General features: G+C 69.9%; 398 protein-coding genes and 5 pseudogenes (2 of these 403 only partly in view). 214 read left to right on the top strand and 189 right to left on the bottom strand.

Annotated elements, in window-relative coordinates; translation table 11 throughout:
- From BKK79_RS24570 to BKK79_RS24510, 13 genes are all read right to left on the bottom strand, one after another.
- Positions 1-1028, bottom strand: partial view of a glycosyltransferase family 2 protein gene (locus BKK79_RS24570; protein WP_083384354.1) — the 5' portion only. The gene continues 7 nt to the left of window position 1, outside the view; 1028 of the gene's 1035 nt are visible here — the first part of the coding sequence; its start codon is at positions 1026-1028; the stop codon falls past the left edge of the window.
- A gap of 68 nt (positions 1029-1096) precedes the next feature.
- Positions 1097-2164 carry a glycosyltransferase family 2 protein gene (locus BKK79_RS24565; protein WP_071017858.1) on the bottom strand — a complete coding sequence of 356 codons (1068 nt, stop codon included), beginning with the start codon at positions 2162-2164 and terminating at the stop codon, positions 1097-1099.
- 57 nt (positions 2165-2221) lie between these two features.
- Entirely contained in the window at positions 2222-3268 is a 1047-nt protein-coding gene (locus BKK79_RS24560; RefSeq protein ID WP_162287362.1) for a glycosyltransferase family 4 protein, read from the bottom strand.
- A gap of 114 nt (positions 3269-3382) precedes the next feature.
- Positions 3383-6502 carry a SpoIIE family protein phosphatase gene (locus BKK79_RS24555; RefSeq protein WP_071039113.1) on the bottom strand — a complete coding sequence of 1040 codons (3120 nt, stop codon included), beginning with the start codon at positions 6500-6502 and terminating at the stop codon, positions 3383-3385.
- Complete coding sequence (locus BKK79_RS24550; RefSeq protein ID WP_071022058.1) at positions 6499-7287, bottom strand: ABC transporter substrate-binding protein; 789 nt, start codon at positions 7285-7287, stop codon at positions 6499-6501. The genes BKK79_RS24555 and BKK79_RS24550 overlap by 4 nt, the downstream gene beginning before the upstream one ends.
- A gap of 280 nt (positions 7288-7567) precedes the next feature.
- The gene (locus BKK79_RS24545; protein WP_071039112.1) at positions 7568-7936 is read right to left on the bottom strand and encodes a hypothetical protein; all 369 of its coding nucleotides are present in this window, start codon (positions 7934-7936) and stop codon (positions 7568-7570) included.
- A gap of 316 nt (positions 7937-8252) precedes the next feature.
- Complete coding sequence (locus BKK79_RS24540; protein WP_071039111.1) at positions 8253-8450, bottom strand: hypothetical protein; 198 nt, start codon at positions 8448-8450, stop codon at positions 8253-8255.
- Between the two features lie 21 nt (positions 8451-8471).
- The gene (locus BKK79_RS24535) at positions 8472-8810 is read right to left on the bottom strand and encodes an STAS domain-containing protein (RefSeq protein WP_071017871.1); all 339 of its coding nucleotides are present in this window, start codon (positions 8808-8810) and stop codon (positions 8472-8474) included.
- 122 nt (positions 8811-8932) lie between these two features.
- Positions 8933-9334: an Hpt domain-containing protein gene (locus BKK79_RS24530; protein WP_071017873.1), complete on the bottom strand. Its 402-nt coding sequence runs from the start codon at positions 9332-9334 to the stop codon at positions 8933-8935.
- Entirely contained in the window at positions 9315-9713 is a 399-nt protein-coding gene (locus BKK79_RS24525; protein ID WP_071017874.1) for a response regulator, read from the bottom strand. The genes BKK79_RS24530 and BKK79_RS24525 overlap by 20 nt, the downstream gene beginning before the upstream one ends.
- Positions 9714-9717: 4 nt before the next feature.
- Entirely contained in the window at positions 9718-11556 is a 1839-nt protein-coding gene (locus tag BKK79_RS24520) for a hybrid sensor histidine kinase/response regulator (protein WP_071039110.1), read from the bottom strand.
- 730 nt (positions 11557-12286) lie between these two features.
- Entirely contained in the window at positions 12287-12946 is a 660-nt protein-coding gene (locus BKK79_RS24515; protein ID WP_071039109.1) for a response regulator transcription factor, read from the bottom strand.
- A gap of 106 nt (positions 12947-13052) precedes the next feature.
- A complete protein-coding gene (locus tag BKK79_RS24510; protein ID WP_071017880.1) occupies positions 13053-14057 on the bottom strand; it encodes an AraC family transcriptional regulator in 1005 nt (334 codons plus the stop codon).
- 220 nt (positions 14058-14277) lie between these two features.
- Between BKK79_RS24510 and BKK79_RS24505 the strand changes: the two genes are divergently transcribed.
- Both BKK79_RS24505 and BKK79_RS24500 read left to right on the top strand, forming a co-directional pair.
- Entirely contained in the window at positions 14278-15258 is a 981-nt protein-coding gene (locus BKK79_RS24505) for a quinone oxidoreductase family protein (protein ID WP_071017882.1), read from the top strand.
- Positions 15259-15268: 10 nt separating this feature from the next.
- Positions 15269-16117, top strand: a complete 849-nt coding sequence (locus BKK79_RS24500) for a TauD/TfdA dioxygenase family protein (RefSeq protein ID WP_071017884.1) — start codon at positions 15269-15271, stop codon at positions 16115-16117.
- A gap of 268 nt (positions 16118-16385) precedes the next feature.
- On the opposite strand, the gene BKK79_RS24495 is transcribed toward BKK79_RS24500, so the two are convergent.
- Positions 16386-16817 carry a hypothetical protein gene (locus BKK79_RS24495; RefSeq protein WP_071039108.1) on the bottom strand — a complete coding sequence of 144 codons (432 nt, stop codon included), beginning with the start codon at positions 16815-16817 and terminating at the stop codon, positions 16386-16388.
- On the opposite strand from BKK79_RS24495, the gene BKK79_RS40530 reads away from it, so the two are divergent.
- Complete coding sequence (locus tag BKK79_RS40530; protein WP_157128510.1) at positions 16816-17046, top strand: hypothetical protein; 231 nt, start codon at positions 16816-16818, stop codon at positions 17044-17046. The two genes, BKK79_RS24495 and BKK79_RS40530, sit on opposite strands and share 2 nt — an antisense overlap.
- Positions 17047-17151: 105 nt before the next feature.
- On the opposite strand, the gene BKK79_RS24485 is transcribed toward BKK79_RS40530, so the two are convergent.
- The 7 genes from BKK79_RS24485 to BKK79_RS24455 form a co-directional block, all read right to left on the bottom strand.
- Positions 17152-18063: a LysR family transcriptional regulator gene (locus tag BKK79_RS24485; protein ID WP_071017927.1), complete on the bottom strand. Its 912-nt coding sequence runs from the start codon at positions 18061-18063 to the stop codon at positions 17152-17154.
- Positions 18064-18083: 20 nt separating this feature from the next.
- Positions 18084-18380 carry a YciI family protein gene (locus BKK79_RS24480; protein WP_071017929.1) on the bottom strand — a complete coding sequence of 99 codons (297 nt, stop codon included), beginning with the start codon at positions 18378-18380 and terminating at the stop codon, positions 18084-18086.
- Between the two features lie 10 nt (positions 18381-18390).
- Positions 18391-19410, bottom strand: a complete 1020-nt coding sequence (locus tag BKK79_RS24475; protein ID WP_071039106.1) for an alcohol dehydrogenase catalytic domain-containing protein — start codon at positions 19408-19410, stop codon at positions 18391-18393.
- Between the two features lie 180 nt (positions 19411-19590).
- On the bottom strand, positions 19591-20568 hold the full coding sequence (locus BKK79_RS24470) for a Bug family tripartite tricarboxylate transporter substrate binding protein (RefSeq protein WP_071039105.1): 978 nt from the start codon (positions 20566-20568) through the stop codon (positions 19591-19593).
- A gap of 169 nt (positions 20569-20737) precedes the next feature.
- Entirely contained in the window at positions 20738-21427 is a 690-nt protein-coding gene (locus BKK79_RS24465) for a DsbA family protein (protein ID WP_071039104.1), read from the bottom strand.
- Positions 21428-21522: 95 nt separating this feature from the next.
- Positions 21523-21774, bottom strand: a complete 252-nt coding sequence (locus tag BKK79_RS24460) for a DUF1289 domain-containing protein (RefSeq protein WP_071017935.1) — start codon at positions 21772-21774, stop codon at positions 21523-21525.
- A 137-nt stretch (positions 21775-21911) separates the two neighbouring features.
- On the bottom strand, positions 21912-22970 hold the full coding sequence (locus BKK79_RS24455) for a 3-keto-5-aminohexanoate cleavage protein (protein WP_071039103.1): 1059 nt from the start codon (positions 22968-22970) through the stop codon (positions 21912-21914).
- A gap of 173 nt (positions 22971-23143) precedes the next feature.
- Between BKK79_RS24455 and BKK79_RS24450 the strand changes: the two genes are divergently transcribed.
- The 4 genes from BKK79_RS24450 to BKK79_RS24440 all read left to right on the top strand — a co-directional run bounded on the left by BKK79_RS24450 (position 23144) and on the right by BKK79_RS24440 (position 27262).
- Entirely contained in the window at positions 23144-24193 is a 1050-nt protein-coding gene (locus BKK79_RS24450) for an AraC family transcriptional regulator (RefSeq protein ID WP_071017939.1), read from the top strand.
- Positions 24194-24499: 306 nt separating this feature from the next.
- Complete coding sequence (locus BKK79_RS24445) at positions 24500-25171, top strand: hypothetical protein (protein WP_232346498.1); 672 nt, start codon at positions 24500-24502, stop codon at positions 25169-25171.
- A gap of 27 nt (positions 25172-25198) precedes the next feature.
- Positions 25199-25324, top strand: a complete 126-nt coding sequence (locus BKK79_RS41990) for a hypothetical protein (protein WP_257787599.1) — start codon at positions 25199-25201, stop codon at positions 25322-25324.
- 351 nt (positions 25325-25675) lie between these two features.
- Positions 25676-27262: an isocitrate lyase gene (locus tag BKK79_RS24440; RefSeq protein ID WP_071017941.1), complete on the top strand. Its 1587-nt coding sequence runs from the start codon at positions 25676-25678 to the stop codon at positions 27260-27262.
- Positions 27263-27515: 253 nt separating this feature from the next.
- Here the strand turns inward: BKK79_RS24440 and BKK79_RS24435 are convergent, their stop codons facing one another.
- The 3 genes from BKK79_RS24435 to BKK79_RS24425 all read right to left on the bottom strand — a co-directional run bounded on the left by BKK79_RS24435 (position 27516) and on the right by BKK79_RS24425 (position 30841).
- Positions 27516-28679, bottom strand: a complete 1164-nt coding sequence (locus tag BKK79_RS24435; RefSeq protein ID WP_071017943.1) for a porin — start codon at positions 28677-28679, stop codon at positions 27516-27518.
- Between the two features lie 115 nt (positions 28680-28794).
- A complete protein-coding gene (locus BKK79_RS24430; protein WP_071017945.1) occupies positions 28795-29364 on the bottom strand; it encodes an RBBP9/YdeN family alpha/beta hydrolase in 570 nt (189 codons plus the stop codon).
- A gap of 97 nt (positions 29365-29461) precedes the next feature.
- The gene (locus BKK79_RS24425; protein WP_157128509.1) at positions 29462-30841 is read right to left on the bottom strand and encodes an MFS transporter; all 1380 of its coding nucleotides are present in this window, start codon (positions 30839-30841) and stop codon (positions 29462-29464) included.
- 321 nt (positions 30842-31162) lie between these two features.
- On the opposite strand from BKK79_RS24425, the gene BKK79_RS24420 reads away from it, so the two are divergent.
- Positions 31163-31552 (top strand): hypothetical protein, encoded by a 390-nt coding sequence (locus BKK79_RS24420; RefSeq protein WP_071022073.1) that lies wholly within the window; start codon positions 31163-31165, stop codon positions 31550-31552.
- A gap of 174 nt (positions 31553-31726) precedes the next feature.
- On the opposite strand, the gene ptsJ is transcribed toward BKK79_RS24420, so the two are convergent.
- Entirely contained in the window at positions 31727-33055 is a 1329-nt protein-coding gene (gene ptsJ / locus BKK79_RS24415; protein ID WP_071039102.1) for a MocR-like B6 salvage transcription factor PtsJ, read from the bottom strand.
- 99 nt (positions 33056-33154) lie between these two features.
- Between ptsJ and BKK79_RS24410 the strand changes: the two genes are divergently transcribed.
- The 3 genes from BKK79_RS24410 (at position 33155) to BKK79_RS24400 (ending at position 35379) form a co-directional block, all read left to right on the top strand.
- Positions 33155-34066, top strand: a complete 912-nt coding sequence (locus BKK79_RS24410) for a YggS family pyridoxal phosphate-dependent enzyme (protein ID WP_197524042.1) — start codon at positions 33155-33157, stop codon at positions 34064-34066.
- A complete protein-coding gene (locus BKK79_RS24405) occupies positions 34063-34806 on the top strand; it encodes a glutamine amidotransferase (protein ID WP_071039101.1) in 744 nt (247 codons plus the stop codon). The genes BKK79_RS24410 and BKK79_RS24405 overlap by 4 nt, the downstream gene beginning before the upstream one ends.
- Positions 34807-35004: 198 nt before the next feature.
- Complete coding sequence (locus BKK79_RS24400) at positions 35005-35379, top strand: TraR/DksA family transcriptional regulator (RefSeq protein ID WP_071017951.1); 375 nt, start codon at positions 35005-35007, stop codon at positions 35377-35379.
- A 199-nt stretch (positions 35380-35578) separates the two neighbouring features.
- Here BKK79_RS24400 and BKK79_RS24395 read toward each other — a convergent pair whose 3' ends face one another.
- Entirely contained in the window at positions 35579-43468 is a 7890-nt protein-coding gene (locus tag BKK79_RS24395) for an autotransporter-associated beta strand repeat-containing protein (protein ID WP_071039100.1), read from the bottom strand.
- Between the two features lie 958 nt (positions 43469-44426).
- A complete protein-coding gene (locus tag BKK79_RS24390) occupies positions 44427-45998 on the bottom strand; it encodes a glucan biosynthesis protein G (RefSeq protein WP_071040343.1) in 1572 nt (523 codons plus the stop codon).
- Positions 45999-46298: 300 nt separating this feature from the next.
- On the opposite strand from BKK79_RS24390, the gene bglX reads away from it, so the two are divergent.
- Complete coding sequence (bglX, locus tag BKK79_RS24385; protein WP_084085621.1) at positions 46299-48620, top strand: beta-glucosidase BglX; 2322 nt, start codon at positions 46299-46301, stop codon at positions 48618-48620.
- A gap of 93 nt (positions 48621-48713) precedes the next feature.
- Here bglX and BKK79_RS42345 read toward each other — a convergent pair whose 3' ends face one another.
- The 4 genes and pseudogenes from BKK79_RS42345 to BKK79_RS24370 form a co-directional block, all read right to left on the bottom strand.
- Entirely contained in the window at positions 48714-48821 is a 108-nt protein-coding gene (locus tag BKK79_RS42345) for an H-NS family nucleoid-associated regulatory protein (protein ID WP_442873318.1), read from the bottom strand.
- A gap of 21 nt (positions 48822-48842) precedes the next feature.
- Positions 48843-48968: pseudogene (locus BKK79_RS42340) on the bottom strand (DNA-binding protein); the annotation flags it as partial.
- A 329-nt stretch (positions 48969-49297) separates the two neighbouring features.
- Entirely contained in the window at positions 49298-50902 is a 1605-nt protein-coding gene (locus tag BKK79_RS24375; RefSeq protein WP_442873316.1) for an amidase, read from the bottom strand.
- A 146-nt stretch (positions 50903-51048) separates the two neighbouring features.
- Entirely contained in the window at positions 51049-52284 is a 1236-nt protein-coding gene (locus BKK79_RS24370; RefSeq protein ID WP_442873288.1) for an aminotransferase class I/II-fold pyridoxal phosphate-dependent enzyme, read from the bottom strand.
- A 212-nt stretch (positions 52285-52496) separates the two neighbouring features.
- On the opposite strand from BKK79_RS24370, the gene BKK79_RS24365 reads away from it, so the two are divergent.
- Positions 52497-53351, top strand: a complete 855-nt coding sequence (locus tag BKK79_RS24365; RefSeq protein ID WP_071017958.1) for a LysR substrate-binding domain-containing protein — start codon at positions 52497-52499, stop codon at positions 53349-53351.
- Positions 53352-53438: 87 nt separating this feature from the next.
- On the opposite strand, the gene BKK79_RS24360 is transcribed toward BKK79_RS24365, so the two are convergent.
- From BKK79_RS24360 to BKK79_RS24350, 3 genes are all read right to left on the bottom strand, one after another.
- Complete coding sequence (locus BKK79_RS24360; protein ID WP_071040340.1) at positions 53439-54443, bottom strand: aliphatic sulfonate ABC transporter substrate-binding protein; 1005 nt, start codon at positions 54441-54443, stop codon at positions 53439-53441.
- A gap of 4 nt (positions 54444-54447) precedes the next feature.
- Positions 54448-55788, bottom strand: coding sequence for an LLM class flavin-dependent oxidoreductase (locus BKK79_RS24355; RefSeq protein ID WP_071017962.1), 1341 nt, complete (start codon positions 55786-55788; stop codon positions 54448-54450).
- A 178-nt stretch (positions 55789-55966) separates the two neighbouring features.
- Positions 55967-57520, bottom strand: a complete 1554-nt coding sequence (locus BKK79_RS24350; protein ID WP_071017964.1) for a methyl-accepting chemotaxis protein — start codon at positions 57518-57520, stop codon at positions 55967-55969.
- Positions 57521-57919: 399 nt separating this feature from the next.
- On the opposite strand from BKK79_RS24350, the gene BKK79_RS24345 reads away from it, so the two are divergent.
- From BKK79_RS24345 to BKK79_RS24325, 5 genes are all read left to right on the top strand, one after another.
- Positions 57920-58576: a PepSY-associated TM helix domain-containing protein gene (locus BKK79_RS24345; protein ID WP_071022082.1), complete on the top strand. Its 657-nt coding sequence runs from the start codon at positions 57920-57922 to the stop codon at positions 58574-58576.
- 38 nt (positions 58577-58614) lie between these two features.
- The gene (locus tag BKK79_RS24340; protein ID WP_071017966.1) at positions 58615-59139 is read left to right on the top strand and encodes a DUF2271 domain-containing protein; all 525 of its coding nucleotides are present in this window, start codon (positions 58615-58617) and stop codon (positions 59137-59139) included.
- 82 nt (positions 59140-59221) lie between these two features.
- The gene (locus tag BKK79_RS24335) at positions 59222-60082 is read left to right on the top strand and encodes a DUF4198 domain-containing protein (RefSeq protein WP_071039098.1); all 861 of its coding nucleotides are present in this window, start codon (positions 59222-59224) and stop codon (positions 60080-60082) included.
- Between the two features lie 74 nt (positions 60083-60156).
- On the top strand, positions 60157-61227 hold the full coding sequence (locus BKK79_RS24330) for an FAD:protein FMN transferase (protein WP_071039097.1): 1071 nt from the start codon (positions 60157-60159) through the stop codon (positions 61225-61227).
- Positions 61224-62852 carry a sulfite reductase subunit alpha gene (locus BKK79_RS24325; RefSeq protein ID WP_071017971.1) on the top strand — a complete coding sequence of 543 codons (1629 nt, stop codon included), beginning with the start codon at positions 61224-61226 and terminating at the stop codon, positions 62850-62852. Before BKK79_RS24330 ends, BKK79_RS24325 begins: the two co-directional genes overlap by 4 nt.
- 184 nt (positions 62853-63036) lie before the next feature.
- On the opposite strand, the gene BKK79_RS24320 is transcribed toward BKK79_RS24325, so the two are convergent.
- The 7 genes and pseudogenes from BKK79_RS24320 to BKK79_RS24290 form a co-directional block, all read right to left on the bottom strand.
- Entirely contained in the window at positions 63037-65133 is a 2097-nt protein-coding gene (locus BKK79_RS24320; protein ID WP_071039096.1) for an acetate--CoA ligase family protein, read from the bottom strand.
- A gap of 74 nt (positions 65134-65207) precedes the next feature.
- A pseudogene (locus BKK79_RS24315) lies at positions 65208-65501 on the bottom strand (Bug family tripartite tricarboxylate transporter substrate binding protein); the annotation flags it as partial.
- A gap of 93 nt (positions 65502-65594) precedes the next feature.
- The gene (locus tag BKK79_RS24310) at positions 65595-65972 is read right to left on the bottom strand and encodes a Zn-ribbon domain-containing OB-fold protein (RefSeq protein WP_071039094.1); all 378 of its coding nucleotides are present in this window, start codon (positions 65970-65972) and stop codon (positions 65595-65597) included.
- 136 nt (positions 65973-66108) lie between these two features.
- A complete protein-coding gene (locus BKK79_RS24305) occupies positions 66109-67284 on the bottom strand; it encodes a thiolase family protein (RefSeq protein WP_442873287.1) in 1176 nt (391 codons plus the stop codon).
- A gap of 14 nt (positions 67285-67298) precedes the next feature.
- The gene (locus BKK79_RS24300; protein WP_071039092.1) at positions 67299-68564 is read right to left on the bottom strand and encodes an ABC transporter substrate-binding protein; all 1266 of its coding nucleotides are present in this window, start codon (positions 68562-68564) and stop codon (positions 67299-67301) included.
- 288 nt (positions 68565-68852) lie between these two features.
- Positions 68853-69908 carry a cyclase family protein gene (locus BKK79_RS24295; RefSeq protein WP_071039091.1) on the bottom strand — a complete coding sequence of 352 codons (1056 nt, stop codon included), beginning with the start codon at positions 69906-69908 and terminating at the stop codon, positions 68853-68855.
- Positions 69909-69962: 54 nt separating this feature from the next.
- Positions 69963-70826, bottom strand: a complete 864-nt coding sequence (locus BKK79_RS24290; protein WP_084085116.1) for an IclR family transcriptional regulator — start codon at positions 70824-70826, stop codon at positions 69963-69965.
- A 286-nt stretch (positions 70827-71112) separates the two neighbouring features.
- Here BKK79_RS24290 and BKK79_RS24285 point away from each other — a divergent pair, with 286 nt between their 5' ends.
- The gene (locus BKK79_RS24285; protein WP_232346440.1) at positions 71113-73608 is read left to right on the top strand and encodes a penicillin acylase family protein; all 2496 of its coding nucleotides are present in this window, start codon (positions 71113-71115) and stop codon (positions 73606-73608) included.
- 24 nt (positions 73609-73632) lie between these two features.
- Here BKK79_RS24285 and BKK79_RS24280 read toward each other — a convergent pair whose 3' ends face one another.
- Complete coding sequence (locus tag BKK79_RS24280) at positions 73633-73971, bottom strand: hypothetical protein (RefSeq protein ID WP_071017983.1); 339 nt, start codon at positions 73969-73971, stop codon at positions 73633-73635.
- A 544-nt stretch (positions 73972-74515) separates the two neighbouring features.
- Between BKK79_RS24280 and BKK79_RS24275 the strand changes: the two genes are divergently transcribed.
- From BKK79_RS24275 to BKK79_RS24265, 3 genes are read left to right on the top strand one after another with little or no spacing between them, the layout of a single operon-like run.
- Positions 74516-75394, top strand: coding sequence for an ABC transporter substrate-binding protein (locus tag BKK79_RS24275; RefSeq protein WP_071039090.1), 879 nt, complete (start codon positions 74516-74518; stop codon positions 75392-75394).
- A 58-nt stretch (positions 75395-75452) separates the two neighbouring features.
- Positions 75453-76199 carry an amino acid ABC transporter permease gene (locus BKK79_RS24270; protein ID WP_198173394.1) on the top strand — a complete coding sequence of 249 codons (747 nt, stop codon included), beginning with the start codon at positions 75453-75455 and terminating at the stop codon, positions 76197-76199.
- Entirely contained in the window at positions 76192-76977 is a 786-nt protein-coding gene (locus BKK79_RS24265) for an amino acid ABC transporter permease (RefSeq protein WP_083384367.1), read from the top strand. The genes BKK79_RS24270 and BKK79_RS24265 overlap by 8 nt, the downstream gene beginning before the upstream one ends.
- Here the strand turns inward: BKK79_RS24265 and BKK79_RS24260 are convergent.
- From BKK79_RS24260 to BKK79_RS24245, 4 genes are all read right to left on the bottom strand, one after another.
- Positions 76934-77236: a YciI family protein gene (locus BKK79_RS24260; RefSeq protein WP_071017985.1), complete on the bottom strand. Its 303-nt coding sequence runs from the start codon at positions 77234-77236 to the stop codon at positions 76934-76936. The two genes, BKK79_RS24265 and BKK79_RS24260, sit on opposite strands and share 44 nt — an antisense overlap.
- Positions 77237-77296: 60 nt before the next feature.
- On the bottom strand, positions 77297-78412 hold the full coding sequence (locus tag BKK79_RS24255) for an NADH:flavin oxidoreductase/NADH oxidase (RefSeq protein WP_071039089.1): 1116 nt from the start codon (positions 78410-78412) through the stop codon (positions 77297-77299).
- Positions 78413-78538: 126 nt separating this feature from the next.
- Positions 78539-78730 (bottom strand): hypothetical protein, encoded by a 192-nt coding sequence (locus BKK79_RS24250; protein WP_071039088.1) that lies wholly within the window; start codon positions 78728-78730, stop codon positions 78539-78541.
- Positions 78731-78738: 8 nt separating this feature from the next.
- Complete coding sequence (locus tag BKK79_RS24245) at positions 78739-79464, bottom strand: Coq4 family protein (RefSeq protein WP_071039087.1); 726 nt, start codon at positions 79462-79464, stop codon at positions 78739-78741.
- A 119-nt stretch (positions 79465-79583) separates the two neighbouring features.
- On the opposite strand from BKK79_RS24245, the gene BKK79_RS24240 reads away from it, so the two are divergent.
- The 9 genes from BKK79_RS24240 to BKK79_RS24205 all read left to right on the top strand — a co-directional run bounded on the left by BKK79_RS24240 (position 79584) and on the right by BKK79_RS24205 (position 94831).
- Positions 79584-80288 carry a Crp/Fnr family transcriptional regulator gene (locus tag BKK79_RS24240; RefSeq protein ID WP_071022097.1) on the top strand — a complete coding sequence of 235 codons (705 nt, stop codon included), beginning with the start codon at positions 79584-79586 and terminating at the stop codon, positions 80286-80288.
- A gap of 111 nt (positions 80289-80399) precedes the next feature.
- The gene (locus tag BKK79_RS24235) at positions 80400-80786 is read left to right on the top strand and encodes a hypothetical protein (protein ID WP_071017992.1); all 387 of its coding nucleotides are present in this window, start codon (positions 80400-80402) and stop codon (positions 80784-80786) included.
- A gap of 998 nt (positions 80787-81784) precedes the next feature.
- Entirely contained in the window at positions 81785-82435 is a 651-nt protein-coding gene (locus BKK79_RS40525; protein ID WP_157128508.1) for a hypothetical protein, read from the top strand.
- A gap of 327 nt (positions 82436-82762) precedes the next feature.
- Complete coding sequence (locus tag BKK79_RS24230; RefSeq protein ID WP_071039086.1) at positions 82763-83794, top strand: hypothetical protein; 1032 nt, start codon at positions 82763-82765, stop codon at positions 83792-83794.
- Positions 83795-84147: 353 nt separating this feature from the next.
- Positions 84148-85080: a hypothetical protein gene (locus tag BKK79_RS24225; protein WP_084085114.1), complete on the top strand. Its 933-nt coding sequence runs from the start codon at positions 84148-84150 to the stop codon at positions 85078-85080.
- Positions 85081-85129: 49 nt separating this feature from the next.
- Positions 85130-89689 (top strand): calcium-binding protein, encoded by a 4560-nt coding sequence (locus BKK79_RS24220; protein ID WP_232346439.1) that lies wholly within the window; start codon positions 85130-85132, stop codon positions 89687-89689.
- 138 nt (positions 89690-89827) lie between these two features.
- Positions 89828-92026 (top strand): type I secretion system permease/ATPase, encoded by a 2199-nt coding sequence (locus tag BKK79_RS24215; protein WP_071039085.1) that lies wholly within the window; start codon positions 89828-89830, stop codon positions 92024-92026.
- The gene (locus BKK79_RS24210; protein WP_071039084.1) at positions 92023-93366 is read left to right on the top strand and encodes an HlyD family type I secretion periplasmic adaptor subunit; all 1344 of its coding nucleotides are present in this window, start codon (positions 92023-92025) and stop codon (positions 93364-93366) included. Before BKK79_RS24215 ends, BKK79_RS24210 begins: the two co-directional genes overlap by 4 nt.
- Positions 93367-93388: 22 nt before the next feature.
- Positions 93389-94831, top strand: a complete 1443-nt coding sequence (locus BKK79_RS24205) for a TolC family protein (protein WP_232346437.1) — start codon at positions 93389-93391, stop codon at positions 94829-94831.
- A gap of 32 nt (positions 94832-94863) precedes the next feature.
- On the opposite strand, the pseudogene BKK79_RS41640 reads toward BKK79_RS24205, so the two are convergent.
- Both BKK79_RS41640 and BKK79_RS24200 read right to left on the bottom strand, forming a co-directional pair.
- Positions 94864-95001: pseudogene (locus BKK79_RS41640) on the bottom strand (MFS transporter); the annotation flags it as partial.
- 47 nt (positions 95002-95048) lie between these two features.
- Complete coding sequence (locus tag BKK79_RS24200; protein ID WP_071039082.1) at positions 95049-95723, bottom strand: TetR/AcrR family transcriptional regulator; 675 nt, start codon at positions 95721-95723, stop codon at positions 95049-95051.
- Positions 95724-95943: 220 nt separating this feature from the next.
- On the opposite strand from BKK79_RS24200, the gene BKK79_RS24195 reads away from it, so the two are divergent.
- The 3 genes from BKK79_RS24195 to BKK79_RS24185 all read left to right on the top strand — a co-directional run bounded on the left by BKK79_RS24195 (position 95944) and on the right by BKK79_RS24185 (position 99497).
- Positions 95944-96726: a FadR/GntR family transcriptional regulator gene (locus BKK79_RS24195; protein ID WP_071039081.1), complete on the top strand. Its 783-nt coding sequence runs from the start codon at positions 95944-95946 to the stop codon at positions 96724-96726.
- A 192-nt stretch (positions 96727-96918) separates the two neighbouring features.
- Positions 96919-98328 (top strand): amidase family protein, encoded by a 1410-nt coding sequence (locus BKK79_RS24190; protein ID WP_071018000.1) that lies wholly within the window; start codon positions 96919-96921, stop codon positions 98326-98328.
- 158 nt (positions 98329-98486) lie between these two features.
- On the top strand, positions 98487-99497 hold the full coding sequence (locus BKK79_RS24185; protein WP_071018002.1) for a Bug family tripartite tricarboxylate transporter substrate binding protein: 1011 nt from the start codon (positions 98487-98489) through the stop codon (positions 99495-99497).
- 107 nt (positions 99498-99604) lie between these two features.
- On the opposite strand, the gene BKK79_RS24180 is transcribed toward BKK79_RS24185, so the two are convergent.
- Positions 99605-100471, bottom strand: coding sequence for a LysR substrate-binding domain-containing protein (locus BKK79_RS24180; protein WP_071018004.1), 867 nt, complete (start codon positions 100469-100471; stop codon positions 99605-99607).
- 127 nt (positions 100472-100598) lie between these two features.
- Between BKK79_RS24180 and BKK79_RS24175 the strand changes: the two genes are divergently transcribed.
- The 4 genes from BKK79_RS24175 (at position 100599) to metC (ending at position 105928) form a co-directional block, all read left to right on the top strand.
- The gene (locus BKK79_RS24175) at positions 100599-101186 is read left to right on the top strand and encodes a cysteine dioxygenase family protein (protein ID WP_071039080.1); all 588 of its coding nucleotides are present in this window, start codon (positions 100599-100601) and stop codon (positions 101184-101186) included.
- 239 nt (positions 101187-101425) lie between these two features.
- Positions 101426-103054, top strand: coding sequence for a rhodanese-like domain-containing protein (locus BKK79_RS24170; RefSeq protein WP_071039079.1), 1629 nt, complete (start codon positions 101426-101428; stop codon positions 103052-103054).
- A gap of 271 nt (positions 103055-103325) precedes the next feature.
- Positions 103326-104543 (top strand): Bug family tripartite tricarboxylate transporter substrate binding protein, encoded by a 1218-nt coding sequence (locus tag BKK79_RS24165; protein ID WP_335582941.1) that lies wholly within the window; start codon positions 103326-103328, stop codon positions 104541-104543.
- Positions 104544-104665: 122 nt separating this feature from the next.
- Positions 104666-105928, top strand: coding sequence for a cystathionine beta-lyase (metC, locus tag BKK79_RS24160; RefSeq protein ID WP_083384368.1), 1263 nt, complete (start codon positions 104666-104668; stop codon positions 105926-105928).
- Positions 105929-106069: 141 nt separating this feature from the next.
- Here the strand turns inward: metC and BKK79_RS24155 are convergent, their stop codons facing one another.
- The 3 genes from BKK79_RS24155 to BKK79_RS24145 form a co-directional block, all read right to left on the bottom strand.
- On the bottom strand, positions 106070-107863 hold the full coding sequence (locus BKK79_RS24155) for a methyl-accepting chemotaxis protein (RefSeq protein ID WP_071039078.1): 1794 nt from the start codon (positions 107861-107863) through the stop codon (positions 106070-106072).
- 593 nt (positions 107864-108456) lie between these two features.
- Positions 108457-109251, bottom strand: coding sequence for a 3-hydroxybutyrate dehydrogenase (locus BKK79_RS24150; protein ID WP_071018011.1), 795 nt, complete (start codon positions 109249-109251; stop codon positions 108457-108459).
- A 23-nt stretch (positions 109252-109274) separates the two neighbouring features.
- Positions 109275-110675: a GntP family permease gene (locus BKK79_RS24145; protein WP_071018012.1), complete on the bottom strand. Its 1401-nt coding sequence runs from the start codon at positions 110673-110675 to the stop codon at positions 109275-109277.
- A 531-nt stretch (positions 110676-111206) separates the two neighbouring features.
- On the opposite strand from BKK79_RS24145, the gene BKK79_RS24140 reads away from it, so the two are divergent.
- Entirely contained in the window at positions 111207-112643 is a 1437-nt protein-coding gene (locus tag BKK79_RS24140; RefSeq protein ID WP_071022101.1) for a sigma-54 interaction domain-containing protein, read from the top strand.
- Positions 112644-112687: 44 nt separating this feature from the next.
- Here BKK79_RS24140 and BKK79_RS24135 read toward each other — a convergent pair whose 3' ends face one another.
- On the bottom strand, positions 112688-113308 hold the full coding sequence (locus BKK79_RS24135; protein WP_071018014.1) for a TetR/AcrR family transcriptional regulator: 621 nt from the start codon (positions 113306-113308) through the stop codon (positions 112688-112690).
- 247 nt (positions 113309-113555) lie between these two features.
- On the opposite strand from BKK79_RS24135, the gene BKK79_RS24130 reads away from it, so the two are divergent.
- The 7 genes from BKK79_RS24130 to BKK79_RS24100 all read left to right on the top strand — a co-directional run bounded on the left by BKK79_RS24130 (position 113556) and on the right by BKK79_RS24100 (position 123592).
- Positions 113556-114974 (top strand): MFS transporter, encoded by a 1419-nt coding sequence (locus BKK79_RS24130; protein ID WP_084085112.1) that lies wholly within the window; start codon positions 113556-113558, stop codon positions 114972-114974.
- A gap of 109 nt (positions 114975-115083) precedes the next feature.
- Positions 115084-117255 (top strand): beta-glucosidase family protein, encoded by a 2172-nt coding sequence (locus tag BKK79_RS24125; RefSeq protein ID WP_198173393.1) that lies wholly within the window; start codon positions 115084-115086, stop codon positions 117253-117255.
- 84 nt (positions 117256-117339) lie between these two features.
- Complete coding sequence (locus BKK79_RS24120) at positions 117340-118596, top strand: porin (protein WP_084085110.1); 1257 nt, start codon at positions 117340-117342, stop codon at positions 118594-118596.
- Between the two features lie 124 nt (positions 118597-118720).
- Positions 118721-119938 carry a formylglycine-generating enzyme family protein gene (locus BKK79_RS24115; protein WP_442873285.1) on the top strand — a complete coding sequence of 406 codons (1218 nt, stop codon included), beginning with the start codon at positions 118721-118723 and terminating at the stop codon, positions 119936-119938.
- Positions 119939-120021: 83 nt separating this feature from the next.
- Positions 120022-121839 carry a sulfatase family protein gene (locus tag BKK79_RS24110; RefSeq protein ID WP_084085108.1) on the top strand — a complete coding sequence of 606 codons (1818 nt, stop codon included), beginning with the start codon at positions 120022-120024 and terminating at the stop codon, positions 121837-121839.
- Positions 121840-121949: 110 nt separating this feature from the next.
- The gene (locus tag BKK79_RS24105) at positions 121950-122717 is read left to right on the top strand and encodes an SDR family NAD(P)-dependent oxidoreductase (protein WP_071018020.1); all 768 of its coding nucleotides are present in this window, start codon (positions 121950-121952) and stop codon (positions 122715-122717) included.
- On the top strand, positions 122714-123592 hold the full coding sequence (locus tag BKK79_RS24100) for an SMP-30/gluconolactonase/LRE family protein (RefSeq protein ID WP_071039076.1): 879 nt from the start codon (positions 122714-122716) through the stop codon (positions 123590-123592). Before BKK79_RS24105 ends, BKK79_RS24100 begins: the two co-directional genes overlap by 4 nt.
- A 9-nt stretch (positions 123593-123601) precedes the next feature.
- Here the strand turns inward: BKK79_RS24100 and BKK79_RS24095 are convergent, their stop codons facing one another.
- The gene (locus BKK79_RS24095) at positions 123602-124033 is read right to left on the bottom strand and encodes a GNAT family N-acetyltransferase (RefSeq protein ID WP_071039075.1); all 432 of its coding nucleotides are present in this window, start codon (positions 124031-124033) and stop codon (positions 123602-123604) included.
- Positions 124034-124302: 269 nt separating this feature from the next.
- On the opposite strand from BKK79_RS24095, the gene BKK79_RS24090 reads away from it, so the two are divergent.
- The 4 genes from BKK79_RS24090 to BKK79_RS24075 all read left to right on the top strand — a co-directional run bounded on the left by BKK79_RS24090 (position 124303) and on the right by BKK79_RS24075 (position 126855).
- Complete coding sequence (locus tag BKK79_RS24090; RefSeq protein WP_071039074.1) at positions 124303-124893, top strand: helix-turn-helix domain-containing protein; 591 nt, start codon at positions 124303-124305, stop codon at positions 124891-124893.
- A 109-nt stretch (positions 124894-125002) separates the two neighbouring features.
- On the top strand, positions 125003-125530 hold the full coding sequence (locus BKK79_RS24085) for a GNAT family N-acetyltransferase (protein ID WP_071039073.1): 528 nt from the start codon (positions 125003-125005) through the stop codon (positions 125528-125530).
- Positions 125531-125611: 81 nt separating this feature from the next.
- A complete protein-coding gene (locus tag BKK79_RS24080; RefSeq protein ID WP_071040331.1) occupies positions 125612-125884 on the top strand; it encodes a cupin domain-containing protein in 273 nt (90 codons plus the stop codon).
- A 41-nt stretch (positions 125885-125925) separates the two neighbouring features.
- Positions 125926-126855, top strand: a complete 930-nt coding sequence (locus BKK79_RS24075; RefSeq protein WP_071039072.1) for a LysR family transcriptional regulator — start codon at positions 125926-125928, stop codon at positions 126853-126855.
- 31 nt (positions 126856-126886) lie between these two features.
- Here the strand turns inward: BKK79_RS24075 and BKK79_RS24070 are convergent, their stop codons facing one another.
- A complete protein-coding gene (locus tag BKK79_RS24070) occupies positions 126887-127708 on the bottom strand; it encodes a dienelactone hydrolase family protein (protein WP_071039071.1) in 822 nt (273 codons plus the stop codon).
- 116 nt (positions 127709-127824) lie between these two features.
- On the opposite strand from BKK79_RS24070, the gene BKK79_RS24065 reads away from it, so the two are divergent.
- Positions 127825-128805, top strand: coding sequence for a GlxA family transcriptional regulator (locus tag BKK79_RS24065; protein ID WP_071018031.1), 981 nt, complete (start codon positions 127825-127827; stop codon positions 128803-128805).
- Positions 128806-128850: 45 nt separating this feature from the next.
- Here the strand turns inward: BKK79_RS24065 and BKK79_RS24060 are convergent, their stop codons facing one another.
- Complete coding sequence (locus BKK79_RS24060; protein WP_071018033.1) at positions 128851-129405, bottom strand: lipocalin family protein; 555 nt, start codon at positions 129403-129405, stop codon at positions 128851-128853.
- A 174-nt stretch (positions 129406-129579) separates the two neighbouring features.
- Here BKK79_RS24060 and BKK79_RS24055 point away from each other — a divergent pair, with 174 nt between their 5' ends.
- The gene (locus BKK79_RS24055) at positions 129580-130071 is read left to right on the top strand and encodes a flavodoxin family protein (protein WP_071039070.1); all 492 of its coding nucleotides are present in this window, start codon (positions 129580-129582) and stop codon (positions 130069-130071) included.
- Positions 130072-130134: 63 nt separating this feature from the next.
- Here the strand turns inward: BKK79_RS24055 and alr are convergent, their stop codons facing one another.
- Entirely contained in the window at positions 130135-131280 is a 1146-nt protein-coding gene (gene alr / locus BKK79_RS24050; RefSeq protein ID WP_071018036.1) for an alanine racemase, read from the bottom strand.
- Positions 131281-131657: 377 nt separating this feature from the next.
- Here alr and BKK79_RS24045 point away from each other — a divergent pair, with 377 nt between their 5' ends.
- The 4 genes from BKK79_RS24045 to BKK79_RS24030 all read left to right on the top strand — a co-directional run bounded on the left by BKK79_RS24045 (position 131658) and on the right by BKK79_RS24030 (position 136704).
- The gene (locus BKK79_RS24045) at positions 131658-132515 is read left to right on the top strand and encodes a formyltransferase family protein (protein WP_071039069.1); all 858 of its coding nucleotides are present in this window, start codon (positions 131658-131660) and stop codon (positions 132513-132515) included.
- Between the two features lie 427 nt (positions 132516-132942).
- Positions 132943-133821: a hypothetical protein gene (locus tag BKK79_RS24040; RefSeq protein ID WP_071039068.1), complete on the top strand. Its 879-nt coding sequence runs from the start codon at positions 132943-132945 to the stop codon at positions 133819-133821.
- Between the two features lie 271 nt (positions 133822-134092).
- On the top strand, positions 134093-134827 hold the full coding sequence (locus tag BKK79_RS24035; protein ID WP_071022114.1) for a hypothetical protein: 735 nt from the start codon (positions 134093-134095) through the stop codon (positions 134825-134827).
- A gap of 176 nt (positions 134828-135003) precedes the next feature.
- A complete protein-coding gene (locus tag BKK79_RS24030; RefSeq protein ID WP_071039067.1) occupies positions 135004-136704 on the top strand; it encodes a SulP family inorganic anion transporter in 1701 nt (566 codons plus the stop codon).
- A 61-nt stretch (positions 136705-136765) separates the two neighbouring features.
- Here BKK79_RS24030 and BKK79_RS24025 read toward each other — a convergent pair whose 3' ends face one another.
- The 4 genes from BKK79_RS24025 to BKK79_RS24015 all read right to left on the bottom strand — a co-directional run bounded on the left by BKK79_RS24025 (position 136766) and on the right by BKK79_RS24015 (position 142648).
- Positions 136766-139024: an alkaline phosphatase family protein gene (locus BKK79_RS24025; protein WP_232346436.1), complete on the bottom strand. Its 2259-nt coding sequence runs from the start codon at positions 139022-139024 to the stop codon at positions 136766-136768.
- 104 nt (positions 139025-139128) lie between these two features.
- The gene (locus tag BKK79_RS24020; protein WP_071018042.1) at positions 139129-141390 is read right to left on the bottom strand and encodes a phosphocholine-specific phospholipase C; all 2262 of its coding nucleotides are present in this window, start codon (positions 141388-141390) and stop codon (positions 139129-139131) included.
- 49 nt (positions 141391-141439) lie between these two features.
- Complete coding sequence (locus tag BKK79_RS41185; RefSeq protein ID WP_167366700.1) at positions 141440-141595, bottom strand: hypothetical protein; 156 nt, start codon at positions 141593-141595, stop codon at positions 141440-141442.
- Between the two features lie 294 nt (positions 141596-141889).
- Positions 141890-142648 (bottom strand): DeoR/GlpR family DNA-binding transcription regulator, encoded by a 759-nt coding sequence (locus BKK79_RS24015; protein ID WP_071039066.1) that lies wholly within the window; start codon positions 142646-142648, stop codon positions 141890-141892.
- A 686-nt stretch (positions 142649-143334) separates the two neighbouring features.
- Between BKK79_RS24015 and BKK79_RS24005 the strand changes: the two genes are divergently transcribed.
- Together BKK79_RS24005 and BKK79_RS24000 are read left to right on the top strand one after the other, a co-directional pair.
- Positions 143335-144564 (top strand): cytochrome C, encoded by a 1230-nt coding sequence (locus tag BKK79_RS24005; RefSeq protein WP_156811540.1) that lies wholly within the window; start codon positions 143335-143337, stop codon positions 144562-144564.
- A gap of 42 nt (positions 144565-144606) precedes the next feature.
- Positions 144607-145227 (top strand): c-type cytochrome, encoded by a 621-nt coding sequence (locus tag BKK79_RS24000; RefSeq protein ID WP_071039063.1) that lies wholly within the window; start codon positions 144607-144609, stop codon positions 145225-145227.
- A gap of 116 nt (positions 145228-145343) precedes the next feature.
- Here the strand turns inward: BKK79_RS24000 and BKK79_RS42150 are convergent, their stop codons facing one another.
- The 4 genes from BKK79_RS42150 to BKK79_RS23985 form a co-directional block, all read right to left on the bottom strand.
- On the bottom strand, positions 145344-145937 hold the full coding sequence (locus BKK79_RS42150; protein WP_335582940.1) for a LamG-like jellyroll fold domain-containing protein: 594 nt from the start codon (positions 145935-145937) through the stop codon (positions 145344-145346).
- Positions 145898-146632 (bottom strand): hypothetical protein, encoded by a 735-nt coding sequence (locus BKK79_RS42145; RefSeq protein WP_335582939.1) that lies wholly within the window; start codon positions 146630-146632, stop codon positions 145898-145900. The genes BKK79_RS42150 and BKK79_RS42145 overlap by 40 nt, the downstream gene beginning before the upstream one ends.
- 169 nt (positions 146633-146801) lie before the next feature.
- Positions 146802-148706 (bottom strand): bifunctional metallophosphatase/5'-nucleotidase, encoded by a 1905-nt coding sequence (locus tag BKK79_RS23990; RefSeq protein WP_071039061.1) that lies wholly within the window; start codon positions 148704-148706, stop codon positions 146802-146804.
- Positions 148707-148827: 121 nt separating this feature from the next.
- Positions 148828-149571: an SDR family oxidoreductase gene (locus BKK79_RS23985; protein WP_071018053.1), complete on the bottom strand. Its 744-nt coding sequence runs from the start codon at positions 149569-149571 to the stop codon at positions 148828-148830.
- A 182-nt stretch (positions 149572-149753) separates the two neighbouring features.
- On the opposite strand from BKK79_RS23985, the gene BKK79_RS23980 reads away from it, so the two are divergent.
- The 7 genes from BKK79_RS23980 to benD all read left to right on the top strand — a co-directional run bounded on the left by BKK79_RS23980 (position 149754) and on the right by benD (position 157176).
- Positions 149754-150677 carry a LysR family transcriptional regulator gene (locus BKK79_RS23980; protein ID WP_071018055.1) on the top strand — a complete coding sequence of 308 codons (924 nt, stop codon included), beginning with the start codon at positions 149754-149756 and terminating at the stop codon, positions 150675-150677.
- 418 nt (positions 150678-151095) lie between these two features.
- Positions 151096-152232 carry a muconate/chloromuconate family cycloisomerase gene (locus BKK79_RS23975; protein WP_071018057.1) on the top strand — a complete coding sequence of 379 codons (1137 nt, stop codon included), beginning with the start codon at positions 151096-151098 and terminating at the stop codon, positions 152230-152232.
- Positions 152233-152387: 155 nt separating this feature from the next.
- A complete protein-coding gene (gene catA / locus BKK79_RS23970) occupies positions 152388-153323 on the top strand; it encodes a catechol 1,2-dioxygenase (protein ID WP_071039058.1) in 936 nt (311 codons plus the stop codon).
- 151 nt (positions 153324-153474) lie between these two features.
- Positions 153475-154833, top strand: coding sequence for a Rieske 2Fe-2S domain-containing protein (locus BKK79_RS23965; protein ID WP_071039056.1), 1359 nt, complete (start codon positions 153475-153477; stop codon positions 154831-154833).
- Entirely contained in the window at positions 154830-155318 is a 489-nt protein-coding gene (gene benB, locus BKK79_RS23960) for a benzoate 1,2-dioxygenase small subunit (RefSeq protein WP_071018062.1), read from the top strand. The genes BKK79_RS23965 and benB overlap by 4 nt, the downstream gene beginning before the upstream one ends.
- A gap of 41 nt (positions 155319-155359) precedes the next feature.
- Entirely contained in the window at positions 155360-156394 is a 1035-nt protein-coding gene (gene benC / locus BKK79_RS23955) for a benzoate 1,2-dioxygenase electron transfer component BenC (protein ID WP_071039054.1), read from the top strand.
- Between the two features lie 2 nt (positions 156395-156396).
- Positions 156397-157176, top strand: coding sequence for a benzoate diol dehydrogenase BenD (gene benD / locus BKK79_RS23950; protein WP_071018065.1), 780 nt, complete (start codon positions 156397-156399; stop codon positions 157174-157176).
- Between the two features lie 105 nt (positions 157177-157281).
- Here benD and BKK79_RS23945 read toward each other — a convergent pair whose 3' ends face one another.
- Together BKK79_RS23945 and BKK79_RS23940 are read right to left on the bottom strand one after the other, a co-directional pair.
- Entirely contained in the window at positions 157282-158220 is a 939-nt protein-coding gene (locus BKK79_RS23945) for a LysR family transcriptional regulator (RefSeq protein ID WP_071039052.1), read from the bottom strand.
- Between the two features lie 280 nt (positions 158221-158500).
- Positions 158501-159277, bottom strand: coding sequence for an NAD(P)H-dependent oxidoreductase (locus tag BKK79_RS23940; protein WP_071039050.1), 777 nt, complete (start codon positions 159275-159277; stop codon positions 158501-158503).
- Positions 159278-159375: 98 nt separating this feature from the next.
- On the opposite strand from BKK79_RS23940, the gene BKK79_RS23935 reads away from it, so the two are divergent.
- Positions 159376-160269, top strand: a complete 894-nt coding sequence (locus BKK79_RS23935; protein ID WP_071039048.1) for a LysR family transcriptional regulator — start codon at positions 159376-159378, stop codon at positions 160267-160269.
- A gap of 12 nt (positions 160270-160281) precedes the next feature.
- On the opposite strand, the gene BKK79_RS23930 is transcribed toward BKK79_RS23935, so the two are convergent.
- From BKK79_RS23930 to BKK79_RS23900, 7 genes are all read right to left on the bottom strand, one after another.
- Entirely contained in the window at positions 160282-161316 is a 1035-nt protein-coding gene (locus BKK79_RS23930) for a LacI family DNA-binding transcriptional regulator (protein WP_071018075.1), read from the bottom strand.
- Between the two features lie 136 nt (positions 161317-161452).
- Complete coding sequence (locus BKK79_RS23925; RefSeq protein WP_071039045.1) at positions 161453-162472, bottom strand: tripartite tricarboxylate transporter substrate binding protein; 1020 nt, start codon at positions 162470-162472, stop codon at positions 161453-161455.
- A 94-nt stretch (positions 162473-162566) separates the two neighbouring features.
- Complete coding sequence (locus tag BKK79_RS23920) at positions 162567-162902, bottom strand: cupin domain-containing protein (protein ID WP_071039043.1); 336 nt, start codon at positions 162900-162902, stop codon at positions 162567-162569.
- Positions 162899-163876, bottom strand: coding sequence for a quinone oxidoreductase family protein (locus BKK79_RS23915; protein WP_071039041.1), 978 nt, complete (start codon positions 163874-163876; stop codon positions 162899-162901). The genes BKK79_RS23920 and BKK79_RS23915 overlap by 4 nt, the downstream gene beginning before the upstream one ends.
- Positions 163877-163937: 61 nt before the next feature.
- Complete coding sequence (locus BKK79_RS23910) at positions 163938-164822, bottom strand: 3-keto-5-aminohexanoate cleavage protein (RefSeq protein ID WP_071018078.1); 885 nt, start codon at positions 164820-164822, stop codon at positions 163938-163940.
- Between the two features lie 39 nt (positions 164823-164861).
- Positions 164862-165611 (bottom strand): SDR family NAD(P)-dependent oxidoreductase, encoded by a 750-nt coding sequence (locus BKK79_RS23905; protein ID WP_071039039.1) that lies wholly within the window; start codon positions 165609-165611, stop codon positions 164862-164864.
- Positions 165612-165668: 57 nt separating this feature from the next.
- Positions 165669-166607, bottom strand: a complete 939-nt coding sequence (locus BKK79_RS23900; protein WP_071018081.1) for a dioxygenase family protein — start codon at positions 166605-166607, stop codon at positions 165669-165671.
- A gap of 302 nt (positions 166608-166909) precedes the next feature.
- Between BKK79_RS23900 and BKK79_RS23895 the strand changes: the two genes are divergently transcribed.
- From BKK79_RS23895 to BKK79_RS23855, 9 genes are all read left to right on the top strand, one after another.
- Positions 166910-167839 carry a LysR substrate-binding domain-containing protein gene (locus tag BKK79_RS23895; protein WP_071018083.1) on the top strand — a complete coding sequence of 310 codons (930 nt, stop codon included), beginning with the start codon at positions 166910-166912 and terminating at the stop codon, positions 167837-167839.
- Between the two features lie 183 nt (positions 167840-168022).
- Positions 168023-169504, top strand: a complete 1482-nt coding sequence (locus BKK79_RS23890) for a 2-hydroxymuconic semialdehyde dehydrogenase (RefSeq protein ID WP_232346435.1) — start codon at positions 168023-168025, stop codon at positions 169502-169504.
- A 6-nt stretch (positions 169505-169510) separates the two neighbouring features.
- Positions 169511-169909, top strand: a complete 399-nt coding sequence (locus BKK79_RS23885) for a RidA family protein (RefSeq protein WP_071018085.1) — start codon at positions 169511-169513, stop codon at positions 169907-169909.
- Positions 169906-170733, top strand: coding sequence for a 2-keto-4-pentenoate hydratase (locus tag BKK79_RS23880; RefSeq protein WP_442873283.1), 828 nt, complete (start codon positions 169906-169908; stop codon positions 170731-170733). Before BKK79_RS23885 ends, BKK79_RS23880 begins: the two co-directional genes overlap by 4 nt.
- A 46-nt stretch (positions 170734-170779) precedes the next feature.
- Positions 170780-171568 carry a 2-keto-4-pentenoate hydratase gene (locus BKK79_RS23875; protein WP_071039037.1) on the top strand — a complete coding sequence of 263 codons (789 nt, stop codon included), beginning with the start codon at positions 170780-170782 and terminating at the stop codon, positions 171566-171568.
- Positions 171569-171615: 47 nt separating this feature from the next.
- The gene (locus BKK79_RS23870; RefSeq protein ID WP_071039035.1) at positions 171616-172047 is read left to right on the top strand and encodes a RidA family protein; all 432 of its coding nucleotides are present in this window, start codon (positions 171616-171618) and stop codon (positions 172045-172047) included.
- Position 172048: 1 nt separating this feature from the next.
- Complete coding sequence (gene nbaC / locus BKK79_RS23865) at positions 172049-172627, top strand: 3-hydroxyanthranilate 3,4-dioxygenase (protein WP_071039033.1); 579 nt, start codon at positions 172049-172051, stop codon at positions 172625-172627.
- Positions 172624-173637: an amidohydrolase family protein gene (locus BKK79_RS23860; RefSeq protein ID WP_071039031.1), complete on the top strand. Its 1014-nt coding sequence runs from the start codon at positions 172624-172626 to the stop codon at positions 173635-173637. The genes nbaC and BKK79_RS23860 overlap by 4 nt, the downstream gene beginning before the upstream one ends.
- A 103-nt stretch (positions 173638-173740) precedes the next feature.
- Positions 173741-175066 carry an MFS transporter gene (locus tag BKK79_RS23855; RefSeq protein ID WP_071039030.1) on the top strand — a complete coding sequence of 442 codons (1326 nt, stop codon included), beginning with the start codon at positions 173741-173743 and terminating at the stop codon, positions 175064-175066.
- A 461-nt stretch (positions 175067-175527) separates the two neighbouring features.
- Here the strand turns inward: BKK79_RS23855 and BKK79_RS23850 are convergent, their stop codons facing one another.
- Positions 175528-176493, bottom strand: a complete 966-nt coding sequence (locus BKK79_RS23850) for a threo-3-hydroxy-L-aspartate ammonia-lyase (protein ID WP_442873282.1) — start codon at positions 176491-176493, stop codon at positions 175528-175530.
- Between the two features lie 632 nt (positions 176494-177125).
- Here BKK79_RS23850 and BKK79_RS23845 point away from each other — a divergent pair.
- Positions 177126-178067 (top strand): hypothetical protein, encoded by a 942-nt coding sequence (locus BKK79_RS23845; RefSeq protein WP_071039027.1) that lies wholly within the window; start codon positions 177126-177128, stop codon positions 178065-178067.
- A gap of 54 nt (positions 178068-178121) precedes the next feature.
- Here BKK79_RS23845 and BKK79_RS23840 read toward each other — a convergent pair whose 3' ends face one another.
- Both BKK79_RS23840 and BKK79_RS23835 read right to left on the bottom strand, forming a co-directional pair.
- A complete protein-coding gene (locus BKK79_RS23840; RefSeq protein ID WP_084085106.1) occupies positions 178122-179024 on the bottom strand; it encodes an HpcH/HpaI aldolase/citrate lyase family protein in 903 nt (300 codons plus the stop codon).
- Between the two features lie 11 nt (positions 179025-179035).
- The gene (locus BKK79_RS23835; RefSeq protein WP_071039025.1) at positions 179036-180208 is read right to left on the bottom strand and encodes a CaiB/BaiF CoA transferase family protein; all 1173 of its coding nucleotides are present in this window, start codon (positions 180206-180208) and stop codon (positions 179036-179038) included.
- 252 nt (positions 180209-180460) lie between these two features.
- On the opposite strand from BKK79_RS23835, the gene BKK79_RS23830 reads away from it, so the two are divergent.
- A complete protein-coding gene (locus tag BKK79_RS23830; RefSeq protein WP_071018102.1) occupies positions 180461-181510 on the top strand; it encodes a LysR substrate-binding domain-containing protein in 1050 nt (349 codons plus the stop codon).
- A gap of 112 nt (positions 181511-181622) precedes the next feature.
- Positions 181623-182597, top strand: a complete 975-nt coding sequence (locus BKK79_RS23825; RefSeq protein ID WP_071039023.1) for a tripartite tricarboxylate transporter substrate binding protein — start codon at positions 181623-181625, stop codon at positions 182595-182597.
- Positions 182598-182635: 38 nt separating this feature from the next.
- Here BKK79_RS23825 and BKK79_RS23820 read toward each other — a convergent pair whose 3' ends face one another.
- Entirely contained in the window at positions 182636-183928 is a 1293-nt protein-coding gene (locus BKK79_RS23820; RefSeq protein WP_071018105.1) for an MFS transporter, read from the bottom strand.
- Positions 183929-184032: 104 nt separating this feature from the next.
- Between BKK79_RS23820 and BKK79_RS23815 the strand changes: the two genes are divergently transcribed.
- Positions 184033-184965, top strand: coding sequence for a LysR substrate-binding domain-containing protein (locus BKK79_RS23815; protein ID WP_071039021.1), 933 nt, complete (start codon positions 184033-184035; stop codon positions 184963-184965).
- Positions 184966-185038: 73 nt separating this feature from the next.
- Here BKK79_RS23815 and yiaA read toward each other — a convergent pair whose 3' ends face one another.
- Positions 185039-185518, bottom strand: coding sequence for an inner membrane protein YiaA (gene yiaA / locus BKK79_RS23810; RefSeq protein ID WP_071039019.1), 480 nt, complete (start codon positions 185516-185518; stop codon positions 185039-185041).
- Positions 185519-185806: 288 nt separating this feature from the next.
- On the opposite strand from yiaA, the gene BKK79_RS23805 reads away from it, so the two are divergent.
- The 4 genes from BKK79_RS23805 (at position 185807) to BKK79_RS23790 (ending at position 187466) form a co-directional block, all read left to right on the top strand.
- Positions 185807-186526 (top strand): aspartate/glutamate racemase family protein, encoded by a 720-nt coding sequence (locus tag BKK79_RS23805; protein ID WP_071018110.1) that lies wholly within the window; start codon positions 185807-185809, stop codon positions 186524-186526.
- Between the two features lie 75 nt (positions 186527-186601).
- The gene (locus tag BKK79_RS23800; RefSeq protein ID WP_071018112.1) at positions 186602-186865 is read left to right on the top strand and encodes a type II toxin-antitoxin system Phd/YefM family antitoxin; all 264 of its coding nucleotides are present in this window, start codon (positions 186602-186604) and stop codon (positions 186863-186865) included.
- The gene (locus BKK79_RS23795; protein WP_071018114.1) at positions 186862-187131 is read left to right on the top strand and encodes a Txe/YoeB family addiction module toxin; all 270 of its coding nucleotides are present in this window, start codon (positions 186862-186864) and stop codon (positions 187129-187131) included. The genes BKK79_RS23800 and BKK79_RS23795 overlap by 4 nt, the downstream gene beginning before the upstream one ends.
- Positions 187132-187199: 68 nt before the next feature.
- Positions 187200-187466, top strand: a complete 267-nt coding sequence (locus BKK79_RS23790; protein ID WP_071018116.1) for a hypothetical protein — start codon at positions 187200-187202, stop codon at positions 187464-187466.
- A gap of 43 nt (positions 187467-187509) precedes the next feature.
- On the opposite strand, the pseudogene BKK79_RS23785 reads toward BKK79_RS23790, so the two are convergent.
- The 4 genes and pseudogenes from BKK79_RS23785 to BKK79_RS23770 all read right to left on the bottom strand — a co-directional run.
- Positions 187510-187814: pseudogene (locus tag BKK79_RS23785) on the bottom strand (Bug family tripartite tricarboxylate transporter substrate binding protein); the annotation flags it as partial.
- An 85-nt stretch (positions 187815-187899) separates the two neighbouring features.
- Positions 187900-188814: an ATP adenylyltransferase family protein gene (locus tag BKK79_RS23780; protein WP_071039016.1), complete on the bottom strand. Its 915-nt coding sequence runs from the start codon at positions 188812-188814 to the stop codon at positions 187900-187902.
- A 173-nt stretch (positions 188815-188987) separates the two neighbouring features.
- On the bottom strand, positions 188988-190682 hold the full coding sequence (locus BKK79_RS23775; protein WP_071039015.1) for an amidohydrolase: 1695 nt from the start codon (positions 190680-190682) through the stop codon (positions 188988-188990).
- Between the two features lie 205 nt (positions 190683-190887).
- Positions 190888-192417 carry an amino acid permease gene (locus BKK79_RS23770; protein ID WP_071018123.1) on the bottom strand — a complete coding sequence of 510 codons (1530 nt, stop codon included), beginning with the start codon at positions 192415-192417 and terminating at the stop codon, positions 190888-190890.
- A 229-nt stretch (positions 192418-192646) separates the two neighbouring features.
- On the opposite strand from BKK79_RS23770, the gene BKK79_RS23765 reads away from it, so the two are divergent.
- From BKK79_RS23765 to BKK79_RS23755, 3 genes are all read left to right on the top strand, one after another.
- The gene (locus BKK79_RS23765; protein ID WP_083384378.1) at positions 192647-193525 is read left to right on the top strand and encodes a mechanosensitive ion channel family protein; all 879 of its coding nucleotides are present in this window, start codon (positions 192647-192649) and stop codon (positions 193523-193525) included.
- A gap of 31 nt (positions 193526-193556) precedes the next feature.
- The gene (locus tag BKK79_RS23760; protein ID WP_071039013.1) at positions 193557-195158 is read left to right on the top strand and encodes a phospholipase D family protein; all 1602 of its coding nucleotides are present in this window, start codon (positions 193557-193559) and stop codon (positions 195156-195158) included.
- Between the two features lie 114 nt (positions 195159-195272).
- Entirely contained in the window at positions 195273-196358 is a 1086-nt protein-coding gene (locus tag BKK79_RS23755; RefSeq protein WP_071039011.1) for a Zn-dependent alcohol dehydrogenase, read from the top strand.
- A 300-nt stretch (positions 196359-196658) separates the two neighbouring features.
- Here the strand turns inward: BKK79_RS23755 and BKK79_RS23750 are convergent, their stop codons facing one another.
- From BKK79_RS23750 to BKK79_RS23740, 3 genes are read right to left on the bottom strand one after another with little or no spacing between them, the layout of a single operon-like run.
- On the bottom strand, positions 196659-197285 hold the full coding sequence (locus BKK79_RS23750) for a hypothetical protein (RefSeq protein WP_197524047.1): 627 nt from the start codon (positions 197283-197285) through the stop codon (positions 196659-196661).
- Positions 197286-197345: 60 nt separating this feature from the next.
- A complete protein-coding gene (locus BKK79_RS23745) occupies positions 197346-198761 on the bottom strand; it encodes a carotenoid oxygenase family protein (RefSeq protein WP_071018129.1) in 1416 nt (471 codons plus the stop codon).
- 59 nt (positions 198762-198820) lie between these two features.
- A complete protein-coding gene (locus BKK79_RS23740; RefSeq protein WP_071039003.1) occupies positions 198821-199444 on the bottom strand; it encodes a TetR/AcrR family transcriptional regulator in 624 nt (207 codons plus the stop codon).
- Positions 199445-199695: 251 nt separating this feature from the next.
- On the opposite strand from BKK79_RS23740, the gene BKK79_RS23735 reads away from it, so the two are divergent.
- A complete protein-coding gene (locus BKK79_RS23735) occupies positions 199696-200679 on the top strand; it encodes a LysR family transcriptional regulator (protein ID WP_071018132.1) in 984 nt (327 codons plus the stop codon).
- 34 nt (positions 200680-200713) lie between these two features.
- Here BKK79_RS23735 and BKK79_RS23730 read toward each other — a convergent pair whose 3' ends face one another.
- The 3 genes from BKK79_RS23730 to BKK79_RS23720 form a co-directional block, all read right to left on the bottom strand.
- Positions 200714-201220 (bottom strand): DUF6630 family protein, encoded by a 507-nt coding sequence (locus tag BKK79_RS23730; protein ID WP_071039002.1) that lies wholly within the window; start codon positions 201218-201220, stop codon positions 200714-200716.
- Between the two features lie 95 nt (positions 201221-201315).
- Positions 201316-202005: an ArsR/SmtB family transcription factor gene (locus BKK79_RS23725; RefSeq protein WP_071039000.1), complete on the bottom strand. Its 690-nt coding sequence runs from the start codon at positions 202003-202005 to the stop codon at positions 201316-201318.
- A gap of 108 nt (positions 202006-202113) precedes the next feature.
- Positions 202114-202974 (bottom strand): flagellar brake domain-containing protein, encoded by an 861-nt coding sequence (locus BKK79_RS23720; protein ID WP_071038998.1) that lies wholly within the window; start codon positions 202972-202974, stop codon positions 202114-202116.
- 569 nt (positions 202975-203543) lie between these two features.
- Between BKK79_RS23720 and BKK79_RS23715 the strand changes: the two genes are divergently transcribed.
- Both BKK79_RS23715 and BKK79_RS23710 read left to right on the top strand, forming a co-directional pair.
- Positions 203544-205346 carry a GGDEF domain-containing protein gene (locus tag BKK79_RS23715; RefSeq protein WP_084085104.1) on the top strand — a complete coding sequence of 601 codons (1803 nt, stop codon included), beginning with the start codon at positions 203544-203546 and terminating at the stop codon, positions 205344-205346.
- 174 nt (positions 205347-205520) lie between these two features.
- Positions 205521-206651 carry a helix-turn-helix domain-containing protein gene (locus BKK79_RS23710; RefSeq protein WP_071038996.1) on the top strand — a complete coding sequence of 377 codons (1131 nt, stop codon included), beginning with the start codon at positions 205521-205523 and terminating at the stop codon, positions 206649-206651.
- A 65-nt stretch (positions 206652-206716) separates the two neighbouring features.
- Here the strand turns inward: BKK79_RS23710 and BKK79_RS23705 are convergent, their stop codons facing one another.
- From BKK79_RS23705 to BKK79_RS23695, 3 genes are all read right to left on the bottom strand, one after another.
- Positions 206717-207088 (bottom strand): hypothetical protein, encoded by a 372-nt coding sequence (locus BKK79_RS23705; protein WP_071018141.1) that lies wholly within the window; start codon positions 207086-207088, stop codon positions 206717-206719.
- Between the two features lie 132 nt (positions 207089-207220).
- Positions 207221-207751 (bottom strand): hypothetical protein, encoded by a 531-nt coding sequence (locus tag BKK79_RS23700; protein WP_071018142.1) that lies wholly within the window; start codon positions 207749-207751, stop codon positions 207221-207223.
- An 18-nt stretch (positions 207752-207769) separates the two neighbouring features.
- The gene (locus tag BKK79_RS23695) at positions 207770-209722 is read right to left on the bottom strand and encodes a S8 family serine peptidase (protein ID WP_071038994.1); all 1953 of its coding nucleotides are present in this window, start codon (positions 209720-209722) and stop codon (positions 207770-207772) included.
- Positions 209723-210022: 300 nt separating this feature from the next.
- Between BKK79_RS23695 and BKK79_RS23690 the strand changes: the two genes are divergently transcribed.
- Positions 210023-210385 carry an antibiotic biosynthesis monooxygenase family protein gene (locus tag BKK79_RS23690; protein ID WP_071018145.1) on the top strand — a complete coding sequence of 121 codons (363 nt, stop codon included), beginning with the start codon at positions 210023-210025 and terminating at the stop codon, positions 210383-210385.
- On the opposite strand, the gene BKK79_RS23685 is transcribed toward BKK79_RS23690, so the two are convergent.
- From BKK79_RS23685 to BKK79_RS23675, 3 genes are all read right to left on the bottom strand, one after another.
- Entirely contained in the window at positions 210366-210599 is a 234-nt protein-coding gene (locus BKK79_RS23685) for a hypothetical protein (protein ID WP_071038993.1), read from the bottom strand. The genes BKK79_RS23690 and BKK79_RS23685 overlap by 20 nt on opposite strands.
- A 71-nt stretch (positions 210600-210670) precedes the next feature.
- Positions 210671-210856 carry a hypothetical protein gene (locus tag BKK79_RS23680; protein ID WP_071038990.1) on the bottom strand — a complete coding sequence of 62 codons (186 nt, stop codon included), beginning with the start codon at positions 210854-210856 and terminating at the stop codon, positions 210671-210673.
- A gap of 151 nt (positions 210857-211007) precedes the next feature.
- Complete coding sequence (locus BKK79_RS23675; RefSeq protein WP_231908204.1) at positions 211008-211916, bottom strand: S24 family peptidase; 909 nt, start codon at positions 211914-211916, stop codon at positions 211008-211010.
- Between the two features lie 405 nt (positions 211917-212321).
- On the opposite strand from BKK79_RS23675, the gene BKK79_RS23670 reads away from it, so the two are divergent.
- A complete protein-coding gene (locus BKK79_RS23670) occupies positions 212322-212525 on the top strand; it encodes a hypothetical protein (RefSeq protein WP_071038988.1) in 204 nt (67 codons plus the stop codon).
- A gap of 105 nt (positions 212526-212630) precedes the next feature.
- Here the strand turns inward: BKK79_RS23670 and BKK79_RS23665 are convergent, their stop codons facing one another.
- Both BKK79_RS23665 and BKK79_RS23660 read right to left on the bottom strand, forming a co-directional pair.
- Positions 212631-212927, bottom strand: a complete 297-nt coding sequence (locus BKK79_RS23665) for a 2Fe-2S iron-sulfur cluster-binding protein (protein ID WP_071018181.1) — start codon at positions 212925-212927, stop codon at positions 212631-212633.
- A 10-nt stretch (positions 212928-212937) separates the two neighbouring features.
- Complete coding sequence (locus BKK79_RS23660) at positions 212938-213552, bottom strand: IMPACT family protein (RefSeq protein ID WP_071018183.1); 615 nt, start codon at positions 213550-213552, stop codon at positions 212938-212940.
- A 416-nt stretch (positions 213553-213968) separates the two neighbouring features.
- Here BKK79_RS23660 and BKK79_RS23655 point away from each other — a divergent pair, with 416 nt between their 5' ends.
- A complete protein-coding gene (locus tag BKK79_RS23655; protein ID WP_071018185.1) occupies positions 213969-215393 on the top strand; it encodes an aminotransferase-like domain-containing protein in 1425 nt (474 codons plus the stop codon).
- Between the two features lie 107 nt (positions 215394-215500).
- Here BKK79_RS23655 and BKK79_RS23650 read toward each other — a convergent pair whose 3' ends face one another.
- The 5 genes from BKK79_RS23650 to fdhD all read right to left on the bottom strand — a co-directional run bounded on the left by BKK79_RS23650 (position 215501) and on the right by fdhD (position 219975).
- Positions 215501-215758 carry a MoaD/ThiS family protein gene (locus BKK79_RS23650; RefSeq protein ID WP_071038986.1) on the bottom strand — a complete coding sequence of 86 codons (258 nt, stop codon included), beginning with the start codon at positions 215756-215758 and terminating at the stop codon, positions 215501-215503.
- 121 nt (positions 215759-215879) lie between these two features.
- Positions 215880-216461 carry a molybdenum cofactor biosynthesis protein MoaE gene (locus BKK79_RS23645; RefSeq protein ID WP_071038984.1) on the bottom strand — a complete coding sequence of 194 codons (582 nt, stop codon included), beginning with the start codon at positions 216459-216461 and terminating at the stop codon, positions 215880-215882.
- Between the two features lie 43 nt (positions 216462-216504).
- Positions 216505-217629, bottom strand: coding sequence for a GTP 3',8-cyclase MoaA (gene moaA, locus BKK79_RS23640; RefSeq protein ID WP_071040326.1), 1125 nt, complete (start codon positions 217627-217629; stop codon positions 216505-216507).
- Between the two features lie 249 nt (positions 217630-217878).
- A complete protein-coding gene (locus BKK79_RS23635; RefSeq protein ID WP_071038982.1) occupies positions 217879-219093 on the bottom strand; it encodes a molybdopterin molybdotransferase MoeA in 1215 nt (404 codons plus the stop codon).
- 6 nt (positions 219094-219099) lie between these two features.
- A complete protein-coding gene (gene fdhD, locus BKK79_RS23630; RefSeq protein ID WP_071038980.1) occupies positions 219100-219975 on the bottom strand; it encodes a formate dehydrogenase accessory sulfurtransferase FdhD in 876 nt (291 codons plus the stop codon).
- Positions 219976-220320: 345 nt separating this feature from the next.
- Between fdhD and BKK79_RS23625 the strand changes: the two genes are divergently transcribed.
- The 7 genes from BKK79_RS23625 (at position 220321) to BKK79_RS23600 (ending at position 229886) form a co-directional block, all read left to right on the top strand.
- Entirely contained in the window at positions 220321-221721 is a 1401-nt protein-coding gene (locus BKK79_RS23625; protein ID WP_071018194.1) for a cytochrome ubiquinol oxidase subunit I, read from the top strand.
- Positions 221722-221725: 4 nt separating this feature from the next.
- Positions 221726-222733: a cytochrome d ubiquinol oxidase subunit II gene (gene cydB / locus BKK79_RS23620; protein ID WP_071018196.1), complete on the top strand. Its 1008-nt coding sequence runs from the start codon at positions 221726-221728 to the stop codon at positions 222731-222733.
- Positions 222734-222864: 131 nt separating this feature from the next.
- Positions 222865-223782, top strand: coding sequence for a bestrophin family protein (locus tag BKK79_RS23615; RefSeq protein WP_071038978.1), 918 nt, complete (start codon positions 222865-222867; stop codon positions 223780-223782).
- Between the two features lie 51 nt (positions 223783-223833).
- Entirely contained in the window at positions 223834-223989 is a 156-nt protein-coding gene (locus BKK79_RS39265) for a DUF2474 domain-containing protein (RefSeq protein ID WP_083384385.1), read from the top strand.
- 157 nt (positions 223990-224146) lie between these two features.
- Positions 224147-224344 carry a hypothetical protein gene (locus BKK79_RS23610; protein WP_071038976.1) on the top strand — a complete coding sequence of 66 codons (198 nt, stop codon included), beginning with the start codon at positions 224147-224149 and terminating at the stop codon, positions 224342-224344.
- Positions 224345-224569: 225 nt separating this feature from the next.
- Positions 224570-227413 (top strand): ATP-dependent Clp protease ATP-binding subunit, encoded by a 2844-nt coding sequence (locus tag BKK79_RS23605; protein ID WP_071038974.1) that lies wholly within the window; start codon positions 224570-224572, stop codon positions 227411-227413.
- Between the two features lie 196 nt (positions 227414-227609).
- Positions 227610-229886 (top strand): FdhF/YdeP family oxidoreductase, encoded by a 2277-nt coding sequence (locus tag BKK79_RS23600; protein ID WP_071018203.1) that lies wholly within the window; start codon positions 227610-227612, stop codon positions 229884-229886.
- A gap of 52 nt (positions 229887-229938) precedes the next feature.
- Here the strand turns inward: BKK79_RS23600 and BKK79_RS23595 are convergent, their stop codons facing one another.
- The 4 genes from BKK79_RS23595 to BKK79_RS23580 all read right to left on the bottom strand — a co-directional run bounded on the left by BKK79_RS23595 (position 229939) and on the right by BKK79_RS23580 (position 235651).
- Positions 229939-230709, bottom strand: a complete 771-nt coding sequence (locus BKK79_RS23595) for a hypothetical protein (RefSeq protein WP_071038972.1) — start codon at positions 230707-230709, stop codon at positions 229939-229941.
- A 36-nt stretch (positions 230710-230745) separates the two neighbouring features.
- Positions 230746-231732: a cytochrome d ubiquinol oxidase subunit II gene (gene cydB / locus BKK79_RS23590; RefSeq protein ID WP_071038970.1), complete on the bottom strand. Its 987-nt coding sequence runs from the start codon at positions 231730-231732 to the stop codon at positions 230746-230748.
- Positions 231733-231812: 80 nt separating this feature from the next.
- Positions 231813-233207, bottom strand: coding sequence for a cytochrome ubiquinol oxidase subunit I (locus BKK79_RS23585; protein WP_071038968.1), 1395 nt, complete (start codon positions 233205-233207; stop codon positions 231813-231815).
- 113 nt (positions 233208-233320) lie between these two features.
- A complete protein-coding gene (locus BKK79_RS23580) occupies positions 233321-235651 on the bottom strand; it encodes an FdhF/YdeP family oxidoreductase (RefSeq protein ID WP_071038966.1) in 2331 nt (776 codons plus the stop codon).
- Positions 235652-235884: 233 nt separating this feature from the next.
- Between BKK79_RS23580 and BKK79_RS23575 the strand changes: the two genes are divergently transcribed.
- Both BKK79_RS23575 and BKK79_RS23570 read left to right on the top strand, forming a co-directional pair.
- Positions 235885-236250 (top strand): ArsR family transcriptional regulator, encoded by a 366-nt coding sequence (locus tag BKK79_RS23575; RefSeq protein ID WP_335582938.1) that lies wholly within the window; start codon positions 235885-235887, stop codon positions 236248-236250.
- 220 nt (positions 236251-236470) lie between these two features.
- Positions 236471-238447, top strand: a complete 1977-nt coding sequence (locus BKK79_RS23570; RefSeq protein WP_071038964.1) for a PhoX family protein — start codon at positions 236471-236473, stop codon at positions 238445-238447.
- 66 nt (positions 238448-238513) lie between these two features.
- Here BKK79_RS23570 and BKK79_RS23565 read toward each other — a convergent pair whose 3' ends face one another.
- Positions 238514-238987 (bottom strand): hypothetical protein, encoded by a 474-nt coding sequence (locus BKK79_RS23565; RefSeq protein WP_442873281.1) that lies wholly within the window; start codon positions 238985-238987, stop codon positions 238514-238516.
- Positions 238988-239334: 347 nt separating this feature from the next.
- Here BKK79_RS23565 and BKK79_RS23560 point away from each other — a divergent pair, with 347 nt between their 5' ends.
- Both BKK79_RS23560 and BKK79_RS23555 read left to right on the top strand, forming a co-directional pair.
- Positions 239335-240030 carry a helix-turn-helix transcriptional regulator gene (locus tag BKK79_RS23560; RefSeq protein ID WP_071038962.1) on the top strand — a complete coding sequence of 232 codons (696 nt, stop codon included), beginning with the start codon at positions 239335-239337 and terminating at the stop codon, positions 240028-240030.
- Positions 240027-240578, top strand: a complete 552-nt coding sequence (locus BKK79_RS23555) for a DUF6036 family nucleotidyltransferase (protein ID WP_071038961.1) — start codon at positions 240027-240029, stop codon at positions 240576-240578. Before BKK79_RS23560 ends, BKK79_RS23555 begins: the two co-directional genes overlap by 4 nt.
- A gap of 185 nt (positions 240579-240763) precedes the next feature.
- Here BKK79_RS23555 and BKK79_RS23550 read toward each other — a convergent pair whose 3' ends face one another.
- Positions 240764-241357: a TetR/AcrR family transcriptional regulator gene (locus BKK79_RS23550; protein WP_071018214.1), complete on the bottom strand. Its 594-nt coding sequence runs from the start codon at positions 241355-241357 to the stop codon at positions 240764-240766.
- Between the two features lie 188 nt (positions 241358-241545).
- Here BKK79_RS23550 and BKK79_RS23545 point away from each other — a divergent pair, with 188 nt between their 5' ends.
- The 12 genes from BKK79_RS23545 (at position 241546) to BKK79_RS23490 (ending at position 253169) form a co-directional block, all read left to right on the top strand.
- Entirely contained in the window at positions 241546-242367 is an 822-nt protein-coding gene (locus BKK79_RS23545) for an alpha/beta fold hydrolase (protein ID WP_071018216.1), read from the top strand.
- An 11-nt stretch (positions 242368-242378) separates the two neighbouring features.
- The gene (locus BKK79_RS23540; protein ID WP_071038960.1) at positions 242379-242675 is read left to right on the top strand and encodes an extradiol ring-cleavage dioxygenase; all 297 of its coding nucleotides are present in this window, start codon (positions 242379-242381) and stop codon (positions 242673-242675) included.
- 72 nt (positions 242676-242747) lie between these two features.
- Entirely contained in the window at positions 242748-243587 is an 840-nt protein-coding gene (locus tag BKK79_RS23535) for a protocatechuate 3,4-dioxygenase (protein WP_071038958.1), read from the top strand.
- Positions 243588-243629: 42 nt separating this feature from the next.
- Positions 243630-243974 carry a non-heme iron oxygenase ferredoxin subunit gene (locus tag BKK79_RS23530; RefSeq protein WP_071022142.1) on the top strand — a complete coding sequence of 115 codons (345 nt, stop codon included), beginning with the start codon at positions 243630-243632 and terminating at the stop codon, positions 243972-243974.
- A gap of 10 nt (positions 243975-243984) precedes the next feature.
- The gene (locus BKK79_RS23525; RefSeq protein WP_084085100.1) at positions 243985-245436 is read left to right on the top strand and encodes an aromatic ring-hydroxylating dioxygenase subunit alpha; all 1452 of its coding nucleotides are present in this window, start codon (positions 243985-243987) and stop codon (positions 245434-245436) included.
- Positions 245433-245993, top strand: coding sequence for a 3-phenylpropionate/cinnamic acid dioxygenase subunit beta (locus BKK79_RS23520; protein ID WP_083384387.1), 561 nt, complete (start codon positions 245433-245435; stop codon positions 245991-245993). The genes BKK79_RS23525 and BKK79_RS23520 overlap by 4 nt, the downstream gene beginning before the upstream one ends.
- Before the next feature lie 7 nt (positions 245994-246000).
- Entirely contained in the window at positions 246001-246816 is an 816-nt protein-coding gene (gene hcaB / locus BKK79_RS23515) for a 3-(cis-5,6-dihydroxycyclohexa-1,3-dien-1-yl)propanoate dehydrogenase (protein ID WP_071018221.1), read from the top strand.
- 64 nt (positions 246817-246880) lie between these two features.
- Positions 246881-247915 (top strand): NAD(P)H-dependent flavin oxidoreductase, encoded by a 1035-nt coding sequence (locus tag BKK79_RS23510; protein ID WP_083384388.1) that lies wholly within the window; start codon positions 246881-246883, stop codon positions 247913-247915.
- 179 nt (positions 247916-248094) lie between these two features.
- A complete protein-coding gene (locus BKK79_RS23505; RefSeq protein WP_071018223.1) occupies positions 248095-248874 on the top strand; it encodes a 2-keto-4-pentenoate hydratase in 780 nt (259 codons plus the stop codon).
- A 75-nt stretch (positions 248875-248949) separates the two neighbouring features.
- The gene (locus BKK79_RS23500) at positions 248950-250137 is read left to right on the top strand and encodes an ABC transporter substrate-binding protein (RefSeq protein WP_071038956.1); all 1188 of its coding nucleotides are present in this window, start codon (positions 248950-248952) and stop codon (positions 250135-250137) included.
- Positions 250134-252065 carry a feruloyl-CoA synthase gene (locus BKK79_RS23495; RefSeq protein ID WP_335582889.1) on the top strand — a complete coding sequence of 644 codons (1932 nt, stop codon included), beginning with the start codon at positions 250134-250136 and terminating at the stop codon, positions 252063-252065. Before BKK79_RS23500 ends, BKK79_RS23495 begins: the two co-directional genes overlap by 4 nt.
- 75 nt (positions 252066-252140) lie before the next feature.
- Positions 252141-253169 (top strand): FAD-binding oxidoreductase, encoded by a 1029-nt coding sequence (locus BKK79_RS23490; protein WP_071018226.1) that lies wholly within the window; start codon positions 252141-252143, stop codon positions 253167-253169.
- On the opposite strand, the gene BKK79_RS40520 is transcribed toward BKK79_RS23490, so the two are convergent.
- From BKK79_RS40520 to BKK79_RS23480, 3 genes are all read right to left on the bottom strand, one after another.
- The gene (locus BKK79_RS40520; protein WP_157128507.1) at positions 253166-253315 is read right to left on the bottom strand and encodes a hypothetical protein; all 150 of its coding nucleotides are present in this window, start codon (positions 253313-253315) and stop codon (positions 253166-253168) included. The genes BKK79_RS23490 and BKK79_RS40520 overlap by 4 nt on opposite strands.
- On the bottom strand, positions 253302-254168 hold the full coding sequence (locus tag BKK79_RS40515) for an SH3 domain-containing protein (protein ID WP_198173392.1): 867 nt from the start codon (positions 254166-254168) through the stop codon (positions 253302-253304). Before BKK79_RS40515 ends, BKK79_RS40520 begins: the two co-directional genes overlap by 14 nt.
- A gap of 219 nt (positions 254169-254387) precedes the next feature.
- Positions 254388-255041 carry a nucleotidyltransferase family protein gene (locus tag BKK79_RS23480; RefSeq protein WP_232346433.1) on the bottom strand — a complete coding sequence of 218 codons (654 nt, stop codon included), beginning with the start codon at positions 255039-255041 and terminating at the stop codon, positions 254388-254390.
- A gap of 161 nt (positions 255042-255202) precedes the next feature.
- On the opposite strand from BKK79_RS23480, the gene BKK79_RS23475 reads away from it, so the two are divergent.
- The gene (locus tag BKK79_RS23475) at positions 255203-255613 is read left to right on the top strand and encodes an FKBP-type peptidyl-prolyl cis-trans isomerase (RefSeq protein WP_071038951.1); all 411 of its coding nucleotides are present in this window, start codon (positions 255203-255205) and stop codon (positions 255611-255613) included.
- Positions 255614-255644: 31 nt separating this feature from the next.
- On the opposite strand, the gene BKK79_RS23470 is transcribed toward BKK79_RS23475, so the two are convergent.
- Positions 255645-256514, bottom strand: coding sequence for an AraC family transcriptional regulator (locus BKK79_RS23470; protein WP_084085098.1), 870 nt, complete (start codon positions 256512-256514; stop codon positions 255645-255647).
- Positions 256515-256660: 146 nt separating this feature from the next.
- On the opposite strand from BKK79_RS23470, the gene BKK79_RS23465 reads away from it, so the two are divergent.
- Positions 256661-258148 carry an SLC13 family permease gene (locus BKK79_RS23465; RefSeq protein WP_071038949.1) on the top strand — a complete coding sequence of 496 codons (1488 nt, stop codon included), beginning with the start codon at positions 256661-256663 and terminating at the stop codon, positions 258146-258148.
- A gap of 51 nt (positions 258149-258199) precedes the next feature.
- Here the strand turns inward: BKK79_RS23465 and BKK79_RS23460 are convergent, their stop codons facing one another.
- On the bottom strand, positions 258200-258643 hold the full coding sequence (locus BKK79_RS23460; protein WP_071018233.1) for a MarR family winged helix-turn-helix transcriptional regulator: 444 nt from the start codon (positions 258641-258643) through the stop codon (positions 258200-258202).
- Positions 258644-258784: 141 nt separating this feature from the next.
- Here BKK79_RS23460 and BKK79_RS23455 point away from each other — a divergent pair, with 141 nt between their 5' ends.
- The 3 genes from BKK79_RS23455 (at position 258785) to BKK79_RS39255 (ending at position 261623) form a co-directional block, all read left to right on the top strand.
- Positions 258785-260329, top strand: coding sequence for a DHA2 family efflux MFS transporter permease subunit (locus BKK79_RS23455; protein WP_071038947.1), 1545 nt, complete (start codon positions 258785-258787; stop codon positions 260327-260329).
- Between the two features lie 166 nt (positions 260330-260495).
- Positions 260496-260765, top strand: a complete 270-nt coding sequence (locus BKK79_RS23450; protein WP_071040322.1) for a hypothetical protein — start codon at positions 260496-260498, stop codon at positions 260763-260765.
- A 135-nt stretch (positions 260766-260900) separates the two neighbouring features.
- Positions 260901-261623: a DUF6683 family protein gene (locus BKK79_RS39255; RefSeq protein ID WP_083384391.1), complete on the top strand. Its 723-nt coding sequence runs from the start codon at positions 260901-260903 to the stop codon at positions 261621-261623.
- Between the two features lie 85 nt (positions 261624-261708).
- Here the strand turns inward: BKK79_RS39255 and BKK79_RS23440 are convergent, their stop codons facing one another.
- The 3 genes and pseudogenes from BKK79_RS23440 to BKK79_RS23430 all read right to left on the bottom strand — a co-directional run.
- Positions 261709-262788, bottom strand: a complete 1080-nt coding sequence (locus BKK79_RS23440; RefSeq protein ID WP_071038945.1) for an SRPBCC domain-containing protein — start codon at positions 262786-262788, stop codon at positions 261709-261711.
- Positions 262785-263171 (bottom strand): ArsR/SmtB family transcription factor, encoded by a 387-nt coding sequence (locus BKK79_RS23435; protein ID WP_071038943.1) that lies wholly within the window; start codon positions 263169-263171, stop codon positions 262785-262787. The genes BKK79_RS23440 and BKK79_RS23435 overlap by 4 nt, the downstream gene beginning before the upstream one ends.
- Positions 263172-263235: 64 nt before the next feature.
- A pseudogene (locus tag BKK79_RS23430) lies at positions 263236-264021 on the bottom strand (cytochrome c biogenesis CcdA family protein); the annotation flags it as partial.
- Positions 264022-264272: 251 nt separating this feature from the next.
- On the opposite strand from BKK79_RS23430, the gene BKK79_RS23425 reads away from it, so the two are divergent.
- The 7 genes from BKK79_RS23425 (at position 264273) to BKK79_RS23390 (ending at position 270271) form a co-directional block, all read left to right on the top strand.
- Positions 264273-265016, top strand: a complete 744-nt coding sequence (locus tag BKK79_RS23425; protein ID WP_071018241.1) for a response regulator — start codon at positions 264273-264275, stop codon at positions 265014-265016.
- Positions 265013-266317 (top strand): ATP-binding protein, encoded by a 1305-nt coding sequence (locus BKK79_RS23420; protein ID WP_071038942.1) that lies wholly within the window; start codon positions 265013-265015, stop codon positions 266315-266317. The genes BKK79_RS23425 and BKK79_RS23420 overlap by 4 nt, the downstream gene beginning before the upstream one ends.
- Positions 266318-266692: 375 nt before the next feature.
- Entirely contained in the window at positions 266693-267043 is a 351-nt protein-coding gene (locus BKK79_RS23415) for a hydroxyquinol 1,2-dioxygenase (protein ID WP_071038941.1), read from the top strand.
- A gap of 69 nt (positions 267044-267112) precedes the next feature.
- Positions 267113-267532, top strand: a complete 420-nt coding sequence (locus BKK79_RS23410) for an organic hydroperoxide resistance protein (protein ID WP_071038940.1) — start codon at positions 267113-267115, stop codon at positions 267530-267532.
- An 82-nt stretch (positions 267533-267614) separates the two neighbouring features.
- A complete protein-coding gene (locus BKK79_RS23405; protein ID WP_071038939.1) occupies positions 267615-268169 on the top strand; it encodes a thioredoxin family protein in 555 nt (184 codons plus the stop codon).
- A gap of 241 nt (positions 268170-268410) precedes the next feature.
- Positions 268411-269463 (top strand): alpha/beta fold hydrolase, encoded by a 1053-nt coding sequence (locus BKK79_RS23400; RefSeq protein ID WP_071038938.1) that lies wholly within the window; start codon positions 268411-268413, stop codon positions 269461-269463.
- A gap of 352 nt (positions 269464-269815) precedes the next feature.
- Positions 269816-270271, top strand: coding sequence for a GFA family protein (locus BKK79_RS23390; RefSeq protein WP_071038937.1), 456 nt, complete (start codon positions 269816-269818; stop codon positions 270269-270271).
- A 100-nt stretch (positions 270272-270371) separates the two neighbouring features.
- Here BKK79_RS23390 and BKK79_RS23385 read toward each other — a convergent pair whose 3' ends face one another.
- The gene (locus tag BKK79_RS23385; protein ID WP_084085096.1) at positions 270372-271238 is read right to left on the bottom strand and encodes an IclR family transcriptional regulator; all 867 of its coding nucleotides are present in this window, start codon (positions 271236-271238) and stop codon (positions 270372-270374) included.
- On the bottom strand, positions 271235-272023 hold the full coding sequence (locus BKK79_RS23380) for an IclR family transcriptional regulator (protein ID WP_071018254.1): 789 nt from the start codon (positions 272021-272023) through the stop codon (positions 271235-271237). The genes BKK79_RS23385 and BKK79_RS23380 overlap by 4 nt, the downstream gene beginning before the upstream one ends.
- 335 nt (positions 272024-272358) lie before the next feature.
- On the opposite strand from BKK79_RS23380, the gene BKK79_RS23375 reads away from it, so the two are divergent.
- From BKK79_RS23375 to BKK79_RS23360, 4 genes are all read left to right on the top strand, one after another.
- Entirely contained in the window at positions 272359-273318 is a 960-nt protein-coding gene (locus BKK79_RS23375; RefSeq protein WP_071018256.1) for an MBL fold metallo-hydrolase, read from the top strand.
- 53 nt (positions 273319-273371) lie between these two features.
- Entirely contained in the window at positions 273372-275138 is a 1767-nt protein-coding gene (locus BKK79_RS23370; protein ID WP_071038936.1) for an FAD-dependent oxidoreductase, read from the top strand.
- Positions 275139-275317: 179 nt separating this feature from the next.
- A complete protein-coding gene (locus BKK79_RS23365; RefSeq protein WP_071018259.1) occupies positions 275318-275524 on the top strand; it encodes a DUF2783 domain-containing protein in 207 nt (68 codons plus the stop codon).
- A 231-nt stretch (positions 275525-275755) separates the two neighbouring features.
- Positions 275756-277081 carry an MFS transporter gene (locus BKK79_RS23360; protein WP_071038935.1) on the top strand — a complete coding sequence of 442 codons (1326 nt, stop codon included), beginning with the start codon at positions 275756-275758 and terminating at the stop codon, positions 277079-277081.
- 31 nt (positions 277082-277112) lie between these two features.
- Here the strand turns inward: BKK79_RS23360 and BKK79_RS23355 are convergent, their stop codons facing one another.
- Both BKK79_RS23355 and BKK79_RS23350 read right to left on the bottom strand, forming a co-directional pair.
- Positions 277113-278456 carry an ATP-binding protein gene (locus tag BKK79_RS23355; RefSeq protein ID WP_071038934.1) on the bottom strand — a complete coding sequence of 448 codons (1344 nt, stop codon included), beginning with the start codon at positions 278454-278456 and terminating at the stop codon, positions 277113-277115.
- Positions 278457-279185 carry a response regulator gene (locus BKK79_RS23350; RefSeq protein WP_071018265.1) on the bottom strand — a complete coding sequence of 243 codons (729 nt, stop codon included), beginning with the start codon at positions 279183-279185 and terminating at the stop codon, positions 278457-278459.
- A gap of 225 nt (positions 279186-279410) precedes the next feature.
- Between BKK79_RS23350 and BKK79_RS23345 the strand changes: the two genes are divergently transcribed.
- The gene (locus tag BKK79_RS23345) at positions 279411-280172 is read left to right on the top strand and encodes a MipA/OmpV family protein (protein ID WP_071018267.1); all 762 of its coding nucleotides are present in this window, start codon (positions 279411-279413) and stop codon (positions 280170-280172) included.
- A 9-nt stretch (positions 280173-280181) separates the two neighbouring features.
- Positions 280182-281438 (top strand): SDR family oxidoreductase, encoded by a 1257-nt coding sequence (locus tag BKK79_RS23340; RefSeq protein ID WP_071038933.1) that lies wholly within the window; start codon positions 280182-280184, stop codon positions 281436-281438.
- A gap of 57 nt (positions 281439-281495) precedes the next feature.
- Here BKK79_RS23340 and BKK79_RS23335 read toward each other — a convergent pair whose 3' ends face one another.
- A complete protein-coding gene (locus tag BKK79_RS23335; protein ID WP_071038932.1) occupies positions 281496-282356 on the bottom strand; it encodes an IclR family transcriptional regulator in 861 nt (286 codons plus the stop codon).
- A 190-nt stretch (positions 282357-282546) separates the two neighbouring features.
- Between BKK79_RS23335 and BKK79_RS23330 the strand changes: the two genes are divergently transcribed.
- The 3 genes from BKK79_RS23330 (at position 282547) to BKK79_RS23320 (ending at position 286490) form a co-directional block, all read left to right on the top strand.
- The gene (locus tag BKK79_RS23330) at positions 282547-283539 is read left to right on the top strand and encodes a Bug family tripartite tricarboxylate transporter substrate binding protein (protein WP_084085094.1); all 993 of its coding nucleotides are present in this window, start codon (positions 282547-282549) and stop codon (positions 283537-283539) included.
- A 107-nt stretch (positions 283540-283646) separates the two neighbouring features.
- On the top strand, positions 283647-286001 hold the full coding sequence (locus BKK79_RS23325; protein ID WP_071038931.1) for a cytochrome P450/oxidoreductase: 2355 nt from the start codon (positions 283647-283649) through the stop codon (positions 285999-286001).
- A gap of 276 nt (positions 286002-286277) precedes the next feature.
- Complete coding sequence (locus BKK79_RS23320) at positions 286278-286490, top strand: YdcH family protein (protein ID WP_071018275.1); 213 nt, start codon at positions 286278-286280, stop codon at positions 286488-286490.
- Between the two features lie 100 nt (positions 286491-286590).
- On the opposite strand, the gene BKK79_RS42140 is transcribed toward BKK79_RS23320, so the two are convergent.
- Positions 286591-287229: a HigA family addiction module antitoxin gene (locus BKK79_RS42140; protein ID WP_335582937.1), complete on the bottom strand. Its 639-nt coding sequence runs from the start codon at positions 287227-287229 to the stop codon at positions 286591-286593.
- 401 nt (positions 287230-287630) lie between these two features.
- Between BKK79_RS42140 and BKK79_RS23305 the strand changes: the two genes are divergently transcribed.
- Both BKK79_RS23305 and BKK79_RS23300 read left to right on the top strand, forming a co-directional pair.
- Positions 287631-288836: an MFS transporter gene (locus BKK79_RS23305; RefSeq protein WP_071038930.1), complete on the top strand. Its 1206-nt coding sequence runs from the start codon at positions 287631-287633 to the stop codon at positions 288834-288836.
- 156 nt (positions 288837-288992) lie between these two features.
- A complete protein-coding gene (locus BKK79_RS23300; RefSeq protein ID WP_071038929.1) occupies positions 288993-289715 on the top strand; it encodes a DUF2076 domain-containing protein in 723 nt (240 codons plus the stop codon).
- 50 nt (positions 289716-289765) lie between these two features.
- Here the strand turns inward: BKK79_RS23300 and BKK79_RS23295 are convergent, their stop codons facing one another.
- Positions 289766-290695, bottom strand: coding sequence for a LysR family transcriptional regulator (locus BKK79_RS23295; RefSeq protein WP_071018286.1), 930 nt, complete (start codon positions 290693-290695; stop codon positions 289766-289768).
- A 180-nt stretch (positions 290696-290875) separates the two neighbouring features.
- Here BKK79_RS23295 and BKK79_RS23290 point away from each other — a divergent pair, with 180 nt between their 5' ends.
- The 9 genes from BKK79_RS23290 (at position 290876) to BKK79_RS23250 (ending at position 300291) form a co-directional block, all read left to right on the top strand.
- Positions 290876-291310 carry a VOC family protein gene (locus BKK79_RS23290; protein ID WP_071018287.1) on the top strand — a complete coding sequence of 145 codons (435 nt, stop codon included), beginning with the start codon at positions 290876-290878 and terminating at the stop codon, positions 291308-291310.
- Positions 291311-291459: 149 nt separating this feature from the next.
- On the top strand, positions 291460-292863 hold the full coding sequence (locus BKK79_RS23285; protein ID WP_071038928.1) for an acetyl-CoA carboxylase biotin carboxylase subunit: 1404 nt from the start codon (positions 291460-291462) through the stop codon (positions 292861-292863).
- The gene (pxpB, locus tag BKK79_RS23280; RefSeq protein WP_071038927.1) at positions 292860-293639 is read left to right on the top strand and encodes a 5-oxoprolinase subunit PxpB; all 780 of its coding nucleotides are present in this window, start codon (positions 292860-292862) and stop codon (positions 293637-293639) included. Before BKK79_RS23285 ends, pxpB begins: the two co-directional genes overlap by 4 nt.
- The gene (locus BKK79_RS23275) at positions 293636-294616 is read left to right on the top strand and encodes a biotin-dependent carboxyltransferase family protein (RefSeq protein ID WP_232346432.1); all 981 of its coding nucleotides are present in this window, start codon (positions 293636-293638) and stop codon (positions 294614-294616) included. Before pxpB ends, BKK79_RS23275 begins: the two co-directional genes overlap by 4 nt.
- A 47-nt stretch (positions 294617-294663) precedes the next feature.
- The gene (locus BKK79_RS23270; RefSeq protein WP_084085092.1) at positions 294664-294915 is read left to right on the top strand and encodes an acetyl-CoA carboxylase biotin carboxyl carrier protein subunit; all 252 of its coding nucleotides are present in this window, start codon (positions 294664-294666) and stop codon (positions 294913-294915) included.
- Between the two features lie 662 nt (positions 294916-295577).
- Positions 295578-296918, top strand: coding sequence for an MFS transporter (locus BKK79_RS23265; RefSeq protein ID WP_084085090.1), 1341 nt, complete (start codon positions 295578-295580; stop codon positions 296916-296918).
- A gap of 16 nt (positions 296919-296934) precedes the next feature.
- Entirely contained in the window at positions 296935-297744 is an 810-nt protein-coding gene (locus BKK79_RS23260) for a putative hydro-lyase (RefSeq protein WP_071038926.1), read from the top strand.
- Positions 297745-298074: 330 nt separating this feature from the next.
- Positions 298075-299268: an aminotransferase-like domain-containing protein gene (locus BKK79_RS23255; RefSeq protein ID WP_071038925.1), complete on the top strand. Its 1194-nt coding sequence runs from the start codon at positions 298075-298077 to the stop codon at positions 299266-299268.
- Between the two features lie 84 nt (positions 299269-299352).
- Entirely contained in the window at positions 299353-300291 is a 939-nt protein-coding gene (locus BKK79_RS23250) for an AraC family transcriptional regulator (protein WP_071038924.1), read from the top strand.
- 208 nt (positions 300292-300499) lie between these two features.
- On the opposite strand, the gene BKK79_RS23245 is transcribed toward BKK79_RS23250, so the two are convergent.
- On the bottom strand, positions 300500-300841 hold the full coding sequence (locus tag BKK79_RS23245; protein ID WP_071018294.1) for an amino acid ABC transporter permease: 342 nt from the start codon (positions 300839-300841) through the stop codon (positions 300500-300502).
- Between the two features lie 715 nt (positions 300842-301556).
- Here BKK79_RS23245 and BKK79_RS23240 point away from each other — a divergent pair.
- The 6 genes from BKK79_RS23240 to BKK79_RS23215 all read left to right on the top strand — a co-directional run bounded on the left by BKK79_RS23240 (position 301557) and on the right by BKK79_RS23215 (position 307456).
- Entirely contained in the window at positions 301557-303038 is a 1482-nt protein-coding gene (locus BKK79_RS23240) for a COG3014 family protein (RefSeq protein ID WP_071018296.1), read from the top strand.
- Between the two features lie 106 nt (positions 303039-303144).
- Positions 303145-303561, top strand: a complete 417-nt coding sequence (locus BKK79_RS23235; protein ID WP_071018297.1) for a YcfL family protein — start codon at positions 303145-303147, stop codon at positions 303559-303561.
- 54 nt (positions 303562-303615) lie between these two features.
- Entirely contained in the window at positions 303616-304227 is a 612-nt protein-coding gene (gene lpoB, locus BKK79_RS23230; protein ID WP_071018299.1) for a penicillin-binding protein activator LpoB, read from the top strand.
- A gap of 16 nt (positions 304228-304243) precedes the next feature.
- Entirely contained in the window at positions 304244-305068 is an 825-nt protein-coding gene (locus tag BKK79_RS23225) for a hypothetical protein (RefSeq protein WP_071018300.1), read from the top strand.
- Between the two features lie 269 nt (positions 305069-305337).
- A complete protein-coding gene (locus tag BKK79_RS23220; protein WP_071018302.1) occupies positions 305338-306936 on the top strand; it encodes an MFS transporter in 1599 nt (532 codons plus the stop codon).
- Between the two features lie 58 nt (positions 306937-306994).
- A complete protein-coding gene (locus BKK79_RS23215) occupies positions 306995-307456 on the top strand; it encodes a MarR family winged helix-turn-helix transcriptional regulator (protein WP_071018304.1) in 462 nt (153 codons plus the stop codon).
- Between the two features lie 184 nt (positions 307457-307640).
- On the opposite strand, the gene BKK79_RS23210 is transcribed toward BKK79_RS23215, so the two are convergent.
- The 3 genes from BKK79_RS23210 to BKK79_RS23200 form a co-directional block, all read right to left on the bottom strand.
- Entirely contained in the window at positions 307641-308984 is a 1344-nt protein-coding gene (locus BKK79_RS23210) for a cobyrinate a,c-diamide synthase (RefSeq protein ID WP_071038922.1), read from the bottom strand.
- A 47-nt stretch (positions 308985-309031) separates the two neighbouring features.
- Positions 309032-309733, bottom strand: coding sequence for a response regulator transcription factor (locus BKK79_RS23205; protein ID WP_071018308.1), 702 nt, complete (start codon positions 309731-309733; stop codon positions 309032-309034).
- Between the two features lie 168 nt (positions 309734-309901).
- Positions 309902-310858, bottom strand: a complete 957-nt coding sequence (locus tag BKK79_RS23200; RefSeq protein ID WP_071018310.1) for a LysR family transcriptional regulator — start codon at positions 310856-310858, stop codon at positions 309902-309904.
- Between the two features lie 659 nt (positions 310859-311517).
- Between BKK79_RS23200 and BKK79_RS41180 the strand changes: the two genes are divergently transcribed.
- Both BKK79_RS41180 and BKK79_RS23190 read left to right on the top strand, forming a co-directional pair.
- Positions 311518-311805, top strand: coding sequence for a transposase (locus BKK79_RS41180; RefSeq protein WP_071018312.1), 288 nt, complete (start codon positions 311518-311520; stop codon positions 311803-311805).
- Between the two features lie 64 nt (positions 311806-311869).
- Positions 311870-312256 carry a hypothetical protein gene (locus BKK79_RS23190; RefSeq protein WP_071038921.1) on the top strand — a complete coding sequence of 129 codons (387 nt, stop codon included), beginning with the start codon at positions 311870-311872 and terminating at the stop codon, positions 312254-312256.
- 21 nt (positions 312257-312277) lie between these two features.
- Here BKK79_RS23190 and BKK79_RS23185 read toward each other — a convergent pair whose 3' ends face one another.
- Entirely contained in the window at positions 312278-312925 is a 648-nt protein-coding gene (locus BKK79_RS23185) for a helix-turn-helix domain-containing protein (RefSeq protein WP_335582890.1), read from the bottom strand.
- A gap of 395 nt (positions 312926-313320) precedes the next feature.
- Here BKK79_RS23185 and BKK79_RS23180 point away from each other — a divergent pair, with 395 nt between their 5' ends.
- On the top strand, positions 313321-314412 hold the full coding sequence (locus tag BKK79_RS23180; protein WP_071018316.1) for an extracellular catalytic domain type 1 short-chain-length polyhydroxyalkanoate depolymerase: 1092 nt from the start codon (positions 313321-313323) through the stop codon (positions 314410-314412).
- Between the two features lie 25 nt (positions 314413-314437).
- On the opposite strand, the gene BKK79_RS23175 is transcribed toward BKK79_RS23180, so the two are convergent.
- Complete coding sequence (locus BKK79_RS23175) at positions 314438-315748, bottom strand: MFS transporter (RefSeq protein WP_071018318.1); 1311 nt, start codon at positions 315746-315748, stop codon at positions 314438-314440.
- 303 nt (positions 315749-316051) lie between these two features.
- Here BKK79_RS23175 and BKK79_RS23170 point away from each other — a divergent pair, with 303 nt between their 5' ends.
- The gene (locus tag BKK79_RS23170) at positions 316052-320032 is read left to right on the top strand and encodes a DUF748 domain-containing protein (protein ID WP_071038920.1); all 3981 of its coding nucleotides are present in this window, start codon (positions 316052-316054) and stop codon (positions 320030-320032) included.
- A gap of 101 nt (positions 320033-320133) precedes the next feature.
- Positions 320134-320364: a rubredoxin gene (locus BKK79_RS23165; RefSeq protein ID WP_071018322.1), complete on the top strand. Its 231-nt coding sequence runs from the start codon at positions 320134-320136 to the stop codon at positions 320362-320364.
- Between the two features lie 118 nt (positions 320365-320482).
- Here BKK79_RS23165 and BKK79_RS41175 read toward each other — a convergent pair whose 3' ends face one another.
- Positions 320483-320644 (bottom strand): hypothetical protein, encoded by a 162-nt coding sequence (locus tag BKK79_RS41175; RefSeq protein ID WP_167366699.1) that lies wholly within the window; start codon positions 320642-320644, stop codon positions 320483-320485.
- 55 nt (positions 320645-320699) lie between these two features.
- On the bottom strand, positions 320700-320882 hold the full coding sequence (locus BKK79_RS23160) for a hypothetical protein (protein ID WP_071018324.1): 183 nt from the start codon (positions 320880-320882) through the stop codon (positions 320700-320702).
- 399 nt (positions 320883-321281) lie between these two features.
- On the opposite strand from BKK79_RS23160, the gene BKK79_RS23155 reads away from it, so the two are divergent.
- From BKK79_RS23155 to BKK79_RS23105, 11 genes are all read left to right on the top strand, one after another.
- A complete protein-coding gene (locus BKK79_RS23155) occupies positions 321282-321788 on the top strand; it encodes a hypothetical protein (protein ID WP_071018326.1) in 507 nt (168 codons plus the stop codon).
- 223 nt (positions 321789-322011) lie between these two features.
- Entirely contained in the window at positions 322012-323187 is a 1176-nt protein-coding gene (locus tag BKK79_RS23150) for a cytochrome c oxidase subunit II (RefSeq protein ID WP_071038919.1), read from the top strand.
- Between the two features lie 25 nt (positions 323188-323212).
- A complete protein-coding gene (ctaD, locus tag BKK79_RS23145; protein ID WP_071040316.1) occupies positions 323213-324964 on the top strand; it encodes a cytochrome c oxidase subunit I in 1752 nt (583 codons plus the stop codon).
- Positions 324961-325593, top strand: a complete 633-nt coding sequence (locus BKK79_RS23140) for a cytochrome c oxidase subunit 3 (RefSeq protein ID WP_071018331.1) — start codon at positions 324961-324963, stop codon at positions 325591-325593. Before ctaD ends, BKK79_RS23140 begins: the two co-directional genes overlap by 4 nt.
- Before the next feature lie 54 nt (positions 325594-325647).
- Entirely contained in the window at positions 325648-326340 is a 693-nt protein-coding gene (locus tag BKK79_RS23135; protein WP_071038918.1) for a heme-copper oxidase subunit III family protein, read from the top strand.
- Positions 326341-326348: 8 nt separating this feature from the next.
- Positions 326349-326708, top strand: coding sequence for a cytochrome C oxidase subunit IV family protein (locus BKK79_RS23130; protein ID WP_071018335.1), 360 nt, complete (start codon positions 326349-326351; stop codon positions 326706-326708).
- 105 nt (positions 326709-326813) lie between these two features.
- Complete coding sequence (locus BKK79_RS23125) at positions 326814-328028, top strand: DUF2252 family protein (protein WP_071018337.1); 1215 nt, start codon at positions 326814-326816, stop codon at positions 328026-328028.
- Positions 328029-328177: 149 nt separating this feature from the next.
- On the top strand, positions 328178-328954 hold the full coding sequence (locus BKK79_RS23120; protein WP_071038917.1) for a TetR/AcrR family transcriptional regulator: 777 nt from the start codon (positions 328178-328180) through the stop codon (positions 328952-328954).
- The gene (locus BKK79_RS23115) at positions 328954-329727 is read left to right on the top strand and encodes an SDR family oxidoreductase (RefSeq protein WP_071018340.1); all 774 of its coding nucleotides are present in this window, start codon (positions 328954-328956) and stop codon (positions 329725-329727) included. The genes BKK79_RS23120 and BKK79_RS23115 overlap by 1 nt, the downstream gene beginning before the upstream one ends.
- Before the next feature lie 151 nt (positions 329728-329878).
- Entirely contained in the window at positions 329879-330676 is a 798-nt protein-coding gene (locus BKK79_RS23110) for an alpha/beta fold hydrolase (RefSeq protein WP_071038916.1), read from the top strand.
- A complete protein-coding gene (locus BKK79_RS23105; RefSeq protein ID WP_071038915.1) occupies positions 330669-332231 on the top strand; it encodes a flavin-containing monooxygenase in 1563 nt (520 codons plus the stop codon). The genes BKK79_RS23110 and BKK79_RS23105 overlap by 8 nt, the downstream gene beginning before the upstream one ends.
- 96 nt (positions 332232-332327) lie before the next feature.
- On the opposite strand, the gene BKK79_RS23100 is transcribed toward BKK79_RS23105, so the two are convergent.
- Complete coding sequence (locus BKK79_RS23100; protein ID WP_071038914.1) at positions 332328-333755, bottom strand: NAD-dependent succinate-semialdehyde dehydrogenase; 1428 nt, start codon at positions 333753-333755, stop codon at positions 332328-332330.
- A 180-nt stretch (positions 333756-333935) separates the two neighbouring features.
- Positions 333936-334733 (bottom strand): IclR family transcriptional regulator, encoded by a 798-nt coding sequence (locus BKK79_RS23095; protein ID WP_071018346.1) that lies wholly within the window; start codon positions 334731-334733, stop codon positions 333936-333938.
- A 161-nt stretch (positions 334734-334894) separates the two neighbouring features.
- On the opposite strand from BKK79_RS23095, the gene BKK79_RS23090 reads away from it, so the two are divergent.
- From BKK79_RS23090 to BKK79_RS23065, 6 genes are all read left to right on the top strand, one after another.
- Positions 334895-336091: a CaiB/BaiF CoA transferase family protein gene (locus BKK79_RS23090; RefSeq protein ID WP_071038913.1), complete on the top strand. Its 1197-nt coding sequence runs from the start codon at positions 334895-334897 to the stop codon at positions 336089-336091.
- Positions 336091-336741, top strand: coding sequence for a cysteine dioxygenase (locus tag BKK79_RS23085; RefSeq protein ID WP_071038912.1), 651 nt, complete (start codon positions 336091-336093; stop codon positions 336739-336741). The genes BKK79_RS23090 and BKK79_RS23085 overlap by 1 nt, the downstream gene beginning before the upstream one ends.
- The gene (locus BKK79_RS23080) at positions 336738-337505 is read left to right on the top strand and encodes an enoyl-CoA hydratase/isomerase family protein (protein WP_071040315.1); all 768 of its coding nucleotides are present in this window, start codon (positions 336738-336740) and stop codon (positions 337503-337505) included. Before BKK79_RS23085 ends, BKK79_RS23080 begins: the two co-directional genes overlap by 4 nt.
- Positions 337506-337624: 119 nt before the next feature.
- On the top strand, positions 337625-339736 hold the full coding sequence (locus tag BKK79_RS23075; protein WP_071038911.1) for an acetate--CoA ligase family protein: 2112 nt from the start codon (positions 337625-337627) through the stop codon (positions 339734-339736).
- A gap of 78 nt (positions 339737-339814) precedes the next feature.
- A complete protein-coding gene (locus tag BKK79_RS23070) occupies positions 339815-340552 on the top strand; it encodes an enoyl-CoA hydratase/isomerase family protein (RefSeq protein ID WP_071038909.1) in 738 nt (245 codons plus the stop codon).
- 82 nt (positions 340553-340634) lie between these two features.
- Positions 340635-341597: a tripartite tricarboxylate transporter substrate binding protein gene (locus tag BKK79_RS23065; protein WP_071038907.1), complete on the top strand. Its 963-nt coding sequence runs from the start codon at positions 340635-340637 to the stop codon at positions 341595-341597.
- A 51-nt stretch (positions 341598-341648) separates the two neighbouring features.
- Here the strand turns inward: BKK79_RS23065 and BKK79_RS23060 are convergent, their stop codons facing one another.
- Positions 341649-342179, bottom strand: a complete 531-nt coding sequence (locus BKK79_RS23060; RefSeq protein WP_071040314.1) for a MarR family winged helix-turn-helix transcriptional regulator — start codon at positions 342177-342179, stop codon at positions 341649-341651.
- Between the two features lie 289 nt (positions 342180-342468).
- Between BKK79_RS23060 and BKK79_RS23055 the strand changes: the two genes are divergently transcribed.
- The 4 genes from BKK79_RS23055 to BKK79_RS23040 all read left to right on the top strand — a co-directional run bounded on the left by BKK79_RS23055 (position 342469) and on the right by BKK79_RS23040 (position 346996).
- Entirely contained in the window at positions 342469-343887 is a 1419-nt protein-coding gene (locus tag BKK79_RS23055) for an MATE family efflux transporter (protein WP_071038906.1), read from the top strand.
- Positions 343888-344413: 526 nt separating this feature from the next.
- Entirely contained in the window at positions 344414-344875 is a 462-nt protein-coding gene (locus BKK79_RS23050; protein ID WP_071018366.1) for a tripartite tricarboxylate transporter TctB family protein, read from the top strand.
- Positions 344876-344887: 12 nt separating this feature from the next.
- A complete protein-coding gene (locus tag BKK79_RS23045) occupies positions 344888-346390 on the top strand; it encodes a tripartite tricarboxylate transporter permease (RefSeq protein WP_071018368.1) in 1503 nt (500 codons plus the stop codon).
- Positions 346391-346669: 279 nt separating this feature from the next.
- On the top strand, positions 346670-346996 hold the full coding sequence (locus BKK79_RS23040; RefSeq protein ID WP_071018370.1) for a helix-turn-helix transcriptional regulator: 327 nt from the start codon (positions 346670-346672) through the stop codon (positions 346994-346996).
- A gap of 120 nt (positions 346997-347116) precedes the next feature.
- Here the strand turns inward: BKK79_RS23040 and BKK79_RS23035 are convergent, their stop codons facing one another.
- From BKK79_RS23035 to BKK79_RS23000, 8 genes are all read right to left on the bottom strand, one after another.
- Positions 347117-347653 carry a dihydrofolate reductase family protein gene (locus tag BKK79_RS23035; protein WP_071038905.1) on the bottom strand — a complete coding sequence of 179 codons (537 nt, stop codon included), beginning with the start codon at positions 347651-347653 and terminating at the stop codon, positions 347117-347119.
- A gap of 259 nt (positions 347654-347912) precedes the next feature.
- Complete coding sequence (locus BKK79_RS23030; RefSeq protein WP_197524048.1) at positions 347913-348923, bottom strand: response regulator; 1011 nt, start codon at positions 348921-348923, stop codon at positions 347913-347915.
- A gap of 65 nt (positions 348924-348988) precedes the next feature.
- Positions 348989-350020, bottom strand: a complete 1032-nt coding sequence (locus BKK79_RS23025; protein ID WP_071022191.1) for a chemotaxis response regulator protein-glutamate methylesterase — start codon at positions 350018-350020, stop codon at positions 348989-348991.
- Complete coding sequence (locus BKK79_RS23020) at positions 350020-352407, bottom strand: hybrid sensor histidine kinase/response regulator (protein WP_071038903.1); 2388 nt, start codon at positions 352405-352407, stop codon at positions 350020-350022. Before BKK79_RS23020 ends, BKK79_RS23025 begins: the two co-directional genes overlap by 1 nt.
- Entirely contained in the window at positions 352404-353099 is a 696-nt protein-coding gene (locus tag BKK79_RS23015) for a chemotaxis protein CheW (RefSeq protein ID WP_071040312.1), read from the bottom strand. Before BKK79_RS23015 ends, BKK79_RS23020 begins: the two co-directional genes overlap by 4 nt.
- The gene (locus BKK79_RS23010) at positions 353092-354396 is read right to left on the bottom strand and encodes a CheR family methyltransferase (RefSeq protein WP_335582936.1); all 1305 of its coding nucleotides are present in this window, start codon (positions 354394-354396) and stop codon (positions 353092-353094) included. Before BKK79_RS23010 ends, BKK79_RS23015 begins: the two co-directional genes overlap by 8 nt.
- On the bottom strand, positions 354393-354860 hold the full coding sequence (locus tag BKK79_RS23005) for a chemotaxis protein CheW (protein WP_071018378.1): 468 nt from the start codon (positions 354858-354860) through the stop codon (positions 354393-354395). Before BKK79_RS23005 ends, BKK79_RS23010 begins: the two co-directional genes overlap by 4 nt.
- Positions 354861-354877: 17 nt before the next feature.
- A complete protein-coding gene (locus BKK79_RS23000) occupies positions 354878-356497 on the bottom strand; it encodes a methyl-accepting chemotaxis protein (RefSeq protein WP_071018379.1) in 1620 nt (539 codons plus the stop codon).
- A gap of 288 nt (positions 356498-356785) precedes the next feature.
- On the opposite strand from BKK79_RS23000, the gene BKK79_RS22995 reads away from it, so the two are divergent.
- Both BKK79_RS22995 and BKK79_RS40505 read left to right on the top strand, forming a co-directional pair.
- Positions 356786-358111, top strand: a complete 1326-nt coding sequence (locus BKK79_RS22995) for a putative bifunctional diguanylate cyclase/phosphodiesterase (protein ID WP_071038902.1) — start codon at positions 356786-356788, stop codon at positions 358109-358111.
- 261 nt (positions 358112-358372) lie between these two features.
- Positions 358373-361045: a DUF6600 domain-containing protein gene (locus BKK79_RS40505; RefSeq protein ID WP_157128506.1), complete on the top strand. Its 2673-nt coding sequence runs from the start codon at positions 358373-358375 to the stop codon at positions 361043-361045.
- Positions 361046-361126: 81 nt separating this feature from the next.
- On the opposite strand, the gene BKK79_RS22985 is transcribed toward BKK79_RS40505, so the two are convergent.
- The 5 genes from BKK79_RS22985 to BKK79_RS22965 all read right to left on the bottom strand — a co-directional run bounded on the left by BKK79_RS22985 (position 361127) and on the right by BKK79_RS22965 (position 365863).
- On the bottom strand, positions 361127-362299 hold the full coding sequence (locus BKK79_RS22985) for an ABC transporter substrate-binding protein (protein ID WP_071038898.1): 1173 nt from the start codon (positions 362297-362299) through the stop codon (positions 361127-361129).
- Positions 362300-362509: 210 nt separating this feature from the next.
- Positions 362510-363217: an ABC transporter ATP-binding protein gene (locus BKK79_RS22980; RefSeq protein ID WP_071018386.1), complete on the bottom strand. Its 708-nt coding sequence runs from the start codon at positions 363215-363217 to the stop codon at positions 362510-362512.
- Positions 363204-363968, bottom strand: coding sequence for an ABC transporter ATP-binding protein (locus BKK79_RS22975; RefSeq protein WP_071018388.1), 765 nt, complete (start codon positions 363966-363968; stop codon positions 363204-363206). Before BKK79_RS22975 ends, BKK79_RS22980 begins: the two co-directional genes overlap by 14 nt.
- Complete coding sequence (locus BKK79_RS22970) at positions 363961-364986, bottom strand: branched-chain amino acid ABC transporter permease (RefSeq protein ID WP_071018390.1); 1026 nt, start codon at positions 364984-364986, stop codon at positions 363961-363963. Before BKK79_RS22970 ends, BKK79_RS22975 begins: the two co-directional genes overlap by 8 nt.
- Before the next feature lie 13 nt (positions 364987-364999).
- Positions 365000-365863, bottom strand: a complete 864-nt coding sequence (locus tag BKK79_RS22965) for a branched-chain amino acid ABC transporter permease (RefSeq protein WP_071038896.1) — start codon at positions 365861-365863, stop codon at positions 365000-365002.
- A 382-nt stretch (positions 365864-366245) separates the two neighbouring features.
- On the opposite strand from BKK79_RS22965, the gene BKK79_RS22960 reads away from it, so the two are divergent.
- The 3 genes from BKK79_RS22960 to BKK79_RS22950 all read left to right on the top strand — a co-directional run bounded on the left by BKK79_RS22960 (position 366246) and on the right by BKK79_RS22950 (position 369128).
- Positions 366246-367139, top strand: a complete 894-nt coding sequence (locus BKK79_RS22960; RefSeq protein WP_071018393.1) for an IclR family transcriptional regulator — start codon at positions 366246-366248, stop codon at positions 367137-367139.
- Between the two features lie 85 nt (positions 367140-367224).
- Positions 367225-368037: an SDR family oxidoreductase gene (locus BKK79_RS22955; protein WP_071038895.1), complete on the top strand. Its 813-nt coding sequence runs from the start codon at positions 367225-367227 to the stop codon at positions 368035-368037.
- A 119-nt stretch (positions 368038-368156) separates the two neighbouring features.
- Positions 368157-369128 carry a tripartite tricarboxylate transporter substrate binding protein gene (locus BKK79_RS22950; protein WP_071018396.1) on the top strand — a complete coding sequence of 324 codons (972 nt, stop codon included), beginning with the start codon at positions 368157-368159 and terminating at the stop codon, positions 369126-369128.
- Between the two features lie 224 nt (positions 369129-369352).
- On the opposite strand, the gene BKK79_RS22945 is transcribed toward BKK79_RS22950, so the two are convergent.
- On the bottom strand, positions 369353-370744 hold the full coding sequence (locus BKK79_RS22945; protein WP_071038893.1) for an MFS transporter: 1392 nt from the start codon (positions 370742-370744) through the stop codon (positions 369353-369355).
- Between the two features lie 118 nt (positions 370745-370862).
- The gene (locus tag BKK79_RS22940) at positions 370863-372032 is read right to left on the bottom strand and encodes an MFS transporter (protein WP_232346495.1); all 1170 of its coding nucleotides are present in this window, start codon (positions 372030-372032) and stop codon (positions 370863-370865) included.
- A gap of 659 nt (positions 372033-372691) precedes the next feature.
- Between BKK79_RS22940 and BKK79_RS22935 the strand changes: the two genes are divergently transcribed.
- Both BKK79_RS22935 and BKK79_RS22930 read left to right on the top strand, forming a co-directional pair.
- A complete protein-coding gene (locus tag BKK79_RS22935; RefSeq protein WP_071038892.1) occupies positions 372692-374347 on the top strand; it encodes an ATP-binding protein in 1656 nt (551 codons plus the stop codon).
- A gap of 15 nt (positions 374348-374362) precedes the next feature.
- Positions 374363-376579, top strand: a complete 2217-nt coding sequence (locus BKK79_RS22930) for a putative bifunctional diguanylate cyclase/phosphodiesterase (protein WP_071038890.1) — start codon at positions 374363-374365, stop codon at positions 376577-376579.
- A gap of 32 nt (positions 376580-376611) precedes the next feature.
- Here the strand turns inward: BKK79_RS22930 and BKK79_RS22925 are convergent, their stop codons facing one another.
- From BKK79_RS22925 to fliL, 11 genes are all read right to left on the bottom strand, one after another.
- On the bottom strand, positions 376612-377988 hold the full coding sequence (locus BKK79_RS22925; RefSeq protein ID WP_071038889.1) for a cytochrome-c peroxidase: 1377 nt from the start codon (positions 377986-377988) through the stop codon (positions 376612-376614).
- Positions 377958-379493: a metallophosphoesterase family protein gene (locus tag BKK79_RS22920; RefSeq protein WP_084085082.1), complete on the bottom strand. Its 1536-nt coding sequence runs from the start codon at positions 379491-379493 to the stop codon at positions 377958-377960. The genes BKK79_RS22925 and BKK79_RS22920 overlap by 31 nt, the downstream gene beginning before the upstream one ends.
- 119 nt (positions 379494-379612) lie before the next feature.
- Positions 379613-381322 carry a hypothetical protein gene (locus BKK79_RS22915; protein ID WP_071018405.1) on the bottom strand — a complete coding sequence of 570 codons (1710 nt, stop codon included), beginning with the start codon at positions 381320-381322 and terminating at the stop codon, positions 379613-379615.
- Positions 381323-381456: 134 nt separating this feature from the next.
- The gene (locus BKK79_RS22910; protein ID WP_335582935.1) at positions 381457-383109 is read right to left on the bottom strand and encodes a M30 family zinc metallopeptidase; all 1653 of its coding nucleotides are present in this window, start codon (positions 383107-383109) and stop codon (positions 381457-381459) included.
- Between the two features lie 373 nt (positions 383110-383482).
- Positions 383483-384268: a flagellar biosynthetic protein FliR gene (fliR, locus tag BKK79_RS22905; RefSeq protein WP_071018407.1), complete on the bottom strand. Its 786-nt coding sequence runs from the start codon at positions 384266-384268 to the stop codon at positions 383483-383485.
- Between the two features lie 10 nt (positions 384269-384278).
- Positions 384279-384548 carry a flagellar biosynthesis protein FliQ gene (gene fliQ, locus BKK79_RS22900; protein WP_071018409.1) on the bottom strand — a complete coding sequence of 90 codons (270 nt, stop codon included), beginning with the start codon at positions 384546-384548 and terminating at the stop codon, positions 384279-384281.
- Positions 384549-384617: 69 nt separating this feature from the next.
- Positions 384618-385412 carry a flagellar type III secretion system pore protein FliP gene (gene fliP / locus BKK79_RS22895; protein ID WP_071018411.1) on the bottom strand — a complete coding sequence of 265 codons (795 nt, stop codon included), beginning with the start codon at positions 385410-385412 and terminating at the stop codon, positions 384618-384620.
- Complete coding sequence (fliO, locus tag BKK79_RS22890) at positions 385409-385876, bottom strand: flagellar biosynthetic protein FliO (protein WP_071038888.1); 468 nt, start codon at positions 385874-385876, stop codon at positions 385409-385411. Before fliO ends, fliP begins: the two co-directional genes overlap by 4 nt.
- Positions 385873-386304, bottom strand: coding sequence for a flagellar motor switch protein FliN (gene fliN / locus BKK79_RS22885; RefSeq protein WP_071018413.1), 432 nt, complete (start codon positions 386302-386304; stop codon positions 385873-385875). Before fliN ends, fliO begins: the two co-directional genes overlap by 4 nt.
- Positions 386297-387307 (bottom strand): flagellar motor switch protein FliM, encoded by a 1011-nt coding sequence (gene fliM / locus BKK79_RS22880; RefSeq protein ID WP_071038886.1) that lies wholly within the window; start codon positions 387305-387307, stop codon positions 386297-386299. Before fliM ends, fliN begins: the two co-directional genes overlap by 8 nt.
- A 146-nt stretch (positions 387308-387453) precedes the next feature.
- The gene (gene fliL / locus BKK79_RS22875; RefSeq protein WP_071018417.1) at positions 387454-387936 is read right to left on the bottom strand and encodes a flagellar basal body-associated protein FliL; all 483 of its coding nucleotides are present in this window, start codon (positions 387934-387936) and stop codon (positions 387454-387456) included.
- Positions 387937-388377: 441 nt separating this feature from the next.
- Here fliL and acnB point away from each other — a divergent pair, with 441 nt between their 5' ends.
- From acnB to BKK79_RS22850, 6 genes are all read left to right on the top strand, one after another.
- Entirely contained in the window at positions 388378-390969 is a 2592-nt protein-coding gene (gene acnB / locus BKK79_RS22870) for a bifunctional aconitate hydratase 2/2-methylisocitrate dehydratase (protein ID WP_071038884.1), read from the top strand.
- Positions 390970-391301: 332 nt separating this feature from the next.
- On the top strand, positions 391302-391796 hold the full coding sequence (gene xrtH, locus BKK79_RS22865; RefSeq protein ID WP_071038882.1) for an exosortase H: 495 nt from the start codon (positions 391302-391304) through the stop codon (positions 391794-391796).
- Positions 391786-392364 (top strand): exosortase H-associated membrane protein, encoded by a 579-nt coding sequence (locus BKK79_RS22860; RefSeq protein ID WP_071038880.1) that lies wholly within the window; start codon positions 391786-391788, stop codon positions 392362-392364. The genes xrtH and BKK79_RS22860 overlap by 11 nt, the downstream gene beginning before the upstream one ends.
- Complete coding sequence (locus BKK79_RS41985) at positions 392358-392483, top strand: hypothetical protein (RefSeq protein WP_257787598.1); 126 nt, start codon at positions 392358-392360, stop codon at positions 392481-392483. The genes BKK79_RS22860 and BKK79_RS41985 overlap by 7 nt, the downstream gene beginning before the upstream one ends.
- A 50-nt stretch (positions 392484-392533) precedes the next feature.
- Positions 392534-393685: an IPT/TIG domain-containing protein gene (locus tag BKK79_RS22855; protein ID WP_071038879.1), complete on the top strand. Its 1152-nt coding sequence runs from the start codon at positions 392534-392536 to the stop codon at positions 393683-393685.
- Between the two features lie 229 nt (positions 393686-393914).
- The gene (locus BKK79_RS22850; RefSeq protein WP_071038877.1) at positions 393915-395390 is read left to right on the top strand and encodes an amino acid permease; all 1476 of its coding nucleotides are present in this window, start codon (positions 393915-393917) and stop codon (positions 395388-395390) included.
- Between the two features lie 61 nt (positions 395391-395451).
- Here BKK79_RS22850 and BKK79_RS22845 read toward each other — a convergent pair whose 3' ends face one another.
- From BKK79_RS22845 to fliF, 10 genes are all read right to left on the bottom strand, one after another.
- The gene (locus BKK79_RS22845; protein ID WP_071038875.1) at positions 395452-395757 is read right to left on the bottom strand and encodes a hypothetical protein; all 306 of its coding nucleotides are present in this window, start codon (positions 395755-395757) and stop codon (positions 395452-395454) included.
- Between the two features lie 374 nt (positions 395758-396131).
- Entirely contained in the window at positions 396132-397253 is a 1122-nt protein-coding gene (locus BKK79_RS22840; RefSeq protein ID WP_083384404.1) for a porin, read from the bottom strand.
- A 463-nt stretch (positions 397254-397716) separates the two neighbouring features.
- Positions 397717-398640 (bottom strand): LysR family transcriptional regulator, encoded by a 924-nt coding sequence (locus BKK79_RS22835; RefSeq protein ID WP_071018420.1) that lies wholly within the window; start codon positions 398638-398640, stop codon positions 397717-397719.
- A 91-nt stretch (positions 398641-398731) separates the two neighbouring features.
- Positions 398732-399385: a DNA oxidative demethylase AlkB gene (gene alkB / locus BKK79_RS22830; protein WP_071038874.1), complete on the bottom strand. Its 654-nt coding sequence runs from the start codon at positions 399383-399385 to the stop codon at positions 398732-398734.
- Between the two features lie 172 nt (positions 399386-399557).
- Positions 399558-401105: a flagellar hook-length control protein FliK gene (locus tag BKK79_RS22825; RefSeq protein WP_071038873.1), complete on the bottom strand. Its 1548-nt coding sequence runs from the start codon at positions 401103-401105 to the stop codon at positions 399558-399560.
- 52 nt (positions 401106-401157) lie between these two features.
- Positions 401158-401610, bottom strand: coding sequence for a flagellar export protein FliJ (gene fliJ / locus BKK79_RS22820; RefSeq protein WP_071018425.1), 453 nt, complete (start codon positions 401608-401610; stop codon positions 401158-401160).
- An 8-nt stretch (positions 401611-401618) separates the two neighbouring features.
- Positions 401619-403046 carry a flagellar protein export ATPase FliI gene (fliI, locus tag BKK79_RS22815; RefSeq protein ID WP_071038871.1) on the bottom strand — a complete coding sequence of 476 codons (1428 nt, stop codon included), beginning with the start codon at positions 403044-403046 and terminating at the stop codon, positions 401619-401621.
- Positions 403039-403866 (bottom strand): flagellar assembly protein FliH, encoded by an 828-nt coding sequence (gene fliH, locus BKK79_RS22810; protein ID WP_084085078.1) that lies wholly within the window; start codon positions 403864-403866, stop codon positions 403039-403041. The genes fliI and fliH overlap by 8 nt, the downstream gene beginning before the upstream one ends.
- Positions 403853-404848, bottom strand: coding sequence for a flagellar motor switch protein FliG (gene fliG, locus BKK79_RS22805; protein WP_071018428.1), 996 nt, complete (start codon positions 404846-404848; stop codon positions 403853-403855). Before fliG ends, fliH begins: the two co-directional genes overlap by 14 nt.
- Positions 404835-406532, bottom strand: a complete 1698-nt coding sequence (gene fliF, locus BKK79_RS22800; protein ID WP_071038869.1) for a flagellar basal-body MS-ring/collar protein FliF — start codon at positions 406530-406532, stop codon at positions 404835-404837. The genes fliG and fliF overlap by 14 nt, the downstream gene beginning before the upstream one ends.
- 367 nt (positions 406533-406899) lie before the next feature.
- Here fliF and fliE point away from each other — a divergent pair, with 367 nt between their 5' ends.
- The 14 genes from fliE to BKK79_RS22730 all read left to right on the top strand — a co-directional run bounded on the left by fliE (position 406900) and on the right by BKK79_RS22730 (position 421090).
- Positions 406900-407223: a flagellar hook-basal body complex protein FliE gene (gene fliE, locus BKK79_RS22795; protein WP_071018431.1), complete on the top strand. Its 324-nt coding sequence runs from the start codon at positions 406900-406902 to the stop codon at positions 407221-407223.
- 160 nt (positions 407224-407383) lie between these two features.
- Complete coding sequence (locus tag BKK79_RS22790; protein WP_083384406.1) at positions 407384-409639, top strand: O-linked N-acetylglucosamine transferase, SPINDLY family protein; 2256 nt, start codon at positions 407384-407386, stop codon at positions 409637-409639.
- Positions 409636-410406 carry a glucose-1-phosphate cytidylyltransferase gene (gene rfbF / locus BKK79_RS22785; protein ID WP_071018433.1) on the top strand — a complete coding sequence of 257 codons (771 nt, stop codon included), beginning with the start codon at positions 409636-409638 and terminating at the stop codon, positions 410404-410406. The genes BKK79_RS22790 and rfbF overlap by 4 nt, the downstream gene beginning before the upstream one ends.
- Positions 410397-411479, top strand: coding sequence for a CDP-glucose 4,6-dehydratase (gene rfbG, locus BKK79_RS22780; protein WP_198173419.1), 1083 nt, complete (start codon positions 410397-410399; stop codon positions 411477-411479). The genes rfbF and rfbG overlap by 10 nt, the downstream gene beginning before the upstream one ends.
- Positions 411464-412027, top strand: a complete 564-nt coding sequence (locus BKK79_RS22775) for a dTDP-4-dehydrorhamnose 3,5-epimerase family protein (RefSeq protein WP_083384407.1) — start codon at positions 411464-411466, stop codon at positions 412025-412027. Before rfbG ends, BKK79_RS22775 begins: the two co-directional genes overlap by 16 nt.
- Positions 412024-413256, top strand: a complete 1233-nt coding sequence (locus BKK79_RS22770; protein ID WP_071038867.1) for a class I SAM-dependent methyltransferase — start codon at positions 412024-412026, stop codon at positions 413254-413256. Before BKK79_RS22775 ends, BKK79_RS22770 begins: the two co-directional genes overlap by 4 nt.
- Complete coding sequence (locus BKK79_RS22765; protein WP_071040307.1) at positions 413249-414058, top strand: WbqC family protein; 810 nt, start codon at positions 413249-413251, stop codon at positions 414056-414058. The genes BKK79_RS22770 and BKK79_RS22765 overlap by 8 nt, the downstream gene beginning before the upstream one ends.
- A gap of 2 nt (positions 414059-414060) precedes the next feature.
- The gene (locus tag BKK79_RS22760; protein ID WP_071018439.1) at positions 414061-415041 is read left to right on the top strand and encodes an ATP-grasp domain-containing protein; all 981 of its coding nucleotides are present in this window, start codon (positions 414061-414063) and stop codon (positions 415039-415041) included.
- Positions 415022-415711 (top strand): metallophosphoesterase family protein, encoded by a 690-nt coding sequence (locus BKK79_RS22755; protein WP_071018441.1) that lies wholly within the window; start codon positions 415022-415024, stop codon positions 415709-415711. The genes BKK79_RS22760 and BKK79_RS22755 overlap by 20 nt, the downstream gene beginning before the upstream one ends.
- A 126-nt stretch (positions 415712-415837) precedes the next feature.
- Positions 415838-416653: a cephalosporin hydroxylase family protein gene (locus BKK79_RS22750; protein ID WP_071038865.1), complete on the top strand. Its 816-nt coding sequence runs from the start codon at positions 415838-415840 to the stop codon at positions 416651-416653.
- Positions 416654-416667: 14 nt separating this feature from the next.
- Positions 416668-417540 carry a phytanoyl-CoA dioxygenase family protein gene (locus tag BKK79_RS22745; protein WP_198173391.1) on the top strand — a complete coding sequence of 291 codons (873 nt, stop codon included), beginning with the start codon at positions 416668-416670 and terminating at the stop codon, positions 417538-417540.
- Complete coding sequence (locus tag BKK79_RS22740) at positions 417537-418691, top strand: class I SAM-dependent methyltransferase (RefSeq protein WP_071038863.1); 1155 nt, start codon at positions 417537-417539, stop codon at positions 418689-418691. The genes BKK79_RS22745 and BKK79_RS22740 overlap by 4 nt, the downstream gene beginning before the upstream one ends.
- Positions 418692-418802: 111 nt before the next feature.
- Entirely contained in the window at positions 418803-419909 is a 1107-nt protein-coding gene (locus tag BKK79_RS22735) for a class I SAM-dependent methyltransferase (protein ID WP_197524049.1), read from the top strand.
- Positions 419910-419962: 53 nt separating this feature from the next.
- Positions 419963-421090, top strand: coding sequence for a DegT/DnrJ/EryC1/StrS family aminotransferase (locus BKK79_RS22730; protein WP_071040305.1), 1128 nt, complete (start codon positions 419963-419965; stop codon positions 421088-421090).
- A gap of 151 nt (positions 421091-421241) precedes the next feature.
- On the opposite strand, the gene BKK79_RS22725 is transcribed toward BKK79_RS22730, so the two are convergent.
- From BKK79_RS22725 to BKK79_RS22695, 7 genes are all read right to left on the bottom strand, one after another.
- Positions 421242-421538, bottom strand: coding sequence for an EscU/YscU/HrcU family type III secretion system export apparatus switch protein (locus BKK79_RS22725; protein WP_071018450.1), 297 nt, complete (start codon positions 421536-421538; stop codon positions 421242-421244).
- Positions 421535-422854 (bottom strand): flagellar hook-length control protein FliK, encoded by a 1320-nt coding sequence (gene fliK / locus BKK79_RS22720; RefSeq protein ID WP_071038862.1) that lies wholly within the window; start codon positions 422852-422854, stop codon positions 421535-421537. Before fliK ends, BKK79_RS22725 begins: the two co-directional genes overlap by 4 nt.
- A 136-nt stretch (positions 422855-422990) precedes the next feature.
- Positions 422991-423320, bottom strand: coding sequence for a flagellar protein FliT (locus BKK79_RS22715; RefSeq protein WP_071018455.1), 330 nt, complete (start codon positions 423318-423320; stop codon positions 422991-422993).
- Position 423321: 1 nt separating this feature from the next.
- Positions 423322-423732, bottom strand: coding sequence for a flagellar export chaperone FliS (gene fliS / locus BKK79_RS22710; RefSeq protein WP_071018456.1), 411 nt, complete (start codon positions 423730-423732; stop codon positions 423322-423324).
- Positions 423733-423756: 24 nt separating this feature from the next.
- Positions 423757-425274, bottom strand: coding sequence for a flagellar filament capping protein FliD (gene fliD / locus BKK79_RS22705; protein WP_071018458.1), 1518 nt, complete (start codon positions 425272-425274; stop codon positions 423757-423759).
- Between the two features lie 124 nt (positions 425275-425398).
- Positions 425399-427135: a flagellin N-terminal helical domain-containing protein gene (locus tag BKK79_RS22700; protein WP_071018460.1), complete on the bottom strand. Its 1737-nt coding sequence runs from the start codon at positions 427133-427135 to the stop codon at positions 425399-425401.
- Positions 427136-427317: 182 nt separating this feature from the next.
- Positions 427318-427647, bottom strand: coding sequence for an RNA chaperone Hfq (locus tag BKK79_RS22695; protein ID WP_071018462.1), 330 nt, complete (start codon positions 427645-427647; stop codon positions 427318-427320).
- Positions 427648-428567: 920 nt separating this feature from the next.
- On the opposite strand from BKK79_RS22695, the gene BKK79_RS42075 reads away from it, so the two are divergent.
- From BKK79_RS42075 to serC, 4 genes are all read left to right on the top strand, one after another.
- Positions 428568-430577 (top strand): methyl-accepting chemotaxis protein, encoded by a 2010-nt coding sequence (locus BKK79_RS42075; RefSeq protein WP_071038861.1) that lies wholly within the window; start codon positions 428568-428570, stop codon positions 430575-430577.
- Between the two features lie 309 nt (positions 430578-430886).
- Positions 430887-432368: an MDR family MFS transporter gene (locus tag BKK79_RS22685; protein WP_232346493.1), complete on the top strand. Its 1482-nt coding sequence runs from the start codon at positions 430887-430889 to the stop codon at positions 432366-432368.
- A gap of 692 nt (positions 432369-433060) precedes the next feature.
- The gene (locus tag BKK79_RS22680; protein WP_071038857.1) at positions 433061-434326 is read left to right on the top strand and encodes an ATP-grasp domain-containing protein; all 1266 of its coding nucleotides are present in this window, start codon (positions 433061-433063) and stop codon (positions 434324-434326) included.
- The gene (serC, locus tag BKK79_RS22675) at positions 434326-435420 is read left to right on the top strand and encodes a 3-phosphoserine/phosphohydroxythreonine transaminase (RefSeq protein ID WP_071038856.1); all 1095 of its coding nucleotides are present in this window, start codon (positions 434326-434328) and stop codon (positions 435418-435420) included. The genes BKK79_RS22680 and serC overlap by 1 nt, the downstream gene beginning before the upstream one ends.
- Before the next feature lie 55 nt (positions 435421-435475).
- Here the strand turns inward: serC and BKK79_RS22670 are convergent, their stop codons facing one another.
- The 4 genes from BKK79_RS22670 to BKK79_RS22655 are packed head-to-tail and all read right to left on the bottom strand — an operon-like array spanning position 435476 to position 439464.
- On the bottom strand, positions 435476-436411 hold the full coding sequence (locus BKK79_RS22670; protein ID WP_071018471.1) for an oxygenase MpaB family protein: 936 nt from the start codon (positions 436409-436411) through the stop codon (positions 435476-435478).
- A 53-nt stretch (positions 436412-436464) separates the two neighbouring features.
- Positions 436465-437487, bottom strand: coding sequence for a cytochrome d ubiquinol oxidase subunit II (locus BKK79_RS22665; protein ID WP_071018473.1), 1023 nt, complete (start codon positions 437485-437487; stop codon positions 436465-436467).
- On the bottom strand, positions 437484-438851 hold the full coding sequence (locus tag BKK79_RS22660; protein WP_071038855.1) for a cytochrome ubiquinol oxidase subunit I: 1368 nt from the start codon (positions 438849-438851) through the stop codon (positions 437484-437486). Before BKK79_RS22660 ends, BKK79_RS22665 begins: the two co-directional genes overlap by 4 nt.
- Positions 438852-438864: 13 nt before the next feature.
- Entirely contained in the window at positions 438865-439464 is a 600-nt protein-coding gene (locus tag BKK79_RS22655) for a GbsR/MarR family transcriptional regulator (RefSeq protein WP_071018477.1), read from the bottom strand.
- 87 nt (positions 439465-439551) lie between these two features.
- Between BKK79_RS22655 and BKK79_RS39245 the strand changes: the two genes are divergently transcribed.
- Positions 439552-439770 carry a Tn3 family transposase gene (locus tag BKK79_RS39245; RefSeq protein WP_442873315.1) on the top strand — a complete coding sequence of 73 codons (219 nt, stop codon included), beginning with the start codon at positions 439552-439554 and terminating at the stop codon, positions 439768-439770.
- 91 nt (positions 439771-439861) lie between these two features.
- Here the strand turns inward: BKK79_RS39245 and BKK79_RS22650 are convergent, their stop codons facing one another.
- The 6 genes from BKK79_RS22650 to BKK79_RS22625 form a co-directional block, all read right to left on the bottom strand.
- Positions 439862-440974 carry a porin gene (locus BKK79_RS22650; RefSeq protein ID WP_071038854.1) on the bottom strand — a complete coding sequence of 371 codons (1113 nt, stop codon included), beginning with the start codon at positions 440972-440974 and terminating at the stop codon, positions 439862-439864.
- Between the two features lie 44 nt (positions 440975-441018).
- Positions 441019-441996 (bottom strand): Bug family tripartite tricarboxylate transporter substrate binding protein, encoded by a 978-nt coding sequence (locus tag BKK79_RS22645; RefSeq protein WP_071018481.1) that lies wholly within the window; start codon positions 441994-441996, stop codon positions 441019-441021.
- A gap of 38 nt (positions 441997-442034) precedes the next feature.
- Positions 442035-443021, bottom strand: coding sequence for a cyclase family protein (locus tag BKK79_RS22640; protein ID WP_071038853.1), 987 nt, complete (start codon positions 443019-443021; stop codon positions 442035-442037).
- On the bottom strand, positions 443018-444250 hold the full coding sequence (locus tag BKK79_RS22635) for a CaiB/BaiF CoA transferase family protein (RefSeq protein WP_071038852.1): 1233 nt from the start codon (positions 444248-444250) through the stop codon (positions 443018-443020). Before BKK79_RS22635 ends, BKK79_RS22640 begins: the two co-directional genes overlap by 4 nt.
- A gap of 62 nt (positions 444251-444312) precedes the next feature.
- Entirely contained in the window at positions 444313-445170 is an 858-nt protein-coding gene (locus BKK79_RS22630) for an HpcH/HpaI aldolase/citrate lyase family protein (RefSeq protein ID WP_231908208.1), read from the bottom strand.
- A gap of 4 nt (positions 445171-445174) precedes the next feature.
- Complete coding sequence (locus tag BKK79_RS22625) at positions 445175-446167, bottom strand: tripartite tricarboxylate transporter substrate binding protein (protein WP_198173390.1); 993 nt, start codon at positions 446165-446167, stop codon at positions 445175-445177.
- Between the two features lie 116 nt (positions 446168-446283).
- On the opposite strand from BKK79_RS22625, the gene BKK79_RS22620 reads away from it, so the two are divergent.
- A complete protein-coding gene (locus tag BKK79_RS22620) occupies positions 446284-447159 on the top strand; it encodes a LysR family transcriptional regulator (protein ID WP_071038851.1) in 876 nt (291 codons plus the stop codon).
- Between the two features lie 374 nt (positions 447160-447533).
- Entirely contained in the window at positions 447534-449045 is a 1512-nt protein-coding gene (locus BKK79_RS22615) for an MmgE/PrpD family protein (protein WP_157128504.1), read from the top strand.
- A 49-nt stretch (positions 449046-449094) separates the two neighbouring features.
- Here the strand turns inward: BKK79_RS22615 and BKK79_RS22610 are convergent, their stop codons facing one another.
- Positions 449095-449532, bottom strand: coding sequence for a hypothetical protein (locus BKK79_RS22610; RefSeq protein ID WP_071038850.1), 438 nt, complete (start codon positions 449530-449532; stop codon positions 449095-449097).
- Between the two features lie 585 nt (positions 449533-450117).
- On the bottom strand, positions 450118-451311 hold the full coding sequence (locus BKK79_RS22605) for a serine hydrolase domain-containing protein (RefSeq protein WP_071038849.1): 1194 nt from the start codon (positions 451309-451311) through the stop codon (positions 450118-450120).
- Positions 451312-451634: 323 nt separating this feature from the next.
- On the opposite strand from BKK79_RS22605, the gene BKK79_RS22600 reads away from it, so the two are divergent.
- Positions 451635-452102, top strand: partial view of a LysR family transcriptional regulator gene (locus BKK79_RS22600; protein WP_071038848.1) — the 5' portion only. Its footprint extends 459 nt past the window's final position; 468 of the gene's 927 nt are visible here — the first part of the coding sequence; it begins with the start codon at positions 451635-451637; the stop codon falls past the right edge of the window.

Raw genomic sequence — 452102 nt, 5'->3', positions numbered from 1 at the left:
GGCGTGGGCGGCGAGACGCGCCCGCCCATGGTGTCGTGCCAGGCGCGGCGCAGCTGCGCCACGTGCTGGCGCGACTGCCGGTACTTGTCGCCGCGCGCGCCGCCGGCCTTGGCGAAGCGCCAGTGGCGCAGCGCGCGCAGGCCGTGCCAGGCGGATGCGAGCCGGTTGCTGGCCCAGGCCGTCAGCCAGCCGTGGTGCTTGCGGTGATACAGCAGTGCGCTGCGCATGTGCCACGGCGTGAGCTGGGCGCCGGCGCCGGGGAGGTCACCGCCGGCATGGCGCACGCGCAGTTCCGGCCAGTACTGCACCGTGTAACCGTGGCCGCGCGCGCGCCGGCACAGGTCCACCTCTTCGTAGTAGCGGAAGAAGCGCAGGTCGAAGCCGCCGAGCGCCGCGAACAGTGTCGTGCGCACGAAGGCGAAGGCGCCCGGCACCCAGTCGACTTCGGCGGGCACGGCGGGATCGCAGCAGGTGCGGTCCGCGCGGCCGCACAGGCGCGAGCGCGGGAAGCGCGCCGCCAGGCCGCTCAGCGCCAGCGCTTCGTTGAGCAGCGAGGGGAAGCGCCGGGCCGAGGGCCGGTCGCTGCCGTCGTCACCCAGCAGGCGCCCGCCGGCGATGCCGACGCCCGGTTCCGACCACATGCGCTGCAGGCCTTGCGCGATGCAGGCCGGCGTGGCCGATACGCGGGGATCGAGCAGCAGCAGGATGTGCGCATCGGCGCGGCTGGCGGCGAGGTTGACCGCGCCGGCGAAGCCGAGGTCGCGCGGGCTGCGCACCAGCGTGACCCAGGGGTGCTGCGCGGCGACCAGCTCGGCGCTGCCGTCGCGCGAGGCGTTGTCGACCACGATGAGCTGCCAGTCGGCCGGCCGCACGCCGGGGCGCAGGCCGTCCAGCAGGCGCAGGATGCCGTGCGCCGAGTTGCGGGTGACGACCAGGATCGCCAGGCCGTGTGCCGGCGCGCGGGGCTTGTGGCGGCGCGTGTCGCGGGACGGGCCGTTGGACTGGTAGTACGAGGTTTCAGTCGGCATGGCGGGTCTCCCGGCGGGCGCAGCGGGCGCGCGCCGGCCCTCGGCCAGCCGCAGCAAGGTGCCCGGTCTCATCGCGGCTCTCCCTGCCCGGCGCGGCGCCGCGCGGCGAAGGTGATGCCGGGGTGCGCGTGCAGGGAAGCGTCGTACGCCCGCAGCGTGTAGTCGGTCAGCGCGGGAGCACCGCCGTGCCGCGCCGGCCAGCCGCTGCGCAGCCGGTGCCACGGGATCGGCAGCTTCCGCAGGGGCGAGTGCACGAGGTGAAGCGCGGCGGAGCGTTCGTTGCCGTCCACCAGGCACCTGTGCATGGCCGCGCGCAGCATGGCCAGCAGCGCCGCGCCGGCCACGGCCGCGCTGGCCGCCGGCCCCGCCGCCAGGGCGGCGGCCAGTACCAGGGGCAGCGCCGCGATGGCGGCGCCATGCAGCAGGTTGCGGTGGATGTCGCGCAGCTGCTGCGCGTTGTCGCGCTGGCGGCAGTGCGCCGGGACCTTGGCCTGCGCCCGGCCTGCGCGCGTGGTGCCGCACCGGGCCTGGCTGACGGGGGGGACGGTGCGGGGGACGGCAACCTCGTGCGGGGTCGCGGGTGCGTCCAGCAGGAGGATGCGCCAGCCCGTGGCGCGCAGCTGGCGGCACAGCTCCGGTCCCGCGCCGGTGTCCAGGCTGTCGTCGAAGCCGCCGGCCTCGATCAGCGCGTCGAGGCGGAACAGGGCGTTGGCGCCGCGATCGGCGGCCCGGCCGGAGGCCGCCTCGTGCCCGTCGCCCCATACGGCGGCGTAGCGTCCGCGCCGCAGCGCGGCCAGCGCCAGCCGGGGGAAGGCGGGGGCGAGCAGGGTATCGCCGTCGAGGAACAGCACCGCGGTGGCGCGCGCGCTCCGCCAGCCCGCATTGCGGCCGGCCGCGCTGCCGGGGCGGATGCCCTGGGCCGGGCTGCCACCGACCGGACCGGCCTCGACGTAGATCAGCTCGTAGGCCAGGCCGCGCCAGTCGGCGCCGTGCACGCTGTCGAGGCAGCGCCGCAGGCGGGCCCCGTCGTCGTGTCCGATCACCACCACCGAGATGTCGGGGGCGGTCGTGCAGCCGGGGTGGCCGGCCGTTCCGTACAGGCTGTCGCGGGTGTGGTGCAGGGGAGGATTCGGCATGGTCGGCTCCGCTTGGTCGGTCCAGTCTGTGTCGGTGTGCGTCGGTACGGCGCGGGTTCAGCCGCGCGGCTGCAGCAGGTCGCGGTAGCGCTGCGCCAGCCGGGCCGGGTGGAAACGGTCCGACAGTTCGGCGCGGGCATTGGCCACCACCGCGTTGAGCAGCGCGGCCGGGGCCGACTGCAGTGCCTGCAGCGCGTCGGCAAGCGCGTCGGGATCGTTGGCCGCATAGTGGAAGCCGGTCTCGCCGTGCCGCACCAGGCCGCCGGCACCGCCGGCATTGGGCACCAGCACCGGCACGCCGGCGGCAAAGGCTTCCAGCACCACCAGGCCGAACGGCTCCTCGGCGCAGGTGTGGACCAGCAGGTCCGAGCTGCGCAGCTGGCCGGCCGCGTCGGCACGGAAGCCGTGCAGCGTGACATTGGGCAGCCCGGCCGCGGCCGCGCGCAGTTCCGCTTCCTGTTCACCGCTGCCGTACAGGTCGAATTGCATGGCGCCCAGGGCCGGATGGCTGCGCACCGCCTGCAGCAGCAGGCCCGCGCGCTTGATGCGGTCGAGCCGGCTCAGCATCAGTACGCGCCGCACGCCGGCCTCGCGGAACACCGGGCGCCAGGCCACCGCCGACGGCTCGATGAAGTTCTCCACCACGCTGATGCGCGCGGCGTCCACCCCGTGCGCGACCAGCCGTTCGCGCACGAAGTCGGAGACCGCGACGAAAGCCACCGGGAACGGCTGCAGCAGGCGCTTGTAGCCGTAGCTGAGGCGTTCGTCGCTGCCCCCGCGCACGATGTGCAGGTGGCGCACGCGCGCGCGCCCCAGGGCCTGCGCCAGCACCACCAGGAAGGCCTGCGACAGGTCGAGCGAGGCCACCGCGAGCTCGGGCTCGCGGCGCGCGGCGCGCCACAGCAGGCGCGCCAGGCCGGCGCTCGACCGGAAGCTCTCGCTGCGCAGCCCGCACTGGCTGGCGTGCGCATGCACCGGTCCCGGCGGCGCCACGATCACGCCGTCGAAGCTGTCGGCGAGGTGCTGCAGCGTGCGGATGGCCATCCGCTCGGTGCCGGATAGCTCACCGCTGGGGAGGATGTAGAGGAGAGGCGTGGCCATCATGGACATCCAGCATGTTGTTCTGGATGCCATTGCACCGCGGAGCGGCGCCGGGATGGTTACACGATTGCAAAACCGCGGCGGCCCGCCAGGATCGGGCGCGCGGCCGCGCCGGCCTCAGCCGCCCGCGCTGGCGGCCAGCGCCGCGTGCAGGCGCTTGACCAGGGTGGCATGGTTGACGCCGTCGGCGTGGCCGTAGCGCACGGCGTCGCAGCTTTCGCGGATGATGAAGAGGCCGAAGCCGCCTTCGGAGCCGCCGCTGAAGTCCGGTGCCAGCGTGCGCGGCGGCGAGAACGGCGTGCCGGTGTAGAACAGTTCGAGCTGGCAGGCGTCGGGCGCGGCGCGGAAGATGAACTCCAGCGGGCCGCCGTCTTCGGCGTGGCCGCCGTGCCGGACCGCGTTGCTGGCCAGTTCCACCGCGGCCAGGGCCAGGGCGCTGGCCTGCACCTCGTCGAGCCCGCCGTCGCGCCCATGGGCCTCGACGAAGGTGTGCAGGGCCTTGAGCTGCGTCATCGCGCGCGGCATCTCGAAGCGCCATTCGCGCGCGCCGGCGGCCTCGGCCGGGGTCTGCAGCACCAGCATGGTCATGTCGTCGGCGATCCTGCCATCCGCCGTGTAGGCCTGCATCACGTGCTGCATGCCGCGCGCGATGGTGCCGGGGCGCTGGTGCGTGCCCAGCAGCCGGTGCAGCGTGTCGGTCATGCGCGGCAGGCCGAAACGCTCGCCATCGGTGCCCACCGCGTCGGTCACGCCGTCGGAATACAGCACCACGGTCTGCCCGGCACCGAGCGCCACCTCGGACTGCTCGATGTCGGCGCTCTCGAGCACGCCCAGCGGCGGATGCTGGTTGGCCAGGAAGCGGTGGCTGCCGTCGGCGCCGAGCAGCAGCGTCTCCTCGTGGCCGCAGCCGACCCAGGTCAGGGTGTTGCGGTTGCGGTCGATGCGCAGGTAGCACACGGTGACGAAGCTCTCAAGCTCTTCCAGCTGCCGGTGCATGGCCCGCTGCACGTGGGCGATGATCTCGGCCGGCTGCGGCGGCGCGCGCCGGTTGCCGCGCGCGGCGCCGGCCGCGATCGCCGGCACGGCCTGGGGGGCACGGTCGGCCGGCCCGCCGCGGGTGACCAGCTCGGCCAGCGAGCGCGCGAACTGCATCTTCAGGCCGGCGCCCAGCAGCGCGGCCGGCACGCCCTTGCCCATGGCGTCGCCGACCAGGATGTCGAAGCAGCCCTCGCTGAACTGGAACAGGTCGAAGAAATCCCCGTTGATGCCCTGCGAGGCGGTATTGAAGCCAGACAGGAAGCAGTCGAGCACGGCCGGCGGCAGGTCGCGCGTGAGCAGGGCGCGCTGGATGCCCGCCCCCAGTTCCAGCTCGGCGCGGCGCGCCGCCTCGATGGCGCGCTCGCCGGCGATCTGGCGGCTGATGTCGGTCTGGATCAGGAAGATCTGGCGCAGCCGTCCGTGCGCGTCGAGGTCCGGCACGATGGTGGAGGCGGCCCAGTACAGGGTGCCGTCCTTTTTCTGGTGCACCAGCTGCCCCGCCCAGGCCTGCGCGGCCCGGACCAGGGCGAGCGGGTCGTGCTCGATCGGTTCGCGCTGGCCCTTCGGCGCGAGCAGGCGCAGGTCCTGGCCGACCAGCTCCTCGCGCCGGTAGCCGCTGACTTCGGCCAGCTTGCGGTTGGCGTAGGCGATGACGCCCTCGGGTGTGTAGATGCTGACGATGGCGTGCTGGTCCAGCGCGCGCTTGAGCACGCGCAGGCTCGCCGACGATTCGCGGTAGCGCTCCAGCAGCTGCTCGCGCTCCTCGGCTGCCTGCTTGGCCTCGGAGATATCGCGCAGGGTGCAGGAGAGGATGCTCTCGCCGTCGGACTCCACCGGCACCACCGAGACTTCGAGCGGAAAGCGCTCGCCGTTGGCGCGCATGGCCGGCAGCTCCCAGCGCTGTCCCGCGTGCTGGGCGTGGATGCCGCCGCGCAGCGTGCGTGCCACGCCGTCGAGCGCGCCGCGCGATTCCGGCGGGAACACCAGGGCGTCCAGCGAGCGCCCGAGCGCATCCTGCGCGCGGTGGCCGAAGATGCGTTCGGCCTCGTGGTTGAACTCCAGGATGTGGCCGCGCGCGTCCAGCGTGACCATGCCGTCCATGGCCGAGGCCAGGATGGCGCTCTTGCGCGCCTCGCTGGCGGCGATCTCGCGGTGCAGCGCGAACAGGGCGGCGCGCACCTGTTCGTTGCTGCGCAGGCTGCGCCAGGCCGCCCCCGCCACCAGGCCGAGCAGGGCCAGCCCGGCGGCCAGCGCAATGGCCACCCAGTGCATCAGGCCCTGCCAGCCGGCCAGCGCTGCGTCGAGCCCCAGCTCGACCATCACCACCAGCGGCCAGCGGCGCGAGGCGCGGTAGGCGAGCAGGGCCGGCTCGCCGTCCAGGCCGATGCCGGACAGGCTGCCGTGGTCGCGCTGCGACAGCAGCTCGCGGAAGACCGGATTGGCCGAGAAGTTGGCGCCGGGGGCCGCCTGGATGCCCTCGGTGGCCGCCAGCAGCGTGCCGTCGTAGTGCAGCAGCGCGGCGGTGCGGCCGGCGTCGGACAGCATCAGTCCGAAGGTATTGGCCAGGTAGTCGGTGTTCAGCGCGATCACCATGTAGGCGTCGCCGCCGCTGCGCAGGGCCACGTGCCGCACCAGCGGCACGAAGCTCAGCGGCAGCATGCGCAGGGCCGGGTCGGGATGGCGGGCCAGTTCGGAATCGGCCAGGTCGCGCCCCGCCACCGGCTTGCCGATCCGCAGCGCGTCGGCGTTGTCGGTGTCCGCGAGGCGCGGCAGGCGCTCCGGATCGATGCGCTTGCCGCGCGCCTGCGGGTTGGAGCTGGCCAGGATCAGTCCGTCGGCGGCGACCAGCGAGAAGCTGCGCACCGAGGGCGTGCCGGCGATGGCCTGGGTGAGCAGCAGGTCGATGCGTTCGCGGCTGGCCGGGCTGTCGTAGGCGGCCAGGTCTTCGCGGAAGGCGTCGCCGAGGATGGCGGCCGTGCCGACCGCGCGGCTCGACTGGTCGTCGAGCGCGCGCGCCAGCATCTCGACGTTGTCGAGCTCGTTGTCGATGGCGTTCCTGCGCTCCCACCAGGCGAAGCCGGCGGCGGCGGCGACCATCAGGCTGGCGATGGCGGCCGCGGCCCACAGCACCATGGTGCTGGTGAGCCAGGCAGGCGGATGGCCGGTGCCGTGGCCGGGCGGCGCCTCGGGTGGTTTCACTGGCGGATCAGCACCTCGGTCAGCCCGTGGCGGCGCGCAGCCTGTTCCAGCCGGCCGTCGTGCTTGATGCGCTCGACGAAGGCGTTGATGGTCCGGTACCACTCCTCGTCGTCTTGGCGCATGGCGTAGGCGTAGGGTATGCGGTGGAAGGGTTGGGACGGCGAGACCAGCCGCGCCCAGTCCGCATTATCGAGCAGGCGGCGGCTGTAAGGGTAGTCCGTCATGAAGACATCGACACGGCCGGCCTGCAACTCCTGTTCGCGCGTCTGCGGCGGTGCCAGCACCACCAGGTTGGCCTGCTTGAGGCTGGCGCGCATCACCGGTTCCATGAAGGTGCCGGCCTGCACCGCCACGTTGACGCCGGGCTTGTCGATATCGGCCCAGCTGCGCACGATGCGGCTGGCGCGCATGGTGATGCCGTAGATGTCGCTCTGCAGGTAGGGCTGGCTGAAGCGCAGCACGGCCTGGCGCTGCGGCAGCACGCCGACGGCGAACATGGCCACGTCGCAGCGGTCGCCGCGCACGTCGTCGATCAGCGTGGCGAAGGACGAGTCGACATAGGCCACCTTGACGCCGAGGTCGGCGCCGAGCGCCGCCGACAGGTCGATGTCGATGCCGCGCAGCTGCTGGGTGCGCGGGTCGCGGTAGGTGATGCCGTAGTAATCCGGCCAGATGCAGACGCGCACCTGGTGCCGGCTCTTGACTCGTTCGGCGACCACGCCGGCGTGGGCGTGCGGCACCGTCGCCGCCAGGCAGCAGGCGGCCAGGGCCAGCAGCCAGGCCATCCGCCACGGGCCGCGCTGCGCCAGCGTGGCCTGCGCGCGCGCAGCGGCGCCCCCGCGACGGGTGTCGGGTTCAGGTGTCATGTTCTGTTTTTCCCCTTGCAATGCAAATGACTCGGGCCGGGCGCCGACCGTCAGCGCGGTCGGGCCTGCGGCAATCTGGCGGCTGGCGTGGCCGGAATCGGCGCTGCCGCTCTTGGCTGGATGGCGCTTGGGCAAGCGGATCACGTCGGCCTCTTCGCGCGTGAGGCTGGCGCCGTGGCCGGCGGTGCGGGGTACGCGTTCATGCGCGCCGACCGCGCAGCCGGCCGGCGCGGCAGCCCGGCCACGGGGCGGCCGGCAGTGCGGCCAGTGCGGCCAGTGCGGCCAGTGCGGCGGGGGCAGTCAGCGCTGCCAGCGTTGCCAGCGCGGCCATGGACAGCGTGCCGCTGTCGATGCGGGACGCCGGCATGCCGGCGGCGCTGCTCAGGATGAGGAATGGGGTCCACGGTCCATATTTCATCCATCGGGCGTGGGACAGTGCCAGCGGCGGCCCGGCACGGCGGGCGGGCAGGCGGGGTGGCTGGCGGCCCGCCGGGAAGTCCGTTTCTCCGCGCCGCAGCATGGCCAGGACGGCCGTCGGTGTCGGCTTGGCATGGTGGGCGATGGACATGGCGGCTCCCCGGGGAATCGGTACCTGAATCGGTACCTGGATTGAAGCGCACCGTGGCCGACACAATGTGGCCGCTTTGTGAACTTTGTCGGCCATCCTCGTGCGCGGCCGGCGCCCGGCTCAACCCCGGTGTCCCGGCACCAGGGCGACTTCCCGGTGTCCGCCGTCGTCCGGTGTGCGCCGTGCTGGGGGAAGGCAGGGGGCGCCGCAGGTGACCTCCTGCGGATGCTGCCGTGCCGGCGGCCAGGCGGTGCGGCAAGCGGCCTTCGTCATGCGCCATGCCGGCCGGGGCCCGGGGCTCCGGCCGGGCAGGCTCTCAGCCGTGGCGGCTGGCGGTCGGGCGCGCGGCGTTGCCGCGCGGCAGGCGGTACGAAGCCAGGTGCTGGCAGCGCGCGGCCGCGGCCCGTGCGTGCCGGCGCGAGGGCTGCCGGCGCGGCTGGCTGGCGGCGGTCGCTGCGGCAGGCATGCGGCCGGCCTGGGGGGCGGCGGCGTAGAGGCAGGTCGGGGCGGGCATGGTGACCTCCGTTGGCGTGGCTCAGGCGAAGGCGCGCACGGCGTCTTCGGCGGTAGCGTGGATGCTGAACACGCGGTGCATGCGCATCAGCTCGAACAGGGCCTGCACCGGGCGCAGCATGCCGCACAGCTTGAAATCGCCCTGGCTCTTGTGGGTGCGGCGCAGGCAGGCGATCAGCGCGCCCAGGCCCGAGCTGTCGACGAAGCTCAGCGCCGACATGTCGAAGACGACGCGCTGGTAGTCTTCCAGCAAGGGGTTGATGGCTTCCTTGAATGCCTTGACGTTGCTGGCGTCGAGGTGGGCCTCGTCGAGCCGGATCAGCAGGACGCCGGAGGTTTCCCGGATGGCCGTCAATTGCATGGCAAGCTCCTTGTTCTCCGGCCGGGCGGAAAAAGGCGCCGGCCGCAGGGTGATTAAATGCGGGAAGGGCGTCCACAATGTCACCGCTTTGTGAATTCGCGCGCGCTTGCCGCGCACCGGCATCAGCCGGCAAGGCCGTCGGCATCGGCGCCGGAGGTGCCGCCGGGGCCCGCGGGCGTGGCGAGGGTGGAGAGCGTGGCGCGCAAGCCGGCGAGGGTGGCCAGCAGGGCGGGGGAAGGGGCGGCGGCGGCCATGACCGCGTCTTCCAGCGCGCGCGCCTGCGCGCCCAGCGGCGCGAGGCCATGCAGGCCGGCGGCGCCGGCCAGGCGGTGCAGCACGGCGGCGGCGGCCAGGCGGGCCTGTGCCGCCGTTTCCGGCGCCGCTTCGGCCGCGGCCGAGGCGGCCCAGGCCTCGACGGCCCGGGCCAGCTCGTCGGCGCGGCCGGGCAGGCCGGCCAGGAAACGCTCGCGCAGGCGCTGCAGTTGCCGCTGCGCGGCCGCCGCGCTATCCGGCGCCGATGCCACGCCCGTGTTCCCAGTAGATGCGCAGGTTGTCCGCCAGCGTCATGGGATCGAAGGGTTTGACGATGACGCCGGTGGCGCCATGCTCCAGCAGCGCCTCGATCTCGTGCGGCAGGGCGCGCGCCGACATCAGCACCACCGGCGTGCCGCGCAGCGCCGGCATGGCGCGGATGGCCTGCATCGCCTCGGGCCCCGTCATGCCCGGCATCATCACGTCGAGCAGGATCAGGTCGGGCCGGAAGCCCGGTGCCTGCTCGACCGCCGCACGCCCGTCGGCGCACATGCAGACCTCGTAGCCGCCGACGGTGGCCAGGCTGAGTTCGAGAATGGTGCGGATGTCGGGGTCGTCCTCGGCGCACAGCACCCGCCGCAATGCGTCCATGGCGTCAGTCTCCGGCCAGGTTGGCGGCCAGCCGCACGGCGCGCAGGAAGGCATCGTTGCCGGTGCCGCGCTTGCTCAGCAGGGTGAAGCCATGGGCGCCGGCCTGCTCCGCGCCGATCGCGTCGGTGTACAGCAGCACCGGTGCCGGTCCGGCCAGCCGCCGCAGGCGCACGCAGACCGTGTCCAGGGGGCCGTCCGCGCCGGCCGGGTCGGCGATCAGCAGGGCAGGCGCCGGGGCCGCTTCGTCCACCGCCTGCCCGAGGTCGTCGAGGCAATGCAACTCGCACAGCGGCGACAGCAGCGCCGCGATGCGGTCGCGCGCGCGGGGATCGCCATCGATCACCATCACCTGCGGCTGCGACAGCGTGCGTTCGGCGCCGCCCCGCCAGACCGGCAGGTCGACCACGAACTCGGCCCCGTGCCCGGCGGTGGACACCGCGCTGACCTTGCCACCCATGCGTTCGATCAGCAGCCGGCTGATGTGCAGGCCCAGGCCGGTGCCGGCACCGCTGCGGCGGTCGGTCTGCTCGGCCTGCGAGAACTTCTCGAACAGCCTGGCGCGGAAGGCCGGGTCGATGCCCGGGCCGTGGTCGCGCACGGCGATGCGCAGGCGGCCCTGGGCGCAGTGGCAGCGGATTTCCACCGGCTGCTCCGGCGGCGAGTGCTTGACCGCGTTCGACAGCAGGTTGGCCATCACCTGCAGGAAACGGTCGGCGTCGATCTCGGCCCGCAGTCCCGGCGGCGGCGGCGCCACCACCTGCAGCGTGCGCCCGAGCCGGCGCGCATAGTCGGCATTGGCCTGCACCGCTTCCGCCAGCAGCGGTTCCAGCGCCTGCACGCGCAGGTTCAGCATCATGCGGTCGGCTTCCAGCTTGGTCAGGTCGAGCACGTCGTCGATCAGCCGGCCGAGCCGCTCGCCGTTGCGCTGCGCGACCTCGGTCAGGCGCCGCGCCTGCTCCGGCAGCTCGCCGGCGGCGCCGCCGGCGAGCAGGCCGAGCGCGCCCAGCACCGAGGTCAGCGGGGTGCGCAGCTCGTGGCTGATGGTGCTGAGGAATTCGTCCTTCAGGCGTTCGAGGCGGCGCCGCTCGCTGAGGTCGCGCAGCACCAGCGACACGCGTGCCGCGCTGCCGCTGGGCCAGCCGGTCATGCCGATCTCGGCGGCGCTCTCGCGGCCGTCGGCGCGGCGCAGGTTGCGCTCGATGCGGACCTGGCGCGCGTCGCCCGGCTCCAGCGGCGGCAGCCCGGAGGGAATCAGCGAGTGCAGCGGGATGCCGTCGGGTGGCAGGGCGGACAAGCCCAGCAACGCCAGGCCGGCGCGGTTCGCGTCGCAGATGCGCTGCGCGCCGTCGAGCGCCAGCACGGCGTCGCCGACATGGTCGAACAGCGCGCGGTTGTGCATGGCCTGCGCCGCCAGCCGCGTCTGCAGCTCGAGCGCGCGGCCGATATTGCGCAGCTTGGCCTGCAGCAGTTCCGGGCTGACCGGCTTGAGCAGGTAGTCGTCGGCGCCTTGCTCGATGGCCTTGACGAAATGGTCGGCGCCACTCATCGACGACATCACCACCACCGGCAGCCAGCTGTATGGCTCGCGCGCGCGCAGGCGGCGCGTGGCCTCGAAGCCGTCCATGTCGGGCATCAGCAGGTCCAGCAGCACCAGGTCGACATGGCGGGCCGCGACCACGGCGAGGGCTTCCTCGCCGCTGCCTGCCTCGACCGCCCGGTGCCCGGCTTCGCGCACCCGCTGGGCGGTCTCGGCGCGGCTGGCCGGCATGTCGTCGACGACCAGCACCTGCAGGCACTGTGGCGTATCGGGGGGAATGGCGGAGATGGCGGCGGAGTCTGGCATCGATCCCTTCGGCTCGGGTCCAGCGGAGGCGGCGTGCCGGAAGCGGCATGGGCCGCCCGATTATGCCACGCCGGTCCGGCCCCGTCGGCGCGCCCGCCCCCCCCATGGGAGGGGCATGCGGTGGCGTGCCGGAGACGGCGGGGCATGTGCTTTCACAATGTCGCCACCATTTGCGCCGCTTCGGCGCCTTTAATGGCAGCAAGGGGGAACCGATGGGGAGCGAAGGGGGAGTGATGGAGGAACAGGCCGGCGCGGTGCGAAACACGACGCGCTGGACGATGCCGACGAGTGCACCAACACCGAACGCCAAGCACACGGTCTTGGCTCCCTCGCCCCGCATGGGGAGAGGGCGGGGGAGAGGGGTGGTTTAGCAAGGCGCCACGCATGACGAAGCCGTCGGTGTGGTCCAGCACGCGAGCATCGGGACGAAGCCGATGGTGTAATCCCATGCTGCGGCCGGCCGGCGCCTGCCCTCTCCCCCGGCCCCTCTCCCGCAAGCGGGAGAGGGGAGCAAACCGGCGGTAGCGAGAAGGCTCAAGTCCTGCCGGCAACCGGTGGAAACGGGGAGTAAGAAACGGGCGGGAAACGGGGGAAACGGGGGAAACGGGGGAAACGGGGGAAACGGGGGAAACGGGGGAAACGGGGGAAACGGGGGAAACGGGGGAAACGGGGGGGGAGCGGAAAAGGCGGGAGGGCCGGCAGGGAGGCGTGGCCCTCCCGCCAGGACCGCTCAGGCCAGCGCCAGCGGCGCGGCGAAGATATAGCCGACGCGGTGCGCCGTGCGCAGCGGCAGTTCGCTGCGCGTCAGGCTGCGCCAGCGCTGGCGCAACCGGCTGACCAGGGTTTCCAGGCGCCGTTCGTCGTAGTGCAGCCACTCCTGGCCGAAGTTCTCCACGATTTCGCGGCGGCTGGCCGGCTGGCCCGGGTGGCGTGCCAGCAGTTCGAGCAGGCTGCCCTCGTTGACCGAGACCATCATGCGCGAGCCTTCCGGCGCGATCAGTTCGCTGGCCTGGCGGTCGAGCTGCCAGCTCGCGGCCACGCGCCGGCTCAGGGCGCGCAGTACCGCGTCGAATTCCAGCAGCTTGATGGGCTTGACCAGGTAGTGGTCGGCGCCGTCCTCGAAGCCGCGCACCTTGTCCTGCGTCTCGCCGCGCGCGGTCAGCATGACGATGCCGCAGCCCGGGCGCTGCCGGCGCAGGCGCGCGACGGCTTCGAAGCCGGTGCCGTCCGGCAGCATCACGTCGATCACGGCGATGTCGGCCTGTTCGATCAGGGGCGCGGACTCGGCCAGGCTGCCGGCCTGGAGCACCGTCCAGCCCCGCTTCTGCAGGAAGGCGGCGATTTCCTCGCGCAGTTCCGCCTCGTCCTCGAGCAAAAGAATGCTTCGCATGTCCGGGTCCAGGGATGGCGTATGCCACATCGGATGGCAATGGGAACCCTTTACGGACAGCCGGAGCGAAACTTGAGCGGCCAGGCGCCTTGCGCTGCACAGGGGATCAGCCGGCGCGCCCGCCGGCCTGCTTGCGCCAGGCCACCGGCGCCATGCCGAAGCGGGCCGAGAACCAGCGCGAGAAGGCGGCCGGCGAGCCGTAGCCGAGCAGCCCGGACACGCGTGTGAGCGAGTACTGCGGGTTTTCCACGTAGCGCCGGGCCAGTTCGCGGCGCACTTCGTCGAGGATGCCGGTGAAGGTCTCGCCCGCCTCGTCGAGCTGGCGCTGCATGGTACGCAGGCTCAGGCCGAGCCCCTGCGCCACCGCGGCGCTGGTGGCCCGCCCCATCGGCAGCAGCAGGTAGATGGCAGCGCGCACCTCGTGGCCGATGGCGCCGCCGCCGGGGGCCGGCAGGGCATCGACGAAGCGCTGCGCATAGCGCGCCATGACCGGGTCGGCGCCGGGATTGGGCGCGTCCAGGTCGGCCGCCAGGCAGACGATGCCGTTGAATTCGCTGTTGAAGACCAGCGGGCAGGCGAACAGCCGGCGATGTGCGCGCAGGTCGGCTGGCGCCGCATGCGTGAAGTTCACGCTGACCGGCTGCCAGCGCGCGCCCAGCAGCGCGCTGCCCAGGCGCGCCAGCACGCCGATGGCGAGTTCGGTGGCCTGGCGTGAGCCCGGTGCGGACACCAGTTCGTGGCGGATCACGACCGTCTTGCCGACGTCCTCCAGCAGCAGCGCGATCGAATCGTTGACCAGGTGGCGGTAGCGGATCAGCGTGGCCAGCGCCGCGCGCAGCGTGGGCTGCTGGCCGATCAACAGGCTCATTGCGCCGAAATCGGACAACTGGCGGGTTTCAGCCATGCGCAGGCCGAAGGTCAGGCAGCCGCTGGCCTGGGCCGAGGCTTCCAGCAGCGCCACCACGGCGGCGGCCGGCACGCGCCGGTCCGGGTCCTGCAGCATGGCGCGGCTCAGGCCGACCCGGCGCAGCAGCGGCTGCGGATTGAGGCCGAGGCTGTGCGCGACCTCGAAGAAATGGCTCAGTGCCGCGGCACGTATCAGCGTCTCCACGTCCCGACTGTCTCCGTATTGTTGTCCCGGGTTGCCCCGGGTTGCCCCCGGGCTGGCCTGGCGTGCCGGCCGCCCCGGCACGCGCAGCGATCATAGATGTGCCTGGCATGAAATGCAAAGTTCCCGGTGCGCAATGCAAAGCGCGCCGCGGCGCCGGCACCTACAGTGCACAGCATGCATGGCGCGCGTCGCGCGCCGCGATCACGACAGGAGACAACCGATGGCCAAGGTCATCCGCATGTATGAAACCGGCGGTCCCGAAGTGCTGCGCTGCGAACAGGTCGAAGTCGGCGATCCCGGCCCCGGCGAGGTCCGCATCCGCCACGTGGCGGTCGGGCTGAACTACGCCGACACCTATTTCCGCACGGGCATCTATCCGGTGCCGCTGCCGAGCGGCATTGGCGTGGAGGCTGCCGGCATCGTCGAGGCCGTGGGGCCGGGCGTGAACAACGTGGCGGTCGGCGACCGCGTCACCTACACCGGCTTCGTCAACACGCTGGGTGCCTACAGCACCGAGCGCCTGGTGCCGGCGGCGCCGCTGATCCGCCTGCCCGAGACCATCAGCTGCGAGATCGCGGCCGCCATGACCATGCGCGGCCTGACCTCGGCCTACCTGATGCGCCGCATCCACGCCTTCCGCGCCGGCGACACCGTCCTGCTGCACGCCGCCGCCGGCGGCGTCGGCCTGATCGTCTCGCAGTGGGCCAAGCTGCTCGGCCTGACCGTGATCGGCACGGTCTCGTCCGAGGCCAAGGCCGAGGTGGCGCGCGCCCATGGCTGCGACCATGTGATCAACTACAGCCACGAGGATGTCGCCCGCCGCGTGCGCGAGCTGACGGACGGCGTGGGCGTATCGGTGGTGTTCGACAGCGTCGGCAAGAACACCTTCATGGCCTCGCTGGATTCGCTCAAGCGGCGCGGCACCATGGTCTGCGTCGGCACCGCCTCGGGCCCGATCCCGCCCTTCGATCCCGTGCTGCTGGCCATGAAGGGCTCGCTGTTCCTGACCCGCCCGGCGCTGGCCGACTACATCGCCGATCCGGCCGAGAAGGCCGAGCTGGCCGGCGAGCTGTTCGACCACGTCGGCGCCGGCCGCATCCGCATCGAGATCCACCAGCACTACGCGCTGGAAGATGCCGTGCAGGCGCACCGCGACCTGGAAGCGCGCAAGACCACCGGTTCGTCGATCTTCGTCATCTGAGGAGGCCGCCATGCAAGTCAGCCAACTCACCTGTGCGCTCGGCGCCGAACTGCGCGGCGTGCAGCTTGCCGACGCCGTGCGCGACGACGGCCTGTTCGCCGAGATCCGCGCCCTGCTGCTGCGCCATCGCGTGCTGTTCCTGCGCAAGCAGGAACTGAGCCGCGCCGAGCACGTGGCCTTCGCGCGCCGTTTCGGCGAACTGGAAGACCATCCGGTCGCCGGCAGCGATCCCGAGCACCCCGGCCTGGTACGCATCTACAAGACGCCGGACCAGCCCAACGACCGCTACGAGAACGCCTGGCACTCCGACACCACCTGGCGCGAGGCGCCGCAGTTCGGCGCGGTGCTGCGCTGCGTGGAGTGCCCGCCGGTGGGCGGCGACACCATGTGGGCCAATATGGTGCTGGCCTACGAAAACCTGCCGGCCCACGTCAAGGAACAGATCGCCGACCTGCGCGCGCGCCACAGCATCGAAGCCAGCTTCGGCGCGGCGATGCCGATCGAGAAGCGGCTCGCGCTGAAGGCGCAGTATCCGGACGCGGAGCATCCGGTGGTGCGCACCCACCCCGAGACCGGCGAGAAGATCCTCTACGTGAACGGCTTCACCACCCACTTCACCAACTACCACACGCCGGCACGCGTGCGCTTCGGGCAGGACGGCAACCCCGGCGCGGCGGACCTGCTGCGCTACCTGATCAGCCAGGCCTATATCCCCGAGTTCCAGGTGCGCTGGCGCTGGGAACCGGACAGCGTGGCGATCTGGGACAACAGCGCGACCCAGCACTACGCGGTGATGGACTACCCGCCCTGCCACCGCAAGATGGAGCGGGCGGGCATTATCGGCAGCAGGCCGTTCTGAGCGGCGGCGAGCGCATCGTCTTCGTGGGCGGGATCCCGAAGGCGGGCGCAGGCCGGATCGATAACAAGACGCTGCGCACGCATGCAGCCCAGGCAGGAAGGGAAAGCTCAGTGCCAGCCGCAGCGCGGCTGGCGTTTTTTCTTTGCGGCGGCGAAAGCGCAGGCCGGCATCCAGATCAGGACCCCTGCCACCGCATCCCGATGATCGATTCCCACCCGATGGACGATGCGCCGGGCCGCGTCAGCCCAGGCAGCGACGCCACGACGGATCACAGATCCGCCCAGGCCGCGACGACACCCACCGCGTAGAGCGAACCGAGCACCGCGCAGATGCCCGACGACACCAGCCAGAAGCGCGTGGAGTTCTCGGGGAACGCGGGCCTGAGAAGCGGGAAGCAGACGGCGCGTGCCAGGTAGACCGCGCCGATGCAGGCGAGCGCTGGTTTCGTCCATGGCAGGCGAGGACCGATGCCGGCGCCCGAGAAGGCGTACATGGCCCAGAGCAGCAGCACGCCGGCGATGAACAAGGTCAGCAATGCCGGCCGGATCTGGCCGGCCTCGGCCGCGCGCGCCATGCGCTCGCCCGCACCCATGAACCGATAGGCGCGGGCACCGACGGCGATGCAGGCCAGGTGGGCCGCGGCCGCGGCGGCGCTCAGCACGCCGCCGAGCACGAGGGATTGGGCGCCGGTATCAAGCATGGTCGAAGCAGCCGTTGCGCACCACGCAGGCATCGGCGGCCAGCCGATCCGCTTGTGTATCCGCTTGGGTATCCGCTTGAGCGCGGGTGCGGGAAACGGCCTCGCGCAGGCGGACCAGCGCGTCGCGCCGCAGATCCCTTGCCCGGATGCCGTCCGTCTGCGATTCCCATCTGTCGTCAATCCGCATGTCGTTCCTGTCATCGATGCGTTCGATTTTGTGGCAGTGTGATCGGGGCAGTCCTGGTTGTCAAAACGCCGCAAGGGGGGAATGGTGTGCCCTGCCCCCGCTGCGGAGGGCTGCTATTCCCTTTCGGCGTCTATCCGCGACAAGCCCTCACACCAGCAGCCCGGCCGTGCGCTGCACCACGAAATCCATGAACGCATGCACCTTGCGCGACTGCCGCCGGTTGATGGCGTAGACGAAGTGGATGCCGGCGCTCTGCAGCGTGCTGGCCGAGGGGTAGCGGGGCAGCACCTGGACCAGCTGTCCGGCCTCCAGCGCGTCGCGCACCAGCCAGTAGGGCAGCAGGGCGATGCCGCTGCCGGCCAGCGTGCCTTCCAGCAGGACCTCGACGTCATTGGCCACCAGGTCGCCCTGCGGCACGACTTCGATGCCGGCTTCGCCATCGGGTCCGGCGAAGCTCCAGACCACGCGCTCGCCGGCGCGGCGGTAGCGCAGGCAGTTGTGCGCGAGCAGGTCGGCCGGCGCGGCGGGTGCGGCGCGTTGCCGCAGGTAGTCGGGATGGCAGACGGCCAGCCGCCGGTAGCGGCCCAGCGGGCGGCTGACCAGGCTGGATTCGGCCAGCGTGCCGATGCGGATGGCGAGGTCGGTGTCGGTCTCGACCAGGTCGACGTAGTCGTCGGTCAGCGACAGTTCCAGCGTGACGCCGGGGTTGGCGGCCAGGAAGGCCGGAATCAGCGGCGTCAGCAGGCGCTTGCCGAACACCCGCGGCGAGCTGACCTTGAGGCGGCCGCGCGGCTGGCCGGCGTAGGACGCGATTCCCTCGTGGACGGCGTCCAACTCGGCCAGCAAGGTGTCGAGCTGTTCCTTGTAGGTGCGGCCGGGCTCGGTCAGGGCGAGCCGGCGCGTGGTGCGGGTCAGCAGCTTGACCCCCAGCCTGGCTTCGAGCGCGTCGACCTGGCGCGACACGCTGGAGGCGGCGATGCCGAGCAGGTCGGCGGCCTCGGTGAAGCTCAGCGTCGAGGCCACTTTCTGGAAGACGCGCATCGCGCTCAGCAGATCCATGCCGGGGGTTCCATCGGTTGTCAGCCGGCCGGGACGAACAGCGGTTCGGCGCCGTCGGCGAATTTGCTGGGAGTGAACTCGATGATGTCGTAGCGTGCCAGCCCCTCGCGGTAGAAGGGGTCTTCGGCCAGCACGGCGTCGAGCTGCCGGCGATCGAGCCGGCGCACGAGGATAACACCGCCGATGCGCGGTACCTGCGGTCCCGACGCCAGGAAATGGCCGGCGCGGTAGTGGCGGTCGAGGAAGTCGCGATGCTCCGCCAGGCTGGCTTCGATGGCGGCCAGCGGTTGCACGTAGTGCAGCAGGACGATGAACATGATGGTTGCCTCAGACGGTCAGGATGATCTTGCCGAGCGTGACGCCCGACTCCAGCAGGCGGTGCGCCTGCGCGGCCTGGGCGAGCGGCAGCACCTGCTGGATGCAGGGGCGGACCCGTTCGCGCGCCACCAGGTCGAGCACGTGGTCGAGGTCGCGGCGCCCGCTGCCGCGGCAGCCCAGCACCTCCAGGCGCCGGGTGAACACCGCCTTCAGGTCCAGCGGCGCCATGGTGCCGGTGGTCACGCCGCCCAGCACCAGCCGGCCGTCCATGGCGAGCGCGGCAACCGATTGTTCGAAGGTGGCGGCGCCGACATGCTCGAAGACCAGGTCCACGCCGCGCCCGCCGGTGAGCTCGCGCACCTCTTCCGCCATGCCGGGGCCGGCCAGCACCACGGCGGCGGCGCCTGCCCGGCGCAGTGCCTCGTCGGTGCCGGCGCTGCGGCCGATGGCGATCACGCGCGCGCCCATGGCGCTGGCCAGTTCGACCGCGGCGTAGCCCAGCCCGCCGTTGGCGCCGAGGATCATCACCGACTCGCCTGCCGCCAGGCGCCCGCGCCGCAGCATGGCCGCCGCCGTGGCGTAGGTGAGGGCGAAGCTCGCGCCGCGCACGTAGTCGAGCGCCTCGGGCAGCGCGACGGCGTTGCGGGACGGCACGCGCACGAACTGCGCATAGCCGCCGTCGATGGTGGAACCGACCGTGCCGAAGTGGCTGCAGCGGTTGTCTTCGCCGCGCAGGCAGTGTTCGCAGTGGCCGCAGGAGAGGATGGGGGCGGCGAAGACGCGCTCGCCGATGCGGCGGCGGTCGACATTGGCCCCGGCCTCGACGATCTCGCCGGCGAAGTCGGTGCCGGGGATGCGCGGCAGCGGCACCTGGAACACGCTGCCATCGCGCAGCAGCACGTCGAGCCGGTTGACGCCGGCGGCGTGCACGCGAACGACGACGTCGTCCGGCCCCGGGGCCGGGGTGGCGACGTCGACCAAGGCGAGCGTATCCGCCGCGCCGTATTGCTGGATCTGTACCGCTTGCATGGAAACTCCGTTCCGGGTTGAGAACGGAGCCACTCTACGGGCCGCCCGCGCGGCGAAACAGCGGGCTGGCCGCAGAAGAGAAATCGGCCGCGCGCAAGAATCGGTTCCTGCAGGGATCCGGCGCATGCGCCGCGCCGGCTGGTGGCACGGCGGCACGGCGGCACGGCGTGCGGCGGCGACTCAGGGCTGGATGCCGAAGGCCTTGACGATGCCTGCGTTGCGCTCGAATTCCGTGCGTACGGCCTGGCCGAGCTGGGGCAGGGACTGGGCCTCGATGGGTTCGTAGCCGAGATCCTTCATGCGTTCGTGCACGCGCGGCGTGGCCGCGGCGCGGTAGCTGGCCGCGGCGATCCTGGCGGCCAGCGCCTCGGGCAGCCGTGCCGAGCCGATCACGCCGACCCAGTTGCTGAAGTCCAGTTCCGGGTAGCCCAGTTCGGCGAAGGTGGGCACCTGGGGCAGCAGCGGCGAGCGCGTTTTCGACGCCACCGCATAGGCCTGCAGCTTGCCGCCCTTGAGCAGCGGCAGCGAGGTCACCATGCCGTCGAACATCAGCGGGATCTGCCCGCCCATGACCTGGGCCAGCGCCGGGCCGGAGCCGGCGAAGGGCACGTGCTGCAGGTCCAGGCCGGCCTTCTGGTTCAGGATGGCGCCGGCGTAGTGCGAGGCGGTGCCGGCGCTGTACGAGGCGAAGGACAGCTTGCCAGGATTGGCCCTGGCGTAGGCGACCAGGCTCGCCAGGTCCCTGGCGGGCAGCGAAGGCGTGCCGACCAGCAGCAGGCGGGAGCGGGCCACCGCGGCGATCGGGCGCACGTCCTTGAGCGGGTCGAACGGTGTCTTCAGCACGTGCGGTACCTCGGTCAGCACATTGCTGGCGGTGACCATGATGGTCTGGCCGTCGGCGGGCGCGGCCAGCAGGGTGCTGATGGCGATGCTGCCGCCGGCGCCGGGCTTGTTGTCGACCACCACCGGCTGTCCCAGGTCCGCCGACAACTGATCGGCGAGCAGGCGCGCGATCACGTCCATGGTGCCGCCGGCCGGGGCCGGCACCAGCATGCGGACGGGCTTGCCGGTCCAGGCCAGTGCGGCCGGCACGGCCAGCGCCAGGGCCAGGGCAGCGCCGGCTCGGCGCAGCGTGGAAGGTCGGATGATGCGTGGCATGGTGTCTCCTCTTGGTGGGGGGGCGGACGCTTTGGCGTGCCTGCGTCCGTCGTTGTGTTTGTTGTTGTGTTTGTCGTTGCGTTTGCCCCGCCATGCCCGGCCGCTCCGGCCGCTCCGGCCGTTCGGGCCGTTCGGGCCGGCATCCGCGGCACCGCTTCGCCGCCGCGGTTCAACCGCAGGCGGCGAGGTCCCGCGGCACGAAAGCCAGCGCCTGCTGCATGGCGTCGAACAGGACGGCGGCCGGACGCGCGCCGCTGACGCCATGCCTGCCGCCGAAGACGAACAGGGGCACGCCCTGGCCGGCCCAGCGCGGCGGCGCCTGCGGTACGGCCAGCGGCGGCAGCCATGGCGCGTCGTCGTGCACGGGGCCGGGCGCGCGGATGCCGCAGGCGTCGGCCGCCGCGCGCAGCACCTCGGGGTCGCCGATGTGCTGCGCCGCGATGAAGTAGCGCGTGAACAGCTCCTCGGTCAGCGCGCCGGCGGCGGCAGCACCATGCGCCTGCGCGGCGTACTGGATCAGCCGGTGTCCGGCCAGGGTGTTGGGCAGCACCTCGATGCGCTCCAGCGCCAGCGGCAGTTCGAGGCCGGCTGCGCGCGCGGCTTCCTGCACCTGGGCCCGGCGCGCCGCCACGGCGCGGGCGTCGCCCAGGCGGGCCAGGTAGAAAGCGCGGTAGTCGAGGCCGGCGGCCGGCACGGCGGGCAGCAGCGGATAGGCACACCAGCGGACGCGCACGGGTACCTCGGGCCGCTCGTGTGCCCAGCGGGCCAGGGCCGCGTCGAGATGGCGCTTGCCGATCAGGCACCAGGGGCAGATCAGGTCGAAGTACACATCGACCGTCAAGCAAGGCTGCAGGGTCATGGCGAGGCGGACGGAAAGATTGCCGCGGCCCGGCGGGCGGCGGCGGGGTCAGGGGAAGCGGGGGTGCCGTGCCGGCGCACCGGCCCGTCAGCGCTTCAGCCGCGCGGCGGCTGCGGCGGCTGCAGTGTCCGCGGCATGGCGGCCAGCCCGCGCAGCGACGGCCGTCGCTGCGCGACCTCGGCCAGCACGGCGCCGCGCTCCTGCGCCGTCAAGCGGTCCCAGCGGCCGATCTCCAGCGCGGTGCGGCCGCAGCCCTGGCAGTACTTGCCGGCCTGGTCCATGCGGCAGATGTTGATGCAGGGATTGCCGATGGCGGCATCGGCCGGGGCGGGATCGGTGTGGGACATCGGTGTCCTCCTGCGCGCGCGGCGCGGCGAAGAGGCCCGGTTGGCCCGGCCGCGCGGGAAAGTCGCGCAGCCGGGGCCGGGCAAGCGTTTCAGGCGGTCGCTCAGGCAGCGGCTCAGGTAGCGGTTCAGGCCGCGGTTCAGGCCGCGTTGCGCAGCGGCAGGTTGCGCTCGCCGGCGCGGCGGTTGGGCGCCATGCCGTTGGCCGCCAGCGTTTCTTCCGCGCTGTCGTACCAGGTGCCGATGCGGTAGATGCGGCGCGCTTCCTGGCCCGAGGCGATGTCACGGCCCAGCTCGCGGGCCACGCGCACGCACTGCTCGATCTGCTGCACCGAGGTCATGCGCTTGCCGTGCTGGTCGATGATGGTGTCCTCGATGCCGCAGCGCGGATGCAGGCCCATGGCCATGGCCATCATGTTGAAGGGCAGCACGTTCTTCAGCAGCGATTCGGCGGTCAGCGTGCAGCCGTCCGGCGCGCGATGCACGAAGTTGATGAAGTTGAAGGGGTTGGGGCCGTCGAAGCCGCCGCCGATGCCGATCCAGGTCAGGTTCAGCGGCCCCTTGTAGGCGCCCTTGCGCACCAGGCGCTCCAGCGTTTCCAGCGCGTGCATGCCGGTCAGCTGGAAGTGCGGCTGGATGCCCGAGGCCTGCAGGCGGCGCAGGTGCTCCTCGACCCAGGCGGGGCCGGCCGGCACGGTCATCTCGCTGTAGGCGGCCTGGTAGGCGGGGTTTTCCAGCGACGTGCCTTTCAGGTACTCCGGATACAGGAGTTCCATGATGTTCATCTGGGTGGTGTTGATGGCCACCGTGACCTGGTCGGGCTTCGGGGCCAGCTCGGCCAGCATGTGGCGGGTGTCGTCCGACAGCCACTTGGCGGCCTCGCCTTCGTCCTCGGGGGCGAAGGAGATCGAGCCGCCCACCTGGATGATCATGTCGGGCACCGCCGCGCGCACGCCGGCGATCAGCTCGTTGAACTTGGACAGGCGCTTGGAGCCCTTGCCGTCGAGCTCGCGCACGTGCAGGTGCAGCACGGTGGCGCCGGCGTTGTAGCAGTCCACCGCCTTCTGGATCTGCTCCTCCATCGTCACCGGGATGTCCTCGGGGAAGTCCTGCGGCATCCATTCGGGGCCGTAGGGGGCCACGGTGATGACCACCTTGTCCTGGTTCTCGGGGTGCAGGGAATCGTCGAGGAATTGCATGTCGTCTCTCCAGTTCAGTGTTCTGGCCTCGCCGGCGCATGATGCATATCGCGAGCCGGGCGGGAGCCTGCGGGCGGATCGCTTCCGGTGTCGGAAGTATCGTGCAACGGCGCCCGGGCATTTGACGATCCGGGACGATCAATTTACATTCAGGGACAGTCAGGGAAAACACGATGTCCTACTACCTTCGCAGCGCCAGTCTCACCAACTACGTCGAAGTCGCGCGTGCCCTGGGGCTCGATCCCTACCAGCAGCTGCGCGCGGCGCGGATCGGCCGCAGCGTGCTGCTGGATCCCGACATCCGCATTCCGGCGGCCCAGGTGGGGCGGCTGATGGAGGCCTCGGCCAAGGCTGCCGGCGTCGACGACTTCGGCCTGCGCATGGCCGAGCTGCGCCAGTTGTCCAACCTCGGCCCGCTGGCCTTCGTGGTGCAGGAGCAGCCCAACCTGCTGCGCGCGCTGGAGTCGATGGTGCGCCACATGGACCTGCAGAACGAGTCGCTGTCGATGCGCGTGGAGCGCGAAGGCGAACTGGTGATCATCCGCCTGCAGCTGCTGAGCGACGAGGCCAGCCCGCTGCGCCAGGCCACCGACCTGGCGGTCGGCGTGGTGTTCCGCATCCTGAGCGTGTTCCTCGGCCCGTCCTGGCGCCCGCGCAGCATCAGCTTTTCGCACGCGGCCCCGGCCAGCACCGCCACCTGGCAGCGCGTGTTCGGCATGCCGGCGCTGTTCAACCAGGATTTCGACGGCATCGTCTGCCGCGCCGCCGACCTGGAGGCGCCGCTGCCGTCCTACGATCCGGTCATGGCGCAGCAGGTCAAACGCTATCTCGGCACGCTGCTGGCGCAGTCCAGCACCACGCTGCGGGACAAGGTGAGGAAGCTGGTCTACCTGCTGCTGCCTTCCGGCATGTGTTCGGTCGAGCGCGTGGCGCAGCACCTGGGCGTGGACCGGCGCACGGTGCACCGCCACCTGGAGCAGGAGGGCACCACCTACCTGGAGATCGTGGCGGAGGCGCGCGCCAGCCTGGTGCAGCGCTATATCGAGAATCCGGAACGCCGGCTGTCCGAAGTGGCCACCTTGCTCGGCTTCTCGTCCCTGAGCGCGTTCTCGCGCTGGTTCGCCGACCGCTTCGGCTGCAGCGTGACGCGCTGGCGCGCCGGCGGTGGCGGGAAGGCGCCGCCGGCCAGCCCGCGTTCCGGCAGCTCAATACACTCCGACTAGTTGTGAAGCGTCATACGTAAGGCACCCGCGACCGACAGCGCCGCCAGGCAGTCGGCGTCGTTGCACAGGCTCGCCATCGCCGTGCCATGCGATGCACTCCAAACCGTTGACTATAGGCAACGGTCAAGCGTAAATAGCACTCCACGACTGGGATGGGAGTCCATCATGCGGATCGGCGAACTCTGCAAGCGGGCGGGCGTATCGCGCGGCACCGTCGGCTACGACGAGCGGTTGGTGCTGCAGGACAAGGCCACGCCACCGCACGCCCGGTCCTCCCCGCTTTCCTATTTCTGGAGCGGTGACACCATGCGCAGCCGGCGCGTGAGCGAGGTCGTGCTGAGCGGAATGCTCGAGGTGCCGGAACCGCCGGCGCGGCTGCGTGCCGACTGGGCACGGGAGATCTCGTCGCACATGACCCTGGACGCGGGCGATGTCGAGGTGATGCCCCTGGCCCGCGCACGCATGCGCTGGCCGCAGTACTCGCAGTGCGTGCGGGCGGTGTCCGACTGGACCGGCCGGCTTGGCCTGCCCGGCGTGCTGGCCGGCAGCGACGTCGCGCTGATGGTGTGCCGCGGCGCGAGGTACCACCATGACGGCGAGCAGTACGGCGGCGCGGTCTTCTGCAATCTCTTCCTGAGCGAGGACAAGGGGCAGGACCTGCATTTCCCGTCGCTGGACCTGCGCATTCCGCTCAGGCGAGGATTGGCCGTGGTGTTCGATACCTGCCAGCCGCATGGGGTGATCCGACGTGGCAGCGATGGCTTCGCCGCCGCCGACTTCCCGGACGGCCGGGACGACTCACAGCTGTTCCTGACCTGGGAGCTGCCGGTCGAGGATGTCCATGTCGCAAGGTCTCTCGAGGTCGTCTTCGATGCCGACCCTGCGACCGCGGCGACGCTCGACGCGGAGCAGGTGCGGCGGCAAGGTGAGAGGGTGACCGTCAGTCCCGACTCGGGGCGGTGGTGCCGGGCCGGCTAGCGGAACCCGGCCAGGCGCACGTCCCAGGTGCTGGTGCTGGTGCTGGTGCTGGTGCTGGTGCTGGTGCTGGTGCTGGTGCTGGTGCTGGTGCTGGCGCTGGCGCTCGTCGCGTCGGGCGCCGGCGCCTGGGCCGTGCGCCGCGCCGGCTCATGACGTTGTGCGTCGACAGACCGCTGTCATTCCCTCCCGCTATCGTTGCCCGAGCCATCCGCGCGGGCCCATTCTCCGAGAACTGAAAGCGCTTTTCATATTGTGGAATCCGGGCCGGATTTTTCCCGTCTTGGCTTTTCGGCTCTTGAAAACGTGTTCCACATCGCAGGATCTTGTTGCTATCTCATTGAAAAATAAGGATAAAGCAAGTCTTATGTCTTATATAAGAGTTCGCCGCAACGCACCAAGAACGCCATACAATGACTTCACGCTGCTTGCTTCGACATCCTGCTTCGGCACCCGTAGCGGCACCCGCGATTTCTCTCAAACGCGCTTCACTCTTAGGAAATTCAAATGTCCCAGTATCAAGACGACATCAAGGCAGTTGCTGGTCTGAAGGAGAACCACGGCAGCGCGTGGAATGCCATCAACCCCGAGTATGCCGCCCGCATGCGTGCCCAGAACAAGTTCAAGACGGGTCTGGACATCGCCAAGTACACCGCCAAGATCATGCGTGCCGACATGGCCGCCTACGACGCCGACCCGTCCAAGTACACCCAGTCGCTGGGTTGCTGGCACGGTTTCATCGGCCAGCAGAAGATGATCTCGATCAAGAAGCACTTCAACAGCACCGAACGCCGCTACCTGTACCTGTCCGGCTGGATGGTCGCCGCGCTGCGCTCGGAGTTCGGCCCGCTGCCGGACCAGTCGATGCACGAGAAGACTTCCGTCAGCGCGCTGATCCGCGAGCTGTACACCTTCCTGCGCCAGGCCGACGCCCGTGAACTGGGTGGCCTGTTCCGCGAGCTGGATGCTGCCAAGGATGCCGCCGCCAAGGCCGCCATCCAGCAGAAGATCGACAACCACGTCACCCACGTCGTGCCCATCATCGCCGACATCGACGCCGGTTTCGGCAACGCGGAAGCCACCTACCTGCTGGCCAAGCAGTTCATCGAAGCGGGTGCCTGCTGCATCCAGATCGAGAACCAGGTGTCCGACGAGAAGCAATGCGGCCACCAGGATGGCAAGGTCACCGTGCCGCACGAGGACTTCCTGGCCAAGATCCGCGCGATCCGCTACGCCTTCCTGGAACTGGGCGTGGACGACGGCATCATCGTGGCCCGTACCGACTCGCTGGGCGCCGGCCTGACCAAGCAGATCGCCGTGACCAACACGCCGGGCGACCTGGGCGACCAGTACAACGCCTTCCTCGACTGCGAAGAACTGTCGGCCGACCAGCTGGGCAACGGTGACGTGGTCATCAAGCGCGACGGCAAGCTGCTGCGTCCGAAGCGCCTGCCGAGCAACCTGTTCCAGTTCCGCGCCGGCACGGGCGAAGCGCGCTGCGTGCTCGACTGCATCACGTCGCTGCAGAACGGCGCCGACCTGCTGTGGATCGAAACCGAAAAGCCCCATATCGCGCAGATCGGCGGCATGGTCAGCGAGATCCGCAAGGTCATCCCGAACGCCAAGCTGGTGTACAACAACAGCCCGTCGTTCAACTGGACCCTGAATTTCCGCCAGCAGGCCTATGACGCGATGAAGGCTGCGGGCAAGGATGTGTCGGCATACGACCGCGCCCAGCTGATGAGCGTGGAATACGACCAGACCGAACTGGCGAAGCTCGCCGACGAGAAGATCCGCACCTTCCAGGCCGATGCATCGCGCGAAGCCGGTATCTTCCACCACCTGATCACGCTGCCGACCTACCACACCGCCGCGCTGTCGACCGACAACCTGGCCAAGGAATACTTCGGCGACCAGGGCATGCTGGGCTACGTGGCTGGCGTGCAGCGCAAGGAAATCCGCCAGGGCATCGCCTGCGTCAAGCACCAGAACATGTCCGGCTCGGATATCGGCGACGACCACAAGGAGTACTTCAGCGGCGAAGCAGCCCTGAAGGCAGCGGGCAAGGACAACACGATGAACCAGTTCTCGTAATCGTCATACCCGAAGCAAAACGCCAACCCATCGCGGGTTGGCGTTTTTTTTTGTCCGGCGGGATCGTTCGCCGGGGCGCTCATCGAACGTCTTCTTGTGGCCAGAGAGAACACCCCTCAACCTTCACGCCTCACGCCCGATCCTGCCGCCGCCGCACGAAAAAGGCCGCCACCGGACGAAGTCCGAGCGGCGGCGCCAAGGTCGAGCAGGGAACGGCGGGGCGGGCGCCGCGCGCAGCGGCGCCTGCCCGGGATCAGAACTTGTGGCGCACGCCCACGGCCACGCCCACCATGGAGTTCTGGCCGCTGGCCAGGGCGTAGCTGTTGCCCAGCGAGAGGCTGGTGGCATAGGCGGTGGCCACCGAGTCCAGGGTCAGGCCGGCATTGCGGGCGTAGGCGGCGGACAGGTAGACGTCGGTGCGCTTGGACAGGTTGTAGTCGGCCACCAGCGCGACCTGCCACGGATTGGCGACCTGGGTGCTGCCGTAGAGGTTGTGCACCTTGTCGTAGTCGTACTCCAGGGTCAGGCCCAGTGCCGGGGTGACCTGGTAGTTGGCGCCGACCCAGTAGAAGTCGTCGCGGGCGATGCCGGCGCCGGCGGCGTTCTTGTTCTGTCCCCAGCGGTAGCCGCCCATGACCTTGGCGGGGCCGAAGGTGTAGCTGGCGGCGACGGCGGCCTTGCGGAAGGTGCCGCTGCCGGTGCCGATGGTGGGATTCCACTGGTCGTAGCCGAGCGCGATGCCGAGGGGGCCGGCCATATAGGTGGCGGCGGCGCCGTAGGCGGAGTCGCGGCGGAAGGCGCCGGGGACCTCGCCGTTGCCGCCGACGGCGATGGCGGAGGCGCCGGTCTGCGGCAGGGCCAGGCCGGTGCCGAAGGAGAAGTGGGCGAGGGCGGTGACGGGGCCGAACTGGCCGGTGTACTTGACGGTGTTGTCCTCGCGGAAGTTGGCGCCGGACTGCAGCACGACGGGTTCGTACTGGGTCGCGTAGGCGGCCGGTGCGAAGTTGGCCAGGGCCTCGAACATCGAGGTGTACTGGCGGCCGAGGCTGATCTGGCCGAGCGTGGCCGACTGCACGCCGACGTAGGCCTGGCGGCCGAACAGGCGGCCGCCCTGCTGCGAGGTGCCGGTGTCGAGGTTGAAGCCGCTTTCCAGCACGAACACGCCCTTGAGGCCGTTGCCGAGGTCTTCGGTGCCGCGCAGGCCCCAGCGCGAGCCGGACAGGCCGCCGGAGTCCATGCGGTAGACGCTGTTGGAGGTGCCGGGGTTGAAGCCGTTGGCGGCGGAGGGAATCGCGCCGACATGGTTGGCGAACTCGACGTTGATGTCGGCCACGCCGTAGAGCGTGACGCTGGACTGGGCGCTGGCCAGGGCCGGGCAGGCGATCAGGGCGGCCAGGGCGGCCTTCTTCAATGGCATGGTGTCTCCTCGTTCCTTCTTCGATGTGGTGGGGGAATATTGTTGGGGTCGGGGCGGGCGCGGCCATCGCGCGGCCTGCCGCGCGGCCGTGTCGGCGCGTGCAGTCGGGCGCGCCTCAGCCGTCGGCCAGCAGCTCGGCCAACAGCTCCGTCGCCTGCGGCCACGGGCCGTAGCCGGCGGCGGGATTCAGGTGGCCCACCTCGCCCAGGTCGACCAGGCGGCTGCCCCAGGCATAGGCCATGCCGCGCACGCGTTCGTAGGCGGCCAGGGGGTCGTTGCGGCTGGCCGCCACCAGGCTGCGGAAGGGCAGGGGCGCGCGTGGTGCCGGCAGCCAGCCGTTCGCTTCGAGCGCGGCCTTGTCGGGATAGCCGGCCGGCAGCGGCTGGTCGAAGTCCGGCGGCGTGGCCAGCAGCGCGGCGTGGATCGGGCGCCGGTGCTGCGCGGCCCAGTGCACGGTGATCATCACCCCTGCGCTGTGGGCCACCAGCACCACCGGGCCGTCGATGTCGGCCAGCGCGGCGTCGAGCGCGGCCACGCGGGCGTCGCGGCTGAGCTTGTCGTGCTCCAGCGGCGGCACCGAGCGGGCGTTCGGCAGTTGTGCCTGCAGCAGGGTCTGCCAGTGCTCGGGCACGTGGTCGCGCAGGCCGGGTACCAGGAGGAAGGTGAGGGCGGGATCGAACGTCATGGAATGCCTGGGATGCTTCGGGTGTCCGGAATGTCCGGGTGGTGGTGCGGATCGGTGTGGCTCGGTGTGGCTCGGTGTGGCTCGGTGGAGCGATGGCTCAGCCCGCGCGTGCCGCGCGCCGGCGCTGCAGCTGCGCCAGGTCGGCCGCGTAGTGGCGGCGGCCGAGGGCGAAGGCCACGGTGGCGCCGAGTCCCGCCAGCGGAATCCATTGCAGCGTGGCGAGCAGGCCGATGTGATCGGACAGCATGCCGGTGAGGAAGGGGCCGGGCGCGAGGCCGAGCAGGTTGTTGGCCAGCGTCAGCGTGGCGAAGGCGGTGCCGTGGATGCGCGGGTCGGTGAGGTTGGCCACCATGGCGCTGGCCGGACCCGCGGTGCCGCCCACCAGCAGCATGCCGGCGCCCAGCAGCGCGAGCTGCGCGCCGCCCGCCGGCAGGCGGAAGGCCACGGCCAGCAGCACGCAGCACAGCGCGCTATAGGCGATCGACACCAGCCACTTGCGCGCCGGCGCGTGGCGGGCCAGCCAGTCGGTCAGCGCGCCGCAGGCGATCATGCCGGTCCCGCCAGCCAGCACGAAGCCGGCCGCGGTGACGCCCGCGCGATCGGTCGCCATGCCGTAGTAGCGCGACAGGAAGCTGGGAATCCAGGCCAGCAGGGCGCTCATCACCAGCAGCTGCAGCGCGCTGCCGACGTAGGCGCAGAGAATGGACGGCGCCGAGAAGAGGGCGGCCAGCAGCGGGCGCAGCGCGGTCCGGCCGGGGGCGGCGGCCGCGGCCGCGGCCTCTTCCTCGCCCAGGGCCCGCCGCTGCGCCAGCACGCGCGACTCCGTGATGCACAGGCGGAACAGCGCAACGACCGCCAGGCCGAACAGCGCCATGCCGGCGAAGGCCCAGCGCCAGCCGAAGTGCGACGACAGCAGGCCGCCCAGCGCCATCCCCAGCACCGAGCCGAAGGCGCCGCCGGCGATGAAGGCGGCGCTCAGGCTGGCGCGCAGGTGGCGCGGGAAGACCGACAGCACCAGGGCGATGCCCACGCTGCCGTAGGCCGCCTCGCCGACGCCGACGCACAGCCGCGCCAGGAACATCTCGCCGAAGTTGGTGGCGAGCGCGCAGCCCAGCGTGGCCAGGCTCCACATCGCCGCCATCCAGGCCAGGCTGCGCACGCGGCCCCAGCGGTCGCACAGGATGGAGAGCGGAAAGGTGAGCACGCCCACCATCAGCGCGACCACGCCGCCGAGCGCGCCCAGCTGCGTGTCGCTCAGCGCCCATTCGGCCTTGAGCAGCGGGAAGACCACGTTGAGCACCTGGCGCGACATGTAGTCCGACAGCAGCAGGGCGAAGCTGAGCGCGAAGACCAGCCACGGATACCAGCGCCTGGCCGCGCCGCCGGCCGTGGCCTCGGCCGCCCTGGAAGCCGCGTTGGCTGCGGCGCGCTCGGCGCCGGCGGCCATGGCGGCACGATTCGGATGTTGTCCCAGCATGTCAGCTCCTCTCGGCAGGCCGGCGCCATGTATGTGGCGCGAGGCCCGGCGCTTCGGCTGCGCATCCGCCGGTGGTGGCGTGCGCGTTCGGTGGCTGGGAGTATCGGGGATAGGTCAAAGATGGTTTGACATTGCGGGACAAGTTCTTTGCATACGGTGACAGTGCGGGAAAACGCCGAGACGCTGGCCGCACAGCGCGGGCGGCGCCGCGCGGCCTGGCGCACCTTGCTTCACTTCGCGCGAAGCCGTGGAGTAAACTCGGGGGCCCGCGGGCTCCGTGCCCGCCCAGTCCCAGTCCCAGATTCAGGAGTTTCCATGCCCATGCCCATGCGACGTGCACTGACGGTGGCGGCCTGCCTGCTGCCGCTGACCGTGGCCAGCCCCGCGTTTGCCTATTTCGACAACTTCATCCACAACACCGTGGTCGGATCGATGAACAAGGCCGAGGCTGCCTCGTTCGCCAAGGCTGTGCTGAAGGTGCTGACCGACGGCGAGGACGGCGCGCCGTCGGCCTGGAGCGCCCCCGCGCGCCGTGGCCGCGAGGCCGTCGAGGCCAGCATCACGCCGCTGCGTTCGAAGACCGACCAGGGCCAGTCGTGCCGCCGCCTCAAGGCGGAACTGACGCGCGGCAGCAGCCACGACGAGTGGACCGGCTGGTTCTGCAAGCAGGCGGACGGCCGCTGGAAGTCGCGCAAGGTCGGTGACGACTGAGGGCGCGCGGCCCGCTCTTCCGGGGCCGCGCCGCGTGGTGGCCGCTCCGGGCGTGGCGCCGGCCACGCCCTTCCTCTTCCTTTGGTCCGGCTCTTTCCCACTCCTTCCTGCTCCTTCCTTCATTCCCGCGCCGCGCCGGCCCTCATGCCGGCGCCGCTGCGCCGCCTCGTATCGTCAGGCCTCGGCCAGGCAGCGCGCGATATCGAGCGCCAGGCGCCCGGCATCCTCTTCCTCCAGCGTCGACACCGTGATGCGCAGCCCGTGCGCGGGCGCCGCCACGCCGAACGGCTCGCCGCTGCGCACCAGCCAGCCGCGGCGCGCCAGCGCGAGGACGAGCGGCTGGCTGTCGGCGGCCAGCGGCAGCCACAGGTTCAGGCCGTCGGCCGGCGTGGCCGCTGCGTCCGGTGCATCCGGTGCATCCGGCATGAGGCCCTGCGCGGCGAGCGCCCGCGCCAGCCAGGCACGCCGCCGCGCATAGTCGTCGCGGGCCTGCGCAACCCGGCCGGCGACCGCCGGCGACGACAGGCAGCGCGCGACGATGTCCTGCAGCAGGTGGCTGACCCACTGCGTGCCCGGCGCCAGCCGCAGGCGCAGCCGCTGCGAGGTGTGCGGGTCGCAGGCGATGCAGGCCAGCCGCAGGTCGGGCCCCAGCACCTTGGACACCGAGCGCACCAGGGCCCAGCGCTGCGCCGCCGGCGGGATCACGTCATGGTAGGGCGCGGCCGACAGCAGCGCGAAGTGATCGTCGACCACCAGCAGCACGTGCGGATGGCGCGCCAGTACGTCGCGCAAGGCGCGGGCGCGCGCCGCGCTCAGGCTGCAGCCGGTCGGGTTGTGCGCGCGCGGGGTCAGGATCACGGCCTGGGCGCCCGCCTCCAGCGCCGCTTCCAGCGCATCGGCGCGCAGCCCTTGCGCATCGACCGGCACCCCCACCGCCTGCAGGCCGGCCACGCGCAGCGTGTTGATGCTGCCCAGGAAGCAGGGGTGTTCCACCACCACCTTGTCGCCCGCCACCAGGTGCGCGGCCAGCAGGCGTTCGATCGCGTCGACCGCGCCGTAGCTGAGGTCGACGGCGAAGCCGGGCGGACAGTCCTGGGCGAACCAGGCCTGCGCATGCTGCGCCAGCGGCGCGTCGACCAGCGTCTCGCCATACAAGCGCGGGCGCCAGGGCCGGGCCGCCAGCGCCGCCGCCGCGTCGGGCAGCCAGGCGGGGTTGGGATTGCCGCCGGCCAGGTCGGCCAGCGCGCTGCCGGGCGCCGTGCCTTCCTGCTCGCCGGCCTCGGTCAAGTGGCGGATCACGGTGCCGAGCCGGCCCTGGGTCAGCGCGACCCCGGCCGTGACCAGGCGTTTGTAGGCGGCGGCCACCGTGTTGCGGTTGACGTCGAGCCGTGCCGCCAGCTCGCGCACCGGCGGCAGCGCCTCGCCCGGCCGCAGGCGGCCGGACAGCACCTGCTGGCGCACGTTGTCGAAGATCTCGGCCGCAGTCTTCCCGGAAATATCCATTTTGTCCTATGACAATATATAATTTGGCACAGGACATTCTACACGGCCGTCTCCGGCATCCCGCCGCGAGGCTGCCGCCACGTGCTGGAGGACCACGACTTGCCTGCTCCGCCCGATCCATCCCCGTTCCCCACGCCGACCCGGCACGAACACCACGGCCTCTATCCGCACGCCCGCACGGTCGACGACTTCCGCCGTAACCTGGCCGAGGTGCGGGCCCGCATCGCGGCCGCCGCGCGGCGCGCCGGCCGCGATCCCGCCGAAGTGCGCCTGCTGCCGGTCAGCAAGACGGTGGACGAGGCGCGTATCCGCCTGTCCTATGCGGCCGGCTGCCGCATGCTGGGCGAGAACAAGGTGCAGGAAGCCAGCCGCAAGCAGGCGGCACTGGCCGACCTGCCCGGGCTGCGCTGGTCGGTGATCGGCCACCTGCAGAGCAACAAGGCCAAGGTGGTGGCGCGCTTCGCCGACGAGTTCCAGGCGCTCGACAGCCTGCACCTGGCCGAGGTGCTGGACCGGCGCCTGCAGGCCGAGGGGCGCGCGCTCGACGTGTTCGTGCAGGTCAATACCTCGGGCGAGGACAGCAAGTACGGGCTGCCGCCCGGGCAGGTCGGGGCCTTCCTGCGCGCCTTGCCGGCCTTCGGCGCGCTGCGCGTGCGCGGCCTGATGACGCTGGCGCTGCTGTCGGGCGAGGCGGAGCGCGTGCGCGCCTGTTTCGCCAGCCTGCGCACCCTGCGCGACCGGCTGCGCCAGCAGGCGCCCGACGGTATCGCGCTGGACGAGCTGTCGATGGGCATGTCCGGCGACTTCGAGATTGCCATCGAGGAGGGCGCCACCGTGGTGCGCGTGGGCCAGGCCATCTACGGCGCGCGCGCCACGCCGGACCACTACTATTGGCCGGGCACGGGCACGGGCCCCGGCCCGGACGCCATCCGCGACCCGGCTTCCGACCCGGACGCCGCGCATCCCGTCGGCGCCGCCGGCATCCATCCGAACCCGAGGCTCCTGCCATGAAGATCGTCCTCGCCATCCGCCACATCCATTTCGAAGACCTCGGCACCCTGGAGCCGCTGCTGCGCGCGCGCGGCTATCACGTGCGCTACGTCGACCCTGCCGGCGACGACCTCGCCGCGCTCGACGTGCTGTCGCCGGCGCTGATGGTGGTGCTGGGCGGCCCGGTCGGCGCCTTCGACGAGCCGCGCTATCCCTGGCTGGCCGCGGAGTTGCGGGCCGTGCGCGTGCGCCTCGAGGCCGGACGCCCGCTGCTGGGCATCTGCCTCGGCGCCCAGCTGATGGCGCGCGCGCTCGGCGCGGCGGTGCGTCCGATGGGCGTGAAGGAGATCGGCTTCGCGCCGCTCGCCTTGAGCGAGGCAGGGCAGGCTTCGGCGCTGGCCGGCCTGCAGGGGGCCGCGGTGCTGCACTGGCATGGTGACCAGTTCGCCATTCCCGATGGCGCCCAGTGCCTCGCCGGCACGGCGGCCTGCCCCAACCAGGCATTCGCCGTCGGGCCCCGGGTGCTCGGCCTGCAGTGCCACCTGGAGGCCGATGCCGGCACCATCGAAGGCTGGCTGCTCGGCCATGCCTGCGAACTGGAGCTGGCCGGCATCGACCCACGCATGCTGCGCGCCCAGGCCATCGCGCACGGGCAGGCGCTGGCCGCGGCGGCGCAACGTGTGTTTGGTGCCTGGCTGGACGGTTTCGAGGCCGAGGATGCGGCGGCGCCGGCTCCCGTCCGGCCGGCTCCGGGGCCTTGATCAGGCCGTCCGGCCGCGCCGCCCGCCCGAGGGCCGGGCGGGTGTGCCGGAAGCGACGCGCCGGCATGTGCTGCCTGCGGTTCGTGGCGGTGCCCGAGTGATGGCTGCCGCTCGTTCGCCAAGACAAAGCCCAAGCCGGCGGCGCGCCAGGGGCGCACAATGAGGGGCATCGGAGGCCGATCCGCCGAGGGGACCGTGATGACCGCATTGACCGACGCCGAACTCGCCCGCGTGGCGAGCCTGCTGGACCAGGCGGAACTGCGCGCGCGCGCGCAGCTGACCGCATCGGCCGCCGCGCCGCCGTCGCCGGAGCCCAGCGACCAGGCCGATCAGGCCGACCGCGACACCGACCTGCGCATGGGAGAAGCGGTGGAGACGCATGCCCGCAGGGAGCTGGCCGATATCAGCGCGGCGCGGCAACGCCTTGCCAACGGCTCCTACGGCTTCTGCATCGAGTGCGGCGAGGAGATCCCGCCGCCGCGCCTGCTGGCCTATCCGACGGCCAGGCGCTGCATGGATTGCCAGCGCGCGCGGGAAGCGGCGCCGGCGCTGGCGGGCGGCCGCCAGCGCTGAGGGTGCTGGCGGCGCTGACGGGCGCTCACGGCGCTCACGGCGCTGACAGCGTTCGTGGTGTTCATGGCGTTCGTGGTGTTCACGGCGCGGAACGCCAGGCCCGTGCCGCAGCGGGGGGGGCCGCGGCCCGAGGCCCTCGGGGAGGCTGCCCACCCGCCCGCCGGGCGGCGGACGGGCAGGCATGCCGGACCGGTCGGGATCAGAAGGCGACGCGCAGGCCGCCGTTGACGCCGACGTCGTTCTTGCCGCGGCGCACTTCCCCGTTCAGGCCCAGGTAGGCGTAGGCCTGCTTGCCCAGGCGCAGCGTGCCGGTGAAGCTGGCCTGGCCGAACAGGCGGCCCACCTGCGGTGACACGATGCCCATGCTGTAGCCGGCCAGGTTGGCCTGCACGGTGGTCTGCGCCAGGTTGCCGTTGTCGCGGCCGATGCCGGCGCTGAACTGGTAGGTCAGCGTGTCGGACAGCGGGCTGCGCTGCGCCGAGCGTGCCGTCAGGCCCAGCGTGACGCGGTTGCCGGTGGCGTCGTAGCGGCCCAGGCTGAGCGCGGCCGGCGTGGCCGAACCCTCGTCGGTGGCACCGCGCGTGCTCTTCTGCCACAGGAAGCGGGCGAACGGCTCCAGCGTGGTCGCGCCCAGCGCCAGCGGCGTGCGCAGGCCGATCCCGACCTGGGTGCTGTTGCCGCTGGCGTCGGTCTTCAGCGCGGTGCTGGAGAGGCCGGTCGGATCGGCGCGCTGGGTATTCCAGTCATTGCTGCCGAAGCCGGCCATGCCGTCCACCACCACCGGGCCGAGCGTGCCCTGGCCGTAGGCGAAGCCCATGTACTCCGCGACCGAGCCCGAGCCGCCGGTGGCGCCGACGTTGGTGTTGGTGTAAGCGAAGCCGAGGCCGAAGCGGGTCGACTCGCCGCCCAGCATGTCCGCGCCCAGCACGAACTGCGAGCGGTTGGTGGTGAATTGCGAGGCGCTGCCGTCGCCGTCCCAGCGGCCATGGTCGGCGCCGATGTCCACCCACAGGCCGCGCCGGCGCGCCGGCTCGCTGGTGGTGGCGGTGGCGGTGGTGGCGGTGGTGGTGGCCGGCGCCGCGCCCAGCACGCTGGTGTCGCCGAGCTGGCGGATCACCGTGTTGTTGACGCGCAGGCCGGCCTGCGGCGCGGCCGCGGCCATGGCGGCGTGCACCTCGCCGGCCAGGGCGCGCGCGAAGCCGGGCAGCGTCGCCGCGTTCTGGCTGGCGGCCACGTACAGCAGCTTGTCCTGCGCCGTGGTGGCGGTGCCGGCCTGGTCGCTGCCCAGGATGCGGTCCAGCACGCCGCCCGCGGTGACGGCGTTGCGGTTGCCGCCGGCCAGCCACTGCGCGTAGGAGGTCGGCAGGACCTTGAGGTCGATGCTGTTGCTGCCGAAGGTGTTGTAGAACACCGCGAAGCGCGTGCCGTCGCTCATGCCGCCGGGCTGCGCCAGCGTGGCGAAGCGCCCGGAGATGCCGCCGTCGGCGGTGACGATGCGGAAGGTGTCGCCCAGCACCGGCTTGTAGGCCGCGCTGCCGTAGCCTGCCTCGCTGGGCGAGAACAGGTTGCTCAGGCGCGGCGCCAGCGTGGTGTTGGCGGCGATAGAGAACTGGCCGCCGTTGGTCACGCGCAGGAAGGAGTAGTAGCCCGGGGTGCCGATCGGCGTGCCGGGGCCGGCCTGCAGCTTGCCCGAGATGTCTTCCTGGTAGGTACTGCCGGACAGCATGTTGACGCTGCCGGCCACGGTCAGGTAGCCGGGCGAGTTGCCGGGCGACAGCGTGCCCTGCACGTTGACCGTGCCCTGGATGGTGCCCGCGCCGCCGAGCCGCGCGCCGGAAGTCACGTCGACATCGCCGTTGATGGTGCCGTTGGCCAGCAGCGTGCCCTGCTGCACGCAGGTACCGTTCGACAGCGTCGCGCTGCCGGTCACGTCCAGCGTGCCCTGGCCGCTCTTGACGAAGCAGCCGCTGCCCGAGGAGGCGGTGCCGATGGTGCCGGACAGGGTGGTGGTGGTCCCGGCTGCGGTGTTGACGTTGGTGCCGCCGCCCAGCGCGATGGTCTGGCCGGTCAGGATGTTGACGGTGGTGTTGATGGTGCCGCCATTGACGATCACGTTGCCCCAGCCCAGGCCCCACGGATTGGTGACCTCGACCAGGCCCGCATTGATGGTCAGGCCGCCGGTCCAGCCGGTGCCGGGCGTGTGCGCCGGAGCGCCGGCGTTGTCGCCGCCCAGGATCAGCGTACCGGTGCCGGCCTTGGTCAGCATGCCGCTGCCGGACAGGCTGCCGTTCAGCGTCAGCGTGGTGGCGCCATCGGTATTGAAGGTGCCGCCGCTGCGGCCCAGCACCACGTTCCGGCCGCTGGAGAAGGTGGCCGTGTTCTGCAATGTGCCGCCGTTCAGCGCCAGCGTGCCGGTGCCGAGGTTGGCGTCGGCCGACACCTTGAGCGTGGCGCCGCCGTTGACCAGCGTGCCGCCGCTGTAGGTATTGGCCCCCGACAGGGTCTGCGTGCCGCCGGTGACGGCCAGCATGCCGCTGCCGCCGATGGTGCCGGCGAAGGTGCCGCTCGCGTTGACCAGGGCCAGCGTCTTGCTGCCCAGGTCGACGCTGCCATTGCCGGACAGGCTCTGGATCGCCGCGCCGGCATTGGTGGCGGCGATGCTGAAGGCGCCGTTGTCGATCACGTTGCCGGACGCGGCGATGCTGCCGTTGCCCGACAGCGCCAGGGTGGCGCCGCTGCCGATCGTGGTGGCACCCGTGTAGGTATTGGCGCCGCTCAGGGTTTCGGTGCCGCCATTGACGGTGACCCCGCCCGCGCCGGCGATGGCGCCGGAGAAGGTGTCGTTGGCGTTGCTGAGCGTCAGGGTCCTGCCGCCCAGCGCGACACTGCCGCTGCCGGCCAGCGACTGGATCGACGCGCCGCCGGTGGTGGCGGAGATATCGAAGATGCCGTTGTCGGTGACCTTGGCCGAGGCCGCGATGCTGCCGCTGCCGCTCAGGGCCAGCGCGCCTTCGCTGCCGATGGTGGTGGCGCCGGTGTAGGTGTTGGCACCGCCCAGGGCCTGGGTGCCGCCGTTGACGGTGAGGCCGCCCGCGCCGGCGATGACGCCGTCGAAGGTGTCGCTGGCGTTGCTGAGCGTCAGGGTCTGGCTGCCCAGCGCCACATTGCCGTTGCCGGCCAGCGTCTGCAGCGTGGCCCCCTGGCTGGTGCCGGAGATGTCGAAGGTGCCCAGGGCGATCAGGCCTTGGGAGGCGGCGATGCTGCCGGTGCCGCTCAGGGCCAGGGTCGCGCCGGTATCGACGCCGGTGAGGCCGGTGTAGGTGTTGGTGCCGCCCAGGGTCTGCGTGCCGCCATAGACGACCACGTTGCCGGTGCCGGCGATGACGCCGGAGAAGGTGTCGCTGGCATGGGTCAGCGACAGGGTCTTGCCGCCCAGGGCGACATTGCCGCTGCCGGCCAGCGACTGGATCGACGCACCATTGGTGGTGGCGGAGATGTCGAAGCTGCCGTTGTCGGTGACCTTGGACGAGGCCGCGATGCTGCCGGCGCCGCTCAGGGCGAGGGTGGCTTCGCTGCCGATGGTGGTGGCGCCGGTGTAAGTGTTGGCGCCGCTCAGGGTTTCGGTGCCGCCGTTGACGGTGACCCCACCCGAGCCGGCGATGACGCCGCCGAAGGTGTCATTGGCGTTGCTCAGCGTCAGGGCCTTGCCGCCCAGGGCGACATTGCCGCTGCCGGCCAGCGACTGGATCGACGCGCCGTTCGTGGTGGTGGAGATGTCGAAGGTGCCGTTGTCGGTGACCTTGGACGAGGCCGCGATGCTGCCGGCGCCGGTCAGGGCGAGGGTGGCCCCGCTGCCGATGGTGGTGGCACCGGTGTAGGTGCTGGCACCGCCCAGGGCCTGGGTGCCGCCGTTGACGGTGAGGCCGCCCGCGCCGGCGATGACGCCGTCGAAGGCGTCGCTGGCGTTGCTGAGCGTCAGGGTCTGGCTGCCCAGCGCCACATTGCCGTTGCCGGCCAGCGCCTGCAGCGTGGCCCCCTGGCTGGTGCCGGAGATGTCGAAGGTGCCCAGGGCGATCAGGCCTTGGGAGGCGGCGATGCTGCCGGTGCCGCTCAGGGCCAGGGTCGCGCCGGTATCGACGCCGGTGAGGCCGGTGTAGGTGTTGGTGCCGCCCAGGGTCTGCGTGCCGCCATAGACGACCACGTTGCCGGTGCCGGCGATGACGCCGGAGAAGGTGTCGCTGGCATGGGTCAGCGACAGGGTCTTGCCGCCCAGGGCGACGTTGCCGTTGCCGGCCAGCGACTGGATCGACGCGCCGTTCGTGGTGGTGGAGATGTCGAAGGTGCCGTTGTCGGTGACCTTGGACGACGCCGCGATACTGCCATTGCCCGACAGGGCGAGAGTGCCTTCGCTGCCGACGGTGGTGGCACCCGTAAACGTGTTGGCGCCGCTCAGGGTTTCGGTGCCGCCGTTGACGGTGACCCCACCCGAGCCGGCGATGACGCCGCCGAAGGTGTCATTGGCGTTGGTCAGCGTCAGGGTCTTGCCGCCCAGGGCGACATTGCCGCTGCCGGCCAGCGACTGGATCGAGGCGCCGTTCGTGGTGGTGGAGATGTCGAAGGTGCCGTTGTCGGTGACCTTGGACGACGCCGCGATACTGCCATTGCCCGACAGGGCGAGAGTGCCTTCGCTGCCGACGGTGGTGGCACCGGTGTAAGTGTTGGCGCCGCTCAGGGTTTCGGTGCCGCCGTTGACGGTGACGCCGCCCGAGCCGGCGATCACGCCGCCGAAGGTGTCGTTGGCATGGGTCAGCGTCAGGGTCTTGCCGCCCAGGGCGACATTGCCGCTGCCGGCCAGCGACTGGATCGAGGCGCCGTTCGTGGTGGCGGAGATGTCGAAGCTGCCGTTGTCGGTGACCTTGCTGGAGCTGGCGATACTGCCATTGCCGCTCAGGGCGAGGGTGCCTTCGCTGCCGATGGTGGTGGCACCCGTGTAGGTGTTGGAACCGCTCAGCGTTTCGGTGCCGCCGTTGACGGTGAGGCCGCCGCTGCCGGCGATGACGCCGGAGAAGGTGTCAGCGGCGTTGCTCAGCGTCAGGGTCTTGCCGCCCAGCGTGACCAGGCCATTGCCGGCCAGCGACTGGATCGCAGCGCCGCTGGTGGTGGCGGAAATATCGAAGGTACCGTTGTCGGTGACCTTGGATGACGCCACGATGCTGCCATTGCCCGACAGGGCGAGAGTGCCTTCGCTGCCGACGGTGGTGGCACCGGTGTAGGTGTTGGCGCCCGACAGGGTTTCGGTGCCGCCGTTGACGGTGACGCCACCCGAGCCGGCGATGACGCCGCCGAAGGTGTCGTTGGCGTTGGTCAGCGTCAGGGTCTTGCCGCCGAGGGAAGCCAGGCCATTGCCGGCGAGCGACTGGATCGACGCACCATTGGTGGTGGCGGAGATGTCGAAGCTGCCGTTGTCGGTGACCTTGGACGAGGCCGCGATGCTGCCGGCGCCGCTCAGGGCGAGGGTGGCTTCGCTGCCGATGGTGGTGGCACCCGTGTAGGTGTTGGAACCGCTCAGCGTTTCGGTGCCGCCGTTGACGGTGACGCCGCCCGAGCCGGCGATGACGCCGCCGAAGGTGTCATTGGCGTTGGTCAGCGTCAGGGTCTTGCCGCCCAGGGCGACATTGCCGCTGCCGGCCAGCGACTGGATCGACGCACCATTGGTGGTGGCCGAGATGTCGAAGGTGCCGTTGTCGGTGACCTTGGACGACGCCGCGATACTGCCATTGCCCGACAGGGCGAGAGTGCCTTCGCTGCCGACGCTGGTGGCACCGGTGTAGGTGTTGGCGCCGCTCAGGGTTTCGGTGCCGCCGTTGACGGTGACGCCGCCCGAGCCGGCGATCACGCCGCCGAAGGTGTCGTTGGCGTTGGTCAGCGTCAGGGTCTTGCCGCCGAGGGAAGCCAGGCCATTGCCGGCGAGCGACTGGATCGAGGCGCCGTTCGTGGTGGCCGAGATATCGAAGGTACCGTTGTCGGTGACCTTGCTGGAGCTGGCGATACTGCCGTTGCCCGACAGGGCGAGGGTGCCTTCGCTGCCGACGGTGGTGGCACCCGTGTAGGTGTTGGTACCCGACAGCGTTTCGGTTCCGCCGTTGACGGTGAGGCCGCCGCTGCCGGCGATGACGCCGGAGAAGGTGTCAGCGGCGTTGCTCAGCGTCAGGGTCTTGCCGCCCAGCGTGACCAGGCCATTGCCGGCCAGCGACTGGATCGCAGCGCCGCTGGTGGTGGCGGAAATATCGAAGGTACCGTTGTCGGTGACCTTGGATGACGCCACGATGCTGCCATTGCCCGACAGGGCGAGAGTGCCTTCGCTGCCGACGCTGGTGGCACCGGTGTAGGTGTTGGCGCCCGACAGGGTTTCGGTGCCGCCGTTGACGGTGACGCCACCCGCGCCGGCGATCATGCCGCCGAAGGTGTCGGCGGCGTTGGTCAGCGTCAGGGTCTTGCCGCCCAGCGTGACCAGGCCACTGCCGGCCAGCGACTGGATCGAGGCGCCGCTGCTGGTGCCCGAGATGTCGAAGGTCCCGTTGTCCGTCACCTTGGCCGAGGCCGCGATACTGCCGTTGCCCGACAGGGCGAGGGTGCCTTCGCTGCCGATGGTGGTGGCACCGGTGTAGGTATTGGTGCCCGACAGCGTTTCGGTGCCGCCGTTGACGGTGACGCCGCCCGCGCCGGCGATCACGCCGCCGAAGGTGTCGTTGGCGTTGGTCAGCGTCAGGGTCTTGCCGCCCAGCGAGACCAGGCCGTTACCCGCCAGAGACTGGATCGACGCGCCGCTGCTGGTGCCCGAGATGTCGAAGGTGCCGTTGTCGGTGACCTTGGACGAGGCCGCGATGCTGCCGGCACCGGCCAGGGCGAGCGTGGCGCCACTGTCGATGGCGGTGGCACCCGTATAGGTGTTGACCCCGGTCAGCGTCACCGAGCCGCCGGTGCCGCTGTTGGTGACGGTCAGCGTGCCGCCTCCGGTGGCCGCGTTGGCGATCACGCCGCTGAAGGTGGAGCCGTTGCCGTTCTGGTCGATGGTGCCGCCGTTGGCGTTGAGCGTGAAGTTCTGCCCGTAGGCGCCCTGGGCCGTATCCATCTTCAGCGTGCCGCCGTCGAAGGCCGGGTTCAGCGAGCCGCCCGCCAGGCCCGAGGCCGCATGGGGCGAACCGGCGCCGGTGATGTCGGTGGCCACGGGACCGGGGGTCGCCCCGATCATGTTCACCAGCCAGCTCGGGCCGTCGGCGCCGAGGGCGCTGCCGTTCGCCGCGGAGTGGAAGCTGAAGGCGGTCAGGCCGCTGTACATCAGGTAGCCTTGCCCGTACTGGTATCCGGCAACGATGGGCTGCAGCCCGAAGCCATCCGTCTGGCCCTGCACATAGCTGGTCAGCGTGATGCCGCCGGAGGCGGTGACCGTGTCGTGGGCCAGGTAGCCGCCGATGCGGCCGGTCGCCCCGATCGGTGTCGAGGTGAACAGACTGAGGCCGGCCTGCGTCAGGCTGCCGGAGCTGGAAGCGTAGCCGTCGCCATGGTTCAGCGTGACGCCGCCGAACGTGATCGAGGTATCCCAGCCCGCCGATTGCAGCAGCAGGCTGCCGCCGCTGTTGACCCAGCCCAGGATGGTCGACGAGTTGGCGCTCAGGAAGGCGCTCAGGTCGATATCGGTGTTCGCGCTGCCTTCCAGCATGACGAAGCGGGTGCTGCTGTTGAAGATCGACCCGACATTCGTCGTCGCGCTGGCGTAATTGGTATAGAGCGTCCAGTTGTTGATGCCGTAGGCGGCATTCATCGCGGTCTGGTCGTCGGTGGTGCCCCACGGATTCTCCGTCACCAGCACCGGTGTCGCGCCCGCCAGCGCGACGAAGCCGCACGAGAGCAGGACCGCGCCGGCAAGCCGCTTCAGGGCGAACAGCCGACCCTGCACGCGCGCCGGAGCCAGCGCCGGCCGTGCCGCCGTCGTGCCCCCGCCATCCTTGCCGTGCGCGCTGGCCAGTTCGGAGGCGGCGACATAGGCGCTATGCCGCTTGCTCCAGATGAGGCGGTATGTCTTGTTCATGATTCCACTCGCTTTGTCTTGGTGTCTTGAATCTGTCGAGGCGTGAGCGAATCGCGGGACGAGCGCAGCCGCCCGTGCCTGGCACGGGTAGCAAAAGGCGGGGCCTGTCAGGCCACCGGCGCGCGTCGGCCCCGGCCTCTCGCGTCACGCGAAGAGGTCGGCGGATGCCGAGGGCTTATGCCGGCAGTGCTGAGGGTGGGTGCTGGAGAGGGATGGCGAAACGGGCGGTCCGTCGCGCCGTGGCGATGAGCCGGTGCGCCGTGGCGCGGCCAGGTCCGGTTGGCACCGCGGGATGCCGTGGCAGGTGAATATCGATCAAGCTAACCCCCTTGAAACCAGAATCGGTCGATCGCAGCGGCCGCGCCGCGTCGCCGGATGGGGGCGCGGGCGGGATGCCGCCGGAACGACCGGCTTACCCGTTATCTTGTTCTTCGCTCGCAGGTACGGTCGCCTTGTCCGGGCCGGCGCGGAGCCGCCGGAACCGATGCGATCGCCATGCGTTGGCTTGTACTGTGTTGTTGCGCTTCGCCTGCCGCACGGATGACGTTCCTGTCGCCGGGCCCGTCTTAGCGCTGGCCTTCGACATCGATCGCTTTCCCCGCATGGGCTTCCCGGCCCGCAGGCGGCGACAGCCATGTCGCCGGAACAAAACCCCGTGAAGCATGCACGGGAGTATTCGAATTACCGCGAAGTGCTATTTATAGTCTTTGTATTATTTTTATCACATTGGAATGCCCGGAAGCCGCGATTTACCCCCTACGGACGAAGGGAGGGCTGGGCTGGAAGTGAAGGAAAAGACAGGGGAGAGCTGGCGCCGCTGGCCGGACGGACCGCGCGGCCTGCACAGGGCCCGCGCAGCGCGGCGGGCCGTTGGCGGTGGTGGCGCGGAGCCCGTGGAGGAGGCGCGGCGCCGGGATCCGGCGCCAGGTGCTGCCCGAGGCGCTTGTTGAGGTTCCTCCTACCGGGCAGGCACCGAGTTCGGCGGCAACTGATAACTCCACGTCTCGCTCAGCGTGCGGCCGCCCGAGACCAGGGCCTCGCGGATCTCCACGGCCTTCTGCGGATCCTTGACCTTGAGGCGCAGCTGGCTGCGCCAGCCCTGGATGGGCGGGTTGGGCTGCAGCGTCTGCTCCAGGATCTCGGCGTTGTCGCCGGCGCTGAGCTGGAGCTGGACCGGCGTGCCGGCCGGCAGCGTCGCCAGCACCGGACCCTCGAAGTCGACGGTCAGGCCGATGCTGCCGTCCAGGTGGCGGATCAGGTTGGGCTGCATGACCTCGCCGGCGCTGCGCAGCGTCTGCTTGACCCAGGCCAGTTTCTGGTCCAGCAGCGCGCGCTCGTCCAGGGTCCAGTGGATGGTGTAGTCGGCGCGCAGCGGCTGGCCCTTGGGCGGCAGCGTGTCCGGCGTCCAGAAGGCGACGATGTTGTCGTTGGTTTCGTCCGGCGTGGGAATCTCCACCAGCTCGACCTTGCCCTTGCCCCAGTCGCCCTCGGGCACGATCCAGGCGCTCGGGCGCAGGTCGTAGCGGTCCTTCAGGTCTTCGAAGGCGGAGAACGCCCGGCCGCGCTGCAACAGGCCGAAGCCGCGCGGATTGGTCACCTGGAAGGTGCTGATGGCAAGCTGGCGCGGGTTGTTGAGCGGGCGCCACAGCCATTCGCCGCCGCCGGTGTGGATGGCCAGGCCGTTGGAGTCGTGCAGGGCCGGGCGGTAGTTGTAGGGGTCGCGCTGCTGGTTGGGGCCGAACAGGAACATGCTGGTCAGCGGCGCCACGCCGAGCTTGGCCACGGGGCCACGCATCAGGATGCGCGCCTGTACCTTGAGGGTGGTGTCGGAGGTGGTGAGGCCGGGGGTCAGCTCGAAGCGGTAGGCGCCGGTGGCGCGCGGCGAGTCGAGCAGCGCGTAGAACACCAGCTGCTTGTCGCGCGCGGCGGGGCGCACGAGCCAGAACTCGCGGAAGGCCGGGAATTCCTCGGCCACCGGCAGGCCGGTGTCGATCGCCAGGCCGCGCCCGGACAGGCCGTAGACCTGGCCCTTGCCGACCACGCGGAAGTAGCTGGCGCCGAGCACGCTCATGATCTCGTCGTCCTTGCCGGCCTGGTTGATCGGGTACAGCACGCGGAAGCCGGCGTAGCCGAGCCGGGCGGTGGCCGATTTGTCGAGCTTGAGGTCGCCGAAATCGAAGCGGGCGGGGTCGTAGCGGATCTCCTGCACCGCGCCGCCGACGATCTCGTTGATGCGCACCGGGCTGCTGAACTGCATGCCCTGGTGGTAGAAGGCCAGCCGGAATGGCGTGCCCTGGTCCTTCCACTCCATCTGGTCGCGACGCGGCTGGATCTTGATGTAGTCGGCGAACTGCATCTGGCGGAAGGCCGGCGGCAGGTTGTTGGCCGGCGCCTGGTAGGGCTGGTCGGCCAGGGTACGGGCGCGGGCCAGTACGTCGTCCAGCGAGAAGGCGTGGGCATGTGCGGCGCACAGCACGGACAGGGCCAGCGTCAGCGTCTGCAGGGGCGCGCGCATCGTCGGGCGCATCATGGGGCGCAGCGTTGCGGCGAAGGCGGCAAGAAGCACGGATCTCTCCAGGAAGGCAGGTGAAAACGCATGCCGGCGGCTGCGGCGGGTGGGTGGCCCGGACGGCCGCGCGGCAAGCCCCTAGTTTAATAGGGGTAAACTGCGCACAAGGAAAGTGCAGAAAGTAACGCTTGCCGCCGTGTGTCCCGCCGGGCCGCGCGCAAGCCGGCATACGGGGCATACGGGGCATACGGGGCGTGCGCGAGGGCGGGCGTGTCCGGCGCCGTCACCGTCACCGTCACCGTCACCGGGGAAACCGACCTGATGAGACTGTTGTCCACGCTGGCCTTGTCCGCCAGCCTGCTTGGAGCGCCGGCGCTGGCCGGCGCGGAGCCGGCCGCGGCCGGCGGCAACCAGGGCGGCTCCGCCGCCGCCAAGGATGCCTTCATCGCCTCCTTGATGCAGCGCATGACGCTGGACGAGAAGATCGGCCAGCTGCGCCTGATCAGCATCGGCGCCGACATGCCCCAGCCCCGCCTGATCGAGGAGATCGCGGCGGGGCGCGTAGGCGGCACCTTCAATTCGGTCACGCGCGCCGACAACCGGCCGCTGCAGGACGCGGCGGTGCAGCGCAGCCGCCTGAAGATCCCCATCTTCTTCGCCTACGACGTGGTGCACGGGCACCGCACCGCCTTCCCCATCAGCCTCGGCCTGGCGGCAAGCTGGGACATGGACGTGGTCGAGCGCAGCGCGCGCGTGTCTGCCATCGAGGCCAGCGCCGACGGACTCGACATGACCTTCGCGCCGATGGTCGACATTTCCCGCGATCCGCGCTGGGGCCGCACCTCGGAGGGCTTCGGCGAAGATCCCTACCTGGTCTCGCAGTGCGCGCGCGCCAGCGTGCGCGGCTTCCAGGGCAGTTCGCCGGCGCGGGCCGACAGCGTGACGGCAGTGGTCAAGCATTTCGCGCTGTACGGCGCGGTCGAGGGCGGGCGCGACTACAACACCGTCGACATGAGCCCGCTGCGCATGTTCCAGGACTATCTGCCGCCCTATCGTGCCGGCATCGATGCCGGCGCGGGCGGCGTGATGATCGCGCTGAACTCGATCAACGGCGTGCCGGCCACCTCGAACCGCTGGCTGCTGCGCGACCTGCTGCGCGGGCAATGGGGTTTCCACGGTGTCACCGTGAGCGACCACGGTGCCATCGAGGAGCTGATGCGCCACGGCGTGGCCAGGGACGGCCGCGAGGCGGCGCGGCTGGCGATCGATGCCGGCGTCGACATGAGCATGCACGATTCGCTCTACCTGAAGGAGCTGCCGGCGCTGGTGCGATCCGGCGAAGTGCCGGTCGCCCGCATCGACGAGGCGGTGCGCGAGGTGCTGGGCGTCAAGTACGACATGGGTCTGTTCCAGGACCCCTACCGCCGCATCGGCAGCGCGCGCGACGATCCGCCCGACGTCGACGCCGAGGGCCGCCTGCACCGCGCCGAAGCGCGCGACGCCGCGCGCCGCTCGCTGGTGCTGCTGGAGAACCGCCAGCGCACCCTGCCGCTGGCCAGGGGCGGCACGGTGGCGCTGGTCGGGCCGCTGGCCGACGCGCCCATCGATATCCTGGGCAGCTGGTCGGCGGCGGCCAAGGCGCGCCAGTCGGTGACCCTGCTGCAGGGCATGCGCGAGGCGCTGGCGGGGCGCGGCAGCGTGGTCTACGCGCGCGGTGCCAATGTGACCGACGACGAGCGGGTGGTGAACTACCTGAATTTCCTCAACTGGGACAAGCCGGAGGTGGTGCAGGACAAGCGCCCGCCGCAGCAGATGATCGACGAGGCGGTCGAGGCGGCGCGCGGCGCCGACGTGGTGGTGGCCGCGGTGGGCGAATCGCGCGGCATGTCGCACGAAGCCTCGAGCCGGACCAGCCTGTCGCTGCCCGGCAGCCAGCTGGCCCTGCTCCAGGCGCTCAAGGCGACCGGCAAGCCGCTGGTGGTGGTGCTGATGAACGGCCGCCCGCTGGACCTCAACTGGGCGAAGGGCAACGCCGACGCGCTGCTGGAGACCTGGTATGCCGGCACCGAAGGCGGGCACGCCATCGCCGACGTGCTGTTCGGCGACTACAACCCGGCGGGCAAGCTGCCGGTCTCCTTCCCGCGCTCGGTCGGCCAGATCCCCACCTACTACAACCACCTGCGCCTGGGCCGTCCGTTCACGCCGGGCAAGCCGCCCAACTACACCTCGCAGTACTTCGAGGAGGAATCCGGCCCGCTCTATCCCTTCGGCTACGGCCTGAGCTACACCGATTTCGCCCTGTCCGGGATCACCTTGTCGGCCACCACCATGCCGCGCCAGGGCAGCATCGAAGCCAGCGTGACCGTCAAGAACACCGGCACGCGCGACGGCGAGACCGTGGTGCAGCTCTACCTGCGCGATGAGGCGGCCTCGGTGGTGCGGCCGGTCAAGGAACTGAAGGACTTCCGCAAGATCGCCCTCAAGGCGGGCGAGAGCCGCCAGGTGCGCTTCATGCTGGATGAGGACAGGCTGAAATTCTTCAACGACCGGCTCGACTATGTGGCCGAGCCGGGCGAGTTCACCGTGCAGGTCGGGCTGGATTCGCAGGCCGTGCGCGCGCGGACCTTCACGCTGCTGCGCTGATCCGCCGGGTCACGGGAGCAGGGGGCTCCGCCTGCTCCCGGTGATGCGCGGTGGACCAGGGCTGGCCGTGGCGGCGCCTGCCGCGCCGCCGGCTCAGGCCTGCGTGATCAGGAAGCGTTCGCGCTGCTTGCCGATCCATGCCGGCGCGCGGCCGCGGCCGGACCAGGTCTGGCCCGTCTTCGGATTGCGGTACTTCGCCACCGATGCGGACTTGCTGCCGCGCGGACGGCCGCGGCGCGGCGTCAGGTCATCGGTGCTCAGCCCGTACTGCGCCATCAGCCCGTGGATCTGCGCGATCACGGCCCCGATCTCCGCCTTGCGCGCCTGCGCGATGGCGGCGTCGAGCGCCTCCCGCTGCACCAGCAGTTCCTTGTAGCTTGCCATGGTGACCTTCCCTTTATCTCTGTTCTTCGCTTGGTGATTCGTTGTGCATCGCGCCCCCGGTCTGCCCGGCCGATGCCATCCCGTCGATGGCGGTGGCGTGATGTCCGCTTAACGCGGGATCCGCAAAAGAGTTGACCGGTGCGCAGGCGCGGCCGTGCCTGGGGCACGGCACGCCGGCTTCGGGCGGAGCGGCAGCCTAAGCGGGAAATGTGACGCCTGCGTTGCAGGAGTGCGGAAAAGGTGCGGCATCGGGGCGCGGCATCGGCAGGCATCGGCGCGGCACCGGCACCGTCCTAGCGCGGCGTCGCGGGCCGCGGCACGCTGGCGGCGTAGGCGGGCGGGCGCCGCGCCAGGCTGGCCTGTTCGTAGGCATAGGCCATGGCGATCAGGTCGGCCTCGCGCCACGCGGTGGCGGCGAAGGAGAGGCCGCAGGGCAGGCCGCAGACCAGGCCGGCGGGCACCGTGATGTGGGGATAACCGGCCACCGCCGCCGCGCTGCCGAAGCCGGCGCCGCCGAAGTCGCCGCGCACGAAGTCGGTCAGCCAGGCCGGGCTGGCGCTGGGCGCGACCAGCGCGTCGAGCTCGTGCTCGCGCAGCACGCGGTCGATGCCGTCCTCGCGCGCGAGCCGCCGCGCCTGCGCCAGCGCTTCGAGATAGGGGGCGCTGTCGAGGCCGCCGCAAGCCTGCGCGCGCCGCAGCGTGTCCTGGCCGAAGTAAGGCATCACGCGTTCGCGGTGGCGGTCGTTGAAGGCGATGATGTCGGCCAGCGAGCGGTGCGGCGACCCCGGCGCGAACTCGGCGAGGTAGGCGGCCAGGCCGGCCTTCAGCTCATGCCGCAAGACCGCCGACTCATGCGCGCCCAGCCCGGCCTCGCCCGGCAGCTCGGGCAGCTCGACCAGGGTCGCGCCCTGCTCGCGCAGCACCTTCAGCGCATCCTCGATGCGCGCGCTCACGAGGTCGTTGCGCGCGCCGAAATGGCTGCGCAGCACGCCCAGGCGCCGGCCGCGCAGGCCGTCGGTGCGCAGGCAGAGGGTGTAATCCTGCGCCTGCCCGTCGGCCGCCAGCGTGGCCGGGTCACGCGCATCGCGGCCCGCCAGCACGCTCAGCAGCGCGGCCGCGTCGGCCACGGTGCGCGCCATCGGGCCCGGGGTGTCCTGCGAATGCGAGACCGGCACCACGCCGTCGCGGCTGACCAGGCCGACGGTGGGCTTGATGCCGACGATGCCGTTGACCGCGCTCGGCGAGATGATGGAGCCGTCGGTCTCGGTGCCGACCGCCACCACGGCCAGGCTGGCGGCGACCGCCACTGCGGAGCCCGAGCTCGAGCCGCTGGCGCTGCGGTCGAGCGCATAGGGGTTGCGCGTCAGCCCGCCGCGCGAACTCCAGCCGGACACGGTGCGCGGCGAACGGCAGTTGGCCCATTCGGACAGGTTGGTCTTGCCCAGGATCACGGCGCCGGCCGCGCGCAGCCGCTCGACCAGGAAGGCGTCGCGCGGCGCCCGCGCGCCGACCAGGGCGAGCGAGCCCGCCGTCGTTTCCATCTTGTCCGCGCTGGCGATATTGTCCTTGAGCAGTACCGGGATGCCATGCAGGGGCCCGCGCACCCGGCCGGCCTGCCGTTCCGCGTCGAGCCCGCGCGCGATGTCGATGGCGTCGGGATTGATTTCGATCACCGCGTTGAGGCAGGGGCCGTGGCGGTCGATGGCATCGATGCGGTCGAGGCAGGCGGCGACCAGGCTGCGGCTGTCGGTGCGTCCGCCCAGCATCGCCTCTTGCAGGCCGGCGATGCCGGCTTCGACGATGGCGGCGTTGGTGCTCGGGGAATGGGCTGCCATGGCGGCGTCTCCGGTGGCTGCTGCGGTGCCCGCCGCCTGGGCTGGCTGGGGCGGCCGGCCCAGGCGCCGGCCGGCGCGGCGGGGATGTGGCCGCCGCGGCGGTGCCGCAGTGTAGCCTGAAGCGCCTCGCGCCTTCAGGGCGGGCTTTCCCGTAGGGCGCTGGTGCCGCGCTGCCGTCGCCTCGCCGTCTCCGTCGCCGTCGAGCGCGGCTACGCGGTTGCCGGCACGGCCGCCTCGCGGGTCTCGAGCGCATGCCGCAGCGACAGCGCGATGCCGCGCGCGGCCACGCGCACGTCCGCCAGCGAGGGGAAGGTCGGCGCGATGCGCAGGTGGCTGTCGTGCGGGTCGCGGCCGTAGGGGAAGGCGGCGCCCGCCGGGGTCAGCACCAGGCCGGCCTCTGCCGCCAGCGCCACCGTGCGCGCCGCCAGTCCCGGCGGCGTGTAGAGGCTGATGAAGTAACCGCCCTGCGGCACGGTCCAGCGCACGCCTGGCACGTCTGCCAGCAGTTCGCCGAAGGCGGCCAGCACGGCGTCGAACTTGGGCCGCAGCAGCGCGCGGTGCGCCGCCATCAGCCGCTCGACGCCGGCGCGGTCGCGCAGCCAGTGCACATGGCGCAGCTGGTTGAGCTTGTCCGGACCGATGGTACGCACCGCGCTGCATTGCTGCCACCAGGCGACGTTGCGCGGCGAGCCGGCCAGGAAGGCGACGCCGCTGCCGGCCATCGTAACCTTGGACAGCGAGGCGAACACCAGGGCGCGGTCGGGGTGGCCGGCCGCGGCGCAGGCCGCGAGCACGGCGGGCGTGGCGTGCGGGGTGTCGGTCAGGTGGTGCAGGCGGTAGGCGTCGTCCCACAGCAGGCGGAAGTCGGGCGCGGCCGTCGGCATCGCCGCCAGCCGGCGCACCACCTCGGTCGAATAGATGGCGCCGCTCGGGTTGCTGTACAGCGGCATGCACCACATGCCCTTGATGCTGGGGATGTCGCGCACCATTTCCTCGACCGCCTCCATATGCGGGCCGTCGGCGCGCATCGGCACGGGGATCATGCGGATGCCGAGCGCCTCGCAGATGGCGAAGTGGCGGTCGTAGCCCGGCACCGGGCACAGCACGGCGGCCTCGCCGCGCACCCAGGGCGTGCCGCCGGCCATGCCGTGCAGCATGGCGAAGGCGAGCGCATCGTGCATCAGTTCCAGGCTGGAGTTGCCGGCGGCGACCACCTGCGCCGGCGGCACCTCCAGCAGCGCGGCGCCCAGCTCGCGCGCCTCGGGCAGGCCCAGGGGGTGGCCGTAGTTGCGGCAGTCGATGCCGTCGCGCGACAGGTGACCGGCCGCCGCGGCATCGTCGAACAGGGCGCGGGACAGCTCGAGCTGCTCCGGCGCGGGCTTGCCGCGCGACATGTCCAGGCGCATGCCGAGCTGCTTGAACTGGTGGTAGGTGTGCGGCGTCACGCGCGTCTCCTTTGAGCGGAAAGTGGGGGAACGGCGCCAGTATGCGGAGGCGCATGCCTTCAGGCAAACGCGTTATATTGATGCTTTTGATCAGGTTTTCTGATGGCAAGGTGCTTTCCCACGCGCGCCACCGTGCCTTCCCGTCCCGCCCCGTCGCTTTCCGGGCGGGGCCGGCCGGGCAGCGTGCGCATGACCTGGAGCGGTGTGTCCCGATGAAATCCCTTGACCTCGATGTGCTGGCGATGGTGGTGGCGGTAGCCGATGCCGGCAGCTTCGTGCGCGGCGCCGCGCTGGTGCACCGCTCGCAGTCCGCGCTCAGCATGCAGATCCGCGCGCTCGAAGACACGCTCGGCAAGACGCTGTTCGTACGCGGCCCGCGCCACGTTTCGCCGACCCCGGACGGGCTGGTGCTGATCGCCTACGCGCGCCGCATGCTGGCGCTGCGCGACGAGGCCTGGGCGGCCATGGTCCATCCCGAGGTCAAGGGCCGCGTGGCCATCGGCGTGCCGGACGACTATGCCTCCTCGCTGCTGCCGGCGGTGCTGCGCAAGTTCTCGGCCAGCTATCCCAAGGTGGAGATCCACGTGATCGGCCTGCCCAGCCACGCGCTGGCGCCGCTGCTGAAAGACAACAAGCTGGACCTGGCCTGCGTCACGCGCATGAAGGGCCTGGGCGGCGAGTTCATCCGGCTCGAACCCATGGTCTGGGCCGGGCCGGCGGCGGGCGGACGGGAGGTGTGGCTGGAGCGCCCGCTGCCGATCGCCGTGTTCGGCGCCGGCAGCACGGCGCGCGCCAACGCCATCCGCGCGCTGGAGCGCGCCGGCATCGGCTTCCGCACCTCTTATGAGAGTCCCAGCCTGATGGGCTTGCTCAGCATGGTCGAGGCCGGCCTGGCGGTGGCCCCGTCGGCGCGCTGCGCGGTGCCGCCCTCGCTGCAGCAGCTCGGCCGCGCGCATGGCCTGCCGGCGTTGCCCGAGCTGGAGATCGTGCTGGCGCGCAGCGCGCGCTCCAACCGCCCGCCCTGCGATTTCCTCGCCGAGCAGATCCTGACGGAACTGCGGCTGTAGCGCCGCGCGTGAAGGGATGGCGCGTGGGGATGGCGTGTGGGGATGGCGTGTGGGGATGGCGTGCGCGGAACATCCCGGCCGGCGGCCTCAGCGGATGTCGACCACCGCATCGCGGATGGAGACGCGGCGCGGGATCAGCTTGTGGCGCAGGGCCAGTTCGGCGCTGTCCTGCTGGGCATCGAGCACGGCGGCGTCGAGCGGATAGCGCGCGCCCCAGTCGACGCGCGGCACGGCCTTCTGCCACACCGCCAGCGGCACCTTGGTATTGTCCGCCAGCAGCGCTGCCGTGGCGGCGGGGTGGGCGGCGCTGTCGCGCGCCTGGGCCTCGACCTGTTCGAACAGCAGCCGCAGCGCGGCGGGATAGCTGGCGGCGAAGCGGCGCGTGGCGATGTAGAAGCCATACTGCGGCACCGAGAGCTTGCCGATCTCGAGCAGCGCGCGCGCGCCCGCGCCGAGCTCGGCGTCCGCATAGCGCGGGTCGGGTACCGCCCAGGCATCGACGTCGCCACGTTCGAAGGCTGCGCGCGCTTCGCCGTAGGCGAGATAGGCGAGCTGCACGGCGCCGGCGTCCAGGCCGGCGTCCTGCAGGGCCTTGAGCACGAACAGATGGCCCTGCGAGCCCTTGGCCACGGCGATGCGCTTGCCCAGCAGCCCGCGCACGTCGCGCACCGTGGAGTCCTTGGGCACGACGATGGCGTAGCTGCGCTGCAGCTTCGGCGCATAGGCCACGTAGACCAGGGACGGCGCGCCGCCCGCCTGCGCGAAGATGGGGGGCGTCGAGCCCACCGTGCCGACGTCGACGTCGCCGCTGTTGATGCCCTCGACCATCGGCAGCCCGTAGACGAACTCGATCCACTTGACGGTGACGTGATGCGGCGCGAGCGCTTTCTCGAGGCGGCCGGAGGCCCGCAGCGCGACCAGGCCGTCGCCCTTCTGCACCCCGATGCGGATTTCGCCGGGCCAGGCGTCGGCGGCGTGCGCGGCCTGCAGCGGGGCGACGAGCAGGGCGGCGAGCAGGCCGCAGGCGCCGAGCGCGCCCGCCAGCCCCTTGGCAAAGGCCGCGCAGGCGGCGGCACGGCGGCAACGGTTCATGGCGTCAGGCCGCATCGCGGGCGGCGAAGAAGCGGTTGGCCGGCCGCGCCAGGCCGTAGTGGCCGCGCAGCGTGGTGGCGGTGTACTCGGTGCGGAACAGGCCGCGCCGCTGCAGCAGCGGCACCACGTGCTCGACGAAGGCATCGAGCTGGGCGGGCAGCACCGGCGGCATCAGGTTGAAACCATCGGCGGCGCCCGTGGCGAACCAGTCGGCGATGACGTCGGCCACCTGCTCCGGCGTGCCGGCGAAGGTGAAGTGCCCGCGCGCGCCGGCCAGCTCGTGCAGCAGCTGCCGTAGCGTCGGGCGCTCGCGCCTGACCAGGCCGGTGATGACCGCGGCGCGGCTCTGCGCCGCCTGCACGGTGGCGGGATCGGGAAAGTCGTCGACCGACAGCGGCTGGTCCAGGTCGAGGTGCGAGAAGTCATGGCCGCCGAAGCGGTTGGACAGGCGCTCCAGGCCCACGCTGACATCGGTCAGCGCGTTCAGTTCTTCGAGCAGTGCGCGTGCCTGCGCCTCGGTCGCGCCGATGGCGGCGCTCAGGCCGGGCAGGATGACGATCTGCGCCGGTGCGCGTCCGAGCGCCGCCGCGGCGCCCTTCAGTTCGGCGTAGAAGGCCGCGGCGCTGGCCTTGTCGAGGTGGGCGGTGAAGACCGCCTCGGCGTGCCGGGCGGCGAACTGCCGGCCCGAGGGCGAGGAGCCTGCCTGCACCAGCACCGGCCAGCCCTGCGGCGGACGCGGCAGGTTGAGCGGGCCCGCCACGCTGTGGAAGCGGCCCTGGTGCGCGACCGGGCGGATGCGTGCCGGGTCGAGGAAGCGGCCGCCCGCGGCGTCGTCCACGATGGCGTCATCGGCCCAGCTGTCCCACAGCCCGGTCACCACGTCGAGGAATTCGTGCGCGCGCGCATAACGCTCGGCGTGCTCGATCTGGTGCGCGTGGCCGAAATTGGGGCCGGCGCCGCGCACCCAGGAGGTGACGATGTTCCAGCCGGCGCGGCCGCGCGTGATGTGGTCGAGCGAGGCGAACTGCCGGGCCAGGTTGAACGGTTCGGTGTAGGTGGTCGAGGCGGTGGCGATCAGGCCGATGTGCCGGGTCGTTTGCGCCAGCGCGGCGAGCGTGGTGATCGGCTCGAGCGCGCCGGTGGCGACGTGTGCGGCACCGTCGCCCAGCGCCAGCGCATCGGCCAGGAAGACCGAGTCGAAGCGGCCTTGCTCGGCGCGCTGCGCCAGGGCGCTGAAATAGTCGAGATCGGTCAGGGCCTGGCGCGTGGCGCCGGCATGCCGCCAGCCGGCCTCATGGTGGCCGCGGCCGTGGATGAACAGGTTGAGGTGGAGTTGACGGGACATCGCGCGCCGGCCTTGCCGTATCGGAGTGCCCGCTGCGGGGCGTTATGGGACCTGGGACCTGATGGGGCACCAGGGCTCCGATTGTAGGAACGGCGGCGCGCGGCGCGAACGAAGGATGGTGCATATCGATATCGGACGGCCATGCCGGCTGCGGCACGGCCGTCCGGAACGCCGCCGCTCAGGCCGCCAGGCGGAAGGTGCCCACGGCCTGGTGCAGGGCGGCGGCCTGCTCCTCCAGCGAGGCCGCGGCGGCGGCCGCTTCCTCGACCAGCGCGGCGTTCTGCTGCGCCATCTGGTCCATCTGCGTGACGGCCTGGTTGACCTGCTCGATGCCGCCGCTCTGCTCCTCGGTGGCGGCGCGCATCTCACCCATCAGGTCGGTCACCCGCTTGACCGCCTCGACGATCTCTTCCATCGCGCGCCCGGCGTTCTCCACCAGGGCGGAGCCATCCTCCACGCGCTGTGCCGAGTCGCCGATCAGGGCCTTGATCTCCTTGGCCGCGGTGGCGCTGCGCTGGGCCAGGCTGCGCACCTCGCCCGCCACCACCGCGAAGCCGCGTCCCTGCTCGCCCGCGCGCGCCGCTTCCACCGCCGCGTTGAGCGCCAGGATATTGGTCTGGAAGGCGATGCCTTCGATCACGCCGATGATGTCCACCACCTTGCCGGAGGCCGTCTTGATCTCGCCCATGGTGCTGACCACCTGGGTCACGATGCCGCCGCCGCGCACCGCGATCTCGCTGGCGCCTTCGGCCAGGCGGCTGGCCTGGCGCGCGTTCTCGGCGCTCTGGCGCACGGTGCCGGTGAGCTGCTCCATGCTGGCCGCGGTTTCCTGCAGCGAGGCGGCCTGCTCTTCGCTGCGGCGCGACAGGTCCGCATTGCCGGCGGCGATCTGCTTGGCCGCGCCGGCGATGGCATCGGCCGAGCCGCGGATGCTGCCGATGGCGCCGGTCAGGCGCTGCTGCATCTGCTGCATGGAGAACAGCACGCTGCGCTGGTCGCCCGGGCGGGTGTCCACCGCCGTGGACAGGTCGCCCTCGGCGATGCGCGTGGCGATCAGCGAGGTCTGCGTCGGCTCGCCGCCGAGCTGCCCCTGCAGGTTCCTGGCGATGCGCAGCACCACCACCGTCATCACCAGGCCGATGCCCAGCAGCAGGCCCAGCGACTTCATCAGGCTAAGGCGGAACGCGGCATTGATGTCGTCGAGGTAGACGCCCGAGATGAAGTTCCAGTCCCAGGGCCGGAAGTTCTCCACGTAGCTCAGCTTGGGCTGGGGTTCCTGCGCGCCGGGCTTGGGCCACTGGTATTCGAGGTAGCCCTTGCCCGGGCCCTTGCCGATGGCGGCGATGTCGCGGAACAGGAAGGTGCCGGTCGGGTCCTTGGTCTGTTCCATGTTCTGGCCGTTCATCTCCGGCTTGAACGGATGCATCACCACCACGGCGTCGGAACGCATCAGCGTGAAGTAGCCGTCGCCGCCGAAGCGCATCGCGCGCACCTGCTCGATGGCGCGCTGCCGGGCTTCGTCCATCGTCATCTTGCCGGCGCGGGCCTCGGCTTCCAGCGTGGCGACGGTCGTGATCGCGGTGTTGGTCACGTGGACCAGGTCGAGGCGGCGCTCCTCCAGCCGCAGCGCGCGCATCTGCCAGGCATCCCACAGGGTCAGGCCGAGCAGGCAGATCCAGCTCAGCACAAGCGGCAGCAGCAGTTTCTTCCTCAGGCTGAGGTTATCCAACATCACAAGTCTCCCGTATCAGTGGCTCTTAAGGCATAGTCGCGGCGCATTGCCGGAATTTCTCAAGATATCGACCTGGTTTCGGCACAACTTGACGCTGCGCGACTAGGGGGATTCCTCGATGGCGCGGCGCGGGCGATGGTGCACCGGCGGCCCGCGTGCCCTGCGTATCGACTGTGTCGGTGCTGTAAGCCGCTGTAACAGGGTGACGTGCGCGTGTCATTGCCTTTTTAAATGAGAACCATTATCCTTTTCAGCTCTTGCCCGGCGGGCGGCGATGCAGGCGCGAACGCTTGCACCGGCGTCGGGCGCGAGTTCTGACGAGGGCGCCGTTTGCCGGGAACCGCCGCGGCACGGCCGCCGCGCGGTGGCCGCAGCCGCGCCACGACCCGACCGATGTCCATGACCGACTCCCAGCCTGCCGCGGCCTCGCAGCGCCGCGCCTTCTGGCTCAAGCACCTGCACCAGTGGCACTGGATCAGTTCGGCGATCTGCCTGATCGGCATGCTGCTGTTCGCCGTCACCGGATTCACGCTCAACCATGCCGGCCAGATCGAGGCGCGCCCCAAGGTGGAGACGCGCGAGGCCACCGCGCCCGCGCCGCTGCTGGCCGCGCTCAAGGCCGCCACGCCGGCGGCCGGCCAGGGCGGCGGCGATCCCAAGGGGCCGGTGCCGGCGGCGCTGGCGGCCTGGCTGTCGGACGCGCTGGGCATCGATGCCGGCGGCCGCGAAGCCGAATGGCAGGGCGACGAGGTCTACGTGGCGCTGCCGCGTCCGGGTGGCGACGCCTGGGTCAGCGTGGCGCTCGAGGACGGCCGCACGCAGTACGAGAAGACCACGCGCGGCTGGATTTCCTACCTGAACGACCTGCACAAGGGCCGCAACGCAGGACGGGCATGGAGTCTGTTCCTCGACGTGTTCGCCTTCGCCTGCCTGGTGTTCTGCCTCACCGGCCTGTTCCTGCTCAAGCTGCATGCCGGCGGGCGGGTCGCCACTTGGCCGCTGGTCGGGCTGGGGCTGGTGGTGCCGCTGCTGCTGGCCATGTTGTTCATCCACTGACGTTTTCTCCGACTCCCTTCCCTGACGAGGTCTTGCCCATGCGCCGATTGTTCACCGTCACCCTCAGCGGCCTGGCCGCCGTGCCGCTCGCCGGTCCCGCCCTGGCCGCGGAGATGAACGTCAAGGTGGAGATCCCGCGCCTGAACGTGGCGGAGTACCACAAGCCCTATGTGGCGCTATGGCTGGAGCGCGCCGACCAGAGCCCGGCCGCCACGCTGGCGGTCTGGTACGACGTCAAGCACAAGGACGGCGAAGGCACCAAGTGGCTCAAGGACATGCGCCAGTGGTGGCGCAAGGCCGGCCGCGACATGAAGATGCCGGCCGACGGCGTCTCGGGTGCCACGCGCGCACCGGGTGAGCACGCGCTCACCTTCAGCGAAGGCAAGGCACCGCTGGGCAGCCTGCCCGCCGGCGACTACCAGCTGGTGGTCGAGGCGGCGCGCGAGGTCGGCGGGCGCGAACTGCTGCGCGTGCCGTTCAGCTGGCCGCCCAAGGCGGTGCAGGCGGCCAAGGCCAAGGGCGAGCACGAGCTCGGCACGGTCTCGCTCGAACTGAAGCCGTAATGCGGCCCCGCCGCCCCGACACCTGCCACCGGCGGCCAGGCCGCCGCCATCACGCCATCGCGCCATCACGAGGAGCACGACCATGAAGACTTCCGCACGCCTCCACCCGTCCCATCCGTCCGCCCGGCCCGCGCGGCGCCTGGCCACCCGCGTGGCCGTGCTGGCCCTGGCCGCGCTGGCGCCGCTGGCCGCCCACGCGCACCGCCAGTGGCTGCTGCCCTCGGCCACCGTGCTGTCGGGCAGCGACGCCTGGGTGACCGTGGATGCCGCCGTCTCGAACGACCTGTTCTACTTCGAGCATTTCCCGCTGCGCCTGGACGGCCTGGCCGTGACCGCCCCCGACGGCGCCGCCGCCAAGGCCGAGAACGCTTCCACCGGCCGCTACCGCAGCACCTTCGACGTGCGCCTGGACAAGCCCGGCACCTACCGCGTGGCGGTGGTCAACAGCGGCCTGTTCGCCAGCTACAAGGTGGATGGCCAGGCCAAGCGCTGGCGCGGTACCGCCGAGGCCTTCGCCAAGGAAGTGCCGGCCAACGCGCAGGACCTGCAGGTGACCCAGGCCGAAGGCCGCGTCGAGACCTTCGTCACCGCCGGCAAGCCGGGTGGCGACGCGCTCAAGCCCACCGGGCACGGCCTCGAACTGGTGCCGATCACGCACCCGAACGATCTCGTCGCCGGCGATGCCGCCAGCTTCCGCCTGCTGCTCGACGGCAAGCCCGCGGCCAACGTCAAGGTCGACGTGGTGCCGGGCGGCATCCGCTACCGCGACCAGCTCAACGAACTCCACGCCACCACCGACGGCGAAGGCAAGTTCAGCGTCAAGTGGCCGTCCGCCGGCATGTACTGGCTGGAAGCCGACGTGCGCGACGACAAGGCCACCATCGCGCCGGCCAGGCAGCGCCGCGCGAGCTACGCCGCCACCGTGGAAGTCCTGCCGCAGTAAGCCGCGCCGGGACGGCGGCGGCCGTCCCGCACCGTCCCCCCCGTCCCGCACCATCCCGTCCCGCACCCGCTCCGATGAACCGCGTCCTCATTCCCCTCTCGCCCGCGGCCGGCCAGGCGCCGCCACCGCACGCGCCCGGCGCGCGCCTGTGCCGCTGGCAGGGCGAAGCGATGGGGACCACCTGGTCGGTCCTGGCGGCGCTGCCCGCGCGGGCGGGCACCGGCGTCGCGGACGGTGCGCAAGGCATGGACGCGGTGGAAGGCTTGGCAGGGGTCGAAAGCACCGACGCCGTGCAGGCCGCCATCGACGGCGTGCTCGCCGGCGTGGTCGCGCAGATGAGCAACTGGCGCGGGGATTCCGACATCGGCCGCTACAACCGCGCCGCGCCCGGCACCTGGCTGACCCTTCCCGCCGACGCGGCCGCGGTGGTCGCCTGTGCGCTGCAGGTGGCGCGCGACAGCGGCGGCGCCTATGACCCGAGCGCGGGCCCGCTGGTCGACCTGTGGGGCTTCGGGCCGGCGCCACGGCGCAGCACGCCGCCCGCGCCGGCCGAGGTCGAGCTGGCACGCGCGCGCTGCGGCTGGCAACGCGTCGGCTTCGACGCGGCCGAGCGCCGCCTGCAGCAGCCCGGCGGCCTTTCGCTCGACCTGTGCGCCATCGCCAAAGGCTTCGCCGTGGACGCGGTCTCGCGCCGGCTGGCGGCGCTCGGCCTGCCGCACCACCTGGTGGAGATCGGCGGCGAACTGCGCGGCGCGGGCACCAAGCCCGATGGCACGCCGTGGTGGGTGGAGCTGGAAACGCCCGCTGCGGATACGGGCGGCGCCCGCACGCTGGTCGCGCTCTACGGCCTGGCGGTGGCCACCTCGGGCGACTACCGCCGCTACTTCGATTGCGGCGGCCGCCGCTATGCCCACACGCTCGACCCCCGCACCGGCTATCCGGCCAGCCACGCGCTGGCCTCGGTCACGGTGCTGCATGCCGAATGCATGCTGGCCGACGCCCTGTCGACCGCGCTGACCGTGCTGGGCCCGGAAGCCGGCCTGGCGTTCGCGCGCGGCCGGCAGCTCGCGGCGCGCTTCCTGCTGCGCACGCCGCACGGCTTCGAGGAGCGCCTCAGCCCGGCCTTCGAGGCCATGCTGTCATGAGATTCCCTGTGCTTGCGCCGGCGGCATGGTCCGCCGCGGCCATGTCCGCCGGCGTCGCGCTGGCCGGCCTGGCGCAGTCGCGCGGCGTGGCCGCCGCCGGCGTGGTGCTGGCCTATGCCGGCTTCTGCGGCGTGATCGCCGCGCGCCACCTGGCGCGCCGGCAGGCCAGGGCCGCCGCGCGCGGCGGTGCGGACGGCGAAGGCACCGTGCCGACCCTGGTGGCCTATGCCAGCCAGACCGGCTTTGCCGAACAGATCGCCGAGCAGACCGCGCAGGCGCTGCGCGGTGCCGGCCAGCCGGTGCGCCTGCTGTCCTTCGCCGATCTCGATGGCGCGGGCCTGGCGGCCTGCCGGCAGGCACTGTTCGTGGTCAGCACCACCGGCGAGGGCGACGCCCCCGACAGCGCCTCCGGCTTCATGCGCCGCTTCCTCTCCGGTGCCGGCGCGGCGGGACTGGCCCCGCTGCGCTACGGCATCCTCGCGCTGGGCGACAGCAGCTATGCGCGTTTCTGCGGCTTCGGCCGCACGCTCGAGGCCTGGCTGCACAAGCAGCAGGCGCAGCCGCTGTTCGACATGGTCGAGGTCGACAACGGCGACGCCGGCGCGTTGCGCCACTGGCAGAACCACCTGTCCGCGCTGGGCGGCGGCGCCGAGATCGCCGACTGGGAACGCCCGCGCTACGCGCGCTGGCGCCTGGCCGAGCGGCGCCTGCTCAATCCCGGCAGTCCCGGCGAGCCGGTCTTCCACCTCGCGCTGGTGCCGGAAGCGCCGGAAGTGCCCGGCACGCCCGGGGCCCTGGCCTGGCAGGCCGGCGACATCGCCGAGATCGGCCCCTGCCGCGCACCCGGCGAAGTGGACGCGCTGCTGGCGCGCCTCGGCCTGGAGGCGGCGACGCCGGTGCGCTGCGACGGCGAGGACACGGTGCTGGCGGCGGCGCTGGCGACGCGCCTGCCGCTGCCCGAAGCCGCCTTCGACACCATGCGCGGCCTGCCGCCGCAGCAACTGGTCGACACGCTGCCGGCGCTGCCCCATCGCGAGTACTCCATCGCCTCGCTGCCGGCCGACGGCCGCCTCGAACTGCTGGTGCGCCAGACCCGCCATGCGGACGGCCGCCTCGGCCTCGCCTCCGGCTGGCTCACCGAGCACGCGCCGGCCGACGCGCGCATCGCGCTGCGCGTGCGCAGCAACCGCGCCTTCCATCCGGTCGCGCACGAAGTGCCGCTGCTGCTGGTCGGCAACGGCACCGGACTGGCCGGCCTGCGCGCCCACTTGAAAGCCCGCGCCGCCGCCGGCAGCCGGCGCAACTGGCTGCTGTTCGGCGAACGCACCGCCGCCCATGACAGCCTCTACGCCGACGAACTCGCCGCCTGGCAGGCCGACGGCACGCTCGAACGGCTGGACCGCGTGTTCTCGCGCGATGGCGGACCGCTGCGCTACGTGCAGGACGCGCTGCGCGCCAACGCCGCCGACGTGCGCGCCTGGATCGAGGCTGGGGCCGCCATCTACGTCTGCGGCAGCCTGCAGGGCATGGCCGCCGGCGTCCATGCGGCGCTGGCCGAAGCGCTGGGCGACTACACGCTGACGCGCCTGGGCGAAACGGGGCGGTACCGGCGCGACGTGTACTGACGGCCGGGCTTGGTTCGTTACGGTCCGGTGTGGTCTGGAGCGATGCGGCGCGCATCGCGCCGGTTCACGCCCCTCTCCCGCCTGCGGGAGAGGGGCCGGGGGAGAGGGCAGGCGCCCGCCAGCACGATCGCCTTCGCCAACCCCCCGACCCCGCACGCCGCTACGCCGCTACGCCGCTACGCCGCTACGCCGCCATTTCAATCAACGCATCGACGATCACCACGCCCTCCGCGCTCACCATCACCGGATTGACGTCGATCGCGCGGATGGCGCCGCCGCCGCGCGCCATCATTTCGCCGACACCCGCCGCGACGCGGCACAGCGCTGCCACATCGGCGGCGGCCTCGCCACGCACGCCGGCCAGCAGCGGCGCGATGCGCAGGCCGGCGAGGGCGCGTGCCACGTCGGCTTCGCGGCAAGGGGCGAGCAGGACGGCGGTATCGTGCAGCGCTTCGACATACTTGCCGCCGGCGCCGACCACCAGCACGGGGCCGAAGACCGGATCCCAGTGCGCGCCCACCATGCACTCGTGGGCCCCGGCCGCCATGCGTGCCACCAGCACGCCTTCGGCGCGCGCGCCCAGGCGCGCCAGCGCGGCGCTTTGCGCGCGCCAGGCTTGCGCGACCGCTTGCGCGTCGTCGAGGCGCAGCGCGACCAGGCCGTGTTCGCTCTTGTGCGGCACGTCGGGGGAGCAGGCCTTGACCGCCACCGGGCCGCCCAGCTCGCGCCACGCGGCCACGGCCTCGTCCTCGCTGCGGCAGAGGCGGTGCGCCACCACCGGCAGTCCGCCGGCGGCCAGGCGGGCCAGGCTGGCCGCCTCGCTCAGGGTGTGGCCGCCTGCGCTGCCGGTGGCGGGTGTGGCGGCCGTGGCGATCGCCGCCGGCAGCGGCGGCGCGGCCTCCAGCTCGCGCAGCCGCCGCTGGTGGTGGACGAGCTGCGCCAGCGCCGCCAGCGCTTCGCGCCCGCTGGCGTAGACGGGCACCTGCTGCCCGCGGAAGGCCTCGGCCACCGGCGCCTGCCAGGCGGCGACGGCGATCGGCTTGCCCGCCTCGGTGGCAAAGGCGGCGGCGTCGCGGGCGAAGCGCGGCACGTCGTAGCCCATGCCGGCGACCGGGATGTCGAGCAGCAGCAGGTCGGTGGCCGGATCGGCCGCCGCCAGCGGCAGCACCTCGCCGAACAGGCCGCTGTTGGTCAGCAGGGCGGCGGTCACGTCGACCGGGTTGGCGGTGGCGGCGAAGCCCGGCAGGCGCTCGGCCAGCGCGGCCTGGGTGGCCGCGCCCAGCGGCGCCATCGCCAGGCCCAGCGGCTGCGCCGCGTCGGCGGCCATCACGCAACTCGCGCCGGAGTTGCTCACCACCACCAGGCCCGTGCCCCGCGCCTGCCAGCCGCGCAGGTAGAGCGGGGCGCAGCGCGCCAGCGCATGCGCATCGTCGACGCGCCAGATGCCGTGGCGTTCCAGGAAGGCCGAGACCGCGCGGTCTTCGTTGGCGATGGCGCCGGTGTGCGAGGCCGCGGCGCGCTGGCCGGCGTCGGAGCGGCCCGACTTGACCGCCACCAGCGGCACGCCGCGCTGGCGCGCCACGGCCGCCGCCTCGGCCAGCACGGCGGGATCGACCAGGCTTTCGAGGTAGAGCAGGATCAGCCGCACGTCCGGGTCGTGCGCCACCGCCAGTGCCATCTCGCTGACGGTGACGTCGGCCTCGTTGCCGGTGGCGTGCATGTGGCGCACGCCGATGCCCTGCGCGCGCAGCAGGCCGTAGACCATGGCGGCCATGCCGCCGCTCTGGCTGATCACCGCCACCGGCCCGTCCTGCGGCGGCACCTCGATGAACATGGTGGAGAAGCTGGCGATGGCGCCGCTGCCGAAGTTGGCCAGGCCCTGGCTGTTTGGGCCCACCAGGCGCAGGCCGCTGGCGCGCGCGGCCTCGACCATCTCGCGCTGCTGGCGGCGCCCTTCCGCGCCGGCCTCGCCGAAGCCGGAGGCGATCACGATGGCGGCCTGCACACCCAGGCGCGCGCAGTCGCGCACCGCCTGCACCGCGGCCCCGCCGCCGACCACGATGATGGCCAGTTCGGGCGCCTCGGGCAGCGCGTCGAGCGAAGGGTAGGCCGGCAGGCCCTGGATGGTGTCGCGCTGCGGATTGACCGGGTACAGCGTGCCGGCATAGCCGTGCTCGCGCATGTAGTGGATGGGACGGCCGCCGATCTTGTGGATGTGGTCGGAGGCGCCGACCACGGCGATCGAGCGCGGGGTCAGCAGGGCTTGCAGCTTGGCTTGCATGGTGTGGCCTTGGAGTTCGCGGGTTGGCCGGACGGGCGGGCCCGCAGCGGGTTCGGGGAAGGGGACGGAAAAGGCGGGGCGGCGCGCGCCACCTCGATCGCGCCGAGGTTGCCGCCGGCGCCCGGGCGGTTCTCCACCACCAGCGGCTGCCCCAGCTGCTCCGGCAGCTTCATGCCGACCACCCGCGCCACGATGTCGGTCGGGCCGCCGGGCGGATAGGGCACCACCAGGCGCTCGGGGCGGTTGGGCCAGGACTGGGGCGGGGATGCGGTCTGGGGCTGGGCCTGTGCCGCGGGGGCGGCCAGCCAGGCCAGCCAGGCCAGCGATGGGGCGAGCGCGGCCCGCCGACGCCGGAGCTTCGGTGTCATCGGATCTCTCCATGGGGTGGTGCGTGCCGGCGCTGCCGGCGCGGATGCGGCCTGGCCGCCGCGCATCCCGGGCATGCCCGGGCCCGGTGCGCCCTATTCGCGCTGGAAGCGCAGCAGGGTCTGTTCGCCGTGGCGCAGGAAGCCGGCGCGCACGCGCTCGCCGATCTCTACGCCCGGCTCGGCGTGGCCCATCACGCGTGGACCTTCGTCCAGCGTGGCCAGCACCAGCGTGTAGGGGGCGAGTGCGCGGAAGGCTTCGGTGGGGGCGCGCGCGACCTCGGTCACGGCGTAGACGGTGGCGCCGCCGCCGGCGCGGCGCCAGCCCAGCCGCGTGCTGCCGCAGGCGCGGCAGGCGTGGCGTTGCAGCGGCTGCCAGGCGCCGCAGTCGTCGCAGGCCTGGTAGCGCAGTTCGCCGGCGGCGAGGCCGGCCGTGTAGGGGTGGCCGGCGGCCGGTTCGATGGCTTGGGTCATGCCGATACCTCGGTGACGGGCGCTGCCGCCCGGCAAGGGAAGCCTCGCCCGGCCTGCCGGGGCCGTCGGGTCTGTCCGGTCTGCGTGATCTGCGCCATCCGTGAGGACTGCGCGGGCGGTACGGTGCGGGACGGTCTCATGCGGCCTCCAGCACCAGGCTGACGTGGGCCGACAGCACGCCGCCGTCGGCATGGAAGAGGGCGCGCTCGCGCCGCGCCAGCTGGCGCGCGCCGGCGCGGCCGGCGAGCTGGCGCCCGGCCTCGGCCAGGTGCATCAGGCCGCCGGCCACGCCGGAATGGCCGAAGGCGAGCAGCCCGCCGTGGGTGTTGAGCGGCAGCGCGCCGTCGCGGCCGAAGTCGCCGGCCCGCAGCCGCGCCGCGGCGCCGCCGCGCGGGGCCAGGCCGATCTCCTCCAGCAGCAGCGCCAGCGTAATGGTGAAGGAGTCGTAGATGGCCAGGCAGTCGAGCTGCGCCACGCTGCAGCCGGCCTCGGCCAGCGCGCGCCCGGCGGCCTCGGCCGCGCCGGTGTCGAGCACACTGCCGATGGCGCACAGGTGCTGGTGGCGATGTGCCTGGCCGGCGCCGGCCAGGCGTACCGGGCGGCCCGCGCCGGGCTCGGCGGATACCACCACGGCCACCGCGCCGTCGGAGATCGGGCAGCAGTCCGACAGGCGCAGCGGCGTGGCGATGGCGCGTGCCGCGCGTGCCTCGGCCAGCGTCAGCGGCTCGCGCAGGTGGGCGTCGGGATGGCCGGCGGCGTGCTCGCGCATCAGCACCGCGAAGCCTGACAGGTCGTCGACCGCCATGCCGGTCTCGGCCAGGTAGCGCGAGGCCAGCAGCGCGTAGTAGGCCGGCACCGAGGCGCCGTTGGGCACCTCCATCTCCGGCTCGCCGACCTGGGCCAGGGTCTGGATCGACTGGTCGCGGCTCTGGCCGGTGAGGCGGTTCTCGCCGGCCACCACCAGCACGTTGCGGCAGCGGCCGGCGCGCACCAGCTCGCGCGCCAGCATGGCCATGGCGCCGCCGGTGGCACCGCCGGCGGCCATGCCGTGGGCGTAGGCCGGCGTCAGCGCGGCGTACTCGCAGAAGCGGTCGGCCAGCATCAGGTGCGGCAGCGTGGTGGCGTAGCCGCACAGCACGCCGTCGATGTCGCGCCGGGCCAGGCCGGCATCGGCCAGGGCCGCGTCGGCGGCCGCGGCCATCAGCGTCAGCGGGCTGCTGCCTTCGAGGCGGCCGAAGCGGGTGTTGCCGCAGCCGCGCAGGAAGGCGGTGTTGACGGTGCGCATTCCAGTCATGGCGCTGATGGCAGTCATGGTGCGCGCGTCCCTCAGCCGCCCTGCTTCAGCAGCGGGCACTTCGACTTGGCCGGCGGCATGAAGGCCTGGTCGCCGGGGATGGTGGCCAGCACCTTGTAGTAGTCCCACGGATACCTGGACTCGGACGGTGCCTTGACCTCGAACAGGTACATGTCGTGGATCATGCGGCCGTCTTCGCGGATGCGGCCGTTCTGCGCGAAGAAGTCGTGGATGGGCGCGGCCTTCATCTGCTTCATCACCGGCGCGGTGTCATCGCTGCCGGCGGCCTGCACCGCCTGCAGGTAATGCATCACCGAAGAGTAGACGCCGGCCTGGCTCATGTTCGGCATCTGCTTCACTTTCTCGAAGTAGCGGCGCGACCATTTGCGCGTGGCATCGTTCATGTCCCAGTAGAAGCCCTCGGTCAGCAGCAGGCCCTGCGCGGTCTTCAGGCCGATGGCGTGGATGTCGTTGATGTAGAGCAGCAGGCCGGCCATGCGCTGCTTGCCGTCGCGGGTCAGGCCGAACTCGTTGGCGGCCTTGATGGCGTTGACGGCGTCGCCGCCGGCATTGGCCAGGCCCACCACCTGCGCCTTGCTGGCCTGGGCCTGCAGCAGGTAGGAGGCGAAGTCGCTGGCGCCGATGGGGTGGCGCGCCGCGCCCAGCACCTTGCCGCCGGCGTCGTTGATCACCGCGGTGGCGGACTCCTGCAGCGTGTGGCCGAAGGCATAGTCGGCGGTCAGGAAGAACCAGGTCTTGCCGCCGCGCTGCACCACCGCGCGCGCGGTGGAGTTGGCCAGCGCGTAGGTGTCGTACGCATAGTGCACCGAGACCGGCGTGCACAGGTCGTTGGTGATGCGCTCGGTGCCGGGGCCGGAGAACACCACGATGCGGTTCTTCTGCTTGGCCACTTCCAGCACCGCCAGCGCGGGCGCCGAAGCGGCCACGTCGAGGATGGCATCGACGCGCCCGGTATCGAACCATTCGCGCGCCTTGCTGGCGGCGATGTCGGCCTTGTTCTGGTGGTCGGCCACCACCAGCTCGATCTTCTTGCCCAGCACCTTGCCGCCGAAGTCGTCGATGGCCATCTGCGCGGCGGTGGCGCTGCCGCGGCCGGTGACGTCGGCGTACAGGCCGCTCATGTCGAGGATCAGGCCGATCTTGACGATGTCGTCGGAGATGCGGGGGGCGGCGGGGGCCTGCGCGGCTGCGTGCAGCGGCAGCGCGGCGCTGAGGGCCAGGGCCAGCGCGGTCAGCGTGGCGCGCAGGCGGCTGGGTTGGGCGGGACGGGTTGGCATGAGATCTCCTCCTTGCTCAGGCTGGGTGTGGCGTTTTCGCTTCTTGGGTTCGTGTGTCGTGTGTCGTCGCGGCTGCGGGCGCTGGCCCTCACCCCCGGCCCCTCTCCCGCAAGCGGGAGAGGGGAGACAGCAGTCGGTGATGCGAAGGCTTGCGCCAGTGCAAGCGGTCTGCTCCCCTCTCCCACTGCGTGGGAGAGGGGCTGGGGGTGAGGGTAGGCACTCGCGGTGGCGATATCCCTCAACATGCCGCTGGCTTCCACTAGCAGCGGCCTGCCGATATTGCCGGGCTCATACCGTCGCCACCGGCGTCGTCGGCGATCCCACCGCGCCGGGCAGCCGCAGCGGCGGCGCCGTCAGCAGGAAGCGCGAGCGGCCGTGCGCGCGCAGCCATTGCGCCAGGTCGTGCAGGTACCACAGCTCGCCCAGCGGCAGGCCCAGCTTGAACAGGCAGTGGTGGTGCAGCGGCAGCAGCGGATGGTGGCCGCCGTCGTCCGGCGCGGGGCGCGCGGGGTAGCGTTCCACCGCGTAGTTGTCGGCGATCAGCGTGGCGACGCCGGAATCGGTGAGCCATTGCAGCAGCTTGTCATCGCGGCCGTCGAGGGCGCTGCAGCTATGGTGCAGCACCGTCTCGTCGGGTTCGCGCTGCATCGACAGCACCACCTCGGCGAAGCCGGTGCGCAGCAGCAGCATGTCGCCGCGCTCGACCTCGACGCGGTCGGCTTCCATCACGCGCATCAGGTCGTCGTAGCCGACGGTGCGGAACTCGCGCCCGTAGTGGTGCGCCAGGTCCACCAGCACGCCGCGGCCCTGCATGCCCTTGACGGCGAAGTTCTCGATGCCGAGCGCGCGCGCTTCGCTGTGTTCGTGGCCGCAGCCGTGCGCGGCGAAGTGGTCGTCCTCGGCGTAGTCGACCGGGCCGACGATATGTTCGTTGGCGCGGTAGCCGTTGTAGTAGACGCGCTCCGCGCGGCCGTCACCGTCGGCGTCGAACAGCGCGCCCACATGGGCCAGCGAGTCCCACTGCGTGGAGTACTGCAGCGACAGCAGCACCTGGTCGTCGCTGATCACATCGGTGGCGGCGGGGTCGACCTTGGCCAGCGGGAAGTTGACGTAGGGCGCGCCGTCGCGGAAGGTGGGGCGCAGCACGGGCGGGTGGCGGCGCGGATTGAGCTTGTTGCCGCCCGGATAGTCCAGCGGCAGCGACAGGCAGAAGCTCAGCCCGGCCTGCACTTCCTGCGCCCCCTTGCGTACCTGCTCCGGGCCGATCAGGTTGACGCGGCCGAGCTGGTCGTCGGCTCCGAAGTCGCCCCAGTTGGATCCGGGCGGACGTTGTTTCCAGCGCATGCGTGTAGTCTCCATGGTCGATATGGGTGGAAGGGCTGCGTATCGCGCCGTGCCTCAGGTGCCGGACATGCGGGGCATGCCGGGCACGGCAGGGGTGGCGGGCAGGGCCTCGCCGGGGGCCGCGGCGCGCGCCGCCGGCACGGCACGCCGGCGCGGCCGCGGCACGCCGCCGGCCCAGGCGGCGCACACGGCGTCGGCCTCGCGCCGCAGCGCGCGTGCCAGCGCCGTCTCGCGTTCGCTGATGCGCTCGTTGAGCGCGGCGATGCTGAGGGCGGCGAGCGGATAGCCGTCGGGATCGGGCAGCGCCACGGCGATGCCGCCCATGCGCTCCACCACCACGTCGAGCAGCACGGCGTAGCCGCGCTCGCGCGTGGCCTCCACCTCGCGCCGCAGCAGCGCCGTGCTGATGCGCGGGTAGCGCTTGAGCGCGGGCGCCAGGCACTGCAGCGCCGCCTCGACCTCGGCGTCGGGCAGGGCGGCGAGCAGGGCCAGGCTGCCGGCGCCGACGCCGAGCGGGCGGCGGCTGCCGATGTCCAGGTAGTTGGCGCGGATGGGGAAGCTGCCCAGGCGCAGCTCGATGCAGATCGATTCCCAGCCGCTCGGCACCGACAGCAGCGCGGTGTCCTCGAACTGCTGGGCCAGCCGGATCAGCGCCGGGCGGGCCAGGGCGCGCGGGTCGATGCGGTGCAGGGCGGCGGCGCGCAGCGCCAGCCACTCCGTGCCGGGGCTGAAGGCCTTGGTGTCGGGGTCGCGCTGGACCAGGCCCTCGGCCGCCAGCGTCTCCAGCAGGCGCAGCGCGGAGGCCTTGTCGACGCCGGCGGCGGCGGCCAGGTCGGTCAGGCGCGTGTTGCGGGCGTCGGACAGGGCGCGCAACAGCCGGCAGGCCTTCTGCAGGGAGGAACAGGGGGGAGAGGGCAAGCGGGGCTCCGGCGCTCGGTTTCGGTTGGGTTTTGCTGGATGAAACGGCTGGATTCGGCTCGGCGCCGGCTTCTCACCGCGATGGTGTGGAAAATCCACTGTGCAACGACGTTGTTATAGGCGCCTTCGCTGGTGCCGTCATTCTGCGATGCATCAAAGTTTCGCCGGATGAAACCGGCAGGCCGGCCGCGGCGCGCCGGCAGGCGGCGCCGGAACCGGCCGGCTTCCGCTATGCTTGCAGGCTGCCGCGCCCCTGCCGATCCTCCCTTTTTCCGTCCGCTCCGCCATGAACCGTCATCCCCGGCGCCGCCCGCGCGCCTACCGCCTGCTGCGCGCCGCCATGCTGGCGCTCGCCACCGGCTTCGCGCTGGGCGCCGCGCCGGCGCGGGCGGTGCCGTCCGCCGCCACGCATGCCGGCACGGCAGCCACCGGCGGCGAGCGCTTCGCGGTGCCGGGGCTGGAGAAGCCGGCCAGCGTGCTGGTCGACCGCTGGGGCGTGCCGCACATCTACGCCAACACCCTGTACGACGCCTTCACCGTGCAGGGCTTCGTCGCCGCGCGCGACCGCCTGTGGCAGATCGATCTGTGGCGCAAGCGCGGCCTGGGCCAGATGGCCAAGGATTTCGGCCCCGCCTACGTGGAAGGCGACCGCATGGCGCGCGCGGTGCTGTTCCGCGGCGACCTCTACCGCGAATGGCTGGCCTACGGCTCCGACGCCAAGCGCGTGGCCGAGGCCTTCGTCGCCGGCATCAATGCCTATGTGGCGCTGGCCGAGGCCCGCCCCGAGCTGCTGCCGCCGGAGTTCCGCGTGCTCGGCTACAAGCCCGCGCGCTGGCGCGCCGAGGACATCGTGCGCATCCGCCACCACGGCCTCACCACCAACTTCACCGGCGAGCTGGACCGCGCCCAGCTCTACTGCCATGCGCGCGCCGGGGCCGCGCGCGCCGACTGGCTGCGCCGCGAGCTCGACCCGCAGGTCGAGCCCAGGGTGCCGGAGGGGCTCGATCCCTGCTCGGTGCCGGTGGCGGAGCTGCGCCGCGCCTACGACCTGGCCACCGCGCCGCCGCGCTTCCCCAAGGAATGGTGGAGCAACGCCGCCGCCGCGCTGCCGCCCGCGGCGCTCTACGCCACCGTCGACATGGCGAGCGACATGGGCCGCAGCCTGGGCTCGAACAACTGGGTCATCGCCGGCAGCCGCACCGCCACCGGACGCCCGATCCTGGCCAATGACCCGCACCGCGCCCATGGCGCGCCCAGCCTGCGCTACATCAGCCACCTGAATGCGCCGGGCCTGTCGGTGATCGGCGCCGGCGAGCCCTTCCTGCCCGGCATCTCGATCGGCCACAACGAGCACATCGCCTTCGGCCTGACGCGTTTCTACATCGACCAGGAAGACGTCTACGGCTACGAGACCAATCCGGCCAACCCGCACGAGTACCGCTACAAGGGCCGCTGGGAGCCGATGGAGAGCGTCACCGAGGAGATCGCGGTGCGCGGCGAGGCGGTGCCGCGCAAGGTCGCCATCGACTTCACGCGCCACGGCCCCGTGCTCTTCGCCGATGCCAAGGGCGGGCGCGCCTGGGCGCTGCGCGCGGCCTGGCTCGACCTCGGCATGGCGCCTTACTTCGGCTCGATGGACTATATGCGGGCGCAGAACTGGGACCAGTTCCGCGCCGCCATGAACCGCTGGGGGGCGCCCGGCGAGAACCAGGTCTATGCCGACCGCGCCGGCAATATCGGCTGGCTGCCCGCCGGCCTGACCCCGGTGCGGCCGAACTGGGACGGGCTGATGCCGGTGCCCGGCGACGGCCGCTATGAGTGGGCCGGCTACCGCGACATGGACCAGTTGCCATGGGCCTTCAATCCGGCCGCGGGCTACGTCGTCACCGCCAACGAGAACACCATCCCGCCCAACCATCCGGCGGCCCGCCTGGGCGTGGGCTACGAGTGGAGCGACACGGCGCGCGCGCGCCGCCTGAAGAGCCTGGTGGCGGCCAGCCCGCACGCCACGCTGGAGGACTCGATCGCCTGGCAGAACGATACCGTGTCACTGCCGGCACAGCGCCTGGTGGCACTGCTCAAGGACCTGCAGAGCACCGATCCGCAGCTGCGCCGGGGCCTGGACCTGCTGCGCGGCTGGGATGGCAACGAGCGCGCCGACAGCGCGCCGGCGGCGCTGTTCGAGGTCTGGTTCGGCAAGTACCTGCGTCCGGCCGTGGTGCGCGCGGCGCTGCCGGCCGAGGTGGCGCGGCTGGTTGGCAGCGGCGACGCCGCGCGCGTGCTGGCGGTGCTGGAACGGCCGGAGCCGTGGATGCCGCTGGAGCGTCGCAACGACGCCATGCTGGGCGCGCTGAAGCAGGCCATGGGCGAGATGGAGCGCAAGCTCGGCGCCGACCCGGCCGGCTGGCAGTGGGGCAAGCTGCATGCCGCCGTCTTCCGCCATCCGCTCGACACGGTGCTGGACGCCGCGGCGCGGCAGAAGTTCGATGTCAACGCCGGCCCCATCGGCGGCTCGTCGTTCACGCCGATGAACGCCAGCTACCGCGCCGGCGACTACCAGCTCAGCGCCGGCGCGTCCTTCCGCATGGTGCTGGACGTGGGCAACTGGGATGCCGCGCGGGCGGTCAATGCGCCCGGCCAGTCGGGCAATCCGGCCAGCCCGCACTATCGCGACCTGGCGTCGCTGTGGGTGCGTGGCGAGACCTTCCCGCTGGTCTACTCGCGCAGGGCGGTGGAGAAGGAAAGCCGCGAGCGGCTCGAACTGGTGCCGCCCGCGCCGTAGCGCGGGCGGGCGCCGCCAGGCCGCTCAGGCCGCCCTGGCCTCGGCCGCTTCCTCGTCGGCATGGCCGGGCCCGCGCCGGCGTTCCTTGCGGCAGGCCTTGCAGGTCAGCTCGATGCCGTGGGCGCGGCGCGCGTCGCGCGGGAAGAACTCGCCATCGGCCGGCCAGTACTCGCCGCAATGGTTGCAGCGCTGCAGCCAGCCGATCTCCGACAGCATGCGCGCATCCGGCAGGACCTCCGGCCGCGCTTCGGCACGGGCCTCGGACTGCGCGTCGGGCGGGATCTCCGGCAGGAGGCGCGGGGCGGGGCGCGCGGCGGAGCGTGGCGCCTCGCGGCTGGCGCGCGGGCGGGACGCGGCGGCCATCAGTGCGACAGCAGCGCCGAGCAGCCCATGACCAGCCAGCCGATCGCCATGCAACTGCCGAGCCAGGCCGCCAGCACGAGGGCGATGGTCGACCACTTCATCAGCGCGCGCGCCGGCCATGGTTGCCATCGGTACCGTGGGGGGCCGGCTGCTGCGCGCGGGCGGCGGCCGGAAGGGTTGCGCGGGTGCGGCCGGCTGGCCGTAGCGGAGGGAGGGCTGGGCGGACTTGTCGCATGCGGCGGCTCCTACATATTGGCAGCCGGTGGCCGCCGAAGCCTGCAACTTAGCAGGCCATTGCCGCCGGGGTTTGTGTGTCTTGTAAGCAAATATTTGAGAGCGTAAAGAATTGTCTGCAAATGTGTGCCGCGCCGGCGCCACCCGGACGTGCGGCGGGCCGCCGGCGCCGCCTGCCTGCCGGCCGCCGAGCCACGGCCGGCGCGCCCTGGCAGGCGGCCGGTGGGGCATATGCATCTGCGAAACGCTTCGTTCCGGGCGCGCACGGGTGGCGCTATCGTCGCTCCATCGCATCTTACGAGAGTGTTACATGTCGACCCGGACGCCCTTTGCTGCCCTCGGTTTCTCCCGCGTCACGCCACGGCTGCCGCGCCGCCTCGCCGTTTTCTCCGCCCTGGCGGCCCTGGCCGCCGGCACCGCGCTGGTGCCGGGACAGGCCCTGGCCGATCGCCTCGACGACATCCGCAAGGCCGGTGTGCTGCGCGTCGGCGTGTTCGACGCCAACCCGCCCTTCGGCTTCGTCGATGCCAAGGCGGCCCCGGTCGGCCTCGACGTCGACTATGCCGAGGAGATCGCGCGCCGGCTCGGCGTCAAGATCGAGTACCGCGCCACCAACCCCGCCAACCGCCTGCCGCTGCTGGCCTCGCACAAGGTGGACATCGTCGCCGCCAACTTCACCATCACCGACGAGCGCCGCCAGCAGATCGACTTCTCCACGCCCTATTTCGCCAGCGGCCTGCAGTTCATCGCCCGCAAAGGCACGCTCAAGCAGCCCGACGACCTCAAGTCCTGGCGCCTGGGGGTGGACAAGGGCACCACGCAGGAGACCACGCTGCGCCAGCGCTACCCGGACGCCCGCGTGATCGCCTACGACGACTCCCCGCTGGCCCTGGCGGCCCTGCGCAGCGGCGCCATCCAGGCCTTCGCCCAGGACGGCGCCAAGCTCGGCGCGCTGCTGGCCACGCTGCCCGGCAAGGAGCAGTTCGAGATCTCGCCGTTCACGCTGACCCGCGAGTACATGGGCGTCGGCATTCCCAAGGGCGAGACCCGGCTGGTGGCCGCCATCGACGGCATCCTGCTGGACCTGGAGAAGAACGGTACCGCCGCGCGCATCTACGACAAGTGGTTCGGCCCCAAGAGCGCGGCGCCGCTGCCGCGCGACTTCACCATCGGCAGTGCGCTGAAGTGAGGCGGGCCGGTCGCCACGGCGGCGCGTCCGGTGCGCCGGGTGTGCCGGGTGGTGCGCCATGAGCCAGGCCGCGATCCTGCTGCAGGCCCTGCCGGCACGCTATGCCGGCTGGATCCTGGCCGGCTTCGGCATGACCGTGGCGTTGTCGGCGGCGGTCTTCCTGCTGGGCTGTGCGCTGGCGGCGGGCTGGCTGGCGCTGCGCCGCGCCGGCTGGCGGCCGCTGCGCGCGGGTGCCGGGGCGGCGGTCGGCCTGCTGCGCCGCACGCCGCTGCTGGTGCAGCTCTTCTTCTGGTATTTCGGCGCGGCCCAGCTGCTGGGCGAAGCCGCCATCGCCGCGCTGACGGCGTGGCCCGGCGTGACGGTGGCGGGCCTGCACCTGCCGGCGCCCTCGCTGGAGTGCCTGGCCAGCCTGGCCGGCATCGGCCTGTATGCCAGCGCCTTCTATGCCCAGGAGCTGGAGGCGGGGCTGGCGGCGGTGCCGCGCGGACAGGCGCAGGCGGCGCTGGCGCTGGGCTTCACGCCATCGTCGGCGTTCTGGCGCGTGGTGCTGCCGCAGGCCTTGCGTATCGCCGCGCGTCCGATGCTCGGCCAGTTCTGCCAGACCATCAAGAACACCTCGCTGGCGATGGCCATCGGCTTCGCCGAACTCTCCTATGCCGCGCGCCAGGTCGAGACCGACAGCCTGCTGACCTTCCAGGCCTTCGGCCTGGCCACGCTGCTCTACGTGGCGCTGATCCTGCTGCTGCAGGCGGGCGTGCCGCCGCTGCTGCGGCGGGTTGGCTGGAGCCTGTCGCGCCATGGTTGACCTGTCGACCGACCTGTCCGGCCTGGCGCTGGTCTGGCACCAGCTTCCCTACCTGCTCAAGGGCGCGTTTCCGCAAGGGCCGCTGGCCGGCGCGGCACTGACGCTGTGGATGGCCCTGCTGGCCTGCGCCGGCGCCACGCTGGCGGGCATCGCGCTGGCGGTGCTGCTCGAGCTGGCGCCACGCGGCGTGGCCGCGCCGCTGCGCGCCATGCTGGCGCTGCTGCGCGCGGTACCGGTGCTGATGCTGGTGTTCTGGACCTACTTCCTGCTGCCGATGGTGGCGGGCGTGCATGTGGGCGAAGTCTCGACCGTGGTGGTGGCGCTGGCCGCCATCGGCGCGGCCTACGTGGCGCAGACCCTGCAGGCGGGCATCGCCGCGCTCGGTCCCGGGCAGCGCCAGGCGGCGCTGGCGCTGGGCATGACGCCGGCGCGGGCGCTCGGCTCGGTGCTGCTGCCGCAGGCCCTGCGCACCATGCTGCCGTCGCTGGCCAACACCTGGGTGGCGCTGGCCAAGGACACCTCGCTGGCCTATATCGTGGGCGTGAGCGAACTGGCCACGGTGGCGGCCCAGGTCAACGGCCGCAGCATGGGCCACGCCGCCGAAGTGTTCGCGGCGGTGGCGCTGCTCTACCTGGCGGTGTGCCTGCTGATCGAGGCAGCCGCCGCCGCCTGGCTGCGCGGCTGGCCGGCGCGCGGCGGCGGCCGCGCGTGGCCGGCCCGGTCGGGCGCCGGGCTCAGGCCGCGGGGAAGCCCGTCTTCTGCGGCCAGAGGTTATTGAAGGCCAGCAGCGAGGTCGAGGCGTAGAGCCCCGCGCGCGTGAAGGGCTCCGCCGCCAGCCAGGCCCGCGCGGCCTCGCGGTCGGGGAAGTCCATCACCAGCAGGCTGCCGACCATGGCGGCGCCATCGTCGGACAGCAGCGGACCAGCGAAGGCGATGCGCTCGGCGGCGGCGGCCAGGTAGGCCCTGTGCTCGGGGCGCACGCTGAGGCGCAGCTCGGCGGCGCCGGGTTTGTCGAGCAGGTGGAAGACGAACAGCAAGGCAGGCTCCGTGGAAGGTCGGGGTAGATCGGGAAGGTCGCGCAAGGGCAGGGCGGACGCTCAGCGCTGGCCGAAGCTGGCGCCGAGGAACAGGTCCTTGAACTCGCGCGGCTGCGAGCGCCAGTACTGCTTGGGCGCGCTGACCTGTGCGCCCAGCTCGGCGGCGGCATGCCACGGCCAGCGCGGGTCGTACAGCATGGCGCGCGCCAGCGAGACGGCGTCGGCCTCGTCGTTGGCGAGGATGGACTCGGCTTGCTGCGGCTCGGTGATCAGCCCCACCGCCAGCGTGGGCAGGCCCACCTCGGCCTTGACGCGCTGCGCGTACGGCACCTGGTAGCCCGGCCCCAGCTTGATCGCCTGCTGCGGCGAGACGCCGCCGGTGGTGACGTGGATGGCGGCGCAGCCGCGCGCCTTGAGCGCCTGCGACAGGGCCACCGTGCCATCGATATCCCAGCCGCCCGGCACCCAGTCGGTGGCCGAGATGCGCGCCCACACCGGCTTGTCGGCGGGGAAGGCGGCGCGCACCGCGTCGAACACCTCGATGGGGAAGCGCATGCGGTTTTCCAGGCTGCCGCCGTAGGCGTCGTCGCGGTGGTTGGCCAGCGGCGACAAGAACTGGTGCAGCAGGTAGCCATGCGCGGCATGCAGCTCGATGCCGTCCAGGCCGAGCGCGGCGGCGCGGCGTGCGGCGGCGGCGAAGTCCTCGCGGATCTGCGCCATCTCATCGAGGGTCAGCGCATGCGGCGGGTCTTCTCCCTCGGCATGCGGCACCGCCGACGGCGCCACCGTCTTCCAGCCGAGCGGCTCGTCCGGGCGGATCTGGCTGCCGCCCTGCCAGGGCGCGCGGCTGGATGCCTTGCGTCCGGCGTGCGCCAGCTGGATCGACACCGCGATCGGCGCATAGGCGCGCACCGCGCGCAGCACGCGCGCCAGCGCCGCGGCGTTGTCTTCGTTGTACAGGCCCAGGTCGTAGGGCGTGATGCGCCCCTCGGGGGAGACCGCCGAGGCCTCCAGGATCAGCATGCCCGCGCCGGACAGGGCGAGCTGGCCGAGGTGGATCATGTGCCAGTCGGTGGCGTTGCCGTCTTCGGCGGAGTACTGGCACATCGGCGCGATGACGATGCGGTTGGCGAGCTGCAGCGTGCCGATCGACAGCGGCGAGAAGAGGCGACTCATCTAGATGCTCCTGCGGGTTCGCGCCGGGCCGGCGGCCACGGCGGGCATGGCAGGCGAGTCTACTCCGGGCGGCCGGATCCTGCCGGCGGCAGCGCGATCCCACGCCGCCGGCAGGGAATTGGGCCGTCAGGCCACGCGCGGCAGGCTGGCGCCGGTGGCGTGGTCCACCACGTAGCGCCAGCTGCCGTCCGGCTGCCGGCGCACGATCTCGGCCGAACTTCCTGCCAGCGCCAGCGCGCCGCTATCGTCTTGGGCTGGCCGGCCCGGTGGGGGAGGCCGCGCCGCGGAGCGCGGCCCGTGCCGCCAGGCCAGGCGCATGCGGCATCTCAGGCGTGCCACTCCTGCATCGGATTGCAGGCCAGGTAGCGCGCCGGCTGGCTGATGCCCAGGCGCTCGCGCGCCGCCTCGATGGGCTCGTGCAGCAGCGTCTCGTAGTCTTCGGCCAGCAGCCAGCGGGCGCGCCGGCCCAGGCGGTAGCCTTCCCACACGGCGCGCGCGAAGGCGGCGCTGCCGGTCAGGCGCAGGCTCTTGAGCGCTGCCGCCGCCGCGATGAAGGCCCAGCCCAGGCCGCCCGTCTGCGCGTAGCTGAAGGCGACCAGCGCCGCTTCGCCGAGGCTCTCGTCGGCGCGGTAGCCGGTCATCACGTGCCAGATGTCGTGCACGTCGCGCGTACGCCGGCCGAACCAGGTGTAGGCGTCTTCGATCAGGGGCTCGTTGTTGAGGTTGGACACCTCGGCCAGGCCGTTGGCGCTGTAGCCGGTCGCCTCCAGGAAGTCGCGGTAGGCAGCGCCGACCGTGCCGGGCGCGAAGCTGGCGATGAAGGCCGGATCGGAGAGGCGCTCGGCCAGCTCGGTACGGCGGTAGGCCAGCCGGCGTCCCTCGGGCGTGCTCAGCAGGCGGGCGTAGTTCTTCGGCATGGACGGCCCGTTGAGCGCGCGCATGATCAGGAACACCTGGGCGGTGTCGTGGCCGTTCTGCAGCAACTTGCGGATCGCGGTGAAAGCGGTGCGAAAGTCACGTTTGTAGGGATCGGGGGCGAGCGCGGTGGCCATGGGCAGGTTCCTTCTGGCAGGGATTGCGACAGGACGGAGTGGCGACGATCTTTGCAGGGAAGGCCCGATTACAATGTCGTCTTCCCGACATAAGGCAGCGATTGACGCCGCTCGACGCCATGTCCCGCTTGTCCACCCCGGAAGCCCGGCAGGCCGCGCTGCGCTCGAGCGCCTGGTTCGCCGGCCTCGGCGCTGAACTGCAGCAGTGGATCGCGCAGACCGCGCGGCCGCGCGCGCTCGTGGCGGGGCAGCGCCTGTTCGGGCGCGGCGACCTGCCCGACGGCCTGTACTTCGTCGTCGACGGCGCCATCCGCATGACCAATACCTCGGCCGACGGCCGCCAGGCGCTGCTGGCCATCGCCGAATCGCCGCAATGGTTCGGCGAGGTGGCCCTGTTCGATCCCCAGCCCCATATGCACGACGCCTGGATCGACACCGACACCCTGCTGCTGCAGATCCGTCATCCGGAACTGCACGCCTTCCTGGCCGGGCACCCGGCCCACTGGCAGGCCTTCGGGCAACTGATCGCGCAGAAGCTGCGGCTGGCCTTCCAGGCCATCGAAGGCACCGTGCTGCTGCCCGCACCGCTGCGGCTGGCGCAACGCCTGCTGGCCATCGCCGGCGGTTACGGCGCGCGCAGCGACGGCAGCAAGCGCGTGATCCGCGTGCAGCAGGACCAGCTCGGCGCCATGCTGTCGATCTCGCGCCAGACCGTCAACCAGATCCTCAAGGACCTCGAAGGCCGCGGCCTGCTGCACTGCGCGCGCGGCTCCATCGAGATCACCGATTTCGCCGGCCTGCGCCGCTTCGCCGGCAGCGTCTGACTGCAGTGTCCGGCGGTTGCACCCGACAGCCGCCCGGCAGCGCCCGCCGGCCCCGCGCCGGCCCGCCGCCGGCGTGTACCATGTGCGGATCCATCCACCATCGGAGATTGCATGTCCAAAGCTCGGCTCATGCTGGCCGGCGCCATCGCCGCACCCCTGCTCGCCGCCTGCGCCAACGGCGTCAGCGCCGACTACATCCAGGCCAAGGAACCCCGCCGCATCCACTCGCCGGCCAGCACCAGCGACCTCGTGCTGTGCCTGAAGGCACGGCTCGACCAGGACGCCAGCATCGTCGCCTACCCGGAACCGGGCAAGGTCGACGTGCGGGTCGGCTATGCCGAGAGCGCCGACTACCGCTACTTCTACCTGATCAGCCTGCGCCGGGCCCAGGCGGGCACCAATGTGGAAATCCGCAGCGCGGGCGAATGGCGGCCGCTGATGAGCGAGAACCGCGTGGCGGGGTGGGTCGAGGACTGCAAGCCGGGGACGGCGCACTGAGGGGAGGTGGCCGCCGCCTGTTAGGGTGGCGGCATCCAGCTTCAATCCGATTGCCGTCTTCGGCGAATCCGGCGCTGCGCAGCGCGAAAGGGCCATCGCACGTTCACCTGCCAGACTTGGCGACCGCGCTGCCCATGCGGGGTATCACACCAGGCCGAGCCATGCTGAGCGATCTCCCGCCCTGCGCATGGAGACATTGCGATGCGCACGGGATGAATCGTCTGATACCAGAGGTTCCGATCGACGTGCACGCTCGTGGCTACCGAGGGCTATCCAAGTCCATCAGCCTGAGAGCCTGCCGCCAGCCACCGTCTGGTGAGTAATCGCTGTAGGTGCTCAGTCGCAGGGAGCACCTATGGCAAGTCCAGCATCCATCCGGCTCGATGACACTTCCAGCGACCACCCGGTCGCCGTCGCCCTTGGCCAGGACCCACGCAGCCGCGCTGCCCGGGCCGCCGGCAGGCTCAGGCGGGGCCGCGCAGGTCTGGGAGGGGCCGCGCACCGGCCTCGATGGCGCCGGCACGGAGGCGCTGACCGCGCGTTTTCGCAAAGCGCATGGCATGTGCGATGGCAGTTCAGGGCTTGTTGGCCAGGCCATGAAGCGAATAGCCCATGCAAGATGGGGCCTCCGTCCATGGCCATGCCTGCGGCGGCCTGGCTTGCCGCCGCCATGCTCATCGAGGCCATCCCGGCCCGGCACGCCGCCAAAGGCACGTGTACCCGTCTCCATCGGATTCCCGGTGAATCCAATCCAAACAACTTCCGATCTACAGCGCTTGAGGGGCAATTCCCCAGCCCTCCGATTTCTCTGCGTTCGATCGATGGAGATGCTGCGTCGCCCTATCGAGGGGACCCTGGTTGAGCGCGCTGACGAATGAGCGTGACCGAAGGAAATCGGCCAGTGCCTGATCGAAGCCGCCGGCGTAGAAGCACTGGCAGTGCATCGTCGTGACGCACATTGCGGGCGCAGTCATTGGCGAAGGTTGTTTGGAGATGCAATGCAAGGAATCCCATGGAATCACCATCGATTCACCATGCTCATTGCTGCAGTGCTCTGGTTGGCGGGGTGTGCACAGCAGTCACCCGCAAAGGTCAGCCAGATGAGCGCGGAAGAGATCTCGGCGCTCTGTCGCCAGCCCGGTAAGAGCAACGTCGACACCTTCCTGTGTCACGTCGAGGATTTCCGGAAGATGAATCACTGGACCAATGCCGGGGACCTCGGCCGCCTCTTCGGTGCCAACGGTGCACACAGCGCAGGCGTTTCGTGTTCTCTTTCTTCCGGGCGATGCGAGTGGTCGCATGCATCGCCTCCTCTGCCCGCATACCTTGAATTTGCGGACATTCAATATGTGCCACCATTCCAGGGTCAGGCGGCGTATCTGAACATCGGACTGGATCTTTCAAAAAAATATATCTGCGTACGGATAGAGGATGTTCGGAGATTCTTCGGGGATAACTACAAAAATGAAATTGTGGTCACTCGGGAAATCCTAAGTGATGAGGATTGGGTGACGTATCAACGAGAGGTTGGGGATTCTCTGGGAATCATCGGGTATCTAGAAATCGGCGCTGGGCGCACGGCCCTGGATTTCAGGTTCTCACATCGAGATTGCGTGGATTTGTTCCGTGGCTGGAAGGTCTTTTCTTAAAAGGAGATGCCTGAAGATAAATAGAGAAATGCATGTGTTCAATCATATCCGTTCGGGTGTGACGGATGAATTGATGGCAATGATCCATTCCTCCTCGACACCGGTTGGAACGATGAGGCAGCGTTTCAGTTTGCACGCATGGGTCTTGAGCTACGAGGTTGAACCGATCCGGATCGGTTCTGAATTGCCGACATTGCCGCCGGAAGACTGCAGCCTATGGCGACCCGAAGAACGAGTACTGAGGCACCATCGGTCCCGAAGTCAGGCAGGAAGCCGGATGTCGATGCTCACCTTATCCAGGAAATCTGCTTTAGGCGTCCCAATGCTATGAAATTCTCCTCCAAAGGAAAATTGGCCGTTTTCAGTCTCTACGGGCTGGTGCTGCTCGTGGGCGTCTTCAGCGTGAAGTGGATGTACGCCATGGCGCAGTTCAGTCAGGGAGGCGGCAGCCCCTTGTTTCCTCCCGAGATGAACGCCGTGCGTGACGCCAAGACGGCGTTCGTGATCGGCGACCTGGGGGGTGTGCCGGTGCGGATTCCCCACCACTTCGCCAACTATGTGGAGTACGACGGTGACCCGGGATTCGGGGAAAAGCGCAAGGAATCTCCTCCACCTCGCACCTATCAATCCAGGCTGTCGAGCTTCGGCTTCATGGTCCGCTTTCCGGATATGGCCGGGCGTTCCAGTCCGGAACTGTGGAAGGACTACGAGAATTACGGTGATCCCTATTGGACGGGCTACTACGACTCGATCTCGCCGTGGATTGATGTGGGGCTGAGCAGTGGTGAAAGATATCCAGGGGATGGATTCCTGGAAAGGGCTGTGAGTGCAAAGCTCCGCTTCAACGCCGAACGGGAAGGGTATCCGGCATTGGCCACCATGAACTTTGCAGAAGTCCCGGGGCTGGAGCACGGGCTAACGGTCTATGCGTCCCCCGGCACCGATTCGAATACCGGAAAGCCCTATCGCCAAGACGACTACGCCAAAGACCTTTTTGTTCATCGGGGCAAAGACGGAAAAGTAGATACCTACATCGAGTGCACCAATCGAAATCTTCCCAATCTGAAGTACACAACCTGCAAACAGAATGTCGGATTGGCGCCAGAAATGCACGCGAAGATTTATATCCAGTACCCCCGTTACTGGCTGCCACATTGGAGGGAAATCCAGCGCAGCGTCAGTGATCTGGTCTTGAGCTTCAAGGTTGAGTCGAGTTCGACGGATTCCGTTTCGCCACCTCCTGATCTGTTGCGCCGCAATGCCATGACACTACGATGGCTCGATCGTGGCCATTGCCAAAGCGTGCCGGCCAACCAGCCCTTGCAAGACTCTCAAAGAATTGAATCGTTCGAATCCTGATCTGTCGATCTTGATAAGAAATTTCGAAGTCCTCTGATTTCATCGCGATCGATTGTCCCGTATGCTGCATTGCCATATGGATTGACCTCACGCTATGGACGCAAGGGCGATGCTCAGTCTCTTTCTCAAATCGCAAGGCACTCGTGGAAGTTGTGCACTTTCCGAGAGGCGACGCCCTGCAAGGAATGCCGCTGCCGGATCGCTTCTGAATTGCCGACATTGCCGCCGGAAGACTGCAGCCTATGGCGACCCGAAGAACGAGTATTGAGGCGCCATCGGTCCAGAAGTCAGGCAGGAAGCCGGATGTCGATGCTCACCTTATCCAGGAAATCTGCTTTAGGCGTCCCAATGCTATGAAATTCTCCTCCAAAGGAAAATTGGCCGTTTTCAGTCTCTACGGGCTGGTGCTGCTCGTGGGCGTCTTCAGCGTGAAGTGGATGTACGCCATGGCGCAGTTCAGTCAGGGAGGCGGCAGCCCCTTGTTTCCTCCCGAGATGAACGCCGTGCGTGACGCCAAGACGGCGTTCGTGATCGGCGACCTGGGGGGTGTGCCGGTGCGGATTCCCCACCACTTCGCCAACTATGTGGAGTACGACGGTGACCCGGGATTCGGGGAAAAGCGCAAGGGACCCCCTCCACCTCGCACCTATCAATCCAGGCTGTCGAGCTTCGGCTTCATGGTTCGTTTTCCGGATATGGCCGGGCGTTCCAGTCCGGAACTGTGGAAGGACTACGAGAATTACAGTGATCCCTATTGGAAGGGCTACTACGACTCGATCTCACCGTGGATTGATGTGGGGCTGAGCAGTGGTGAAAGATATCCAGGGGATGGTTTCCTGGAATACGCAGTGGACGCAAAGCTCCGCTTCGACGCCGAGCGGGATGGATATCCGGCATTGGCCGTCAAGAACTATGCAGAGGTCCCGGGGCTGGAGCATGGGCTAACGGTCTACGCACCCCCCGGCACCGATCCGAAAACTGGAAAGCCCTATCGCCAAGACGACTATGCGGAGGATCTCTTTGTTCATCGAGGCAAAGACGAAAAGGTCGATACCTACATCACATGTACCAACCGCAATCTGCCAAACCTGAAGTTCACGGTCTGCGACCAGTACATTGACTTGGCACCGGAAATGCATACAGAGATTCAGATCCAGTACTCCCGCTACTGGTTGCCACATTGGAGGGAAATCCAGCGCAGCGTCAGTGATCTGGTCTTGGGATTCAAGGTTGATCCGCTCTCGACAGCTCCTGTTTCGGCTGCTTCCCAGCTTGTTGCGCCGTGATCTCTCCACATTCCTTGTCAATCGTCGTCAAACGTAAGGAGGAACTGTCATGTCAAAGGCTCTCTCACTGGCTCAATTGACCAACTACCGGACTCGAATCACCAGCGGAGGCCTTGCCGAGGCAGTCAAGGTATATGGCGAGCTCTACGATCAGGGCTACAACTATGCAGGTTGGGCCAGGGGGGTGGCCACCGGTAGCACGGTGACGGGCGTGTCGGCCCTGGGCTTTCTCTCTAGTTCGGCCATGCTGGGTATCGGCATCAATGCTTGCAAAAATCTCTCATCTGCGCAGATGAACAAGATTCGGGTCGACATGGCAATTGGTTATGTTGATTCACTGATCGATCTCGCGAATATGCCGAAAACGGGTGGGGTCGTGCGCGAGGATGTTTCCTTTAAGAGTACACAGGCCTTTCACGACAAAGTTTTTAAAGTCAATGGCCTAAGCATCGAAAATTGGACACTCAAAACCCCGATGGCGCTAATAGCCAAGACTCAGGGGGATGCCGCCGTTGAAGCCATCTGGCAATCCTTGCGCGACACAGGCGGCGACGGACCGGACGCCATCTTGGCAAGCACCATGCTTTCGACCCGCGTTGGCAAGCTCGCGTTTTCCAGTGATCCGGCCATCGCCCGCGCCGCGCAGGCGTGGATGGATCAGACTCCCGGACTTGCCAATGTCGAGCAAGTCAAGCGGTCCCTTTGGGCGTTGAAGGAAGCAGTGTTTGGCGGCACGTCGACAGGCGCTGCGGGCGCGGACCTCGACAGTTCCTTCATCAATTCCGTGACCTCTCTTGCCCTGCAGTCCGCTCCGAACGGCGGGGTCACCACAGTGGCCACTGTCAAGGTGGCAAACGGTGCGCCGCGCAGCTACAGGATCACCACACGTCCGTTGGATAGCGGCGCGCTGGCAGGTGGCAGCCTTATCACCACGACCAACACGCAGAATGGCCAAGTCAGCTACCAACTGCAGAACGCCGACGGCAGAACCTCCCAAGGCAACGTCGCAGTCAACGGCAATGTTTCCTTCCACATCGACAACGCCACCTACGTCTACAAGGACGGCGTCTATCTCGGAAGCTTCGATCCCATCAGCAGCCTGGGCGCGCTGGTGAACGGGGGCAGCGGCAGTTACCGCTACAACCCGACGACGGGCGAGATCAGCAAGACCGTCAGCACCGTGGGGGGCAGGTATGTCAACGGATTCACAGCGACCCAGACCTCGGTCAATGGCGTGAACTGGAGCGCCCCCGTCTATACCTTCGACAATGCCGATGCGGCGACGGCCGCCGATTACGCGGTATGGGCTGCATTCGGCAAGGGGACGGTCGACAAGTTCACCTTTCAAAACCTGGTCAACGCCTCGTCAGATTTTCTCGTGAGCAGCACGTTCACCAGGCCAGGGAAGTGTGGCCCGCTGGACCTGGGTCCATTCGGCGCGTTCTATGAGAGCAAGTCCGCCGGCCTGGATCGTGCGGCCTCCATCGCGGGCAAGACGTTCCGCATCATGACCGGCGCCGGCGTCGGCCTGAGCGCGGCCCAACTCGCCGCCCGCGACGCCAATGCCGACGGCAGGCTCAGCGGCGCCGAACTGGATGGCCTGTATGCCTGGAGCGACCTGAACGAGGACGGCGTTCTCAACCAGACCACGACCGCCAGCAACGAGTTCACGACACTCGGCGCGGCCCTGGCCAGCTTGGGCCTGGGCAGTGTGCGCGCCAGCGACTATGCCTTTCACACCGCGGGCAATGCCAACTATCGCTCCGTGGCGCAGAGCAACGCGGCCGCGCCAGGCAACTGGCGGGTTGCGCCGGGCACGCCGGCGGCACAGGCCAGCAACTACGCCACGCTGCGGGACACGGATAACCGCTTCTATGTCCACGCACATTTCTGGATTGACTGGGCCACTTCACAGGTCAAGCTCTCCAGCAACCAGCAGAACATGGTGGGCACCGACAATAACGACACCTTCGATATCGGCTACTACGCCGCCTACGATGGCAAGTACTTCAACCTCAGCCTGGTGCGGAATTTCTACGCGGGTGGAGGCCATGACCTGGTTGGCGGCAGCAAGCGCGATGACAACATCTGGGGTGGCACCGGCAACGATACGCTGCTCGGCTACGATGGTAACGACAAGCTTTACGGCGAAGACGGCGACGACCAGCTCGAGGGCGGAGCGGGCAACGATATCCTGCACGGCGGCGCGGGCAATGACCTGCTGTTTGGCGACGACGGCCATGACACCCTGGTCGGCGGCGACGGGCGCGACGAACTCCAGGGCGGCGCGGGCAATGACCACCTCGATGGCGGTGCGGGTGACGACAAACTGTTCGGCGGGGTCGGCAACGACACCATGAACGGTGGCGACGGCAACGACGTGATGATGGGCTTCACCGCCAGCAACGATGCCAGGCAGAGTCTTGCCTGGGGCGAATCCGACGACGACACGATGTTCGGCGGCAACGGCGCCGACGAGATGTATGGTGGCCTCGGCAATGACTACATGGATGGCGGCGCCGACGACGACCTCGTGGTGGGCGGCGAAGGTCACGATACCCTGTTCGGCGGCGCCGGCAACGATGAAGTCAATGGCGGCAATGGCAACGACGTCCTGGATGGCGGCAGCGGCGCCGACAAGATGTTCGGCGGTGCTGGCAACGACCTGATGTGGGGCGGCGATGGCAACGACATCATGGTGGGCTTCACCCCGTCCAACGACCGGCAGACGCTGGCTGCGGGGGAGACCGACGACGACGTGATGTACGGTGGCGCGGGGGACGACCTCATGCTCGGCGGCTTCGGCGACGACCAGATGTGGGGCGGTGTCGGCAACGACGAGCTGCAAGGTGGCGCCGGCAACGACGTGATGTATGGCGAGGCCGGGAACGACAAGCTGTTCGGCCAGGCCGGCAACGACATCATCTACGGCGGCGACGGCGACGACATCATTTATGGTTTCACGGCCAGCAACGAGGCCAAGCAGACGTTGGCCGCGGGCGAGACGGACGATGATTTCCTGTACGGCGGCGCCGGCAACGACACCCTGGTCGGCGGCCTCGGCAACGACTATCTCGACGGCGGGGCCGGCGCCGACTACATGGAAGGTGGCCAGGGCAATGACACCTATGTCGTCAACAGCGTCAACGATGTGATTCTGGAGCAGCGGGGCGAAGGGTACGACACCGTCATCAGCAGCGCCAACTACATCCTGAATGCCAATATCGAGGAATTGCGCCTGGTCGAAGGCTACAACATCCACGGCACGGGCAACAGCCTGGACAATCGCATCATCGGCAACAGCCAGGACAACATCCTGGATGGCGTCACTGGCGCGGACACCATGATCGGAGGCCTGGGCAACGACACCTATTATGTGGATAACGTCGGCGACCGGGTTGTCGAACTGGCGGGCGAGGGCATCGACACCGTGAACGCCAGCATCAGCTACACGCTGGGCGCCAACGTGGAAAACCTGACCTTGCTGGACTTCTCCAAGGCGGAGAAGGGCGTTGCCGACGGCGTCGGCATCCTGGTCTATGGTTACCCCAAGGCCTTCGAGCTGGACTATATGCAGGGCGATGCCGTGGCGGGATACAAGGGCACCTGCGCGCTGACCGCCATTGCCAACCTCACCACGCAGGCTAACCAGGCGCGCTCGGAAGCCGACGTGGTGCGGGCCGCCATCAGCAACAACTGGTGCGTCACCGACGCTGCGAAGACGGACTACCAGCGCGGCGGCTCCAACTACATCGGCCAGCAGGCCCTGCTCAACAGCTACGGCATCCGCAACGGCATCATCTCCGGCTACAACGAAGAGGCCATCGCCAACCTGATCAAGGGCGGACGCGGCGTGATCCTCGGCGTCAATGCCGGCAAGCTGTGGGGCGACCGCGGCTACCTGGACAACGGTGGCGTCAATCACGTGGTGACCGTGACGGGCGTAGCCTGCGATGAAGCCACCGGAGCCATCAACGGCTTCTACATTGCCGATTCCGGCCGCGGCAAGGTCAGCGACATGACCCGCTACGTTGCCATTGCCGATTTCCGTGCCAATGCCAATGTCGACAGCGCCTACGCCATCTACACCATCGATCCTATCAAGCTGTGGGAAGAGAACATCAACGGTACGGGCAACGAGCTGGATAACGTCATCCGCGGTAACCGAGGCAATAACATCCTTACCGGCGGCAAGGGCAACGATACGCTGATGGGGGGCGCCGGCGACGACACCTACGTGTTCGCCAGGGGCGACGGACGGGACACGATCGCGGAGCGCGATGCGACGGCGGGCAATACCGACGTGCTGCGCTTCAAGGATGTCAAGCAGGCCGATCTGTGGTTCAAGCACGTCGGCAACGACCTGCAGATCAGCATCCTGGGCAGCACTGACCAGATTTCCATCAAGGACTGGTATGTGGCCGGCACTTCCGGCACCGATCACCAGGTGGAGCGCATCCAGACCGCCGATGGCCTGACGATGTACAACACCGACGTGGAGAAATTCGTACAGGCGATGGCCGCATTTGCGCCGCCCGGCGGAACGCAGACCGACTGGACCGGCGGGCAGGGCCGCGACGAGCCGGTGTTGATCGCCTGCCCGCACTAAGCGGCGCACATCCCGCGCCAAAGTCGATGCGAGGCGGTCGCGCGAAGGCGCGCCGTCTGGCACGGCCCTCTTTTTCTTGTACGGCTCGCCTTCGCCGGTGAGCCGTATCTCCGACCCCAGATCTTCCCTTCCAGCCCCGTGACCAGCACAACCAGACCCGCTTTTGCGACCGGGCCCGGCGGGCCGTCCGCCATCGATACAGCGCTGCAATGCCTGATGCTCATGAGCAGGCTTCACGGCATCGCCGCCGACGTCGCGCAATTGCAGCACCAGTACGGACGCGGCCCCTTCACGACGCAGACGATCCTGCTGGCTGCCAGGAAACTGGGGATGAAGGCCAGGCAGGTGCAGCAGGATCCCGCCCGCCTCGACCGGGTGCCATTGCCTGCCATCGGCGTCGACCGGGCAGGAGACTATTTCGTGCTGGGCAAGGTGGATACCGCGCAGGATCCCGCCCGCGTGCTGATCCAGCGCCCCGGGCAAGCCACCGAGGTTCTCGCCATGGACCGCTTCAGGGCGCAGTGGACGGGGGAACTTATCTTCTTCACCAGCAAGGCCAGCTTTGCGGGGGAGATGGGTAAGTTCGATTTCACCTGGTTCATCCCCGCAGTGGTCAAGCACCGCAAGACCTTGGGCGAAGTGCTGCTGATCTCGCTGGTGCTGCAGGTCCTTGGCCTGATCACGCCGATGTTCTTCCAGGTGGTGATGGACAAGGTCCTGGTCAACCATGCCATGAAGACCCTCAACGTGATCGCTATCGGCCTGATCGCGGCCACGCTGTTCGAGGCGGTGTTGACGGGAATTCGCACGGCAGTATTCGCCAACGCCAGCAGCAAGATCGATGTGGAGCTGGGCACCTGGCTGTTCGGACACCTCTTGAGCTTGCCGGTCAGCTATTTTCAGGCGCGGCGGGTGGGCGACTCAGTGGCGCGCATCAGGGAGCTGGAGAACATCCGCGCGTTCCTGACCAGCAACGCCATGACCCTGGTGCTGGACATCGTCTTCTCGTTTGTGTTCCTGGCGGTGATGCTGTGGTACAGCCCGACGCTTACCGCGATCGTGGCCGGCTCCATTCCCGTGTATCTGCTGCTGTCTTTGGTCTTCACGCCGATCCTGCGGGCCAGGCTCAACGACAAATTCAACAAGGGCGCCGAGAACCAGTCGTTCCTGGTGGAGACGCTGAGTGGCATGGATACCGTCAAGGCGATGGCGGTGGAGCCGCGCTGGCAGCAACGGTGGGACAAGCAGCTCGCGGCTTATGTATCGGCGGGGCTGTCCACCACCAACGTCGCCCTGGTGGCCAGTGGCGGCGTGAGCCTGGTCAGCAAGCTGGTCACGGCGGGCATCATGTGGCTGGGTGCCTTGCTGGTGGTGGACAACAAGATGACCGTCGGGGAACTGGTGGCCTTCAATATGCTGGCCGGACAGGTGTCGGCGCCGATCCTGCGGCTGGCGCAGCTGTGGAACGATTTCCAGCAGGTGGGCATTTCCATGAGCCGCCTGGGCGATATCCTGAATGCCCGCACCGAGGTGGCTGGCAACAAGACGCGCATTCCGCGCGTGTCGGGTGCCATCGAGTTCGACCAGGTGTCGTTCCGCTACCGGCCCGATGCGCCGGACGTGATCCGCTCGGTGGCGTTGAAGGTGGCGCCGGGCGAAGTCATCGGCATCGTCGGACGCTCGGGTTCCGGCAAGAGCACGCTGACCAAGCTGGTCCAGCGCCTGTATGTACCGGATCGCGGGCGGGTCACCATCGACGGCCAGGACATCGCCATCATCGATACCGCTTCGCTGCGCCAGCAGATCGGCGTGGTGCTGCAGGAGAACATGCTGTTCTCGCGCTCGATCCGGGACAATATCGCGCTCTCCGACCCCTCGCTGCCCATCGAGGACATCATCGCCGCCGCCACGCTGGCGGGCGCGCACGCGTTTATCTGCGAGCTGCCGGAAGGGTATGACACGCTGGTGGGGGAGCATGGCACGGGCTTGTCAGGGGGCCAACGCCAGCGCATCGCCATCGCCCGCGCCTTGATCGCGAACCCGCGCATCCTGATTTTCGACGAGGCTACCAGCGCCCTGGACTATGAGTCGGAGAAGATCATCCAGGACAATATGCGGCGGATCTGCGCCGGACGCACGGTGCTCATCATCGCGCACCGGCTGAGCGCGGTGCGCGACGCCAACCGCATCGTGGTGATGGAGCGGGGACAGGTGGCGGAGGTCGGCAGCCATGACGAGCTGCTGCGGGACGCGCAAGGCATCTACAGCCACTTGTATCGCCTGCAGACCGCCCAGCGGCCCCAAGCCGGCGGCGCCCCGGCCGGAGGAACACCATGAGCGTGCGCCACCGACTGCAAGCCTGGGGCGATCTGGTGCGGCGCTATGGCGTCGTGTTCTCCCATTGCTGGCGCCTGCGCCACACCGTGCGCACCGATTTCTTCAACAAGCAGGAAGCGGAGTTCTTGCCCGCCGGGCTCGCGCTGCAAGAGGCGCCGGGCTCGCCGACCTTGCGTTGGACGGGGCGGGTTCTGATGGCCCTGGTGGCGTTCGCCGTTCTGTGGGCCATCTTCGGCCGGGTAGACATCATCGTGAACGCAGCGGGAAAGGTCATCCCTTCCGCGCGCACCAAAACGATCGGGGCGGTGGACGTGGCGAGCGTGCGGGCCTTATATGTGACCGAAGGCCAGGCAGTGCGCGCCGGTGATGTGCTGATCGAGCTCGATTCCAGCAGCAGCGACGCCGAGCACGACAAGGCTGCCGATGCCGTAGCCCAAGCGAAACTGCAGGTGGCTCGTTCGCAGGCCCTCATCGATTCGGTGGAGACACTCAATCCCCCGCGACTGGGCGCAGTGCCCGGAGTAACGCCTGCCCAATGGGAAGCTGCCAGACGGCATCTCGATGGCCAGTATCGCGATTTCCGCGCCAGGCTGAAGCGGCTCGATGGCGAAATCGCCCGCTACGGCGCCGCCTTGCCGTTGGCCGCGCAGCGGGCCGACGACTTCAAGGCCTTGCTGCCGGGCCATGCCGTGTCGCGCCATGCGTGGCTGGAGAAGGAGCAGGCCAGGGTCGACCTGGAAGGCCAGTGGCTCGATGCGAAGCACCAGCGTGCCGCCCTGCTTGCCCAGGTCCGCAAGGAAGCCCACGACGCCATGACGGATGGCCAAAAGATCGTGGCCGCCGGGGAGCAGGACAAGCGCCGCGCCGGCGAGCACAGCAGGCTGTCGAGGCTGATCGCGCCGGTGGACGGCACGGTGCAGCAATTGGCCGTGCATACGGTGGGCGGCGTGGTTCCTGCCGCGCAACCCCTGATGCAGATCGTTCCCAGGGAACACCGCATCGAGGTGGAGGCTTTCCTGGAAAACAAAGACGTGGGTTTCGTGCGGGTCGGGCAGGACGCCGAGGTGAAGATCGATGCGTTCGACTACACGAAATACGGCACCGTAGCGGCCAAGGTCACGCACGTATCGCAAGATGCTATCCAGGACGACAAGCAGGGCCTGATCTACGCCGCCAGGATCGCGTTGGATAAGCACAGCATGGATGTCGAGGGCAAGGCGCTGCCCTTGTCCGCGGGCATGTCTGTCAATGTGGAGATCAGGACCGGCACGCGCCGCGTGATCGAGTATGTGCTTTCGCCCCTGGTGAGGCACCAGCGGGAGGCACTGCGTGAGCGTTAGCGGCGGGATCCGGCAAGGCGTGGTGCTGGCATGGATCGCAGCGATATCGATTACCGGGGGCGCTCACGCGCGCGATTGGGCGGACCTGGCGACTACGCCCTGGGTCGACCCGCTGCTGGCCAGCCCGCCGCAGATCCAAGCCGGCAAGACGCTGCCGGACGATGTGCAGGTCCCTGCTTGCGATGGTGGTGGCCACGGCTATGACCGGCCGCTGACCCTGTCGGATGCGGTCGACCTGGCCTTGTGCCACAACCCGCAGGTACAAAGCGCGTGGGCGGCGATCAAGGTCCAGGCGGCCCAGGTCGGGGAGGCGCGTGCCGCCTACCTGCCCACGGTCAGTGTGGGCATGAGCCGGTTGGACCAGAAGACCAGGTATCCCGAGTCGCAGTTCGCGGTGACGTCGGAGCGTAGCAGCGAGTCGCGCTACGCCACGCTGACTTGGCGGCTGCTGGACTTCGGCGGGCGCGGCGCCAACCGCCGCTTGGCCGATGCGCTGCTGGAAGCCGCGTTGGCCAGCCACGATGCGGCGCTGCAAAGGACCTTGGCCAACGTGATCGGTGCGTACTTCGATGCGCAAACGGCCAAGGCCAACCGGGAGTCCAAGGACAAGAGCGCAGCCTTGGCGCAGCGGATATGGGAAACCGCCAGGAAACGCGAGGCGCGTGGGGCAGGCGCGCAGTCGGATACCTTGCAAGCCATGACGGCCATGGCCAAGGCGGAGCTGGACAGCGGCCGTGCGCTTGGCGCTTACGAGAAGTCCCTGGCCGCGCTGGTGGTCGCTCTGGGCTTGCCGGCATCCGCACCGGGGGTGCAGGGCCTGGTGCTGGCGCCGGACTACGTGGATGCAGAGCAGACCCTGCGACAGGACCTGGCAAGCTGGCTGGCGCTGGCGCAAGACCAACATCCGGCCTTGGTGGCCGCGCGTGCGCAATTGGCATCGGCCCGGGAAAGATTGACGGTGGTTCGCTCGGAGGGACTGCCCACACTGGACTTCACGCAAAGCCATTACCTCAACGGCCGTCCCAATCAAGGGCTGTCGGCGACGCAGTCCAAGGAGTCGGTGGTCGGCTTCACTGTCAACTTTCCGTTGTTCGAGGGTTTTGCGCGCACCTACAAGGTGCGTGGCGCGCAGGCGCAGATCGAAGTCAAGGCCGCCGAACTTCGCGATATCCGGAACCAGGTGCTTGGCGACGTGCTCAAGGCCCACGCCGATGCCACGGCGGCCCTGCGGAACCTGGAGTCGTCCAGACGGCTGATCGAGGCGGCCCAGGCCGCCTTGGAGAACGTGCGGCGGAAATATGACAGGGGCATTGTCGATATCCTCGACATGCTCAGTGTCCAAGCGGCACTTGCGGATGCGGAACAGGAGCGGGTACGTGCATTCGCCGAGTGGCGCTCCGCGCGGCTTCGATTGCTGGCGAATGCGGGGACGGTTGGCCTCAAGGATGTCCGTGGGAAACGCTGAGCAGTTCGGCTGACGAGGTAGCCGGCGAAGTTGGCCGCGCCCAGCGTGACGGCCTGCGCGGCGGTGAACCGGTGCGCCTGGATCAGCGACGTGTAGGCGAAACGGGCCAGACCGAGGGCCAGCGGGCTGGCGCTGAAGCCGGCCAGGATGGCGAGGGTGGCGGGGATCACAACGTGGGGCGCCGCGTCCGGTAGGTCCCGGCACGGCACGCAGGCACCTAACGGTGGCGCGGCGAGTCGCGCGGCGAGGATGGCGCGACGCCGTCATCGACGTCGGCCGGCGCAATCGGTGGCATGGGAGGCATCGGCGGCAGGCCGAGCAGGCGCAGCGCGCTTGCCGCGGCGGTCGCGATCAAGGTGCGCTCCGGCCGTGTCCGCGCCAGCACCCGCACGCCCAGCAGCACGGCCAGCAGGTGGGCGGCGCCGGTTTCGGGCGGGGTGGCCGCCGGCAGCGTGCCGCGGGCCTGGGCGGCGCGCAGGCAACGTACGAAGAAGGCCTCGATCTGCCCGATCTCCTGCGCGATGGCGGCGCTCAGGTCGGCGTCCTCGGGCCGCGCCTCGAGCGCCGAGTTGACCAGCAGGCAGCCGCGCCGCAGCGGATCGTTCAGCGAGCGCTCGACGGTCTCGCCGAAGAAGGCCGCGATCGCCTCGGCCGGTGCGTGCGCCGCTTCGAGGTGCGCCATGCGCTCGCGCAGCGAGCGCTCCAGGTAATGCTCCAGCACGCGCCGGAACAGCGCGCGCTTGTCGCCGAAGGCGTTGTACAGGCTCGGCTGGGTCAGGCCGGTCTCGCGCACCAGGTCGCGCGTCGAGGTGGCTTCGTAGCCGTGTGCCCAGAACGCGTCGGTGGCGGCGTCGAGCACATCGGCTTCGTTGAATTCGCGGGGTCTTGGCATGAGGGCGGCAGCGCATGCACTGTTTTGTGGCGTTCGATATAGAAAATACTATATCGATCGATACGCAATGCAAGGTCAATGCTTCGCGCTAGTGGTGGGGCTGCGGAGCAACGGGGCGGCGAAGAGCAGCCGCGCCGCCGGCTAAGGGAACACCCTCACTGGATCGAATCGATGCCCGGTGCTATTTATCCTATTTATCATCATAAATAGACCGAAGCCGATGAGCCTTCCTCCCAAGCCCCCGCTCCCCGCCGGCAAGCGCATCAAGCGCTCGGACCAGGTGGTGGCCGGCATCAAGCGCTGGATCGTCGATACCGAGCAGCAGGCCGGCGACCGGCTGCCGCAGGAAGCGGCGCTGATCGAGCAGCTCGGCGTTTCGCGCGGTACCGTGCGCGAGGCGCTGGCCGCGCTGCAGGTGCAGGGCCTGGTGTCGGTCAGCACCGGGCCCAACGGCGGCGCCACCTTGACGCCGCCCTCCTATGAGCGCTGCCTGGATGCGGTGTCCAGCTATCTCTACTTCCAGCCGGTCGACATCAGGACGCTGTACGCGCTGCGGCGCGCCGTTGAGCCCGAACTGGCCGCGAACGTGGCGACCCGGCTGAGCGAGGCCGACCTGGTGGAACTGGAGGCGCTGATCGGCCTCAGCCATCCGGCGCACGGCGGCAGCGCCGACTGGAACGCGCGGCGCGAGGCCGACCTGCTGTTCCACGACCGCCTCGCCGACGCCTGCGACAGCCCGATGCTGGCACTGTTCTGCCGCCTGCTCAACGACATCATCCGCCGCGTCATCATCGTGCGCCACGCGCAGGATGGCTTCGACCGCTTCGACGAGGACGTCCTGCACAGCCACACCGGGCTGATGGACGCCTTCCGTGCGCGCGACGCGGCGCGCGCACGCGAGCTGATGCGCGAGCACATGGCATGCGCGGAGGCGCTGGCGCTGGAGGCCGAGGCGCGCATGGACCGCGCCGGCCTGCTGACCGGCGCCGAGCCAGGCGACTGAGCGCGCTGCCACTGTTTCCGCCGGCGCGCGGCCAGCCGCGCGCCGGGTTCCGCCCCGCTGCCTGACAGCTGCCTGATCGTTGCCTGACGGTTGCCTGACGCTGCCTGACGCTGCCTGGACCGCCCGCTTCTTCCGCAAGCGGGCGGCGGGGATAGCTTTTGCCCTCACCCTCAACTTGTGGAGTCCTGCACCATGCCTGCCCAAGCTGCACTGTGGTCCCTGAGCGCCGCCGAAGTCGCGGCGGCCGTCCGCCATGGCGATGTGTCCTGCCGCGAAGTCACCGCCAGCGTGCTGGAGCGCATCGCGCAATGCAATCCGCGCGTCAACGCGCTCACCGAGGTGCTGGCCGACGCGGCACTGGCCAGCGCCGATGCCGCCGACCGCGCGCGCGCCGCGGGCGCCGCGCTGGGCCCGCTGCACGGCGTGCCGGTCACCATCAAGATCAACGTCGACCAGGCCGGCCATGCCACCAGCAACGGCGTGATCCCGCTGCGCGACCACATCGCGCGCGAGGATGCGCCGCTGGTGGCGCAATGGCGTGCCGCCGGCGCCATCATCGTCGGGCGCAGCAATACGCCGACCTATTCGTGGCGCTGGTTCACCGACAACGGCCTGCACGGACGCACGCTCAATCCCTGGGACCCAGCCGTCACCCCCGGCGGCTCCAGCGGCGGCGCGGCTGCCGCGGTGGCCACCGGCATGGGCGCGCTCGCGCATGGCAACGACATCGGCGGCTCGATCCGCTATCCGGCCTATGCCTGCGGCGTGGCCGGCCTGCGTCCGACCGTGGGCCGCGTCCCCGCCTACAACCCGAGTGCCACCGCCGAGCGCAGCATCACGCCGCAACTGATGTCGGTGCAAGGGCCGCTGGCGCGCAGCGTGGGTGACCTGCGCCTGGGCTTCCACGCCATGGCCGGCCATGATGCGCGCGATCCGTCATGGGTACCGGTGCCGCTGGAACTGCCGCTGCCGGCGGGCCCGCTGCGCGTGGCGCTGTTCCGGCACTGCCCGGGCATTGCCGTCGATCCCGCCGTGAGCGCGGCACTCGATCAGGCCGCGGGCTGGCTGCAGGCGGCCGGCTACGTGGTCGAGGAGGCCGCCTTGCCCGGCTTCCTCGAGGCCGCCGAACTGTGGCGCACCCTGACCACCGACGACGCGCGCCGCAGCGTCGTCGCGGGCGTGCGCGAGCACGGCGACGAGGCCATCCGCCGCAGCCTGCACAACATGATGGAAGGCATGGCCGAAACCGACCGCGACGGTTTCCTCGACGGCCTGGCGCGCCGCCAGACGCTGGCGCGCCAGTGGGCGGTGTTCTTCGAGCGCTATCCGCTGGTGCTGATGCCGGTGTCGTGGCAGCGCCCGGTGCGGCAGGACATGGATACCGGCAGCGTGGAAGACATGCGCGCGCTGGTGGCGGCGCAGAGCCCGCTGCTGGCCACCGCCGGCCTGGGCGTGCCGGGCCTGTCGGTGCCCACCGGCCTGGCCGGTGGTGTGCCGATGGGGGTGCAACTGGTGGCGTGGCGCTTCCGCGAAGACCTGCTGCTGCGCGCCGGCGAAGTCATCGAGCGGGCGGCAGGCTTCCTGCCGTTCAGCGCGCGCTGAACGGCGGCGGGCGCCGCGCCGCGCGCCGTCCCGGACGGTCGCAGCGCGCCGGGCCACGGCATGCGGTGCGACGCCGCGCGGTGCGCCGCCGCGCAGCAGGACAACAAGCCGTACGACCACTAGCCTGGCGAAAACACAGGCAGCAACCAGGAGGAGACATGCAAGACGACAACCACGCGGGCGCGTCCCGCTATTCGCGGCGCGCCTGGCTGGCCGGCGCCGCCGCGCTCTGTGCCGGCGCAGCGTTGCCGCGCGCCGCCAGCGCCACGAGTGCCCAGTCGGTGGCGCGCATCATCGTACCTTTCCCGCCGGGCGGCCCGGCGGACTTCATGGGGCGCCTGCTGGCCGAGAAGCTGAAGGACACGCTGGGGCGCACCGTGCTGGTCGACAACCGGCCCGGCGCCGGCACCCGCGTCGCCGCCGAGGCGCTCAAGCACGCGCCGGCCGACGGCGGCACGGTCCTGCTGACGCCGGTCGACACCATGGTGATCGCGCCGCTGATCTACAGCAACCTGCGCTACCAGCCGGCCACCGACTTCACCGCGATCACCGACGTGGCGGGTGTGCAGTTCGGCCTGGCGGTGCCGGCCGACGCGCCCTACAAGACGCTGGCGCAGTTCGTGCAGGCCGCGCGGGCCGAGCCGAAGGCTCACTCGATCGGCATCAGCACGGTCGGCACGCTGCTGCATTTCCTCGCCACCGAGTTCGTCGCGCGTGCGCGCACCGGCAGCACCATCGTGCCCTACCGTGGCGGCAGCCCGCTGGTCACCGAGGTGCTGGGCAAGCAGATCGCCGCCGGCATGGATGCCACCACCACCTTCGTCGAATACCATCGCGCCGGCAAGCTGCGCGTGCTGGCCGTGGCCGGCGAGCGGCGCGCCGACGCGCTGCCAGCCGTGCCCACCTTTGCCGAGGCCGGCTATCCGGAGCTGGTGGCCGCCTCGCGCTACCTGCTCTATGCGCCGGCCGCCACGCCGCCCGCTGTGCTGGGGCAGTGGCAGCAGTCGGTGCGCAAGGCGCTGGCGATGGGCGATGTGCGCGACAAGCTGGAGCGTACCGGCTACGACCTGCTGGCCGGTTCCTCGCCCGAGGAGGTGGCGCGCTATGTCAGCGGCGTGTCGGAACGCTGGGGCCCGGTCATCAAGGCATCCGGCTTCAAGGGCGATTGAGTCGAGGGCGACCGAAGCCAGCGTGACACAAGCAGCGCGGGCGGCATGGGCGGCGGCTGGGTGCATGGCCCGCCGCCGCAGTGCCATCGCACCGCAGCGTCGCTGCTTCAGCCTGCCCCCAGCCCCCGCTGCAGCGTCGCCTTGAGCATCAGGAACACCTGGCGCGCCACCGGATTGACCGCGTTCGGCCGCGCCCACAGGTAGTAGGTCACGTCGGGCAAGCGCGGCAGCCCGTCCTTGTCCCCCAGCACCCGCATGTCGGCGCCCAGCAGGTCGATGCTGCGCGCGGTCACGCCCAGCCCTGCGCGGATGGCGGCCTTGATGCCGATCAGGCTGGGCGCGAGGTAGGCCGCGCGCCACGGCACACCGCTTTCCTTGAGCGCGTCCAGCGCCAGCCGGCGGAACAGGCTGGGTTCGTCGGCCAGGATCAGCGGCACCGGTGCGCCGCGTTCGTAGGCGAAGTCCGCCGCGCAGACCCAGATGGTGGGCGAGGTGCGCAGCGGGAAGCCGTCCAGCGCGCTGTCCTCGCGCGTCGACAGGGTCAGGTCGATCTCGCCGCGGCGCAGCGATTCCATCAGGAAGGGGCTGCGTCCCACGTGGATCTCCAGCCGCAGTGCGGGCGAGGCGCGCGCGATATGCGACAGCAGGCCCGGCAGCAGCGTATCGGCCACGTCGTGCGGCGCGCCGATGCGCAGCGAGCCGGTCAGGTCACCCTCGCGCATCACCCGCAGCGCCTCGTCGTTGAGTGCCAGCAACTGGCGCGCGTATTCCAATAGCTTGTCGCCATGCCGGCTGAGCTGCTTGTTGCGGCCCTGGCGCTCGAACAGGTTCAGGCCGAGTTGCTCCTCCAGCCGCTGCATCTGCTGCGTGACCGCCGACTGGGTGCGGTCGAGCTTGACCGCGGCGGCGCCGAATGTCTCGCAGTCGGCGATGGTCACCAGGGTGCGCAGCAGATCAAGATCGAAGGTTTCCATTCATCAGGTTTGCTAATGGATTTTCTTGGGTGGCTAAGTGGTATCGCCACAGGGATTTCTTTACAGTGAGATGACCGATGCGAAAAATCGCACGAAAAAATCATATCCCTATAAGGATTCTAGAGACATGTCGGTGGCACAGCAACGCAAGTCGACGGTGGATGAGACCCTTCAATCCATCAGGAATATTGTAGAGACGGAGGGCGTCACGCGTCCCGCGCTGGCCCAGGTGCTGACGCGCGTGCAGGACCTCGCCGCGCGGCCCGAACTGTGGTCGGAGGGCGACTATCCGCCGCCCGAGGCGGGCGAGCGCCAGGCGCGCTACCTGATCGCCGAGGATCCCGACCAGACCTACGCGCTCTACCTGAACGTGATGCGCCCCGGCAAGCGCATCCCGCCGCACAACCACACCACCTGGGCCTGCGTGGCCGGGGTCAGCGGCATCGAATACAACGACGTCTACCGGCGCACCGACGACGGCAGCCGTCCCGGCTTCGGCACGCTGGCGCACTCGCATACCGTCGAGGTCGGTCCCGGCACCGGCATCGCCCTGCTGCCGGACGACATCCACTCGGTGGAGATCCGCGGCGACGACGTCATCCGCCACCTGCATATGTACGGCCGCGCGCTGGAGACGCTGACCGAGCGCCTCAGCTTCGACCTGGAGCAAGGCACCTGCCAGGTGATGCAGGTCGGCGTGCAGACGCGGCGCTGAACCTGCCGCGCGCCTGAGCGGCGTGCCGGCACGGACTGCCGTGCCGGCACGCCGCCGCCATCGCCACACGCCTGATCGGACCTTGGCGGATCGAGCCTCCCCGCGCGGAGAGGCGGGGCCCGCTTTTGCCCGTTTTTTCTCCTTTTGCCTGCTTTCTTGCCTGTTTTCTGCCGGTTGCCTCCAGCGTCGTCCCTCTCGTGCTGGCCGGCGACCTGCCCGAACCTTGCCCGACACACCCTATGTCCACGCCCGCTAACCGCCCCGCGACGGAATCCATCGATGCCCGCACCCTGAAGGCCTGGCTGCACGACGACGAGGAGATCGCCTTGTTCGACGTGCGCGAGCACGGCCAGTACGGCGAGGGCCATCCCTTCCTCGCCGTGCCGCTGCCCTACAGCCGCTTCGAGCTCGACCTCGGCCGCCTCGCGCCCAGCCTGGCCACGCGCATCGTGCTGGCCGACGACGGCGACGGCGTGGCCGCGCTGGCCGCGCGCGCCGCGGCGGCCCTGGGCTACCGCCGCGTCTTCACGCTGGCCGGGGGCGTGCCCGCCTGGCAGGCTGCCGGCTACGTGCTGTTCGCCGGCGTCAACGTGCCGTCCAAGACCTTCGGCGAGCTGGCCGAGCACCACTACGGCACGCCGCGCGTCAGCGCCGCCGAGCTGGCCGCGCTGCAGGCGGGCGCGGCAGCGCCGGTGGTGCTCGACGGCCGTCCGCTCGGCGAATTCCGCAAGATGAACATTCCCGGCGCGCGCTGCTGCCCCAACGGCGAGCTGGCCTGGCGCCTGCGCGACCTGGTGCCCGATCCGTCCACGCCGATCGTGATCAACTGCGCCGGCCGCACGCGCAGCATCATCGGCGCGCAGACCCTGATCAACCTCGGCGTGCCCAACCCGGTCTACGCGCTGGAGAACGGCACGCAGGGCTGGTACCTGAACGATTTCACGCTGGAGCATGGCGGCACCGCCCACTATCCCGAGCACACCCGGCCGGCCGGGCAGGAGGCCGCGCGGCAAGCCGCCGAGGCGCTGGCCGGTCGCGCCGGCGTGCCGCGCATCGATGCCGCCACCGCCGCGCAATGGCTGGCCGATGCGGACCGCAGCACCTTCCTGTGCGACGTGCGCACGCCCGAGGAATTCGCCGCCGGTTCGCTGCCCGGCGCGCAGCACACGCCCGGCGGCCAGCTGATCCAGGCCACCGACCAGTATCTCGGCGTGCGCCGCGCGCGCCTGGTGCTGTTCGACGCGGAAGGCGTGCGCGCGCTGGTGGTGGCGAGCTGGCTGCGCCAGATGGGCCACGACGCGGTGGTGCTGGCGGGCGGCCTCGAGACCGGACGCGCCGCCGGACTGGCGGCGCCGGCACCGCTGGCCACCGGTGCCGGCAGCGCACTGGCCGAGGTGGCGCCGGGCGAGCTGCGCGACGGCCTCGCCGCGCAGCAGATGGCCGCGCTCGACCTGCGCCCCGGCATGGCCTTCCGCGCCGCGCGCGTGCCGGGCAGCCTGTGGTCGATCCGGCCGCGCCTGGCGGCCGACCTGGCCGGCGTGCCGCGCGACACCACGCTGGTGATCGTGGGCGAGGCCGACCTCGCCGCGCTGGCGGCGGCCGACCTCGCCGCGCTCGGCTATGGCGACGTGCGCCGCCTGGCCGGCGGCATCGAGGCCTGGGAGGCCGCCGGCCTGCCGCTGCGGCGCGGCAACGGCGCACCGGAGGCACTGCCCGACGCGCGCTGCATCGACTTCCTGTTCTTCGTGCACGACCGGCATGACGGCAACAAGGAGGCGGCGCGCCGCTACCTGGCCTGGGAAACCGGGCTGGTGGCCCAGCTCGATGCGCAGGAACTGGCGCTGTTCCGCTTCCTGCCGGCGGCCTGAACCACCGCCGTCCGGCCTTCGTCCTGCGATCCACCGGCCGTCGACCCGGCATCCATCCGCTACCCGCCACCCGCCTGACATGAACCGCCGCAAGCGACCCCGCCAGGCCGAGCCCGCTGTCCGCGCCGTCGCCCTCGTGGCAACGCCGGACGCGCCGGGCCGGACAGAGTCGCGCGGCCACGATTCCCCGCCTTGCTCGAAGGTGCAGACACGCGGCCGGGCCTTGGCCCGCGCCTTGCCAGGACTCACCCATCCGCCCCCAGGAGGTCTCATGTTCCGCTTTCCCTCGCCAGGCCGTTCCGCCCGCTTGCTGCGCGCGCTGTCGTCGGCCCTGAAGCCCGCCCTGACGCCCGCCCGGAAGCCCGCCCGGAAGCCGGCGCCGCACGTGCTCGCCGCGCGGCCGCTGTCCCTGCGCGCGCCGCTGCATACCCCCGGGTCCGGCGGCCCGCCCGCGCACTGCCAGTCGGGCCGGCGCCGTGCGCGCACCGCGCTGGCGCGCCTGGTGGCGCTGGCCGGGGCGTGCGGCGCCGCCGGCAGCGTGGCGCTGGCCGCGGTCGCGCAGCCGCTGGCGCCGCTGCCACCGGTGAGCGGTTACCCGGCGCAGCCGTTGCGCATCGTCTCGCCATTCCCGGCGGGCGGCGGCAACGATGCCGTCTCGCGCATCGTCTCCAGCCGCCTGGCCGAGGTGCTGGGGCAGTCGGCGGTGGTCGACAACCGCGGCGGTGCCGGCGGCAATATCGGCACGCGCTCGGTGGCCGAGTCCAAGGCCGACGGCTACACCCTGCTGACCTCGCAGGTCTCGGTGATGGCGGTCAACCCGACGCTGTACGCCGCGCCGGGCTTCGATCCTGTCAAGCAGTTCAAGCCCGTCACGCAGATCAACGCCGCGCCGCTGGCCATCGTGGTGGCGGCCAACGCCCCCTGGCAGACCTTCGCCGAACTGGCCGCACAGGCCAAGGCGCAGCCGCAGCGCATCACCTTTGCCACGCCGGGCAACGGCACGCTGTCGCACCTGGTCGGCGTGGTGCTGGACAAGGATGCCGGCGTCTCGCTGCAGCACGTGCCCTACAAGGGGGCGGGCCCGGCTATCAACGACCTGCTGGGCGGCCAGGTGAACGTGCTGATCACCTCCACCTCGTCGGTGGCCGGCTTCGTGCAGGCCGGGCGCATGCGCGCGCTGGCAGTGACCAGCCCGCGCCGGCTGGGCGTGTTCGCCAGGGTGCCGACGCTGGAGGAACTGGGCTACCGCAACCTGCGTTTCGAGGACTGGTACGGCATCTTCGTGCCCGCCGGCACGCCGCCGGAGCGCGTGGCGCACCTGAACCGCGCGCTGGTGCAGGTGTTGCACCAGCCCGACGTGGTGCGCCAGATCAACGAAGGCGGCAGCGACGTGGTGGCCAGTTCGCCCGAGGCCTTCGGCGCGCAGCTCAAGAGCGATATCTCGCGCTGGTCGCAGATCGTCAAGCTGTCGGGCGCGCACCTGGATTGAAGACCCCGCGGCGGCACGGCCCTTGCGAGGCGATCGCCGGGGCCGCGCCGCGCCCCGCCTGTCCGCACTTGCGCCGGCCGCCTCCGCCCACCACTTCCGCCCGTCCATTCCGAAGGCCAACCATGAAGCACACCCTTCCGACCCGCCTTGCCCGCGCCGGCCGCCATGCCGACGTGCCGGGCGGGCAGCCGGTCAACCCGCCGGTGGTCCGCGCCAGCACGGTGCTGTTCGCCTCCACCGCCGAGATGCGCGAGATGCGCGCGCGCCGCGCCAGCGAACGCCTTTTCACCTACGGCGCGCGCGGCAATCCCACCGCCTTCGCGCTCGAGGACATGGTCACCGAGCTCGAAGGCGGCTACCGCACCCGCCTCTTTCCCAGCGGCCTGGCCGCCGCCGCCATGACCTTGCTTGCCTGCCTGCGTCCCGGCGAGCACGTGCTGCTGCCCGACTGCGTCTACGAGCCGGTGCGCAACCTGGCCGGCGGCTTCCTGCGCGAGCATGGCGTGACGGCCGGCTTCTATGCCGCCGACGGCAGCGACCTCGCGCGCCGCCTGCGGCCCGAGACGCGGCTGGTCTACGTGGAAGCGCCGGGCTCGCTGGCCTACGAGATGTGCGACCTGCCCGCCATCGCCGCATTGGCGCACGCGCACGGCGCGCTGGTGGCGGCCGACAACACCTGGGGTTCAGGCCTGCTGTACCAGCCGCTCGCGCTGGGGGCCGATATCTCGCTGATGGCCGCCACCAAGTACCTGGGCGGCCATTCCGACGTGATGATGGGCACCGTCTGCACCACCGAGGCCGCCTGGCCGCGGCTGGCCGCGCTGGCCGACGCCTTCGGCATGGCGGTCAGCGCCGACGATGCCTACCTGGTGCAGCGCGGCATGCGCTCGCTGGGCGCGCGCCTGGCCCAGCACCAGGCCGGCGCGCTGGCGGTGGCGCAGTGGCTGCAGGCGCGGCCCGAGGTGGCGCGCGTGTACTGCCCGGCGCTGCCCGGCGACCCCGGCCACGCGCTGTGGCGGCGCGACTGCCGCGGCACCAACGGCCTGCTGTCGTTCGCGCTGCGCAGCGGCGGCCTGGCCGCGGCCGAGCGCTTCGTCGACAGCCTGTCGCTGTTCGGCATCGGCGCCAGCTGGGGCGGCTTCGAGAGCCTGGCCACGGTGGCCGACATGGCCCGCGCGCGCTCGGTCGGCGACTGGTCCGGCAGCACGCCGCTGGTCCGCCTGCATATCGGACTGGAAGGCGTGGAGGACCTGATCACCGACCTGGCGCGCGGTTTCGCCGCGCTCGGCGATGGTGTGCCGCATGCACCGTGCGTACCGCAACGATCGTCGGCCGGCGCCGTGCCGGCGGCCTGCATGGAGAACGAAGACGGGCATCATCGATGACTGGCTGGCTCGTCGAGGACGGCCGCCAGGCCGGCTGCGAGCCTTTCGCCGGCGATCCGTCGCCGTCGACCGGGATACCGCGCTCCCAGGTGGAGGTGGAAGCGATGCGCTGAGCGGGTCCGTCGCGCGGCGAAGCGCGGCTCAGAACTGCTCCCAATCGTCCGACGATGCCGCGGTCGCGCGCGCCGCCGCGGCCTGCCGTTGCGGCTGTGCCATCGCCGGCTCCAGGCGCTGCGCCGGCAGCCGGGCCGGACGCGCCGGCTGGCGGCGGGAGCGCGGCGCCGTGCCCTGCGTGGCGCCCGCGCCGGCCTCGGGTTTGCCGGCGCGGGCGGCTTGTACTGGCTGCGCGGACGCCGGCGGCGCGGCATCGATGCCAGCGCCCGCGTCCAGCCGGAAGGTGCCGACCGCCTGCAGCAGCAGGCGTGCCTGATCTTCCAGCGCCTGGGTGGCGGCCGAGGCCTGTTCCACCAGGGCGGCGTTCTGCTGCGTGGTCTCGTCGATCTGCGTGATGGCCTGGTTGACCTGCTCGATGCCGGTGGTCTGTTCCTGGGTGGCGGCGGTGATTTCGCCCATGATGTCGGTGACGCGCTTCACGCTCTCGACGATCTCGGCCATGGTGCTGCCGGCCTGGCCGACCAGCGCGCTGCCTTCGCCGACCTGCGCCACCGAGGCGTCGATCAGGCTCTTGATCTCCTTGGCCGCGCTGGCCGAGCGCTGCGCCAGCGCGCGCACTTCGCCGGCCACCACGGCGAAGCCGCGGCCCTGTTCGCCGGCGCGGGCGGCTTCCACCGCGGCATTGAGCGCCAGGATATTGGTCTGGAAGGCGATGCCTTCGATCACGCCGATGATCTCGACGATCTTGTGCGACGAGGTGTGGATCGACTCCATGGTCTGCACCACGCGCGCCACCACCTCGCCGCCGTGGTTGGCGACGGCCGAGGCGGACACGGCGAGCTGGTTGGCCTGGCGCGCGTTGTCGGCGTTCTGCCGCACCGTGGAGGTCAGTTCCTCCATCGACGCCGCGGTCTCCTGCAGCGAACTGGCCTGCTGCTCGGTGCGCGAGGACAGGTCCAGGTTGCCGGCGGCGATCTGCCGGGAGGCCCCGCCGATGGTCTGCGTGCCGCGATGCACTTCGTGCACGATGCCGTTCAGGCTGCCGCGCATCTCGGCCAGCGCCTGCAGCAGCTGGCCCGACTCGTCGCGCGCATAGGGCCCGCCCTGCGCGCCGGCCTGGCCGGAGAGGTCGCCCTGCGCGACGCGCTGGGCCGCCTGCACCGCGTGCCGCATCGGTTGCGTGATACCCACCGTCAGCCACCAGGCGAAGCCGATGGCGAAGGCCGCCACCAGCGCCGCCGTGACGATCAGCACCGTGCGGGTGCGTTCGGCCAGCGCGTCGATGCGCTGCGCGGTGGCGTTGATCGATTGCCGCTGCAGGTCCAGCAGCGAGCGCAGCGCCTCTTCGTAGCCCTTCGCGCTGGGCAGGTAGCGCTCCTGCATCAGGCGCTCGATCTCGGCCTCGCTGGCGCTGCCCTTGATCTTCATGATCTCGTCGCGCGCGGCGATGTAGGCCTGGCGCACCTCGGCGGCCTGGCGCAGCACCGGCTTGTCGGTCTCGTCGGCCTGCGCTTCGATCTGTTTCATCAGCGCGGCGCCGCGTGCCGAGGAGGCCTTGGTCTGCTCCGCGAAGAAGCCCGCCAGCGCGGGATCGCTGCTGCGCGCGATGGCCGAGGTGCGCACGATGCCGACCGCGACCAGCGAGGTCCAGTCGGCCACCAGCCGTTCCTTGGCGAGCGGCTCGCTCATCATGGCGCGCGTCTGCTGCGAGAGTTCGCGCATGCGGTAGACGCTGAACGCGGTGTTCAGGACCAGCAGTGCCAGGATGACCGCGAAGCCGAAGGCAAGGCGTGTTCCGATCTTCATGTCGCGGATCTTCATGGGGGATGCTCCTGTCGATGTCCTGTCGATGTCCTGTCGATGGCGGGGCGGACGGGCCTGCCCGCGGACGATCCGGGCCGCGTTGCGCGGCGAGGGTCGTCATCGGTTAACGGTCGGGTGGTGGCGGGATTTACGGCGGATGCGGGGTGCCGTGGCAATTTCCGGCAAGCGGTGCCGCGATTGCGGCGTTCTCGCCGCATTCGTGTGGCGGCAGCCTGCGACATCGTGCCGCAGGCGGGCCCGTGGCGCCGCCTCGGCGCTCAATGCGGCCCGGTGCCGGCCGTTATTGCACGGGTGCCGGCCTGGCCGGCATAGCGTAAGTGCTTCCCCGCACCGCTTTACGGCGCCCCCGGGTCGGGGGCGCCGTTTTTTTCATGCACTCGGGGAGGGAGGCGAGGTGCGCCGAGGATGCCTGCGCGGGCGCAGTGTGCGCCCGGGGGCGGGGAGAGAGGATCAGGTCGCGCAAGCGCGGGGGGAAGCGCCGGTGTGCATCGAGGGCTACATCAAATGCACCGAGCGCATGCGCCTGCCGGGTGGCGTGCGCGGCAGGCAGGGAGCGCGCGGCGCGCGCCCGCCTGCTGCAGCCGCCTGCCTTACTGCGCGGTCCAGCCGCCGTCGATCTTCAGTTCCGCGCCGCGCATCTCGCTGGCGGCGTCGGAGCACAGGAACACCGCCAGCGCGCCGATCTGCGCGGGCGTGACGAACTGCGCCGAAGGCTGCTTCTCGCCCAGCAGCTTCACCGAGGCTGCTTCCACTGTCAGGCCCTCGCGCGCGGCGAGGGCGTCGATCTGCTGCTGCACCAGCGGCGTCAGCACCCAGCCGGGGCAGATCGCGTTGACGGTGATGCCGGTGCGCGCGGTTTCCAGCGCGGCCACCTTGGTCAGGCCGATCACGCCGTGCTTGGCCGCCACGTAGGCGGACTTGCCGGCCGAAGCGATCACGCCGTGCACCGAGGCGATGTTGATCACGCGGCCCCAGCCGCGCTGGCGCATCGCCGGCAGCGCGGCGCGCATGGCGTGGAAGGTGGCGCTCAGGTTGATGGCGATGACGGCGTCCCAGCGCTCGGCGGGGAAGTCCTCGATGGGGGCGACGAACTGGATGCCGGCGTTGTTGACGAGGATGTCGACGGCGCCGAAGCGTTGCGCCGCGAAGGCCAGCATGGCCTCGATCTCGGCGGGGCGGCTCATGTCGGCGCCGTGGTGCGCGGCGCGCACGCCCAGCGCCTCGATCTGCGCCAGTGCGCCGGCGGCGTCGCCGAAGCCGTTCAGCACGAGGTTGGCGCCGGCCTGCGCCAGCGCCTTGGCGATGCCGAGGCCGATGCCGCTGGTGGAGCCGGTGACGAGGGCGGTCTTGCCCGCGAGCGGGGCGGAAGAGGGGGAGGTAGTCATGAGGGTGGGGATCCTGTGCGTGATCAGACCAGGCCGGTCACATAGAAGGTGGCGATGACGAAGAACACGGCGAGCGTCTTGATCAGCGTGACCGCGAAGATGTCGCGATAGGACTCGCGGTGCGACAGGCCGGTCACCGCCAGCAGGGTGATGACCGCGCCGTTGTGCGGCAGCGTATCCATGCCGCCGCTGGCCATGGCGACCACGCGGTGCAGGACCTCCAGCGGAATCTGCATTTCCTGCGCGGTCTTGATGAAGGTGTCCGACATCGCGGCCAGCGCGATGCTCATGCCGCCCGACGCCGAGCCGGTGATGCCGGCCAGGGTCGAGACGGAGACGGCGGCGTTGACCAGCGGGTTCGGGATGCTCTTCAATGCGTCACCGACCACCAGGAAGCCCGGCAGCGCCGCGATGACACCGCCGAAGCCGTATTCGGACGCGGTGTTCAGCGTGGCCAGCAGGGCGCCGGAGACGGCGGTCTTGGTGCCGTTGGCGAAGCGGTCGCGCACGCGGCCGAAGGCGGTCAGCATCACCAGCAGGATGCCGAGCAGCAGCGCGCCCTCGACGGCCCAGATCGCCACCACGCCCTTGATCGACACGTTCAGCGGAGCGTGCACGCCCGGCAGTATCGACGGATCCACCGTGTACTGGTCGCCGTACCACTGCGGGATCAGCTTGGTCAGCGCGAAGTTGGCCACGCCGACCAGGATCAGCGGAGCGATCGCCAGCACCGGATTGGGCAGGTCGGTCGAATCGACCCGCTCCGGTTCATTCAGCAGCGAATCGCCATAGCCTTCGCCGCGCGCGGCCGCCGCGCGGCGGCGCCATTCCAGGTAGGACAGGCCGACCACCACGATGAAGGCCGCGCCGATGGTGCCCAGCAGGGGCGCCGCCCAGGCGGTGGTCTTGAAGAAGGTGGTGGGGATGATGTTCTGGATCTGCGGCGTGCCCGGCAGCGAATCCATGGTGAAGCTGAAGGCGCCGAGGGCGATCGCGCCCGGCATCAGCCGCTTGGGGATATTGCTCTGCCGGTACAGTTCCGCGGCGAAGGGATAGACCGCGAACACCACCACGAACAGCGACACGCCGCCATAGGTCAGCAGCGCGCACACGGCCACGATGACCGCGTTGGCGCGCGAACGGCCGATGTACTTGATCGCCGCGGCGACGATCGACTCGGAGAAGCCGGACAGTTCGATCACCTTGCCGAACACCGCGCCCAGCAGGAACACCGGGAAGTACAGCTTGACGAAGCCGACCAGCTTCTCCATGAAGATGCCGGAGAACACCGGTGCCACGGCGCCGGGGTCGATCAGCAGGACGGCGCCGAGGGCGGCGACGGGGGCGAACAGGATCACGCTATAGCCGCGGTAGGCGACCAGCATCAGGAACGCCAGGGCGGCGATCACGATGATGAAGGACATCTTGTCTCCAATCGGATGGTCCGTGCGGACACGTTGTCGGGGGAAGGGATGGCACGCGGCGTACGTCGCGCCGTGCGGCGGCGTGGCATCGCACGAAGCGTGCCACTTGCCCGCAAAGCCTTGCCTGGCGCGGCCTGGCAGGCATCGGGGCGGTGTCTCGGCGCCTGCCGGCGGCCGCGCGCGCGGGGCGCGGGCCGGCGGCAGGTACAATTTGTCTCCAAATGGAGACGTCCGCCGGCGCACCCGCAGCCACGCCGCGCGGCGGGGCCCCGCCGCGAAGCACGCGATGAAGCCTAAAAGCCCGTCATGTCTCCCGCATGACAGGGCTGCAATGCTGTCTCGAGATCGAGACCGCATTGTCTCCAACCAGAGAATTCGAGGTCGCCAGCGATACGCGACCCCCTTCGAGACAAAACAATGGATCTTCCGCGCAACGACGCCGCCAGCGGCGCCGACGGCAGCATCGGCATCGACCCCGGCGGTGACAGCGGCACGCTGCTGGCCGACTACGGCCACGTCAGGAAGCTGGCCATGCAGACGCTGTTCGACACGCTCGACCGTTCCAGCGAGGGCACCGTGGTGGTCGACCGCGACGCGCGCATCGTCTGGATCAACCGGCTCTACGCCGCACGCTTCGGCTTTACCGACCCGCGCGACGCCATCGGCCGCGACTGCGAGGCGGTCATCCCCAACAGCCTGATGCGCGAGGTCGTGACCAGCGGCGAGCCCATCCTGCTCGACATCCTGGAGAGCGGCCGCGATCCGCTGGTGGTCACGCGCCTGCCGATCAAGGACGGCCAGGGCCAGACCATCGGCGCGGTCGGCTTCGCTCTGTTCGACGAGCTGCGTGCGCTGACGCCGCTGTTCAGCCAGTACTCGCGCCTGCAGGCCGAACTGATCGCCACGCGGCAGTCGCTGGCGCAGGCGCGCCGCGCCAAGTACACCTTCTCCAGCTTCGTCGGTACCAGCGCCGCCAGCCTGGAGACCAAGCGCCTGGCCCGGCGCGCCGCGCAGCTCGACTCGCCGGTGCTGCTGCTGGGCGAGACCGGCACCGGCAAGGAACTGCTGGCGCATGCGATCCACGGCGCCTCGGCGCGCGCCGACCAGCCGCTGGTCACCGTCAACGTCGCCGCCATCCCCGACGCGCTGCTCGAAGTGGAGTTCTTCGGCGCGGCCGCCGGCGCCTATACCGGCGCCGACCGCAAGGGGCGGGTCGGCAAGTTCGAGCTGGCGCACGGCGGCACGCTCTTCCTCGACGAGATCGGCGACATGCCGCTGCCGCTGCAGGGCAAGCTGCTGCGCGTGCTGCAGGACAAGGAGTTCGAGCCGCTGGGTTCGAACCGCATCGTGCGCGCCGATGCGCGCATCATCGCCGCCACCTCGGCCGACCTGCCGGCGCTGGTGGCACAGGGCAGGTTCCGCGCCGACCTGTACTACCGCCTCAACGTGCTGACCATCCACGTGCCGCCCCTGCGCGAGCGTCCGGGCGATATCGAGGCGCTGTCCTATGCCATCCTCGACAAGCTCGCCACCCAGCGCGAGGCCGGCCACCTGGAACTGGACGAGGCCGCGTTGCGGCTGCTGTGCGCCTATCGCTGGCCGGGCAATGTGCGCGAGCTGCGCAATACGCTGGAGCGTGCCGTGATGCTGTCCGACAGCGAGCGCATCGACGCGCGCGCGCTGGCGCGCTTCGTCGGCGACGGGCGCGGCAGCGAGGTGTTGCCGCAAGCCGCCATGGAGGACGAACCGGCGCCGCCCGCCGAGGCCGCGCCGCTGCGCTACGAGGCGGCGATGCAAGCCTTCGAGCGGCAATTGCTGGCCGAGGCGCTGCGCGCCGCCGGCGGCCGCGTGGCGGAAGCCGCCCGTGCGCTCGGCATCGGGCGCGCCACGCTGTACAAGAAGATCGCCGCGCTGGGTATCGATGCCGGCGCCTCCCCGGCGGCGCCGGCGGCGGGCAGCCGCGCCTGAGCCCGCGCCGGCCCGCGCCGGCCCGCGCCGGTGCGCGCCGGCCTTCAGCGGAAGATGAAGGCCAGCACGGCCTCGCAATGCGCCTCGATGGTCTTCTCGCGCAAGGCGTCGATGCCGTGCGCATATTTCATTTCGGCGGTGAGCAGGTAGGGAACCTGGGCGATGGCGGTCACCATGTACAGCAGCATCACCGGATCGATCCGCGCGAGTCCGCCGGTCTGCCGGCTGACGACCTCGATCAGCGGCACGGTCAGGTCGTGGCGCGGGCGGATGAAGGCCTGCGCCATCCACTGCAAGCGCTCGGAGTCGCGATTGGCCTCCTGCATCATCAGGCGCGCGTGCTCGGGATGGCGCGCGCAATACCGCACATAGTTGCGGATGTACTCCTGCACCGCCTCCAGGGCGTAGCCCTGCGGACCGGGCCGGGGCGGCTCCAGTTCCTGCGCGAAGCGCTCGAACAGGTAGGTGACGCTCTCACGCCAGAGGCTTTCCTTGTCGCCGAAGTAGTAGCGGATCATGGCGTGATTGACGCCGGCCATCTCCGCGATCTCGCGCAGGCTGACTGCATCGAAACCACGTGTCGAGAACTGCTCCAGGGCGATGCCGAGTATCTGGGCTCGCGTCTGTTCACTTCGTTCCTGTTGTGCCTGCCTGGCAGTGCGCATCTACAGATTCCTCAGGGGTTCACGCCGGATGGCGCGATCGTCCAGGCGATCTGCGCCGCGGCCTGGAGCGTATCGCGTGGCGCCGCACGGCGTCGTTTCAGGGATTGTACTGAGCCGCGCTCGCTTGACGCTTCCGGCGCGCCGTTGATAAATTATCCGAGTGGATAATTTTACGGCGGATGGCGCAGCGGTTTCCAGGGGGAGACGCTGCTCGCCGGGATCGCTTGCGGGCGAGGGGCGTGGAACGATGGCTGCAAATCTCGACTCGGTAACGTCGCCGGCCCGGCCGGAGGCCCCGGCCGCCTTGCCGGCCGGCGGCGACAGGCTCACGCTGCGCACGAAGCTCGGCTTCGGCATCGGCGATTTCGCCTTCAACCTGTACTGGCAGGCGACCACCCTGTACCTCCTGTACTACTACACGGACGTCGTCGGGCTGTCCGCGGCCACGGCGGGGTGGATCTTCGGCGCCGCCATGCTGTGGGACGCGCTGTGCGATCCGGTGGCAGGCTTCCTCGCCAACCGCACGCGCACCCGCTGGGGCCGCTATCGGCCTTACCTGCTGTTCGGCTGCATCCCGCTCGCGCTCAGTTTCATCGCGATGTTCTATCCGAGCGCGGCCACCGGCGATCGCCTGCTCGCCTTGGTGCTGGGCACGCACATGCTGTTCCGCACCGCCTACACCGTCCTGTCGATGCCCTATAACTCGCTGATGGCGACGCTGACGCGCAGCAGCCAGGAGCGCGGCGGCCTGGCCGCCGCCCGCATGGTCTGCGCCAGCAGCGCCGGCCTGCTGGTGGCGCTGCTGACACTGAAGCTGGTGCATGGGTTCGGCGCGGGCGACGAGAAGCAGGGCTTCCTGGCGGTGATGACCCTGTACGCGGTGGTGTCGCTGCCGGTCTTCCTGCTGACCTTCCTTTCCACCGAGGAGCGCGTGCAAGCCGATGCGCACACCCTCTCCGTGCGCGACGCCCTGGCGGTGGTGCTGCGCAACCGCGCCTTCCTGCTGGTCTGCGGCATGTCGGTCGCGCTCATGGCCGCCGGTACCTTCCTGTCCAAGACACTGCCCTATGTGCTGAAGTACGCCCTGCACCGGGAAGACCTGATCGGCACCGCGCTCGGCGTGGTCGCACTCCAGGTCTTCATCGCCGTGCCGCTGTGGGCATGGCTGATGCGGCGCACGTCGAAGCGATTGGTGGCCCTGGCCGGCGGCGGGCTTGCCATCGGCGCCTATGCCGTGCTCGGCGCGCTCGGCACGCCGGGTGTGCCCGCCTTGCTGCTGCTGCTGGGCGTGATCGGCTTCGCCAGCGCCGCCACCCTGCTGGCGTCGTGGGCCATGATTCCCGACACCGTGGAGTACGGGGAGTGGCGCACCGGCATCCGCGGCGAAGGCACGATCTTCGGCGTGATCGCCTTCGCGCAGAAGGGCGCGCTCGCCATCGCCGTCGGCGGCGTCGGCCACCTGCTCGGCGCGCTCGGCTTCGCCGCCAACCAGGCCCAGGCGCCGGCGACCCTCGACGGCATCTGGGCCATGCTGTGGCAGGGGCCGATGGCGCTGCTCGTGGTGGGCATGGTGTTCGCCTACTTCTACCCGGTGACGCCGGGCATGCATCGGGATCTGCTGCACGAACTGGGGCGGCGCCGGGCCGCTGCCGGCGCCGCGCCCTGATCGCCGCGACCTTCCCCTGAACCTCCGTTTCTTCGTTGACCGCGCGGTCCCCGCCGCGCGCTCGGACTCTCGCGCCCTTGGCGCAGCCATTCCAACCCGGAACCACCCGATGCCCGAACTTCATCCTCCCGGCAGGGAAGCCATGCCGTCGTCCCCGCCTGCCGCGGCTTCCTGCTCCTCCCGCGCCGATCCCGACCTGCGCGCCAGCGAGACCGAGTCGCGCATGACAGACGACGAACGCTTCTCGCTGCTGTACAGCCTGATGGTGCGGGTCTTCGGCCGCACCGAGAGGGAGCCGCGCGTGCCGGCGGAACTGCCCGTCATCGCGGGCTACACCAGCGGCGTGCCTCGTCTCGGCATCCCGTCCCTGAAGATGGCGGATGCGAGCCTGGGGCTGCGCCACACCGGCGGCCAGGGCGACGGTGCCACCGCCTTTCCCGCCGCTCTCGCGCTGGGCGCGAGCTTCAATCCGGCGCTGGCGCGGACCATCGGCTGCGTGATCGGCAAGGAGGCGCGCGCGCGCGGCTTCAACGTGGCGCTGGGCGGCGGCATCAACCTGGTGCGCGAGGTGCGCAACGGCAGGAACTTCGAATACGTCTCCGAAGATCCCCTGCTGTCCGGCCTGGTGGGGGCCGGCATGGTCCGCGGCACGCAGGAGGAAGGCGTGCTCGCGGTGCTCAAGCACGTCTCGCTCAACGCCAGCGAAACCAACAAGTTCTTCCTGGATGCCGTCATCGATCCGGCCGCGCATCGCGAGAGCGACCTGCTGGCCTTCCAGATCGCCATCGAGCAAAGCGAGCCGGGTGCCTTGATGGGGGCGTACAACCTCGTCAACGGCGCCTATGCCTGCGGCAATCGCGCCCTCCTGCAGGAGACGCTCAAGGACGCGATGGGCTTCAAGGGCTGGGTGATGTCGGACTGGCTGGCCGTGTACGGCTGGGAGTTCGCCCTGAACGGGCTCGACCAGCATTCCGGCGCGCAGCTCGATGCGCAGGAGTGGTTCAACGGGCCGCTGCGGCAAGCGTACGAGGATGGCAAGGTGCCCAAGGCGCGCATCAGCGAGATGGTCCGGCGCATGCTGCGCTCCTACTATGCGGTGGGCATCGACCAGGAACGCCCCTGCGGGCCGGTCGACTTCGCCGCGCATCACGGCGTGGCGCTGGAAGCGGCGCGCCAGGGCATCGTGCTGCTGAAGAACGAGCGGGAGGCGCTGCCGCTGGCGCCGGGCAAGGGCAGGATCGCCGTGATCGGCGGCTATGCCCAGGCCGGCGTGCTGTCCGGCGACGGCTCGAGCCAGGTCATGCCGCCCGCCGGTTATGCGGCGCAGATCCCCGCACGCAGCCATCCCTTGCTGGGGCCCACCACCATGCGGCTGTTCGGGCCGTCGCCACTGGCGGCGCTGCGCCAGCGCTTCCCGGAAGCGGCCGTGTCCTACGACAGCGGCGCGCATATCGCCGAGGCGGTGGCGCTGGCCAGGCGTTGCGACACCGTCATCGTGCATGCGATCCGGCACGAGGGTGAGCGCTTCGACAGCCCGGACATGACCCTGCCGTTCGGGCAGGACGCCCTGATCGACGCGCTCGCGAGCGTCCATGACAACGTCATCGTCGTGCTGCAGACCGGCAATCCGGTGGCGATGCCGTGGCACGCCAAGGTACGGGCCATCGTGCAGGCCTGGTATCCGGGGCAGGCGGGAGCGCAGGCCATGACCGAGGTGCTGGCGGGCGACGTCAACCCGTCCGGGCGCCTGCCGGTCACGTTCCCGGCCAGCGTCGAGCAGACCCCCCATCCGCGCCTGCCGGGTGCCGACGTCGAACTGGGCACGCCCATCCGCGTGCACTACCACGAGGGCGCCGAGGTCGGGTACCGCTGGTTCGCCCGCACGGACAGGCAGGCGCTGTTCGCCTTCGGCCATGGACTGAGCTACACCCGGTTCGCCTACGCCGACCTGCGCATCGATGCCGGCGAGACCGTCACGGCGACCTTCACGGTGACCAACACCGGGGCGCACGAGGGTGCGGACGTGCCTCAGCTGTACCTGACGGAAGCGGCCGGCGACGTGCGCATGCGCTTGCTCGGCTTCCAGCGCGTCTTCCTCCGTCCGGGGGAGTCCGCGCGCGTCAGCGTGCGCGCCGATGCGCGCCTGCTCGCGCGCTTCCAGGCCGCCGAGGCGCACTGGCGCATCGACGCCGGCCGCTACCGCCTCGCGCTCGGGCGCTCCGCCGGGGAGCTCGTCCTGCATGGCGATGCCGAGCTCGAGGGGCGGACCTTCGGCCGTTGAGTCCCATGGCGGCGGTGCCGCGCCCTGCGCGCCGCCGCCACGCCGGGCCCGCACATACCAGAACAAAGCAAGAGGAGGAGAATCATGCAGAAGACGATCATCAGGTTTCCCCAGTCCACGAAGTCGCCCGCATCGCCCGCATCGCCCGCATCGCCCGCATTGCGCAAGTGGCCCAAGTCCCTGGCCGGCGCGGCCTTGCTGGCATCGGCCGCCGGCGTCGCGCACGCGCAGTCCGGCGTGACCCTGTACGGTGTGATCGACGTGCCGATCGAATACATCAATCACCTGGCCGGCAGCGCACCGACGATCAACCCGGTCACCGGCGCCGTGACATCGAAGCCGGGCGGGAACAAGTTCGGCATGGAGACCAACGGCGGGCTGTCGGGGTCGCGCTGGGGCCTGCGCGGCGTCGAAGATCTCGGGGGCGGCCTGCAGGGGCTGTTCGTGCTCGAGAGCGGCTTCGGTGCCGACACCGGCCAGTCGCTGCAGGGCGGGCGCCTGTTCGGGCGCAAGGCCTATGTCGGCCTGCAGAGCGACCGTCTCGGCCAGATCGCGCTCGGCCGGCAGGACACGACCATGTTCACCATGCTGGGCAACTTCTCGCCGAGCAAGTATGCCCTGCTGTTCGAGCCGATCGTTGCGCTGCTGGGCACGACCTACGGGCAGGACAACGTGATCAGCTACCAGGCGGTCAAGGGGCCGGTGACGGTCAAGGCCCACTACAGCTTCGGCGTCGGCACACCGGCCTTCGGGCTGACGCCGCTCGCGGGGCAGGGCGCGGGCGAGACGCCGGGCCACGCCAGGGACAACACCGCCTACGGCGCGGGCGCGATGTACCTGGACAACCGCTTCGGCGTGACGGCCAGCTATGACCAGTGGAACCCCGCCGCAACGGCCGGCAGCCCCGGCACGGTGAAGAAGGCGGCGCTGGCCTTTGCCTACTACCTGCCGCGCACGAAGTTCGTGGCAGGCTACCGCTGGGGCCAGAACAAGGACGCGGGCGGCAACACGCTGCTGCGCGACGATTTCTGGTGGGTCGGTGTCAACCACGACCTGACTTCGGCGCTGTCGCTGAGCCTTGCGTACTACTACGACAATCAGAAGATCCTGCGCACGAACGCGGTGCAGCCGGCGCTCAATCCGGTCAACCCGTGGCAGGTGAACCTGATTGCGGACTACGCCTTCTCCAAGCGCACCGACGTCTATCTGACGGTCGCTTATGTGAAGAACTCCGGCCTGAACTTCGATTCGGCGGCAATCAGCTTTGCCAACGGCGCTTACCTGACGCCGGGCAGCAACAGCCAGATCGGCGCGGCCATGGGTATCCGCCACAAGTTCTAGTCCACTGAATCATTGAAATGGGCGGGGAAGGACATGGTATGCGGGCCATCGCTCGCGCGGCGGGCTCGATCGGTTCGATCGGCTCGATTGACGCGGCAGGCCGGGCGCCGCGAGGATAGACATCATGCAACACGGAAACCGCAACGTTATGTTCTCCAGGCAGCTACGCCCGGCGCGATGGATCGGCGCCGCCATCGTCTTGGCAGCGGCCGGCGCGGCCGCCGCCATGTTCGCCACGCGAGCCGGCACGGCGGCGCCCGCCGCGGCCGGGGCCGCGCCCCAGGTCATCCTCGGCGATGGCGTCCATGGCCCGCGCGGGATGGCCTGGGTACCCGGCGGCGCCTACCGCATGGGCAGCGACAGCCCGCTCGCGCAGGACAACGAGCGTCCGGCGCACACGGTGCGCGTGCACGGATTCTGGATGGACCGGCACCACGTGACCAACGACGAGTTCAGTGCCTTCGTGGCGGCCACCGGCTATGTCACCACCGCGCAGAGGACACCGGACTGGGACACGATCAAGGTACAGCTGCCGCCGGGCACGCCGCCTCCGCCCACCGGCGCGCTGGTGCCCGGCGGCCTCGTCTTCGTCGGCACGGAGCACCCGGTGCCGCTGCAGGACTACTCGCGCTGGTGGCGCTACGTGCCGGGCGCGGACTGGCGCCATCCGCAGGGACCGGGCAGCTCGATCGAGGGCAAGGGCGACCACCCCGTCGTGCAGGTGTCCTATGAGGACGCCGAGGCCTATGCCAGGTGGGCGGGCAAGCGCTTGCCGACCGAGGCGGAATGGGAGTTCGCGGCGCGCGGAGGCCTGGAGCAGGCGACCTACGCCTGGGGCGACAGCTTCGCCCCGGACGGCAGGCAGATGGCCAACGTCTGGCAAGGGCAGCAGGCGCAGCCCTTTCCCGTGATCAGTCCCAAGGCCGGCGGCGCCGCCGGCACCAGCGCCGCCGGCACGTTCCCCGCCAACGGCTATGGACTCTACGACATGACGGGGAACGCCTGGCAATGGGTGGCCGACTGGTACCGCGCCGACCAGTTCGCGCGGGCCGCGGCGGACGCTGCGGCCGCGGTCGATCCGCACGGCCCCGGCGACAGCTGGGATCCTTCCGAGCCCGGCGTGCCCGAGCACGCGCCCCGGCGGGTGATCCGCGGCGGCTCCTTCCTGTGCAACCAGGACTATTGCCTGAGCTATCGCCCGAGTGCCCGGCGCGGGACCGACCCGTACAGCAGCATGTCGCACCTGGGCTTCCGGCTGGTGATGGACCAGCAGGCCTGGCATCCGGCGCGGCCGGCCAGCGCGCCCGCAGCGCCCGCCGTGCTGGCCGCCGCGATGCCCTGAGCCCGCATCAATCCCCGCATCAACCCCCGCATCAACGCGGCAGGGCCCCGCCCGCCGCACCGTCTCAATCTCGAGGAGGCGCTATGCCCTTACCGAAACGAACGCACCAGGGCGTCCTGCGCCTGGTCCTGGCCCTGGGCAGCATGCTGCTGCCCGCCGCGCATGCCGGCACGCTGCCCGCGCAGCCAGGCCCGCAGCCGGCCCGGCCGAACATTGTGTGGATCACGGTGGAAGACATCACCACTTTCCTCGGCGCCTACGGCGACCGGGAAGCGATGACGCCGAACATCGACCGGCTCGCCAGGGAGGGCGTGCTGTACACCCACGCCTACCAGGCCGCGGGGGTGTGCGCGCCCGCGCGCGCCGCCCTGATCACCGGCATGTACCCGACCTCGGTGGGCGCGCAGCACATGCGCACGGGCCCCGGTGAAATCCAGATTCCCGGGCGCGCCATGGCGCCGAAGCCGGACGGCATACCGGCGACCTATTCCGTGGTGCTGCCCGAGCAGGTCAAGGCCTTCCCCGAGTACCTGCGCAAGGCGGGCTACTACACCTCCAACAATCAGAAGCAGGACTATCAGTTCGAAGCGCCGGTCACGGTGTGGGACGAGAACGGCCCCGCCGCCTCCTTCCGCAACCGCCCGGCCGGAAAGCCGTTCTTCTCCGTCTTCAACTTCTTCCTGACCCACGAGTCCATGGTGGCACTGCGCAAGGATCCGCTGCGCGTGGATCCCGCCCAGGTCGCCGTGCCGCCGATCTTTCCGGACTCGCCTGCGGTGCGGGGCGACATCGCCCGCATGTACACGAATATCCGGATGATGGACGACCAGGTCGGCGAGTTGATCCGGATGCTCAAGGAAGATGGCCTGTACGACAACACCATCATCTTTTTCTTCTCCGACAACGGCGGCAACCTGCCGTGGATGAAGCGCGAGAACCTGGAGCGCGGCACGCATGTGCCGCTCATCGTGCGCTTTCCCGGCGGCGCGCACGCCGGCACGCGCGCCCGCGAGCTGGTCAGCGGGGTCGATCTCGCGCCCACGGTGCTCTCTCTCGCCGGCGTGCCGGTCCCGGCCTATATGCAGGGCCAGGCCTTCCTCGGCGCGCAGCGGGCCAAGGTGGCGCGCCGCTACGTGTTCGCCGCGCGCGACCGCATGGATACCGAGTACGACCGGGTGCGGATGGTGCGCGACGGACGTTACCGCTATCTCTACAACTACATGCCGGAGCGGCCCTACTACCAGGACCTCAAGTTCCGCCTGATGCTGCCCATGATGCGCGACATCCTGCAGCGCAAGGCGGACGGCACGCTGCCGGCCGCCACCGCGGCGTGGTTCGGGCCCAAGCCGGTGGAAGAGCTCTACGACGCCGAGCGCGATCCGTGGGAACTGCACAACCTGGCGGACGATCCGCGCTACCGGGCCAAGCTGGAGGAACTGCGGCAAGCCTTCCATGACTGGACGGCCCGCTATGGCGACATGGGCGGCATTCCCGAGCGCGACATGCTCAAGCAGATGTGGCTGGGCGGCGACAAGCCGCCCGCCACCGCGCTGCCAGAGGTCCGCGAGGTGGCCGAGGCGGGCGGCGGCGTGCGGATCGCCTGCGCCACGCCGGGGGCATCCATCGGCTACTGGATCGAACGCCCGGGCGCCGCGCAGGTTCCGCCCCGGCATGTGGTGCAGAGCTGGGACTACGAGCGCCTCGCCGGCGAGATGCTCGGCAAGGGCTTCGCCAAGGTCGGCGACATGCGGCCGGTGCCGCAGGCATGGACCGTCTACGACAACGAAGTCATCGCGCTGAAGCCGGGCGAGATCCTGCACGTCAATGCGATGCGCATCGGCTATGCGCCGGCGCGCATCGACTACGTCGACGGCAAGACGTCGGCGCCCGGGCAGGACTGAGGCGTGCCGGCGGATCGCCGGTGCGCCGGACGCCCCCGGGCGTCCGGCCTGCGCTTGCGCCGCATCGATGCATGGAGAGCCTGAAAAACATGGAGAGAGTGGAGAGTCGGATGTCTTATGCGATTTACCCCGGCCTGCGGGACAAGACCGTCGTCGTCACGGGCGGCGGCAGCGGCATCGGGGCGGAAATGGTGAGCGCCTTCGCGCAGCAGGGCGCGCGCGTCCACTGCATCGATATCAGCGAGGCGGACACCGCGCGCCTGCGGCAGGCACTGGCCGCCGAGGGCCTGCCTATCACCTGCCACGTCTGCGACCTGCGCGACCTGGACGCCACCGCGGCGGTTTTCGCCCGCATCGCGCGCGACGGCGCGCCGATCGGCGTGCTGGTCAACAACGCCGGCCGGGACGACCGGCATCGGGTCGAGGCCATCACGCCCGCCGTCTGGGAGGACTGCATGGCCGTCAACCTGCGCCACCAGTTCTTCTGCGCCCAGCTGGCGGCGGCCAGCATGCGCACGGCGCAGGCCGGCGTCATCCTCAATATGGGATCGGCTTCCTGGCATGTGGCCGTGCCGGACCTTGCCGCCTACATGACGGCGAAGGCCGGCATCGAGGGCCTGACGCGCGGGCTGGCGCGCGACCTCGGCCGTGATGGCATCCGCGTCAACTGCATCGTCCCCGGCGCGGTGCGCACGCCGCGCCAGATGCAGCTGTGGCAGACGCCGGAGAGCGAGGCGCGGCTGATGCAGGGCCAGTGCCTGCCGGTGCGCATCGAACCGCGGCATGTGGCGGCCATGGCGCTGTTCCTGGCGTCGGACGATGCCGGCTGCTGCTCGGGACGGGAGTACTTCGTCGACGCAGGGACATTCGGCCTATGAACGGCATCCATCCCACCTGCCTGTGGCCGCTCGCTGCCGGCCTCGGCGAGGGCCCGGTCTGGCACCGTGAGTCCGGCGCGCTCTACTTCGTCGACATCCTGGGCGGCAGCATCCATCGCCTGGCCGTGGCGACGGGCGCCACCACGACCTGGCCGCTCGCCGGCCGGCCGGGCTTTCTGCTGCCGTTCGCCGACGGCTCGTTCCTGTGCGGCATGCAGCATGGGCTCTACCGCTTCGATCCGGCCGACGGCTCGTGCCGCAAGCTGCTGGAAGTCGAGCCGGAGCTGCCGGGGAACCGCATCAACGACGGTTTCGTCGATCCCGCCGGGCGGCTCTGGTTCGGCACCATGGACGATGGCGAGTCGGCCGCGAGCGGGTCCCTCTACCAGCTCGGCGACGACGCCAGGCTGATGTGCCGCGACCAGGGCTATGTCATCACCAACGGCCCCGCCATGAGCCCCGACGGGCGCACGCTGTACCACGGCGACACCGTTGCGCGCCAGGTCTATGCCTTCGATGTCGGGCCGGATGGCGCCCTGTCGCGCAGGCGGGTATTTGCCCGGCCTTGCGGCGAGGGGTATCCGGACGGCATGGCGGTCGATGCCGATGGCTGCCTGTGGATCGCCATCTTCGGCGGGGCGCGGATCGAGCGCTGGTCCGCCGATGGCCGCCTGGCCGGCACCGTGCGCCTGCCTTGCGACCAGGTCACCAAGCTGGCCTTCGGCGGAGACGACCTCCGGACCGTCTACGTCACCACCGCGCGCAAGGGACTTGGCGCCGAGGCCCTGCAGCGGCAGCCGCTGGCCGGCGGCCTGTTCGCGTTCCGGGCACCCGTGGCCGGCCTGCCGCAGGGGATCTGCCGCGCCTGGCCCTGAACGCCTGGCTCAGCCCTGGCGGTACACGTCCGGCCGCAGGATCTCCATATGCGCCTGGGGCGCGTGCAGCGGCGTGAAGCCGAAGCGGGCGTAGAGCCCCGCCGCGGTCGACGTGACCAGGGTGAAGCGGCGCAGCCGCGCCAGCGCCGGGCAGGCCATCACGGCCTCCATCAGCCGGCGCGACACGCCCTGGCCGCGGTGGGTTTCGAGCACGAATACGTCGACCAGGTAGGCGAAGGTGGCCTGGTCGGTGATGACGCGGGCGAAGCCGACCTGCCGACCCGTGGCGGTGTCGTAGGCGCCGAAGCACAGCGCGTGGCGGATGGACCGTTGCACGGTGTCCAGGTCGATGCCGCGCGCCCAGGTCGAGCGGTTCGACAGGAAGTCATGGATCATCGGGATGTCGAGGCGATCCCGGTCGGTGGAGATGTCGATGGGCATGAGGGTCCGTGTGGGTGAGGACGCGTCGAAGGCAACTCTTGCCTGCCGCTGCCTGCCGCTGCCTGCCGCTGCCTGTCGTGGCCATGGCACGCGGCCAGGCGGGCGTGGCGCTGGCGTACCATGGTAGCGCCACGCCCGCCCGCGATCCCGCCGGCCCCGTCCTGCGCGCGCGGGCAGGCATGGCATGGGGCGGACGGAGCCCGGCATCTTGACAGCGGAGCGGCAGTTCATCTAGTTTACTGGATAATTATTCCAATAAACTGGAAACCATGGATATCAATGCCACCATCGCGTCCCGCGTACGCGCGCTGCGCGATGCGCAGGGCTGGTCGCTGGAGGCGCTCGCCGAGCGCAGCAAGGTAAGCCGCTCCACCATCTCGCTGATCGAGCGCGGCGCCAGCAGCCCCACCGCCGTGGTGCTGGAGCGGCTGGCCACGGCGCTCGGCGTTGCGCTGGCGTCGTTGTTCGAGCCGGCGCCGGACGATGGGGCGGCCGAGCCGTCGCCGCTGTCCCGCTCGCGCGAACAGGCGCTCTGGACCGACCCGGAATCCGGCTATGTGCGGCGCAACCTGTCGCCTGCCGTGCCGTCGCCGATCCAGCTGGTCGAGGTGCAGTTCCCGCCGGGGCAGCGCGTGGCCTACGACACCGGCATGCGTGACAGCGATCTGCACCAGCAGCTCTGGATGCTGGAAGGGGTGATGGAGTTGCGGGTCGGCGACGCGCCGTGGCGGCTCGAGGCGGGCGACTGCCTGGCGATGCGGCTGGACCGTCCCATCGTTTTCCACAATCCCGGGCGCAGGGCGGCGCGCTACCTGGTGGCGCTGAGCAAGCAACCCTTCCACGATCCGCGCGGCCGCTGAGGGCGCGCCGGCGAGAACCCGGCGCCAACACATCGCCCCGGCCATGCCCTGCGCATCCACCACGGACCCCACTATGGACCCCACTATGAACACCACCAGGGAACCCGCCATGGAATCCATCGTCCTGCGCCGGCTCGGCGCCGAGGAGGCAGCCGGCCGCGCCGGCGCGCTGGCCGACGTGCTGATCGATTGCGTCGAAGGTGGCGCCTCGGTCAGCTTCATGCTGCCGCTCTCCCGCGCCACCGCGCAGGCCTTCTGGCAAGGCGTGGCGCAGGGCGTGGCGCGTGGCGAGCGCATCCTGCTGGTGGCCGAGGACGCGCAGGGCGAGATCCTCGGCACCGTGCAGCTGATCACCGCGCAGCCGGAGAACCAGCCCCACCGCGCCGACGTGGCGAAGATGCTGGTGTGCCGCCGGGCGCGGCGCCGCGGCGTGGCCCGGCGCCTGATGGCGGCGCTCGACGAGGCGGCCCGCGCGGCCGGCAAGTCGGTGCTGGTGCTCGATACCGTCACCGGCGGCGATGCCGAGCGGCTCTACGAGCGCGCCGGCTGGCTGCGTGTCGGCACGGTGCCGAACTACGCGCTGATGCCGGACGGCAGCTTGTGCGGCACCACCTTTTTCCACAAGCAGCTTGCCTAGGACGTGGCTGAGACACCGGTCAGGGAAACCTGTCAGACTGTCGCCCATGATGGCGCGCCGCCATTGTACGAGGACATCGCCATGGAACGTGAAGCCTTTGTCCAGGCCCTGACGCAGGAGGGCTACAGCGAATTCGTGCTGGTCACGCGCGAGGCCGGCGCGCTGGCAGAGCACAGCCACTCCTTCGAGGCCAAGGCGCTGATCCTCTCGGGCGAGATCGAACTCCTTGCCGCCGGCGAGGAGCGGCTGTACCGTGCCGGCGACGTGTTCCACCTCGAGGCCGGCCAGCCGCATGCCGAGCGCTATGGCGCGCAGGGCGTGCAGGGCGTGCAGTCCCTGGTCGGCCGCCGCTGAGGCGCCTGCCTGGTGGCATTTCTTTCCTCCCCTTACCGCACATGGACAAACTGCTGGCCCTGAAGATGTTCGTCGAAACCGTGGACGCGCGCGGCTTTTCCGCGGCGGCACGGCGCCTGGAGGTGGCCACCTCCTCCGTCACCCGCACGCTCGACGGACTGGAGGCGGAACTCGGCGCGGTGCTGCTCAACCGTTCGACGCGCCAGGTCACGCTGTCCGAGGCCGGCGCGGCCTACTACCAGCGTGCGCGCGGCATCCTGGAGGCGGTGGCCGAGGCCGACGCGCTGGTCGCCGACCGCGGCGATGCCCCGGTGGGGCAGTTGCGCGTTTCGCTGCCGGTGGCCTTCGGCCGGCGTTGCATCGCGCCCTTCCTGGCCGGGTTCATGGCGCGCTACCCCCAGCTCGAACTGGAGGTGACCATGACCGATGAGATCGTCGACCTGCTGCGCGAGCGTATCGACGTGTCGATCCGCCTGGGCAGCGCGGCCTCCTACGACGACGTGGTCGCGCGCGAGATCGGCGTGTTCCGCCGGCGCGTGGTGGCGAGTCCGGCCTACCTGGCGCGCTACGGCATCCCGGCGGCGCCCGCCGACCTGGCCGACGCCGGTCGCGAGTGCCTGCGCTTCAGCTATGGGGCCAGCCAGCAGGTGTGGACCTTCGGGTGCGGCGACGAGGCCATCCAGGTGCCGGTCGGCGGGCGCTCGCGCAGCAACAATGCCGAGGTGCTGCACGAACTCGCCCTGGCCGGCAGCGGCATCGCCCTGCTGCCGGACTGGATGGTGGACGGCGACATCGAGGCCGGGCGGCTCAGCACGCTGTTCGCGGACTGGACGGTCAATCCGAACCAGGCCACCTCCGCCATCACCGCGCTTTACCTGCCCAGCCAGCGCGGTTCGCGCCGCATCGCGGCTTTCCTCGATTTCCTTGCGCAGCTGCCGGGGCCGACCGGGCAGGCCGCGGCGGTGCCCTGAGCGCTGGCGGGTCCGGGGCGCCACCGCCGGCTCAGCCGCCGAGGCGGCGTGCGAAGAACGACAGGATCTCGTCGCGCGCGCGCAGCGTCGGCTGTCCCGCTTCGTCGATCAGGTGGGCGGTCACCACGCTGTGCGGGCTGCCTACCACCTGGGCGAAGAAAGGCGGCGGGGCCGGATGGGCGGCGCTGTCCGGCAGCACGCGCGCGACGAAGCGCTCGCCCAGCGCCTCGCGGAAGGCGGCGAAGCGCTGGGCCCGGCAGTGGCGGTCGCCGTCGAAGCGGTAGGCCAGCACGGTCAGGTCCTCGCGCTCCAGGCGCTCCCGCACCGCCGCCAGTTCGTCCGGCGCCATGCCGGTGCCGGCCGGGTCGTCGAGCGGCAGCGAGGGCTGGCACATCACCGGCGCCAGCATGGCCGGCTCCAGCATCATCGACAAGGCGAAATTCCCGGTGAAGCACATGCCGATGGCGCCGACCCCGGGGCCGCCGCATTGCGCGTGCGCCAGCCGCGCCAGCGCGCGCAGCCACTGCATGGCCGGGCTCGGCGCGCCGCCCGCCAGGGCGCGGAACTCGGCGCTGACGCAGGCCCGGCGGAAGGTGGCGATGCCCTCCTCGACCTGCGGCAGCGCGCCGTCGCGCCCGAACAGCGAGGGCATGTAGACGGTGAAGCCGGCCGCGCGCACCCAGCGGCTGAAGCGCGCCACCTGCGGGCTGATGCCCGGCATCTCGGTCATCACGATCACGGCGGGGCCACTGCCGGTCACGTGCACGACTTTGCTCACGCCGTCCAGCGTGATGCGGCGCGGTTCGAAGTCGTCGAGCGGATCGTCGGCCTGCGGGTCTCGGGGCGTTTCCATCGGTCTGTCTCCTGGTGGATGGCATGGGCGCGCCGGCTGGCGCGCTGCTTGTATTGGAGCGTTCGCAGGGGCAGAATGGCAGCGTCTGAAATGACTCGTTTCAAGCGAAATCCGACATGCACGATTTCACCGTCGTGATCCTCGAAGGGGCCTATGCCAGCAGCGTCGCGGTGACGCAGGACATGCTGGCGGCGGCTGCGGCGCTGGCACCCCGGGCGGGCGTGGCTGCGCCGCGCTGGCGCCTGTGCTCGCTCGCCGGCGGGCCGGTGCGGCTGCAGGGCGGGCTGTCGGTGCAGACCGCGCGGCTGCCGGCGCGCGCGGGCCGGGACCGCTCGCTGTGGGTGCTGCCCGGGCTCGGGCTGGCCACGCCGGCGGCGCTGCGGGCGCGCCTGGCCAGCGCCGAGGCGGGTGCGGTGGCGGCCGCGCTGGCGCGCCACGCCGCGGCCGGCGGCACCGTGGCCGCCGCCTGCTCGGCGGTGTTCCTGCTGCGCGATGCCGGCCTGCTGCAGGGGCGGCGCGCCACCACCTCGTGGTGGCTGGCGCCGCTGCTGCAGGCGATGGCGCCGGCGTGCCGCGTCGATGCCGACCGCATGGTGTGCGCCGACGGCCCGGTGACCACCGCCGGCGCGGCCTTCGCCCAGACCGACCTGATGCTGCACCTGCTGCGCGAGCGCTGCGGCAGCGCGCTGGCCGAGCAGGTCGCGCGCATGCTGCTGGTCGACGGCCGCCAGGCACAGGCGCCCTTCATCGTGCCGGAGGCGATGGCCAGCGGCAACGACCTGGTGGCGCGCCTGGCGGCCAGGGTCGAGGCGGCGCTGCCGGCGCCGCCATCGGTGGCGGAACTGGCGCGGGCCTTCTGCATGTCCGAGCGCACGCTGGCGCGCCATGTGCAGAAGGCCACCGGCAAGAGCACGCTGGCGCTGGTGCAGAGCGTCAGGCTGCGGCGCGCCAGGGCGTTGCTGGAGGGCAGCCGGATGACGGTGGAGCAGGTGGCCGAGGCGGTCGGCTACCAGGATGCGACGGCGTTGCGGCGCCTGATGCGCAAGGTGGCGGGGGCCAATCCGGGCCGCTTCCGCCAGGCGGGGGTGGCGGCGTAGTGGTTGAGTCGTGGTGGCGGCGTGGTGGCGGCGTGGGGCGCTGGCTCAGTCCTGCGGCGTGGATTCCAGACCGTCGATGTCGAAGCCCTGGGCGGCCAGCCGTTCCACCAGGGCCTGCAGCCGCGCCGAGTCCACGTGCGGGGTGCGCGACAGGATCCACAGGTACTGGCGTTTCGGTTCGCTGACGGCGGCCAGCGTGTAGTCGGGGTCGAGGTCGATCACCCAGTAGTCGCCCCAGACGAAGGGCAGGAAGCCCAGCCATGCCGGCGCGAAGCGGACCTGCAGGCGCGCCGAGGCGGCGCCGCCGACCTGGCGCGCCACGCCGTCGGCTTCGCTGGTGCCACCGCTGCGGTTGCTGCAGCGGTTGGTGATGGCGAGCTTGCCGCCGGCGGCCAGCGCGTAGGTCGCGGTGGCGTGGCCGATGCACTCGCGCTGGAAGGGGTTCGGATACCTGGCGATCTCATACCAGGTGCCGAGATAGCGCTCGACCGCGAGTGCCGGTACCGGCTGCAGCGGCGCCGCGGCCTGCTCGGCGGCGTGCGCGGGGCCCAGCCACAGCAGCGCGGCGCAGGCGAGCAGCGGGATCCGGAAAGACGACATGTAGAGGCTCCTTGGGCGGGACAGGCGGGCGGCACCGGGGGCCGGTGCCGTGCGCCGCCGCAACGATAGCACCAGTCGCCGCGGGCGGGCACCGCGCCGGTGGCGGCGTGCTAGAGTCTGCGCAGGATCCACGACGGGTGCATGACGGATGCATGACGGCACAGGCGGGCGCACATGAAGACGCTGCTGATCATCTACCACACGATGACGGGAGGCACCCGGCAGATGGCCGAGGCGGCGGCCGCGGCGGCGCGCGCGCAGGCCGGTGTCGAGGTCAGGCTGCAGCGCGCGCAGGACACCGTCGCCGAGGATGTGCTGGCGGCCGACGGCTACCTGTTCGCCACGCCGGAGAACCTCGCCACCATGTCGGGCCTGATGAAGGATTTTTTCGACCGCTGCTATTACGCGGCGCTCGACCGCGTCAACGGGCGGCCCTACGCCGCCATGATCTGCGCCGGCAGCGACGGCCAGAACGCGCTGCGCCAGATCGACCGCATCGCCACCGGCTGGCGTCTCAAGAGCGTCGCTGCCGGGCTCATCGTCTGCACCCATGCGCAGACGCCCGAGCGCATCCTCGCGCCCAAGACCGTCGAGGCCGATGACCTGGCGCGCTGCGCGGAGCTGGGCGCGGGCCTGGCGGCGGGCCTGGCGCTGGGCGTGTTCTAGCCGCGCCCGCCGCGCCCGCCGCGCCCGCCACTCCCTGCGCCGGACGGGCGCGGCCAGCCGGATTCAGCCGGCCAGGGCCATCCCGGCGTTCTCTTCGGCCGGTGCCGGCAGGGCTTCCACCATCACCGGCACGCGCGGGGCGACCGCGCACATCAACTCGTAGCCGAGCGTGCCGGCGGCCGCCGCCACGCGGTCGATCGGCACGTGCCGTCCCCACAGTTCCACCGGCGTGCCGACGCCGGCCGCCGGGCAGTCGCTCAGGTCGACCGCGAGCATGTCCATGGAGACGCGCCCGACCGTGCGGCTCTCGACCCCGTCGACCCATACCGGGGCGAAGTGCCCGGCGTGCGAGGACGCCGTGCGCGGGTAGCCGTCGGCATAGCCGCAGGCCACCACGCCGATGCGGCGCCGCGCGGGCGCGACGTAGTGCGAGCCGTAGCCGACCGCCTCGCCGGCCGGCACGTCGCGCACGGCCAGGATGCGGCTGCTCAGGGTCATGGCGGGCTGCAGGCCCTGCGCGGCCACGTCCTCCCAGCGCCCGGCGGGCGAGGCGCCGTAGAGCATGATGCCGGCCCGCACCCAGTCCATGCGGCTGCCGGCATGCCACAGCGTGCCGGCCGAGTTCGCCACGCAGGCGGCGCCCGGCAGCCCGTGCGTGGCCGCGTGGAAGACCGCCATCTGCGCGGCGATGCCCTTGTCGCCGTCGGCGTCCGAGAAGTGGGTCATGTGCGTGACCGAGCGCACCGCCTCGATGGCCTGCAGGCGCCGCCAGGCGGCACCGTAGCCGGCCGGGTCGAAGCCCAGGCGGTTCATGCCGGTGTTCAGCTTCAGGCAGACGTCGAGCGAGCGCGGGGCAAGGCGGCGCGCGCGCGAAGCGTCCTCCAGCAGGCGCAACTGGGCCTCGTCATGCACCGTCGTGCTCAGGCCGAGCTCGCCCAGCCGGTCCACGTCGGCGGCGTCGAAGAAGCCTTCCAGCAGCAGGATGGGTTTGTTCCAGCCCAGCGCGCGCAGCCGCGCCGCCTCGGCGGGTTCGAGCAGGGCGAAGCCGTCGGCCGCGCGCAGCGCCGGATAGGCGCGCTCGATGCCGTGCCCGTAGGCGTCGGCCTTGACCACCGCCCAGACGCGCGAGGCGGGCGCCGCGCGGCGGGCGGCAGCGAGGTTGGAGGCGAGGGCGGGGAGGTGGATGGTGGCGGTGATCGGGCGCGGCATGGGGGCAGGGGCGGGTCGATGGCGGTGGGGCTGTTTCCAGCAAACCACGCTATCGTATGAGCAACCAGGCAGGCATTGTTTCCAATTTGATCTGGAAAAACAGGAAAGCTTGCTGCGCCCCCGGGCGCCGCCAACCTGCCGCCTGTGCGCCGGCAGCCGGGATCGGGCGGACGCCCGCCTTTGTATCCGCCATGTACCTGCCTGTGCGCCATGCGGCAGTCCGGCTCGGCGCTGTCTTACGCGCCGTTACCGCTCGGTTACGGCCGCTTAAATAGGCTCGGAGTGCCGTCCAGTTCGGCCCTTGCGCCGCGCCCCGGCTGGCTAGCATGCCTGCCTGGGCCGGCAACGGCGCAATCGTGACAAGGAAGGAGGGCCGGATGCGTTTCGCCTTTGCCGGCTTCGATCTATGGTGCGGCGTGTTCGACGCCTTCGTCGCCGCGGGCTGGCAGCCGCTGGCCGTGTTCACCATGCCGGTCGACAACCGCCAGGATTTCAACGAGGAAGTGGTGGCGCGCGCGCAGGGGCACGGCGTGCCGGTGCGCATGTCCGCCATCCGTGCCGACGATCTGCGTGTCCTGGCCGAGCAAGGCTGCGAAGTGCTGGTGGTGGCCGGCCATGCCTGGCGCGTGCCGGACTGGCGCGCGTACCTGCGCCATGCCGTCAACTTCCACCCCTCGCCGCTGCCGGAGGGGCGCGGGCCTTATCCACTGTTCCGTGCCCTGCTGGAAGCGCGCCGCGCCTGGGCCGTCAGCTGCCACTGCCTGGCCCCCGAATTCGACGCCGGCGAGATCCTGGCGGCGGAACCGGTGGCGCTGTCCGCGGAGGAGTGCCACGAGACCTTCCAGCTCAAGCTCCAGCTCGCCGCCGCACGCCTGGCCGGCCGCGTCGCGCGCGACTTCGCCGGCCTCTGGCAGGCCCGGCGCGCGCAGGCGGCCGGCAGCTACTGGCCGCGCATCACCGATGCGGAGCGCACGCTCGACTTCCGCCGCCCGGTGGCCGACAACCTGCGCGTGGCGCGCGCCTGCGGGCCGCACGAATGCATCGCGCCGGTCCTCGGCGGAGCGCCGCTCTATGTGCGGCGCGCCGCCGGCTGGGCCGAGCCCCATGCCTTCGAGCCTGGCACGATCGTGCATCACTACCGGCGCAAGCTGGTGGTGGCGGCGCGCGACGGCTTCGTCGCCCTGCTCGAATGGAGCGCGCTGCCGGCCGCCGCGCGCCACGGGCTGGGCACGTAGGGCGCGGGGCGCGTTCTGCACACTCCGCTCGCGCCGTCCGTCCGCGCACGCTGCGGCCCGCTCCGGTGCCGCCGGCCGCAGCGCCAATCCTGGCGTGCGCCGTAACGAAAATGTTTCTGCGTAACGTTACACGCCACATCGATTCCGCTCTGCCGGGGCGCGCACGCCGCCCGTGGCGTCGCCTGCCCCGCCGCCGCCTTCCCGCGCCAAGTCCTTGATTTTTCGGCCGTCGGCCTCGGCCGGATGCCGTGCGCGCGTCGCCGCCCACCGGCGGCCGGCACGCGGGCATGGGCTGGCACGTCTCCTGCGCTGTCCGCACGCCGACCGGCCCGGCCCGCTACCCGCTGCGGACCGGCCGCCGGCATCTCGGAGACGCAGCGGCATGGTGCCGCCGCGCGACGACAACTCATCGAAAAAGGACTAGTACATGAACAAGCTGCAATCGTGCTGGAAGGTGGCCGGCCTCGCCTTCGCAGCATCGGTTTGGGTCAATGCGGCACAAGCGCAGTCCGTCTCGCTGCCGGCGCTGCCGGTCGGCGACGTGCTGGCGCCGGTGACGGGCGTGGTCGGCACTGCCACCGGCGCGCTGGGCAGCGTACCGGTGCTGGGCAGCGCGGCGGCCCCGGTCACCGGCGCGGTCGCCTCCGTGGTCAGCGCCGTCAGCGGCGCCGCCAGCGGCTCCGGCGGCCTGCCTATCACGCCGATCACCAGCGTGCTGAGCACCGCGACCGGCGCACTCGGCAACGTACCCGTGGCGGGCAGCGCGCTGGCGCCGGTGACGGGCGCGGTCAATGGCGTGCTCGGCACCGTGGCCGGCACGGCCGGCGGCAATGCCGGCAACCCGCTGGCCGCGGTGACGGGCCTGGTCGGCACCGCCACCGGCGCACTGGGCAATGTGCCGGTGCTGGGCAGCGCGCTGGCGCCGGTGACGGGCGCGGTCAATGGCGCGGTCGGCACCGTGGCCGGCGCCGCCGGCGGCAATGCGGGCAACCCGCTGGCCGCGGTGACGGGCCTGGTCGGCACCGCCACCGGCGCGCTGGGCAATGTGCCGGTGCTGGGCAGCGCCATCGCTCCGGTGACCAATGTGGTCAACGGCGTGGTGGGTACCGTGGCCGGCGCGGCAGGCAGCAATGCCGGCAACCCGCTGGCGGCAGTCGGCGGCGTGGTGAAGACCGCGACCGGTGCACTGGGCAACGTGCCCGTGCTGGGCAGCACCCTGGCGCCGGTCACGGGCCTGGTCAACGGTGTGGTCGGCACCGTGACCGGCAGCGCCGGCAGCACCACGCTGGTGGCCCGCGCGCTGTAAGCGGGATGCGGGACGCCCGCGCGGGCGTCCCGCCGGCGCCCCGGCTGTCGCCACCTGCGGTGGCCGGGGCGCGCAAGAATGCGAATGCGAGTCACGCGCGTTCGGATTCGCCGCACGGGGTTATTGCGTGGCGGCGCGCCGTCCTGTCCTATGCTGCGATGAAAGAGACAGGGGACGCACGATGCCGCCGACATGCCCGCAGCCAGGATTGCGTCGACGCTTGCCGCCTCCGCAGGTGGCGCTGGTCATCGCGATTGTGCCGGCGCTGGCGATGTTCCCGCCATCGGCCCGCGCAGTGCTGCCCGACGAGATCCAGGTCTACACCGGCGACATCAATGCCCCAGGCCAGCTCGGCCTGGAGTTGCACGTCAATACCACGCCCAGCGGCATTGGCACGCCCAGCTATCCGGGCGAGGTCACTACGCCGCATGGCTGGCGCTATACCGCCGAGTTTTCCTACGGCCTGACGCGTACCGTGGAGTTCGGTTTCTACATCCCCACCACGCTGACGCGCGACAACACCTTCTATGTCACCGGCCCCAAGCTGCGCGTCAAGTGGATGCCGCTGCAGCCGCAGGACGGTGTCGGCAGCTTCGGCGGCATCAACGTCGAACTGGCCCATGTGGGCCCGCGTTTCGAGGCCTCGCAGAACGCACTCGAACTGCGCCCCATCTACGGCCACCAGGACGCGCGCTGGCTGTGGGCGGTCAATCCGGTGCTGGACTGGAACCTGTCCGGCACCGCCCGCAGCGGTGTGCCGGACGCCGCGCCGGGCGTCAAGGTGGCGCGCACCGTGGCGCGCGGACTGGCTGCGGGGGTCGAGTACTACGCCGACCTCGGGCCGGTCAACCATCCGCTGCCGCTGCACCAGGAGCAGCACAGCGTCTACCTGGCCTTCGACGTCGATCGCAAGCCCTTCGTCTTCAATTTCGGCATCGGCCGTGGCCTGACGCGCGCGACCGACCGCTGGACCTTCAAGTGGATCTTCGAGATTCCGCTCGGCTGAGGTAAGCGGCCAGGCCGGCGCCGGCGGGCGGCATGCCGCGCCGCATCATGCCTGGAGCGGGGAGGCCTGCGTGGCGGCACGCGCGCAGCGTGCGCCGGCGCCGCCGTGCGCGGCTTTCTCGCGGCGCCGGTTGTTGGCAGAATGGGCGGATCGACGACGCTACGCTCTTTGCTGCCATGGACCATGCACCCGCCGCCCCTGCTTCCAGCCGCCCGCCCGACAGCTCCGGGCCGGCCGATGATGGCGCGCTGACGCGCGGCCAGCGCATCGGCCGCGACGTGGTGGCGGGCTGTTCGATCGCCGGCCTGCTGCTGCCCGAGGCGGTGGCCTATGCCGGCATCGCCAACCTGCCGGCGCAAGCCGGCCTGATCGGGCTGCTGGTCGGCCTGGTGGCCTACGGCATCGTCGGCACCAGCCGCTTCGCGGTGGTCTCGGCCACCTCGTCCTCGGCGGCGGTGCTGGCCGCGGCGACCTTGTCCATGAGCGGCGCCGATGCCGGCCAGCGGCTCGCGCTGGGCGCCGCGCTGGTGGCGCTGGCCGGCGTGTTCCTGATACTGGCCGGGCTGGCGCGCCTGGGCGGCATCACCGATTTCATCGCCAAGCCGGTGCTGCGCGGTTTCACCTTCGGGCTGGCCATCACCATCATCCTGAAGCAGGTCGCCGGGGTGGCCGGCGTCCACCCGGCGCACAACGACCTGCCGCGCTTCTGCTACGAATTCCTGCAGGTACTGCCGGCGTGGAACCTCAACGCCCTCGCCGCCTGCCTGGCGGCGCTGCTGGTGCTGTTCGCGCTGGCGCGCTGGCGCCGGGTGCCGGGGCCGATGGTGGTGATCGTGCTCGGCGTCGCCGCGGCCTATGCCACCGACCTGAAGCACTTCGGCATCGGCCAGGTCGGCGCCATCGACCTGGCCGACCTCCGCCTCGGCCTGCCCGACCTGCCGCGCGCGCAGTGGCTGCGCCTGGGCGAGCTGGCGATCGCGCTGGTGCTGATCCTGTACGCCGAGTCCTACAGTTCCATCCGCAGCTTCGCGCTCAAGCACGGCGACAGCACCCAGCCCGACCGCGACCTGATCGCGCTCGGCCTGGCCAACCTCGGCTCGGGCGTGCTGCACGGCGCGCCGGTCGGCGCGGGTTTCTCCGCCACTTCCGCCAACGAAGCCGCCGGCGCGCAGTCTCGCCTGGCCGGCTGGTGCGCGGCCGCCGTCATCGCGCTGATCGTCGCGCTGCTGCTGCCGCAACTCGCGCTGACGCCCGAGGCCGTGCTGGCCGCCATCGTCATCCATGCCGTCAGCCATACGCTGCGGCCGGCCGTGTTCCGGCCCTACTGGGCCTGGCGGCGCGACCGCCTGCTGGTGATCGCGGCCTGCGCCGCGGTACTGCTGCTGGGCGTGCTGGACGGGCTGCTGGTGGCGATCGGCGTCAGCCTGGCGCTGACGCTGCGCAGCTTCTCCGAGCCGCGCGTGAGCCAGCTCGGGCGGCTCGACGGCGGCCACGACTATGTCGATATCGCCGCCCACCCGGAGGCGCAGCGCCTGCCCGGCGTGCTGATCGTGCGGCCGGAGGCACCGATGTTCTTCGCCAACGTCGAGCGCATGCTGGCCGCGGTGCGGCACCTGCGCCAGGCGGCCGACGAGGGGCTGCATACGCTGATCTTCAGCCTGGAGGAGTCGCCCGACATCGACGGCTCGACCATCGAGGCGCTGGAAGTGTTCGCGGCGCAGGTGGCCGCCGACGGCCAGCGCCTGCTGCTGGTGCGCCTGAAGCCGCCCGTGCTCGACGTGCTGATCCGTGCCGCCTCTCCGGCCCTGCCGCGCGAGTCGCTGCACGACCTCAGCGTGGACGAGTGCGTGCGCTCGCTGGGGGCGGCATCCGCTTAGGCGCCGCCGTGCGAACGGGCGGCCTGGAAGGCCAGGTCCGCCCGCGTGCGCCGGATTCCGCCTACTTCGCCAGCAAGCCGGACAGCGGCTTCTGCGACAGGAAGATCGAGCTCAGCTCATCCTGCGTCAAGGCGCGGTTCCACATCGCGAGGTCAGAGAAGGCCATCTGCATGGGCTTGTCTGTCGTGGCGAGGCTGGGATTGTAGGAGCCGGCCTTCTGCCCGTTCTTGGCCATGTAGAACTTGCCGGTTCCATCCTCGCCCAGGCCGAAGCCGACTTCGCTCGACTGGTTCACGCCGGCCAGTGCCGCGGCAACCATGCCGGCGGCGAATGCATGGGTCTGCGATTGGTTGCCCAGGATGGGATCGAACACATAGCCCGACATGGTCTTGCCGCCGACATCGACCACCAGCGCGAAGTACACCCACTGGTTCTCGCTGAAGGGGATGTACGGGCTGTTGGTGTCGGTGCGGTGGGAGCCGTCCGCGACGTTGAACTCCGCGCCGCATCCGAACATGCTGATGATGATGCCCGCGGTGCCGCCGCTGGTAGCGTAGCCCGTCTTGTTGCTGAAGATGGGCTCGCCGACCGTGTTGGTGCTGCACGCCGGAGCCTTGTACCAGAAGCCGATGGAGAAGGCGCCACCGCTGGCCACCGCGCTGTTCACCACGTCCTGCGAAGAGGATTGCGGTGTCAGCCGGTAACCGTCGTAGCCGGCGGCATTCGCGATATTGGTATCGATGAACAGGCCATGGCCGCCCAGCGGGTCGGCGGTCATGGCGCCGCCATTGGCATCGGCCGCCCATGGTCCCATCGTGCTGTGGCCGAGCGCATCGACCGGCGCCGTCAGTTGCGGGTCCTGACCGAAGGGGTAGTAGACCGTCAGCCCGTTGACCAGGGTGGCGGCGAGGGGGACAGGGGGTTGCGCCTTGATGTACGAAATCTGAGGCGTGAGCACGGCGCGGGCCGCCGTGCCAGCGATCACGGCATAGCTGAAGCGGTATTTGCCGGTCTGCAGTTCGGCCCGGTCGGCGAGCGGGTCGGTGTACGTCGTCGTGCCTGCGGGCAGCTTGGCGATCTCCTTGCCATCGCGCATGAGCGTGATGGCCGCGCTCGCGGGCGCGCTCCACGCTAGCACGGCCCGGGCCCGCGTCGTGTTGTCCTCGGCAATCTGGACGGCAAGCGTCGGGGGTTGCGCGCCGATCAACTGGGCGCCGTCCATCGCGTAGTCCGGATTGGCCGGCGTCTTGTTCAGATGGGCGAGGATCGTGGGGGTCACGTCCGCGATGCTGGCGTACCGATACAACCCCGCGACGGTTGCCGGCAGCGCCGGGGTCGATCCCCGCTGGCCATTGTTCTCGTCCTGGTTGACGGCGATGAACGCGGCCGACTGCGGCACCTCGGGCAACCCGTCGGCGCGGCCGTTGGCATTCAGGCCGTGGCTCGAGGCCACGACCACCAGCCACTGGCTGTCGGCATGCTTCGCCGTTTCCGACAGGAGCGTGCCGACCGCCGCGTCCAGTCGGGCAAGCGCCTGCGCGTATTGAGACGAAGCCAGGCCATCGTTCAGCGCCACGTCCTCGGCGGAATGGTACTGGGCGACGACGGTCGCGTAGTCGCCCCTGCCTATCATCTGGATGGCATTGCGCGTGACGCAGTCGTCCGGGGTGGCGTCCTGGGCGCAGCTGGCCAGCGTGTCCAGCGCGCCCGCGGCATGATCGGGCGCCAGCAGGGTCGCCAGCGGTGCCGAGGCGACCGCCGCCCCTGTCCGGCTCGTGCCGGATGCCTTGGCCAGGCTGAACAGGGTCGGCACGGCGGGCTTCTGGCCGGGCGCGATCGCGAAGATCCGATGCCGGCTCGCCCAGGTGCCCGTCAGCAGCGTCGCCCATCCGGGTGCATCCAGGTTCGGCTGCTGGCTCACGTCGTTGAGTACGCCGCCGCTGTAGGCGAGCTGCGGCTGGAGTCTGGCGAGATTCGGCAACTGGCCCGAGGCGATGCCCTGGCGCAAGGCGTCGTAAGTGACACCGTCAAGATCGACGAGCAGCGTGCGCCTGGCCAAGGTGGTCGTGGACGCCGAGGGAGTGCCGGCGCCGGGCACAGGCAACTCGGCGGAGGCGGTCTTGTCGTCGCTGCTGCCGCAAGCCGTCAGGGCGCCGCCGATCAGCCCGGCCAGGGCCAGGGAACCGGCGAGCCGGGCCAGCGGCCGGCGACGGGGTGCCGGGCGTCGGCGCGCGGTGGCGGCGCGGTCGGCGCACCCGTGCGCCGCGGCCGGCGTCTGCGGGCCGGCGCCCGCGCGCAATGCATTGCTGTGGATGGTCATGTCGTGGAATAGCCAATAGGGGAAGATGGGAGACCTTGGAGTCCGTCGTGGGGCGCAAGGCCGGCCCGCCGCGGCATGGGCGGCGGGCCGGCCGGGCATCGTCGCTATGCGCCCATGCCCATGGCCGGGTCCGAGACGGAGTCCTTGCCGGTTTCGATCCGGCCGGCGAAGCGGCGCTTGAACGTCGGCGATACGCTGGTGCTCACGCTGAAGTCGTACCAGTTGCCGCTGTTGGCCACCGGCCAGCTCAGTTCGCCCACCGAGTTCGGTGCCACCGAGAGCGACCACGGGCCATCCGTGTGATACGCGTTCGCGGCGACGGTGAAGGTGCAGGGCTGGTTGCCCCGGTTGTGCAGCTTGACGCTCACCGAGGCGTTGTCGCACGGTTGGTAGCAGACCTGGATCTCCGGATTCACCGCGCCCGTCGTCTCGCTCAGGTCGCCGACGAACTCGCGGTGGTAGCCATTGGGTCCAAGCACCCAGAGGTGGTACCTGCCGTGGTCGGCGACGGGAAGTGTCCAGCTGCCGCTCAGCGACTTGTTGGCTTCGACCAGGTAGCGGCGCGGGATGAGGTCCAGGTGCAGCTTGTCATAGACATGGAACAGCGCGCCCACGCCGCCGGTGCTGGCGTTGACGAATTCCAGCGTGACAGCACCCGCCTGTGCATTCGGATGCATGGTGGTGTGCAGCTCGTAGGGCAGCGCGCGCGACGGCCGCGTGCCGGCTGCCTGGGCGGGCAGGGCGGAATCGGGCGTGGCGCCAGGCACGGCAATGGCGGACTTCGCGCTCTGCGCGATCGCCAGGGCGTCGACGCCGACCTTGGTGGTGCGGCCCGGCAGATCCGGCACCAGGGCGGCATTCGGGTTGACGAAGTCGAAGCACGAGGTGAGGTCGCCGCAGACGGCGCGGCGGTAATTGCTGATCTGGGGCTCGATGACGCCAAAGCGTTTCTCGAGGAACATCAGCGTCGATGTGTGATCGCAGATCTGCGAGTTGACGAACCCGCCGCGGCTCCACGGAGAAATCACGAGCATCGGCACGCGCGGACCCGGGCCATACGGGCGGCCGTCTGCCGCCGGCTGCTTGCTCGTGGCGGGCGTGTACGTGTGGTACTCGGGCGCCATATCGCTGTCCGACAGCGTGCTGCCGCCCGCGAGCGTGCCATCCGGATTGCGCGACGGCGCGCTCGGCGGAGGCAGGTGGTCGAAGAAGCCGTCGTTCTCGTCATAGTTGACCAGCAGCACGGTCTGGCTCCAGATTTCCGGATTCGCGGTCAGGGCGTCCAGGATCTGTTGCACGTACCAGCCGCCCTGCGCCGGGCTGGAGGGCCCCGGGTGCTCGCTGTATTGCGACGGAGGAATGATCCAGGAGACCGACGGGAGCGTGCCGTTCTGGATGTCGTTGCGGAACGTCTCGAGCAGGCCTTCCGGCATGGTGTTGCCGAAACCCTTGGCCAGCGGGCTCAGTGCATCGTCGATATCGGGGTTGTAGGCGGGTCCGGCGGCCGTCGGCGACTGCGCCAGGCTTTCTGTCGCTACATACACCGGCCGGCGCGTCGAGGGCATCTGCTCGATGGCCTTGCGCCAATGGCGGAAGCCCATCATTTCATTGCAGCCGAAGTTGTCGATCAGGCTTTGATAGACCTTCCAGCTGACGCCCGCGCGTTCCAGGCGATCGGCGTAGGTGGTCCATGTCCAGCCGGAGGTGGAGGCTCCGATGTCGTTGCCGCCGTTGAACTCATTGACCAGCGCGGCGACCCCCACGGGCGCGTTGGTGTCCGGGTCCAGTCCGCTCGGTCCATTGGTGCCGGTCCAGTAGAACAGGCGGTTGGGGATCGTGCCGGTGTGCATGCCGCAGTGATAGGCATCGCATGCCGTGAAGGCATCGGCGAGCGCGCGCTGGAACGGCACTTCCGCGGTGTCGTAGTAGCCCATCGAGAGCGGCGTCTTCGCGTTCGGCCAGGCCGCCATCCGGCCATGGTCCCAGGCGGCCTGCGCATCGTTCCATGTGTGCGGCGTACCGCCGGCACGCTGTGCGTTGCCTGCGTTCCCGTCGAGGTGATAGGGGATGAGCGTGCTGGCCCCGTAGGACTGGTAGAAGATGCTGGGGGCATTCGCCGAGGGAACCGGGAAGCGGTCTCCGTAGCCGCGCATGCCCTTGTGCGTGCCGAAATAGCTGTCGAACGAGCGGTTCTCCAGCATCACCATCACCACGTACTTGACGTCCTGGATGGTGCCGGTGGCGTTGTTGGCTTCGATGGCCAGCGCGCGCCGGATGCTTGGCGGGAAGGACGAGAGCGTCGCGATGGCGGCGGCGGTGCCGAGGGAGGAGCGCAGGAACTTGCGCTTGGAAGGATTGAAGGTCATACCGGATGAACGATGGTGGGTGGCTCGGACAAGGCTGGGCGTACCGCGGTCAAGGTACCGGCGCGCAGTGCGTCGTGGTGCAGGCCGCCGGAGTCACGTCGCCGGTGTTTCCGGGGTTGCCCGGGGAAGGGGGCGCCGTCGGGTTGTCGCCGCCGCCGCAGCCGCCCAGCAGCAGCACGATGCACAGCGCACCAATGCCCAGCATGGATCGGCCTGTTTCTTGATGTGTAGGGATCGGTCTAGTCATGAGATGGGTCAGTTGCAGTCCGAGCGCGGATCGTTGCGATGGGCTTCGTGGTCAATCGAGTTGTCGCCATGCACGGGTCTTGCGACAACAGCGGGGCGTCCCTGGAGCAGGCTCGGCTGCGAGGGAAAGACTGTTCCGGTACGCTTCAGGAGTTCTTGCCGATGCCGCGCGAGGGCGTTTGCATCGGCTATGTCGGGCTACGCGGGCATGTCGTGACGCGAGTCGTCGATCTCGCCCGGCATGCCATGGCGCTCAGCAGAGGTGCATCTCCACGCCCGCGCGCTCGCACAGCGCTTGCAGGTCGGCGGGGGCGTCGGCGTCCGTGAAGAAGTGGTCGACCTGTTCGAGGCTCGCCACCCTGCAGGGCGCCTCACGCAGGAACTTGCCGCTATCGGCAAGCAGCAGCCTGCGGTGGCTATGCGTGAGGAGGACCTGCGACAGTTCCGCTTCGTCGGGCTGGAATTCGTAGAGGGTGCCGTCGGCGCTGACGGCGCCTACGCCGAAGACGGCGAAATGCGCGCGGAACTTGCGCAGGAAATCGAGCGTGGCGCTTCCCATCACATCGCGGTCGGCGGGCCGCAGCCTGCCGCCGGTCACCCAGGTCTCTATCCCAGGCTTGTCGGCCAGAACCCGTACCGCATCCATGTTGTTCGTCACCACGCGCAGCGGCCGGTCCGGAGGCAGGGCTCGCGCGAACTCCGCCACCGTGGTGCCATAGCCGAGAAAGACGGTCGCGTCGTCCTGCATGAGACCGGCAGCCGCCTGCGCGATACGGCGCTTGCGTTCGACCTGGACATTGCTTCGCTGCAGGAAGCTCTGGTTGTGCTGGTGGGTCGGCAGGCTCAGCCCGCCATGCACGCGCCTGACCAGGCCTTGCTCATCGAGGTCGTTGATGTCGCGACGGATCGTCTGGCTGCTCACGTTGAAGCGGTCGGCCAGTTGCTCTGTGGTCAGCCGGTCCACTTCGTGCAGCCAGTCGAGGATGTCTCGCTGTCGTCGGTTCAGGCCCATTTGTTCATTCGCTCATGATTTGTGTTCGAATGAAAATCTACCTGCCAAATGTGACGAAGAAATGATATCTGCCGAGAAGGCGTGGGCAGCTTACGTAACCTGCACATACCATGGGCAAGCGTTGGCATGCGTTGGCATGCGTTGGCATGCGTTGGCATGCGTTGCGGTCGAGCTGGAGCGCCTTGCGCATGACAAGGCCGACGTGACCGCGCAGATGCCTGGCGGGATGGTCGGGGGGACGATGATCGAGCGCTGCGTTCCGGTCCGGGGCAGGCGCATGGATACCGCTGTCCTGTGCGCTGCGCAGCGGTGGCATGCTTGGTGAACTCCCGCGCTCGCGGCGGATCTTCAGTGGCCGTTCCGGCCAGAGAAGACTCGTTCTTTCCGCGACATCCATGAAGCACGACTAGCCACCCTTGCAAGTGATCGGATAGCTTCGTGGTTTCGGGAATACCCTTCGCAGGACCCCGCCAGTAATTTGAACTAAGCCGCATGGATGACCATCCCATCCAAGTCCGATCCGATATAGTTAAAAAAATTGCAGGCTGGGGATCGGATTGGTCGGGAGGCCCGGGATGAAAGCTCGTGCGAGGTATTGGATTGCCTTCGGCGCTGCATTTGCACTCCTGATCGCCGCGCTTCCTCAGAGCGGCATGGCAGTACCGGCCTTCGCCCGCCAGACCGGCATGGCCTGTGTCGCTTGCCACGTCAACTTCCCGGAGCTCACGCCATTCGGGCGGTTCTTCAAGCTGACCGGCTATACCCTGTCGAACAATCGGACTATCCCGCTCTCCGCGATGGTTCAGGTTTCAAGAACATCGTCCCGAACTGTCGATCAGGCTAATTTCGACTTCGTTCGCAATGACGATCTCGCGCTGCAGCAGGCAAGCGTTTTCCTGGCAGGCCGCATCTTCGATCACGTGGGCACATTCACACAATGGACTTATGATGGCATCGCCCACCGCGCCGCGCTTGACAATACCGATATCCGGGCGGCATGGCACCTGGCTGAAAACGATATTGATTTCATTTACGGCGTCACAGTCAATAACAACCCCACCGTGTCAGACGTGTGGAACAGCACGCCGGCGTTTGGCTTTCCATTCGCGTCGAGCAGCGTCTCCGTCACGCCCGCCGCGAGTACGCTGATTGATGGCGGGCTGGCACAGCAGGTTGCGGGTCTTGCCGCCTATGCCTTCTGGCAACGCAGCGTCTATGCCGAATTCGGCTTCTACCGCACGGCTGACGGAGCGCTATCCGTCTTCCGGACCGGGCAGGACATCAACACCCCCGGAGGGGTGGCGCGCCTGAGCGGCGCAAGCCCGTATTGGCGTCTCGCCTACAACCACGAATGGGGCGCCAATTCCCTGATGCTCGGCACCTTTGGCATGATCGCGGATCGCTATCCGGATAACACCTTGCCGGGTACGCCGACAGACCGCTTCAGCGATTACGCACTCGACGCGCAGTATCAGTACCTGACCCTGCCGCACGCCTTTACAGCGCAGGCCGCATGGATCTACGAAAAACAAAACTGGCGCGCGAGTTTCCCCAGTGGTGGTATCGGTGCCGGTCCGACCCCGGCCAATCCGACAGACCATCTCACGACGTTCAAGGCCAGGGCTTCCTATATGTACCAGCGCAAGTACGGGGGTACCCTGGCGTACTTTTCCACGACTGGAAACGCCGACCCCGGTCTTTACGCACCAGCGCCGGTGACAGGCAGCGCCAATGGCTATCCGGATTCGCGCGGGCTGATCTTTGAGCTGGACTATCTGCCCCACCCGCAGGTCAAACTGGCATTGCAGTACACCTGGTTTCTCAAATTCAATGGGGCGCATGCCAACTATGACGGCAATGGCAGGAATGCCCAGGACAACAACACCCTCTATTTACTGGCCTGGTTCGCGTTCTAACCGATTAGCGCGAAGGCGATTCTTCCTGACGATGAGGAGAGCATGAGCCATATCTGCGTCGTTCGCCTGTCAAGAGCTGTCGTGCTCGGCGTGGCCACTGCCGTGCTGACGATCCCGGTGACGTGCGCGGCAGATGGCGCGAAGCTTGCCTCGCAGTTATGCGCAGCCTGCCATGGCGTGCACGGTCACAGCGAATCGCCCATGTTCCCGCGGCTCGACGGGCAAACATCCGAGTATATCCAGGCGCAGCTCAAGGGATTCCGCCACCATGAGCGAGGCGAGACCGATGCTCGCTCCTATATGTGGGGAATCGCCTCGCAACTGGATGACGACACTATTCGTGCTCTAGGTGACTACTACGCCAGCCAGAAGGCGCCGCCGGGTGGTGCGGGCGAGACTGAGGTCATGGCCAAAGGGAAAGCCATTTTCGAACAGGGCCTGCCGGACAAGGGTGTCCCCCCCTGCGCTACTTGCCACGGTGCCCAGGCCCAGGGCAATAGCTTGTTTCCACGCCTGGCCGGACAGCATCAGTCCTATCTCGTTCGCCAGATCGAGGTATTCCGCAGCGGTGCCCGGGGTAACGCGCCAGTAATGAGCGCGGTAGCACATCAACTCAGCGTCGAGCAGGCACAAGCCGTCGCAGCCTATTTGCAGGCACAGTGACGCGCGAGTCGGGGTAGTCCGCCACCGGCAGCGGACGCCTGCAAGCGGTGCGGCGCCGGCGCGAGCTGGCGGACGAGGGGCTGCATAGCCTGCTCTGCAGCCTGCCCGCTTCGTACTCAGCCGCGCCGCGCCGTGAGCCATTCGGCCGGCTTCAGCGGCTTGCCGACCACGCGGATCTCGCCGATGTTGCCGATGAAGCCGTCCGCGCGGCTGCCGTCCCACGAGCCGCCGCCGATGACCCAGGGCATGGCCGCGCCGAGCGTGTCGACACCGGTGGCGTTGCTGGTGTTGCGCAGCACCGGCGCGCCTTCGATGTAGAGCAGCGTCTCCTTGCTGCTGTTGTCGCTGACGATGGCGACGTGCACCCACTTGTCCGCGATGATCTCGCCGGACCAGTTGGTCCTGGCGTCGCGGTTGCCGGCCTGCACCGGCACCACTTCCCACTGGATCTCGCGCAGGCTGGAGACGGCGAACAGCATCGGCGGCGATTCCGGGTCGCCGCCGACGAAGCCCGGCAGGTCGCCGCGCTTGCCGTCGCGGGTCATGATGTTCATCCAGGCGTGCTTGCCGGCGCTCCAGCTCTTGTCGAGCTTGATGAAGGCCTCCACGGTGTAGCCGTTGGCCAGCGTCTCGGCGTTGATGGGCGCGGCGGCATCGGTGAGGAAGTAGCTCAGGCGCGGTGTGTTCTTGTCGGTATTGCGGAACTGCACCGAGCCCGGCGCCGCCGACAGGTGATGGCGGTCGCTGGACCAGACCAGGTCGTCGAGCTGCGCGCCGGCCACGCCGTCGACGTTGAGCGGCGCACGGCGGACCGGGTTGGCGCCGGCCTGGTCGGCCACCACTTCGCCGACCTTGACGACCTGGAGATCACATCGTGGTTGCCGGCCAGGATGGAGTACGGCACCTTGGCGTTCTCGAGGATCTGCATGGCCGCGTCGGCCACCATCCACTGCGCTTCCTTGCCCTGCTGGTCGACCACGTCGCCCAGGTGGACCAGGAAGGGGATGTTGAGGCCGGCGGCGTTGTCGGCCACCCACTGGGTCTGGGCGCGGAAGGGTTCGCTGCCGAACTTGCGCGAGAACTGGCGGTTCTCGGCCACGGTGGCATAGCGTGCATAGAACTGCGTGTCCGGCAGCACCGCCAGCGCGAAGCTGGAGATCGCCTGCGGCGTTTGTGGTCCCTGCGGCGTGGTGCCGGCACCGCCTGCGGGCGCTGCCGTGGTGGCGTTGTCATCGCCGCCGGCGCAGGCGGCCAGCAGCGCGCTGCCGCCGACCGGCAGCAGGGAGGCGCTCAGCCCGGCCTTGAGCAGGTTGCGCCGGCGCGCGTCGGGCGCGGCGGGGAGGCCTGGCGCGGCGGTGCCGTCGACGGCGACGAGGTCGGGACGCTTGGGGGTGGTTTTTTCCATGACTGCAGGTTTCGCGGGTTGGCGCGGAGGCGCCGCGGGGCGCGGTCTCCGCCGGGATCAGGCAAAAATCAGGCAAAAATCAGGCAAAAAAAGACCCTGGCCAGAGCCAGGGCCAGGCGGCGGCACTGGCATGCCGCCGCGGTCCGCGCACTGCCGCGCGGATCCCGGATCAGGGCGTATCGGTGAATACCTGCGTGCTGTAGTCCGCCACCGGCAGCTTGTTGAGCTGCTTGCTGGTGCCGGGCAGGCCGTCCACATAGGTCAGGAAGGCTTCGGCGTAGTCGAGGCCCACCTCGGTGCGGCGCGCGCCGGTCACGCTCTTCATCGTGGTGTAGCCGTCCTGGCCGTCGGCGAGGAAGTTGATGGTGACCACGCTGTAGGTCTTGGCCGGGTCCAGCGGCACGTAGCCGGAGGCGGTCTTGACCTCGAGCTGGCTCAGGCGCGAGCCGGCCGGCTGGTTCAGGTCTGCGTTCCAGCGCAGGCCACCGGTGTAGGGGTAGGAGCCGGTGTTGTTGGCGACCACCGCCGCGATCGCGTCTTCCAGCGTGGCCTTGACCTCGGCGCCAGTCATCTTGAGCTGCACCAGCGTGTTCTTGAACGGCAGCACGCTGTAGATATTGCCCACGGTGACATTGCCGGCCGGCAGGTCGATGCGCACGCCGCCGCCGTTCTGGATCGAGATGTCGGCATTGAAGAAGGCCTTGCCGCGTTCCAGGAAGGCCTGGGCCACGAGCTGCTGCACGTCGCCGCCGTGGGCGATCACGTTGGCGTCCTTGTTGCAGACGTCGCCCAGCGTCGAGCGGGTGGCATCGCGCTTGCTGCCGGGCACGCGGCGCAGGCACAGGTTGGCCGGCGCCAGCGCGACCACCTTCTGGCCGAGCGCGTCCTTCTCCGTCTTGTAGGTGGCCAGCTTCGCGGCCGCGGCGGCATCGGGCGTGGTCATGCGCAGCACGCCGCTGGCGGCGATGTCCTGGCGGATCAGCGCGGCTTCGGCGTCGCTCACCGGAGTGGCGCCGCGCTTGAAGGTGCTGCCGATCAGCACATGCGGCGTGCCCTGGCAATCGCTGACGTCGCCGTTCTTGTCGAAGTCCACCTTCAGTTCGCCCACCACGTAGCTGTACTGCCAGGCCTGCACCACGCAGACGGGCTTGCCGTCCTTGTCGGTCACGCGCGTGGGGTAGTCTCCCTCCGGCGTCAGGCCCACTGTCTGCATGCGCTCCTTGGGGCCGAGCAGGGTGTGCGAATCGGCGCCGACGATCACGTCCACGCCGCTGAGCTGCTTGGCCAGTGCCAGCTCGCCGGTGTAGCCGACGTGCGAGGCCACCACGATCTTGTTGATGCCCTGGGCGCGCAGGCGGTTGATCTCGGCCTGGGCCGCCACCGCTTCGTTGTCGAAGGTGGTGCCGGCATCGGGACGGGACGAGTTCTTGGTCTTGTCGGCGATGGTCAGGCCGACGATGCCGATCTTCTGGCCGTCGCGCTCCACCACCGTCGAGGCCTTGACCGGGCCGCCGGCCAGTGCCGAACTCGACGCGAACTTGACGTTGGCGCTCAGCACCGGCGTCTTGCAGCTGCCGGCGTGCAGGTAGTTGATGAAGGTCTTGAGGCCGCTGTCGGTGTTGTCGAACTCGTGGTTGCCCAGCGTGAACGAATCGAAACAGACGGTGTTCATCATCTCGGCATCGGCTTTGCCGTTGCTGAGGTTGAAGTACAGGTCGCCGGTCACGGCATCGCCGGCGTGGATCTTCAATACATTGCGCGAGGCGCCGGCCAGCGACTGGATGGCGGCGGTCACGCGGGCGAAGCCGCCGTATTCCACGTCGATGGCCTCGCGCTTGCCGTTGGCGGTCAGCAGGTTGAGCTTGACCGACTCCGGATCGAGGTGGGAGTGGTGGTCGTTGACGTGCAGGATGGTCAGCGACAGCGGCTTGGCCTCGGCGGCCGGCTGCGGCGCGGTGGCCTGCGGGGTGGCCGGCTGGCCGTTGTCATCGCCGCCGCAGGCGGCCAGGGTGAACAGGGTCGAGAGCAGGGCCAGCGAGTAGGCGCCGGCCTGGCGGGGAAGAGTGCGTGTCACGGTCGAATGTGTCTGAGATGTGTCTCAATGTATCTTCCGTGATGCAAATGACGTGCTGATGACATGGCACCGGCGATGCCCTGCGGCATCGCCGGCTGCCCGGCGGCCTCCCGCCCCGGGTTCAGGCGTTGAAGCCGCCGTCGATGGTCAGGCTGGCGCCGGTGACGAAGCCCGCCTCCGCGCTGGCCACGTAGGCCACCATGCCGGCGATCTCGTCGGCATGCGCATGGCGCGGCAGCGCCATCAGGCCGTGCAGGGACTCGGCGAAGTCGCCCGTCTGCGGATTCATATCGGTGTCGGTCGGGCCGGGCTGCACGTTGTTGATGGTGATGCCCCTGGGGCCCAGGTCGCGCGCCAGGCCCTGCACCAGGCCTTTCAGCGCCGACTTGCTCATGGCATAGGCGCCGCCGCCGGCGAAGGGCATGCGGTCGGCGTTGCAGCTGCCGATGTTGATGATGCGGCCGCCCTGGCCCATGTGCGGCAGCACCGCCTTGGCGGCGACGAAGACGGCGCGCACGTTCACTTCCAGCGTGCGGTCGAAGTCTTCCAGCGTGAAGCTGTCGAGCGCACCCAGGCGCAGCACGCCGGCGTTGTTGACCAGGATGTCGATGCGGCCGAAGCGCGCGGCGGTGTCGTCGATGGCCTGCGCGAGCGCGGCGGCGTCGCCGGCATCGGCCTGGATGGCCAGCGCGCGGCCGCCCTGCGCTTCGATCTCCGCGGCCAGCGCACGGGCAGCGGCGCCGGATTCGCGGTAAGTGAAGGCGACGGTGGCGCCGTCGCGCGCCAGGCGGCGCACGATGGCGGCGCCGATGCCGCGGGCGCCGCCGGTGACGAAGGCGATCTTGGCTTGGAAGGGAGTTGACATGATGTGGGCTCCTTGCGGTTGCGGTTTTGGTTGCCGATGAGGTTCCGGCGTGGTTCCGGTGTAGAGCCAGTATGTCCGGCCGATTCCCTGTGCGGTAGGCGATAATCCGGATCATTACTTTCAACTGCTGGTATCAGGCCGGAGCCGGTCCGAACCGGCCTGGCCGGAGCCGCTGTCTACTCATGGAAGCCCTCAACCTGCTCGAGTCCTTCATCCAGTCCGCGCATGCCGGCAGCTTCTCGGAAGCGGCGCGCCGTCTCGGCCTGACGCCGGCCGCGGTCAGCAAGAACGTGGCGCGGCTGGAATCCCAGCTCGGCCTGCGCTTGTTCCAGCGCAGCACGCGCAGCCTGACCCTGACCGAGGGCGGCAGGCAGTTCCTGCAGAGCGTGGGCGAACCGTTCGCCGACCTGCAGGACGCCATCGCCCATGCCGCGCAGCAGGACGGCGAGCCCTCCGGCACGCTGCGCGTCAGCGTGGCGGTGGCTTTCGGGCGCGATTACCTGGTGCCGATGCTGGGCGGCTTCCTGCAGCGCTATCCGGCCATCGTGCCGGACTGGCAGTTCGACAACCGGCCGGCCGACCTGATCCAGGGCGGCTTCGACGCCGCCATCGGCGGCGGCATCGAACTCACGCAGGGGGTGATCGCCCGCCAGCTGGCCCAGGTGCACGGCGTGGTCGCCGCCTCGCCAGCCTACCTGTCGACCCATGCCGCCCCGTCGCATCCCGCCGAGCTGGCACAGCACGACGGCATCGTGCGCCGCTCCGGCTCCACCGGCCGCTTGCGCGCCTGGGTGCTGCACGACCGGGCCGGCCGGCAGGTGCAGGCCGAATGCCGCACACGCCTGGTCTTCGACGACCCGGACGCCATGGCCCACGCGGCCATGCTGGGCTACGGCGTGGCGCTGCTGCCGCTGCCCCATGCCGCGCGCTGGCTGCAGGAAGGCCGCCTGGTGCGGCTGCTGCCGGGCTGGTACACGGACTTCGGTCCGCTGTCGCTCTACTACCCGCACAAGAAGCTGCTGCCGCGCAGCACGCAGGTGTTCATCGAATACATCGTGCAGGCCTTCCGCGAGCAGCGGCTGGCGGCGCGCTTCGACGCGCGCTGAGTGAGGCAGGCGGCTTGTCTCCGCGCTGGTGAGGCAGGCCGGGCGGAAGGGCGGAGAAGGGGCGGCGGAAGGGCGGCGGAAGGGCGGCCTGACGCCTGCCGCGATGCGTCACATCGCCATCAGGAAAACCCTGAGTACCGGCTATCGATGGCTCGATCGGCCGCCGTTGGCGCGTGCGCGGCCGCTGGCGTCCCGGCCTTCCGCAAGCCTTGCCACGTGGCACGGCTTTCCTAGAGCCTGCATGGCTCTCAGCCGGGTAAGACTGTCATGACGGGTATCGAAACCCGGCAATTCTCGGGGATCTGCTCCGGACTTTATGCTCGGCAGGTATGAAAACGGGTGTCCAAAAGTATTGGACGCTCGATCCGGCCGGCGCGTATAAAACCATTCCATGAACCTTCCCCATGCAGCGTGCCCCATGACTCCGATCACCATCGAACGCATCGAAACCCGGCTCGTCGACCTGCCGACGATCCGCCCGCACAAGCTTTCGGTGGCGACCATGCACGGCCAGACGCTGATGCTGGTGACGGTGGTGTGCAGCGACGGCGTGACGGGTATCGGCGAAGGCACCACCATCGCCGGCATGGCGTATGGCCCGGAAAGTCCCGAGGCGATGAAGCTCGCGATCGACACCTACTTCGCGCCGGCCATGATCGGCCGGGACGCGACGCGCATCCAGGCGCTGATGGACTTCGTCGGCAAGCTGGTGAAGGTCAATCACTTCGCCAAGAGCGCGCTCGAGACGGCGCTGCTCGATGCGCATGGCAAGCGGCTGGGCGTGCCGGTGAGCGAACTGCTCGGCGGCCGCCGCCGTGAGCGCCTGCCGGTGGCATGGACGCTGGCCTCCGGAGATACCGCGCGCGATATCGACGAGGCCGAGCGCATGCTGGCCGAGCGCCGGCACAAGGTCTTCAAGCTGAAGATCGGCGCCAAGGCGATCGATGCGGATATCCGCCATGTCGCCGCCATCAAGCAGGCGCTCGGCGAGCGCGCGGCGGTGCGCGTGGACGTGAACATGGCCTGGAGCGAGACGCAGGCGGCGCAGGCGATTCCGGCCCTGGCCGACGCCGGCTGCGAGTTGGTCGAGCAGCCGGTCGCCTCCGCCGCGGCACTGGCGCGCCTGATGCGCCGCTACCCCGTCGCGCTGATGGCCGACGAGATCCTGCAGGGACCGGAGAGTGCTTTCGACATCGCGCGGCACCATGGCGCCGATGTCTTCGCGATCAAGATCGAACAGAACGGCGGGCTCTTCGCCGCGCAGCGCGTCGCCGCGATCGCCGATGCGGCAGGCATCGAGCTGTATGGCGGCACCATGCTCGAAGGGGCGTTCAGCACGGTCGCCTCCGCGCACCTGTTCGCGAGCTTCGCCAACCTGCAGTGGGGCACCGAACTGTTCGGGCCGTTGCTGATCACCGAAGAGATCCTGGCGAAGCCGCTGGACTACAGCGACTTCGAACTGACCGTGCCTGACGGCCCCGGCCTCGGCATCGAGCTGGACGAAGACAAGGTCCGGCGATTCACCCGCGACGGGCTGACCAAGGTGACCCGCTGATCCCGTTCGCGCGCAAGAAGATTCCGGTGACACCGTGGTGTCGCCAGCCGTCGCCGACCCGCGGCGACGGGCCTTGAGCCGGCGAAAGGCGGCTCGTTCGGGGAGGAGCATGCCCCGAGCCATGTTTTCCCCCAACACAAGTGGAGACACCGACCATGAGCGTCAAAGTATTCGATACCCAGGAAGTGCAGGATCTGCTGAAAGCGGCGTCCAATCTCGGCGGCGACAAGGGCAGCGCCCGCTGCCAGCAGATCGTCCACCGCCTGCTGAGCGACCTGTTCAAGGCCATCGACGATCTCGACATCACGCCCGATGAAGTCTGGGCCGGTGTCAACTACCTGAACAAGCTGGGCCAGGACGGGGAAGCGGCGCTGCTCGCGGCCGGCCTCGGCCTCGAGAAGTACCTCGACATCCGCATGGACGCCGCCGACAAGGCGGCCGGCCTCGATGGCGGCACCCCGCGCACGATCGAGGGACCGCTGTACGTGGCCGGCGCGCCGGTGCGCGACGGCGTGTCGCGCATCGATCTCGATGCCGACGCGGACGCGGGCCCGCTCGTCATCCGCGGCACCGTCACCGGCACCGACGGCAAGCCGGTCGCCGGTGCGGTGGTCGAATGCTGGCACGCGAACTCGAAGGGCTTCTATTCGCACTTCGACCCGACCGGCGCGCAGACTGACTTCAACCTGCGCGGCGCGGTCCGCACGGGCGCTGACGGCAAGTACGAATTCCGCACGCTGATGCCGGTGGGCTACGGCTGCCCGCCGCAAGGTGCCACGCAGCAGCTGCTGGACGGCCTCGGCCGGCATGGCAGCCGTCCGGCACACGTGCACTTCTTCGTCACCAGCGAGGCGCACCGCAAGCTGACGACGCAGTTCAACATCGAGGGCGACCCGCTGATCTGGGACGACTTCGCCTACGCCACCCGCGAAGAGCTGATTCCGCACGTGGTCGGCAAGACCGGTGGCACAGCGCTGGGCATGAAGGCCGATGCCTACCAGGACATCGAGTTCGACATCGTCCTGACGCCGCTGCTCGAGGGCAAGGACAACCAGATCGTCCATCGCCCGCGCGCATCCGCAGCGGCCTGACCGCTGCGACCCACCGTATCGCCGCTGGCGCGCGATACGGCCAGGCCGGGCGGCGCGCTGGCGCCGCCGCCCGGATCCCCCCCGCGAGAATCATTCGACACCGATGCAGGAACTCCATGCAGGGCTTGGGGTGCGCATAGGAGGAGGAACCATGTCCGCCATCATCGAAAAAGCCAAGCAACTGGAGCATCTGCTGTCTGCCGCCGTGCAGGACGACAGGCAGGCCGGTGTATTCCGCTGCCGCCGCGACATCTTCACCCACCCGGACCTGTTCGAACTGGAGATGAAGCACATCTTCGAGCGCAACTGGGTGTACCTGGCGCATGAGAGCCAGGTCCCGGACAACAACGACTACTACACGACGTGGATCGGCCGGCAGCCGATCGTCATCACGCGCGACAAGACCGGCGAGCTGCACGCGGTCATCAATGCCTGCGCGCACAAGGGCGCGATGCTGTGCCGCCGCAAGCACGGCAACAAGGGTAGCTTCACCTGCCCGTTCCACGGCTGGACCTTCTCCAACACCGGCAAGCTGCTGAAGGTGAAGGACGAGAAGACGACCGAGTATCCGGTGCAGTTCAACACGCACGGCTCGCACGACCTCAAGAAGGTCGCCCGCTTCCAGAATTACCGCGGCTTCCTGTTCGGCAGCCTCAGCGATGACGTGCAGCCGCTCGAGGAATACCTCGGCGAAGCACGCGTGATCATCGACCAGATCGTCGACCAGGCGCCGCAGGGTCTCGAAGTGCTGCGCGGCAGCTCCTCGTATATCTACGAGGGCAACTGGAAGATGCAGATGGAAAACGGTTGCGACGGCTATCACGTCAGCACCGTGCACTGGAACTATGCGGCGACGATGGGGCGGCGCAAGGAAGAGGGCACCAAGGCTGTCGATGCGAACAGCTGGAGCAAGTCGGTCGCCGGCGTCTACGGCTTCGAGCACGGCCACATCCTGCTGTGGACCCGGACGATGAACCCGGAGGTGCGGCCGGTCTACCGGCAACGGGAGGAGATCCGGGCGCGCGTGGGCGAGGTCAGCGCGGAATTCATCGTCAACCAGACGCGCAACCTGTGCCTGTATCCGAACGTGTTCCTGATGGACCAGTTCAGCACGCAGATCCGCGTCGTGCGCCCGCTCAGCGTGGACAAGACGGAAGTCACGATTTTCTGCTTCGCGCCGAAGGGGGAAAGCGAAGCCGACCGCGCCACCCGCATCCGCCAGTACGAGGACTTCTTCAACGTGTCCGGCATGGGCACCGCGGACGACCTCGAAGAGTTCCGGGCCTGCCAGGCCGGCTACGCGGGCTCCACGGCGATGTGGAACGACCTGTCGCGCGGTGCCCCGCTGTGGGTCGAGGGGCCGGACGAGAACGCCAGGAAGATGGGGCTGAAGCCGCTCATCTCGGGCGAACGCAGCGAGGACGAAGGGCTGTTCGTGTGCCAGCACGAATACTGGGTGCGGGTCATGCGCAACGCCCTGAAGACGGAACGCGAGGAGGCCTTGTCATGAGCTTCGACTACCGCACCATCTGCGCTGCGCTGTACCGCGAGGCACGCCTGCTCGACGATCGCGAGTGGGACGCATGGCTGGCCTGCTATACCGAGGACGTCACCTACTGGATGCCGGCCTGGGACGACGACGACCGCTTGACCGACGATCACGAGCGCCAGATCTCGCTGATGTACTACCCCGACCGGGGCGGTCTGGAGGATCGCGTGTTCCGCATCAAGACCGAGCGCAGCAGCGCTTCGACGCCGGAGCCGCGCACCGGCCACAACGTCACCAATGTGGAGGTGCTGGCCGAGCGCGGCGACGAGGTCGACGTGCGCTACAACTTCCACACACTCAACCACCGCTACCGGGTCACCGATCACTTCTTCGGCACGATGTTCGTCACGCTGCGCAGGGTCGGCGACGACCTGCTGATCTCGTACAAGAAGATCGTGCTGAAGAACGACTACATCCGCCAGGTGCTCGACGTCTATCACGTCTGACGCCGATCGATTCCGTACTGAAAGGAAATGGAGGAGCTTCCATGTCCAGCTACAACATTGCATTGAACTTCGAGGACGGCGTTACCCGCTTCATCGAATGCAAGGCCGGCGAGAAGGTGCTCGATGCCGCCTTCCGCGCCCGTATCAACCTGCCGATGGATTGCTCCGACGGTGTGTGCGGCACTTGCAAGTGCCGTGCCGAAAGCGGCAGCTATGACCTTGGCGATGACTACATCGACGACGCGCTGAGCGAGGATGAGAAGCACGACGGCCTGGTGCTGACGTGCCAGATGGTGCCGCACAGCGATTGCGTGATCGCTGTGCCGACCTCATCGACCGCATGCAAGACCGCGCACGGCCGCTTCAGCGCGACGGTGTCGAAGGTCGAGCCGCACCACGATGCGGCGATCGTGCTCGAGCTCGACATGGACGCGGGCGCGCCCGAGTTCCTGCCGGGGCAGTACGTCAACATCGACGTGCCGGGGAGCGGCCAGCACCGTTCGTACTCCTTCTCGTCGGCGCCGGGCGAAGCGAAGGTCAGCTTCCTGATCAAGAAGATCCCCGGCGGCGTGATGAGCACGTGGCTGGAAGCCGCGCAGCCGGGCCAAAAGCTCGATCTGCACGGGCCGCTCGGCAGCTTCTACCTGCGCGACGTGCGCCGGCCGCTGCTGTTCCTTGCCGGCGGCACCGGCCTCGCGCCCTTCCTGTCGATGCTGGAAGTGCTGGCGCGCGCCGGTTCGCAGCAGAAGGTCCACCTGATCTATGGCGTGACGCGGGATCTCGATCTCGTGCAGGTCGGTGCGATCGACGCGTTCGTCGCCAGGCTGCCGAACTTCAGCTACGCGACGGTGGTCGCCGAGGAAGCCTCCCGCCACCCGCGCAAGGGCTGGGTCACGCAGCATATCCCGGCCGACGCACTGAACGACGGCGATGTCGACGTCTACCTGTGCGGGCCGCCGCCGATGGTCGATGCGGTGCGCAAGCACTTCGACGACAACGGCGTGAAGCCGAACAGCTTCCACTACGAGAAGTTCACGCCCAACGCGGCACCCGGCGTGTCTTCCAAGGCGGCCTGATCATGCAGCGCTTTTCAGGCAAGACCATGGTGGTCACCGGAGCGGCCCAGGGCATCGGCCGCGGTGTCGCGCTGCGCGCCGCCGCCGAGGGCGCCTCGGTGCTGTTCGTCGATCGCGCCGAGTTCGTAGCCGACGTGGCGGCCGAGGCGGCCGAGGCCGTCGGCGGGCGCACGGCTGGATTCGTGGCCGACCTCGAAACCTATGAAGGCGCGCGGGCCGCGATGGCATTCGCCGGGCAGCGCTTCGGCGGCATCGACATCCTGATCAATGGCGTCGGCGGTGCGATCCGCATGCGCCCGTTCGCCGAGTTCGAGCCGGCGCAGATCGACGCGGAGGTGCGCCGCTCGCTGATGCCGACGCTGTACAGCTGCCACGCAGTGCTGCCGTACCTGCTTCAGGGCGGCGGCGGGACCATCGTCAACATCTCGTCGAACGCCACGCGCGGGATCCGGCGCGTGCCGTACTCGGCCGCGAAAGGTGGCGTCAACGCGCTCACACAGGCGCTGGCGATGGAGTACGCGGAGCACAATATCCGCGTCGTCGCGACCGCGCCGGGCGGCACCCAGGCGCCGCCGCGGCGGATCCCGCGCAATGCCGCCGGCGACAGCGAGCAGGAAAAAGCGTGGATGAACGAGGCCGTGCAGCAGGTGATCGGGTCGACCTTCCTCAAGCGCTACGGCAGCCTCGACGAGCAGGTCGCGCCCATCCTGTTCCTTGCTTCCGACGAGGCCAGCTACATCACCGGCAGCGTGCTGCCGGTCGCGGGCGGCGACACCGGCTGAACGGCGGGCGTGCGGCTTTGGCCGCGCGCTCCGCCACAACGGCGAAGTCGCCGCCGCGGTGGCACTGCAGGCGCGCTCGCGCCGCTGCGGCCGGCCCCGCCCCGCCTACGCTTGCGGCGGCTTGCCGGCGCGGTCGCCGGGCGTCTGGTACTCCATCGCGCCTTCGTCGTAGAGATCGTAGATCAGGCGCAGCATGCGTTCGATGTCCTCGGATTCGTCGAGCATGCGCATGCTCATGATGATCGGCGACACCAGCTTGTCGTCGTCGAGGTCCTTGTAGGCAATGTCGTCGCGTTTCAGGCCGTACACGCTCTTCGGCACGATCGATACACCTTCGCCGGCGGCGACCAGCCCGAGCGCGATCTGCAGTTCACGGGTCTCCAGCACGCGCGAGGGCTTGAGCGCGCGGTCGTGAAAGGCGGCCAGCACCTGGTCCGCATAGCTCGGGCGCGGGGACTTCGGAAAGATGATCAGGGTCTCCTTGAGCAGGTCGCGCAGCGACAGTGCCGCCTTCGCCTCGCACAGCGGATGGCCGAGCGGCAGCGCCACGATCATGCGCTCCTCGCGCAGCACCACGCGGCGGATGCCCGGATCGTCCAGGCGGATGCGCCCGAAGCCGACATCGATGCGGCCCTCCTTGAGCGCCGCGATCTGGTCCATCGTCGACATCTCGTGCAGGCTCAACTCGACCTCGGCATGCAGCTGGCGGTAGCGGCGGATGATCTTCGGCAGCATGCCGTAGAGGGTCGAACCGACGAACCCGACCGACAGGCTCCGCTCGATCTTGCCGACACGGCGCGCCATCGATTCGAGTTCGTCCATCTGCGCCAGCAGCTGCGCCGCGTGCTGGTAGAAGAAGCGCCCGGTCTCGGTCAGCTTCAGCGGGCGCGAATTGCGCTCGAACAGCTGTGCGCCGAGCAACTGCTCGAGCTGCTGGATCTGCCGGCTCAACGGTGGCTGGGCGATATGCAGGCGTTGCGCCGCGCGGGTGAAGCTGCGCTCTTCGGCGACCGCAACGAAATAGCGCAGGTGGCGTAGCTCCATGTTCCTTGCCGTTCAATGGGGACGCGATGCCAGGCCGGCGTGCAGAGCAGTGAGCGGGTGCCGCTGAACCGATTGCCGAATGCCGATTGCCGATCGCCGGCACATTCTACTTGACGATCGGTGGGCGCTGCGGCGGCCTTTCGTGGCCCATCGGACGCAATGTCTCGCCGCGGTCATGTCGGGACCGGTCGGCTCCGGTCGGGTCCGGTCGGGTCCGTTGCGCGGCAACACCGGCAACGTCGCCGCCTGGCTCCGCCGCCGTCCCTCGCCCCGCCGCCCACTACGCCAGGTGCACGCCGAAGCCGCTGCGCCCCGGCGCGATCTCCTCGCGCAGGGTCAGCGCCGGAATCTCGTAGTCCCCGCCATTCTGCCGCCGGAAGGGAATCGGCTGCGTCTCGAACAGGGTGTCGAGCCGTTCGCCCAGCGCCGCGCTGGCGGCATCGAAGCCGGCCGCGTCGACGCGGCTGCTGCGGTGGATGACGAAGGGCGGCAGCACGTCGAAGCCGGGGTAGAACAGCACGCCGTGCTGGATCGGGAACAGCACGTCGTCGAGCGGGCCGTTGATGCCGCGCGGGCCGAAGTGCGAGTCCCAGGCGCCGGTGGTGACCATCAGCATGGCGCGCTTGCCGGCCAGCGTGCCTTCGCCGTAGCGGTTGCCCCAGTGCGTGTCTGAGTGCTCGCCGACGCCGTAGGCGAAGCCATAGGCGTAGACGCGTTCGACCCAGCCCTTGAGGATGGCCGGCATCGAGAACCACCACAGCGGGAACTGCAGGATCACCGCATCGGCCCAGCGCAGCTTGTCCTGCTCGCGGGCGATGTCTTCGCTCTGCCGGCCGTTCTCGAAGGCACGCTTGGAGTCGAGCGAGGGGTCGAAGCGCGGGCCGGCCGCGCCGTCGAGGCTGTCGGCGGCATCGAGCGTGGCCTTCCAGCGCATGGCATAGAGGTCGGAGACCTGCACCGTGTGCCCGGCCGCTTCGAGGCGGCGCACGGCGAAGTCCTTGAGCGAGCCGTTCAGGGAGCGGGGTTCGGGGTGGGCGTAGACGATCAGTACGTTCATGGTGGGCTGCCGTTGCGGGAGCGGAGAGTCGCGATAGCCGCAGCATGCGCCGCCCCCAGGTATATTGGAAATGAATTTCCAATATTCCAGGTATTTCCATGAATAATCTCAGGCGGCTCGATCTGAACCTGCTGGTGACGCTGGACGTGTTGCTGTCCGAGCACAACGTGACGCGCGCGGCGCAGCGGCTGCACTTTTCGCAGCCCTCGGTCAGCGTGCACCTGGCCAAGCTGCGCGAGCTCTTCGACGACCCGCTGCTGTTGCCGGGCCCACGCGGCATGCGGCCGACCGCGCGCGCCGAGTCCCTGCGCGAGCCGCTGCGCGAGGCGCTGGCCGCGCTGGAGCGCGCGGTGGCGGCGGACAGCCCCTTCGATCCGGCCCAGGCCGGCCACACCTGGCGCCTGGCCGCCACCGACTACATGGAGTCCACCCTGGTGCTGCCGGTGCTGGCGCGCCTGCGCGTGGAGGCGCCCGGGACCCGGCTGGCCGTGCTGGAACTGGTGCCGGCCAAGGTGGCGCGTCAGGCGGAGCAGGGTGAGATCGACCTCGCCTTCCACACCACCGAGGGCGCGCCGCCCGCCCTGCACCGGCGCGCGCTGTTCAGCGAGCGCTATGTGCTGGCCGGGCGCGCCGGCCATCCGCGCCTGCGGCGCCGGCCCACGCTGGCGCAGTTCTGCGCGCTCGACCACGTGATCGTGTCGCAGGACGGCGGCGGCTTTCGCGGTGTCACCGACGAGGTGCTGGCGGCGCGCGGCCTGACGCGCCGCGTGGCGCTGTCGGTGCCGCATTTCCTCTTCCTGCTGTCGGCGCTGGCCGGCAGCGACCTGGTCGCCATGGTGCCGGAGCGGCTGGTGCGCGGCGTGCCGGCGCTGCGGGTGGTGGAGCCGCCGGTGGAGGTGCCGGGCTTCGAGATCTCGATGTTGTGGCCGGAGCGCGTGCACCGCGACGCGGCCCACCGGTGGCTGCGGGACCTGATCGTGGCGGCGGTGTAGGGCGCGCGCCGTTCAGTGCGGCGCGGGCGGCGGCGCGGTCGATCCGCGCACGATCAGTTCGGGTACCAGCTCGACGGTGACGGGCGGCGATGCCGGCGCGCCGATCTGCTGCAGCAGCAGGCGCGCGGCGTCTTCGCCCATCTGGTGCACGGGAATGCGCACGGTGGTCAGCGGCGGCGTCAGCGCGTCGACGAAGGGCATGTCGTTGTGCCCGACCACCGAGATGTCGGCGGGGCAGCACAGCCCGTGCTCGCGCAGGTAGTCGTAGCAGCCCATGGCGATCAGGTCGTTGCCGGCGGCGATGGCGGTCATGCCGGGAAAGTCCGCGAACAGGCGCGCGCAGGCCTGGCGGCCGGCCTCGCGCGAGTAGCTGTCGGCTTCCACCACCTGCCACGCCTCGCGGCGCAGGCGATGCCGGCGCACCGCCTGCAGGAAGCCCTCGCGGCGCTGGTAGCCGGTGGAGAGCGCGGCCGGCCCGGCGATGTGGCCGATGCGGCGGTGGCCCAGCGCCACCAGGTGGTCCACCGTGAGGCGCATCGCCAGCAGGTTGTCGCTGACCACGCAGGAAGCGCGCCCCGCGTCCTCGCCGCGGTTGATCATCACGGCGGGGATGCGCTGCTTGAGGCAGTAGTCGAGGATCGGGTCTTCCCGTTCGGCCGTGGCCAGCAGCAGGCCCTCGACCTGGCGTCCGACCAGCTGGTCGATGACGAAGCGCTGGCGCACCTTGTCGAGGCCGGCGTTGACCACGATCGGCACATAGCCCTGCTGGGCCAGCACGGCTTCGATGCCGGCCAGGATGGGCGGGAACACCGGGTTGGCGATGTCGGGCAGCACCACGCCCACCAGGCCGGAGCGCTGCGTGCGCAGTCCCGCCGCGATCCGGTTGGGACGGAAGCCGCGCGCCTCGGCCACCTCCAGGATGCGCGCCGCGACGTCGTCGGCCACCAGGTGCCGGGTGGCCGGATTCATCACGCGCGAAACCGTCGAGTAATGGACGTTGATCTCGGCGGCCAGGTCTTTGAGGGTCAGGCGTTTGCGCTCGGGCATGGCGGCGGGATGGGGGATGCGGTGCGGCGGCGGCGCGGGTTGGCGGATCCGCCATTCTAAGCCAGCACCGGGCCGCCGCCACGCGCGGGGACCGCTTTCCGCCCGCCGCCAGCCCCCTCCTGTGCCTGACCGTGCCTTACTGCCCACCGCGGATGCCGGCCTGCCGTACCACCGGCGCCAGCCGGGCGACTTCGCTGCGCAGGGTGGCGGCGAAGGCCTGCGGGGTCGAGCCCCTGGCCTCGGCGCCCTGGGCCGCGAGCCGCTCGCGCACGTCCGGCGCCACCAGGGCCTTGGCGATCTGCGCATTGAGCGCATCGACGATCTCCTTGGGCGTGCCTGCCGGCGCCAGCACGCCGAACCAGGAGTCGAAGGCGTAGCCGGGCAGGCCGGCCTCGGCCACGGTGGGCAGGTCCGGCAGGGTGGCGGCGCGCTGGGCGGTGGCCACCGCCAGCGCCCGCAGTTTGCCCTGGCGCACGAAGGGCATGGCCGAGACGGTGGGCGCGAACATGAAGTCCGCGCGGCCGGCCATGATGTCGGTCAGCGCCTCGCCGGTGCCCTTGTAGGGAATGTGGAGGATGTCGATGCCGGCCTGCAGCTTGAACAGCTCGCCGCTCAGGTGGGTCGAGCTGCCGGAGCCGGCCGAGTCGAAGTTGAGCGTGCCGGGCCTGGCCTTGGCCGCGGCCAGGATGTCGCGTACCGAGTGGTAGGGGCCGGTGGCGTTCACGACCAGGACATTGGGCACCGTCGCCACCATCGATACCGGGGCGAAGTCCTTCAAGGTGTCGTAGGACAGGCGCGGGTAAAGCGTGGCATTGATGGCGTGGCCGATCGACACCAGCGCCAGCGTGTAGCCGTCGGGGGCCGACTTGGCGACGATGGCGGCGCCCAGCGTGCCGCCGGCGCCGGGCCGGTTCTCGACGATGACGGTGTAGCCGCCGCCCTCGCCGATCTTGCTGCTGAGGATGCGGGCCAGGATGTCGGTGGCGCTGCCGGCCGAGAACGGTACCACCAGCCGGATGGGTTTGCTGGGGTAGGTGCCCTGTGCGCGCGCGGCGGGGGCCGGCGCCAGCAGCGCGGTCGTGGCCGCGGCCAGGGTCAGGGTCGAGGTCAGGGCGGTGCCGGCGGCGCGCAGCCTGGGGAACAGGTATTGCAGCATCTCTTGTCTCCTTGGTGGGGTGGGGCGCGGCGCGTCCGCGGTGGCGGACGCGCCGGCGAGGGCCGGGCCCGGTCTGCGCCGGGCTCCGGCCGCCTCACGGATAGGGCATGGCCAGCAGCAGCAGGGCGGGCCGGTTGCCCGGGTTCGAGACTTCGCGTGCCTCGCCCGGCGCCAGCCGCACCGAGTCGTACTGATGCAGCGTGACGGTCTCGTCCGGCGTGCGCAGGCGCACCTCGCCCTCCAGCACGACGTAGTGCTTCTCCAGGGGAGAGGCGTCCAGGGCGGTGTGCCCGCCCGGCAGCAGCACCGACACGCCCATCCACAGGGCGTCGGAGCGGCCCGCCTCGTGCCCCTGCAGGCGCAGGCAGTGCATGCCGGTGTGGTGCGGCGGGAAGTAGGCCGGTGCTTCGGCGAAGCGGGTGACGTTCATGGCTTGAGCACCACGCGTTCGGGCGCACCCTGCAGCACCGCGCGATAGGCGTCCTTGGCCTGCCCGAGCGCGAAGGTGTAGTCCTGCAGCACCGGGAAGGGACGCAACGCCCCGCTGGCGAACATCGGCGCCAGCTGGTCGAGGATGCAGGCGCCGGCGGCGCTGTCCAGCGCCAGCGTGTCGACGCCGGCATAGGTGTGCTGGCCGCGGTAGAAGGCGAAGATGTCGAACGGCACCGCGCGCTCGATGGTGGAGATGAAGACCTGGGCGGCACCGATCGCCATGGCCTGGTTGGCCTGCTCGAAGTAGGGGCTGCCGACTGTGTTGTAGACGATGTCGGCGCCATGGCCGCCGGTCTCGTCGCACACCACTTCGGCGATGCGCTCGCGGCTGGCGTCGATCATCCGCACCGGCCCGCTGGCATGGCCGCGATAGGCCTCGGCGGTGCGCTCGACGGCGAACACGCGCGCGCCCAGCGCGGTGGCGATCTGGATCGCTGCCTGGCCGACCTTGCCATTGCCGCCGCAGACCAGCACGGTGCTGCCCGCGCCCGGCATGCCGGCACGGCGCAGCCCCTCGTAGGCGGTGATGAAGGGCACGCCGACGGCGCCGGCCTCCTGCAGCGAGAGTGTCGCCGGCTTCTCGCGCACCGACTCCACCGGCAGGCGCAGGTAGCGCGCATGGCTGCCGTCGCGGCGGATGCCGAGTTCGCCGCCGCTGCCCCAGACCGCGCGGCCGAGCAGCGCGGCGGGACCCTCGACCACGGTGCCGGCGAAGTCGCGTCCGGGCGTGCGCGGCCACACCGCGTGCGGCATCAGGCCGAGCGTGGCCTTGACGTCGCTCGGGTTGACGCCGGCGCTGGCCACTTCGATCACGCACTGGCCGTGCTGGGCGGCCGGGCGGGGCAGGTCGAGCAGGTCGAGCTGCAGGGAGTCGATATCGGAAGCCTTGCGGCTGACTTGGATGGTGTTCACGGGCTTTCCTGTCGGACTTGGGTTTGGGGTGTGGGTGCCGTATGCGTGCGTGCGGCGCGCTTCAGGCGTCGCGCAGGCCGAGGGTGCGGCGGGCTTCGGCGGGCGAGGCGATCTCGCCGCCGAGCGATTCGACGATGCCGCGCGCCTTGGCCACCAAGGCCGCGTTGTCGGGTGCCAGCACGCCCTTCTCGAGGTAGAGGTTGTCTTCCAGCCCGACCCGCACATGGCCGCCGGCGAGCCAGGCCTGGGCCACCATCGGGAACTCGGCGCGGCCGATGCCGAAGGCGGACCAGTGGGCGCCCGGCGGCAGCATGTTGCGCGCGTAGAAGACGGTCTCCGGCGTGGCGGCGAAGCCGTACTTGACGCCCAGCACGAAGGTCCACAGGCCGGGGCCGTCGAGCACCCCTTCGCGCTGCAGGTCCAGCGCCAGGTTGAGGTCGCCGGAATCGAAGATCTCCAGCTCGGGCATCACGCCGGCTGCGCGGATCACCTTGGCCATCTTGCGGACGTTGGCCGGGGTGTTGATGACGACGTCGCCGCCCGAGTTCATGGTGTTCAGGTCGAGCGAGCAGACGTCGGGGCGCAGCGCCGCGATGTGCTCGACACGCTTGGCCGGGTGCAGCAGCGTGGTGCCGGGCGCGGCCACGCGCGGCTCGTCCTCGCTCGGCACGAAGCGTCCGCCGGGGCCGGTGGTGAGGTTGATGATGAGCGTGCGGTGGCGGCGGCGGATGCGGTCGATGACGTCGGCGTAGTAGTCGAGCGACATCGAGGGCCGGCCGGTCTCGGGGTCGCGCACGTGGATGTGCGCGGCGGCGGCGCCGGCCTCGGCGGCTTCCAGCGCCGCGTCGGCGATCTGTGCCGGCGTGACCGGCAGGCCGGGGTGCTGCTCGGGCGTGACGATGTTGCCGGTCACGGCGCAGGTGATCAGGGTTTTGCGTGCATGCATGGGGCGTGGGTGCGTGATGTCCGGGGGGCGGGGGGGCGTTCAGCCGAGCAGGCGGCCGCCGTCGACCACCAGGGTGGTGCCGGTGGCGAAGCGCAGCGTGGTGGCGCAGGCGGCGATGGCCTCGGCCACGTCCTGGGCGCGGCCGATGCGCTTGAGCGGCGTGGTCTTGGCCGCGCGTTCGTTGAAGGCGGCGTCGCGGCCCGGCACGAAATCGGTGTCGACCACGCCGGGCGAGACGTTGAGCACGCGGATCTCCGGTGCCAGCGCCCGGCCCAGCGACATGGCCATGGCGTCGAGCCCGGCCTTGGCGGCGCAGTAGGCCACGTTGCTGCCCTGGCCGTTGCGGCCGGCGATCGAGCCCACGTTGACGACCAGTCCGTCGCCGCCGGCGCGCAGGTGCGGCGCGAAGGCGCGGATGGCGGCGAACTGGCCGCGCCAGTTGACCGCGAACAGTTCGTCGATCAGGTCGTCGTCGAGGGCGTCCAGGTCGGCATGCGGGACGGCGCGCGTGAAGCCGGCGGCATTGACCAGGATGTCGATGCGGCCGTAGTGGTGCAGGACCGAGGCGGCCAGTTCGCGCAGCGAGGCGCTGTCGCGGATCTCGGCGCTGGCGGCCAGGTGGTTGCCGGCCGGCAGCGCCGCCGCCGCGCTGGTCGCGCCGTCGTGGTTGCGCCCGGCCAGCACGATGCTGGCGCCGAGGCGGGCCAGCGCGTCGCCGGCGGCGAAGCCGATGCCGCCGGTGCCGCCGAGGATGACGGCGACCTTGCCGGAAAGAGGAGAGAGGCTCATGGTGTGGTGCGCGATGACAGGGTGGATGGGAAGGGATGGCAAGCGTGCAGCGGCCGTTCAGTCGATCGGCGGCTTGGGGAAGGTCGGCGTGCCGGGTTCGAGCGCGAAGTCGAAGTCCAGCGTGTCGTAGGGCGCGGGCAGCTCGCCCCAGGGGCTGCGGCCCTGCTCCACATGGTCGAGCCGGCCCACCAGCTGACGGTGCACGCCGAAGGTCACATCGCCTTCCAGCGCCGGCGCCTCGTCGGCGAAGACCTGGGTGACCAGGGTGCGGTAGCCCGGCGCGGCGACGATGAAGTGGATGTGGGCGGGGCGGTACGGATGGCGCTGCTGCGCCGCCAGCAGCGTGCCCACCGGGCCGCCGGTCGGTACCGGATAGCCGGCCGGGCGCACGGTGCGGAAGTGGTAGCGGCCGTGGGCATCGGTGTGGAAGCGCCCGCGCAGGTTGCGGTCGGGCTGCGACGGGTCCTGGTTGTCGTACAGGCCCACCGGCGATGCCTGCCAGACCTCCACCAGGGCACCGGCCAGCGGCGTGCCGTCGGTGGCGCGCACCGTGCCGCTGACGAACAGCGGCAGGCCGGGCGCATCGTCCTGGACCACGCAGTCGCCGCAGTCGTAGGCCGGCGCGTTGGCGCGGTAGAACGGTCCCAGCAGCGCGCCGGGCGTGCGGCCGTCGCGGGTGCTGTTGTTCATCACCGTGACCAGGGTCGACAGCCCCAGCACGTCCGCCGCCAGCACCACTTCGTTATTGGTGGCATGGGTGGCATGGCCGAGCGCGGCGACGAATTCCAGGCCCCGCTCGAACTCCTCGTCGGTGGGCCGGACCTCGCGCAGGAAGTCGTGCAGGTGCCGCACCAGCGACGCCATCACGAAGCGCAGGCGCGGGTCGGACGTGCCTGCCATGGCGGCCTCGACGATGGGCGTCACCGAAAACTCGTCCTCGATCAGCGCGAGCGCTTCGTCGGCGCGGGATGTCTTGTCGTGAACTGCTGTCTCCATCACTGCTCCTTGCAAACGTTTGCTGCAAACGTTTGCAATCATAGCCGGGGAATCGCAATGGTCAAGGGAAACTTGTGCCGTGGCACCGTGCAGGCTGCGGCAGGAGCCGCGGAAATCCAATGAAAACAAGCCATTACCGCATCTGCGGGCGTGTGCTTGATACCCGCCGGAAGCGGAGGGTGGCGCATGGCCGTTGCCAGGATCGGCGGGCACGGCGGGCAGGCCGCCGGCGTGCCTTGCGGTAATATCTGCGGCGCCGGCGGCCGCTGAAGCCGTGCCGCGCCCGATCCCTGCGAGCTCCCATGTCCTTCTCCAAACTCTCGCTGGCCCGCCGCCTGCGCCTGCAGCAACTCGCCATCTTCGACACCGTGGTCGCCACCGGCTCGCTGCTGGCGGCGTCGCGCGAGCTGCATATGACCCAGCCGGCGCTGACCAAGGCGGTGCAGGAACTGGAAGAACACATGGAGCAGGCGCTGTTCGTGCGCACCCGGCGCGGCGTGGAACTGACCGATTTCGGCCGCATGATGCACGGGCACTGCCGTTCGCTGCTGGCGGGGGTGCGCCTGCTGGCCGACGACCTCAATGCCTGGAAGGCCGGGGTATCGGGGCAGGTCATCGTCGGTTCGCTGCTGGTGGCCTCGGCGCGCCTGCTGCCCAAGGCGCTGGTGCGGCTGCGCGCGCTGGCGCCGGATGTGGTGGTGGAGGTGCGCGTGGGCGGCAACGAGGCCATGTTCGAGGCGCTGGTGCGCGGCGAGCTGGACGTGATGGTGGGCCTGCTGCCGGCGCAGCCGGGCGATCCGGCGCTGGAGCACGTGCCGCTCTTCGAGGAGAAGCTGTGTGCGGTGGTGGGGCGCCACCATCCGCTCGCCAGCGAGGTGGCGCCGGCGCTGGCGCAGCTCGAGCACTACGACTGGATCCTGCCGACACCGGAGTCCGACGCGATGCCGGCGGCATTGCGCTTCTTCGAGGCGTTGGGCATGAAGCGGCCGGTGCGGGTGATCGAGTCGGTTTCGATCCTGACCAATCTCGGTCTGCTGATCCAGTCCGAGATGATCGGGGTGATGCCGTTCTCGGTGGCCCGGCAGTTCGTCCAGGGTGGCTTGCTGAGCGTGCTGCCGCTGGGCCATGGCAGCGTCTTCGGCACCATCGGCTATACCCTGTGCAAGGGGCGCGAGCCGTCGCCGGCGGCCGAGCGCCTGCTGCAGGCGCTGCGCGAGGCCGCCGAGCCGTAGCCGGGCCGGGTCGTGCCGGCGCGCCGCAGCGCTGGTATTCCTGCTCCTTATACGAACGCGCGAGGATTTCATTATCCGGCGCGCGGCCCGCTCCCTAGAATCCTTCCGTGCCCGTCAGCCGGAGCCCCCGGCCGCGCGAGGCCGGCGCGGCCATCGTGGACGGCGCCATCGGAGGAGACCATCTTGTCGCGATTCAATCTACCGGCGTCGCTGCGGCCGACGCGCAACTATGTGGGCGGCGAGTTCGTCGAAACCGGGCGGACCTTCAGCAACCTGTGCCCGGTGGATGGCCATGAGCTGGCCCAGGTGCACGAGGCCGACGCCGCGCTGGTCGACCGCGCCGTGCGCAGCGCGCGCGCGGCCATGGCAGGGCCCTGGGGCCGCTCCCATGTCGAGGAGCGCGCGCGCCTGCTGCATCGCGTGGCCGACATCATCGAGCGCCGCTTCGAGGACTTCCTTGCCGCCGAGGTGGCCGATACCGGCCGCCCGCTCGGCCAGGCGCGCCAGCTCGATATCTACCGCGGCATCCACAACTTCCGCACCTTCGCCGACCTCGGCAAGCTGGCCCATACCGACTTCTTCGAGACCCGGCTGGGCGACGGCACCGAACTGATCAACTACACCAAGCGCAAGCCGCTCGGCGTGGTCGCCAGCATCTCGCCGTGGAACCTGCCGATCCTGTCGCTGACCTGGAAGGCGGCGCCGGCGCTGATCTGCGGCAATGCCATCGTCTGCAAGCCGTCCGAGGAGACGCCGTCGACCGCCACGCTGGTGGCCGAGGCGTTCCACGAGGCCGGCGCGCCGGCCGGCGTGTTCAACGTGGTCCATGGCTTCGGCCCCGGCTCGGCCGGCGAGGCGCTGACCACGCATGGGGGTGTCGACGCGGTGACGTTCACCGGCGAGTCGCGCACCGGTGCCGCCATCATGAAGGCGGTCGCCGACGGCGTGAAGGAGGTGTCGTTCGAGCTGGGTGGCAAGAATGCCGCCATCGTGTTCGCCGACGCCGATTTCGACGCCGCCGTGGAGGGCATCGTGCGCTCCAGCTTCACCAACGCCGGCCAGGTGTGCCTGTGCACGGAGCGCGTCTACGTCGAGCGTCCCCTCTTCGAGCGCTTCGTCGCCGCGCTCAAGGCGCGCACCGAGGCGCTGCAGGTGGGCTGGCCCGACCAGCCCGGGGTCTTCATGGGCTCCTTGATCTCGCACGGCCACCGCGACAAGGTGCTGTCCTATTTCGATCTCGCCGTGCAGGAGGGCGCCACTGTCGTCACCGGCGGCCGTGTGCCGCAGTTCGGCGACGCGCGCGACGACGGCGCCTTCGTGCTGCCGACCATCTGGACCGGCCTGGCGGACGACGCGCGCTGCATGCGCGAGGAAGTGTTCGGCCCGGTCTGCCACCTGGCGCCGTTCGACAGCGAGGACGAGGCGATCCGCCGCGCCAACGACAGCGCCTATGGCCTGGCGAGCAGCGTGTGGACCACCAACCTGTCGCGCGCGCACCGCGTGACGGCGCGCCTGCACGTGGGCATCGCCTGGGTCAATACCTGGTTCTCGCGCGACCTGCGCACACCGTTCGGTGGCAGCAAGCTGTCGGGCATGGGGCGCGAGGGAGGCCGCTACTCGCTGGACTTCTACTCCGAGACCACCAACGTCAGCATCAAGATCTGAGGCGCCATGCTGCAGAGAATCCTCTCGACGCGCGTGGCCGCGCCGAAGTTCGCCTATTCGCCGTGCGTGCGCCACGGCGCCACCGCCTACGTGGCCGGCATGGTGGCGCTGGACCCCGACAGCGGCTGCCTGGTCGACGGCGGCGTGGCCGCGCAGACCCGGCGCATCTTCGACAACCTGCAACTGGCGCTGCCGGACTATGGCCTCGATCTCGATGCCCTGTGCCTGGCGCGCGCCTACCTCAGCGATTTCTCCACCTTCGCCGAATTCAACCACGCCTGGGAGTCGGTCTTCGCCGGCCGGCCGCTGCCGGCCCGTACCACGCTCGGTGTCGCCGCGCTGCCGCTGGGCGCCGCGGTGGAGATCGAGTTCACCTTTGCCTGCTCCACAGCGGAGCGCCCATGATGCCGAGGGAAGCCATGATCGATGAAGTCGTCCAGCAGGTGGCGCAGCGTCTTTGGCGCGCAGCCGAACTGCGCCAGCCCACCCCGCCCGTGCGCGAAGAACTGGCCGCCGCGGCCGGACCTGGCGGCGACGTGCTGACGATGGCCTACCAGGTGCAGCAAGCGCTGAGCGAGCGCCGCCTGGCCGGTGGCGAGCGCCTGGTCGGCCGCAAGATCGGCCTGACTTCGAAGGCCGTGCAGCGCCAGCTCGGCGTCGACGCGCCCGACTTCGGCGCGCTGTTCGCCAGCATGGCGGCCGGCGACGGCGAGGAGATCGCCTGGTCGCGCACCCTGCAGCCCAGGGTCGAGGCCGAGATCGCGCTGGTGCTGCAGCGCGACCTGCCGCACCTGTCGCATACGGTGGCCGACGTGATTTCCGCCACGGCCTACGCGCTGCCTGCGCTGGAAGTGGTGGGCAGCCGCATCGCCGACTGGGACATCCGGCTGGCCGACACCGTGGCCGACAACGCCTCGTCCGGCCTGTTCGTGCTGGGCACGCGGCCGGTCACGCTGGACCGGCTCGACCTGGTCGACTGCGGCATGGTGATGGAGCGCCGCGGTGAGCCGGTCTCGAGCGGCGTGGGCGCGGCCTGCCTGGGCAATCCGCTCAACGCGGCGGTATGGCTGGCCGACACCATGGCCCGGCTGGGCGCGCCGCTGCGCGCCGGCGACGTGCTGCTGACGGGGGCGCTGGGTCCGATGGTGGCGGTCGCGCCCGGCGATGTGTTCCAGGCGCGCATCGAAGGGCTGGGCTCGGTGCGGGCCGTCTTCGGCGGGCGCGACTGAAGCCGCGCGATCCGCCGCACCACGAAACCCCTGCACAGGAACCGACATGAGCCAGATCCTCGCCGACGCCGCGCTCGCACTCGATGCGGCCGCCAGCCAGGCGCAAGCCATTCCCCAGTTCGCGCCGGGCAGCTTCGACCTGCCCGCGGCCTACGCCATCCAGCACGCCTCGATCGCCCGCCGCTTCGAACGGGGCGAGCGCCTCAAGGGCATCAAGCTCGGCTTCACCAGCCGCGCGAAGATGGTGCAGATGGGCGTGGACAGCCTGATCTGGGGCTACCTGACCGACGCCATGATCGAAGAGGATGGCGGTCTGGTCGATCTCGGGCGCTACATCCACCCGCGCGTCGAGCCTGAAGTCTGCTTTGTCACGCGCCGCACCATCGACGCGCCGCTGACCGCGCTGGAAGCCGCCGACTATCTCGAGGCGGTGGCGCCGGCGATGGAGATCATCGACTCGCGCTACCGCGATTTCCGCTTCAGTCTCGAGGACGTGGTGGCGGACAACTGCTCCTCCGCCGGCCTGGTGGTGGGCGCCTGGTCGCGCCGCTTCGACGGCCTCGGCAACCAGGGCGTGCGCATGCAGTTCGACGGCCGCGACGTGCAGGTCGGCTCGACCGGCGCCATCCTGGGCCACCCGCTGCGCTCGGTGGTGCAGGCCGCGCGCCTGCTGTACGCGGCGCAGGCCAGCCTTCCTGCCGGCTCGCTGATCATGGCCGGCGCCGCCACCGCGGCCGAGGCGTTGCGGCCGGGTCTGCACGTGAGCTGCAGCATCGGCTGCGGCGACAGCGCGCTGGGCAGCGTGGCCTTCACCACGCAGCCGGGCGGGCATTGAGCGCGGCGCGGCCGCACAGGCATCCACGACAACAGGAGACTCCAGCCATGACCTCAGAAGCGCACCTGGTCGCCGGCAAGGCGCGGCCGCGCGGCCGCTTCCCGCACTGCAAGCGGGCCGGCGACTTCCTCTTCGTCTCGGGCACCAGTTCACGCCGCCCGGACAACAGCTTCGCCGGCGCGCAGGCCGACGAGATGGGTGTCACCACGCTCGATATCCGCGCACAGACACGCGCCGTGCTCGACAATATCCGCGACATCCTGGCCAGCGCGGGCGCGGGCCTGTCGGACCTGGTCGAAACCCAGGTCTTTCTCGTCAGCATGAACGACTTCGGCGGCTTCAACGAGGCCTGGGCCGAGTACTTCGACTACGACGGTCCCACCCGCACCACCGTGGCGGTGCACCAGTTGCCGCACCCGCACTTGCTGATTGAGATCAAGGCCACCGCCTACAAGCCGCTGGCGGCGCAGGAGGACTGACATGTTTCCCTTGAAATACGGCCGGCCGCTCAACTTCCGGCGCTGGCTCGACGAACACGCGCAACAGCTCAAGCCGCCGGTCGGCAACCAGCAGATCTGGCAGGACAGCGACTTCATGGTCACCGTGGTCGGCGGGCCGAAGGAGCGCAGCGATTTCCACGATGACCCGGTCGAGGAACTGTTCTATCAGTTCCAGGGCAATGCCTACCTGTTGCTGTGGGAGCGCGGCCGCTACGAGCGCGTCGACCTGCGCGAGGGCGACATGTTCCTGCTGCCGCCGCATACCCTGCATTCGCCCCAGCGCCCGGAAGCGGGCAGCCGCTGCCTGGTGGTCGAGCGCCAGCGCCCGGCCGGCGAGAACGACGCCTTCCAGTGGAGCTGCGCGGCCTGCGGCACGGCGGTGCAGCGGCATGAGGTGACGCTGCGCAGCATCGTCGCCGACCTGCCGCCCTTGTACGAATCCTTCTACGCGAGCCCGGAGCAGGCGCGCCGCTGCCCCGGCTGCGGCGAGATCCATCCCGGGCGCGATTTCCAGGCCTGGCACCGCACCCTGGCCAAGCACTTTCCCGCCTTGCCATGATCGACATCCACTCCCATTTCCTGCCCCCCATCAGCCGCGCGGAGGCCAGCGCGGTCGATGCGCAGCGCGCGCCCTGGCTGGCCGTCGATGCCGGTGGCGAGACCGGCCAGATCATGATCGCGGATGCGCCCTTCCGCCCGGTTTACCGGGCGCTGTGGGACGCCGACTTCCGTGTCGCCGAGCTCGATGCGCAGGGCATCGACATGCAGCTGGTGTGCGCCACGCCGGTGATGTTCGGCTTTGCCTGGGAGGCCGCCCGCACCGCCGACTGGGCGGCGCGCATGAACGACAAGGCGATCGGCTTCTGCGCGCGCCATCCCCACAGGCTCAAGGCGCTGGCGCAAGTGCCGCTGCAGGATACGCGGCTGGCCTGCGCGGAAGCCTCGCGCGCGCTCGCCGCGGGTTGCGTCGGCGTGCAGATCGGCAATCACGTGGGAGACAAGGACCTCGACCATCCGGACCTGGTCGACTTTCTCGTCTACTGCGCCGAGCACGGCATCCCGGTGCTGGTCCACCCTTGGGACATGATGGGCGGCGGGCAGCGCATGAAGCGCTGGATGCTGCCCTGGCTGGTGGCGATGGCCGCGGAGACGCAGCTCGGCATGCTGTCGCTGATCCTGTCGGGCGCGCTGGAACGGATTCCCGCGTCGCTGCGCATCTGCTTCGCCCATGGCGGCGGCAGTTTCGCCTTCCAGCTCGGGCGTGCCGACAACGCGTGGAAGCACCGCGACATCGTGCGCAAGGACTGCCCGCGGCCACCGTCGGAGTATGCGCGGCGCCTGCACGTGGACAGCATCGTGTTCGACGAAGGCGCGCTGCGCCTGCTGGTCGACGTGATGGGGGCCGAGCGCGTGATGCTGGGCTCGGACTATCCCTTCCCGCTCGGCGAGCAGGAGGTCGGGGCCCTGGTGCGCCGCGCGCCCTGCCTGGACGCCGCGCAGCGGCGCGGCATCCTGGGCGACAACGCACGCGCCTTCTTCGGGCTGGATGCGGCCGCGCCGGCAGCGTGAAGGCCGACGGCGGCCAGTCACCTGCCATCTACCATCAAGCAGCAGAACCCGCGGCGGGCGCACAGAGCCGGAGGCCGGCGCGCGCGGCAAGGAGGAGACCACCATGCGGCAGATCGATGCCAACCGACTGGCGGACGACGCCAGCTTCAACCGCTTCCACGCCACCGTGCTCGTCTGGTGCGCACTGGCCATCGTCTTCGACGGCTACGACCTCGCCGTGGCAGGCATCGCGCTGCCGGCGATCATGAAGGAGATGGGCGTGGACGCGACCCAGGCCGGCTTCATGGTCAGCTCGGCGCTGTTCGGCATGATGTTCGGCAATATCGTCTTCGGCGCGCTCGCGGACCGCATCGGGCGGCGCGCGGTGATCGTGCTGTGCATCGCGCTGTTCAGCCTGTGCACGGCGGCGGCCGGCATGATGCACGAGCCGGTGGCCTTCAGCGTGATGCGCTTCCTCGCAGGGCTGGGCATGGGCGGGGTCATGCCGAACGTGATCGCGCAGATGTCCGAGTACGCGCCGCGGCGCATGCGCAGCACGCTGATCACGGTGATGTTCTCCGGCTACTCGGTGGGTGGCATCGTGGCGGCGCTGGTGGGGCGCGGCCTGATCGAATCCTACGGCTGGCAGGGCGTGTTCCTGGCGGCGGCGGCGCCGGCCGTGCTGCTGCCATGGATCTGGCGGCAGATGCCCGAGTCGATGGCCTTCCTGCACAAGCGCGGCCGCACCGGCGAACTGCAGGCCATCCTCGCGCGCCTGGCGCCGCAGTACGCGCCGCAGGCGGACGACGTCTTCGTGGTGGCGAGCCAGGACAAGCCGCAGGAGGCGCCGCTGCGCACCCTGTTCGCCGAGGGGCGAGGCTTCAGCACCGTGATGTTCTGGGTGACCTGCTTCATGTCCCTGTTCATGGTGTACGCGCTCAATGCCTGGCTGGTCAAGCTGATGGCCTCGGCTGGCTACAGCCTGGGATCGGCCCTGGCCTTCGTGCTGGTGCTGAACATCGGCGCCACGGCCGGCGCCATCGGCGGCGGCTGGCTGGCTGACCGCCTGCACATCAAGGGCGTGCTGGTGCCGATGTTCCTGCTGGCGGCGGTGTCGATCGCGCTGCTGGGCCACGGCATGCCGACCTGGGTCCTGTTCGTGCTGGTCGGCGTGGCCGGCGCCTGCACCATCGGCACGCAGACGCTGTCCTGTGCCTATTGCGGACAGTTCTATCCGCTCGCCTGCCGCGGCACCGGGCTGGGCCTGATGCTGGGCGTGGGGCGAGCCGGGGCGATCCTGGCGCCGATCCTGATCGGCGCTATCATCGGACTGTCCCTGCCGCTGGCCCACAACTTCCTTGTCATCGCCGTGCCGGCGGTGATCGCCGCGGCCTCGATCGCGCTGGTGAACCACGGCCGCTCCGATCTGGTGCGGCAACGCACGGCCTAGCCAAGGGGTGGACGCCAACGCCGTTGGCCACCACAGCGGCGGCGCAGATTGCACGTCTTCGGCAAGTGCCGGCGGCATGCCAGAGGACATGCCTCACCTACTCGAGCCACACGGGTTGGGAGGCCGAGCACGGTGTCCCGCCAGCGGACGCGGCGGTGCGTCGACTGCGATTGCTCGGCCTGGAAGGGCAGCGGCCGCGGTTCTGGCTGTACCGCGCCGTCGACGGTCGCTTTGTCGCGCGCCGTTGTCAGAGCCGACTGCAGGCGCTCGGAGCCGAGCCTGCGACGGCGATAACTGCCCTGCGCAAGGCAGCACTGGGCTACGTGCGGCGCTATGGCGGCCTGCCCCGATTAGAGGGATAGGGATCGCTGGCTGGGACCGTGATCAGGCTGCGGTAGAGCCTGGCCAACGTCTATGGATATTCGCTTAGCGTTGAATGCCACTCGCGCGAATCACGCAGCTCAGCCTGCAAGAAGCGCGGCGAAACTGTCAATGTCCACGTTCCCGCCGCTAACGATGATACCCACTCGCTTACCCATCAGTTCGGCTTTCATGCCGCGTGCGGCGGCGAGGCCCAGGCAGCCGGTTGGCTCCACGACCAGCTTCATGCGTGACGCAAAGAAACGCATGCCATCGACCAACTCCTCGTCACTGGCGGTAAGGATATCGTCGACATCACGGCGAATGATCTCGAACGTGTGACGACCTAGGTGCTGCGCCTGCGCGCCGTCGGCGATGGTCTTTGGCGTATCGATATGCACGATCGCTCCGGAGCGGAACGATTGTTGGCCATCGTTGCCGGTGGCTGGCTCTACGCCGTAGATCTTGCACCGCGGTGCCAGTGCGCGCGCGGACAGCGCGGAGCCGGAGAGCAGGCCGCCGCCGCCCAGGCAGACGAACAGGGCATCAAGCTCGCCCGTTTCCTCGAATAATTCCTTGGCGGCGGTTCCCTGGCCGGCAATCACGTCCGGTTGGTCATAGGACCCGATCAGCGTCAGCCCCTGTTCTTCCGCCAGCTTGTGGCAAATTGCCTCGCGGTCGTCGGTGTATCGATCATAGAGCACCACCTTGCCTCCGTAACCCTTGGTCGCCGCCACCTTGGCTGCCGGCGCGTCGTGCGGCATGAGGATCGTCGACGGTATCCCCAGCAATGCCGCCGACAGTGCGATGCCCTGCGCGTGGTTGCCGCCGGAGAAGGCGAGAGCGCCCCGGCGGCGCTGGGCCGCATCGAAGCGCGCCAGCGCATTGAATGCGCCACGAAACTTGAAGGCACCAGTGCGCTGCAGGTTCTCGCACTTGAAGAAAACATCGGCGCCCAGTTCCTTGTCGGCGGTCTGGGAGCGCATCACGGGAGTCCGGTGGGCAAAGCCTTCAATCCGGCGCGCGGCCGCTGACACGTCATCGAAGGTTGGAAGATTCAGCATCATCGTTAAGTCTTGTTAGATTGAAGGCGCTGTCAGGGCCGATGGATTCTGCGGCCCCAGGGGCATCGATAGCAGCATCGATAGCACGCCGCCGAGCAGGCGTGCCATCGTAATGGCCTGCGGCGCCATGTCGGTCAGACTGCAACGGGGGCGAAAGCCTCAATCAAACCGCGGGCCGCTTTCTTGTTGCTGCTTGTGCAGATCTTGCCGCTTGCAGGCACTCAGAGGTGCAATCAATCTGTACATATTATCTATTTCTGGATGAATTGTAAATTCATGGCCAAGGGACGTGGAACATCCTCGGTCCTGACCAAAGGCCGGTGGGCTTTGAGGGCATGGCGTTTACAAATTCAGTTGAAATCCAGCTACAGATTCAGTTGAGCGAGCGACAGGGGAGCGAACCGGGGCAGTGCGAATCCCGTTGCGCAGCAAGCATCTCATCGAGCACTTGTTGCGGCTCGGGCATCCCCCCCGAGTTGGCGGTTGAAACCGCACTTTGTTGCGCTTATAAGATCACGTTATGACCCGCAACCGGATTCCCGGTGCCTTGATGCGCACGACAAGGTGGTCTGGTATCCAGCAGTGCGCTTCCGGAGTCTTCGCCAGGCTCGACTGAGAAGAAGGAGATCCAGTCCATGCTGCCCGTCATCGTGCATGCCATCGTTGCCTATTTCGTCTCGCACCTGATTTATCCGCGCAGCACCGAGGCCTCGGTCCTGCGCACGGCGCAGGCGTGGATGACATTCGGCGTGACGGCGGGGCTGGTTTCCGCGCCCGCCACGCCGCTGTACCAGCAGTCGGGCGTCGACGCGCTGGTTGCCACCGGCATCACGGTCGGTACCTGCATGGTGCTCGGCTTCGCCGGCGGCTCGTTCTGGGGCTGGATCCGCGGCCATGGCCGTGGCTACGTCCGCGGCAGCGGACTGGCGATGGCCCCCGTTCCCTTTCCTGTTCCGGCTCCCGGTCCTGCCCCGTTCGGCATGTCGATCGCCGCTGCCGTGCCTGCACCGGTACCCGCTCCGGTGCCTGCCCCGCTTCCGGTGGCGGCCGCGGCGCGGCTGCCGGCGCCGGACCAGGGCTCGCGCGCCAGCAAGCTGCTGACGCTGGCCGTCGTGCTGGTGGTCGCGCTCGGCGTGGGCCGCCACTTCGGCCTGTGGCGAGGCGACGCGGCGGCGCAGCGCTGGGATGGCGATGGCGAGTGGCTGCTGCTGAAGGAGATGTCCCACACCGGTGGCACGAAGTCCTACTACTTCCGCCGCCAGGACGGCCAGGGCCGTCCGACGCTGGATCTCGCCGTGGTCTACCAGGGCGATGCCAGCCGCTTCCATGGCGAGCGCCTGCATGGCTCGCTGTCGCGTATCGAACTGGACTGCGCCGGCGGTTTCGCGCGCTACCGCGTGGTCAAGTACCGGGGCTACCAGCGCAGCGATGCGCCGGACGCCATGTACGGCGAGATCGCCGCGATGTCGCGCGACCAGCCGTCCGAGTGGCGGCCGGCCGAGGACCTGGGCGACATCGCCGACATTGCCTATCGGGCCTGCTCGGCGCCGCGGCGGTTCCAGTCGGCCGGCCTGTAGCCCGGCCTGCAGCCCGGCCTGCAGGTTGGCCTGCATGCCGCTCCGCGCGCCGCCTCACAGGCCGTCGCGCCAGGGCCGGCCACGCGCCGGCAAGTGCCAGCGCGGATCTCCGTTCCCGCCCGGTCGCGCCGGCGCCAGGCGCGACACGATGCGCCGGGCCCGTTCCAGCACGGGCCGGTCGACCATCTTTCCGTCCACGGCGATGGCCGCGCCGCCGGCCCGGTCAGCCGCGTCGAGCACGCGGCGGGCCCACGCGGCTTGCTCGGCATCCGGTGCCAGGCCGGCATGCACGCCCGCCACCTGGGCCGGGTGGATCAGCAGCTTGGCACCGAAGCCGAAGGCGCGCGCGCGGGTGGTTTCGGCCGCCAGCGCGGCGGCGTCGCCCAGCGCGGTGCAGACGCCATCCACCGGCGCCGGCAGGCCGGCGGCGCGCGCATGCGCTACCAGGCGGCTGCGGAAGTAGTCGAGCGGGGCGCCGGCATCGCCGATGTCGAGGTCCAGCATCAGGTCGATGCTGCCGAACAGCAGGCGGGCCACGCCGGGCAGGGCGGCGAGTTCGCGCAGGCGCGCGAAGCCGGCGGCCGTTTCCAGCAGCGGCAGGCAGGCACAGTCAGGCAGGGCCGCGCGCAGGGCGCGCGCGGCCTCTGGCTCGGCCTTGGGCAGCACGATGCCATCGGCGCCACCCTGCGCGCACCACGCCAGGTCGGAACGGTGCCAGCACGTGTCGGCGCCGTTGACGCGCACCAGCAGCGGCACGCCCGCCGCGGCCGCCTGCGTGCGCAGGGCCGGCCAGGCGGCGGACAAGGCCGTGCGGGCATTGTCCTTGGCGGCCGGCGCGACCGCATCCTCGAAGTCGACGATCACGGCATGGGCGCCACTGGCGAGCGCCTTGCCGATACGCTCGGGGCGGTCGGCCGGCACGAACAGGTAGCTGAGCGGCAGGGCAGGTCGGGACATCGCGGCACTCCTCACAGCGCGCCCGCGGCATGCAGGGCGCGGATGTCCTCGGGCGTGCAGCCCAGTTCGGCGAGGATGGCGTCGGTCTGCTGGCCCACGGCGGGCACGGGATCCATGCGCGCCTCCGTGGCTCCCGGCGGCAGCAGTGCCGGCACGGCGCCGGCCGGCGTCTCGACCTCGCGCCAGCGCCCGCGCGCGGCGAGCTGGGGGTGGGCCCAGACGTCGGCCATGGTGTTGACGCGGGCGTTGGCGATGCGGGCCGCCTCCAGGCGGGCGATGACCTGGTCGGCATCGAGCGCGGAGAACACGGCGACGATGCGTGCGCGCAGCGTGTCGCGGTTGGCGCTGCGCCGGCTGTTGTCGGCGTAGTCCGGATGGCTGGCCAGGTCAGGATCCTGCAGCACCGTGGCGCAGAACGCGGCCCATTCCCGTTCGTTCTGCAGGCCCACCATCACCGTCTTGCCGTCGCCGGTGGGGAAGGGGCCGTATGGATAGATGGTGGCGTGCGCGGCCCCGGCGCGGGGCGGCGGCGCGGCGCCGTCGAAGGCGTAGTAGAGCGGGAAGCCCATCCATTCCACCGTTGCTTCCAGCATGGAAATGTCGATGCGCTTGCCCCGTCCGGTCTGGCCGCGTTCGAGCAGCGCGGCCAGGATATTGCTGTAGGCATACATCCCGGCGGCGATGTCGGCCACCGAGGCGCCGGCCTTGACGCCTTCTTCCGGCGTGCCGGTGACCGAGACGAAGCCCGACTCGCTCTGCACCAGCAGGTCGTAGGCCTTCTTGTCGCGATAGGGACCGTCGGCGCCGTAGCCGGAGATATCGCAGACGATCAGGCGGGGAAAGTCGCCGCTCAGGCTGGCGTAGTCCAGGCCCAGCCGCGCGGCCGCGCCGGGGGCCAGGTTCTGCACCAGCACGTCGGCCCCGGCCAGCAGCTTGCGCAGCAGCGCGCCGGCCGCCTCGTGCTTGAGGTCGAGCGTCAGGCTTTCCTTGGAACGGTTGGTCCAGACGAAGTGCGAGGACTGGCCCCGCACGCGCGTATCGTAGGCGCGGGCGAAATCACCGCCGCCGGGGCGTTCGATCTTGATCACGCGCGCACCGAGGTCGGCCAGTTGCCGGGTGCAGAAGGGAGCCGCGATGGCTTGCTCGAGGGAGACGACGGTGATGCCTTGCAGGGGACGGGACATGTCGGGGCTGGGATGGAGTCCGGGGCGCTGGACCACTGAATCATGGAAATGGGAGGGGAAAGGCCTGCCATGGCAGGCACCGGCCGATCTCAGGGATTCAGTGGGCTAGTGGTCGATGGCGAGAATCTAGCCGCTTTCGCCCGCCGGCGGAAATAGCGAAAATGCAGGCGTCCATAAGTAGAATCAATACATTGCCCGCCGCCCCGCGCGGTGGCGGCCCGCATCGATCTCACCGCACAGGAGCCGAATTCGATGGATATCCGTGCCATGCGCTATTTCGTGGCCATCGTGGACCAAGGCAGCCTGACGCGGGCGGCGGAGGTGGTGTGCGTGGCACAGCCGGCGCTCAGCCAGCAGCTGGCGGCGCTCGAGGCCGAGTTCGGCGTCGCCTTGTTGCACCGCAGCGCCAAGGGCGTGCGGCCGACCGAAGCGGGCCGCACGCTGTACCGGCATGCACGCGCCATCATCAAGCAGGTCGAGGCCGCGGGCGCGGAGGTGCGCGTGGCCGGCGCCGATGTCACCGGCGCGGTGGCGATCGGCCTGCCGACCACGGCCGCGGCCGCCTTCGGCATGCCCTTGATGCGGGCCGTGCGCGAGCGCTATCCGCGCGTGCGCCTGCAGTTGTTCGAGAGCATGAGCGGATACATCTCGGAGCTGCTCAACAATGGCCGCCTGGATTTCGCCATCCTGTTCCGCGACACGCCCTCGCGCGCGGTGGAGCCGGAGCCGCTCGCCACCGAATCGCTCTACCTGATCGGCACCCCGCCGGCGGGCAGCCTGCGTCCGCCGCGCCGGGCCCGGCGCGGGAGCCTGCACGGGGCGGGCGGTGCGGGCGCTGCGCACGATGCAGACGATGGGCTCGATGCGGCCGGCGAGGGGACGGTGGCGCTGCGCCAGCTCGATGGCGTGCCGCTGGTGCTGCCCAGCGGCGCGCAGGGCCTGCGCGATGTGGTGGAGCGCAGCTTCGCGCGTGCGGGCATCCGCCTCGAGGTGGTGGCCGACCTCGATTCGCTGCCCTTCCTGCTGGCCTCGGCGCGCGAGGGGCTGGCCTGCACCATCCTGCCGGCCTCCTCGGTCGCGGACGCGGCGCCGGCGGTGCCTCGCCGGCTGATCGTGCCGGAGCTGCGCCGCACCTTGTCGCTGTGCTGGCCGCGCGCGCTGCCGCGTACCCATGCGGCCGAGGCGGTGGCGGAGATCCTGCGCGAGCTGGTGGCGGCGCGTATCGCCGAGGGCGGCTCGCTGAAGCGGCCGCCGGCACCGGCCGAGGCAGCGCCGGCGACCGCTGCGCAGGCGGATAAGTAAAACTTATGCGCGTAGTCGCCGATTGAATTTCCCGCCCGCGGGCTTCGCGGGTAGAGTGCGCTCCGATGCGGCCGCGGCCCGATGCCGCCGGCCGTCAACCAGAGGAGACGCAATGCTACGCAACCCCCGCGCGCTGGCCGGCCTGGCCGCCAGCCTGGCGCTGTGCGCCGCCGCCCCGGCCCACGCCGAGCCCTATCCCGCCAAGCCCATCCAGATGGTGGTGCCACAGGCGCCCGGCGGCACCAACGACATCGTCGCGCGCCTGGTGGCCGCCGACCTGTCGCAGCGGCTCGGCCAGCAGGTGGTGGTGGAGAACCGGCCGGGCGCCGGCGGCAACATCGGCACGCAGTACGCCGCGCGCGCCACGCCGGACGGCTATACGCTGCTGATGACCATCAGCAGCACGCAGGCCATCAATCCCTCGCTGTACCGCCAGGTGCCCTTCGATCCGGTCAAGGACTTCGAGCCGATCGCGCCGGTCGCCAGCGTGCCGAACGTGCTGGTGGTCAATCCCGCCTTCCCGGCGCGCAGCATGGCCGAGCTGATCAGCATGGCCAAGGCCCGCCCCGACTACTACCGCTTCGCCTCGGCGGGCAACGGCACGCTCAACCACCTGCTGGGGGAGATGCTCAACAGCATGGCAGGCATCAAGCTGGAGCACGTGCCCTACAAGGGCGTGGCGCCGGCGCTCAACGACGTGCTGGGCAACCAGGTGCCGATGGCCTTCGCCAGCCTGCCCTCGGTGCTGCCGCACATCAAGGCGGGCAAGGTGCGCGCGCTGGGCGTCAGCTCGGCCAGGCGCTCGCCGTTCGCGCCGGACATCCCGGCCATCGGCGAGACCGTGCCCGGCTACAGCGGCGACCTGTGGGTGGGCCTGTTCGCGGTCAAAGGCACGCCGCGCGAAGTCTCGCAGAAGCTCGCGCAGACGCTGCACGCCGCGCTGGCCGACAAGGCCCTGCGCGACAAGCTGGCCGCGCAGGGCGCCGAAGTGCTGGACGGCACCCCGCAGCAGTTCTCCGCCCTGCTGAAGTCCGACATGGACAAGTGGGCGAAGATCGTCAAGAGCTCGGGCGCCCAGGTCGACTGAGGCGGGCCCGGCCGGCGCAGCGCCGGCCGCTCAGCCGCTCAGCCGCGCGCCGGCGCGAACAGCGGCAGCGCGGCCAGCGCCGCCATGCCCGCCACCGCCCATACCCAGGGCCAGGCGCTGGCGGCCAGCAGCGCCGGGATCAGCAGCGGGGTCAGGAAGAAGCCGAGGTAGACGATGGTGTTGGCCATGCCGAGCGCGGTGCCGGCGCGTTCCGCGCCCGCCAGCGTGGCGAGCTCCGTGTAGGCCACGCCGTGCCAGGCCGACACGCTGATGCCGGCCGTCACCAGCAGCAGCGCCAGCAGAGGCACCGCCGCCGGGGCGCCGGCGCTGGCCAGCGCCAGCAGCAGGAAGGTGCCCGCCGCCGCCCAGGTGCTGGCACGCAGGTAGCCGCGCCGGTTGCCGCGGCGGTCGGTCAGGCGGCCGCTCCAGACCCGCATCGCCATCGCGCCAGCCTGCACCGCCACCATGGTGGCCGACATGCCGGCCAGGCCCATGCGGGCGAAATCGTGCAGGTAGACGGTGGCAAAGGTCAGCACGGCGAACTGCGGCACGCACAGGATGCCGATGCCCCCGACCAGGCGCCACACCGCCACATCGCGCAGCGGGCCGCGCGTGCCCGCGGGCTCGGCCGCCGGCCGTGGCGCCGCCGCGGCAGGGACCGTAGCGGACAGTGCCTGCGGCGGCTCATGCAGCCAGGCCCAGGTCAGCCACGCGGCCAGCGCGCAGGCCAGCCCCAGCGCGCCGAAGACCCAGGCAAAGCCTGCCGACGAAGCCAGCCAGGGCAGCGCCAGCGCGCCCAGGCCGCCCCCCAGTGGCACCGCGGTCTGGCGCACGCTCATGGCGAAGCCGCGCTCGCCCTCGCGGAACCAGCGCATCACCGCGCGCCCGCTGGCGCCGTTGACGCTGCCGCCCAGCAGGCCGGCCAGGCAGAGCGCCGCCATCAGCGCGGCCAGCGGCGGCACGAAGCCGGCCGACGGCGCCAGCCATGCGGCCGTGGCCAGCAGGGTGGCGGCGGTGGCGGCAAGCCCTGCGAGCAGCACCGGACGGTCGCCGAAGCGGTCGGCGGCGAGGCCCCAGGGCAGTTCCGACAGGGCCACGCCCAGGCCGAGCGCGCCCAGCGCCAGGCCGAGCTGGGCGTTGTCGAGCCGGTAGCCGGCGCGCAGCCAGACCGCGGTGGTGGGAATGCCGGCGGCCGCGGCGGAGAAGGCAGCGTTGGCGGCGACGCCGACGCCGAGCACTTTCCAGCGGTGGGCAGGGCCGTGCGCGGGGGCGGGACGTGCGGAGGCGGCGTCGGACGGGCGGGACAGGGGCGAATCGCAGGAAGCAGGCATGGCAGGTACCGGATCAGGGTTGACCTGTGCAGTCTGGCGCTTAGAATTCATCCTGAAAATCGGAAAATATCGAATCAATGATTCGATAAAACAGGATCATTGATATGTCACAGATCCACTTCGATCTGGCCGCTCTGCGCAGCCTCGTGACCGGCATGGAACTGGGCAGCTTCGCGCGCGCGGCGGATCGCGTCGGACGCTCCAGCTCGGCGGTGAGCGCGCAGATCAAGAAGCTGGAGGAGCAGGCCGGCATCGCGCTGTTCCGCAAGGAGGGCCGCGGCCTGGCGCTGACCGACGCCGGCGAGGTGATGCTGGCCTATGCGCGGCGCCTGCTGGAGCTGAACGACGAAGCCGCGGTCGCGGTGCGCGGCACCGGGCTGGACGGCGGTGTGCGCCTGGGTTTGCAGGAGGAGTTCGGCGAAGCCATGCTGCCCGAGGTGCTGGGCCGTTTCGCGCGGGCCCATCCGCGCGTGCGCGTGGAGGCCGCGGTGGCGCGCAACGCCGACCTGCTGGAGCGCATCGCCACCGGACGCCTGGACCTGGCCTTGATCTGGGACGATGCCGCCGCCTTCGGCTACCGCCTGCAGGGCGTGGGCGGCGTCGAGCGCATCGACGAGGCGCCGATGTGCTGGATCGGTGCCCACGCGCCGGCGTGGCAGCCCGGCGGTGGCGAGCCGCTGCCGCTGCTGGCCTTCGACCGGCCCTGCCAGTTCCACGCCGCCGCGACCGCGGCGCTGGACCAGGCCGGCATTGCGTGGCGCGTGGTCTTCACCAGCCCCAGCCTGGCGGGCCTGTGGGCCGCCGCCGCCGCCGGCCTCGGCGTCACCGTGCGCACCCGCTACGGCTTGCCGGCCAGTGTCTGCGCGCTCGATGCCGCCGCCCTGGGCCTGCCCCCGCTGCCTTCGCTGCCGCTCAAGCTGCTGCGGGCCGGGCCGGTACTGCCGCCGGCCGCGGAGCGGCTCGCGGGCATCGTGCTGGAGGCGCTCGAGGCGCTGGCGGCGCAGCGCAGGGGAGGTGCCATGGCGCTGGCGGCGTAGGCGCGGCCAGGGGTGCGCCGATGGTGTCGCTGCCGCGTGTTTTCCGCGCTGAAAGCGGCGGATGGGCGCGGTTTCAGAAGTCTTCCCGCTCGTCGTGGCGAGCGGACGCGGCGCCGTCGTGCGCCGGTAGCGGAGGAGGGTCGAGCGGCGCGGGCCTTGCTGCCTGAAGGTCGCGGGTGTTCTTCTGCACGGCGATGGCGCCGAACAGCGAGAGCAGGAAGGCCATGCCGTAGAAGCCCTTCTCGCTCAGCGCGAGGGTTGCGTTGAACAGGCCGACGCACAGCAGCAGCACCGCCAGCAGGGTCGATGCCCAGCTCAGGCCGTAGTAGATGCCTGTCACCGGAATGCCCTCCAGCCGGTCGCGTACGCTCTTCTGCACCGAGATCGCAGCAAAGAGGCCATAGGCGAGGACGGTGAAGTAGTAGCCCTTCTCGTTGAGCTGCATGTCGGCGTTGAACAGGCCGATCAGGAAGGCGACGAGGCCGGCGAGCAGCGCGGCCCAGGAGGCCGCGACGAAGGCGAAGGAGGTGGGCTGGGGGATGGGCGTCGTCATGTGGTCGGGGTGGGAAAGGGAGGCCTGCGGAGGCGGATCATCATGGCAAAAGCGCTTGCAGGGATGTTTGGGACGCGTCCGAAACCGATTCAGGAATCTCAGATGCCGGACTCTGCCGGCCGCGGCCCCGTGTCGGTGCCGCCGGTCCGCCCCACTCCACCTGCCGCACCGTCCGCTGCGCCGGCCGGCCACTTGATGTAGGCTGCCGGCTTGTGCGTCGACCGGCACATGCGGTGGGCTGGCCGGGCCTGCGCACCGAAACGGGACACCGAAACGGGAGATACTCACATGCCACAGCACATTGGAATCGTTGCCTGCTCGGCCGAAGGCGCCGCGCTCTGCTACCGCACCCTCTGCAGCGAGGGCGCGCACTGGCTGGGGCCGCACGGCCACCCGGAAGTCTCGCTGCACGGCCACTCGCTGGCCGACTACGTGCGCTGCCTGGAGGCGGGCGATCGCGGCGGCGTCGCCGAACTGATGCTGTCCTCGGCGCATAAGCTGGCGCGGGCCGGCGCCGATTTCCTGATCTGTCCCGACAACACCATCCACCAGGCCCTGCCCGAGGTGCTGCCGCGCTCGCCGCTGCCCTGGCTGTCGATTGCCGAGGTGGTCGCCGCCGAGGCCGCCGGGCGCGGTTACCGCCGCCTGGGCCTGACCGGCACGCGCTGGCTGGTCGACAGCGAGGTCTACCCGGACGCCCTGGCAAGGGCCGGTCTGGCCTGCGTGCGGCCCGAGCCCGGCGAGCGCGATGCGATCGCGCGCATCATCATGGACGAACTGGTGCCGGGACGCATCGAAGCGGATTCGGTACGCGTGTTCCAGCGCGTGATCGAAGGCCTGCGCGAGCGCGGCTGCGACGCCGTGGTGCTGGGTTGCACCGAGATCCCGCTGATCATCGGCGACGCCAATTCGGCGCTGCCCACGCTGGACTCCACCCGCCTGCTGGCGCGCGCGGCGCTGCGGCGCGCGCTGGGCGACGCCGTCCGACCGGAGCGCTCCCGCCTGTGAGACCGCGGGCCTGCGCTGCGGCCGATGCCTGCTATACTTGTACAATCAGTTGAACAAGTTCAGTGGGGGCGAGCCATGCGCACCGTTCATTTCTCCGATGCCCGCAACAACCTGAAGGCCGTGATCGACCAGGCCATCGCCGATCACGATGCCATCCTGATCACACGGCGCGATGCGCCCAATGCCGTGATCATGTCGCAGGAACAGTACGACAGCTGGATGGAAACCATGTACCTGCTCAGTTCGCCGGCCAATGCGGAGCGCTTGCTGCGCTCCATCGAGCAGCATCGCCGGGGCGAGGGGGTGGAGCGTGAGTTGATCGATCCGGACGCGGCATGACGCGCCAGCTGGTCTTCATGCCCGACGCGTGGGATGACTATCTCTACTGGCAAGGACAGGACAGAAAGACGCTCAAGCGAATCAATCAGCTCATCCAGGACACCACGCGTAACCCTTTCGATGGAGTCGGCAAGCCTGAGCCCCTGACGGGGAATCTGTCCGGCTACTGGTCGCGCCGCATCGACAATACCAACCGTCTCGTTTATCACGCCAACGATGACGAGTTGACCATCATTGCCTGTCGCCTGCACTACGGCGCCAAGTAGGGAACGCCTCGGCTCGCGCAGCAGTACCGTGGTGCCGGCTCATCGCGTGCGTACCGTTGCGCCTTGTCATGACCACCTCCGCCCTGCTCGTCATCGACGTCCAGCAAGTCCTGTTCGATCCGGCGTCGCGATGCGCACGCCGCTGCAGGATTGGCTGGACGCGCGTGGCAGGGCTGGGCTATGCCATCTCGCTGGTGGCGGATGCGCACACCACGCGCGACAAGCCGCATGCGCCGGTGGCAAGCATCTTCGCCCACCACAATGCGACGTTGCCGGACATTACCAGCTTCGGCGTGCGCATCGCGGCGCCGGCATCGGCCAGCGTCGACTTCTGAGGCGCCAGCGCTCGCCAGCGCACGTCGGCCCATTCGCTGTTCCCTATTCCTCCAGCTTCAGGCCCGTCTTCGCCACGAAGCCCTTCCAGCGTTCGTACTGTTCGCGCGCGTAGCGGTCGAGCGCGGGGCCGTCGCTGGCCATCACCTCGAAGCCGGCCTGGGTCAGCTTGCGGTGGGTCTCGGGATCGTTGAGCGCGGCCTGGAAGTCGGCGGTCAGCTTGCGCAGCGTCGCCGGCGGGGTGCCGGCCGGTGCGAAGATGCCGATCCACGAATACCGATCCACGAATACGCTTCGAAGCCGGGCAAGCCGGATTCCGCCACGGCGGGCACCCCGGGCAGTTCCGGCAGGCACCTGGCGCGCATCTACCTAGAAGGCGAGGGCGACCAGCCCCAGCGCGCTTCAGGCACGTCCCAGGCACGTCCGAGGCAAGCCTCAAGCGTGGCCGTCATCCGGCGCGGCCGCCTGGCGCAGGACCGCCATCGGTCCCAGCGTGGCCACCGCCGTCAGTTGCGCCGCGTCGCGCACGAACAGCGAGCCGGCATAGGCCAGCGCGTTGACGGACAGACCCGCCACATGCTCCGCCGCGCGCCGCACCAGCAGCATGCCGCGCGGGAACACCAGCAGGTTGTAGGGCGCGGATTGCAGGTTCCCCGCCTCGGTCGCGCGCGCCTCGATGCCGACGGCCTCCAGCAGTTCCCGGTAGCGCGCCAGCGCCACGCGCGCCATGCGTTCCGGCGGCAGCAGCGTGGTCAGCGGTGCGTAGGCGTGGGCGAAGGCGAGGCCGGGCGCGCGGCGCACATGGGGGTGCGTGCTGCTGGCCGGCGCCGCGTCCAGCAGCGGCACCATCGGCGGCGTGCCGCCCAGGCCGGCCAGCGGCACCACCTGCAGGTGCTTGTGCGGCTGGCTGGCGCCGGCCACGGTGCCGCCGTTGTAGAAGCCCAGGCCGTCGAACTCGGCCAGGCAGGCGAACAAGGCGGCGAAGTCGGCCAGGTCCAGCAGCGTCTCCTGCGGCACGAAGGCGCGCGTGACGATCAGCAGGTGGTGGTCGATGACATGGAACTTGTTGAGCAGCGCCAGGTGAGCCGGGCCCACGTCGGCGACGAACAGTTCGGGGTCATGGGGCAGGAAGGGGTCGGCGGTGGCCCGGTGCGGCGCCTGCGTCGCCACGGGTTTGCGGGCGAGGCTCGAGACCTGGCGTACCTGGAAGCGCACGCCGCCATCGTCGATCAGCACGGTACCGGTCTCGATCGGCTGCAGCGCGCCGCTGTGCCGGGCGCGCTCGGCCTGGCGCAGGATGGCCGGCCACAAGGTGCCGGGGGCGAAAAAGCGAGAAGGGTGCGGGATCATCGGGCCGCCCTGCCGAAACGGAGACGGCGGCGGCGTGGCGCCGCCGTCCGCATCTCCCGACTATCCCACAAGGAGCGGCGCCGGTGAAGATGGCCGGCCCGCATGCGCCCGGCAGCGCACGCGGCGCCCCGGCCGCTTTCCGGCCATGGAAGACCGGAGCCGGCCGCAGCCGCTCAGTCCAGCTTCGCGTTCACGTTCTCGTTCACGTAGACGCGTTGGCCAGCCACCCAGGTCTGCAGCACCCGTGTCTTCCAGATGTCCGCCGGCGCCACCCGGAACAGGTCGCGGTCGACCAGGATGAAGTCGGCCCACTTGCCCGGCTCCAGCGAGCCGAGCGTCTTCTCCTGGTGTTCCGCGTAGGCCGCGTCCAGCGTGAAGGCACGGAAGGCCTGCGGCAGCGTCATCGCCTCTTCCGGATGCCAGCCCTGGATCGGCCGGCCTTCGTGGTCGGTGCGGGTGACGGCGGCGTGCAGCCCATAGAAGGGGTTGGCCGATTCCACCGGGAAATCGGAGCCGCCGGCGATCACGGTGCCCTGCCTGAGCAGCGTCTGCCAGGCGTAGGCGCCCTTGATGCGTTCCTTGCCGATGCGGTCCTCCGCCATGTTCATATCGCTGGTGGCATGGGTGGGCTGCATCGAGGCGATCAGGTCGAGCTGCTTGAAGCGCGGGATGTCCGGCAGTGCGATCACCTGCGCATGCTCGATGCGGTTGCGCAGTTCGCGCCCGCCCACCTCCTTGAAGGCGGCTTCCATGGCGTCCAGCACCTGGTGGTTGGTGGCGTCGCCGATGGCGTGCACATTGACCTGGTAGCCGGCGCGGATGGCGCTCTTGACCGCGGCCTGCATGGCGGCGTCGCTCATGAACAGCAGGCCGCTGTGGACGTGGTCGTCCGAGTAGGGCGCCATCAGCGCGGCGCCGCGGCTGCCCAGCGCGCCGTCGCCGTACAGCTTGACCGCGCGCAGGCTGTAGCGGTCGTTGCCGTAGCCGACCAGCGGCCCCTTGGCCGAAAGCGCCTTGAAGTCGTCGCCGACGTCGCGGATCATGCCGTAGATGCGCGTGGTCAGCTTGCCCTGGTCGGCGAATTCGCGGTAGATGCGGTCCTCGGCGGCGGTCACGCCGGCGTCGCCCACGGCGGTCAGGCCGAGCGCGTTCAGGTGCGCCACGGCGGCGGCCAGCGCGGCGCGGCGGTCGTCGTCCGAGTAGGGCGGGATCACCTCGTTGACCAAGGCCATGGCCTTGTCGACCAGCACGCCGGTGGGATTGCCGTCGGCGTCGCGCTCGATGCGGCCGCCGGCCGGATCCTTGGTCTCGCGCGTGATGCCGGCCGCCTGCAGCGCCTTGGTATTGAGCCAGGCGGCGTGGCCGTCGACGCGGATCAGGCGCACCGGGCGGTCGGATACGGCGGCATCCAGTTCGGCGGCGGTGGGGAAGCGGCCCAGCTTCCAGTTGACCTGGTTCCAGCCATAGCCCAGCAGCCATTGGCGCTGCGGGTTCCTGGCGCCATAGGCGCGGATCAGGCCCTGCGCCTCGGCCAGGTCCCTGGTGCCCGACAGCGAGATCTCGGTGGTCTTGAAGCCCAGCCGAAAGACGTGGCCGTGGGCGTCGATCAGGCCCGGCAGCAGCGTCTTGCCGCCGCCATCGACGCGGGCGGCGTCCGGATAGCGGGCGCGCAGCGCGGCGGCGTCGCCGGTGGCCAGCACCTTGCCCTGGTCGAACACCAGGCCGGTGAAGGTGGCCAGCCTGCCGTCCTGCAGCGTGTAGCCCTGCACGGATTCGACCAGGGTGGGGGCGGCCTGGGCGCCGGCGGGCAGGCCGAAGGCGAGGCTGGCGGCGAGGGCGGCCAGCGTGGTGCGGGTACGGTGCGTCAAAGCGGTTCTCCTTGTGTTGTGCCTTGGGATGGCTTGTTGTGGTACGCGTCGGGATGCGTCCTGTTGCGGGCAGTGGGCCTGCCTTCTGCTCGTGTTCGTCTCCGTTTCCGTATGCTTGTCGTCGTGCTCGTTGCGACACCCGGCACGCGCCCGCCGCCCTGCAAGGGGGGCGGGCGCCGGCCGCTATGCCGCTGCTATGCCGCCATTACTCGGCCGCCGCCGCCGCGGCGCCCGCGTCGGGCAGCCCGGTGGCGCGCGCCGGCAGCGGCGGGAAGTGCATCGCGGCATAGGGCACGATGCGGGTCTTGCGCACCAGCCGGTAGCCCAGCCAGATCAGCAGGAAGACGGGGATGCCGACATAGGTGGCGGCCACCGCCAGCCAGTCGACGCGGCCCTGGGTGAAGGCCTGGTAGTTCTGGCCCAGCGTGATCACCATGCACAGGGCGAAGGCGAACAGCGGCCCGTAGGGGAAGAAGGGCGAGCGGTAGGGCAGGCGCGACAGGTCCAGGCCCTTGGCGACGAAGCCCTTGCGGAAGCGGTAGTGGCTGATGGCGATGCCCAGCCAGGCGATGAAGCCTGTCATGCCCGACAGGTTGAGCAGCCACAGGTAGACCGACTGGCTTTCGAACAACGAGGTGAGGAAGCACAGCGCGCCCACGGCGGTGGTGGCCAGCAGCGCCGGCATCGGCACGCCGTTGCGCGTGAGCCGCGCGAACACGCGCGGTGCGCGGCCCTCGGTGGCGAGGTTGTAGAGCATGCGGGTCGAGGCATACATGCCCGAGTTGCCCGCCGACAGCACGGCGGTCAGGATCACCGCGTTCATCACGCCGGCGGCGAAGGCCAGGCCGGCATGGCGGAATACCAGCGTGAAGGGGCTCACGCCGACCGTCTGCACGTCGCTCTTCAGCAGGCTGGGGTCGGTGTAGGGGACGAGGATGCCGATGATCAGGATGGCCAGCACGTAGAACAGCAGGATGCGCCAGAACACCTGGCGCACCGCGCGCGGGATACTCTTGGCCGGCTCGGCCGACTCGCCCGCGGCCACGCCGATCAGCTCGGTGCCCTGGAAGGAGAAGCCGGCGATCATGGCCACGCCGATCATGGCCGGCAGGCCGCCGACGAAGGGCGCGTCGCCGATGGTGAGGTTGGCCAGCCCGGCCGGCATGCCGCCGGCGTCGCCGCGCAGGATGCCGAAGATCATCAGCAGGCCGATGCCGATGAAGGCCACTACGGTGACCACCTTGACCAGCGCGCACCAGTATTCGGCCTCGCCGAAGCCACGCACCGAGATCGCATTGAGCAGGAACATGGCGGCGAGGAACAGCGCGCTCCACAGGATGCCGGGCGTATGGGGGAACCAGTACTGCATCACCAGCTGCGCCGCGGCCAGCTCCACCGCGATGGTCACCGCCCAGTTGTACCAGTAGTTCCAGCCCAGCGCGAAGCCGAAGCCCTCGTCGACGTAGAGCGCGCCGTAGGTGGCGAAGGAACCCGACACCGGCATGTAGGCGGCGAGTTCGCCCAGGCTGGTCATCAGGAAATAGACCATGGCGCCGACCAGCAGGTAGGCCACCAGGGCGCCGCCCGGGCCGGCCTGGGCGATGGTGGCGCCGGAAGCGACGAACAGGCCGGTGCCGATCGAGCCGCCGATGGCGATCATGGTGAGATGGCGCGCACGGAGGGCGCGGCGCAGGGCGGGCACGGGGGCGCCGGTACGGGGTTGCTGGCTGTCCATTGGGCCTTGTGTTCTGGGCCGGGCGCCGCCCGCGGCGGGCCGGCCCGTGCGGATGATGCCGGTCGGGGGCCGGCCAGTGCCTGCCGGCCGGTACGTCGGGCGGCATCATAAGAGAAAACGCGTCGTGCGCAAAGCGCGCGGGGGTGCCGCGCTGCCGCTAGAATCAACAATGTGCGCCACCGCGGCGGCCTGGCCGCGGCTTGTGGGCGCTGCAACATCCGGCTAGCGAATGGACCTTCCGATCAAGACTGAAAACCTGTGGTTCGATGTACTGCTGAGCGCGCTCATCGTGCTGGGCGGCGTGATCGTCGTCAAGCTGGTCAACCGTTTCTTCCGCGGCCGCCAGCAGGCCGACACGCGCGACAACTATCGCGCCTGGACCGTGGCCAGCCGCAACCTGGTGGCGGCCGTGGTGTTCCTGCTGCTGCTGGGCATCTGGGTGTCGGAGCTGAAGAGCGTGGCGATCTCTTTGGCGGCCTTCGCGGCGGCCATCCTGCTGGTCGGCAAGGAACTCGTGATGTGCTTCCTGGGGGCGTTCATGCGCATGATGTCGCGTCCCTTCCAGCTCGGTGACCTGGTCGAGATCGGGCCCCATTGCGGCGAGGTGATCGACCAGGACGTGCTGACCACGACCCTGGTCGAGGTCGGCTCGGCGCGCCAGTACACCGGCTTCACGGTGCAGATTCCCAACAGCCTGCTGCTGACCACGGCGGTGCGCAACCATTCCCGGACCGGCAAGTACACACTCGACCAGGTGCGCTTCCCGCTCGCCGAAGGGGCCGACCCGGAGGCGGTGGAAGCCCGCCTGGTCGCCATCGGCCGGCTGGCGTGCGCCGACTTCCTGGAAGAGGCCGGGCGCAGCCTGCGCCATCATGGCGACATGCATTTCGTCGACCTGTCGCAGTTCGAGCCGCGCGTCCTGTTCGAACCGGCCGGACCGGGCCGGATGGACGCGCTGCTGCGTTTCCCGGCGCCGGTGATCGGGCGGGTGCGCGTGGCGCAGCACATCATCCGTGCCTTCCACCGCGCCGACGGAGCGCCGGACCCTGGCGTGCCGCGCAGGCGCGAACCGAACCCGCAGGCCGCCGCGCCGGATCCCGTGCCCTGATCCTGGTGCGCCGCAGCAAGGAGGACTCCTCATGTCGGCCAGACTTGCCGTGCTGTGCGCCACCTTCCTCCTCGCTGCCTGCGCCAGCCTGCCCCGCGACGTGCAGCGCACGCCTTCCCACGCCCTGGGCTACGCCGCCACCGCCGGCACGCCGCTGGGCGAGGCGGTGGCGCCCAAGCTGGCCGAGCATCCCGGCGATTCGCTGTTCTACCCGATGGCGTCCGGGCCCGATGCCCTGGCCGCGCGCCTGGTGCTGGCGCGCGCCGCCACCCGCACGCTCGACCTGCAGTACTACGCCTTCGATGCCGACGCCTCCGGTACCGCGTTGATCGGCGAGCTGCTGGCCGCGGCCGACCGCGGCGTGCGCGTGCGCCTGCTGCTGGACGACCTGCATACCGACGGCTATGACGCGCTGCTGGCAGCGCTCGATGCGCACCCCCGCATCCAGGTACGGCTGTTCAATCCCTTCGCCAACCGCGGGGCGCGCTGGATGGATTTCATCGGTGATTTCCATCGCCTGGACCGCCGCATGCACAACAAGGCCATGATCGCCGACAACCAGTTCGCCATCGTCGGTGGCCGCAATGTGTCCGATGCCTACTTCGCCGCCGCCCCCCAGGTGGACTTCAGCGACCTCGACCTGCTCGCCGCCGGCCCCGTGGTGCCACAAGTGTCGGCGGTGTTCGACGACTACTGGAACAGCGCGGCCGCCTATCCGGCCGCGTCGCTGATCCATTTCGGCAAGGACGGGCAGGGCGGGGACGAACTGGACAAGGTGCGCCGGCGCCTGGCCGTCGCCGGACGCCAGGCCCGCACCAGCCCCTACGTGCAGGAGTTGCTCGATTCCGGCCTGGCGGCCGGTATCCGCCGCGGCCGCATGCCGGTGTTCAGCGGACGTGCCGCGGTGATCGCCGACCGCCCCGACAAGGTGTTGCGCACGGCGGAAGACAATCCCACCCACGCCATCAACCAGCTCGCCAAGCTGCTTGAAGGGGCCCGGCATGACCTGGCCCTGGTGTCGCCGTACTTCGTGCCGGGCGAGGGCGGTACCGAATGGCTGGCGGCGATCGCACGCCGCGGCGTGCATGTGCGGATCCTGACCAACTCCTTCGCCGCCACCGACATCAAGGCGGTGCACGCGGCGTACGCGCCGTACCGGCGGCCCTTGCTCGAGGCGGGGGTGGAACTCTACGAGCTCAAGCCCTCCGCCTATGGCGACCTGGAGGGGCGCGGGCCGCGCAGCCTGTTCAGCTCGAGCCGCGCGACCCTGCACGCGAAGGGTTACATGGTCGACCAGCACCTGCTCTTCGTCGGCTCGCTGAACCTCGACATGCGCTCGGCGCGCCTGAACACCGAGATGGGTATCGTGCTCGACAGCGCCGCGCTGTGCGAGCACATCGCGCGCGGCGTGGATCCCAACTTGCTCGACATGGCCTACAAGGTGGAGCTGCGCCCGCCCGAGAGCGGGCCGGACATCGCGCCGGACATCGCGCCGGACAGCGCGCCACCACTGGCCTGGACCACGCGCGAGCATGGGCTGCTGGTCACCTACGACAGCGAACCCGGCGTCTCGGTGCCGCAGCAGATCGGCCTGGACCTGCTGCGCCTGCTGACGGCCGAGCGCGAACTGTAGCCAGGCTTCGGCCACCCGCGCGGCGCTTCACCGAATCCCGTTTCGGGGGTATGGTGGTGCCTCGTGCCCGCGCCGCGCGCCGGCCCTTCCCAACGCGAAGCCCAGAGGAGAAGCATGAAAGCCGCTGTCCTGCACCAGCCCAAGACCCCTCTCGTGATCGAAAACGTCGCCATCTCCAAGCCGGGACCGCACGAAGTGCTGGTCCGCACCGCGGCGGTCGGGGTATGCCATTCCGACCTGCACTTCGTCGACGGCGCCTATCCGACCGCGCTGCCGGCCGTGCTGGGCCACGAAGCGGCCGGCGTGGTCGAGCAGGTCGGCTCGCTGGTGCGCACGGTCAAGCCCGGCGACCACGTCATCACCTGCCTGTCGGCCTTCTGCGGCCACTGCGAGTTCTGCCTGACGGGTCACCTGTCGCTGTGCGTGGCGCCCGATACCAGGCGCGCCGAAGGCGAGGAGCCGCGCCTGCTCGCGCCGCAGGGGAACATGAACCAGTTCCTGAACCTGTCCGCCTTCGCCGAGCAGATGCTGATCCACGAGCACGCGCTGGTGGCGATCCGCCGCGACATGCCGCTGGACCGTGCCGCGCTGATCGGCTGCGCTGTCACCACCGGCGTGGGCGCGGTGGTTCATACCGCCAAGGTGCAGCCGGGCGAGACCGTGGCCGTGATCGGCTGCGGCGGCATCGGCCTGGCCACCATCAACGGCGCCGCCATTGCCGGCGCCGGCCGCATCATCGCCATCGACCGCGTGCCCGGCAAGCTCGAACTGGCCCGCCAGTTCGGCGCCACCGACGTGGTCGACGCCGGCGCCACCGACGCGGTGGAAGCCGTGCGCGCCCTGACCGGCGGCGGCGTGCACCACGCCTTCGAAGCCATCGGCCTGAAGCAGACCGCCGAGCAGGCCTTCGGCATGCTGCGCCGGGGCGGCACCGCCACCGTGATCGGCATGATCCCGCCGGGCCAGAAGGTCGAGCTCAAGGGCACCGACTTCCTCGCCGAGAAGCGCATCCAGGGCTCGATGATGGGCTCCAACCGCTTTCCCGTCGACATGCCGCGCCTGGTGGACTTCTACCTCTCGGGCAAGCTGAAGCTCGACCAGCTGATCTCGCAGCGCATGCCGCTGGAGCGGATCAACGACGCCTTCGACGAACTGCGCCGGGGGGAACTGGCGCGTTCGGTGATTTTGTTCGAGCAGTAGGCGAGGGCTGGCCGGCGGCTTCGTCCGGTACGGCAGCGTTCGCACCGCGCTGGTTGTCTCCCCTCTCCCGCTTGCGGGAGAGGGGCCGGGGGTGAGGGCAGGCGCTGGCTGGTCGTGACGGGTGGAATCACACCATCGGCTTCGTCTCTATGCCCACGTGCTGGATCACACCGACGGCTTCGTTGGATGTGGCGCCTTGCTGAACCACCCCTCTCCCCCACCCTCTGCCCGTGCGGGGAGAGGGAGCCAAGACCGTTTGCTTGGCGATCGGTGTTGGCGCATCGTCGGCTTCGTCCAGTGCTACGGAATTCGCGCCGCGCCGGTTTGCTCCCCTCTCCCGCTCGCGGGAGAGGGGCCGGGGGAGAGGGCCGGCGCTGGTTGTGCCATCGCCGCGCGCCGTACCGCCTGCGGATAGCGGATGGTGAAGGTCACCGCGCCGGCGAAGGCCAGGATGGTCGCGGCGATGTCGATCCACAGCGGGATCGCGCTGGCGTATTCGGCGGCGGCGTCGGCCGCTACCATTACCGCCAGCGCCACGGCCCAGGCCAGCGTGATATGGCGATTGACGGCGAGGAAGCGCGGCGAGTCCCAGTATTCGCGCGGTACCCGTTCGCGCGCATATTGCAGCGTGAACGGCCGTCCGATCGCCAGCGAGACGACCACGATGGCGAGCAGCCCGCTGTCGACCACCAGCCGCACGGTCGCCACTGTCCAGGCCGGCGACAGTACCAGGGTATAGGCCGCCAGCGCGCCGAACAGCAGCAGGCTGCCCACCTCCAGCGTCTTCAGCGATTCGCCGCGCCGCCGCATGCGCGCGCACAGCAGCAGCGAGACCAGGAAGGCCGCGCCCAGGCCGGCGAGCGGCGAGGCCAGGCGCATGGCGATGAAAAAGGCGATGAATGGCGCGAAGCCGGTCAGCATGCCCATGATGTGCTCCTTGTCCTTGTGTCCGGGGATCCGTGCATCGGCAGACGTGGACGGCCGGCTTCAGCCGTGGCTGCGCCAGTTGCCGTGGAAGCCGAATGGCACCCGGTGCGAGAGGTGCACCAGGGCCACCGGACCGCGCGCGATGTCGGTGGCGTCGAAGACCGCCAGGTCGCTGCGCTTGTCGGCGCCCCGGTAGACCGTCGCCAGCAGCCAGCCGTCACCCTCGGGCGCGTCGTCGGCGCGCGGCACGAAGACCGGTTCGGAGAGGCCGTCGCCCTCCGGCAGCAGCCAGGTCCTGCGCTGCCCGGTGACGGCGTCGAAGTGGGCCAGTCCGTCGAAGACGCTGCGCTCGGTGCTCTCGTGCCCGCGCCAGGCGAAATAGCCGTGGCGGGTGGGCTGCATGGCGAAGCGCTCGTCGAAGCGCGGGAATTCGCCGGGCAGGTCGTCCAGCCAGGTGCGCGTGAAGGTGTCGCTGTTGCCCTCCAGGTCGAAGGTCCAGCGGCACAGGCGCGCCGAGGTGCCGGCCGGGCCGGCGCCGGGGTTGAACAGCGGTGAACTGTCGTACTGCATCACGTCGGCGATGATCTTGCTGCCGTCTTCCCAGGCATTCATCACGTGGAACACATAGCAGGCATCGTTGCGGAACCAGCGCATGCGCGCAGCGCCGCCGCTGCGCGGCAGGATGCCGATGTGGGAGCCCCTGTCCGGTTCCCAGGCGTAGGCCGGCTCGCCGCGCATGGCGCGGTCCATGCTGCCGGACAGCGGCAGGATGGGGAAGAGCGCGTAGTGCTGCGTCACCATGAAGTCGTGCACCATGCTCGGGTAGGGCGCCAGCAAGCGCTCCAGGTGCGTCAGGTGTCCGGCGCTGTCGAGCTTGCCGTACAGCATGGACGGCGTGAAGGGGCCGTCGGCCGCATAGGCGAAGAACACCATCTCGCCGGTGCGCGGGTCGATCTTCGGGTGGGCCGTCATCTTGCCGAGCGCGTGGCCGCCGAGGTCGCTCTCGTAGCGCAGCGGACCCAGCGTGGTCAGTTCGCGCGCGTCGAGCGCGATCGGCGGATGCGCTTCCTCCAGCGCCAGCAGCTTGCCCCCGTGCCACAGGATGTTGGTGTTGGCCACGCCCTGCCCGTCGACTTCCTGCACCGAGGCATCGGTGGTTGCCGGGTTGCCCCAGCTGCCGAACAGGGCGCAGCCGGCCGCCTGCTCGCGGCGCAGCTTCTCGGTGCGGACCCAGCGGTTGCGGTAGCTGGCGCGGCCGTCGCCGATCTCGAAGGCATGCACCATGCCGTCGCCGATGAACCAGTGATAGAAGTCGTCGCGCGGCGCGAACATCGGGTTGGGGCCGTTGCGGTACAGCGTGCCGCGCAGCGCGCGCGGCAGCTCGCCGCTGACCGGCAGGTCCGGCGCGTCGCATTCCATCAGGATGGGGGCGAAGTTGCCCGTCAGGTAGGGGACGGACGGGAAGGGCTGGCTCATCGATGTCTCCTGCAGTGTGTGGGGGCGGCTCGGCGCGGCCGGTGGCTTGGCAGGGCTGGTCAGGGCGTGTCGCCGGCGGGTGCCGGCGGCGTGCGCATGCCTTGCACGAGAAGCCGCATCATCTCGCCGTGGATGGTGCGGAAATCGGGGGACTCCGGCAGCTTGCCGGCCAGGTGCAGTACCACCAGGCCGTGCACGGCCGCCCAGACCACGTAGCTGAGCACCTGCGGGTCGCCATGGATCTGGCCGCGTTCAGCCAGCATCTCCAGGTGGGCGCCCATGGTGCGGCGGGCGCGCTCGCCGGCCCGCTGCAGTTCCGGGTAGCGGCCGTCGTCGGGCTGCGACATGTCGAACATCAGCCGATAGGCGTTCGGCTGGGAGAAGGCGAAATCCAGGTAGGCGCGGCCGGAGGCGCGCGCGCGCTCGATGGGGTCTTCGATGCCGGTGCCGGCGTTTTCCATGGCGTCGGCGAAGCGGTCGAAGGCCGCCGCCCGCACCGCGGCGAGGATGTCCTCCTTGTCGCGGAAGTAGCGGTAAGGCGTCATCGGGCTGCAGCCCAGTTCCTCGGCCAGCTGGCGCATGCTGACGCTGGCCACGCCGCCCTCGGCGAAGCGGCGCTCGGCCACCTCGCACAGGCGTGCCTTGAAGGCATCGATCTCGGGTTGGGTCAGGGACTTGGCCATGGCATTCCAGGAAGGTGCGCGCTCCGGCCGGGCCGGTCCCGCGGCATCACTACGATTATTTACAGTGTAAATATACGGTGTAAATTGTCAAGGAAAAGGCGGGGATGCCGGAGCAGTGGTGCCGGTACGCCGGCACCGCCCGCCGTGCTTGCGGCACTGCGCTGCAGCATTGTTCGCCCTGTGGGACAATGGCCGGCTGCAGCTGACGCGCTTTCCAGCGCCGGTGCGGGCGAAGGTGGCGAGACTTGCGAATGAAGACGATCGATTGGAAGGACTGGGAGATCTTCTGCCGGGTGGCGGAAGGCGGCAGTTTCACGCTCGGCGCGGAACTGGCGGATGTGCCCAAGTCGTCGGCCAGCGCCGCCGTGTCCCGGCTCGAGACCGAACTGGGCGTGCGCCTGTTCGAGCGCACCACCCGGCGCGTGCGCATCACCGAGCGCGGCCAGCAGCTCTACGAACGCGTCGCGCCGCATTTCAGCGCGCTGCGCGAGATCAGCGCCGAGGCCGTCTCGGTCAGCGAGCAGGTCAACGGCACCCTGCGCATCGCCACGCCCTACGAGGTCGGCTCGTCCCACCTGTCCGGCAGCCTGCTGCGCCTGCTCAAGCTGCATCCCGGGCTGCGCGTCGAAGTCGATGTCACCTGGGACCAGCCCGACCTGATCAAGCAGGGTTACGACCTCGCCTTCGTCATGACCCACACCGGACTGTCGGATTCCTCTTTCGCCAGCAAGCGCGTGGTGCTGGTGGAGCGCTGCTTCTACGCCTCGCCCGACCTGATCCGCATGCGCGGGCTGCCGCGCGTGCCGCAGGACCTGGCCGGCTGGCCGACCCTGGGCGATGCCGGCGACACCGAGTGGGAAGTGATGCATGACGGCGTGGAGGTGGCGCGGCTGCCGGTGCAGCCGCGTGTCGCCACCCACAATGCGGAGTTGCGGCTCAAGGCCGCCACCGAAGGGCTGGGCGTGGCACGCCTGTCCTCGCGCTTTGCCGGAGAGGAGGTCGAGCTGGGGCGGCTGGTGCGCCTGCTGCCGGCCTACACCTCCTCGCAACTCAAGGTCTATGTGCTGATGCCGGCCCGCAAACTGATGCCCGCCAGCGTGCGCGCCTTCCTCGATGTGCTGGAGGAGACGCTGGGCGTGCCCGATGCGCGCGGCGGCGCGGCGGCCGGCATCCGCCTGGGCGACCTGCCCGACGAGGACGGCGCGCCGCGTGTCGCGTCCGCGCTCCAGCCCTGACCCGGTCCCGATGCAGGCCTGGTGCAGCTCTGGTTCAGCCGGCGCGGTCGGCGCTGTGCACGTGCAGGCCCAGCCTGTGCGCCACGTCCAGCATCTCCGGATCGTCCTCGCTGCGTGTGATCCAGCCGGCATAGGCGTCGCCGCCGGTGTCCCAGGCCCATAGCGTGTAGCCGGCCACGCGCAGCTGCGCATGGACCAGCTCCATCAGCTCGGGCACGCTGTTGTCCTCCAGCAGGGCGGGATCCTCGGGGTCTTCCACGCCCCAGTCCGGCTCGAAGTCCAGGCGCGCGCAGAGGTGGCCGATGCAGCCGACGAAGCCGGCAGTGTCATCGGCGCCGACGCAGAAGCCCGATTCCCAGTCGATCACCTCCTTGATCAGCGCGGCCAGCGCCTCGCCCTCGGTGGCATCGGGATCGTCGTCCAGCCGCGTTTCGAGCGTGGCGAGCTGGTCGGCGCAGACGGCCGGGTCGTCGAGGTTGATCAGGGCGAGCAGGCGTTCCAGGGTGAACCGGAGGTCGTCGTGGTCGTCGTCGAGAGGCATTGTGTCGGGCGCAGGGGAAGTCTGGGTGGAGCAGGGTGAGGCGGGCCGCCATGCATGGGGCCGGCCCGCGATGTTAGCCGGATCGCGGCGCGCCGTCAGCCCGCCAGGCGCGGGATCTCGCGCTGGCCGCCCGGCGTCAGGCGCAGCGCGCGCGAGCCGCGCACCGGTTCCACCCAGCCGCGCGCGAGGAAGCCGTCGAGCAGCGCGGCGCCGAGCGCGCCGCCTAGGTGGGGTTTGCGCTCGCTCCAGTCCGGACAGGTGCAGGCAAATTGCCGCCGCCGGCGGCGCGCGCCCTCCAGGTCCACGCCGAGTCCGCCGATGGCCGCGGCGCCGGCTTCGGTCAACTCCACGCCGGTTCCGGCCAGGTGCAGCCAGCGCGCCCGCACCATGCGCTCGAACAGCCCCACCGCCAGCTCGCCGGCCATATGGTCGTAGCAGGTGCGTGCCTGGCGCAGCGCGGCGGGCGCGCCGCGCGACGCCGGCAGCGCGCGCAGGCGCGGCGGCGGACTGGCCAGCGAAGCAGCCGCCAGCGCCTCGATCGCGACCCCGATCTCGGGCGCGGCGAGCCGGTAGAAACGGCTGCGCCCGCGTGCCTGCATCGCCACCAGCCCGCCCTCGGCCAGGCGCGCCAGATGGCCGCTGGCCGACGAGGCGGAGAGGCCCGCGATCAGTGCCAGTTCGCCGGCCGGGCGCGCGCTGCCGTCCATCAGCGCCCACAGCATGGCGGCGCGGCCGGGGTCGGCCAGCAGGCCGGCGAGCTGGCTGATGCCAGGCGTGTATTCCATGGTTTCCCCCAGGGTGAAACGAGGATTCCAGTATAGGCCGGGGGCAGCAGAGAGAGGAGAAGGCCGGGGCGGCCGCAGTGGCAGTGGCAGCGGCCGCGCCGCCGCCGCTCAGCCCTTGGTGCGCAGGGTCGCGCTTTCCAGCAGTTGCTCGTGAATGAAGGAGCGCAGCAGCAGGGCCTCGCGTTCGTCGTAGGCATCGAAGGCGACGCCGACGCAGTGGAAGGGGCCGCTTTCGTCGGTGTTGGATTCGTCGCGGGTCAGGGCGTCGAGCACGAAGCGCGTGTTGCGGCCGGCCGCGCGCAGCGTGAAGGCGAGCTGCACCGGCTTGCCCGGCGCGGTCAGGGCGGCGCTGGCGGCCATCAGCGAGGCGCCACCGAGGCTCAGGTCGGTAATGAGCACCGTCTCCGGCGCGGCGCTGCCGTCGGCCATCGACAAGGTGCCGGCGATACGCACCGGCACGCGGATGCTGCCGCGCATCTCGCGCGCGTCGATGTGCTTGATCTCGTCGAGCATCCAGTAGGGGAACGGCGCGCCCGAGCTGGCTTTGACGCGGGCCGAGAAGCTGTGGATGCTGGTGCCGGTGAAGCCGCGCAGCAGTACCGTCTCGCCGTCGAGTGCGTCCGCGTTGCGGCCCTCCAGCTTCGGCCAGGCGATGAAGGCCGCGTTCTCGGTGAAGCCGATCAGGCGGCTGGCGGCGGCCCGGCTGGCATCGCCGGGACGCTTTACGTGCAGCAGGGTGCCGACCACCAGGCCATAGCGGTCGCCCAGCGGGGATGCCGGTTCGTCCGGGCCGAGGGGCTCCATATCGTCCGCCCAGAAACAGCGGCCGCCATACATGGCGAGGGCCAGTTCTTCCTGGTTGTGGAAGACCGTTCCCTGGTCCGCAATCGGAAATCCCAACTCGTCGAGCAGCGCGGATTTCAACGGCTGCCCTAGTTCGATATCACTTGCTTTCGCTTCCCTGCGCATGGTTGATGTCCATTTACATCTGATGATAATAATCCACCCGCCCTTCACTGTCTGCCGATGACCGAGGCCAGGGCCGGGCATGCGCACAAGAGCCTCGGTGCGCACCGGCCGTCACAACCTGTCCGGCCCCTCCGGCGGCCCCGCCGGGCTTGCGCGGCGGGCGCTCAATTTGTCGGGGACGGTGCCGTAAAACGGGGACGCCTGCCCGGTACCATGCAGAGTCCATTCCAGTGTGGGGTGCTGTCAAATCCGCTTCCTGGAGTAGGCTCGCGTGCGGCCTGGCCGGGTCCGCACTGCCGGAGCGGGCGGGCTGGTCCCGCCCGCATCCGGGTACCGCGCGACGGCCGGCTGCCTGCCTGGCGGCGCCGGGCGGTCACGGCCCGGCCGATTGCCGAACGCGGAGATTACCCGCCCACTATGTCAAGAACCCATCGCCGTATCAGACAGGGCGCGCCTGCGTGGCGGGCCGGGTGGCGGCACCGCCACCCAGACGGGCGTGGCCGCCGTCGCCACGCCTGCGCCGCCCGTATCCCGCCGGCCGCGGCCGGCGGCGCCCGTTTGCCCTCGATATGCTGAAGCGCAGGCTCGGCGCCGCCCTGAGCGCCTCCTCGCTGGAGCGCCGCTTCGGCCTCGTCACGGGCGCCCTGGCCGGCATCCTGCTGGCCGGGTCCGGCTGGCTGTTCCTCCATCAATGGGCCGCCTACGCCGACGCCGAGCGGGCGCTGGCGAACCTGCGCATCTTCCGCGCCGTGCTGCTCGCCATGGAGAAGGTGTCCGCCGAGCGCGGTCCGGGCAACGCCGCGCTCGGCGAAGACCTGCCGATCCCGAGCGCGCGCCTGGCCACGCTGCAGGCATTCCGTGGCGAGAGCGATGCCCGCATCGCGGACCTGCTGGGTGAACTGGCAGCGGCCGATTGCACCCCGTGCCGTGCCGAGCGGGCCGCGGTGCTGGTCGCGCAGGCCGACCTCGTCAGGGCGCGCGCCACCATCGACAGCCTGCTGCGGCAGCCGCGCGCGCGGCGTTCGAGCGCTTCGCTGTATCACGCGATCGATGGCATGGTCCGGGTGATCCCGCGCTTTGTCTCGATCGCCGACGCCGCCGCCGCCAGCGTCGACGAGGGGGCGCCCGGGATCCTGGGCCGCCTGCTGGCGGCGCGTCTGGCCGCGGTGCTGCGCGAGCAGGCCGGGCTGCTGGGCTCGCAGCTGGCGCCGGCCCTGGCCGCGCACCGGCCGCTGGGGGAGGCCGAGCAGTACGCGATCGAACGCACGCGCGGCACCATCGACCAGTTGCGCGGCCTGCTGCAGCCGCGCGTGCTCAACGATCCCGCCTTGGCGCACGGCACCTTCCAGCGCATGGAAAGCCAGTACTTCGACGAGGGCCTGGCCTATATCGAGCAACTGCGCGTGCTCGCGAGCGCGCCGGCGGGCACCGGCGTGACCACGGCCGAGCTTACGCAGCACTACGTGCCGCTGATGGCCTCCATCGTTGCCTTCCGCGATGAGATCCTGGACCTGGCGCAGGCCCAGGTGCAGCGCTGGCGCGACACCCGCCTGGCGTGGCTGGCCGCCATCGGTGCCGCGCTCTCGGCCGTGATCGCCACCTTTTTCCTCAGTGCCCGGCTGTTCCGCCGCCAGGTGGTGCAGCCCTTCGCCGAAGCCACGCGCGACATCCGTGCCATCGCCGCCGGCCAGTTCACCGCGGTGGCGCCGGCGCAGCACTACAGCGGTGAGATCCGCGAACTGTTCGAGGCGGTGCAGGTGCTGCAGGAGCACAGCAGCGAGCGGGCCCGGCTGGAGCAGGAGCGCCACCGCCTGATCGAGGAACTGACCGTGCAGGCGGAGCGCGATGCGCTGACCGGCCTGCTCAACCGCGGCGCTTTCGAGCGCCAGGCGGCACCGGCCTGCGCGCAGGCGGGTCGGGCCGGCCGCATGCTGGCATTGACCTTGTTCGATGTCGACTATTTCAAGCGCATCAACGACACCTACGGCCACGCCGCCGGTGACCGCGTGCTGGTGCGCATCGCCCGTCTCTGCCGCGAGGTCTGGCAGGCGGACGAGATCGTTGCGCGCGTCGGCGGCGAGGAGTTCGCGGTGCTGGCCTTCGTACCCGGCCGCCGCGAGGCGGTGGCCCAGGCCCAGGCGCTGCGCGAGCGGCTGGGCCATGCCGGCATGCAGGCGGACAATGGCGAGGGGATCGCCATCCGCGCGAGCTTCGGCCTGGCCTTCGCCGCCGCGGGCGAGGCGGCCTGGCTGGAAGACCTGATGAAGCGGGCTGACCGGCAGCTGTACCGCGCCAAGGACGCGGGGCGCGATGGCATCGCGGTGGAAGACGAGCCGGGTGCCGGCACGGCCGGCTCCGCGCCCGTCGCCTGAACGCGGCTGAGGCGGAGGCGGAATCCGGCAAGACGGCCGGGCCGCTCACGGTGCTGGCCATTCCCATGGCGAGGGGCATTCGCTATGATCCTATCTGCACTTTTCCCCGCGCATCCGTGCTCGGTTCCATGAACTGCGCGCGCGCTGTTCCGATCACCGATCACCGAGACCTTCTTGTCCGCTGCCGCATCCGCCTCCCGCTCCGCATCCGCCCGCACCGGCACCCCGCTGGCGGACGCCGCCGCGCGCGCACCGGTGCCGCGGCTGCGGGTGCGGCTGGACGGTGGCGCCGACCCGCAGGCCACCGCTTCCTGGCGCATGGCGCTGGCACCGCTGTTCACGATCGAGGTTGACGGCGATGCCGCGGCCTTCCGCGGCGAACTGGACGCGGTGCACCTGGGCGACAGCCTGATCTCGCGCTGCAGCGCGTCGGTGGCGCACGCGTTCCGGCGTGGCGCCGGCGATATCCGCCGCAGCCAGGTCGACCACATCCTGATCCAGTGCTATCTCGCCGGGGCGGTCGAGGGGGACTACGGCGGACGCCAGGTTCATGCAGCGACCGGCTCGGTCAGCGTGCTGGACCTGGGCCGCGCGCTCGATTCGCGCGCGGGCGCCTTCTCCAACCTGACCCTGGTGGTGCCGCGCGACCACCTGCCGCTGTCCTTGCGGCGCCGCGACCTGCATGGCGCCGTACTCGAGCCGGCGCGCGCCGCCACGCGCCTGCTGGGTTCGCATCTGGCCGAGCTGCTGGAACACGGCGCCGACCTGACGCCGGAGGAAATGGCGGCCGGCGTGCGCGCAGCGCTGGTGCTGCTCGAAGGCGGCGCGGCCGCACTCGATGACGGCATGCTGCCGGCGCAGACCGCGGCGCGCCGCAGCATGCGCCGCCTGGTGCAGGGTTATGTCGACGCGCACCTGTGCGCCGAGACGCTGTCGGCCGCGCAGATCGCGCGCACCTTCCGCTTGTCGCGTGCCACGCTGTACCGCCTGTTCGACGACGATGGTGGCGTGCACGCCTACATCCAGGGCCGCCGCCTGGATCACTGCTTCGACGAACTTGCGCGTCCGCACGCGCATCCGCCGGCCATCGGAGAACTGGCCTACCGCTATGCCTTTTCCAGCGAAAGCGCCTTCAGCCGCGCCTTCCGCCGCCGCTTCGGCCTGAGTCCGCGCGAGGTGCGCGTGCTCTCTGCGCACGCGGCCCGCCCGCCCGCCGGCATCGGCGTGGCCGACGCCGATGCCGGCGAGGCGGCGCTGATCCAGGCCTGGCTGGCGGGATTGCGGCACGCAGGCGAGCGCGCCTAGCCGCTATCGCCAGCCGGCCGGAGGCCCGATGCGCGGTGCCCGGTGCCGCTCAGTCCTCCTCCAGCTCAGTCCTCCTCCAGCACTACCTGGCCGCCGCACTGGACGTAGCAGCTGCGATAACCCTCGTCGCAGGCGCTGGTGTCGGCGTAGGTCGAGCAGTAGCCGACCTTCTTCGCGCACTGTTCGCGCGCAGCCTTGTCGTTGCCCGCCACCGCGAGGCAGGCCGAAAGCTGCGTCGCACGCCGCGTCTCGCAGGCTTGTGCCTTGACGGCGGCGGTCTGCTCCTTGCCGGCGGCGCAGAGCTGCTTGTTGGTGTCGCAGGTGGTGACGCACTGGCGGCCGGCGGCCGTCTGCGGTGGGATATAGCGGTAGGAAGCGCAGGCGCCGGCGAGCAGCGCGAGCGCCGCCCAGGCCGCCAGGCGGTAGAGATGGCGCATGGGAGGCGGAAAGGGGAACCGTCGGTGGAGGAGGGGCGGGCCCGGCGCGAATTGCCGCGCCGGGCCCGCTGCAGGCGCGGCAAAGGGCCCGGCAGCGGGTTTGCTCAAGGTCAGCCCAGGGTCAGCCCAGGGTCAGCGCACCGTGCTCTTGCTGTAGCGGACCGGCACGTCCACGCCGGCGTCGGCGGGCAGCAGGGACTTGAGCCGCTCGCGCGCGGCGGCGGTGTCCTCGAAGCTGGCGAAGCGCAGGCTGCTGATGGCGATGTGGTCGTAGTACTGCACCGACACCGCGCGGATGCCGAGCTGGCCGACGGCCTGCTGCACGGCCTGCACCGGCACGCGCGAGACCAGCACCTCGTTGCGCGACTCGCCCACCACGCCGCGCGCATTGACCACCAGCGAGGTGGCCTCGGCGGCCGACGCCCCGCTGCTGAGCGTGCGCGGCTTGCTGTCGGTGTCGGGCAGCACGCGGTAGGCCTGGCCCCCGATCTGTACCTCGCGCGCGCCGCCGAGCGCGGCCTGCTGCGCCTGGCTGAGGCGGGTGCCGATGGCGTAGCCGGTGTCGGCGGCAGCGGCAGATACGGCGGGCAGGGCGAGGACGGCGGCGAGCAAGGCCGCGGCGCAGGCGCCGGACGCCGCACGGTCGAACGGATTGGTCTTCATCTGGATCTCCCCGCCGCCTCAGCGGGCGGCAATGATACGGTACTCGACAGCCAGCGGGCTGGCCAGCGTCACGGTGGACGTGCCGTCCCGCGGCGTGTAGTTCCTGCACTGGCCGGGGCCTTCGATCAGCGGCACGGCGTTGACCGCGTACACCTCCCAGGTGCCCGCCGCCGCTTCGCCGTAGAAGGCATAGCTGCCCAGTCCGTAGTGGTCGGCTGCGGCCGCGCCGGTCACGTAGAAGGCGTTGTAGGGCACCGCCAGCGCCGACACCGTGCCGGACGGCGACTTGACGAAGATGCCGACGCTGCCGAGGCAGACCGAGCCGCTCAGCCGCAGTTGCAGCGCATCCACCTTGTCGCTGCCGGTCACGGTGAACTGGCCGAGTTTCTGCACCTGGCCGTAGCGGAACTCGGTGATCTCGTTGAAGGCCTCGGTGAAGTCCGGCACCGTCAGTTCCGCCGGCTTGTAGGCCGTGTAGGCCCGCGCCGCCTTGACCGCCGCGCCGGCGTCGACGAGGCCGAAGCCGTACCAGTTCGAGTAGCGGTAGCCGGCGGCGTTCTTCTGCCAGCCCAGGTCCACGCGGGCGCTGCGGCTGCCATCCACCAGGCTGGCGTCGGTCGAGCCGGTGAAGCTGCTGTCGCGCAGGTTCACGCGCTGGTTGCGGTTATCGCGCGAGCCATAGCCAGGATCGATGGGCCTGGCGGTGGCGCGCAGGATCTCGCGCACGTCGCGCCAGCTCAGGTTCGGATTGGCCGACAGCATCAGCGCCACCACGCCGGTCACCGTCGGCGTGGCCGCCGAGGTGCCGTTCATGCTGGCGTAGTCGCAGTTGGCGTTGTCCTTCTGGTTGGTCACGCTGCCGGCCACCATGAAGTCGTTCACCTTGCTCACCCCTGTGCGGGCGTAGCCGCGCGCGCAGCCGTGCAGGTCGGTCGAGAAGATGGTCGGGCCGCTGCCCGCTTCGCCGTAGCGGCCGGTCTCGCCGCCCTCGCCACCCAGGCCCGTCACCCAGTTGACCGAGCCCGCGCTCGAATAGGAGGCACGCACGCCGCGGGCATTGGCCGCGCCGACCACGATCACGCCGGGCTCGAGCGCATCGGTGTCGTTGGCCGGGTTCTGGCAGCTCACCACGCCGCCCTGGCCGCCGACCGAAGCGCAGTACCGCGTCGGTTTCTCGCCGGTGTCGGCAAACTCATTGCCGGCCGCCTTGACCATCACCAGGCCCTTGCCGCCGCGTAACTTGGGGAAGGCGCGGATCAGCGGCGAGGCGTCCTCGCCGGTGTCATAGGCAAGTGGCAGCTTCGGGTTGTCGCCGTAGGACGCATTGATGATGTGCGCCGACCTCGACCAGTCGGCGCCGCCGTAGGCCTTGAGGGGATCGGCCTTGGCCGGGCCGATGAAGCGGGCGCCGCCGAGCACCGCGCGCGGCGCGATGCCCATCACGCCCTTGCCGTTCTGCGCCGCGCCGATGATGCCGGCGACTACCGTGCCGTGCGCTTCGTCGATGTTGGCGGCGATATCGGCCGGCGTGGGGTCGCTGCCGCCATCGTCGAAGTTGTGGGTCATGGCGCGGTTGACGTTGGCGGCCAGGTCCTCGTTGCCGATGTCCATGCCGTCGTCCAGCACCAGCACGTTGACACCCTGTCCCTTGAAGCCGGCGGCGTGCGCTTCCTCGACGTTGATGTCGGTGACGCCATCGGCGGTGCCGGTGAAGGCGCGGAAGAAGCTGGTGGCCTGCTTGAGCGCCCACTGGTAGGCATAGAGCGGCTCGGTGCTGCCGGTCTGGCAGGCGTAGCGCGCATCGACGCCGGTCTCGGCGCAGCCGGACGCCGGTGCCGTGGCACCGCCGCCCGTCGCCGGCGTGCCGCCGGCGCTCGTGGTGCCGCTGTCCGCGTTGTCGCCGCCGCAGGCGGCGAGCGTGGCCGCCGCAAGCAGCGTCAGCGATAGGTTCCTGGTGTAGGAGAACAGCATGGATTTACCCCCCTGTCGATCAATCGAGTGTCCTGGCCTCGGCCAGGGGGCCGCCTGCGGGCCGCTCTGGTGGCGGCGCGGCCGGCGGGCCGGCGGGGATTGTTGCAGGAGCGCGCCGCGCGTACTGTCCCGGGCGTCTCGGAAAATCGTGCCGTGCGTCTCAGCGGGTCGGAGGGGGCGGCTCACGCTTCATCACAGCATGAAACATGGCGGCGCACGGCGCTGGCACATTGGCGGCATGTCGTTCCGGAATCGTTGCCGATTCCCTGCCATGCCCCATCCCTTGCCTGGAAACCAGCCATGATCGCCGTCCTCTTCGAAGTCGAACCCGCCCCCGGCCGCCGCGACCAGTATCTCGACCTCGCCGCGCAGCTGTTACCCACGCTGCAGTCCATCGACGGCTTCCTGTCGGTCGAGCGCTTCGAGAGTCTGAGCACGCCCGGCAAGCTGCTGTCGCTGTCTTTCTTCCGTGACGAGGAGGCCGTGCGCCGCTGGCGCAATGTGGAAGCGCACCGGCGCGCGCAGGCGGCCGGTCGCGCCGGCGTATTCGCCGGCTATCGGCTGCGTGTGGCCCAGGTGCTGCGCGACTACGGGCTGGACGAGCGGGAGGCGGCGCCGGAGGACAGCCGGCAGGCGCACCCGCTCAGGCGGCCGCCCCGTTGAGCGCCGGTTGTGCGGAGTGTGCTGGCTGTGCCAGCGGGTCGGCCTGCGCCGCCGGCCGGTCCGAGCCGGCGCAACGGGAGGGGGGCGAGGAGGAATAAGGTCCCGGGGCGGGCACCAGGCCCCAGGCCTGGCGGGTGACGGCCACGATGTTCGCGGCCGCGTCGTGCTGGTTCGGCTGCCGGCTCGGATGCCGGTTCTGGTCAATGGTCTGCAATCGTCGGTTTTCCGCGAGTTTTGCCGCAAGGAATGAAGGCAGGGCCCGAGTCCCGCAGGCGGCGGCGCGACTCAGGTGTCGCTGACCGGCAGGCGCTCGCAAGGCGCGCAGCCGTCGTCGTGATCGCCGTCGTTTTCCCCCAGCAGCAGGTTGGCCACCGCGATCGCCGCCACCGCGACCACCATGGCGCGGAACAGCCAGCGATTGTTGCGCGCCCGCTTGTCCTGCGCCTTGCCCGGGTTGTCCTGATCGGTCATCGATATTCCTCCTGCCTGGGTCGGCCGCCGCTGCCGGCGACCGACGGAATCTTACCAAACACTTCTGATAATTGGAACCAAAAAGGTAACAATTCGGCTGGCTGTCTTTGTCCTATGGGGTCACAGCCAGCCCGGCGCCACCCCGTGCCGCCTAGTCGGGGCGCCAGGACGAGGCCTTGACGATGGCCGAGACGAAGGAAAGCTGCTCGATCTCCTCGGCCCGGATCTTCACCGTCTTGTGGTTCTGGTTGATCGACAGGAAGTGGGTGTAGCCGTCGCGCGTATAGCCGAGGATCTTCACCATCACCCGCCCGTCGCGCGATTTCACCAGCACCTCGTCGCCGCTGGCCACGGCCTGGTTGGGTTCGACCACGACGAATTCCCCGTCGCGGATGCGCGGCTCCATCGAGTCGCCGACGCAGCGCAGGCCATAGGCATCGGGGTCGGCGCTGAGGAAATGCAGGTAGCCGTCGCCGTGCCCGACCGGGTATTCCAGGTCGCAGAAGTGCCCGTTGTCGCCGAGCTGGGCCATTGCCACCACGGCGATCTTCTTGAATGCCTGCGGCGCGATCGGGATCGGGTGCCAGTCGTCGCTGTAGGCCACCGCCGGCGATGGCTGGCCCTTGCCGGTCAGCAGCCACACAGCGTTGACCTGGTAGCGCTCCTGCAGCACGGTGGCCTGGACCAGGGTCGGCTTGCGGCTGCCCTCGGCCCATTCCTGCACATCCGATTCCGGCGCGCCCACCGCTGCCGCCAGTTCCTTCTTGCGGATGCCCAGCCGTTCCAGCACGAAGCCGACGCGCGCGGCCAGGCCGTCCGACTGCGCCGGCGGCACGGCCGGCCGGCTTTCCGAATCCATCCAGAACTGCGGATAGCCGAAGGTCTCCTCGATCTTGCGCGCGGTGCGGTCGCCAATGTCCTTGCCGCCGCTCAGGTAGCGGTTGACCAGGGAGGGGGTGGAATAGCCGAGGGCCTGGGCGGCGCGCGACTGGTTGCCGTCGGACTTCTCGGCGATGGCAATCGAGAACTTCTCGCGGCGGATTTCTTTGATCGACTTCATGCGCGTGATTGAACCCGGTTTGACCGAGAAGGTAAATAGACCTTCATGGTAACAGACGAGTCTTGTAATGGTTACCAATATGGTAATAGAATCAATGGAAAGTGCATGACAGTAGACCTGCCAGGCACAGGCACAGGCGACGGGCCGTGCTATCGACAGGAGGCAAGGCATTGGAACACGCAAACGAGGAGAACCGTGGGGCGGAAGTACCGCCGTCGGCCGGTGTCGCATGTCTCGGCGCAGGCTGGCACGGTCTGTTGCCCGATTCATGCGGTGGTGGCATCGGGCATGCGGCGCTGGCCATGCAGGCTGCGGTGTTCGCGATGTCGCACCAGATCGAGGAACTTATCCCACCGGCCCGGCTATGGCTATACCGCGGAGGCCGAGTCCCATGGAAGGAATCGGATGAACCAAGTCGACAAGATGCTGGCCACCGCCAAGGACCTCGTGGCGCTGCGGATGCCGATCATGAACTGGCTGGGGTATAGCGTGGCCGACTGGGCCAGCGTGGCCAAGCTGGCTTATGTGCTGCTCGTCGCCGCGCACTTTCTGTGGGCGAAGATCGGCCGCCGGTGGTGGCGCTCGCACCGGCGCAAGCGAGGCAGGTGACGTGCGCCGGGCACGGGGCGGCCGTGGCGCTTCGTTTCCGGCGGGGGGCTTTGGCAGGACTGGCCGGGGCTGTGTTTCGGCCGCTCCGTGGTCCGGTGCACCGCCTCAGAACGGCGTCGCCACCTCGATCACCACGTCGCCGCGCGGCAGCGCCACGCAGGCCAGGATCATGCCGTCTTCCTTCTCGTCCAGGCTGAGCCCGGGCCATGCGATGCGGTAGTCGACCGCGCCGGCGTGCAGCTTGCACATGCAGGTGCGGCAGGTGCCGTTGCGGCACGAGTGGGGCAGGGTCACGCCGGCCCGCAGCGCGGCTTCGAGCAGGGTCTGCCCCGGGGCGACCGGGAAGCGGGTGCCGGCGGGCTCCAGCGTGGCGGTGGCGGGATGCGGGGAGGGGGCGGACATGGCGGGTGGCTCAGGCGTCGTCATCGCCGGGCTGCTCGGGAAAGCTTGCGCGCCCGTGGGTGGCGTCGCGCAGGGCGGCGCGTGCGCGCTCGCGCTGTGCCGCGGGCAGGTGCAGGGTCAGCAGGGCGCGCGCGCCGTAGGCGCTGTCCGCCAGGCTGCAGCCGGCCTGTTCGGGCTGGTCCAGCCAGCGGCGCACGCGCGGTTCGTCGGCGTAGTCGACTTCCACGGCCAAGGTGGCGTAGGTGATCCGTTCGACACGTTCGGCCTGCTTGAGGGCGGCGGCAATGGCGTCGGTATAGGCCCGCACCAGGCCGCCGGCGCCCAGCTTGATGCCGCCGTAGTAGCGCACCACGGCGGCCAGCACGCCGTCGAGGTCGTGGTGGCGCAGCACTTCGAGGATCGGGCGGCCGGCGGTGCCCGAGGGTTCGCCGTCGTCGGACATGCCGGACTGTCCGCCGGCCAGCAGGGCCCAGCAGACGTGTGTGGCGGTGGGATGCAGTGCGCGCAGGCGCTGCAGTTCGGCCATGGCGGCGTCGCGGTCGGCGACGGGGATGGCCAGGGCGAGGAAGCGGCTCTTGCGGATGTCGAGCTCGGCCTCGACCGGGGCGGCTAGGGTGTACGTCATAGGCCGGACAGTGTAATGGCATTTGCCCGGGTGACCGCCAAGACGCCGGACATGGCTCGGTCGCGCGGCGGCGTCCGGCGCGCGCTTTCGGAGTGGCTGCGGGCGCACGCCATGTGGTTCCGAGTACAATCCGGCCGCCGCCCAGGCGGGATAGAAACTGTACTCTTGTGCCGTGGGCGGATGTGTGCGTACTGCGGGCAGCCGCTCCCTCTTACTCTTCCTTCCATCAACATTGCGCGCGGCCGGCAGCCCTCCCCACGGGCCCGGCGCCTCGCCACCATCGGAGCCCCCGCCGTGAAGGACGAAGCCAGGAAGAGAAGCAAGGCCATCCACCCCCCTGCCACCGGCAGCGGTCCCGATCCGTTCGGCGCCATCGCCTGGCCGACGGCGGGCGCCACCGGCGCGGGAGGCCTGCGATGAAGCTCTACGAGAAATTCGCTGACGATATCGAGCGCTTGATCCGCCAGGGCGTCTATCGGCACGGCGAGCGCCTGCCGTCGGTGCGCCAGGCCAGCCAGCAGCACCGCATCAGCATCACCACCGTGCTCCATGCCTACCTGCTGCTGGAGAGCCGCGGCCTGCTGGCGAGCCGGCCGCAGTCCGGCTATTTCGTCAACCTGGAGCGCGCCGACGGCGAGCGGCAGATGCAGGACCTGCGCGCGTCCAAGCCGATCGCGGTGTCATCGACGGTGGACGTCAGCCGGCTGGTGCTGTCGACGCTGCGTTCGATCGGCAGCGGTGACGCGGTGCCGCTCGGCTCGCCCTATCCGGATCCGGTGCTGTTCCCCTTCGAGAAGCTGAACCGCTACGCCTATACCGCCGGCCGGGACAAGACGCTGTGGAGCCTGACCAACGCGCTGCCGCCGGGCGATCCGCGCCTGCTGCGCCAGATCGCGCGGCGCCACCTCGAGAACGGCATGCCGGTCGATCCCAACGAGATCATCGTCACGGTCGGCGCCACCGAGGCGATCAACCTGTGCCTGCAGGCGGTGGCCAAGCCGGGCGACGTGATCGCGGTGGAGTCGCCGACCTTCTACGCGATGCTGCACGCGATCGAGCGCATGGGCATGAAGGCGATCGAGGTGTCGACCCACCCCGAGCACGGCATCGATATCGGCGAGCTGGCGGCGATCGTGAAGTCGCAGCCGATCGCGGCCTGCATGGTGATGCCGAACTTCCAGAATCCGCTCGGCTTCCAGATGCCCGACGAACGCAAGCGGGAACTGGTCGAGTTCCTGGCGGCGGCGGACATCCCGGTGATCGAGAACGCCGTCTACAACGAGCTCTACTTCGGCGACGCGCACCCCAGCTCCTTGAAGAGCTATGACCGCAAGGGCCTGGTGCTGCATTGCTCGTCGTTCTCCAAGAGCCTGACCGCGACCTATCGCATCGGCTGGGCCCTGCCGGGCCGCTATCGCGACCAGGTCGAGAAGCTCAAGTTCCTGAATACCCTGGCCACGCCGCTGGTGCCGCAGCTGGCCATTGCCGAGTACCTCGAGCGCGACGGCTATGAGCACCACCTGCGCCGGATCCGCAAGGCCTACGCGCAGCAGGCCAACCTGATGCGGGCGATGGTGTCGCGCTTCTTCCCCGAAGGCACGCGCATCTCCAGCCCGGCCGGCGGCTATGTGCTGTGGGTCGAGCTGCCGGCCAAGGTCGACGCCATGCATCTCTACCAGCTTGCGCTGGAGCGCGGCATCACGATCGGGCCGGGGTATATGTTCTCGATCTCCGGCAGCTACCGTAACTTCATCCGGCTGAACTACAGCAGCCCGTGGTCGCGGCGCATCGAGGAGGCGGTGATCGAGGTCGGCAAGCTGGTCGCCAGCTGCGCCCGCTGAAGAGGCCGGCGCACCGGCGGCTCCGGCCGCCGGTGGTGGCAGTGGTGGCATCGAAGGCGGCCGCCTCTCAGCCGCCCTCGGCCTTCCTCAGTCTTCCTCAGTCTTCCTCAGCCGCCCGTCACCGGCGGGAAAAACGCGATCTCGCTGTCGCCGCGCACCACGTAGGCGCGGTCCACCAGTTGCAGGTCGACCGCGGCCCGGATCGGCTGGCGCTGCCGCAGCGCTTCGGCCCAGCGCGCGTCGCGCGCGGCCAGGATTTCCAGCAGTCCGGCGATGGACACCTCGGCGGTATCGAGCTCGAGGGTCTCCTGCGCGGCGCCGAGTTGCTCGCGCAGGCTGGCGAAGGTCTTGATGGTCAGTCTCATCGGTATCCATCCGTTGTCGTTGCATCATGCGTCATCGTCTTGTGACTTGCGCCTGGCGGCAGCGCTTCACGCCGGCAGCCTGAGGCCTGAGGCCTGCGGCCCGGGACAGCGCCGCCCCGTTTCAGCCCCACCGCTCCGCCGCCTGCTCGTCGCGCGTGCGCGCGGCGACCCATGCGGCATGGCCGTCGCCGTGGATCTCCTTCTTCCAGAACGGCGCGTAGGTCTTGAGGAAATCCATCAGGAAGGCGCAGGCGTCGAGCGCCGCCTGCCGGTGCGGCGCGGCGACGATGACCAGCACCACCGCCTGCCCCAGCGCGACGCGGCCGGTCCGGTGCACGATCCTGACCGTTTCCAGCGGCCAGCGCGCGCTCGCTTCCTCGACGATGGTCCACAGGGATTGCTCGGTCATGCCCGGGTAGTGTTCGATCTCCAGCGCTATCACGTCGTCGCTGTCGCCATGCCGGCGCACCACGCCGATGAAGTTGGCGATCGCGCCCACCTCGGGCTTGCGCAGGATCGGCTCGAACTCCGCGCCGAGCGCGATCGGCTCGTGCTGCACGCGCACCTCGAAGCCGGCCTCGATGGCGCGCCGCGTGAAGCCGGCGAGTTCGGCGGCTCCATCGTCATCGGCGGCCGTGGCGGTCGCGGCAGGCGTGCCGCCGGGTTCGGAGAAGGGGAAGCGCGAAGGGAGTGGCGATGTCATAGCGTTGCTCCGTTGGTGGCCCGCCGCGCGCGCCGGCGCGGCGTCAGCCGCCGACCAGCGACATGCGGACGGTGGGATAGACCTTGCCCGGCCGGGGGCGGGGCGAGGCGCGCAATTCGGAATAGCGGTCGTCGCGCTGCGCCCAGCGCTGGCGCACGGCCTGCGCCAGTTGCGTGGCGCAGGCATGGTCGTCCAGCCACGGCCGCAGGCTCAGGCCCCGGGTGGCGAACAGGCAGGTGTAGAGCGTGCCGTCGGCGGCGACGCGTGCGCGCGTGCAGGCGCCGCAGAACGGCTGCGAGACGCTGGCGATGAAACCCACTTCGCCGCCGCCGTCGGCGTGGCGGTAGCGGATCGCGGTGTCGGCGCCGCGGGCCTGGTCGAGCGGGACCAGCGGGAAGGCTGCCGCCACCAGGTCGCGCGCCTGCGCGGCCGTCAGCACGTCGCCGTCCGACCAGCGGTCCGCGCCGCCGACGTCCATGTACTCGATGAAGCGCACGCTGACGCCGCTGCCCTTGAAATGGCGCACCAGCGGCAGGATCTGGTCGTCGTTGACGCCGCGCTGGACCACGGTGTTGACCTTGAGCGGCGCCAGCCCGGCCGCGCGCGCCGCCTCGATGCCGTCGAGGATGCGCGCGACCGGCAGGTCGGTATCGCTCATGCGGCGGAACACGGCGTCGTCGAGCGCGTCGAGGCTGACCGTCACGCGCTGCAGGCCGGCGTCCTTGAGCGAGCGCGCCTTGGCTGCCAGCAGGGCGCCATTGGTCGTCAGCGCGATCTCCACCGGCTTGCCCGCCAGCGTGGTCAACTGCGCCAGTTGCTCCACCAGGTTCTCCAGGCCGCGCCGCAGCAGGGGTTCGCCGCCGGTGATGCGGATCTTCTCGACGCCGAGCTGGGTGAAGGCGCGCGCGATCTTCAGCAACTGCGCGAACGACAGCCGCTCGGCCGGCGGCATGAAGGCATAGTCCGCGGGGAAAGCCTCGCGCGGCATGCAGTAGGTACAGCGGAAATTGCAGCGGTCGATCACCGACAGGCGCAGGTCGCGCAGCGGGCGGCCGCGGCGGTCGACGACGGTGCCGCGGGCGGCGTCTTCGTCGGCCGCTGCGGTCGGCCTGGCCGGGCCCGCAGGCGAGCCGGCAGGGGGAAGGAGGCGGGGAGCAAAGCCCGGCAGGCGGGCGGCGAGGTCTGGGGCGAAGGCTCTCACGATCGATCCGGTGACATGCGGTCGGCAGGGCCGAAAAGGCGCAGGCCGCCGCACCGCGTCTCCCGGGTGGGAGACTTGCGCGGCCGGCCTGCCAAAGGGTGGTGATCCCCAGCCAGAATAGGCGGCCGCGCGCCAGTGCAGCGTGCACAGTTCGGCGGCATTGTCCGGGGTACAGTTGGCGCCGGACGCGGCACACGCCGCGCCCGGCACGAACGCTCAGGCCAGCCAGTGCGCGAAGTCGTGATAGGGCGCGCTGTCGCCCGGGGCGAGGCTGGCGCCCGCGGCGATGCGCGCGAGGCCGTCGGCCCGGGCCAGCCCGAGCACCGCGCCGGCACCCTGCTCGGGCAAGCGTTCCAGGCACGGCCGTCCGTCCGGGCCGGTGGCGCAGCGGACGCGGAAAAAGCGCTCGCGCGCCGCGTCGACGCCGGGCGCGAAGCCGAGCGGCAGCGGCAGGGCGGCAGGCAAGGGCTCGGCGCGACCCTGCAGCCGCCGCATCAGCGGGCCGACCAGCAGTGCGAAAACCGCCAGCGCCGCGCCCGGATTGCCGGGCAGCACCACCACGGGAGCGCCGTCGAGGCGCGCCAGCGAGACCGGCTTGCCCGGCTTCATGGCGACGCCGGACAGCAGGACCTGGGCGCCGAGCGACGCCAGCGCCGGCCGCACCCGGTCCTTCTCGCCGACCGAGGCGCCGCCCACGCTCAGCACGAGGTCGGAGCGGGCGCGCAGTTCGCTCAGGGCCTGCCGGATCGCCTGCTCCGTGTCCGGCGCGTGCAGCGCCTGCGTGACCACGCCGCCCATGTTCTCCACCAGGCCGGCCAGCATCGGCGCATTGCTGTCGTAGATCTGGTGGCGCATGCGGATCCGTCCCGGTGGCACGAGTTCATCGCCGCTGGTGAGGATGCCGACGCGCAGCGCCGGGAAGACGTTGAGCGCGTCGATGCCCTGGGCGGCGGCCAGGCCGACGTGCAGCGGGCCCAGGCAGGTACCGGCCGCGATCAGCAACTGCCCCGCGCGGAACTCCTCGCCCTGGCGGCGGATATGCAGGCCGGGCCGCACGCCCGCGTCGAACACGACATGGCCGTCAGCCTCGCGCGCCTGCTCCTGCATGATCACCGTGTCGGCGGCGGCCGGCAGCAGGCTGCCGGTGAAGAGGCGGGTGGCGCAGCCCTCGCCCAGCGGCAGCGGCACCTCGCCGGCATAGCAGCGCTGCTGGATGCGCAGCGGGCGGCCGGCGCCGAGATCGGCGTGGCGCACCGCATAGCCGTCCATCGCGCTCTGGTCGGCCGGCGGCTGGTCGAAGGCGGCACGCAGCGGGGCCGCCAGCACGCGGCCGCGCGCGTGGGCCAGCGCTATGCGCATCGACAGCGCGGGGGCGGGAAAGGCGGAAACGAAGCGCTGCTGTGCGTCGGCGAAGGCAAGGGCGTGCGGCATCGCTGGTCACCTCGGCTCGCGGAGAGCCGTGGGCCCGGCCTCCGCGGAGATCGGCGCGGGGTACTCGACGAAGCCATCGCCGCGGCAGAAGCACAGCAGGCGGATGCCGGCCTGGGCGGCGATGTCGATCGCCAGCGAGCTGGGCGCCGAGACGGTGGCGAGCATCGGGATGTGCAGGCGCGCGGCCTTGCGCACCAGCTCGTAGCTGGCGCGGCTGGACATCAGCACGAAGCCGTCGCGCGTGTCCACCCGGCGCCGGGCCAGCCGGCCGATCAGCTTGTCGAGCGCATTGTGGCGGCCGACATCCTCGCACACCTCCAGCACGGCGCCGTCGCGGCCGCACCACGCCGCCGCATGCACGCCGCCGGTTTCGCGCATCAGCGCCTGCTGCCCGGGCAGCTCGCGCACGGCGCGGTGGACCGCCTCGGCGGCGATGTCCGCCGCCGCGCCGGCGTGCGCGATGCGCGCCGGCTGCAGGTCCAGCAGCGACAGGCTTTCGACGCCGCAGACCCCGCAGCCCGAACGTCCCGCCAGGGCCCGGCGCCGGCCCTTGAGGGCGGCGAACGCCTCCTGGGCCACCGTCAGCTGGACTTCGGCGCTGGCGGCGCTGGCGGCGCTGGCGGCACAGCAGGAGACCTCGATGTCGAACACGTCGGAAGCCCGCTCGACGATGCCTTCGCTGAGTGCGAAGCCCAGCCCGAACGCTTCGAGGTCGAGCGGCGTGGCCATCATCACCGCATGCGAGATGCCGTTGAACACCAGCGCGACGGGAATTTCCTCGGCGACGCGGTCGCGCGCCGCGCGCGCGGCGCCGTGCTGGTGGCGCAGCACATCGAGCTCGATATGGCCGCGCTGGTCGGCGGTGGACAGGGCTTCCGGCATTGGGGGACTCCTTTTGTAGTGAGGCGCTCGCGCCCGCGGCGGCCAGCGGCGGCTGGCGCGGCGACGACGGAGCGCGTCGCGCGCGGCCGCCCGCGCATGGCCGCGAGAGCACAGTGCGCATGGTAGCGGTGCGCCGGCGCCGATTCCCGGTACACCTGCGCGCGGCAGGGAGAAGTACAGTTCGCGCGCGCCGGGATTCGATTGCCAGCACGCGCAAGCCTGCACTATCGTCGAGCGCAGACCTGGCACCGCCGCCACGGCGCGCGCAGCCGGTCCGGCCTGGCGGCGGCGCATTGTGCGCCGCGGCACGGCGTCCGTCCCCCACTCACTGTGCCGGTGCGAATCATGGAAATCTTCGACGCCCTACACCTTGCCAGGCTGCAGTTCGCCTTCACGGTTTCCGTCCACATCGTCTTCCCCGCGATCAGCATCGGCATGGCGAGCTTCCTGGCCGTGCTGGAGTGGCGCTGGCTCGCCACCGGCGACAGCAGCTACAAGGACATGTTCCTGTTCTGGTCCAAGGTGTTCGCGGTCAGCTTCGGCATGGGCGTGGTGTCCGGCGTGGTGATGGCCTACGAGTTCGGCACCAACTGGAGCGGATTTTCCCAGGTGGCCGGCAATATCACCGGGCCCCTGCTGACCTACGAGGTGCTGACCGCCTTCTTCCTGGAGGCCGGCTTCCTCGGCGTGATGCTGTTCGGCTGGCAGCGGGTCGGCGCCGGCGCCCATTTCTTCGCCACGCTGATGGTGGCGGTGGGCACGCTGATCTCCACCTTCTGGATCCTGTCGTCGAACAGCTTCATGCAGACGCCGCAGGGCTTTGCCGTCGAGGCCGGGCGCATCGTCCCGGTCGACTGGTTCCAGGTGATCTTCAATCCCTCCTTCCCCTACCGCCTGGTGCACATGACGATCGCCGCCTTCATCGTGGCTGCCTTCATCGTGGCCGCCTGCGGCGCCTGGCACCTGCTGCGGGGGCGGCGCGACGCGCCGGTCAGGCGCAGCTTCTCGATGGCGCTGTGGATGCTGCTGGTGCTGGCGCCGGTGCAGATCGCCGTCGGCGACGCGCACGGCCTCAACACGCGCGAGTACCAGCCGGCCAAGATCGCGGCGATCGAAGGGCTGTGGGAAACCGAGAAGGGCGGCACGGCGCTGAACCTGTTCGGCCTGCCCGACATGGAAGCGGAGCAGACCCGCTACGCGCTGCAGGTGCCGCACCTCGGCAGCCTGATCCTGACCCATAGCTGGAATGGCGAGATCCGCGGCCTGAAGGAGTTCGCGCCGCGCGACCGTCCCTATTCGCCGATCGTGTTCTGGACCTTCCGCGTGATGGCCGGGCTCGGCATGCTGATGCTGCTGACCGCGCTGCTGGGGCTGGCGCTGCGCCGGGGCGGCCGGCTCTACGAGGCGCGCTGGTTCCAGTGGCTGGTGCTGTGCATGGGGCCGTCGGGTGTGGTGGCCCTGCTGGCCGGCTGGATCACCACCGAGGTAGGCCGGCAGCCGTGGACCGTCTACGGCGTGCTGCGCACGGAAGATTCCGTATCGCCCATTTCCGCGCAGCAGGCGGGCGTATCGCTGCTGCTGTTCGTGATCGTCTACTTCATGGTGTTCGGCATGGGGATCTACTACATGTGGAAACTGATGAAACGCGGGCCGGAGCTGAACTCGCATGCGGCCGCCGCGCTCAAGCACCCCGGGCTGCGCAACCGCGCGCTGGCCGCGCCGTCGGACGCCTTGGAAGGAGAGTGATGCCATGACCATCGACCTGCCCGTGATCTGGGCCGCCATCATCGGCCTCGGCGTGTTTCTCTATGTGATGCTCGACGGCTTCGACCTCGGCATCGGCCTGCTGTTTCCCTTCTTCGACGCCAAGGCGGATCGCGATGTGATGCTCAATACCGTCGCGCCGGTCTGGGACGGCAACGAGACCTTCCTCGTACTCGGCGGTGCCGGACTGTACGGCGCCTTCCCGGTGGTCTACTCGACGCTGCTGCCGGCGAACTACCTGCCGCTGATACTGATGGTGATCGGCCTGATCTTCCGCGGCGCCGCTTTCGAGCTGCGCGCCAAGGCCCGGCGCACCCAGCACCTGTGGGACCTGGCCTTCATCGGCGGTTCCGCGCTGGCGACGTTCTGCCAGGGCATCGTGCTGGGGTCGCTGCTGCAGGGCATCCGGATCGTGGACGGCCGCTTTGCCGGCGGCCCCTTCGACTGGCTGTCGCCCTTCAGCGTGTTCTGCGGCTTCGGCGTGCTGATCACCTATGCGACGCTCGGCTGCGGCTGGCTCATCCTGAAGACGGACGCCGACCTGCAGCGCCGCATGCGGCTGCTGATGCGGCCCCTGGCCTGCGCGCTGCTGGGCGCCATGGCGCTGGTCAGCCTGTGGACCGTGATGGGCCTGCCGGCGGTGGCGCAGCGCTGGTTCGGCAGCGGCAACCTGGGCTGGTTCCTGCCGGTGCCCATCCTGGTGCTGGCCTGCGTGTGGGGCATCTTCCGCTCGGTACGGCTGCGGCACGAGGCCATGCCCTTCCTGCTGACCCTGGCGCTGTGCTTCCTCGGGTACACGGGGCTGGTCATCAGCATCTGGCCGAACATCGTGCCGCCGTCGCTGACGATCTGGCAGGCCTCGTCCAGTCCTTCCAGCCAGTTGTTCGCGCTGGTCGGCACCGTGATCGTGCTGCCGATCATCCTGGTCTACAACGCGCTGCAGTACCGCGTGTTCCACGGCAAGGTGCGTGAAGGCGACGCCGGCTATCACTGACGCCGCCGCCGGGGCCCCGTGCGCCCGGACGGCATGCTTTCCTGAATTGACTCCCGATCCTTGCGGGCGGCGCGGCATGCGCCCGCGCCGCCCTCGCCGCCCGCAAGGATCGCCCGACAAGACCAAGCCAGATGATCGTAAGGCCAAGACAGAACTGGTTCCTGATGCTGTTCGTGTGGAACGGCTCGGTGCTGCAGTCCATCATTCCCCAGCTCGTCTTCATGGGCGCCGTCAGCAGCCTGGCGGTGTTCACGCACGGGCGCGTGTTCGGCGAGAAGATCCCGCTCAACACCGCGCTGTTCACGCTGTTCGGCCTGGCGCTGGCGATCTTCCTCGCCTTCCGCAACAACGCCAGCTACGACCGCTACAACGAGGCGCGGCACCTGTGGGGCAATATGCTGATCGCCTCGCGCACGCTGACGTCGCAGATGCTGTGCTACCTGCCGGATGCCCTGGCGGCGGCCGAACGCCGACGGCTGGCCGATACCCTGATCGCCTTCACCTATGCGCTCAAGCACCAGCTGCGCAAGACCGATCCCGGCGACGACCTGCGCCGCCTGCTGGGGCCTGCGTCGGCAGAGGCACTGCGCGCCAAGGCTTACCGGCCCGCGGCCGTATTGAACGAGATCCGCCACGGCCTGGAGCGCCATGCAGGGCCGGGAGCCGCCGGCACCACGCGCTGGATCTTCGATGCCCAGCTCAACGAACTGGAGAAGTCCCTGGGCGGATGCGAGCGCATCGCCTCCACGCCGATCCCGTTCGCCTACAACGTGCTGCTGCACCGGACCGTGTACGGCTACTGCATGCTGCTGCCGTTCGGCCTGGTCGACGCCACCGAGTTCTTCACGCCGCTGCTGTGCGTCTTCATCTCCTACACGCTGATCGCGCTGGAAGCGATCGCCAGCGAGGTTGCCGAGCCCTTCGGGCTGGCGCCGAACGCGCTGGCGCTCGACACCATGTCGCGCAATATCGAGCGGTCTATCCTCGATCTGTGCGGCCGCGAGTTGCCGGAGGAGGTTGCGCCGGTGCGGCCGTACCAGTACACCTAGCCGTTGCAGGCGGCAGCCGCGGGGGGATGAGGCATGGCGAGGAGCACGGACATGGACGAGAGGGCGGCACGCAGGGAAACGTGGCGCCGCCGCTGGCGCCAGGCGGCCTGGATGGTCGGGCTGTGGGCGGGCGGCGTCGTTTCGGTGGCGCTGGTGGCCGAACTGATCCGGCTGGCGATGCAGGCCGCGGGAATGAAGTCGCACTGAGATATTGCGCTGCGACGCGGCGGGCGGGAAGCGGGCCGGTGCGCGTCCCGCTGCCTCACCCGCCGGTCGGTACATGGACACGCTCACGCTGCCCGGTGGGGGCGTTGGCGGAGCGTTCGGCATCGTGCCCCTGGCACGACTCGCCTGGGAGACAAGCATGCAGCAATTCGATCTCTATATCCGGCCGGCAAAGCCGACGCTGGGGCTCTATGTGCGCAAGGGCGCCGGCCTCTCCGACCTGGAGGACGCGGATCAGTGGCAACTCGCCGGGCAGGTCTGGGAGAACGAGCTGCCGCCCGGCCTGCTGCGGGAACTGGAGGCCAATGGCCATGCCTTCCAGGAGCTGGGAGGGTGAGGCTTGCGATGCCATGCACCGGCGCCACGCGGGCCGCCGGCCATCGCCAGCGATCGCCAGCCATCGCCAACTGTATCTTTCCGGCCGGACGGCGATGGCCTATGTTGCCTACAGGAAATTGCCCGCACACCCGGCCCGCCGGGTGCGGCGCCGGAGCCGTTGCGACAGGCTGCCCACATCGACGGCGAATCATGTGAACGCTTCATTCTCCAGGGACATCACACCATGCCAGCCCTCTGCGATCTCTGCCATGCCCGCCCCGCCGTTGCCCGCGTCTCGGTGACGGAGGACGGTGCGCGCCGCACGCTCTCGATCTGCGACTACCACTACCGGCAGTTGCTGCGGCACCAGGAGATGCTCAATCCATTCGATTCCTTGCTCGGCGCGGGCAGCGGGCTGTCCCGCTGGCTCGGCGAGGCGGGCGAGGCGGGATACGGCGCATTGCTCGCCGCCGAGGTGCCGCGCGAGTCGGTCGATCCCACCGATGCCTTCAGCGAGCAGACGCTGGAACTGCTGCAGCGTGCCGCGGAGAAGGCGCACGAGCTGCGCCGCGGCGAGCTCGACAGCGAGCATCTCCTCTACGTGCTGGCCGACAACGATATCGCCGCCGCCCTGCTCAAGGAATTGAAGCTGTCCGCCGCCGACATCCGTGCCTATATCGATGAGCATGCGCACACCGGTCGGGCGGATCCCGACATGCCGCTCGAACGCATGACGGTGTCGCCGCGCCTGAAGAAGGCGCTCCAGTTCGCCTTCCAGGCCTCGCACGAGCTCGGCCACTCCTACGTCGGCCCGGAGCACCTTCTGATCGGGCTGGCGGCGGTGCCGGACAGCATCGCCGGCGCCCTGCTCAGGAAGTACGGCGTGACACCGGAGGCATTGCGCCAGAAGGTGGTCAAGGTGGTCGGCAAGGGCGCGGAGGATGGTCGGATCGAGCAAGGCACGGGCACCCCGCATCTCGACAAGGTCGGGCGCGATCTCACCGCGATGGCGCGGCAGGGCAAGCTCGACCCGGTGCTGGGCCGCTCGCAGGAGATCGAAAGCACGATCGAGGTGCTGGCGCGGCGCAAGAAGAACAATCCGGTGCTGATCGGCGAGCCCGGTGTCGGCAAGACGGCGATCGTCGAAGGCCTCGCGCAGCGGATCGTCAACGGCGATGTGCCGGAGGTCCTGCGCGACAAGCGGCTGGTGGAGGTGAACATCAACGCGATGGTCGCCGGGGCGAAGTACCGTGGCGAGTTCGAGGAGCGCGCCAAGCAGCTGATCGACGAAGTCACGGCCAGGCAGGACGAGCTGATCCTGTTCGTCGATGAGCTGCACACCATTGTCGGCGCGGGGCAGGGCGGCGGCGAAGGCGGCCTGGACATCGCCAACGTGTTGAAGCCGGCGCTGGCGCGCGGCGAGCTGAGCCTGATCGGCGCCACCACGCTGAACGAGTACCAGAAGTACATCGAGAAGGACGCGGCCCTGGAGCGCCGCTTCCAGCCTGTGCTGGTGCCGGAGCCCACGGTGGAGCAGACCATCGTGATCCTGCGCGGCCTGCGCGACAAGCTCGAAGCCCATCACCAGGTGACCTTCTCGGACGAGGCCTTCGTCGCGGCCGCGGAGCTGGCCGATCGCTACGTCACCTCGCGTTTCCTGCCGGACAAGGCCATCGACCTGATCGACCAGGCCGCCGCGCGCGTGCGCATCGGCGCGACCTCGCGCCCTGCGGCGATCCAGGAGCTGGAGGCGGAGGTGGCCCAGCTCAAGCGCGAGCAGGACTATGCGGCCTCGCGCAAGCGCTTCGACGAGGCGAAGGGATTCGAGGAGCGCATCGGCGCCAGGCGCAAGGAGCTGGACGAGCAGGTCGAGGCGTGGCAGCGCAAGACCGGCTCGGAGACGCTGGAAGTGACGGTGGCGGTGGTGGCGGAGGTGGTGTCGCGCCTGACCGGCATCCCGGTCGCCGAGCTGACCCAGGAAGAGCGGCAGAAGCTGCTGGCCATGGAAGCCACGCTGCGCGAACGGGTGATCGGCCAGGACGATGCCGTGGTCGCGGTCAGCGATGCGGTGCGGCTGTCGCGCGCCGGGCTCGGGCATGCCAACCGGCCGATCGCGACCCTGCTGTTCCTCGGCCCGACCGGCGTCGGCAAGACCGAACTGGCCAAGGCCCTGGCCGAGACCGTGTTCGGCGACGAGCAGGCCATCATCCGCATCGACATGTCCGAGTACATGGAGCGCCACGCGGTGGCGCGGCTGATCGGCGCGCCGCCGGGCTACGTCGGCTACGAAGAGGGCGGCCAGCTCACCGAGCGCGTGCGGCGGCGTCCCTACAGCGTGATCCTGCTCGACGAGATCGAGAAGGCGCACCCCGATGTCTACAACGTGCTGCTGCAGGTGTTCGACGATGGCCGCCTCACCGACGGCAAGGGACGGGTGGTGGACTTCACCCACACCATCCTGATCGCCACCAGCAACCTCGGTGCCTCGATCATCATGGAGAACCTGGCGCGGCCCGAGGCCTCGCGCCAGTCCGACAAGGCCATCCGCGAGGCCCTGATGGGCGTGCTCAAGGGGCATTTCCGTCCCGAGTTCCTCAACCGGATCGACGAGATCATCGTGTTCCACGCCTTGTCCGAGGCGAACATCCGCGCCATCGTGCAGATCCAGCTCGACCGCATCGCGCGCACCGCGGCCGCCCAGGACATCCGGCTGGAGTTCGGCGAGGGGCTGGTCGCGCACCTGGTCGAGCTCGGCTACCAGCCCGAGTTCGGCGCGCGCGAACTGAAGCGGCAGATCCGCCAGGTCATCGAGACGCGGCTCGCCAAGCAGATCCTGGGCGATGCGCTGCAGTCGGGCGACAGCGTGCGCATCGATTTCGACCAGGACAGCGGCGAAGTGCGTTTCGACAAGCTGGCTGCGGCTGCCGGCGCGGCCTCCGGACCCGCCTCCGCCGCCGGGCCGGCGCCGGCGTCCGGAGCCGACGGCGCGGGCGCGCCGGCCGCGCACAAGGCGGCGCGGCCCCCGGCGGCCAAGCCTGCCAAGCGGGCGGCGCGCGCGAACGGCGACCGCCCCGGGCAGCCTGGATAGGAGGGCTGCAGCACCGACCTACTGATCGACCTGCATACGGACCTGCATACGGACCTGCAAAGCGACCCACATACCGCTACACATATCGACCCACATGCGGCGCGGCCGGCCATCGTATCCGCCGGCCCGCCGCGCCGCATGGCCAGACCTCAGCGAAACCGCCCGTTCTTACGGGCCAGTCCATGGAGTGCATCCAATGAGCAATCGACGCGAAGTGCCCGGCATCCGGGAGTACGAAGGTCCGGCCGGCGGCTGGGGCGCGCTGCGCGCCACGGCCCAGGCGATCCGCCTGCAGATGGAGACCATCAAGGCCCCGATCACGCTGATGCGGACCAACCAGCCCGACGGCTTCGACTGCCCCGGCTGTGCCTGGCCCGACAAGGAGCACCGCTCCACCTTCCAGTTCTGCGAGAACGGCGCCAAGGCGGTCACCTGGGAGGCCACCACCAAGCGCGTGACGCCGGAGTTCTTCGCTGCCAACACGGTGACCTCGCTGCTGCAGCGTTCCGACTTCGAGCTGGAAGACCAGGGCCGCCTGACGCATCCGCTGGTCTACGACCGCGCCACCGACACCTTCCGCGCGGTCGAGTGGGATGCCGCGTTCCGCCGCATCGGCGAGATCCTGCAAGGCCTGGCGCCGGAGCAGGTGGAGTTCTACACTTCGGGCCGCGCCTCGAACGAGGCCGCCTACCTGTACCAGCTGTTCGCCCGGGAGTACGGCACCAACAACTTCCCGGACTGCTCGAACATGTGCCATGAACCGACCAGCGTCGGGCTGCCGCAATCGATCGGCATCGGCAAGGGAACGGTATCGCTGGAGGACTTCGACGCCTGCGACCTGATCCTGTCGATCGGCCACAATCCGGGCACCAACCATCCGCGCATGATGGGCACGCTGCACGAGGCCTCGCGCCGCAATGTGCCGATCATCGTCTTCAATCCGCTGCGCGAGCGCGCGCTGGAGCGCTTCGCCGACCCGCAGAACTGGGTGGAGATGGCCACCTACGGTTCGACGCGCATCGCTTCCACCTACTTCCAGGTCAATGCCGGCGGCGACGCGGCGGCGCTCAAGGGCATCATGAAGGCCCTGCTGGCGATGGAGGCCGACCAGGGCGGCGTGCTCGACCGCGATTTCATCGCCGCCCATACGACCGGCTTCGAAGCCTTCGCGGCCGACCTGGACGCGACCACCTGGGAGGACATCGAGAAAGCCAGCGGGCTGAAGCGGGCCGACCTGGAGCAGGTCGCCATTGCCTACGCCAAGGCGAAGGCGACCATCGTGACCTATGGCATGGGCATCACCCAGCATAACAAGGGCACGGCCAATGTGCGCCTGATCGCCGACCTGCTGCTGCTGCGCGGCAACTTCGGCAAGCCGGGCGCGGGCATCTGCCCCCTGCGCGGCCATTCCAACGTGCAGGGCAACCGCACGGTGGGCATCACGGAGAAGCCGTCCGAGGCCTTCCTCAAGCAGATGGACGAGACCTTCGGCCTGCAACTGCCGCGCCAGCACGGGCACGATGCCGTGCAGGCCATGCAGGCGATGGTCGACGGCCGCGCCAAGGCGCTGATCTGCCTGGGCGGCAACTTCGCCGTGGCGCTGCCCGATCCCGGCCAGGCCTTCCCGGCCATGGGCAGGCTGGACCTGAGCGTGCACATCGGCACCAAGCTCAACCGCACGCACCTGCTGGTGGCCAAGGAGACCTTCCTGTTCCCCTGCCTGGGCCGGACCGAACTCGACGTGCAGGAGACCGGCCCCCAGTCGGTGACGGTGGAGGACTCGATGTCGATGGTGCATGCCTCGGCCGGCAAGCTGGCGCCCGCCTCCGAGCACCTGCGCTCCGAGCCGGCCATCGTCGCCGGCATCGCGCGCGCCACGCTGCCGGCCAGCAAGGTGCCCTGGCAGGAACTGGTGGCCGACTACGACCGCATCCGCGACCTGATCGACAAGACCGTTCCCGGCTTCGAGGCGTTCAATGAACGCATCCGGCAGCCCGGCGGTTTCCGCCTGCCGCTGCCGCCGACCGAGCGCCAGTGGCATACACCGTCGGGCAAGGCCGAGTTCTCGGTCTACGGCGGCGTGCACGAGGATGCCGAGGTGCTGGGTGGCGAGAACGTGCTGCGCCTGATCACGATCCGCAGCCACGATCAGTACAACACCACCATCTACGCGATGGACGACCGCTACCGCGGCGTGTTCGGGCGGCGCGACGTGCTGTTCATGAACGAAGCCGACATGGCCGCGCAGGGCCTGGAGCACGGCGACCTGGTCGAGCTGGAAACGCTGGTGCCGGGCCGGCCGCTGCGGCTGGCGGGCCTGACCGCGATCGCCTACGGTATCGCGCAGGGCTCAGTGGCGGCCTACTACCCGGAAGCCAACGTGCTGGTGCCGCTCGACTATATCGACAAGGAGAGCGGCACGCCCTCCTACAAGTCGATTCCCGTGCGCGTGCGGCGCGCGGCGGCGGCCTGAGCGTTCCGGCCGGCCATGCCGCGCCAGCGCGCGGCATGGCCCGCTGAGGCGCTCACGCAGCGCACGGCGGCAGCGGGATTCCCCCCTGCCGCGCGACGAAGCGCAGCAGCGCCTCGGCCAGCGCGCGCTCCAGCCGCACTTCCCAATAGGCGTTGTACTGGGTGATATCGAGGGCGGGAAAGGTGCGCCGCTGCGGCGAACGGAAGGGCGCGCGGTGGTCGAACTGGCGCAGGCAGCCGGCCAGCGCGCCCGCCCCGGCCTCCTGGGCGAAGGCGGCCAGGGCCAGCAGGGACTGGCGCACCGTTTCCTGCGCCGGCGCCGCCAGCCGGCGGCAGGGCCCGCCCGGCACCGGCTCCGATGGCGCATCCAGCCGCAGGCGCGCGGTGCTGGCGTGCCAGCGTACCGCGGCCGGCTGCCCGAGGCCCAGCGAGCGGGCCAGCGCCTGCACCATGGCAGCGCGCGGAGGTTCGGCGGCGCGTGTCTCGCAGGCCGCGCGCAGCGCGGCCCAGAAGCGGTCGAGGTCGGGCAGGCGGCCGGTCTCGATTGCTTCCCAGATATTGGCGTGGCCGTCCACCGCGATGCGCGTCTCGTCGACGCGCACCGGCAGGCCGTTGGCGCCGAAGCGCTCGGCCGCGCGCCGGATCATGCGCGCGGCGATGCGCCGGCAGAAGCGCTTGCGCTCGGCGGCGGCATCGGGCAGCGGTGGCACGGCCGAGGCCTCCATGCGCAGGCCGAGCTGGCTTTCCAGCACCATCACGGCGCGGAAGGCGCGCGCCGATTGTTCCTGCGCGTCGTGGAAGGCTTGGATCAGGGCGTTGTACATGGTCTCGCGCCGGCAGGCATCGATTCGATGGCCGATTCAATGCTGCGCCGGCACCACCTTGCCGCGGAACAGGTGGTACTGGTAGAGGTTGTAGCCGATCATGACCGGGAACACGAGGCCGATGCCGCACAGCATGAAGGCCAGCGTCGGGCTGTCCGAGGCGGCGGCCGCCACGCTCAGCCGGCCCGGCACCAGGTAGGGGAACAGGCTCAGCGCCAGGCCCGCGAAAGAGGCGATGAAGAGCACCGTCGCGCCCGCGAAGGGGCCGTGCTCGCCCCGCACCGCCACCGCGTAGAGCACGTAGGCGCAGGCCAGGGCGGAGACCACCGCGAGTGCCGCCAGCACGTGGAACACCCCCGCGTCCTGCCAGCGCGTGGCGCCGACCTGGCTGAAGCGCAGGGTCGCGTACGACACCGCCAGCGCCGCCGCGATCGTGGTGGCCAGCGCCATCACGGTGTAGCGCCGGGCCGCGCTTTCCATGGCGCCGGTGGTCTTCTTGACCAGCCAGGTGGCGCCCAGCAAGGCGTAGCCGGACACCACGCCGATGGCGGTGATGATCACGAAGCCGATGCTGGCGGCGCCCGGCACGAAGCCGGTCAGGACCTTGCCCAGCACGATGCCCTGCGCGATCGCGGCGAGCAGGCTGCCGGCGCCGAAGACGCGGTCCCAGGCGGTCCTGCTGCGCTGGGCGGCGTGGCGGAACTCGATGGCGGCGCCGCGCATGATCAGGCTGGCGATCAGCAGCATCACCGGTACGTAGAGCTCGGAGAGGATGGTCGCGTAGGCCTTGGGGAAGGCGCCGAACAGGGCGCCGCCCAGCGCGACCAGCCAGGTTTCGTTGGCGTCCCACACGTGTCCGATGGACTGGATCATGACGTCGCGCTCGCTGGCGCGCCCGCGCAGCAGCGTCAGCATGCCGACACCGAGGTCGAAGCCGTCGGTGACGACGTAGAAGACGAGCATGAGGCCGATCAGGCCGAACCAGGCCTGGCTCAGCAGGGCCTGGGTGGAAAGGGGGGTCATGGAAGGTTCCTGCGAAGAAGGGGCGAGGTGGCGCCGAGGTGGCGCCGAGGTGGCGCCGCCATATGGAAATGGGGTACGGATCAGTAGTCCACGGCGTGCGCTGCCGCCACGCGGGCCGGCACGCGCGGTGGCATCAGGGTCAGGTCGGGGCCCTTGCGCAGCCAGCGGCGCGCGAAGACGAAGAAGGCCGCCAGCAGCGCCACGAAGAAGGCGCTGAACATCAGCATGCTGCCGCTGATGGTGGCGGCCGGGATGGCCGAGGCGGCATGGTCGGTACGCAGCAGCCCATACACCACCCAGGGCTGGCGGCCGACCTCGCGCACGATCCAGCCGCATTCCACCGCGATATAGGGCAGCGGGATCGCCAGCACCCAGGCCAGCAGCAGGCGGCGCCGGGCCAGCAGCGCGTCGACGCGGCCGCGTGTCTTGCGCAGGGCGACCACGGTCCACAGCGCCAGCACGAGGAACAGGAAGCCGATGCCCGCCATGGCGCGGAAGGTGTAGTACAGCAGCGGGATCATGGGTGGCTGGTCGGCCACCGGGATGTCCTTCAGGCCCTTGACCTGTCCGTGCAGGCTGTGCGTGCCCAGGATGCTGAGCATGCCCGGCACCTCGAGCGACCAGTCGTTGCGCTGTTGCGCGGCGTCGGGCCAGGCCAGCAGCGACCAGCTGGCGCCGGTGCCGGGGGCGTTGGTTTCCCAATGGCCCTCGATCGCGGCGCCCTTGGCCGGCTGGGTCTCGAACACGTCGACGCCGCTGGCGTCGCCGAGCCAGACCTGCAGCGGGGCGACGAAGGCGAGCAGCAGCAGCGCCAGCTTGAACGAGCGCGCGAAGAACTCGGCATGGCGGCGCTTGAGCAGGTAGTAGGCCGAGATGCCCGCGATCACCACCAGCCCGGTCTCGAGCGCGGCGAACCACATGTGCGAGACGCCCCAGGCCATGTCGGGGTTGAAGATGGCGTGCACATAGTCGGTCACCACCAGCTTGCCGTCGACCAGCGCGATGCCGCCCGGCGTCTGCAGCCAGGAGTTGGCCACCATGATCCAGAAGGCGGAGAGCGAGGAGCCGAGCGCGACCATCGCGGTGGCGAACAGGTGGACGCCCTTCGGCACGCGTTCCCAGCCGAGCATCATGATGCCGACGAAGCCGGCCTCCAGCATGAAGGCCATGGCCCCCTCGAAGCCGAGGATATTGCCGAAGAACTGGCCGGTGTACTCGGAGAACGGGCCCCAGTTGGTGCCGAACTGGAATTCCATGGGGATGCCGCTGACCACGCCCACGGCGAAGTTCAGCAGCAGCAGCTTGCTCCAGAAGCGCGCGTGGCGGTACCAGGCGACGTCGCTGGTGCGCACCCAGAGGATCTCGACGACGAGGAGGAAGGCGGACAGGCTGATCGTCAGGATCGGCCAGAGTATGTGGAAGACCGCGGTCATGGCGAACTGGCCGCGCGCGAGGTCTAGGGCTTCGATGGTCATGGGGGACTACCGCGAGGATGAGGGAGGGCGGCCGCGTCCGCCGGTGGCGGGCGCGGCTGCGTGGAGGGTGGCGTGGGGGGCTTGCCGCCCACGCCGGCACCTGGTGGTGCCGCTCAGAATGCCGGCAGTTCCGCGGGCTGCGCCGAGCGGTGCAGCAGCACCGGGATGGACTTGGAGGTCGGCGTGTTGCAGACGTCGCCCACGCTGTCCAGCGGCACCAGCGGATTGGTCTCCGGATAGTAGGCGCCGATGCAGCCGCGCGGGATGTCGTACTCGACCAGGCGGAAATAGTTGGCGCGCCGCTCGATGCCGTCGTCCCACACGGTGGTGATGTCGACCCAGTCGCCGTTGCGGAAACCGAGCATGGCGATGTCCGCCGGGTGGATGAAGACCACGCGGCGCATGCCGAACACGCCGCGGTAGCGGTCGTCCATCGCGTAGATGGTGGTGTTGTACTGGTCGTGCGAGCGGGTCGTCATCAGCGTCATCAGGCGCTCGCCGTGCTGGCGGCGCGCGCGCACGATGGGCGTGTCCTGCTGGACCGGGTGGACGATGAAGTTGGCCTTGCCGGTGGGGGTCTGCCAGTCGCGCTCGCGCGAGGCCACGCGCAGGTGGAAGCCACCCGGCTGCCGGATGCGTTCGTTGTACTGCTCGAAGCCGTCCAGCACCTGCTCGATGGCGTCGCGGATCCTGGCGTAGTCGCCTGCCATGGCCAGCCAGTCGACCTTCGCGCTGCCGAGCGTGGCGTGCGCGAGGTTGGCGATGATGGCGGTCTCCGACATCAGGTGGGGCGAGGCGGGTTTGTTCATGCCGTAGGAGACATGGACCATGCTCATCGAGTCCTCCACCGTGACGCCCTGCGCGACGCCGTCCTGCACGTCGATCTCGGTGCGTCCGAGGGTGGGCAGGATCAGCGCGTCGGTGCCGTGCACGAGATGGCTGCGGTTGAGCTTGGTGGCGATGTGGACGGTGAGGTCGCAGGAGCGCAGCGCGTCGAAGGTGCGGTAGGTGTCGGGCGTGGCCATGGCGAAATTGCCGCCCAGGCCCAGGAAGACCTTGACGTGGCCTTCGATCATCTGCTCGATGGTCTCGACCACGTCGAGGCCGTGCTGGCGCGGCGCGTCGAAGCCGAACACCGTGCCGAGGCGGTCGAGGAAGGCGGCCGAAGGCTTCTCCTCGATGCCGACGGTGCGGTTGCCCTGCACGTTGGAGTGGCCGCGCACCGGGCAGAGGCCGGCGCCGGGGCGGCCGATGTTGCCGCGCATCATCAGCAGGCTGGCCAGCATCTGGACGGTCTGCACCGAATGCTTGTGCTGCGTGATGCCCATGCCCCAGGTGGCGATGACGCGCTTGCCGCGCGCGTACAGGCGGCCCAGCGCTTCGATGTCCTCGCGCGCCACGCCGGACTCCGATTCCAGCAGCGGCCAGCTTTCCTGGCGCAGGTCGGCGGCGAAGGCCTCGAAGCCGAGCGTGTGTTCGGCGATGAAGTCGAGGTCGAGCAGCCGCTCGGTGCCATCGGCGACGGCCTTGTCGTCGAGTTCGAGCAGGTGCTTGGCCACGCCCTTGATCAGTGCGAAATCGCCGCCCAGGCGGGGCTGGATGAAGGTCGAGGCGATCGGCGTGCTGCCCAGGGTCAGCATCTCGAGCGGATGCTGCGGGCTGGCGAAGCGCTCGAGGCCGCGCTCGCGCAGCGGATTGACGGAGACGATGGTGGCGCCCCGGCGCGAGGCCTCGCGCAGTTCGCCGAGCATGCGCGGATGGTTGGTGGCCGGGTTCTGGCCGAAGATGATCAGGGTGTCGGCCAGCTCGAAGTCGTCCAGCGTGACCGTGCCCTTGCCGATGCCGACCGCGTCCGGCAGGCCGCGGCTGGTCGCCTCGTGGCACATGTTCGAGCAGTCGGGAAAGTTGTTGGTGCCGAACATGCGCACGAACAGCTGGTAGAGGAAGGCGGCCTCGTTGCTGGCCCGGCCCGAGGTATAGAAGGCCGCCTGGTGGGGCGAGGCGAGGCCGTTCAGGTGCCGCGCGACCAGCGCGAAGGCGTCGGCCCAGGCGATCGGGCGGTAGCGGTCGGTCCGCGCGTCGTACACCATCGGCTCGGTCAGGCGGCCGTGCTGCTCGAGTTCGTAGTCGGTCTGCTTCATCAGCTCGGCGACGGTGTGCTCGGCGAAGAAGGCCGGCGTCACGCGCTTGGTGGTGGCCTCGGCGGCGACCGCCTTGACGCCGTTCTCGCAGAACTCGAAGGTCGAGGCGTGCTGGCGGTCCGGCCACGCGCAGCCCGGGCAGTCGAAGCCGTCGGGCTGGTTCTGCTTGAACAACATGCGGTAGTTGCCGCCGGTGACCCGTTCCTTGACCAGGTTGATCGCCACGTACTTGAGGGCGCCCCAGCCCGCGGCCGGATGGTGGTAGGGCTCGATCTTGCCCTTCGGTTCCCTGTTGCTATCCATGTACTGGACTCCACGTTGACGGCGCGCCGCGCTGTCCCGGGGGCGGGACGGTCCACGCGCTGGATTGGATGACCGCAAGCGTAAGGGTCTGGCGCGCAGGCGGAACGCACACTTGACGACGGCGTGGAAGAGTACAGTTGCGCCGGCGGCCGCGCTGGTGGCCGGACTGTATGCCTGTGCGGCGCGCCGGGGCTAGAATCGGCCCGTGACGACAAGGCGCGGAGAGAACAGGCATGGAAGCAGGACGGCCGGCCACGGAGAGCGGCGGGAGCAGCGATGCCGCCGATGGCATGGATAGCGCCAAGGGTGCCGAGGGCGTCGATGCCGGCGTGGCGCTGGTGCTCGAGCACCTGTGGGCGGCGCGCCGCGAGAGCCCGGGCCGCCCCTGGTCCCTGGCCAAGCTGGCCAAGCGGGCGGGCCTGCCGATGAGCGTGCTGCGGCGCACCCTGACCCTGCTGCAGGCGGCCGGCCTGGCCGATTTCGAGCTCGACGAGGCGGGGCGCGGCTTCGCCGCGCTGAGCGCGGAGGGCGAGGCGCTGTGCGCAACGGTGGCGCCGCCGGCCGAAGGCAGGGAGGCGGTCGCCGGCGGGCATAGCTGAGCGCGCGGCATCAGGCGGGAGGCTTGCCGAGGGGAACGCGGCATGGCTGTCATCGCCTTGTCACCAGAATGTCATCAATACTGCATAGGATGCATCGCATGGGGCGCGCTGCTGCCGGCGCCGGCCGCTGACTGCGCGGCCGGCCCGGCCGGCTCGGCCTGCGCAGTCCATGGCGCCCTTTCCTCCCTTCCCGCATTCCCCACGCCAAGATCCGAACACCATGTCCGACCAACCCGACGTGTCCCGCCGCAAGGCCCTGAAGTTCCTGGCCGCTGCCCCGATGCTGCCGCTCGGCGCCACCACCGCCGCCGCCCTGCTGGCCGGCTCGGGCGCCGCCGAAGCCGCCGCGCCCAAGGCGGCCTTCAGTGGGGCCGCCTTCGAGGGCATGGCGGCGCCGACGCTGGCCGACGCGGCCGCCATGGCGACCACCACCGTGGGCTCCGGCCTGACCGTGTCGTTCGCCGACGGCAGCCGCCGCAGCTACAAGCTGGCCTACCATCCCTTCTTCACCACCGGCGACCTGGTGCCGGACGGCAAGGGCGGCAAGGTCCTGGCCGGTGGCTACTACAACATCGCCAACCAGCCGATCCTCGACAACTCGGTGGCCGGCAAGGAGCGCCAGTTCTTCTCGGACAGCCCGGACGGCACCTCGCTGCTGTCGCTGGGCAAGGCGGCCAGGGGCAAGGTGCCGGGCGTCAAGGGCAACCCGGTGTTCGCCGTGGTGCAGTTCGAGTACACCACGCGCGACCAGAAGGGCGGCAGCATGTACGGCATGCTGCCGTCGCCGATCGCCGTGCTGACGCTGGACCAGGATCCCCGCACCGGCAGCCTGCGCCTGGTCAAGTACCACAACGTCGATACCTCGGGCGTCAACGGGCTGTGGATCACCTGCGGCGCCAGCCTGTCGCCGTGGAACACGCACCTGTCGAGCGAAGAGTACGAGCCGGATGCCACCAAGGCGGCGACCGACCCGCAGCTGCGCGGCTTCAGCCAGAACCTGTACGGCGACGCCGGCAAGGCCAGCCCCTACCACTACGGCCACCTGCCTGAAGTGACGGTGCACCCGGACGGCACCGGCACCATCCGCAAGCACTACAACGTCGGCCGCATTTCGCACGAACTGGTGCAGGTGATGCCCGACGAGCGCACCGTGCTGATGGGCGACGATGCCACCAACGGCGGCCTGTTCCTGTTCATCGCCGATCGCCCGCGCGATCTCTCCAGCGGCACGCTCTACGTGGCCAAGTGGCACCAGACCTCGGGCACCGGCCCGGGTGCGGCCACGCTGAGCTGGATCCGCCTGGGCCACGCCGCCAGCGACGAGATCCGCGCGCTGGTCGAGGGCGGCATCAAGTCGGGCGACATCATGGACGTGAAGACGGCCGATCCGCAGGATGCCGCCTACACCCGCATCAAGTACAACGGCAAGGACAACTGGGTCAAGCTGGTGCCGGGCCAGGAGAAGGCGGCCGCCTTCCTCGAGACGCACCGCTATGCCGCGCTGGTGGGCGGCAGCCTGGGCTTCACCAAGATGGAAGGCACCACCGTCAACATCCGCGACAAGAAGGCCTATTCGGCCATCTCGCGCATCGAGAGCAGCATGCTCAAGGGCAACGCGGCCAACGGCGGCGACATCCAGGTCGAGGGCCCGTACTCGGGCGCCGTCTACGAGTTGAACCTGAGCGGCGGCCAGAAGGACCGCGACGGCGCGGCGATGGACAGCGCGTGGGTGCCGGTCGACATGGCCGCGGTGCCGGCACTGGTCAGCGAGGATCTCGGCGGTGGCGCCAAGAAACAGCAGGACGCGCTGGGCAACTTCGCCAACCCGGACAAGATCGCCACGCCGGACAACCTGAAGTTCTCCGAGAAGCTGCGCACCCTCTTCATCGGCGAGGACAGCAATACCCACGTCAACAACTTCCTGTGGGCCTACAACGTCGACACCAAGACCCTGAGCCGGCTGCTGTCCTGCCCGGCCGGCGCGGAGTCGACCGGCCTGCACGCGGTCGACGAGATCCATGGCTGGACCTACATCATGAGCAACTTCCAGCACCCGGGCGACTGGGAAGCGCCGTTGCACGACAAGGTGCAGGCCACGCTCGATCCGCTGGTGCGCGCCAACTACAAGGACCGCTTCGGCGCGGCCGTGGGCTACCTGACCGCCGACATGTCGGCGATCCGGCTGTCCAAGGGCTGAGCCCGCGCGCGGGGCGACCCGGATACGACCCCGCAGGCCGGTGGCCTGCGGGGTTTTTCACTGCCGCTAGCGGTGATGGCCGCCGCCGTGGAACCCGCCGCCGTGGAAGCCTCCGGGGTTGCCGTGGAAACCGCCCATGCCACCGTGGAAGCGCATGCCGGGTGCGTGCAGGAAGACGTGGTTGATACGGTGGAAGTGATGGAAGCGGTCGATGAAGATCACGCCGCCGACAGCGGCACCGAACGGTGCCCAGTACCAGGGATCGGCATAGTAGGGCGGCTCGCCATAGCTGACCATGCCGCCGCTGGCGTCGACCATCTGCCAGGTGCCGTCAGGCTGCAGGCACGCCAGCCCCGTGACCTGCTGCAGGACCCCGTCCACCACGATCTGGCCGGTCATCTCCTGGCAGGGGGGGCCGTCCATGTCCTGGCCGGTAGCCGCGGTGCCGAAGGCGGCCGCCGCCAAGGCCGCCGCCATGATCGCCGGACGCCTGGCACGCGCGGCCAGGTCCGCCAGGCGCCCAGTCCAATACTTGCCCATGATTGCCACCCCGAGCGCGGAATGCCGGCGTCCGCGCTGCCGTCACAGGCGCGTGCGCCATGATTGCCTTGCCGGGCCGTCTTGCGCGGCGCACCGGTTTACCCGCGGGGCGGCAGGGGTGCTGCCCCGCTGTACGGTAAACGGGGCGGGCGGCGCGCTTATTCCGTCGGCGCAAGCAAACGGGATCGGAGGGGGGCGATAGCGGAGGGCTACCGGCGAGGACTCGCGCATCAGGTCGAGGTTGCTGGATGATGTGGCGTGCGAGAGCATCGGCGGCATCTCGAATGATGCTTAATTTGTTCAGTATATTGGACAAATTGTGAGAAGTTGCCTAGTATGGTGGACATATGCAGACCTACGCCGATACCACTCCGGTCCTTGAGCGACAGTTGCTTCTACAACTGGGCGATCGCATCAAGCGCTTGCGTAAGGCGCAGGGACTGACGACCATCGACATGGCCCAACGGGTCGGCATCTCGAGAACCACGCTCAGTTCGGTTGAAGCTGGTGATCCGACCCCATCAATCGGCACCTACCTCCGGGTCATGTCGGCCCTCGGTGTCGCCGGTGACCTCGCGATGTTGGTGTCCGATACGTTCCAGCCCGCTCCGCCGCAATCGGCTGGTGCGAACACGCGACGTGGCCGCCCGCAGGTTCAGGTTCTGGTCCGCTCGGATTCAGATCGGCACCAAGCGCAGGATTTGCAGAGTCTCGCCCTTCACGAAGAGGCGGTGCGCTTGTTACGTGCGAATCCCGAACTTGTGCAACGCGCTCGCGAGACGCTCGCGAAGTGGCGGGCGAAAGGGCCATCCCGCAGCGATAGTCTCTGGGCGGAATGGGAGAGTATCCTCGCGCACGGCACCTGGCGTAAAGCACTGGGCAGGACCAGGCGTGCCCAGGAGCTTCGACAGGCCTCACCGTTGCCGACGGTATTGCCGGACGATATCAGGCAAGGAGTGTTCTCCCAGGTCAAGGCACTCAAGCAGGGGGTCTTGATCGGGGATGCGGCCGACGAGTTGCCTGGTGAAGAAGGAATGCGATGAGGCGTGAGGACCTGGAGCACATCATCCGCGCGTCCGGCGAGATCACCGGCGAGTACGAATTTGTCATCGTAGGCAGCCAGTCGCTTCTGGGCGGGCATCCTTATCCGCCGGCTGTCTTCACTGCGTCTGCCGAAGCGGACATTTACCCTCTGAACGCCCCGGCGAAAGCGGATGAGATCGACGGAGCGATCGGCGAGGGCTCGCGCTTCCACGAAATGAACGGGTACTACGCACAGGGCGTCGGACCGGACACGGCGGTCCTGTCGGAAGGCTGGATAAGGCGCGTGGAGCGGATCCAGAACGACAATACAAATGGTCGTATCGCTTATTGCCTGGGCACGATTGATCTCTTCATGGCCAAGGCCGTAGCGAATCGTGACAAAGACCGCGACTTCGACGTGGCTCTACTGGCGCATGGCTTCATCCAGGCAGATGAAGCGATCGCAATGGTCGACAAGATGCCACTCGACATCGCCGCGAAGGGCCGGCTGCGCGTACGGATCAACCGATGGATCAAGCTCGCGAAAGCAGGTTCCCCTTCCGTCTAGTGCCTGAGTCTTGAATTCGCGGAAGAGCCAAGCCTGTCGAGAAGACGTGCGAGGTCAGGAACGAAGCGCCGCAAGGCTGGAGCCTTGCGAGCATTCGTGACGACGCGTCGTGCGGCTCAGTGACAGGCTTAGGGCGGACTTAGTCCGCGAAATTCTCTGACGCAATGGACCAGGTGCGCGTCAAACTACGCAGGCGCCAGCAGCAGGCGCTCCATCAGCGCCTTGCGTTCTTCCTTCTGCGCGGCCGTGCCCTGGTTGGCCAGCAGTGACTCCGACAATTCATAGCTGTATAGCGCGAAGGCGCGCCCGCGCGCCTCGGCGATGCCGAAGCCGAGCGCGCTGAAGCACTGGGCGATATAGGACAGGCGCTTGGCGTCGACCTCGTCGAGGATCTGGCGCACGCGCTCGTCGCGGCGTGCCCAGGCGCGGATGGCGAGTTCGGTGGAGGCCGCTTCCTGCGCCGCCTCGCCGCGGAAGGGCAGCGACAGCAGGTCGCGGATCAGCTCGCGCGGCGGCAGGCCGCGCCGCTCGAAACGGTAGATGATCTGCTCGGTGGCCTCGTCGCGCCAGGCCATCAGCATACGGTGCAGCAGGTCGTCGCGGTCCTTGAAGTGCCAGTAGAAGCTGCCGCGCGTGACCGACATCTCCTTGGCCAGCACTTCGACGCGCACGGCGTCGACACTGCGGCTGACCAGCAGGTTGCGGGCGGCCCGGATCCAGTCTTCCGGCGTCAGCTGGCTGCGCGGCTGCGGGGAGGGCTCGGCGGGACTTCTCGGCATGTGGACTCCAGACTTCAGGGCGGCGGGCAAGGACTGCCCTGCATTCTACCGTCCCTGTTCCATACGGTAATGTATTGTATGGTTGTCATCGCAATGCGCGTTAACACCTAGGAATTACGAAGGATATCGCCTTGACCATCGCCGATTGCCTCCATACCATACACATACGTATGTGTATGGAGAAACCGATGGGCAAGTTTGAGGGCGTGGGCAAGACGCTGCTGGCCGCCGAGCACCAGACCAACTACTTCGACCTGGGCCAGGGCAAGCCCCTGTTCCTGCTGCACGGCTCCGGCCCCGGCGTGTCGGGCTGGACCAACTGGAAGGGCGTGATGAACGAGCTGGCGCAGTCGTTCCGCGTGATCGTTCCCGATATCGCCGGCTTCGGCTTCACCGAGTTCAAGGACGACGCCAAGTACGACATCAAGTTGTGGGTGCGCCACCTGGTCGGCATCCTGGACGCGCTCGAGATCGAGAAGGCCTCCTTCGTCGGCAACTCCTTCGGCGGCGCGCTGTCGCTGGGCCTGGCCGTGTTCGATCCCAAGCGCGTCGACAAGCTGGTGCTGCTGGGCACGCCGGCCGGCGAGTTCGAGCAGACGCCGGGCCTGCGCTCGGCCTGGGAGTACGAGCCCTCGCCGGAGAACATGGAGCGCACCATGCGCCTGTTCCCCTTCGACCAGTCGATCATCACGCCGGAGATGGTGCAGTCGCGCTACGAAGCCAGCGCCCGTCCGGGCGCGCAGGACGCGCTGCGCAAGCTGATTCCCCGCCCCAATGCCGACGGCCCCACCGTCGTCAAGGGCTTCCCCGAGCATGTGGTGGCCAAGATCGAGGCGCCCACGCTGGTGCTGCACGGCCGCGAAGACCGCGTGGTGCCGCCGGCCTGCGGCCAGTTGCTGGCGCGTGCCATCCCCAACGCCGACCTGCACCTGTTCGGGCGCTGCGGCCACTGGGTGCAGACCGAGCGGCGCGACACCTTCCTCAAGCTGGTCGCCGACTTCTGCGCCTGAGGACGCACGCCATGAGCCGCAACGTACTCGAGCGCGTGCTGCACCAGCTCACCGTGGACCGCGCCGCCAAGCAGCGTTTCCGCGAGGACGCCGCTGCCTACCTGCGGCGCTTCGCGCTGAGCGAGGCCGAGCGCGCCATGCTGACCGGCTTCGACGTGCTCGGCCTGCAGCAGGCCGGCGTCAACCCGATGCTGACCATGGGTTTCTGGCAGGAGCTGTCGCCCGAGCGCGACATGCGTGCCTACATGCGCAAGCTGCGCCCGCTCGGTGCGCACGAACCGGTGCACAGCGCGGCGCTCAAGCCATAGCCGGCCACAGCAGGCCATCGGTGGCGGGCGGGGACACCCGCCGCGCCACCCGGACGAGGATAGAGGAAGAAGATGGGACAGATCGTAGGCGGCTTCCTGGTGCCGCATGATCCCGTGATGTTCGTCGCGCCGCAGGCTCCCGCGGCCGCGGTGCAGGAGCGCATGTGGGGTGCCTTCGGCCAGTGCGCGCGGCGCCTGGCGGAGCTGGCGCCCACCAGCGTGGTGATCGTCGGTGCCGACCACTACATGCTGTTCGGCACCGCCTGCCTGCCGAGCTACCTGATCGGCACCGGCGATGTCGACGGGCCGCTCGATGCCATGCCGGGCCTCAAGCGCGGCGTGATTCCCAACAGCGAGGCGCTGGCCACCCACATCGCCGCCGACGGCCATGCGCGCGGCTTCGACTGGGCGGTGGCGCGCGCGCTGACGGTGGACCACGCCATCGCCATTCCCAACCAGTTGATCGTGCAGCCGCTGCGCGAAGCCGGCCACGCGGTCGGCACCATCCCGGTCTACCTGGCCGCCGGTGTCGATCCCTATATCCGTATCGGCCGCGCCATCGAGGTGGGCCGGCAGATCCGCGACGCGGTCGCATCGTTCGATGCCGGCGAGCGGGTCGCGGTGATCGGCAGCGGCGGCATCAGCCACTGGGTCGGCACCGCGGAGATGGGCCGCGTCAACGAGGCCTTCGACCGCGAGATCCTCGACTACGCCGTGCGCGGCGACCTGGCGGCGCTGGCCGCGCTGCGCGACGACTACATCCTGGCCCACGGCGGCAATGGCGGCATGGAGATCCGCAACTGGGCCTGTGCCATGGGCGCGCTGGAAGGCGCGCGCGGCGAGGTGATCGCCTACGAGGCGGTGCCCGAGTGGGTCACCGGCCTGGGTTTCGTCCAACTGCACCTGCAGTGAGGCCGCCGCGATGTGGGCCGGCAGGGTAACCGGATAGCAAAGATGAGCAAGAAGATTTTCCTGATCCAGCGCGATGCGCTGCAGCCTGGCGAGGTGCGCAAGGTGGAGACGCCGGGCTGCCCGCTCGCCGTCTACAACGTCGACGGCACCTTCTACGCCACCAGCGATGTGTGCACGCACGCGACCGCCTCGCTGTCGGCGGGCGAGATCGTCGACGGCGACCTGATCGCCTGCCCGCTGCACGACGGGCAGTTCCATATCCCCACCGGGCAGGCCATGGGCTTTCCCTGCACGGTCGACCTGCGCACCTACAAGGTGATCGAGGAGGGCGACGCCATCTACGCCGACCTCGAGCAGGAGTCCGAGGCAGCCGCTTCGGCCATTTGAGGAGGACGACATGACCGCATCGACCGCATCGACCGCATCGACCGCATCCCCCGGCACGCCGGCGCACGACTGCACCGGCAACTGCGAACGCCTGCGCAAGGATCCCGCCAGCGAGCCGCTGCCGGGGCTGGAGCGCCTGATCGACCTGGACAGCGGCCGCCTGTCGCGCCGCGTCTACTGGGACCAGCGCGTCTACGAGCAGGAGCTGGAGAAGATCTTCGCGCGCAGCTGGCTGTTCCTCGCGCACGAATCGCAGATTCCAAAGGCCGGCGACTACGTCACCACCTACATGGCCGAGGACAACGTCATCGTGGTGCGCCAGAAGGACGGCTCGATCAAGGCCTTCCTCAACACCTGCCCGCACCGCGGCAACAAGCTCAACTTCACCGACGCCGGCAATGCGCGCGGCTTCATCTGCAACTACCACGGCTGGAGCTTCGGCATCGACGGCGCGCTGCGCGGCATGGCGGGGCAGGAGCTGTTCGAGGCCAGCGGCATGGACCGTGCCGAGCACGGGCTGCACCCGGTGGCGCAGGTGGCCAGCTACAAGGGCCTGGTGTTCGGCAACATGGACCCGGACGCGCCCTCGCTGGAGGAATTCCTGGGCGATTTCCGCTACTACCTGGACGTGATGCTGGACATGGACGGCGAGGGCACCGAGTTCATCGGCGGCTGCGTCAAGTCGGAGATCCGCTGCAACTGGAAGGTGCCGGTGGAGAACTTCATCGGCGACATCTACCACGCGCTGTGGACCCACGACTCGGCCGCGCGCGCCATGCTGGGCGGCCCGGTGGCCGAGGTGTACAAGGATCCCGATTCCTACCACGTCAACGTCAACGGCCATGGCTGGGAGTTCAACCTCGACGTGGTCGGCAACGCCGCCACGCTGGGCGACAAGGAGATCCGCAAGTACCTGTACGGCATCCAGCCCAAGGTGGCGCAGCGCCTGGGCGAGTTCCGCTCCAAGATGATCGGCTCGATCTCCTCGGTCAGCGTGTTCCCCAACCTGTCCTTCCTGCCGGGGCAGAACACCTTCCGCGTGTGGCATCCGCGCGGTCCCGGCAAGATCGAACTGCACACCTGGACCATCGTCAACAAGAGCGCGCCGCAGGACATCAAGGACCGCTGGCTGAAGGGCACCATGATGACGTTCTCGCCTTCCGGCGTGTTCGAGATGGACGATGGCGAGAACTTCGAGTTCTCCACCCGCACCAACGCCGGCTTCGTCACCCGCCAGCAGGACCTGTACATGGGCCTGGGGCGCGGCACGCGCCTGGACGGCAGCGGCCTGCCGGGCAACGTCTACCGCAACCAGGTCAACGAGGCCAACCACCGCGCCTTCTACCAGCGCTGGCTGGACCTGATGCAGGCGCGCGCCTGGCACGAGGTGCCGGAGCGCGACAAGCCGGCCCTGCCCGACAGCGCCTTCACTTACGGCCAGCAGGCCAAGGAGGCCGCATGAGCGCGCTGCCCAAGGAAGCCGGCATCGACGCGGCCGCTCCGGTCGACCTGCCCACCGCCCATCGCATCACGCAATTCCTCTACCGCGAGGCACGCCTGCTCGACGCCGAGCGCTGGCAGGACTGGCTGGCGCTGATGAGCGAGGACATCCACTACTGGATGCCCGCCATCGAGAACCGCCGGCGCGCGGACAAGCTGGGTGCCTATGCGCCGGGGCGCGGCGCCTACTTCGACGACAACCTGCTGGACCTGTCGCGCCGCGTGGCGCGCTTCCAGCAGCCGTCGGCCTGGGCCGAGGACCCGCCCACCCGCCACGTGCACGTGATCAGCAATGTGGAGGCGCTGCACGGCGCGGCCGCCGGCGAGTACCTGGTGCACTCGGTCTTCGTCAACTACCGCAGCCGCGGCGAGGCCGACAACGACCTGCTGCTGGGCCGGCGCGAGGACCTGCTGCGCGTGCACGGCGAGCCGGAGGCGGGCGAGTTCCGCATCGCCCGGCGCAAGATCGTCATCACGCAGTCGCTGTTCCTGTCCAAGAACCTCAACACTTTCCTCTGACACCGACATGGGCTGGCTAGACAAGGACGTGGCGCTGGTGACCGGCGCCGGCTCGGGCATCGGCCTGGCGGTGCTGCGGCGCTTCCTCGCCGAGGGCGCCGCGGGCGTGGGCGCGCTGGTGCGCAATGCCGCGGCGGCCGATGCGCTGCGCGCCGAGTTCGGCGCGCGCGTGGCGGTGACGGTGGGCGACGTGCGCTCGCCGCAGGCCAACGAAGCGGCGGTGGCCGCCACCGTGGCCGCCTTCGGCAAGCTCGATACGCTGGTGGGCAACGCGGGCGTGTGGGACTACTTCGCACCGCTGCGCAAGTTCAGCGACGGCGAGCAGCTCGCGCGCACCTACCGCGAGGTGTTCGACGTCAATGTGCTGGGCTATCTGCTGGCCGCTTATGCGGCGGCGCCGGCGCTGCGCGAGAGCCGCGGCAGCATGATCTTCACGCTGTCCAACGCGGCCTTCTACGCCGGCGGCGGCGGCGCGGCCTACGTCGCCTCCAAGCATGCGGGCGTGGGCCTGATTCGCCAGCTCGCCTACGAGCTGGCGCCCGAGGTGCGCGTCAACGGCGTGGCGCCCGGCGGCACCGTGACGCCGCTCAAGGGGCCCGAGGCGCTCGGCAAGCAGGACGCCCGGCTGTCGGAGATCCCGGGTTTCTCGGAGGCGGTGGCCAACGCCATGCCGCTCGGCTTCATCGCCCAGCCGGAGGACCACGCCGGGCACTACGTGCTGCTGGCCTCGCGCAGCAATTCGCCGGCCACCACCGCCGCCATCCTGCAGAGCGACGGCGGCTGGGAGGTGCGCGGCAGGCCGGGGCGCAAGCCGCAGTCCTGAGGCCGCCGCCGGCAGCCCGACGAATCACCGAAGACTCACCGAAGACAACGACAAAGAGACAACGATGACCGCCCCCCAATCCCCGCCAGCCAGTGGCACCGCCGCGCAGGCCGCGCTGCGCGCCGCCTTCGGCGCCGCGCGCCTGCCGGTGATGGCCGCGCCCATGTTCCTGGTGTCCAGTCCGGAACTGGTCTGCGCCAGCCGCGACGCCGGCATCGTCGGCACCTACGCGGCGCCCAACGCGCGCGATATCGGCGCGCTGGAGACCGCGCTGGCGCGGATCGCCGCGCATGCCGCGGCGGCCGACGGCCCGCCCTGGGCGCTCAATATGATCGTGCACAGCAGCTACGACCGCTTCGACGCCGAGATGGCGCTGGTCGAGCGCTACCGTCCCGGCATCGTGACCACCGCGCTGGGCAGCCCGCGCCGCGTGCTCGAGCGCGTGCACGGCTACGGCGGCCTGGTGATGGCCGATGTGATCACGCCCGCGCTGGCGCGCAAGGCCATCGATGCCGGCGTGGACGGCCTGGTGCTGGTCAGCAGCGGCGCGGGCGGCCACACCGGCCAGTACCACCCCTTTGCCTTCCTGGAGGCGGTGCGCCGCTTCTGGGACGGCCCGCTCGGCCTGGCCGGCGCCATCTCCAGCGGCGCGCAGATCCGCGCGGCGCAACTGCTCGGCGCCGACTTCGTGGTGGTGGGCACGCGCCTGATCGCCACGCCCGAGAGCCTGGCCGCGCCGGCCTACCGCGACCTGCTGGTGGCCAGCGAGATGGACGACCTGGTGCTGTCCTCGGCCGTCTCCGGCGTGCCCGCCAACTGGCTGCGCCCCACGCTGGAGGCCGCCGGCTTCAGCGAGGAACAGCTGCGGCAGCCGGGCAGGATCGATTTCTCCGGCGATATCGCCGCCGCGCCCAAGGCTTGGAAACACGTCTGGTCGGCCGGGCACGGCGTCGGCGCCGTGCGCGCGGTGGCGCCGGTGCGGCAGGTGGTCGACGAACTGGCGGACGGCTATGCGGACTGCCTGCGGCAGGAGGCACGCGCTTTGCCGGCGCTGCTGGAGCGCCACGCCCGGGCCGCCGGGCCCCGCCTCGCCGCCTGAGCGGCGGGTGGCGCGGGCGATCCCCCGCGCGGGTCCCGCCACGGCATCCGCATCCGTTTCCGCATCCGTTTCCGCCTGCGCATTCGTCCCGGTATGCGCACCGGCAACTGCGCCGGCAACTGCGCCGGCCAGAGCGCCGGCATCCGGACCGGCTACAGAACCCAAGAGGTAGACACAGCATGACAGCCAAGCCCATCCAACTAGCGGCCGATGCCCTCCATGAGGCCCGCCGCACCCGCACGCCCATCGCACGGGTGTCCGAGACCTTCGGCATCGCCGGCCTGGAGGCCGCCTACGCGGTCGCCGCCGCCAACACCCGCCGCGCGCTGGCCGAAGGCCGCGTGCTCAGCGGCAAGAAGATCGGCCTGACCTCGCGCGCCGTGCAGCAGCAGCTCGGCGTCGACCAGCCGGACTTCGGCGTGCTGTTTGCCGACATGGAGTACGTCAGCGGGGCCGAGATCCCGGCCAGCGCGCTGATCCAGCCCAAGGCGGAGGGCGAGATCGCCTTCGTGATCGGGCGCGACCTTGACGAAGCGCCCACCTGGGGCCGCTTCCTGCGCGCGGTCGAGTACGCGTTGCCCGCCATCGAGATCGTCGACAGCGCGATCGCCGACTGGCGCATCACGCTGGTCGACACGGTCGCCGACAACGCCTCCTGCGGGCTCTACGTGCTGGGCACGGACCCGCGCCGCATCACCGACCTGGCGCTGGCGGACTGCGCGATGCGCTTCACGCGCAACGGCGAACCCGCCTCCGAGGGCAGCGGCGCGGCCTGCCTGGGCCACCCGCTGCACGCCGCCTGGTGGCTGGCGCGCACGCTGCTTGCGCTGGGCGAGCCGCTGCGCGCGGGCGACGTGGTGCTGTCGGGCGCGCTGGGACCGATGTTCGCGCTGGCGCGCGGCGATGCCTTGCACTTGGAGGTGGACGGCCTGGGGAAGGTGCAGTGCCGGGCCGATTGATCGATGGACGCAAGCGCCCGTCGCCAGAACGGGCCAGAGGAGACCGCAATGCGAGTTGAACACAGGAAGAACCCCATGCAGCCACGCCGCGCGGGCCACCGTGCCGGGCTGGCCCCGGCCCTGGCCCTTGGCCTTTCCCTTGCGCTGGCCGCCTGGTGCGTGCCGCTGCACGCGCAGGCGCCCAAGGGCGCGGCGGTGACGATCGGCGTCACCGTGTCGGCCACCGGGCCGGGCGCCTCGCTCGGCATCCCGGAGAAGCAGGCCATCGGCATGCTGCCCGCGACGCTGGGCGGCAAGCCGGTGCGCTATGTGGTGCTGGATGACGCCACCGATCCCTCGGCGGCGTCGCGCAACGCGCGCAAGCTGATCGAGGAGGACAAGGTGGACGCGGTGGTCGGTTCCTCCACCACGCCGGCCTGCCTGGCGGTGGCCGCCGTCGCCGCCGAGAGCCGCACGCCCTCGATCGGGCTGTGCCCCTTCGTGCCCAAGCCGGAATGGCTGCAGTGGGCCTTCTCGCTGCCGCAGTCGGTGGCGGTGATGTCGGCGGCCCTGTTCGACGATATGCGCGCGCGCCAGGTCAAGACGCTGGGCTTCATCGGCTACAGCGATTCCTATGGCGAATCCTGGCTCAAGGACGTGGCGCAGCGCGCGCAGGCGGCCGGCATCCGCCTGGTGGCGAGCGAGCGCTATGCGCGCACCGACCAGGCCGTCACCGGGCAGGCGGTCAAGCTGCTGGCGGCGCGCCCGGACGCGGTGCTGGTGGCCGGCAGCGGCACGCCGGCGGCGCTGCCGATGCGCACCCTGCGCGAGCGTGGCTACCAGGGACCGATCTACCAGACCCACGGCGTGGCCAACAACGATTTCCTGCGCGTGGGCGGCAAGAGCGCCGATGGCGTGGTGCTGCCCGCCGGCGCCCTGCTGGTGGCCGAGCAGCTGCCGGCCGCGCATCCCAGCAAGGCGGTGGCGAGCGACTTCGTCAAGCGTTACGAGGCCCGCTACGGCGCCGGCTCGCGCGACCTGTTCGCCGGCTACGCCTATGACGCCTACCTGGTGCTGGAGCGCGCGGTGGCGGCGGCAGGCAAGAGCGCCCAGCCCGGCACCGCGGAATTCCGCCAGGCGCTGCGCGATGCCATCGAGGCCACCGCCGACCTGCCCGGCTCGCATGGCGTGATCACCGTCAGCAAGAGCGACCATTCCGCCTACGACACGCGCGGCCGCGTGCTGGTCAAGGTACAGGACGGTGGCTGGAGGCTGCAGCCATGACCGCACAGACCGCACAGACCGCACTGCGGGCCGCGATCCCCGCGGCTCCTGCCGCCGCTGCCACGCCCGCTGCCACGCACGGCGGCGCAGGGCTGGTGCCGGACATGCCGGTGGCGCTGGCACGGCCCCGCATCCTGCGCGAGGACCGCGCCGACGGCAGCTTCGTGCTGCGTTCGGCCGAGCCGCTGCAGCCCTACGACCGCTGCATCGGCGACTGGCTCGAACACTGGGCGCGCGTGGCTCCCGACCAGCCCTTCCTGGCCGAGCGCGCGCCGGGCGGCGCGGGCTGGCGCCGCGTCGGCTACGGCGAGGCGCTGGCGGCGGTGCGCGCGCTGGCACAGTCGCTGCTCGACCTGGGCGTGGCGCCCGAGGCGCCGGTGGTGGCCCTGTCCGACAACAGCGTGAACCTGGCGCTGCTGTCGCTCGCGGCCATGCACGTGGGGCGCCGCATCGCGGTGGTGTCGTCGGCCTATACGCGCCTGGCGCGCGACCATGCCAAGCTCCATGCCATCCTCGACCGGCTCGGGCCGGGCCTGCTCTACGCCGAGGACGGCGCGCAGTACGGCGGCGCCATCGCCGGCTGGCGTCCGGCCTGCCCGGTCGCCTTCGGCGGCGGCGCGGCGGGCAGCGGCATCGTCTGCGCGCTCAGCTTCGACGACCTGCTGGCCGCGCGCCCCGGGCCGGAGGTGGACGCCGCCTTTGCCGCGGTCGACGGTGCCACGGTGGCGCGCGTGCTGCTGACCTCGGGCTCCACCGGGGCGCCCAAGCTGGTGCCCAACACGCATGCCATGCTGTGCGCCAACCAGCAGATGATCGCGCAGTGCTGGCCCTTCGTCGACCGCGCCCGCCCGGTGGTGCTGGACTGGCTGCCGTGGAGCCATACCTTCGGCGCCAACCACAACTTCAACCTGGTGCTGCGCAACGGCGGCACCCTGTACATCGACGCCGGCCGCCCGGCGCCCGGCGCCATCGAGCAGACCATGCAGGGCATCCGCGAGGTGCGGCCCACGCTGTTCTTCAACGTGCCGCGCGGCTACGACGTGCTGCTTCCTTACCTGGAAGCGGACCCGGCGCTGGCCGAGGCGCTGTTCGGCCGGCTCGACATGCTGTTCTTCGCCGCCGCGGCGCTGCCGCAGCCGATCGCCGAGCGCCTGCGCGCGGTGGCGCGGCGCGCGCGCCAGGCGCCGCTGTTCTTCACCACGGAGTGGGGCTCGACCGAGACCTCCCCGGTGATCACCAGCGCCCACTTCGCCACCACCGACACGCGCAATATCGGCGTGCCGGTGCCGGGCCTGGAACTGAAGTTCGCGCCCTGCCAGCAGAAGTATGAGTTGCGCGTGCGCGGCCCGTCGATCTTCCCCGGCTACCTGGGCGACGAAGCGAAGACGCGCGAGGCCTTCGACGAGGAGGGCTTCTACAAGATGGGCGACGCCGGCCTGCTGGCCGATCCGGGCGATCCGGACGGCGGCGTCATCTTCGACGGCCGCGTCTCGGAGGACTTCAAGCTGACCACCGGCACCTGGGTCTCGGTCGGCACCCTGCGCGTGCGCGCCGTGTCGGCGCTGTCGCCCTACGCCATGGACGTGGTGGTGGCCGGCCACGACCGCGACGAGATCGGCCTGATGATCTTCCCCGCGGCGCCGCTGCGGCAGCTCGCCGGCGACGCGGCCGGCGCGCTGTGCGGCAAGTCGCTCGGCAGCCATCCGGCCGTGCAGGAGGCGCTGGCGGCCGTGCTGGCCGAACTGTGCCGGGGCGCGGGCTCGGCGCAGCGGCCCGTGCGCGCGGTGCTGCTGTCGGCGCCGCCGTCGATCGAGGAGGGCGAGATCACCGACAAGGGCTATATCAACCAGCGCGCCGTGCTGGCGCGCCGCGCCGATGACCTGGCGCGGCTGTATTCGGACTGCGTGTCGGTGATCCGGCCGCGATGATGCAACGGCGCGTGCCGCGGCGGGCAGGTCCCGGCCCCGGCGCGCGCCGCGAGGACCAAGCCGTAAGGAGCATTCGTGAAGTACAGGATCAGGATCGAGCCCGCGGGCGTGGAGATCGAGTGCGATGCCGGGCAGAGCCTGCTCGACGCCGCGCTGGCGCAGGGCTATTTCCCGCACCATAGTTGCCGCCGCGGCGAGTGCGGCGCCTGCCGCGTGCAGCTGCTGTCGGGCGAGGTCGGCTATGCGCCCGGGCGCCGGCCGGATGGCGCGGCGGCGCTGGCGGCGGACGAGTGCCTGAGCTGCCAGGCCGTGCCGCGTTCCGACGTGGCGATCCGTGCGCCCGAGGTGCTGGCCGAGCCCGGCCGCCGCGTGGTGCAGGCCAGCGCACGCGTGCTGGAGGTGGAGCGGGTCTGCCACGACGTGGCGGTGGTGCGCCTGCAGCTGCCGGCATCCGCCGGCTTCCAGTTCAAGGCGGGACAGTATGCCGACGTGATTCTGCGCGATGGCAGCCGGCGCAGCTATTCGATGGCCAATCCACCTAACGCGGACGGGCTGATCGAGTGGCATGTGCGCGCCATGCCCGGCGGCCGCTTCTCGCCGCATGTGTACGAACGGCTGAAACCGCGCGACCTGTTGCGCGTGGAGGGGCCGTTCGGCGCCTTCGGGCTTGCCGAGAGCGAGGCACCGGTCGTGCTGCTGGCCTCCGGCACCGGCTTCGCGCCCATCGCCGCCATGCTGCGCAGCCAGGCCGACGCGCTGGCGCGGCGCGGCGCCGTGCTGTACTGGGGCGGGCGCCGGCTGGAGGACCTCTATGCACGCGAGGAGGCCGAGCACTGGGCGCAGCGCCATCCCGGCTGCCGCTTCGTGCCGGTGCTGTCGGACCCGGCGCCCGGCTGGCACGGGCGTACCGGCTTCGTGCACGAGGCCGTGGTGGCCGATATCCCGGACCTGGCGGGCCACGAAGTCTATGCCTGCGGCAATCCGCTGATGGTGGACGCGGCGCGCACCGTCTACTGCCAGGATCACGGATTGCCGCCGGCGCGCTTCCACAGCGATGCCTTCGTCACGCGCTGCGAGCCGCGCGAGGCGGCGCAGGCAGCTTAGGTCGTCCGCAGTGCCTGGATAGCCGGGATCGACTCCGCCCGGGTGCGGGCTGCCCCGAGGCGCTCGGAGTCGGCACGCGCGGGCGTGGCCGGCTGGCGTGCCTGGCCGAAGGCGCCGCGCGCCGGCCGCGCGTCAGCGCCGGTCATGCCCGCCACCGTGTCCGCCGCCTCCATGACCACCGCCGCCACCGTGTCCGCCACCGCCACCGCCACCGCCACCGCCACCGCCACCGCCACCGCCATGGCCGCCACCGTGCCCACCACCGCCATGGCCACCGCCTCCACCGCCGTGTCCACCACCGCCAGGGCCACCGCCGCCAGGGCCACCGCCACCACCGTGGCCGCCCCCACCGTGCGGCCCTCCGCCTTGCCAGCCGCCTGGGCCGCCCGGTCCACCGTGCCCGCCGCCGGGCCCACCATGCCAGCCGCCGGGGCCCGGGCCGGGCGGTCGCCCGCCGGCATGGCCGCCCGGCGGCCTCCCGGGCAGCGGGCCGGCGTGGCCGGGAGGCAGGCCGGGCGGGCGCACGTAGGCCGGCGGGCGCGGTCCCGGGTGCGGCGGCGGGCCGTAACCGCCGGGCGGCCGGTAGCGTGACCAGCGGTCGCGGTCGCCATACCAGGGGCGGCCGCGGTAGTAGTCGCCCCAGTAGGCGCCCAGCGAGAAGGACAGGATCGGCAGGCCGATCATGGCGCCATAGCCCAGCAGCGGCACGCTGCGGCCCTGGTAGGGATAGGTCAGGCTGCCGCCGTAGACCCAGCCGCGCAGGCTGGACACGCCGATGTCGCACCAGCTGTAGCCGCTCACGCAGCCCATCACGGTGACGGCGGTGCCGGGGGCCAGCTGGGCCACGGCGGGGTAGCCGGCCGAGGGGCCGGCATAGATCATCACCGGGCCGTTGGTATAGGCGAGCACCTGGGCGCTGGCGGTGCCGGGCTGCGCCAGCAGTGCAGCGAGGCCGGCCAGGCCGGCCAGCGCGGCCGGGGCGAGTCGGTTCTTGCGCATGCGTTGTCCTCCTCGGAGAGCCTGTTCCGCATGGCGTGCCGGAAACCGGCCGCCGGCGGCGGAAAGCCGGCGCCCGCGCGGCGGCGCGGGCGTCTTATCCAGCATAAGGCATGGCGGAGGTGGACCCCAATGCGCCTTTGTATGAGTTGTGACCGGATCTTGCCGGCACCGCCGGTGGCCGCCTGGTAGCCCGGGCCGACGCCCTTGCGACGCGGGACCCTAGTCCACTGCCAGGCGCAGCATCGGCCAGCGCGCCAGCCAGCCCTTGGCGGCCAGGCGGGCGTCGAAGATGTCGCGCTTGCGCGTGCGGAAGCCAGGGGTCGGCCGCACGATGCCGGCGAACAGGTCATCCAGTCCGTAGGGCGCGGCGATCTCCAGATCGCCGCTGGGGCCCAGTCGCACGCCTGTCGCGGTCGCGGTCTCGGGCCAGTGGCGCATGGCGTCGGTGGCGTCGGCATAGGGCGGGTCGCCGTTGCGCCGGTGCATGCGGCCCTGGTGCTTGACCGACCAGTCGGCGGCGGGTTCGAGCGCGCGCAAGCGCTGCGCCAGGGCGAGATCAAGGCCGGGGTGCGCCGGCCCGGCCGCCGGGCGGTCGAACCAGATGACGTCGATGTCCGTGTCGGGCGGGGCCGGCGCGCGCCCGGCGAGGTGGTCCCAGACCGCGTTGCGCACGAAGCCGGCGGCGATCCAGCAGTCGGGCAGGGCCAGCGCGGCCGCGGCGCGCAGCAGTGCCAGGCGCCGCGCATCGGCCAGCAGCAGGGCGCGCAGGCGGGCGGCCTGGGCGGCCTGGGCGGCCTGGGCGGGATCATCCGGCGCGCTCGGCATGCGTGGCAGGGCAAGCTGGTGGGGAGAGGTCGGGGCGGGCTTTGTCATCCGCGCTCATTCTTCCATGTGCAGGGCGCCGGGCAAAGCGCCGCGCGCGGTCGAGTACACTGCCGGCAGGCCAGCCGGCCGGCGCTGCCCGCGCTGTACGCCGGGTGCTGCATCCGCATGCCGCGCACCGGCTGCCGTTCCATCCACAACGCCGAATCTCCATGAAACGTCTTTCGCTGCTGATCTGCACCGCCTCCCTGGCCTTCGCCGCACAGGCCGCCACGCCTGCCGCGCCGGTCGAGACCCTGCCTTCGGGCGTGACCATCCAGACCCTGGTCAAGGGCAGCGGGGCCTCCCCCAAGGCCACCGACTCGGTCAAGGTGCACTACCGCGGCACGCTGCCGGACGGCACCGAGTTCGACAGCTCCTACAAGCGCGGCCAGCCGATTTCCTTCCCGCTGAACCGCGTGATCCCGTGCTGGACCGAAGGCGTGCAGAAGATGCAGGTAGGCGGCAAGGCCAAGCTGGTCTGCCCGCCGGCCACCGCCTATGGCGCGCGCGGTGTGCCGGGCACCATCCCGCCCAATGCCACGCTGAACTTCGAGGTCGAGCTGCTGGGCATCGGCGGCTGAGCCCCGGCCGGCCCGGCGCGCGGCCGCCGGGCTACGCGCCTGGCCCGGCCTCGGCGGTCCCACCGGCCCCACCGGTGTCGTCGGCCTGCCGGCTTGCCATGAAGTCGCGCGGCGCCTGGCCCAGCGCGCGCCGGAACATGGTGGAGAAGGCGCTGGCGTTGGCATAGCCGGTCTCGGCCGCGACGCGGCCGAGCGGCCTGCCGCGGCTCATCAGGTCGATCGCGTGCGCCAGCCGCAGCTGCTGGCGCCAGGCGCCGAAGCTGGTGTGCAGTTCCTCCCGGAACAGCCGCGCCAGCGTGCGCTCGCTGGCACCCGTGCGGGTGGCCCATTGCGCCAGGCTGAGCGCCGAGCCCGGGTCTTCCATCAAGGCATCGCACAGCGCCTTCAGGCGGCGGTCGGCGGGCAGGGCCAGGCCCAGCGAGAGGGTCGGTGCGGCGGCCAGTTCTTCCAGCAGCAGCGTAGCGGCCAGTTCGCCGCGGCGCCCCGCCAGGTGCCCGTCCCGGGCCAGTGCCCGTACCAGTTCCCGCAGCAGCGGCGACACTTCCAGTACGGCGCAGGCGCCAGCCGGCAAGGTACAGGCCTGCGGCGCGATATAGCAGGCATAGAAATCCACGTCGCCCAGCACCGTCACCTCATGCTCCACGCCGGGCGGGATCCACACCGCCCGCATCGGCGGCACCACCCAGGCGCAGTGCGCGGCCTGCACGCGCAGGCTGCCGTGCAGCGGGAAGGAGACCTGGGCCCAGGGGTGGCGGTGCCGCTGGATCACCGCATTGGGCGGCGGCTCGCGCAGGTAGGCGACCACCGGTTGCGCGGCGCTGGGATGCTCGCGCGAGGTCGGTGCGTAGCCGGGGCGCGGCTTGCGCGCGGCCGCTGGCGAGGGGGTGGCGGGGGATGGCATGAATTCGTAAGAAATTGCCCGGTAAGTGTAACCCGGCCATCACGCGCGGCTCTAGGATCACGTGCATCAGCTTGGCACCCGCCGTCGGGAAGCCGCCGCCAGCGGGGCGCGGGCAGGACGGCCGGGGCCGTACAGGAGATCCGACCATGGCCACCCCGATCGACGCCACCGCCGCGTCGCCTTCCGCAACACCCACCGCTCCCTCCTCTCACCCGGCTCCCTCGGCTCCGCTGCGCCCGCCACCGGCCGGCGGCGGCGCGGCCGACACGCTGCGCGCGGCCGGCGTGATCGGCCTGTGCGTGGCCATCGCCTGGGCCGGCGGCAGCCTGGCCGGCGCCGCCGCGCCCCTGGTCTGGGCGGCCGCGCTGGTGCTCTCCACCGTCTGCTGCTGGGCGCTCGGCGTGCTGCCGGAGCCGACCGCGACCCTGCTGTTCTTCCTGTGCGCCATCCTGTTCCACGTGGCGCCGGCCCAGGTGGTGTTCTCCGGCTTCGCCTCGCCGGCGTGGTGGCTGATGTTCGGCGGCGCCGCCACCGGCGTGGCGCTGCGCGGCACCGGCCTGGCGCAGCGGCTGGCGGATGTGGTGTTCGGCCGGCGCCTGGCCGGCTACCGCCAGTTGATCGCCACCATCGCGGTGAGCGCGGTCGGGCTTGCCTTCCTGATGCCGTCGACCACCGGGCGCGTGCTGCTGCTGATGCCCATCGTGCTGGCGGTGGCCGACCGCCTCGGCTTCGCGCCCGGCTCCAACGGCCGCATCGGCATGGTGCTGACGGTGGCCGCGGCCAGCTACATGCCGCCGACCACCATCCTGCCCGCCAACATCCCCAACAGCGTGCTGCTGGGCGCGGCCAGTTCGCTGTACGGCATCAACCTCAGCTACGGCGCCTACCTGCTGCTGCATTTTCCCGTGCTGGGTTTGCTCAAGACGGTGGTGCTGGTGTGGCTGGTGTGCCGGCTGTTTCCGCACCAGGGCTCGCTGCTGGCGCAGTCGGAAGGCGCGCGCACGCCGATGAGCCGCGCGGAGACCCGGCTGGCCATCGTGCTGGCGCTGGCCGTGGCCGGTTTCGCCACCGATGCGCTGCACGGCATCTCGCCGGCCTGGATCTCGCTGGCGGCCTGCATCGTCTGCCTGCTGCCAGGCGTGGGACTGGTGTCGCCGCGCGCACTGGCCGAGCAGGTGCACCTGCCGCCGCTGCTGTACGTGGCGGGCTTTCTCGGCCTGGGCGCCGTGGTCGAGTCGAGCGGCCTGGGCAGCGCCGTGAGCGCGGCGCTGCTGCGCTGGCTGCCGCTGGCGCCGGGCCACGACGCCGCCAATGCGGCGGCCATCGGCGCGGTGGGCGCGGGCCTGGGCCTGATGACCACGCTGCCGGGCCTGCCGGCGGTGATGACGCCGCTGGCGCGCGAGCTGGCCGCCGCCAGCGGGCTGTCGCTGGAGACGGTGCTGATGCTGCAGGTGCCGGTGTTCTCGACGGTGATCCTGCCCTACCAGTCGCCGCCGATCATGATCGCCATGCAACTGGGCGGCGTCGGCCTGCGCCATGGTACGCGCCTGTGCCTGGCGCTGGCGGGCATCACGGTGCTGGTGCTGCTGCCGCTGGATTACCTGTGGTGGCGCGTGCTGGGCTACCTGCACTGAGGCCGGTGCGCCGGCTGGCGGTGCGCAAGACAGGGGAAAGGCGGGCGGGGGTCAGGGCTCGTCCGCCCCGCACAGGTTGGCGCGCACGCGCTGCAGCAGGCCCATCAGCTGCTCGCGCTCGGCGTGGCTGAAGCCGGCCAGGGCCTCGTCGGTGACGGCGTCGCCAAGGCGCCGCGCACTGTCCAGCGACAGCTCGGCCTTGTGCGTCATGCGCAGCACGCGCTCGCGGCGGTCGGCGGGATTGTGGCGGCGTTCGATCCAGCCGCCTTCCTCCATGCGGTCGAGCAGGCGGGCCGCCGAGATCGGCGCGACCTCGAGCAGGTCGGCCAGGCGGGCCTGGTTGACTTCGCCGTAGTGCGACAGGTAGGCCAGCACGCGGCACTGGGCCCGCGTCAGGTCGAGCGAGGCGCGCGCCAGCTGGTCGAAGCGCCGCCCGGACAGCCGGCCGACGTCGGCGACGAGGAAGCCAAAGCGCTTTTCGAGTTTCGTTTCCATCGCGTGATTATAGGGAGGGCGGGCAGGGCGGGCCCGATCGCCGGCCCGGGGGGAGCCTGCCTTGCCCGGTCCCGGCTTGCGCGTATAATAAGCCTGCTTATTATTAAGGCCTGCACCTTCACCTTCCCGCCGGACCCCCCCATGTCTTCCACGGCCACGGCGGCGCATCCCGAGGCGCCGCTCAACCGCCGCATGATCACGCTGTCGATCATGCTGGCCACGCTGATCCAGACGCTGGACAGCACCATTGCCAACGTGGCGCTGCCGCACATGCAGGGGACCTTGTCGGCCTCGCAGGACGAGATCACCTGGGTGCTGACCTCCTATATCGTGGCGGCGGCGATCGCCACGCCGCTGACCGGCTGGCTGTCGGACCGGCTCGGCGTCAAGCGCCTGCTGGGCATCGCCATCGCCGGCTTCACGGTGGCCTCGGCGCTGTGCGGCCTGTCCGAGACGCTCACGCAGATCGTCGCCTCGCGGTTGCTGCAGGGCATCTTCGGCGCCTCGCTGGTGCCGCTGTCGCAGTCGATCCTGCTCGACATCAACCCGCGCGAGCGCCAGGGCCAGGCCATGGCGGTGTGGGGCATGGGCGTGATGGTCGGCCCCATCCTCGGGCCGACGCTGGGCGGCTGGCTGACCGACAGCTACAACTGGCGCTGGGTGTTCTTCATCAACGTGCCGATCGGTGCCTTCGCCATGTTCGGCGTGATGACCTACCTGCCGCGGCGCGATCCGACCCGCAGCATGCGCTTCGATGCCTTCGGCTTCGTCACGCTGAGCCTGGCCATCGGCGCCTTCCAGGCCATGCTCGACCGCGGCGAGCAGCTCGACTGGTTCGGCTCGCTGGAGATCCGCGTCGAGGCGCTGATCGCCGCGCTCAGCTTCGCCTACTTCCTGGTGCACACGGCCACCGCCGGCCCGCGTTCCTTCTTCCGCTACGAGCTGCTGAAGGACCGCAACTTCACCACCGGCGCCTGCTTCATCTTCGTCATCGGCGCGGTGATGTACGCGACGCGCGCGCTGCTGCCGCCGATGCTGCAGAACCTGATGGGCTATCCCGTGGCCACCACCGGGCTGGTCACCGCGCCGAGCGGCGCCGGCACCATGGTCGCCATGCTGCTGGCCGGGCGCCTGCTGCGCTGGATCGACGCGCGCGCGCTGCTGGCCGCGGGTTTCGCCATCTCGGCTTTCGCGCTGTGGCAGATGATGCAGTACACCATCGTGCTGTCGCCGGCCGACATCGTCTGGCCCGGCATCGTCCAGGGCTTCGGCCTGGGGCTGGTGTTCGTGCCGCTGAGCGCGCTGACCTTCTCCACGCTGGCCCCGGCCCTGCGCGCCGACGGTACCGCCACCTACAGCCTGATGCGCAACATCGGCAGCAGTATCGGCATCTCGCTGATCCAGACCCTGCTGACGCGCAATACCCAGGTGGCCCACGCCGACCTGGCCGCGCACGTCAGCGTCTTCAACCCCGCCGCGCAATCGATGCTGGCTGGCGGTGGCGGCGCGCGCGAGCTGGCCGTGCTCAACCAGGTGGTGAACCAGCAGGCCGCGATGATCGCCTACCTCGACGACTTCAAGGTGATGCTGGTGGCCACGCTGCTGGTGGCGCCGCTGATCCTGCTGATCCGGCCGACGCGCCATGCGGCGCAGGACGCCTCCACCGCGCACGCGGCGATGGACTGACGCCAGGCCGCAGGCGGCCGGCGCGGCGGACCTTGGTGTTCCGCCATATGCAATGAAGCTGGCGCCGTCTTGTTTGCCGCCTACTATGGATGGGCAGGCGGCGGCCGCGCGCGCCGGCGCCTGCCCGCGTGGCGCAGGTCCGCGCGGCGCTGCGCAGGAGGCGAACATGGAACTGATCGAGACGGCCGAGCGCCGGATCTTCATCGAGTTGCTGCGGCGCCATGGCCTGCCTGAATCGGATTTTGTGCTGGAGTGCGCCGATACCACCGATCCCAAGGGAGACGAGATCGAAGGCCAGCGCGGCTTCGCCGTGGTCATGCGCCGCTCCACCGGGTTCCGGCGCGAATACCCGATCGGCTTCGATCCCGGCTGGCTGGCACGCTGGCGCCGCGATCTCGAGGATGGCGTGTTCGCCGGCCCGCCGTCGGGCGGCTGACGCCGCCGGGCTGCCCGGCCGGCATGGCAGGGCTCCAGGGATCGATACAGGTACCCATGCGGGCAGCCTACGGGCACCCATACGGCCACTCATACGGGCATCCGTTCCCAGGGAGGGAAAATGAGCAGGTGCAGGATGGCGGCAACCATCGCCGCGTGGCTCGGCGTGGCCGCATGCGCCGTAGCCCATCCGTCGATGGGCGATGGCGCGGGCGGCGATGACACCTACCTCGGCGTACCGGTAAGCGGTATCCGGGCCGCCGCCGACGCCGTGGCCGGCAGCGCGAAGCCGGCGCGTGCCGCTGCCGCCCCGGCTCCGGCCGCCGCCGTGGCCCAGCTCAGCTACCGGCCGGACACCGGCGTGCACGAGCGTGTGGTGGCGCGCCTGACCGGCTTCTTCACCCAGGGCGACGCCGCCCGGCGGCCGCTGATCGCGCACCGGCTGGACCAGGCGGATCCGCTCGGCCAGTTCGACGCGCTGCTGCGCCAGCAGGGCTACGACAGCCGCAACCTGGCCGACGTCTTCACGGCCTACCTCGTGTTGTCCTGGGAGGTGGTCAACGCCGCGGACGCCATGCAGGCAGCGGACGGCGTGCAGGCCGTGCGCGATGCGGTGCGGCAGGCCTTCGCCGCCAACGCCCGCATGCGCGCGCTGCCGGATGCCGACAAGCAGACCGTGGCCGAGACCCTGGGCTACCTGGCCATGGTGGCGGTGGCCGCGCAGCGCGAACTGGCGCAGGCCGGCAACCCGGTGGCGCTGGCGGAGCTGCGCGAGGGCGTGCGCAAGACCGCGCGCAACCTCGCCGGGGTCGACCTGGGCGGCGTGCTGCTGGACGACAGCGGTTTCACGCCGCGCTAGTCACCGCGTTTCACGCCGCGCAAGTCGCGCGGCTTCGGATCGCCGAGGCGCCGCCCCGTGGCGCCGGCGGATGCCTTATGCGACCTTATGCAAGCTTCGGTTCGGTGGCGGCGAAACTGGGTCGCTCGCGCATCGCGCCGTGCCCGCGCCGCACCGCCGGGTACTTCTCCAGCAGCGCCGCGCCTTCCGCGAACATGCCCAGGCAGGCCACGATGGGCGCCAGGTACAGGTCGGCCATCGCCGCGCGGCTGCCGCCCAGGTAGAGGCCTGCGCCATAGGCCTGCTCCAGCGCGGCCAGGTGCCGGTCGATGTCGGGCAGCGCGGCTTCGATCACACCGCGGTCCGGCTGTCCGCCGGCGCCCTTGGGAAAGACGTACTGCAGCACGTAGCGGCGCACCATGGCGTCGTAGGCGTGGCAGGCGATCACGCTGACCCATTGCTCGTCCCGTGCCCGCGCGGTGACGCCGTGGGCCTGCAGGCTCGGGCCCTCGAACGCTTCCTCGATGTAGCCCAGGATGGCGCGCGTCTCGTAGAGCGAGATGGGGCCGTCAAGGAACACCGGGATGCGGCCGAAGGGGTTGTGCGCCAGGATCTCGGGCGTTTGCGGTGGCACCGGCTGCAGGGTGTAGGCGACGCCTTTTTCGGCCAGTGCCATGCGTACCGTGCGGCAGAAGCTGCTGCGCGGATCGCCCAGCACGGTGACCGTGCCGGCGCTGCCGGCGGGGTCCAGGTAGTCGCTGAGCCGGTTGAACACGGAGCGCCAGCCGCTCGCATGCGAATCGCGCTCGCCCTGCTCGGGGAAGCCGCTGTGCCGCATACGCAGGTGCGTGCCGCCCTCGGCGCTGGTCAGCGTCACCTCGATCAGCGTCTTCACGCCGGCCGGCAGCGGTCCGTCCTCCCAGGTCCAGGTGTAGGCCAGGAAGTCGGCACGGTCGACCGCCTGGTACTCGCCGGCGACCGTGTGCCGCGCGCCGTCGCGCTCGCCCATCACGATGCGGTAGCGCCCGCCCACGCGCGCGTCGGCGCTCGCCTCCAGCACGCGCAGGCCGCGCGGGCAGTGCCAGGCGGCCAGGGCGTCCTGGTCGGTGAAGGCATCGAAGACTCTCTCGCGGGGGGCGCGGATGAAGCGCTCCATTTCCAGGGAAAACGTGGCGGCTTGGGTCATGGCTTGTTTCCTCGCGTCTTGTTGGCGGTCGCGCGGCCGCCTGTGGCGGAGCCCGCCGCGCTGGTTCCTTCGACATACTCGACGAGCCGGTCGAGATTGCCTTCCCAGTGGCGGCGGTAGCTGTCGAGCCAGTCATGCACGCCGCGCAGCGCCTCCGCGCGCAGGTGGCAGATGCGCCAGCGCGCGTTCACTTCCCGCTCGATCAGGCCGGCCTCGGCCAGCACGCGCAGGTGCTTGGAGACGGCCGGCGCGGACATTGCGAACGGCCGCGCCAGCTCGGTCACGGGCGCCCCGCCTTCGGCCAGGCGCGCCAGGATGGCGCGCCGCGTGGGATCGGCCAGGGCGGCGAAGACGATCGAGAGGGTGTCATCAGGAGAAGGCATGTTCTCATTTAACTTGTTGGTTAAATGAAAGTCAAGGGGGCGATGCGGCCGCCGTGCGCTGCCTGGCGGCCGCCGGCATCATCGGCGCGGTGGCGGACCGGGCAGCGCCGGCGGCGCGCATGGCGGGCTTCGGTTCGTGCAGCCGATCGACCAGCGCCTGTTCCAGCCGCGCCGGGCTGCCCGTGGACACGCGGGCCAGCAGTCCAGCGTCCGCGCCGGCGGCGATGGCTGCCACGCCGCCCAGCACGCTCACGCCCAGCCCGCGGCGCAGCCATGCGCCGGCGCCGATCGAGCGCTTCATCGCCGCGAACACATAAGCGCCGATGCCCAGCGCCGCTGCCAGCGATGTCGCCGCGCCCGCCGCATAAGCGACCAGCAGCAGGGAGCTCTGCACGCTGGCGCCTTGCAGCGCGGCGGTGGTCAGCACGATGCCGAGGATCGGGCCTGCGCACGGCGCCCACAGCATGCCCGTGGCCGCACCCAGCAGCAGCGACGCCCAGGGCGAGGACGCCGCGCGGCTGCCGTCGCCGGCCAGGCGGTTGCCCAGCGCCACCACCGGGCGCGTCAGCACGTCGGCCAGTCTCGGCACCAGCAGCGACAGGCCGAACAGCGCCAGCAGCGCCAGCGCGCCGTAGCGGCCATACGCATTGGCGCGCACGGCCCACGCGCCGCCAACCGATGCCAGCGTGGCCACGGCGGCAAAGGTGAGCGCCATGCCGGCCAGCATCGGCAGCGGGCCGCGCAGGAATGGCTGGCCGCTGCGGCTGAGCACGAAGGGAAGCACGGGCAGGATGCAGGGACTCAGGATAGTGAGTGCGCCGCCCAGGTAGGCGAGGATCGGCAGGATCATGATCGGGTTCCTTTCGTCAACAGGCTGGCCAAGGTTCTGGCATGCCTCCGATTGGGCGCCCCGCATCTACCATCAATGTGTCGTCAAGCCCGGGAAGTTGTACCGCTTTGTGGGCCTGGTGCGGCCAGATACATTGCGATACACGGAAGCACTCCGACGCCCATACAATCTCGCCAACAGACTCGCCAACAGACGGATCGTCCACTTTCCCGGCCGAGACCATTCCAGATCATTCTCCAGGGGTGACACCGATGGATACGCATGTAGACCACGTCCTGATCGTCGATGACGACCGGGAAATCCGCGAGCTTGTCTCGACCTACCTGACCAAGAATGGCCTGCGTGTGACCATGGCGCCCGACGGACGCCATATGCGCCAGTTCCTGGAAGCCAGCACCGTGGACCTGATCGTGCTGGACATCATGATGCCCGGCGACGACGGCCTGGTACTGTGCCGCGAACTGCGCGCCGGCAAGCACAAGGCCACGCCCATCCTGATGCTGACCGCGCGCGATGACGAGACCGATCGTATCGTCGGCCTGGAAATGGGCGCCGACGACTACCTGACCAAGCCTTTCGCCGCGCGCGAGCTGCTGGCGCGCATCAAGGCCGTGCTGCGCCGCACGCGCATGCTGCCGCCCAACCTGCAGATCACCGAGGCGGGCCAGCTCCTGGCCTTCGGCGACTGGCAGCTGGACACCACCGCGCGCCACCTGATCGACCGCGAAGGCACCATCGCCTCGCTGAGCGGAGCGGAATACCGGCTGCTGCGCGTGTTCGTCGATCATCCGCAACGCGTACTCAACCGCGACCAGTTGCTCAACCTGACACAAGGCCGCGAAGCGGACATCTTCGAGCGCTCGGTCGACCTGCTGGTCAGCCGCCTGCGCCAACGCCTGAACGACGATGCGCGCGAGCCGGCCTATATCAAGACCGTGCGCAGCGAGGGTTACGTATTCTCGATGCCGGTGGAGATCAAGGAGGCGCGCCAGTGAACACGCGCCGCTGGCGCTGGCCACGCACGCTGGGAGCACGGCTGTTCCTGGTCCTGCTGGCGGGCATCATCGTCGCCCATCTGCTGTCGTTCGCGGTACTGTTCGCGGAACGCTATATTTCGGCGCGACAGGTGATGCTCGGCACGCTGGAAACAGACGTGGCCACATCGGTGGCCATCCTCGACCGCTTGCCCGCGGCGGAGCGGCCGCAATGGCTGCCGCGCGTGAACCGTGGCAACTACCAGTACATCCTGGGGCCGGGCTTGCCGGGCGTACCCGAAATGACCCAGCGCGGCAAGGACATTGCACAGCGCATCATGGATGCCAGCGGCGGCCGGTTTCCCGTGACCGTGCAATCGATTCCCGGCGACGGCAAGCGCGTGCAGGCCCACCTGACCCTGAGCGATGGCAGCCCGCTGACCATCGACGTGCATCCGCGCATGACGCCGATCGCACAGTGGCTGCCCTATGTGCTGGTACTGCAGTTACTGCTGCTGATCGTGTGCTGCTGGTTCGCCGTGCGGCTGGCCATCCGCCCGCTGGTGGCCCTGGCCGATGCCGCCGACACGCTCAACCCGAATGCGAAATCGCCGCCGCTCGACGAAAACGGACCGATCGAGCTGGCGCGCGCGGCGCGGGCCTTCAATGCCCTGAGCGACCGTATCGCGCAATTCGTCGCCGAGCGCGTGCAGATCCTGGCGGCCATCTCCCACGATTTGCAGACACCCATCACGCGGATGAAGCTGCGCGCCGAGATGGCCGAGGATTCCGAGGAGCGGCGCAAGATGATGAGCGACCTGGGCGAGATCCAGACACTGGTTCAGGAAGGGCTGGCGTACGCGCGCACCGCGGGCGGCGAGGGCGAGAAGGCGTCGCGGATCGACCTCGGCTCCCTGGTCGAGAGCCTGGTCTACGACTACCAGGACACCGGCAAGGCCGTGTCACTCGTGGAGAACGCCGGCGGAGCGCTCGTGACGCGGCCCAATACGCTGCGGCGCGTGCTGACCAACCTGGTCGACAACGCCATCAAGTACGGCGGCGGAGCCGCCGAGCTGAGCGTGCGCCGCGATCGGGACGTCGTGATCATCGCGGTGATGGACCGTGGCGGCGGCATCCCCGAAGACAAGCTGGAGGCCGTACTGCAGCCCTTTGTCAGGCTGGAGGCGTCGCGCAATCGCGAAACCGGCGGCACAGGGCTGGGCCTGGCCATCGCTCACCAGCTGGCCTTGGCCATGGGCGGCTCGCTGAAGCTGCGCAATCGCGAGGGCGGTGGCCTGGTGGCCGAGATCCGCATCGGCTGACCGCCCGCCCCTCCCCCTCCGGCCGGCGCGGTCCCGTCCTCGCCGCGCCTCCCATGGCCGCGCCGATTTCTGGCGCGGCCATGTCGTTTCAGCGCTCCTCCCGCGCACACGGCGCTCCGCCGTCTTCCCCGGTTCTCCCGACGCCGCGCCGCTTCTCCCCGCCTTTTTGTATGCCTTTGTATCGAGGCGTCGCACCGATACGTGGCCAGACACAAGGGCCCCGATCCTGCTACGGGCGCGATACGTGGGGCGCCTTAAATACGTTCCGTGGCAGCGCAACGCACAAGGGACAAAGCGAAAACGCTGCTTCGGCTTACCTGCCGGCAACCCAGGCCACGAACCACGCAACCGCATTCAATGCAAAGGAAAACCATCATGTCCAACAACTTCGCCAAGCGCCTCGTTCTCGCTGCCTCCCTCGTCGTCGCCGCCACCGCCACCGCCACCGCCACCGCCGCCGCCACTGCCGCCGCCGGCGCACAGGCATCCGTCCTCGGTGCCCGCAACCCGTACGCGGATGGCGCCCGCGCCGCCCAGGATTCCCGCGACGTGTTCAGCGAGGGTGCCCGTGCCGTGCAGGACCAGCGCAGCCCGTACGTCGACGGCGCGCGCAACGTGAATGCCTACGGCGACGGCGCGCGCACCGTGGCGGGCATGGACCGCACCGGGGTATCGGCCGAACCGGCCCGCGCGGCCGACCCCTATCTCGATGGCGCCTACGCCTGAGCACGGGACGTCTCTCAACTCTCGGCAATCCGACGCTGAATACCTGTTGAACGCAAGAAGGAAAACACCATGACCCGCATTGAAAAAGTCCTCTATACCGGCAAGGTCCACATCACTTCCGGCGGCCGCGACGGCTCGGCGCGCAGCGACGACGGCAGGCTCGACATCGCGCTGTCCTCGCCTGGCAGCAAGGGGCACGGCACCAACCCGGAACAGCTGCTGGCCGCCGGCTGGTCCGCCTGCTTCATCGGTGCCATCGGACTGGCTGCAGGCAAGCAGAAGATCAAGCTGCCGGAAGACCTGTCGGTGGATGCGGAAGTGGACCTGGGCACGGCAGGTATCGAGTACCTCCTGCAGGCACGGCTGCGCGTACACCTCCCCGGCATCGAGCGCGAAGTGGCCCGGGCGCTGGTGGACACCGCGCACCGCACCTGTCCGTACTCGAAGGCGCTGCACGGCAACATCCACATCGAGACCGTGCTGGTCTGATCCCTGTCCCCTGGTCCGGCATGCCGGACCAGGGGCATTCCCTCCGACGCCATTTTCTGCATTTTCTGCTGAGTCCTGAACCATGCGCCTTCTCATCCGCGCTCTTCTGGCGGCTTCCGGCATTGCCGCCATCTATACCTTCGGCACAGGTGCCGCCGCTGAGAGCCCCACGCTGGCCGAGCAGGCCCAGGCACCGGAATTCGCGAACATCGAGCACTGGCTGAACTCTGCGCCGCTGACGATGCAGCAGCTGCGCGGCAAGGTGGTGCTGGTCGAGTTCTGGACGTACGCGTGCGTCAACTGCGTCAACACCTTGCCGCACGTGAAGCAGTGGTACGAGAAGTACAAGGACCAGGGCCTGGTGGTGGTGGGCGTGCACACGCCCGAGTTCCCGTTCGAGAAATCGACGGCCAATGTGCAGGCCGCGCTCAAGCGCTTCGATATCCGCTATCCGGTGGCGCAGGACAATCGGTACGGGACCTGGTCGGCATACCGCAACCAGTACTGGCCCGCCACCTACCTGATCGATGCCAGCGGCCGCATCGTCTATCGGCACGATGGCGAGGGACGGTACCAGGAAACGGAAGCCGCGATCCAGAAGCTGCTGGCGGCGGGCAAGGCCGGGACGGCGCGCTAGCTTCCCGTTGATGGATACGCAGGACACCGGCATTCCGGCAACGCGGATGCCTTGCGCCGCCTTCGTCACGCTTGGCGATGATTGCCGCACAGCCCGGCCTGGCCGCGCCGCTTTGTATCTGCGTGTATGGCAGCCGCGCGTATCCATCGGGCGATACAAATCCCCCCGGGGCCCGACACATGGCGCTTGCGATGGCCTCCTAGACTCGTGCCCAGGTTGATCACACACACAGGAGCGAAATATGTCCGAGAACGTCAATATGCCTCGCCGGGGCTTTCTGGGCGCAGCGGCGGCGGCGCTGGCCGCGGCACAGCTTGGCCTGTCGCAGGCTGCCCGGGCCCAGGGCGGTCCGGCGCAAGCAAGGGCCCTGCCCTCGGTCGCGCCGGCCGCCCAGGCGGCCTTCGCACCGATCAAGCATATCCAGGCCGGGGTGCTCAACGTCGGCTATGCCGAGGCCGGCCCGGCCGACGGGCCCGTGGCGCTGCTGCTGCACGGCTGGCCTTATGACATCCACAGCTTTGCCGAGGTCGCGCCCCGCTTGGCGGCGCGCGGCTATCGAGTGATCGTTCCCTACCTGCGCGGCTATGGATCGACGACCTTCCTGGCCGCCGACACCATGCGCAACGGCCAGCCATCGGCCATCGCCGCGGACATGATTGCGCTGATGGACGCGCTCCATATCCAGGATGCCGTGGTGGCCGGCTTCGACTGGGGCGCGCGCACCGCCGACATCATGGCCGCCTTGTGGCCGGAGCGCTGCAGGGGGCTGGTCTCCGTGAGCGGCTACCTGATCGGCAGCCAGGCCGCCGGCAAGCAGCCGCTGCCGCCCGAAGCCGAGCTCCAGTGGTGGTACCAGTTCTACTTCGCCACGGAGCGCGGCCGCGCCGGCTACCAGAAGTACACGCACCAGTTCGCCAGGCTGATCTGGCAACTGGCGTCGCCGGCATGGAAGTTCGACGATGCCACGTTCGAGCGCAGCGCGGCCGCCTTCGACAATCCCGACCACGTGGACATCACCGTGCACAACTACCGCTGGCGGCAGGGGCTGGTCAGCGGGGAAGCCAGGTTCGACGAGATCGAGAAGCGGCTCGCCAGCGCGCCCGTCATCGGTGTGCCCACCATCACCATGGAAGGCGACGCCAATGGCGCGCCGCACCCCGTGCCCAGTGCCTACGCCAGCAAGTTCGCCGGGTGGTACGAACATCGGGACCTGCGCGGCGGGATCGGCCACAACCTTCCGCAGGAAGCCCCCGCGGCGTTTGCGCAGGCGGTGCTCGATGTCGACGGGCACTGAGGCATCCGGGAGGCAGGCGATGAACAGATTGCTGGTCCTGCTTGCCATGGCACTCCCGGCGCTCGCATCGGAACTCGGCGGCCAGGCTCACCGATGCGCCTGGCATGGCCTGCCGCGCCAGATGCGCGCGGATAGGGAGGACAAGACGGAGCGGAAGCCAGGATGATCGGCCGCCCCGGTCGTGACCCGCTCGGGGCGCGGACGCCGCTCCAGCGATGCCGGACTCACGCCCCGACGCGACCGGGCGACAGCGTGTAGCATCTCGACACTTTGTGTCAGGACCGGGGCCGCGGCGGGTCCATGCGCGGACCGGCCCACTCATCCGGATTTCCCAAGAAGGAGACGCTTGTCCATGCCGATTCCCCGATCGCTTGCCTGCCTGTGCGGTGCCGTCGAACTGCGCCTGGACGGCCAGCCGGCCGCGCGCGCGAACTGCCATTGCGGCACCTGCCGCGACTTCTACGGGACGCCGATGCTGGCGGCCACGGCCTGGCAGGCCGACGATGTCAGCCTGGTGCGCGGCACGCTGGCGCACTTCGCGCATCCGCACAAGCGGCTGTCGCGGGCCTTCTGCGCGGCCTGCGGCGAGACGCTGTACGGCACCAACCGCCTGGGCATGCGCGTGCTGCCCAACGCGCTGCTGGCACGCGCCGCCGGCGGCGGGCTGCCGCCGGCGCTGCAGCCGGCCATGCACCTGTTCTATCGCGAGCGCGTCATCGAGGTGGATGATGCCCTGCCGAAGTACCTCGATGGCTGGGATGGGCCCCTGTACGAGCGGTCCGCGTCGGATGCGCAGGGCACGGCTTGAGCCTGGCCGGACGGCGCACGGAGCGTAGCGCCGCTCGGGCGGATGGGCGGCGCCAGCCGCGCGGAAGCGATGGCCGGTGACGGGACGGGGACGGTGAGCTTCAGGTGCCGCCGGCGGTCCCGCTCGCCTCGGCCGGCGCGCCGAAGCGCCAGGAGAGCCGCCGCGCGGCCTGCCGCAGCAGGTCCGCGGTAGCGCTGCCGGTATCGCTGTCGAAGCTGCCGGTGCTGCCCATCACGGCGATCACCAGCGCCAGGCTGCCGGTATGGTCGAACACCGGCGCGGCCAGCGTATCGATGCCGGGCACGGGCCGGCCCTGGGCGTTGTCGATGTGGCCGGCCCGGATACGCGCGAGGCGCTGCGGGTAGTCGGCCGGCGGCGTGCCGCCGGCCATGCGCAGGCTGTCCTGGCCGAGCCGTGCGGCCAGCGCCTCGGGCGGCAGCCAGGCCGCCCAGACACGGCCGATCGCGGTATTGACCAGCGACATCACAGTGCCCACGCGCAGGCTGACGTGCTGCGGCCGCGCGGCCTCCTCCAGCCGCACCACGGTCGGGCCCAGCGGCCCGAGCACGGCCATCGCCACGCTCAGGCCGGTGGCGCCGGCCAGCTCGATCACCTCGGGCTCGGCCTCGCGTGCCGGCGACAGACGCTGCAGCGCGATCAGGCCCAGTTCGAGGCTGAGCGGACCGGCCATGAAGTCTCCGCCAGCGTCGCGTGCCAGCAGGCCGGTCTTCTGCAGGCTGACCAGGTGGGGGAAGGCCTTGGCCGGCGCCATGCCGGCTGCGCGCGCCAGCTCGGACAAGGGCAGCGGGCGCCCGGCGGCGACCAGCGCGGCGAGCAGCTGGCCGGTGTTGTCCAGCGACTGGATGCCGCGTTGCGGCCTGCCGCCGTCGCTCGCGCCGCCGTCGTTGGCGTCGTTGGCGTCGTCTGCGGCGGCGCCGTTGTCGGGGAGATTGCGGGTGCGGCTCATGCTGCCTCCGCCGGGATCTGCGCGCCGATGTCCGCGGCGGTGGCCAGCAGCGCCCGCGCGACCGGGCCCTGCCAGTCGACGTCGATGGAGCCGCTCGGGCCGATCGCGGTCAGCACCAGGCGCAATTGCCCGCCGGTATCGCGCACCGGCACGGCGAGGCTGCTGACGCCCGGGCTGGGGGCGTCGACCGCGCGCTCGATGCCGCGCGCGCGGATGGCATCGAGCGCCGCATCGAAGCCGGCCGCGGCGGCGGCGCCGCTCTGCTGGTGGGCCCAGGCGGCATGCCAGCGGGTCTCGGGCAGGAAGGCGCAGAACACGCGCCCGGTGGCGGTGGCGGGCAGCGACATCAGCGTGCCCACGTGCAGGTTGACGTGCAGCGGCGTGCCGGCGTGCGCGTAGCGCACGATGGTGGGCCCGCGCGGCGACACGCTGCTGATCGCCACGTTGAAGCGGATCGCCTCGGCCAGCGCATCGACGCGCGGCACCGCCGCACGGTAGGCGGGATCGTGGTCGAGCCGCAGCATGCCCAGCCGCAGCGCCAGCGGTCCCGGCTCGTAGCGGCCGGACAGGTGGTCGCGCTTGATCAGGCCCAGGCGCGTCAGGCTGACCAGGTAAGTGTGGGCCTGGGCCGGCGTCACCTGGGTTTGCGCGGCCAGCTCGGCCAGCGCCAGCGGGCGGCGCGCGTCGGCCAGCGCGCGCAGGAAGCGCCCGCCTACCTCCACGCTCTGGATGCCGCGCTGGGCCTTGTCGGCTGCCGCGGTGCTCGCTTGCGCTGCTGTGCTCATGCTGCTCCCGTTCGAAAGCCCAGATGGTAATCGATGCGATGGTCGCGCCGCCGGTGAGCGGGGCGCCTTGCGCGCCGGGCAGCCGGCGCTCTCGGGGTTTTCCCTGGGTTCTGGCCTCCTGGCTGTCCTCCTCTTCATTTTAGTCAGAGACAACACAATTTGTTATTGACTAAAAATGAGGGCTTTCCTAAGATGCCTCTACCCCGATACCGGCGCCATCGCGGCGCCAAGATCCAAGACCAATACGGGGCGAGACAGTCCCCCGCGCGCAGCCGGCCCGCCCGCCGCCCGCCACGCTGTCCGCCTCGATCCAACCCCCCTAGAGAGAGGCAAGCATGGCAAAAGCATTCGCGTCCCAGGCCGACCTGGAAGCCAAGAAAGTCACCTTCACCCAGCTCTCGGAGAACGCCTACGCCTACACCGCCGAAGGCGACCCCAATTCCGGTGTGATCATCGGCGACGACGGCGTGCTGATCGTCGACACCACGGCCACGCCCGCGATGGCGCAGGACCTGATCGCCAGGATCCGCTCGGTTACCGACAAGCCGATCAAGTACGTGGTGCTGTCGCACTACCACGCGGTGCGCGTGCTGGGCGCCTCGGCCTATTTCGCCGAGGGCGCGCAGCAGGTGATCGCCAGCCGCGGCACCTACGAGATGATCGTGGAGCGCGGCGAGGCCGACATGAAGTCGGAGATCGAACGTTTCCCGCGCCTGTTCGCCGGCGTCGAGACGGTGCCGGGCCTGACCTGGCCCACGCTGGTGTTCGAGAAGGAGATGACGCTGTTCCTCGGCAAGCTGGAAGTGCGCATCGCCCACCTGGGCTCGGGCCATACCAAGGGCGATACCGTGGTCTGGCTGCCGTCGCAGAAGGTGCTGTTCTCCGGCGACCTGGTGGAGTACGACGCCGCCTGCTATTGCGGCGACGCGCAGCTCGCCGAATGGCCGGCCACGCTGGACGCGCTGGCCGCGCTGCAGCCCGAGAAGCTGGTGCCCGGCCGCGGCCCGGCGCTGACCACGCCGGCAGAAGTGGCCAAGGGCATCGCCTACACCAAGGACTTCGTCACCACGCTGTACCAGGCCGGCAAGGAAGCGGTGGCCGAGCGTCTCGACCTGAAGGGCGCGATGGCGCATACGCGCAAGTCGATGGACCCGAAGTTCGCCCAGGTCTTCATCTACGAGCACTGCCTGCCCTTCGACGTGTCGCGCGCCTATGACGAGGCCAGCGGCATCGGCCACCCGCGCATCTGGACCGCCGAGCGCGACAAGGAAATGTGGGCCGCGCTGCAGGACTGAGGCAGCGACGCGACGCAGGGACAGCCGAGAAGAATGTGGACGGAGACAGCAGCATGAGCATCGATTACCAGCACCTGACGTTCGACTACCAGCCGTGCGCCGAGCAGCGCGCGCCGCGGGAGACCGGCGCGGCAGGCACCATCCATCCGGTCGCCGTGGTGGGCGCCGGCCCGGTCGGGCTGGCCACCGCCATCGACCTGGCGCGCCAGGGCGTGCCGGTCGTGCTGGTCGACGACGATTGCACGCTGTCGAGCGGCTCGCGCGCGATCTGCTTCGCCAAGCGCACGCTGGACATCTTCGACCGGCTCGGCTGCGGCGAGCGCATCACCGACAAGGGCGTGCGCTGGAACCTGGGCAAGGTGTTCCTGCGCGACGAGCAGGTCTATGCCTTCGACCTGCTGCCGGAGGAGGGCCATCGCCGGCCCGCTTTCATCAACCTGCAGCAGTACTACCTGGAAGGCTACCTAGTGGAGTGTGCGCAGCAACTGCCCAACCTGGAGATCCGCTGGAAGCACAAGGTGGCCGGTATCGAGCAGCACGCGCAGGGCACGCCCGACGCGCACGTGGTGCTGACGGTGGAGACGCCCGACGGCAGCTATCCGCTGGCCGCGCGCTACGTGGTGGCGGCCGATGGCTCGCGCAGCCCGGTGCGCAAGCTGATGGGGCTGGACAGCAAGGGCCGCACCTTCAAGGACCGCTTCCTGATCGCCGACGTCAAGATGGAGGCCGGCTTTCCCAGTGAGCGCTGGTTCTGGTTCGACCCGCCTTTCCATCCCAACCAGTCGGTGCTGCTGCACCGCCAGCCGGACAATGTCTGGCGCATCGACTTCCAGCTCGGCTGGGATGCCGATCCGGTGCTGGAGAAGGCGCCGGAGCGCGTGATCCCGCGCGTGCGAGCGTTGCTCGGCCCGGACGCGAAGTTCGAGCTGGAGTGGGTCAGCGTCTACACCTTCTCCTGCCTGCGCATGGACAGCTTCCGCCACGGCCACGTGCTGTTCGCCGGCGATTCGGCGCACGGGGTCTCGCCGTTCGGCGCGCGCGGCGCCAACAGCGGCGTGCAGGATGCCGAGAACCTGGCCTGGAAGCTGGCCTACGTGCTGGACGGGCGCGCCCCGGACAGCCTGCTGGACAGCTATGCCAGCGAGCGCGAGTATGCCGCTGACGAGAACATCCGCAATTCCACCCGTTCCACCGATTTCATCACGCCCAAGAGCCCCGTCAGCCGGTTGTTCCGCGACGCGGTGCTGACGCTGGCCAAGCGGCATGCCTTCGCGCGGCAACTGGTCAACAGCGGCCGCTTGTCGGTGCCGGCCGTGCTGCACGGCTCGCCGCTGAACACGCCCGATGGCGACGCCTTCGCCGGCGCCATGGTGCCGGGCGCGGCCTGCGTCGACGCGCCGGTGGCCGGCGCGCGCGGCGAGTCGTGGCTGCTGGGCAGCCTGGGCGATGCCTTCACGCTGCTGGCGTTCGGCGCGCCGGAGCGTTTCGACGCCGGCACGCTGCGCGCGCTGCGGTCCCTGCCGCTGAAGCCGGTCTTCGTCACCGGCGCGGGCGCCGACGCGCAGGCCGGCACGCCGGCCTGGCCGGACGCGACCGTGCTGGCGGACCTCCAGGGCCTGGCGGCGCAACGCTACGACGCCCAGCCGGGCACGGTCTACCTGATCCGCCCGGACCAGCATGTGTGCGCGCGCTGGCGCCATGCCGACGCGGCGGCGGTCGCGGCCGCGCTGCGCCGGGCGACCGGGCAGGCGGGCCAGGCAGGGCAGGGTGCCGCCGGCCCCGCCGGGTCAGGTGCGGCGGCCGCGCTCGCCGCGGCCTGAGCGTCCCGTTCCGGCCCGCGCAGCCGATCCGGCCCGCCGCCTGCGCGGCGGCCGTGGCGGCGCGCGTCCCGCGCCGGGCCGCTGGCGAGAGGACGCCAGTACGACAGGGCACTACCGAGCATCCCGAGCATCCCGAGTACCACCAAGTACCACCAAGTACCACCGAGCGAGACATCCAGATGGCAGTCCATACCCACCCCAACCTGAGCCGCCCCGACGACTTCTACGAAGCGCTGATCGAGATGCACCGCGATCTCGACGAGGCGCAGAGCCAGGCGGCCAATGCGCAGCTGATCCTGCTGCTGGCCAACCATATCGGCGACCATGCCGTGCTGCTGGATGCGATGCGGCTGGCGCGCGAGGGTGTGCTGTCGCAGCGCACCTGAAGCGGCCTGAAACCGCCTGAAACCGCCTGAAACCGCCTGAAACCGCCCGAGGCCACCTGAAGCTGCCGCGCGCCGGCGCCAGCGCCGGCCAGGCCACGACCCGGCGGCCGCGCCAGCGGCATGCCAGCCGGCCACGGCAGCGCGCAGCGGCCGGCCGTCCCGCCCAGACGCAACAGACGTAGGCGGAAGCGCCCCCCGCAGCGGGGGGCAGCCCCCAACCGGAGACTTACCATGACGCAATCCCATGCCGGGGCGCTCGCGCCCCAGGCCCCCGCCTTGCCCGATGAAGACGCGCTCTACCGCAAGGTGTGGCTGCGCATCATCCCCTTCCTCTTCGTCTGCTACGTGGTGTCCTTCCTGGACCGCATCAACATCGGCTTCGCCCAGTTGCAGATGAAGCACGACCTCGGCTTCAGCGATGCGATGTACGGACTCGGCGCCGCGGTCTTCTATGTCGGCTACGTGCTGTGCGAGGTGCCCAGCAACCTGCTGCTGGCACGCTTCGGCGCGCGCCGCACCTTCACCCGCATCATGCTGCTGTGGGGGCTGGCCTCGGTCGGCATGATGCTGGTCTCGACGCCGGCGCATTTCTACGCGCTGCGCTTCCTGCTGGGCGTGTTCGAGGCCGGCTTCTTCCCCGGCATCGTGCTCTACCTGACCTACTGGTTCCCGGCGCGCCGCCGCGCCGCGGTGATGGCCATCTTCTTCGCCGGGGTGGCGGTGGCGGGCGTGCTGGGCGGGCTGCTGTCCGGCTGGATCATGCGCGACTTCGCCGGCGTGCTCGGCCTCTACGGCTGGCAGTGGATGTTCGCGCTCGAAGGCGCGCCGGCGGTGCTGCTCGGCCTGGCCGCGGCGTACTACCTGGTCGACGGGCCCGCGCAGGCCGGCTGGCTGTCGGAGACGGAGAAGCGCTTCCTGGTGGCGCAGCGCGAGGATGGCGCCCACGCCGCCCGTTCCCATTCGCCGGGCGCGCTGCGCCACGCGCTGGCCAATCCGCGCGTCTACCTGTTCGCCTTCATCTACTTCGCGCTGACCTGCGGTTCGCTGACGCTGAGCTTCTGGATGCCGCTGATGATCCGCGACTTCGGCATCCAGGACGTGGTCTCGGTGAGCCTCTATTCGGTGGTGCCGAACGCGGTCGGCGCCGTCGGGCTGTTCGTGATCGCGCGCCATTCCGACCGGCGCGCCGAACGCCACCGCCATTTCCTGGCCTGCACCGCCGGCGGGGCGCTGGCCCTGGCCGCGCTGACGCTGCACCTGCCCAGCTTCGGCGCCATGCTGGCGCTGCTGTCGCTGGCCTGCGTGCTGATCTTCGCCGCGCTGCCGATCTTCTGGTCGCTGCCGCCGAGCCACCTGCCGGCCGGCACGGCGGCCGCCGGCATCGCCTTCATCAGCAGCATCGGCATCACCAGCGGCATCGTCAGCCCGTGGGTGATCGGCCAGATCAAGACGCACACCGGCAGCATGGACAACGCGCTCTACCTGCTGTCCGCGCTGCTGCTGGCCAGCGGCCTGGCGATGTGGCTGGGCGTGCCGCGCGACGCAGCACGCCGCTGAGCGGCAAGCCGCGCGCAGCGAGGCGGCGTGCTCAGGCTACGCGCGGCGCCGCGCCGGCAGCCGGCATGCCCGGCTCGGCCATCGGCGGCAGGGTGATGACGAAGCGCGCGCCGCCGCTGTCGCTGCTGTCCAGCGTCACCTGGCCGCCATGCAGCAGGACGATGCGGCGCACGATGGCCAGCCCCAGGCCGAAGCCGCCGGTGTGGCGGTTGCGGCTGGCATCGGGACGGTGGAAGGGTTCGAAGATGCGCTCGCGTTCCTCGGGCGGCACCCCGGGCCCGTCATCCTCGACGCACAGGCGCAGCGAGCCGCCGGCGTCGGTCTCGGCATGCAGGCGGATGGCGCTGCGCGCATAGCGGGTGGCGTTGCGGCAAAGATTGAGCAGGGCGCGCGCCACCAGGCGCGGGTCGCACACATGGTGGCCGACGGGGCCGCCGGTACCCGCGTTGAGCGTGAGCTGCTGGTCGGCCACGTCATTGGCGACGCTGGCCACCACGCTGTCGATCAGCTCGCTGACCGACACGCGCATCAGCAGCATCGGTGTCGCCCCCTGCTCGAGCTGCCCCAGCGTCAGCAGTTCCGTCACCAGTTCGTCGAGTTCGCGCACGTCCTTGCGCAGGTCGTCCAGGCGCAGCGCCTGGCGCGCCTCGGCCTGGGCGCCGCCGCCGCCGGACTGCAGCAGCGCGATGCCGAACTCCAGCCGGGCGATCGGTGTCTTCAGCTCGTGCGAGATGCCGTGCATCATCTCGCGCTGGTGCACGATCGAGGCCTCGATGCGCTCGGCCATCTCGTTGAACTGCTGGGCCAGCTCGGTGATGTTGGAGCGCCGGGACAGTTTCGCGCGCGTGGACAGCTGGCCGGCGCCGAAGTCGCGCGCAGCCTGCTGCAGGCGCGCCAGGTCGCGCCAGTGGTACCAGACCCAGGTCACGATCGACAGCAGCGTGGCCAGCGCGATCAACGAATAGCCGACCACCGAGATCCTGAGGTCGTTGTTGGAATCGACCGTCGCCGCATGCAGGATCGAGCCGTCGTGCAGGGGCACGTAGTAGTGCTGGCCGTCGCGGCTCAGCACCAGCTTGCCGTCGTGCAGGTCACGCTGCTGGCTGGCGTCGAGGCGGGCGATGTCAGTCGCTCTGGCCATGTCGAAGCGCTCCAGTGCGTGTGCCTGCAGATAGCGCAGCCCCTCGTCCCGGCGGGCGCCGGGGAACTGGTCCAGGTAGTGCTGCAGCGCGAAGACGTAGCCCTTGCGGTTCTCCCGCTCGGCGGCGGTGATGATGTCGTGGAACAGGGGGATGAAGGTCTTGTTGATGCCGATCACCGCGGCGGCCGCGGCGAGCATCACCAGCAGGTAGAGCTTGAGCAGGGAGCGGACCATTCATTCCTCCCAGGCCGAGGGGCTGAACAGGTAGCCGCGCCCCCAGATGGTCTTGAGCTTCTGCGGCTCTGGCGCCGCGTCTTCGAAGCGGCGGCGCAGCCGCGAGATGCCGGAATCCACGGTGCGGTCGATGCCGTCGAACTCGATGCCGCGCAGCTGCTTGAGGATGTCGTCGCGGCTGAGCACCTTGCCGGCGGCACGCGCCAGGATCAGCAGCAGGTTGAACTCCGCCGTCTTCAGGTCGACTGGCTGGCCGCGCCAGACCACGCGCCGGTTGGGTGGCGAGATCACCAGGGAGCCGAACACCAGGTCGTCGTCGGCCGAGGCGTGCGCTGCCGCGCCGCCCTGGGCGGCGGCGCGGCGCAGCAGGGCGCGGGCGCGCGCCACCAGCAGGCGCGGCTCGATCGGCTTGACCACGTAGTCGTCGGCGCCGAGCTCCAGCCCCGCGACCTGGTCGTAGGTGTCCACGCGCGCGGTCAGGATCAGCACCGGCACCCGCGAGAAGGCGCGGATGCCGCGGCACACTTCCATGCCGTCCAGGTGCGGCAGCATCAGGTCGAGGATGACGAGATCGGGCTGGAGCCGGCGCACCGCGTCCACCGCGATGTCGCCGCGGCGTACCACCTGGACGGAGAACTCGTAGTTGCCCAGGTACTCGCTGACCAGTTGGGCGAGGCGGTCGTCGTCCTCGATCAACAGAACCTGATGCTTGGCCATCGCCTCGTTCATGGCGGATCCTCGGGGGTACGGAAAGTGCCGATTCTAGCTGTCCTGGCGGTGCGGCCGGCTGGCGGCGACGCTTGCGGACAAATTGGCACAATTGGACAAGATTTCGCGAGGAATCAGGACAGACTTCGCGCCCCGGCCTCTCTAATCTGCCGACTTCGATCACCAATCGGAGGATGTGTGGACGTCGAGAGCAAAAGCCAAAGTGCGCGCCGCAGGGCGCGCCGCATGCCGCCAGCGCTGGCGGCCTTTGTCGTGGCCGGGCTGGCCGGGCCCGCGCAGGCCGAGATCACCTATACCGTGGGCGCCGCCGCCGGCGCCGGCCCGCGCTACATCGGCAGCAACCAATACCGCGCGCTGGGCGCGCCGCTGTTCCGTGCCGACTTCGGCAACGGCGCCTTCATCGACCTGCTGCAAGGCGCGGGCTACACCTACAAGTTCGCCAACGGCATGTTCGTCACCGGTGCCTTCGGCTATGCCACGGGGCGCAGCGACCGCAACCGCACCGACCTGGCCGGCTCGGACCACCTCAAGGGCATGGGCAAGGTCCAGGGCTCGCTGATGAGCTCCTTCCAGGTCGGCGTGCCGGTCTATGGCGGCGCCGTCGCCAGCCTGACGCTGGACGTGCCGCTGACGCACCGCGAGCGCGGCCTCAGCGGCCATCTCGACCTGGCGGTGCCGCTGTACCAGCGCGGCATGCATACGCTGACCCTGACGCCGGGCATCCACTTCGGCTCGCGCCGCTACACCCAGACCTTCTTCGGCGTCACCGATGTCCAGTCGGCCGCCAGTGGTTTCCGCCCCTACTCGACCAAGGCGGGCATCGACAGCGCCAGCCTGTCGCTGGCGTGGAACGTCGAACTGTCGCGCGCCTGGTCGGTGCGCACGCTGGTGACGGTGAGCCGGCTGCTGGGCGACGCGGGCGACAGTCCCATCGTGCAGAGCAGGCAGCAGGTGTTCGGCATGACGTCGCTCAACTACACCTTCTAGGAGGGCATCATGATGTGGAACTGGCACGCCAGCGGGCAGCAGATCGGAGGCGGTGCCGCGGGCTCCCGCACGCAGGACGAGGTCGGATGCCTGCTGCTGACCGGCGCCACCGGCTTCATCGGTGGCAACGTGCTGGTGGCCGCGGTCAATGCCGGATTGAGCAGCCGCCTGCTGTGCCTGGTGCGCGCGGGTAGCGCCGCCGAAGCGCTCGGGCGGCTGCGCGCCAACGCCCGGCAGTGCGGGCTGCCGCCCAGCCGCACCGCCTGGCTCGGCGAAGAGAACATCCTGCTGGGCGAACTGGGCACGCCGTTCACGCCGGCGCAGCAGGCCCGGCTGGCGCGTGTCACGCAGGTGATCAACTGCGCGGCGATGGCCTCGTTCTCGGCCGACGAACGCGTGACGCGGGTCAACGTGGAAGATACGCTGCGCTTCGCCTCGCACTTCGCCGGCAGCGCCGCGCTGCGCCGCTTCATCCATGTGGGCACGGCCATGGCCTGCGGCACGCGGCGCGGCGCGCGCGTGGCCGAGACGGTGATCGAAGAAGGCCGCGCAGGGTACGGCGAAAGCGCGCACGGCGCGCAGGACGGGACCGGCATGGAAGCCGCACCCGGCGCGCCGCACGACGCCGGCGGCCACCTGGTGCCCTACACGCGCAGCAAGCAGGAGGTGGAGCAGCTGCTGCGGCAGCGCTACCCGTCGCTGCCGCTGGTGGTGGCCCGCCCGTCCATCGTGGTGGGCCACACCGTGCTGGGCACGCAGCCTTCGGCCAGCATCTTCTGGCTGTTCCGCATCATCCACCGGACCCGCCGCTATACCGTGCGGCCGCAGACGCGGCTGGACGTGATCGCCGGGGACGACTGCGCGCAGGCGCTGCTGCGCCTCGCCCTCAAGCCCGAACTGCGCTTCCGCGCCTATCACCTGTCGGCCGGCGCGGCGGCGCCGACCATCGCCCAGGTCCTGGCGGCCATGGACGACTGCGCACGCACCGACGAGGCCCTGCCTTACCGTGCCTGCGCGCCGGACGAACTGCCGGCGCTGGCGCGCGACGTGGCACGCGCCGAAGGCCTCGGCAACCGCCGCCTGATCGAGCGGGCGCTGCGCCTCTACGCAGGCTTCGCCGAACTGGGCTATGTCTTCGACAACCAGCGGCTGCGCGACGAGATCGGCTTCGAGCCCTTGCCCATCACCGACTATGTGAGCGAGTGCATGCGTACCTCGCACGGGGGCGGGCTGCTCGAACAGATGAGCTGGGATTTCAAGGCCTGAGGCGGCTCGCCGGACGGCCGGCACGCCGGCGCGGGCCTGAGGATGGCGCGCTGCCGCTCAGTCGGCCGCGCCCCCATACCCCAGCTCCCGGCTGACCGCCAAGGCTTCCTCGCGCAGTGCCAGCGCGACCGGCCCGTCCAGTGCCGGGTCGAAGCCGCCGGTCGCGCCCAGCGCGGCCATGACCGCGCACAGGCGGCCGTGGCAGTCGAACACCGGTGCCGCCACGGCGCTGATCCCTTTCAGGTTGGTGTCGCGCACCGCGGCACAGCCGCCGGCACGCACGGTCTCGCGCAGCCACCCGATGGGGTCGCGCGGGTCGAGCTGGGCCCGTTGCTCCGGCGTGGCCTGCGCCAGTTCCTCCGCTGCCAGCCCTTGCACGCGCGCGGCGTCGAGCAGGCCCAGGAAGACCCTGCCGGTAGCCGACCACAGCAGCGGCAGCACCGAGCCGACCCGCACGTTCACCGTGACCGGCAAGCCTGGCTCCTCGAAGCGCACGATGGTCGGGCCCTTGTTGCCCATCACAGCCACGAAGCAGGTCACTTCCAGGCGTTCGCGCAGGCGTACCAGCGAGGCTTCGGCCGCGCGGATCGGATCGGCCTGGCGCATCGCCGCCAGCCCGATCTGCAGCGCTTCCAGCCCCAGCCGGTAGAGCTGGCTGCCGGCCTGCTGCACCACCAGGCCTTCTTCGACCAGGCTGACCAGGTAGCGATGCACCTTGGCCGGACTCTCGTCGACCTGCGCCGCCAGCGCGGTCAGGCTGGCCTGCCCGCCCAGGCGCGCCAGCGCCTTCAGCACGGCCATGCCGGTGGCGGCCGATTGCACGCGCTGGCGGCGCTCGCGCGGCCGCGCCGGCGGCTCGGGCTCGGACGGGGCAGGGAGGCTGGCGGACTGCGGGGCGCGATGCGGAGCGCGGGGCATGGATTCCTCGGGCGGGTGGGGCAAGGGCAGGCGGGCTCCGGTACGGGGCCCAGGTAAACCCCGAAGTTAACCTGTGGCATCAAATTACGCAATGCGTATATGATTTACGCAAACAAGCCAGCAGACAGACAAAGCAACGAGCCGGGCGGCAAGTCGACCGCCGGCCACCAAAGGAAAGACAGGAGACACCATGAACAAGACCCGCGGCCGCCTTGCCGGCCTGCTGACCCTTTCCCTGTTCGGCGTGCTGCCGCCGGCCCAGGCCGACGGCAACCGCGCCGATGCTTATCCCGCCAAGCCCATCCGCTGGGTGGTGCCCTATGCCGCCGGCGGCGGGTCGGATTTCCTGGCGCGCACCATCGGCCAGGGCCTGGCGACGCGCGTCGGCAAGCCGGTGCTGGTGGACAACAAGCCGGGCGGCAATACCGCCATCGGCGCGGCCGAGACGGCGCACGCGCCGGCCGACGGCTACACCGTGCTGTCGGCCGACAACGGCACCCTGGTGTTCAACCCGGCGCTGTACAAGACGCTCAGCTACAACCCGGGCAAGGATTTCGCGCCGGTCACGCTGATGGGCCGCTTCCCGATGATCCTGGTGGTGGGGCCGGCCTCGCCCGCCAGGACCGTGCAGGATTTCATCGCCCAGGCCAAGGCGAGTCCCGCCGGCGTGAACTACGGCTCGGCCGGGGCCGGCAGCCCGCATCACCTCGCCATGGAACTGCTGAAGGTGGAGGCCGGCCTGAACATGACCCACGCGCCTTACCGCGGCGCTGCGCCGGCGCTGTCCGACGTGGCCGCGGGCCAGATCCCGGCCATGATGGTCGATTACGCGGCCGGCGCGGCCTTCATCAAGGCCGGCAAGGTGAGGCCGCTGGCGGTGGCCAACGCCGTGCGGCTGCCGCAGCTGCCCGAGGTGCCGACCTTTGCCGAGGCAGGCTATCGCAAGGTGGAGGCGGCGGCGCTGGTCGGCATGGTGGTGCCTGCGGCCACGCCTCCCGAGGTGGTGGCGGCGCTCAACCGCCAGGTGGTGGCCGCCATCAGGGAGCCCGGCGTGCACCAGAAGCTGGTCGACTTCGGCGTCGAGCCGGTGGGGAACAGCCCGGCCGAGTATGCCGACATGCTGCGCGCCGAAACCGCGCGCTGGCACAAGCTGATCCGCGATCTCAAGATCACGCTCGACTGAAGCCACCGCATCGACCGCATCGACCGCATCGACCGCATCGACCGCATCGACCGCATCGAACGGGCCGCGTGTGCGCGGCCCGCGTCCCTTCCCGCAGGAGCCAAGCCATGTCCGACGCCACCGCCACGCCACCGAGCGGGGGTTGCCCCTTCCACGCCGCACCGCCTGCCGCGGGCGCTTGCCCGGCCGGTGCGCCCGAAGCGGTCAGCGCGCAGGCGGCCGCCTTCGATCCCTTCTCCGACGCCTACCAGCAGGACCCGCCCGAGTATGTACGCTGGGCGCGCGAGCAGGAGCCGGTGTTCTACAGTCCGCGCCTGGGCTACTGGGTGGTGGCCCGCTACGACGACATCAAGGCGGTCTTCCGCGACAACCTGACCTTCAGCCCCGCGATCGCGCTGGAGAAGATCACGCCGACCGGGCCCGAGGCCAATGCGGTGCTGGCGTCCTATGGCTATGCGATGAACCGCACGCTGGTCAACGAGGACGAGCCCGCCCACATGCCGCGCCGGCGCGCGCTGATGGAGCCCTTCACGCCGGAGGCGCTGCAGCATCACGAGCCGATGGTGCGCCAGCTGGTGCGCGACTACGTCGACCGCTTCATCGACGACGGCCGCGCCGACCTGGTCGACCAGTTGCTGTGGGAGGTACCGCTGACGGTCGCCCTGCATTTCCTCGGCGTGCCCGAGGAGGACATGGACACGCTGCGGCGCTACTCGATCGCGCATACCGTCAATACCTGGGGCCGCCCGCGCTCCGAGGAGCAGGTGGCGGTGGCGCATGCGGTGGGCAACTTCTGGCAGCTCGCCGGCCGCATCCTCGACAAGATGCGGCAGGATCCCGACGCGCCCGGCTGGATGCAATACGGCATCCGCAAGCAGCGGGAACTGCCGGACGTCGTGACCGATTCCTACCTGCATTCGATGATGATGGCGGGCATCGTCGCTGCCCACGAGACCACCGCCAATGCCGCCGCCAATGCCATCAAGCTGCTGCTGCAGCATCCCGACGCCTGGCGCGAGCTGTGCGCCGATCCGGGCCTGATCCCCAACGCGGTCGAAGAATGCCTGCGCCACAACGGCTCGGTGGCGGCCTGGCGTCGCGTGGTCACGCGCGACACCGTGGTCGGCGGCGTGCCGCTCGCGGCCGGCGCCAAGCTGCTGATCGTCACCTCGTCGGCCAACCACGATCCGGCGCATTTCGAGGATGCCGACCTGTTCGACATCCGCCGCGACAATGCCGTCGATCACCTGACCTTCGGCTACGGCTCGCACCAGTGCATGGGCAAGAACCTGGCGCGCATGGAGCTCCAGGTCATCCTGCAGGAACTGACCCGGCGCCTGCCGCACCTGCGCCTGCCGGCACAGCGCTTCACCTATGTGCCGAACACCTCTTTCCGCGGTCCGGAGCACCTGTGGGTGGAATGGGACCAGGCCGCCAATCCCGAGCGCGCCCGCCCCGCCTTGCGCGACGCGCAGGCGCCGGTGCGCGTCGGCGAGCCGGTGCGCCATGCGGCCGGCCGCGCGATGGTGGTGGAGAGCGTGGCAGCCGCGGCGCAGGGCGTGCTGCGGCTGCGCCTGCGCCCGGCCGATGGGCGCGCGCTGCCGCGCTGGTCGCCCGGCGCGCATATCGACGTGGATTGCGGCGGCACCGGCCTGTCGCGCCAGTACTCGCTGTGCGGCGATCCGTCCGAGCCGGGCGTGCTGGAGATCGCCGTGCTGAAGGAGGAGGCCGGGCGTGGCGGCTCGCGCTGGCTCCATGAAAACGTCCGGGCCGGCGCGCGCCTGACCATCCGCGGCCCGCGCAATCATTTCCGCTTCGACGAGGGCTGCCGGCGCGCGGTGCTGGTCGCCGGCGGCATCGGCATCACGCCGATCAGCGCGATGGCGCGCCGCGCGCGCGAGCTGGGCATCGACTACACCTTGCACTACAGCGGCCGTGCGCGCGCCTCGATGGCGCTGCTCGACGAACTGGCCGCGCTGCACGGCGAACGGCTGCACGTCTACGCCGGCGACGAAGGGCAGCGCGCCGACTTCGCCGCGCTGCTGGCCGGCGCCAGTGCCGATACCCAGGTCTATGCCTGCGGACCGGCGCGCATGCTGGAGGCGCTGCAGGACTGTTGTGCCGCGCTGCCCGGCGACGCGCTGCGCATCGAGCATTTCCACGGCACCGGCGGCACGGATCCGGCCGCCGACGCGCCCTTCACGGTCGAACTGAAGGACTCGGGCCTCGTGCTGGAGGTGCCCGCCGGCCAGACGCTGCTGGCCACGCTGCGGCGTGCCAACATCGACGTCGCCAGCGACTGCGAAGAAGGGCTGTGCGGCTCCTGCGAGGTGCGCGTGCTGTCGGGCCAGGTCGAGCACCGCGACGTGGTGTTGACGCGAGCCGAGCGCGAGGCCAATGGCCGCATGATGGCCTGCTGCTCGCGTGCCCGCACCGGCCAGCGCATTGTGCTGGAACTGTAAAGGCGGCGGCCCCGTATCGCTGCGCCGCAGCACGCGCGGCAGCGGAGCACGGGCCGGTGCCTGGAGGGATGCCGTGCTGCGCACTTGCTGCCGGCCGCCGCAGCGGCGGGCTTGCCCTGCGCGACAGCGGTGATAGCATGACGCGCAGGGCAAGCCGTGCAGCGCTGATCCGCGTGGTTCCCGCCTGGCAGGCCGCCGGCGCGCATGCAAGCAGCGACTGCCCTGCGGGGCGGTGCGCCGGCCATCTTCCTTCATCCCTAGAGCGAGGAGTCAGCCATGTTCCCTGAGTACCGTGAGCAGATCGACCGTCTTTGTGCCAAGGATGGGCATTTCGCCAAGATGGTCGATCGTCACAGCGAGCTGGACCAGCAGATCCAGCAGATGGAGGAGGGCAAGATCCCGATCGATGGTGTCTCTATCGAGACCTTGAAGAAGGAAAAGCTGATGCTCAAGGACAAGCTGTATGCGGTATTGACGCGCAAGCCTTGACCACCGGGCCCGCGCCGGCACGGTAGCCCGGCACGGGGCATGTCGCCGGTGCTTGCAGTGCCCGGCGCCGGCCCGCGCGCCATCTCCCGGTCTCCTGCTTTCAGGCGCCGGTGGTGTCTTCCTTTTTTACCGCGGTCGCCGGCCGCGCCAGCGGCTCGATACGCTTGCGCGGCTTCTGCGCCGCGATCCACAGATCGTAGGCCATCTGCATGCCGCACCACATCTCGCGGCTGGCACCCAGGGCTTCCTCCAGGCGGATGGCGATGTCCGGCGTGATCGACGCATGGCCGTTCAGGATGCGCGACAGCGTTGCGCGCGTGACGCCAAGGTGTGCCGCGAAGGCGGTGATGGTGATGCCGTCCAGGCCCTCGAGCCAGTCGCTCAGCACCGCGCCGGGGTGCGGCGGGTTGTGCATGGGAGTCATGATGGTTTCCTGGTGTTTCATGGTTCCCTGGTGTTGCTGGTGATAGTCCTGGTAGTCGACGACATAAGCGTGGCCGTCCTCGAAGCGGAAGGTCAGCCGCCAGTTCGCATTGACCGAGACCGACCAGCAGCCCGCCATGCCGCCGCTCAGTGCATGCAGGCCCCAGGCGGGGACTCCCATGTCTTCAGGACGCGTCGCGTGGTTCAAGGCGCCGAGCTGCTTGCGCAGCCGGTCCGCGTGGTGAGGCTGGATCCCGGCTTTCGATCCGGTTTCGAAGAACTTCCTGAGTCCGGCATGGGCGAAGTGCTTGATCATCGGATGGCTGGCAAGGTGCTTGTAGTGTATAGCGTATCTATACGCTATACAAGATCGATGAGATGTGCATAACAAGGCAGGTGCACGCTAGCACCCGGGCCGGGCCAGGAATCATGCCGATCGCAACCTTTGTATTGCCTTTGTATTGCCGGGAGCAGCGCGTTGCCTAGCTCCATGTGTCGCCCATCCTGTCCGAACAAGACGCGATCCGTGATGTCGGGGTGGACAGGCAGCCACGGCGCGATGGCACGACCGCGGGTCAGCGCGATGCCGCTCTGCCGCGCGCCGCGAGCGCTTCATTGTTGATTCCAGTTCAAGAGTATTTCCGCTTCCCCCTGCTTTTTCTGCAAAGGTAAGCGCGGCAGACTGCGGTCCATCGTGACCACCGGACCCAGTCCACCATGCCTCTCGCCCTGCTTGCGCTGACCCTCAGCGCTTTTGCTATCGGCACGACGGAATTCGTCATCGTCGGCCTGATTCCCACCATCGCCACCGACCTCGGTATCCGCCTGCCATCGGCCGGACTGCTGGTCAGCCTGTACGCGCTGAGCGTCGCCGTGGGCGCGCCGGTGCTGACCGCGCTGACCGCCCGCGTGCCGCGCAAGACCTTGCTGGCCGGCTTGATGGTCTTGTTCACGCTGGGCAATCTGCTGGCCTGGCTGGCGCCCGGCTACGGCGTGCTGGTCGCCGCGCGCGTGCTGACCGGCCTGGCGCACGGCGAGTTCTTCTCGATCGGCTCGGTGATCGCCACCACCCTGGTGCCGCGCGAGCGGGCCGCCCGCGCCATCGCCACCATGTTCAGCGGCATGACGGTGGCCTTCGTCGCCGGCATTCCGCTGGGCACCTTCATCGGCCAGCATTTCGGCTGGCGCGCGACCTTCCTGGTGGTGGCCGGCTTCGGCGTGGTGGCGCTGCTGGGCAGCCTGCTGTTCGTGCCGGGCAACATCGCCCAGGCCGCTCCCGCGCCGCTGCGCCAGCAGCTCGAGGTGCTGGCGCGGCCGCGCCTGCTGCTGGTCTATGCCATGACGGCGACCGGCTACGGCGGCTCGCTGATCGCCTTCACCTTCCTCGCCCCCATCCTGCAGGAGCTGGCCGGTTTCACCCCGGGCCAGGTCAGCCTGGTGCTGGTCGCCTACGGCGTCTCGGTGGCGCTGGGCAACGTCTGGGGCGGCCGCCTGGCCGACCGGCTGGGCCCGGTACCGGCGCTGCAGCGCATCTTCCTGCTGCTCGCCGTGGTGCTGCTGGTGCTGGGTGTCACCGCGCACTACCGCTGGGCGGCGGCGCTGACGGTGCTGGCCTGGGGCGCGGTGGCCTTCGGCAATGTGCCCGGGCTGCAGCTCTATGTGGTGCGCCAGGCGAGGGCGGTCGCGCCGCAGGCTGCCGACGTGGCCGCGGGCTTCAATATCGCCGCCTTCAACCTCGGCGTGGCGGGTGGCGCCTGGGCCGGCGGGCTGATCGTCGACCACCTGGGCCTCGGCACCACGCCGTGGCTGGCGGGGCTCGTCACGCTGGGCGCGCTGGCCCTGACCACGCTGAGCGGGCGCCTCGACCGGCGCGCCGGCCTGCCGGTCCATGATGGCACGGGCGAGGTTGTCGCCACGCACTGAAGCCGGCGGCTGCCGGCCCCGGCCGCCACGGGTTTGCGGCGAGCCAGGCGCCGGCGCCAGCCAGCTGGCGTGGTTACGCCCGGCACCTTCTTAATTTCCGCTTAAGACTCGGTCCATAGACTGTGGGCGTACTGAACCACTCCGACGGGAGAGAGCATGACCCCCCAAGAAATGCAGGCCCTGGACACCTTCCTGACCCAGCTGGTGCAGGCCAACGCCGGCACCAAGGACGCGCAGGCCGAAGCGCGCATCGCCGACGCGGCCGCGCGGCAGCCGGACGCGGCCTACCTGCTGGTCCAGCGTGCCATGCTGCTGGACCATGCGCTGGCCTCGGCCAAGGCGCAGATCGCCACGCTGCAGAGCCAGTTGCAGGCAGCGCAGGCAGCGCAGGTCAACGGTGGCAGCCACTTCCTCGATGGGGACAGCGCCTGGGGCAACAGCGCCGGCCGCGCGGTGCCGCCCGCCGCCATGCCGGCCTCGATGCAGCCCGCGCCGCAGCCGATGCCGCCGTCCATGCAGCAACCGATGCCGCAATCCGTGCCGCAGCCGGCCCGGCCCGGCTTCCTCGGCGGCGGCCTGGGCGGCGCACTCGGCAGCATCGCCAGCACTGCCGCGGGCGTGGCCGGAGGTGCCTTCCTGTTCCAGGGCCTCGAGAACCTGTTCCACCGCAACAGCGGCGGCGGCGGTTTCTTCGGCCAGCCGGCGCTGGGTTCGATGCCGGCCGAAACCACGGTCGTCAACAACTACTACGACAACGGTGATGGCGGCAGCGCCTTCGACGCGCGCGAGCGGGCATCGGACGGCGGCTTCCTCGATTCCGGCCTCGATGCCGGCCTCGATAACGACGATTTCCTGAACGACGACTCGTCCATCGTCTGAGTCCGCGGCGGCGGTTCCGGCGGCGCCCTGCGCGCGGCCGTCACGGACCGTCATGGTCCGTCCGCGCGCCGGCGGCCGCGCACGCGCGCCGCCTTCTCCTGTCCCTCCACCAGCATCTGCGCCGCCGCCCCGATATGTTCGGCGAGCCGGCTTGCCACCGGCTGCCGGCTGTGGCGCGCGCGCTCGACCAGTCCGACTTCGCGGTAGAAGGTCTCATCCCCCAGCGGCAGCGCCACCACTTGCGCAGGCCAATGGCCGCCCGCCAGTGTGCGCGGCAGCAGCGCGACGCCAAGTCCGCGCGCCACCAGTTGCGCAATGCCTTCCAGTTCGTCCAGTTCGATGGCCTCCTGCACGGCCAGCCGCTGCTGGCGCAGGAACTGGTCGACCAGGCGTCCGCCGAACGAGCCGCGGTCGTAGCGGATGAAGGGCTCGCTCTCGACCACCTCGCGCCAGCCGCGCCCGGCCAGCGCGGCCGGCGCCAGCAGCACGAAGGGCTCGCGCAGCAGGGAGCGCCATTCCAGCTCGGCCGGCAGCGCATAGGGCGGGCGGATCATCACCGCGATGTCGACTTCGCCGGCATCGACCTGGCCGAGCAGGTTGAGCGAGACGCCGGGCACCACGCGGATGCGGCATGCGGGCAGCTCGGCGCGGAAGCGGGCGATGGCATCGGCCAGGAAGGTGGCCTGCGCCGAGGCGATGGCGCCGATGCGCACCATGGCGTTGCCCTGGGCGGCCAGGCCCTGGTGGCCCAGGCGGTCATACAGCGTGATCAGTTCCTCGGCCAGGGCCAGCGTTTCGCGGCCGGAGGCATTGAGCCGGGCCGAGCGTCCGGTCCGGTCGAACAGCGGGAAGCCCAGTTCCTCTTCGAGCCGGTGGATCTGGGCGCTGACCGCCGACTGGGTCAGGCCGATGCGGGCCCCCGCGCCGGCGAAGGTGCCGTGGCGGGCCACGGCGATCAAGGTGCGCAGTTCTCGCAGCATGGTGATTCATCAATTTTGGTGGTGCTAAGGTCAAAAATATATCGCTTTTCATCATGATTCGTCATGCATAGACTGCATCTCAGTGGCGGCCCACCTCGCACCGACTGCCGAGACAGCCAAGGCGAGGCGGGCTGCCCGACCCCACAACCGAACCGCACCGATTGCGAGAGCCTGTCCACCATGAGCGAATCCACTGCCGTCCTGCCCCCGTTCCACCTGGCCTTCCCGGTCCACAGCATCGCCAGCGCCCGTGAGTTCTACGGCGACCTGCTGGGCTGCTCGGAAGGCCGCAGCGCCGAGGACTGGGTCGACTTCAATTTCTATGGCCACCAGATCGTCGCCCACCTGGCGCCGGAAGAGTGCGGCCACCGCAAGACCAGCGCGGTCGACGGCGATGCCGTGCCGGTGCGCCACTTCGGCGTGGTGCTGTCGATGGCGCAATGGGAAGCAGCCGCCGACAAGCTCAAGGCCGCCGGCCTGCAGTTCATCATCGAGCCGCACATCCGCTTCAAGGGCGAAGTCGGCGAGCAGGCCACCATGTTCTTCCTGGACCCGTCGGGCAATGCGCTGGAACTGAAGGCCTTCGCCAACATCGCCTCGCTGTTCGCCAAGTAAGCCGGCACCCGGCGCGGCCCGCCCGCGCCCATCCGCCCGCCGCCGCGCGGGCGGACGCTGCATATCCAGACGACCGGCCCCAGGCCGGCAACCCGCGCGGCGAGCGCTTGCAGCGCCGCGCGTCCGCCCCCACGCAGTCAGAGTTTGTTATGCGAAGAATCCTGGTAGCCAACCGCGGCGAGATTGCCTGTCGCATCATCCGCGCCGCGCAGGCGCTCGGCATCGAGACGGTGGCCGTGTATTCCGAGGCCGATGCCGGTGCGCTGCACTGCCAGATGGCCGATGTGGCCGTGCCGATCGGGCCGTCGCCGGCGGCCCGAAGCTATCTGCGCGCCGAGGCGGTGCTGGCGGCCGGCGCGGCGCACGGCGCCGACGGCGTGCATCCGGGCTATGGCTTCCTGTCCGAGAACACGGCCTTTGCCCAGGCGGCCCAGGCGGCTGGCATGCGCTGGATCGGCCCCTCGGTCGAGTCGATCGAGAACATGGGCGACAAGAAGCGCGCCCGTGAGATCGCGCAGTCCTGCGGGGTGCCGGTGCTGCCGGGCAGCGCCCGCTTCCTGCCGGAGCAGCTCGACGGACTGGAGGCGTCCGCCGCGCAGGTGGGCTATCCGCTGCTGGTCAAGGCCGCCGGCGGTGGTGGCGGCATCGGCATGAAGCGCGTCGACGGGCCGGCCACGCTGGCGGCCACCGTGGCCTCCACCCAGGCGCTGGCGCTCAAGGCCTTCGGCGACGGCAGCGTCTACCTGGAGCGCTACGTGGCGCGCGCGCGCCATATCGAAGTGCAGGTGTTCGGCTATGGCGACGGCACGGCGGTGCACCTGTTCGAGCGCGAGTGCTCGGTACAGCGCCGCTTCCAGAAGATCATCGAGGAAAGCCCGGCGCCGGGCCTGCCGGCCGAGGTGCTGGCCCGCATGAGCGCCGCCGCGGTGGCGCTGGCGGTGTCGCAGCGCTACAGCGGCGCCGGCACCGTCGAGTTCATTCTCGACGCCGATAGCGGCGAGTTCTTCTTCCTCGAAATGAACACACGCATCCAGGTCGAGCATGGCGTGACCGAGGCGGTCACCGGCTGGGACCTGGTGCAGGCGCAGATCCGCCTTGCCGCCGGCACGCTGGCGCGGGTGGCGCAGGCGGACATCCGCCGCCATGGCGCCGCCATCGAGTGCCGCCTCTATGCCGAGAACCCCGCGCGCCATTTCATGCCGTCGCCGGGCCGGCTGGAATGCTTCGCGCTGCCGGCCATGCCCGGCCTGCGTGTCGACACCGGCGTGCGCGAGGGCGACACCATCACGCCTTTCTACGACCCGATGATCGCCAAGCTGATCACGCGTGGCGATGACCGCGAGGCCGCCCGCCTGGCCATGCTGGACGCGCTGGCGCACGCGCGCATCGCCGGCATCCGCCACAACGCTGACTTCCTCGGCCGCGTGCTGGCGCATGCGGACTTCCGCGCGGGCCGTGCCGACACCGGTTTCGTGGCGCGCGAGATGGCCGCGCTGGTGGGCGACAGCGCCGCCCCGGCCGCCGCCGCCGTGCCTGCCGAGGTGCAACCGTGAGCGCGGCAGCCACGGCCCAGTCCGCCGCGCCGGTGCCCTGGCGCATCGAGCCCTCGGGGGATCGCCTGCTGATGCTGGTGTTCGACGCAGGGCAGGGCGCCGAGGCGCTGGCTGCCGCCAACCGCAGCGCCTGCGCGGCCGCCGCCCGCATCGGCGCGGCGGCGCTGCCCGGCGTGCGCGACGTGGTGCCCGCGCTGAGCACCGTCGGCATCCACTATCACCCGGCCGAGGTGGCCGGCGCCAGCACGGCATTGCCGCCCTACCAGGCGCTGGGCGAGACGCTGGCGGCGCTGCTGGCGGCGCCGCTGGACCTGTCGGCCGCTGCCGCGCGCGTGGTCGAGCTGCCGGTCTGCTACGGCGGCGAGCACGGTCCCGACCTCGAAGAGGTGGCCACCCTGTGCGGGCTGGCGCCCGACGAGGTGGTGGCGCTGCACAGTGCCGAGCCGGTCGACGTGCTGATGCTGGGCTTCGCCCCGGGCCACCCCTATGTGGGCCGCTTTGATGCGCGCCTGGCGCCGCCGCGGCGCGCCACGCCGCGCACCGCCGTGCCGGCCGGCTCGATCGGGCTGGCCAACCGCCAGTCGGTGATCTACCCGATGGTGCTGCCGGGCGGCTGGAACCTGATCGGCCGCACGCCGCTGCCGCTGTTCGATCCGCACCGGACCCGCCCCTGCCTGCTCGACGCGGGCGACCGCGTGCGCTTCGTGCCGGTCTCGGCCGCCCAGTTCGATGACATGGCCGCGGCGCATGCCGCCAGCCAAGGAGGCGGCCGATGAGCGACGCCATGCAAGCCCGCGCCGGCGCGGCCGCCATCGAGGTGCTCAAGCCCGGTGCGCTGAGCACGTTCCAGGACCTCGGCCGCCACGGCTTCCAGCAGCTCGGCGTGCCGGCCAACGGCGCCATGGACGAGCGCGCGCACCGGCTGGCCAATGCGCTCGTGGGCAATGCCGCGTCCTGCGCCACGCTGGAGGTCACCTTGATGGGGCCGGCCCTGCGTTTCCACACCGCGGCCACGGTCGCGGTGTGCGGTGCCGATCTCGAGGCCACCATCGACGGCGAGCCACTGCCGAGCGCGCAGGCGCGCGTGGTGCCGGCCGGCGCCACGCTGGCCTTCGGCAAGCGCCGGCGCGGCCTGCGCGCCTACCTGGCGGTCGGCGGCGGCTTCGCGCTGGAGGCCGTGATGGGCAGCCACAGCACCTTCGTGCGCGGTGGCTACGGCGGCGTGCAGGGCAAGCCCTTGCGCAAGGGCGACATGATCGCCCTGTGCGCGCCGCACACCCGCCTGCCGGTGCTGCCGTCCGGCGGCAGCCTGTTTTCGTCCGAGCCGGAGAGCGCGCCGGATGCCCCGATCCGCGTGGTGGCCGGCCGCGAGTGGCGGCATTTCCACGCCGATGCGCACGCCGCCTTCACCGGCGGAGCCTTCCGCATCGGCGCCCGGTCGGACCGCATGGGCTACCGCCTGGAAGGACCGGCGCTGCCGCTGGGCGCGCCGCTGGAACTGCAATCGGAGGCGGTGAGCTTCGGCACCATCCAGGTCCCGCCCGACGGCCAGCCCATCGTCCTGATGGCCGACCGCCAGACCACCGGTGGCTATCCCAAGATCGGCCATGTGATCGCGGTCGACCTGCCGCGCCTGGCGCAGCGCATGCCCGGTGAGACAGTGCGCTTCGCGCTGGTGGAACTGGCGTACGCGCAGCGCCTGGCGCTGCTGCAGGATGCCGCCTTCGCCTCGCTGGAAGCCGCCCGGGACTGAGCCCGGCCTTCCACCCCTTCCTCAACCGCACAAAAGAAGACGCCCCCATGCCAGACCCGGACCAACGCCAAGCCGACGCGGTGCCCATCGTGGCCGAGACCGCCGGCACCTTGTGGAAGATCATCGCCGCACCCGGCGCCGCGCAGGCGCGCGACGCGACCCTGGTGATTATCGAATCGATGAAGATGGAAATTCCGGTCGAAGCGCCGGCCGACGGTTATGTCGTCGAATATCGAGTGACCGAGGGGGAGCTGGTCGAGGAAGGGCAGGTATTGGCTCTCTATATTCCTGCCGATTAACTTCGGCGTGGGATGAATAATATCCCGCCATTTTCCGTATCTGCTTGGAAAACAGTCGGCCGACCCTGCGGGGCCCGGCCGCCGCGCGCCGCGGCATGCCTTCGGGCGTGCCGCGGCGTTGGCGCAGTGGCCGTGGCATGCCGGCCGTCCGCCTATCGCTGGACTATCGCCGGACTATCGCCGGCACCACTGCTCCGATGCCTGCCGTGTTCCCGGAAGTTCAGCAGGAACAATGGTTTAGCGCAGCGCGGCGGTGATGAGGCTGGGCTGGCGGCACGCAAGGATGGTGCAGGCCATGCCCGCCGGCGGACGGCGGCGCGTAGTGAAGGATTCAATCTGGTGCAGCAGGGCAATGGGAGACTCTGCAATGGATGGCCATCGATGGCCAGGCCCTGCTGCGTGATTTTTCCGGCGTTTTTATCGGGCAAATCGACTGGCACGCTTGTTGCTGAATAAAAATCAAAAGCACGACGCGTGCATAACGGTAGTGAATGCAGTGCGGGAAGCCTGGAGAAAATAGGGCCTCCCTCTCCAACAACAGGTGCGCACCCGCGGGATTTCCTCGGCCAGCGCGCCAGGTATTCATGTGCTGACCCTGGTTCCCGCAGGCTGCCGCCGGCAGCCGGCGTGGCCTCTTTCACCCTGCTTCAGGAAACGTCATCATGTCCAACGCCCCCACCTCCACGCTGCCGCTCCCTGACGCGGCCGAAGCGGCCGCCGCGGCCAGGCCCGCAGGCGACATCGCCGTCGCGCGCAAGGCGGCCCTGGCCGCCGCCGCCGGTACCGCCATCGAATACTACGAGTTCGGCGTCTACGGCTATCTCGCCTCCACCATCGGACCGCTGTTCTTCCCCGGCGACAATGCCACCGCGTCCTTGCTGGCGATCCTGGCGGTGTTCGGCAGCGCCTTCCTGATGCGGCCCATCGGCGGCATCGTGCTGGGCCGGCTGGGCGACCGCGTCGGCCGCCGTACCGTGCTGCTGGTCACCGTGATCGGCATGGGCGTGGCCACCGGCGCCATCGGCCTGCTGCCGGTGGCCGCCAGTGCCGGCCTGGCGGCGCCGCTGCTGCTGCTGCTGATCCGCCTGGTGCAGGGCTTCTTCGCCGGCGGCGAGGTGACGGGCGCGGCCGCTTACGTGGCCGAGTCGGCGCCGGCGGGCCGGCGCGGCTTCTTCGGTGCCTTCACGCCGGTGGGCGTGGCGGTGGGCGGCGCGCTGGCCGCCACCGTGTGCGGGCTGACCACCTCCATGCTGGGCAGCGAGGCCATGAGCGAGTGGGGCTGGCGCATTCCCTTCCTGACCGCGATCCCGATGGTGCTGGTGTCGTCGCTGGTGCGCAAGCGCGTGGAGGAATCGGTGGCGTTCCAGCAGTTCCAGCAGCACAGCGAGCCGCCCAAGGCGCCGCTCAAGGAAGTGTTCGGCCAGCACATGCCGGCCGTGGTCAAGGTGCTGCTGCTGTCCTTCGGCCAGAACGTCGGCTACTGGGTCGGCCTGGTCTTCATGAACATCTACCTGACCACCTACCTGAAGTACGACAAGGCCACCGTGTACTGGATCATGGCCTTCGTCAGCCTGGCGATGGCGATGCTGATGCCGTTCTGGGGCGGACTGTCCGACCGGCTCGGCCGCCGCAAGGTGCTGGCCATCGGCTTCCTCGCCTATACCGTGCTGGTGGTGCCGATGATGATGCTGATGGACCAGCACAATATCGGCCTCGCCTTCCTCGCCATGCTGGTGGTGGCGCTGCCGATGCCCATCGTGCAGTCGGTCGGCTATCCCACCTATGCCGAGCAGTTTCCCACCCGCGTGCGCTATTCCGGCATGGCCTTCAGCTTCAACCTCGGCGCCATCCTGGGCGGCGGCGTGACGCCCTACGTGGCCACTGCGCTGATTGGCGCCACCGGCAACCTGCTGAGCCCGGCCTACCTGCTGATGGGCGGGGCGGCCATCAGCCTGCTGGCGCTGCTGGGCGTCAAGGAAACCGCGCGCAAGGCGCTCGACTGAGAAGGGGCCCACGACCATGCGCAATGTTCCCGCCGCGCTGCCCGCCTGGGCCGACGATCCCGCCGCCGTGCGCGCCGCCATCCGGCGCGGCGCCTGGCGCGGCCACACCGCCGGCATGGCGCCGGGGCGCGTGCAAGGCAACCTGATGATCCTGCCGCGCCGCTGGGCCGACGATTTCCTCGGCTACTGCCGTGCCAACCCGGTGCCGTGCCCGCTGATCGGCATGACCGAGCCCGGCTCGCCCCTGGTGCCGGTGCTGGGCGAGGACGTCGACCTGCGCACCGACGTGCCGCGCTACCGCGTCTGGCGCGACGGCGTGCTCGCCGGGGAATGCGAAGACATCACGGCGTTGTGGCGCGACGACTTCGTCGGCTTCGTGCTGGGTTGCTCGCTGTCCTTCGAGCATGCGCTGCAGGCCGCCGGCCTGGCCGTGCGCCATGTCGACGAGGGCAAGGTGGTGCCGATGTACCGCACCCGCCTGCAGACCGTGCCCGTGGGCCCGTTCCGCGGCCCCATGGTGGTGTCGATGCGCCCGTACACGCCGGCGCAGGCCGCCCTCGCCGCGCGCATCTGCGCCGGGCTGCCGGGGGCGCACGGCGCGCCCGTGCAGGTCGGCGATGCCGCCGCGCTCGGCATCGCCGACGTGGGCGTGCCGGACGAAGGCGAGCCCACCGCGATCCTGCCGGGCGAAGTGCCGGTGTTCTGGGGCTGCGGCGTGACGCCGCAGGCCGCCGCCGTCGAGGCGCGCCTGCCGCTGTGCATCACGCATGCTCCGGGCCATATGCTGGTGGGGGATACGCCGATCGAGGCGGTGCGGGTGTTGTGAGGGGCGGCCCGGGGCGCCGGGTGGCGCTCCGGGCCGTGCCTTGCCGGCGCGAAAAAAAGCGCAGGAAAGCACAAATCCCGCAGGTTGCGCTCTCACGTACCCGGTCTGGCGCGCTCTACACTCGTCGCACCAGCGCCCGCGCAGCGGTCTCTTCCGCTCCGCGGGCGCGCTCATCATCGCGGCGATCAGCCGGCGGCCGACTCCATGGATACTGCGCGAACTCTCGAAACCGGCATCGCTTCCCTGCCCCTGCCCCTGCCGACAACGCTTGCGAACGGCGCAGCGCCGGCGTCTCCGTCACCGGCATCGCCGTTCCACTTCGCCACGCGCATGGCCCGCGTACAGAGTTCCGCGGTGCGCGACCTGCTGAAGTACAGCAAGATGCCCGGCATGATCTCGCTGGCCGGGGGCATCCCGGCGCCGGACCTGTTCGATACCGAGGGGCTGCACGAGGCGCTGGCCGCGGCCCTGGCGCCGGATGCCGCGGGTGCCTTCCAGTACGGCCTGACCGAGGGTGAGGCCGCCTTGCGCGAGCAGATCGCGCAACTGCTGCAACAGCGCGGCATCGAGGCCGCGGCGGACGGCATCCTGGTCACCTCCGGCTCGCAGCAGGGACTCGACCTGGCGGCGCGCGTGCTGCTGAATCCGGGCGACACCGTGCTGGTGGAGCGCCCTTCCTACCTGGCGGCGCTGCAGGCCTTCGCGCTGGCCGAGGCCGACATCGTTTCCGTGCCGTCGGACGAGCAGGGCATCGACGTCGACTGGATCGAGGCCTACGTATCGCGCCATCCGGTCAAGGCGGTCTATGTGGTGCCGAACTTCGGCAACCCGGGCGGACGCACCCTCAGCCTGGCGCGCCGGCAACAGCTGGTCCGGCTGGCGGCGCGCACCGGCACCTACCTGATCGAAGACGATCCCTACGGCGAACTGCGGCTGTCGGGAAGCCCGGTGGCCAGCATCCAGGCGCTCGCCGCCGGCACGCCGGCGCAAGCGCGCACGCTGTATCTGTCCTCGTTCTCCAAGATCCTGTCGCCCGGGCTGCGGGTCGGCTGGATGGTGCTGCCGCCCGCGCTGTTCGAGCAGGCCGCGCTGGCCAAGCAGGCCATCGACCTCCACAGCTGCAGCCTGTCCCAGCGGCTGATCGGCGCCTATCTCGCCGCGGGTCGGCTGGCGCCGCGCCTCGCGGTGCTGCGCGACGCGTACCGGCAGCGCCGCGATGCGCTGGTGTCGGCGCTGCGCCGGCACCTGGGTACCGCGATCGCCTTCCACGAGCCGGAGGGCGGCATGTTCCTGTGGGCGCGCTTCGCCCCGGAGGTGGATGCGGCGCGCGTCCTGAAGGCAGCGCTCGACGCCGGCGTGATCTTCGTGCCTGGCGCCGCTTTCTTTGCCGCTGCCCCCGAGCACAACACGCTGCGCCTGTCCTATTCGACGATCGACGAAGCGCGGGCCGAAGTCGGTGCGATACGCCTGGCCAAGGCGCTGCACCATGCCGGCGGGGGCATGCTGCATGCCGCCGCCGACTGACCCGGGCCGAAGGGGAGGGCCAGGAGGAGAGCGGTCCCGCCGCGCCGGTAGAATGGGGAGCCAATGACCGGGGGGGGCAGGGCGATGACCGTACGCAAGCTCGATTTCCGCAAGCCGGAAGACCATGCCGCGCTGTTCGCCAGCGCTCCGGTGCGCAGCAGTGCGGCGCATGGATGGACGGATCTCTACTTCGAGCGCCGCGATGACAGCCTGTTCCACACCGCCGAACATGCCATCGACGGACACTACCTGATGGTCAAGCTCAATCCGCTTTCCATCGCGGAGCGCCGCATCGACGGCAAGCGCCATACCGAAGTGCAGCGCCGTGGCTCGACCGCCTATGTGCCCAGCGGTTGCGGGCACAGTGTGCGTTATGTGCGTCCGCTCGGCAGCCTGTGCCTGATGACCTTGCCCGAGGACACCCTGCGCGAGGTGGCCGACGAACTCGGCGTGGCGCGCATCGCCATGGCGCCGGCGTTCGCCGAGGCGCCGGACCATTTCGTGCTGAACGCATTCGAGACCCTGGACCGGGAACTGCAGGATGGCAACCCGCACGGCGCCTTGATCGGCCAGACCTATGCGCGCCTGGTGGCGGCCCATGTCCTGACGTGCCACGGTGGCGCCGGCGCCCGCCGCGACGGGCGTCCGGCCGCATTGACCGCGGCCCGCATCCAACGGCTGGACGAGTACATCGAGGCGCGAATCGCCTGCCCGATCGCACTGGAAGAGCTGGCGCGGCTGGCGGCCCTCAGTCCCTTCCATTTTTCGCGCGTGTTCAAGGCCGCGACCGGGCTGTCTCCCTACCAGTACGTGCTGCACAAGCGCATCGAGTTTGCCTGCGCCTTGCTGCGGCGGGGCGAACTCGCGATGGACGCCATCGCGACGGCATGCGGCTTCTGCGATGGCGCGCAGTTCTCCAGGCAGTTCAAGAAGATCCGCGGCATCGCGCCATCGGCGTATCGCGCCGGCTGGCGCGAGCAGGTGGCATGGCAGCGTGCCCTGCCGCGCGTCGCCAGGCCTTAGTCCACTGAGTCACAAGTTCATTCTTCCACGAACTTAAGACCCAGGCCTCAGGCCTCAGGCTGATACCAGCCGGCCTCAGGACGACACTGGCCGGCGGCTCGTCGCAGAATGAAAAAAAGCCCGGGCAACACGCCCTGGCCTTGCGGCCGGCGCGGTGCCCGGGCTTCGTCTGCCGGCAGGGCGGCGGTGGCCGCCGCTGCCGCGTCGATCAGTTGCCGCTGGAAGCGGGTGCGGCCGGAGCGGCCGGTGCTGCCGGGGCGGCCTTCTTGCTGTGCTTCTTCGTGTGCGAGGCCTTGCCCTTGCTGCTGGTCAGGTCGGCGCGCGTGCTCTTGTTGGCGCCCTGGGTGTACGGGTCGAACTTCTCGCCGGCCTTGGCACCATCGGTGTACGGGTCGGCCTTGCCCATCTTGGCGCCGTCGGTATAGGGGTCGGCCTTGCCGGCCTTGGCGCCCTGGGTATAGGGATCGGCCTTGCCGGTGGTCTGGGCTTGCGCGGCGATCGAGGCAGCGCCCAGGCAAAGGGCAAAAGCGGTGATGGCGATCTTCTTCATAATCGTGAGGGCTCCGTCGGGTGCCGCCTTGCTGGCAGCGCAATGCGTTGGGACTACATGCTGACCGGACATCGGTCATTTCCGCTAACGTGCGCCGGAAGCGGCGAGTTGACGCAGGAATGCTGTCCGCTGACCAGATGGCTGAACACACTGTTTGCTGCCATGGACAATACGCGGTCGCGGTGGTGCTGCGGCAATCGGAACGGCAATCGGAAATGGCTGCCGGGGCTGCCGGCGCACTGTGGCGCTGGCCGTGCCCGGCACAGGGGCAACGGCGCCGCCGCGCGGGCGTGGCCTGAGAATACCGGGCGCGGATGCGGCGGGGCGCCTTTTACGGCACCTCGTGCGCCGCGCATGGTGCGATCCTCGGCCGACGCCCCGGCCTGCATGGCGGAACCGCGTGCCGTGCCGCCCCGGATCCGCAGAGATTCCCCCGGCCCCGGGCCATCGATCATGGACAAGCTCGTTTCCGTGCCGTATGCGGCATCTTGAACGGCATTCCAGCGGTACCCGTCCCCCCCGTCCACCCGTCGCATCCCCCGCTCCACCCGGTCTCCGCCGCCACCGGTTTCGCGGGTCGCCACCTCAGTGCTTGCCCGTGGCTTAGCGGGCCTCGGAGGTCAAGGAGAGGCCGCCCCTTGCCGATAAACGCAAGGGGCGGCCGACGCATGGCCTGTCCCATTACACATAAAACGGGGATTGGGGAGAAACATCTATGTGGGGAGCCACTTTGCGCACGACAGCCCTCGTGTGCAGCGCAGCGCTGCTGGGCGCCTGCGCGCAGCACTACGGCAATCGCGTGGCGGCGACGTCCGACAGCTTCCGCGCGGGCAACGTCGACGCGGCGATCGCCGCGCAGGACAAGGCTTATGAGGGCGTCGCGCCCGAAGACCGCGACCTGCTGTATTTCCTGGAACGCGGCGAATTGATGCGCATGCGTCCAGGCAGCCTGCAGGCCAGCACCGATGCCTGGCTCGCCGCGACGGACAAGGTCAAGGGCTGGGAGGACGAAAGCCGCGACAAGCTGGCCAAGAGTGCCGGTGACCTGGGGGCGCTGTTGCTGAGCGAATCGCTGAGCCGCTATGACGGGCAGGACTACGAGAAGGTCCTGCTCAGCACGCGCCTGGCGCAGAACCAGCTGATGGCCGGCCGCTGGGACGATGCGCGGGTGGAAATCCGGCGCATGTATGAGCGCGAAGCCCTGATCGCCTCCTTGCGCGACAAGGAGGTACAGGCCCTCAAGGACGAGGCGGAGAAGAAGGGCGGCAAGAGCGCCGAAGTCCAGCTCAAGGAAATCAAGGGTTATCCGGTGGAGATCTTCGACGATCCCGCCGTGACGGGCTTGCGCAATGCCTACCAGAGCGCGGCCTCGCATTACCTGGCCGGCTTCGTCTTCGAAGCCTTGGGCGAACCCAGCCTGGCCACCGCGGGCTACCGGCAGGCGATCGAGCTGCGCCCGGATATCCCGATGCTGCAGAAGGGGCTGGAAGGCGTGGCCGCGGGCAAGCGGGTACCGGCCGGCAAGACGGACGTGCTGTTCATCATCGAGACCGGCAGCATGCCGGCGCGCGACTCGGTCAAGATCACGCTGCCGCTGCCGATCGGCGCCGGGGTGAAACTGCTGACGACCTCCTATCCGGTGATCCGTCCCGCGCGCGACAACTTCGTGCCTGCCTCGCTGACGGTGGGCGACAGCACCGTGCCGGCTGCCCAGGTGACCAGCCTGGATGCCATGGCGCGGCGCGCGCTGAAGGACCAGATGCCGGCCATGGTGGCACGCAGCATGGTGCGCATGGCCGTCTCCGGCGCCGCGCAGGAGGCGCTGCAACGCAATGGCGGCGCGTTCGGATCGCTGATGAGCCTGGCGGTCGGCGTGGGCGGCGCCATCAACGAGAACGCGGATACGCGGCAGTGGCGCACGCTGCCGGCGAACATCTCGCTGGCGCGCGCCGTGGTGCCGAGCGGCACCGTGCCGGTCTCGTTCGGCGCAGGGCCGGGCAGCCTCCGCCAGGAGGTCAAGGTGGACGGCACCTACGCGGTGGTGGTGCTGCGTCCGCTGGGCAGCCAGTTGACGGCGCTGGTGTCGCAGCCGGGCTCCGGCCTGGTGGCCGCGGCGCCGTCCGCGCCCGAGCCGTCCCGGCGCGTCGCGCACCGTCCGGCCAAGGTGACGGCGAAAAGCGTGTCCAAGGCGCAGTGAGCCGTTTCTTCGCACGGCTGCGCAGTCAGCCGTATCCGGGCCGGCGCACGCCGGCCCTTTTCCCTTTTCCCGTTTCCTTTTCCCGTTTCGATTCGTATCCGACTCTATGACGAAGCCGATATTCCGTGCCTTTCCCCTGGCTGCCCTGGTGGCCGTCTGTACGCTGCCGGCCGTGCCCCTGGCGGCCGCGCATGCCGAGACCATCGCCTCCAAGGTCGTGCAGCTGGGCCAGATGAACCAGGTCAGCGTGAGCGCGCTGCGCGCCACCGAGCGCAATGGCCACCTGCTGCTGCAGGTGCAGTTCACCAACGCCTCGACCGGCTACCAGTCCCTTGCCTACCGGGTCAAGTGGCTGGACCAGGACCAGTTCAGCGTCTGGGAGGACGAAGCCTGGAAGCCGCTGATGCTGAACGGCCTGCAATCGGTCAGCGTCCAGGCGCTGGCGCCGACCCGCACCGCTACCGATTTCCGCATCGAAGTGCATGCCGTTGACAACTCCGCCCCGGCGATGGGTGCCCGTTAGCCCGGCTTTCCCTTTGCTTTGTATTGCCTGACCCGATAAAAGGAACCCTGCATCATGACTCCGCTCCTGCGATCCTCCTCTCTTGCCGCCGTGCTCGCCGCCGGCACCTTGCTGGCCGGCTGTGCCAATGTCGCCGGCCCGCGCGTGGAAGGCAATGTCACGTATGGCGATGCCAAGGCAGTCGAGACCCTGACCAACGAATTCGGCTCGACCGACCTGCAGACCATCGCCGAGGCGATGACGCGCTCCCTGCTGCAGTCGCGCCCCATCACGGCACCGCGCGAAGCCCCTGTGCTGACGCTGGCCGAAGTCAGGAACAAGACTGGTGAATACATCGACACCCGCGCGATTACCGAGAAGATCCGCAATCAATTGCTCAAGAGCGGCGCCGTACGCTTCACCACGGCCGGGACCGACATGCAGGGCCAGCTCGACGAGTTGCAGCGCCAGAACCAGACCGGCCTCTACAAGAACAGTGGCAAGGCCAGGATGGGCCAGATGCAGGCGGCCAAGTACCGCCTGGAGGGCAACATCACCTCGATCACCAAGCGCACCGCGAGCGTCAAGGACGTCTACTACATCTTCAACCTGACCCTGGTCGACAACGAGTCGGGGATGCTGGAGTGGGCCGACGAGAAGGAAATCCGCAAGACCTCGGCGCGCTGAGGCAGGGAGCAGACCGATGCTACGTTTCATGCTGGCGGTGGTGGCCGCCGTGGCCTGTTCCGGCGCCGTCGCGCAAGTCAAGATCGCGGTGGCGGACCTTGCCTACAAGGATACCGTGCGCGAGTCCTTCTACTACGAGGCCGGCTATCAGAAGTCGCGTGACAGCGGCTCCGCCAGCTATCAGGACAGCGCCTGGTCGGGCAGCGGCCGGGCCGCCTTTGCCTCGTCGCAGGAGTCCGGCTACGTCAAGGCGAGCGGCGAGATGACGCGGATCGAGTATGGCGAGCTGCGCCGTTTCACCGCGGATATCAAGGGCGAGCTGATCAAGGGCCGTGCCGTGCGCGTGGTGCAGGGCAAGCCGTACTCCGGCCCGCCTTCGGAGGCGCTGTTCAATGTGCGCGAGCGCATCCGCAAGGGAGACTTCGCGGGGGCCGACTACGTGTTGTTCGGCGTGGTCAACAGCGTCGAGTGGCGCAACGATGTCCAGCCGGTGCAGGGCACGCGCAACTCCATGCTGCTCTACAGCCTGGAACTGGGCACCGAGTTCAGCCTGATCAATACCCGCACGATGGAGGTGCGCGCCGCGTTCTCCGCGGTGGGCGAGGGCAACGACAACAAGATCTGGTCCGCCGGCGCCGTACTGACGCCCAACAAGGCCCGTGTCATGCAGGCCGTGTCGCGTTCCCTCGCGGAGGACGCCGTGCGCCAGCTGGATGAGCAGTTCGGCGCGGCGGGCGGCCGCGCCACGGCGGGGGATGGCGACCCGGGCGTGGCGTCCGCCGCCGCGCGTGGTGCCGACCGGCGCCAAGCCGTGGCTCCTGCGGTCAAGGTGTTCGACTGAGCCGCGCCGCAGCGGGCGGGGCGGTCCGCCGCGCAGAGCCGGCGGGCCGCGGCGAGGTGCGGTGATCCGCACCGCCTTCCCTGTTCCTTGAGCGACCGCCGGACGGCAGGGCGGCATCGCAGCCTGCCTGGCCGTCCGCCATCCTGCCGGCGCGTCGCCCCGCTCCGGTCCGTTGCCGGGGCGGAGCGCGGCCATCGCATCCAAGGCACTGGCAACATTGCCGCCTTGTCCTATAATCATTGACTACGCAATGATTGATGGCGCAATAAATGACAATCACGTCACGCGAGGCACCCCCGGCCGGCCAGGTGCTGCCTTTCTGGGAGTCGCTGATGGCGATGTTCGGCATCGCCTTCGTGGTGATGCTGGTGGCCCTGGACCAGACCGTGGTCGGCACGGCGCTGCCGACCGTGGTGGCCGAGCTGCAAGGCTTCGAGTACTACGCCTGGGTGGCCACCGCCTACCTGCTGGCGTCCGTGATCACGGTGCCGATCTTCGGCCGTCTGGGCGACTACTACGGGCGCAAGCCTTTCGTGATGGCCTCCATCATTGTCTTCACCGGCGCGTCCGCCCTGTGCGGGATGGCCACCAGCATGCCCTTCCTGGTGCTGGCGCGCGCCCTGCAGGGCATCGGCGGCGGTATGCTGGTGGGCACCGCCTTCGCCTGCATTCCCGACCTGTTTCCGGATTCCCATGTGCGCCTGCGCTGGCAGGTGATGATGAGCGCGGCCTTCGGCATCGCCAATGCGATCGGGCCGTCGCTGGGTGGCGTGCTGACCGAGTGGTACGGCTGGCGCGCGGTGTTCTACGTCAACCTGCCGGTCGGCCTGCTGGGCCTGGTCTTTGCCTGGCGCTACCTGCCGCACCTGCGCCACCAGTCGCATGCGGGTCCGATCCGGGTGGACTGGCTGGGCGCGGCGCTGATCGGCCTGGGGCTGGGCAGCCTGCAGTTGAGCGTGGAACTGCTGCCGCGCCACGGTTTCGGCGCCGGTACCGTCGGTCTGCTGCTGCTCGCGGTGGCGGCGCTGGTGGGGTTGTGGCACTGGGAGCGGCGCTCGCCCAATCCGATCCTGCCGCTCGATATGTTCCGCAATCCCGGCCTGGCGCCGCTGTTCCTGCTGGCGGTGCTGGTCGGCTTCACGATGTTCTCGCTGCTGCTGTACGCGCCGCTGCTGTTCCAGGGCGGCTTCGGCTACTCGCCGAAGGAGGCCGGCCTGCTGGTCACGCCGCTGGTGGTCTGCATCACCGTGGGCAGTATCCTGAACGGCCGTATCATCACGCGCGTGCGCAACCCGAACGCCATGCTGTATGCGGGCTTTATCATGCTGGCGCTGGCTTGCCTGGGCCTGTCGCAGGCGACCCGCGACATGTCGCGGCACCTGCTGCTGGCGCTGATGCTGGTGGGCGGCTTCGGCCTGGGCTTCATCATGCCCAACCTGACCGTGTTCGCGCAGCAGACCGCGGGCCGCACGCAACTGGGCATCGCCACGGCGATGCTGCAGTCGCTGCGCATGGTGGGCGGCATGGCCGGCACCGCGCTGATCGGCACGCTGGTCGACCGCCGCTATGCCGATGGCGTGCGCGCGGCGCTTGCCGGCGCGGGAGCGAATGACTGGATGCCGCGCCTGGGCGATCCGCAGGTACTGATCGACAAGGCCGCGCAGTCCGGCCTGCTGGCGCAGCTGCACCAGGCCGGCCACAACGGGGCGCTGCTGCTGGAGCAGGCGCGCCTGTCGCTGGTCGGGGCGATCCATCTCGGGCTGGTGCTCGGCGCCGTGGTAGCCGCCCTCGGCATCTGGCTGGCGCGCCGCGTGCCGCCGATCAAGCTGGAGCGCGCCGTCAAGCAGGCGACGATGGCTGCCGAATAGCACGGCACCGAAGCATCGAAGCATCGAAGCATCAAGGCGGAAGCCTGGAGGAACTGGAGTGGAATTGGAGCGACAAAGCCTGGCGGTGCTGCAGCAGTTCGGGCGGACCTATCGGGCCTACGCCTCGGCGTTCGAGCAGTGCGTCGGCTTGCCGATGCCGCGTTGGCGCATTCTCTACGCGCTCTACAACGATGCCGAGCCGATCGCGCAGAAGCCGCTGGCCGATCGTGTGGCCATGGACCCGGGCGCGCTGACGCGCCAGTTGAAGGCATTGCAGGAACTGGGCTGGGTCGAGCGCAATACGAGCGAGCGCGACAATCGCGTGACGCACGTCACGCTGTCCGCGGCCGGCCGCGAGGTGGTGGCGCGGAACCTGCCGCGCCGCTCGGCCTTCCTGCAGGACGTGCTCGACAAGGTGACCGCCGACAAGCTGGAGCATCTGTCGGAAGGGCTGCAACAGCTCGAAGCCGGCATCGCCGAAGCACTGGCGCGCGTGCGCGACGCCGAAGACGTGGCCTGAGCGCCGGGCAGCCGCAGCCGGCCACGCCGGCTCGTCCCTGCGGCGCCGGACTACCTCCTCGGCCCTTCCTGATTCCCGCCTGCGTGTCGCGCGCCGGATCGCGTGCGCGGCCTTCCGCTTTCCCTTCCGCCGTGTCCGCCGTGGTCCGATGGCCGGGTTTGGCCGCCGGCGGCCCCGCTCTCCGTCAGTACCCGCTGCCCGGTGCCGGCGCGCCAGCGCCGAGCAAGGCCGCCACGGCGTGCGGATCGGACGGGAAGTAGAAATGCACGTAAGAGGCCGTCAGGCTGCCGCAGCGGTAGATCGCCTCGCCGCGCGCGCCGTCGCGCGGCGAGGTGGCGTGCGTGGCCGCGACCAGCGGGCTGTCGGCCTGCGAATAGTGGAAGGTGTGGCCGCGCAGCGTGCCCTCGGGCAACGCCACCGCTTGCGGCCCGAGTGCGCTGAGCCGGCGCTGCATGCGCACCGTGCCCGGCAGCAGGCCTGCCATGGCGTGGCTGAGCCCTTCCTTGTCGACCAGCGTATCGAACAGCGCCATCATGCCGCCGCACTCGGCCAGCATGGGCAGGCCGGCACCGTGGGCGTCGCGCAGCGCATCCAGCATGCCGCGGTTGGCGGCCAGCTGCGCGGCGTGCAGTTCCGGGTAGCCGCCGGGCAGCCACAGCGCATCGCAGGCGGGCAGCCTGGCGTCGGCCAGCGGCGAGAAGAAGGCCAGGCGCGCACCCATCGCCGCCAGCAGCTCGAGGTTGGCCGGATAGAGAAAGCGGAAGGCGGCATCGCGCGCCACCGCGACGGTCTTGCCGGCCAGCAGCGGCGGCGGCGGGATGGCCGCCACGTCGGCGAAGGCTACCGGCGCCGGCAGTTGCGCGACCGGCTGCGTCGCGAGCAGGTCGGCGAGGGCGTCGAGGCGCTCGCCCAGGTCGGGCAGTTCATCGGCTGCCAGCAGGCCGAGATGCCGTTCAGGCAGCGAGGCGCGCGCCTCGCGTGGCAGCGTGCCTGCCCAGCCGATGCCGGCCGGCACGCTGGCCTGCAGCATCTGCGCGTGGCGTGCCGAGGCGACACCGTTGGCCAGTACCTGCATGCCGGGCAGCGCACCGCCGTAGTTCGCCAGCCCGAGGGCGATCGCGCCGAAGGTCTGCGCCATCGCGCCGGCCTGGATCACACCCAGCACCGGCAGTCCGAAGCGGCGCGCCAGGTCGGCGCTGCTGGGCTCGCCGTCGTGCAGGCCCATCACGCCTTCCACCAGCAGCAGGTCGGCGTCACGCGCGGCCTCGGCCAGGCGCGCGGCGGCATCGTCGGCGCCGGTCATCCAGAGGTCGAGCGAGTGCACCGGAGCGCCGCTGGCATAGGCCAGCAGCGACGGATCGAGGAAGTCGGGGCCGGCCTTGAAGACGCGCACGCGGAGGCCCTGGCGGCGGTGCAGGCGCGCCAGCGCGGCAGTCACCGTGGTCTTGCCCTGGCCGGAGGCCGGAGCGGCGACCAGCAGCGCGGGGGCGCGCAGTGTGGCGGGCGGAGCGGAAGCGGGGCGGGGCATGGCGGAAGCGGCCGCGGCAGGGCGGCGGGCGGTTTGTCGGCGCCGGATTATATCGGGCCGCTCCGCGCCAGCGCGACCGTAGCGGCGGTGCCCGGCAGTACCAGGCCGCTGTGCGCGGCGTAGGCGAACAGCTCCTGGTCGTTGCATGCGCCCAGCTTGCGCATGGCCGACAGTTTCTGGCTGCTGACGGTCTTGATGCTGCGGTGGCTGGCGCGCGCGATGTCCGTGAGCGAGCTGCCGTTGAGGTACAGGCGCAGCACTTCGATCTCGCGCGGGCTGAGCCCTTGCAGGCCGGGCAGGCCCGGCTCGCCCGGTTCGCCGTAGCCGAGCGCGGCGGCGAGGATGCGCAAGGCGGAGCGTCCCACGTAGAAGAGGCCGCGCTGCACCTGCGCGATGGCAAGCGCCATCTCCGCCGGCGGCGCGTCCTTGAGCACCAGTCCGTGCACGCCGGTGCGCAGGATGGCGCGCAGCACCGCCGGGTTGGTGATCATGGTGAGGACGATGACCTGGCCTTGAGGCAGGCAGCGCCGCAGCGCGCGCAGCAGGCGGATGCCGTCCTTGGCGTTGGGCGCGGGCATGTGGTAGTCGGTCAGCACGATGTCGGGGCGCAAGGCCTCGGTGGCGCTCAGCAGTTCGGCCGCGCTCGCAGCCTCGCCACAGACCTCCCAGCCCGGTCGCCCATGCAGCAGGCCGCGCAGGCCGGCGGGGACGATCGGGTGGTCATCCGCAATCAGGATTCTCAATGCCATGTCGGACGTCTCCCTCCATCGTTGAGCGCGGCATGCCAGGCGAGGGGCCGCGGCTAGGCGAGGATAGCGGCCGCTACCGCGCACGGGAGGAAGACTTTTCGCAAATTACCTGCCGTGGCGGTGGCAGCGGCCCCGCCCAGGTGCCAGCGCGGCGCCGGCTTCCCGACCTCACGCCGAGGCGCAGGCGGCCTGCCGCTCGCTTGCCGCGCGGCGCTGCTCCAGGGCCTTGGCCGGGTCGCGCAGGATGGCGCTGCCGATCTCCATCATCTCGTGCAGCGCGGTGGCGCGCGTGCGCGCAGGCATCCAGAAATGCAGGGCGGCCCAGTCCGGGAAGCTATTGGGCGTGGGCAGCAGCCGGGTAGGTTGGTCGCGCGCTACCAGCGGTACGTTGAAGTCCAGCAGCGGACAGATGCCACCGGTGGCGCGCAACAGCGAGATCTGCGTATGCCAGGAGGGCGCCACGGTCTCGCGGTGGCCGGGATCCCCCGCATGGCGGGCAAGGTAGGTGCGCAGCGGGCTGCCCGGCTCGCTGTCCTCCTGCAGCAGGATCCAGTCGCCATCGGCGTGCGGCTCCGCCTCGCTGCCCGGCCGGGCAGCACTGACCAGGCGGCGCGGGGTGGCCAGGATGCTGTGCTGGGCGATGCCTGCCGCCGCGTACTGGCTGTCGATTACGAAGGCACAGTCGATCTCGCCCTGTTCCAGGTGCCGCGACAGCGCCGCATCGGCGCGCACCGGGCGCGTAACGAAATGGTTGTGCGGGAATTGCTCGCACAGGGCGGTGAGGATTTCCGTGATGACCGGGTCGCCGATCGAGGCGGAGAAACCGATGCTGACGCGCGCGCCATGTGCCGCCGCTTCGGGCGGCGGCTCGTCGCCGCGCACGATCTGCGCCCACTTGGCGAGCATCAGGCGAGCGGTCTGTTCCAGCCGCAGGGCATGCGGGGTCGGCTCGAGCACGCCCTTGCGCTTGATGAAGAGCGGGTCGCCGGTGATTTCGCGCAGGCGTGCCAGGCTGTAGGCGACGGTCGGCACGCGGCCGCGGGTATAGGCAGCCACCGCGCCGAGGTCGCGGTACTCCATGAGCAAGACAAAGATCTGCAGCAGCTTGGTGCTGACGTGTCGCATGCTGACTACTCCCGTTCTGTTTGCCGCCGCGCTGCGGCGACACTTCGCTAGGAGCCGGCATCCGGCTGTGCAACGCCGCTTGCTGCCCGCCGCGCGCACACCTGGGCTAGCGCGGTGTGCGGATGGATTGCGGCGAGGCGACAGGCAAGCGCTGCCATCCGGATGAGACCGGCATGTCGGCAGTGTCTCCCCAATTCCTTGCAGACCGGTGGCTGCGTCGGCGCTCCCTATCGCAGACCGGCATGACCGGCCTGGCAGTGGCCGGTGCGGCAGCGCCGCGTCCCCCTCTGATCTGACGTGTGATCTGACGTGCGACGGATGACGCGGGGGATCGAAATTTTGTTTCAATTTGGCAAGCTTAATACAGTAACTAGATCGATACTAGGCGTTCAGGCGGTTTTCCATGGCAATTCGAACGGGTCCGAATCGGGTAGCATTTTTGTTCGTACATGGTGACATGAGCGCCCGCGCGGTGACCGGAATGCCTGGGCGCGCGTCCGTGGCGCCGCGCGCGGGTGAGTGCAATCGGCTTAATACGGGCCGCGAAGACACTGAATTGCCTTCCCCGGCAGGACTCGGCTAACGTCGCGGACAAGGACCGGCCACCGCATGATCGGCGGTGCGCCGCGGGCGATGTCACCGAGTGCGGAGGGAACCCCGTGAATAGACGCTTTTCCGAGGAGCAGATCCGTTCCTACCTGGCGGAGGCCGCCAGCGGCGTGCCGGTGCGCGAGTTGTGCGCACGCTATGGATTCAGCGATGCATCGTTCTACGGCTGGCGCATCCGTTATGGACAGAGGCCGCCGGGCAGCAGCGCGGAAGTCCGCAAGCTGCGCGAACTGCAGGAAGAAAACGCGCGTCTGAAAGGGATGCTGGCCGATGCCCTGCTCAAGCTGGAGATGCTGCGCCGCCGCGGTGGCCGCGAAGCCGCTGCCAAGGAGCGCTGAATCCTGTGATGGCTGGCGGTTCGGACCGCGCAGTTTCCCGCCCTGCTGCAACACTCAGGTAAACATGAACACGATCCGCGTTTCCTTCGTCCTCCCCCTGCTGCTGTGGCTGTGGTCCGCGCCGGCTACCGTGCAGGCGAGTGATTCCTTGCCCCAGCCGATGGTGGCGCCGCCACCGCCGCGCCTGATCGACGGCGCGAGCGGCGCCGATACGATGCCGGCCTTGCCGGCGTCGGGCAATGACGACGGCACGCTGTCGCCGGCCCAGCGGCAGCGCTGCGAGGATCTGCTGAACCAGATCAATGCGCTGCCCGCGGGACCGCAATGGTCGGTGGGGCGATCCTCGGTGACCACCGCGGACGGCCGCACGTATCCGTCGCTCGAGCGGCAGGCGGACCGCAAGCGCTTGCAGGAGGCCTATCGGCAGGAGTGCGCGCAGCGGCGGCGCTGATCCGCCGGCGCGGTGGCGCGCCTAGGCGGCCTGGCGGCTGGCGTGCACGGTGCCGCGCGCGGCCGTGCCGTGGGGGTCGGGGAGATGGCTGGCATCCGCGTAGACGGCGGCAAGCCCGCCCTGGTCGACGATGCGCAGCAGCTTGTGGCGCACGGTGATCAGGCCCGCCGAGGCGAAGCGCGACAGCAGCCGCGAGACGGTTTCGAGTGTCAGTCCCAGGTAGCTGGCGATGTCGTTGCGCGACATGGCCAGGGTCAGCGAGTCGCCGCCGCCGCGCCGGCCGTGTTCGCCGGCCAGGTCCAGCAGCAGCATGGCGAGGCGTTGCGCGGCCTTCATCGAACCGATCGCCACCAGCAAGGTGCGCTCGCGTTCGGTGTTCCGGCGCAGGGTGTCCAGCACCATGGCGCGGAACTCGGGCAGGCGCATCTGCATGCGCAGGCTCTCGACCGGCACCACGCAGCAGCTCGCATCCTGCAGGGCGATGGCGCTCGTGGTGTGTGCGGTGCTGTCGTGCGCTTCCAGGCCGAGTACGTCGCCGGCCAGTGTGAAGCTGGTGATCTGGCGCCATCCCAGCGACGACTCGAACATATTCTTGATGCTGCCCTTGCGCAGCGGATAGACCGCCAGCGCCGGACGGCCCTGCTGGTACAGCAGTTGTCCCGCGCGCAACTGGATGCGCGAGGGACACAGGTCGCGCGGCGGGGGATCCTGGGAGGGTGCGATGCGCTCCGCACTTCTGCAGACCTGGCGGAAGGGGCAGAGAGGGCACGCGGGGGCGTCGTCGTGCGGCCTGGCCATATCTCGATCATTCCGGTTGCCGATGCTGGCGACAGTATAAGGGCGCCTTGCTGCCGTGCAGCTTGCCGGCGTGATGCATTCTTTTAGTCGGCGAATTGAAGATTTTCGCGCATAGCAGGCTGGGGTCTGGACATTCTCCGGCTTCTATGTGCCGAATTTGTCACCTTCATCGGTGGTGGCTCTGTGCTATGCTGCAACGCAGCAACAAAGTCATGCAGTAACAAAGAGCGAGACGCGAAACCCGCGCTCGACGAGCAGGAGTCCACATGGCCAATAGCCTGTCAGGCGACTGGCGCGCGCAACTGCGACGGTTCAGCCGGGTGCAGGACCAGACCGCGCGGCAGTTGCGAGCCTGGCTGGATCGCCTCGATGCGCTGAATCCGGCAAGTCCCCCGCGGCAGGCGCGCCGCACCCTCCCGCCTGCACCGCAGCGGGAACATCCTTCCGAGCCCCCGCCGGGCAAGTGGTACAGCCAGCAGTTGCGGCTGCCGCCCAAGCCGGGCGAACTGCTGCCGCAGCTCGGCTTCCGCCTGTACGTGCCGTCCTGGGCGCATCCGCGCGAGCCGCTGCCGCTGGTGGTGATGCTGCACGGCTGCCGGCAGACGCCCGAGGAGCTGGCAGCCGGCACGCGCATGAATGCCCTGGCCGAGCGGGAAGGGTTCCTTGTGGCCTATCCGCAACAGCCGCTGCGCCGCCAGTTGCAGCGCTGCTGGCAGTGGTTCGACCTGGCATCGGAGCAGGGCGGGCGTGAGGTGCAGGCTATCGCCGCGCTGATCGACGCGCTGGCGCTGGAGCCGGGCGTATGTTCCGACCAGGTCTACCTGGCGGGCATGTCGGCCGGCGCCGCAATGGCAGCGGTGGTCGCCTTGCGCCATCCGGACAAGATCGCCGCCGTGGGCCTGCACTCGGGCGTGGTGGTGGGGGCGGCCGACACGGCGCGTGCCGGGCTGACCGCCATGCGTGCGGGCTCCGTCACCGATCCGGCCGTGCTGCTGGATGCCGCCGGCATCGTGCCAGGCGGGCCGGCGATGCCTGCCATCGTGATGCACGGGCTGGCCGACGACGCGGTCGCGCCGCTCAACGGGCGCCTGCTGGCCCGCCAGTTCCTCGCCTACAACCGCCTGGGCGGGGCTTTGCCTGCGCTGGCGGGGACGGCTGCGCAGGCATTGGCGCCGGGGGAGTGTACCGAGGTACGGTTCGGCCGCTGGCAGCGCGACCTCGTCGTGCTGCACGAGGTCGCCGGCCTGGGCCATGCGTGGAGCGGTGGCGACGCGCGCTACGGCTATCACGCGGACCTCGGCCCGGACGCCAGCGCGATGATGTGGGACTTCTTCCGCGCGCACCGGCGCTGGCGCTAGCCGGCCGATGCCGCGTGGCGCGCGCTCAGTCGGGCGCGCGCTGCTTGACGAAGAGGGCCGTCAGCATGCCCAGCACGCACAGCGCCACCACATAGTGAGCCGGTGCCAGCGGGTTGCTCTTCAGCATCAGCGTGACGATCATCGGCGTCAGCCCGCCGAAGATCGCGTACGACAGGTTGTAAGAGAACGACAGGCCGGAGAAGCGCACCTGGGCCGGGAAGGCCTTGACCAGCACGTAGGGCACCGCGCCGATGGTGCCGACGAAGAAGCCGGCCAGCGCGTAGAGCGGCAGCAGCAGGTCGGGGCGGTCATGGATGACCGTGTAGAAGGCGTAGGCGCTGGCTGCCAGCAGCGCGCCCCCGACGAACAGCGTGAGCCGCGCGCCGATGCGGTCGGCGGCCAGGCCGGCCACCACGCAGCCTACCGTCAGGCACAGCGTCGCCACGCTGTTGGCCACCAGCGCGGTGCGCGCGTCGAAGCCGTAGAGCTTCTGCAGGAAGGTGGGGGTCATCAGGATCACCACCACGATGCCGGCCGACAGCATCCAGGTCAGCAGCATCGACACCGCCACCGCGCCGCGGTGGTCGCGTACCACCGCCTTGAGCGGCATCTCGGCGGCCAGCGCCTTGCGCTGCTGCAGTTCGGCGAACACCGGTGTCTCGTGCAGCCAGCGGCGCAGGTACATCGAGCCGATGCCGAACACACCGCCCAGCAGGAAGGGCACGCGCCAGCCCCAATCGGCCAGCTCGGCAGGATTGAAGATGGTGTTGATGCCGGTCGCCACCAGGGAGCCCAGCAGGATGCCGGCGGTCAGGCCGGCCGTCAGCGTGCCGCAGGCATAGCCGACGTGGCGCGCCGGCACGTGCTCGGAGACGAAGACCCAGGCGCCGGGCACCTCGCCACCCACGGCCGCGCCCTGCATCACGCGCAGCAACAGCAGCAGCAGCGGGGCGAACAGGCCGATCACGTGATAGGTCGGCAGCAGGCCCATCAGCAGCGTCGGTACCGACATCAGCAGGATGGACAGCGTGAACATCTTCTTGCGGCCCAGCAGGTCGCCGAAGTGGGCCATGACGATGCCGCCCAGCGGGCGCGCCAGGTAGCCGGCGGCGAAGATGCCGAAGGTCTGCAGCTGGCGCAGCCACTCCGGAACCGAGGGCGGGAAGAACAACTGCCCGATCACGGTGGCGAAGAAGACGAAGATGATGAAATCGTAGAACTCGAGCGCGCCGCCGAGGGCGGCGAGCGCGAGCGTCTTGTAATCCTGGCCGGTCAGCGGACGGGCGTGCGCGCTGCCGCGCGCGCCGGCCGTGCCGACGGTGCTGCTGGTAGACATGTGGAGACTCGCATGGAAGAGATCGCATGCGAAGCGGGCAACACGGATGACGTGGAGTTGGGGGCGGCCGGAGGGTACAGCGCAGGGACGCAGGCTCTGAGTGGCGGGTAAGCCGCAGGCTTGCGACGGGCGCTTCGCAAAGTCGGGAAGATTACCAGATCGCCCGGAGCCTTGTCTTATATAAAAGACTGCAAATGCCCTTGCAATGCTGTAACGCCTTGCCATAATGTGGGAAAAAAGTGAAATTTCGGGCACAAAGCTGCGGTCACTGCAGCTGGGTGGGGTCAAATCTTCTGAGGTGACATGAACTCCAAGTTCTCCATGCAGGCCGCCATGGCCACCCCGCGGCGGCGGCTGGCCGTGCGCGCGGGCGGCGGCATCGTGGCAGCGCTGGCCGTATTCGGGCTGGCGGGATATTTCGGCGGCCCTCCCCTGCTGAAGTGGCAGATCGAAAAGCAGGCAAGCGCCGCGCTCGGGCGCAAGGTGACGCTGGGCGGGGCGCAGGTGCGCCCCTTCTCATTGGGCGTCACGCTGCAGGATCTCGCCATCTTTGAGGCGGATGGCAAGCGGCCCATGCTGACGCTGGGTTCGGCGGAGGCCAAAGCCTCGCTGGCCTCCTTGTGGCATCTGGCGCCGGTGGTGGATGCCCTGCACGTCGACGCCCTCGCCGTGCATGTGACGCGCGCGCCCGACGGCGGCATGAGCTTCGACGACATCGTGCGGCGTTTCGCGGCCCAGCCCAAGGCGCCGAATGCGAAGCCGGCGCGCTTCTCGGTCAACAACATCGCGGTGACCGATTCGAGCTTCGTCTTCGACGACCAGCAGCTCAAGCAGGTGCAGCGGGTCGACAGGTTTACCCTGACCCTGCCCTTCCTGTCGAACCTGCCGCATGACGTCGAGATCGTCACCCGGCCGACGCTGAGCGCGCTGGTCAACGGCACGCCACTGGCGCTGGACGGCACCATGCTGCCCTTCGCCGACTCGCGCGAGACGCACCTCAACCTGAACCTGAACGGCCTCGACCTGGTGCGCTTCATGCCGTTCGCGCCGGCGCTGCGGGATGCCGAGGTCAAGAGCGCGCTGCTGGACTCGCGCCTGACGCTGGGATTCCGCCAGCAGAAGGACACGCAGGACATTTTCCTCGGCGGCACGGTCACGCTGCGTAACGCCGACATCGTCAAGCACGACGGCTCGCCGCTGCTGAAGGCCGACCGGCTCGCGCTGGACATCGACCGCATCGAGCCGCTGGCACGGCATGCGCACCTGCGCAGCGTCAGCCTGGAAGGACTGGGCGTGCAGGCGCTGCGCCGCCCCGACGGCACGGTCGACCTGGCCAGCGCCTTGCTGCCGCGCGCGGTCGCGCCCGCTACGACCACCGCGCCCGCCAAGCCGGCGGCCGGTCAGGCCGCAGCGGCCGGCGCAGGCAGCGCCGGCAAGGCGGGCGCCAAAGCGCCGGCTTCCGCGGCGGCTGCCTCCGCGCCCGCGGCCCAGGCTGGCGCCGCCAAGGCCGCACCCGGCTGGGCCTACGCGGTGGACCACATCACGCTCAAGGACGCCAGGCTGGGCCTGCGCGACGAGGCCGCGCCCTCGGGCCCGGGCACGCTCGCGCTCGGCCCGCTCGAGGTGCAGGTGGACGGCCTCTCCAGCAGCGGCGGCAAGCCGGCCACGGTCGAGGCCAAGCTGACCCTTGCCGAGGGCCAGACGCTGCAGCACAGCGGCGAGCTGTCGCTGCCGGACGGCAAGCTGAGCGGCACGCTGCAGGCCAGCGGCGTCAAGCCGCAAGGTTTCGCCGCCTGGTGGCCGTCCGCGCTGAAGAGCCAGCTCGGCGATACCGCCGTCAATGCCGAGCTGCACTACAGCGCGGCCTGGGGCGGCGCTACCCCAGAGTTCACGCTGGACAAGTCGCGGGTCGAAGTGGCGCCGTTGTACGTGGCCGCCACCGGTGCCGCCTACACGCCGCCCGCGTCCGCCAAGGCCCCGCGCGCCGCGCGCCGCGGGCGCAGCGCGGCCGCCGCTGGCTCCGGTACAGCAGCCTTGCCGCTGCTGCGCGCCGACAAGGTCGCGCTCGAGGGCATCGCGTTCGATCTCGCCAAGCAGTCCTTCGCGGCCGACGAACTGGTGGTGGCCAAGCCCGAGGTCGCCGCCACGCGCGACCCGCACGGCGAACTGGTCGAGGTGGCGCGCATCTGGGTGGCGCAGGCCACCGGCAAGGCTGCGCCGCCCGCACCGGCCACGCGCGGGCGGTCTGCGCCGGCCGCCACGACAGGGCAGCCCGGCGGCTGGAAGGCGCGGCTCGGCAAGATCTCGCTCGACCGCGGCGCGGCGCAGCTGACCGATTTCCAGCCGGCCGAGGCCAACCAGGGGCGGCCGGTCGTCCACCAGTACCGCAACATCGCGCTCAGCACCGGCGCCGTAGGCTGGCCGCTGGCGCCGGGCGCGGTGCCGTTCAAGCTGCGCGCCGACGCGGGCCGCCGCGGCAGCCTTTCGCTGTCGGGCAGTGCGCAGCCGACCGCGCCGACGGCACAGGTCGACATCGACCTGCGCGAATTCGACATGGCGCCGCTGCAGCCGTACCTGGGCAACCAGTTCAATGCCGCGCTGCGTGCCGGCAGCCTGACGGTCAAGGGCCGCGCCAACGTGTCGGCGCCGGCCGGCAAGCCGCTCGCCGCGCGCTTCACCGGCAACGCGCTGGTGGGCAACGTGCGTTCGGTGGACCGCCTGACCGGCGACGACTTCCTGCGCTGGCGTACGCTGACGGTGTCGGGCATCGATTTCGCCATGGACCCGGCCAAAGGGCCGATGCAGGTCGGCCTCGGCAAGATCGCGCTGTCCGACTTCTATGCCCGAGTGATCCTGAACGCCAACGGCCGCCTGAACCTGCAGGACGTGATGGCCGGCGGCGCCGCCAAGGGCGAAGCCGAGCCCCGCACCAGCCTGACGCAGGCCAACCCGGCATCGGCGCCGCCGGCCGCGCGGGCGGCGGCCTCCGTCCCGGCGGCGCCTGCGGCACCCGCGTCCGCGGCACAGGCCAAGGCGGCGCCGGCCGAGAGCGGGCCCAAGCCGCAGATCCGCATCGGCGGCGTGTCGGTCGACAAGGGCAACATCAATTTCTCCGACTTCTTCGTCAAGCCCAATTACACCGCCAACCTGACCGACATGACGGGCTCGGTGTCCAAGGTCTCCACGGCGGATCCGACTCCCGCCGACGTGGTGCTGAACGGCCGCGTCGACGGCGACGCGCCCGTCAACGTCAGCGGCAAGGTCAACCCCTTCAGCCAGCAGCTCTATCTCGACCTCGCCGCCAAGGCCACGGGCATCGAACTGACGCGGCTGACGCCCTACGCGGCCAAGTACGCCGGCTATCCCATCACCAAGGGCAAGCTGAGCGTGGACGTCTCGTACAAGATCGACAGCGGCAAGCTCGAGGCGCAGAACCACCTCTACCTCGACCAGCTCACCTTCGGCGACAGGGTCGACAGTCCCGACGCCACCAAGCTGCCGGTGTTGCTGGCGGTGTCGCTGCTGAAGGACCGCAACGGTGTGATCGACGTCAACCTGCCGGTGTCGGGCTCGCTGTCCGACCCCGAGTTCAGCATCGGCGGCGTGATCGTGCGTGTCATCGTCAACCTGCTGGCCAAGGCCGTCACCTCGCCGTTCTCGCTGATCGCCCATGCCTTCGGCGGCGGCGACGAACTCGGCTACGTGGAGTTCCCGGCCGGCACCGCCACGCTGACGCCGGAGGCGAAGAAGAAGCTCGACACGCTCGGCAAGGCGCTCAACGACCGGCCTGGCCTGAAGCTGGAGATCAGCGGCCGCATCGACCCTGCCACCGACGCCGCCGGTGCGCGCCGCGCCTGGCTCGATGAACGCGTGGCCGAGGAGAAGGTGCGCGAGCAGCGCAAGAGCGCGCAGGCGGGCGCGCCGCTGGAGGAAAGCGAGGAGGGCGAGCAGGGCGCCAAGGTCACGGTGACGCCGCAGGAGTACCCGAAGTACCTCGAAGCTGTCTACAAGCGCGCCTCGTTCAAGAAGCCGCGCAATCTGATCGGCCTGGCCAAGTCGCTGCCCACGGCCGAGATGGAGAAGCTGCTGCTGGACAATGCGCCGGTGACCGAGGCCGGCCTGCGCCAGCTCGCCGAGCAGCGCGCGCTGGTGGTCAAGCAGGTGCTGGATCGCGATGAGAAGGTGCCCGAGTCCAGGCTGTTCCTGACCTCACCCAAGCTCGACGCCGAAGGCATCAAGGACAAGGGCGCGCCCACCCGGGTGGACTTCGCCATCCGCCAGTAGGTGCGGCAGGTGCGGCAGGCGCCCGCCTGCGCGCGCCGGTACCTGGCGTCCCGCCTGCCGCCAAGGACGGCAGGCGGGACGCCAGCCTGGAAAAACCGCGTATGATTCCGCCCGCATCGGTAAAACATGGACAGGAGCCAACATTGCAGCAAGACGACGCGGTTATCTACAAGACCTGGGTTTGCCTGATCTGCGGCTGGGTGTATGACGAAGCACAGGGCTGGCCGGAAGACGATATCGCGCCGGGCACACGCTGGGAGGACATTCCTGACGACTGGCGCTGTCCCGAATGCGACGTCGGCAAGGCCGACTTCGCCATGATCGAGATCTGAACGGACTCCGGGCAGGAGCCGAGCAGGATCCGCGCGGCTTGCGCCCGCGGCAGGTCCGCCCGCACCAAGGGACGGGAGCGCCATCCGGGCGCCCGCTGAGCGGTGGCGGGGATGTCGGCTAGTGGCGCAGCGGCGCCTGCCGGCACAGGCCGGAGGCAGCGCGCCGCCTCGCGCAGCGGCGATAGCGCATCCGGTATGGATGGCTGCAGCGCCACAGCGCGGCCGACACGGTCAGCACGAGCAGGGCCGCCATGCAGGCGGCGATCAGGCCAATGGACATGCCGGCCTCCTTCCCAACGAGGACTTCCCAAGGCGGCCCTTGGCGGGCCGCCCGCTCAGATCAGCAGCGGCAAGGCCTCCAGCAGCAGGATCGCGACTGCGGCACCCAGCAGCGCGCCCGCGGCGCGGCAACTGATGCGCAGGAAGCGCGCGGTCACCGGGACCGCGCCCATCGCGATGATGCCTACCAGCGCCATCGGGATCAGGAAGACAAGATCGTACAAACGCAGCGGCGTCATGGCGGTCTCCTCTCTCTCGTTCTTTCCTTCATCCAGTATAGGCAGTGTGCCGGCTTCGCCCAGTCATCCCCATCGGGGTTGTCCCGCAGTCGTGGTGCCGCCGCCGCCGCATCAGTACCGCTCAAGTACCGCTCAAGTACCGCTCAAGTACCGCTCAAGTACCGCTCAAGTACCGCTTCCATCGCGCGCACATGCCGCGACCGGGCGCGCGGGCGCCCCTTTGCGCGCGCTGCATCACGCCTGCGCCGCGAACGGATGCATGGCCCGCAAGCGTGCCGAGGCACGCTCCAGGCATCCCCGGGGCATGTCCTATGCTGAGAGCAGCGGTGCGGGCGCATGACCCGGCCGCGCCAACGCCCTTGGGGGCGTGATGGCATGACAGCAGCAGCGGAGGTGGCTATGGAACTTCACATGCATTCGCACCACTATGTGCGCAGGATGCCGGACTGGTCTGCGGCGGCGGTAGCCGGGCTGGTGGCCGGCGCCTTGCTGGTCGTGGTGGAACTGTTCTGGTCCTCGATGGTGGCCGGCGTCAATCCGTGGGGCACCACGCGCATGATCGCCGCCATCCTGATGGGGCCGGACGTCCTGCAGACCTCGCTGTTCAGCGTAGGCACGGTGGCGGCGGCGCTGGTCATCCACTTCGTGCTCGGGGCGATACTCGGCATGGTGCTGGCGGCCATCATCGCGCCCTTCCAGCTCGACTCGAGCAGCGGCATGGCGATGCTGGCCGGCGCGGTGTTCGGCGCCCTGGTGTACCTGTTCAACTTCCACGTGATGACGCGCGCCTTTACCTGGTTCATCGACGCGCGCGGCTGGCATACCTTCGTTGGCCATCTGCTGTTCGGCATGGCGGCGGCGCTGTGCTACTGGTGGTTCGAACGGCGCGAAGGCGCGATGCGCTGAGACCCGCGCAACGCAGACGCCCGGCCGTGGCCGGGCGGTCCTGGACGGCGGATGCCGCACCTGCGGTATCCGCCGTCTGCCTTGTGGCGCAGCGCACCAAGCCGCGGCCGCGCCGCACTTGCACCGTACGGTGTGGCATGGCGTGCCTCGCGCGCATGCACTAGTCTGTATTGCATACGGCTCGGCACAACCGGTCCGGGCGGATGGTGAGCAGGAGTCGGACATGGCGCTTGCGATAGCGCTGGTGGCGGTGGTCGCGGCCACAGTGCTCTTTCATGTCTTCAGCCCTTGGTGGGCAACGCCGCTGGCGTCCAACTGGCAGCAGATGGACGACACGCTGACGATCACCTTGATCATCACCGGCGCCTTCTTCATCGTCATCAATCTCCTGGTCGGCTACCTGGTCTGGCGCTATCGCCACCGCAGCGGGCAGCGTGCGGCTTACGAACCCGAGAACCCCCGCCTCGAGCGCTGGCTGATCGCCGGCACCTCGGTGGGCATCATCGCCCTGCTGGCGCCGGGCCTGGTGGTCTACGCGAAGTACGTGAGCGCGCCGCGCGACGCCATGCAAGTCGAAGTGGTCGGCCAGCAATGGCAGTGGAGCTATCGCTTCCCCGGCCAGGGTGGCGCGCTCGGCCGTGCCGACGCGAGCTTCGTCACGCCGGCCAATCCGCTGGGCATCGATCCCGGCGATCCGCGCGGGCAGGACAACCGCATCGTCAACGGTCCCGAGCTGCACCTGCCGCTGAACCGGCCGGTCAAGGTGCTGCTGCGTTCCAAGGACGTCCTGCACGATTTCTACGTGCCGCCCTTCCGCGCCCGCATGAACCTGGTGCCCGGGATGGTCACGTCCTTCTGGTTCACGCCCACGCGCGTCGGGCGCTTCGACATCCTGTGCGCCCAGCTATGCGGCATCGGCCACTACAACATGCGCGGCCAGGTCGTGGTCGAGGAGCCGGCGGCCTTCGAAGCCTGGCTGGCGCGCCAGCCCACCTTCGCTGCCACGCAGCACCCGGCGCCGGCCGCGCCGGCCGCCGGCGCAGGTGCCAGTGTCACCGACATGCTGGCGGCGCAAGGCAAGGCACTGGCGCTCAGCAAGGGGTGCGTGGGCTGCCACAGCGTCGATGGCAGCGTCGGCGTGGGGCCGAGCTGGAAGGGCTTGTACGGCAGTGTGCAGACCTTCTCGGACGGCAGCAGCGCGCGGGTCGACGGTGCCTTCCTGCGCGAAGAGATCCTGACCCCGCAGGCGCGGCTGGTGAAGGGCTTCGGCCCGGTGATGCCCACCATCCCGCTGAGCGAGGACGAACTCAAGGCGCTGATGGCCTACATCCGCGCCAATGGGACCACCGCCGCCGCGGCCGCGCCGCAGGCGGGCAGCCCGGCAACGCCGGCGCGCTGACGCGGCGCAGCGGCAGGAGGAAGACATGGCCTACGCGCACGATGCAGGGGGGCACGGCAGCTTCTGGACCCGTTATGTCTGGAGCCAGGACCACAAGGTGATCGCCGTGCAGTACACGCTCACCGCCATCGTGGTGGGCGTGGTCGGCGTGGTGCTGTCCAACCTGATGCGGTTGCAGCTCGGCTTTCCCGGCCACTTCCAGTTCATCGACGCCAACCGCTACTACCAGTTCGTCACGATGCACGGGATGATCATGGTGATCTACCTGCTCACGGCACTGTTCCTCGGCGGCTTCGGCAATTACCTGATCCCGCTGATGGTCGGCGCGCGCGACATGGTCTTCCCCTTCCTCAACATGTTGAGTTACTGGGTCTACCTGGTGTCGGTGCTGGTGCTGCTGGCGAGCTTCTTCGCGCCGGGCGGGCCGACCGGGGCCGGCTGGACACTGTATCCGCCGCAGGCCATCCTGCCCGGCACGCCGGGCCATGACTGGGGCATCATCCTGATGCTGGTGTCGCTGGTGATCTTCATCGCCGCGGCCACCATGGGCGGCCTCAACTATGTGACCACAGTGCTGCAGGCGCGCACCGAAGGCATGACGATGATGCGCATGCCGCTGTCGGTGTGGGGCATCTTCACGGCCACCATCCTCGCGCTGATCGCCTTCCCGGCGCTGTTCGTCTCGGGCGTGATGATGCTGCTCGACCGCGTGCTCGGCACCAGCTTCTTCATGCCGGCAATCGTCTCGCTCGGCCAGCAGCTGCCCTACAAGGACGGTAGCCCGCTGCTGTTCCAGCACCTGTTCTGGTTCTTCGGCCACCCCGAGGTCTACATCGTGGCGCTGCCGGCCTTCGGCATCGTCTCCGACCTGATCAGCGTGCACGCGCGCAAGAGCATCTTCGGCTACCGCACCATGGTGTGGGCCATCCTGGTGATCGGCGTGCTGTCGGTGACGGTGTGGGCGCACCATATGTTCGTCAGCGGCATGAATCCCTATTTCGGCTTCTTCTTCGCCACCACCACGCTGATCATCGCGGTGCCCACCGCGATCAAGGTCTACAACTGGGTGATGACGCTGTGGCGGGGCGACATCCACCTGAGCGTGCCGATGCTGTTCGCCATCGGCTTCCTCAGCACCTTCGTCATCGGCGGCCTGACCGGCCTCTTCCTCGGCAACGTGAGCGTGGACATCCCGCTGTCGAACACCTACTTCGTGGTGGCCCACTTCCACATGGTGATGGGCGTATCGCCGATCCTGGTGGTGTTCGGCGGCCTCTACCACTGGTATCCCAAGGTCACCGGACGCCTGCTGAACGACGTGCTCGGGCGCGCGCACTTCTGGATCACCTTCCTGGGCACCTATGCCATCTTCTTCCCGATGCACTACCTCGGCATCCTGGGCATGCCGCGCCGCTACTACGCTTACGACAACTATGCTTTCATCCCCCAGTCTGCCCAGTCGCTGAACACCGCGATCTCGGTGGCGGCCTTCGCGGTGGCGCTGGCGCAGCTGCTGTTCCTCTTCAACCTGGCCTGGAGCCTGCGCCATGGCAAGGCGGCCGGTCCCAACCCGTGGCGTGCCGCCTCGCTCGAGTGGCAGACGCCGCAGACGCCGCCGGTGCACGGCAACTGGGGCGAGCAGACGCCGGTGGTCTATCGCTGGGCTTATGCCTACAGCGTGCCCGGCGCGCGCGAGGATTTCATCGCCCAGAACGCGCCACCCGAGGCGGGCGGGCTGGAGCCGCAGGCCGAGGCCGGGCGCGGAGCGCTGGCATGAACCAGACCGGTTTCCTGCGCCTTGGCCGGGACGATCCGGGCGACGGCCCGGCCGGACGCCATGGCGCGCCAGCGGCGCTCGGCACCGGCGTGTTCATCGGGGTGGCAAGTGTGCTGTTCCTGCTCTTCCTCGCGGCCTACACCATGCGCATGAGCGCGCCGGACTGGCGTGCGATCCGCCTGCCGTGGCAGGTCTGGCTGTCGACCGCGCTGCTGGCGGCGGGCAGCCTGGCCATGGCGGACGCGGCGCGGGCGGCGCGCGCCGGGCGCGCGCGCCCGGCGCGCCTCGCCTGGTGCCTGGGCGGCCTGGCGGCGGTGCTCTTCATCGCTTCGCAGCTATGGGGATGGCATGCCCTGCAAGGCAGGCAGGTGAGCGTGGCGGGCAATCCCGCCGGCAGCTTCTTCTACCTGCTGACCGCCATGCACGGCCTGCACGTGCTGGGCGGCGTGGCCGCGTGGCTGCTGGTGACGCTGCGCAGGGGGAGCGGGCGAGGCGATGCCGGCGCCGCGCTGCGCATGGCGTTGTGCGCGCGCTATTGGCACTTCCTGCTGGCGCTCTGGCTGGTGCTGCTGGTCGTGCTGCGCTGGCTCACGCCCGAGGTGGTGCGCTTCCTCTGCGGCGGCGCGTGAGGCCGCGGCGGAGCCGAAGCGGAACGGCAGCAAAACGGCAGCGGGAGGCGAGAGATGGTCACGCAAGCAGCCGCGCCCGAGCGGGCGCCCTACGTACCGAGCGGCTGGCGCGGCCTGGTCGCCGACTGGCGCTCGGACCAGCACGCCTTCCAGGTGTCCTGGGGCAAGGCCATGATGTGGATCTTCCTCGTCTCGGATACCTTCATCTTCGGCTGCTTCCTGACCGGCTACATGACCGTGCGCATGGCGTCGACCGTGGCCTGGCCCAATCCCAGCCACGTGTTCGCGCTGCATATCGGCGGCGCCGAGGTTCCGCTGCTGCTGATCGCCATCATGACGTTCACCCTGATCAGCAGCAGCGGCACCATGGCGATGGCGGTGAACTTCGCCTACCGGCGCGAGCGCCGCCGCTGCGCGGCGCTGATGGCGGCCACCGCGCTGTTCGGTCTGGCCTTCCTCGGCATGCAGGCCTTCGAGTGGAGCCACCTGATCTTCACCGAGGGCGTGCGTCCCTGGGGCAACGGCATGGGAGCCGCGCAGTTCGGTGCCAGCTTCTTCATGATCACGGGCTTCCACGGGCTGCACGTGACCTGCGGCGTGATCTACCTGCTGACCGTCGCCAGCCGCGTGCTGGGCGGCCGCTATGAGCGCAGCGGCAACTACCAGATCGTCGAGATCGCCGGCCTCTACTGGCACTTCGTCGACCTGGTGTGGGTGTTCATCTTCGCGCTGTTCTATCTCTGGTGAGGCCGGCCATGACACAGACGACCACCGCCACCGCGCCGCCGGCGCCTTCCGAGCCGTCGCAACACGGGGGGCAGCAGCATTCCATCGCCCTCTACCTGAAGGTGTGGGGGCTGCTGTTCGTGCTGTCGACGATGTCCTATCTCGTCGACTATTTCCATTTCACCGGCATGCTGCGCTGGACGCTGATCGTGCTGTTCATGGTGCTCAAGGCCGGCCTGATCGTCGCGGTGTTCATGCACATGGCCTGGGAGCGGCTGGCGCTGGCCTGCGCCATCCTGCTGCCGCCGCTGGCACTGTTGCTGCTGGTCGGCCTGATGGCGACCGAGGCGGATTACACTTTCGTCTTGCGCGGGCTGTTCCTCCACTGAGCGGGTGGCGACGGCCGGCGCTCGCGGCCGGCAGCGCTACTGCCGGGTACGGCGCCGAGCCCGCTGGCGGGCCGCGCGCCATCGCTCCGAGGAGCCCAGCCCGCCATGCATCCCGCCACCGAGGCCATCCTGACCTTCAACCACGGCCGCGATCCCGAGCGCCTGACGCGCAAGCTTGACGCGATGGCCCGTGAGCCGTTCTCCTTCTTCCGCGGCAGCAATCATCTCTACGCCGCCTCAGTGCAGCACGAGGAGGCGCTGCTCGATGCCCCGCACACTTATGTCTGCGGTGACCTGCACCTGGAGAACTTCGGCAGCTTCAAGGGCGACAACGGCCTGGTGTACTTCGACCTGAACGACTTCGACGATGCCCTGCTGGCGCCGCTGACGGTTGACGTGGTACGCATGCTGTCCAGCCTGATGATCGCCGCCTCGCAGCTCGGGCTGTCGGAGGAGGATGCGCGCAACGCCAGCGAACGGATGCTGTCGAGCTATGCGGCGGTGCTGGCCCAGGGCAAGCCGCGCTGGCTGGAACGTGCCACCGCGCAGGGACTGGTGGCCGAGCTGCTGCGCCGCGTCAAGCGGCGCCGGCGCGGCGAACTGCTGGCGCAGCGCACCGAGTTCCGCAAGGAGCGCCGCCGCCTGCGCATCGACGGGCGCCATGCGCTGGCGGCCGACAAGGCGCAGCGCAAACATGCGGCAGCCATCCTGCACATGTACTCGCAATTGCCGCACGGGCACCGCCTGGTGGCCGATGATGCCGCGCGCCGCATCGCCGGCACCGGCAGCCTGGGCCTGGAGCGCTACGTGGTGCTGGCGCACGAGGTGGGCATGCCGCCGGTGGCGCAGCGCCTGATCGACGTCAAGCTGGCGGCGCCGACCGCCTGGAGCGGCATGCGCCTGCGCCGGCAGCCGCGCTGGGAAGGCGAGGCCGCGCGCGTGGTGCAGGTGCAGCAGGTCATGCAGGCCGCCTCGCCGGCACTGCTGGCGGCGGTGAAGATGAACGGCTTGTCCTACGTGGTCAAGAGCCTGCAGCCCACCGCCGACCGCGTCGACCTGGGCCGTCCCACCAGTGCCGAAGAGCTGCGCCTGGTGCTGGACACCATGGCCCATGCCGCTGCCTGGGCGCACCTGCGCAGCTGCCGGCACCAGTCGGCCGATCCGATCGAGCAACTGCAGGAGTTCGCGGCGGGCACGCGCTGGCGTGCTGCCGTGCTGCGGCTGGCGCGCCACGGCTGTTCGGTCTCGCTGTCGCAGTGGCGCGATTTTGCCGACGACTACCGGCGTGCCCGCCAGGGCACGGCGCGCAAGCGCCGCTGAGGCCCGCGCCCGCTCCGGCGGGCGCCGTGGCGGCCATGGGCCGCATCCGGCATCCGGCCACGCACCGGGTATCCGGCGACGCACCGCTTGCGTGAACCGGGCTTGCCGCTTATAAGTGGAACCATCGTTCTATTTCCGGAGCGGCGCAGATGAAGGCAAGCGTGGAGCGGGTGCCGTCCCAGGAGGGCGGAGCGGGCGAACGCCGCCGGCCGAAGCAGGCGCGCAGCCAGGCCACCGAAGACGCCTTGCTCGATGCAGGGCTGGCCTGCATCGAGGCGGTCGGCATCGAGGCCACCTCGATGGCGCTGGTGGCCGAGCGCGCGGGTGCTTCGATCGGCGCGCTTTACTTCCGCTTCGGCGACAAGGAGCGCTTCGTCCAGGCCGCGCTCGCGCGCGCCTTCGATCGCATCCGCGCCGAGACGGATGCGCTGCTGGCCTACGCGGTCATGCAGGACAAGCCGCCCGCGGCGGTGATCGTCGCCTGCGTGGACCTGGCGGTGAAGATCCAGAGCCGCAGCCAGGGCGTGCTGCGCGCGGTGCTCAAGCGCGCGCTCGACGATCCGGCCGCCTGGGAGCCGGTCGGCCGCCTCGGCAACGAAGTCAGCGGGCGCCTGGTCGATACGCTGGCGCGCTATCCCGAGGTGACCGCGATCCCCGGCTGGCGCGACCGCATCATGCTGGCCATGCATGCCGCGCGTGCGATGCATTTCAACAGCCTCTACAACCCGCAATCGCCGTTGCCGTCGGACCCTGAGCGCATGGTCGCCGCGCTCAGCGATCTCGTGCTGGGCCATCTCGGCCTGCCACCGGATGCCGGCGCCGAACCGGCGCGGAGCAGGGCGCAGGACAAGGCGCAGGACAAGGCGCGGAACCAGGAGCACGCACCGACCGCCGCGCAGCGCGGTCACCGACAAGGGAGGGCCTGATGCCACGCCTGCAAGACAAGATCGTGATGGTCACCGGCGCGGCCTCCGGGCTCGGCGCTGCCTTCAGCCGCGCGGCCGCCGAGGCGGGGGCCGCGGTGGTGCTGGCCGACATCGACGCGCATGCCGGGCAGGCGCTGTGCGAGGCGCTGGCCGCAGCGGGTGCCGACACCCTGTTCCTGCACCTGGACGTGGCGCGCGAAACGGCCTGGCAGGAAGCCATGGCGGAGGTCGAGCGCCGCCACGGCCGGCTCGATGTGCTGGTGAACAACGCCGGCATCGCCCTGCGCGGCTCCATTGCCGATTGCTCGCTGGCCGACTGGCAGCGCACCCTGGATGTCAACCTGACCGGGGTTTTTCTCGGCTGTCGCGCGGCCCTGCCGCTGATGCGCGAGGGAGGCGGCTCGATCATCAACGTGTCGTCGATCTACGGGCTGGTGGGCGGCGACCAGGTGGCGGCCTATTGCGCCGCCAAGGGCGGCGTGACCTTGCTGACGCGCTCGGCGGCCCTGCACGGCGCCAAGTGCTCGCCGCCGGTCCGCGTCAACTCCATCCATCCCGGCTTCGTCGAGACGCCGATGGTACTGGGCTCGATCGGTGCGCTCGACGCCGGCGCGGCGGCGGCCGCGCGGGCGCGCATCGAGGGCATCACGCCGCTCGGCCGCCTCGCCACGCCGGACGACATCGTCGGCGCCTTCCTGCTGCTCGCCTCCGACGAGGCGCGCTACATCACCGGCGCGCAGTTCACCGTCGACGGCGGGCTGACCGCGCAATAGGGCGGGCGGCAGGGCGGACGGCAGGGCGGACGGCAGGGCGCGTGGCGCGGTGCCCGTCCCGCCGCGGACAGCGCCGTCCCGGCCGCGCCGCCGCCATCACGCTGCCGGCGGCACCACCAGAAGCAGGAAAACAGACAGGAGACATGGCGCAATGCAAAGACTGACCGTGGACGCGGCAGGCGTCCGTACCAGCCTGATCGACACCGGCCGCGGCCGGCCCACCATCCTCGTGCATGGCACATCGTCCAGCGCGGAGACGGGCTGGGCGCCCATCCTGGCGCGCCTCGCCGAAGGGCGGCGCTGCCTGGTGCCCGACCTGGCCGGCTCGGGCCTGAGCGTGGACGACGGCTCGGCGCTGACCCTGGAACGGCTGGTCGGGCAGGTGGAGGCCGTCGCCGCCCTGGCCGAGGGCGAAGCGCTGGACCTGGTCGGCTACTCGCTGGGCGGCGTGGTGGCGGCGGCGGCCGCGGCCAGGCTGGCGGGGCAGGTGCGCCGGCTGGTGGTGCTGGGCGGCTGGGCCGCGACCGACCTGCGCATGCGCGTGCAGTTCGACCTGTGGCAGGCACTGGCCCGCACCGACCGCACGCAGCTTGCCCGCCTGCTGTTGCTCAACGGTGTCTCCGAGCGCTTCTTCGCCGCCAGCGACCCGTCGCTGGTCGAGACCGTGCTGGCGCGCTTTGCCACCGGACTGGCGCCGGGCAGCGACCGGCAGGCGGCGCTCGACGCCATCGTCGATATCCGTGCCTGCCTGCCGGCGGTCCGCGCCGCCACGCTGGTGATCGGGCTGGCCCAGGACCGCCTGGTGCCGCCGGGGCATTGTCGCGCGTTGGCACAGGCCGTGCCCGGCGCGCGCTACGAAGAGATCGATTGCGGGCACCTGGTGATGCTGGAACAGCCCGAGCGCCTGCTGGAACGCATCGAACGCCATCTGGAGGAGCGTCATGACTGAAGCTGCATTCACTGCCAACGCCACCAACGCCACCAACGCCACCAACGCGGCGCCAGCGCCGGAGGCCGCCGGTGCGGCCGAACACTTCGACGTGCTGATCGTCGGCGCCGGCATCTCCGGCATCGCCTCTGCCTACCACCTGAACGACCAGTGTCCGGAAATGCGCTTCGTAGTGCTGGAGTCGCAGGCGGGCTATGGCGGCACCTGGCTGACGCACCGCTATCCGGGCGTGCGCTCCGACAGCGACCTCTACACCTTCGGCTACCGCTTCAAGCCCTGGACCGGCACACCGATCGCCACCGCGGCGGAGATCCTCGCCTACATGGGCGAAGTCATCGCCGAGAATGGGCTGGCGCGCCATATCCGTTACCGCCACGCGATCCGTTCGGCCTCATGGTCGAGCGAGCAGAGCCTGTGGACCATCGAAGCCAGCCGCAGCGATACCGGCGCGACGGTCCGCTTCACGGCGAACTTCCTGTGGATGTGCCAGGGCTACTACCGGCACGCCCAGGGCTATACGCCGGAATGGCCGGCCATGGCCGATTTCCGCGGCCGCATCGTCCATCCGCAGGACTGGCCCGAGGACCTGGACTGCACGGACCAGCGCGTGCTCGTGATCGGCTCCGGCGCGACCGCGGCCACGCTGGTGCCGGCGCTGGCCGGACGCTGCGCGCACGTGACCATGCTGCAGCGCTCGCCTACCTACTTCATCACCGGACGCAATGCCAACGTGCTGGCCGACGAACTGCGCCAGCTGAAGATCGACGAGAGCTGGATCCACGAGATCGTGCGGCGCAAGATCCTGCACGACCAGGCGGTGTTCACGCAGCGCGCGCAGCAGGAACCGGAAACGGTCAAGGCCGAGCTGCTGGCGGGGGTGCGCGCCAGCCTCGGGCCCGACTTCGACGTCGACACCCATTTCACGCCGCGCTACCGGCCCTGGCGGCAGCGCATCGCCTACATTCCGGACGCCGACCTGTTCCAGAGCGTGCGCGAAGGCAAGGCCTCGGTGGTCACCGACGAGATCGAGCGCTTCGTCGAAGGGGGTGTCCAGCTCAAGTCGGGCCGCACGCTGGAGGCCGACGTCATCGTCACCGCGACCGGCTTCGACCTCAGCGTGCTCGGCGATATCGCCTTCACCATCGACGGCAAGCCGCTGGTGTTCTCCGACAGCGTGACCTACCGCGGCATGATGTTCACCGGCGTGCCCAACCTGGTCTGGGTATTCGGCTACTTCCGCGCCAGCTGGACGCTGCGCGCGGACCTGATCGGCGATTTCGTCTGCCGGCTGCTGCGCCATATGCGCGACAAGGGTGTCGGCAGCGTGGTGCCGGTGCTGCGGCCCGAGGACCGCGAGATGGCGCTCGGCAGCTGGGTGGACCCGGAGAACTTCAATCCGGGCTACCTGATGCGCGGCATGCACCTGCTGCCCAAGCGCGGCAGCAAGCGCGAATGGCAGCACACGCAGGACTACTGGGGGGAGAAGGACGAGTTTCCCGCCATCGATCTCGATGACGCGGTGTTCGCCTATGGCGGCCGGGCGCCGGCGCGCTGAGGGGGAGCGCGGCGCACCGGGCGGTGCGCCGCGAGGTCGGCACGGCGTGGATGCGGCCGGCCCGTGCGGGCCGGTGCCGCGTGCGCGCCGCGGGCTTCAGACCTGGGTGATGAACTTGGTCACCAGGTAGCCATCGAAGGTCTCCTGGCCGCCTTCGCTGCCGATGCCGGAGTCCTTGATGCCGCCGAAGGGCGTCTCGGCCAGCGCCATGCCGAAGTGGTTGATGTTGACCATGCCGGCCTCGAGGCCGTTCGAGACCTGGGTGGCCGTCTTCAGCGAATTGGTGAAGACGTAGGAGGCCAGGCCGTAGGGCAGGCTGTTGGCGCGGCGCAGGACTTCCTCGGTGTCCTTGAAGCGGGTCACCGGCGCGACCGGGCCGAAGGGCTCGTCGACCATCAGCTTGGCGTCGTCGGGCAGGTCGGTCACCACGGTGGGGGCGAAGAAGAAGCCCTTGTCGCCGATGCGCGAGCCGCCGGCGACGATCTTGCCGCCGCGGTGGCTGGCGTCGTCGAGGAACTGCTGCATCGACAGCACGCGGCGTTCGTGTGCCAGCGGGCCCATCTCGGTGCCGGTCTCCAGGCCGTTGCCGACCTTGATCGAGCCGATCACCTCGGTGAAGCGCGCCAGGAACTTGTCGTAGGCCTTCTCCTGGACGTAGAAGCGCGTCGGCGACACGCACACCTGGCCGGCGTTGCGCAGCTTGAAGCGGGCCAGCATCTCGGCGGCCGGCTCGACGTCGGCATCGTCGAACACCAGCACCGGCGAATGGCCGCCCAGCTCCATGGTGACGCGCTTCATGTGCGCGCCGGCCAGCGCGGCCAGCTGCTTGCCGACCGGCACCGAGCCGGTGAAGGAGATCTTGCGCACGATCGGCGACTCGATCAGGTAGGTCGAGACTTCGCTGGGAACGCCCCAGACGATGTTCAGCACGCCCGCCGGCAGGCCGGCGTCATGGAACAGCCGGGCCAGCGCCACCACCGCGCTGGGCGAGTCTTCCGGCCCCTTCAGGATCAGCGTGCAGCCGGCGCCGACGGCGGCGACGATCTTGCGGATGGCCTGGTTGAAGGGGAAGTTCCACGGCGTGAAGGCGGCGCAGACGCCGATCGGCTCGCGCACCACGATCTGGCGCACATTGGGCTGGCGCGGCGGGATCACGCGGCCGTAGATGCGGCGGCATTCCTCGGCATGCCAGTCGGCATGCTCGGCGCACACCAGCACCTCGCCCACCGCCTCGGCCAGCGGCTTGCCCTGGTCCATGGTGATGTTGCGGCCGATGTCCTTGGCACGCTCGCGCGCCAGCTCGCCGACGCGGCGCAGGATCTTGGAGCGCTCCAGCGGCGAGGTCTTCTTCCAGCTTTCGAAGGCGCGCTGCGCGGCGGCAAGCGCGCGGTCCAGGTCGGCCTTGCTGGCGTGGGGCAGCTTGCCCAGCACTTCCTGCGTCGCGGGATTGATCACGTCCTGCTCGTGCCGGCCTCCTCCCTTGACGAATTCCCCATCGATGTAGAGAGAGAGATCCTGATACATGCCATTCTCCTGGTGGTTGTCTGCTGGGCGCCGCCCGCCGGGGGGCGGGGGAAAAGCGCAAGCATAGCGCCTTGCCAGGATTTCTGCATGTGCCGCATGGCGCGAGAATGTTCCGCGGTACGGAACATTGCGGAGCATTTTCGCGCCATGCCCGGGACAGGCCGGCGCCCCAGGCGGGGCTCAGCGCCGCCGCAGGTCCGCCATGCTGCGGGTAGCCAGGGCAAGCGCGTCGTGGCTGCCGCCGCCGAGGCTGGCGGTGATCTCGGCGGCCGCCTCCTGCACCATGTCGGCAAAGGGCTTGAGACGGCCGGGACGGAAGCGCTCGGCCGGACCCGACAGCCCGACCGCGGCGATCACATGGCCGTGGCAGTCGGTGATCGGCGCGGCGATGCCGGACACGGTCTCGCGCCATTCGCCGCGATTGACGGCGTAGCCCTGCTTGCGGATCTTCTCCATCTCGCGCAGGAAGCGCGCGGGCTCGACGATGCTGTGGGGCGTGGAGGGTACCAGCGCTGCCGCCATGCGCTGCAGCGTGGCTTCGGGCAGGAAGGCGAGCATGGCCTTGCCGGTCGCCACGCAGTGCGCCAGCGCGCGTCCGCCGATCTGCGTGTAGGCGCGCACCGGGTTGGGGCTGTCGATCTTGTGCACGTAGACCACCTCGCCGCGGTCCAGCACCGACAGGTGCACGCTCTCGCCGCTGGCGTGCATCAGCTGGTCCATCCAGATCTCGGCGTGGCGGCGCAGGTCGAGCCGGGACAGCACGGCCGAGCCCAGCTCCCACAGCTTGATCGAGGCGCTGTAGCCGCTGCCGTCGCCGGCGCGGATGACGTAGCGCAGCTCCGTCAGCGCCTGCAGCAGGCGGTGCACATTGCTCTTGGCCAGGCCGAGCTCGGCGGCGATCTCGCTCAGGCCCAGCGGGCGTTCGCTGTGCGCCAGCAGCTCGATCACGCCCAGGCCCTTGATCAGGGTGTTGTTCATGCGGTTCGGGCGTCCTTGCCCGCGCGGTGCCGGCCGACAAGGAGGGGTGCGTTCTCAAATGTGGAACGATTGTAGCCGAATCTGGAACGTTCCTATAATCGATCGCAATCCGGCCGGGCCCAGCGGTGGTGCCGCGGCCGCCAATTTCCACGGACGTTGCAATGCCCGATCTCAGTGAACAAGACCTGCCGCTGGCAGGCGTCAAGGTGGTGGAGTTCTGTACGGTGGCCGCCGGTCCCTTCTGCGGCATGCTGCTGGCCGACATGGGCGCCGAGGTGATCAAGGTGGAGCCGCCGGAGGGCGATACGCTGCGCCAGTGGCCGCCGCTGTCGGCCGGTTTCTCCGAGAACTTCGCCTCGCTCAACCGCAACAAGCATTCGGTGGCGCTCAACCTGAAGGATCCCGCCGATGCGGCACTGGCGCGCCGCCTGGTCCTCGACGCGGACGTGGTGGTGGAGAACAACCGGCCGGGTGTGATGGACCGCCTGGGGCTGGGCTACGCCGCCTTCCGCGACGAGAAGCCGGGCCTGGTCTACTGCTCGGTGTCCGCCTACGGCCAGAGCGGCCCGCGTGCCGGCGAAGGCGGCTTCGATCTCACCATCCAGGCCGCTGCCGGCGTGATGAGCGTGACCGGCGAGCCCGGCGGCGCGCCGGTCAAGTGCGGCGTGCCGCTGGCGGACTTCGCCTCGGGCCTGTACGCCGCCTTCGCCATCGCCAGCGCGCTGGCGCGCGTGCGCGCCGGCGGCGCCGGCGCCCATATCGACGTGCCGATGTACGGCTGCACGCTGGGCATCGCCGCACTGCAGACCAGCGAGTACTTCGGCAACGGACGCAGCCCCGTCAAGCTGGGTTCCGCGCATCCGCGCAATGCGCCCTACCAGGCTTTCCGCGCCGCCGACGGCTACTTCGCCATCGCCGCCGGCAACCAGAAGCTGTGGCTGGAAGTGGTGCGCGTGGTCGGCCTGCCGGAGCTGGCCGCCGACCCGCGCTTCGCCAGCACGCGGGAGCGCGCGCAGCACCAGGAGGCGCTCAAGGACCTGCTGGAGGTCCGCTTCGGCGAGCAGGGCGTCGAGCACTGGATCGCCGCCTTCCGCGCTGCCGGCGTGCCGCATGCCCGCATCAACGACTATGCCGCCGCGCTGGACGATCCGCAGGTCGGCCACATGGACTGGGTGCGGCCGCTGACGCTGCCGGGCGGGCATCGCACGCGCACCTTCGCCTCGCCGCTGCGCTTCGACGGCCTGGGCCTGCCGATCCGGCTAGACCCCCCGGCGCTGGGCGAGCACAACGCCGAGGTGCGCGCGCGCCACGCCGGTGGCAGCCACGGCGCGCAACAGGACATCACGGGAGAGGCATGATGCAGCATCCGATCGAACGCTTGCGCGCCTTCGTGGCGACTGTCAGCGCGCAGGTGGAACGCGCGCAGCGCGACGGCAGCGATGTGGGGGGCAATGCGGGTGGCAATGCGGGTGGCAATGCGGCTGGCAATGAGGCCGCGCTGCTGGCCGCGCTCACCGCGCCGCTGCGCGACCTGGTGTCGCATGACGACTGGCTGCCCGAGAGCCTGGCGCGGCCGCACGCGCTCTACTACCAGCAGCACCTGCTCTACGGCGATCCGCTCGATCGCTTTTCGCTGGTCAGCTTCGTGTGGGGGCCGGGGCAGCAGACGCCGGTGCACGACCACACTGTGTGGGGCCTGATCGGCGTGCTGCGCGGCGCCGAGATCGACCAGCGCTTCCGCCAGGAAGCGGGCCGCATGGTGCCGGACGGCGAGCCGGTGAGGCTCGAGCGCGGCGAGGTGGCCGCGATATCGCCGACGCTGGGCGACGTGCACCGCGTGCGCAATGCCTACGATGATCGCGTCTCGGTCAGCATCCACTTGTACGGCGGCAATATCGGCCGCATCGACCGCCACGTCTACGACCCGCAGAGCGGGCAGGCCAAGCCCTTCGTGTCGGGCTACTCCAACGCCATGGTGCCCAATCTGTGGGCGCGCCCCGCCGCATGAACCACGCCCCCGCATCCGCTGCCGAGCCCTTGCTGCGCATCGCCCGGCAAGGCCCGCTGACGCACCTGACACTGAACCGGCCGGCGCGCGGCAATGCGCTCAGCGCGGCGCTGGTGGCGGCGCTGGCCGCAGCGGTCGAGGCCTGCCACACGGACGGCACGCGCCTGCTGGCCATCGAAGGTGCCGGCAGGCACTTCTGCACCGGCTTCGACCTGGAGGACCTGGAGCAGGAAAGCGACGACTCGCTGCTGGCGCGCTTCGTGCGCGTCGAACTGCTGCTGCAGGCCGTGCATGCCGCGCCCTTCGTCACCGTCGCGCTGGTCCAGGGGCGCGCCATGGGCGCGGGCGCCGACCTGGTCGCCGCCTGCGCGCGGCGCTGGGCCGCGCCGGGCAGCAGCTTCGCCTTTCCCGGCGCCGGCTTCGGCCTGGTGCTGGGTACCGAGCGGCTGGCCGCGCTGGTCGGCGCCACTTGCGCGCGCAGCTGGATCGCCGGCGGTGGCGCGATCGGCAGCGAGGACGCGCTGCGCGCCGGCCTGGTGGACGCCATGGTCGTGCCCGACGCGCGCGCGGCCGGCCTGGCGGCGCTGCTGGAGCAGGCGTGCCGCCTGGAGGCATCGACGCAGGCCGCGATCCATGCCGCCGCCCTGGGCGGCAGCGCCGGCGCTGCAGCACGCGCGGGCCAGCTTGCCGACCTGGTGCGCTCCGCCGCGCGCCCGGGACTGAAAGACCGCATCGCGGCATACCGGGCGGCCACGCGCCGCTGAGGTGCCCCGCTGAAGCGCCCCGCTTGAGCGCGCCGTCCGGGCACGTCGGGCATGCAGTGCAGCGGAAGCCGGACGCCGATCCGGCCCGCGCCAGAAGAACGACAAGACGGAGACAAAGCATGGACCCAGCAAAGACCTCGGCCGACAATCTCGCGGCCTTGCTCTCCCCGCGCTCGGTGGCGGTGATCGGGGCATCGGAAGACCAGGGCAAGTTCGGCGGACGGCTGTTCCGCATGTTGCTCAAGCACCAATACGGCGGCACCGTCTACCCGATCAACCCGGTGCGCGAGACGCTCTTCGGGCTGAAGATGTTTCCGAGCATCGACGCGTTGCCCGAGGCGCCAGACATGGTGATCATGGCGGTGCCGCAGCCCAAGGTGAAGGAACAGGTGGCGGCCTGTGCCGCACGCGGCGCGCGGGCCGGCATCATCATCACCTCGAAGTTCTCGGACGCGGGCGCCGCAGGCGCGGCGCTCGAACGGGAGATCGTGCAGATCGCCAACGCGCGCGGCATGCGCCTGATCGGGCCGAACTGCCTGGGCGTGATCAGTCCGGCCAACCGGCTGGTGCTGTGCTCGTCGCCGGCGCTCGAGGTCGACACCCTGATCGAGAGTCCGATCGGCTTCGTCAGCCAGAGCGGCGCGCTGATGGCCACGCTGTTCGATCGCGCCTACGACATCGGCATCGGCTTCACGCACTGTGTCTCGGTGGGCAACCAGGCCGACCTGGAACTGTGCGATTTCGTCGAGTTCCTGATCGCCGACCCACGCACGCGGGTGATCTGCACCTACATCGAAGGGATCAAGTCGCCCGCGCGCTTCATCGAGCTGGCGCGGCGCGCCCGCGCCGCCGGCAAGCCCTGGCTGGCGGTGAAGGCCGGCAAGACCGCCGACGGCAGCCGTGCGGCCTTCTCGCACACGGCCAGCCTGGCGGGCGACCATGCCAGCCTGGAGGCCGTCTGCCGGCGCGAGAACGTGGTGCTGATGGACGACCCTGCCGCCATGCTGGTGCTGGCGGCCGCCATGGCGCGCTACCCGGCGCGGCAGGTCGAGCGCGCCGTCATCGTCACCACCTCGGGCGGTGGCGGCGCGCTCAGCGCGGACCGCCTGTCCGAAGCCGGCATTCCGCTGGCGCGCTTCGGGCAGGCCACGCAGCAAGCGCTGGCGGCGCTGTATTCCGAAGGCCAGGCAGGCAATCCGATCGACCTCGGCGGGCGCCGCCATGAGGACGGCGCGGACGCCGCCGAGGTCGGCGAGCGCACGGCGGCCCTCGCGCTGGATGATGCCCAGGCGGACCTCGGCCTGTTCGTGATGACCACCGCGCCCGCGCTGGCCGATGCCACCGCCCGGCTGGCACAGGGTGGCGCGGCCAGCGGCAAGCCGATGCTGTTCGTGATGCAGCCGGGCAAGGCCGCCGCTGCGGCACGCGCCCGGCTGCTGGAGGCGGGCGTGCCCTTTACCAACAGCCTCGGCGAGGCAGTGGAGGCGCTCGCGGCCTGGTGCCGCTGGTCCGCCTGGCGGCCGGAATCGGTGGCGCAGCCGGGCGTGGACATGGTCCTGCCGGCCGGCCTGGCTGGCACCCTCGACGAGGCCGCGGCCAAGGCGCTGCTGCGCAGTGCCGGCATCCCGGTCAACCGTGGCCAGGTGTTCGCCGACGCCGAGGCCGCCGTGGCCGGCAGTGCGGCCATCGGCTTTCCACTGGTGGCCAAGGTGGTGTCGCCCGAGATCGTGCACAAGTCGGAGGTGGGCGGCGTGCTGCTGGGGGTGGCCGATGCGCAGGCGCTGCGCGCCGGGCTGCAGGCCATGCGCGAGCGCATCGCTGCGCTGGCGCCGCAGGCTTCCATCACCGGCTTCTCCTTGCAGGCGCAGGAAGAGGGGGAGCTGGAACTGCTGGTCGGCGCGCGCCGCGACGCGCAGTTCGGCGCGCAGGTGGTGCTCGGCAGCGGCGGCATCCTGGTCGAGCTGCTGCGGGACATCGTCGTGCTGCCGGCACCGCTGTCACGCGAGAGCGCGCTGGCGGCGCTGGCGCGCTTGCGGGTGGCGCCGCTGCTGCAGGGGTGGCGAGGACGGCCGGCGCTGGATGTGGAGGCGCTGGCCGCCGTCATCGTCCGCATGGGCTGGCTGGCGCATGCCCTGCGCGAGCGCGACTTCGAGATCGAAGTCAATCCGCTCAAGGTGCGCGCCGCTGGCGCGGGTTGCGTGGCGGTGGATGCGCGCGCGCGCATCGGCTAGCCGCGCGCGGCAGCGGGTCGCCGCGAGGCTGCCGGAAGCTTGCCGGCAAGGACAACATCGGACAAGGAGACAAAGAGCATGAGCGTCGTCACCATTGAACAGCATGGCAAGGTCACGCTGTTCACCCTGAACCGCCCCGAGAAGCGCAACGTCATCTGCAAGGAGACGGCCGAGCTGCTGCAGCAGGGCTTCCGCGAGTTCCACGCGTCCGCGCAGCGCGTGGCGGTCATCACCGGAGCCGGCAACGATGCCTTCTCGGCCGGCGCCGATGTCGGCAACCTGCCGGAACTGTGGCGCTGCATCCCGGGCTCGGGCTTCGTCACCGACAAGCCCATCATTGCCGCCACCGCAGGCTGGGTGGTGGGCGGGGCGCTGGTGCTCCACATGATGTGCGACCTGGCGGTGGCTGCGGACAACACGCGTTTTTGCTACCCGGAGGCGCGCCTCGGTTTCACCGGCGGCATGATCGCGGGGCTGGCGGCACGGGTGCCGCACAAGGTCGCCATGGAGCTGATGCTGCTCGGGCGCACCGTGGATGCGCAGCGCGCGCGCGAGGTGGGCCTGGTCAATGACATCGTGCCGGTCGGCGGCCAGGTGGAAGCCGCGCTGAAGATGGCCGACGAGCTGTCGCGCTCGGCACCGCTGGTGCTGGCCACGCTCAAGCGCTTCGTCGCGCAGACGGTGATGCCGAAGGGCCCTTCCGAGCTGATGGCGGATGCCGTGCGCGAGCTGTCCGCGGTGCGCGAGAGCGAGGATACGCAGGAAGGCATGCGCGCCTTCCGCGAGAAGCGCAGCGCGCAGTACCAGGGGCGCTGAGCGCCGGCGGCGCAGGGGCGGATGACAACGGCGGCGGGGCCCGGCGCATGCCGGCCGGCGCCGCGCGCAGGAGACCGGGAACATGACGCGAACCTTCAGGGCGCTGGCCGCCGGCCTGGCGCTGATGGCGGGCTGTGCGGCGGCACCGGCCGCGCTGGCCGACTACAAGGGGCCGGTGCGGCTGGTGGTCCCTTACCCCGCCGGTGGCAATGCCGATACGCTGGCACGGCTGTTTGCCGAACGCATGAACCGCGAGCTGGGCACGCCCTTCGTGGTGGAGAACAAGGTCGGCGCGGGCGGCACCATCGGCGCGCAGTCGGTGGCCAACGCGCCGCCGGACGGCAGTACCTTGCTGCTGGCGCCTACCGCCGTGCACGTGATCACGCCTCACCTGCGCGCCGTTCCCTACGACCCGCTGAAGGATTTCGTGCCGGTGGCCAAGCTGTCGTCTTCGATCGGCATCGTCACGGCGCGGCGCGACCTGCCCGCCAAGGACATGCGCGAGTTCATCGCCTACGCCAAGGCGCACGAGGGCAAGGTGTCGTACGGCTCCGCCGGCCTGGCCACCATCACCCACCTGCAGGGCGCCGTGGTCGGCATGAAGACCGGCGTGAACATGCTGCATGTGCCCTACAAGGGCTCGGCCGAGGCGATGAACGATCTGCTGGCGGGGCGTATCGACGTGATCTACGACAGCGTCGCGCTGCCGCAGATCAAGGCCGGCCGGCTCAAGGCGCTGGCGGTGACCGGCACCGAGCGGCATCCGGAGCTGCCCGACGTGCCGACCTTGCATGAACAGGATCTCGACCTGGCGCTGCCGAGCTGGTTTGCGCTCTATGCGCCGCGCGCTACGCCGCAGGCGGTGGTCGAGCGCTATGCCGCGGCGGCCGGACGGGTGATGTCCGCGCCCGACATGAAAGGCCTGCTGATCCGTTTCAGCCAGTACCCGTCCTTCCAGGGGCCGGCCGAGTTCAGCCGGCAACTGCTCAAGGACGATGCCTTCTACCAGCAGTTGATCCGCGCCGGCAATATCCGGCTGGAGTAGGGGGCGGCAGGGGCGCGCGCGGGCCGTCGGCGCGAAAGGGCGCGATGTGTTTCAGCCGCCGCTTCCTGCGTCGCCCGCTTTATCCGCGTCCTCCGCAGCGTCCGCGTCATCCGCAGCGTCCGCGTCATCCGCATCCAGCGCCAGGCTTGCCAGCCAGCGCCGTACCACCGCCTCTTCCTCTGGCGGCAGGGTGGCGCGCAGGCGCGCCTCGTTGACCATCACGCGTTCGCGGCAGCGTGCCAGCAGGGCTTCCCCGGCGGCGGTCAGGGCGATGGCCTGGATACGTCCGTGCACGGGGTGAGGCCGGCGCGCGATGGCGCCGGCCTTCTCCAGGTTGGCGACGATCACGCTGACGGTCTGCGGCGTCAGCAGGGCCAGCCTGGCGACGTCGGCACCCGACAGGCCAGGATAGGCGCCGGCCATGGTCAGCACGACGAATTGCGGCGAAGTGACGCCGAGGTCGGACAGCGCGCGCTCCATGCGCAGGCGGTTGCCGGCGCTGGCCTGGCGCAGCAGGTAGCCCAGGTGGCCGGCTTCGCCGCGCTTGCCCTCTCCGGCGCGCGGCACCGGACGGTGCGCCAACTGGCGGGCGTCGGCCGCGGGGTCGCCGGCGGCGCCGGCAGGCGGCGTGGCCGCCGCGCGCTCCTCGGCCCGGGGCGCCTGGGCGGCTTGGGGGCGTTTGCGGGGGCCCTGGCTTGCGCTGCGCATGGTCGGGATGGCAAGTTGTTCGTGGCCTGACATTATCGCAGCGATCGGCGGCGCGGGCACCCTGAATGGCGCTGCCGCTCCCGGCGCTTGCCAGAATCGGCCGACTCGCACGAAGATGGTGCTTTGCCGAGCCACCAGTCACCAGCCGACCCGACAGGCCAAGATGAAGAACAAGGCGCAATTCACCACCGGTCCCATCGCACGGACCTTGCTGTTGTTTTCGCTGCCCGTGCTGGGCAGCAACATCCTGCAGTCGCTCAATGCTTCGATCAATTCGATCTGGGTGGGCCATTTCCTCGGCGAAGCGGCGCTGACCGCCACGTCCAACGCCAACATCATCCTGTTCTTCCTGCTCGGCGTGGTGTTCGGCGTCAGCATGGCCAACACCATCCTGGTGGGGCAGGCGGTGGGCGCGCGCGATATCGCGCAGGCGCGGCGGGTGGTGGGCACCAGCACCACCTTCTTCGTGCTGCTGTCGGTGGCGGCGTCGGCCTTCGGCTACGTCTTCACGCCGGAGATCCTGCTGGCCATGGGCACACCGGCCGACGCGGCGCCGTTCGCCATCGCCTACCTGCGCATCATCTTCGTCGCGCTGCCCTTCATGTACTTCTACAACTTCGTGATGATGACGCTGCGCGGCGCGGGCGATTCGCGCACGCCGTTCTGGTTCATGCTGTTGTCCGTCGGCCTCGACGTGGCGCTCAACCCCTTGCTGATCTTCGGCGCCGGACCGGTGCCGGCGCTGGGCATCGCCGGCTCGGCGCTGGCGACGCTGATCGCGCAGTCCACCAGCCTGGTGGCCATGCTGGCCCTGCTGCGCCGCCGCCGCCACTTCCTCTGGCTGCCACGCGGCGAGCTGTCGCTGCTGTGGCCCGATCTCGCCATCCTGCGTTCGCTGGTAGTCAAGGGCTTGCCGATGGGCATGCAGATGGTGGTGATCTCGTCATCGGCGCTGGTGATGATGTCGCTGGTGAACCGCCACGGCTCGCAGACCACGGCGGCCTACGGTGTGGCGTCGCAGCTGTGGACCTACGTGCAGATGCCGGCGCTGGCGGTAGGCGCGAGCGTGTCGTCGATGGTGGCGCAGAACGTCGGCGCGGGGCTGTGGCACCGCGTCAACAACATCACGCGCACCGGGCTGGCCTTCAACCTCGCCATGACGGGGGCGCTGGTGGTGCTGATCTACGTATTCAACCGCCATGCACTGGGCCTGTTCCTGCCGGGCGACGGCGAGGCCATCGAGATCGCGCAGCACATCAATGCCGTCGTGCTGTGGTCCTTCATCCTGTTCGGCTTCACCATCGTGCTGTTCGGCACGGTGCGTGCCACCGGGGCGGTGATGGCACCGCTGGTCATCCTCTTCGTGTCGATGTGGCTGGTACGGCTGCCGTTCGCCAGCGTGCTCTCGGGGCCCTTCGGCGCGGGCGCGATCTGGTGGAGCTTCCCGGTGGGCTCGGTGGTGTCGGTGACGCTGGCGACGCTCTACTACCTGCGTGGCACCTGGCGCGCCAGCCACATGCTGGCAGCCGGCAGTGTGCCGGCCGCGGTGCCGGCCGGCGTGCGCGCCAATCCGCGCAGCTAGCCGCGCGCGGGGTGCATGCCCCGTTGTTTTCCGGCGGCGCCTGCCGCCGGTTTCCGCCACTCTGCGGGCATCGATCATCGCCGCCGGCCGTGCCGCCTGTGCAGGGCGGGTCTTCCTTTCGGATGGCTTTCATCCGCATCGCCGCGGATATGGCCTGCGCCGTCCCCTCTGGCTGAAGCCTGAAATGAAAGCTCTTTGTAAGGGCGTACTGTTTCGTCTCCGGAGGCGAGCAGACAGACAGGCGCCGCCTCGATGTCCTTTCCCTCAGACATGTTGACCGCAAACGGCCGGATTCGCTTGATATGGCTGGGATCGCGACGCATCGGCACGCGCGGCGCGCGTGCAGGCAGCGCATCGGTGAATACCCCTAGTTCAAGACAACTGAAAGGCGGATGAAAGCACACCTATCTAACGTTGCACCCATTCTCGGGCGGATGGGGTCAATGTACCGACGCTGAGGGGGGACTGCCGGGCAGCAACAGAGATGTGCGGCAGATGCATTTCGTGTACTTCGAGGAGAATCGTTTTGCGCATACGCAGCCAAAAGGACTTTGCCTCCGGCCTGATGTTCATTCTGGTCGGTTTGAGCTTTTCCTGGGTCGCACGCGGCTATTCCATGGGAACGGCGGCGAAGATGGGACCCGGTTACTTTCCATTCCTGCTCGGGCTGGTGCTCGCCCTGCTGGGCGCGCTGGTCCTGATCGGCTCGCTGTCGAGCAAGGGCGAGCAAGACCACCTGGCGCGCTGGGACCTGAAGACCCTGTTGTGGATCCTGGGTTCGGTGGTGCTGTTCGGCCTGCTGCTCAAGCCGCTCGGCATGGTGCTGTCGGTGTTCGTGCTGGTGCTGGTGTCGTCGATGGCCAGCCATGAATTCAGCTGGAAAGGCGCGCTCCTCAATGGCGTGGTGCTGGTGCTGATCAGCCTCGGCGCCTTCGTGTACGGCATCAATCTGCAGATGCCGGTGTGGCCTGCCTTCATCACCGGTTAAGGAGTCGGTCCCATGGAATTGTTCGAACACCTTGCCCTGGGCTTCTCCACGGCATTGTCGCTGCAGAACCTGGCCTATGCCTTCCTGGGCTGCGTGCTGGGCACCCTGATCGGCGTGCTGCCGGGCCTGGGGCCGCTGGCCACCATCGCCATGCTGCTGCCGGTGACCTACACGCTGCCGCCGGTGGCCGCGCTGATCATGTTGGCCGGCATCTACTACGGTGCCCAGTACGGCGGCTCGACCACCGCCATCCTGGTCAACCTGCCCGGTGAATCGTCCTCGGTGGTGACCACCATCGACGGCTACCAGATGGCACGGCGCGGCCGCGCCGGGGTGGCGCTGGCCACCGCCGGCCTGGGCTCGTTCTTCGCCGGCTGCGTGGCCACGCTGATCCTGGCCGCCTTCGCCACGCCGCTGTCGGAACTGGCTTTCAAGTTCGGTCCCGCCGAGTACTTCTCGCTGATGGTGCTGGGCCTGATCGGTGCCGTGGTGCTGGCCTCGGGCTCGCTGCCGAAGGCGGTGGCGATGATCGTGCTGGGCCTGCTGCTGGGCCTGATCGGTACCGACGTGAACTCGGGCGCCGCGCGTTTCTCCTTCGACATCCCCGAGCTGACCGACGGTATCGACTTCGTCGCGCTGGCCATGGGTATGTTCGGCTTCGCGGAAATCATCGCGAACCTGGAGCAGAAGGAAGCCCGCGAGACCTTCACCGACCACGTGACCAACCTGTGGCCGACCAAGGAAGACTTCCGCCGCATGATCCCGGCGGTGCTGCGTGGCACCTTCCTGGGTTCGGCGCTGGGCATCCTGCCGGGCGGCGGCGCGGCACTGGCCTCGTTCGCGGCGTACTCGCTGGAGAAGAAGACCTCCAAGTACGCGCACGAATTCGGCAAGGGCGCGATCGAAGGCGTGGCAGGTCCGGAATCGGCCAACAACGCCGCGGCACAGACCTCCTTCATCCCGCTGCTGACGCTGGGCATCCCGCCCAACGCGGTGATGGCGCTGATGGTGGGCGCGATGACCATCCACAACATCCAGCCGGGCCCGCAGGTGATGACCAGCAACCCCGCGCTGTTCTGGGGCCTGATCGCCTCGATGTGGATCGGCAACCTGATGCTGATCATCCTGAACCTGCCGATGATCGGCGTCTGGGTGAAGCTGCTGACCGTGCCGTACCGCTTCCTCTACCCCGCCATCCTGGTGTTCTGCGGCATCGGCGTGTATTCGGTCAACAACCAGACCTTCGACGTCTTCATGGCGGCTGGCTTCGGCGTGATCGGCTACCTGTTCCTGAAGCTGAAGTGCGAGCCGGCACCGCTGCTGCTGGGCTTCGTGCTGGGGCCGATGATGGAAGAGAACTTCCGCCGTTCCCTGCTGCTGTCGCGCGGCGAGTTCAGCGTGTTCGTCACCCGCCCGCTGTCGCTCGGCCTGCTGATCGCCGCGGCCGCGCTGGTTGCCGTGGTGGCGCTGCCCTCGATCAAGGCCAAGCGCGAGGAAGCGTTCCAGGAAGAGTGACGCCCCACGACCAGGCGCCGGCCATCCGGCCGGCGCGCGCAAGATGAAGTGGTACTCGGGGTGCTCTTGGGGCACCCCGTTTTTTTTTGCATGACCGCCCGCGCGCACCGCGGCGCGGATCGACCGACCCAGGGGCCCGAGCGGGTCCCGGCATGCGGGCAGCGCCCGCGCCGATGATGGAGAAGCCGCCGACTGCCGGAGCAGCAGTCATGGCCTGAGCCTGATGTCATTTCCTCCCGTGCCTGCTGGCGGCCTGCCGGCGGCGCGGGGCCAGTGCCCATGAAGACACCCACACTCGACCGATTCGTTTCGCGCCTCTACATCCTGAAGTTCGTCAAGGCACGGCCCGCGACCGTGCTGAACCTGGTGGACCGCCTGCGCGAGCACGGCATCGACAAGAACATCCGCTCGCTGCGGCCCATCCTGCGCAGCCTGATGATCGCCAGGGCCATCACGGCCGAACTGGTCGAAGGCAGCGGCCGGGTCTACTGCATCACCGAGCAAGGCCGCGCCGAGCTCGACCGCTATCTCGCGCACCTGGACATCCTGCAGTCGGAGCGCGGCAACGAGCCCTCGCCGGGCCAGGGCCGGGAAGACGGCGGCTGACGGGCGACGAACGGGCGACGAACGGGCGATGACTGCGCTGTCACGCTGCGCCCGCCGAGGCAGCGCCGATCGCGGCGCCGGATGCGCCAGCCCCATGCCTCTTCACCACATCGCCGCGGATCAGGCCAGCACGCGATAGGTCGACTGCACCAGGCCGGAAGGAAAGCGCCGGCTCGATTCCAGTGCCAGGCTCACGTCGCGCGGCAGGGCGCCGAACAGTGGCCTGCCTGTCCCGATCAATACCGGCACCGCGGTGATGACCAGGTCGGCGATCAAGCCATCGCGCAGGAACGACTGGACCAGGCGGCCGCCATCGACGTACACGCGGCGCGCGCCGGCGGCCTCCAGTTGCGCCATCGCTTGCGCGGGCGTGCTGTCCGAGAAGCGCACCTTTCCCTGCAAGTTATCCGGTACCGGCTTGCCGGCCAATTGCCGCGACAGCACGAGCACGGGCCTGTCGTAGGCCCATTCGCCCATCGTGAGGACCTTCTCGTAGCAGCCCCGACCCATGACGATCGCGTCCTTGTCGGCGATGAAGGCCGGATAACCATGGTCTTCCGCTGGATCATCCCGTTCCAGAAGCCAGCCGATGTCGCCATCGGTCCGCGCGATGAAGCCGTCGAGGCTGGTGGCGATAAAGACGTGTCCTGTGATCATTGTCGATGAAGTCTGTGGTGCCTGGATAGCCGATTATGACCGCGGATCCAGCCGGCTGCGACCGCTGGTGCAAGGGGCGGTGCAAAGACTGATGCGTACAGCCACGCGGTGCCCTGGATGCCCGGCGGAAGCATCGCGAAAGCAATACCCGTGGCGCAGTGTGCGGTCCATTCCGAGGCGGATTTTCCCCGGATGGGGGCTGCCTTGCCGAGGCTGGCGTGGATCCCGGCGGTCCCGATACCTCCGGGCCCCTCACGCCTCACGCCATCAGCACCTGGTTACGCCCGTTGCGCTTGGCCTGGTAGAGGCCGGTGTCGGCCAGCTCGACGAGGCGGCTGAAGACCTGGTCCGGCGCCGGCACGATCACCGCGCCGCCGATGCTGACCGTGAGCCACGGCGAGGTCGGCGAACCTTCGTGCGGCACCTGCAGCGCCTCGATCGCGCGGCGCACCTTCTCGCCGAGCAGGCGCGCGCCGCCCGGCGAGGTGGCCGGCAGGATCATGGCGAATTCCTCGCCGCCGAAGCGGGCCGGCAGGTCGGCCGGCCGCGCGCAGTTCTCGCGGATCACGCTGGCTACGCGCCGCAGCACTTCGTCTCCGGCCACGTGGCCGTAGGTGTCGTTGTAGGCCTTGAAGGCATCGACGTCGATCATCAGCAGCGCAAGCTGGCTCTGCTCGCGCTGCGCCCGCCGCCATTCGGCGTTCAGGTACTCGTCGAAGTAGCGCCGGTTGGACAGGCCGGTGAGACCGTCCGAATTGGTCAGGCGCTGCAGTTCGAGATTGATCTCCAGCAACTGCTGCTGGCTCTGCCGCAGGGCGCGGTAGGCCTCGTCGCGTTGCAGCAGGTTCAGGTAGGAGCGCGAGTGGTAGCGGATGCGTGCCACCAGCTCGATGCTGTCAGGCAACTTGACCAGGTAGTCGTTGGCGCCTGCCGAGAAGGCTGCGCTCTTCATCTGCGCCTCCTCCTTCGTCGACAGCACGATGATGGGGATGTCGCGCGTGGCAGGATTGTTGCGGTAACGTCGGACCAGGGTCAGGCCGTCCACGCCGGGCATCACCAGGTCCTGCAGGATCACGGTGGGGCGCGTCAGTTCCGCCACGCCGATGGCCTCGGCGGGTTGCGCGCAGTAGTGGAAGTCGATGTCGGGCTCGCCCGCCAGAGCGCGCCGCACCGCTTCTCCCACCATCGCCTGGTCGTCGACCAGCAACACCATGGCCTGGTAGTCGTACTGGTTGCCGCCGCCGGTGCCGAATTCACCTTGTGTTGCCATCTCACTTCCTCAATATCGCTGGACGGGCCCCGCTGGCGTCGCGCCGGCCGGCAGGGACCGCCGTGCTACCCCGGTTGCTTGCCGAACATCGCCCCGCCGCCCACGCTCTGCAGACGCGCGGCGATCCTTTCCAGGGGCAGGATCTCGCGGGCGGCGCCGAGCGCCGCCGCGGCCTTGGGCATGCCGTAGACAGCGCTGGACGCCTGGTCCTGCGCGATGGTCAGGAAGCCGCGCTCGCGCATGGCCTTCAGCCCGATCGCGCCGTCCCGCCCCATGCCGGTCAGCAGCACGCCCGTCGCGTCGCCGGCCCAGTGGGTCGCCACGCTGTCGAAGAACACATCGATCGACGGCCGGTAGAGGCAGTCTTTCGGTTGCTCCGTGTAGACCATCTGCGTCGCGCAGGTGAGCCGCAGGTGGTCGTTGGTGCCGGCCAGCAGCACGGTGCCCGGCCGTGGCGCCTCGCCGTCCAGCGCCAGCCTGACCGGCAGCCGGCATTGCTCGTCCAGCCAGGCTGCCATGCCGGCCGCAAAGGCCTCGTCGACGTGCTGTACGACCACGATCGCCGCCGGGAATTCCGCCGGCAGCGCGCCCAGCAGGGTGGCCAGCGCCGCCGGGCCGCCGGCCGAGGCGCCGATTGCCACCAGGCGCTGGGTGGTGGAGCGTCGCGGCGTCTCCGGCGCGGCCGCCGGCTGCCGGCTCTGCCCGCCCACCAGGCTCGCCACCGTGCGGATCTTGCGCAAGAGCGGAGCCGCAGCGCGCTGCGCGTCGGGCTCGACCAGGGTGGGGGTGTCGACCGCATCGATGGCGCCATGGCCCATGGCGTCGAAGACCAGGCGCGTGTTGCGCTCGACGTCGGTGGTGACCACCACGATGGGGCAGGGAGTCGCCGCCATGATGCGCCGCGTGGCCTCGACGCCGTCCATGACCGGCATCAACAGGTCCATCAGGATCAGGTCGGGCGTGTCGCGCGCGGCCCGGCTGACGCCCTCGGCGCCATCGGCCGCCACCCAGGCAAGCGTCAGCGACGCATCCTGCGCGAGCGCGCGGCGCAGCGCGGCCACGGCGGCGGGTGAGTCGTTGACGATACCGATCTTCATCATGCGCGCGCCTCGCCTATCAGGTCCCGCACCGCATCCAGCAGCGCTGTGTCGTGGAAGCTGCCCTTGGCCAGATAGTAATCCGCACCGGCCTCCAGGCCGCGGCGGCGGTCCTGCTCGCGGTCCTTGTATGACACCACCATGACCGGGATCGGCCGCAGCGTGGTGTCCTGCTTCATCCTGGTGACCAGCTCGATGCCGTCCATGCGCGGCATGTCGATGTCGGTGATGACCAGGTCGAAGGACTCTGCGCGCAGCATGTTCCAGCCGTCCATGCCGTCGACCGCCACCCTGACATCATAGCCCCGCCCGGCCAGCAGCTTGCGCTCCAGCTCGCGCACCGTGAGCGAGTCGTCGACCACCAGCACGCGCCGGCGCCGCAGGGTTTCCGCTTCGGTGCCGGCTTGCCGGGCGCGCGCGACGCCGCCCTCGGCCACCAGCCGCTCGACCGAACGCAGCAGGTCGTCGATGTCGAAGATCAGCACCGGCGTGCCGTCGTCGGTCAGGCTGCCCGCGGCGATATCCTTGATCTTGCCCAGCGCCTCGGCCAGCGGTTGCACGACCAGCGTGCGCTCGCCGAGCAGGCGGTCGACGGCGATGCCGTAGGTGTGTTCGTGTTCGCCGATCACCACCACCGGCACTTCATCGCGCACGGCGGCGCCGACGGGGCGCTGCAACACCTGGGCCGCCTCGACCAGGCCGACCTGGCGCTGCGCGAAGCGGAAGTGGAAATGCTGGCGGCCCTCGAGCTGCTCGATGGCATCGCGCGGCACCGACGTGGCCCGCTGCACGCGCCCGAGCGGAAAGGCATAGGCTTCGCCGTCGACCTCCACCAGCAGCGCGCGCACCACCGACAGCGTCAAGGGCAGCTCCAGGTGGATCTGCATGCCTTCGCCGCTGCGCTGCGACAGGCGCAGGCTGCCGTGGACCTGGCGGATCATTTCCTGCACGGCGTCCAGCCCGACCCCGCGGCCCGAGATCTCCGACACGGTGTCGCGCATGCTGAAGCCCGGCAGCAGCAGGAATTCGAGCAGCTCACCCTGCGACAGCCTGCCGGCGGTCTGCTCGCTCGCCAGCCCGCGCCGCACGATGGCGCTGCGCAGGCGCTCCAGGTCCACGCCGGCGCCGTCGTCGGCGATCTCGATGATCAGCCGGCCGGCGTTGTGCCGCGCGTGCAGCGTGATGCATCCCTCCGCCGGCTTGCCCTGCGCCACGCGCTGCGCAGGAGGCTCGATGCCGTGATCGGCGGCGTTGCGCAGCAAGTGGGCCAGCGGGGCGTCGAGCTGCTCCAGGATGTCGCGGTCCACCTGCGTCTGCGCCCCGCTCAGTTCGAGCCGCACCTGCTTGCCCAGGGTCCGGCCCAGGTCGCGCACCATGCGGGTGTGGCCGGCGATGGCGTCGGACAGCGGCCGCATGCGGCACGCCAGCGCCGTGTCGTACAAGCGGCGCGACAGCCGACCGGCGCGGTGGTCGTACTGCTCGAAGCCGGCCAGGTGCTCGGCGAACTGGCGATGCATGCCGGCCAGCAGGTCCTGCGCTTCGGCCAGCGCGGCCAGGCCGCGCTGGTCCGCCGTTTCGGTGGACAGCCCGGCGCGGGCCGTGTCGAGCGCGCGCGTGGCGCGCATCTGCAGGCGGCGCATCTGCTGCATGGCGTCGCCGAATTGCCGCAGGCCGTTCGATTCCACCATGCCTTCGGCGGCCATGGCCAGCAGCTGGTTGAGCGTTTCGGCGTTGACGCGCAGCACGCGCTCGCGGCCATCCGCCTGCGGCGCCGGCGCGGTCGGCGTGTCCGATGCGTTTGGCGTGGCCGATGCGCTTGGCGTGGCCGGCGCGGACAGGGAGGATAGCGATCCGAAGTCCGGCATCGATAGCGCGGCCATGGCCTCCGCTACCAGGTCCGGTTCCGTCACGGTTGGGCTCAAGGCGCGGGCCTCGGCAGCGACGGCCTCCGGCGCGGGGACGCCCGCCGACGGCTTCGCCGCCGGCGCCTGTGGCGCGGCCAGCAGCGCCTCGAGCTGTGCCAGCAAGGGCTCGATGCGTGACACCTGCTCGTGCGGTGCCGTGCCGGGCTGGCCGATCCGCTGCAGCAGGTCGGTGCCCTCCAGCAGCGCGTCGATGTGGGCTGCGCTCAGGCGCAGGCTGCCCTGCTGGGCGGCGACCAGGCAGTCCTCCATCGCATGGGCCACGCGCACGGCCTCTTCCAGGCCGACGATGCGTGCCGCGCCCTTGAGCGAGTGCGCGGCGCGCATGCAGGCCTCGAGCTGGCGGGCGGCCCCGGGATCGCGCTCCAGCGCCAGCAGCCCGTCGTTGAGCACGGCGGTCTGCGCTTCCGCTTCGAGCGCGAACAGCTCCAGCAGCGAAGCATCGCGGAGTTGCTCGGGATTCATGCGAGGATCTCCAGCAGGGCCTGGCGCAGGCGGTCGGGATCCAGCAGGCCGACGTGGCGTCCGCCGCTGTGCAGCACCCCCTGCAGGTAGGGCAGGGCGACGCGCGAGAGCGTGGTGGGCAGCGGCAGCACGCGGTCCTGCGCGAAGCGCTCCACACCGGCTACTTCGTCCACCGGCAGGGCGATGGCGGCGCGGCCCTGGCCGAGCACCAGCACGCGCGTGCCCGGCGCGGCGCCGTCCTGCGCCGCGGCCTGGCCTCCCAGCAGCGTGGCCAGGCTGATGCAGGCCAGCAGTTGCCCGCGCACGCCGGCCACGCCCAGCACGGCGGCGTGGCGGCGGTGGGGCAGGGAATGGATGGGACAGGGCGTGGTGATCTCACCGAGGGCGGTGGCCGGCAGCGCCAGCCATTCCTGCCCGGCGCGGAACACCAGGCAGGACAGCGCCGGTCCGTGTTCCGTCCCGGGCTGGTGCGTCGCGCGGGGCGCGCCCGCCGGCGCGCCGGCGGACGGCGAGGTACCGGCCACCATGGTGTCCAGCAGCGCGACCGCGGCCTGCGCGTACACCGGGCAGTTACGGCAGTGGACGAAGCCGGCAAGCCGCTCGCAGCTGCCGTCGCCACGCACGCCGATGCGGCGCCAGCAGGCGTCGATGGCAGGCTCGGCGGAAGGTGAGGGCAGGCCGGCTTCAAGCATGGCGTCGGTCCCGTGCATGGCGCTCGGCGCGCTGGCGCAGGCGCAGCGCGCCTTGCGCATCGCCTTCGCTTTCGAGCAGCGCGGCCATGTGGTGCAGCGCCTCCTCGTGCGTGGGGTCGAGGTACAAGGCTTTGCGATACGACTCGCGCGCCAGCGCCGGCAGCCTGCCGGCATCCTGCAGGATGCCGTGCAGGCAGTGGGCATCGGCGTTGTCGCCGTGGGCGCGCAGCCAATCCTCGCAGGCCCGCGTCGCGGCTTCCAGTGCGCCGCCGTCGGCCATCGCTGCGATGCGGGCCAGCGCTTGCGCGCTGCCGGCATCGGTGGCGCTGCCGGAGGGCGGGTGGACCGGAGGGGAGGCGGAGGTGTCGGCGGCGCGCGGCGCAGGCTGGATCCGGCGCGCCAGGGGGGCGGCCTGGCGTGCCGGCGGGCGTGGCGGCACCGGCATCGGCGCTGGCCGCGACGCCACGGCCGGCGCCTGCGCGGCGGCATGGCCGGGCGGGTGGAAGGCAAAGGCCAGCGGCACCTTGGCCGAGTGGAAGCCGCGTGCGGTCATCAGGCTGGCCTCGGCCGGGCCGACGAAGACCATGCCGTCCGGATGCGTCAGGCGTGCCAGCGCGGCCACGGCCTGGCGCTGGGTGGCGGGGTCGAAGTAGATCAGCAGGTTGCGGCAGAAGACGAAGTCGAACGGTGCCTCGCCGTCGAGCAGGCCGGGCTCCAGCAGGTTGCCGCGGCGCAGCCGCACGCGGGCCCGTACGCGCTCGTCCAGCTGGTAGCTGCCCGCCGCGCGGCGGAAATAGCGGTCGCGGAAGTCCAGCGGTCCGCTGCGGAAGGCATGGTCGCGATAGCGGCCGCCGCGCGCGTGCTCGAGCGCCAGCGCGCTGATGTCGACGGCTTCGACCTGGAAGCGGTGGGCGGGAACGCCGCTGTCGAGCAGCGCCATGACGATCGAATAGGGCTCCTCGCCGGTGGAGCAGGGCAGGCTGAGCAGGCGCAGCGGACGATCGATGCCGCGCAGCCGCTGCACGGCGAAGCGGCTGAGCGCGTGCAACGCTTCGCGATGGCGGAAGAACCAGGTCTCGGGCACCACGACGGCCTCGATCAGTGCCTGGAACTCTTCCGTTTCGCCGTGCAGCCTGAGCCAGTAGGCCTGGTGATCGGTTTCATTGATGGCATCCAGGCGCTGTTGCACGGCGCGCGCGATGGCGCCGGGCCCGAGGGCTTCGGCATCCAGCCCGGTGCGCTGCTTGAGCAGCGCCGCGATCTGGGCCGGCGGGCTCATGGGGGCGAGGCGGTTCATGATGCCTCCGCCGCCGCGAACAGTAGGGCGTGGACGGCCGCAGGCAGCAGCGCGTCGACCCGGACCCATTGCACCAGCCCGCCCGCATCGGCCCGGACCGGGCCCAGGTAGCGCGCTTCGCCCGCGGCGATGCCGCCGTCGACGAACTCGGCGGGATCGCAGCGCAGGGTCTCGGTGGCGCGTTCCAGGCGCAGGCCCAGGCAATGCACCTGCGTCTCGCCCGCGCGGCGGTAGTGCACCAGCACCGTGCGCGTGCTGGTGCGCGCGGCCGCCGGCGCGCCGGTGGCGAGCGCGCTCAGGTCGATCACCGGCACCGGGCCGCCGCGGTGCGTCAGCAGACCGCTGACCCAGGCGGGCGCGCCGGGGATCTGCTTGAGCGCCGTCAGCGGCAGCACCTCGATCACCTCGCCGGCATCGAGTGCATAGCGGTCGGCGCCGATGCCGAACAGCAGGAAGAGCTTCATGGCGGCCTCGGCGGGGCTTACACCTTGAAGCGCGAGACGCCGGCGCGCAGTTCGTTGGACACCAGTGTCAACTCGTCGATGGCCTGGCCCGACTGGCGCAGCGATTCCACGGTCTGCTGCGCGGCTTCGGACAGCTGCATCAGCGCCTGGTTGATCTGCTCGGCGCCGTTGGCCTGGGCCTGCATGCCTTCACTGACCATCTGCACGCGCGGCGCCAGCGACTGCACCTGGCCGATGATCTGCGACAGCTGGTCGCCAACCTGGGTCACTTCCGACATGCCGCGCCGGACTTCTTCGGAGAACTTGTCCATGCCCATCACGCCGGCCGCCACCGCCGACTGGATCTCGCGCACCATCTGCTCGATATCGTAGGTAGCCACCGCGGTCTGGTCGGCCAGGCGCCGGATCTCGGTGGCGACCACCGAGAAGCCGCGGCCGTATTCGCCGGCCTTCTCGGCCTCGATGGCGGCGTTCAGCGACAGCAGGTTGGTCTGGTCGGCGACCTTGGCGATGGTGGTCACCATCTGGTTGATGTTGCCGGCCTTCTCGTTGAGTGTGGCCAGCTTGGCGTTGACCGAGCCGGCCGCGTCCATCACGTGCTGCATGGTGGCCTCCATGCGCGACAGGCCGGCCTGGCCAGTGCCGGCCAGGCCGGCGGTCTGCTCGGCGGCGCCGGACACCTCGGACATGGTGCGTACCAGGTCGCGCGAGGTGGCGGAGATCTCGCGCGAGGTGGCGCCGATCTCGGTGGTGGTGGCGGCGGTTTCCGTCGCCGTCGCCTGCTGCTGGCGCGCGGTGGCGGCGATCTCGTTGACCGAGGTGGTGACCTGGATGGCCGAACGCTGGGCCTGGCTGACCAGGCCGGTCAGCTCGCCCGACATCTGGTTGAAGCCCTCCTCGACGGCGAGGAACTCGTCATGGCGCCGCAGCGCCATGCGCAGGCGCAGGTCGCCGCCGCGGATGCCCCCCAGCAGCGAGACGATGGACTGCATCGGCACCGTGATGGCGCGCAGCAGCAGGTAGCCGCAGACGATGGCGGCCAGCACCGCCACCACCAGCGCGACCTCGATGCTGGTCTTGGCCGCATCGACCGCGCCGACGATGGCGCCGGAGGCGCGGTTGGCGACCGCGTTGTTGTCGTCGACCATCTCCTGCACCACCTTGCGCGCCTCGGTCCAGCGCTCGTGCGCCGGCCCGCGCAGCGCCGCCTCGGCCGGGGCCGCGCCCTTCCACGCGTCGGGCGTGGCAAAGGCGCGCGCGGCCTCCTCATAGCGCGCCCGTGCCGCCGTATAGGCGGCGAAGCGGGCGCGGTCGTCGTCGCGGAACATGGTCGATTCGTACTGCTGCTGCAGCTTGTCCAGGCGCTGCAGGGCGTCGCGCGTCTGCTCCTGGAACTGCTGGCGCTGGCTGTCGCTGGCCGCGCTCACGGTTTCCCAGCCGAGCACGTAGAGTTCGCCCCAGACGCCGCGCAGGCCGGTACTGTAGTTCAGCCCCGGCAGCGCGTCGCGCTGCATCTGTACCGCCTCGTGGTCGATGGCGGTGAGGCGGTTGTAGGCGACGACGCTCATCAGCAGCATCACCAGCAGGATGAAGGAGAAGCTGGCCAGGATGCGGGTACGGATGGTCCAGTGGTTCACGGTGCGGTTTCCGGTAGCGGCTTGGTTCTGCGTCGGGCGGGACGGCGACAGCCCGCCGGCGGCCTGGCCGCGGGCGGGCTTGGGTCGGGCGCGGCCGGGCCGCCGGCGCAGTTGTGCGGCGTAGGGTACTGTAACGTCCAGGCCATTTCAATGCCGGCGACGGGATGGCGGCTTGTACTATTGCGCCGCAGCAAAAGCGATGCGGGGCGCTTGATTTTTTCCAAGTTTTCGTCACACTAGCCAAATAGCTAGATCCGAACGATGTCGATAATCACCTACAAGGCTGGAATGGTGGCCAGGTCGGAGGCCAAGGCGACCGGTGCCTCGCCGGATGCGGACGTGGATCCGCTCACGGGGATACCCTCGCGCCAGGCATTCTTGAAGCGGCTGGAGGCACGCCTGACACAGGAGGCGGTGCCCCGCTGCGCATTGCTGCTGATCGGCATCGACGACTTCCGCGCCTTCAACGACATGCACGGCTTCGGCGAGGGGGATGCCATCCTGCGCCAGGTGGCGCGCCGCCTGCGCGATGCCTCGCCGCGCGACGCCGAGCTGGGCCGCGTGGGCGGCGACGAGTTCGGCGTGCTGCTGCCCTCGATCTCCGACCCGACCCTGGTGCGCCATATCAGCGCCGCCATCCTGTCCCTGCTGTCCGAATTCCATGAGGTCGAGGGCCGCCGCCACCATGTGCTGGCCAGCGTCGGCGCCTGCGTGGTACCCGCCGCCGGCAACGACGTGTCCGAGGTGCTGGCCTCGGCCAGCCTGGCGCTCGGCCGGGCCAAGCGGGACGGCGGCCGCACCATCCGTTTCTTCAAGCCGCAGATGCGCACCGACGTGGCGACGCGCCTGTCGCTGGTGCAGGCCTTGCGCGAAGCCTATGCGCAGCGCCAGTTCGAACTGCTCTACCAGCCCCAGGTCGACCTGCGCGACGGGCGCGTGGTCGGCGCCGAGGCGCTGATGCGCTGGCGCCACCCGACCCTGGGCCTGCTGCAGCCGGCCAGCTTCATCGACGCGCTGGCCGCCAGCAACGTCGCCGGCGATGTCGGCATGTGGCTGCTGCATACCGCCTGCGCCCAGGCCCGGGTGTGGACGCTGGGTTTCGCCAATGCGCCACGCGTGGCCATCAACCTGTTCGCCGCACAGCTGGCCGAGAGCCGGCTGCTGACCGAGGTGCGCCACGTCCTGCGCGAGCTGCAGCTGGCGCCCGAGCGGCTGGAACTGGAGATCACCGAGACCATCGCCCTGCAGCAGGGCGACGAGATCTCCGACCAGCTGCAGGCGCTGCGGCGCGACGGCGTGACCCTGACCTGCGACGACTTCGGCACCGGCTATGCGTCGTTGAGCTTCCTGAAGTCGTTCCCGGTCGACCGGCTCAAGATCGACCAGAGCTTCATCCGCAACGTCACGCAGGACCCCGTGGACGCCGCCATCGTCCATTCGCTGATCGACGTCGGCGCCAGCCTGCGCATCGGCGTGGTGGCCGAAGGGGTGGAGACCACCGAGCAGCGCGACTTCCTGCTCGCCAACGGCTGCTACGAGGCCCAGGGCTACCTCTATGGCCGCCCCATGTCGGCGGAGCGGCTGACCGAGTACATCCGCAGCCAGACCGGCTGACCCGGACAGGGCACGCCCCGGGGCGTGCCCGTGCTCGCTCCGGCCCGACTTTCCCCTCCGAATTCCGTCCGGATCCCCCCGAATTCCTTCTGGATTCCTTCTGGATTCCTTCTGAATCCCCGCTTTCCGGAACGCCGCCGGCATGCCCGGCGGGAGACAGATCTGCTTACAAAATCACGTGCGCGCAAACGGCGGCGGCGCGTTCCACGGTATAGGCTCCGTACAGGACGGCGGGCTTCGGGCCCCGCCGGCACACCGATCATGCATACCCTTCCGCTTTCCCGGCGCGCTGTCCAGGCGACCTTGCGCGCGGCCATGCTGGCCACGGCCCTGCTCCTGGCCGCCCACGCGCCGGCACGCGCGCAGCAGGCCGATCCTCCCGCGCGCGTCGCTACCGTGACCGAGCGGTCCGGTGGCCTGAGCCTGGCGCCGGCGGGTTCGGATGCCTGGGTGCAGGCCAGCCCCAACCGACCCATCAGCACCGGCGACAGCCTCTGGGTGGATCCCGCCGGGCGCACCGAACTGCATATCGGCTCGACCGCGCTGCGGCTCGGCGGCGGCACCGCCATCGGCGTGCTCAACCTGGACGACACCATGACGCAGGTGCGCCTCACGCAGGGCACCCTGCAGTTGCGCGTGCGCGCGCTGCCGGCCGGCCAGTCGGTCGAGATCGATACGCCCAACCTGGCGCTGGTGCCGGCCGAACCCGGCGACTACCGCCTCGACGTCGCCGCCGATGGCTCCACCACCATGGTCACGGTACGGCGCGGCCGCGCCGAGCTGTATGGCGACACCCGCTCGCTGGCGCTGGCCGCCGGCGAGCGCATCCGCCTCGGCGGCACCGACCTCGCCGATGCCGGGCCGGTGCCGTATGGCCCGGAGGACGATTTCGACCGCTGGACGCTGGCACGCGATGCACGCGAAGACGCTTCGCGCTCGGCCCGCTATGTCTCGCCGGAGATGCCGGGCTACCAGGAACTCGACGCCTACGGCGCCTGGGAGCAGGACCAGGGCTACGGCGCGGTCTGGTACCCCAATGTGGTGGCGGCGGACTGGGTGCCTTACAGCAGCGGCAACTGGGTCTGGATCGCGCCGTGGGGCTGGACCTGGGTGGATAGCGAGCCTTGGGGTTTCGCCCCCTTCCACTATGGCCGCTGGGCCTTCATCGGCCACCGCTGGGGCTGGGTGCCCGGGCCGCGGGTGTCTCATCCCTGCTATGCGCCGGCGCTGGTGGCCTTCGTCGGCGCCGCTGCTGCCGCCGGGCCTGGCGTCGCCTGGTATCCGCTCGGGCCGGCCGAGCCCTATCGTCCGGTCTACCGGGCCAGCCCGGCCTATGTGGCCCGCGTCAATGTCAACGTCAATGTGAACGTCGCCGGCGGCGGGGGGCGGCCCTTCGGCGCGCCGGCGCCCGGTGCCGTGCCGAACCGGCTGGTGCCCGGTGCGATCAGCGTGATGAGCGCTGCCGCCTTCGTCCAGGGCCGCCCGGTGGCACACGGTGCCCGGCGCGGCGACTGGCGCCACCTGCCGGCCGGCGAGGGGCAAGGCGCGCCGCTGCTGGCGCCGGTGCAGGCCAGCCTGGCCGGCGCAGCCGCGGCGCGGCACGCACCGCCGCCGGCCGGCGCCTGGTCCCGCCCGGTGGTGGCACTGCGCGCGCCGGCGCGCCGCCCGCCGGACGAACTGGCCGGCCGCTTCGCCAGGGAGGGAGCGACCGTGCCCGGCGCGGGCGCGGCGCTGCACGCGGCGCCGGTGCCGGCCCTGTCCGCCGCACCCGGGCCCGGCCTGCGCCTCAGCCGCGCGGGGCAGCCGCCGCGCGCCCAGGTGCCGGCGATCGGCGCGCAGCCGCCGCGCCAGCCGCCGGCGGTGCCGCCAGCGCGCGGATCGCAGGAGTTCCCGCGCGGCGGACCGGGCATGCCTGGCGCACCGATGCCGGGCACGCAGCCGGGACGCGCGGGGCCGGCTCAACCGTTCGAGACGCCGCAGCGCCAGCAGCAGGAGATGCAGCGGCAGCAGGCGGACCAGCAGCGCCAGGTGCAGGAGCAGCAGCGCCTGCAGCAGGAAATGCAACGCCATCAGGCCGACCAGCAGCGGCAGCAGGTGGACCAGCAGCGCCAGGTGCAGGAGCAGCAGCGCCTGCAGCAGGAAATGCAACGCCATCAGGCCGACCAGCAGCGGCAGCAGGTGGACCAGCAGCGCCAGGTGCAGGAGCAGCAGCGCCTGCAGCAGGAGGCGCAACGCCACCAGGCCGACCAGCAGCGGCAGCAGGCGGACCAGCAGCGGCAGCAGGCGGACCAGCAGCGGCAGCAGGCCGACCAGCAGCGCCAGATGCAGGAGCAGCAGCGCCTGCAGCAGGAGGCGCAACGCCACCAGGCCGACCAGCAGCGGCAGCAGGCCGACCAGCAGCGCCAGATGCAGGAGCAGCAGCGCCTGCAGCAGGAAACGCAACGCCACCAGGCCGATCAGCAGCGGCAGCAGGCGGACCAGCAGCGCCAGATGCAGGAACAGCAGCGCCAGCAGCAGGAGGCGCAACGCCACCAGGCCGACCAGCAGCGGCAGGCGCAGGAGCTGCAGCGCCAGCAGGCCGAGCAGCAGCGGCAGATGCAGGAGCAGCAGCGCCGGCAGGCAGACCAGCAACGCCAGATGCAGGAGCAGCAGCAACGGCAGATGCAGGAACAGCAGCGGCAGATGCAGGAGATGCAGCGTCGCCAGGCTGACCAGCAGCGGCAGGCGCAGGAGCAACAGCGCCAGCAGGCCGAGCAGCAGCGCCAGCAGTTCCAGCAGCAGCGGCAGATGCAGGAACAGCAACAGCAGCAACAGCAACAGCGGCAACAGCAGCAGATGCAGGAACAGCAGCGCCAGCAGCAGGACGCGCAGCGGCGCCAGCGAGAGCAGCAGCAACAGCAACAGCAACAGCAGCAACAGCAACCGCAGCGCTAGTCCTGGGCGGAGGGCCCCAAGGCAAGCGGCGCACGGCGGGAGTGTCCCGCCGCGCGCCGCAGGCTTTCCGGCGGTGCCGGCTTACTTGCCCAGTTCGGACAGGCGCACCTGGGCGATCTTGCCGCCCTGCACCACGCCGACGATGGTGTCGGCCACCGTGCCGCCCTTGGCGTCGATGCCCTCCACCTCGTTGGGGTTGGCCTCCTTGGCCATGGTCTTCACCGCATCGGGCAGCTTGGCGCGGATGGCCGTGGCGTCCGAGGTGGTGCCGGCCAGCTTCATGGCGCCGGCCAGTGCGTACACCATGGTGTAGTTCAACGACATCTCGGTGGTGGCATCCTTGCCGTCATGCAGCTTCTTGTAGCGGCCGTTGAATGCCTGCGCCGCAGGACGCGCATCGTTGACCAGCGGCAGCACGCCGATCGAGCCTTCCAGCATGGCCAGGCCGTTGGTGACCTTGGCCATCTCGTCGAGCTTGGCCTGGTCCATCACGATGAAGCCGCCCTTGAAACCCAGCTCACGCGCCTGCTTGACCACCAGCGCGGTGGGCTCGGAAGGGCCGCCGACGAACATCACGTCGGGTTTGTCGGCCAGCACGCGCGACACGCCGCTGTAGAAGTCGGTGGCCTTGGTATAGGACATCGGATTGTTGGCCACCACCTTGCCGCCCGCGGCCTCCCACGCCGGCACGAAGGCCTGCACCCAGGCCTTGGCGTAGTCGTGGTCGGCCGGCGCCAGCGCGACGTTCTTGCCGAAGCGCTTCATCTCCGCCTTGATGAACGGCTCGATATAGCCGGTATAGGCCGGCGGGATGCGGATGGTCAGCTTGTTGCCCACGTCGGTGATGCGCGGCACGCTGGAGTAGGCCATCACCAGGAACTTCTCCTGCTCGTTGAAAGCCTGCAGCGCGAAGATGCCGCCCGAGTGCGGTACGAACACGGCAGGCGTCTTGTACTGCTGCACCAGCCGGCGCGCGTTGATGGCGGCGTCCGCCGGCGAGTACTTGTCGTCCAGCGACACCACCTCGAGCTTGACCTTCTTGCCGCCCACCTCCAGGCCCTTGGCGTTGATCTCGTCCACGGCCATCTGGATACCGGACAGCACGTTCTTGCCGTACAGGGCGGCGCCGCCGGAAAGCGGGCCCGTGTAACCCAGCTTGACCACTTCCTGCGCCAGCGCGGCGCCCGAGGCGAGCAGGGCGGCCATGGCGGTGGCGGCCAGCGGGAAGATGCGGCGGATCGTCTTTTGCTGCATGAGGCTGTCTCCTGTTGTCGTTGCGTATTGCTCGGGTATGGCTTGCTTGTTCATCGTGTTGCTGTGCCCAGGGAGCAGGGCGGGTAGCCGGGTCCGTGGAGTGCTGCCGGTGTGCTCCCCTCTACCGCTTGCGGGAGAGGGGCCGGGGGAGAGGGCCGGCGCCCGCTGGTCGGGGCTGCGAGGATGACACCCTCGGCCCGCTTGCATCGCTCACCCGCCGATGTACGCCTTGCGGATGCCTTCGTCCTTGAGCAGGGTGTCGCGGTCGCCTTCCATGACGATGCGCCCGCCTTCGATCACGTAGGCACGGTGCGCGATGCCCAGTGCCGCGTAGGCGTTCTGCTCGGCCAGCAGCACCGTGGTGCCGGCGCGGTTGATGCGCTGGATCACCTCGAACATCTGCTTGACCACCAGCGGCGCCAGGCCGAGCGAGGGCTCGTCGAGCAGCAGCGCGCGCGGGCGGCCCATCAGCGCGCGGCCCAGCGCCACCATCTGCTGCTGCCCGCCGGACAGCGAGCCGGCGGCCTGGTGACGCTTCTCGCGCAGGATGGGGAACATCTGGTAGACCTCTTCCAGCGTGCGCTGGCTGCCGGCGCGGTCGCCGCGGTGCACGTAGGCGCCCAGCACCAGGTTCTTCTCCACGCTCATGGCGGGGAACAGCTTGCGTCCCTCGGGGCAGTGCACCAGGCCGGCCTGCACGATCTGCGACGGCTTCATGCCGCCGAGTTCGCGGCCGTCGAAGCGCATGCTGCCGCCGCTGGTGCGGTGGATGCCGCTCAGGGCCAGGAAGATCGAGCTCTTGCCGGCGCCGTTGGCGCCCAGCAGCACCACCAGCTCGCCGGCGCCGGCGTGCAGGTTGATGTTGTCGAGGGCGCGGAAGCTGCCGTAGGAAAGCGAGACGCGCTCAAGCTGCAACATGGTCGGCTCCCAGGTAGGCCTCGATGACGAGCGGATCCTGCTGGATCTGCGCGGGCGTTCCCTCGGCGATCTTCTCGCCGTAGTTCAGCACCATGATCTTGTCGGCCATGCGCATGATCATGTCCATCTTGTGTTCGATCAGGCAGACGGTCTTGCCATGGCGCACCATCTTGCGGATCAGTTCGGCCAGGCCCACGGTCTCCTCCGGATTGACGCCGCCGGCTGGTTCGTCGAGCAGCAGCAGTTCCGGGTCGGTGGCCAGCGCCAGCGCAAAGGCGACGCGCTTGCGCTGTTCCTGCGTGATGTCCGCCGCCACTTCGTGCGCCAGGTGGGAGAGCCCGACGAAGTCGAGTGCCTCCTCGGCCTTGGCGCGGCACAGTCGCTCTTCCTCGCGCAGGCGGCGCGTGTTGAAGATGACGTCGGCCAGTCCGGAGCGCGTGCGCAGCCGGTGGCCCACGATCAGGTTGTCCAGCACGGAGGCGCGGTCGAACAGGTGCGTGGCCTGGAAGGTGCGGGCCACGCCCAGGCGCGCGATCTGGTCGGCGCGCAGGCCGGCCACGTCCCTGCCGCGCAGCAGGATCTGGCCCGAGCTGGGCGCATGCGTGCCGGCGATCAGGTTGAAGAAGGTGGTCTTGCCGGCGCCGTTGGGGCCGATGATGGCATTGATGTGGCCGGCCTCGAATTTGACCGACACATCGTGCACGGCGGTCAGGCCGCCGAATTTCTTGGTCAGGTTGCGGATCTCAAGCATGGTCGGCTCCGGCGGTGGGGCTGGCGGCGCGGGCGGCCTGGGCCGTGCCCGGTTGCCGTGCGGTGCGGCGCATCGCGGCCTCGCGGCGCGCCTGGCGCTTGAGCCAGGAGCCGACGATGCCGTCCGGGACGAAGATGATCAGCAGGATCAGCACCGGGCCGAACACCAGCATGCGGTAGTCCTGCAGGAACTGCAGCGTCTGCGTCACCCACGGCACCAGCACCGAGCCCAGCAGCGGTCCCAGCAAGGTGCCGGTGCCGCCCACCAGCATGGCCATCACCATGTCGAAGGTGAGGTCGGTGCGGGCGATGTCCGGGCCGAGGAAGCGCACCTGGCCCGCATACAGCGCGCCGGCGAAGCCCGCATAGCCGACCGACAGCACGAAGGACAGCACCTTGGTGCGCATCAGGTTGACGCCCAGCGCTTCGGCCAGCGCCTCGCTGTTGCGCACGGCCAGGAAGCTGCGTCCCAGCAGCGAGCTGACGATGCGGTGCATCAGCCAGGTGCCCAGCACCAGGAAGGCCAGCACCAGGTAGTACTGCGCCAGCACGCTGTCGAACTGCAGTGGCCCGATGGCCGCCGGCACCGGGATGCCGATCAGGCCCACGGTGCCGTGCGTCAGGCTTTCCCACTTCTCGATCAGCAGGTAGATGATGTAGCCGACGCACAGCGTGAAGATCGAGAAGTAGTGCCCGCGCAGCCGCAGCGACACCAGGCCGACGAAGTAGCCGATGACCATGCAGACCACGCCGGACAGCGCGAACGCGGTCCAGAACGGCACCTGGTGGTCGACCGTGAGGATGCCCAGCGTGTAGGCGCCGATGGCCATGAAGCCGCCATGCGCCAGGTTGAGCTGGCCGGTGTAGCCGGTGATCAGGTTCAGGCCGAGGGTGGCGATGGCGTAGATGTAGGCCAGCGTCATCACGGTGTGGAAGTAACTGTTGGAGGCGACCAGCGGAAAGGCCACCGCCAGTGCCAGCAGCAGCGCCCAGCCCGTCTTGCCTTGCAATGCGTTCATGGCTTCCGGCTCCTTATGCGGTCTTGGCGGCGAACAGGCCCTGCGGGCGCACCGACAGGATGGCCACCAGCAGCACGAAGGCGATGATGTCCTTGTAATCGGTCGACACGTAGAAGCCGCCGAAGCTCTCGGCCATGCCGATGATCAGGCCGCCGGCGATGGCGCCCGGGAAACTGCCCATGCCGCCGAGGATGATGATGACGAAGGCCTTGGTGATGACGAGGTTGCCCATGCTCGGGTAGACCAGGTTGATGGGCGCGTACAGCGTGGCCGCGACGGCCGCCAGCGCACCCGAGATGGCGAACACCAGCAGCGTCACCCGGGTGGCGTCGATGCCGACCAGCGCCGCGCCCTCGCGGTTCTGCGCCATCGCCATGATGGTGGCGCCGGTCACGGTGCGGGTCAGGAACAGGTGCAGCAGCACCATCAGCGCGAAGGCCGCCACGATGATCAGCAGGCGCTGTGCCGGCGCGGTCAGGCCGAACAGGTCGACGAGCTGGCCGTAGGGCGTGGGCATGCGCTGGAAGTCGGCGCCCCACAGCGCCTGCGCGCCGGCCTCGAGGAACAGCATGATGCCGATCGCGGCGATCATGTCGTGCAGCTCCGGCGCATTGCGCAGCGGATGGAACACCAGCCGGTCGGCCAGCATCGACAGCAGCGCCACGGCCAGCGCCGCGCCCGCCATGGCCAGCCAGTAGTTCCAGCCGAGCGCCGTCATGGCGTAATAGGACACGTAGGCGCCGGCCATGTAGAAGGCGCCGTGCGCGAAGTTGGGAACATGCAGGATGCCGTAGACCAGGGTCAGGCCCAGCGCCACCAGGCTGTAGACGCCGCCGAGCGTCAGGCCATTGAGGAATTGCTGAAGGAACAGTGCCACAGACTTGCCTATTTTCGAATCGCGAACGAAGGCACGCACGGGCCGTGCGGGCCCGGACGCGGCGAAGCAGGGTGGGCGGCAGGTGCGCCGCCAAGGCGTCGAGCGCTAGCGGCGTGGCGGCGCGGTGGCGGATAAGGTGTGGTGCATCTCTTGTCTCCTGAAGTTGGCGGCCCGGCGGCGTGGACCGGCGCCGTGGCCCGTCGTGTCGTGGAAGGCAGGTCAGCCCTGATATTCCCGCACGATCGTTCGTTCTAATTGACTGTTGCATACGGCCTGATGCACAGTCAAGGAATACGGAGATGTATTTCGCTGCGCGAAATAGGTCGTTCTCACGCCCTGGCGGCCCAGGCCGCTGGTCGTCGTTTTTCCTGTCGTTGTCGTCATGAAGCGCACCATAACGATCCCTTTGTCAACCGATGCGAGCGCGGCGCCCGTTGCCGGCGCCGCTTCCGGCGCGCCGGTGGCGGCAGCGGCGGAGGATGGCGAGGCGGACCGCAGCTTCGTCACCGCGCTCGCGCGCGGCATGGAACTGATGCGTGCCTTCGGCCCCGACGACGACTATCTCGGTAATGCCGAGCTGTCGCGCCGCACCGGGCTGCCGCGCCCCACGGTGTCCCGGCTCAGCTACACGCTGGCGCGGCTGGGCTATCTGGTCTATGCACCCGAGCGCGAGAAATACCGGCTCGGCCAGGGCGTGCTGGTGCTGGGCCACCGCTATATCGCCGGCTCACGGTTGCGCGACATCGCGCGGCCGCTGATGCAGTCGCTGTCGTTCGCCACCGATTGCACGGTGGCGCTGGCGATGCCGGACCGGCACGAGATGATCTACCTGGAGGCCTGCCAGCCGCGCGGCGCGCTGGTCAAGCGCCTGACGCCCGGCTCGCGCCTGCCGATGGCCACCTCGGCGATCGGGCGCGCCTGGCTGGCCGGCCTGCCGCCGGCGCGCCGACAGCCGGTGCTGGCCACGCTGGAGCGGCACTACGGCCCGCGCTGGCCGGGCGTGCGCAGCCGCCTGGAGCGTGCGCTGCGCGACTACGCGCGGCACGGTTTCTGCCTCGCCCACGCCGAGTGGGAGCGCAGCGTCGCCGGCGCGGCCGCGCCGGTGCGGCTGCAGGGCGGCGCCGAGGTGCTGGCCATCAATATCGGCGGCGCGGCCGAACGGCTGCCGCCCGAGATCCTGGAAGCGAACCTCGGTCCGCGCGTGCGCGCGCTGGCCGATGCGATCCAGCACCGGCTCTGGCAGGGCGGCGACAGCACGGAGGAGCGCCTGCCCTGATCCGTACCCCTTCATCCTGCCCATTCCCCAACACAGCAACAACACAGCAACAACACGGCAACAACACAGCAACAGGAGACATGAGATGGATATCCGCAACAAGACGGTAGTCGTGACCGGCGGTGCCACCGGCATCGGCCGCGCGCTGGTGCAGGCCTTCGCCCGCGCCGGCGCGCGCGGCGTGGCCGTGGCCGACATCGACGCCGACGGCGCCGAGCAGGTCGCCGCAGCCGCGGCCGCCGAGGCGCCGGGCTGCGAGGTCTTCGCCCGCCGTACCGACGTGGCCGATGCCGCCGCGGTGCAGGCGCTGGCCGACGAGGCGACCCGCCGCTTCGGGCAGGTCGACGTGTTCTGCTCGAACGCCGGCATCATCCTGCGCAAGGCGCTCGACGCCAGCGCGGAGGAATGGCAGCGCATCTGGGAGATCAACGTGATGGCCCACATCCATGCGGCACGCGCGGTGCTGCCGCAGATGCTGGCGCGTGGCGACGGCTATTTCGTCAACACCGTGTCGGCGGCCGGCCTGCTGTCGCAGATCGGCTCGGCGCCCTATGCGGTCACCAAGCACGCCGCCATCGGCTTTGCCGAGTGGCTGTCGATCACCTACGGCGACCGCGGCATCAAGGTCAGCTGCATCTGCCCGCAGGGCGTGCAGACCAAGATGCTGTATGGCGAAAAGGGCGAGCGCAAGGGCTTCCTGCAGGATGGCTCGGTCACGCCGGAGCATGTCGCCGCGGTCACGCTGGAGGGCATCGCCGACGAGCGCTTCCTGGTCCTGCCCCACCCCGAAGTACTGGAGTACTACCGCCGCAAGGGCCAGGACTACGACCGCTGGCTCAAGGGCATGCGCCGCCTGCACGATAAAGTGATGCAGGAGTTCGGCAACCTGCCCGTCTGACGGGGCCGGCTCCCCGCGCGGACGTGGCGCGGCCCGGGCGGGCCGCGCCACGCCCTCTCACGAACCGAAGCCAACTTGGCAAGGCCCCCGGCAGAAGCGGGCCTGCAGGAGACAACAGCATGCGAATCCAGTCCTGGCGCACGGCCCTCGCCGCCGCCGCCCTTGCCGTCGTGGCCGCCGCTCCGGCGCACGCCGACACCTACCCGAGCAAGCCTATCCGGATGGTGGTGACCTTCCCCGGCGGCGGCGCGCCCGATATCCTGGCCCGCCTGTTCGCCGAGAAGTCGGCGCTCGGCCAGCCGGTGGTGGTCGACAACAAGCCCGGCGCGGGCGGCAATATCGGCGCCGAAGCGGCCGCGCGTTCGCCTGCCGACGGCTATACGCTGGTGCTGGGCACGGTCGGCACGCACTCGATCAACGGCTCGCTCTACAGCAAGATGCCGTATGACATGGTCAAGGACTTCACCCCCATCATCCTGGTGGCGTCCACGCCCAACGTGCTGGTGGTCAATCCCTCGGTGCCGGCCAAGGACGTGGCCGAGCTGATCGCGCTGGCCAAGACCCGGCCGGGCGCGCTGACCTTCGGCACGCCCGGGGTCGGTACCTCGCCGCATGTGGCCGGGGAGATGTTCAATACCCTGGCCGGCGTCAAGCTGACCCACGTCCCCTACAAGGGCCGCGCGATGGCCTTGCCCGACCTGCTCGGCGGCCACATCAGCATGATGTTCGACAACCTGCCGTCGGCGTTGCCGGTGGTGCGCGAAGGCAAGCTGCGCGCGCTGGGCGTGACCAGCCTCAAGCGCTCGCCCTCGGCGCCCGACATCCCCACGCTGGCCGAGCAGGGCCTGCCGGGCTTCGATGCCGATTCCTGGTTCGCCATCTTCGCGCCCGCGCACCTGCCCAAGGAACTGCAGGACAAGCTCAATGCGGAGGCCAACCGCGTCTACAGCCTGCCGGACGTGCAGGCCAAGATGAAGACGCTGGGGCTGGAACCGATGCTCGGCTCGCCGGAGCGGCTGGCCACCTTCCAGCGCAGTGAGATCGCCAAGTGGGCCAAGGTGATCAAGGCTTCGGGAGCGAAGGCGGATTGAGTGGTGGGGGTGCGGGCGCTTTCGGTGCCGCGGTGGCGGGAATCACACCGACGGCTTCGCTTTTGTGCTCATGTGCTGGATCACACCGACGGCTTCGTTTTGCGTGGCGCCTTGCTAAACCACCCCTCTCCCCCGCCCTCTCTTCGTGCGGGGAGAGGGCGCCAAGACACCATGCTTGGCGTGCCTTGTTGGCCTTGTTGGCCTTGTTGGCGTCGCTGGGATGCTCAGGCGTCCGGTTCCGCCGCCGCGTGCCCGTGCGTCGTTGCCTTGTCGTCGCGCAGCCGGCTCAGGCTGACCACCGCGCCCAGCGTGGCCACCGAGGCCGCGACGACCAGCGCCATGCGTGCCGCGCCGCTGCGGTCGAGGCTGAACAGCAGCGCGACCACCGCGGTGCCGGTGGTCTGGCCGAGCAGGCGCGTGGTCGCTTGCGCGCCGCTGGCGCCGCCGCTGCGCTCGGGCGGCGAGGCGCCGATCATGGCGCGGTTGTTGGGTGACTGGAACAGGCCGAAGCCGAGCCCGCACATCGCCATGCGCCACATCACGTCGACATTGCCGGCGTTCTTGTCGAGCAGCGCCAGGCTCAGCAGGCCCGTGGCGAGCAGGCCCAGGCCGCCGCCGGCCAGGACGCTGGCCGGGTAGCGGTCCGACATCCGTCCCGAGACCGGGGCCATCAATGCCACCATCAGCGGCCAGGGCGTGATCAGCAGGCCGGTCTCGTGCAGCGAGCGGCCGAGCTGGTACTCCAGGTAGAAGGGCATGGCGACGAAGGACAGCATCTGCGTCATGAAGGAGCAGAACGACGTGCCCACCGCCAGCGTGAAGGCGCGGCTGCGGAACAGGTCCACCGGCACCAGCGGGGCGGGGCGGCCATGCTGGCGGCGCACCAGCACCCAGCCCAGCGCGAGCGCGGCGACCAGTCCGGCGCCGCCGGCCAGCCGCAGCGAGGCGTGGCCGAGGCCGTCGACGCCGAGGATGAACAGGCCGAACACCACCGCCGACAGCGCTGCGCTCGGGTAGTCGAAATCGCGCGGCTGCGGCGGTGTCTCGGGCAGCGAGCGGCGGCTCAGCGTCAGCGCCAGCAGCGCCACCGGCACGTTGACGGCGAACAGCCAGGGCCAGTCCGCCACCGACAGGATCAGCGCCCCGAGCGAGGGGCCGATGGCGGTGGTGATGCCCACCACCAGTGCATTCAGGCCGATGCCGCGGCCCAGGCTGCGGGGCGGATAGATGAAGCGCACCAGCGCGGTGTTGACGCTCATGATGCCGGCGCCGCCCAGGCCCTGCAGCACGCGTGCCGCCACCAGCATCGGCAGGTTGACCGAGAGCGCGCACAGCAGCGAGGCCAGCAGGAAGATGGCCAGCCCGGCGCGGTAGACGCGCTTGTAGCCGAGGATATCGCCCAGCGAGGAGAGCGGCAGCAGGCAGACCGTGACCGCGAGCTGGTAGCCGTTGACCACCCAGATGGTGTCCGCCGGCGCGGCACCGAGCTGGCGCGAGATCGAGGGCAGGGCGATATTGGCGATGGAGCCGTCCAGCACGGCGAGGACCAGGCCGCTGAACACGGTCAGGACGGCCCAGGCGCGCTGGGGATGGGGAAGGCCTTGGTGTGACGGCATGGGACGGATGGCGGCGGAGGCGGGCACCCGGGCGGGCGTCGGCCGGGCGCCCGCCATTATCTGCCCGCCCGCGCCGGTGCGCAAAGCGGGAAGTTGTATCGGTGCATTGCGCGTGGCTTCAGGTGGGAACCACGCGTGGCGGGCGGGGCCGGGTGGCGAGCGCGAAGGCGATCTGGGCCAGGCCGGCGCTCAGTCCCATCACCACGCCGGCCCGCCAGGCCATGGTGTAGGAGCCGAGGGCGTCATAGGCCAGGCCGCCGCCGAAGGCGCCGACGAAGCTGCCGATCTGGTGGCTGAAGAAGGCCACGCCGCCGAGCATGGCCTGCCAGCGCAGGCCGAAGGTCTCGGCGATCCAGCCCGACACCAGCGGCGCCACGCCCAGCCAGAGGAAACCCATGATGGCGGCGAACGCCAGCGTGCTGGCCGGCGTGGGCGCCGAGGAGAAATACCAGGTCAGCACCAGGGAGCGGGTGGTGTAGATGCCGCCGAGCAGCAGCAGCTTGTTGTAGCGCCCGCCGGCCCAGCCGAAGAACAGGCTGCCCAGCACATTGAAGCCGCCGATCATGCCGAGCGCCTGGGCGCTCAGCATCGGGTCCATGCCACAGGCGTCGAGATAGGTCGGCAGGTGAGTGGTCAGGAACACCAGTTGCATGCCGCAGACGAAGTAGGCCAGCGCCATCACCACGAAGGGGGCATGGCGCAGCGCCGTGCCGAGCGCCGCGCGCGCGCTCTGGTCGCCGCCGCCGGCGCTGGCTGGCAGCGGCAGCCGGTCGACCCGTCCGGCGAACCAGGCGGCCGGCAGCATCAGCAGCGCCAGCAGGATGAAGGCGCCGATGCCGCTGCGCCAGCCATGCGCCTGCGTCACCAGCTGGCCGATCGGCGCGGCCAGCAGGGCGCCCAGCGAGCCGGCGCCCGACACCAGGCCCAGCACCGTGCTGCGCAATGCCGCGGGCACCGGGCGTGCCGCCACCGCCAGCGAGATCGCGCTGCCGGTGCAGGCCATGGCCGCCCCGATCGCCACGCCGGCGCCGAGCGTGACCCCGACCAGGCCGTGCGCGGTGGCCAGCAGGACCAGCCCCGCCAGGTAGAGCACGGAGCCGCCCAGCATCAGGCGGCGGAATCCCAGGCGTCCGGCCCAGGCGCCGGCCAGTGGCTGCAGCAGCCCCCAGGACAGGTTCTGCACGGCGATGGCGACGGTGAAGTCGGAGACCGTGATGCCGATGTCGCGGGTCAGCGGTGGCATGAAGATGCCCAGGCTCTGGCGCAGGCCCATGGCCAGGCTGAGCATGACGGAAACGCCGAGGAGGATGGGCAGGGCGGGGCGCAGGACGGAGAGTCGGTTTGGCACGGTGGGTGTCTCGGTTGTCGTTCTTATTGTTCTTATTGTTCTTATTGTTTTCTTGTATGTTTTGTCTGCCCGGGAGAGCCGGGGCATCGGACGAGCGTAGGCCTGGCGGCAAGCGGCTGTCAACGAGCCCGGCACTTTGCCGGGCGATCGGCGCGCATGCGTTCTGCAGGGCGGCACGGGCGGCGCGCGGGGGCGATGCCAGGCTTGCCTGCTGTTCCCCCCCTGGCCCCCTCGCAAGGGGTACAGGCACCGTTCGCGACACGCGCGAGGCACCCGGACCCTACTGAATCCGTTCGCGCTGCCGATAAGACAAAGCGTGATCCGTTGGCGCGGAACGCCTCGGCGTGCGCCTCGCTCCTTTCTTGTCGCCCATGCTCAAGCCACTCGACGTCGGACCGGTTGGGAATTGGTTCCGTCGCCGGGCCCGGAACTGCCGGCCCGGCGGGAGCCAGCACGGCGCATTGGCGCCGCGCCGCCCGGCGTATGCCTGGCGCGCGCCTTGTGACCGACGCGGCTGCCCCGGCAGCGCCTCCGCCGCCCGGGTTGTCCGGGGCGTGGGCGCCGTCGCGCGCCGCGCCACGCGGCCGGGCTGATCCGCGATGCCGCAACGCCAGAGCCACCGGGCACCGCCGCCGGATGCCGCCGCCCCCCCGCCGCCGGGCCGCATGCGCTGGCGGCTGGGCGTGGCCTATGCCATTCCGGCGGCCGCGCTGCTCGCCTTGCGCGCGCTCAGCGACGACCAGCGCTGGTTCAGCCTGCAGGTCCATACCGCCATCGAGATGCTGGGCTTCTTCTCCGGCTCGCTGCTGGCGGTCATGCTGCTGATCCTGTTCCTGTACGACCGCCGCCGCTACGCCAACCCGTGGGCCATCTGCGCGCTCAGCACCATGAGCCTGCTCGACGGCTTCCACGGCCTCAGCAGCTACAACCAGGCCTTCGTCTGGCTGCACAGCCTGGCCACCTTCTGCGGCGGCGTGTTCATGGCAGCCTCGGTCTCGCGCCGCTTCATTCCGACCCGCAAGGCCCTGGCCTGGCTGGCGCTGGTCACGCTGGCGGCCCTCATCATCGGGGTGCCGGCGCTGATCTGGCCGGAACTGGCCCCGCGCGTGCAGGCGGCCGGGCGTTATACGCTGCTGACCCAGTGCCTGAACGTCGGCGGCGGTCTCGGCTTCCTGTTCGCCGCCGGCGTCTGCCAGCGTGCGATCCGGGGCCGCGCCAGGCCGCATGCCTGGTCGTTCTCGGTGTTCTGCGCGCTGTTCGGCATCGCGGGCGTCATGTTCGTGCTCAGCAATTCATGGGGCCTGAACTGGTGGGGGCTGCACGCGGTGCGCCTGCTCGGCTACCTGCTGGTCATCGCCGAGATCGTCATGGTGTTCGTGCGCGGACGCGAGGAACTGGTCCGCATCAATGCGCAGCTGGACCAGCGCGTGGCCGCGCGCACCGCCGAACTGAGCCAGGCGCTGTCGCACCTGCAGCAGACGCAGCATGAGCTGGTGCAGGTGGAGAAGCTGGCTTCGCTGGGCTCGATGGTGGCGGGCATCTCGCACGAACTGAATACCCCGCTCGGCGTGGCGGTCACCATCCTGTCCGTGGCCGCCGAGCGGCTGCGGCAGCTGCTGGAGCACCTGGCCGGCGGCACGCTCAAGCGCACCACCTTGCAGGAAGGACTGGCCGAACTGGACGAAAGCATGCGCCTGCTGCAGCGCTCGGTCTCGCGCGCGGCCAAGCTGGTGGCCAGCTTCAAGCAGATCGCGGTGGACCAGACCTCGGAGCGGCGGCGCGAGTTCGACGTGCGCCAGAGCGTCGACGACCTGGTTGCCAGCCTGCGGCCGAACTGGAAGCACCGCGACGTGCGGGTGGTCAACGCGATCGCGCCCGGCATCGTCTGCCACTCGCTGCCGGGCCATATCGGCCAGATCGTCGGCAACCTGCTGCAGAACGCCGTGCTGCATGCTTTCGAGGGGCGCGCGGGCGGCCGCATCACGATCGACTGCAGGCCCGCGGGCGATGCGCTGGAAATCCGCGTCAGCGACGACGGCGTGGGCATGCCGGCCGATGTGCTGGGCCGCATCTTCGAGCCCTTCTTCACCACCAGGCTGGGCACCGGCGGCTCCGGCCTGGGCCTTGCCATCGCCCACCGCATCGCCACCACCATCCTCGGTGGTGAACTCAAGGCCGATTCGGTGCCTGGCCGCGGTACTTGCTTCGTGCTCAAGATCCCGCTGCACGCCAGCCCGGCAGCACCGTCTCTTTGAATCGATTCCAACAACATGCGTCCCCTTTCTCCGCCTGCCAGCGACCTCGACGACATCGTCTTCGCCGAGGAGTCCCTCGAGCCCGCGCCCAGCGCCGCGGAGCCCTGGAAGGTCCTGATCGTCGATGACGAGCCCGACGTCCACGACACCACCGAACTGGCGCTGCGCGGGCTGGAGGTGCTCGGCCGCCCGCTGCAGTTCCTGCATGCCCGCTCGGCGGCGCAGGCGCGCGCCTGCATCGACGCCGAGCCCGAGCTTGCCGTGGTGCTGCTCGACGTGGTCATGGAGACGCCGGACGCCGGCCTCGAACTGGTGCGCTACATCCGCGAGGAGGCGCGGCGCGGCTGCCTGCGCATCGTATTGCGTACCGGCCAGCCCGGCTATGCGCCGGAGATGGACACCATCCGGCTCTACGACATCAACGACTACAAGACCAAGACGGAGCTCACGCGCACCCGCCTGTTCACCACGCTGATGGTCGCGATCCGCTCATACCAGCAGCTGCGGCAGGTGGAAGCCACCCGGCAGGGGCTGGAGAGCATCATCAGCGCCAGCATGGACCTGAGCCGGCTGCGTGGCCTGAAGAGCTTCGCGGAAGGCGTCGTGATCCAGCTCTGCGCCTTGCTCGGCGTGCAGAACGAGGGCCTGGTCTGCGCCTTGAGTACCAGCGAGCGCTTCGACCCGCTGGTGGTCGCCGCCTCGCGGCGCTACGCCGACATGATCGGGCAGCCGCTGTCGCACTGCGCGCCGGCCCACCAGGAGGTCATCACGCTGCTGCACGCGACGCTGCGCGAGCGCAGGAGCACTGCCGGCAAGGCATTGGGCCTGTATTTCCCGGTTTCCAGCATGGCCGGCATGGCGGCCTATATCGACGTGCCGGGCTCGCTCAGCGAGGTCGACCAGCGCCTGATCGAAGTCTTCGTGGCCAATATCACCGCCGGCTTCGACAACGTGCTGCTGAACGAGCGCATGACCCGGCTGGCCTATTCGGAGTCGCTGCTGGGGCTGCCCAACCGCAACGCCCTGATCGACTGGCTCGACGAAGGCAGTACCAGCGACGCGGTGGTGGCGCAGATCGACCTGGACGGCTTCGCCGACATCAACTCGACGCTCGACCAGCACTTCGGCGACCTCGTGCTCAAGGCGGTGGCGGCGCGGCTGGCGCAGTGCTTCCCGGCGCCGACGCGGCTGGCCTACCTTTCGGTGGACGTGTTCGGCCTGCTCGGCCTGCCGCAGCGCATCACGCCGGCGGCCATCGCGCAGGTGTTCGCCGAACCCTTCGTCATCGAAGGGCAGATGTTGCGGCTGTCGGCGACTTCCGGCCTGCTGCACGTGCCGGCCGGCGCGCGCGGCATCGGCCACGACGCCATCACGAAGTCGTCGATCGCCGTCAAGCAGGCCAAGACGCGGGCGCGCGGACAGGCCTTGCACTACGATGTCTCGCAGTCCGAGCTGGTGCGCGAACGCATGCGGCTGCTCAACGAACTGCGCAGCGCGCTGTCGTCCAACCGCCTGTTCCTGGTCTACCAGCCGGTCGTCGACCTGCGCAGCGGTGTCATCGTCGGCGCCGAGGCGCTGCTGCGCTGCCGCGCCGAGAGCGGCGAGCTGATCCCGCCGGGCCGCTTCATCCCGCTGGCGGAGCAGTCCGGCATGATGGTGCCGATCGGTGCCTGGGTGGTGCGCTCGGCGCTGGGCGAGCTGCGCCGCCTGATCGACCTGGGCCATACCGGCTTCCGCATGGCCATCAATGTCTCGCACGCGCAGTTCCGCGAGCCCGACTTCGTCATGCAGTTCGCGCGCACCATGGCCGAGTGCCGGGTGCCGGCCACCAACATCGAGCTGGAGTTGACAGAATCGGTCGCCGTCGAGAACACCCAGGCGCTGATCGAGAAGCTCAACCAGGTGCGTGCGCTGGGCGCGACGGTGGCGATCGATGATTTCGGCACCGGCTACTCCGCGCTGTCGATCCTGCGCCAGCTGCCGCTCAATCGCATCAAGATCGACCGCAGCTTTGTCAGCATGATCGACAAGGATGCCTCCTTCGCCCGCCTGATCGTCACCATGGGACGCCAGCTGGGCCTGACCACCATTGCCGAGGGCATCGAGTCCGTCTTGCAGCTGGGCGCGCTGCAGGCCATGCATTGCGAGGAAGGGCAGGGCTACCTGTTCTCCCAGCCGGTGCCGGCGCGCGAGCTCCAACAATTGCTGGCGAGCGGCAAGCCGCTGCTCTGACGCTGGCGGGGAGCCCGGCATCGCGCCCCGGCTCAGGGCCGTGCCGGCGCCGGCGCGGTAGCCGCCGCCGCGCGCGTGCCCGCCGCCGGCGGCATGGCGCCGACGTAGGGCGCATCGGTGAGCGCGCGCAGGAAGGCGACGATGTCGTCGACGTCCTGCTCGCTGAGCGCGGGCGCCATGCCGGGCGGGCGGTTCATCGGCATCGAGTTGACATTGATGTTGGCGCGGTAGGCCGCCGGCACGTCGTCGAAGGTCGGGGCGCCGTGGTACCAGCGGCGCGGATCGGTCGAGCGCGTGTTGTAGAAGGCCACCGCGTCGCGCAGCGAGCCGAACACGCCGTTGTGCATGAGGCGCTGGCGTACGGCGACATTACGCAGGCCGGGCGTGCGCAGGTAGCCGCACCACTGCGTGGGTTCGGGCCAGCGCAGCCGGCGCGCGCTGTCGCACAGGCCATTGTCGAAGTGGCGCGCATCGCGGTTGGCGGGCAGGGCGCGGTTGCGCGGCACCGCGATGGCGTCGTAGCCGAAGTCCGTGAAGAGCGAGCGCTCGGGCCGGCGGGCGGTGTCCGACAGCGTGTGGCAGCTCATGCAGTTGCCCTTGTCCGGGCTCTTGAACAGCGCCAGGCCGCGCGCCTCCTGCGCGCTCAGTGGCGTGCCGCGGCGCAGGTAGTCGTCGAAGCGCGAGCTGAAGGGCGCCATCTCGTCGCTCTGCAGGTAGGCCTGCAGCGCCTCGCCGAGGGCGCGCACCAGGCGCTCGGGATCGTGCTGCACCGCCGCGCCGAAGCGCGCGGCCAGCGCTGGCGCCAGCTCGGTCTGGTTGACCTTGCGCAGCAGGGCGGCCGGCGAGCCGTTGTTCATCTCGTTGGGGTCGAACAGCGGGCCGCGCGCCTGCTCGGCCAGCGTGTCGGCGCGGCCGTCGGCGAACAGCCCGCCGAAGGGCACCGGCTGCAGCGCATCGTCATCCTGGTAGAAGTGGCGGCGCGGCACGTAGCGCACGTAGAGCAGCGAGGGCGCGTTGCGCAGGCTGAAGCGTCCCGGCCGGCTGCCTTGCGGCACGCCCGGGCCCTGCAGCGCGGCTGGCGACAGCGTGGGCGAGAAGGCACGCGCGGGGTCGTGGCAGCCGGCGCAGGACTGGCCGCGCGGCTCGGACAGGCGCGCGTCGAAGAAGATGCGCCGGCCCAGCGCGGCCAGTCCTGCGTCCGCGCGGAACACCGCGGCGGCGGGATCGGCCTTGGCCGCCACCTGCGGCGTGCCGGCGCCGATGACCGCCACCACACGCGCGGGAGGTGCGCCCGGCAGCAGCGAGATGTCGGCCGTCGCCGGGGCGCCGTGCGCGGCGCAGCCGGCCAGCGCCAGCGCCGCCGCCAGGCCTCTCGCGCTCAGGGCGCGACGAAGCCGCTCTTGTCGCATGCCAGGGTGCTGCCGGTCTGCGTGCAGGTGGTGAGCAGCTTGCCTGCCACGGTGTAGGACTTGAACAGCCAGCCTTTGGCAGGGAAGGCGCGGCGTTCCATCAGCATGAAGCCGAAGCTGTTGTGATGGGTGATCTTTTCCACCGTGGTGTCGAGCGCGGGCTGGGCACCGGCCGGCAGCGGGTCGGGCAGGGCCACGTCCAGGTTGTCGCCGCCGTTGCCCGAGACGATGGTGGCCGGGTGGGGAGACGCGAAGTTGATGGCCTGGAAATCGTGTACGTGGCCGTGCAGCGCTACCTGCACGCCGGTCGGATAGTAGGCCTTGGGGTTCAGATCTCTCATCACCGACTGCAGTGCCAGATTGCCCTTTCCGGGGGTGCCGCTGGCTGCCGGTGTGTAGGCCAGGACCGGATGATGGTTGGTGAAGATGGTGGTGGTGAAACCGGGCTTGGCCGCCATTGCCGCCACCGTCTGAAACTGCTTGCGGTAGACCTGGAACTGCGCGTCAGTGGTACTCAACTCCGACTTGCCCACCTTGGCCGTATCGAACACGATCACCTGCGATTCGCTGCCCAGCGTCACCGCATACGGCTCCGAATAGTTGGCGCTGTTGTCGTTGGCCGGGTTGTCGCAGGAGGTGGCACTGGCGTAGGGGCGCGTATCGAGGAAGCGGTACCAGCCCTGGCCGGCGCGCGCGCATTCTTCGTGGTTGCCGCGCACCATGATCCAGGGCGCCTTGGCCAGCAGCGGCGCGGCGGGCTTGAACAGGTCGGCCTGCCAGGTGTCCCAGCCATAGCCCCACGGGCTGCCCTTGCAGCCGGCGATGTCGTCGGGGCAGGCGTTCTCGCGGTAGTGGTAGTCGCCGATATGCAGCACCAGGTCGGGGTTGAAGCCGGCGGCGGTGGTGGCGAGCGCGGCGAACGGCCAGGCGGTGCCGTCGCTGCAGGGCTGGTAGGCGTTGTCGGCCTTCTTCAGGCGGCAGCCGGTATCGGCCAGCACCAGGATGCGCTGTGGCTCGGCCTTGGGCAGCGGCAGCTTCTGGCCGGCCACGCTGGCCGTGGCGGCGCCGGCCGGCAGCTTCGCTTCGCAGACATTGACGGGGAAGCTGGACGGCTTGGAGTCGGCCGGAGCGCTCGCGGTGGTGCGCAGGGGCACGGTGCCGGCGGCCACGCGCAGCGTCATGCGGCTGGCCTTGCCATCCACGGTCAGCAGCGGGCAGGAGGCGTTGGGGTCGGCGCTGCCGGAGGCCGGCAGCGGCGCGCTGTAGCTGGTGATGGCGCGGGCGATGGCCTGGTTGTCCTCGCCGAGCACCACCCAGGCGGACTGGATGTTGGCGCTCACGCTGGCGGCGTCGCCCAACGGCTGCGGCTGCGGTTGCGGCTGGGTGGCGATGGGCGCCGTCGCGCTTTCGCCGGATGGATTGTCGCTGCCGCAGCCATACAGCATGCCTGCGGTGGTCAGCGCGGCGAGTACGGCCAGCAGGCCGCCCCTTTCTTGTGTGCGCATGGGTTCCTCCCTGATCGGAGCCGGCAAGGTAGCCCATCACTGTGAAAGAAAGATGACGCTCTGTTCGCGCGAGCAGTCAGGCAGGCCGCGAGTTGCGGCGAGCGGCGGGCGCCGCCGGGTCAGCGCGCGGGGGCCCGCCGGCGTGTGCCGCGACCGGATGCGCTGGTCTGGTCGGCCGCGCCAGCCCCGCCGGCTTCGCCAGCCACCGCGCGCAGCGTGTCCGGGAAGGCCCGCACCTGGTCGGCGAAGAAGCGCCGCTCGGCCGGGCGCAGCGCCCTGACCTGCCGGGCCAGGCGCTCGATGGCAGCGCAGGCCGCGCGGCTGCCGCCTTCCTCGCGGGTCAGGTGCCAGGCGGATTCCAGCAGCAGGTTGGCCAGCTGCAGCGCGCCGAGGCGGGCATGGCCGCTGTCGTGTTCTTCGATGGCGAAGGCCGCCGCCGAGGACCAGCGCACGAAGCCCTTGGCCGGCGCCAGCGGCGCGTGGAAGGGGCGCAGGGCTTCGACCGCGTCCGCCACGCGCAGCGGCTGCTGCGCGCGGAAGGCCGCCACGCTGCCGTCGGCCGGGCGGCAGTTGCCGCGCGCCACGCGCAACAGGAAGATGAGGTTCCAGGCCGAGCCGCCGCCGACGCCGAAGCGGTCGCAGATCCATTCGGACAGGCCGAGCCAGCGCATCGCCTGGCACTGCACGGCGGCCGGCGCGAGTGCGCGCTCACCATCGATCAGGCCGTGCTGCCAGAACAGCCACAGGCACCAGCCGAGGTTGGCCGCGGCATGCTGCGCGGCTTCCACCGAGTCGGCCTCGTAGGCGGCCTGCAGCGCGCCGGAGAAGGCGGCCAGGGCCGCCTGCGCGGCCTTGGCGCCGGCCGTGCTCCGGCGCCGCGGCTGGCGCGCGCCGGACGGCGCCGGCTGCGTGGCGGCGATGGCGTCGTGCTTGTGCAGCAGCGCGCCGAGGTTCAGGTACTCGAAGCGCACGCGCGGGTTGTAGCGCAGCACCGGCCGCAGCGCGCGCGCAGCGGCCAGGCTGTCCAGCTCGGCGCGTGCCGCGGCGGTGTCGCCGCGCGCATAGCGCTCCCAGCCGCGCACCACGTGGGCCATCGCGGCGAAGGTGGGCAGCGACTGGCTGAGGCCGCCGCCGATGACGATACGGTCGAAGCGGTACAGCGCGGCGCGGCAGCGCTCCAGTTCATCGTTGCGGCGCCAGGCCAGGCTCTCCTTGAGCAGTACCAGGGCATGCTGGAAATCGTCGCCGGCACAGCGCCGCGCGGCCTGGAAGGCGGCCGCCATGCCGCTGTCCGGGCTGCCGGGCGCGCCCATGCGCAGGCCGCGCATGGCGTGGGTCAGGTGGTTCCAGAAGGCCGGCTCGGCCAGGGCATAGCCGAGTCCCGCCGGGGCCGCCGCGACATCCTGCGCCTCGCCGCCCGGTGCCGCCGCCGAGGCCAGGTCGAGATAGCGGGCCAGTGCCGCGCGTCCGGCGCGCTTGCCGTCCAGCATGAAGGCGAGGCGGCGGCCCGCGCCGGGCGCGAGCCAGAACGGGCCCTGGCTGCGCCGTGCCGGATCGAGGCGGGCGGGCGCCGTGCCGCGCTCTAGGCCCCAGCCGACCGCTACCTGCCAGCGGCGGAAGTCGGCAAAGGCGCGCGACACCGGCATGCGGATATCGGCCGCGCGCGCAAAGCGCGCCCGCACCGTGGCGGCCGTCACGCCGTCCTCGCCAGCCAGCTGCGCGTAGCGCAGCCGCGCCAGCAGCCAGACCGACTGGGGCCGGGCAGGCTGCCCATCGACGCGGCAGGGCGGGGACAGGTCGACGATCAGGGGGGGCGGGCGAAGGGGCATGGGCGAGGCGCGGACGTGGCGCGGACGTGGCGCGGACGTGGCGCGGACGTGGCGCGGGCTCGATGCCGCCCGCGCCGGCTGCCCCGCATCTTACGGCATGCCGCCGGCCGCTCCTGCGCCGCGCCGACGCAGCGCTACTGGACCACGATCGACAGCGTGCTGCCGGCCGGTACCTGTACGGCTTCCTTGTAGGTGCCGCTGACCGCCTTGCGCACCACCGGGAAGCTGGCGTAGGCCTGCAGCATGGCCGGCACGGTGCTGGCCAGCGTGCGCTGGGCCGCCAGCGTGGCCGGGTCGATCGCGGGGAGCGTGAAGCCGCTGTCGGCGCGCAGCGGATAGCCGTAGCCGGAGGGCGTCTGCGCGGCGCTCATCAGGGCCCCCGTGGTGGCGCCCCAGCGCGTCAGCTGGTCCACCACGCCCGAGTCCGGCTGCACCGACTTGATGGCGGCATCCAGCGAGGCCAGCGAATCCATGCTGCTGGCGCTGGTCAGCAGGTTCTTGTAGAAGGCCAGGCCGAGCTGCCGGTTGAGGAAGCCGCCGAAGGAGCCCGACACGGAGTAGCTCTCGCAGCTGCCCGAGAACGGCGTCCAGACCGTCAGGCCGCAGTCGTAGCTGCCGCCGCCGTAGGTGATGTAGTCCGGCAGGCGGACATCGCGGATGGCGTTGTAGCTCGGGTCGATGGTGAAGTCGGCGAAGTCTTCCATCATCATCGCCGTGGCTTCCTCGAGCCAGGTCGAGAACGCGTAGAGCGGGCCCATGCTGATGCTGCGGCGGTAGAAATTCTGCATATGCAGGCTTTCGTGCGCCATGGTGGTCAGGATGGTCTGCACGCCCCGGCTGCCGCCGAGGTAGAGCGTCTCCGAATCGAGGTACAGCGAGACCGACTGGTTGCTCAGTGGCGTGGTGCTGCTGTTGACGAAGTTGTTCATCGCCCAGAAGTAGCCGACCAGGCCGTAGGGGGCGTTGTTGCGGTCGAAGTTCATGACCACCAGGTCGATCGGCTGTCCGCTGCCGGCGATCAGGTTGTTGTAGTTGTGCGGCCCCCAGACCGGCCCGCCCACCGTGCGCAGCATGTCATAGATGCCGCCGGCGCGGGCGTAGGTCGAGCCCAGCGTGCTGACCAGGGCCGGCGTCACCATGCCGGGGCCGGACTCGCTGTTCTCCACCCACAGGTTGATGACGGCGCCGTCCGAGCCGGTCCACTGGCCCTGCAGCGTGGCGCTGCGCACCGAGCCGTCCTTGTAGTACCAGTCGCGCGTGCTGCCGAGCGCGGCCGGCGTGACGCTGGCCGCGGATTGCACGGACAGGCGCGGCGCGTTGGCGGCGGTGGCGAGCCTGGCCCAGCCGCTGCGGTTGAAGTCGCTGATATCGGTGCGCGCGCTTTCTGCGCTCTGTCCGGCCTGCTGGATGGTGCGGGAGGGCTCGACCAGCGACGAGACCGCCAGCGTGATCGGCGGCATCGTCGCCGCTGCCGAACTGGTGTTGGTGAGCACCAGCGTGACATCCTGCCCGGTCAGCCCGGCGATGCTGACCGGCACGGTGGCCGTATCGCTGCCGTCATTGCTGCCCTGCCAGACGCCGATGCCGGAGCCGGCATAGGTGTGCGGGCCGAGCGCGCTGCAACCGTTGCAGGCGGCCGCCATGGTGACCTGCTGCGTGGTCGTGCCGGTCGGCGACGAGGTCGCGGTGGTGCCGCTGCCGTTCCTGCTGCCGGCGCTGTCATCGCCGCCACCGCCGCAGGCGGCCAGCACCAGGCAGGACAGCAGGCCGGCCAGTGCGCCACGCAAGGCGGGGCGTCGTATCGTTGCGACGGCATGGGTGTCGGGGCATGCTTGTGGCCGCTGGCCTGCATGGCATGCACACGGGTTGGTTGACCCCACGAGCCGGTGATTTCCCTGCAATGAATGCATGGGTCTCTCCCTTGTTAGCTTTCACGTTGGGCAGGTGTCGGGGCGCGCGCGGTTTGTTCCTGCTGAAAGGGGTTATCGGCAGCGGAAGCGCGGGGGTTGAAGGCCGCGAAGAGGGGATTGAAGTGGCCGTGGCGCCACAGTGGCCAGGCGACGGGCGCACCGCGGCGCGCTCCGTTGTGTGTCGGTGCGTGTCGGTGCGTGTCGGTACGTGTCGGTCGCGTCAGTGCGCGTCAGTGCGCGCGGGTGCGTCTCAGTGCGCGAGCTGCGCCAGCACGGCGTTCAGCGAGGACAGGCCGATCTCGATCAGGTGCAGCATGTAGGTGCCCATCTGCGGCATCACCAGCGACATCACCAGGAGGCCGCCCGCCAGCGTGACCGGGAAGCCGACGGCGAAGATCGACAACTGCGGCGAGGCACGGTTGAGGATGCCCATGGCCAGGTTCAGCGTGAGCAGGGCCGCGATCAGCGGCAGGGCTAGCAGCAGCCCGGAGGAGAAGATCGTGCCGCCGGCGCGCGCCACCGCCAGCCAGCCCTGGCCCGACAGCGGCGTGCCGCCGATCGGCAGGCTGTTGAAGCTGTCGACCAGCGTGGCCAGCATCACCAGGTGTCCGTCCATCGCCAGGAAGATCAGCATGGCCACGACGTTGAGGAAGCTCCCCAGCACCATGGTCTGGCCGCCGGCGCTGCGGTCGAAGAAGGTGGCGAAGGACAGGCCCATCTGCAGGCCGATGATCTCGCCGGCGGACTGCACCGCGGCGAACACCAGCCGCATGGTGAAGCCGGTGGCCAGGCCGATGCCGACCTCGTTGACGATGATCAGCAGGCCGTCATAGGAAAACACCGGTACCACCGGCACCTCGCCGATGGTCGGCGCGACGATGGCGGCGAGCGCCATGCCCAGGCCGAGCTTGACGCGGCGCGGAATCGACGCCTCGCTGAACAGCGGTGCCGCGCTGAACAGGCCAAGCAGGCGGAACAGCGGCCACAGGAAGGTCGCGATCCAGGTGTAGAGCTGGACCGAGGTGACGTTCAGCACGGGGCGGCCGTCAGTGCACCAGTCCCGGGATGCCCTGGAAGACTTCGCGCATGTAGTCGACGAAGGTGTTGATCATCCAGGGGCCGGCCAGCACCATGGTGGCGAACAGGGCCACCAGCTTGGGGATGAACGACAGCGTCATCTCGTTGATCTGCGTGGCGGCCTGGAACAGGCTGACCACCAGGCCGGCGGCCAGCGCCACCAGCAGCAGCGGCGCCGCCAGCAGCAGCGTCATCTTCATCGCCTGGGTGGCGATGGTCATCACGGTCTCGGGAGTCATGTCGGAAGCCTGGCGCGTGCCGCGGTGGGACGGATCGGACGGTTGGGACGGTCGGTGCCGTCGGGCGGATCAGTTCAGGAAGCTCTGCGCGAGCGAGCCCAGCAGCAGCTGCCAGCCGTCGACCAGCACGAAGAGCATCAGCTTGAACGGCAGCGAGATGGTGGCCGGCGGCACCATCATCATCCCCATGGCCATCAGCACGCTGGCCACGACCAGGTCGATGATCAGGAAGGGAATGAAGATGGTGAAGCCGATCTGGAAGGCGGTCTTCAGCTCGCTGGTGACGAAGGCAGGCACGAGGATGGACAGCGGCACATCCTCGGGGCCCTGCATCTCGGGAGTCTTGGCCATCTGCGCGAACAGGGCCAGGTCCTTCTCGCGCGTCTGCTTCATCATGAAGCTCTTGAGCGGCACGCTGGCCTTGGCGGCGGCGTCTTCCAGGCTCAGCTTGTTTTCCGCCAGCGGCTTGTAGGCATCGTTGTAGATGCGGTCGAAGACCGGCGACATCACGAAGAAGGTCAGGAACAGCGCCAGCCCCACCAGCACCTGGTTGGGCGGCGAGCTGGCGGTGCCCATCGCGCTGCGCAGCAGGCCCAGCACGATGATGATGCGGGTGAAGCCCGTCATCATCAGCATGGCCGCCGGCAGGAAGGACAGTGAGGTCAGCAGGACCAGCGTCTGCACCGACAGCGACCAGATCTGGCCGCCGCCCGGTGCCGGCTTGCTGATCACGCCGGGCAGTGCCTGCGCGCCCGCCAGCGCGGGGGAGAGCGCCAGCGCGGCACCCGCCGCGCACAGCAGCGCCGGCAGCAACAGGGAAGAGTACCGGCGGCGTGGCGCCGCCGGAGCATGCAGGGGAATCATGACTTCAGGTTTTCCTGCATCGAGCGCAGCAGTTTCTCGGTGAAGCTGCTGGCCGAGGTCGTTTCGGCACGCGCGGCCTCGGCACGCTGCGCGGGCAGCGTATGGAGGGTGCGGATCTCGCCGGGGCTGACGCCCAGCACCAGCCAGGTATCGCCGACCTCGACCAGCACCAGGCGCTGGCGCGCGCCGAGCATGGCGCTGCCGATCGTGCGCATGACGCCGGCCTGGCCCTGCCGCACCAGGCCGGAGCGGCGCGCGAACCAGGCCAGCGCCAGGATCAGCGCGATGACGCAGAACAGTCCCAGGCCGAGCTGGGCGAGGCTGGCGGCCGCGCCGCTGCCGGCGTGGGCCGTCGCCTCGGAGGCGGCCGGGGCGAAGGCGTGAGCCGCGGGCGGCAGCAGGAGCAGCGCGCTTGGCGTCGCCTTGTCCCGCCACCGCCGGCGCACGCACACACTCACACTCATTTGTTCAGCTTCCGGATGCGCTCGGATGGCGTGATGATGTCGGTCAGGCGGATGCCGAACTTGTCGTTGACCACCACCACTTCGCCCTGGGCGATCAGGTAGCCGTTGACCAGCACGTCCATCGGCTCGCCGGCCAGGCCGTCGAGCTCCACCACCGAGCCCTGCGCGAGTTGCAGCAGGTTCTTGATGGGCACCTTGGTGCGGCCCAGCTCCACCGTCAGCTGCACCGGGATGTCGAGGATCATCCCGATATCGTTGTGGAAGCCGGTCGGGGCCTCCTGGGCCAGCGGGGGGAAGACGGTGGCCGCGGCGGGCGCGGCTACCGGCGTGCTCGCCTCGGCGGCAGCGGTGGCGCTGGTCTGCTCAGCCAGCGCGCTGGCCCAGTCGTCCATCGGGTCGACCGGCTTGTCCTCTTTGCCGTCAGTCATGATCGGTTTCCTTGTTGGAATCGCTTTCTTGGTGATTGAGCATCCGTTCCACGCGCAGCGAGTACTGGCCGTTCATGGTGCCGTAGCCGCACTGCATCACGGGCACGCCGTCGACCTTGCCGAAGATCATCTCCGGCAGCTCGATCGGCAGCACGTCGCCGGCGCGCAGCGCCAGCACGTCGGCCACGCTGCTCTGCACATGGGTGAACTCGGCGACCAGTTCCACTTCGGCCGCGCGCAGTTGCTGGGAAAGTTGCTGGAGCCAGCGCTTGTCGACCTCGACCTCGTCCTGCAGCGGGTTCATCAGCAGGTCGCGCACCGGCTCGATCATCGAGTACGGGAAGCAGACGTGCATCTGCCCGCCCACCGCTCCCAGTTCGATATGGAAGGCGGTGGTCACCACCACCTCGTTGGGGATGGCGATGTTGGCGAACTTGGTGTGCATTTCCGAGCGGACGTATTCGAACTCGATCGGGTGCACGGTGCGCCAGGCGTGGCCGTAGCTCTCCAGGGTCAGGTCGAGCATGCGCCGGATGATGCGCTGCTCGGTCTGGGTGAAATCGCGGCCTTCCACGCGGGTGTGGAAGCGGCCGTCGCCGCCGAACAGGTTGTCGACGACGAGGAAGACCAGGTTCGGGTCCAGCACGAACAGCGCGGTGCCCCGCAGCGGCTTCATGTGGACCAGGTTCAGGTTGGTCGGCACCGGCAGGTTGCGCACGAACTCGCCGTACTTCTCGATGCGCACCGAGCCGACCGAGATGTCGGCGCCGCGGCGGATGAAGTTGAACAGCGCGGTGCGCAGCTGGCGCGCGAAGCGCTCGTTGATGATCTCGAGCGTGTGCAGCCGGCCGCGGACGATGCGTTCCTGCGTGGCCAGGTTGTACGGGCGCACGCCGTCTTCCGAGACGGCGGTGCCGGCATCTTCGGTCGTGTCCGTTTCACCGGTCACGCCCTTGAGTAGTTCGTCTACCTCGTCCTGCGAAAGGAACTTGTCGTAGGCCATCTAGTGTCCTGCCCCATGAGCGGCTGATTGGTCGAAGCGCTTGGATTCCGGCTCAGCCCGCCCGCTGCCGGCTGGCGGGCCGGCGGATCGGAGACGAGGCGGGTGGCGGCTTCATATCGGATTGGCTCGCGGGGCAGGGCATCGGCCTACTGCACCACGAAGGAAGTAAACAGAACATCCACGATCTTCTGCGGCGGCAAGCCCTTGGTGAACGGTTCGGTCAGCGCGCGCTGCAGTTCCTGCGCCAGCTGCCGCTTGCCCTCGACCGTGGCCAGTTCCTCCGGCCGCTTGGCCGAGAGCAGCAGCAGGATGCGGCTGCGCACCTCGGGCAGGTAGGCCGTCAGGCGCGTGCGCGAATCCTCGTCCGCCACCTTCAGCGACATCGCCGTGTGCAGGAAACGCTCGCCATCCTCGCTCTTGAGGTTGACCGTGAAGGCGTCCAGCGGCACGAAGATGGGCGGCGGGATGACGGGCGCGGCCGGCGCCGCCGGCTGCCGGTTGCTGAGCAGGCTGCCGAGGAAAAAGCCTCCAGCGCCCAGGACTGCGACCAGCACGGCGCCGATCAGCAGTAGCCGGCCGCGCTTGTTCGTGTTGCCGCCGGCCTGGGAGGGGGAAAGCGTGTTCGCCATGAGAAGCCTGTCTTGGAATGCCCTGCCATTCTTGTGGGAATCAGCGGCAGGCAAAGGGTCGAAAAAAAGGGCGAAACCCGGTCAGATCGACCGTTTGAGGCGGACGGATCGGGTCATGCGCGGTACGGATCGCATATGCATCAGGTTAACGAATGCCGCAAGCGGAACTTGAGCGGGACCCGGCGGCGCACCGGGTGGCTGCCAGCCGGACGGCATGACCGCATGTCTGTTGCGGATGCCGGCGGACTGCCGATCTTGTGCTGCCAGTCAGGCGGTGTTCCGGTATTTCAGGCGGCGCAGGGAGAGTGAGCGCTCTCTATGGGGGCGGTCTTGGTCGGCTTACTCTTATATAAGATATAAGACATTTGACCTTGGGCGCACTTAGCCTTACAATCGCGTAGCCACGCGTTTTTTTGAAACCCTATTACATAGCAGGTTCCCATGCTTGATACCTATCGCGCCCATGTCGCCGAACGCGCCGCGCTCGGCATTCCTCCGCTGCCGCTGACCGCCAAGCAGACCGCCGACCTGATCGAACTGCTGAAGAATCCGCCGGCCGGCGAGGAGCAGGTCCTGGTCGACCTGATCACGCACCGGGTGCCCGCAGGCGTGGACGACGCCGCCAAGGTCAAGGCCTCCTACCTGGCCGCCGTGGCGCTGGGCAAGGAAACCTGCGCACTGATCAGCCGCGCCAAGGCGACCGAGCTGCTGGGTACCATGCTGGGTGGCTACAACATCTCCCCGCTGATCGAGCTGCTGGACGACGCCGAAGTGGGTGGCGTGGCCGCCGACGCGCTGAAGAAGACCCTGCTGATGTTCGATGCCTTCCACGACGTCAAGGAAAAGGCCGACCAGGGCAACGCCAACGCCAAGGCCGTGCTGCAGAGCTGGGCCGACGCCGAATGGTTCACCAGCCGTCCGGAAGTGCCGCAGAGCCTGACCATCACCGTGTTCAAGGTGCCGGGCGAAACCAATACCGACGACCTGTCGCCGGCCCCGGACGCCACCACCCGTCCCGACATCCCGATGCACGCGCTGGCGATGCTGAAGAACAAGCGCGAAGGCGCTGCGTTCCAGCCCGAGGAAGATGGCAAGCGCGGCCCGGTCAAGTTCATCGAGTCGCTGAAGGACAAGGGCCACCTGGTCGCCTACGTGGGCGACGTGGTCGGTACCGGTTCCTCGCGCAAGTCCGCCACCAACTCGGTGCTGTGGTTCACCGGCGAAGACATCCCCTTCGTGCCGAACAAGCGCTTCGGCGGCGTGTGCCTGGGCAGCAAGATCGCCCCGATCTTCTACAACACCATGGAAGACGCCGGCGCGCTGCCGATCGAGCTGGACGTGTCGAAGATGGAAATGGGCGACGTGGTCGAACTGCGTCCCTATGACGGCAAGGCCCTGAAGAACGGCGAAGTGATCGCCGAGTTCAAGGTCAAGTCCGACGTGCTGTTCGACGAAGTGCGCGCCGGCGGCCGCATTCCGCTGATCGTCGGCCGCGGCCTGACCGCCAAGGCGCGCGAAGCGCTGGGCCTGGCCCCGTCGACGCTGTTCCGCCTGCCGCAGAACCCGGTCGACACCGGCAAGGGTTTCACCCTGGCGCAGAAGATGGTCGGCCGCGCCTGCGGCCTGGCCGAAGGCAAGGGCATCCGTCCGGGCACCTACTGCGAACCGAAGATGACCTCGGTGGGCTCGCAGGACACCACCGGCCCGATGACCCGCGACGAGCTGAAGGACCTGGCCTGCCTGGGCTTCTCCGCCGACCTGGTGATGCAGTCGTTCTGCCACACCGCGGCCTATCCGAAGCCCGTGGACGTCAAGACCCACCACACTCTGCCGCAGTTCATCAGCACCCGCGGCGGCATCTCGCTGCGCCCGGGCGACGGCGTGATTCACTCGTGGCTGAACCGCATGCTGCTGCCCGACACCGTCGGCACCGGCGGCGACTCGCACACCCGCTTCCCGATCGGCATCAGCTTCCCGGCCGGCTCGGGCCTGGTGGCCTTCGCTGCCGCCACCGGCGTGATGCCGCTGGACATGCCGGAATCGGTGCTGGTGCGCTTCAAGGGCAAGATGCAGCCCGGCGTGACCCTGCGTGACCTGGTCAACGCGATCCCGCTGTACGCCATCAAGCAAGGCCTGCTGACCGTGGCCAAGCAAGGCAAGAAGAACATCTTCTCCGGCCGCATCCTGGAAATCGAAGGCCTGCCCGACCTGAAGGTCGAGCAAGCGTTCGAACTGTCCGACGCCTCCGCCGAGCGTTCGGCCGCCGGTTGCACCGTGCGCCTGAACAAGGAACCGATCATCGAGTACATCAACAGCAACATCACGCTGCTGAAGTGGATGATCGCCGAGGGCTACCAGGACCCGCGCAGCCTGCAGCGCCGCATCAAGGCCATGGAGGCATGGCTGGCCGATCCGAAGCTGCTGGAGCCGGACGCCGACGCCGACTACGCCGCCGTGATCGAGATCGACCTGGCCGACGTGCACGAGCCCATCGTGGCCTGCCCGAACGACCCGGACGACGTCAAGACCCTGTCGGACGTGGCTGGCGCCAAGATCGACGAAGTCTTCATCGGCTCGTGCATGACCAACATCGGCCACTTCCGCGCAGCCTCCAAGCTGCTGGAAGGCAAGCGTGACATCCCCGTCAAGCTGTGGGTCGCGCCGCCGACCAAGATGGACCAGAAGCAGCTGACCGAGGAAGGCCACTACGGTGTGTTCGGCACCGCCGGCGCGCGTACCGAAATGCCGGGCTGCTCGCTGTGCATGGGCAACCAGGCCCAGGTGCGCGAAGGTGCCACGGTGATGTCGACCTCGACCCGCAACTTCCCCAACCGCCTCGGCAAGAACACCAATGTGTACCTGGGTTCGGCCGAACTGGCAGCCATCTGCTCGCGCCTGGGCCGCATCCCGAGCAAGGACGAGTACATGGCCGACATCGGCGTGATCAACGCCAACGGCGACAAGATCTACAAGTACATGAACTTCGACCAGATCGAAGACTTCAAGGAAGTCGCGGACACGGTGTCGGTGTAAGCCGGCCCGCCCGCACACAGCGGTAAGCAGGTGAACGGCCCCGCGCGCAAGCGCGGGGCCGTTTTCTTTTGGGTGCCGCGCCGTCTTCGTCCGCACGCAGCGGATGTCTTCCCCGGCCGGTCTTCTCATCGGCCTTCGCCGCCACGCCGCGGATCCAAGTGCCGCTGCGCGCACTGTCAGGTCTTGTCAGCTTTGCACGGGACCTATTCGATAGCATCCCATCCATTGCTGAAACCTGGCCCCATGGGCCGGATTTCCACGGTCGGTTCACCAGCCCGGCGCCCCGGTGCGGGCGTGCCGAGCCTGTGCCGTATGAACGGAGTCCCCCGCGCATGAGATCTTTCCTCGTCAAGTTCCTGCTGTTCCTGCTGGTCCCGTTCTTCATCCAGCTCCAGCCGGCCTTCCAGACGTCCGTCATTGCGCCCTTCGTCGGCCTGCTGGCCTCGAGCTGCGCCGCCATCGCGCAGCACTTCGACGCAGGTGTCCACGCTCAGGGCAACCTGGTGCTGGACAGCCGGACAGGCAACGGCATCTCGATCGAGGGCGGCTGTTCCGGGGTGGAGGTCTGCCTGATCCTGGCCGCGGCCATCCTGGCCTATCCGGCGCCGCTCCGGCGCAAGGTGGCGGGACTGGCGCTCGGGCTCGCGGCCATCCAGCTGCTCAACCTGGTCAGGCTGCTGACGCTCTTCTACCTGAACGCGTGGAGCAAGCCTGCCTTCGAGTTCATGCACCTCTATGTCTGGCAAGGGCTGATCATCCTCGATGCGCTGGTCCTGTGGATATGGTGGTCGCGCAGCCTGGCCAAGGACGCCGCCCATGCCGCGTGAGAACGGCTTCTACCTCAGGCTGCTGCTCAGCTTCGTCGTCTGTGTCGGTGTCTGGTACCTGCTGGGGCGATGGATGGTGTGGCCGCCGGGCGTGATCGCGCGAACCTCGCTGGAGCTCGGCTTTCCGGGCTGGGTGGCGCAGGCCAGGCTTGACGGCACCGTCTTCGAACTGGTCACCCGCATCCCGCGCGCCGGTGCCGCGTCGCCAGGCGCCATGCACTTCCGTTCGAACATGCTGTCGGCCTGCCTCGGCACGCCGATCGCCGTGGCGCTCTTCTGCAGCCATGCGAGCGGGCACCGCCTGCGCAAGATCCTGCTCGCGCTGGTTTTCCTGGTGCCCTTGCAGGCGGCCGGCATCGCCGCCTTTCTCCTCGTCCAGGTTTCGCATGCGGCAGGAGCGGACGCCGTCACCGGCTTCGACAACTACGACCGCGATGCCTTCGCCTACAGCTTCCAGCTTGCCTCTCTGATCCTGCCGTTCGTCAGTCCTCTGGCGGCCTGGCTGTTTTTCGAGTGGCGGGCTTTCCCTCCCCCGCAAACAACCTTGAGGAAACGCGAACCATGCTGAAGATCCTGCTCCTGTCCCTGGCGACCTGCTTGATGCTGAGCGCCTGCGGTGGCGGCTCCACGCCGTCGGGTAACAGCACCCAGTCCAGCGCGCGTGTCGCTGCGCCCGCCGCCGCCTGAGCAGTACCGGCGGTACCGAATAACAACTCCCAACAGAAAGAGAGAGATCCATGAGCAAACTGAGTCGACTGGGGGGGGCGCTGTGCCTGGCGGCCCTCGGCGCCATGTCGCAGCAGGCATGGGCAGGCGTGGCCAGCCCGAACCCGGGCGATCCGCTGTTCTGCCAGCCTAACGAAGGCGCCACCTTCCTGATCGTCAACGACGGCACCGGCGTGTTTACAGCGGACGGGGATTGCTACAACAACAGCGCGTCCTTGGCTTCTGCCCCGGCGACCATCGCGACCGCCAAGGGCGGTACGCTGGCGGGAACGGCGAGCGGCTCGCAGGTGAACTACGTCTACACGCCTCCCAGCGCGGGCTTCTCGGGGCTGGATACCTTCAGCATCCCGGTGACGACGGTCTGGAACGGGGCGGGCGGGGCCGGCTCCGCGGGGGGCGCCACAAGGCCTGGTGGCCCCGCGACCCTCACCATCACCCTGAACGTGCTGCCGGCGCCGCAGTTGGCGACCGTCATGAGCACGCCGTTGCTGATTCCGATCCCGACCGGCGCCGTGTCGGCTTGTACCGTGCCGGGGAATGCCGGCAATGGACCCGCCGCCAGCGACGTGACCGGTTGCCCGACGGCCGTGAGCGCGCTTTCCTCGGGCCAGGTGAATCCCAGCCACGGCACCCTGACCGCCAAGGGCTCCAGCTTGCTCTATACGCCCACGGCCGGCTATGTCGGCACCGACACCTTCACCTACCAGGTCCTCGGCGTCAACACGGATGGCCAGACTGCACTGAGTTCCGGCGCGGTCAATGCCACCGTGAACGTCGGGGCGGCTCCTGCCGTCACGTCGATCGCGCCAAGTTCGGGTGCCGTCGGCGGCGGCACGTCGGTGGTGATCACCGGGACCAACCTGAACTATGTGACCAAGGTCATGTTCGGCACGGTGGCGGCCACCTCGTTCAAGATCGATTCGGCCACCCAGATCACCGCGGTGGCGCCGGCGGGCAGCGCGGGCAACGTCGACGTCACCGTCGGCACATCGGGCACGATGTCGGTCACGAGCTCGGCAGACCAGTTCACCTACCAGGGGCCCTCCACCACCACGACCCCGGCGCCGGCCGCCACACCTACCGTGGGCGAGTGGGGTCTCATCCTGGTCGCCCTGAGCATCGGCATGCTCGGCGTTGCCAACCTCCGCCAGCGCCGCGCATAAGCCGGTCGCCCGCCTGCCTGAAGGGGGGCGCTCCCCCCTTCTTCATGCCTGCGCGGCGCGGTCTTCACGCCGCGCCGCGCAGGCCGGCAATCCTGTCGTACCCCGGCAGATTCGCACTAGACTGGACAGATCACGTCGGCCTGACCCGGCTGCCGGCAGCTTCCGCCGCCGGCTTGGCGCCCGGGAACGGCCGCGCCGTGTCCACGCGGATCTGATGGGGGCAAACACCATGGCCACTCCGGGTTTGATGGCGCGCAAGTCCGTTGCCGACATCGTGGGCGGTGCCGAAGCCGGGCACCGGCAACTGGCGAAGACCCTAGGTGCGCTGAGCATCACGGCCATGGGCATCGGCGCCATCATCGGCGCCGGCATCTTCGTGCTGACCGGCACGGCGGCGGCGCAGTACGCCGGTCCCGGCATCATCCTCTCCTTCGTGCTCGGCGGCATCGCCTGCGCCTTCGTCGGGCTGTGCTACGCGGAGCTGGCCGCCATGCTGCCGGTATGCGGCAGCACCTATACCTACACCTACGCCACGCTGGGCGAGCTGGTCGCCTGGATCATCGGCTGGGACCTGATCCTCGAATACGCGATGGGTGCCGCCACCGTCGCGGTGGGCTGGTCGGGCTATGTGGTCAGCCTGCTGAAGGATCTCGGCGTCCTGGTGCCGCCCCAGCTGGCGGCTGCGCCGGGCGTGATGGTCAAGCTGGCCGATGGCAGCGGGGTGTCCGGCGTGATCAACCTGCCGGCCATCGTCATCGTCGCCGCGCTGACCATCCTGCTGGTGCTGGGCACCAAGGAGTCGGCGCGCCTGAACAACATCATGGTCGCCGTCAAGCTGAGCGTGGTGCTGGCCTTCATCGTGATCGGCGCCTTCTACGTACACGAGGCCAATTGGCATCCGTTCCTGCCGAAGAACACCGGCGAGTTCGGCAGCTTCGGCCCGAGCGGCGTGCTGCGCGGTTCGGCCGTGGTGTTCTTCGCCTTCATCGGCTTCGACGCGGTGTCGACGGCGGCGCAGGAGGCGCGGCGGCCGCAGCGCGACATGCCGATCGGTATCCTCGGCTCGCTCGTCGTCTGCACGCTGCTCTATATCGCCGTGGCGGGCGTGCTGACCGGCATCGTGCCCTATGCCGAACTGAACGTGCCGGATCCGATCGCCAAGGGCGTGGACGCGATCGGGCTGGGCTGGTTCGCCGTGGTCATCAAGATCGGCGCGTTGACCGGGCTGACCACGGTGATCCTGGTGCTGCTGTACGGGCAGAGCCGCATCTTCTTCACCATGTCGCGCGACGGGCTGCTGCCGACCATGTTCGCGAGCGTGCATCCGGTGCTGCGCACGCCCTACCTGAGCCAGACGCTGATCGGCACGGTGGTGGCGCTGGTGGCGGCCTTCACGCCGATCGGGGTGCTGGGCGAGATGGTCAGCATCGGCACGCTGTTCGCCTTCATCCTGGTGTGCGGCGCGGTGATCTACCTGCGGCGCAGCGATGCCGGGGTGGACCGGCCGTTCCGGGCGCCGGGCGTGCCGGTGGTGCCGGTGCTCGGCATCCTGTTCTGCCTGCTGCTGATGGTGGGCCTGCCGCTGGTGACCTGGGCCCGGCTGGTGATCTGGCTGGCGATCGGCCTGGTGGTGTATTTCTCCTACGGGCGCGGCCATTCCGCGCTGCGCCATCCGGAGCGCCAGCCGCGCGCGCCTGGCAGCTGAGCCGCCGTGGCCGTCCGCGCCGCCATCATGGCGGACCGGGACGGCGCGGCAGCCGGGGTGGTCAGGCCGAGGTGTCGATGATCGAGCCGGCCGGGGCGCTGGCCGAGGCCGCGGCTACGATCAGCGGATCGTTGTTGTCCGACGTCGTGTCGGCCGCCGCCTGCATCGCGGCGCCGCCGTGGTGGTGGCCGCCGCCATGATGGGCCTGCTTGAGCCTGGCCAGCGCCTGCTGGGCGCCGCTCAGGTCGTTGTTCTGCAGGTCCTGCACGATCTGCTGGAAGTCGCTGCGGCGCTGCGCATTGGTGGATTGGCTCGAAGCGGTCGGCAGGTAGCCGCTGCTCGAGGACAGGCTGCTGATCGAAGACATGTGCTTTTCCTTGAAAGCGTTCGATTGGGTGGGCTCCCGTGCGCAATGAGCCGGAAGCCGTCGCACCTTAGCAGCGGGGCAAAGGGCGCCAGCGGCGGAATTGATGCGTCTTCCCGCGGCATTTAGCGGATTGTGATGAAGCGCCACCTCTCTGTAAGAATGCGCGGCATGTGCGTGCGCGCTCACCGCTCCGGTACAAAGCGGATACCTGCGAATACCTGCGAATACCTGCGGGTAGCGTGCAAGGCATTCCGGTGGCGCCGGTGCCGTGCGAAAAAAATGGCCGGTCCGAAGGACCGGCCAGGCCGCCATTCAGCCAGGCAGTGTCGAAGCGCGCAATCCGGGGCGCAATCCGCCGCGCATCCGCGCGTCCCTCAGAACTTGTGGCGGATGCCCACGCCCAGGCTGTCGCCATGTGACTGCCCGCTCAGCTTGTCGTAGAAGTAGGCCGCATAGAGGTCGGTGCGCTTCGACAGGTTGTAGTCGTAGGCGATGCCCACGGTATTGCGGTTGAAATCGCCCACATTGTTCTTGGTCTTGTCATAGGCATACGACACCAGCACGCTGCCCGCCCCGATCGGTACCGAGGCGCCGAGCTGGCCGTTGGTGTGCTTGATGTCGCCGATTGTGTTGTTGACGTTGGACTTGATGTACTGGCCCTGCGCGAACAGCTTGACCACCTTGAAGTCGTAGGACAGGCCGACCTGCACGGCGTTCTGCTTGTCGAAGCCCGCCAGCGCCGCCGGCGAGGTCACGTCGCCCGGCACGCTGTTGAACTTGACCTGCTGGAAGGCCACGGTGGCGGCGAAGGGGCCGTTGAAGTAGAGCACGTTGCCGCCCCACTTGTTCTTGCCGTTGTCGCCCGCCTGCTCGCCGAAGGCGTAGATGAAGTTGGCGGTGAGCCCGCCGAAGTTGGGCGTGGAGTAGACCAGCGAGTTGCTCCAGCCCGAGTCGCCGATGATGCCGGGGTCGTAGACGGCGCCGCTGCGCGCGGTGAAGTAGGTGTGGAAGATCGACGGCGCGAACACATAGGAATCCACCAGCGGGTTGAACAGGATGGTGGAGATGAAATACGGCGTGGTGTTGCGGCCCAGCCGGATGGTGCCCGCCTTGTCGCTCTGCAGGCCGACGAAGGCGCTGCGGCTGAACATGGTGTCGCCGGTGAAGCGGCCCATCGCGCCCTGGTCGGCGCGGTAGAAGCCGTTCAGGTCGAAGATGGTCTTCAGCCCGTTGCCGAGGTCCTCGGTGCCCTTGATGCCCCAGTAGGACGTCTGCATGCCGCCCGCGCCGACCTGCCAGGCACGCTGGCCGCCGGCTGCGCGCGAGCTGCCGACATAGGTGTCGACCTGGCCGTAGAGCGTGACGCTGGACTGTGCCATGGCGCCCGCGCTGGCCAGCAGCGCGGCGGCGGCGGCCAGCAGGGCCTTGCCGGTGGTGGCGCGCAGCCTGGCGTGCGGACGGGTGCGGGGGTGGGGCTGGAACTGGAACTGGAACATGGAGGACTCCCTGGTCGTGGTTGCGATGGTTCAGGCAAAAGCTCCCCCGCGCCGGCCGGTCGCGCGGAGGCGGACCGGTGCCGGCTGGCTCTTGTCGTGGTGACGGCGCGAGGGGGCGTCAGGAGGGGGGGCGGCGCGGTACTAGCCGGCGCGGCGCATACCGTGTGGCGGGCTGCCGGCGCGCCGCGGGCGGATGGCGACGAGGGTGGCGCCGAGGATGGTGCTGAGGGTGGCGGTAGCGTGGGTGGCGGGCATGGCGGCTCGTCCTGCGTCGGTCTTATGGTTTCCCCTGCATTGCGCGCAGGTGGCTGCTGTCGGCGCCGGTCGCCAGGCGGCGGTGCCGGTTCGTGTCGGGTCCAGTTTGCGGAATTCGCCTGCGCGCAACCAGCACTATTTTTGGCTCATGGCGCGCGCAAAATGTGTGCGCGGCGCGCACCGTGGCGCGGCATGCCGCGCCACGGTCTCAGGCCGCCTGTCTCAGGGGCTGGTGGAGATCCGCCAGCGAGGCCTTGAGGTGCTCGGCGAAGGCAGCCACCGCGGGCGGCAGCGCACGGCCCTTGCGCGTGGCCAGCACCAGGCGGCCGGCGCACAGCTCGGGGTCGCTCAGCGGCAGCGCGTGCAGCGTGCCCGCGCGCGCCTCGCGCAGCGTGCCCGCCTGGAACTGGAAGCAGATCGCACCGGTCTCGCGCGCGAAACTCTTCAGCATCTCCACGCTGCTGGCCTGCAGCATCACGCGCAGGCTCAGGCGGTTGCGCGCGCAGATGGCGTCGATCAGGCGCCGGCTGCCGAAGCACTCCGGGCCCAGCGCGACCGGATACGGCTGGCAGTCGGCCAGGCGCAAGGTGCTGCGGCCGGCCAGCGGATGGTCGGGCCGCAGCATCGCGCAGAAGGGTTGAGACGATACCGCCAGTTCCTGCAGCAGCGGCGAGGCGGGCGGATCGTGGGTCAGCAGCAGGTCGGTCTCGTCCTCGCGCAAGGCCGCCAGCAGGTCGCCGGTGCCGGCCACCGTGACGCGGAACTGCACGCCCGGATAGCGGGCCTGGTAGCGGCCGATCGCCTCCGGCAGGAAGTCGTTGGCGACCGATTCGGCGGCGCCCAGGCGCACGCTGCCGCGCACCAGTCCGCGCAGCTGCGACATCTGCGCGGCGGCGGCATCGAGATCGGCCAGGCTGCGGCGGATGGTGGCGACCAGCACCTCGCCGGCGGCGGTCAGCCGCACGCCGCGCGGCAGGCGCTCGAACAGGGCGGTGCCGATCTGTTCCTCGACTTCGAGGATCTTGCGGTTGAGGGCGGTGGAGGCCACGTGCAGCTGGGCCGCGGCCTTGCGGATGGAACCGTGGCGGGCCACCGCGTCGAGGTAGAGATAGAGTCTGGGCGGGTGCAGCATCGGTGCGTGCGGACGAGGCCGTGTGAGAGCGTTGTGCTCTCACTAGCAGGGAGCGTGCCAGGCCCCGGCGCAGCGGCGGGCGCCGGGCGCCTCAGCGCGCCCGGCGGAAGGTCAGGTTGATGCGTTGGTGCCCGCACAGGGGATGGTCGCCGTCCGCCAGCGGCGCCACGCCGTGGTAGGCGAGCCGCGACGGACCGCCCCACACCACCACGTCGCCATGGGCCAGGCGCACGCGCGCGGTGCGGTCGGTGCGTTGCAGGCCGCCGAACAGGAAGGTGGCCGGCAGGCCCAGCGAGACCGACACGATCGGCGCGCGCAGGTCGCGCTCGTCGCGGTCCTGGTGCAGCGACAGGCGGGTGCCGGGCAGGTAGCGGTTGACCAGGCAGGCATCCGGCGCGAAGCCGGCGAAACCGGCCGCCTGCGCGGCCTCGGCCGCGAGGGTGCGGAACGGCTCCGGCATGGCCGGCCAGGGCTGCCCGCTGAGCGGGTCGGCCGGCTCGTAGCGGTAGCCCCGCGCGTCCGATACCCAGCCGAAGCTGCCGCAGTTGGTCATGGCCACCGACATGCGCTGCCCCCCCGGCGTGACGAGGTGGCGCCAGGGCGCGCTCGCCGTGATGCGGGCCACCGCCTCCAGCAGCGCCGGCGCGGCGGCATGGGCGAAGGCGCGCAGGATCACCGCGCCGGCCGCGAGGGGCTCGGTATGCGGGGTTTCGGGGGGGAGGTCGTCGAAGAGGTCGAAGGTCATGGCTGCACGCGGCACGGCGCGCCGGGTGCGGCGCCGCCGTTCGTCACTGCCATGATACCGGCGCCCGGCGCGGCCGGGCAGGCGGGAAGGGGGCCGGAAGGGGGCCGGAAGGGGGCGGGAAGGGTGGGGGCGGCGGGTACCGTTTCCGGCACCCGCGGTCACCCGCCGGTGCTCAGGCGAAGGTGTCGATCTCGCCGCGCGCGAGCTGGCGGACCGGCACGGTCACGGTCTGCACGGGCGCGTTGCTGTCGCCCACGCCGGCCAGCCGGGCGAAGCCGCCGCTCGAGGCCTGGCGTTGCTGGGACTGGCCGTTGCCGGGCTGCTGGCCGGCGAAGCTGTCGGCGCCGACCGAGGTCTGGCCCAGCTGGATGCCGCTTTCGGCCAGCGAGGTGCGCAGTTGCGGCAGCGCCGCTTCCACCGCCGCGCGTACGGCCTGGTGCGGCGAGACGAACTGGGCCTGGGCCTGGTCGTTGACCACGTTCAGCACGACCTTCAGCGGCCCGAGGTTGGGCGGATTGAGGTCGAGCTCGGCGGTGTGGCTGCCCTGCGTGGTCAGGCGCACCATCTGCTGGCCCAGCGCCTGCGGCCACTGCGCGTCGCCGAGCGGCGGCGATACCGCCAGCGGGGCGGCCTGCGCCGCCGTCGCGGCAGGCTGGGCGGCCTGCGTACCGCCGGCCTGGACACCGGCCATCGCGGCGAAGGTGGCGGCGTCCATGCTCTTCGCCGTGTCGGTGGCGGCGGTCTTGGCGCCAGCGGCCGTGGTGGCGCCGCCGGCGCCGGTCACGGCGGCGCTCGGCGCGGTGGCGGCCTGGGCCGCACCCTTGGCGCCATCGCCCGGTGCGGCCGTGGCGGCCAGCGCCGTGCCCTGGGTGCCCGTCGTCGTGCCCGTGCCGTTCTTGCCGGCCTGGCCTGCCAGCAAGGCCTGCAGCGGGTCCTGCTTGCCGGTGGCGGTGGCTGCGGCGGGTTTGGCGTCCTGCGCAGCGCTGACCGACGGGGCCTGGGCCGCGTCGGCGTCGTCCGCATTGCCGGCCGTCGCGGTGGCATTGCCCTGCAGCGCCGCCCGCTGCGAGGCGATCGCCGCCAGCGTGGTGGCGGCCGCATTGCCTGCCGCGGCGCTGCCGTTGCCGCCGGCGCCCGGCAGTGCCGCCGCATCGCCGCCGCTGCCCGCCTGGAGCTTGCCATCGGGAAGCGCAGCCGTGGCCGCATGGAACGGCGTCATCTGCGCCGCGGCCAGGGCCGCCAGGGCGGCGCTGTCGGGCATGGCGGCCTGCGCGGCGTCGACCGCGCTGTCGTCGTCCTGGTCCTTGCCAGCGGCGCCTGGCTTGGCCGCGGTCGTGCCGGATGCATTGCCAGGCGCCTGTGCGGCGGCGGCCTGCGAGCTGGACGGGGCCGCCTGCTGGGCTTTGCCCGCGTTGCTGTCCGCCGTCGACGCGGCCGCGTTGCCGGACTGGCTGCTGCTACCGGTGCTGGCGTTGTTGCTGGCGTTGTTTCCGCCGTTGCTGCTGCTGTTGCTGTTGCTGCTGTTGCTGTTGCCCCCGTTGTCGCGCGCCTTGGCGAGCGCGTCGCCGAAGCCCGCGCCGTTGCTGTTGCCGCTGGCGCCGGCCGATCCGTTGGCGGTGCCGGTCGTGCCGGCGGCATTGCTGGCGTTGCCGGTGTTGCTGGTGTTGGCGGCGTTGGCCAGCTTGGCGATGCCGGCGGTAATCTGGCTGATGTCGATCATGTCTTCGTCGTCGTCGGGCGCAGGTGCGGCGGCGCCTGGTTGGCTTTCGTTCTCAGTCCTGGCGGTGGCTTGCGGCGCGCGCCAGGCGGGCGGCGTACTCGTCGTTGGCGCGTTGCTCGCGGCGCGCGCCGGCGGCCTGCTCGCGCGCCTCGGCGCGTGCCACCAGCGTGTCGAAGGAGTTCTGGCGCCGCTTCTGCGACTGCCAGTTGGCGCGCCCGGTCAGCAGTGCCGCTTCGGCCTGGGCCAGGGCCTGGCCCTGCTGGCGGATCGCGCCGTCGAGAGAGGTCAGGAACTGCGCGTAGTCCTGCCAGCGCGTGGCCGTCATGCCGTCCTGTGCCATCGCCTGCATGCGCGCCCGGTATTCCTCGCGGTACTTGTTCAGCGCGGCGAGCTGCTGTTCGGCCTGGGTGCGCAGCCCTTGCAGGCGGCCGAGTTCGCGCGTCGCGGCCTCGGTGTCGTTCTGGGCCAGGTCGGCCAGCAGGTTGAGCGGGGTGGGCTTGGCCATGTTCACTCCTATTCGAAGAGAGCGGACAGCTGGTCGATCGAGCCGTCATAGTCGGCGCGTTCGTGGATGTCCTGCTGCAGGAAGGCTTCCATGCGCGGATGCATCTGGATGGCCAGGTCCAGTTCGTGGTCGTGGCCGGGTGCGTAGGCGCCGACGCTGATCAGGTCGCGGTTGCGCTGGTAACGCGACATCAGCTGCTTGAAGCGCCGCACCTTGGAGAACTGGGCCGGGGTGATCAGCGCGGTCATGGCGCGGCTGATCGAGGCTTCGACGTCGATGGCCGGATAGTGGCCGGCTTCCGCCAGGCTGCGCGACAGCACGATGTGGCCGTCGAGAATGGCGCGCGCGGAGTCGGCGATCGGGTCCTGCTGGTCATCGCCTTCGGCCAGCACGGTATAGAAGGCGGTGATCGAGCCGCCGCCCTCCGGGCCGTTGCCGGTGCGCTCCACCAGCGTGGGCAGCTTGGCGAAGACCGAGGGCGGGTAGCCCTTGGTGGCCGGCGGCTCGCCGATGGCCAGCGCGATCTCGCGCTGGGCCATCGCATAGCGCGTCAGCGAATCCATGATCAGCAGCACGTGCCGGCCCTGGTCGCGGAAGTACTCGGCCAGCCGGGTCGCGTAGGCGGCGCCCTGCATGCGCAGCAGCGGCGAGGTGTCGGCCGGCGCCGCCACCACCACCGAGCGGGCGCGGCCTTCGGCGCCGAGGATGTTCTCGATGAAGTCCTTCACCTCGCGGCCGCGTTCGCCGATCAGGCCGACCACGATGACCTCGGCGCTGGTGTAGCGGGCCATCATGCCCAGCAGCACGCTCTTGCCCACGCCGGAGCCGGCGAACAGGCCCATGCGCTGGCCGCGTCCCACCGTCAGCATGCCGTTGATGGCGCGCACGCCGGTATCCAGCACCGTCTCGATCGGCGCGCGGTCGAGCGGGTTGATCTGCGTGCCTGCCAGCGGCACTTCCTGGGCGGCGCTGATCGGGCCCAGGCCATCGAGCGGGCGTCCGGCCGCGTCGAGCACGCGCCCGAGCAGGCCTTCGCCGACCGGCAGGCGCTTGGAGCCGGGCTCGCGCGGGGCATGGTCGCCCGGCGGCAGCGGCGACGGTTCGAGCGGGTAGACCCGTGCGCCGGGCAGCAGGCCGGTCACGTCCGATTGCGGCATCAGGAACAGGCGGTCGGCACCGAAGCCCACCACTTCGGCCTCGGCGGTGCGGCGGCCCTGGCCGTCGCGCTGGCCGGCCGGCAGTTCGATCAGGCAGTCGCTGCCCACCGGCAGGCGCAGCCCGACCGCTTCGAGCACCAGGCCGGCGGCGCGCGTCAGCCGGCCGCAGTTGCGGACGCTGTTGATCTCGGCCAGGCGGGCGCGCGCGCCGTTGAGCGTGTCGCGCCAGTGCTGGCTGTGCAGGATCGGCGCCTCGAGGCGCTCGGCGCTGTCAGCCATGCGGGGGCTCCCAGCTGTCGGCGCGGCCCAGCGCCTTGACCACGCGGCTCCAGCGCGTGGCCAGCGTGGCGTCGAGTTCGCCGCTGGCCGCGCTGGCCACGCAGCCGCCGCGCTCGATGCCGCCGTCGGCGCGCACCGTCCAGCCGGCGGCTTCCAGCTCGCCGCTCAGGTGCGTTTCCACCAGGGCCACGTCGTCGGGGTGCAGCAGCAGGCAGGGCGAGCCCGACAGCGCCGGTTCGGTGGCCAGCAGTTCGCGCACTGCCGGCAGGACCATGGCCGGATCGGCCACGACCGTGCCGCGCACCAGCTGGCGCGCCACGTCCAGCGCCAGCGACAGCAGGGTCTGCGCGACTTCCTCGTCCAGGTGCGTCAGGGCGCCGCGGAAGGTGCCGGCCAGTTCCTGCAGGCGGGCGGCCTCGCCGCGCGCCAGTTCGAGCCCGCGCGCATAGCCTTCGCGGTGGCCGTCGCCATAGCCCTGGGTCTGGCCCTGGGCGTAGCCCTGGGCATAGCCTTCCTTGCGCGCGCCTTCGCGCATGGCATCGATCGCCTCGAAATCGATCGGCGGCGGCGCGGGTTCGAACGGCAGCGGCGGCGGAGGCGGCGGCAGGTCGTCGCGCGGATCGAGCGAGCGCATCTTCCAGCGCCGCCAGTCGCCGCGCCCCGCCGCGGCCGGGGCCGGCTGCGGATCGAGGGCGGAGAAGTCGGGCTGCGGCGCCGGCCGGAAGGCCGGCGCGAAGCCGTCGGCCGGCGCCTCGCGGCGCGGCTCCGGCCCGGCGGACAGCCGGTAGGCGTGCGGATCGGGGCGCTTAAACGTAGGCATCGTCGCCACCGCCGATCTGGACTTCGCCTGCTTCCGCCAGGCGTCTCACCACCTGCAGGATCGCCTTCTGCTCGGTCTCGACCTGCGACACGCGCACCGGGCCCAGCGCATCGAGGTCCTCGCGCAGCATTTCGCCGGCGCGGGTCGACATATTGCGGATGAACTTGTCGCGCAGCTCCTGCGGCGCGCCCTTGAGCGCGACGATGAGCGATTCGGTGGCGATTTCCTTGAGCACGCGCTGGATGCCGCGGTCGTCGACCTGCAGCAGGTTCTCGAACAGGAACATCTCGTCGATGATCTTCTGTGCGAGGTCGCTGTCGTGCTGGCGCACGCCGTCGATCACCGCTTCCTCGTGCGCCGTGCTCATCAGGTTGATGATCTCGGCCGCGGTGCGCACGCCGCCCATGCGGCTGCGCTTCAGGCTCTGGCCCGCCAGCAGCTTGGTCAGCACGTCGGTCAGTTCCTGCAGCGCGCCCGGCTGCACGCCGCCGAAGGTGGCGATACGCAGGATCACGTCGTTGCGCAGGCGGTCGGTGAACATGCCCAGCACCTCGGACGACTTCTGGCGGTCCAGGTGGATCAGGATGGTGGCGATGATCTGCGGGTGTTCGTCGCGGATCAGCTCGGCCACCGAAGTCGAATCCATCCAGTTCAGCGAATCGATGCCGCCGCCCGGATCGCGCGACTCGAGGATGTCCTCGATGATCGAGCCGGCACGCTCCTCGCCCAGCGCCTTGTTCAGCACGCTGCGGATGAAGGCGCCGGAATCGACGTTCAGCGCCAGGTACTGTTCGGTCTCGTCGCGGAAATCACCCAGCACCTCGGCCATCTGCTCGCGCGTGACCGCGCTGAGGTCGGCCATGGCCGAGCCCAGGGTCTGCACCTCGCGCGGCGACAGGTGCTTGAACACTTCGGCGGCCGCGTCCTCGCCGATCGCCATCATCAGGATGGCGCTCTTCTGCAAGCCGTTATTTGTCGTCATTGGCAATCCAGTTCTTGATCACGCTGGCCACCAGGCGGGGATCGCGCTGCGCGGCGTCGCGCACCAGGGCGAGATCGCTCTCGTACTTGGCCGTGAGGCGCAGGGTCTCGGGATTGGCCTGTTCCTCGGCAGGCAGCAGGACCGCTTCGCCGCTTTCGGGCTCGGCCGGTGCCGGCAGCGGCGGCGCGGTGTACTTGCGCAGCACCGGGCGCGCCACCTTGAACCAGAGGAACATCGCCAGCAGTGCCAGCATCAGGTAGCCGGCCAGTGTCTTGGCGAGTTCGATCATGTCGGGCTGTTTCCACAGCGGCAGTTCCGGCGTCTCGTCGCGCGGCTGGGTGAAGGGGCTGTTGACCACGTTGAGCGAGTCGCCGCGGTCGCCGGAGTAGCCCATGGCTTCCTTGGTCAGGTTCTCGATCTGCTTGAGCTGGGTCGCCGGCAGCGCCTCCGCCACGGTCTTGCCGTTGGCGCCGGTCTTCTGGCGGTAATTGACGATCACCGCCACCGACAGGCGGCGCACGCCGCCCGGCGACTGCTGCACGTGGCGCACGCTGCGGTCGAGTTCGTAATTGGTGGTGGTGTCGCGGCGGCTGTTGCTCGGGCCGCTCGACTGCGTGCTGGCCGTGGCGGCCTGGGCCGGCTGCTGGGCGGCCTGGCCAGGCTGGCCGGGCTGGCCAGGCTGGCCCGGACGCTGCGCCTGCGCGGTGGCGATGGGGGCGGTGGCCGCCGGGGGCGGCTGGTTCGACAGCGCGCCGGGCACGCCGCCGACCGGCGTCGAGCCTTGCGAGGACGACTCGCTGGTCTGCTGGCTGCGCACGGCCGCGTTGGCCGGGTCCTGGTTGGGCTTGTACGACTCGTCGGTGTGCTCGACGATGGAGAAGTCGACGTCGGCCGTGACCTGCGCATGCACATTGCCCTGGCCCACGATGGGCGAGAGGATGGCTTCGATGCGCTGGGCATAGCCCTGTTCCAGCGTCTGCACGTACTTGAGCTGGGTCGCGTCCAGCAGGCGCTGGTTGTCGCCGCTGCCCGACAGCAGGTTGCCGTGCTGGTCGACGATGGAGATGGCCTTGGGGGTCAGTTCCGGCACGCTGGAGGAAACCAGGTGGCCGATCGCCGCGACCTGGCCCTCGTCGATGGCGCGGCCGGGATAGAGCTGCAGTACCACCGAGGCAGTCGGCTTCTGGCGCTCGCGCACGAACAGCGTGGGCTTGGGGATGGCCAGGTGCACGCGTGCCGACTGCACGGCGGAGATCGACTCGATCGAGCGTGCCAGCTCGCCTTCCAGGGCGCGCTGGTAGTTGACCTGTTCGGCGAACTGGCTGATGCCGAACTTCTGCGCATCCATCAGTTCCATGCCGGTGTTGCCGCTCTTGGGCAGGCCTTGCGAGGCCAGGCGCAGCCTGGTCTCCGGCACCTTGTCGGCGGGCACCATGATGGCGCCGCCACCCTCGGCGAACTTGTACGGCACGTTCATCTGCTGCAGCGAGGCGATCACCGCGCCACCGTCGCGCTCCGACAGGTTGCTGTACAGCACCCGGTAGTCGGGGCTGCGCGACCACAGCACCCCCACGGCGATCGCCGCGGCGAGCGCCGCGCCACCCAGCATCAGCGGCAGGCGCGGGTTGGCCTTGAGGCGCTCGACCAGCTCAGCGCGGCTGGGCAGCGTGGCGGCCGCGGTCATGCGCCGGTCTCCAGGCCGGCGCCGGTCCGGCTGCCGGGCTTGCCGCCGCTGGCGCCGGCCAGGGTGGCGGCATCGATGTGGCTCAGATCACGCTGCAGAAAAAACACGCGTACTCCCCGCGGTAGTTGGTCATTTGGCGTACCGGCGGCACGGCGTGGCGGATAGTCCGCGCCATGGACGGCACGCTAGCGATGATCGGCGACGAAGGGGGCGGACAATCGGGCGAATAGCATGGGTTTTCCACCCGAATTCAGCGCATGCGTGCGGCGGGGGGGCGGGTACGCTTCGGCATCGTCGAAGGCCTGGATCGTGCGTGTCCAGGCCTTAATGTGATGTTTGAGACGCAATTCTGGAGCGGTAGAGCGCCATGAGCACCATTTCCCCTATCGAAGGCATGCTGCAGCAGCTGCGCGGGCTGGCCCAGGCGGCCGGTGGCGGGTCGCCCGCCGACACCACCGCGCTGCAGTCGGGCGGCTTCGCCGGCGAGCTGCAGCGCTCGCTCAAGCGCATCAACGCGGTGCAGGAGCATGCCTACGGCCTGGCCGAGGCCTTCGACATGGGCAAGCCCGGTGTCTCGCTCAACGACGTGATGATCGAGATGCAGAAGGCCAACATCTCCTTCCAGACCGGCGTGCAGGTACGCAACCGGCTGGTCACGGCGTATCAGGACATCATGAACATGACGGTCTGAGCACGGCCACGTTCCCGGCGCTGCCTGCTCCGGGTCCGTGGCGGCCGCAAGGGCGCCCCCGCGGCTGGCTGCGCGTTCCTGCCCCTCGTTCCCTTCATCGCATCTATTTCACCGGCGCTGGCGATCGGTACCGCTCCTGGCCGCCAGCCCGCTTGCACCCATGACTCATCCCGTCGTCGCCAAGGCCGCCCACCGGGGCAGCCGCAAACACACCGATCTGGCCGAGCGCGCTCGCGCCGGCTGCCTGGCCGGCCGCTTCGAGCAGGCCCTGCGTCACGCCGAGAAGGCGCTGGCGGATGAGGCCTCGGCCAGTTCCGAGGCCTACCGCTGGGCCGCAGCGGCGCTGGTCGGGCTGGGGCGCCGTCCGCAGGCCATCGAGATGGTCGGACGCGGCCTCGAACGCTTTCCCGACTCGCCGGAGCTGCTCCTGATGCAGGGCTGCTTCCTCAGCGAGGACGGCCGTCAGGTCGAGGCGCGCGTCGTGATGGAGGCTTGCCTGGAACGTGCGCCGGAGATGGTGCCGGCCTGGGTGTCCTACTCCGCCGTGCTGTATGCCCACACCGACTTCCTGGCCGCGCGCAACGCGGCGGCGCGGGCGCTGGAGCTCGAGCCCGACAATATCGAAGGGCTGCTCAACTATGCCAATTCCCTGAAGGAACTCGGCGACGTGGCGGAATCGATGCGCGTGCTGATGCGCATCAGCAAGATCGCGCCTGAGGCCGAGCTGCATCGCTGCAGCCTGCTGTTCACGATGTTGTTCGAAACCAGCGTGACGGCAATGGACCTGCGCCGCGAAGCGCAGGCCTATGCCAGGCTGCTGTCCCGCAAGCGCACCGGCCGCAAGCGCCGCGGTGCGACGCCCGTGTCGGGCCGCATCCGCCTGGGCATGCTCTCCAACGACCTGTACGGCCACGCGTGCGCGTACTTCATCCTGCCATTCCTGGCCAACCTGGACCGTGACCGCTTCGAAGTGGAGCTGTTCGCGCTGAATGCGCACCGGGACAACGTCTCGGAGAAGTTCGCGCTCTATGCCGACAGGTTCGTCGACCTGGCGGGCAAGTCCGAGACGCAGATCGCCGACGAGATCGATGCCGCCGGCCTGGACATCCTGATCGACCTGGGCGGCTACACCGGGGTCACGCCGGTGACCTACATGAGCTACGGCCTGGCACCGATCCAGATGACCTGGATCGGCTACCCCGGCACCACCGGGCTGCCGGCCATCCACTACCGCATCAGCGATGGCATCAGCGACCCGGCCGGCAACGAGGCCAACTACACCGAGAAGCTGCTGCGCGCGCCGGTGATCGCCGCGACGTATGCCCCGCTGGTGAATGTGCCGCTGAGCGTCTACGAGCCTCACTACGCGGTGCGCCAGACGCCTGCGCTGGAGGCCGGCTTCGTTACGTTCGGCTGCTGCATCAACCTGGCCAAGATCAGCGAGCGCACGCTCGGCCTGTGGAGCGCGGTGCTGGCCCGGTGTCCGGGCAGCCGCCTGATGGTCGAGTGCAACGGACTCGACAAGGACGAAGTCAAGCAACTGCTGCTCGCGCGCATGGAGCAGGCCGGTATCGATCCGCAGCGCGTGGTCTGCGTGCCGCGCTCCCGTGTCAACCAGTACGTGCTCTACAACAGCTTCGACATCGTGCTGGACACGGCGCCGATGACCGGTGGCGCCAACACCTGCGATGCGCTCTGGATGGGCGTTCCGGTGGTGACGCTGGCCGGCCGCGCCTTCCACGAGCGCATCTCCGCGGCCTGCGTGCACGCCGTCGGCCTCGGCGGCCTCGCCTGCGAGAGCGAGGACGCTTATGTGGCCACGGCGGTCGAGCTGGCCGGCGACGTGCCGGGCCTCAATGCACTGCGGCTGACCCTGCGCTCGCGCTTCGAGCAGAGCGCGCTGGGCGATGCGGCACCGTTCTGCCGCTGGTTCGAGCAGCAGGCCACGGCGCTGGTCGCCGAATACCGCGACGTGCCGCAGGTGCCGGCGCGCGCGGGCGAGGGTCTCTTCCTCGGCGGCGCCTGGTATCCGCTGGAGCAGCTGGTCCAGCTGGTGATGGGCCACCTGGACCGGGCCGAGCACGAGGCGCTGAGCAACCTGCTGGAGAACATCTCGGCGAAATGGAACAAGCACTGGCTGGTGGCCTATGCGCTCGGCGAGATGGCATATGCCCGCGGCGAGCGCGAGCGCGCGCTCGACCTGCTGATCGAGAGCGCGGCGCAGCGTAAGTACTCGCTGCCGCTGTATCGCCTGCTGAGCGCGCGGCTCGACGAGTGCGGGCGCGACAAGCAGGTGCTGGATGCCTTCCTGCGCGACAGCTTCGGCATCGACCTGGCCTACCTGGACCGGCAGGGCGTGCCGTCGCGGCGGGAGATCGCCGGCGTCGCGGCCGAGCCGCAGCGGGAGGCGGCATGAAAGCGGTGATCCTGGCCGGCGGCCTCGGCACGCGCATCTCCGAAGAGTCGCACCTGCGGCCCAAGCCGATGATCGAGATCGGCGGCAAGCCAATCCTGTGGCACATCATGAAGATCTACTCCCACTACGGGATCAATGACTTCGTGATCTGCCTCGGTTACAAGGGCTACGTCATCAAGGAGTACTTCGCCAATTACTTCCTGCACATGTCGGACGTGACCTTCGACATGCGGGCCAACGAGCTGCAGGTACACCAGCGGCACGCCGAGCCCTGGCGCGTCACGCTGGTCGATACCGGCGAGGCCACCCTGACCGGCGGCCGCCTGCGCCGCGTGCGCGAATACCTCGGCCGCGAACCGTTCTGCTTCACCTACGGCGACGGCGTGGCCGATATCGACATCGGCAAGCTGGTCGCCTTCCATCACAGCCACGGCAAGCCCGCCACGGTGACGGCGATCCAGCCGCCCGGGCGCTACGGCGCCCTCAATATCGACGGCGGCGCGGTGCGCAGCTTCCAGGAGAAGCCGGCCGGCGACGGCGCCTGGATCAATGGCGGCTACTTCGTGCTCGATCCGTCCGTGATCGAACTGATCGACGGCGACCAGAGCAGCTGGGAAGGCGAGCCGCTGATGCGGCTCGCTGCGAGCGGCCACCTGGCGGCCTACCACCACGGCGGCTTCTGGCAGGCGATGGATACCTTGCGCGACAAGAACCAGCTCGAGGAACAGTGGGCGGGCGGCCGGCCGGCGTGGAAGGTCTGGCAGTGAAGCAGTTCGGCGATATCTTCGCGGGACGGCGTGTCCTGCTGACCGGGCATACCGGCTTCAAGGGCAGCTGGCTGGCGCTGTGGCTGACCCGCCTCGGCGCCAGCGTGACCGGCTATGCGCTGGCGCCCACGGGCGAGCGCAACCACTGGCGGCAGCTCGATCTTCCCGTGGCGCACCGCGAGGGCGATCTGCGCGACCTCGCCGGCCTGGACGCTGCCTTTGCCGCGAGCCGTCCCGAGATCGTCTTCCACCTGGCCGCCCAGCCGCTGGTGCGGCAGTCCTACCGCGAGCCGCTCGACACCTGGTCCGTCAACCTGATGGGGACCGCCAACCTGCTCGAACTGTGCCGGCGGCACCCGCAGGTGCGCGCGGTGGTGGTGGTCACCACCGACAAGGTCTATCACAACCGCGAATGGGCCTGGGGCTACCGCGAGAGCGACACGCTCGGCGGCATCGACCCCTACGCGGCCTCCAAGGCGGCCGCCGAACTGGCGGCACAGAGCTACCGGCAGGCTTTCCTCGAGGCGCGCGGCATCCTGCTGGCGACCGCCCGCGCGGGCAACGTGATCGGCGGCGGGGACTGGTCGGAAGATCGCCTGCTGCCGGACCTGGTGCGCGCGCAGGCGGCCGGGCAGCCGCTGCAGGTACGCTCGCCGCGCGCCACGCGCCCCTGGCAGCATGTGCTGGACTGCCTGTCCGGCTACCTGCTGCTCGGGCAGCGCTTGCTGGCGGGCGACGCGTCCTGCGCGCGGGCCTGGAACTTCGGCCCGGCGGCCGACGACAACCGCAGCGTCGGCGCGGTGCTGGAACGCATGCGGGCATTCTGGCCCGAGCTCGGCTGGGTCGATGCCGACACCGCCGGTCCGCACGAGGCCGCGCTGCTCGGCCTGGACAGCGCCGAGGCGCGCAAGCTGCTGGGCTGGGCGCCGGTGTGGCGACTGGACGATGCACTGCGCGCCACCGCCCAGTGGTACCGCCAGGCGCTGCAGGGCGGCGCCGGACTGACGCATGCCCAGCTGGCCGACTACATTGACTGCGCCGCCGGCGCCGGAGCGGTATGGACAAGCGCCTGAGCATCGAGCCGGCCCGCCTGGGCGGCCTCGCGCTGGTGCGCGGCGAGCGCTTCGCCGACCATCGCGGCGCCTTCGCGCGCCTGTTCTGCAGCGATGAGCTGGCGCCGCTGCTCGGCGCGCGCCGCATTGTGCAGGCCAACCATTCGCGCACCGCCCGCGTGGGCGCGGTGCGCGGCATGCACTTCCAACGTCCGCCGCATGCGGAAATGAAGCTGGTGCGCTGCCTGCGCGGACGCGTCTGGGACGTGGCTCTCGACCTGCGCGCAGGCTCGCCCACCTTCCTGCATTGGCAGGCCTTCGAGCTCAGCGCCGACAACGGCCACATGCTCGTCATCCCCGAAGGATGCGCCCACGGCTTCCAGGTGCTGGAGCCGGACAGCGAACTGTTGTACCTGCACACGGCAGCCTATGCGCCGGCCGCCGAAGGCGGGGTCCGTCACGACGATCCGCGCGCCGGCATCGGCTGGCCGCTGCCGGTGGCCGATGTCTCCGCGCGCGACCGCGGACATGCCCTGCTGACGGCGGATTTTCCTGGAATCGCCCTATGAACTGCCGACACTGCGCCGCGCCGCTCGAGCACGTCTTCCTGGATCTCGGCTTCGCGCCGCCATCCAATGCCTACCTGAGCGAGCCCGACCTGCATGCACCCGAGACCCACTTCCCGCTCAAGCTGCGCGTGTGCGCGCACTGCTGGCTGGTGCAGACCGAGGACTACGCCCGCGCCGACGAGCTGTTCCGGCACGACTACGCCTACTTTTCCTCGACCTCCCAGACCTGGCTGGAGCACGCGGCGCGCTACGCGCGCGAGATGAGCGGGCGGCTCGGGCTGGGCCCGGACAGCTTCGTCATCGAAGTGGCCTCGAACGACGGCTACCTGCTGCGCAACTTCGTCCGCGCCGGCATTCCCTGCCTGGGGATCGAGCCGACGCTGGGCACCGCGCAGGCCGCCGAGCGTGCGGGGGTGCCCACGCTGCGCGAGTTCTTCGGCCGTGAACTGGGCGAGCGGCTCGCCGCGTCGGGCCGGCAGGCAGACCTGATCGCCGGCAACAATGTCTACGCGCATGTGCCGGACATCAATGACTTCACGCAGGGGCTGCGCGCGGCGCTCAAGCCGGGTGGCACCATCACGCTGGAGTTTCCGCACCTGCAGCGGCTGATCGAGCAGATCCAGTTCGACACGGTCTACCACGAGCATTTTTCCTATCTGTCGCTGTCCGCCGTGCGGCGGATCTTCGCCGCCGCAGGCTTGCGCGTGTGCGACGTGCAGAAGTTGCCGACGCACGGCGGCAGCCTGCGGGTGTTCGGCTGCCACCAGGCCGACCCGCGAGCGGACGCGCCCGCCGTGGCGCAGGTGCTGGCGGAGGAGGAGCGCTTCGGCCTGTGCCGGCTGTCGACCTATGCCGGCTTCCAGGCGCGCGCGGACGGCGTCAAGGACGGCCTGTGCCGCTTCCTGCTCGAACAGAAGCGCGTCGGGCGGCGCGTGGCCGGCTACGGCGCGGCCGCCAAGGGCAATACCTTGCTGAACTACGCCGGCATCCGGCCCGACCTGCTGCCCTACGTCTGCGATGCCGCGCCTTCCAAGCAGGGCAAGTTCCTGCCGGGCAGCCACATTCCCGTGCTGCCGCCGGAGCGGTTGCGCGAGGACCGGCCGGACGTGGTGTTGATCCTGCCTTGGAACATCGCCGGCGAGGTGGCGGCGCAACAGGCCCATGTCAACGATTGGGGGGGCGAGTTCGTCGTCGCCGTGCCGGAGATCCGCCGTGTCGGCCATGACTGATCGCACTTCCGCGGCGGTAGCCGCGCCTGCCGCCGCCCGCGCGCATTGTGTGGTGGTGTCGCAGCCGATGTACTTCCCGTGGGTGGGCATGCTGGAGCAGATCCGCCTGGCGGATACCTTCGTCTTCTACGACGACGTGCAGTTCGCGCGCCGCAGTTTCACCAAACGGGTCCAGCTGAAGACTGCGCAGGGCGTGCGCTGGATGAGCGTGCCCTTGCGTGCGCCAGGCTTCGACGACCGCATCGACGAGGTCGAGGTCGACGACAGCGAGGGCTGGCGCGAGCAGCACCGGGCCCAGCTGGCGCAAAGTTGCCGCGGCGCGCCGCACCTGCAGGACGCACTCGCTTTGCTCGACGGGGTGCTGGGCCTGCCCACCACTTCGCTGTGCGAACTGGCTCGCGCCTCGATGGTAGCGCTGGCTGACTACTTCGGTCTGGCCGCTGGTACCGCCTTCCGCGACAGCTCGCGGCTTGGCGTGCCAGGGGCGAAGACGGTCCGGCTGCTGGACATCTGCCGGCATGTCGGCGCGGCGCGCTATGTCACCGGGCACGGCGCCAGCCGCTATCTGGAGCACGCCCGCTTCGACGAAGCCGGCATCGCCGTCGAATACATGGATTACCAGTTGCGGCCCTATGCGCAGGGACACGGCGCCTTCACGCCCTACGTTAGCGCTCTCGACCTGGTGGCAAACTGCGGCCGGGAGGGCGCCCGGCACATCGTCTCGGGCACCATCGGCTGGCGCGAGATGTTGGCGCGCCAGGCCGCCGCCGCGCCGGCACCGGCACGGGCAGAGGAGGACTGATCGTGCTGACCGTCGTCGTCACCGGTGTCGGAGCCATCATCGGGCAAGGCGTGGTGCGCAGCCTGCGCGCCAGCGGCCTGCCGCTGCGCGTGGTCGGGGTGGATCGCAATCCGGACAGCGTGGGCCGCTCGCTGTGCGATGCCTTCCACGCCAAGCCGCGCTGCGACGAGTCGGATCCAGCCTACCGGCGCTTCTGGCGCGAGCTGGTCAGTGCCGAGCAGGTGGGCCTGGTGCTTCCGGCACTCGAACTCGATGTGCTCTATCTCGACAGCCAGCGCGAGCTGTTCGCCGGGCTGGGCGTGCCGTTGGCGCTGAATCGTAGTGAACTGATCGCCTTGTCGGCTGACAAGTGGCATTGCGGCCAGGCGGTCGCGTCGCTCGGACTGCCGGCCATCCCGACACGGCAGGACGGTGACTGGGAGATGCTGCTGTCGGCTCTCGGTCCCGCCCCCCTGCTGATGAAGCCGCGTGACGGCAACGGTTCGCGCGGCGTGGTGCGCTTGCACGACGCTGCGGACCATGCCTACTGGCGCGGCCGCCATGGCGGCAACAACCTGGTCCAGCGCATCGTCGGCAGCGACGACGAGGAGTACACCGTCGGCGTGTTCGGCTTTGGCGACGGTGAGGCGCTGCCCCCCATCGTGATGCGCCGGCGCCTGGCCCAGGCGGGCAACACCGCTTTCGCCGAGACCGCGCACGAGCCGGCGGTGGTGGCCGCTACAGGGACCCTGGTGCGCCATCTGCGTCCGCTCGGTCCGACCAATTTCCAGTTCCGCGTGGAGGCCGGGCAGGCTTACCTGCTCGAGATCAATCCGCGCTTTTCCAGCAGTGCCTCGCTGCGCACGGCCTTCGGTTACAACGAGGCCGCCATGGCGGTGGACTTCTACGCGCACGCGCGCCGTCCTGCCACGCCGGTGCTGCGAGCGGGGCGCGCCTGGCGCTACGCGGAGGACTTCGTCGAATATGCTGGCGATTCTTTCTGATATCCACGGCAACCTGCCGGCATTGCGCGCGGTGGTCGACGCCGCGCGCGGGCTCGGCTGCCACCGCTTTCTCTCGCTGGGCGATGTCGCGGGCTACTACGCGCAGCCCGGCGAATGCATCGACCTGCTGCGCGAACTGGGCGCGCTCAACGTCATGGGGAACCATGACTATTACCTGGTCTCGGCGGTCGACTGCCCGCGCTCGCGCCTGGTCAGCGAGATCATCGCCTACCAGCGAGGCGTGGTCAGCGCCGAGCAACGCGCCTGGCTGGAGCAGTCGGTGCCGATGCATGCCGAAGGCGACAACCGCTTCGTGCATGGCGGTTGGAACGACCCGATGGATGAGTACCTCTACCGGATCGATGCGCAGACCGTGCCGGCGCAGGCCAGGAGGCTGTTTTCCGGCCATACCCATGTGCAGACGCTGGCGGTCATCGGCGAGCGGACCTATTGCAACCCCGGCTCGGTCGGCCAGCCGCGCGATGGCGATCCGCGTGCGGCGTTCGCGGTGCTGGACGGAGAAGAGATCCGCCTGCAGCGGGTCGCCTATGACATCGCGCAGACAGCGGAGGCGATGGCGCGCGCGGGGTTCCCGCCGCACTATGCGTCCTGCCTGTACCAGGGGGCTCAGATCGGCGGGCGCATCGACAAGGTTGCCATCGAATATTGACGGGAATCGACGCACTGACGCACACGGCGGGGCACCGGTTACCGGCGCGTGGGGAAGGGCAGCAAGAGGCTAAACGACAGCGGCGCGCCGTGACAGGAAGCGCGCCGGAACGCAAGCGGGAACGACATGAATCCGATTGAGCAATTCCAACAGGAAGTACAAGACAACATCCACCGGCTCGGCGCCGACTCTTCGCTGCGTGGCGCCTCGCTGGACTGGATGCAGAAGGTGGCCGCGGCAGGCAGGTATTGCTACAACTTCAGCTGGCTGGGACGTCCGATCATCCAGTATCCGCAGGACATCGTGGCGGTGCAGGAACTGATCTGGCAAGTGCGTCCCGACCTGGTGATCGAGACCGGCATCGCCCATGGTGGTTCGCTCATCCTGAGCGCCTCCATGCTGGCCATGCTCGACTACTGCGAGGCGGTCGAAGCGGGCACCGCCTTCGATCCGCGCGCCTCGCATCGCCGAGTGCTCGGGCTGGATATCGACATCCGCGCCCACAACCGCGCCGAGATCGAGCGTCATCCGCTGTCACACAAGATCGACATGTTGCAAGGTTCGAGCATCGACCCCGCCGTCGTCACGGAAGTCCGCCGCCGCGCCGCCGGCTACCAGCGCGTGCTGGTCATGCTGGACTCGAACCACACCCACGATCACGTGCTGGCGGAACTGCAGGCCTACGCGCCATTGACCAGCCGCGGCAGCTACTGCGTTGTGTTCGATACGTTGGTCGAGGACCAGGCACCGCATCTCTCGGCGGATCGTCCATGGGGCAAGGGGAATAGCCCGAAGACCGCGGTATGGGCCTATCTGGAAGCGCTGAAGCGCGAGCCGGCGCAGGGCGTTGACGGTGAGGACCTGCACTTCGAGATCGATCTCGCGCTCGAGACGAAGCTGCAGATCACCGTGGCGCCGGACGGCTACCTGAAGCGCGTGTGAGGGGGGAGGGCGACATGGAGGCGGTGTCGGAGGCGGTGTCGGCGGGGCTGGATGGCGCCATGCGGCAGGCGTTCGCGCGAGACGGTGTGCTGGTGCTGCGCGGCTTCTATGACGTGGAACGCGAGATCCTGCCGATCCAGCGGGCGATCCACGAGATCATCGGCCTGGTGGCGCAGCGGCATGGCGTCGCGCTGGCTCGCGGCGACTTTCGGCCCGAGTGCTTCGATGCGGGCTATGAGCGGCTGGTCGCGCACGACCGGCGGCTGGGCGGCGAAGTCTACGACCTGGTCAAGCAGATTCCCGCCTTCCTGCGCCTGGTCGCGGCAGAGAAGTCGGAAGCACTGCTCAAGCAGCTGCGTAACACCGACCTGGCCGGCATCGGTGGCGCCAGCTACGGCATCCGCATCGATCGGCCGCATGAAGAGCAGTTCCGCAGCCATTGGCACCAGGAGTTCATTTTCCAGCCGCAGAGCGTCGACGGCATTGTGCTGTGGAGCCCGCTGCGCGCGCTGACGCCGGAACTCGGGCCCGTGGTGGTGTGCCGCGGTTCGCATCGCGACGGCATCCGCCGTTGCAGCAAGAGCGGCGCCGGCGCGGCCAAGGCCGGCGCCTACCGCATCGGGATCGTCGACGACGAGCAGGTGGCTGCGGGCTACGAGCAGGTCGCGCCGCTGACGCGCCCAGGCGACCTGATCGTGCTGGATTTCCTGGTGATCCACCAATCGGGATTCAACGTCTCGAGCGAGGCGCGCTGGTCGATGCAGTCGCGCTTCTTCAACTTCCGCGATGACTACGGCATGCGGCTGGGCTGGAAGCCGTCGATCAGCGCGGGCGCTGAAGTGGAAGCGCTGTTCCAGGAATACTTCGTCAAGGAAGGGGACTCGTGAATTGCTGCAATGTCTGCGCGGGCGCGCTGGGCGAGCCGGTCTACCGGTCTGCCGGCGATCGCTCGTTCACCACGATGAACACCCCGGTCGGCGGCCGCACCGAGGTCCATTTCTGCGCCCGCTGCGGCCACCTGCAGACCAGTGAGCTGCCGGACCTGGCCCACTACTATGCCAAGGTCTACGAAATCAACCTGGCCAGCGCGGAGGCTGACCAGTTGTACCAGATCGTCGACGGCCAGCCGGTCTATCGCGCCGATCATCAGGCCCGAGTGCTGCGCGCCAAGGTCGAGTTTCCGCCAGGCTGCCGGGTGCTGGACTACGGTTGCGCGCAAGCCGCGACGCTGCGCAAGGTGGTGGCCACCAGCCCGGAGATCCGGCCATTCCTGTTCGATGTGACCGACAAGTACGTCGGGTACTGGGAGCGCTTCCCGGTGCCCACGCAATGGGCGACCCACCAGGTCGATCCGGCCTGGGCGGCAGGCATGGACGTGGTGCTGTCTTTTTTCGCATTCGAACACATCGCCGGGCTGGAGCGGGCGCTGGCCGACATCAAGGCGCTGCTCAAGCCGGGCGGCACCTTCTACCTGGTGGTGCCGAACGTACTGGGCAATGCCGCGGACTTCATCGTGGCCGACCACGTGAATCATTTCACGCCGGCCTCGATGCGCTACCTGCTGGCTGCCAACGGCTTCGATGCCGTCGAGGTCGACGACGAAGCGCACGATGCCGCGCTGGTGGCGACGGCGCGGCTGGCCGCAGCACCGGTGCCGCGGCCGCCGCTGCCGGACGCGGTGGAACTGGGGGCGCTGGCAGCCTCGGCGCGACAGATGTCGGCGTACTGGAACGAGGCGTCGGCGCGGATCCGTGCCTTCGAGGCGGACGGCGACGGGCCCTGCGCCATCTACGGGGCGGGTTTCTATGGCAACTTCATCGCGGCCAGCCTGGCATCGCCCGAGCGCGTGGACTGCTTCGTCGACCGCAACACGCATCTGCACGGGCAGGCCTGCTGGGGCCGTCCCGTGGTGGCTCCGGACGGGCTGCCCGAGAATGTGCGGCGCGTGCTGGTGGGCGTCAACCCACGCGCCGCGCGCGGCGCGATCGAGGCCGTCGAGGCCTGGCGTGGCCGCGGCATCAGCTTCTTCTATCTCTGAGGCGACCGCAGCGCTCCGGCGGGCGGACCGCCGATCGATCAACGCAGCGCCGCGCAGCGGCGCGGGGGAATGACAGTGGCATGTGATTGCAATGTATGCGGGACCCCGCTGGTGGCACCGATCTACCGTTCGGCCAGCGATAGCTCGTTCACCACGATGAACTCGCGTGTGGCGGGACGCACCGAGGTGTACTTCTGCCGCCACTGCGGTCATCTGCAGACCGGCGAGCTGCTCGACCTGGCGGACTACTACGCCAATTCCTATGAGATTCTTACCACCACCGAGTACACCATCGTCGACGGCAGGCCGGTAGCGCTGGCCGAGCACCAGGCCAGGGTCCTGCTGTCCAAGGTCGAACTGCGGCCCGGTTGCCGCGTGCTCGACTATGGTTGCGCCAAGGCTGACACGTTGCGCGTCGCGGCGACACTGGCACCCGGCATCGTACCCTTCCTGTTCGACGTGACGGACAAGTACATCCCGCTGTGGGAGCGTTTCCCGGTCCCGGCCCGATGGGCGACGCACCGCGTTGATCCTGCCTGGGCGGGCTCCATGAACGTGGTGCTGTCGTTCTTCGCGCTGGAACATATCCCGCGGCTCGCCCAGGTGCTGGCAGAGATCCGTGCGCTGCTGGCGCCGGACGGTACCTTCCACTTCACCGTTCCCAACGTGAGGCGCAATATCGGCGACTTCATCGTCGCAGACCATCTCAACCACTTCACGCCGGAGTCGTTGCGCCATTTGCTGGCCGCGAATGGTTTCACCGACGTACAGGTGGATGAACAGTCCCACGACGTCGTGTTCGTCGTGACGGCGCGGCGGGCCAGGCAGGCGCAGGGCGCCGTGGTGCCGCCGGACGCGGCCGCCATAGCCGGGCTGGAGGCAGCGGCGCTGGAGATGGCACGCTACTGGCGCGAGGCCGCCACGCGCGTGCAGGTCTTCGAGCAGCGCGCGGAGGGCGCCAGCGCGATCTATGGCGCCGGCTTCTACGGAAACTTCGTCGCCGCGAGCCTGGCTTCGATCGATCACGTCACCTGCTTCGTCGACCGCAACGTGCATCTGTACGGACGGCCTTGCTGGGGCAGACCGGTGGTGCCGCCGGAAGCGCTGCCCGCCGGGGTGCGGCGAGTCCTGGTTGGCGTCAATCCGCGCAATGCGCGCGCCGCCATCGAGTCGGTCGAGAGCTGGCGCAGCCGCGGGCTGGACTTCCTCTATCTCTGAAGGTGTCCACGGCGCGCCTGGCGCCCGTGGCCCATGTCCCGAACCTCCTGTCCATGATGAAACGCATCCACGTCTCCGGCCCCTCCATCACCGAGCGAGAGATCGCCTATGTGACCGACGCGGTCTCCCATGCCTGGCTGTCGAACGCCAATGTCTACAACGAGCGCTTCGAGCGTGCCTTCGCCGACTACCACGGCGTGCGGCATGCGGTGTCGCTGCCGTCGTGCACGTCGGCGCTCCACCTGTCGCTGCTGGCCCTGGGCATCGGCCCGGGCGACGAGGTGATCGTCCCGGACTGCACCTGGATCGCCAGTGCCGCGCCGATCAGCTACGTCGGCGCGACCCCGGTGTTCGCGGATATCGAGCGCGACACCTGGTGCCTGTCGGCCGAGGCGGTGGAGGCTTGCGTGACGCCTCGCACGCGGGCGCTGATCGCGGTCGACCTGTACGGCGGCATGCCGGACTACGAGGCGCTGCACGCGGTGGCCAGGCGCCATGGCATTGCCGTCATCGAAGACGCCGCGGAGGCCGCCGGCTCGCAGTACCGGGGCCGCGCGGCCGGCACGCTCGGCGCGGTCGGCACCTTCAGCTTCCATGGCTCGAAGACACTGACCACGGGCGAAGGCGGCATGCTGATCACCGATGACGATGCCATCTACCGCCGCGTGCTGGTGCTGCGCGACCACGGCCGCCAGCCCGGCGACACCTTGTTCGACAATCGCGAGGTCGGCTACAAGTACAAGATGAGCAGCCTGCAGGCGGCGCTCGGGCTGGCGCAGATCGAGCGCATCGAGGAACTGGTGGCGCGCAAGCGCGAGATCTTCGCCTGGTACCGCGAGGCACTGGACGGCTGCTCAGACATCACGCTCAACAGCGAGCCGCCGCAGGTGCGCAACAGCTACTGGATGGTCACGGCGGTGCTGCCCGAGCGCCTGGGCGGCAAGGTCGCCGCGATCCAGCACCTGGCCGAGCGCGGCATCGACACACGCCCTTTTTTCAGCCCGCTGAGCAGCCTGCAGGCCTATGCCGGCAGCGCCTCGGCCTTGCAGGCGCGTGAACGCAACCGCGTCTGCTACGAGATCGGGCCGCATGCGATCAACCTGCCTTCAGGCCTGCAGCTCGAGCGTGCCGACGTGGAGCGCGTGGCGCGGGAGCTGAAGGGGCTGCTGGCCTCGGCCTGAAGCGAGGCATCGGCTCTCCGCAAGCGGGTGGCCGGCTCGATGGCGAAGGCGCCGGGCGGAGGTCCGGGGCAGGAGGTGTCGCGCCGGATGCGCCCGGCGCGCCCGATGCACCGATCGGGCCGGTGGCGCAGCGCCCGCGGCACCGTCGGCGTCAGCCCGCCTCGGGCGACGATTGCTCCAGCCGGTAAAGCCAGGCCAGCAGCTCGGCCACGGCAACGTACAGTTCGGGCGGAATCTGCGCATCCAGGTCAACCTGCATCAGCAGGTTGAGCAGCGTCGGCGAGTCGTGCACATAGACGCCCGCCTCCTTGGCGCGCGCGATGATCGCATCGGCGACCACACCATAGCCCTTGGCGACCACGCGCGGGGCGGCTTCGCGGCCATGCTCGGGGTCGTAGCGCAGCGCGACGGCGGCCGCGCGTGCATCCTGTCCATCGGATCCGTTCATGGCGCGGCCTCCTGCGTGCTCGCCCGCAGGGCCTCGACGTCCAGCCGCATCAGTACCAGTCCATTGGCCGAGAGATTGCCCGCCAGCGCGGAGCGCTCGGCATTCAGGCGGGTGGCGACCGCGCGGTCGGGGGTCAGCAGCAGCGCCTGCAGGCCGGTACCGTGCAGGCTGAGGCGCGCCTCGACTTCGCCGAGATTGGGCAATGTCAGGCGCAGCCGCGTCGACCAGGCGCGGTCCGTCGCGCCGCCGCCGGTGTCGTCCCACGTCTGCGGCTGGATTTCCCAGTCGAGGGGAACGCCGGGCCAGGCTTCGCCGGTCCAGCGGAACTGCTGGCTGGCCAGCAGGTCGAGCTGCTGCCTGACGAGGTTCTCGCTGGCCGGATGGATGATCGGAGCCGCGCCGCGCGCCGCCTCCTGGGCGTCGGGCACGCCGGCGCGGGCCGGTTGCGCGGCGCTGTCGCTGCCCGTTGCCTGCAGTTCGCGCGCCGGGCGCGCGGTGCCGCGGGCGACCGCCGCGTAGGCTTCGGCGGCGAGGTTGCCGGGCCTCGGCGCTGCCGCGCCGGGCTGGGCCGCGTGGCCATCCGGCTGGGCGGGGCGGGGTGGGCTGTGGCTCGCTGCATCGGTGTCGCCGTCGGGCTGGGCGGCCAGCAGTGTCTCGCCGGCCGGCAGCGCCGGGCGGGCGGCCGCATCCGCTGGCGCAGGCGTTGGCGTGGGGGCCGGCAGCAGCAGCACCGGGGGGGCGGGGCGGGCGTCGGGTGTGGCCGCGGGCGCCGCCTGCGCTGCCTGCGCCGTCGTGCCGGCGGCGGCGCCATCCTGCGCGTCCGGCCGCGGTGCGGCCGGCAGACGGCCTTGCGGTTCCTGGCGCAGCGCATCGAGGGAGCGCGCGCCGTTGAACCACTGCGCCAGATGGCTCTCGTAGAACATGCCGCTCTGGTTGACCAGCATCGTCAGCGCGCTGCGCAGCGTGGCCGCGGCTGCGGCCCCGGCCGGCGCGGCCGGCAGCAGGGGCTGGCCGCCGCGTACCGCCGTGCCGTCGGTGCGCTCGACCAGGTCGAGGATCGTGCGCGCGGTCCAGCTCAAGGTCTCGCGCGTGGAGCCGCCCGCAGCGAGCGGGCCGCCGGGCGTGCCGGCGGCGGTGGCCTGGCCGAGCCCGCGCGCTTCCACGGTGCCGCCGCTGGTGCTCTGCATCCCGCTTTCCGGCACATCGGAGAGGGGTAGCAGCGTGGCCAGGCGCGACGCGGTCAGGGCGGAGCGGACTTGCGAGGCCGAAGCGCCGGTCAGCAGCGAAGGGTCGGGCAAGGACGGGATGCTGGTCATGGCTGGCGTTCGTCAGGCCGCGTTGTGCCCTGGACCGTTCCGCATTGCCGGGTGGCGGGCGCCGGGGGCGGCCGGGCGCGGTGCGGGGACGGGGGACGGGTTCGAGGGGGGGCTCGGGCCGAGGGCGGTGGGAAACTCAGGCGGGCTGGTAGGCCTGGTGCAGGTCGCGCTGGCGGCGGCTGTTGCGCAGCAGGTCGCTCAGGCGGTTCCATTCGGGCATCAGCAGGTCGCGGATGGCCGCGTCGCAGGCCAGGATGCGCTCGAGATGGCCGCGGCGCCGGTCGCGTTCGTCCACGCTGGCGGGCGCGTCGTGGTCCAGGGTCTTCAGGTGTTCCACGCGCGCCAGGTAGGACTCCTGCAGCGCGTAGACATCGTCCATCCTGCCAGCTTCCGCGGCGCCGAGCATGCGCTTGGCGAGTGCCTCCAGTTCCACGTAGCAGGCAAGGATCGGGCTGCTTGCCGGCATGTCAGGACTCCATGGCGACCGGCTGCGGCGTCGCGGCGATCTGCGCCCAGGCCGAGGCCAGGTTCTCCAGCAGGCGGTCCACTTCTTCGAGGATGGTCGCGTCGTTGTTCAGGTTGGCCTGGAAGAGGCGGCGCGACATGTACTCGTAGAGTTGTTCCAGGCTGGCCGAGATGTCGCCGCCCGCCTCATGATCGAGCGAGGCGCGCAGGCCGTTGTCGATGATCCGCATGGCATGGCCGATGGCCTTGCCCTTGTCGGCGATGTTGCCGTCGGCCATGTGGAACTTGGCGCGGGCGATGGCACCGCGGGCGCCATCGTACAGCATCGTGATCAACTGCTGGGGGCTGGCCGACATGGCCCCGGTCTGCACGCCGATCTTGGCGTAGGTATTGGCGGCATTGCGTGCATACATGATTCTTGGCTCCGGCTCCGGCGATCAACCCGAGGTGCTGCTGCTCTTGGTCATCGCGTTGAACTGCTGCGTGAGATAGCTGCTGGTATTTTGCATTTGCGACATCAGCACGTCCAGGTGGCTGAACTCCGTCTGGTAGTTCTGGATCTGCGCGTTGATGGTGCCCTGCAAGGCCGTGTACTGGGAGCTGAGGCTCGTCAGCGTCTGGTTGATGCCGTTGGTCGCAGCGGTGAGGGCGCCGTTGGTGCCGGTCATGCTGGTGACCAGCGAATTGATCTGGTTGCCGTAGCCGCTGACACCGTTGGTGTTGGCGAACAGCGCGGCCACGCCGTTCGGGTTGCTGGACAGCGCGCTGTCCAGCGTGGTGGAGTCGAAAGACAGCGTGCCGTCCTTCTGGAAGGTGACGCCGGCCTGGGCCAGCGTCTTGATCGCGTTTGCGCCGCTGCCGCTGCCGCTCTGCGCGGCGTTGAGCACCGAGCGCAGTTGCTGCTGCAGCACCTGCAGCGTGGAGTCGCCGGTCAGCGGCTGGGCCGTCTTGGTGCTGGCGTCATAGGCCGACAGGCTGGTGATGGTGCTCTGCAGGTTGTTGTAGGCGGTGACGAAGGACTGCACGCCGGTTTCGATCGTCTTGGTGTCCTGCTTCACCGCCACGGTCGACGCGCCGGTCTGCGACAGCGACAAGGTCACGCCCTGGATGGCATCGGTGACGCTGTTGCTGGCGCTCTGGATCGCGATGTTGTTGACCGTCATCTTCGCGTTCTGCCCGGCCACCACCTGCTGCATGTTCTGCGCGCTGCCCCCGGTGGGGTCATAGCCGAGCAGGGACGACAGCGAGGCGCCGCTGCCGGACTCGTTGCTCGTCGTGATCTGCATGCTGCTGTTGGCGCCGGTCGCGTTCGAAGTCAGCACCAGGCGGTAGGGCGTGCCCGAGCCGTCGTTGATGATGCTGGCGGTGACGCCGGCGTTGGCCTTGTTGATGGCACCGGCGATGCCCTGCAGCGTGTTGTTGCTGCTGTCGATCGTGATGTCGACGCCGCTCGATCCCGATTTGGCGGCGAAGGTCGTGCCATTGCCGTAGACGCCGTTGCTGAGCGTGTTGTTCGGATCGGAGATGGTGCCCAGGTTGATGTGGATGGTGCCGGTCATGGTGCTGGCCGTCTGGCTGGCCTGGCCGGTACTGACCAGCGACTGGGCTTGCGCGAGCTGCGTCACGTTGACCGCATAGCTGCCTGCCACCGCGCTCGTGCTGGAGGTCGCGCCCACCGTGCCGGCATTGCTGGAGGTGGCAGTGGTGGAATTGAAGAAGCTCGGCTTGGAGAGCTGCTGCGCCGTGGTCTGGAAGGCGGTCAGCATGCTCTGCAGCTGGCCATAGGCGGACAGCTTGGTCTGGTAGGCCGTCTCCTGGTTCTTGATCTGCGTCAGCGGCGTCTGCGCGGCCGTGGTCAGCTGGGTCAGCAGGGTGCTCAGGTCCAGGCCGGAGCCGACCCCGAGTGACGTGATCAGGGGGCTGGAGCTGCTGGAGGTCGAGGAGGTGGTCGTCATGGGGTGTTCCTGGCTTGGCCGAACCCATCAGGAAAGGAAGGACTTTCGCAGGGCCGGAGCCCTGCGGAAATGCTCCCGCGCGGGGCCGGACTGGCGTCCGGCCCCGCGCTGGCGGGGCTTCAGCTTACTGCAGCAGCTTCAGCACGCTTTGCGACGACTGGTTCGCCTGGGCCAGCACCGAGGTACCGGCTTGTTGCAGGATGTTGGAACGGGTCATCGCCGACACTTCCGTCGCGTAGTTGGCATCCTGGATGTTCGAACGGGCCGAGCTCATGTTGGTGATGCTGGTACCCAGGTTCGTCAGGGCCGAGGACAGGCGGTTCTGCACCGCGCCCAGGCTCGAAGCCAGCTTGTCGACTGCGGCCAGGGCCTTGTCGATGGCGGTCAGCGGGTCGGCCGTCGAAGCGCCGGTGGACGACTGAGCGGCGGTGGTGAAGGCGTTGGTCGAAGCATCCACGTAGGCGGTCTGGCCGACCTTGGCGTTGATGTTCGGATCGTTTGCCGCAACCGTGCTGGCGTTGTTGGCAGCGACGCTCACCTTGCCCGTGGTCGAGTCGACCAGGTAGTTGGTGGTGTAGCTGGCGGTGTTGGTCAGGCCGCCGTTAGCGTCGATGTACTGGGAGGTCGCGCCGTTGGCACCGTCGGTCTTGCCGCTGGCGCCGTCGATCTTGACCGTGGTGCTCAGGCCGCTGGTCTTGCCCAGGGTGACCGTGGTGGCATTGCCCGAGCCGCCGGCCAGGATGGCCGCTTGCACGTCGCTGCTCGTCGCGGTGGCGGTGTTGTTCAGGCCGTTGGCGCCATCCGAGCTGTAGGTGGTGCCGTTGATCGAGATGGTTGCCTTGCCGGCAGCGGCGCCCGACGCGGCGGTGAAGGTCGATGCCAGCGTGGCCTGGGCGTACGAACCGGTCGTGTTGTTGGTGGTCAGGTTGCCCGAGCCGTCGTCGTACAGCGTGGTGGTGCCGTCGGCGGCGGTCAGCTTGCCCGAGCTGTCGACCTTGAACTGCACGGTCGCGCCGGTCTGGTTGGTGTACGTGCCGGTGGCCTGGCCGAAGGCCGGCTTCTGCGAGTTGGCCAGCGCGGCAACGTTACCCGAGGTGGTGTTGACCGTGTAGCTGAAGTTGCCGGCGCTTGCGTTGTAGGTGTAGGTGTTGCCGCCTGCCACTGCAACGGTGTCGCCATCCTTCAGGTTCGACAGCACTTGTGCCGAGGTCGCGAACACGTTCTTGGTGGTGACCTGGTACAGGTTCTTGTTGTTGGCGTCCTGCACGGCGGTGCCGGCGGCGACGGCGTTCTGCAGGTCGGTCTGGCTGGCGGCGGCGTTCTGCTGGCCGGCCACGCTGAAGCCGGTCAGGTTCAGGGTCTTGGTGCTGGTTTCCTGCAGGCCGATCGAGATGGTCTGGCCGTCGTTGGCACCGACCTGGATGCTGACTGCGCTGGCCTTGGACGACAGCACGGCGATGCCGTTGAACTGGGTCTGTTGCGAGGTGCGGTCGATTTCTTGCAGGCGCTGGGTGATTTCGTCCTGGATCGATTGCAGGTCCGAAGCCGAGTTCGTGCCGTTCTGCGCTTGCACCGTCAGTTGGCGGATACGTTGCAGGTTGTCGGTGATCGAGCTCAGGGCGCCACCGGTGGTCTGGGCCAGCGAGATGCCGTCGTTGGCGTTCTGCTGCGCTTGCGTCATGCCGTTGATGTTCGACGTCATGCGGTCGGCGATGGCCATGCCGGCGGCGTCATCGCTGGCGCTGTTGATGCGCAGGCCCGACGACAGGCGCTGGATCGCAGTGCTCAGGTTCGACTGCGACGCATTCAGGTTGTTCTGAGTCATCAGAGACAACACGTTGGTATTGATGACCATTGACATGGTGGGCTCCTATTTCCAGTGATATATGCACATTCCGGCGGGTGCCGTAACGTTGGCCACCTGCGTTGCAGGATCAGTGGTGCCTCCGTTGCAAGGGTTATCGACAGGGCGGGAAGAAGATTTAGAGTGATCTTCGCGTCGAATCTGCAAGCGGGGCATTCCGGAGCCCGGCGGGCAGGGAACTAGCCCCGCCGGCGGCCGCGTGGAATGAAGAGATCGACGAACTCGGGCGAGTTGATGGCCTCGTCCCGGTGGGCATCGAAGGGAGAGTTGGCGGCGGCGGCCGGCATCACCCAGGAAATGGCGTGCTTGTATACCACCTGCGGCTGCTGGTCTTGTACATGCTTGCCCAGCAGCAGCACGTAGTCGTCCATGCGCAGCACCAGGCCCTGCAGGCGGACGCCGTTGGAGAGATGGACGACGACCGGCGAGTGCGTACCGTAGTGCGCGGCGTAATGGAGCGACTGCAGTTTTCGCTTGCTGCGGGTTGGCCTGGTTACCTTCTTGTGCACGGCTTCTCCGGAAGAGCCCGAACGGGTCCTGGCGGCTGACTACGCTTCGGGGATCGGTTCCAGGCTTCGCTGCGGGCGAGAGCAGGGCGGAAACCGCGGCAACCCGATGGCGGCGAGGGATGAAACATTCGCTCTCGGTGCCGGCGCAAGGGCCGCAGGGGCTGACCGTCTCGGCGCGCATCGGGCAGGGTCCGTTGCGGGACGCTGGGCTGCCCTGCGGCTGGGGCCGAGAGGTGTCGCCAGGAGAGAAGGGGAACACTTCAGCCGGCGAGAGTAACAAAGTTTTTCGGAGATTGACTCAGTCCTCACTCTCGTCATTTAGAGGTTTACCTCTAAAACGCAGCGTGAGAACCGTGAAATGTTATCTGCTGGTATCTTCCGGTGCCGGACTGCCGGTTCTGGCGCATGACTCCCGGACCACGTCGCTGCAAGGCTTGGCGGCCGGGAGGGGGCGTCTTCTTTGCGCTGGCAAGAGGTGCGCGTCATCCTTCCGTTCACAAAAAAGTGGCAGAAGCTACACCTGCGCCATCCGGGGTTTCCCTGATGGAAGCAGGATTTACACCTCATGTAAGCGCGTTTATATTCACAGCAGAGCCGTTCGGCTCTTGGCAGTCCTCGAAAGCCTACGAGCACCCCGCGCGTGGGCTTCTTTTTTTGGCCCTCTGCATGGATACATCGCGGCCGGAGCCGCGATGTCCTGCTTCCGGCGTTGTCCGGGGTACCTCATCTGTATTAGACGCGCCGCGCTGTCCTGCCCATTGGCGGAACAGGCGGCGCTTTCCCCCTCTATTCGTTTTTCCGCTCAAGGTGGCGCATGGCGCGGCCGTTAGCGCCGCTTGCGTCGGCGTCTGCCTTGCGGGGCCATGCCGGCGCGTGTGCGTTCATAACGTAGAGACCGAGGATCGAGGAGGATTGAGCAGATGCGTTTGCGCAATGTCGGCATCGGCTTCCGCTTGTCGGGGGCTTTCGCGCTGGTGGCGGTACTGCTGGTGGCGGTCGCGCTGGTCGGGGCGTTTTCCCTGCATGCGCTGAATGTATCCATGCACCAGACTGTCGAGCAGCGCTTGTTCAAGGTGCTGGACCTGGACCGGGTCAAGGAGTCGGCGCTGACCATCGGGGTGATGGTGCGCGATGCCACGCTGAGCGAGGATCCCACGGCGGTGGAGCGCAATGGTAATCAGATCGATGTCCTGCGCCAGCAGATGTCCGCCACGCTGGACGAGCTCGATCGCGTGCTCAATGCCAGCGGCAGGCCGGAGGTGCAGGAACGCATGCGTGCCTTGAAGTCGGCGCGTGACACTTACAACGGCCAGCTCGACATGGTGCTGAGGCAGTTGCGCTCCGGCGAGTTCGCCGGGGCGCGGGCATCGCTGGTGGCGACGCTGCCGGCTGCCCAGGCACCCTACTTCGAGCAGCTCAACGGACTCGCCGCGACCGGCCGCGAACTGGCCGTGAGCGCCTTGCGGGATGCCGATACCAGCTATGCGACCGCGCGCAACCTGCTGGCCGGCCTGACGCTGGTGGCGGTGCTGCTGGCGGTGGTGGCCGGGGTCGCCATCACGCGTTCCATCACCGCGGCCGCGCGCGAGGCGCTGGCGGCCGCCGAGGCGCTGGCCCAGGGGCGGCTGAACCATTCCGTCTCCCGGCACGGGCGCGACGAACTGGGCCGCATGCTGGAGGCGCTGAATCGTGCCTTCGGCCAATTGTCGGCGCTGGCGCGCGGGGTGCAGGGCGCCTCGGCCTCGATCGGTGCCGCCACTGACGAGATCTCGCGCGGCAATACCGACCTGTCCCAGCGCACCGAGGAGCAGGCCGCCTCGCTGCAGCAGACTGCCGCCTCGATGGAGCAGTTGACCTCCACCGTGCGGCAGAACGCCGACCACGCCAACCAGGCCAACCAGCTGGCCGTCGGCGCGTCGGCAGTGGCGGACGCCGGCGGGCAGGCGGTACGCGCGGTGGTGCAGACCATGCAGAGCATCTCGCAATCCTCGGCGCGCGTGACCGAGATCATCGGCGTGATCGAGGGCATCGCCTTCCAGACCAACATCCTGGCGCTGAACGCCGCGGTCGAGGCCGCGCGCGCCGGCGAGCAGGGCCGCGGCTTCGCCGTGGTGGCATCCGAAGTCCGCAGCCTGGCGCAGCGCTCCGCGGCCGCGGCCAAGGAGATCGGCGAGCTGATCACGGCATCGGGGCGCCAGGTGGACGACGGTGCGCGCCAGGTCGAGCATGCCGGCCGCACCATGGACGAGATCGTGGCGTCGGTGCGCCGCGTGACCGACATCATGGGCGAGATCTCGGCCGCCACCCAGGAGCAGTCATCGGGTATCGAGCAGATCAACCGCGCCGTGGCGCAGATGGAAAGCGTGACGCAGCAGAATGCCGCGCTGGTGGAGCAGGCCGCGGCGGCGGCCGACAGCCTGAAGGGGCAGGCGGCGCGGCTGGTCGACGAGGCCTCTCGCTTCGAGGTCGGTGCCGCGCCGGCGGCGCCGGTATCGGTCGCGGCGCCATCTACGCCGTCCACGCCATCCGCGTTGGCCGCGTCCGCATGGACCCGCCAGGATCCCGCGCCGGCCCCGGCGGCGCCGCGCCGGGCCGCCGTGGCGCGCCCGGCCGCCGCCCCGGCGATTCCCGCGCGTGCGCGAGCGAATGCGGGCGCAACGGCCGGCAAGCCCCCCCAGCCTCCCAGGGCCACCGGGTCCGCCAGGGCCGCCAGGACCGGGAGCGAAGCGGCCTTCGCCGCCGCTGAGCCGGCCCGCCAGCCGGTGCTGCCCAGCAAGGCCCGCCCACCGGTGACGCGCAAGCCGCAGGATGGTGTGCTGCCAGCGGCCAGGCGCGAGGCATCGCGCCCCGCCGCCGGCCGGCCGGTGGCGCAGGCGCCACGGCGGGCCGCCAGTGTGGAGCATGCCAGCGGGGACTGGGAGAGCTTCTAGCCGAGCTTCCAGCCGCGCGCCGGCCCCGCCGCCCCATGCTGCGGCCGGCAGCGCGGCCGGCTTCAGCCTACAATACCGGCTTCGCTTGCCCCCAACACAAAAAACAGCAGCAACGGCCGGGGCAGCAGGGCGCGGCATGGCTCACGGCGCGTCTTCACGCGCTTCGCCGCGCGGCCGGCCGTGCCGCACTCTCCCGACATGACAGTCCGTCCCCCCGACACGCCGTCCGCCCAGGGCGGCGCCGCCGCGCCTGCCTCCGCTTCGCCTTCCCTCGCACCCTCGTCCGCTGCGCCGCCCGGCGTGCCGGTCATGCAGGTGATCTTCGGCCTGATGCTGGCGATCCTGCTGGGCGCGCTGGAGCAGTCCATCGTCGCCGTGGTGCTGCCCGAGATCGCCATGCAGCTGAACGGCTTCGAGGTGATGGCCTGGGTCATTTCCGCCTACCTGGTCGCCTCCACCGTGGTGACGCCGATCTACGGCAAGCTGTCGGACCTGCTGGGCCGGCGTTCGGTGCTGACCTTCGCCATCGCGCTGTTCCTGCTGGCCTCGCTGGCCTGCGCCATGGCGCAGACCATGCCGCAGCTGATCCTTGCCCGCATCCTGCAGGGCCTCGGCGGCGGCGGCCTGATCTCGGTCTCGCAGGCGACCATCGCCGACGTCGTGCCGCTGCGCGAGCGCGGCCGCTACCAGGGTTATGTCAGCGGCGTGTGGGCGGTGGCCAGCATGGCCGGCCCGGTGATCGGCGGCTACCTGGCCCACTACCTGTCCTGGCGCTGGATCTTCTGGATCAACCTGCCGCTGTCCCTGCTGGCGCTGGTGGTGGTGCGCCGTGCGCTGCGCCACCTGCCCGCGGGCGGGCGCCGCCACCGCATCGACTACCTGGGCGCGCTGCTGTTCGGCGGCGGCCTGAGCGGGCTGCTGGTGTTCCTGACGCGCCTGGGCCAGGGCCAGGCCGCCACCGCGCCGGCCTCGCTGGCACTGCTGCTGGCCGGCGTGCTCGGGCTGGCGCTGTTCCTGTGGCAGGAGCGCCGCGCCACCGATCCGATGATCCCGCTGGGCATGATGGGGGTGCCGACGGTGGCGATCTGCTGCGTGACGCTGTTCCTGTGCTTCTTCCAGCTGATCGCCATGTCGGTGCTGCTGCCGCTGCGCTTCCAGGTGGTGGGCGGCGCCCACGCCGATACCGCGGCGCTGCGCCTGGTGCCGCTGACGCTGGCGATCCCCTTCGGCGCCTTCATCTCCGGTCGCCTGATGTCCTGGAGCGGACGGTACAAGCCGCTGCAGCTGGTGGGGGCGCTGGTTGCGCCGGTGGCCATCCTGGCGCTGGCCTTCGTCGACCCGCGCACCACCTGGCTGTGCGCGCTGGTGATGAGTGCGCTGGGGCTGGCCATCGGCCTGCAGCTGCCCAGCGCCCTGGTGGCCACGCAGAACGCCGTGCCGCCCAGCCAGGTCGGCGTGGCGACCGCGTTGACGGCCTTCTCGCGCATGCTCGGCGGCGCCGTGGGCGTGGCCGTGCTGACCACCATCCTGATCGCCCTGCTGCGCCATAGCGGGGTGGGAGTGGCCGAACTCAAGGGGGGCGAAGACGTGCTGATGAGCATGTTCCATCGCGCCATGTCCGGGGCCGGCGACGGCGACGCGGCCGCCGTGCGCCAGGCCGCTGAGCAGGCCTTCCGCACCCTGTTCCTGCTCAGCGCGGCGGCCTCGCTGCTGTCGCCCTTCCTGGTGGCCCGCCTGCCCGAAGCCGCGCTGCGCGGCTCCGCCGGCAGTTCCGCCGCGGTTGCCGAGTAGTTGCGGAGTTGCTGTCCGATAGCTGCCGGATAGCTGCCGGATAGCGTTCACCGCCGGCCGCGGATCAGCGGTCACCGGCCAGGTCCGCCTCGATCGCCGCCTTTCGCCGCCTTTCGGCGGCTGCCCGGCCGGATGTCACCCGGGCAGGCCGTTGTCCGCCCGGCCGCCCGGGCACGGGGCGTGCGCTATCCACGCTCCGGCCGGCAAACGCAAGCTTGCGTCAATTCCCATGTCTTTTCATTCGATTGCGGGCCGGTGGCCAGGGGTACCCTTGTACTCCAACTACCCGGCCCGGCCGGCGCCGTGATGCTCGCGGGCGTCGTGTCGCTGCCCGCCGCCCGCCTGCCGGTCGGTACAAGCCAATGAAAGGAATCGTATGAGTGAACAGGCAAGGCGCCGTGGTGCCGTCGTGCTGAGGCTGGTCTCATCCCGTGCGCAAGCGGTTCCCGTTCCGGCGCCGCTTGGCCGCGGCGTGCCGTCGGCTTCGCTTCTGCGGGGGTGGTTCGAGGAGGAGGTCGGTTATGTGAGCGAGGCGGCTTCCTTCTCCGGCGCATGCGCGCAAGCCGGTCCAGGCCGCAGCAACTGAACGTTTCGCGGCGACCGCGCCGGCGGCCGATGCCGCCGCCCGTTCCGCGCGGACCGCACCGGCCGAACCGACCGAACCGACCGAACCCATAGGCAACCGGGCACCCATGACCCCCATCGAAACCGACGCTGTCGACCAGCGTCCGCCGCATTCGCCCGCATACCAGCCGCTCGGACTGGCCACGTTGCTGAGAAAAGCCGTAGCAGGCGAGGACCTGACACCGGTCGGCGCGCACCTGCTCGAGTACTGCCAGGCGCATGACGATCCGCAGGCCCTGCTGGACCTGGCCCTGGTACTCGAGATGAAGTATGAAAAGGATGCCGCCCTCGACGTCCAGAAACTCGCGCTCCATACCCGCACGCACTATCGCCTCAAGGAGGCGGTGGCACCGCGGCCCGTGCGTCTGCTGGCATTGAAGGCGCCGGGCGACCTGATGGCGAACACGCCGTTCGAGTGCCTGCTCGCCGGCGCGGACATCCAGGTCGAAGCGCTCTATGTCGACCCCGGCCTGGCGCCGCCCGCCGCCTTGCCCGAGCATGATGTCCTGCTGGTCGCCGCGTGCGCGCTGGATGCCAATGCCGGCGCGCTCGGACGGGCGGCCGAGCTGATCGCTGCCTCGGCGCGCCCGGTGCTCAACCGGCCCGAGCACATCGCCCTGACCACGCGCGAGGCCGCCTATGCCCTGCTGGGCAAGCTGCCCGGCATCGCCATGGCGCATACGGTCCGCGTCGGCCGCGAGCGCCTGCTGGCCGCCGCCAGGGGCGAGTGGAACCTGTCGCAGGAAGTCGACGGGCAGTATCCGTTCATCGTGCGTCCGGTCGGCTCCCACGCCGGCAAGGGCCTCGCGCGGGTGGCGGACGAGGCGGAACTGCGCCAGTACCTGGAAGGCGCCGAGGCCGATACGTTCTACGTGGCGCCGTTCATCGACTACAGCGGCGCGGACGGCCTCTTCCGCAAGTACCGCATCGTCCTGATCGACGGCGTGCCCTACGTCTGCCACATGGGTATCTCGCGCCACTGGATGGTCCACTATCCCTACGAGGAGATGATCGCCCACCCGGAGCGCAGGGAAGAAGAGGCCCGCTTCATGGCCGACTTCGATACCGGCTTCGCCGCCCGGCATCGCGACGCGCTGCAAGGCATCGCGGCGCAGTCGGGCCTCGACTATATCGGCTTCGATTGCGCGGAGGCGCCCGATGGCCGCCTGCTGATCTTCGAGGTTGCCACCGCCATGGTCGTGCACGACATGGACGACCCCGCCACCTTCCCCCACAAGCCAGCGCAGATGCGCAAGGTATTCGAAGCGTTTGCCGGCATGCTGCTGCGCGCGGCATCCCGGTCCAGCCCTGAAACCAATCATCGCGACCACTGATGAACCCGAACCAGCTCAACTTCTCCGGCGGCCCCGGCGCGCTTCCCGAATCCGTCCTGGCGCACACCCGCCAGGCCATCGCGGCCTTGCCCGAGACCGGCATCTCCGTGCTGGGCATGAGCCACCGGTCCGAGTGGTTCCGCGACATCCTGCTCGAGGCGGAGAACAACCTGCGCCGCCTGCTCGGCCTGCCCGAGGACTATGCCGTCGTCTTCATGCAAGGCGGCAGCAGCCTCCAGTTCGCCATGATCCCGATGAACTTCGCCGGGGAGGGCTTCGGCCCGCCGGCCTACATCGATTCGGGCTACTGGAGCAAGCGGGCCTCGCTGGAAGCCGCGCGCGTGCGTCCGAGCCAGGTGATCTGGGATGGTGCCGCGACGGGCTATCGCGAGCTGCCCTCGCTGGACCGGCTGGAGATCGATCCGGCGGCGGCCTACCTGCACTATGTGTCGAACGAGACGGTCGAGGGACTGCAGTTCGCCGCGCCGGAGCGGATGGCGCCGGTGCCGCTGATCGCGGACATGTCGTCGGATTTCCTCTCCGCGCCGCTGCGCACGGATCGCTATTCCATGATCTACGCGCACGCGCAGAAGAACCTGGGGCCATCCGGCGTGACCGTCGCCATCGTCAAGCGCTCCTTGCTGGAGCGCATCCCCGCCGGCCTGCCGGCGATCCTGGATTTCAGGACGCACATCGCCAACGGCTCCAACTACAACACGCCGCCGGTGTTCGCCATCTATGTGCTGACGCTGGTCACGCGCTGGCTGCGCGACGAGATCGGCGGCCTGGAGGCGATGCAGCGCATCAACCAGCGCAAGTCGCGCATGCTGTACGAGACGCTGGAAAGCCTGGGCGACGCGGTCTCGATCCACGCGAGCCGGCCGTGGCGCTCGCAGATGAACGTGGCGTTCACCTTCGGCGATGCGCGGCTCGACCAGGCCTTCATGGCCGAGGCGCGCGAGCAGGGCATCGTCGGGCTTGAGGGGCACAGGTCTATCGGCGGCCTGCGCGCCTCGCTCTACAACGCGGTCACCGAAGGGGCGGTGCGGACGTTGACGCAGGCGATGGAGTCCTTCTGCCAGGCGCACGCCTGAACCTGCCCGGCCGCATTGCCGGCTGAGCGCCGCGGCCCTGCCGGGCGTGCCGGCGTCAGGATGCCGGCGGGCGTGCCGCGCGGCGCCGCGCCCGCGCGGCCAGTCCGGGGCCCAGCGCCCAGCGCAGCGCCGGCGCCAGCAGGTGCATGCCGGCCAGCGAGGCCGGGCGGCGCACCGAGGCGCCGTGCAGGCCCAGCTGCCGGCGCGCCCAGTCGGGCAGCAGGGCGATGCCGGCGTCCGCCATGATGCGCACGGCCGGCACCAGCAGCGGATTGGCCACCGGCATCTGCATCACCAGCCGCACCACTTCATGGGTGCGCTCGCTGGCTTCCAGCTGCGGCCGCATCGCCTGCAGGTAGTCGGCGATGGCGGCGCGCGTGCGCGGCACCCCGGTGGCGCCGAGTAATTCGGCGATACGCGCCTGCTCTGCGTAGTAGCTGTCCTGCTCGGCCACCGACAACGGTCCGACGTAGCGCAGGTAGGCGGCCAGGAAACTGGAGACTTCCGCCACGTGCACCCAGGTCAGCAGGGCGGGGTCGTCCGCCGCATAGGCACGGCCGTCGGGCGCGGTGCCGCGCACGCCGGCGTGGATGCGCCGCACGCGCTCGATCAGCGCCAGGGCATCGGCGCGGCTGCCATAGGTGGTGCCGGCGATGAACTGCGCGGTGCGTCCGAGGCGGCCCTGCATGTCGGTGCGGAAGGTGGAGAAGTCCCACACGCCGGCCAGCGCGAGCGGATGCAGCGTCTGCATCAGCAGCGCGCTGACACCGCCTGCCAGCATGGCGGGAAAATCCGCGTGCACCCGCCAGCAGAGCGCCGCCGGGCCGAACAGGCCGGGGTCGCCGGGCGGGTTGTCGTAGTCGAGGCTCAGGCCGGAATTGCTGCGTGTGAGCGCGCGCACCTGGGCGCCGGCTCGCTCGCGCAGCCGTGCCAGCAGGCGCGGCGCCAGGCCGTTGGCAAGGGAAGGGTCGGGACGGTGCAGGCCTTGCATCGAAGTCGGGGAAGGGCAGCCGGCCGGCCTCGCGGGCGGCCGGCTTCACATCTTCAATAATAATGCAGGTCGGTGGCCTTGCCCCAGAACACGCGGTAGGCGTAGACCGTGTAGCCGAGGATGGTGGGCAGCACCACGGCGGCGCCCACCAGGATCACACCCAGCGATTCCGGTGCGCTGGCGGCCTGCCAGATGTCGATGCGGTCGACCACCAGGAAGGGGAAGAGGCTGTAGGCCAGGCCGTTGAAGGCCATCAGGAAGATTGCGGCGGTCGCCGCGAACGGCACCCAGCACCAGCGCTCGTTGCCGGCGTCCAGCAGCGCCGGCATGCGGCGCAGCAGGCGGTCGACGATGACGAACAACGCCACCGTGACCAGCGGGACCGGGGCCAGCAGGATGAGGTTCGGCAGCGAGAACCACTTGTCGAAGATGCGCTCGCTGACCAGCGGCGTCACCACCGAGACCGCGCTCACGCCCACCGCCGTCAGCCACAGGCTGCGCCGTGCCCAGTAGACCGCGCGCCGCTGCAGCCGGCCGCTGCTCTTCATCACCAGCCAGCCGGCGCCCAGCAGGCAGTAGCCCGCCACCAGGCACAGGCCCACCACCACGGCGAACAGCAGGTTGGGCAGGTCGTAGCGGAAGCCGGTGATGTACAGGCCCAGCATCAGTCCTTGCGAGAAGCCAGCCAGCAGCGAGCCGGCATAGAAGGCGGCATTCCACCACGGCTTGTGGTGGGCACGCGCCTTGACGCGGAAATCGAAAGCCACGCCGCGCAGGATCAGGCCGGCCAGCATCAGCGCCACCGGCAGGTAGAGGTTGGTCAGGATCACGCCGTGGGCGAGCGGGAAAGCGGTCAGCAGCAGGCCAACGCCCAGCACCAGCCAGGTCTCGTTGGCATCCCAGAAGGGGCCGATGGAGGCGATCATGGCGTCCTTCTCGGCGTCGTCGGCGCGGCGCAGCAGCACGCCGACGCCGAGGTCGTAGCCGTCGAGGATCACGTAGATCAGCATGGACAGGCCCATCAGGGCGAGGAATACCACCGGCATCCAGCCGGAGGCCTGGCTCAGGTCGGTCATTGCGCGCTCCGGAAGTGGCTGGGCATCATACCGCGGGGAATATCGGCCTGCGCGTCGGCCTCGCCGGCCTTGCGCGCCAGGTAGAACACCACCGAGACATAGGCCGCGATCAGCGCCGCGTAGAGCGTCAGGTACATCACCAGGGTGCTGCCGATCATGGTGGCCGGCACCTTGGAGGCGGCCTGCGCGGTGGTCAGCACGCCGTACACGAGATAGGGCTGGCGGCCGACCTCGGTGACGTACCAGCCGGCCACCAGCGCCACCCAGCCCGAGAAGGTCATGGCCATCAGCGCGCGCGCCAGCCAGCGGCGCGGCTCGCGTCCGCGCCGGGTCTGCCAGGCGGCCAGCCAGGACACCGCCAGCATCAGCAGGCCCATCCCCACCATGATGCGGAAGGCGAAGAACACCGGCGCCACCGGCGGATGGCGCTCGCCGAAAGCGTCGAGGCCCCGGATCTCGCCATCGAGGCTGTGCGTCAGGTAGAGCGAGGCCAGCTTGGGAATGGCGATCTCGAAGTCGTTGCTGCGCGTGCTGGCGTTGGGCAGGCCGAACAGCACCGCCGGGGCGCCCTTCCCGGTCTTCCAGATGCCTTCCATCGCCGCCAGCTTGGCCGGCTGGTGGTGCAGCGTGTTGAGTCCGTGCAGGTCGCCGGCGACGATCTGCAGCGGGATCAGCACCGCCGCCAGCACGACGCCGGTGCGCAGCGTGGAACGGACCTCGGGCGCGCGGTCGCCGCGCAGCCAGCGGTAGGCCGAGATGCCCGCCACCAGGAAGGCCACGGTCAGGCCCGAGGCCAGCAGCATGTGGACCAGGCGATAGGGGAAGGACGGGTTGAAGACCACCGCCAGCCAGTCGGTGGCGTGGGCGCGCCCGTCGATCATCTCGAAGCCCGCCGGGGTCTGCATCCAGGAGTTCAGTGCCAGGATCCAGAAGGCCGACAGCGTGGTGCCGCCGGCCACCAGCAGCGTGGCGACGGTGTGCACGCGGTTGCTGACGCGCCGCGTGCCGAACAGCATGATGCCGAGGAAGGTGGCCTCGAGGAAGAAAGCCGTCAGCACCTCATAGGCCAGCAACGGACCGGCGATATTGCCGACCGTCTCCATGTAGCCGGGCCAGTTGGTGCCGAACTGGAAGCTCATGGTGATGCCGCTGACCACACCGAGCGCGAAGGTCAGCGCGAAGACCTTGACCCAGAAGCGGTAGGCGGCCATCCAGCGCGCGTCGCCGGTCTTGTTGAAACGCAGCTTGAAGAACAGCAGGACCCACGCCAGCGAGATGCTGATGGTGGGGAAGAGGATGTGGAAGGTGATGTTGGCGCCGAACTGCACGCGCGCCAGCATGACCGGGTCGAGCTCGGAAAACATGGGGGGCGACTCCTTACTGCTTGCTACGGGAAGACTTGCCGCTGCCGGCCGCGCGCGTGGCTTTGCCGCCAAGGGCGCCGCTCAGCTTGTCCTTGGCCTCGAGCAGCCGCGTCACGCGCGAACCCAGGCGCATCAGCTTTTCCAGCGTGGCGACATCCAGCCTCTGCATGTCGCCGAACCAGCTCGTCACCAGCAGGATCAACTGGTACATCTCGGTCATGCGCTGTTGCGCATGGCGGTCGTCGGGGTCGGCGGGGGATTCGAGCTGCACCTCGCGCAGCATCGACAAGGTGGGGTCGATCTCACGCCGGCGGCGCTCCTCCGCCAGCGTGCGGAAGATGGCCCAGACATCGTCCGGCGCGGAGAAATACTCGCGGCGGTCGCCGGGCTGGTGGCTCAGCTTGACCAGGTGCCAGGACTCCAGCTCCTTCAGCCCGATGCTGACGTTGGAGCGGGAAAAGCCCAGGGCCTCGGCGATCTGGTCGGCATTGAGCGGCCGCGCGGCGGTGAACAGCAGCGCGTAGATCTGGCCGACAGTGCGGTTGATACCCCAGCGGCTTCCCATCTCGCCGAAATGCAGGACGAAGCGCTGGACCAGGGGCGATAGCTGCATGATTGTCTGTTTTGAATTTTTAGTAATTTATGAAAGTTTAGTGGGGAATGCGGATTGCTGCACTGCATATGGGCGGGGTGGGACAAGATGTCGCGGGTGTCGCGTCCCACATGCCACGTCCCACAGTTAGCGGGTTTTATCTCGACAGTGCGGGCTCTGATGCGCTTCGGCGCGGCGGCGAAAGGTCAACCCGTCTATGAGGCTGGTGTGCATCTCGGTCGGCTGTTCCGCACGATCTTCCTCATCGACGCTTCCACCAATCCTCTGTTCCACCATGAGATGCAGCATGCAGCATGCATGCCTTGAGCCGCGGCGAGGCGGCTCACACGTTCCAGCGAGCCGTGCGACGAGTACGCAGAACTCAGCGCCTACAGACGGTGCTGGCGACGCGCTGGCATCAGAACCGGTGGCGCAGGCCGATCGCCACGCCCGTCATGCTGTTCTTGCCGGCGGCAAGGTAATAGCCGTTGGCGAAGTTGATTGCGGAAGTGTCAAAGTTCAGTCCGGAGTGCCTGGCATAGGCGGTGGTGAGATAGATATCCGTACGTTTTGAGAAGGCATAGTCCGCAATAAACGAAAGCTGCCACGGATTCTTGACCTTTGTACCGGCCAGGTTCTTCACGTCGTCATAGTAGTAGCCGAGCGTCAGCGTGAGGGCAGAGGCTGCCTTGTAGTTGATGCCGACCCAGTAGTAGTCATCCCGCAAGAGGATTGCATCGGTGGCGCTCTTGTTCAGCCCCCAGCGATATCCGCCCATGATTTTTGCCGGACCCGCCTCGTAGCTGGCCGCGACGGCGAACTTCCTGAAGCTGCCGGTTGCGCCCGTCGTGGCGGAAAGCGTAGGGTTGTACTGGTCATAGACGGCGGTCGCGCCGAACGATCCCTCGGCATAACTGAGCGCTCCACCATAGCCTGTGTCGCGACGGAACTGGCCGGCAACTTCGCCGGCACCTGCGGCACCGTTTCCGAAGGACCAGTAGGCGTTGGCGGTCAGCCCGCCAAAGCTGCCGACATACTTCACGACATTGTCGGAGCGGTAGTTCAAACCGAGCTGAAGGCCGAGAGGCTCGTACTGAGAGCCGTACTTGGTCGGGGAGAAATCCGATAAGGCGTTGAAAATCGAGGTGTACTGGCGCCCGAACGTGACCGTGCCGATGCCGTTGCGCTGCAGGCCGACATAGGCTTGACGGCCAAAGAGACGCCCACCTTGCTGCATCCTGCCGTCGTCGCTTGAAAAGCCGCTTTCCAGCACAAAGAGGGACTTCATGCCGTCGCCCAGATCTTCGGTGCCCCGCAGACCCCAGCGCGAGCCGGACAGCCCGCCGGAGGCCATGGCGAACCTGTTGCGAGATGGGCCAGGGAATCCTTGCTGAGTGGGTGGGATTGCCGAGAAATTGCTGACGTACTCGATATTGGTGTCGACGAGCCCGTACAGCGTGACATTCGATTGCGCGACCGCCTGCCCCGAGGCGGCGCCCAGCAAGGTTAAGAGTCCAAGCTTCTTCTTCATTACACATGCCTCCTGAGTATTTTGTTCTTGGTATTGCTGCGGCACTACTGAACCTCTACTCCCGTTCGTCTGGCCACTTCGGCCCATTTCTTCTTTTCCTCCCTGACGAACGACTCGAACTCCAGCCTGCCCGCTCCGGCACGCGCGAAGCCGAGGCGCTGGAATTGCGCCATCACTTCAGGCCTCTCCAGCACTTTGCTGATCTCCGCGTGCAGCCGGTCCACGATTGCCGCCGGCGTTCCGGCTGGCGCGGCGATGCCGATCCAGCCCACTGCCTCGGCGCCGGCAAAGCCGGCTTCAGCCAAAACCGGGGTGTTTGGCAGGAATGGCGAGCGCCTCGGCGCTGCCACGCCGAGCGGCCGCAGCTTGCCCGATCGCACAAGCGTCAGCGAGCCGGGAACCGTGTCGTACACCGCGGCGATAGTCCCGCCGAGCAGCTGTGTCGTTGCCTCGGTATTGCCCTTGAAGGGCACATGGTTCAGTTTGATGCCGCCATGCATCGCCAGCGATTCCATGGCCAGTTGACTCGTGGTGCCGGTCGATCCATAGGCAAGCTCGCCCGGCCTGGCCTTGGCCGCGTTGATGAAGTCGGCCAAGGTCCTGTAGGGCGAGTCGGCGCGAACCAGAAGGACTTGCGGCGTCGTGGCCAGACTGGCGACGTACACGAAGTCCTTGATCGGCTCATAAGGTACCTTCCGGAACACCGCCGGCGTGATCACCAGCGGGCCACTGCTCGCGATCAGCAATGTGTAGCCGTCAGGCGCCGCCTTGGCTACGGCGTCAGTGCCGATCATTCCGCCCGCGCCCAGCCTGTTCTCGACCACTATCGGCTGGCCAAGGGCAGTGGCAAGTCCTTGAGCCACCGTCCGCCCGATGACGTCGGCAGCCTGGCCGGGGGCCGCCGGACTCACGAGCCGGATCGGCTTGCCGGGCCACGCTGGCTGTGCGTGCAGGAGGGCAGGCACGAGTGCCGCCGCACCGACCAGAAAAGCAGTCAGCAGCCTGAATTGGGTACGTTGCATGAGGTAGCTCCGACGAATGATGGAAGAATCGCCGGCTGTCACACGGTGGCGACCGGCGTAGCGGGCGACCCGGCGGCCCCCGGCAGCCGCAGCGGCGGGGCCGTCAGCAGAAAGCGATAACGTTGGTGGGCGTGCAACCATCGGGCGAGCGGGGTGAGGTGCCACAACTCGCCGAGATGCACGCCTCGCTTGAACAAGCAGTGTTCGTGGAGCGGCAGCAGTGGCCCGGAATAGCCAGCCTCCGGCGCGGCGGGCCGCGCTTCGACCGCGACGTTGTCGGCAGCAAGCACAGCGATGCGTGTTGCGGAAATCCATTCGTGCAATTGCCGATCGGAGCCGTCCAGCACAGGGCAGGCCTGCGCGAGATCCTCGGCTGTCCGCGGCACCCCATCCAGCAGCAGTTGCGCGAAACCGGTGTGCAAACAAACCATGTCGCCCGGCTCCACCACGATGCCGTCGATGTCGAGGAGGCGGGCGAGCTTCTCGTAGCCCACCTGCACGCGCGTCGTGCCGAAGTGCCGGTGCAGGTCGATCATCACCCCGCGGCCCTGCACACCCGTCGCAGCCATGTGCTCGATCCCGAGGGCGGATAAGCCAATGTCGGCTGGCGGCCAGCCGTTGTAGTAGCGGATCTCTGGCTCGCCGTCACCGTCCGCATCGAACAAGGCACCGACGTGCGCCAGGGCGTCCCACTGTGTTGAAAACTGCGTGTAGAGCGTAACCCTGTCGTCGCATACCACGTCGGTCAGACCGGCATGCAGGTCGCGGGCGCACTGGTTGTAGCGCGGACGACCGTCGCGGAGCGCCGCGGCGAGACTCGGCGGATGCCGGCTCGCATTGAGCCGTGGACCCTTGTCCAGTGGCAGCGACAGGCAGAAGGCGATGCCATCCGTCGCTTCCTCCAGGGCGCGCCGTCTTCGTTCCGGGGTAATCTCATTCAACTGGCCTAGCCGGTCGTCGGGGCCATAGTCGCCCCAATTGGAGTGATCGGGCCGGAAGCGCCAACGGGTCTGGGTGGTATTCATGCTGACGCCTGGGCAGGTTGATGCATGCTGGTCGTTCCTTGCCGCTCCAGGGCTTCGATCTCCGCTGGCTCGAAGCCAAATGAGGCGAGCACGGTTCGCGTGTGCTGGCCCAACGTCGGCGAGGCAAAGGGGGCGGGGCAGGGCGTGGCGCCAAACTCGATCGGGTTCTTGAAGCCCAGGAACGAGCCCACCGTCGGGTGCTCGTAGCGATGCACCAGGTCCTGGGCCAGAACCTGCGGATGGCTGAACATTGCGCTGACCGATCGGGCGGCTGCGCACGGCACCTCGCTGCCAAAGACGGCTTCCCACTCCAGGGCGCTGCGTGCCAGCAGGGCCTCGCGGATGGCCGGCACGATTTCGCCGGCGCGCTCCGCACGCTTGCGGATACTGTCGTAGCGATCGTCGTCGCTCAAGGCTGGCAGCCCCAGCAGGCGGCACAGTGACTTCCAGAAATGCGGCGTATTGGCCGAAATGTAGAGCCAGCCATCGCGGGTCGGATGCAAGCCTGTCACGCCCCCCGAACCAAACTCTCTGCCGGCGTCGAGCGGCTCGCTGTCAGCCCACACGAAACGCCCGGCCTGCATCGCCAGCGCACTACGCATCAGCGAAGCACCGACGTACTGGCCGCAGCCAGTGTGTTCGCGGGCATAGAGTGCCGATACGATGCCGAATGCAGCCATGCAAGCGGTGTAGTAGTCGACGATCGACCCCATCAGCAGTTGCGGTGGCTCGTTCCGTACTGCGCCCTGCGCTTCAGACAAGCCCGTCATGGTCTGCAGCACCTGGTCGTAGCCCGCATGGTCTTTCAGCGGCCCGGACTCGCCGTAGCCCGTCACGGCGCAGTAGACCAGGCGGGGATGGTCAGTGCTCAGGCACGCATATGAGATGCCCAGCCTGGCCGGCACGCCGGGGCGGAAGTTGTGTACCAGCACGTCAGACTGCCGGATCAGGCGCTTCAGCGCCGCCAGCCCATCGGGGTGCTTCAGGTCGAGTACGATGCCTTCCTTGCTGCGGTTGTTTCCAACGAAGCCACGTGCCTCCGGCTTGAGTGTCGAAGGGTAGTGACGCACATTGTCTCCTCCCGGCGGTTCGATCTTGATGACCCGCGCGCCGAGGTCGGCCAGCAGAGTACAGCCGTAAGGGCCTGCCAGATAGGCGCTGAGATCGAGCACGGTGATGCCCGCGAGCGGGCCGCCACGGCCCGTCGTGTACTGGGATGGACATGACATGATGGGGTTCCGGATAGGGCGATAAGGCGATAAGGCGATAAGGCGATAAGGCGATAAGGCGCTCAGACTGGCGCTCTCGCGAGCAGGCGTTGGGCCAGCCGCAACAGCGGCTCGTCCACCATCTGTCCATCGACAAGAAAGGCGCCTTGGCCGGGGTCGTCAACATGACCTGCGGCCTCGACGATCTTGCGGGCCCAGGCCATCTCGTCACCGCCCGGCGTGAACGCCGCGTTGACGGTGGCAACCTGGCGCGGATGGATGCAAGATTTGCCTGTAAAGCCGAAGGCCCGCGCGTTGCGCGCCTCGCGCTCAAGGCCGGCCGTGTCGCGTACGTCAGCGAAGGCACCGTCATAGCAGGGAATGCCTGCCTGCGCGGCCGCAACCGAGACCGTCATGCGGACATGGTCACGGGCAGCCGCGTTGTTGCGGTCGATGCCGCACGCCAGGAACAGGTCGCCGAAGCCCACCTGCAGGCCCGCGACGCGCGGATGCGCGCTGGCAAGCTGAGCGGCCCGGGCCAGCGCAGCAGGCGTTTCGATGTTGATCAGCAGGCCGATGGGCGAAAGGATGCCGCGCTGGTGCTCCAGAACATCCAGCGCGGCCGCTGCCATGAGGATCGCGTCGGGCTGCTCGACTTTCGGCAGATTGATCTGCACGACAGACGGCAGGGCCACCGCCTCCAGGTTCTGCCGCCAGTGGTCGCCGCCCACGGCATTGATCCGCACGATCAGCGGCGGGCTCACCGAGCGCCTGACGGATTGCAGGTACAGGCTGGCGGCTCGCTGCGCGTCGTCCTTGCCGGCTTTGGTCACGGCGTCCTCCAGGTCGATGCAGACGGCGTCCGCACCGCTGGCCAGTGCCTTGCCGGCCAGATCAAGCCGGGTGGCAGGCAGGAACAGCTTGCTGCGCATATATTCCATGTTTTCACTCCGCCCGGATGTCGGCTTTCTGGGCGAGCTGGCGGAACCGCTGCAGCTCGGTGGCAAGGATCCGGCTGAACTCCGCGGAACCCATTGGTGCCAGGCTCGCGCCTTCGGCTTCGAAGGCGGCACGCAGGTCGGGGTCCTTCAGTGCCCGCGCGACCTCAGTGCCGAGCAGGTCGATCAGAGCCTGCGGCGTGCCTGCCGGCGCGAGCACGCCAGACCAGGCGTCGAAGGTGAATCCCGGCGCGCCGGCCGACGCCGCGATCGGCAATCCCGGCAGTTGCGGCGCTGCGCTTTCCCCCGTCACTGCCAGTGCGCGTACGCGCCCGCTCTTCACCTGCGCCATGGTGGAAGGGACGCTGCCCAGCACGATGTCGACATGGCCGCCGGCCAGGTCTTGCATGGCAGGTGTCATGCCACGATAGGGCACATGCGTCAGCCTGATGCCGGCGCTCTCGGCAAAGGCTTCCGTGGCGAAGTGGTTGATGCTGCCGATACCCGAGCTGCCATAACTGAGCTTGCCAGGATGGGTCCTGGCTTGCGCAATCAGATCCTGAAGCGTTTTTGCCAATACGTGTTTGCCGACCGTGATCACGAACTGAGCACGGCTGACACGCGCCACCGGCACGAAATCCTTCAGTGGATCGTACACAGGGCGCGCCCGGAGCACCGATGCCGTCAGGAAGGACGAGGATGCATAGAGCAGCGTGTATCCGTCCGGCGCGGCCCTGGCGACATGCTCGGCGCCCAGCGTACCGCTGGCGCCAGACCGGTTGTCCACCACGACCGGCTGACCCAACGCATCGCTCAGCTTCCTGGCCAGCAGCCGGGCGGCATTGTCATTGGAACCCCCTGCGGGATAGGGCACCACCAGGGTCAGCGGCCGGGACGGAAATTTGCCAGCGGCAGGCTGGGCGCCGCCCGCACCGGTACTCATCACCATGGCCGCGCAGAGCGCCGCGGCCCCACGGTGCCAGCGCAAATGGGGTGTCAATGCTGTCTCCTTCGATTCTGTTCTTGTGTCGCCCTTGTCATGGGCTGCATCAGATCTTAAGCTTCGTGAGCCTAAAGGAAGCTGATTTTTCATTGATCACAAAGTGAGAAAACCTTATGAAGCTCGACATGTTGAATACGCTGACGGCGGTGGTCGAGAGCGGCAGCTTCGTGGCGGCCGCCGAGAGGATTAGCCTCACGCCGAGCGCGGTCAGCTTGCAGATCAAGCAAGTGGAGCAATACTTCGGACATCCTTTGTTCGACCGCTCCGGCGCCTCCGTCACGCCTACGCCGTTCGGGCTCGAGACGGCGGCCGTGGTGAAGGAAGCCATGGCGGCGATCGAGGCGATGCGTTCGCGACGCAGCCCAGGTATCGAGGGAATCCTGCGGCTGGGCCTGATTCCAAGTGCGCTGGTCAGCGCCGGGCCTGTCGCCTTGCAGAAGCTGCGCCAGCAGTATCCCGGCCTGGAGATCCGGCTCACATCCGCGCCCTCGGCCACACTGCTGGACGATCTGAGAGGCGGCCGCATCGACGCTGCGCTCCTCGTGCGGCCGCTGTCGGGCGGATCGTCACGACTGCATTGGCGCGATCTCGCGCGCGAGGTCTTCGCGCTGCTTGCACCGCATGGCTCCACTGCCCGCTCGCCTGCCGAAGCGCTGGCCATGCACGGATGGATACGCTATCACCGCGGCATCACCGGCGGCAGAATTGCCGCCGACTTCGTGCGCCAGATCGCGCCCAATGCCAAAGCCGTTGCAGAGATCGAGTCCACGGACGCGATCGTTGCCATGGTTGCCGGAGGCATGGGCGCCACCGTGATACCACGGCCGCGGCAGCAGTTGCGGGCCGCCTATCCGCTGCGGGAGATGAACCTGGGAAAGGAGGCGCCCTGGCGGCAACTGGCTTTCTGTCGGATCGAGAGCGGGCACGGCGCCCGTGCTTTCGATGCCGTGGTACGGGCGTTTGAGGATGCCTATGCGCGGGTGAGATAAGGAGCCTGACGTCAGCGGCGCCTTGGCCTGCCCGGCAGGTGTCTCCAGCAGGAGGGAGTCGCCGTTCACCGGCGCGCGGGACGGGTCCGGCGGATAGATGTGAGGCTAGGCACGTGAAGATCTCCTTTCTCTTGGTGTATGCATTTTTGCGTATTGCATGGTGTTTTATGCATCGTTGTCTTGAAAAATCAGTCGAATGCATACATGATGTTCGTATTGCGATCCGGTGGGCTCTTCCATGACGGCTGCGGGCGAGCCGGTCGCCTCATCGCAAACGTGATGGGCGTCTCCCGCAGCGACAACCATCGCCGCAGTCGCAGCGCGACCGGCCGATTCACACACAAGAACCAACTCGGAAGACAAGGAGACAGGCAGTGAGACAGGCAACGAGTCACACGTCGGATCGCAGGCGCGGGTTTCTCCTCAGGGCCTTGCCGGCTGCAGCGGCCATCGGCCTCATGGGGGCTGGCGGGCTGGCACGGGGGGCACCGGTTGCGCCGCGTTCCGATGCAGCGCCGCTGGCGCAACGGCTGGCCGAGTACGTGCACGCGCTCGGCGAAGCCGATATCGACGCGGCGACGCTGGAGGCGCTGAAGCTGCGCCTGGTCGACACCTTCGGCTGCGCGCTGGCCGCGCTGGACGAGCCGGTCATTGCCAGGTGCTTCGGCCTGGCCGACGCGAGCGGCCCGGCCGAAGCGGCGCTGATCGGAACGCGCCGCCGGAGCTCGGCGGAACTGGCCGCCTTCGCGAACGGCGCGGCAATCCGGTACTACGACCTCAATGATGGCTACCTGTCCAAGGAGGCGGGCCATCCGAGCGATCACCTCTCGGTGTGCCTGGCCGTGGCCCAGTCTGAAGGCCGCTCGATCACCGACTTCATTGTGTCGGCGATCGCGGCCTACGAGATTGAGTGCCGGCTGTTCGATGCGGCATCGCTCAGCGCGCGCGGCTGGGACAACCCCAGCTATGGTGTGGTGACGGCTGCGTTGACTGCTGGCAAGCTGATGCGGTTACCGGTAGAACAGCTGACACAAGCCGTGAACATCGCGCTGGTGGACCATGTCGCCATGAATCAGACCCGGGTCCAGGTGCTCTCGAACTGGAAGGGGCTCGCCGATGCATCGGCGTCGCGCAGCGGTGTCTTCGCCGCCCGCCTGGCGAGGGAGGGAATCACCGGTCCCAGCCCCATCTTCGAGGGAACGATGGGGTTCAACCGCCTGGTGGCCGGCGCCGGTCTTGAACTGGACACGGCGGGCTTCGGCACCCGGGGCACGGGCTTCCGCATTCATGACGTGCTGGTCAAGCCCTATCCAGCGCAAGGCCACACCATCACCGCCGTAGAGTCCGCGATCCGGCTGTCGAAGAGGATTCCGGATCGCAACCAGATCGAGCGGGTGCTGGTCGCCACAACGCAGTTCGGATACCGATTCACCGGCAGTGAGCGGGAAATGTGGGCCCCGGCGACAAAAGAGTCGGCCGACCACAGCATGCCCTACGTGGTGGCGCGCGCGCTGCTCGATGGAACGATCACCAACGCCAGCTACGCCGAAGCCAATCTGGCGGCCCCGGACGTGCGTGCGCTGATGGCGAAGATCAAGGTGGTCGAGGACCCTGTGCTGACGGCAATGACGCCGCGCCAGATTCCAAACCGGGTGTCGGTCACGCTGAAGTCCGGTGAGACGCTGACCGAGCAGGCGGAGGACCTGTGGGGCTCTTCCCGGTTCCCGCTGACGCGCGCGGGCATCGAGGCGAAGTTCTGGCGCACGGTGGGGTCGGCGATCAGCAGGCCTCACGGTGAGCAGCTCCTCAGCGCCATCTGGTCGCTGGAGAAGGCCACCAGCGTCGACGAGTTGTTTGAGGCCGCCGCCCAGGCGCGGCAGGGCTAAGGTCTGGACTGTGCCGTGAGTGTGCCAGGAAGTCGACTTCAGCAGTCCGTCAGGCGCGTGCATACAAGTAAAAACCAACACTCATCGCGCCCAGGATGCCGATAAGAACAACAGCGCCCACCTTGTGTTGAAGTCTATCAAGACGGGCAAAGACTTCCCAGTTGTTGGCCGAAGCGGCAGCGTAGCGTTTGAAGACCAAGCCAACGCAAAATACATTCGCTGCCATGGCGACAAGGCCTGAGGCCACTTTGGTGAGCAATAGCGAGCTCGATGCCGCGCTCGGGAGCATGATCCAGCCTGTGACGAGCACAACTATGAACGCCGGGATTTCGACGATGATATCGACGCGCTTGTGAAGGGCTGACAAGAGCAACTCATGCTCCCGGCTTTTGCCCAAAAGTGCCCGCTCAAATAGTGCTTCTGTGAGAACGCAACCAAGCCACACGCCCATGGCTGCGAGATGGATAGGGAGCAAGATCGTTTTCATGAGTTAGGGAAAGACTGATTTAATCAGCACGGCAGTCATCTGGAGCACGCGTTTGGCGACGCGGGTGGTTCAGCCTGTCTGGCCTGGCGAATCTGGCGCTCACCAGGAAGCTGTTGTCGGCCTCACAGGGGAGCAATCCGTCCTGAGCGCGCACAGCGCGCCAGGAAAGGTGCGAAACGAGAGAAAAATGGCTTGAATCGTCCCTCTCTGCCGCGTTGCGAAAACCGAAATCCTTGGCAAATCCTTGGCTTGTGCAACATCAAGCGCAAGCCTCATGGATCAGCGATTCCTAAGGTTCTTTTCCCTGAAAATCTCTGCCATTCTTGTATTGGATGGCACCGTTTTTCCGGAACTTTAGCGAAGATCGCTTGGCATCTCGCCCTCCTCAAGCAGGGATCATTCAGATGCCGGCGATTCGTTGCGCGTCGATCCTCGGCCACCGCTTCCCACTACGCAAAGCAGGCCCAACCTCAGGGTGCAACCCAGCGACTCGTTCGCATGGTCTTCTTCCGGCCTCCCCATTGCACGCCATTGCGGAGGCTGCATTGCCGCCTTCACGCTGGCTCATCCTCCCCGCTCAGCCGATCACCCATAGATGGCGTTGGCGAGCTCATCCGGGAACCGTCCGCCAGGCGACTGGCCTTCCAGGCCGGCATTGGTGAAGGCGACGGCGGTCAGGCCGTTGGTGCGGTCGACGAACCACGAATGCCCGTAGGCGCCGCCCAGTCGCCACGTCCCCGCGGGTTCGGGCGAGTTGGCCGCGGCTGGATCGCGCAGCACCGTGAAGCCGAGGCCGAAGCCGCGGCCCGGCCATGGCAGGAGGTCCATGCCCGGCGCCTGGTCTGTCGCCATGGCCTCGACCTGGGACGCTGACAGCAGCGGCGCGCCGCCCTTGCGCAGGGTTTCGAGGAGGGCGAGCAGATCCTCGGCCGAGCCGATCATGCCCGCGCCGGCCGAGGCAAAGGCATGGCTCTCGAAGGCCCGCCCCAGTGCCATGCGCATGCCTTCCGCCTCCGGGATAAAGGGCAGGCGGACCAGTTCGAGGTCGGTCATGCGGCGGGACGCGCCACCCTCGTTGATATACCCCGCCGCGAGACGGGCGGAGTCGGCCACGGAAAAGCCGGTGTCGGCCAAGCCGAGCGGTGCCGTCACCAGTCCCCGGATCGCCTCGGCAAGCGGCAGGCCGGACGCTTTCTCGATCACGAGCCCGAGCACATCGGTCGCAAGCGAGTAGCTCCACGCGGAGCCGGGCGCGAACAGGAGCGGCACCGTGCCGATACGCCGGACATTTTCTTCCAGCGATACGTCGGCGATGTCCATCCCGTCCGATACGCCGGCGCGATGGTACGGCCCGTCGGCAGGCTCGAAGAAGCCATAGCCCAGGCCCGCGGTATGGGTGAGCAGATGACGGACCGTGATGTCGCACACGCTGCCGTCCGGCGCTGCCGGCCGGAAGTCGGGGAGCCAGGTCGTGACCGGCGCATCGAGACGGATCCGCTCCTGCCCGATCAGTACCATGGCCGCGACCGATGCATAGACCTTCGAGACGGAGGAGAGCCGGAACAGTGTGTGCGGCGCCAGCACACGGCCGGCTTCCCGGTCGGCGAACCCGGCGGCCCGGGAGTAGACCGTCTCCCCGTGCCTGGCGATCAGGACGGTGGCGCCGACGACGCGCTGCTCCGCAATGGCGGTGTCGATGACGGAATCGACGCGCTCGGTGAGGCTGGCAAGCGGCAGGGTCGAGGGGAGCGGCAGACGATGGGCCGAAGCGTGCGGCATGGAAAGCTCCAGAGTATTGAGTGGATGGGGTCAGCGCGATCGGGCGGGGCGGAAAGCTGTTCCGGCGCGCCGCGCAGGCAACCGAAAAGGCCCGCACGAACTGGGAAGCCGGCCGCATCCTTCCACGGCTTTGCCTTCGTTGCCGGGCGTTCCTGTTCCTGTCGAAATCGTCATGGTCTGCCTGTTCAGCGCGCCGCTTGCACGCACAGGGATCGCACGTGAAGCGCAGGCGACTACCTTAGGCTGATGGCGAGCGCAAGACAATAATGCTAATGTTCAGAACATAGCGGACAAAAAGTCTTAAATCTTCGCGGTATGGAGGTATGGAATCACTCAGCGGGATCGCGTTCTTCGTGCAGGCGGCCGAAACGCGCAGCTTTTCAGTGGCCGGGCGCAATCTTGGCGTGTCGTCCTCCGCCGTCGGCAAAAGCGTGGCGCGGCTGGAAGAACGGCTGGGCGTCCGCTTGCTTCACCGCAGCACGCGCAGCATTACGCTGACCGCCGAAGGCACGCTGTTCCTGGAGCGCTGCCGGCGCATCCTGTGCGAGGTCGAGGCCGCCGAGCTGGAGCTGTCCGAGACGCGCCAGGCCCCGCAAGGGCGGCTGCGCATCAGCCTGCCCTTGGTCGGCAGGCTGGTCATGCCGGCGCTGACCGCCTTCATGCATCGTTATCCGGCCATCGAACTGGACGTGGATTTTTCGGATCGGCTGGTGGATGTCATCGAGGAAGGATTCGATGCCGTCGTGCGCACCGGCGAGCCCACGGACTCGCGCCTGATGTCCCGTCCGCTC

Origin of the sequence: Cupriavidus sp. USMAA2-4, from assembly GCF_001854305.1 — a bacterium.
GTDB lineage: Bacteria > Pseudomonadota > Gammaproteobacteria > Burkholderiales > Burkholderiaceae > Cupriavidus > Cupriavidus malaysiensis.
The sequence above is the reverse complement of the archived record's forward strand: the minus strand, read 5'-3'. Positions and strand labels throughout refer to the sequence as shown.

Coding starts and splice junctions, on each gene's coding strand:
- bglX (WP_084085621.1), top strand. CDS start 46,299: ATGAGACTGTTGTCCACGCTGGCCTTGTCCGCCAGCCTGCTTGGAGCG.
- BKK79_RS24145 (WP_071018012.1), bottom strand. CDS start 110,675: ATGTCCTTCATCATCGTGATCGCCGCCCTGGCGTTCCTGATGCTGGTC.
- BKK79_RS24125 (WP_198173393.1), top strand. CDS start 115,084: ATGCCCGAACTTCATCCTCCCGGCAGGGAAGCCATGCCGTCGTCCCCG.
- BKK79_RS22775 (WP_083384407.1), top strand. CDS start 411,464: ATGGACAAGCGCCTGAGCATCGAGCCGGCCCGCCTGGGCGGCCTCGCG.
- BKK79_RS23140 (WP_071018331.1), top strand. CDS start 324,961: ATGAACCAGACCGGTTTCCTGCGCCTTGGCCGGGACGATCCGGGCGAC.
- BKK79_RS24300 (WP_071039092.1), bottom strand. CDS start 68,564: ATGCCAACCCGTCCCGCCCAACCCAGCCGCCTGCGCGCCACGCTGACC.
- BKK79_RS24190 (WP_071018000.1), top strand. CDS start 96,919: ATGCCTGCCCAAGCTGCACTGTGGTCCCTGAGCGCCGCCGAAGTCGCG.
- BKK79_RS23130 (WP_071018335.1), top strand. CDS start 326,349: ATGACACAGACGACCACCGCCACCGCGCCGCCGGCGCCTTCCGAGCCG.
- BKK79_RS23530 (WP_071022142.1), top strand. CDS start 243,630: ATGAGCAAGAAGATTTTCCTGATCCAGCGCGATGCGCTGCAGCCTGGC.
- BKK79_RS24270 (WP_198173394.1), top strand. CDS start 75,453: ATGAGCCAGGCCGCGATCCTGCTGCAGGCCCTGCCGGCACGCTATGCC.
- BKK79_RS23345 (WP_071018267.1), top strand. CDS start 279,411: ATGCCGCCAGCGCTGGCGGCCTTTGTCGTGGCCGGGCTGGCCGGGCCC.
- BKK79_RS22715 (WP_071018455.1), bottom strand. CDS start 423,320: ATGCCGGCAAGCAGCCCGATCCTTGCCTGCTACGTGGAACTGGAGGCA.
- BKK79_RS23190 (WP_071038921.1), top strand. CDS start 311,870: ATGAACACGATCCGCGTTTCCTTCGTCCTCCCCCTGCTGCTGTGGCTG.
- fliD (WP_071018458.1), bottom strand. CDS start 425,274: ATGACGACCACCTCCTCGACCTCCAGCAGCTCCAGCCCCCTGATCACG.
- BKK79_RS24465 (WP_071039104.1), bottom strand. CDS start 21,427: ATGACCCTGCAGCCTTGCTTGACGGTCGATGTGTACTTCGACCTGATC.
- BKK79_RS22745 (WP_198173391.1), top strand. CDS start 416,668: ATGGAGGCGGTGTCGGAGGCGGTGTCGGCGGGGCTGGATGGCGCCATG.
- BKK79_RS24485 (WP_071017927.1), bottom strand. CDS start 18,063: ATGGATCTGCTGAGCGCGATGCGCGTCTTCCAGAAAGTGGCCTCGACG.
- BKK79_RS24255 (WP_071039089.1), bottom strand. CDS start 78,412: ATGAGTCGCCTCTTCTCGCCGCTGTCGATCGGCACGCTGCAGCTCGCC.
- BKK79_RS23835 (WP_071039025.1), bottom strand. CDS start 180,208: ATGTCCCGTCCCCTGCAAGGCATCACCGTCGTCTCCCTCGAGCAAGCC.
- BKK79_RS23565 (WP_442873281.1), bottom strand. CDS start 238,987: ATGGGCAAGTATTGGACTGGGCGCCTGGCGGACCTGGCCGCGCGTGCC.
- BKK79_RS23150 (WP_071038919.1), top strand. CDS start 322,012: ATGGCGCTTGCGATAGCGCTGGTGGCGGTGGTCGCGGCCACAGTGCTC.
- BKK79_RS23090 (WP_071038913.1), top strand. CDS start 334,895: ATGCCCGATCTCAGTGAACAAGACCTGCCGCTGGCAGGCGTCAAGGTG.
- yiaA (WP_071039019.1), bottom strand. CDS start 185,518: ATGACGACGCCCATCCCCCAGCCCACCTCCTTCGCCTTCGTCGCGGCC.
- BKK79_RS23070 (WP_071038909.1), top strand. CDS start 339,815: ATGAGCGTCGTCACCATTGAACAGCATGGCAAGGTCACGCTGTTCACC.
- BKK79_RS23330 (WP_084085094.1), top strand. CDS start 282,547: ATGAACAAGACCCGCGGCCGCCTTGCCGGCCTGCTGACCCTTTCCCTG.
- BKK79_RS24060 (WP_071018033.1), bottom strand. CDS start 129,405: ATGTCGTCTTTCCGGATCCCGCTGCTCGCCTGCGCCGCGCTGCTGTGG.
- BKK79_RS23670 (WP_071038988.1), top strand. CDS start 212,322: ATGAACCAAGTCGACAAGATGCTGGCCACCGCCAAGGACCTCGTGGCG.
- BKK79_RS39255 (WP_083384391.1), top strand. CDS start 260,901: ATGGCGGCAACCATCGCCGCGTGGCTCGGCGTGGCCGCATGCGCCGTA.
- BKK79_RS24550 (WP_071022058.1), bottom strand. CDS start 7,287: ATGGCCTGGCTGCTGGCCCTGGCCGCCTGCTGCCTGGCGGCGACGGTG.
- BKK79_RS23320 (WP_071018275.1), top strand. CDS start 286,278: ATGTTCCCTGAGTACCGTGAGCAGATCGACCGTCTTTGTGCCAAGGAT.
- BKK79_RS23225 (WP_071018300.1), top strand. CDS start 304,244: ATGCTACGTTTCATGCTGGCGGTGGTGGCCGCCGTGGCCTGTTCCGGC.
- BKK79_RS22770 (WP_071038867.1), top strand. CDS start 412,024: ATGAACTGCCGACACTGCGCCGCGCCGCTCGAGCACGTCTTCCTGGAT.
- catA (WP_071039058.1), top strand. CDS start 152,388: ATGAGCGTCAAAGTATTCGATACCCAGGAAGTGCAGGATCTGCTGAAA.
- BKK79_RS23080 (WP_071040315.1), top strand. CDS start 336,738: ATGAACCACGCCCCCGCATCCGCTGCCGAGCCCTTGCTGCGCATCGCC.
- BKK79_RS24170 (WP_071039079.1), top strand. CDS start 101,426: ATGTCCACGCCCGCTAACCGCCCCGCGACGGAATCCATCGATGCCCGC.
- BKK79_RS22685 (WP_232346493.1), top strand. CDS start 430,887: ATGCAGGTGATCTTCGGCCTGATGCTGGCGATCCTGCTGGGCGCGCTG.
- BKK79_RS23410 (WP_071038940.1), top strand. CDS start 267,113: ATGACCCGCATTGAAAAAGTCCTCTATACCGGCAAGGTCCACATCACT.
- BKK79_RS24540 (WP_071039111.1), bottom strand. CDS start 8,450: ATGCCCGCCCCGACCTGCCTCTACGCCGCCGCCCCCCAGGCCGGCCGC.
- BKK79_RS23370 (WP_071038936.1), top strand. CDS start 273,372: ATGAGCATCGATTACCAGCACCTGACGTTCGACTACCAGCCGTGCGCC.
- BKK79_RS24095 (WP_071039075.1), bottom strand. CDS start 124,033: ATGCCCATCGACATCTCCACCGACCGGGATCGCCTCGACATCCCGATG.
- BKK79_RS24155 (WP_071039078.1), bottom strand. CDS start 107,863: ATGAAGATCCGCGACATGAAGATCGGAACACGCCTTGCCTTCGGCTTC.
- BKK79_RS23325 (WP_071038931.1), top strand. CDS start 283,647: ATGTCCGACGCCACCGCCACGCCACCGAGCGGGGGTTGCCCCTTCCAC.
- BKK79_RS24020 (WP_071018042.1), bottom strand. CDS start 141,390: ATGACCTTCAATCCTTCCAAGCGCAAGTTCCTGCGCTCCTCCCTCGGC.
- BKK79_RS24435 (WP_071017943.1), bottom strand. CDS start 28,679: ATGCCATTGAAGAAGGCCGCCCTGGCCGCCCTGATCGCCTGCCCGGCC.
- BKK79_RS23935 (WP_071039048.1), top strand. CDS start 159,376: ATGAATAATCTCAGGCGGCTCGATCTGAACCTGCTGGTGACGCTGGAC.
- BKK79_RS23365 (WP_071018259.1), top strand. CDS start 275,318: ATGGCAGTCCATACCCACCCCAACCTGAGCCGCCCCGACGACTTCTAC.
- BKK79_RS23665 (WP_071018181.1), bottom strand. CDS start 212,927: ATGTCCGCCCCCTCCCCGCATCCCGCCACCGCCACGCTGGAGCCCGCC.
- BKK79_RS23155 (WP_071018326.1), top strand. CDS start 321,282: ATGGAACTTCACATGCATTCGCACCACTATGTGCGCAGGATGCCGGAC.
- fliO (WP_071038888.1), bottom strand. CDS start 385,876: ATGAGTGTGAGTGTGTGCGTGCGCCGGCGGTGGCGGGACAAGGCGACG.
- BKK79_RS23335 (WP_071038932.1), bottom strand. CDS start 282,356: ATGCCCCGCGCTCCGCATCGCGCCCCGCAGTCCGCCAGCCTCCCTGCC.
- BKK79_RS22630 (WP_231908208.1), bottom strand. CDS start 445,170: ATGGAATATATGCGCAGCAAGCTGTTCCTGCCTGCCACCCGGCTTGAT.
- BKK79_RS24335 (WP_071039098.1), top strand. CDS start 59,222: ATGAAGACTTCCGCACGCCTCCACCCGTCCCATCCGTCCGCCCGGCCC.
- BKK79_RS23020 (WP_071038903.1), bottom strand. CDS start 352,407: ATGAATCCCGAGCAACTCCGCGATGCTTCGCTGCTGGAGCTGTTCGCG.
- BKK79_RS23755 (WP_071039011.1), top strand. CDS start 195,273: ATGAAAGCCGCTGTCCTGCACCAGCCCAAGACCCCTCTCGTGATCGAA.
- BKK79_RS23375 (WP_071018256.1), top strand. CDS start 272,359: ATGGCAAAAGCATTCGCGTCCCAGGCCGACCTGGAAGCCAAGAAAGTC.
- fliF (WP_071038869.1), bottom strand. CDS start 406,532: ATGACCGCGGCCGCCACGCTGCCCAGCCGCGCTGAGCTGGTCGAGCGC.
- BKK79_RS24035 (WP_071022114.1), top strand. CDS start 134,093: ATGTTCCCGCCATCGGCCCGCGCAGTGCTGCCCGACGAGATCCAGGTC.
- BKK79_RS24310 (WP_071039094.1), bottom strand. CDS start 65,972: ATGACCCAAGCCATCGAACCGGCCGCCGGCCACCCCTACACGGCCGGC.
- BKK79_RS23655 (WP_071018185.1), top strand. CDS start 213,969: ATGAAGCTCTACGAGAAATTCGCTGACGATATCGAGCGCTTGATCCGC.
- BKK79_RS22970 (WP_071018390.1), bottom strand. CDS start 364,986: ATGAACGCATTGCAAGGCAAGACGGGCTGGGCGCTGCTGCTGGCACTG.
- BKK79_RS24360 (WP_071040340.1), bottom strand. CDS start 54,443: ATGAACCGTTGCCGCCGTGCCGCCGCCTGCGCGGCCTTTGCCAAGGGG.
- BKK79_RS24400 (WP_071017951.1), top strand. CDS start 35,005: ATGACCGCATTGACCGACGCCGAACTCGCCCGCGTGGCGAGCCTGCTG.
- BKK79_RS23940 (WP_071039050.1), bottom strand. CDS start 159,277: ATGAACGTACTGATCGTCTACGCCCACCCCGAACCCCGCTCCCTGAAC.
- BKK79_RS22860 (WP_071038880.1), top strand. CDS start 391,786: ATGCCGCGTGAGAACGGCTTCTACCTCAGGCTGCTGCTCAGCTTCGTC.
- xrtH (WP_071038882.1), top strand. CDS start 391,302: ATGAGATCTTTCCTCGTCAAGTTCCTGCTGTTCCTGCTGGTCCCGTTC.
- BKK79_RS23135 (WP_071038918.1), top strand. CDS start 325,648: ATGGTCACGCAAGCAGCCGCGCCCGAGCGGGCGCCCTACGTACCGAGC.
- BKK79_RS23645 (WP_071038984.1), bottom strand. CDS start 216,461: ATGACATCGCCACTCCCTTCGCGCTTCCCCTTCTCCGAACCCGGCGGC.
- BKK79_RS22980 (WP_071018386.1), bottom strand. CDS start 363,217: ATGTTGCAGCTTGAGCGCGTCTCGCTTTCCTACGGCAGCTTCCGCGCC.
- BKK79_RS23845 (WP_071039027.1), top strand. CDS start 177,126: ATGCTGCCCGTCATCGTGCATGCCATCGTTGCCTATTTCGTCTCGCAC.
- BKK79_RS23610 (WP_071038976.1), top strand. CDS start 224,147: ATGCAGCAATTCGATCTCTATATCCGGCCGGCAAAGCCGACGCTGGGG.
- BKK79_RS24070 (WP_071039071.1), bottom strand. CDS start 127,708: ATGGAAACGCCCCGAGACCCGCAGGCCGACGATCCGCTCGACGACTTC.
- BKK79_RS24525 (WP_071017874.1), bottom strand. CDS start 9,713: ATGGACGCATTGCGGCGGGTGCTGTGCGCCGAGGACGACCCCGACATC.
- BKK79_RS24450 (WP_071017939.1), top strand. CDS start 23,144: ATGTCCTACTACCTTCGCAGCGCCAGTCTCACCAACTACGTCGAAGTC.
- BKK79_RS23635 (WP_071038982.1), bottom strand. CDS start 219,093: ATGCCGCACGCCCTTGCCTTCGCCGACGCACAGCAGCGCTTCGTTTCC.
- BKK79_RS24345 (WP_071022082.1), top strand. CDS start 57,920: ATGACCGACTCCCAGCCTGCCGCGGCCTCGCAGCGCCGCGCCTTCTGG.
- BKK79_RS24245 (WP_071039087.1), bottom strand. CDS start 79,464: ATGGCCACCGCGCTCGCCCCCGATCCCTACAAACGTGACTTTCGCACC.
- BKK79_RS23305 (WP_071038930.1), top strand. CDS start 287,631: ATGCCTCTCGCCCTGCTTGCGCTGACCCTCAGCGCTTTTGCTATCGGC.
- BKK79_RS24565 (WP_071017858.1), bottom strand. CDS start 2,164: ATGCCGAATCCTCCCCTGCACCACACCCGCGACAGCCTGTACGGAACG.
- BKK79_RS24180 (WP_071018004.1), bottom strand. CDS start 100,471: ATGGAAACCTTCGATCTTGATCTGCTGCGCACCCTGGTGACCATCGCC.
- BKK79_RS23205 (WP_071018308.1), bottom strand. CDS start 309,733: ATGGCATTGAGAATCCTGATTGCGGATGACCACCCGATCGTCCCCGCC.
- BKK79_RS24445 (WP_232346498.1), top strand. CDS start 24,500: ATGCGCAGCCGGCGCGTGAGCGAGGTCGTGCTGAGCGGAATGCTCGAG.
- BKK79_RS23440 (WP_071038945.1), bottom strand. CDS start 262,788: ATGACCCAAGCCGCCACGTTTTCCCTGGAAATGGAGCGCTTCATCCGC.
- BKK79_RS41185 (WP_167366700.1), bottom strand. CDS start 141,595: ATGCTGGGCATTGGTGCGCTGTGCATCGTGCTGCTGCTGGGCGGCTGC.
- BKK79_RS24425 (WP_157128509.1), bottom strand. CDS start 30,841: ATGCTGGGACAACATCCGAATCGTGCCGCCATGGCCGCCGGCGCCGAG.
- BKK79_RS23925 (WP_071039045.1), bottom strand. CDS start 162,472: ATGCTGCAATACCTGTTCCCCAGGCTGCGCGCCGCCGGCACCGCCCTG.
- BKK79_RS24120 (WP_084085110.1), top strand. CDS start 117,340: ATGCAGAAGACGATCATCAGGTTTCCCCAGTCCACGAAGTCGCCCGCA.
- BKK79_RS23380 (WP_071018254.1), bottom strand. CDS start 272,023: ATGAGCACAGCAGCGCAAGCGAGCACCGCGGCAGCCGACAAGGCCCAG.
- fliN (WP_071018413.1), bottom strand. CDS start 386,304: ATGACTGACGGCAAAGAGGACAAGCCGGTCGACCCGATGGACGACTGG.
- BKK79_RS23240 (WP_071018296.1), top strand. CDS start 301,557: ATGTGGGGAGCCACTTTGCGCACGACAGCCCTCGTGTGCAGCGCAGCG.
- BKK79_RS23840 (WP_084085106.1), bottom strand. CDS start 179,024: ATGTCCCGACCTGCCCTGCCGCTCAGCTACCTGTTCGTGCCGGCCGAC.
- BKK79_RS24210 (WP_071039084.1), top strand. CDS start 92,023: ATGAGCGTGCGCCACCGACTGCAAGCCTGGGGCGATCTGGTGCGGCGC.
- BKK79_RS23945 (WP_071039052.1), bottom strand. CDS start 158,220: ATGGAGCTACGCCACCTGCGCTATTTCGTTGCGGTCGCCGAAGAGCGC.
- BKK79_RS23965 (WP_071039056.1), top strand. CDS start 153,475: ATGTCCGCCATCATCGAAAAAGCCAAGCAACTGGAGCATCTGCTGTCT.
- BKK79_RS23905 (WP_071039039.1), bottom strand. CDS start 165,611: ATGAGCCTCTCTCCTCTTTCCGGCAAGGTCGCCGTCATCCTCGGCGGC.
- BKK79_RS24090 (WP_071039074.1), top strand. CDS start 124,303: ATGGATATCAATGCCACCATCGCGTCCCGCGTACGCGCGCTGCGCGAT.
- BKK79_RS22855 (WP_071038879.1), top strand. CDS start 392,534: ATGAGCAAACTGAGTCGACTGGGGGGGGCGCTGTGCCTGGCGGCCCTC.
- BKK79_RS23160 (WP_071018324.1), bottom strand. CDS start 320,882: ATGACGCCGCTGCGTTTGTACGATCTTGTCTTCCTGATCCCGATGGCG.
- BKK79_RS24075 (WP_071039072.1), top strand. CDS start 125,926: ATGGACAAACTGCTGGCCCTGAAGATGTTCGTCGAAACCGTGGACGCG.
- BKK79_RS39265 (WP_083384385.1), top strand. CDS start 223,834: ATGGACGAGAGGGCGGCACGCAGGGAAACGTGGCGCCGCCGCTGGCGC.
- BKK79_RS22920 (WP_084085082.1), bottom strand. CDS start 379,493: ATGCGCACACAAGAAAGGGGCGGCCTGCTGGCCGTACTCGCCGCGCTG.
- BKK79_RS23115 (WP_071018340.1), top strand. CDS start 328,954: ATGCCACGCCTGCAAGACAAGATCGTGATGGTCACCGGCGCGGCCTCC.
- BKK79_RS22725 (WP_071018450.1), bottom strand. CDS start 421,538: ATGAACGGATCCGATGGACAGGATGCACGCGCGGCCGCCGTCGCGCTG.
- BKK79_RS23385 (WP_084085096.1), bottom strand. CDS start 271,238: ATGAGCCGCACCCGCAATCTCCCCGACAACGGCGCCGCCGCAGACGAC.
- BKK79_RS23250 (WP_071038924.1), top strand. CDS start 299,353: ATGACCGTACGCAAGCTCGATTTCCGCAAGCCGGAAGACCATGCCGCG.
- BKK79_RS23220 (WP_071018302.1), top strand. CDS start 305,338: ATGACAATCACGTCACGCGAGGCACCCCCGGCCGGCCAGGTGCTGCCT.
- BKK79_RS23800 (WP_071018112.1), top strand. CDS start 186,602: ATGCGCACCGTTCATTTCTCCGATGCCCGCAACAACCTGAAGGCCGTG.
- BKK79_RS23415 (WP_071038941.1), top strand. CDS start 266,693: ATGTCCAACAACTTCGCCAAGCGCCTCGTTCTCGCTGCCTCCCTCGTC.
- BKK79_RS23495 (WP_335582889.1), top strand. CDS start 250,134: ATGACCGCACAGACCGCACAGACCGCACTGCGGGCCGCGATCCCCGCG.
- BKK79_RS23265 (WP_084085090.1), top strand. CDS start 295,578: ATGTCCAACGCCCCCACCTCCACGCTGCCGCTCCCTGACGCGGCCGAA.
- BKK79_RS22925 (WP_071038889.1), bottom strand. CDS start 377,988: ATGCGACAAGAGCGGCTTCGTCGCGCCCTGAGCGCGAGAGGCCTGGCG.
- BKK79_RS24470 (WP_071039105.1), bottom strand. CDS start 20,568: ATGCCACGCATCATCCGACCTTCCACGCTGCGCCGAGCCGGCGCTGCC.
- BKK79_RS24340 (WP_071017966.1), top strand. CDS start 58,615: ATGCGCCGATTGTTCACCGTCACCCTCAGCGGCCTGGCCGCCGTGCCG.
- serC (WP_071038856.1), top strand. CDS start 434,326: ATGAACCCGAACCAGCTCAACTTCTCCGGCGGCCCCGGCGCGCTTCCC.
- BKK79_RS24320 (WP_071039096.1), bottom strand. CDS start 65,133: ATGCAAGCCAAGCTGCAAGCCCTGCTGACCCCGCGCTCGATCGCCGTG.
- BKK79_RS23910 (WP_071018078.1), bottom strand. CDS start 164,822: ATGCATGCACGCAAAACCCTGATCACCTGCGCCGTGACCGGCAACATC.
- BKK79_RS23295 (WP_071018286.1), bottom strand. CDS start 290,695: ATGCTGCGAGAACTGCGCACCTTGATCGCCGTGGCCCGCCACGGCACC.
- BKK79_RS23010 (WP_335582936.1), bottom strand. CDS start 354,396: ATGAACCGCCTCGCCCCCATGAGCCCGCCGGCCCAGATCGCGGCGCTG.
- lpoB (WP_071018299.1), top strand. CDS start 303,616: ATGACTCCGCTCCTGCGATCCTCCTCTCTTGCCGCCGTGCTCGCCGCC.
- BKK79_RS23290 (WP_071018287.1), top strand. CDS start 290,876: ATGAGCGAATCCACTGCCGTCCTGCCCCCGTTCCACCTGGCCTTCCCG.
- BKK79_RS23535 (WP_071038958.1), top strand. CDS start 242,748: ATGGGACAGATCGTAGGCGGCTTCCTGGTGCCGCATGATCCCGTGATG.
- BKK79_RS24105 (WP_071018020.1), top strand. CDS start 121,950: ATGTCTTATGCGATTTACCCCGGCCTGCGGGACAAGACCGTCGTCGTC.
- BKK79_RS23255 (WP_071038925.1), top strand. CDS start 298,075: ATGGCCCGCGTACAGAGTTCCGCGGTGCGCGACCTGCTGAAGTACAGC.
- BKK79_RS24100 (WP_071039076.1), top strand. CDS start 122,714: ATGAACGGCATCCATCCCACCTGCCTGTGGCCGCTCGCTGCCGGCCTC.
- BKK79_RS23980 (WP_071018055.1), top strand. CDS start 149,754: ATGGAAGCCCTCAACCTGCTCGAGTCCTTCATCCAGTCCGCGCATGCC.
- BKK79_RS23285 (WP_071038928.1), top strand. CDS start 291,460: ATGCGAAGAATCCTGGTAGCCAACCGCGGCGAGATTGCCTGTCGCATC.
- BKK79_RS23585 (WP_071038968.1), bottom strand. CDS start 233,207: ATGACCATCGAAGCCCTAGACCTCGCGCGCGGCCAGTTCGCCATGACC.
- BKK79_RS22960 (WP_071018393.1), top strand. CDS start 366,246: ATGAAGCGCACCATAACGATCCCTTTGTCAACCGATGCGAGCGCGGCG.
- BKK79_RS24495 (WP_071039108.1), bottom strand. CDS start 16,817: ATGCTTGATACCGGCGCCCAATCCCTCGTGCTCGGCGGCGTGCTGAGC.
- BKK79_RS23540 (WP_071038960.1), top strand. CDS start 242,379: ATGAGCCGCAACGTACTCGAGCGCGTGCTGCACCAGCTCACCGTGGAC.
- BKK79_RS22835 (WP_071018420.1), bottom strand. CDS start 398,640: ATGCTGCACCCGCCCAGACTCTATCTCTACCTCGACGCGGTGGCCCGC.
- BKK79_RS23815 (WP_071039021.1), top strand. CDS start 184,033: ATGTCACAGATCCACTTCGATCTGGCCGCTCTGCGCAGCCTCGTGACC.
- BKK79_RS24325 (WP_071017971.1), top strand. CDS start 61,224: ATGAGATTCCCTGTGCTTGCGCCGGCGGCATGGTCCGCCGCGGCCATG.
- BKK79_RS23065 (WP_071038907.1), top strand. CDS start 340,635: ATGACGCGAACCTTCAGGGCGCTGGCCGCCGGCCTGGCGCTGATGGCG.
- BKK79_RS24130 (WP_084085112.1), top strand. CDS start 113,556: ATGGCTGCAAATCTCGACTCGGTAACGTCGCCGGCCCGGCCGGAGGCC.
- BKK79_RS24065 (WP_071018031.1), top strand. CDS start 127,825: ATGCACGATTTCACCGTCGTGATCCTCGAAGGGGCCTATGCCAGCAGC.
- BKK79_RS23030 (WP_197524048.1), bottom strand. CDS start 348,923: ATGGCAACACAAGGTGAATTCGGCACCGGCGGCGGCAACCAGTACGAC.
- BKK79_RS22670 (WP_071018471.1), bottom strand. CDS start 436,411: ATGCAAGGCCTGCACCGTCCCGACCCTTCCCTTGCCAACGGCCTGGCG.
- BKK79_RS23450 (WP_071040322.1), top strand. CDS start 260,496: ATGGAACTGATCGAGACGGCCGAGCGCCGGATCTTCATCGAGTTGCTG.
- benC (WP_071039054.1), top strand. CDS start 155,360: ATGTCCAGCTACAACATTGCATTGAACTTCGAGGACGGCGTTACCCGC.
- BKK79_RS24350 (WP_071017964.1), bottom strand. CDS start 57,520: ATGTTGGATAACCTCAGCCTGAGGAAGAAACTGCTGCTGCCGCTTGTG.
- BKK79_RS24000 (WP_071039063.1), top strand. CDS start 144,607: ATGAGCCATATCTGCGTCGTTCGCCTGTCAAGAGCTGTCGTGCTCGGC.
- BKK79_RS24330 (WP_071039097.1), top strand. CDS start 60,157: ATGAACCGCGTCCTCATTCCCCTCTCGCCCGCGGCCGGCCAGGCGCCG.
- BKK79_RS23465 (WP_071038949.1), top strand. CDS start 256,661: ATGGCCACCCCGATCGACGCCACCGCCGCGTCGCCTTCCGCAACACCC.
- ptsJ (WP_071039102.1), bottom strand. CDS start 33,055: ATGGATATTTCCGGGAAGACTGCGGCCGAGATCTTCGACAACGTGCGC.
- BKK79_RS23615 (WP_071038978.1), top strand. CDS start 222,865: ATGATCGTAAGGCCAAGACAGAACTGGTTCCTGATGCTGTTCGTGTGG.
- BKK79_RS22750 (WP_071038865.1), top strand. CDS start 415,838: ATGAATCCGATTGAGCAATTCCAACAGGAAGTACAAGACAACATCCAC.
- BKK79_RS23790 (WP_071018116.1), top strand. CDS start 187,200: ATGACCACCTCCGCCCTGCTCGTCATCGACGTCCAGCAAGTCCTGTTC.
- BKK79_RS22940 (WP_232346495.1), bottom strand. CDS start 372,032: ATGCTCAGCCTGGCCATGGGCCTGCGCCAGAGCCTGGGCATCTTCATG.
- BKK79_RS23900 (WP_071018081.1), bottom strand. CDS start 166,607: ATGGAGACAGCAGTTCACGACAAGACATCCCGCGCCGACGAAGCGCTC.
- BKK79_RS23580 (WP_071038966.1), bottom strand. CDS start 235,651: ATGGATAGCAACAGGGAACCGAAGGGCAAGATCGAGCCCTACCACCAT.
- BKK79_RS22840 (WP_083384404.1), bottom strand. CDS start 397,253: ATGTTCCAGTTCCAGTTCCAGCCCCACCCCCGCACCCGTCCGCACGCC.
- BKK79_RS24520 (WP_071039110.1), bottom strand. CDS start 11,556: ATGCCAGACTCCGCCGCCATCTCCGCCATTCCCCCCGATACGCCACAG.
- BKK79_RS24185 (WP_071018002.1), top strand. CDS start 98,487: ATGCAAGACGACAACCACGCGGGCGCGTCCCGCTATTCGCGGCGCGCC.
- BKK79_RS23650 (WP_071038986.1), bottom strand. CDS start 215,758: ATGAGACTGACCATCAAGACCTTCGCCAGCCTGCGCGAGCAACTCGGC.
- BKK79_RS23460 (WP_071018233.1), bottom strand. CDS start 258,643: ATGGAAACGAAACTCGAAAAGCGCTTTGGCTTCCTCGTCGCCGACGTC.
- BKK79_RS23545 (WP_071018216.1), top strand. CDS start 241,546: ATGGGCAAGTTTGAGGGCGTGGGCAAGACGCTGCTGGCCGCCGAGCAC.
- BKK79_RS24015 (WP_071039066.1), bottom strand. CDS start 142,648: ATGGGCCTGAACCGACGACAGCGAGACATCCTCGACTGGCTGCACGAA.
- rfbF (WP_071018433.1), top strand. CDS start 409,636: ATGAAAGCGGTGATCCTGGCCGGCGGCCTCGGCACGCGCATCTCCGAA.
- BKK79_RS23170 (WP_071038920.1), top strand. CDS start 316,052: ATGAACTCCAAGTTCTCCATGCAGGCCGCCATGGCCACCCCGCGGCGG.
- BKK79_RS23795 (WP_071018114.1), top strand. CDS start 186,862: ATGACGCGCCAGCTGGTCTTCATGCCCGACGCGTGGGATGACTATCTC.
- BKK79_RS23480 (WP_232346433.1), bottom strand. CDS start 255,041: ATGACAAAGCCCGCCCCGACCTCTCCCCACCAGCTTGCCCTGCCACGC.
- BKK79_RS23175 (WP_071018318.1), bottom strand. CDS start 315,748: ATGTCTACCAGCAGCACCGTCGGCACGGCCGGCGCGCGCGGCAGCGCG.
- BKK79_RS24080 (WP_071040331.1), top strand. CDS start 125,612: ATGGAACGTGAAGCCTTTGTCCAGGCCCTGACGCAGGAGGGCTACAGC.
- BKK79_RS24395 (WP_071039100.1), bottom strand. CDS start 43,468: ATGAACAAGACATACCGCCTCATCTGGAGCAAGCGGCATAGCGCCTAT.
- BKK79_RS23895 (WP_071018083.1), top strand. CDS start 166,910: ATGTCCTTCTCCAAACTCTCGCTGGCCCGCCGCCTGCGCCTGCAGCAA.
- BKK79_RS22915 (WP_071018405.1), bottom strand. CDS start 381,322: ATGCCCCTTCGCCCGCCCCCCCTGATCGTCGACCTGTCCCCGCCCTGC.
- BKK79_RS23560 (WP_071038962.1), top strand. CDS start 239,335: ATGCAGACCTACGCCGATACCACTCCGGTCCTTGAGCGACAGTTGCTT.
- BKK79_RS23390 (WP_071038937.1), top strand. CDS start 269,816: ATGCCGATTCCCCGATCGCTTGCCTGCCTGTGCGGTGCCGTCGAACTG.
- BKK79_RS22975 (WP_071018388.1), bottom strand. CDS start 363,968: ATGCTTGAGATCCGCAACCTGACCAAGAAATTCGGCGGCCTGACCGCC.
- BKK79_RS42145 (WP_335582939.1), bottom strand. CDS start 146,632: ATGGAAAAAACCACCCCCAAGCGTCCCGACCTCGTCGCCGTCGACGGC.
- BKK79_RS23820 (WP_071018105.1), bottom strand. CDS start 183,928: ATGCCTGCTTCCTGCGATTCGCCCCTGTCCCGCCCGTCCGACGCCGCC.
- BKK79_RS23985 (WP_071018053.1), bottom strand. CDS start 149,571: ATGTCAACTCCCTTCCAAGCCAAGATCGCCTTCGTCACCGGCGGCGCC.
- BKK79_RS23165 (WP_071018322.1), top strand. CDS start 320,134: ATGATTCCGCCCGCATCGGTAAAACATGGACAGGAGCCAACATTGCAG.
- BKK79_RS23605 (WP_071038974.1), top strand. CDS start 224,570: ATGCCAGCCCTCTGCGATCTCTGCCATGCCCGCCCCGCCGTTGCCCGC.
- BKK79_RS24475 (WP_071039106.1), bottom strand. CDS start 19,410: ATGCAAGCGGTACAGATCCAGCAATACGGCGCGGCGGATACGCTCGCC.
- BKK79_RS23210 (WP_071038922.1), bottom strand. CDS start 308,984: ATGCCCCGCCCCGCTTCCGCTCCGCCCGCCACACTGCGCGCCCCCGCG.
- BKK79_RS23470 (WP_084085098.1), bottom strand. CDS start 256,514: ATGCCATCCCCCGCCACCCCCTCGCCAGCGGCCGCGCGCAAGCCGCGC.
- fliP (WP_071018411.1), bottom strand. CDS start 385,412: ATGATTCCCCTGCATGCTCCGGCGGCGCCACGCCGCCGGTACTCTTCC.
- fliK (WP_071038862.1), bottom strand. CDS start 422,854: ATGACCAGCATCCCGTCCTTGCCCGACCCTTCGCTGCTGACCGGCGCT.
- BKK79_RS23575 (WP_335582938.1), top strand. CDS start 235,885: ATGGAAGCAGGACGGCCGGCCACGGAGAGCGGCGGGAGCAGCGATGCC.
- BKK79_RS23525 (WP_084085100.1), top strand. CDS start 243,985: ATGACCGCATCGACCGCATCGACCGCATCGACCGCATCCCCCGGCACG.
- BKK79_RS24175 (WP_071039080.1), top strand. CDS start 100,599: ATGTCGGTGGCACAGCAACGCAAGTCGACGGTGGATGAGACCCTTCAA.
- BKK79_RS23085 (WP_071038912.1), top strand. CDS start 336,091: ATGCAGCATCCGATCGAACGCTTGCGCGCCTTCGTGGCGACTGTCAGC.
- BKK79_RS22755 (WP_071018441.1), top strand. CDS start 415,022: ATGCTGGCGATTCTTTCTGATATCCACGGCAACCTGCCGGCATTGCGC.
- BKK79_RS23850 (WP_442873282.1), bottom strand. CDS start 176,493: ATGATGCTGAATCTTCCAACCTTCGATGACGTGTCAGCGGCCGCGCGC.
- BKK79_RS23700 (WP_071018142.1), bottom strand. CDS start 207,751: ATGAAGACCAATCCGTTCGACCGTGCGGCGTCCGGCGCCTGCGCCGCG.
- BKK79_RS23120 (WP_071038917.1), top strand. CDS start 328,178: ATGAAGGCAAGCGTGGAGCGGGTGCCGTCCCAGGAGGGCGGAGCGGGC.
- benD (WP_071018065.1), top strand. CDS start 156,397: ATGCAGCGCTTTTCAGGCAAGACCATGGTGGTCACCGGAGCGGCCCAG.
- BKK79_RS23435 (WP_071038943.1), bottom strand. CDS start 263,171: ATGCCTTCTCCTGATGACACCCTCTCGATCGTCTTCGCCGCCCTGGCC.
- metC (WP_083384368.1), top strand. CDS start 104,666: ATGAAGCACACCCTTCCGACCCGCCTTGCCCGCGCCGGCCGCCATGCC.
- BKK79_RS42075 (WP_071038861.1), top strand. CDS start 428,568: ATGCGTTTGCGCAATGTCGGCATCGGCTTCCGCTTGTCGGGGGCTTTC.
- BKK79_RS24265 (WP_083384367.1), top strand. CDS start 76,192: ATGGTTGACCTGTCGACCGACCTGTCCGGCCTGGCGCTGGTCTGGCAC.
- BKK79_RS23355 (WP_071038934.1), bottom strand. CDS start 278,456: ATGGTCCGCTCCCTGCTCAAGCTCTACCTGCTGGTGATGCTCGCCGCG.
- BKK79_RS22950 (WP_071018396.1), top strand. CDS start 368,157: ATGCGAATCCAGTCCTGGCGCACGGCCCTCGCCGCCGCCGCCCTTGCC.
- BKK79_RS23880 (WP_442873283.1), top strand. CDS start 169,906: ATGATGCCGAGGGAAGCCATGATCGATGAAGTCGTCCAGCAGGTGGCG.
- fliM (WP_071038886.1), bottom strand. CDS start 387,307: ATGGCCTACGACAAGTTCCTTTCGCAGGACGAGGTAGACGAACTACTC.
- BKK79_RS23875 (WP_071039037.1), top strand. CDS start 170,780: ATGAGCCAGATCCTCGCCGACGCCGCGCTCGCACTCGATGCGGCCGCC.
- BKK79_RS23125 (WP_071018337.1), top strand. CDS start 326,814: ATGCATCCCGCCACCGAGGCCATCCTGACCTTCAACCACGGCCGCGAT.
- BKK79_RS22640 (WP_071038853.1), bottom strand. CDS start 443,021: ATGAATACCACCCAGACCCGTTGGCGCTTCCGGCCCGATCACTCCAAT.
- BKK79_RS23100 (WP_071038914.1), bottom strand. CDS start 333,755: ATGTATCAGGATCTCTCTCTCTACATCGATGGGGAATTCGTCAAGGGA.
- BKK79_RS23690 (WP_071018145.1), top strand. CDS start 210,023: ATGATCGCCGTCCTCTTCGAAGTCGAACCCGCCCCCGGCCGCCGCGAC.
- BKK79_RS40520 (WP_157128507.1), bottom strand. CDS start 253,315: ATGACCGGCGCTGACGCGCGGCCGGCGCGCGGCGCCTTCGGCCAGGCA.
- BKK79_RS24305 (WP_442873287.1), bottom strand. CDS start 67,284: ATGACTGCCATCAGCGCCATGACTGGAATGCGCACCGTCAACACCGCC.
- BKK79_RS23015 (WP_071040312.1), bottom strand. CDS start 353,099: ATGCTTGAAGCCGGCCTGCCCTCACCTTCCGCCGAGCCTGCCATCGAC.
- BKK79_RS23805 (WP_071018110.1), top strand. CDS start 185,807: ATGCCACAGCACATTGGAATCGTTGCCTGCTCGGCCGAAGGCGCCGCG.
- BKK79_RS23040 (WP_071018370.1), top strand. CDS start 346,670: ATGAAGACACCCACACTCGACCGATTCGTTTCGCGCCTCTACATCCTG.
- BKK79_RS24500 (WP_071017884.1), top strand. CDS start 15,269: ATGCAAGTCAGCCAACTCACCTGTGCGCTCGGCGCCGAACTGCGCGGC.
- BKK79_RS24440 (WP_071017941.1), top strand. CDS start 25,676: ATGTCCCAGTATCAAGACGACATCAAGGCAGTTGCTGGTCTGAAGGAG.
- BKK79_RS23505 (WP_071018223.1), top strand. CDS start 248,095: ATGACAGCCAAGCCCATCCAACTAGCGGCCGATGCCCTCCATGAGGCC.
- BKK79_RS24460 (WP_071017935.1), bottom strand. CDS start 21,774: ATGTCCCACACCGATCCCGCCCCGGCCGATGCCGCCATCGGCAATCCC.
- alr (WP_071018036.1), bottom strand. CDS start 131,280: ATGCCGCGCCCGATCACCGCCACCATCCACCTCCCCGCCCTCGCCTCC.
- BKK79_RS24365 (WP_071017958.1), top strand. CDS start 52,497: ATGAAATCCCTTGACCTCGATGTGCTGGCGATGGTGGTGGCGGTAGCC.
- BKK79_RS24115 (WP_442873285.1), top strand. CDS start 118,721: ATGCAACACGGAAACCGCAACGTTATGTTCTCCAGGCAGCTACGCCCG.
- BKK79_RS24405 (WP_071039101.1), top strand. CDS start 34,063: ATGAAGATCGTCCTCGCCATCCGCCACATCCATTTCGAAGACCTCGGC.
- BKK79_RS23555 (WP_071038961.1), top strand. CDS start 240,027: ATGAGGCGTGAGGACCTGGAGCACATCATCCGCGCGTCCGGCGAGATC.
- BKK79_RS22825 (WP_071038873.1), bottom strand. CDS start 401,105: ATGATCGACATCAGCCAGATTACCGCCGGCATCGCCAAGCTGGCCAAC.
- BKK79_RS23045 (WP_071018368.1), top strand. CDS start 344,888: ATGGAATTGTTCGAACACCTTGCCCTGGGCTTCTCCACGGCATTGTCG.
- BKK79_RS23830 (WP_071018102.1), top strand. CDS start 180,461: ATGGATATCCGTGCCATGCGCTATTTCGTGGCCATCGTGGACCAAGGC.
- BKK79_RS24085 (WP_071039073.1), top strand. CDS start 125,003: ATGGAATCCATCGTCCTGCGCCGGCTCGGCGCCGAGGAGGCAGCCGGC.
- fliE (WP_071018431.1), top strand. CDS start 406,900: ATGAGCACCATTTCCCCTATCGAAGGCATGCTGCAGCAGCTGCGCGGG.
- BKK79_RS24430 (WP_071017945.1), bottom strand. CDS start 29,364: ATGACGTTCGATCCCGCCCTCACCTTCCTCCTGGTACCCGGCCTGCGC.
- BKK79_RS23455 (WP_071038947.1), top strand. CDS start 258,785: ATGTCTTCCACGGCCACGGCGGCGCATCCCGAGGCGCCGCTCAACCGC.
- BKK79_RS23275 (WP_232346432.1), top strand. CDS start 293,636: ATGAGCGACGCCATGCAAGCCCGCGCCGGCGCGGCCGCCATCGAGGTG.
- BKK79_RS23680 (WP_071038990.1), bottom strand. CDS start 210,856: ATGACCGATCAGGACAACCCGGGCAAGGCGCAGGACAAGCGGGCGCGC.
- BKK79_RS24045 (WP_071039069.1), top strand. CDS start 131,658: ATGCGTTTCGCCTTTGCCGGCTTCGATCTATGGTGCGGCGTGTTCGAC.
- BKK79_RS24200 (WP_071039082.1), bottom strand. CDS start 95,723: ATGCCAAGACCCCGCGAATTCAACGAAGCCGATGTGCTCGACGCCGCC.
- BKK79_RS22730 (WP_071040305.1), top strand. CDS start 419,963: ATGATGAAACGCATCCACGTCTCCGGCCCCTCCATCACCGAGCGAGAG.
- BKK79_RS23825 (WP_071039023.1), top strand. CDS start 181,623: ATGCTACGCAACCCCCGCGCGCTGGCCGGCCTGGCCGCCAGCCTGGCG.
- BKK79_RS24560 (WP_162287362.1), bottom strand. CDS start 3,268: ATGATGGCCACGCCTCTCCTCTACATCCTCCCCAGCGGTGAGCTATCC.
- BKK79_RS23695 (WP_071038994.1), bottom strand. CDS start 209,722: ATGCTGTTCTCCTACACCAGGAACCTATCGCTGACGCTGCTTGCGGCG.
- BKK79_RS23500 (WP_071038956.1), top strand. CDS start 248,950: ATGCAGCCACGCCGCGCGGGCCACCGTGCCGGGCTGGCCCCGGCCCTG.
- fliS (WP_071018456.1), bottom strand. CDS start 423,732: ATGTATGCACGCAATGCCGCCAATACCTACGCCAAGATCGGCGTGCAG.
- BKK79_RS23885 (WP_071018085.1), top strand. CDS start 169,511: ATGCTGCAGAGAATCCTCTCGACGCGCGTGGCCGCGCCGAAGTTCGCC.
- BKK79_RS24140 (WP_071022101.1), top strand. CDS start 111,207: ATGCAGACGCTGTTCGACACGCTCGACCGTTCCAGCGAGGGCACCGTG.
- BKK79_RS24240 (WP_071022097.1), top strand. CDS start 79,584: ATGTCCCGCTTGTCCACCCCGGAAGCCCGGCAGGCCGCGCTGCGCTCG.
- BKK79_RS22645 (WP_071018481.1), bottom strand. CDS start 441,996: ATGCAACGTACCCAATTCAGGCTGCTGACTGCTTTTCTGGTCGGTGCG.
- BKK79_RS22955 (WP_071038895.1), top strand. CDS start 367,225: ATGGATATCCGCAACAAGACGGTAGTCGTGACCGGCGGTGCCACCGGC.
- BKK79_RS23730 (WP_071039002.1), bottom strand. CDS start 201,220: ATGCCTCTCGACGACGACCACGACGACCTCCGGTTCACCCTGGAACGC.
- BKK79_RS22985 (WP_071038898.1), bottom strand. CDS start 362,299: ATGCAGCAAAAGACGATCCGCCGCATCTTCCCGCTGGCCGCCACCGCC.
- BKK79_RS23260 (WP_071038926.1), top strand. CDS start 296,935: ATGCGCAATGTTCCCGCCGCGCTGCCCGCCTGGGCCGACGATCCCGCC.
- BKK79_RS23780 (WP_071039016.1), bottom strand. CDS start 188,814: ATGATCCCGCACCCTTCTCGCTTTTTCGCCCCCGGCACCTTGTGGCCG.
- BKK79_RS23930 (WP_071018075.1), bottom strand. CDS start 161,316: ATGCCCGAGCGCAAACGCCTGACCCTCAAAGACCTGGCCGCCGAGATC.
- BKK79_RS24535 (WP_071017871.1), bottom strand. CDS start 8,810: ATGCAATTGACGGCCATCCGGGAAACCTCCGGCGTCCTGCTGATCCGG.
- BKK79_RS22845 (WP_071038875.1), bottom strand. CDS start 395,757: ATGTCTTCGATCAGCAGCCTGTCCTCGAGCAGCGGCTACCTGCCGACC.
- BKK79_RS24515 (WP_071039109.1), bottom strand. CDS start 12,946: ATGCGAAGCATTCTTTTGCTCGAGGACGAGGCGGAACTGCGCGAGGAA.
- ctaD (WP_071040316.1), top strand. CDS start 323,213: ATGGCCTACGCGCACGATGCAGGGGGGCACGGCAGCTTCTGGACCCGT.
- BKK79_RS23745 (WP_071018129.1), bottom strand. CDS start 198,761: ATGAGCCAGCCCTTCCCGTCCGTCCCCTACCTGACGGGCAACTTCGCC.
- BKK79_RS23750 (WP_197524047.1), bottom strand. CDS start 197,285: ATGGGCATGCTGACCGGCTTCGCGCCATTCATCGCCTTTTTCATCGCC.
- BKK79_RS42140 (WP_335582937.1), bottom strand. CDS start 287,229: ATGATCAAGCACTTCGCCCATGCCGGACTCAGGAAGTTCTTCGAAACC.
- cydB (WP_071018196.1), top strand. CDS start 221,726: ATGACCATCGACCTGCCCGTGATCTGGGCCGCCATCATCGGCCTCGGC.
- BKK79_RS39245 (WP_442873315.1), top strand. CDS start 439,552: ATGTCGCGGGTGTCGCGTCCCACATGCCACGTCCCACAGTTAGCGGGT.
- BKK79_RS24055 (WP_071039070.1), top strand. CDS start 129,580: ATGAAGACGCTGCTGATCATCTACCACACGATGACGGGAGGCACCCGG.
- BKK79_RS22635 (WP_071038852.1), bottom strand. CDS start 444,250: ATGTCATGTCCATCCCAGTACACGACGGGCCGTGGCGGCCCGCTCGCG.
- BKK79_RS24235 (WP_071017992.1), top strand. CDS start 80,400: ATGTCCAAAGCTCGGCTCATGCTGGCCGGCGCCATCGCCGCACCCCTG.
- BKK79_RS22850 (WP_071038877.1), top strand. CDS start 393,915: ATGGCCACTCCGGGTTTGATGGCGCGCAAGTCCGTTGCCGACATCGTG.
- BKK79_RS23765 (WP_083384378.1), top strand. CDS start 192,647: ATGGACCTTCCGATCAAGACTGAAAACCTGTGGTTCGATGTACTGCTG.
- BKK79_RS23735 (WP_071018132.1), top strand. CDS start 199,696: ATGAAGACGATCGATTGGAAGGACTGGGAGATCTTCTGCCGGGTGGCG.
- fdhD (WP_071038980.1), bottom strand. CDS start 219,975: ATGCCGGAAGCCCTGTCCACCGCCGACCAGCGCGGCCATATCGAGCTC.
- BKK79_RS22935 (WP_071038892.1), top strand. CDS start 372,692: ATGCCGCAACGCCAGAGCCACCGGGCACCGCCGCCGGATGCCGCCGCC.
- BKK79_RS23595 (WP_071038972.1), bottom strand. CDS start 230,709: ATGTACAACGCCCTGATCCAAGCCTTCCACGACGCGCAGGAACAATCG.
- BKK79_RS23180 (WP_071018316.1), top strand. CDS start 313,321: ATGGCCAATAGCCTGTCAGGCGACTGGCGCGCGCAACTGCGACGGTTC.
- acnB (WP_071038884.1), top strand. CDS start 388,378: ATGCTTGATACCTATCGCGCCCATGTCGCCGAACGCGCCGCGCTCGGC.
- BKK79_RS23705 (WP_071018141.1), bottom strand. CDS start 207,088: ATGCGCCATCTCTACCGCCTGGCGGCCTGGGCGGCGCTCGCGCTGCTC.
- BKK79_RS24220 (WP_232346439.1), top strand. CDS start 85,130: ATGTCAAAGGCTCTCTCACTGGCTCAATTGACCAACTACCGGACTCGA.
- nbaC (WP_071039033.1), top strand. CDS start 172,049: ATGTTTCCCTTGAAATACGGCCGGCCGCTCAACTTCCGGCGCTGGCTC.
- BKK79_RS23570 (WP_071038964.1), top strand. CDS start 236,471: ATGTCCGACCAACCCGACGTGTCCCGCCGCAAGGCCCTGAAGTTCCTG.
- BKK79_RS40525 (WP_157128508.1), top strand. CDS start 81,785: ATGCAAGGAATCCCATGGAATCACCATCGATTCACCATGCTCATTGCT.
- BKK79_RS24225 (WP_084085114.1), top strand. CDS start 84,148: ATGAAATTCTCCTCCAAAGGAAAATTGGCCGTTTTCAGTCTCTACGGG.
- BKK79_RS24480 (WP_071017929.1), bottom strand. CDS start 18,380: ATGTTCATCGTCCTGCTGCACTACGTGCAACCGCTGGCCGCCATCGAA.
- BKK79_RS23245 (WP_071018294.1), bottom strand. CDS start 300,841: ATGAAGAAGATCGCCATCACCGCTTTTGCCCTTTGCCTGGGCGCTGCC.
- BKK79_RS24455 (WP_071039103.1), bottom strand. CDS start 22,970: ATGCAATTCCTCGACGATTCCCTGCACCCCGAGAACCAGGACAAGGTG.
- BKK79_RS24030 (WP_071039067.1), top strand. CDS start 135,004: ATGGACCATGCACCCGCCGCCCCTGCTTCCAGCCGCCCGCCCGACAGC.
- fliL (WP_071018417.1), bottom strand. CDS start 387,936: ATGGCGAACACGCTTTCCCCCTCCCAGGCCGGCGGCAACACGAACAAG.
- BKK79_RS23300 (WP_071038929.1), top strand. CDS start 288,993: ATGACCCCCCAAGAAATGCAGGCCCTGGACACCTTCCTGACCCAGCTG.
- BKK79_RS23870 (WP_071039035.1), top strand. CDS start 171,616: ATGACCTCAGAAGCGCACCTGGTCGCCGGCAAGGCGCGGCCGCGCGGC.
- BKK79_RS23625 (WP_071018194.1), top strand. CDS start 220,321: ATGGAAATCTTCGACGCCCTACACCTTGCCAGGCTGCAGTTCGCCTTC.
- benB (WP_071018062.1), top strand. CDS start 154,830: ATGAGCTTCGACTACCGCACCATCTGCGCTGCGCTGTACCGCGAGGCA.
- BKK79_RS23360 (WP_071038935.1), top strand. CDS start 275,756: ATGACGCAATCCCATGCCGGGGCGCTCGCGCCCCAGGCCCCCGCCTTG.
- fliI (WP_071038871.1), bottom strand. CDS start 403,046: ATGGCTGACAGCGCCGAGCGCCTCGAGGCGCCGATCCTGCACAGCCAG.
- BKK79_RS24230 (WP_071039086.1), top strand. CDS start 82,763: ATGAAATTCTCCTCCAAAGGAAAATTGGCCGTTTTCAGTCTCTACGGG.
- BKK79_RS22650 (WP_071038854.1), bottom strand. CDS start 440,974: ATGAAGAAGAAGCTTGGACTCTTAACCTTGCTGGGCGCCGCCTCGGGG.
- BKK79_RS23110 (WP_071038916.1), top strand. CDS start 329,879: ATGCAAAGACTGACCGTGGACGCGGCAGGCGTCCGTACCAGCCTGATC.
- BKK79_RS23715 (WP_084085104.1), top strand. CDS start 203,544: ATGCTGAAGCGCAGGCTCGGCGCCGCCCTGAGCGCCTCCTCGCTGGAG.
- alkB (WP_071038874.1), bottom strand. CDS start 399,385: ATGACCTTCGACCTCTTCGACGACCTCCCCCCCGAAACCCCGCATACC.
- BKK79_RS22995 (WP_071038902.1), top strand. CDS start 356,786: ATGGTGGCCAGGTCGGAGGCCAAGGCGACCGGTGCCTCGCCGGATGCG.
- BKK79_RS41175 (WP_167366699.1), bottom strand. CDS start 320,644: ATGTCCATTGGCCTGATCGCCGCCTGCATGGCGGCCCTGCTCGTGCTG.
- BKK79_RS22680 (WP_071038857.1), top strand. CDS start 433,061: ATGACCCCCATCGAAACCGACGCTGTCGACCAGCGTCCGCCGCATTCG.
- BKK79_RS23005 (WP_071018378.1), bottom strand. CDS start 354,860: ATGAAGCTCTTCCTGCTGTTCGGCATCGGCGCCGACCGCTATGCACTC.
- BKK79_RS24150 (WP_071018011.1), bottom strand. CDS start 109,251: ATGACTACCTCCCCCTCTTCCGCCCCGCTCGCGGGCAAGACCGCCCTC.
- BKK79_RS23760 (WP_071039013.1), top strand. CDS start 193,557: ATGTCGGCCAGACTTGCCGTGCTGTGCGCCACCTTCCTCCTCGCTGCC.
- BKK79_RS23235 (WP_071018297.1), top strand. CDS start 303,145: ATGACGAAGCCGATATTCCGTGCCTTTCCCCTGGCTGCCCTGGTGGCC.
- BKK79_RS23475 (WP_071038951.1), top strand. CDS start 255,203: ATGAAACGTCTTTCGCTGCTGATCTGCACCGCCTCCCTGGCCTTCGCC.
- BKK79_RS22700 (WP_071018460.1), bottom strand. CDS start 427,135: ATGTCAATGGTCATCAATACCAACGTGTTGTCTCTGATGACTCAGAAC.
- BKK79_RS23075 (WP_071038911.1), top strand. CDS start 337,625: ATGGACCCAGCAAAGACCTCGGCCGACAATCTCGCGGCCTTGCTCTCC.
- BKK79_RS23520 (WP_083384387.1), top strand. CDS start 245,433: ATGAGCGCGCTGCCCAAGGAAGCCGGCATCGACGCGGCCGCTCCGGTC.
- BKK79_RS24195 (WP_071039081.1), top strand. CDS start 95,944: ATGAGCCTTCCTCCCAAGCCCCCGCTCCCCGCCGGCAAGCGCATCAAG.
- BKK79_RS40505 (WP_157128506.1), top strand. CDS start 358,373: ATGCATACCCTTCCGCTTTCCCGGCGCGCTGTCCAGGCGACCTTGCGC.
- BKK79_RS23055 (WP_071038906.1), top strand. CDS start 342,469: ATGAAGAACAAGGCGCAATTCACCACCGGTCCCATCGCACGGACCTTG.
- BKK79_RS22610 (WP_071038850.1), bottom strand. CDS start 449,532: ATGAAAACGATCTTGCTCCCTATCCATCTCGCAGCCATGGGCGTGTGG.
- BKK79_RS23095 (WP_071018346.1), bottom strand. CDS start 334,733: ATGAACAACACCCTGATCAAGGGCCTGGGCGTGATCGAGCTGCTGGCG.
- BKK79_RS24275 (WP_071039090.1), top strand. CDS start 74,516: ATGTCGACCCGGACGCCCTTTGCTGCCCTCGGTTTCTCCCGCGTCACG.
- BKK79_RS23720 (WP_071038998.1), bottom strand. CDS start 202,974: ATGCGCAGGGAAGCGAAAGCAAGTGATATCGAACTAGGGCAGCCGTTG.
- BKK79_RS23770 (WP_071018123.1), bottom strand. CDS start 192,417: ATGGACAGCCAGCAACCCCGTACCGGCGCCCCCGTGCCCGCCCTGCGC.
- BKK79_RS22660 (WP_071038855.1), bottom strand. CDS start 438,851: ATGTTTTCCGAGCTCGACCCGGTCATGCTGGCGCGCGTGCAGTTCGGC.
- BKK79_RS22605 (WP_071038849.1), bottom strand. CDS start 451,311: ATGCCGCACGCTTCGGCCCATCGTCTGCCGCTCCCCTCGACCCTGCCG.
- fliQ (WP_071018409.1), bottom strand. CDS start 384,548: ATGACTCCCGAGACCGTGATGACCATCGCCACCCAGGCGATGAAGATG.
- BKK79_RS24420 (WP_071022073.1), top strand. CDS start 31,163: ATGCCCATGCGACGTGCACTGACGGTGGCGGCCTGCCTGCTGCCGCTG.
- BKK79_RS23920 (WP_071039043.1), bottom strand. CDS start 162,902: ATGAACGTCACCCGCTTCGCCGAAGCACCGGCCTACTTCCCGCCGCAC.
- cydB (WP_071038970.1), bottom strand. CDS start 231,732: ATGACCCCCCTTTCCACCCAGGCCCTGCTGAGCCAGGCCTGGTTCGGC.
- BKK79_RS23025 (WP_071022191.1), bottom strand. CDS start 350,020: ATGAAGATCGGTATCGTCAACGACTCACCCGCCGCCGTGGCCGCGCTG.
- BKK79_RS24545 (WP_071039112.1), bottom strand. CDS start 7,936: ATGTCCATCGCCCACCATGCCAAGCCGACACCGACGGCCGTCCTGGCC.
- BKK79_RS24280 (WP_071017983.1), bottom strand. CDS start 73,971: ATGGCCGCCGCGTCCCGCCCGCGCGCCAGCCGCGAGGCGCCACGCTCC.
- fliH (WP_084085078.1), bottom strand. CDS start 403,866: ATGCCTACGTTTAAGCGCCCCGATCCGCACGCCTACCGGCTGTCCGCC.
- BKK79_RS22665 (WP_071018473.1), bottom strand. CDS start 437,487: ATGACCGACCTGAGCCAGGCCTCCGGCTGGATGCCGGTGGTATTCCTC.
- BKK79_RS23425 (WP_071018241.1), top strand. CDS start 264,273: ATGGATACGCATGTAGACCACGTCCTGATCGTCGATGACGACCGGGAA.
- BKK79_RS23860 (WP_071039031.1), top strand. CDS start 172,624: ATGATCGACATCCACTCCCATTTCCTGCCCCCCATCAGCCGCGCGGAG.
- BKK79_RS22945 (WP_071038893.1), bottom strand. CDS start 370,744: ATGCCGTCACACCAAGGCCTTCCCCATCCCCAGCGCGCCTGGGCCGTC.
- BKK79_RS22655 (WP_071018477.1), bottom strand. CDS start 439,464: ATGCAGCTATCGCCCCTGGTCCAGCGCTTCGTCCTGCATTTCGGCGAG.
- BKK79_RS23510 (WP_083384388.1), top strand. CDS start 246,881: ATGACCGCCCCCCAATCCCCGCCAGCCAGTGGCACCGCCGCGCAGGCC.
- BKK79_RS23550 (WP_071018214.1), bottom strand. CDS start 241,357: ATGCCGAGAAGTCCCGCCGAGCCCTCCCCGCAGCCGCGCAGCCAGCTG.
- fliJ (WP_071018425.1), bottom strand. CDS start 401,610: ATGGCCAAGCCCACCCCGCTCAACCTGCTGGCCGACCTGGCCCAGAAC.
- BKK79_RS23725 (WP_071039000.1), bottom strand. CDS start 202,005: ATGGAATACACGCCTGGCATCAGCCAGCTCGCCGGCCTGCTGGCCGAC.
- BKK79_RS23105 (WP_071038915.1), top strand. CDS start 330,669: ATGACTGAAGCTGCATTCACTGCCAACGCCACCAACGCCACCAACGCC.
- BKK79_RS23340 (WP_071038933.1), top strand. CDS start 280,182: ATGATGTGGAACTGGCACGCCAGCGGGCAGCAGATCGGAGGCGGTGCC.
- fliG (WP_071018428.1), bottom strand. CDS start 404,848: ATGACGACAAATAACGGCTTGCAGAAGAGCGCCATCCTGATGATGGCG.
- BKK79_RS40515 (WP_198173392.1), bottom strand. CDS start 254,168: ATGCGCAAGAACCGACTCGCCCCGGCCGCGCTGGCCGGCCTGGCCGGC.
- BKK79_RS24285 (WP_232346440.1), top strand. CDS start 71,113: ATGAACCGTCATCCCCGGCGCCGCCCGCGCGCCTACCGCCTGCTGCGC.
- BKK79_RS41985 (WP_257787598.1), top strand. CDS start 392,358: ATGCTGAAGATCCTGCTCCTGTCCCTGGCGACCTGCTTGATGCTGAGC.
- BKK79_RS40530 (WP_157128510.1), top strand. CDS start 16,816: ATGGTCGAAGCAGCCGTTGCGCACCACGCAGGCATCGGCGGCCAGCCG.
- BKK79_RS23270 (WP_084085092.1), top strand. CDS start 294,664: ATGCCAGACCCGGACCAACGCCAAGCCGACGCGGTGCCCATCGTGGCC.
- BKK79_RS24165 (WP_335582941.1), top strand. CDS start 103,326: ATGTTCCGCTTTCCCTCGCCAGGCCGTTCCGCCCGCTTGCTGCGCGCG.
- BKK79_RS24110 (WP_084085108.1), top strand. CDS start 120,022: ATGCCCTTACCGAAACGAACGCACCAGGGCGTCCTGCGCCTGGTCCTG.
- BKK79_RS23405 (WP_071038939.1), top strand. CDS start 267,615: ATGCGCCTTCTCATCCGCGCTCTTCTGGCGGCTTCCGGCATTGCCGCC.
- BKK79_RS23600 (WP_071018203.1), top strand. CDS start 227,610: ATGAGCAATCGACGCGAAGTGCCCGGCATCCGGGAGTACGAAGGTCCG.
- BKK79_RS23035 (WP_071038905.1), bottom strand. CDS start 347,653: ATGATCACAGGACACGTCTTTATCGCCACCAGCCTCGACGGCTTCATC.
- BKK79_RS22620 (WP_071038851.1), top strand. CDS start 446,284: ATGAAGCTCGACATGTTGAATACGCTGACGGCGGTGGTCGAGAGCGGC.
- BKK79_RS24005 (WP_156811540.1), top strand. CDS start 143,335: ATGGCCTGTGTCGCTTGCCACGTCAACTTCCCGGAGCTCACGCCATTC.
- BKK79_RS24135 (WP_071018014.1), bottom strand. CDS start 113,308: ATGCGCACTGCCAGGCAGGCACAACAGGAACGAAGTGAACAGACGCGA.
- BKK79_RS24250 (WP_071039088.1), bottom strand. CDS start 78,730: ATGCGCCTGGCCTGGCGGCACGGGCCGCGCTCCGCGGCGCGGCCTCCC.
- BKK79_RS23675 (WP_231908204.1), bottom strand. CDS start 211,916: ATGAAGTCGATCAAAGAAATCCGCCGCGAGAAGTTCTCGATTGCCATC.
- BKK79_RS23660 (WP_071018183.1), bottom strand. CDS start 213,552: ATGACGTACACCCTAGCCGCCCCGGTCGAGGCCGAGCTCGACATCCGC.
- BKK79_RS22790 (WP_083384406.1), top strand. CDS start 407,384: ATGACTCATCCCGTCGTCGCCAAGGCCGCCCACCGGGGCAGCCGCAAA.
- BKK79_RS23975 (WP_071018057.1), top strand. CDS start 151,096: ATGACTCCGATCACCATCGAACGCATCGAAACCCGGCTCGTCGACCTG.
- BKK79_RS23200 (WP_071018310.1), bottom strand. CDS start 310,858: ATGCGACACGTCAGCACCAAGCTGCTGCAGATCTTTGTCTTGCTCATG.
- BKK79_RS22930 (WP_071038890.1), top strand. CDS start 374,363: ATGCGTCCCCTTTCTCCGCCTGCCAGCGACCTCGACGACATCGTCTTC.
- BKK79_RS24025 (WP_232346436.1), bottom strand. CDS start 139,024: ATGACCATCCACAGCAATGCATTGCGCGCGGGCGCCGGCCCGCAGACG.
- BKK79_RS24040 (WP_071039068.1), top strand. CDS start 132,943: ATGAACAAGCTGCAATCGTGCTGGAAGGTGGCCGGCCTCGCCTTCGCA.
- BKK79_RS22765 (WP_071040307.1), top strand. CDS start 413,249: ATGACTGATCGCACTTCCGCGGCGGTAGCCGCGCCTGCCGCCGCCCGC.
- BKK79_RS24355 (WP_071017962.1), bottom strand. CDS start 55,788: ATGTCCCGTCAACTCCACCTCAACCTGTTCATCCACGGCCGCGGCCAC.
- BKK79_RS23855 (WP_071039030.1), top strand. CDS start 173,741: ATGCGGCAGATCGATGCCAACCGACTGGCGGACGACGCCAGCTTCAAC.
- BKK79_RS23350 (WP_071018265.1), bottom strand. CDS start 279,185: ATGAACGAGGCGATGGCCAAGCATCAGGTTCTGTTGATCGAGGACGAC.
- BKK79_RS24505 (WP_071017882.1), top strand. CDS start 14,278: ATGGCCAAGGTCATCCGCATGTATGAAACCGGCGGTCCCGAAGTGCTG.
- BKK79_RS23400 (WP_071038938.1), top strand. CDS start 268,411: ATGTCCGAGAACGTCAATATGCCTCGCCGGGGCTTTCTGGGCGCAGCG.
- BKK79_RS23740 (WP_071039003.1), bottom strand. CDS start 199,444: ATGGCCAAGTCCCTGACCCAACCCGAGATCGATGCCTTCAAGGCACGC.
- BKK79_RS24295 (WP_071039091.1), bottom strand. CDS start 69,908: ATGCGCTGGAAACAACGTCCGCCCGGATCCAACTGGGGCGACTTCGGA.
- BKK79_RS24390 (WP_071040343.1), bottom strand. CDS start 45,998: ATGATGCGCCCGACGATGCGCGCGCCCCTGCAGACGCTGACGCTGGCC.
- hcaB (WP_071018221.1), top strand. CDS start 246,001: ATGGGCTGGCTAGACAAGGACGTGGCGCTGGTGACCGGCGCCGGCTCG.